We start from the raw sequence: 461,373 nt of genomic DNA on the forward strand, positions 1-461,373 counted from the left end.
CCGTCAAGCTCATATGGTGCCGTTTTTTAAAAAACTTATTCAAATGGCTTTCATCTGAAAAACCAAATTCCGTTACGATTTCATTGACCCGCATATCACTGAATAAAAGCCGATGTTCAATCAATCTCATCTTATAATTCAAGATATATTGCTGGATCGTTTCTCCAGACTGCTTTTTAAAGTAACTCCCGAGATACGTTTCTGAAAAGCCAAATTTCTTAGCGATCGAAGAGACTTTTAGTAATGCTGGGTCATGGATGTTTCCTTGAATATAATCGATGATATCGATGACTCTTTTATCCGTATTGGACGTGATATGCTCCGCTCTCATCTTGGAAATATTCCTTGCAGCGATGACGATCAGTGCATTAACATACGTTAAAGTGAGCTCATCTTGATAAAGATCCGGATGATGGATACCATGGAGCAGGGAATCAACAATCGATTTAACCAAAACAATGTCAGGCTTATTTTGCAAAATACAGCCGGACAAAAAGGAAGCACCATACAGCAGACATTGCATCGAATTAATACTGTTCCACTTGTAGTTTTTCACATAGCGTTCACTAAACTTCACCAGCAAAAGATCTGTATTTTCCTGAATTTCCAAGTAGTGCAGATCATTTGGTGTCAGCAGGATCAGACTGCCTTCACTGTATGAAGCCATATTGTTGTTGATCTTCAGAAATCCTTTTCCCGATAGGACATACACGATTTGGAAAAAGGAGAACTGGCTATCTTGAAGTGGACAGCTGACTGACTGCAGGTATTCTACCTTTACCAATTGATCGATATTCTCTCGTTTCATAGGGTAAAAATACCTATTTATCATTAATATATACTGATTATTTAAGATTTTTCTGTTCAAATTTGCTACATATTAATTTTAAGTATTCATGAAAACATCTATTTACGTCTTAGCACTGGGAGCTTTTGGCATCATAACCACTGAATTTGGAATCGTCGGCATCCTGCCGACTATCAGTCGACAATTTGATGTATCCATCGATACGGCAGGTTGGCTCCTGAGTGCCTTTGCGATCACGGTCGCCGTATCGTCCCCTTTTATCACATCCTTTACGACCAAAATCAACCGAAAACTCCTGCTTTGTCTGGTCATGAGTATCTTTGTTCTATCCAACTTAATTTCGGCATTTTCTACCAATTTCAATATGCTTATGGTTGCCCGGATCTTGCCTGCGATCTTGCATCCCCTATTTTGGAATATCGCCATCGCCATTGCCTTCAAGGAAAAAGGTGCCAAAGGGGTATCTACCGTCATGTTGGGATTAAGTTTGGCAACGGTGCTCGGTATTCCCCTCACCACCTATGCCGTAGACCTGTTCGATAATTGGCAAGCTTCCTTTTTCCTGAGTAGCGCCATTAGTTTGATTGCTTTTATTGGTCTCTTGCTCTTTATACCCTCTCTTCCGGCAGATCCATCCATTTCTACGAAAAACCAGGTAGCGGTGTTAAAAAGTCCACTTTTATGGCTCAATTTAATTTCGACCATCGCTACCTTAGCAGCGATGTTTGCCAGCTATACCTACCTGACCACGTACCTGGAACAGATCACCAAGATGGATGGTGCACAGATCAGTATCATGCTGCTCCTATTCGGTGGTATGGGCACTTTAGGCAATTGGCTGATGGGACTGGCCTTGAACCGCAATGTGCTGTTGACGGCAAGACTATTTTTAATACTCTTAGTGACCGTGCAGATTCTCGCTTATTATTTTGGAGGACATTACATTCCGATGGTGATCATCGTATCGCTATGGGGAATGATCCATACAGGAGGATTTCTAGCATCAAATATCCGCACCACACAATCTGTCCCCCATCACGCTTTAGAATTTGTCAATAGCCTACTGACTTCTTCCTTTAATATTGGCATATCCTTGGGAGCTTTTCTGGGAGGACTCGTCAGTGTTTATTACGGCGTTCACAATGTGTTATGGGTCAGTATCCTGCTCTTGACCATAACGTTTTTGCTGAGTTTTGTGACCTTTCCTAAAGATCTTTCAGAAAACGAGGAGATCGATCACGTAGACAAAGTCGTATCTCCGTCTCTACAACATGAAGTAGATTAAAATAAGGGATAATGTTATTATAAAAATCAGCACTTCTAGGCGGAGTCGCTGATTTTTATTATGGATGCAATACTGACCTGAACAGTAATTAACGGAAAATTAAATTGCTATTCCATCACTTCCAATCCTTGATCTACTCCAATGAATCTGCAGATTTCATTATCATCAGTACTGAAAACCCAAGGAAAGAGAAATCAGGGTAAGAGAAATAATCGACCATAATCACGATAATTTATAAAAACTATCAGATAAAATTTTACTATTTTAGCTGAAACATTTTTACTTCAATCAATGACAGAACCCAATCAGTTACTTTTCTTTTTCAGTGCATTAGGTGCTTTCAATGGTCTACTACTTTCCCTCTATTTTGCGATCCATACGAAGAAAAAAGCTTTTGCCAACTATTTTTTAGCCTTGTTGTTGCTGGTTTTAAGCATCAGAATTATTAAGTCAGTTTTTTTCTATTTTAATCCACAATTGTCCAATATTTTTATTCAAATTGGACTTTCCGCCTGTATTTTGATTGGCCCATTTCTGTTTTTGTATCTCCAATCTTTTTCCGACAACAAAAAGTCCAATTGGGCTATTCAGACCCTACCTTTCGTCATCGGGATCACAATTTTAGGAATGGGCTACCCTTATACCGAACACCGCCAGGTCTGGAGCAATTGGATCGTCCTGGGTATTTACCTGCAATGGCTGGTTTATATGATAGTATCTTTTAAATACCTCAGACCGATTTTAATAAAAATAAAGGCAAAAGAAAAATTAAAGGATCTCGATGTTTGGTTGCTCAGTATTTATGCAGGTGTTGCCATCATTTGGTTTGCTTACAAATTTGGAACCTACGCCTCTTATATCGTGGGCTCCCTGTCGTTCTCTTTTGTCTTCTACTTAATTCTATTACTGGTCATCTTTAGAAATAGCCGGGAAACAACTTTTTTTCAGGAAAAGGAAAAATACAAAAACAAAGACATTGATCCAGAAACATTGGATTTAATCCGCCAAAAACTTGCGCTGATGGTGGAGCAGGAATTGTTCCTTGACCCCAATTTTACCCTGGAGATCGCCGCAAAAGAATTGAAAGTAACCAAGCATTTATTGTCCCAATATATCAATGAAAAGTTGGGAAAATCGTTTTCCAGTCTCATCAAAGAACATCGCATTGAAAAAGCAAAACAATTATTAGAAACGCAAAGCAACTATACGATCGAAAGTTTAGGTTATGACAGTGGCTTTACTTCAAAGTCAACCTTCTTTACCGCATTTAAAAATATCACAGGTTTTACACCGGCAGAATATCAAAAATTGAATTCCAAATAAGTTCTATTTTATAGAATCAAACTTCCCATTTATAAACCAAAACCCCTATCAAAAGCCTTTATCAGATATTTGTACTCATTAATTTAACACATCTAAATCATTAAAAAAATGAGAAAAGTACTTTTATTTATCGGGCTAAATTTGTTGCTTCTGCATGTAAATGCCCAAACTGATGAGGGCACAAACGACTGGCATCTGGTTCAGAAAACCCTCCATCTCTACATAGATGGAATTGGCACGAGCGATTCCGTTAAAGTATCACAATCCTTTCATGATTCTTGGCAACTAAAATATCTTGAGGATGACAAAATAAATATCATCAAGAAACCAAAATATATGGAACGATTCGATATAGCTCCGCACGCAAAATCCCCAAAATGGTCCGGGCGTATTGTTTTTATTGATATTACCCATACTGTTGCCGTCGCAAAAGTAGAGATCAGCACGGCAAAATTGCTGTTTACCGATTATTTTAATTTGATGAAGACGAACGAAGGTTGGTTTATTGTCGATAAAATTTCGACCAGAAGTCCGCACAGAACAGTAGAAATCCCGGCAAATCCATCCACATAAACATCTTTATCGATGAATAAACTATTCTTAGTGCTCCTTGCTTTTATAGCTTGGAGCACAAGCATTTATGCGCAAAACAAAATCTTGTTTGTTACTTCCAATCAGGATTTTTATGGAAGCACCACAATCAGTGCGTCCAACCATTTCGGGGAAATTATTGAACCTTATGAAGTCTTTATACAAGCTGGTTACCAAGTTGATTTCATCAGTCCCAAAGGTGGTGCAATCCCGATTGGTTACCTCAATACTTCCGATAGTCTGCAAAAGAAATATCTCTATGACGCCTGGTTTATGGATAAATTAGAGCATACCTGGAAACCAACCGAAATAATAGCCGAAAATTATGTCGCCATTTTTTACAGTGGCGGTGGCGCTGCCATGTTTGGAGTTGCGGAAGATACGACTATTCAAAAAATAGCCAGAAATATTTACCATAAAAATGGTGTAATTTCCACCATCTGTCACGGAACAGCTGGTATTGCCTATTTAAAAGACGAAAATGGAAAATCTTTATATGCAGGAAAAAGAATCACCGGTTACCCAGACAAATTTGAAAACACCGAGATGGATTACTACAAATCATTTCCGTTTTCCATGGACCAGGCCATTCAAAAAAATGAAGGCAATTTTATTTACTCTGAAAAAGCTGGCGATGGTTTTCATCTAGTCGACGGTAGATTTGTAACAGGTCAAGATCCAAGTTCCGCGACCCAAGTGGCAGGTGAAGTGGTGAAAATGTTAAAGCATCATTTTAAAAATCCCAATGGAAGTGTTAAAACCGATTCAGAGCAAGTGACTGAAACACTGCTTCACTACATAGAAGGGACGGCAAATGGACAACCAGAAAGACTTCGAAAAGCCTTTCATACCAGTTTCAATTTGTATACCGTAGCAACAGATTCCTTGTGGATACGCTCAGGTGAACAGTATATCTCGAATGTACAGGTAGGTGAAAAAACAAACAGAATCGGGAAAATCATCTCCATTGACATAGCGAAAGATGCCGCCATTGCAAAGGCGGAGATTCTAATTCCAAATGTGCGTATGTTCACCGATTATTTTTTACTCCTCAAGTATGGCGGTGCGTGGAAAATAGTGCATAAAAGTTATTCGTGGAGAGATTTGATCCCTATGGAAGGCAAATAAGCAATCAAACCTATTCTTTGGAAACATAAATCAATACCTCTCATGTGGTTACTGTAATAAGTGCCAATATTTGGATTTGCGTCTGGGCAGCTGATCGAAAACAAAAGCTGCAGATATGGATCATGTTCAATTGAAAAATCGTTTTTCAATTGAACTTTTCGCTCTGTCTGGCGCAAATCCTTATTGATCATTGTTTTGCTATGACGTTTTTATTTCGTGGTATCTATCTGACCGAACTGCTCCGTAGATAACAGTTTGATGATTCATTTCTTTACGATCAGGCATACCCTATTCCCCATGAGCTAAAGCTTAGATCAAGGCAATGGTTTCCATTTTTCGAAGGTCATTTCAAACTTGATCTCCCCTTTACCGTGTAGGCCAATCTCTTTCCATCCCGCTCTTCTGTAAAATGCTTCTGCCCTTGTACCTGGTGCAGTCCCCAACCAGACCGATTGTTGCGTTTGATTAAAATACCAATCGAGCATGATATCATGCAATTGTTTCCCGATACCACGTTTATCAAAGTCTGGATGTACAAATAAAGCCCATACATTATGGTCTACCAGATCAACAATAGAAAAACCAACAATCTGGTGTTCCATTTCACAGATCCAGCCCTTTCCTCTTTGGCTTATAAAATCTGCACAGTCCTGATCGGTGACCAGATCCGGATTGGACAGGGTGTTTTCCTTCACCGCATTTCTTACGATTTGAATTTGTGGGATATCGCCCACTCTAGCTTCTCTTAACATCATGGTAGTAACTCGGTAATATGGGGAATGGATAATTTTTGAATAACTGGCTATCACAAATTTACGAACAAAATTAAATAGCAACGAATTAAAATTATAGTTCGCTTAGATTAAAACTCCAGATCGACGCCTAATATTGAAACTAATATGCTACATTTAAAATAAAGAACACGTAGTCGCAGATGGAAAAAGATCTCAACATACAATTCTATGATGAATTAGCAGACGATTATCATTTAATTTTTGATAACTGGAACGAGGCCATGAGCAAACAGGCGTCAACGCTCCAACAGATCATCAAGACGTATGCCGCAGCAGACGCGTCAACTATCCTGGACTGCGCCTGCGGTATTGGCACACAAGCAATAGGACTTGCTGCTCTTGGCTATCAAGTATGGGGCACAGATCTGAGCCCAAAAGCCATTGATCGAGCAAAATTAGAATCAGATCAAAGAGGACTGCCCATACCTTATGCTGTAGCAGATTTTAGATCATTGGAGCAACAGGTAACAGGTGTATTTGATGTTGTCATAGCTTGCGACAATGCCCTGCCCCATTTATTAGATGAACACGATATGCTGTTAGCGGCTAAAAGCATATTAACAAAAATGAAATCAGGCAGTCTTTTTATAGGCAGTATACGAGATTACTATAAAATACTCGAAAATAAACCAGTAAGCACACCGCCTACCGTAAAAAACGAAGAAGGAAAAAGAACCATTTCATTTCAGGTATGGGACTGGATAAAACAAGATGTTTATATCGTCAACCATTTTACATTAAAAGGCAAAGACGATCAATTTGAAACGAATCTCCGCAAAACCAAGTATCGGGCATATCGGAGAACTGATTTAACGAACATCTTTGACATCGCAGGCTTTGTACAAATAAGCTGGCTAATGCCTCAACAGTCTGGTTATTATCAGCCTATATTCATCGGCAAAAAGCCTTAGTTTGCAAGGATTGACCATCAACAACAGCATAAATACATAGGTTAAATAGCGTTGATGATATTTTTTCAGTCCAGATATTTTTTCCTTAAGCTCCAGAGCTGATCTATTTTTTCATTCAAGATACCGGCATTTTAATAGCAAAGAAGTCTTCGGATAAAACTTTTACGGAAAACCTTTGTCTTTTTTAAAATAACAAACAGTTTTCTTCGTTTATCATGATATGATGTATAAACATCAGATTGTACGTCTGGACGGCTAACAGTTTGGTGTTTTGCATACGGTCTGGCCATCGATAAGATAGAAAAAGAAGCTACTTTTTTTACTTCTTATAGCTGTGTATCGAGAATTAACTTGTAATTTTATATCTATGAAACATCCATTATTTATTTACGCTGTCCTAGCGTTAGCCACTTTAGGATCAAGTTGTACGAGTAATAAAAAATTTGCTGCACTACAAGCAAGTTACACGCAACTACAACAAAGTAATCAAGAACTCAATAGTCGCTTACAGACAACTGAGAGTGATTTAAATGGCTCTAAAATCAGAATTAAGAGTCTGGATGAACAAATTGCTTCTGAAAAAGCAAATGTTGCCGCTTTACAAACGGCCTTGAACAACTGTCTCAATTCCAGCAATCAAGGAAATGTGAATATTTCAAAGCTTGTGGATGAAATCAATTCGTCCAACAAATACATTCAACAGCTTGTCAATAGTAAAAACAAAAGTGATTCACTCAATTTAGTTTTGACCAACAACCTGACCCGTTCTCTAAGCAGAGAAGAAATCAGAGATGTGGATATTCAAGTATTAAAAGGAGTTGTCTATATATCACTTGCTGATAATATGCTCTATAAATCTGGAAGCTATGAGATCTCAGACAAAGCAGGTGAAACATTAGCCAAGATTGCTAAGATTATCACCGATTATAACAGTTACGATGTACTCATAGAAGGTAACACGGATAATGTGCCGATCAGCATGCCTAATATCCGCAATAACTGGGATTTAAGTACGTTAAGAGCTTCTTCAGTGGTGATGGCATTGCAAAACACCTATGGAGTAGATCCAAAACGTTTAACCGCAGCAGGACGTGGCGAATATAATACAGTCGCTCCAAATGATAATGAAGCTGGAAAAGCAAAAAATAGAAGGACTCAAATCATCATTACGCCTAAGTTAGATCAGTTTATGGAGCTTATTGGTAAAGCACCAGAAACAAGTCTGGACTAAATAAGAGATGGCAGACAGTACTTCATAGTTGTTATGGAACTGCACTCTATCCACCCGTTCTGGAATTGATGTACTCCTAGCAGCAGGATTTCAAAAGAAAAAGCTAATCGAAGGATTAGCTTTTTCTTGTTTACAGGCATTTACTGTTTCCTACATCAAATGTCTGTTGATCGAGCAGCGATTTAGAAAAATTCCCGTAAAAAACAGCGCCATCATTTTATAACTTGGCATACGATGCATAACTTGCAACTGACTTTAAATTTTAGCCTCTTAAATGAATGATATAAAAGATAGATTGAGGACGCATATTGAAAAAATAATCAGCCTTACTGATGATGAGTTTTCGTGGATATATGAACATTTCACCTTTCAAGAATTCAAGAAAAATGAGCTGATCTTTGAAGAAGGTCAACCCGTTAAGCATGTCTATTTCGTACTATCAGGATTAGTCGTGCTGAGCTACAGCGATCGGGATGCCAAGCAACATCTTATTTCTTTTGCCATGGAGGACTGGTGGGAAACAGATTTCGTTGCCTTTTATTCCAAGAGCAGATCAACATTCGCGTTAAAATGTATTGAAAACACCAAAATGCTGTGCCTCACCTTAGATCATTTTGAGAAGCTATGTGCTACCATTCAAAAAATGGAACATTTTTTTCTTAAAAAATCTATTGCGGGTCATATAGGTTCGCAACAACGTATTTTATCCTTCCTGACTTCTAGTGCGAAGCAAAGATATGAGCACATGATCACCAACCATCCCGCACTGGTTCAACGTATCCCAAAATCCATGTTGGCATCCTATCTAGGTGTATCCAGAGAAACATTAAGCCGTATTTTATAATGCTTTTGAAAAAGTGATATTTGTCACACCGTCTTCTACATGTACATCATGATCTTTGTACCATACTTTAATAAAACAATAAAATGGAAAAAAAGATCATTAACCCTTGGACTTGGCAAGATGCCCGAAGTTATGTACAGGCTGTTGAAGTGAAGCATGTTGAAAGTACACTGTATGTATCAGGACAGACCGCAATTGACGAAAATGGAATCTCCAGTGCTGAAAATATGCGCACCCAATTGGAAATGACCTTAAAAAATCTTGAAAAAGTAATACAGCAGGCTGACTTCGATCTCTCGAATATCGTTAGGTTGAATATTTATACCACAGATTCTGAAGCATTATTTAAAAATTTTGATGTTTTCCAAGCATGGATCAGTCAGCACAAAATTCAGCAGACCAGTACCGTACTGGAAGTACCAAAACTGTTTGAAACCCTTCAAGTTGAGATGGAAGCTACAGTCGTTAAATAATTTATCACTAAAGATCTACATCGCACACCAGTAGCAGATGACGATGTGTACAAAGCAAAAAAACATTTTATTCCAAATTTTCCAGAAACAGATGGAAAAACCGAATACCGGGCTTAACCAAACTAATACGTCTATGGAATTGTTATATCAAGACGAACTTTAGTATTGAACGATAAATTATGCTCACAACGGATAAAGAAAAAAAAGAATCGGGAGATTTTTATAAGGATGCCATACTGCTGTTGCAAGAATGCGATTGTCAATTTATGTTGGGCGGAGCATTTGCCATGTTCCACTATACAGGCATCTTTCGGGACACCAAAGATTTGGATATCTTCTGCAAGAGCAGTGAATACCCTAAAATACTGAAGCACTTTGCTGAAAAAGGCTATCAGACAGAGTTAACGGATGTGAGGTGGCTTGCAAAAGTATTTCATGGAGATTATTTTATCGATATTATATTCGATACGGTCAACAATATCTGCACCGTGGATGACAGTTGGTATGAACGTGCTCCCAGTGGTCATTTTGCTGACCTACCCGTCCAGTTTATTCCTGTAGAAGAACTCATTTGGTGCAAAATTTATGTACAAAACAGAGAGCGCCACGACAGTGCAGACATCAACCATATTTTGCTTAAATATGGAAAAAGTGTGGATTGGGAATTTTTTTTAAAACGCTTAGATCCCCATTGGCATCTGCTGCTGGCGCAGTTACTTATTTTTCAATTTGTGTATCCTGCCGACTATCGGGAGATCATCCCGCAATGGTTGTTCGACGAATTGATGAAAAGAGCTGCAGAGCAATATGACCTCCCATCTCCTGTAGAAAAAGTATGCAGAGGACCGCTCATCGACCAGACCCAATATGAAGTCGATGTCAAAGAATGGAATTATAAATCATATACCATAACGACTATATAATTGATGGAAGAAAGAAAAAAAACAAAAATTGCCGCCATGGCGGATATCCATATTCGGATTTCAGACAAAGGCAAGTTGCGCGATATCTTTGAAGAATTAAATGAAACCGCCGATGTACTGGCGATATGCGGTGATCTGACCGATACGGGTGATGAAGAAGAAGCTGTTGTACTCGGTGAAGAGTTAAAGGCACTTCGCATCCCGGTGGTTGGTGTATTGGGCAATCATGATTACGAAAAAGGTCGACAAAAGATCATTAAGCAGATATTGACCGATCATCATATGACGATCTTAGATGGCGAATCCATTGTGTTAGCAGATGTTGCTTTTGCAGGAGTAAAAGGATTTGGAGGAGGATTTGATCAATATATGCTGTCTATTTTCGGGGAAGATATGATGAAAGAGTTTGATCATGAAGCTGTCAATGAATCTTTGCAGCTTGACCGTGCACTGACCCGCCTGGAACAGGATTACCCCCATTTACCCAAAGCGGTATTGCTGCATTATGCACCGATCAAAGATACCGTAGTCGGTGAACCCGAGCAATTGTTTCCTTTTCTAGGTTCCTCACATCTGGCAGAACCCTTGACCAGAAGGCAGGTGTCTATTGCCTTTCATGGACATGCACATGGCGGTACGCTCAGCGGTCACACGACAAGTGAGATTCCGGTATACAATGTCGCTCTTCCAGTATTAAAACGAGAGCGAGATGGGCAGTCCTATCTGCTCGTCGAGGTATAATATATTCCTGATCAAAACAGGTACTAGGCCAGCACATATCGTGCTGGCCAATTCATCTGGAGTTTGTGGCTATTTTTAAAATAAATTTTCAGTAAAAATACATCAAAGATTAGAAACAGTTAAAACGGTTGTAAATAAAGGCTTCACAGCCGTTTTATGATTTTTTGGTAATGAGGTAAAAAGCAGTAAAAAGCGAGGTTTGGCAAAAATACGGTTACTAAAACTTTATCCCACAGGATTATTCGAAAAATTCTGATTTAGGATTGCTTAGCCTATTACCCGATGCACAAGGACAAGATTACGACGAAGAACAATTTGCAAAACGGATGAAGAAAAAGAAGAAAGGGAGAAAATTGTAAATCAACTATTCTTCCTTACACATATATTTCATTTTATATTCAGTCGTAGGATGTAATAATCCGAATAAAGCTTGTCAAAATAGAACTCCAATAAATTAGGAAATTTATTCTTAGATAAAAAAACTGGGCAATCCTATTATTCTACATCCTGTTGAAAGTATATCATTGCTTCTTTAGTTGAGTATAAAATTTTCCTGATCTTTTGTAAGTACAATTGGTTCTGTCATTATTTTTTGAATAGCTTTATCATTAGCAGCCCGGAATCCATTAACAAATTTCTCCAATTCAGCTTCGCTCCTGGGCAGAAAAGATGCTGCATTATTCTTTGCATTGGTCTGAAATTTTTCTACAATAGGCTGCATCAATTTGTTATAGTTATCACAGGCGGTTAGGATGTCACCCGGATATTCCGCAATATAGTGTGCTAATGCCTTTGCCCCATAAATAGACAGGGAAGCTCCCATTCCTGATAAAGCAGTCGGACAAAAACCTGCGTCTCCCAACAAAACCAAACGACCATTATGCAGGTTTGGAGCATTTACCATGCCCATTTTGTCCATGAAAAAAAAGCCATCGTCCAGAAGATCTTGCAGTAATTGCTTTACTTCCGGATTATAATCACCAAAAGAATCTTTAAGAATCGATGAAGCATGATCTTTGATAAAGCCAAGGTCTTCGGAGTTACGGATATAACACTGAATGGCTATTTCGTCCTCTGCTATAGGGTAGATATGTAGTGATCTGTTCACATCTATATAGACCTTAAATACACCAACTTGTTTTTCGTGGTTTTGTTTTAATTTTCCTCCTACATAAAGCGTATTGAAATCTTCTAATTGGTAATTGGTAAAATACCGTTCTCTTGTTGAAGAACGCAATCCTTCCGAGACAATTACTAAATCAACATGTATCGAATTTCCGTCTGAGAGTATAACTTTTGTGAAATCTGATTTTTCTTCTAGTTGTGAAATCGTTGTGTCAAAAAGCACATTTACATCATTTTTGACCGAATCATACAGAACGTGATGTAATCCACCTCGGCTTATTAGAACGGAACGTTCAATATTTGTATGCATTTTATCATAATCAATGCTCTGAATGATTTCCTCATTAGTTTCTACAAAATGAACCGTTTCAGAGGGTGATGATTCAGCTTGTAGATTTTCAGTTAGTCCCAATTCGTCCATAATTTTTACACCAAAACTCTTCAGGGAGATAAGAAATCCCGCTTTACTGAATGAAGGTGACCTGTCAATTACAGTAACGTTATGACCTTCTTTTGCCAAAAAATTAGCTGCTGTTAAACCTGCAATCCCTGCCCCGGATATTAAAATGTGTTTTTTCATTTCTTATATTTTTAAATTGATATTGCAAATTTATTTATACTTTTAATGCTAAAATAGCTCAGTAAGAAACAAAAATAGTCTGATAAGATGGATGATCATATAAAAAAACAAGAGATGTACTATTGGGTGGAGCGTTTAGGAGTTTCGCTTACAACATCCCAACCTGAACTGGATATGCTATATGTCAATGAGCTTAAAATCATAGATTTAATGCCCGAAATGTTGGTTATGGTACGCTCCGTGGTGGCTAAGGAAACATTTTCTATTCGGCGACAACCGATAACAGCTTTTGAGAGCGGAATATCCATTTCGTTCCAAAACATGATCAATTCGCCATTAAACAGATCTGCCAAAGACAAACAAGCATTACTACAAACACAGCCCCACGTTCGCATTATCCCGCTGCATGTAGAAAGTGAGGTGAGCTTTCCAAAAGATATAAATATTCAGCAGGTAACCATCATTATAAGTCTTGATTATTTAAAAAGCTTTATCGGAAAAGACCATATAAAATTCGATTATCTTTTTAATAAAGAGAAAACGCTTTGGATTGAGGAATTCATGTCTCCGGAAATAGCAGAAGTGGCCAATGAGATTTCGATTACAAAAATACCGGATACGCTATCAGATACTTACTATAGGCTAAAATCACTTGAACTACTATTTTATTTGTTTAAAAACCTATCAAGAAGAGCAAATGTTACGCATCAGAATCTGTCAAAATATGAACTGGAATCGGTTTACAACGTACGGGATAAAATCGCAGCTTCGATAGACAAACCGTTTCTCCACGAAGAGTTAGTGAAGTTAAGCGGTATGAATGTCATTAAACTCCGGAAACTTTTCACGCAAGTATTTGGTAAAGGCATGTATCCTTATTATCAGCATTTGCGTATGCAAGAAGCGGCAAGGCTTTTACGTGAAGAACATCTCTCTGTTTCTGAAGTCGGTTACCAGCTAGGTTTTAGCAATTTAAGTTATTTCGGCAGATTATTTGAGAGACATTTTGGATCCACACCGAAGAAATGGACGCAGAATAATATGAATAAACATTAGTCACCTGCCATTTCCTTAAATTCCGTAGGTCTCATATTGGTCAGTTGATGAAAATTATTGCTAAATGCCGATATATTCGAATATCCAATTTCATAGGCTATCTCCGTCATATTCAAATTTGTATCTTTAATCAATTCCATCGCTCTGATAATACGAAGCATTTTTAAGTATTGAACGAAAGTGATGTGCAATTTCGTTTGGAATAATCTGGTCAAACTTCTCACACTCATTCCCGATTGCTGAGCAATATTATCTAAACTTAGACTTTCATTTAATCGATTTCTAAAGCTGTCGATTATTGCATTAAGCCTTTGATCGTCCGTTGTAGGAAGTTGAATGGAGAATTTTTTGAGATTTTCCTTTGATAATACTCCTTTAAACGTTAATAAAAATTCAAATTCCCATGAACCTTTAAAATAATCACCTTTCCATTTCTCGCTAAAGGAGAGCATTTCTGCCACAAGCTTACTCACAGGGTAAATACCCAATTCATCATAAAAACTATCCGCTTTTTTGTTTGGAAAGTAAATATTGATAATGTACAAATCCTGTGTATTAAACATCAGGTTGTGCGGATAATTTTTTGGTATCCAGATATAATGATTAGCTGGAATATACAAATCTTTTTCGTCTGTTTGTAAGTAAGCAATTCCACCATATACCAATAATAACTGAGCCTTATCGTGCTGATGAGCAGGTAAACGCTGCTCCGTTTGTTGTCTCATCACGAGGATTGAATCGGGATTTTGATCCACACTACTTATTAATTGACTAAGTATATCCATATGGCCAAATATAGCAAATATTAGGCTAATTATATAAAAATGAAGCTAGGTATGTTGAATAATTTTGCAGTATTAATAGTACCAGAATCATAATGAAACGCAAAATCATAAAACCCGACAAAGATTTTGAACTTGAAACACAAGTCAAAAAATCTAAACATAAATTACCTCGTACAAATGAAGAAATTGATAAAGCCAACATTTACTGGCTGTCTTGTACTTATTCCAGCCCCTTTATGCCAATGGTCGATTTAAGCTTTGCTTTTGAAGAGTTGAAAAAGATGCTAAAGCAATGGTTAGCAAAGAAAGATACCATCATTTATAAATAGAAAGCTCATGAAACGATATAAAACTACCCGGATTTTGAGCATGCTGTTACTGTTATCTACTCAGTGTATTTATGCTCAGTATACAGAAAAAGTCAAACCTTTAAGTTTGGAAGAAATATGGAAAGTTGCAGAAATGAATAATCGACAACTGAAACTATCTGACCTAAATCATCAGCAAAGTAAAATAGAAATATTGGAATCTAAAGACCGTTTGTTACCAGAGCTTTCGTTAAGTGGAGATGTAAAACTCAATTCCAAATTTCTGATTTATGACAATGGATTATTCTCTTCTCCACAGGATGTGCCTGTAAAAGGCTATGGGTACGGAGTAGGCTACAACTTAAACTTTAATCTTTATAATGGTGGTAAAGACAAAAGAAACATCGCCATAAAAAAGGAAGAAGAGACACGAAAACAATATGAAGTTGATCTGCAAAAGCATCGTGTAAAATATAATGTCGCAGTTGCTTATTTTGATTTATACAAATTTTTGCATTTCTATGATTTTCTGAATGCAGAGATTGAAGCAGAAAAAAAGCAATTGAGATTGATAGAAAGTCTGCATAGAAACGGTACCGTACTAAAGAGTGATGTACTGAGAACCTCCGTGAAATTATCTCAACTGGAACTTAATCTTTCCGACGTTACAAAGAAGATTGAAATCGCTAAACAACGGCTTAATGTACTGATGGGGCGCGAAAATGATACTGAATTAGCAATAAAACACGAAGATATAATTAAATTAAACGCTATCACAGACGGTGACTACAATGACTATGTAGACATTGCTTTCAACAAATCACCAGAATACAAAATAGTCACTAGTGACATCAAATGGAGCGAATTGAATGTAAAACAAGTGAAAGCTATGCTATTGCCCAAAGTTTCTTTGTACGCTAACTATAATTACAACTATCCACAGATTTCCTTTTATCCGTATTCAAATGACTTGTGGGGATTTGGTCAGACAGGAATTAAAGTACAGTATTCGATTGATAATTTGTACAAAAGCAAACATACCATTGCCCGTGCCAAAGTTGTCAGCAATCAGGCTAAAGAAAAAGCAGAAATAAAGAAGGATGAAATCTCTCTTCAGGTAAAAGAAGCTTATTTACAGCAACAGCAGGCTTTGGAGAGCGTGGAAATGGCAGAACAAAATATAATTAAAACTACCGAAACTGTCCGTGTTATCAGAAGTAGCTATTTAAATCAGGAATCGCTACTGACCGACCTTTTGGAAGCTGAAAATGCGTTATTGGAAGCGAAATTCAATCTAACAACAGCACAAACAAACGTCAACATAACCCATATTAGACTATTGGCAATCATAGGAATTCTTTAATACAAATATGATGAACAAAAATAAAACAGATAAAATTATTGTAAGCCTCACCAAATGGTTGGGAATTGCATTATTCGTAGGAATTATTATTTGGGGAGCTACCTATTTCTTAAAGAGATATCGCTATGAACAGACTAATGATGCTCAGGTGGATGCTTATCTCTCACCGATAAATGCAAAAGTGGGTGGCTATATCAGCAAAATATATTACAAGGACAATCAGTTGCTTAAAAAAGGTGATACACTTGTGGTCATTGAATTGGACGAGTATGGACTGAAAAAAGATGCTGCATCAGCAGAACTCATGAGTTCACAAGCCAAATTACCCATCTTGACCGCAAACGAAGAAACACAACTTAAAAGTATTGAGGTTATAAAAGCACAATTGGCAGGAGCGAAAGCGAGATTGAGCCAACAGCAAAAAGAATTTGACCGTTATAAAAATTTACTAGCAGATGAATCTACCACACAACAGAAATTCGATAACATCAGTGCTTCTTTATCCATTGCACAGTCAGATTATGATCAGGCTAAAGCTTCTTTACAAGTAGCAGAATCTAAACTGAATGTTTTTAGAGCGCAACATCATGCTGTACAGGCAGAGATAAAAATTAAAGAAACACTTGTTCAAAGACAGGAATTGGACATTCGATATACGGTTATCACTGCACCTTTTGATGGACAAATTGGTAAAAAGACCATTCAGGAAGGTCAACTGATACAAGCTGGGCAAACATTGGCTTTTTTGGTGAACAAAGCCGAGGAAAAATGGGTAATTGCAAACTTTAAAGAAACACAGATTGGCAACTTCAAAATCGGGCAAGCGGTATCCATAGAAGTTGATGCTTTCCCGAATCAAAAATTCAAGGGTATCATCGAATCACACTCGCCAACCACAGGTTCACGTTATTCCCTACTTCCACCAGATAATGCTACAGGTAATTTTGTCAAAACCATCCAACGAATTCCTGTAAGAATTAAACTGACCGATACGCCTGAAAAATTAGTAAAACTCTCTGCCGGAATGAATGCCAACGTTTATGTTTTAAAAGATTAATGATGCAAGCACATAAAATACCAATCTTTAAATCCTGGGTATCTGAATGGGTGGCGAGATCCGTCATATTTGCCATCCTGATGACCTGTCTATTTAGCTTCGCTTTTTACAGCAGTCCGATTGCAACAATGGGCTTTTACGGTGTACAACCTGCCGATGTGCAATATGGCATGGTCGTTATTTATGGCTCTACCGTAGCTTTCTTAGCACTTGATTTTCGGATTGTAAAATATTTTGCACCTAGAAAATATTTACTGGTTGCTCTTGCCGTAAATGCAATATGTTCCGTGATCTGTTTTCATTTCAAAGATTGGACTTGGTTTGTTATTTGCCAGTTTTTTCAAGGAATTACCTGTGCATTGATGTCAGGAATCGTCTTACAACTTATTTTTCCAAGATTACAGTCTGTACGTGCCCGTGTGATTGCTTTTAGTCTACTGTATGGCAGCATACAGATTGCCGTTCCTTTTTATTCTATTTTTACCAGCGTAGTCATTCATTTTTTTGATTTTAACTGGCTATTCTACGGATTTATTGTCATACTCATCATGCTAACAATTACTGTTTTGCTTACGATGAACAGTAAAGCCCGGTTTACCAAGAAGATTCCACTTTATCAGGTGGATTGGATAGGCTATCTGTTTTATGTGTCTTTTATCTTAATCTTAGGATACATACTTGTATACGGGCGACAATTGGGATGGTTGGGTAGTTCATTAATCACTACTCTAAGCGTGGTCAATCTAATTATTCTTTCACTTTTCATCATTAGAGAATTAAAGCTTAAACGACCGTTAATCAACTTACAGATTTTCAAGACTAAGAATTTTGTTGTTGGGTTATTCCTGCTTTTTACATTTTATATTTTTAAAGGAAGCACTGGACTTGCCTACGGCTACCTAGAAGTGATTTTAGGAAATGACCCACTGAGCACCATTCCGATATGGACGGCTGTAATTTTTGGAACTACAGGGAGTATGTTCGTTACGTCCAGATTTGTCTTGATGGGTTATAACCTGATCAGGATGATTATTGTTGGCTTTGGAATGATGGCGATTTATTATGCTTATATGATACTATTTGTTTCTGTGCAGGGCGAAACAATTGATTTCATTCTACCTATGTTTATTTATGGTGTGGCAACAGGAGTCTTATTTGTTCCTATTGTTTCGTTTACAGCTTCATCAGCACCGCCAGCAATTGCTATCAATGCATCGCTTGTGGGCATATTGGCTAGGTTTACAGGGTTTACAGCTAGTCTGGCACTGAATAACGAACTTCAATTATTTGCAAAATCAGGAGTTCGCGAAAAGATTCGGGAAGCAATTACGGAAACCAACCCTCAATTACCCGCTACCTTACTGGATATTCAAAATCAATATATGAATGCCGGTAACGATATCTATACTTCAAAAGCAGTATCCTCAGGCTATTTTAATCAAATGGTAGGTCATCAAATATTGGCTCGTGCTACCAGAGATTATTACGATTGGATGTTAACAGGTGTGATTTTCGTAATTGTTATTTTACTCTTATTACCTCAAATTCAAAAAGTTGTTTTGAGATTAATAAAAGGTAATATACCTTATTAAAGCAGGATGCTGTAATATCTCTTTTGAAAATTGGTTTTAACGGTTATTTGCTTATCGGTAGTGATGCAGACGACTTTAAATAAGTAATCGAGGGAGTTTGCAACGACAAGAAATATTTTAGTACAGGAGTATCCAAAACAGAGCGAGAGTATTTCAGCAATAAGGCAGACGCCTAAACTTTTCCATTTTTTGTTTAATAAAATATAGGCATAATAATTTTTGTTTATTTGTTATGAGCTAACGGAAAGGTGTAGAACAGCAAAGCAATAAGCACCATTACCAAATCGTTACCTGAATTCTTTGATTATCCCTATAAAAGCTTAGTATTCAACCGAAAAAGCTTTTTACTGAAAACTTTAAAATAAAAATCTTCTTGACAGTTTTCTGAATGTCGATCAGTTGGCTATTTTGTATTTCCCTGTTTAGCAACAGCTTATTTCCAAAAAAAGCCATTTACATAATTGAAAACGGCCTTTTCGGGAATAATATGAATATATCATCGTGCGCTGAACTACTACAACCCCAGTGAATCTCTGATCTGCTTATTAGATTCGTTTAGGATAGAATCTATATTCGTAATATTACTTTCTTTGATAAATTTATTATTATTGACCAGATCTTTTTGAATTAGTTCATAATATTCAACAGGAATTCCTTTAGCAACAAACTCTTTTTCACTTAAATTAAACACCATTTTGTTACCTTTTACGGCAAGATTTTCATAAGTAACAATCGCAAGCTTTTTTAATAATGCTTGCTGCTCCGGTGTTTGTAAGCTATCAGGTATCTGCTGCACATAACGGTAACCTGGTTTAAAATAAGGTGCATCCTCCTTAGCTTTCGTTACTTTTTTATTTTCTACTGTTGTATTACTATTCTGGCATGAGAATAATACAAATACCATAATCGTAGCGATAATCAATTTCTTCATTTTAACAAGATAGCAAATATGTATGGTTTAAAACTCCGATAGCTAAAGACTTCTATAGCGCTAAATCATCGGCTTTCATAACCAATAATATAACCAAATCCAATGAGTTGAAGAAATTAGTCTTTCATTCATTAAAATCATCACCGTCAATCAAGATACACTTATCCCTAACTTTTTGCTATTGACCTTACAATTTTGATATTTTGATAAAGCTACCGTTATAGAAATCAATCTTAGTTAAGTAATATTCCACGTTATTTGATGCTAAAACTGCACCTAATGCTCCGAACATCACGGATGCCGCAACCACATTTGTGGCAGAGGCTGTTGCCCTGCTAGGTCCCTGAAAAAAGAAATCATGACCTTCCCTGAAAAGCGGATAAAAATTATTTTCACTCGAGATATAGGCCATTCCATTGACGACAACAGCATAGCAGGAGTTTGCCTTAATGCGTTTCAATTTACCTTTAGCATCCAAGGTATAAAAACCTTTGGCAGCATCCTGATCCTTAAGAGTGGCCTCTCCATCCGGCATCTGATTTTTAAAATGCCTATAATCGGTATATATCCCATCCTTTAATACAGCATTCTGGTAAAGCGGTGTTTTCGCTTTCTCCATATTTTCAAAATCACTAATTTGAGCGATATTATATCGCGTCGTATCGCTCGGCAGTTTATTTAAATTATCTTTCAAAAAATCGGTAACAATCCAGCTGGCATGTCTGAGCAGACCCTTCGTTACATCCATGCCCTTGTTGACATGTGAGGTGTCAATGCTGGCTAATTTTTGATAAGAATTGAGTGGGTTTTTCACAAATAGTTCGGCTCTAAAATCAAAAAATCCCGATTCCGAAAAAGCACCTGTAAGCTCTGCCACCGCAAATTTTTTGATGAGAAGAACGAGCGTTCCATCTCCTGTCCTCCCCTGTACCAAAAGACCAAACTGTTGCTGGATTTGCTTTTCAAGGGGTATTTCTGGTATCACCTGTGCTTTGGCATTGAGCGCGCCGACTTGAATGATCCCTAGATTTTCCTTGAAGTCCCGTCCGTCAATAACATCGATATGTTGGTAAAGACTTGTTTCAACAGTGCCCGTCGGTGGAGCAAGTGAGAAGTCCCGTACTCTTTTTTGTGCATGTACCTGCACGAGTAAAGTGCTAACAAAAGCAATGGCTAGTATTTTTTTCATTTTTAGCTTTTATAATGCTTCAAAAATGATCATTTGAACTATAAAATACAAATGGTTAAGAAGAAAATTTACTAAGCGAAAGCCATGTATTGAACTTGATTGGTGCATCCTACCTAATGCCTCAATCCCACAACACCGCAATACGAATATGACTACAACACGGCCGAAAATAAGGGCGAACGCACAACAGGCGTTTAGCAAAACAGGTGCTGAAGGAAATCTATTGAACTTTTTAACTATATTTGAATATAGGAATTTCTATTACATGACAGTCCTCAAAATCCCTACGGCAACTTTATGATTCGCCAAAAGCTAAATATATATAAAATGTCAAAATCAGTCCTAACCATAACATTAAACCCCTGCATTGATAAAAGCAGTACAGTTAAAGAGGTTATACCCGAAAAGAAACTACGTTGTGAAGCTCCAAAATATGAGCCCGGTGGAGGAGGTATTAATGTATCGAGAGCATTAAAAAGATTAGGGATAGCGGCAGATACCATTTTTACATCGGGAGGCAGGACAGGGAAACTTCTTGAAGAGCTTTTACAAAAAGAGGAACTTGATATTTTTCCTTTTCCGGTTGGAAATGAAACCAGAGAAAACTTTATTGTAGTAGAGGCTTTAAATAACAAGCAATTCAGGTTCGGTTTTCCAGGATTGTCCATATCTGAAGAAGAACAAATCAATATGTTAAGGACGATTGAAAGCATCAATACTTTTCCAGACATTACCATTATAAGCGGTAGCTTACCGGAACAAGTTAAGCCTGAATTTTTAAAGGACATGATTCAGATCTGTAAGCGCAAAAACAGTAAAGTCATTATAGACACCTCGGGTGAAGCATTGGAAATAGCTGTGAACGAGGGTGTATTTCTTGTGAAGCCGAATATTGGAGAGTTAGCAGCTCTTTCAGAAAAAAGCGAACTGACAGAAGCCACCATGGATGAAGCCGCTAATCATTTGATACAAAACGGTAAAGCGGAAATCATAGTTGTTTCTTTAGGTGCTAAAGGTGCTGTACTGTATTCTAAAAAAGGAAAGATACAACAGTCTGCTCCCCCTGTACAAGTCAGGAGTACTGTCGGAGCAGGAGATAGTATGGTCGCAGGTATGGTTTCTGTTTTGGTCAATGAGGGAAATGAGGAAGAGCTATTGCGTATGGGCATTGCTTGTGGTACAGCGACCACGATGGCAGAAGGAACAGGGCTCTTTTTGAAGGAAGACGTAGATCATCTATATCAACATCTTCCTCAACAGCATCAGGGCAATGGTCAATAATCAACCGTTATGATGGAGATGATTTCTTCTATCACTCAACCATGCTAGTAGACCGATGCTATACCATAAAAAAACAGCGCCTTCCTATCGAAGACGCTGTTTTTTATGCTAGCTATATTAAACTCATTTTTACCAATTGTTGATCGTATTCGATTTATCTATGATCTGTTTTAAGAGAGCATTCAGGTGAGTGTTCAATCCATTGGCGGCATCCTCTAAAATCAATTTACCATTTTGGTCATATATTGCGGTGCTATTCTTCTTATCTTCCACCAGATTGAGCATTCTCCAACCACTACGACCCCAATTGCTCCCATTTTTGGAAGTACGTTCATACCATCTTCTCAGTTCAAAAGTAGGGCTGTTCATCCGGATTTTACCATCTTTAAAAAGAAAGGACAAGGTATACGACAGGTCATATTGATAATTTGATTTACCCAGACCCCCACCGCCATGCCTCACAGGAAGCGCTTTTTCTTCATATGCCGTTAGCGTGATGCTTTCACCTTCCAGCACACTGAGGCCTTTTTGAGGATTGCTGTACAGCGAATTAATGGCATTGAGTACGTTTTTGTACACATCCATTTGTTTGACGTTGGGTACTTCTACTACCGCAAAATCATGATTCTCATTGGATACAAAACCCTTGTCCGTGAGCTTAAAATATTGAGCGAAACTCAACTGCGTAAGCAGTACAAGTACGGCCATACTGAATATTTTTTTCATATACATCATCTCTAAAAATTTTCAATTCTACCTTTCGTGCTGGATTAATGATGTCAATCATTAAAAATCCAATTGGGATCAACAAAAATAGAAATATTTGTCATTTGGCAAAAAATTAGTTTCACCTATCCTACCCGATCATGGAAGGATCAGGAGTGAATGTTGTCGTACACCCCTATGGTATGACTGATATGAAAAAACAAAAAGATAGCCGATATGAACATAAATGGCCAACGTCTGAATGGTAAATTAAAATAAAACGAATTTCCGATCAGGCCGATTCCCGCTAACCATAATGCAGGAGTAATGGCAGGGGCAGAAAAACCGACCATGCTGTTGCTCCATGCACTATTGGGCAAGCCAATCAACATGATCCATGATGCAAAATAGAGCAGCACGCCTACGATGTAGATGTAGAGACCAAGCCTTTGGCCTTTGTTGCTTCTAGAGATATGGAGAGGCATCAAAAATGCCAACAGAAAAATCATGATTCTGGAAATCTGTTCCCCATACATGATGGAAGAAGGAATATCTTTTGAAAATACTTCAGGCTGATATGTTTTTGGCAAATGATCCGTCAATAGGATATTCCAGATCAGTATCGGTAAAATCAAAATAAAACAGTTCCCAAGATATTTTTTAATCATATGATTTTCGATTACACGTCAAGATAACAGATAATTTAATAAAATCCGCATTTATCGAATAGGGCTTGCCATTATTTTCTTTCAGCCAATGTTGCTGCATTTGCTCCTCTAACTTGTTCCTTTCGATCACAGCTACCCGATTACGACCATCTTCTGGGCAAAAACTAAGCAGACTTTCTCTTCATATATATGCACTAAGTCACTTAAATATAATGCTAAAAATCCCAAACCTCTGTATGCCGCAAGATTAACCAATCTGATCTATAGTCTAGATTGTATGCCCGATTATGCCAAAGCAAGCGCACATCCTGCTATGAAAGGTCTCGATCCAAAGGAATATATGTATGTCGATGGAATCTCCTTTGGCAGGGCTTGCATCAATTTTCATGGAGTCTGGTATTTACGCCGTAGAAATATCTGAACTGGATCAGATTTCAATGATGATAACCTGGCACCAAGTATAAAACCTAATTACGCATTGGATATGATGGCGCCGGATAATCCCTGTCGACATGCATTTTATTGATCAAAATATCGTTGATCCGTTGACGTATCCGCCTATCATCGACCGAAATTTTTAGAATTTTGTTGCTATAATAGGTATCGCCTTTAAATTCCTGCTCTATTTTATTGGCAAATGTTGGGGTCAGCGACTTATATGAAAATGAAAGTTCAGTTTCGTTTTCTGCTATTTTTTTTATGGCCAGTGTCCAGATAAACCCATATTCAGGAAATAAGAAGCTTTTTTTTATCGGCACAAACTGCGTTTTTTTGCCTTTTAACTTGTAATTATAGAGCATATAAATACTTGGTTTAGAAACATCTTTTGCTGCCGCCGCGACCAACTTATTATATTCTTTTTCGTTATCAACAAGAATTTCAGTACTTAAACCTTTCTCCTGGATTTCAAAGATCGCCGTACTATCTGTATGGGCCAGGGCTTTAATCTCCATATCCTGATCAATATACCAGCCATCCATATCTGGGATAGCCTGTTTTACACGTTCAAAACTTGCTTTTAATTTGGTTGGGAGCAATTTACTGGTCACCGTTTGCGCACGCAGACCATCCACTGCAGCGATAAAAAGAAGCATTATACAAAGATATTTTCTCATCATGATTATATTCATTTAGCAATACTCAAAACTCCCGTAAATTACACGTTTTATCAGTGGCAACCTATGACCAATTCATATTTGAAGGTCATCATTTACGATTCGTAAGGTATTGGTGTCGCATGCGTACGCTTTAACATTGAATTACCCTGCACCCTCGCCTTTTTACAGACCACTGTCCACTAGCTTAGTGTCCTATCAAAATCAGTCAATGAAAGAAAATAAGGCCCGATCCCCGTTATCTGTTCGTGAAGAGTCTCTGCAAGTTTGTATCTAACATATCCCCATTCTGAATTTTTACAATTTCTACTAATTTCTCAGGAAGATTATAACCAATTTGCTTCTGCGCTTGCTCCAGAATTTCAGGAGTAAGTTCAGGATGAACATACGATAAATATTTTGGTACACTCCAAATATATTTCAATTCACTTTCTGTCATCTTGTGTTTCTAATCTTGTTTAACATTATTGAGATAATACTCCCGCTTATCAATAGACCCATCAGCGTGGTACACAATGCACTCCCCATTTTTTCTTCCTTTTTTAAATTCAGCAGTCATCAATAATACTCCATCTGTGTAAATCTCTGTCATGCCCTCCAATTTTCCATCCACGATCTGATTTCTAATGGAAATATCTCCATTATCATCGTAGATAGTTATCTCTTTGCTGTGATCTTTTCTAAATAGCGTTTTACTTCTAGTCAGACCATTGTCCGTAATCAACTGACTGACATGAAAACCATCTTCATAAACTGATGTTACAGCAGAGCCATCATCAGTCAACCAGTAGTAAACTCCAGAATACGGGGTATTGGGATCATCCTCTCTATAGGTGATTCCGTTCGAGATTATAATTTTAAATGGGCTATTTAAATTTTCTTTAGACATCTTTTATTTTTAATAATCCAATACTCCCTACTATTAATTTTAATCGTATCCCATTTTTTCCTTACCAACTTTAAAATTAACATATTTTTAGAAAAAGTTAATCGTCAAATTATATCAATACCTATTATTCGTTTCTTTTGACTATAACTATCCGAAATACTTCCGATGATACTTTTCCTTTTTAAGTTGGTAGTCGTATGGATGCTCTTTGGTAATATGATATCCCTCACAGAATTCACAGTGGTACACATATCGCGGAGTTGCAGTTTTAGCACCGAAACCTTTATTTCGATGCTTCCTCCGCACAGGTTTTTCTAGCCATTTCCGAATCCTCCATTTAAGCCAATGAATAAAGAAGGTCGCTTCAGCAACACCGTTGAATCTTACTTTCCCAGTTGCTCGGCATTTTCGTCTCTCGACCACGTCATTGATCTCGATACTGTAAAACACACTGTCCACAAACTTTTTATAACTACTCATGATGTTTCCTCCTTTCAGTCATTGCTATCTTATTCTTTTTATCTTCTGGGCAGAAACTGAGCATTCCTCTTTCTTCGTATAAAAGCACACCTACATCTTTGATAGCACTGTAAACCTCTTCTTTAGCACTCTGATAATGTACAGATGTTGTGATTAACTTATTCTTCGGAAGACAGTCCCATCGCTTAATTGTAAATCCTTCCCAGCGGCTCATTTCTTCAACAAAAGCACGCAATGGAATATTTTCGTAGGTGCGGACTTTACGGGTCCACATTTTTGCCATTTCAAAATTCATATCCTCCATACGGAAAAGCGTGTCTTTAGGCACACTGGATTTATCCAACCAGTCGGCCATCAGGACCCCAAGATCGCGAGGGCTATGCAGTCTTTTACTTTTCTTAAGACTATACGCGTATAAATTCAACTTTCCATTATTAAGTACGATCTTGGTTGATTCTTTTACCGATTTAATCACAAAGTCACTCGAGGTCGAAGTCACTTTACCTTTCACAGTCCCGACAATAAAGGGTTTATCACTGGTTGAAACATAAGCCTCACCTATCAAATCAATGTAAGCTATGTCCCTTTTCTGTATCGGGTAACGCACCCAGGTCTGTGCATTCATCCTGATACGCGTACCATCTTCAGTCTCCAGTACACATTGTTGTCTCGCCTCCGTGTAGATCTCCAGATTTGGGATTGTTGGCGCTTCATGATTCCCAGCTCTTCTCTCAATTTTCAACACCCCCTCTTTGGTCCTGCTGATCAATAAATCCCCTACCTGCTTGATTCTGCCGACATGATCAGGGTAAACTTTAATCCATGTCGATTTACCCACAAGAAGCATACAGGAGGACTCCTCAGAAGGAATATCTCCATCATTAGCAAAGTGCAGACTGTTGTTTCCAGCTGGAAGGACATACGTAACCTCCTGCCTTAAAGCAAAATAAATTAGCGTAGCGAGTCCAAAAAATAAAAGGGCAGCCACAGCAACAGCCAAATAAATTATTTCTTCCTTTTGTACTTTAACCACTTTTTCTTTTTCGGCTTTTAAGGCTTTCGCTTTTTCGATGATCGCATCAACATCTGGTTGCCAATCCTGCAGAATACCTTTGGGCAATTGTCCGCCCAGTCCCCGCAACACCTCTATAACCATACGTTCATATCCATCTTCGGTATACCGTATCTTCTCACCCTCCAACAACTTCTCTTCCTCCACAGTTAACTGTTCCAATAACTGCTGTTTGATTAACTCTTTTATATTGATATCTGTGTGTTCCATTGTGTATTGTTCTATTGTATGAATAACTCCATTAACTGTTACGACCAGCGCTTTAGTAGCTTCCTGATCTTCCTATTTGCAGAACTAATCAAGTTCCTGACGTGTTGAGGCGTGAGGTTATGGACATTTTCCAATTCCTTATTATCCATTCCTTCCACTTTAGAGGCTATAAAAATCTCTTCTTCCCGTGGTGTAAGCCTTCTGGCATGAAACAGCAGCTCATCGAGTGTCTCTTTATAGACCAGATCCGTATCTGCCTGTTCAGAACTGCGTAGGTCTTCATGATCTTCAATCGGTTCTTTTAGACGTATTCTTTCGGAACGAAGCGTACTAAGTGCCGTATTTCGGGCAATAGCCATTATCCATGCAAAAGGATCTTCCAATTCTCCTATCTTTTTATGATCCGTCCATATTGCGATCAGTGTAAGCTGAAAAACATCTTTAACGAGTTCATCATCATTCTGTATGCAACGGGTTATCTGCTTCAGCAACTGAGGGCCATGTTTATCAATGATAAACCGAAGTCCCCTGTCCGGATCATCCATTAATATTTTAAATGCTTCATTTTCCATGCCTTAGGTTTTATGTCCATTCTTCAACGATCCTTAACTAAAAAAGTGAAATTATAGCACTGACAATCAATTAATTAAAAATTAAATGAAAATGCAGGCAGTACATTTCCCATAGTTGGGATAGTTATATATAGAAGACAATAAATTTATAAACGGGTAAAACAAAGATACAACACCATTATTAAATAAACAAATACAAATAACTGATTAATAATTAGTTGCAATGATTTGGCGACATGGAATTGAACTGTAGTAACTGAAGGAATTAACAGATTAAAAAGACTAAACTAATCGATATGAAAAAGCAAATAATTTATATCAAATCATTAGCTACATCTAGAGCTGGGCATACAATCCTCAAAATTATAAGAATTATCCTGATCGGACTTTGGACATATACTGCAGCGATAAAACTTGGCAATATGCCCTATAATATGGATAGCATGCATAAGCAGTTTTTTCCAGCTCCTATAGCGACTTTCTTAGCCTATTTCGTTCCGGTGCTGGCCATAATTTCCCTTGTTTTTTTAGTATTTAACCTTAAAACTGGACTGCTATTATCAATAGCCTATCTTACTGCTATCATCCTTTTTATTGTAGTGGTATTATCTGAAATCATAGCCAAAGAAACATGTTCATGTGCCGGTATATTTAAAGAAATGAATTATAAAGGTCATCTTGTTTTTAGTCTGATCATGTGGACTTTAGCTGTAATTGCATTATATATTTATCAAAAAAATAAAGCGGGTATGCCGAAAACCGCTACCAGAGTAGGCTCATAACCAATAAACTATCATCATCATGATGAAAACAAAATTTAATTTTTGGAGAGTAATGGCAGCAGCTGCTATTATGTTCTCCGCAGGGGTAGGTTACGCAGACGCAACAGCAATGCAAACTGCAACACACTACAATGCCACCCCTGCTGATGCAGAAGATCAAACGCCAAATTGGCAACCGATCACTCCGGGAGGAGCAGGAAGTCTGAATTGTACTCTTAATGAAGAAAGAGAATGCAAAGCTATCCAAACCTCACCAGGGGTTTTTCAATCAGTTCAAGATGGAGACTATCCAGGTCTTTAGGATGCTTAACTGATTAAATTGAAAATAGCCTTTACCGGATAAACCTGGTAAAGGCTATTTTTATTAACTTTTTTCGATAACCAATCGTTCATGCTCCGCAATTTTTAAGGAAAGCTGAAGACCATAGGGCAAAAGCACGATATTTAAGTCTTCAATTGAATTTGTTTCATAACAAAATTCAATATCAAATCTTTTTAGAAATCCAGTCTGATCCACAATGGGCCATTTTGCGTATCTAAATATAACGGCTTCTAAAGTAGTGCGAAAGCTGCTCATATCACAATTTTTGTTAGAAACACAGTTACCGTTTACTTTAAATTCACTTAATCTGGATTTGGAGTCGACTACATAACTTTCTAGATCATTATTGATTTTTTCTAGTACCAGACAACTGTCCCTTGCTACGATTACTTTTGCAGTAAATTCAGGCACTGCAATTTTCAGATCCTGTTGCATCTTTTCAAAAATATGATCATCTGCTGATACGATTTCATAGCAAAATGTTCTCTTTTCTATGATGGGCATTGCCGCCATTCCCGACACATTAAATCGTCTTACTAAAGTATCATTAGAAAGAATATCGACAGCTCCATCATTAATAAATGTCCTCATCTTGCCGTAGGCCATCTTATACAGTTTTACAATATTGATATTCGTATTGGTGATACGTTTAATATTGCCCAAAGAATCCCATTCTAGAGATGTACCTCCACTATAGCCCAGTTCTGGAATAAATTTAGTGAATATGGAATAATTAACCACTTTTCCCTTCTGTTCCCTTTGCTGGGGATTATTTAGAAATTGAATCAGCGGAGTTTTATCTCTGTCATAATCTGCTTTGATCATATCGATCTTTGTTTGGGTAGTTACCTTTTGTCCTACTAGCGCTTTTTTGACCTGCTCCCTCTCGACAGACTCCGTAATCGCTATAACAGAGCCATTCTTGATCCATACATAGTGAGGTATCGTATTGTGCGGAAAAAGATTTCTCAATAATGTATCACCAAATACTTTAGGCAGGTTAGGAACAGGAGAACCATTTTTTATCCTGCCTTTAAAAAAAGTCTGCACCTCTTTTTCACCTTGGTAAGTCACTAACATCACTTTCAATTGATCTTTAAATTCTTGTTGTATACTATCCATTTTAGGTAAAGCGTATAAGCATGGAGCACACCAAGTAGCCCAAAAATCCAATATCAACAATTGATCTTGGCTCATTTGATGTAAGGATGCCGAACTATAGTTGGCATCTGTTATACCTTTAATCACCACATCGGGAACTTGCTCTCCAACAGCGATATTCACCAACTGCTTTTGCGCCATCAAACCGTGACTAAAAAGCAGTACAAAAAGTGCACATAATAAATTTTTCATAATTTTATTTCTAACGAATATTTTGCTCTATACCAGAAATTTCGATCTCTGTTTGGGGTATTTCAAAAACGTATCGATTACTATTTGCTGGCAATAGAAAAGTTTCATTCAAATAGGTTCTTGTGAGATCTATTTGCGTAGCAGTCTCTAAATTTTGACGTTTCAGATCAGACCAGCGTGTACCTCTACCAACTAATTCTTTATGTCTTTCATTCAAGATCAATGACAGTGCCTCTTGATCATCATGAGGTGTAAACGTTGGTAGTAGTCCATTTTTGTACCTTTTCTTTAGTAAGACTTCTAAAACCTCAATCCCTTCTTTCCACCTATTCGTTCTCATCAGGCTCTCTGCTTTCACCAGATATAACTCATCTATAGCCAGGCCCGTAAAGTGATAGAGAGAATTTCCAGAATACGTACCTATATAAAGTTTATTTCGATCAAAAAGAGCCTTTACCCGCAGATCGTTCTCACGGTAGCTAGATAATAAATCATCAGCCACTTGCACTCCAGCCACTGATACCAATGATAAGCCCGCATTGGTAAAGAATATAATCTCTGGATTTGTATGATAATTAAACATAGAAAAAGGAAATGCAGCAGAAAAATTAAGATCATTATAATCCAGTACATGATGATCAATATCCAATGCCTTATTGACCTCTACCAGTGCCAGATCATGTTGATGCTGATTCTGATAAATCCGCGCGAGTAAAGCATGTGCCGCTTGCTTGGACGGTCTGGTCTTTATATCTGTTTTTAGTGGCAATTCACTTATTGCCCTTGTTAGATCATTTATTATAAAATCGTAGCATTCCGTTAATGTTGCTCTCTGAATCAATTTTGGATATTTGCTATCCGCAATAATGGGTACTCCCAACTGATCTGATCCATTGTTAAATCCTGGAGCAAAGTCCTGCAATAGTTGATAATGCGCCCAGGCCCTATAAAAAAGTGCGCTGCTATACAATCGTTGCCAAAGTGATCGGTCATTGCCATAATTGTTCATGGCGTCTAAAGTCTCCATGGCGACGTTGACGTACATGATTTGCTGATAAGGTAAATCCCAAGGCGAGGTGTTTTTCCCTGTAGGATCAATTATTCTATTCCACAGATACAGATTACGCTGTAATTCTGATACCGATTTAAGTTTGTTTTCCGTGAATGTCAGATCACCATCCGAAATCAACCGGAAGTAATCGGTACGATTCAGCACCTCGGCATTGTCCAATAATGCGTTAACATCTTGAAGTGTCTCTACCACAACTTGCTGTTTCTGTGGCTTGACATCTAAAAACTCCTTGCTGCATGCGGTCCATGTCAGGACAAGGGAGAGACTGATGATATAAGTATTTCTATGACTCTTTCTCATGATAGTTATATTTAAAAAAACGATTAAAGGATGATACTAGCGCCCAGACTGAAAGTTCGAATAGGAAGATATTCAACATGTCCGTAATCTGGATCGTATGAGGTATTAGCCTTCTTCCAGATCAATCCTAGGTTATTAGCGTAAACATAAAGACTGCATCGACTGATCTTCTTCATATTCCAACGATGCAGCGGAAGACTATACGCTATGCGCACATCCTGTAAACGAACATGATCAGCCCTTAAAATTCGAGCTGATGAGTATGTGTATATTTGGGCACGTGGAGTATTAATTACCTCTTGAAAAGACGGAATGTCGGTGAACTTCTCATCGCCAGTTTTTTGCCATCTTCGATCATAATCACCATGTGTCGTGACGCCATTAAGTAAATCATAATAGCTCAACGTCTCCTTTTTAAAATAATAACCACCCCTATAACTCATGTTAAAAGAAAAAGCCAGTTGTTTCCATTCTATGGTATTTCGAAAAGAGGCATAACGTGTTGGCCTCACTGGTCCATGATAAATGAGCGCATCCATGTTCACCGCTTTCATGATCGCCGCATAATCTTTTGACTCTTCTCCGTTAAGATAACCTATAGGATCTCCATTTTCCGGATCCAATCCACCCCAAGGTAAGCTATACAATGCCCATAAAGGACGTCCTACTATCGGATAAGCTGACTGGCCATCAGAAGCTCCCATGACATTTAAAGCCGATAAAGCCGGACCTTGATAACTTGTCACTTTATCTTTGACCGTATTGAACAGCAACTGATTACTCCATTTCACGCTTTTATCAATCGGTACCGTATTCAGTACCAGTTCAAATCCATGTGCATTTGTTTGCGCATAATTTCCTGTTTTTGTTTTGATACCCGCTGTACCAGGAGTTGGAATCGTACCGATCACATCATCACCATCTTTATTGTAATACTCCGCAGAACCTGAAATTCGAGATCGGAATAATGAAAAATCGAGTCCTATATTCGAAGTTGAGATTTTCTCCCAGCGCAGATCAGGATTTCTTGGCGTAGCAATACTAGCAAATGGCAACTGTGTCAATACATTGGCCTGATTATAATAGGCGGTCGTGTAAGCGGTCAGTGTTTTATTGATATTTCCACTTCTACCGTAGGTTGCTCTAAGGTGTAGTCTATCAATAGCTTTCACCTTAAAAAAACGTTCATTGCTGATATTCCAACCTAAGCCGATCGAATATAGAGGGACACGTTTTTGGTTAGCATCCACTCCAAATAGATTGCTCTCATCAAAACGCAGACTTCCGGTAAAGGTATAACGACCATCGTAGGCATAAGAGAAATTGCTAAAAACAGATCGAAAACGATCAATAGTACCCGTCTCGAGATCCATAAAAGGAATCACATTAAACGTATTATAGGCATTGAAGTAACTGGTGTAATAATCCTTATAATTGACCGCTTGGCTAATGCCTATACGCTCATCATATCCATAAGATCTTGTTTTGTTTGCATCAGCATGCTGATCACGGATTTCATAGCCCATGATCCCATTAATCTCATGCAATAATGCCACTTGAAAATTAAAATCAGCTTGCAAACGTACATTATGTGCTTGTGAACGGATGTATTCCAGATCTAAGATGCCCCCTTTTGGAATGGCATAAGCGAGTTGATTGGTCGACAAATTGCGCTGTGTAAATCGGTTGATCATATCACGGGTATAGTAACTCTCCATGCTATTCAACTGCCTATTAGCGGCGTTTCCATTCCAGTACTGATATTGACCATGTACATGTATTCCCTTCCTGATCTGATGACGAATAGCCGCATCCATACGGAGATCGTTGCCTTTACCTGTCCTATCCTGCTGATCACGGTCTAGCAGCGGTTTATAAGACCAATCCAATAGACCATCATTGGCTACAGAGTGGAGATAGCCCAAACGGTAATCTTTGGTTACTTCCAGTGGCTGACCACTTTGGTCGGCAAGTCTAGCATAAGGATATATTTTTGAAGTTGGGATATTACGGTAACCCATATAGTGTATCTCGGTTAGTCCATTGCTTTCATTACGCTGTGCTGTAAAAGCCGCTTGTCCTGTGAGTTCCAGCTTTTTATTCAAGAAAGACCAATGATTACCTATAATACCTGTCAACCGGTTACTGTTGTTGCCGACAACCTCCGTTTGATTACGGTCATATCCCACAGAAGCATGATAACGATTGGTTCCATTACTACCCTGTGTACGAAAAGCATACTGCTGTGTTACAGGCGCCCGATAAAAATATTGTTCATAATCTGACCGTATGTCATATCCTTTCAACTTTTCGATCTCCGCTTCAATAGCTCCTTTTTGTTCAGGATGGTCCCGTTGACGGATAAACAGCTCAACCGCCGGATTCAAAGGTGTTCTGCTTAGCGATATTTCGAAATTATTATAAAAACCCCGATCAAACAGCATCCGCTCGATTTCTATAAAATCAGCACTCGAGATCATAGGTTGATAATGTAGATCGGGCGTATTTCCGATGGTTGTATTGACATTTATTTCCACCTGTTCACCCCCTAAGCTATTACCTTTCTTCATATTGATTACAATAACACCATTCCCTGCCCGAGCACCCCAAATCGAAGCTGCCGCAGCATCTTTCAATACGGTCACACTCTCTATATCATTTGGATTGATGTTATTGATATCTCCTTCATACGGAAAATTATCAACGATAATCAAGGGCGATGCATCAGAAAATATGGTATTTTGCCCTCTTATGCGCATTTGGGCAGCCCCGCCTTTACCATTATTGAAGATCAAGCCCGGAGTGACATCCGCTAGTCTTTCCAATACATTGCTCCCCACCTTTCTATTAAAGAGTTTATTGTCGATCTGAACAAAGCTCCCTGTCGCTCTTTCCTTTGGTATTTTTTGGTATCCTGTAGACACTACTTCGACCTCATCCAGCTGATTTTCAAAAGGAGTTAGTTGCACATGCAATAGTGCGCCTGCGGTATAATCCAGCTCAACGGTTTTGTAACCGACAGAGGTCAATTTCACTCTACCGCTGCGTTGGGAAACAGCAACACTAAATGTACCATCTTTGTTAGTCGAAGTCTTCACCTGATCCGCTTCAACACGCACGGATACAGCCTGTAATGGCTTCTTATCTACAGCAGAACTGACCATACCCTGCAGGGTATAACTTGGTTTGGTCTGCGCCTGGATTGCCCCTTTGCCAAAGGTCATCACGAGCAGTGCGATCATGGAAACGGAAAATTTAGATTTTAACAAAAAATCTTTGTGGCACGTCTTCAAGACATCCTGAATAGCTCCAAGCTTTTTATTTAAGAAGCATTCTAAGCGATTTGAAAGATTATTAATCCAAAACCACTCAGATGCCCGATAAAATAAATTAGATCGCTTAAAAGCGCTTATTTGAGATAAAGCATCCTTCCAGTAAGGATCAAGTATAGATGAAGCATAGATAGTGCGTTGATAGTGCATGGATAGTGTATCAACAGGTACCGTTTTACGCACTATCCATGCTTTACCATTACTTAGCATATGCACTACGCATGCTTGGGACATGCATGAACCACCGTGTTCCCGTGCTGGTCTACGCTCCGCCTGTAGATCCTCAGCCAAGCTACTGGCTTTAGTAGCTCTTTGGTACCTTCGCAGTAGCTTCTCCGTACATTCTCGGTACAGCATTGGTACACTCCCCGTGAATAACCCGTACACTAACGGTACACTCTTGGCCAATTTGAAAACTATTTTTTGCATCAAAATCGATATAAAAGACAAAAAGCCTATTTGGATCTGATTCGTACTTTGTTTTAACCTTGTTCGCACCTTGTTTTGAACTTTCCTGTCCCTGCACCGCAGTTGCAAAGTCCCTGCACCGTCCATTTCCCGGGTCAGGAACGGGAAAAAGACGGTGCAGAAGCGGTGTAATGACGGCTTTTGGTAAAACAGTGTCCGAATCTGCTTAGGATATGGTATAGATCTGGTTGCTGCCAAAAACTGCTCCGAAACATCCATTTGACTATTTACTCCATTTCTTATACCTTTCTTCGACCTTTGTTCTAGCATTGTTCTACCTCCACGCAAGTCCGCTTCGAGGTGGCTTCGAGTTTTCCCCCACTCCCGTCGAAGCCACCTCGTAGCCCACTCGTAGCCCACTCGTAGCGACCTAGAAGATGGGGCGAAGTTGGTCAGGAAAAAATCGGTATTTTTTCTTTTTGATATTTTTTCTTCTAGTCCGCTTCGAGTGTTGTTTGAGTCCGCTTCGACACGTGCTCGACAGTCCTTCGAGTCTTGCTCGGGTGCTGTTCGACTGCGCTTCGACTGCTGTTCGGCAACTTGCCGAACAGCAGTCGAAGAACTGCCGAATGATTTCCGCATCAGTCCCGAACCAGTCCCAAGGTTATCCCGAACGTTTGTCGAACCTTCACCGAAGGCATATTGACTGATAAAACCTACACTAGTTGCTTGTGCAATATTATTATTTTGTGTATTTTTAAGAACAGAAAATTTAGGTAATTCCGTACCCATTCTGCTCAATAGCACACCTTCCCTTTCAGGTTTAAATAGTTTCCGGAGATAATCCCAGAACTTGACTATATATTGTATGTTTATGTTCATTATTTTAATTTTTTTGACATAAAGCTTCCCTGCTCCTTTTACTACCGAGGGAGGCTTGATCATGAAGCCTTTTTCCCTCGGCAGCATCTGGAGTTCACAGGTAGAAACTCTTTTTAATACTTTTCTAATGTTAATTCTTGCTTTTCTCTTATCACTTATTTGGCTTTCATGATCATCATCAGTTGCACCTCCCATATCAGCTCCAAAGAGTCTCCTGCTATGCTCAATACCTTTCGACTATCTTTTACGATGGTCAATCTTTCTAAAGTCACTTCTATTCCAAAGTGCTTGTTGAGATCGTTCAGTATTCGTTGTCGGTACTCTTCCCTTTCTGTCCGTGCAGGTACCGCCAGTTCATAGCAATATGAAGACACACAATCCCCTTTTTCTGTTGGTATAAACTGCTCCTTATGTTCTCCCAACACCAGTATTTGGTTAATCGGAAAGTTAGCAGGCAGTCCCAAAGCAAAGAGATAAATCTCATAGACGGTCATATTGATCAGTGAGATCCGCAGTAAATCGGTATTGTCATTGCGCACCACCATACTGAAAGAATCCGAAGGCTCTAACAAGCGGATCAGGAGCGAGTAATAACGCTGTGCCGGTCTTTCCTTCATGACATACTTCATCGCCGATTGCGCGGAGCTTTCGGAAATTGGTAACGACACATTTTTAAAGAATCGTTCGGGTAAATGTGTTATCATAACAGGTTTTTTAATAACTGCAACATGTTTTTCATACCATATTGAAGACCGTTTCCTCCTTGTGGACGGCGCATAGCATACCTGTTTGCAAATATTTTGCATTGTTTAAAGATTTAAATTGGCTCCCTTAAAACCTTACTTTTTGGACATGGCTCGCGCCGTAAGGAAACCAGTTAAAAAAATATTAAATCAAGAAAATGCAATTTTACGTCGTCGTCAATTGGTTATATAATGGTCTGCATTATTGCATTATTTGGGTTAAAGAACAAGAACCGACTTCCCATTATTGATGTAATTCAATAAAACTTGATGACAATAATTTGCTTTATGACTAGAAAAGTGTAATTTTAGGTTACGAAGTCTAAAATCCGATCCAATTTAGCCTATGCAAGCAATTGTATATCAAAATGAAAGTCGGTAACATAAGCCATCATAGCATGGGAACAAGCTAGTTTTAACCTTCTTAGAACGTCATTTTTAATATTAAGTATGGTCGCTACCCCATGCTTTTTCCAAAATGCGCTTTTTAGATTTGGAACAAAATCCCCTATCCTATTTATACTTATGTTTTACTAAACGCCCTATTCTGGCGCACAGGATATGTTCTTTTTTAAATTGAAATGAGCGAACCTGAGACAATAATCCTGGATCATGCCTTGGGTGGTTCTTTGGGTGGTTACTTTTCGTTTAATCATAATTAATTTTTGGTTATGTCGAACGATGTAAGTCGAGGAGTGGAAAAAAACCTTAAAAAAACAAGGGATGGTTCCAACTCTAGATCCATAGGTGACTAACCTTTTTGCCTATTCTCGAAGGAGTTTGGCTCAATCTCTAGAGTTCACGCGGAACCACCCACATGCTTCTTCTATAAAGAACTACAAATGTAGTAAACTTTTTGAGCATGGGGCGATTGCACGGTTTCTCTCGAGATAAATTAGTCGTTTATGGATCGAGATACATCGTTAATCAAGGCTTATTAGCCGAGAATATCAAATCGCTTAAACAAAGATAAGTAATAAAATATATAAGTCAAAATAAACTCAACAATTTTAATGAGTATAGAAGAAGAGTATTTTAAGGAATATGGTAAGCAAGTCCAAAAGTATCTTGAAACTTTTGGATTAATTGAAGAAGACCTTGCTAAATTGACAGGTACTACCTCCATTAATATAAAAAAGATAATTAATGGTGAGGTTGGTCTGAATATAAAAAAAATGATAAACATCGCAAGTGCATTTGGGATTCCCTATTATCATTTTGCGAATCCACAATCATTAATCCCTTCATTAGAACAACTTCCTAAGGCTACAAGAGTGAAGATAGTTGAACGGGAGAAGAAAGGTATTATTATAAGAGATAATGAAAATAAGTTTTCTATTAGGCTTGATGAGTTAATACTTAAAGGCAATTTAAACAAACCAAACACTTCAAAATTACTGCTTAAACTAATGGGGAGTGAATTCGAAAATAAAATATCAACCGAGGTAACAGCATTATTAAGTAACTCTCCTCGAAATGAAAAAATTAAAACACTAAAGCATAAATATAGAAATCAAAGCATTTATATCAATAAAGACTATTTCAACGAATACTGTACACTATCAAAAGAGAAATTAGCTGAAATAATCCTAGCAGAAGAAATAAAACTGGGGCTTGATAAAAAATGAAAATCTTTTAAATTATGAGTAATCCACTATACGAGTTGAAAATTACAGCTAGATAAAGTTTTATCCTGTTTCTAGGGTTATTGCGGGAGGACTTTATTAATAATCCTGAAGGTTGAGAAAACAAAACATTACCTGACTTTTTAGAAATATTGCCTTCATATATAGAAGATATCTAAGGATATAACAAAAATATCAACGCCGACACACCAGAATGGTCAACATTTGCTGACCGTTTTAAAAGGTGCTAGGGTTTATGAATAACATAATTATCAATTACGCTAAGCAAGAACTATTTCAAAACCGATATCATCGATCTTAATCTTTACCAAAATTTATTGGAGTTATATGCAGAAGTCAAAATACAGATACCCGGTTCCTTCCGCTCTATCCTGGTCTCTCGCGCTAACACAACAATATGTAATAAATGCAAAAAACTAAAATTGCTACAACATAGAAAGCTTCCGAAAACAGTAGGGAAGTGGTTGTTGAATAAGGAAGATGTTTAATTGTTACCGTTGGACAAGTTGAACCCCGTACCACTATTACATTTTTTTATTTTTAACGAACTAGCTTTTTATATCTAGTTGATCACTTTTAACCGCTTTTACTCTAACACTTAATTAAATTCAAATATAATCAACCTTATTAATGACACAAGAAATAAAATATAGGGAAACGGATGTGCGTAATTTTATAGATACCCTGAATACTTACGCTAAAATAAATAAAAGAAAAGTTTCTCAAAGTCTTCAAATAACAAAGACAGACATCTCCCAATGGAGTGATATCATTATTAACAATTGTATTTTTGAAGATGAAGTAATTTTAAAGGAAATAAAAATCAAACATTCGATTCGATTTTTTAACTGCAATTTTTTAAAAAGGTTTAATCTGTCAAATTTAACCTCGGTATCCGATATCACATTCGAGAACTGCACATTTGAAAGACAGATATCACTACAAAACATTGATAGTGAAAACATAAAATTTAAAAGCTGCACCTTCAACGGCAACAAAACACCTCAGCTACAAGAGTTCTCCTGTGAAAATTTTCATTTTTGTGGTAACACAATAAAAAATGACATATACATCAAGCCTCGTAAAATAAGAAAAGTGTTTCTAGAAGGGTCTGAATCGTTGGGATTGATTTCTTTTTCATATCTAAACAGGAGTGACATTATCGATGATTTTATGATTTTCACACATCAAAATCATAAAACTGATTATCTTGTAAGAAATTTATCTACAAAAAAGATCCAAATACACGGCGCAGTAAAAGACTCAAGTCTGATTTTAAATAAAATAAACATTGGAACTGCTGTCTTAGACGATTTCTCAAATTACGGTAATTTCAAAATAACATCTTTAGAAGCATTAGATGAGAACTCCAATATTATACTAAAGAACTCCTATCTGGGAAAAGCTCAAATATCTAGTAGTGATTTTTCTAAATATAGACGAATAATAATAAGTAACACTAATATCATAGAAGTAATCCCAGTAAACGTAAATTGGTGTTACGAAAACATAAATAGCGAAAGCTTAGCCGCAAAAAAAGAAATTTTCAGACAACTAAAACTTATCAATAAAAAGAATGAAGATATTGATACAAAACTTAAGTTTGAAAAACATGAAATGCATATGTTTTTGAAACTTAGCAAGCAAAACAAGACTAGTTTCAGTGATAAATTTATTTTGTATACAAACTTTTTATCAAACAATTTCGGATTATCTTGGCTTAGAGCTCTTTTTATTCTTTTGTCATTTTCAGCTATTTGTTACACATTGATAAAATTTCAATTAGGTCAAGTATATTTTAGCGCAGAATTAATAGCAGATGAAATAGGATATTTTTTAACTTTCGTAAATCCAATTCATTTATTTGACAAAGTGTTTCAAATAGCAAAGGATGAACACACAAACGGCGCTATACTAATAGATAGCATCGCTAAACTAATCAATGCTTATCTCGTTTTTCAACTAATATCTGCATTCAGAAAATACTCAAGAAAGTCCTAATTGGTAAGACAAACAAACTTAACTTCCAACGAAAATGATATCAAGTATGATAGAGAATGTCACTCAAATTATGTCATTTGGATTTACTGGAGCATACTGACCACTCAAAAGTGAATCATATTTAGGAAAGTATATTGAGATTAAAGCTCATGTAAGACTGTCTGATTCGATTTTCGGTTTATTACGTTGGTGCATGTAAAGCCCTCCCTCTTTGGTAAACTTCCCTATTTATTATAAAACAATTATTAGACAATATGAAAATAACAAGAAATGATAAATGCCCATGTGGTAGCGACAAAAAATACAAAAAGTGTTGTATGGACTCTAGTCGTACGTTTAGTACTTCAGATGCTCAACAACAATCTCCCTTCTTCTCTGAATGCAACTCAATTGACCTTCTAAAATCCTTCGCTGGTCTCACCTTGCTTGCCCAAAATCACGGCAAGAACGTCCGTTTCGAAGAGCTTTCCAGCATATGCCTACGAAACTTTAATGATGATAAGCCTAATGTATCTCAAGCAGCATTAACGACCTTCCTAAATGAGAATTACCCCTCACATTATATGGAAGATCCTGTCACGAACCTATTCACAGACTTAATCACATTCTACGGTGGTGACTACATTATTTTCCCAGGCATAACAGAAGGTGGTAGCTATGTGCCTTCCAAGCTGTTAACGGCAATTTACAATTGGCCGGATTCAGGGATTCCAGACTGGTTAAAAAACAATTGCATGCATGCATTTCTACTAATATTAAATCTTTCAGACAGAATTGCTACCCGTTTAAGATATGGCAAATACCAATTTGAAGAAGTTGAAAATAATCTCATATCTATTCCTGATTCAACACTACTTGCAGAAATAAAAGCAGCTGTTACTTTTTCTGAGGAGGAAATAACCCAATTGCTTCAATCTAAGCAGATAGCAAGGGAAGCACTGAACATGTTTGTCCTTGACATCCACGATCCTGAATTAGTTAATGATCATATTGAGGAAAGTCCATTGCTAGCTAAACCAATAATTCACCGCAATGGTGAATACATCATTACCTCCCCGGCAACACTCAGCTATGCTTTAGTCGATTTCATCCATTCAGAAGCAAATACATTGGGCTGCCTCCCTGATGTTAGCAACACTTATCATAATGTAATTTGGAATTACACGCAGCTTCACCTAAAGCAACTCGGCTTTTCAAGAATTGATATTCCTACAATTTCTGAAAATACTGCCTCTAACATAAGAGAAGCGATATATCGCTTTGATGATGACAAACTTGCGTTCGTCCAATATCTAACATCAGGAAAACAATCACATCAAGAAAGAAAGCAACGAATTATCAACGATACACTAGCATTACCTGAATATGATGGATACCAATTTATGGACATCTCCTTGATTTCATCCATGGGGCAAGACCTATTCTTTATGTATAGGTATACAGAAAATTCTCTAAGTATCGCAATGCAAATCTATGATTTTGAAACATTAGTCAAATTGAAGGAACATGAGGCTTTTGACCTTTGGAATTTCGCCAATGCAAGAGATAGTCAAATCCCAGACAGCAACATGTTTGGAGCTTCTTTTCTAGATGTCTTTAAAGTATACAAGGAAAATGATGATTCCTTTTATGTTTCAGATGACAGTTCCGGTATAATCCTTCACGTAGAACCGGGATATGCAGGCAGTTTATATCAGGAAGCAAAACTTCTTTCTGACGAGCATTCGGTAACTCGATTAGTCGAAGGTAGGCTTGCTAACATCCCTGTAACACGAAAGGATAAGTATGCTCCAATTTATTGCTCCGTTGATGAATTGTCAGCAGGCAATCTCAATATGGCTGTCGAAGGGTTTCCTTTACCTGTTTGGGTTTGCCCAAATAAAAATTCATTTGACATACCTCCCGCTTTAAGAGATTTATACTTTGAAATGACTGACGCTATCGCTTTTTGGTTGTGGCAATGTCAGGAATTTATAAATACCGATTTATCTCATCTTGAGCAAACACCTATTGTTTTTAGGTTCGAATTTGAACAAGAAGACCGTTTTAATTCTATAGAACGAAACTTTGAACGTGATCCTGAACTGGCCGGTTATTTCAATATATCTATTGATGGCAATACTATCTCAATATGGATACCACCTGCCATAATACCATATCTATATGGGGCAGATAACCAAGGAGAGCGAGAATTAACAAGACAGATTCTTTTAGGAATAAATCTGCTATTGGAAGCTCAACAAAAGCCGACTATCGAGTCTGCTAGAATTAATCAAATTGTTGATGCAGCAGCACCACTTGGAGTTAAGAAGAAAATCTTTATTCTGGATACGACTGACAACCTATTACTAGATCCTTCAAACCTTACAGGTCATAGATATTTACAGGGCTTCAATGTAAACACTATATTAAATAGTCTTATTCCGGGATTAGGTAACTTATGCCCTCCGTTTGGAGAGATTACTGATAAAGCCTCAAAGACCAAATTGACAAGGGATGTAGTGATGCGAGTGTTGCTACCTATGTTGCAGACAACAATCAGCCAATACCCTAATGAAGCTCTCCTCAAAAGATTAATTAACCTCAATGAAAGCTTAATTCATAAAAGAGAAGAACTAAGAGTCAAAACAGCAACCCGAATCGCATGCTTTGTTACTCAGGAACAACAAACAAGTGATCTACAGGATAGCCTTGCCAAACTCAATCAAACTACCATCGCAGTAAGGTGTTTAATAGAACATATAGCAGCTGAACCTGTCGCAGGAAATAAGATTGTTAGCACAACGGCTATAGATGAGCTTATAGCAATTATGAACGCTATAATTGACTGGGGTTCTATAGGTGATCAGATTGAATTTGATCTTTTTGAAATAGAGATGGGTATATTGCCTTCTGGCCGAATTGGTATATCTAAGCAGCTTTTCAAAGAAATCTTTGATCCTTATTATTATTCGAAATCGCAGGAGAATGTACGCGATGCTATGGACACGTTTCAACAAGTATTTCCACAGCTTAATCCTATAGAAGGCTCAGATGTACCTGAAAGTCTTGATAATGCTTTTACAGAGGAGTTTGAAATCTCCTTCTCAAGGTTGTGTAAGGTAGTAAATGACTTGGGAATTATAGCCTACTCTCAACCTGACGCATGTGCAACCATGCTTAAAAAAGATTTATTCATTGAAATAAATAAACATGATCAAACCTATTCCGAGGAAGAATTTAATACAGCAATAGCATATCTGAGTTTATTTAATAGAGGAAAAATTCATCATGTTCCTGCTGGTTTTGACAACATTGACATTTCACCTTGGCGGTTTAACAGAAGACTTTCCCTGCTTCGAAAACCTTTAATCTTGGTTGACAATCCCGAAGACCCAGACAACCCAATTGTTTACTGGGGACTTAGACAACTGCTTTCAAGTAGAATGTATTGGTATGATCAATGTACCACCAACAGACTCAGAGTGCGTGAAGATGGACCAGTACAAAAAGTCTTAGGTAAATTGGCACAGCGTAATGGTAAAAAATTAGTGGAATCTGTTCTAAATGTATTTGACACAAATGACCTAATAATTGATTCTGAAGTTCCAATTAATCCAAGAACAGCCCTTAAAAATCATACAGACATCGGTGATGTTGACATTCTTGTAATAGACACTTCTACAAAGACTATTTACAGTTTGGAATGTAAAAGCATGGCCCCAAGTCGAAACATCAAAGAAATGATTGGGGAGATTGACAAACTGCTTGGCAGTGGTTCGGATAAAGGTTGGATCGATAAGCATGTGGAGCGAGATAAATGGTTAAAAGCAAATTTGAATAAACTCAGTATAGAGTACAGTTTGGATTTATCCGATTATACAGTAAAGTCATTTTTCGTAACACAGGAAGATATGTTGACACCTTATCTTAAAACAAGGCAATTGGCAATACCCTTTATTTCACTTTATAATTTAAAGGGAAATGGATTAGAAGCTTTCAATTGAAAGCTTTTGGTAGTGTAAAGTGAATTGTGTCACTGATCTCTAATTGATGTTAAACCCGAAGAAGGGCTAAACATCAATTAGTGTCTCGTGGTATTTTTGATAAAGGAATGGAATGTATGATGAGAATATCAAAAACACCGCCAATAACGGAACCTAAGTGACTAAGCAGACGAGCCAAACTCGAAAATAGCGAGACTGTATCGTGAACTGTGTCAGTGGAATAATTTAATAAGAATTTATATATTTAATTATTCAAACGATATGGTCATGAAAGAAAAGACCCCATTCGATTTTTCATTCATAGTTGTTTTTTAATTGTATTCAAGAGTGCTTCGTCGTTTTGAACGCTTCAAAGAGCAAGCTATGCAAGATCTTTACAAAGGGAAGAGTTTATCTCCCAACGACGGTGTACTAGTGCCCTTAATGAAGCATTTACTGGAGTCTATGGTGGACGGAGAACTAGAGAACCATCTTTAAGAGGAGAAGGGCCCCTGATAGCTCTAATCGTCGCAATGGAAAGACTAAAAAGACAGTTCGAGCTCTTAATACTGGTACCTTTGAGCTAGAATCTGGGCGTGATAGATCCGGTACCTTCGAACCTAAGGTAGTCCCCAAGCGTCAACTTATTATTACAGAACAGCTAGAAGGACATGTTCTTGGCATGTATGCCAAAGGCATTTTATTCGTGAGATGTATGCCATGGATATTTCTGCTACTGAATTATCCCGCATCACAGAAAGCGTCATGCCGGCGGTCAATGAGTGGAGAAGTCGTCCCTTGTAAGCTGTCTATCCCTTTGTTTTCTTGGATTGTATGCACTACAAAGTTCGTCAGAATGGCACAGTTGATTCTAGGGCTATTTATAATATACTGGGTATTGGAATGGATGGACGCAAAGACCTGATCGGACTTTATAGCTCAGATAACGAAGGCGCAAAGTTCTGGTTATCCGTACTTACAGATCTAAAAACAGCGTGGTGTCGAAGATATTCTAATAGCCTGTATTGATGGGCTAAAGGGCTTTCCTGAAGCTATCGAAGCTATTTTTCCAAAAACTAAAGTTCAGTTATGCATTGTCCACCAGATCAGATCAAGTATGCGCTACGTTACAGAAAAGGATAAAAAAGCAGTTATTGAAGATCTAAAGCCTGTTTATAAAGCTATTAACGAAGAAATAGGATCTGAAAATCTACTCGTTTTCGAGGAAAAATGGGGTAAGAAGTATCCAATTGCTGCTAAATCCTGGTTGGACAATTGGACTAACCTTTCTACTTTTTTCGAGTATGATGAACAGGTACGTAAGACTATTTATACTACTAATCCTATTGATGGAATGCAACCGTCAGATCCGTAAAATTACAAAACCGAGCACAGCGAGCTCATGAATACCTATAAAAATAAAAACGAATGAATAAATTAAAGGTGCATTCAGTTCTGAGCAGGCTCTTATGAAGTTGATGTTCTTGATAACAAAGGACATCTCTAAAAAGTGGACAATGCCGATGCACAACTGGGGCTTGACGATATTCCAACTTTACATTAAATTTGGTGATAGACTCAAAATTGATAGACGCTTTTAGCATTAGGTTAGTTATCCAATGACACAGTTCGAGTTACACTCCCCAATAAAGTGAGCTCTATTACTTAAAATAAGTTCAAACTGTTTTTCATACATAAACAGAGCCATAACCCAAGTTTCTATACGATTATACAAGAATTTTTTTTGATGTAAAAAAGCGGAGAATAGATAACTTATTCCCCGCTTTAACAAATTTCATTATTCTATCCCATTATTTCCATATAGCAATACGTTAGATATAATATATCTCAACTGAAACTTCAAATCGAAATTCATATCAATCATTTCCGCTCGACCACATAATTTCAAAAGTGTCGATAGATTTTCTACGTGTCCAACACTATCACGACTAAACAAATCTTTCAGTTCTTTAATATCCTTAAATGGACTCCGAGCGCTAAGAATTCTCTCTCCAATTTTTGCTCTTAAATGATCTGGATCAACAGCTTCTGATAAAAAGTAAAAATCACTTTCAAAATTTTCTATATCCGCAAAAAAATCTTCTATCTGAGCATAGCTATCGACAAATGTTTTAGCAGTGACAGTATGTTGATAAGTCTTACTATTCTCAATACCACCAGCATTCCTATTCGGAAAAAGGTGAAGGTTCCCATCACTGTCGACATTACCTAATTTAAACTCTAAAGAACTGTATAATCCAAATGAAGCATTTCCTTGGTCATCATTACGGATTGTGATTGAAGGATAAACATAACCTAATTCAGGAATTTTTTTTTGCACTGAACTTCTTAAAATTATCTCAATTTTTGATTCACTCAATGAAAGTGAACTAACAAAGAAGGTATTACCTTTCTGATTAGATAGCTTTGCGAGCTCTAAAAATGCAACAACAAAAGTTTCACCAATACCAAATTCTCGAAATTTATCTGAGTTTATAGCTTTAACATAATGCTGTTCTTCTACTTTATCATAAATAAGTCTAAACATTTTGTTACTTGGTCGTGCTTTTTCCTTTTCGAATCTTTGCTCCCAAGATTGATTAACAGCTTTTAAAAGATCTTTATCACGAAGTTCTTTTCTCAAATAAGTAATATACTGACTCAGTCTTCTATCATCATAAAACATTCGTAAGGAGTCATACAATGATATAGCAGTTAATTCATCTATCTCCATACCATCCAAAGTACCATTCTTCAAAATAAAATCTACATCATTATGTTGATTTTCTACAAAAGATGTTGTAACATTATCTTCCGAAACTTTAACTCTTTGAGTATCGAAACGATTTGTATAATCTTTAACAATAGCTGTAAATAAATCTATCTTTGGTAGCATTATATCAACTCCATCACCTAAAATATATTTATCTATAACGTACTGTTTTACCTCATCATCTTTTATCAAATTTAGAAGGCAATCAGATGAAACGTATCCTCTTCCTTCTCCTAATTCAGCCAAGCGTATTGGCCTTTGAACAAAATATTCTCTTATTTCCATTACTAATCAATGTATTATATTACCATATTCAGCCAAAAAAACAGACACGGTTGACTAGTTGCAAATACACCATGTAATCACGACTTTCGTTAATAAACGACCATGAAATCAAACAGAAAAAAAGAAATAAAAATATTTTTTGAGTTGCCGCAAACTAATTTTACCTTTGCGGCGTTATTAAAATACAACATAATCATTTCTCATTTAAGCCTAGCTGCTTGAATTGACAACAATGAAAGTTAATAAGACTCAGGTTGGGTAGGATCTTCCTGAGTTTTTCCCTTCATTATCAACTCCATTAAAACACTAACTTTTCATACTATCTAATTACTTTAAGTTTACTTATATTTTCTTTCAATATAATTTCATCAAGAATATCCATTGGTAATTTTAAGTAATCTTGCAACTCATTATTCGAATAAGCAAGATCAACTTGAAATAATTTAGTTGCTTTATCAAATAAAGCAGGGCTATCAATATAAACTTGAATTGGTTCAATTTTACTATATCCAAATCTACTCATCTGAATATTGAAGTACGTGTACTCATTCTGTTTGATACAACCCAAAGTGAAAGCTCTTCTAATTATTGATGCCATAGAAGTTAACCAATATCTTTTATACTCACCTAAGTCATTAAACTTCAATCCTCTTAATGAATTTTTAATTGCATTATCTGGCATTAAAAACTCTGAAGCAAAATTATTTGCTTCCTTTTCCTTATCTCTATATGAAGGTATTGGATAATTATTCTCATTATGCATTAAAAGATGTCCGAGCTCATGCGCAAGAGTAAATCTCTTTCTATCATTAGAAAAAGATTTATTTATTATAATTAAAGGATATCCTTTATCTGTTATAAAAGAGACACCATCAAACTTTTCTGTAGCATCAATTTCATATATAATTACCCCTTTACTTTCAATTAAAGTAAAGATATTTTTAACAGGATCAAATTGGCCTAAATTTAGTTTCTTTCTTGTGTAAGAAGCTATGTATTCAGGAGAATAACCTTCATCCACATTTAATGGGGAGAAAGTAAATTCTGGCCAATCAATATCTTCTGACATTTGATCTATAATATATCCTATTAATTTACATCTTAGCTCAAAAGTCTGTACAGCACCTTTTGTTACGCCAGATCTCTTTCTATAATTTGCATTTTCAACAATATTATTTATTTTCAAATCAAAAAATCCTTTTGGAAAATTTAAAAACTCAATAATATCTCTCTGAATACTATCTGACAAATATCCCAATCCCTTTTCAAATTTTGATAAATTTGATTGAGATAAACCGTTAATATTACTAGCTAAATCCGATTGACTCAATCCTCTGTATTCACGGGCAAATGTTAATTGTCTATTATTCATTTTATTTTTATCAAAAAATTAGTTTACATAAACACCACCAGGACATGTTGGTTAATTATACTATTTTTCTATTTTGAACTTTATTTTTTAATTTAGGTTCTATTAAGCTAACATTATTAAAGTTTATTGAATTTATGTTATTCTCATAATCCTCAAGAGCAATTGAAAAGACCACATTACCTTCATCAATATATAGCAATTGCGGATTAATATATTCTCCAATTTTGTTTTTTTGATAACCAAAATATAATATTCGTGCATCATTATAATTTGACGAAGAGAATAAATCTAATGTCATATTTTGACTCATTATCCCCTGCACATTCGATGTATAGATATTCATTGGCATACCTTTACTATTCAGTTTCTTGAAAAGAATTAAATACCCCTTAATGTTCAGAATCAAGCGCTTATATTTCCCATAAAAAGCTTTATCTCCAAAGTTTTCAAAAAGCATCTCCGCAAAAAAAGACTGCATTATTGAAGCTTCCAAACTTCTTGACCTCGACATTGGAGGAAAATTCATCATCACCTCCTGAGTTTTTTCCAATGCTTGGGAGAATGTTTTATGGAGCTCCCCCAGCTCCTTTTTAAGCTCTAATTTACAAGCTTCCAATACTGCAAGAGATCTTTTCCCTTGCATTCTTCGTGATTGATCACTATTTTTGTCTAAATTTATCATATTAATAAGATTAAACACGCCCTAGGTGGTGAATAATAAAATCCTTGTTCGTAGCAAGGATTTTATTATTAATACCCAAATTTAGTAAAAGTAACCCACTTTGTATATAATTTAACAAATAAATTGTAAAATAAAATATAAAATGCTTTAAAACAAGCCATTAACAATAGATATATTTCATAATTATTCTATACATAGGTACCTTAGGTAACCAATAATCATATATTATACTGGATTAATTTAAAGTAATTGATATCGTTAAGTACTATTTGGGTTCTCTTCAGTAAAAGACTAAAGTAAGTTGCTTTGTGTCGCAACATTATTATAAAAGATATGCCTTAATGATGTTCAAGTTTATACTTTTGTTCAGTTAGTTTTTAATATAAAACTATTGATTAAGTATAATATTCAAAGATATTAGTTGGTGCTACAATCTTTGAAAAAAAATATTAACTAAGAGTGTATTTGATACTTTTTCATTAGTATCAAATACACTTTTAATCCTTCATCAGAAAACCTTTCTTAACATTACACCATTTTTTATTATAAACTACATTACAATAACTTTTTACATCAATTTTGATAGTACTCGATCACTTAATTCTTTAATTTCAATTTCTGTACACCCCTCCTTCTCCATTATCTCGTTCATATACTTAAAGTGATTTAAGACAAAAGTTTCTAATGATTCCAAATCGAATTCTAAATTTTTTACGTTTCCAACTTGCACAATATTGTCTATTTCACAAATACAACTTGCTAAAATACCGTGAGATGAATGTTCTTTAGGAAAATCTGTATTTAAATAATAAAACCAATATGGAAAAGAACGATCAAGAAACTGAAGAAAATTCCTTATTTCCGGAATTTCGTAAACTTCTCTATTATCATTATCGTAACCATGAATTGTCAGTACTAACTTATTAAAATACTTCTTTGGTGTTTCATGCATTTCCGTTAAAGTATTTAAAACATCATTGAAATCTAAAGAATCAATTTCCATCTTAGAAATCACTAAATTTATTAACGCGTATTTATCGTGTTCCATTTTTTAAAAAATTATCAAATTCATAAAAAGTCATTATCTCGTATTCATTTTCAATAAACTCTAATGCACTATGTGAAGCTGTTATAAAGTAGGGATTTAATTTGAAATCAATTGGAACATTACATATGCTTTTGAAGATTTCTATTATGCTACCTCTGTGTTCATCAGTCCATCTTATTTTCCGAATAAATTTCTTATGGTATTTTTTCTGCTTATAATGATCATTCCATACCTGCCCTAATCCTCTAGCGTCGACAATTGGAGCATATGCTTTACATTCAACAATATATAACTCATTTGTCTCGGGTTTGAATGCAAGAATATCAATCTCACCACATTCAATATCTTTTCCGTCAATCTTAGCGACATTTAGACAGTTAAAACCAATATCAGAAAGCATTTTAGTCACCTCTTTTTCAAACACTTTCATTCTATAAAAGGTTTCTATATCTATTATATCTTGCGCCAGCTTAACATTATTCTTCAAGTCATTTCTTTGTCCCAAAACAATCTTTGTTACAAAAATATCTAACCATTCAACATATAACCTTGGACTAATGATAACATGTTTTTTAGAAGAAGTCACAAATTTCCTTTCAGCACTTCTACTGTCATACATTGTTTTAAAACTAGAGTCTAAATCAACTATAACCCCTGCGTTAAATAACATTCTAACCTGTTGATTTTTTCTTAAAAAATCGCGGGTCGCATGATTCTCATTGTCAATATTCAAAAAACTAATCTTTATCAATGATTGAATTTTTTCAATTGATACCCCAGAAACCTTAGAAACTAGCTGAATAAAGTCATCTAAAGGTTGTATAATTATTGATGCCTCAATATCAACAGAAATTTTGTTTGCAATGGAAATAATTATTTTTTTAATCTCCTCCATAGAAATGGAAAAGTGTTTTGATAAAAACGTATCAACCATGCTTGTTAAAACCTCATTATTTGGGGCAAAGTGACTATATTTATCCCAATCGGTTTTTAAAAGTATTGATTTAGTAATATTATCGAATAACTCTCTACCAGCTAAATCAAAGTCAGGAGATTTTACTAATAAATATGGAGAAAATACAATTTTTACTAAGGTCAGTCTATTGTTTAAGAAGTGTAAATAGTTTGAATATTCGGAACACTGCCCCATAGCAACTAATAATGTAAAAATCACATTAATATTTTCTGTTGTTGGTCTTTCTTGATTATGTATTGTATTAGTTTCTAGCTTTTCTAAACAAATATCTATAATGTAGCGCCAACCATAACGACCTATTGGAGAAAATATTTTATTTCCTATAACATTTTCAGCTGGATCATCATAATGTATTACGGTCCAAAGTTCAAGTTGTATATAAGCTTCTCGGATCCAAGCAGCAGGATGAAATTTACTTAGCTCATTTTCTAACTCTAATTTTAGAGAATTATAACAATCATTATAAAATTTCTTAATACTTTCCAAATCAGTCATTTCTCTAAAAACAGCCTTTGGCCAGTTTTCAATTATAATCTTGTTATAGATATCGTACCTTACTTCATATTGTGGTGATATTATTTGCATTTATGTTTATTAAATAAATTTTGTTAATATATTATTTCATTTAGTACGATCGCATTTTTCAGTTCTGCCAGTATTACAGTCCTTAATTATTCAAAACTTTAATGAATTTTATTTTAAATTGTGATAATAGATTAATTGTATTTCCACTGCTGGATCTATGCTTCATAATAGGTCTATCCTCTACCCTATAATTTGTATAGTAATTGCCATGGACAATTACTCCAACCTAAGTAGGTATTACGAATCTTTTCATAATTAAATCGGAATTCCTTTCAAACAATATGGCTGTGTAAAAATCATCTGCAAAATAAAATCAAAGATTAAAAATTTAAAAGCAAAATAGTTATGCATTTCGCAATTGCACGCAATGATAAGTAATCTTATTTTACTTGTTATACGGGAAACCGTAAAATTAACTAAATGTTGTTAAAATATATTTTTCATCAATCAAGTGATATAGTGTTTCATTATTTTTTAATATCTTACATGTGAAAATATAGCCAATAATAACTAAAGTATCCAATTATGAATAAAATAACAGTCACAGATCTTGTTGACTTTGTCCGAAAAACACCTAGGGGAAGGCAAACACTGATAAACAATCTCAAAACACCCAAAGAAAAAACACCCGATGATAGCGGAGGAAATTATTGGATTTCCGCATTAAGTTGTCTTGCCAAAGCTTTTGTCGATAATTCGCAAAATATTATTGGTGGTAAAATAGACGAATTAATTGATAAAATTGAATTTGCTAAAACTAAAAAAGCAAAAGACATGTATCAGGGAAATATAAATATCTTACAGGACTTTGAAGAGTATGATTTTACTGCAATAAAACCTAATACTAAATTAGTTTTCATCAAAAAGAATAAAGCTAAATCTATAATAGATATTAAAAATCTACCGCTTTATGCCATGCCTCATCATGTATTCTCATTTGAAGAAAATGAAATTCAGAAAATTGGTGCTGTATGGTTTGTTGCAAAAAAAGGAGGTTTTAAAATTGACGAGTTAGCAATGGTGACAGACCTTTTGTATCGTTATCTAGATACTAACTATACGAGCAAATATGAAATCGATATGGATTACTGCTTGGCTGTTGACGTGAATTCACTCAACCATATCTCTTATACTCCTATCAGCACTAGTGAAATCAAATCACCGCTGATGCAAACTGTCAATGAAATGAAAGTGTTAATGTAATTTAGAAAATATAATTATGATATTTGATTTTAGATATATAGCATTAAATAAGAAACAAACTTCTATCGAAGATATAAAGGTGTTCATGGAAGATCAGGGTACTAAAAGAATTCATTTTGCAACTTCACATAGTGGAGCACTAAAAGCTGGGAATGAAAAATATCATGGAGTATTAAACGTTCCCTTCAATAATACCATAGGTCCAATTCTTTCGCAAAAATTTGAAGGAGGCATGAATCAGTATATTTTTTCAAATAAAATTAACCCTGGATTTTGGAGAGGATTTAATTCAAAAGAAGATTATGAGAGTTGCAAATCATTTGTAGAGGAGCATAACCAAATTGTTTTTTTGCGTGATACTTTGGATCTATCGCTTGCTTTATCTATGAATATATTAGATAAAGACAACCGGACAGAGATAGGTGAACTAGAGTATCAAGCAAAATTTCAAGAAAATGAAGGTGCAGAAAATTATCTTGTGGCATTAGTTCAGGATTGGTTGAAGAAGCTTCCATTTTATAATTCTGCTGATGCGATCTGCGCAATGCCCTGTAGTAAACCTGAACGAGCAGGTTTACCGAGGCAGATTGTAGATCGTATTGAGGGATATGAGAATATCTCATCAGCATTAAAATGGAAGAAAAAAGATAAAAGTATTAAAGAATTGGGGACGGTAGAAGAAAAGCTAGCTGCTCTTCAGGAATTTGAACTAGAGATTACTTCTGATTTGAAAGGAAAAAACGTAATTTTACTGGATGATCTATATATGTCGGGTATTAGCATGCAATTTGTAGCGATGAAACTAAAAGAAGCAGGCGTAGATCGTGTTTTTGGTATAAGTATTGTTAAATCTAGAAGTAACACAGCACTTTAATAATGATTAAAAATCAAAATATTATCGATACCATATTCAACTTCATGAGCGTGAAGGGAATTGGCCCTGTGCAAACGAATAGATTGTTACTTGCACTGGATGACTATTCTCCTTTGAATTTGCAAAATATAGCATTCAACTTACTGAATGGAAAACAAAAAGAAGAATTTGATATTATTAAAGATCAACCTATTGAAATAAAATCAAAATTTGATGTCGAATTCATTTTGTTACAAGAGGAGAATTACCCAGAAGATTTAAAGAAATTTTTAAGTACCTCTGCTCCTCCCGTTCTTTCAGTAATTGGTAATAAGGAGCTATTGCAACAAAAAAAAGTAGCTTTTAGTGGGTCTAGAAATGTGTCTGAGAAGGGAATTAAAATTACTGAAGACGCAGTAACTGAATTGATAAAGCAGAATATCGCTATTGTATCGGGTTATGCTAAAGGTGTCGATTTTACAGCTCATTATACTGCTCTGAAAAACGGCGGCACCACAATTATTGTACTTCCTGAAGGTATTAATCATTTTAGCATAAAAAAAGAGTTTAAGGATGTATGGGATTGGGATCGTGTATTGATCATCAGTGAGTTTAAACCTATTGAAAAATGGATGGCAAGTAGAGCCATGAATAGAAATAAAACGATTATAGCACTCAGTGATGTAATTATGGTAGTGGAAGCCGGCGAAACTGGTGGAAGTCTAGATGCAGGACATAAAACGCTGGAAATGAATAAAGCGCTATTTGTTCCTCAATACATGAATATTCCAGAATCTGCATTAGGTAATAATACTTTGTTAAATAAGGGTGCTGTTGCATTAAAAATGAACAAAGAAACAATGAAACCTAATCTAAACAAGATTATTGAATTACTTAAAATTGATAATAAGTACAGTCTTTTTTAGTATCTGGATTTCTCTATATTTTTTATATACTTGCGATCTATTTTCCTCATCTGTTAAAATAGCTCTTACGAGAAATGTCATAATTTCTTTTGCTCACTCATTAAAAAAACAACTATTTTTTCCTTACCCTTAGCATCTGACCTCCTGGATAATCTAATTCAAAAGTATAATTTTTGCCCGGTATAGGATCAAGTTTTCCCTTATACTGTTTTTTATCAGTATTATATATTAACAAAACAATGTAAGGTTGTTTTAGCCAGTTCTTACCTATTTTAATGTTGTAAGTTTTAAAATGCTGATTACCCGTTTTCGTGTACTCATAATTACCGAATTCTAATGCTAGATTAGTGCTATCACTTAATGACAAAATATATTCGCTATCCATTTTAAATAAAGACAAATTCCCTGGATGATAAAAAACCGGAATTGATTTTACATCGCCTTTAGAATTAGCAACCATTATTTTAGACTGGGAGATTGTTTTGACAATTGCACCGTCTATAATTTAGCAACCTTTAATGTGAAAGAGCAAAACAATCATTTTCACATTGACTTTGTAAGTTCTGATAATACAACAATTGAGATTGACGCAAAATTGAACCATAAGCTAAACGACAACTCCATATTTGAAACTATAGAAAATGTTTCAGCATTTTTTGAAAACGGATCTGTAGGCTACTCCCCTAACGGAAAAAATTTTGACGGTCTAAAACTTGAAACTTATAAATGGGAAGTGAAACCGCTTGAAGTAGAAAATGTAAAATCAAGTTTTTTCGAAAATAAAGACATCTTTCCAACAGGTTCAATACAATTTGACAACGCTATATTGATGGAAAACATTGAACATGAATGGAAGTCATTGAAAACAATCAACCACTGCTGTTAACATCTATTAAGAGATTAAACACATTCTTGATCTAATGACTTAAATTATTGATCAGTTTTAGTAGTTTTAGGGAACTGATCACCAACGTTATAAATTGATAAAATAAGTGCAAATGTACCTATTGTTAGAACAGCATCATGGCTATCGGTTATAGTCATCATCTTCGTATGGATTATTTTTATGGCTGCTTTTACATTTTTGTTCCAAATTGATGGTATTTATATCGGCTCTATCCTATTTTTTATATTAATGGTGTCATTACAAAGGCTAATACCCACTAGTCTTCTAAAGGGAATGAAAGCGATCAAAAAAAATGATTTCAAGACAGCACTAGAATTCTTCAATAAGAGTGTCGATTTATTTACACAATATGACTGGGTAGATAAGTACCGCGCGATCACACTATTGAGTGCAGCAAAAATGTCTTATCGAGAAATGTCTCTTTGCAATATGGCATTCTGTTATTCGCAAACAAATGAAGCTGAAAAAGCAAAGGATCTTTATGAACAAATCCTGAAAGAATATCCAGATAACGGTATTGCTTATTACAGTTTAAATTCAATAAATACTTTTTCAAACAAAAGTGACTAGCCAGTTCAAAGACAACATGATATTCTTATAAGAATATTAAACGTTGAGCAAAAAAACATGAAACAGCCTCTAAATGAGATTTTCATACTGGAACCGGATCAAAAATTTGATGAGGCATTTTCTCTTTACAAAATACTTCTCAAATCAGAGCCGCTTAATTTCGAATATTGGAAACATTACTTCTTTTTTCTTTGGTCAATGCTTGAGGATGGGATTGGAATTTTTTCCGTCTTAAAAAACGAAGAACTGCATAAAGAGTTAAAAAAAGAATTACAATATGGACTTGATAATTTTGAAAACATAGCCGAATTTAATCTTATTGCAGGGTATACAATTTCCATCTTTCCGTATGAATTTGGAGACTATACGGAACTAGAAGAAGTAGGTGAAAATTTACTAAAAAAGTCTACTGAAATAAATCCTCAAAATTTAATATTCAAAATGATCCTGCTAGGTAGTTATGAGAAACCTACACATAAAGAAAAACTCGAATATGAAGATCTGAAGCCAAAAGTAGCTAAATTGATTTTAGACCTATATTCGGAAAAGAAAGGACTTTTAAATGAATACTTCGTACAGCTATTTGCAAGAAAATAAGACATTTGTGGATTTATGGTTAGGCATCCAATAGATCATATATCCACGGCCCTAGCGCAGGCTGCTATTATATAAACTCCAATGGCAACAAGACTTATGTGGACAAAAAGATAAAACCCAAAGTACACTCGTACCGGCTACGATACATGCCCTTCTGATTCGAACCAACTTGGTTACCTTATAAACTGCTTTATACTTTTTGTCCTGATCCAATTGACTTGAAATAATTACTTCTGCTTTAAAAAGAAGTAATAGTGTTGTAAAAGATCGATTCTCTTGATCCAATTTGTTGCCGCTGTTAAATGCTTTCTACTTTGTCATGAATATCTGCATTGGAGTTATTACCTTTGGGTGTAGACAGTTTGCCCCTGACTTGTATAGTAGGGGAAATTTATCTCTATGGCTTTCTTTTATAAACAATATTCGTAGAATATGAAAAACTCTGTACCCAATAGTGTCGAACTAATTGATAAACATTTAGACCAGTTTTTCGATGAAAATGATGACATTGTCGTCTTTGATGAAATTGAATCAGATGTCATTCATAGAGATGTGTATTTTGTAAAAGCAAATGAAGACAGGCCATATCATATTTTGTTAAGTTGTGGCATGAGCGCTTTGCCCATGAAAATTCCTGAAGACATTGATTCCTCTCCTTATGCTGAGGTCATGATTTTGTTACCTAAAGAATGGAACTTAGAATATGACTCCTTTAAGGATGAACGAAATTATTGGCCAATTCGCTTGATGAAAGAAATAATGATTTTGCCTCATCCTGATGAAACTTGGCTAGGATTTGGCCATACCTTTGCTCATGAGGATGATGAGGAATTTGCGGAGAGAATTGGTTTTAATTCGGTGATGCTTGCAAATTCTATGGAGCTACCTGACGATTTCACTCAGATCGAACTTGATAATGAAGAGTTCGTGACCATTTTTACTTTAATTCCGCTTTACAAAGAGGAGCTCGAATTTAAGAAACAAAATGGCGCCACCGCTTTGTTGGAGCGCTTTGACCAATTTGGGGTTGAGGAAATCGTGAAAGTTGGCAGACCAAATATTTGTGCTTAAATATATTCGGAAGACCATTTGTATAAGATAATTCTGTAAATTATAGGATTTAAAACACTGTCTTTGCACCATAATTTAGTTTTACTAAAACAAACGGTAGCATTAGCCTCTTGTGCGGAGCCTACCATTTGCCTACTGTTTCTATAGAAAACTTTAGGAAAAAAGTAGACATGTCCCGAAACTGTAACAAACAAAGGGGAAATAAAATGTAAAAATGCCATAAAAAAACCGCTTGGAATCCCAAACGGTTCTGTATATTTTAGAACGAAGTTCTACTTCAGTTTTTCGATTTTAAAGTTTGTTAATAACCTCCAAAGATATGCCTAAACTCTTTGAAATAATTTCATCGCTTACACCAGATTTCTTTAACTCTCTTGCTGAAGCGATTTTCTCAGCATAGGCTTTAGCCTCGGCCTTTTTCTGACCTTCTTTCTGGCCTTCTTTTTTTGCGTATGCCAACGTGTTGGTATAATCGCGTTTACGATCTAAGCTGGATATGTAAGACATCTGTTCCTCAGGCGTTAGTTTTGCCAGTTCTCCTAGTTCAAAGATACGGGAGAATATTCTTTTATCCAAATAGTTAGGTAGCTTATCGATTTTATCCAAGTGCTTCATAAGATACATCCATTGATCCAGAATCGTCGGTAAATCGGCTTTAGCTTTATAAAATTAGGTAATACAAGCATCTTGTAACTCAACTTAGGATATAGCACCTCCTGATCGAATTCGTCAATAATCTTACCACTATAAAAGTACTTATCACTATTGGCAACATCCAAACGAAAGCCTAAAACAGCGATAAAATAAATTGGCGGTAACTCATAATTATCTCCTTTCTTTCCTTTTTTAGCTAGACGACTAATGGTCCTAGAGGTGTAACCCACCGCACGATCAAAAAAGAAATCCTGATTCTGCAATTGCATCTCCACTAGAAAAACTTCTCCACCTACACCAACACATCGCAAATCAAAAATAACTTTGCGCTCATTAGGTTCATCGCCATCTTCCTCCACATTGCTATAGGTAAGATCCTCTACAACATGTTCGCCTTCTAAAATACTATTCAGAAAATTAATTAGGTTACCCTTATTCTCCTCTCGACCGAAATAAAATTTCCAACCGAAGTCACTTAAGATATCGATGTACTTCGAAAGGTTACTTATCTTTACACTCATAATGGTATATTATTGGTTATCAAGTAAAAATAAAAAACAAAAACCTTTTAAACCAAATAATTTAGCAAAAATACTAAATTATTTATCAAATCAAATATTTCTCTACTTACTGTTAAAAGAATAGGAAAAAACGTTTGTTGTTGGGTAAAATAGCTGTGAATACTAAAAAGAAAAGCCACATCTCTCGACGTGGCTTTGACTAAACATATGAAATTTACTTAACTTACTTATACGAGTTGATGTATTGAGATACTTTCCAGTTGCCGCCATCATTGACCAATGTCACCAGATCGGTCTTGGTAAACCCTTCAAATTGTTGGGTCACTTTTGCAACTACATAGTCACTGGATTGCTCAACGATTGTGGTACTTGTTTTACAGTTCAACTGCTCGCCTTTTTGTTTTTTCAAGAAGGAAATAACTTCTGAACGGCTGTTGGTCTGATCATTTGATGCATGTACTTTCTGACTGAAGTCAGATGCGAACAACTGCTCTACTCCTGCTGACTGTCCTTCGGTCATAACGCCTACGTAATGGTCAATGGCTAGATCTGCTGTGGATAGGTTGACAGTTGCTTTTTTAGATTTGTCTCCTGCTGGTTTGCCAGCTGCCATAGTGAATGTTGATACTGCAATCAAGGCTGCTGCTGCGAATGTTTTTGCTAAAGTGTTCATAATGTCTTTATATTATATTGTTAGTTTATTGTTCTTAATTGTTGATTCAAAAGTAGGGTGTAAATCGTTCCTACCCTATGGCAATTAGATTAAACCAACTAAAAACTCGGTGAATGGTGGAAATGGGTAGGTGAATCTTTTTAAACTATTTTATTTTTAGTTTAGTAAGTGATGAGATGGATTAGCTGAAATATGAAAAAAATAACTCTTTTTATAAAATTAATATAAATCGCTGTTTAAGACGCTGTAAACGAAACATTCAGCCATTCAAACTCTGTTAACATGCGCTAGAGCGGGGATAACTTTAGTACACCAATTAAGTTTTTTTAAACATCTTTTACTGTAGCATCATAAATATTCATATTATCCATTGTAGTTCTATATTTGCGCCATAGAATTTGTGTCTGCTACCGTCGATGCGTTTATTAAATCAGTCAAGCTGAAAAGCATTGCCAACATGTAGGTAATAAAAAGCCCGATCCGATTAAGATTGGGCTTTTCAAATAAGAGGTATTTCTATTATTTATTTTTTCTGTTTGAAAAACGGTTCCATGGTATAATTGAGAGAAATAAAAGAAATGGGAAAAAAAATAACCTGAAAGAGTCTCTCCGTGAACCATCTGGCTGGTAAAAGTAATCAGATCTATCATTATAAACTAAAGATATCTTTGACCCCTTAGGATACTTCAAACATTCCTCATTAGCCATTCTGACATAGTATACTTTCCCGTGATAATTGATATGGACAGATGAACTCCCCTTATAAGATCTGCAATATTGCTCAATTACAACATGTGATACTGGTACTTGCTTTTCCAATCTACTATTTTGAAGATAGAAGTAAACATTATAAGCTACCCCAACAACTAATATTGCAATCAAAAATGGCCGTATTTTAGAATAATTCATATAGCTTAGTTAGAAACTTTAATAATTTGGGGCACTCCTGCTTCAACGATACCCTTCGGACTAGTAGGACTAGTGAAATAAAGATTCAATTGCTGTAAAGCTTCTGCTCCGCCTCCCTTATAAGCGTCATTCACTGTTTTTACTCCCATATATGCTCTTGTATAACTACTATTCTGTTTAGAAAATTCTTCAAATTTATTTCGATTACGTTTTTGGGTATTTTTATTACGATGGCTATCATTTGCCATTCTGCGTTTATACTTTTCGGCTTTGCGTGCACTAACATTCATCTTTTTAAATATTTTTTTTTCAAGTTTATCAACATATTTCAAGGGGATAAACTTACCAATACCCGCTTCTAACAAACCTCCTGTAAAAGATTTCCACACGTCAAAACTTCCTTTTTCCGCCATATTTGTTATTGCACTCTCTACTGTACTTACCATTACATCTACACCGACATCGATTATCTTTGTTAGAGCTTTCTTCCCGACCTGACTGGATAAAGTATTAGTTAGAGAGCTAATACCTCCCGTAGCCAAACCTGAGGCACCTGATACTGCCAAAGACCAATAACTAATATCAGTTAAGGAAGTCCCAAAATCTTTTCCATTAATAAAATAGTTAATACCAACCTGCTGAATATAATCAGCAGCTATACCAATAACAGCTCCAACAGGTCCTGGAATCTCTCCATTTTCATCTGTATAACTAAGTGTGGGTCATTAAGCACATAAGCATACGGGGTAACTTCTGGATAATAATCCGCTGCTGGATCAACTACATTCCACCTACCTATCTCCGCGTCATAAAACCTAGCCCCGTAATCATACTGGCTAACACTTTCTAGTTACTACCACATTGCAAACCAATAAATTACACTTTTTTCATATCTATTAACAGCCACACCATAACTAATGCCATGCTTCCAAATAGATGGCATTGAAGCATTTTCACCAAGAATTTCATTTTTAAATAGCCTTTCCTTATTATCAGTATGGATTATATAAAATTCATAATTAGGATCAGAGTATATACCATTTTTATAACTTATAAAATTGGGGAGTGTAACTCAAACTGTGTCATTGGATAATTAACCAAAATCTAAAAGCCTCTATCAAGTTTGAGCCTATCCCCAAATTTAATGTAAAGTTGGGATATGGTCAAGCCCCAGTTATGCACTGGCATTGTCCACTTTTTAGAGATGTCCTTTATTATCAGAAACATCAGCTTCATAAGAGCCTGCTCAGAATTGAATGCACCTTTGGTTTATTCATTCGTTTTTATTTTTATAGGTATTCATGAGCTCGCTGTGCTCGGTTTTGTAATTTTACGGATCTGACGGTGCATTCCTTCAATAGGATTAGTAGTATAAATAGTCTTACGTACCTGTTCATCATACTCGAAAAAGTAGAGAGATTGGTCCAGTTTTCCAGCCATGACTTAGCAGCTATTGGATATTTTTTGCCCCAATTCTTTTCTAAGACCAGTAGATTTTCATAGCCCATTTCTTCATTGACAGCTTTATAAACCGGCTTTAGGTCTTCAATAACTGCTTTGTATCCTTTTCTGTAACGTAGCGCATACTTGATCTGATCTGGTGGACAATGCATAACTGAACTTTTGTTTTTGGAAAAATAGCTTCTATAGCTTCAGGAAAGCCCTTCAGTCCATCAATACAGGCTATCAGGATGTCCTCTACACCGCGTTGCTTTAGATCGGTGAGTACGGATAACCAGAATTTTGCTCCTTCGTTTTCCGAACTATATAACCCTATCAGTTCTTGCGACCATCCATTCCTATGCCCAGGATATTATAAATGGCCCGGGACTCAACCGTACCGTTCTGACGGACTTTATAATGCATGCAGTCTAGGAAAACAAAGGAATAGACGGCTTCTAGCGGACGACTTCGCCACTCGTTAACAGCAGGTATGACGCTTTCTGTAATACGGGATATTTCAGTTGCAGAAATCTCCATAGCATACATCTCACGGATAAAATCACTTATTGCACGTGTGCTCATACCTTTGGCATACATGCTCAGCACATGACCTTCCAGCTGTTCTGTTATAATAAGCTGACGTTTGGGAACTACCTTGGGCTCAAATGTACCAGATCTATCCCGTCCAGACTCCAGTTCAAAAGTACCTGTATTAAGACCTCGAACAGTCTTTTTGGTCTTGCCATTCCGACGCTTGGAGTTCCCGGAAGCTTTATCTTCCTGAAGGTGACTTTCCAGCTCGCTATCCATCATCGACTCCAGTAAGTGCTTCATTAAGGGCGCTAGAACGCCATCATTGGGAGATAAACTCTTTCCGTTATAAAGACCTTGCATAGCTTCCCCTTTGAAGCGTTCAAAACGGCGACGCCCTCTTGAGTTCCTTTAAAAACAAACACGAACGAAAAATCAAATGGGGTCTTTTCTTTCATGACCATGTCGTTTGAATAATTAAATATAAAAAACCTTATTGAATTATTCCGTTGACACAGTTCACGTTACAGTCTCTAATTTTATTTTAATGCATGACTACATCTATATGACCACATCTGGTATAATAGTTTTTGTAATAACACCACAGGTACTGGTGCCTGTTGCTGAAATTTGAACATATGGTAATGCTCCATTTGATGCAGTATTTAAAACTCTAATTCTAACTGTATTTGATGTTTGTGATAGAATGGTTGCTCCACCGACTGAAAAAGTAACATTATTTACCGATGGATCAACCGTGTAAGTATAGATCTGGCCTGGATTTACAATAGGTCTACCAGTAAAAGTAAAATCTCCACCGATATTGATTGTAGAGGTTGAAATTACGTTATCTGCATTTATTGATTTCAATGTCACTAATCCTGAATTGTTACCTATTCTTTCAACTTTCCATTTATTATTACCAAGAGAGGTCAATGTAGCAACTCCAATTGCATTTTCAAGTGTAACAGTATTTGGGTGTAGAATTGTATAGATTTCATTAGAACAAGTATTATTTGAGCCTATGATTTTTGAACCATAAAACATATTTAGTCCTTCAATATCACCAGTACTTAGTGAATCTCTTTGAGCAGCCCAAGTTCCTCCACCAACTTTTACCATTACACTTGAACTTGGATACATCATTATAGAATTGAAATCTAAATTACCATATGACGTTGAATAAGGTTGTTTTTGATATTGAAAAGCAGCATTTTGACCTAAACCACTAGTATTAACTGCAACATATGCATCTCTATCTGGTCTAGTATGTTCATGAAAATATCCTAAAGCATGTAAAGTTTCATGTACTATTGTTCCAAGTCCTTGAGTTGGATAAAGTGCAACAATCTTATTTGCACCGGTTTCCATTCCAATGTGTGAACTATATGAGGTACCCTCACTTGAATCATCAATAAATGTAACGTACTCTTGTTGATTTGTTCTCTCAATAAATTTAATATTTGATTTTGCTTCAATCATACTAAACGCTTGTAAAATTTGGGATCTTCTTGATGATTCTATTTTATAGTATAAGATACCATTAGTCCATTTATAAATAAAATCACTATGTGTTCCTTTCCTGATGGAGGAAATTTTTCCACCATTTGATGATTTTATATTTTTAATTACATTTAATTGGCGTTTGCTAATCATTACATCATCGGAAATATAATAATTATCACCTATCTGCTTTACTAAAAATGGTTTCCCATCAACGCTAAAAGTGTGATAAATTGCTGAATCAGATTTATTTATTGGAAGTGAATCTTGCTTAATTGATTTTTCTTCTTTATTACAAGAAGTAAGCCCAAGCAAAAGAAAGCTTGAAATAATTAATAATTTTTTCATGTATTTATTTATTATGGTTAATATTTTATATAAATTTAATATTTTTTTTTGACAAAAGAATTATCTAGTATATTTTAAGTACGGTAATCTTCCCTGAACAATTAATGATGAAGCTAATGCTCTGTAGATCGAAATATATTTCGGATCTAATAAAAGATTTATGTAAGCCTTAATAGGTTATATTGGTGATATTGATCACTCCACTTAACATACTGCCCCAATAGAGTAGTTATTCAGTCCAACTGATGACCTGACAATAGGAATGTCAACCGTTGATCCTGCTTTATGATGAACATATTTATGTAATTGTCGTGGATAAGATCACAGATGTGATCCTGTGCCAGATTATACACTGCTCCTACAAAATTGAATTAAAGATTATGACTACAATATGGTTATGGAGAAGTAATGATTGATTTTTACTCCAATAATGTTCCTCCTGGTATTCAAAATTATTTGATCAACCGATTAACAATCGGATAGATAAATTAATACACCAAAGGATTCGTGCACCAGTAATAGAATGTGCAATCGGATCGGATTATTTTTCAGATCGAGGATATGATAATTCAGGATGATCCCAACACAATATTTAATTACTTTTTTAAGCTGTGTTTTAAAAATTATGACCAACATATTTAATAAAACTTTCCCACCACTAAATAAGACTCTTTAAAAAAATGGTTATTTGAGTGTCGCTCACTTGTAAGTAACATGGGCAAAAAAAACCGCTTGGTCATCCCAAACGGTTCTGTATATTTTAGAATCCTGTTCTACTTCAGTTTTTCGATCTCTTCTATTGAAAGTCCGGTACCCTTAGCGATTTGCTCTACAGGTAAACCCATCTCTTTAAACCTCAAAGCTGTTTCAATGGATTTTTTATGCTCTCCTTCAGCAAGACCTTCTGCAAGACCTTCTGCTTTTCCTTTTGCTTTAGCTTCTTTTTCTGCTTTCTTAGCTTCTCTTATAGCTTCTTTCAATTGCTTTTCTAGTCCTTCCAGCCGTTTCTGTTGCTCTTGTTGATACATCCGCACTGCTTCAGCATCCCACTTACGTTTTAAACTAATATCATACATAGTTCGTTCCTCCTTTGTCAATTTTGCGTAGCTGGCCAACTGAAAGAACCGCTGAAATACGGCCGAATTCATAATTCGTGGCAAGGTCTTTAACGTTGACATATTCTTGAGCATAAAGAATACTTTGTCGAGTTCATCTTCAACCTCTGCTTCGCTTTTAACAAAGTTAATAATTTCTAAATAGATAAAGCCCAAACCCTCGTAAAAAATTTGTCCTGAATCTCTATGACACAGGCAGGTATCATGAAAATATGTACTCCGATCACCCCCTGGCATATGAAAGCCATCCATCAAGACAATGGTGTAAACCTCTGGAATGGCATACGCCCAGGCTTTGCGGTTTCCTTTGGGTGCTGTGTCTGAAATGACCTTGCTGGCATAGTACAGCATGCGTTGCTTCAGGTTGGTCTGTGTACTCGTCTGCATCTCGATGATGATCTCTTCTCCTGTACTAATTTGGACAACCAAATCAAAGATAACTTTACCAATCTCTTCGGTCGCTCCGATACGCTCGGTATCCCGATAAGTAAGATCTGTGATGGTCTTACGACCACGAAAGATGATGTTTAGAAAGTTGATCAGGTTGATCTTGTCTCCGAATAACCGCTTGAATCCTTCATCGGTGGTTGGATCAATAAAGACGGGTTGTGAATGCGCTAACATAATTCTAGGATTTACTTAAATAATTAATTACATAAATCAAATATGATAAAAACTAAAAATATTAGTCGGTTATTAAACGTTTGTTGTCGTTTGTTGTCGGCTAGCACAATTTAGAGCAATCTTTAGAGATACATTAGAAAAGAAAGAAAAGCCACATCTCTCGACCTGGCTTTTACTAAACATATGAAATTTACTAAACTTACTTATAGGAGTTGATGGATTGACTAATCTTTTATTATATTAGTTTCGTAAACAAAATATGAGCGGTAATTTTAGAAAATGCCACAGCCAAACAAGAATGATAAATTTTGAAAACATAAAAACTTATTCAACTGAATTCCCAGAGGCTTGGAGTTTTTTGTGGTCAACAGAAGAGGCAAGTAAAATACCGCAGGAACATAAAGACCAAATCTTCTTTCTGAATAACGAAGCAAGCGAGTTTGTAGAAAACTATATCAACAGCTCGAAAATGATTACAGGCCCATTATGGAAACCATTTAATGAAAAATACTTTGAAACAATTGAAGAATTTGAAGTAACAGAAGACTGTGAACACGAAATAAAAAAATGGCTTTATTCGAAACCTATTCCGTTCAACAAGTTTGTATTTATTTACAGTGATAGAAGTGGACAATCTGTAACACTGACTTGGAAGATGGTAATTAAATATTGGGAAGGAATTTTTTTTGCTGATGACTTAATCATATTTGACGAAACACTAAATTGGGGAATTTTTTATTTTCATGAAGACAGAATTTACTTTGGTTCAGACAAAATCTACGACAAAGAATTTGAGTATGAAAAAACTAGAGAACTTAACGAATTGAAACATAGATTTTTCAATAAAGATAATCTTAACTTTAACAATGAAGATAAGAAGAAATCTATAAGAGATTTTAAACAGAAATACAACACAGATAGAATTGAATAAAACATAACGCTAACATTTTAGCAAAATGGTGGTTTTAGTGCTACATTCAAGTTCAGTTTTTCAATTATGGCGACATGGTTAAAAAAGAATGGGAAGACGATTGTGGTTATGAATATCCATATGACAATATGCCCAACCAAGTGATGAATAGCAATAAAAACAGCACATAACTACTAGTTATTGTGAACTAGTAGTTTGTAGGCACAGAGTATTTAATCTTTAGACTTCCCTTTTTTGCTAGATAAGCCTGAAACCGAACTGCAACTTTTGGATTATACCAATCAACTTTCAGTTCCTTTTTAATATCTCCGCCAGCGATTGAGATTCCATGTACTTTTATTGAGTCATCTGTATGTCCATCAGTTTCTGCAATAAACAGCGTGTCTTTACGCATATCTGATAATTGCCATTCGCCACGGTTCTTAGTATTGCACGAGACAAAGATTGCTGTTAGAATAGCTGTTAAGACTTGTGCAAAAATGAATTTCTTACAATACATATGAGGAAAGATTATTGAAACCAAATTTATAAAATCCTAAATATGATCCATATGGTAGTCGAGTACTGTTGTCCAGCGCGTCTGAGGATACTAAAAAGCAAAGCCTCATCTCACGATGTGGCTTTTACTAAACATATGAATTAAACTTAACTTACTTATACGAATTGATGGATTGGGATACCTTCCAGCTGCCACCGTCATTGACTAAAGTCACGAGATCAATTTTGGTAAATCCGTCAAACTGCATGGTTACTTTGGCTAGCATATAATCACTTGACTGCTCAACGATTGTAGCACTTGTTTTACAGTTCAACTGCTGGCCTTTTTGCTTTTTCAAGAATGAGATTACTTCGGAACGACTATTGATCCTATTTGTTGAAGCATGTACTTTCTGATTAAAATCTGATGTAAACAATTGCTCTACTCCTGCTGACTGTCCTTCGGTCATCACAGCAACATAATGATCAATGGCTAGATCTGCTGTGGATAGGTTGACAGTTGCTTTTTTAGAGTTGTCTACTGTTGGTTTTGCTGCTGCCATAGTGCATGTTGATACTGCGATCAAGGCTGCTGCTGCGAATGTTTTTGCTAAAGTTTTCATAATGTCTTTATATTATATTGTTAGTTTTTTGTTTATACATGTTTGTAATTGTTAATTCAAAAGTAGGGTGTAAATCGTCCCTACACTATGGCAATTAGACGAGACCAATTAAAAACTCGGTGAATGGTGGAAATAGGGAGGTGAAGATAAGTTCTTTAAAGCAGTACGAAATTTGCAGATCAAAGTTGGTATGTGTGTTATGGATTTAATCTTGCGGAGGAACGATTTCAAGATAGAAAACAAGCAGCAACAAAAAAGGTATATGGCGCATAATAACATAGAGAATGCCACTATTTAAGTAAACGGTGGTATTCTCTATATTGAATCTGGGTTATTATGTATAATATTATTGAAATATAATCAATAATCAACTTTTTGAATTTTAATTTATTATATGGTATTTCCTATCTCATCAAAGTCGCAATACAATAAACTGAAAACATCAGCTTTATTAAGGTTTGACAGTTGGACCGTCCACTATAAGTTGACCGTTAGGTAAAATTTTCAGTTCATCTAAGAATACTAAGCGCTGACTGCCTGTTTTAGTCGTGCGGGCATGATATACACACCATACTTTGCCTTCTTTATCTCTCAAAAGACTGTTGTGACCCGTCCCTGAAACAATACCTCCATGGGATATGTTTTTTTGTAATATAGGGTTTGTTGCAGACTTTTCGAATGGGCCAAGTGGATTTGATGCTGTTGCATAGCCAACAGCATAATTCTCTCCTCCGAAATGATTTGCGGAGTACATCATGTAATAGAGATTGTTATGCTTAAAGAGATAGGATCCTTCTGTCCATCTTCTATTCACTTCACCTGAAGTCACAGACCTGCTTTCCCATTCAGATTGTTTATCATCCATGGAGACAGGAGGACGTAACAATAATGTTGGCTCTCCAATTACATGCGAAAAATCTGAAGCTAGCTCTACTCCATATATCCAGCTTTCTTCTATTTCATCATACATCCCCTGTTGCTTTGCCCAAGCTGCAATCTCCGATTGAACTGGATTTTTATAACAGCATCTGGAATAGTAAAGATACAAACGTCCATCTTCAGCAAAGTACACATTACCGTCAATAATGGGATATCCGGGGTCAAATAAGGGACGACCTGTCAAATCAATAAATGGGCCTGTAGGATGGGTTGAGGTTGCGATACCAATACGATAATTTTCTAATTCATCATTCGGATTTTCTTTCCAATGTGCACTGTAAAACATATAGTACTTTCCTCCACGCTTATATACTTCTGGAGCCCAAAAATCTTTCGTCCCCCAGCTTTTATCTTGCTGAGCGGTATACACGGTCCCCCTATGCTCCCATTGTTTTAGATCCTTAGAAGAATAGGCTACAAAACCATGCTCTACTCCACCAGTACCATACATATAATAGGCATCTGTTTCTTGATCATAGAGTACAAATGGGTCACCAAAAGCAACATCGAGTGGATTATTTGATTGGGCTTGTGAGGTGGAGAAAAACAACTGCCAGCAACCCATCAATAAGAATAAACATACATTTTTAGTAATCATATTTCAATTATTTTTTTAATACAGTGCCCACCTCCGCCCAATATACCAGATCGTCCGATCGTAAGATAGGCATCAATCGATTCCCTTTACTATCTCCCTAATCAACCATAATCCAATAGAATAAACTAAAAACTTAAAGCGCTGTTTTAATTTCACATCTGTTCACAATTTGGCTATTCATATCTACCGATAGACTATTCATCTCAGGTTCTGTAATTTATCTTTTTATTTATCAATTTTATTTTTTTTGTTTATAATTGTATTGAAGCCCAATTACAAATCTATATCACGTAAAAATGTAAATTAAACTTTACATCATATTGCCCATTTTATTCAAAATCATTCCAATTTGTATCATGTGTGAGCAAAATGATCAACAGATTCATCGGTATTTGAATTTATGGCCAATTCTTCACAAGATTTGAATTCAAAAAAAATGAAAATTATGACAAGCATTCCTTATCGTTTAATATCGATTATATGTTTATTTTTTATACTATCGTTATATTGTAATGCCAATGATGATAAGTCTATTAAAATTATCGAAAACGAGCTACCTATTGCAGACCCTTACGTATTATTCCATAATGGCAAATACTATGCATATGGCACCCGCATAGATGGTTTTGAAGTTTATATTTCCGAGGATCTCAAGCATTGGAAGCGTAATGAAAATTTAGCACTTTCCCCTCAAGACTCTTGGGGAACACGATGGTTCTGGGCACCAGAGGTATATTACGTAACCGCTAAGAAAAAGTTTTACATGTTCTATTCCGTTGATGAACATATTTGTGTGGCTTCTTCCTCAAGCCCGGAAGGGCCTTTTATTCAAGAAGAAAAAAAACCTATTATTGCCAAAGAAAAAGGAATTGACAGTTCTCTTTTTATCGATGATGACGGAACTCCATATTTATTTTATGTCCGATTTACGGATGGAAATGTCATTTGGATGGCTGAGATGAACAATGATTTACAAAGTATAAAAGCAGAAACGCTCACAAAATGCATGAGCGCAAGTGAACCATGGGAGAAGAAGCAAGCTACAGTCGTCGAAGGGCCGTCGATCTTAAAACGAGGCAATACGTACTATTTAATTTACTCTGCCAATCATTTTGAAAGCCAGGATTACGCCGTAGGCTATGCAACAGCCAGTTCACCCAAAGGTCCTTGGAAGAAATATAGTGGCAACCCCATCCTAAGGAGAGACCATCCCTCAGCATCGGGATTGCTCGGCACAGGTCATGGAGCTCCATTTATAAGTGCTGATGGCGGATATAAATATATATACCATGCTCATGCAAGCTCAACTAGTGTCGCTCCACGGACATCTTATATTAATGATTTAGCAATTTCACCTAATGGCGTAATCAGCATTGTTGGAGAACCTATTAGACCGCTAATTGTTAAATAAAGATGTTAAATCGTATTGATCGGGCAACACAGCTGAGGATACTAAAAAGCAAAGCCACATCTTGCGACATGGCTTTTACTAAACATATGATTAAACAGTAAATTACTTATACGAGTTGATGGATTGGGATACTTTCCAGTTGCCGCCATCATTGACCAAGGTGACTAAGTCGGTCTTGGTAAATCCTTCAAATTGTTGGGTCACTTTTGCAAGCATATAATCACTTGACTGCTCAACGATTGTGGTGCTTGTCTTACAATTTAACTGCTCGCCTTTTTGTTTTTTCAAAAAGGAAATAACTTCTGAACGGCTGTTGGTTTGATCATTTGATGCACGTACTTTTTGACTGAAGTCGGATGTAAACAATTGCTCTACTCCTGCTGACTGTCCTTCGGTCATAACGGCTACGTAATGATCAATGGCTAGATCCGATGTGGATAGGTTGACAGTTGCTTTTTTAGAGTTGTCTCCTGCTGGTTTTGCTGCTGCCATAGTGAAAGTAGATACTGCGATCAAGGCTGCTGCTGCGAATGTTTTTGCTAAAGTTTTCATATTGTCTTTATGTTATATTGTTAATTTTTTATTTTAGTTGTTGATTCAAAAGTAGGGTGTAAATCGTCCCTACCCTATGGCAGTTAGATTAAACCAACTAAAAACTCGGTGAATGGTGGAAATAGGTAGGTGAAGGTCACAAAAAAAACCGCTTGGTCATCCAAGCGGTTCTGTATATTTTGAAAATATGTTCTACTTCAGTTTTTCGATTTCCTCGATGGCAAGACCGGTACCCTTAGCAATATCTGCTACAGGTAAACCCATTTTCTTAAATTCTAATGCAATAGCAAGCTTTTCTGCCTTAAGCTTAGCACGCTCTTCTAAACGCCCTTTCTCAATGCCTTTAGCAATACCTTGCTTCTCTGCTTTATCCAATAAATATTCTTGAGTGCCCATTATATTACTCCTTCCTAATTTGTTTTCAATTTCTGACTCAAATATAGCTAAACTACCCTGATTTTCAAAGCGTACGTAATACGTTAAAAAATTATAGAGACCCTGACGCGTACTCTTATCCATTTTGCGACTCATCATCTCATCATACAGATCATGCTTGATATCCTTCAGTTTTTCGTCACTGATATTTTTATTCTTGATAGCCAGTAATGTAGTTAAAACTACGACTGAAAAGGGATTACTATTTGAACGTAACGCTACCTCATCTTGATGCAACACCTTGTAACTATTAAAACGGTAATGGAGAATGGTGCCCATGAACTCTTTAACATAAATAGATGGATGGTAACTTTGGTTATCGTCGGCAAGAATGGCAATGGCAGAGATTGGAACCTGATACTTATCGGATATTTTATAGTAATATCGAAACATGCGCTCTGCAAGATCTCCCTTGCCTCTACTGGACTGTACCTCAATATGGCACAGCACAAACTGCTCACCACCGTCTTTCAAATAGACTTTGACCAACTTATCTACAAAACGTACTCCCTTGCCGTTGGGCTCTGGAGGAAATAAGGACTCAAACTCTTTGTCTAAATAATCAAAGGGTTTACTCAAATCGAATATATCTGCTGCATCGGCAAAGAAAAACGCTAAAAAATGTGCAAAAGTCTGCTCTATAATAGACTTCCAGAGCAGATCATCAACGCGATTGGAAGATGTACTCATAATAAATTGCTTATAATAAGGTTACTATAGTAAAGATACAAAATAAAGAAGAGAAATGCTAATATTTTTAGTAGATAAAATCTGTGAGAAAATGGGAAATTTAAAGGATAGTGAGCGCGAAGCTTGTTGTGCTTCTAATCATGTTGGAGAGCGATTAAAAAATAAACAATCATCGGTACAAAACGGTATATTTAATTCAATAGAAGAATAAATAATTTACTAACATGAGGAACTCCGTTGTATAAGACTGTTAATGAATTTTAGTACAATGCAACATTTGCTTAAATATATCTTATTTTAGGTTCAAAAATCTGACTTTAGGTTGTAAATTAAAATATAATGATTGATAAATTATACCAGGATTTAAATTTGGTGCAATTCTATGACTATGATAATCCATGGTCAGAGAGTTATGATGTGATAAGTAATTTCGTAAAAATAGATGATAGCGTTTTAGATATAGGCTGCGGCACAGGTACATTAGCAAGCGAGCTTATCCATAGATGTAAAGAAATATACGCTTTGGATATATCTGTAGAGATGTTAACAAGAGCAAAGGAAAAAACATTAAACGTCAATTGGATCCATGCTAGTGCTTCATCATTTTCATTTGATAAGAAGTTTGATTTCATTTTTTTATCGGGTCATAGCTTTCAGACGCTGTTAACTGAAAATGATCGTTTAAAACTCTTGAAAAATATCGAAAATCACTTAAAAGATGATGGAACTTTCGTTTTTGATAGTCGAAATCCATTAGTGCAAGAATGGACTACATGGGGAGAAAAAGAGTCGATTCGATATTTTAAGCATCCTAATTACGGAATCATAAAAGCATGGAATGATTGGGAAGCGAAAGATGAAATTATAACATACCAAACCTTTTATGAGGTTTTGCATACTGATAAAAGGTGGGTGGCTTCTTCTCAGATTTCTTTCCCTATGAAAGAAGAAATTTATTCATTACTTGATCAAGCAGAATTAAGTGTTAAACATTTGTACGGTGACTGGCAATTAAATCCATATACGGACAAAAGTAATGAAATGATTTTTGTAGGAAGTAAAAGAATAATCAGTCTTAAATGATATTAAGGATTTAATGAAATTAACCTGTTTTTATAGTGCACATACCGAAATTAAAAAAAATGGATAAAAACCGTCCTTCACTCATAAAGAGAATAGCAAAAATATTCTTGAAAACAATCATCGGAATTGTAGTGATAATCGCTATCCTACTCCTTGCTACATTCGTAATTCATCGGATCAATTTAAGTCGCGAAGCCGATAAAATTGAAGATTATGGTCAAAAAATAAAAATTTTTGACGGTACCATGAATGTGACAATAGATGGACAGGGTGCAGATACGATCGTATTACTCACGGGATTTGGAACGGCAAGCCCAAGATTGGATTTTGAACCACTGATCAGAGAATTAGACCAGAAATATACCGTAATCACGATTGAACCTTTTGGTTATGGATTGAGCAGTGAAACAAAGCGTGAACGCAGTTTGAATAATATGGCGGAAGAAATCCACGAAGTGGTGAAGCAATTAAATCTTAACCGTTTTATATTAATGGGGCATTCCATTGCCGGGCTTTACAGCTTAGCATACATCAACAAGTATCCAGGTGAAGCAACCGCTTTTGTAGGCATTGATAGCAGTGTGCCAACACAACCGTGGCCGGGGTATAATTCGGCACCTATGGATTTTTTAGCCAAAGCAGGTGTAATGCGTGCATTTTTAAAGTTTTTTGGAGAGGAAAAACCTAAAGACGAATCAGAAGCACACCGTTTTGAACAAAAACACATGATTACGATGAAAGTAACCGGAAATAATACTTTGGACAGAGAAGCAACATCATTGAGTAATAGTTTTAAAGATGCTCAAAAACTAGCTTTCCCGAAGGATTTGCCTGTTTTATTATTTGCGGACAAAAACTCAGCTGTCAAAGGCTGGACAGAACTGCACCAAGAGCAAGCCAACAGCGTGGATAAGGGAAAACTCATCTTACTGCCGGGTTCTCATTATCTACATCATACTCAGTCGAAACGCATTGTAGCAGAGCTTGAGTCGTTTTTAGGAAAACAAAATAATTGAGCAGAATATAACTGCAATTATTGTGGTAAAGAATGTAGGTTATGAATTTTAGTAGAAAACAACTAGAACAACTTGTCGGCATGACTCATGAGGATTTGCTTTTCTTCGCTTCATGACTAAAAGAAAAGTTTATTCTAATAAGCAGATATACTAGAATATCGAAAGCAGAAAACTACCTTTCATACAGAAGGAATGATCTGGAATTGCACAAAAAAAACCGCTTGGTCATCCCAGCGGTTTTATACATTTTATTTTGATGTTCTATGTCAGTTTTTTGATATTTTCAATGTTACTTTTTGTTCAATTTCTGTAAACGTTCTTTTGCTGACGGAATGATATCATCATCTTTTTCTTCATAATTTTCAATGACACTTTCCAACGTACTCTTTGCTTGCAAAGCATTGCCTTTACGCGCATAGCTATCAGCAAGCAATAGGAAACTCTTAGCTTCCCAGTATGCATTTTCTTCATTACTGTTAATCACCTCAAAAGCTGTTTCAATGGCTTTGTCGTATTCCTTGTTATCATACTGCAGTTGCCCAACACGGTATCGCGCTTCTGCGCCAACCGCCTTTTGGCTCTTCAGAGCAGCCAAATTGAGTTCCTTCAGGGCAGACACGATGTTCTTTTGTTGTAGCAATACCCTTCCACTGTATAAATGAGCTCTGGCAATTTCCTCCTGCGATGCGCCATCGTAATCCTTGATCAACTTCACATACTTGGCCATCTGCTCCATATCGCCGAGTTCGAAATAACAGATCATCAGGTTACTTATTGCATAACCATAGTTCTTTTTATACTCTGAATTGAGCTCCAATTTTTTGAGATGCACAATTGCCTCGTTGTATTCTTTTAGATCCAGGTATAGCGCAGCAACTGTCAGCAAGGTATTTTCAGTATACTTGCTTGTCCAGTCATTCAGGATGATATTCAGATCGTGCAGTGCTTCCTTTGGATGCCCAGTGCGGTATGAACTCACACCGCGGATATAACGGGCATATTTTTCTTGTTTGGGTTTCGGAAATTTATCAAAATAAGCATTGATGGCTTCGACCGAAGCTGCGTATTGCTGCTTGGCAAACAGAGATTGGGCTGCTTGAAAAGCCATATTGTCTTGCTCCGCAGGACTCAAATTACTGACATTGGTGCCGATAGCGTAATGAATATAGCTTGTAGCATCCCCTTGGTCTAGATAGATGTTTTCAATAAAACGCATCGCTTGCTGTGCCTCATTGGTTTTGGAATATTTCTCCACAACACTTTTGAAAGTGGCTTTCGCCGCTTCGGATTCATCTTTATTATACTGCACGAGCCCTATGGTCATCAATGCACGGGGTACATAGCTGCTGCGCGGGTACTTTTCGATCATCCGTTGCAATCCATCGATAGCGCGATCATAATCTCCCGTAGTGAAATACGTATAGGGAATCTCAAAGGCGGCGTCATCAGCATAGTTAGAACTCGGAAATTGTTTCAAAACAGACTGCAGAATCTTTAGCTTGGTTTGATGGTCTCCCTGCAATCCAAAGATAACTCCGCGTTGGAACAACGCATAATCCTGATTGGAAGTTTTGCTGTTGATAAGCTGGTCATAATATTGGTTGGCACGGTCGTAATTTCGCATGGATAAATAGGAATCGCCCAAACGTGCGATTACGTCATGACGTATTTTTTCATCTAGCGAACTTCCCTCGACTGCCAAAAAGCGTTCAAAATAATCGGCCGACATATGAAAACTGTTATTTCTGAACGCTGCATAAGCCAACCCATAGTTTGCATAGTTATATACGTCGGTGTTTTTTGCAACAGGCAATCGTAGGAATCTGGAGAAGTTTTCTACTGCCTCTCCGTATTTGCGTACTTCATACATCGCTTCTGCTTTCCAATACGTAGCCAGTGCTGCCATTTTTGCATCGATCGGGAATTTTTCCGATCTCATGAATATCGATATGCTATTTTCAAAAGCACGCTCGTTATAAAACTCGAGTCCGCGATAGTACGTTGCTTTCTGATAGGTAGCATCCGCTTCCCGCCCTCGATCTTTCAAAGATTCCAGCAGACTTACTCCGGTATGGAAATTGCTCGTGCCCAACAAGATTTGAGCGGATAATATTTCCGCACTTTCTTGTGTTTGAGCGCCCGGTTCACGACCTCCATATTCTTGAACAATATACTTCTCGAGAACTTTCTGAGCGGCTTGGGTGGAGTCCATTGCATACAACACCTTGGCGTAGTTAAATAACGCATCTGCTTTCAACTGGAGGTCGAAATCTAGTTTCATCGCTTTGACAAATGCATTTCGTGCTTGTTGCTTATCGCCGGTTTCTAGGGCAATATGACCCAGAGTAATGATCGACCCCTGATAAAAGGCATCAGAAGCATCCAGTGACTTCAAAATAGAGGCCGCTCTTGTATATTCACGTTCTTGGTAAGCCAGATAGCTGATACGGTAATTCTCAATATTGCTACTTAAAGCGTTTGGATGCTGTTTAAGCAATTTAGTGTAATAAGCTTGTTTGAATGTCTTATTTGCAAAATAAGTAGCCGTGGCTATTTGGCGTAGCTCTGTCTCAATGGCTTCCCGATTGATAAGACTCATATCTGGGCTCCTGCGAACCTTTACGGCATCGGCCAGCACAGGTCGGTAGTCGCGTACGACATCAATGGAATCCACCGTTTTAATTTGATATTCGTCCAGTTGTTGCTTTTCGATCTGCTGTTTCTCTACTTGCTGCCCATAGCCCGTAACCATCAAAGTTGAAATCGCTACAGTAAATAGGTATTTCAGGTAGTTGTGGTCAATTCTTTTTATCAATATCATTGTTCTTCCGTATTTCTGGGTATTTTCTAAATGTTCCTTTGCCGATGAAGCTATGTTGTCATCATCCTTTAGCTAGTAGGGTCAAAACTAAAGAATTCTAACAACATTGTGTAAACAGTCATTAAAAGATTGGCCTTTAAGAGGCAATCTATAAGTCATATCAATCTTATTTCTGAGATCTCCTATTCCTCTGCTTGCTATCAGCAATTGAATTGAAACAATTTTAGAGCCAAGAAGAAAAATAGAAATTACAAAATGAATAAAATTTTTGACAACAGCTTGGTTGAGGACCGATCTGTTATTTTTTGTCTTTGCACACTTCCGTTATATTGACAACTTAAAATTATTAAAATTTGTTATGATTATCTCCTATTAATGATGACTAAAGTGTATAAACAATTTATCATCGAAATCATAGATGCACCGGATTATAAAGATGATTCATCAGATAATATATTCAGATATTCTAAAATATACATAGGGAATGAATACACTTACAATATAACATCAACATGCTATCAAAGTTTATCATAAGGGTCAAGTTACCTACAATTGCATAATCAAAGGTTCACAAGGTGTTACCTAATCCAGCTTTCATCTACTATATCGAATTGGAAACTGCTATTTATTGAACAATAGGGATATCGATCAAAAAAATCACCTACTTGTTTAAATGAGAATCATTTTATGTGAAGTCTATATAAATCATGGATAGATTTTTATCTGTTTCCGCCAATTCTATTTTTTTTGGGTTTCGTAACGATCTGAGTATATATGGTCTATTGAAAAATTCCAAAGCCTAAACAAGGCTGAATTAGAAAACTACTGAAAACAAGAGTTGCCGAAAATCAGTACGGCTTTTCCATGAAAACTCTAAAATAAAATACCCGGAAAAACCGGGTATTTTAATGACAGCAATAATAATCGTTCATTCAACCTTTATATTGAAATAAAGGAAATAGTTTTATTTTTAAATTTCGCGGTGACTGCCGTTTCGGTTTTCATGGTACATGATTTAAAGCGACACCTCGTCACGCAACATTTTAATGGCATCATGTGCCTCCAGCTGTTTATCCAACTGCTTTAAAAGTATATTTTTCACCTCAACCGATAATTGATCATTATCCTCTTCCAGAATTTTTTTGTACGTTTCCTTAAACGCATCCTCTCCCTTTTCACAACTTTCTAATAAACTTTTTCTGTCATTACCTGCAATGGTTACTTTTATGTTCATCCACATTCTAAACAGTTTACCACTTAACATGGTTGCATCAGTTGGCTGTGCACCTTCTAAAACTACAAAAGGTTTCAGCTCTTCAATAAAATGCTGCGATTGCAAAACATATTTTGCAAATAATTGCTGTAAACTATCTAAACTTAGCGTATGCGAAAGATCTAAAGCAGTTTTATAACCTTCCACTCGATCATTATTAATTTTTATCAGGTCATTGATAATTTCCGGGTTGTTCAAGTGATTTTCCATAATACATGAGTTACTTTGTAAATATTTCTACTGGAATAACAACCTATCGGAAGAGGAGTTCACTGTCCTGATTGATTTCAAGTATTAACACCACTATTTGGTAATAAATTACATGGACAACGTATGGCTCCTATTTTTAAAAAAATGATATGCCAAATAATTGATCCAAAGATCATCTTGATGAAGATATATTTCGCTTTTTTCGATTAGACAATGTTAGGAATGCTTACTGACAAATTTAAACTACACAACATGATCTTCAAAGAATATCTTATACATTAAACTCTGCCTACTCCCACTTTTTAAATATGGAATTCGATATAAATATCATCCAAATACAACAGGAATCTTCATAGTAATGATGGTTCCACTGGCTCCGGATGATTTAGTGACTTGTACGCTTGCCCTTTTGCCCAGTAACTGCATACGTTCGCGACTGATGATGCCCGAAAGCGACCTATGCGCGGGATCAACAATTACTTTTCCTATTTTACCACTGTCTTCAATTGTTACGGTTAGAAGATCATCTTCCAATTGAAAACGAATATGAATATCCCCCTCTCCGCTCTCCAGATCGAGACCATGAAGAATAGCATTTTCAACATAGGGTTGTATCAACATCGGCGGCAGCAATACCCCATCCGGATCCTGAATTTCCGATTGTACGATCGTATAGCTAAATGCTTCTTCACAACGCATATGTTGCAGACTGATATAATTTTCCAAGGCCTCAATTTCCTCACTTAATGGAACCCAATCTTCACGACTCATTTCCAAACTACTACGCAACAAACGACTGAAACGGTTGAGGTACTTAATGGCTGCTTCCTTTTTATCCAGACGAACGAAACTTTGTACAGCCGCAAGTGTATTAAAGATAAAATGAGGTTCCATTTGTGTGCGCAACAATTTCTGCTGCAATAAAACCTTTTCTTTTTCTGCTCTGAAACGACGCTGACGAAAGCTATAATATAAAAACAGCATCATCATACCCAGTAATATGATACCCAATACCAAAACAGCAAGCCATAAGCGATTTTGCTGCAATTGCAGCTGATTGATTTTAATATTCTCATTTAAAGTACGAATGGAACGATCTTTTGCCTGCAATTGATAAAGTGAATTCATCTCCGCCGCGACTTGTGTATTTTCCATTTCATAAACCTCCTTCTGTATCATCGATACATGTTTCCATGCAGCTATTGCCTGGTCTTTTTTACCTTGCAATTGGTATAGAGCGGCTAAGGCCTCTTGATAAATAATCTCATTACTGGCAAATATGACATCTGGGTGTGTTTCCTCTAGATCGGTCGCTTGTTGAATATAGCCTGCTGCCAACGTCTGACGGTTATGCTCAAGATGAAAGGTTGCTACATTGCAATAGGCAATAAATAGGTTGTTGATAACAACGATCGATTTTTCAGTCTCATAGCGCTGTTCGTCGCTTTGCATTTTTAACAACTGATAATGGAGCAGCGAGTCTTTCTGCCCGATGGTGCTAAAATATTGTATCTTGGAATCGTATAGGTAACTTATATGGTACTTGTCGGGATGCTGGTTATGTAAGGCCTCCAATCTGCGGAGATAAGGCAGAAAACTTGCCGCTGGTTTGTCCCGCATCTTCAATGTCTGAATCAATTGTACCAACACGCGCTGTTTGTGTATATCACCCTCGGGCAACGAATCACATAGTGGTAATGCTGCACGGTTCATTTTCTCGGCGAGGTCATATTGAAAAGTTTTCAAGTTGCTTTGTGCAGCGGAAAGCAACATCGCAGATTTTGCTTGAAAAGATAAATCGATGGTAGAATCTGATAGAACAATCGCTGCTGCTTTATTATAATAGTAGCCAGCTTCTTTTTGCCGTGACTCCATACTGCACACATTACCCAAGCCATTGTAGATAAGTGCCTTCATTTTAAGGTTGCCGTTTGTCGGTTCAATCAATTCGAGTGCTTGACCAATTAAAATACGGGCAGAATCTTTTCTCTGCATACCGTAGAGCCGCGCCAATTGATATTTTACCTCCACATGAAGCAGGGTATCTTTTAGGACAGACGGTTTCATAGCCATCTGCTGCCATACATGAAGCAGCGAGTCGCTGTTAGTAGATGCTAGGGTCACCTTTTTTAAGGTATCGATCTGCGTTGAAATGGATGTTTCTTGCTGAAAAATTGGATTGCTATGCTGATAGCAGGAGAAAAGCCAAAAGCATAGCGCTACACAAAGTATCAATCGTGTTGTTTGTCTCATTTTTTTATTGATAGTAGCGTCAATATCGCACTTTTTCGGCGCATGGAAATGGGAATTTCTTCTTTGTTTTTAAGTACGATATACTCTGAGCGGTTAATTCCTGTCACATACTGCCTATTGACCAGATACGATTGATGTGTCCGTAAAAAATGGGGTGCAGGCAGCAGGTCTTCATAATATTTGAGCGGTTTGGAAATGAGTTCTTCTGTGCCGTCACTGAAATAGAAAAATGTGTATGGCCCATCTCCTTTGCAATAGACAATATCATTTACGGATACAATCCGCATATTGTTGAGGGTACTCAGCACGATGCTTTCAGGAAGCTCGCCTACGGACATGCTATTCTGCGTCACTGACAATTGCTGCATCCATTGTGGATGGCTTTGGCGACGTCGTCGAAAGCGTTCCAGTGCTTCTTTGAGCTCGGTCTGGTCGACAGGTTTCAACAGGTAATCCAATGCTCCGAATTTGATCGCTTTAATGGCAAAATGATTGTATGCGGTAATAAAGATAATATTGGGAGGAATAGGATCGAGCTTTTTCAATAAATCGAAAGCTGTTCCATCACGAAGCTGTATATCCAATAAAACCACATCAGGTTGTGTCTCGACAATCAGATTTTGAGCTGTACGTACACTGTCTGCCCAACCCAGCAGTTCTGCATCTTTTTCCAATCCGATGAGAAAGCTGATCTCTTTACGGACGGCCGGCTCATCTTCGACAATAACAACTTTGATCATAAAGGTCATGTATTTATTTACGCTAAAGATAATATATTACTGGGTTTGTTGCTTTAGTTCGTTTACAATTCGTTTGTAGTTTTTACAAACCGTCTAAAAATCCTCAAGTTGACACTTTTTAAGTTTTGTCCTCGCAATGAGACCAGAATTGCGAGCTCTTATAGTTCAAATTAGGCCAGTTGTCATCATTGTGTGACGGATTGTAAACCGGAAATAGCGAATCATAAAGGATTTGCACATCTAAGCACAATGGGTATTATTTTTAATCATCAATTAACGCCTAGGCTTGTCCTACGCAATGGTTTTACTAAAAAAATGAAAAAATGAAAAAATTATTTATGAGTATGGTAGCGCTGACTGTGATGTCATCAGCTGCCTTTGCAGATTCAGGTGAAAAAGCTGCTGCAGAAAAATCGGTTAATACAACCACTGTACACAAAATGAAGGTCGGGACAAATGTAGTTCATGTAACGGAGGAAGTGAAACAAACCCAGACGGGAAATGCTGTCGGTCAAACCTGTGTGTATACCCTCAGAGTTTATAATTCGTCTGGACAGCTGACCACTACACATAACCACAGTTATGAGCTGGGGGCCGAAAATGGTTACGGATTCTCTTGGGATAATTGCGGAGCTTATTTTAAACATATGAGAACCAGCTATATGCATATTTATCAAGCAGTTGTCTACAACGTAGGTTAATGAATTATGTTTAGCCTTTTTGGGTAACGAAGAAGGGCTTTCCTAGTTGCGACATTTTTTTCGCAAGAATAAGAAGGGCTTTTAGTCTTGTATATGATATCTACTAGAAGGGCGCTGTTTCCTATTGCTGTCGATGACGCATATAGGAAACAGCACTTTCATCACTTTTAAATTTATGAAATACTACTTATTATTTCTCCTATTATACTGTTCAGCCGATTATGTACAGGCGCAAAAATTGCAAGTCGAGTATGAATATATTCCTTCTGCTATGGCGACTTTTCGTGAACAGGTGTATTATGCCGATGCTGTGAAGACTGCAGTACGCGATTCTATAACGGTCGCTTCTGCTGCAGGCGATGCGGAAAATGATGAATTATCTGCTGATTTTTCGATGATGCTGAATACCGGTACAAACTACAGGAGCATCGTGATACAGAAAGATGGGAATAGTGACTTGGTGGAAACGCGTACACTCCAAGGAAAGAATTATTTGGTGACAGATAAATTTCCTGATATCGAATGGAACACCAACTATACGGAAACGGACACCTTGGGTCAGTATATCTGTCATAAGGCGACAGCGAAATATCGAGGTACGACATTGATCGCTTACTACACAAATGAAATTCCGGTACCGGCCGGCCCTTACAAATTTGGAGGACTTCCGGGACTGATCGTGATGTTGTACAATGAAAGTGCTAACCCGAATTACTGGATGCTCAAAAAAGTCTCCTATCCCTACAATGGGGATATCCCGGTAGATGAAAAATATATCCTTTCGTTGCCTAAATTATCATTGGAAGATTATGTCAAGAAAGATGAGGTACTGATAGAAGAACAGATGCGCATCATGGAAAGCAAAATGCCTGTAATGGATGGTGTGACGGTGGAAAGAAATAAAGTACGCGGTACTGTTGAGCAGGTTTATGAATGGGAATCAGTTAAAGGAAAATGATTAATCATGTTGGTCTGTATCGCTATCTATTGATGATCGGCCTATGGTCTGTCGTTTATTGTGTGCAGGCGCAGGTAGCTATTCATGGACAGGTAACGACTGCGGGGGTGCCCCTCGGAGGGGTTCGGGTAGATGCCCGCCTAGCGGGAACTTCGGCCTTGATAGCTTACTCTTTTACAGATGGGAATGGCAGATACCGTTTACTTATAGGTCAAACAGGTAAAATTGCTGTCAGCTTCAAATCATTAAGCTATGAACCGGTGACAAAAGTAATTGGACCGACGCTGACTGACACCTTGATTAACATAGCGCTTATAACTGGCGGTGTGGAGCGACTGCAGGAGATAGTGGTTAACGCAAAGCGTCCTTATAGACGTGGCAGGGATACTATAGAACTGGATGTAAAATCATTTCTGCAGGGCGATGAACGTAACGTGGAGGATCTGCTGAGAAAGATTCCCGGACTGAATATCGGTAGCGATGGCAGTATCAAAATTGGTGAAAAGGAAGTCGAGAAAGTCATGATAGAAGGAGATGATTTTTTTGAAAAGGGCTATCGTTTATTGACACAAAACATGTCGGTACAACCGTTGGATAAAGTGCAGGTATTACAACGTTATTCGAACAATAAACATTTGAAAGGGATTGAAAATTCAGATAAAGTCGCATTGAACCTACAACTTAAAGAAGACAGTAAAAATCAATGGCTGGGTTCGGTATCAGCTTCTGGAACGCCGTTCGAACCGTTATTTTACCAAGCCAATATTCATGTGATGAACTTTGGAAAAAGAAACAAGTTTTATTTGTTGGGAACAGCTAATAATAACGGTGTAGATGCCGTGGGCAGTATCAATCATTTGCTTTACTCGGGACAAACTGGTGAACCTGGCCAAATCGGTGTCGGTCTCACCACTCCCACTCTTATCGACAATACTCCCGACCTACCGGGTTTTGATTATAGAAGGACTAATTTTAATCATGATAAGCTACTGTCTTTCAATACGATCTTGAATCCTTCAAAGCGTCTCAAGATCAAATGGCTAGGTTTTGCAAATCCAACAAAAAAAACGTTCTACCGAAATACAGTGCAAGAATATGATATTGAGGATATTCAATTTAGCTATACTGAAGGATATAAACTTGATAAGAAAATAAATAATTATTATTCCAGATGGGAGATGCAATATGATGTCAACAGTCGCTCTACTTTGATCTACACCGGAAGTCTGGGATCACTGGGTAAATACGATAATGGGGCTCTGCTGCTTAATGGCGAAGGTACCACAGAACTGAGCAAAATGAAGGGCTTTCTGACCAACCAGCTCTTAACACATACTTATAAGCTGTCGGACAACGAAGCTATTGTGAGTTCTGCCCGTTGGATTATGCAAAAATCACCATTGGATTATCATATCGATCAATATTATTACGAGGACCTGTTTCAGATTAAAGGGATCTCGAATGTCGACCAGCATGCCAAAAATGACCTTCAGTATGTCGGGGTCACATCGCATTATGTAAAGAGACAGCAAGGTGGTGACTTTATGGAAGTGGCTATTGCCAATGAATACAAGAATCAGACACTGGTGACTGACTTTATATTGCAGCGGGAAGATGGCAGCCAAATCCGCCCTTCGGGATTTTCAAATGGGATCAATTTTAGGACCAATAATACGCATTTCATGACCAAGTATACTGTAAAAAGAAGGAAGTGGGAATTGACCCCCCAGTTGCGTGCGGGATTTATACAGCGTGATTTACGTCATGATGGCATCGCAACGAGTCAAAATAACTGGTTGATTTCTCCGAGCTTGTCTACAAAATGGTTAATACATCCTAAGGGGAAGCTGGAAGGCGAACTTTCTTTCCAACAAACTAGTACTGAGCTGATGGATGTCGCGCCAAATTATTTTAATACTGGCGTCCGGAATTTTGTAAAAGGCCTCGACGAGATGGCTACATTGAACAACTCTGCTGCGGTAATCACCTATGCCTATGGTAATATGCTGGATAAATTTTTCGCCAATTTCTCCTTTGGTCATCAAACAATGTTTGATTACATCAGTAGCCAACGCATACTAAATCCTAATTTTAATCTAACGGAGAAGATATTGCTGAAAGATAAAAAAACAATGTTTTATAAAGCACAACTCAATTATTATGTCAAGTTGGTAAATGGGAATTTCAGGTTGGATATGGGGGCAGATTTTTCAGCTTATGAAGCCAGTATCGTCGGTGTAGGAAGGCGTAGCATTGCTTCCAGTTCCTACGACTATGGTGTGTCATTTAGAAGTGTGTGGAAATCCAGATTGAACATACATACCGGATCGCAGATACAGATTAGATCTTTCAAGAGTGACAACCAAGATAAACTAAAAAATACCTACAGTTTTCTGCATTTTTTCTTCCATGTTGTCAAGGATATTCAGGCCAATATGAAAAATGAAGCCTATCATTTTGGTGATTTTCTCTCTGAATCGCCCAAAACATATTTCTTTTCGGATCTTTCTCTTTCTTATGATGCCAAGAAAATCAAGACCAAATTTAATATATCGGCCAAAAACCTATTTAACAACCGTCAATTTAGGAATGCCATTGTTACTGATACATATCGGGCTGTAACCGAATACCGCCTTTTGCCGCGCTATTTTGCGCTGGGGATCAACTATAATTTTTGATGAATATTTGGATGGTATAGTTTCTGTGGATTGGCATGTACCAGTACCGCGTCTACATCTAAGCAAAAACATTGTACTCTTTTTTTGTAGTTTGCGTGGAAAGCTCTAGATTACGAAAAAGTAAGCTCTTCATTATTAAAACCAACACTTTATTTAATGAGCTTACATGACGAGAAGAACTTCCCACTAAGTTCAATCGTCTACATTCCTTTGTAATATCCCCGATTATTGGGATGCGCTAGTAGAACTATTCTATGTAATTTTGAATAACAGATCAACGATGCTCCTACTCAAACTTAAGGAGAGGTTAAAAATATTTTCAACGCGATTATGGTCATGCAAAATCCTGCAACTATGACACGAAGTGAAAAAACAGGGCGATTAAAGCATTTATTATAGCCACTTAAAAACAGCAAGGAGTATAAATGGTTTGTGCAAGCATCTATACCAACGGAATGGTTAAAAAAAAGAGAATCAAAAAGAATACTATTTTTAAACAAATAGGAATAAGATATGAACAGATTTAATGGTATCCATACTAAGATAACCCAAAAGGGAGCCGATTTGGCTAAACAAAAAATAGAAGCTGATTACAGTGAAAAATTTGTTTATGCTCTCCCCGATTGGGCGATGTTGACGGGCAATCCAGAGATAATCGGTGTCGTTCAAATTTATGGAAATGAAGGTATTCTGGTGACACAGCAGCGGGTGGATTTTGAAGTTGATTTTGGTGACGAGCACTCGATCATTTGTTACACAAACTATCTGAATAATCAAATGAATGCTCACTTACCCCTATTGGGTTATGTGCTATTTTACAAAAATGTATTAATCGTACAAAAAGATCCAAATTATCCCTTAACATTAAGTGATTTAGAATCGGAAGAAATCATCCGTTACAACAGTAATAATATAAGCACAGATTTTTCTTTTATTATATGTAATAAGGAGCTGGAATTAGTGGCTTCTACTGCAGATTTGCGCGAGTAATCCGGCTGTGGACGAGTCTCTTTCAAAAAAGTTATCGCGCAACACAACGGAGTACTCTAAAAAGTAAAGCCACATCTGTCGACGTGGCCATTACTAAACATATGATTAAACAGTAATTACTTATAAGAGTTGATAGATTGGGATACTTTCCAATTTCCGCCGTCATTGACCAAAGTAATTAAATCGGTCTTGGTAAACCCTTCAAATTGTTGGCTCACTTTTGCAACTACATAGTTACTTGACTGCTCCACGATTGTGGTGTTTGTCCTACAGTTCAACTGCTCGCCTTTTTGCTTTTTCAATAAGGAGATAACTTCTCGGCGGCTATTCGTTTTATCTGTTGCGGCTTGGATTTTTTGACTGAATTCAGATGTAAAAAGCTGCTCTACTCCTGTTGACTGCCCTTCGGTCATAACTGCGACATAATGGTCGATAGCGAGATCTGCTGTCGATAAGTTTACTACTGCTTTTTTAGAATTGTCTCCTACGGGTTTGCCTGCTGCCATGGTGCATGTAGATACTGCGATCAAGGCTGCTACTGCGAATGTTTTTGCTAAAGTATTCATATTGTCTTTATGTTATATTGTTAGTTTTTTTGTTCGTAATTGCATCAGCCCCTCATCCACCAACTCAAACTCGGATGTATGCTGACGTAATTGTTGATTCAAAAGTAGGGTGTTAATCGTGCCTCCTATATGGCAATTAGACTAAACCAACTAAAAACTCGGTGAATGGTAGAAATGGGTAGGTAAAACTAATTTAATGATCATGCACAGCAAGGCTCTACTTCAATATTTAATACGATAGTTGAGTCAATAAATAGAAGTTGAACGTTCTTTTTATAAGCTGTGATTTGATCGTGTATGTTGATGAGAGCTCATAAAGATATCTTTTTAAAACAGCTGAGAATTCTATCATTGTTGTGAAAGTTATTATATTAGAGCTATAAATAGCGACTTCGTAAAAAAGTGTTTTTGTTGGCATCATATTACTGATGGGATTTTTTGATTCTTTACAGAAAAAAATAACCGCGGTGACTAGTGATAACGGGTAACTATTTTACTTGATGGTAGCAAGATCTTGCCAAAGCGTCTTTGTGTGAGTACTAAACTTTAAATCGTAAGCGACGCTGTAACAATTTTAAAACGAAAATTAATTTTAAGATCATGATTATCAATACACTAAAGACATTATTCCACAGAGATTTAAACAAATTGATCTCTGAAGTCAAACAGTACAAAAGCGAATCTGATATTTGGAAAATTAATGGCCAAATAAATAACTCGGCAGGTAATCTTTGTTTGCATTTGGTCGGCAATTTAAATACTTACATTGGAAGAGAATTAGGCAAGACAGGTTATGTAAGAAATCGGGAATTAGAGTTTTCATCTAAAGATATATCAAGGCAAGAATTAATTCAAATGGTTGAAAATACGATAGAAATGATTAACCAGACATTGGATCATTTTGATGAAAATCTTTTAGAAGCCGAATACCCAATTTTGGTACTTGACAATAAGACCTCTACTGAGTTTTTTTTAGTTCACTTAGCCACTCATTTGGCTTATCATCTTGGGCAAGTAAACTATCACAGACGACTAATTGAAAAATGAAAAAGTGCACAACAGGCCACTGCAAAAATATGGCTAAACGACTTCGGTTAGATATGGTCATTCCTACTTCGTCCAACATGTAAAGGATAAAACTATGACTTGTTGCTTCATCATATTATGCATGGCACTCCAACTAAGGTGAATCAAATGCATATTTAAATAAATTATCCGTAATTAAAATTACTTCATTACCTAAAATTCCTCTGAGACATAATTATTTCTATTAAATTTCCTATATTAGAGTAATTTAACCAATTAACCGATGAAGTACCTACTCCTAGTGGCCAGTTTGTGTGTACAAGTTGCTGTGGCGCAAAAGAAACCAACCGTTCATTATATTGTCAAACAAAACAGCAGTTACAACCGAAATGCTGATGAAAAAACCTATTATATAGCAGTAGAAAAGGTGAAGAAATCATCCAAACAAGGGGATCTTATGCAATTGCGCATAGTTGGTTTTGAGAACAAAAATGGCGACTGTTTATTCTCTACTGCTGACTTGGACAAAGGAGAGAATTTCTTGACGTCGACTGCGGCAATTTCCAATATCTATGGTTTGAAAAAACCATTTCAATTTACAGTCAATAAAGGACTGGTCAACATCGATACACTTGAATGGAAAGATGAAATAAAACAACAGCTTGCAGCATGGGAAATACAAGATGATGTTTTTGAAAATTCTTTAAACAATACATTTTCAGAATATAGTAACCTTTTGCAATCGCTCTATTTTGCAGAAATATCATCGTCGGATGAAAATGCATTGAAAACATCAGATATCACAAAAAATGGTATGACATATCATATGGTGAAGCAAGATAAATCGGTGATTGCTATCCATTATTCACAAGTAGACAGCTCTTCGACATTGGAAGGCAGTACGAGCTTTGATCCAAAAACGCACCTTGTAGTCGATGAATCTAGAAAATCTAACTATTCATTTTTAGATGCAAATGGAAAAAAAATAAGCGGCCAATTTGCCAAATCGATACAGCGCGCTAGCAACTATACTGCAGCAGTAATTGAAAATGATTATTATGATATGCTCATAACAGGTAGTTATTGGAGCAACGCAGTAAATACTAAAGATAAAACGGATAGTCTCAAAGTACAACGTTATATAGATTTATACGAAGCAAAATATGCAGACAACCGCGATTACATCAAAAATAAATTGGGCCATTTGCAAAAGTTGCGGAATAAGCAGTATGATGATGCATTATCATCTATAGCTCCAAAGCTGATAGCCGGTACTTATCATCTCAGCAACAGGGTTACATCCGATAATATTTCAGACCATGACTTTAAAGAAATCATACCACTCCTGAATGATGTGCAACTCTTCGATTATCTGCAACATTCGCTAAGTCAATACATCTTATCTCTTGACAGCGCCTCCTTGCAGAAGGCCCAACTTATTGCCAATCAGCTTAGCGAGAAAGAGCGAGTAGCGGCTAGACCCTTGTACCTTTGGACCACAGCAATGCAGATAAAGGATGTAGATAGCCTTAAACAAATCCAAAATGAAATCCTAAACATGGATAACAGTTACTGGAACCAAGGAAATGCCGGTCGATATGCTCTTTTGATACAGAAGCTACTTGCTGAGCATGCAGGATATGATGCACAGACGATGCAGAAAATCATCGATAAAATTAGTGTTCTATATGAAGACGAGTCAAATAAGAAACGGTTCTTACAAAAAGCTCATTTGGCATATGCATATTATCTGGCTTATGGAATGACACCAGTAGACCAAGAAGATCGGGCGCTCCTATTATTGGAAAAAGCGGCCTATTATTCTCCAAAAAGTGCAGCTGAAAAGGAACATGGAAGTTTCTATGATCGCGTATTTTTGAAATCAAAAGAGAACTATAATGACGATTATATGGCTTTATTAAGTAAGAAGGGCAAGAAGGATATTGCTCTTCAAAACTATATACAGGAGTTTCTGAATAATCCAGCGAGTAGTTTTAAAAGCTTGTCCACTTTTTATCGTGAAAATTATAATGAAAGCAATTTCAGTGATTTTTTCAAAAAAGAGATTGTTCCCAAACTTGCAGATGCGCCATCATTTTTGTTAAAAGACATACAGGATAAGGAGTTCTCATCCGCACAATTGAGCGGAAAATGGACCGTTATCGATTTTTGGGGTACCTGGTGTGGTCCTTGTGTCGCTGAAATGCCCAAATTAAACCAGTATTACCTAGCGCTAAAGCAGGATAAAATGAGTAAAATCAACTTTATGAGCATAGCTTGTAGTGATACAAAAGAAAAAGTACAACGATTTTTATCAAACAATAATTACGATATACCGGTATTGATGTCCGACTCTAAAGTAGAACAAAATTATAAAGTGCGTGGATACCCAAGTAAATATATCATAACACCTGAAGGAAAATTAATTCCTACGGAATTTGGATTCAACTGGGAGACTTTGGTCTCTGAATTAAGCAAGTTATATACGGTTCCGGTGTCCTAGACAAAAAATATTGAAACTTGTGATCCATTCTTGCTGTTATGCTATCTATAAGAGTTGAGGCAACAAACAAAAATATAGCATAATTCTGGGCTTGACAGCTGCCATTGGACACGTTGCCTACAGTGACCTTGTTGGCATAGTACAGCATGTGTTGCTGTAGGCTGATCTGTGTTTTGTTATGTACTATATGGATCCTTTAGGGTTAAAAAAAGAGTGCCTATTTTTCCCATTATATTCAACATTCTTTCGACAAAATCAATTTATTTATCAATTTATTGTATCTTTCTAAAAAAAAGAAATGAAGAAAACCAACCTCCTAATTTTAACCTTATTTATTGCAAATTTCAATTATGCTCAAACCACATTAATGGATAGTATAATTCAAAAAAACTACTCTACATTTAAAAAAAACAAGAGCAACACTTTCGAAGGCAAGGGATGGGATACCCTTCAAGATGAAATCATCAAAAACAATTCTGTATTATTGGGCGAGTCACATTTTACCAATGAAGTTCCTTACTTTACAAATGCGATTATCAATAATATCAAGTTCGACAACTATATTTTGGAAATTGATCCCTATACCACCAACACCATAACAAAAAAAATTAAATCCTTATCTCCTGCAGAATTGGATAAATTCCGTGATGAATCAGGTTCAGCTTTATCTTTTTTAAAAGGAGAAACTGAGTTCGATTTATTCAAAAACATCGTTGATCAGAACATCAACATCTATGGAGCTGAGCAAATTAGTCTATTTTCAGACCAATTACTCTTTTCGGAATTGATTAAACAATCCAAAAATACCAAGGCAAAAGAAATTTATAAGCAGATGATCGCTAATTCTGCTGCTTATGATACAAAAAACAACAGCACATTCTATTTGTTCTCTGACGATTTTGTAGCAAAAATGAGCGCATTGAGCACGCTCAATTTATCAGCTAACGAGAAAGAGCAGCTTGCAGCACTCCAATTAAGCAAAGAACTGTATTTAAATCGAATTCATGGGTTAAGAATTCAATACATAAAACACTTGGTGATTGAAAAACTCCCTGAATGGAAAAACAAAAAGAATCTTTTCAAATATGGTGCTAATCACATGCCTAAAGGAGAAAGTTTAATGGAAATTTTCGATCTTGGAAACCTGGTGGCCAATATTGAAGATGCAAACTACAGGAAGTCATTACACATTATGATCACCGGAAAGGAAGAGGGTGAAACATTGGCTGATCTAGAACAATATAAAGCTTTCCTAACCGTGGTAAAAGATGACAATTGGTATGCTTTTGATTTAAGGCCTTTGAAACAAGCAATTTCTAAAAAGAAGCTTAAAGTGGAGGATTTGACACTGGAAAGAATTATAAAAGGTTACGACTATTTGGTTTATATTCCAACTTTAACTAAAGCTCAAAATAGAGGCAAAAAAGATCATTAAGATACGCATTAGAGCCGGCTTCCTATACTCCTGACATCCATACCTGGACATGTATTGAAACGTTGATTCAAACAAATGCCCTTTTGATATATAGCTCATTCAAACTGAATAGGTGAAAAGAATTTTTCGCCTATTCAATTCAGATAGAGTGATGAAAGATGACGTTAATCTCGATTCTTTTAGTATTCGTCACCGCAGTTAGCACCGGAAAATGGTCAGACTGAACGAGAAGTTTGCGTTTATAGTGATAAACTCAATATCACACCCAAATATCTCAATAATATTTGCAAAGTTAATACCCGAATTGCGGCTTCGGAATGGATACAACGATATGTGAAAAAACAATTAGTTACTACTCCAAAAGAATATAGGAAACGGATATGAATGGCTGCACACTATATTCTTTTGAATGTTGTAGTCCTGTGTATAATCCTAACTATTTTAAATTATTTTTACTACACAGAGTCATTTAATTTTGAATAAATAACGGTATCGAGAAATTTTCCATTATAAAACTCACTTTCCTTTAAATGTCCTTCCTTATTGAAATTACATTTCTCTAATACCTTGGCGGAAGCAAAATTTTGTGGGTCTATGATTGCTTCAATGGAGTGCAGTTTCATCTCCGTAAAACCATAGTTAACTACTTTTGCTATTGCTTCTGTGATATAACCTCGTCCTTGAAATTCGGGAAGTAACATATAACCTATCTCTGCTCGGTAATGCTCAGGTTTAATATAATAATAACCTATTGTACCAATCATTTTGGGATTACCTTTTATGGTAATAACCCAATTAATCAGCTCACTACTGTTAATTTTTTCATCAGTTAGTTTAATAAATTCTGATATTTCGTCTAGAGTTGTAGCTACAGGACGAGGAATATATTTCATTATTTCTGTATCAGATCGGAGTGCATATAGTTCATTGACATCTTTTAAATCGGCACGTCTCAGTTTAAGTCTTTCTGTTTCCAAATTAGGAAAAGTTGAGAAATCTATATTTATCATTTTGGTCTTATATTTCTATAAAATTATTATTTTTTTTAATCCAGAGCTACAGAAATAATCTGACTAACCGTAATATAGTACTGGTTTACCGACTTTCTATCCTCATCCGCCTATTAGCAATTAGTTCCAAAACTAAATCGAGTTATTTTTGAATCATAAATAAACATATTTATCATGAAAACTAAAACAATCTTCGACATCAATAGCAAAACAATCTCCAATGGTTTTAAAAAAGCATTTGATTGTTTGCAATCTTCTAAACTTAAAGTTTCCGCTAGTGATGGGAAAGTATACTTGCAGATCTCACTTCTATGGGCTATCGTTATTGGTATCATATTTCCTTTAGCCCTAATTGTATTGGTTGTACTAACAGTATTTTCAAATCTAACTATTGCTATTGAACAAGATATCAAACAAAGTAATAATAACCATAAAATTATTGAGTTGAAATAATTAGGATTCAAAAACATTTGTGGGGTGTTGTTGATTTCATTCAATTTCTTTCTGATATTCACGGTAGTTAAATCCGCATCACTTAATCTTCTATCCAACTTCGGAAAGCTGCTGTCATCGTTTGGCTGGTTTTAAGATATTCTTGATGTCCTTGTAGTTTTACCGCTAATGAATTCTTGTTGTAGCGTTCTATTTTTTCTACATATTTTTTGCAAATAAGTTCGCTTCGGTTAATCCTAAAAAAATCTGAAGGTTCCAGCTGCTCTTCTATTTCTTTTAAAGTCGACTCACTCAATACATGTTTTTTACCTAAGATATCATAAGCAAATAAAACGCCATCGGAGGCTTCAAAAAAGGTGATTTTTTCAGTGTCTAAAAAATAAATTCCCTGATGAAGACGTATGGTAAATCTTTTTTTATATGCCTTTGTTGAAAAGTTTTGCTCCATTAACTTTGCAATTCTTTCTATCATCACATCTTCTGTATTTCGTAACAACAAGAATTTATCCCAAGCTTTTTGAAAGCGTTCTTTCGAAAATGGTTTTAATAAATAGGCGATACCGTTAGTGTCAAATGCATCCATCCAGAACTGATCATAAGCTGTAGTAAAAATAATTGGACAATTGAGATGAATCTCCCGGTAGATGTCAAATGCATTACCATCCAACAGTTCTATATCCGAAAATATCAAATCCACAGTATTATTTTTTAAGAAGGAAATCGCTGTATCTACTGTATCAATTTCTGCTAGTACTTGGTTGGGTGTACTCAGTTCTTCGAGCAATCTTTTTATCTTTTTTCTTGCAGGAATTTCATCTTCAATAATAAGTACTTTTATCATCTTATAGTGTATATATCACGGGTATAAAAATAGAAAAATCGCTTTCGCTTTTTTGGATCTCAATCGGTTTATTGGTCAATAATTTATATTGTTCTTTCAGGTTATTCAAAGCTCTTCCCGATCTTGATTTCATACTTTGTTTCGGAATTAACGTATTGGATACAGTGCATATAGTGGTAATCTCTATGGTGATGATTACGGGATTTTCCTCTGTTCCTATATTATGTTGGACAGCATTTTCAATGAGTAATTGCAGCGTGAGTGGTAAGATGTAGCCAACGCTAGATATTGTCTTTATGTTTAGTTGATAGGCATTTCCATACTTATACTGTATTAATTTGAAATATTGCTCTGCAAAGATTAATTCTTCATGAATGGTGACAATTTTTCTATCTGAGGCATGTAAAACATAGCGATAAATTTCAGCAAACTCATTCAAAAATGATGATGCTTTTTGTTGGTCCTCTTCGATAAACTGATCAAGTATATTTAAATTATTAAACAGAAAATGTGGATTAAGCTGCGCCTTAAGTTGGCTTATTCTACTTTCTAGCAGTGCCTGATGATAAATGGATAATTCCTGTTGATGATTTTTATTTTTACTATAATAATAATATGCTAGAAAAAAACTACCAAAAATTATTCCGTCCATAAAATCTGAAAATGTAGAAATAGCTAATGTCTTGCTATTGAAATTTCGCTGTACAGTATCAAACAATAAGGCAATCACATAACCTAGTGCTTTTATCAATAAAACATAACTCAGTAAAGATGCACTAAAGATTTTAATGACTTCACTTAAGCTAAAGACAGATGATTTCTGCCAGTTTCTGATATAAAACTTGATGATTGAAAATAGTAAACTGGCAGCAACACATGTCATGATCGCAGCTTCGGGTGTAAAAATATAAACATTGATTTCACCTCTTATCCGGATCCTGGTTTGAATGGACTGTGCATAAGCAAATAATAAAACGAATGTTAGAAAATATTTATTTTTCTCTATTTTTCTTAGAAAATCTCTCATGATATATTTGATGTATCAATTTACAAAAATAGTCCTTTAAACCTATAGGACTATTTGCAAAAGGATATGATACTATTCTTTTCTTTTCGGAAACGAATCGATCGTATTTCCTTTCTCATCTAAAAAGTCTAGCTTTGCTACATTATTTTTATCAACATAAAACATTGCTCTAGGCATACCTTTATCATCAAAGAGAAATAGTCCATTATTTTGTTCTCTAGATTTCCCAAGCATTAAGCGGGGGGCACCACCAATTAATCCTTCCCTTTCATATAATTTATATTTTTCTTGCATCAGTTTAGGATCCTTTTTACGGAGAGCTTCCAATTCTTTCATGATCTCCATCGTTTTGGCTTGCGATTCTTTTGCTGGTCGATCATTAAATGACAAAGAACTACTCACAAACCTTTTATCTCCCTTCTGGTAGTCTTGCGTTAATAATTGCATCACTTGGTCACCATCAAATTGATCATAAGTGAGCGATAAACCTGAACTATGCCCATTTTCTGATTTTTTGCCATCGTATATAAAACCTCCACACTCTATTCCATCCTCGTTAAAAAACAACATTCCGGAACGTTTTTTTCGATCTGCATTAGTCGATTTTCCGTTTATTTTTTCTTGACCATTCGGGAATTTATCCACACTTGTGATGATCATTTTGATGGTACCATCTTTCTCTACAATGTTAATACGCTCGACGTCTATTTCATTAAATTTATGATTTCCATACTTTTTAAATGCCAAAGTGGTCAATAAAGTCATACCGATTCCGCACGTTATTGCGAATGTTCTTAAAAAGGCTAGTTCTCTGTTCATCTGTTTTATTTTTTGGTATAGCAAAACTAGGGCAAGATCATGTGACAACCGCATATAGAATAATAGAAGCAGGAATAAAGTAAATGAGTACAGGAAAATTTAAGTTGAATGCCCATATTCCGTCCTTTATTTAAATAAAATGAGATGATCTCTTCCGCCTTTTTTAATTTTAATGAGTGGTATTATTCTGAACTGGATTGGTATGAATTTCTATAAGAGGAATTTCGTAAAATGCCTAAGAAGATAAAGGGGAATAAGAGAAGGAATTAGGGATCATAAAAGGAAAGTTGATAACAAAGATGACGGTGAAGTAAAGCAAATAAACTCACTAACAGTGTCAGAATTACTTCCACTGCTAGTGAATCATTTACTCAGAGCAAGCAAAGACTTATGTTATTATAAATTGTTTCTCAGATATTCTTGAAATTTATCTTGAAACTGCAGACCACTGCCTACTCTATATTTACTTAATTTGTTATGCAATGTGAGTCCCCAAAGAATGAATTCGGTTAGAAAATAGGAATCTTCGGGTTTCGTTTGCGGCTGGTATTGCTGTATTAAAGTACGGATAGGTGCTACTTGGTCCAATACGCACTCATAATCTACATCATGGAGTTCATCGGACAGTTCGATACCCTCCGATTCTGAGAACCAGCGAACAATGTCATCATACGGATAGCGTTGGTTTTCCTTTTCAAACTTCTCAATTTTTGGAAATAAGCTAAGAAATAGACTTTTAACTGCACTTTCAATCAACTGCAGCGCGACAGTAGCAGCTCCCTCTTGCTCTCCTTCATAGACGAGCTCAACTTTACCGGTTATAGCAGGGACAATACCCATAAAATCACTCAATCGTACAGCAGTAGCTCCTGCTCCGTTTTTAAGCATACGCAACTCGGCAGTGCTTAATAAGTTCTGAAATGCGGTAATGCTCATACGTGCGCTGACACCACTTTTCTCGTCAACATATTCGCTATTTCGTGCTTCAAAACTAATCTGCTCAATCAATTCTCGAGCAAGTTCAGGAACGTATATTTGCTCCTTTTGTGCAGCTTCCAAGTTAGCTTCTTGGGCGGTAATGGTCTTCGCTATCTCCACTGTTTCGGGATAATGCGTCAATATCTGTGATCCTATTCGATCTTTTAGAGGCGTCACGATACTTCCCCTATTGGTGTAATCCTCCGGATTTGCGGTGAAGACAAACTGTACATCTAGCGGAAGGCGCAATTTAAATCCGCGGATCTGAATATCTCCTTCTTGCAATATATTGAAAAGTGCTACCTGGATCCTCGCCTGTAGATCGGGCAGTTCATTAATAACAAATATCGAGCGGTTGGCTCGTGGGATCATGCCAAAATGAATCACACGATCGTCTGCATAACTCAATCTCAGATTTGCTGCTTTGATCGGATCTACATCGCCAATCAAATCCGCTACAGTGACATCGGGTGTGGCCAGTTTCTCGGCAAAACGTTCACTTCTATGAAGCCAATCAATTGGTGTGTCATCGCCCTTTTCCTTCAATAGTTCCACTGCATAGCGTGATATTGGGCTAAAGGGATCATCATTGATCTCTGAACCTTGTACCATAGGTACATATTCATCCAACAGGTCAACCATAAGCCTCGCTAGTCGTGTCTTTGCTTGACCGCGGAGACCAAGTAAATTAATATTATGTTTGGATAATATCGCTCTTTCAAGTTCTGGAATAACCGTGTCCTCGTATCCATATACTCCATTAAATACAGATTCGCCTTTGCTTATCTTTGTAATCAGATTTTGTCGCAGTTCTTCTTTTATTGTCTTTGGCCTGTAACCTGAAGCTTTCAGTGCGCCAAATGTCGTATTCTTCGTGTAATCCATATGTTCTTTTAATAAAGCGCAAATGTTGCGCAAAATGTATATCCTATTTTCGTTCAGGTAATTGCTTATCGTATTCTTTTTCTGCGATTTTCTTCGTAATCCTCAAAAATCATTTCTCCGAGATCTCCAAGTCCTGTATAATAAGCCTTCCCTTGATTTGATGCTGTGAATTCGTCAACAAATTGCTGTAGATAGGGATCTGATGTAATCATAAAGGTTGTAATGGGTATGCCCAGCTTTCGTGCTTGTGCTGCCATGCTATAACACTTACTGGTAATAAAAGGATCCAAACCCATTGGATTTTTATAATAACTACCATCCGGCATGTTTAGACAGCTCGGTTTTCCGTCGGTAATCATAAATATCTGCTTGTTTGCATGTCGCTTACGTCTGAGTATCTCCATCGCTAATTTCAATCCCGCAACCGTATTGGTATGAAAAGGTCCCACTTGCAGGTATGGTAGATCTTTTATCGCTATAGGCCAGGCATCGTTACCAAAGACAATAATGTCCAGTGAATCTTTTGGGTACCGTGTCAAGATAAGCTCTGATAAGGCCATTGCCACCTTTTTTGCGGGTGTGATCCGGTCTTCCCCATATAAAATCATACTATGGCTGATATCGATCATCAACACCGTACTCATCTGTGACTTGAACTGCGTATCTTCGACAACAAGATCATTTTCTGATAAGGCAAACTCTCCTATACCATGATTAATCTGGGCATTTTTCAAGCTCTCGGTCAAAGCTATTTTCTCCAGGCTGTCTCCATATTGATAACTTCTAAAATCACCCATATTTTCGTCACTCCGCCCTTGATGATTGGTTTTATGATTGCCTGATTTTCCTTTTCGCATTTTTCCAAAAATCTGGTCCAATGCATGCTGCCGTAATGCTTTTTCCAACTTAGAGGTAATATCTACCCCACCACTGCCATCTTGCTCCAATTTTTCTCTGATATATCCTTTATTCTTTAGATCAGCAATGAAATCGTCTATGGTATATTCTGGAGTGGTCAGTTTAAATTCTTTGTCCAACTGCCGTAACCAATCAATAGCTTCATCAAAATCACCGGAGGTATGAGTAATCAGTTCTTTGAAAATATCAAATAATTTGTCAAAAGGCGTTTGAAACGGCTCGTCATATTGCTTAAAGATAAAACCCCTATTTCGTGTAGTGTTTTTCATGGATTCATTTTATTTGCATGATGAAGCTATGTACATCGTGATATCGCAATAGCTTCGCAGGATGAATTTACGAAATAATAATCCTTATAAAGAATCATCGGGTCCTTAATGATTTAAAGATGATATTTGAAGAAAGACGTATTGCTCACCTGTTTTTATTGCAGAGTTAAAATCTCCTGTACACAGATCTGCTAGACGAATTTGCATTTATGTTTAATACTTCCTTGAGCAATTACGTACCTAAAGAATAAGAAAATAGGACAATTTGAAGCAGGTATTTTTCCAGACGTTCCATCAAATTGGTCGAATAAGTCGCGAAATTGAGCCTCATGTCTATCCTTACTTCGAAACTACTCAAGTAGTACCGAAACTCAGGATTTTGATTTGTTTTATCGATCAGGTCCTCTTCGCTTTAAAAACTACGTATTTCTGCTTTAGCTTAATTTTTATTAAATTGCTATTATTCAGTTTTTTTACAAAATATGCGAACAATGTGGACTTTTACCGTGAAAAATAAAATTAAGGTTGCGATGTTATTTTTCTCCGTCCTTTGTTTAGTGATGTTGACCAATATTCAAGAACAACGCTTGGTCAAAAGAATTAACGAATCGGTGACGTCTTTATATTCGGATCGCTTAGTAGTGGGTGATTATATTCACAAACTTTCTAATCGTATGGACAAATTGCTAATTTTATTATCTACAGCTAATTTCTCACCGAAAGAAGTTCATTCGGAATTGAAAAAAATCGATCAACTGAATACTCTTTATGAAAAAACAGTGCTGACAGATAAAGAAAATATTAATTTTAATAAATTTAAAATCTATATTCAACAAATAACACAAAATTTCAATGCCACCGATCATGCCCAAGCAATTGAAATCAGTAAATATGCCCGCCAGACTTTGGAAACCTTATCTTCTATCCAAGTGGAGGAAGGAAAGGTGAAATTAGATGAAGTATTGAGCATGACGAGTACGAGTAGGTTAATGTCTTACATTGAAATCGTGATCCTGATCGTTATCGCCGTATTAATTCAGATATTGGTATTTTCCGCTAAAGTAGATATGGGTGCCAAAGTTCCAAAAGATCATCGTCTAAATTAAGTATAGTGCTTAAATTTATAGCCTAATAGGGTCATCATTTTGCTGTGTAAATTAATGTCAATTATAGGACGTCTTTGATACATATCTTACTTTTTGAATAAAATTTCATTGATTATTTTAACTATTCTTTCAACTTTTATGTCATCTGTTTTTGCAGAATACACCCATTCAATTAGTTTTTTCTTTCTACTCTCCGGATACAATGAAAATTTTTCATAAACATGAGGATCATCTTTTAAAGAGAGTTCCATTTCTTCAGGCATCTCCGTTGGAAGCTCATCTTCATACAAGATAATATGCACATGATCTCCTTTTGCTTTTTTAATTTTACACCTAATTTCGGATTTTATGGGTAAAAAAAGGATGCCATTTCCCATTGACTGTAGCCTATAGTTCTTAATTTCATAACCATCGATGGTTCCCCTAACTCTTATCCAACCGAAGCGCACATCTTTGCGAGGTACAATTTCAGGTATTCGGGCAAAAGTCCATCCTCCCTTCCCTTCAAAGCCTTCGAGAATATATATTTTATCAATCAACGAGATCTGGCTCATCATCATTCAAGCTATTAGATACCAAAAATCAAGTTCCATACTATCTTGATCTGCTATTGCCAGCAATTCTTGACAAGAAGGGTCATCGAGGTATCCCATGCAGGTCTTTTTTGTAGCGCCAAGCGTTTTACCTAGCGTTATTTCTGAAAAGGTGTTCGCGTTGATCCTTCCAATAAAGTGAGCTTGTGTATTATCAAACATATTTAAATACTGCTCTTCTATATTTTGTGATATCTGGAGTAAGTCATAAACATGATGATCCACTCGTATAGAAAATATACCCCTCTCTACACATGAAAATACAGCTGGAATTTGAAAACTCTCTTTTTGTATTTCATGATATTCAACTTGTACACTTTTGGGTTCAATTAAATTGAAGAAATTTTTAACTTCAGGAAGATACCGATATGATTTTCTAAATCTTTTAGACATTGAATGGATTCGATAAATAAGACATTTGCATACTCGTTATCATAGTTTCTGACTAGGCAATGAAAAACTAGTCCCTGCTGTAGTGACAATGTGGTTTCAAATTTTAATACCGCTAACAAAAGCTCATCATCTGATACATCCTTCTTCTTCCTAAAGCCTGTAAACTCCATTACTTTGGCGGAGTGATTATTTATTCAAATCATTATTGATAATCTTAATTTATACTTAGGCAAAAGTAAGTCGAAGAAAGACAACCCTATGTCAGCAGTGATCACAACTTTTTATAAGTGTTTATTAGGAACATCCAGTCATTGTTAAGTTTAGATCTCTTGGATTTTATTTACAGTCAAGAGCTTTCAGTACTTTTTTATATGAATATTTTCGAATTTAATGATCCGAACCCTTTCCAATTTTTAATCGTTTAGAACACAAGTAAATGGTCGTAAAAATTGATGCACAAATATTATTCCTATGAAAATTATTATGTATGTTTGTTTTAACAATAATAATAACTCAAACCTAAACCAAATATGAACTTCTATTATTCAGCGATTTTTATTGTCAGTAGCTTAGCGATTTCCTTTTCTTCATGTGCTCAATCAAAAAGCCTTTTCAATGGCAAAGATTTAACAGGTTGGCATATCGATGTTCCAGAAATGGACAAAAATACGACTGTAAAAAGTCCTTTTCTTGTCAGAGAAGGAATGTTGGTCAGTATGGGTACACCAAATGGTCATATTATAACTGATCAATCGTACCAAAACTATAGCTTAGAAGTCGAATACCGTTTTGCAGGAAAACCAGGCAACTGTGGTGTACTGGTGCATGCTTCTATCCCACGCGCACTTTATGGAATGTTTCCAAAATCTATTGAGGTACAGATGATGCATGAAAATGCGGGAGACTTTTGGTGTATTGTAGAGGATATTAAAGTTCCAAATATGGTTGGACGTCGTGGTGAGGAAGCTGAATGGGGCATTACAGAGGGTAAAAATCGTCGCATTATAAATCTTACCGATCGCTCGGAAAAACCGCTTGGCGAATGGAATAACATGAGGATCGAATGTTTAGACCGGAAGATCAAAGTATGGGTGAATGGTGACCTTGTAAATGAAGGTTACGACTGTACCGCAAATAGTGGACAGATTGCACTACAAGCTGAAGGTGCTGAAGTAGAGTTCCGTAAGGTTTTACTAACTCCGATAACACATCTTTCCAAATAAAACGATACCATTAGTACTATACTATTTTTGCTTGCGAATATCCAGGTACAGATTTAAACCTCTATTTCATATACACAGAATACCAATATCTTCCATTAGATAATGGTATTCTGTATTTTGCGAACTGTAGCTGTTTTTAATTATCCTCATTGATTCAACTTAACATAAGCTTGTCACTTTTTTCAACAAAGAAACCTTCAAATATTGATATTTTTACTTTTATACTACAAGCTAATTTGCTGTATGAAAATGAAATTGGTACATTGATACTATACGATATAATATCTTTTCCAGCAATACATCTTCGAGAACATGCATATCAGAAAATCATAAAATACAATTACAAAACCTCTGTATACGGATCTCAAACTTCTGATAACTTTTTATCTTCGCTAAATAGGATAACTCAATTCTTTACCGAGATATAGGTCTCCACCTCGGCCTCGGGACCATCATTGTATTTTTCACCATGTACGGTAAAATCTGCTTTATAAGCTCTTTTCAAATTAAACTCCTGATCAGCCCAAATATCCAACCATGTATTGAATACAGCTTCCGGCATCTTTCCTGTAGACACAAACTTAGCAAAATTTCCCCCTTCGATAACCAAACTAACGAATCCTTCTGGAATGGCTGTAAATACACTCACTTCATAGCCAATAATAGTATCGTAATACCCTGTAAAATCTGTTTCATAGTGGGTATAGACCGCATAAATATCGTTACTGATCTTGTGCTCGACCTGATGTATGGTTTCATCTTTCCAAAACTTTTGCCATAATAATTCGATATCATTTGCCGACTGTCCATTTTCATTGGTAGTTCTAATGACCATACCGATAATCTTCTTTTTTTGAATAGTGATGTTCTCCATATTGTACACGATGATTTTTAATATTTAACGAAAATAGTCAGGGCGACTGACAGCAGTATGTCAGCAGAAGGATTACTATTGAATTAAATGTATATACTGATAAAGAGAGCTACAAGTATAGATGATATCTCTTTCAAAAAAAGAGATTGATTTCCAAATGTATAAAATGCTAACGACCGTTCCTGTTGTTCAGTCTGATTAAAAATATTTAAAGTAGATTAGGTCCTGTTTATTTTTTCGACTTATTTTAAGCAACATAATCATCCTATTCTGACTTTCTGGAATATGATTACCTAACCTGATTTCTGTAACTCAACTAAAGATTTTGATTATCTCTCTCTGGTGAATATCTGTTTATCCCAAGTTGATGATTTCAGTATACCATTGGGCTTTGTACGGTATATGAGTTTGTTGTTTTTCACCTCGATTTCACCGTACGGTGCATGATGCTCCCTGTCCTCAGGCATCACCAATCTGCCGTTTTTTACAAATGCTCTATAAACATCACCGCTTTCTCGACTTTGATATTTACGGGTCCAGTCGGTAATCGTAGCATAACTGACATTTTCAAATGTTATCTGTAAGCATCTACTTGTTTTCTTATCGATCCAAATTCCGCCATATTGCTTTTGGATCTGCATCATCGTGAGAGGTGCTTGTTCACAACTACTTGATTTGTAGAAAAACAAAACGATTAAAAAAAGAAATACTTTTTTAAAGCTCGGCATAGTTAAATGTAAGATTTTTCATTTGCAACTTTCGCAAAAGTCAGATTAAATCTGAACAGCCCCATATTCTAGATTTAATGATCACTTTCTATTTCTTCGATCATCTCTCCTGCTGTCTCTTGTCTCAATACCCTGATTACGTATATTTCGTTGACGAAATTGACAAGAGCGACCAGTATCGGTGTTGCAAATAGCAAACCTAATGCTCCTGTAACTGTACCCATTAGCAATTGAAAAAAGAGTACCATAGCTGGTGGTAATGATAGCATCTTTTTCTGGACGAAGGGTGCAAAAACTGCTGATTCTATTATCTGGACACCCACAAAAATTGCGATTATGTACAATGCTGTTACAGGTCCATCAAGCAAACCTACCAAAGCAGCAGGTATAAGTGCGATAGTTGGGCCCAAATTGGGGATGAAAGATAGTATTCCCGCTATCAAGGCCAGAATCAACCAAAGTTCAATTCCTAAAATAAGTAAAGAAAGTGCTGTTAAAACAAAAACAAACAGCATATCCAATAATTGAACTTTCAACCAGATCTTCAACTGCTCTCCAACTTTAGTCAGAACCTCCTCTACTGTAGATTTATTCTTGTCAGGAAATAAGCTGACAATGCCAATCATATACTCCTTGGGGGAAATCATAATGAATATACCCAAAAATAGTAAGGCATAGAGATCTCCCAAAAAACCAAATGTACCACTGAATACCTGTGGTAAATGTTCTATAACTTTGGTCATCTGATCTTCTGCACTATCCATATTATCGATGAGATAAGTACCCCAATTCGTACTAGTCAAATAAGTCTGGAGATTGTCTATCATTTTAGGTACTGTAGCGGCCAGCTCCTTATATTGCGTAACGGCTGTATTGCCGATAAAATATGATATGGTGCTACAGAAGATAACATCCCAAAGTATAGCTAACAGTAAACATATTTTGGAATTTAAACCTGTCCATTGTTGTATCTTAGATGAAATTGCATGGAAAAGTATAGAAATGAGAATTCCTCCAAATAATAAAAGTAATAGTGTAGTAGCTTTTATGAATAATACTGTCAACGTCAAGAATAGTAAAACAACGATACATATTGCTGCTGATTTTTTGTAAATGTCGCTCATAGGCAATTTGGATATAAATTTTTATTTATGTTCTACCCTATATTTAAATGAGTAGTTAATGAAGAACTTCCTCTCTAAAAATAACATTTGATACAGCTATTTGTTTTAAAACAATATATATAAACACTTTTAAAACTATAAAATCATATTAATGTGGGGTGTATCAAACAAAACTGCCGTTAATATTAATTTCCACTGCGGCAAACATAAGTCCTATTGGATGACCATTATTAACATATTTGAATAGATTTCTTTCCAATGCTTATATTGGATTTATATCAATTTAAACATTAGCCAATCCTTACATTCATCTTCATATGATCCATATTTTGAAATAATCAATAGTCTCGATCGGATGATCTCTTTGCGCCTATTAAATTTTCGCTCAAACAGATAGCATTGATATATTTATCCTGAATCACATGGAAAAAAGAAAATTACAGAATTAGAATTAGCGACTATCAGTTATAGTAAAATTATACAAACAGCATATTATGGATTAAAGAATATTCAAGATTGCATTGCGGTAACGCCAAAAGTGTTTTTACGATCAACTCCATCACAAAAGCTTTTACGGGAGTAGCCATCATGCAAATATATATTTTTTAAGGTGTTGCATACTTAGTCTATTCAAATTAAAATCGGCTGTAAATCTTTCTAAAAATTTAATATATATTTATATATCTAAAATCTATATATGTTAGAAAATTTTGAATTTTATCTATTTCTGGTCCTGATGATTACCATGCTTATTATGCTGGCAAAAAAAATTCAGGTCGCTTATCCTGTATTGCTTGTATTAGCAGGACTTTTGATAAGTTTTATTCCAGGAGTACCCCCTATAAAAATTGAACCAGAATTGATATTTATTCTCTTTTTACCTCCTCTGCTATATGAGGCGGCATGGTCGACCTCCTGGAAAGAACTTTGGCGCTGGCGTAGAATTATTTTTAGTTTTGCTTTTGTCGTTGTGTTTTTCACTGCGTTATCGGTTGCGATTTTCGCTAATTATTTTATTCCTGGATTTTCTTTAGCCTTAGGGTTTTTATTGGGTGGAATCGTTTCTCCCCCTGATGCAGTAAGTGCTGGAGCAATCTTAAAATTTGTTAAAGTACCAAAAAGATTGGCCTCCATACTCGAAGGTGAAAGTTTGTTGAATGATGCTTCTTCTTTAATCATTTTCCGGTTTGCAATGATTGCAGCAGCAACAGGACAATTTGTTTGGCAGGAGGCCGCGGGAAGCTTTGTATGGATGTGTATAGGTGGTGTGGGAATAGGGCTGACTATAGCATATATTTTTCTGAAAATGCACAAGATTTTACCCACAGATTCAAACACTGATATTTTACTCACTTTTATTGCACCCTTCTCAATGTATTTAGCAGCAGAACAGCTACACGCCTCTGGAGTGTTAGCTGTCGTAAGTGGTGGCTTGTTTCTTTCCTATAGAAGTCATGACTTTTTGAGCAGTGCATCTCGAATACGTACCGTCACGGTGTGGGAAACTTTTGTTTTTTTACTAAATGGTATTGTTTTTATGCTTATCGGTTTAGATTTGCCTGAAATTGTTTCCGGTTTAGGAGATACGGATATTTATACTGCAATTGGATATGGAATTGCCGTTACTGGCGTTCTAGTTATAGTAAGAGTTCTTGCCGGTTACGCCGCAGTGATTACGACTTTAATTATGAGAAATTTTATCACGGTTGCAGATGCTCAATCACCTGGATGGAAAACACCCATGATCATTGGATGGACAGGCATGAGAGGCGTAGTGTCTTTGGCGGCAGCGCTTTCAATCCCTTTGACTTTAAGTGATGGAACTCCTTTTCCTCAAAGGAATCTGATACTCTTCATCACATTTGTCGTCATTCTTCTCACATTGCTCGTACAGGGGCTTACTCTACCTATTCTATTAAAAAAATTTCCATTGATAGACCGTGATTTTGTGAGAAGCGAAAAAGAAATAGATTACGAAATACAGAACAACCTCGCTCAAGTGGCTGTTGATAAAATTCGTAGCGATTATGCACACAAAATAGAAAGTTTCCCAATATTGAAGGATCAATTAGAGAAATATGAACACCAATTGAGCAGTTCTGAAATCATTATTAATTACACTGAATACCGAAATATTTATATTGACATTTTAGAAACGCAAAGGAACTGGCTGATCAATAAAAATCGTAAAGAACTTTTGCTAGATGAAGAAATCATAAAAAAGCATCTTCGCCTACTTGATCTACAGGAAGAAAGATTGAATTTAAAAAGCTAGAACATGAAAACGAGTATTTTCATATAGAAAAAGAAATCCAGTACTTTAGCAATTACCAACATACAAAATGAAAAAACTAACCACACTGCTACTCCTAATCATGTCTACTGTATCCCTTTATTCACAAGAAAAAGTCGTGCTATCTCATACGATCAAAATATCAGATATGATTGAAATCAGTTTAGCGCTTGAAAATAAGCCCTATGGAAGATTTCACCTCATTAAAATAGATACGCTGACGACTACAAATTATAATGGGCAGATACTTCAAAATAACTTTTTTGAAAACATTTTCAGAAGAGCAAATGTTTTGGCTAGATATAATATCGATGAACATAAAAAATACAGAAACATGGATATTAAAGGTGTTATCAAATACTTTAAGCCTTCAGCAAATGAGAAATCATATTTCAATCTGGGTAAGCTTAAAGATTTAGAAAAAAACATGAATCTTATAGACAACCATTTAACAAAAAACAATTCGACAATTTATTTTGGTATCGTAGATTCGGTATATATACAACAGGTATTTCCCGATTTTAAATATAAGCTCAGTGAGGAGGACGATTATAAAGGTATTGACTTTGAAAGCTATGACCTGATGTATGTTTATAAATCGGATATCAATCAAGATGTTATAATAGCAGTTAATGAAGATCTTGACCATGGTTATAATAATCTGACGTTAACTGATAAAAAAACAAATATGATATACAAACTGATCAAATTAAAAAGAAATATGACTGCTGATGAAAGAGATGACATAAAAATTGAATTGATGATCGAAAATGAAAGTTCAATCGAAAGAATACCTTTTGATTTTAAAAATGTTGTAGTCAAATAACAAAATGATAGCTAGTACCGGATTTAATGGTACCATTCTGAAGTAATTTATAATAGATGCTTGTTAGATCATCTATGGATGTACACATTGGTACAGTATAATCCTCCTATTTTTTCGCAATAATACATAATTGCATCATAGAAATCAGCTATTAAAATCAATTTGCGTAGGTGATTTAATCTTGAGCATATTATATAAGAAAAGCTAATCTTGCGATTAGCTTTTCTTACAATACCTATTGATATTTACGAAGCGGTCACTGCTTAGTACGAGAACTTGCACTACTGATTTATAAACTTGACTATTCTCCTACTAGCCGTATCGCAAAAGTCAAGTCCAGAATAGTCTGGATTCAGCCCTCCTATGAATGGTACTGCCATTATAAAAAGATTTTTAGTTGCATTTCCAAAAGCATCAAGTGCCTGAAAATAATCATTTATACTTAAACCTTTTACTTGCATGTAATAACCGTTGTTACTATCGCTCTTGACATGGAGACTTTTTTCACTTACATATTTTTCTCCTTCATTCGGATCCTTAAAATTAAGATATCCTGTACTGATCAATCCTTGATCTTTTAGTCCTTCAAATGGCAGATCGTTAAATTCTAGGGGCTGTTGCCCAGTACCGTCAACATAGAGTTGATAATGGTGTTCGTGTTTTTTATCTTGGATATCCACATAACGATAGATTGCACCCGTATCAGCATGAGGATCAACATGACTATCTCTGTCAACTTGGATATGTTCAATAACACCAGCTTCATACAGCGCAATAATTTCTTTATACGATTCCTGTGGTAGAGAAGCGATGATTACACTGATAAGTGGCATTAATACTTTACGTAACCGCAGCATGTCTTCTGCCGAAAAATGCTTAGCTGGGTAATTCATTGCATAGCTGAAGGCTGCCAAACGCTCCTTCCAAGAAATAGACTTTCTTCTATTTATTGATTTTTTTGCCTCTAGATATTCAGCTCTAAAAAGGGTAAAACTATCTAGTTCCTTTCGCAAACTGAGCATTTCTTCGACAAATTCCTCAATAGTCATATCTTTGATCTTTTCATAAAATTCGGGATCACTATGCCTAATTGGGTTTTTGAAATTTCTTTCAAAAACGTAGTCGAGAGCCACAAAACCATTATTTTTCTCTTTATAATCATAAATCTCATCTAATGTCATTGACCAAGAAAGAGAGTATGGTTCGGACTCGGAATGGAAACGTAATGCAGGAAGATAACCACCAGTCGAAAAAAGATGTATAGAAAAGTTTTTAGAATCTTCATTCAGAACATAGCTTACTTTATCATCGTCATAGAAATACTGGCCATTTAACCGTGATAAAGTTTTGACAGCATCCACAGCAGTTAGGGAAGCTCCTTTAATAGCAACGGGAAAATTTGTTCTTTGATCAAATTTTGAAGGCGGATAAGGAGAATCATACCATCCTTTTTTCTTTCCTTCAAATGTTAATGGCCAGTAATGCCCTGTACATATAACCACAACTTCAGCATCATATACTTGATCATTTGTGATAGTGATCTTATAATTTTCTTTTTTACGATCATAGAGCAGGTCGGTCACAGCTGTATCAGTCAAAACATGCACCTTTATCTTAAGCTTTAGGGCTAGCTTAATATATTCGTGAAATTGATTTTCGAGATAATTTCCCAAAAGAAGTCTTGGTAAAACTTGATAAGGATTTAATTTGCCGTTTATATAATAATCTGGAAAATCATCAGTTGGATTTCGCGATAAATAATCAGCAACATCGTATATTAATTCTGGAATTTCATTAGCAGAAACATTCGCGAGATGTTCATTGCACGATCCATATTTCCCATAAGGCATACCAACTCCCAATCGCTCATTTTTTTCAAAAATATAGATATTTTCAACTTGAAGATTTTGATTCACAATCTCCTTTAACATAAATAAAGCTGCGGGTCCCCCTCCGATTAGTGCAATCGATCCTAATTTCTCATTTTCCATAAAAATTGCTAGATTATTGATTCAAGACCCTATTCAAAATTCATACCTTTTTTACTATTTCTTTAATTTTTAAAGACAAAATTTTCAGAGAATATGATTATACTACTTGTTGGATCTGTTTTTTGGCATCTTTACTCGATTCACTTTTTAAATTCGATTGTTTTTCAATAAAGCGTTCTTAACTATCATAATTGCTTTCACTTTGTCTAAATATAGTACTATAACACCAAACAAATTTAGTTAATTATGAAAAAGAAGATCATCTAATACTTTTAAGCTTACTTTCTAATCTTTTTGATAAAAAAATTAGATGATTTTTCTTAAGGTCTGTATTAAATTCATTATTAACAAATGAATCATTAATCGTTCCGTCGCTTTTTCTATAATTTCGTTCCATTACCTGCTCTCCCGCTAAAGCCAACTGTTCAAATGTGCTAGGTTTAAAATTTCCGTTTACTTTTGTTCTAGGAATGATCATATTAGGCATAGACTCCAAATAAATATTCCATACTCCCTCCTCTTTAGCAGTATATAAAACTTGAATATAATCTAACTCGGCCAATGGACTTAAATCGCGATTGAGCAATAACAGATAACCTTTGTCACAGCTGCTATTTAAAAAAATTCGATCGTCGATTTGCCAGTCGCTAGTGTGCAGAAACTGAACGCCTTCAATACCGTCGTTAAGCCATGAAGTTATCGTCCGGTTTGCTGTTAATTTTATTTCCGTCTGTACCTGAGTATTATTTCTAGTTGTTTCACCTAAATTTCTGTTATTATGGTCGGATTGACATGCCACACTAAAAAGAAACATAACTATACTATTCAAAATAATATTTCTAATCATATTTACTTTATATAAATACTCATTTGTTAATTCGAGATCTTACTTTGGATATATCACTACTTTCATGCCGAAATTCGAATCCACTGATTTATAAAAATTTATGGACAGAACCCTACATCTTACAAATTTATTTTCAATGGGCAATACGCCTATTACTGACCTGAATTACGAGTAAAATATGATCATAAGCCCATAATTTACTGGGAGATCTCCCTCTATTAAAGATGATGTTCGCGATAGATGATAAAGTATTAAATATTTTTCACCGTTTAACTTCGTGAGTGTCAAATAGACTATTACTGTAGACATCCGCGATCACTAGATGAGACTCCTTAAACATCAGTTATATAATAAGCACAAAATCCCTAAAGTTCACTTATAGGGGTTTTAGAACTTCTGTAAAGAGAAATGCCAATTTTTTCTGAAAGGATATCGACTAATACTGAATCTAAACTAACAAACTCCTGTTTGGTTTGTAATTATAGAAACAGTTTTGTGAAAATCAAAAAACTGTGATAGCGTTAACTACATCATCCCTATGGAATTAAAACAAAACATCAGTAAGACGGAGCGTTTGATCACGATCCTATCATCTTCATATCTACTATATAAAAGCCTATCTGGCAAACAAAAGAATCCAGCTCTGGCTGCATCAAGCGCTTTGCTTTTATTAAGAGGTGCTGCGGGTTATTGCCCAGTATATAATAAATTTGAGATCGATCATACAGATCAACCAACAGATGTAACTGTAGATTCGGTCATCACTGTCAATTACCCTCGTGAAGAAGTTTATGCATTCTGGCGTAAACTTGAAAATCTCCCACGCATAATGAAACATTTGGAACGTGTGAAAGTAATTGATGAAAAACATTCAGAATGGCAGGTTAAAACACCATCTGGAGTAGAGCCTCTGATATGGAAGGCTGCGATCAATGCGGATGTTGCCAATGAGCAAATTTCATGGTCAAGCATGGCTGATTCGTCGGTTCAAAATGCGGGAACTGTTAAATTTAAGGATATGGGAGAATCCGAAACTGAAATATCTTTTAAAATGTCCTATAAAGCTCCTCTGGGAGATATTGGTGCTGGAGTTGCTAAACTTTTAAATCCAGCTATTGAAAAAATGATCCATCAAGATTTTAAGAATTTCAAGGATTATATCGAATCTAATGATCAAAAAACAATTGAATCTGAAACTGCAAAAAAATAACTTCGCTTTAAATAATCGAAGTCAAGTGATTTGCTGACCGAAAAGCGAAAGCATAAAGAAGAAACCATAAAAACACATGACAAAGTGTATTTTGACAACGTCAAGCGCTCGCATTTAATTTTCTTTAAACGCGAGCGCTTGACGATTTTTATGTTTAGAATGATGCACCTCTGAGATCAAATGCTAAAATTAATTGTAGCATTTGATCCCTATCCATGAGGGTCCATTACTATTTAATTAAGATCATTTCAATGTAGTATTGATCCACACATGATACGGGAATTTGATCAATTCTGACGGCGCTATATAATTTAAAATCAAACCTTTCTGATTACTTAAATATGTTTCTATATGTGCATCATCAGGGATAGAAACTGCTTCAAAAATAGCATCTTTATCAGTGGTATTGATATCGGCCTTGAGAACTTTTACTTTATTATCAATCAGCCAAAGTGCCAATTGCTCTCTTCCCATTTGTTTTAAATAACAAACCTCAGCATCGAAATTGTGTAGTTCATCTATAGCGCAATCTGGAAATACTGCTTTTAAGTAAAATTCATAAAGAGATTTATCGCCAGTACGAAGTGCATAGTTCTTGATAATGAGTCGATGTGGGTTGGTATCAAAATTAAAGTTGCCAGGATTTTCTAAAAATCCATAATACTCATTATAAAGGGTAATTCTCTTCTCCATATTGTTTTGCTGTACATCCATAATATCTTTTTTACTATATAAAACAAAGATCTCTCAAAGATGTTCACAAATAATTAACTAAAATGAAATAAGTAGAATCTATTCTAACCTGAATAAAGAAATTAATACGTGCAACTAGATATCCAAATAAAATCGACAGGACAGACGCTCACCTTAAATCTACAGACGCTCACCTTAAATGTAACGTAAAAGAAAGGATACATTCTTGTTGTCCTAGTCATACTTTAATAGAATTGGAAAATAAATGATTAACATTTCCTTTTATATTAATTTTATTACTGTAACTTATTGACTCTCTACAACGTTATTTAAATGACAAAATAAAACTTTATGATAAAAGCATTCCTATTTTTAGTTTTTTTAAGTCTGCTATCGTTCTGCTTTGCTCAAAGATCCGTCAAAAGTAAAGATCAAGAGGTAGATCACTAGTGATGTTTGTGATGACGCAAAATAAAAAGCAAGATGATAAAATAAATACATATACCCATAGACCTATGATACAATTATTAAGATTTTTAGCATTTATATTTTTATCAGCTTCAGTATGTTCGACTACCTATGGACAATTAAAAGATGATTATTCCGCTAAAATTGACAGTTTATTACAGACAACAGCCCCTAGAAGTTTTAATGGCGTTGTACTGATCACTAAAAAAGGAAAAATCGCCTACTCCAGAGCTTTTGGCTATTCGGATTTTGAGCATAAAATTCCTCTGAAAATAACCGATAAGTTTCGAATTCAGTCGAATAGTAAACAAATCACAGCAGTTTTAATTTTAATAGAAGTTGACAAAGGAAATCTTTCGCTAGAAGTTCCCGTTAAAAAATACTTACCTCATATCACACAGTCCTGGGCAGACACCGTTACATTACATCATTTGTTAAATTTTTCGTCAGGGATAACGGATATTGACCAACCGTTAAATTTTAAACCGGGTACTGATTTTTTATATAATGTGATCTCGTACTCTATGCTAGGTCAAGTCATTGAAAAAGTAACTGGCAAAACATACATTGACGCCGCCACAGACTTGTTTGACGAGTTGGATATGAATAATAGCTTTTGTTATGAAGAACATAAAATGCAAAATAGATTGGTCAATGGATACACGAGTGCCGACAGTATATTTAAATTAAGAGAACATCCTGTACAAAGAGAAGGGTGGATTGATTTTATTCCTGCGGGTGGAATTGTTTCAAATTTACAAGATCTTAATAATTGGGATATAAAATTGCATCATGGAAAAATATTGAAACCAGAGACGTATAAGCTAATGACCAGTTATAGTATAACAGCACAACATGAAGCTTTTGGTACAGCGCGTATTGGATATGGTTATGGTGTCTACGTCAATGACAAGACACCTGTAAAATACATCGGACATCCAGGAAAGGGATTGGGTTTTGCATCACTTAAAATTTATTTTCCTGAAAAAGATGTCGATATGATTGTCTTAGAAAATCAATATAGTGATGACAGTAATCTTCATTACTATTTTGAAAATAAAGTGAGAGAAATAGTCATGAATAGCAATTTATTGAATGAATAATACTGCTGTTTGATATCAATCCTTGGATATTTTATATTTTCTGTTTGTTGAGTACTTAGAGTATGTGTTTTTGTGATGCATTCAAACTCTCTTTTGCAATATAGAGCTATTTACATCGTGTTATAAATGGCTTTATTGTAGAGAAGATAAAAATTAAAGTTTTATTAGGTCATCAACAAATCGTAAATTAGATGAGATATATCACCTTAACCAAGATCTCTTCGTATGGGAATACTGAAAAGAAACAATGTTGTCGTAAGTGGAACTGGAGACCATGTCATGATGTTTGCTCATGGCTTCGGATGCGATCAAAATATGTGGCGTCATGTATATCCTTCATTCCAGGAGAACTACAAAACAGTACTTTTTGATCATGTAGGCGCAGGAAACTCTGATCTATCTGCATATTCTTTTGATAAATATGATCGTCTTGAGGGATACGCAGAAGATATTGTAGCAATTGCTAAGGAACTAAAAATTAGCGACGTTGTATTTGTTGGACACTCTGTGAGCGCTATAATGGGGCTTATAGCGGCGAAGATGGCTCCTGAAATTTTTAAGACACTGATTTTGGTAGCCCCCTCTCCTTCTTATATTAATCAAGAAGATTATATAGGAGGCTTTAGCCATTCAGAAATCGATGAGCTATTAGCATCATTAAATAATAACCATTTAGGTTGGTCAATGGCAATGGGCCCTGTCATCATGGGCAATCCTGACAAAAAGGAACTTGGAGCGGAACTCGCGAATAGCTTTTGTAAAACAGATCCCGAAATCGCAAAGCATTTTGCTCGGACTACATTTTTGACAGATAAGCGTGAAATCTTAGCAGATACAAGACATCCTGTGTTAATCTTACAATGTAGCAATGATGTGATTGCTCCAATTGAAGTAGGTCATTATATGCACAGTAAAATACCGCTGAGTACACTTGTCATCATGGATGCAACTGGGCATTGTCCTAATTTGAGTGCTCCAGAAGAAACAATCTCAGCAATTAGCAATTACCTATATGACCAATAAATTTATGCACCCTGACGCCGAAGATTTCGATGATTTCTTCGAATCGTCACTATGTGGTTTTGTCATTACGGATCCAACTGGAAATATTGCAAGGATCAACAAGCGCGCTACTACTTGGTTGAATACAGTACCTAATAAATTAGTGGGGCAGCGTTTTTCTAATATCCTAAGTGTAGGTGGAAGAATTTATTTCGAAACCCATCTTTGGCCATTATTGCGCTTGCAGGGACATTTTGATGAAATAGCACTTGAATTAGCAGATTCAGGAGATGGAAAATTACCTGTATATATAAATGGTTATGAAAGAAGAAATGATAAACAGCAGGTACTCTTCATACGCTTTAATATTTTTAGTGCATCAGATCGCCGACTGTACGAGGAAAATCTTCAGATGGCAAAACAGCTTGCTCAAGCTGAACTGAAAATGGAACAACAAAATGCCTTGATCCGCGAACAGTTTATTGCTGTACTCGGGCACGATCTGCGTAATCCCTTAGGTGGTATTATTAATGCGGCACAATTACTTGCTAGAAAAAAAATAGGACAGCCTGAAGAAAGACTTATTAATATAATTGAGAGTGGCTCCAGAAGGATGCACGAGATGATAGATAATATCATGGATCTTGCTCGTGGTCGTTTAGGAGGTGGATTTTTCATTACTCCGATTATATCTGATCTTGAAAAGTTACTGAATCAAGTTAGCGATGAGTTAAGGGTGACATATCCCGCGAGTATGATAGCATCAGATTTTAATATCAATCAACCCGTATCATGTGATCCTGGAAGATTAGCGCAGTTGGTGTCCAACTTACTTGGAAATGCAATTACACATGGATCTTATGATTCTCCTGTGATTTTACGTGCGACAACGACAAGTGATTATTGGGAGGTTATTGTCACAAATAAAGGAGAGCCAATTCCTGAAGAGGCATTGAAACATCTTTTCCACCCATTTCAACGTCAAAATAATCAAGCTAACCAGAATGGTCTTGGTCTTGGATTGTATATTGCTTCAGAAATAGCAAGGGCTCATAAAGGAACTTTGACTGTCAGATCAGATGCTCAAGAGACCTGTTTTACATTACAGGTTCCGCATTAGGCAGTATTTGATCAGCATCCGTGTTAAGATAAATTGAACATAGATAGTTGATATATTCTATTAAAGAACTCCCTCTGAGATCACTAACCGTAGAAAGTTATTACTTTACCGACTTTATACCTTGACCTACCTAATTCCCATAAGCACTGCAACGAAATAGCGCTACTTTTGATTCATAAATAAATACATAAACAGATTTATCATGAAAACTAAAACAATCTTCGACATCAATAGCAAAACAATTTCAAATGGTTTTCAAAAAGCATTTGATGCTCTTAGAAGCTCCAAATTGAAAGTTTCAGCTAGCACAGGAAAAGTGTACCTCCATATTTCTCTACTATGGGCGATCGTTATTGGTATCATATTTCCTGTATCACTTATCGGACTGTTGGTATTGACAGTATGTCTAAAACTGACTTTATCTATTGAACAAGATGTGCAACAACCAACAGGCAGTAATAGAATTATTGAATTAAAATAAGTAACAATGCAATCAATAGTGCTGTATAGCTTATTGATTGCATTATTTCTCTATACCATGTAGCGACTACTAAAACAGACCCTTAATAAAATTACCAATATCACCATTATCGTTTTCTCATGAATTTTTTGCAGTAGCCGCAGGATCCAAGATCACTTTACCCAAATCACTATTCTCATCAATACCTATTCCTCTCATTAGTGCTCCCCTAGCTTGATTGACGATACTATTATCCCCACCAAAAGGTTTCCCATTAAATATTTCTTTTACATCAATATGAGTGATATATTTCGGTAATATCAAAGAAATTCCTTTTGTAAATTTTGCAATTGCCAGATCAACCAGTGTTTGCGCTATGCCAATCATATCTTCCGTACACTCCGCATCAATTTGATTACTGATTTCCATTACTTGCCTATCGCTCTCATTTTTGTAATCCTCCGCTAATTTGAGTAAATTAACTAAGGGTTTTCCTGGTCCAGGATTATATTGCTCTGGATTTAATCCTTTGTCCACCTGATCTTTAATGTATAGTGCTACATCAGCTAATGTCTTATTCCAATTTTCCTTTGAAATTTGAATTTGCTCTTCTTTGAGCTTATCACAGTTTGCCATATTATTTTCTTTAACAAGGTTATAATTAGTTATTTTAATCCTTATCGCTTAATCTGAAAAGTAAACGTTGGTCTTGCTATCCAACATTCCTTATACTAATAGTACCAAAATCAGCGGCTTCCCCTAATAGTGCGGACAAATGTTTGCTTGAATTCAATAGAAACTAGATAATTTACCTGTGAATAAAACTTGACTAAAAAATTGGCCCTAAGATGTAATTTAGAAAACTAAGAAAATAATGAGGTAAATAACTGAAGGAAAAGATTTTTTTAACCTATTGATGTCTTAAAATTAAAGTCATGACCTCATCTTTCAAATTGCGTGCGATAGGAATTTTGTAACTACCAACTTGTATCTGATTGCCTTCTATGGCAGAAATATTATTCATGTTGACAATGTAGGATCTGTGACAGCTAATAAACGGATGCTTTGGTAAAAGAGAAAACATTTGTTGAAGTGTACAATAGGTGATATCCTGACTGTGTAAGGTATGAACAATGACATAATTTCCCATACTTTGAATAAAAAGGATATCCTGTAGCATCACCTTTTTTAATTTTTTATCTACTTTAATAAAAATATGTTCCTCTTGTGCTTTTTTAGAGATATTCAAGCTATGCGCATGTGCTGTAGTGATGATTTCGTGGGCTCGATGGGCTGCCTTTAAAAACCTGCCAAATGGAACTGGTTTTAAAAGATAATCGACCACTTCTAATTCATATCCACGTAGTGCATATTTTTCATAGGCCGATACAATAATAATCTTTGGAGGACTGCTCAATGTGGCAATAAAATCTAAGCCCGAAAGTTCGGGCATCTCAATATCCAGAAAAATAAGGTCTACGTGCTCAGTACTGAGATATTCACTGAGTTCAATAGCATCTTCACACTCCGCCGTGAGTTTAAGAAAACTAATTTTATCGATATAGGCAGCTATTCCTTTGCGTGCGAATGGCTCATCGTCAACAATGGCACATTTGATATCCATCATTCTTTACAAGTTTATGATTAATTCTGTTGAAAATAACTGTGGCTCCCTTTTAGATCTTAATATGTATTGATCAGGATATAATAAATCAAGCCTCTTTATAAGATTGGTCAATCCCGAACCAGATTTTACAGGCCCTCCAATCGGAATGCCCTGCTTATTCACTGTATGTTCAAGCACCGTATTCGAAACCTTAAAAATTATCTCTTCACCTTGACGTTTTAGACTGATATCAATTTTATACTCACCTCTTACATACTTAAATGCGTTTTCGATGAGGGGCTGAAAAAGTAATGGAAAAATAGCAAGTCCTTCCCATTCGTCGTCAAAATCGGTATACACGGTTAATCTTTCAGTGAGTCTCTGCTGTTGAAAAGCGATATAGGATGTCAAATAGGTGATTTCCTGATCCAGTGACACTTTATCGTCAACATTATAGATTTGATAGCGCAATAATTCTGACAACTGCTCCAAGCTTCTTTTAGCCACGGTATTTGAGTCATCAACCTGAAAATATATGGTATTGAGGGCATTGAAAAGGAAATGTGGATGATATTGACTTCTTAATAATTGCAGATCGGTACCCAGTTTGTCTGCTTTGATTTGTTCAATATGAACCCTGCTATCTGTCAAACTTTTATTAATTACCTCATTTCTTAACAAGGTATAATAAAGTAATAACAAGGGAATATAAATGGCATTGACCAAAATATAATCAATAAAACCATCGCCCATGTAGATCCAGCCTAGGCGCTCACTGATGAAGATAATCGGATTAAGAATAACAATGACCTGAAACAAGCATATGCTATATTCCGTCATAATATTCGTTGGAATATCATGAGCTCTAGAAAATAGTTTTTTGAGTCCATTGCGCCACATGAACGTGATAATATAGCAGATAGCTATCGAGATCATCAGTCCATTGGCGTGTATCCGAATACCACCTGACCAAAATTCATCTTTCTTTGTTAGATCAGTGACAATACGAAGGATATTAAAAGAAACAATACCCCATATGGCTGGCCCTACCTGATGTATTAAATTTACTTTTGGTTGTGAAGTTCTGGCTATCATCATATCAGTAACTAATTCTGTTATTTTCCTCTAAGCGGTTACCTATATTATTATTTTTAGGATCAGTTTTTCCTCCTTTATTCAACCTGTAAGAAAGATTAATCCCGAATGCTCTACTATCATAAGACTCTCGGTATTTTCCGTTCATTACATCTCCATTGAAGGTAATATTAGGCCTATTACTTCTAAAAAGGTCGTTGGCATAAATATACAAAGTAAATTTGTCTTGGAAAAAGGTTTTACGGAGTCCTGTATTGATAGACCATAAATGAGCAATATAAGCTTGACCCTCTGCCGTAGCACCATTGAAAAAACAATTAATTTCTAAATTTACTTTGGAAGGTAAATTAAATTGATTTTGTAATTGAATAGCAGGTGTCAACCGGCGATTGTGAAATACTTTATCCTTCGTGATCCATTCGAAGTTTTTGTACATTAAATTGGCATTTGCCTGTATATTCCAGCTGCGCATAGGTGATATAGTTGTCGCATTAAACCTTAAGCCAAAACCAGAAGCATGATCTAGATTCAGAGGCATTACTACCGTTCGATTATTATGGTCTAGATTGTAGCTTTTACTTATTGGATCTTGTTTTAGCGTATAAGAAAACTGAAGTGAATACGTATTTTTAAAAACCCAAGTCAATTCCATATTATTTACAAATTCTGGCTTTAGATCTGGATTTCCTTTTTCATAGAGATAAGGATCGTTTACTTCAACAAAAGGATTTAAATCTCTAAAGTTTGGACGATTTACTCTTCTATTATAATGTAATGATAGCTTTTGTTGAGTTGACATGCTATAGGTCATCGTCATATTTGGAAAAAAATTTTTATAGGATCTGAGTTGTTCATCATGTGCATCCGTATCGTTAGTAGCCAAACTGTTGAATGCGGCATGTTCATAACGTAATCCCATATCAAGTGTAAACACTTCTGATGTTTGATACTGCAATTGAAAAAACAATGATTTTAATTTCTCCGCATGCCCAAATCCATTACTGAGCTGTTTCTCTGCTTGCCATTGGTTATTTCGATACACATCATACAATGACTTTGTACGCATATTGACACGCGTATATTTACCTCCAAATGTCGACACTAGCTTTGAAATTATATTAAACTGATATTTACTCTGCATCGTGGTGATCTTCACCTGAACATCTGTATGACCAACTAACTCTTGCTTTTCGGATTTAAAGTTATCTACCAGCAATTTGTCAGACCACTGAACCTGCTGGTCTGACTGTCTAAAATCTTGACGATCGAAATAGTTTTCCCATTTTGAGTCTTTATCAATATTGGCAATTAAGAACGCACCTGTACTAAAATTTCTAAAGTTATGGTGCAGTAGATTACTCGTATTTATAACAGAATCAGGTTGTACCTTATGATATAGAAAAACCGAATTAACTTCTTCATCTTTAACTCGTCTGTTGTTATTAAGCAATACATACGCTCCTGTATTCACATGTTTAGTAGGGCTGTAATCCAACGTACTGTTGTAATAATGGTTCATATAATCTTTTTTTCTAATAGCATCCATATCCAACTGTAAATCTTTAATGCTTTCTTTTGTATCATGATCCAAATACCTACTCGAAGTAATATCAACGAGATCCCGTCCCTTAGAATAGGAATATGAATTGGAAAGAGATACTTTTTTAATAGTTGTCTCAGCCATAACATGGTGTTGCATCCTATTGTATTTCCCTTGTTCCACCTGCGATGATATAATCACACGTATTCCATTTGATGCTTTAGTATTTCTTTTCAAATTTATAATGCGTGCATCACCTCCTGCATCTAACGTGGCATCGGGTTGTGTAATCAGCTCGACGATGTCTATGGAAGACGCTGGCATAGCCGACAGATAAGTGATCAGATTTTCTCCAGTTAAGAAGCTTGTTTTTCCATCGATAAGAAATTGTACACCCTCCTGTCCATTTAAACTTATTTTACCATTCGGCATAATCGTTACCCCGGGCATTTTCCGTAATACTTCTAAAGCATTTCCACTGGAATGTAGAGCTGTTTTTGACACTTCATAAGTCAGTTTTCCAGCGGTTAGTTTAATGGGATTGAATCTCCGAAAGATATTCACTTCTCCTATCTCGATAACCTTTTTCTTTATTGATGTGTCTCGCAAGAGATATAACGAGTCCGACCGACGATAGATATCATTATTCTCTGCATTGTTATATTGATCCATATCAAAAGCTCTAATTTGAACTTCTGCTTGTAATGATTTAAGAGAATACAGCATAATAGCCGATACCAAACAACTAAACCTCCAATTCATATTGCTTATATTTTTTACGAATCTATAGTCCCACAGAAAATCTATTAAATAATTTATTCGAACAGTCGTATATACGGGATGAATGGTAACATAAGTGCCATTGCAGAGATATTCACATGATCTCATTTTATGATTTGTTTCAGCACAAAGACGTCCCAAGCAGAGCTTCTTATTATAAGCACCAAACGTTTGTCGATTTGAAGATTTCGTTACTGAGGGTATTTTTAACGTGTACTATATGGGTTAAAAGGGAGAATGCAAATCTTATAATTTGCGCTAGAAAGTAGGTGGATAACATATGGAAATAGCTTTACAGGAGGGAGGTCATCGCAACTTTATATCGACCAAGAAGTCGAAGAGAGGGAACTACTTTTAATATCGAAGGAGGATAAAGAATTAATCAACACTATTACTTTAGCATATCATCAGGAAATTTGATCCACTCATTTCCTGATGATATTTATTTAAGAAATTTTTAAGACTGTTGCATTTTCATCTTGGATCAAATCTGTTGGCATTTCAACCACTAGGCCATGATGATCCTGCTTAAATTGCACAGAACCCTTGTACCCCAATATTGTGACATTTATGATCACTTTGGCATTGGGAGCATTTTTAGCTAAAGATGCAACTGTAACCGTCTGCTTATCGGACCTCCCCATTCTCATGACGTAAATGGTGTCTTTTTTTGTTGTAAATCTAAAATCTTCACTTGTCAAAGGTTTCCCTTTCCCCTCATTAAAACCCTGTGCATGCAATTCGGGAGCATGCTCTAGCGCTGGTCCTTCGCCAAAAATATGCCAAGGTCTAGTTCCTATTATAGCTTCTGAGTTAACCTTCATCCATGATGAAATGCCTTCAACTACAAACTGCGCTTTATCGTCAAGGGATCCATCTCCACGCAACGGAACACTCAATAGCAAGTTACCATTTTTGCTGACCACATCGATCAGCATATGTAAGATAGTTTTTGCAGATTTATAAAGATTATTATCATAAATGCGACGGTCATAATGCCATGCTCCAATACAAGTGCAGGTTTGCCAAGGCAGTGGTTCAATTTTATTACTTTGCCCACGTTCAATATCCCAAACCATACACTTACGTTGTTGCTCGTCTAAGATCTTACCATTGATTACCACTTCAACCTTACCGTTATTTTCCTTGGCACTTTTATTATAATAATGAGCTGCAATATCCAATCCAACGTTGCTGATAGGCCAAAGTGGCAACGCAGTATCATCGAAATAAACAATATCGGGATGATAATTATCGATCAGCTCGAAAGTTCTATCTCTAAAATTTTCGCAATATGCCTTTGAAGGAATACTAACTCCGGAGTCGACATCCCAATGCCATTGTTGATGTATGCTATGATCCTGCTCACTGTCTCTACTGAGCGGATGGTTTTGAGCATACAGTTCCTGCGGATCATATCCCTCCCACCATTTACCTTTACCGTCAGCCTGGGTTAGATGACCATCATAAGGTACTCCTTTATATTGGCCTTTTTTATCAGCGCGTTGTGCCGTTTCATACCATGTCCAGGCATGTGCAGCGTGAACACTGACACCAAATTTAAGTCCTCTTTTCTTTGCAGCTTTGGCCCAGCCTTGAACAATATCTTTTTTAGGTCCAACATGTACACTATTCCACTTATGGTTTGTACTCTTGTACAGGTCTAAGTTATCATGATGATTAGCTAATGCCATAAAATATTGAGCTCCCGTATTTTTATATAAATCCATTAAGGATTCTGGATTCCATTTCTCTGCTTTCCATTCATGGATAACATCTTTAAACCCAAAAACTGATGGATGCCCATATTTTTCGATATGATAATGATACTGATCAGATCCTTCTTGATACATTCCGCGCGCATACCAATCACCTCGTTCCGGATGACATTGAGGGCCCCAGTGTGCCCATATACCAAACTTGGCATCTCGGAACCATTCAGGCACACGATATTTTTCCAACGATGTCCAATCTGCTTTAAATGGCACTTTCCCCCAATTCCCTATTGCAGAAATAGGCGTGCTCAGATATAATGTAGGTATCGCAGTTCCTAAAATCTTAATTACAGTTCTTCTGTCCATAGAAAAAATATTTTAATAAAATATAATCGAAAGGACTTTGCTGAATATGAACAGCATACATCCGGTCTATAATGGTTTATCTTGAATACATTCAAAATTAGTAGTATTATTGATTAGACTTGATAACGTTATCGATAAAGAATAGCACAATATCGACTTTTAATGTTTATTGAAAATAATATATCTTTATATCAAAGTATCCATCTAAACAAAGTATATTATATCTGCTTTTATTATTTAAGCAAGAAGAGGAAAACACAACACTTGAAAAACGAAAGACAACAATTTGATTTTATTCTATTAAATATTGGCTACGCAAAGCATGATGCTGATTGGAATTGGAAAAACGTCAGTAGCCCCTTTACACGCATTCATTGGGTCAGGAGCGGAACAGCTTGGCTGCATACTGGAAATACAAAATATCAACTTAAAGAAGATTGCCTTTATTTGACCCCCTCATACACAACTCATAGTTATGAATGTAGTGGTGAGCTTGAACTATATTATATTCATATTTATGAGAAGTTAGAAAATACATCCAGTCTGTTTGACCAAATGTCTTTTCCTGTTGAGATACAAGGTGATCCTCTCCTATTAAGCCTAATAGAACGTTTAATTGCTATAAATCCTGAACGAGAATTATCCATATATGATCCTGATGCTTACGACAATGCTAATGAATTGATAAGAAATATCGCTGTACAGGCAAACACTTCACACGCTATTGATCTTGAAAGTCATGCTATAATCCAGCTATTGATAGCTCGCTTTTATACCTATGCGACAGAAAAATTGCCGCACGTAGATAAAAGGATGTCAAAGGTGATAGATTATATTCATAACCATATCCATTGTTCTATTCGCATTTCTCAATTGGCTGAAATTTCTTGCTTGACCAAGGATCACTTTATACGTCTTTTCAAGAAGCAATTTAATGGCACACCAATAACGTACATAAACCAAAAAAAAATAGAAAAAGCTCAGCTCATGATGTTGCTCGAAAAATATAGTATTCAAGAAATTTCCTTTCAACTCGGATTTGAAAATGTTTCCTATTTTAATAGGCTTTTCAAAAAATTCACGGGAGAAAATCCTACTAACTATAGAAAGCGATTCAATATTTAATAACATTATACCGCATCATATTTTTTATACGATGGATGATTATGATGTGATCGACCGGCATCAATTAATGATTACGCGATACGGATGATCACAGCATATGTAGTTCTTTTAGAATCTTCAATGTTATCTCTTTTCTACATTTACTAAAATTGACATTGATATCAGTTCGATCTTTAATCAGACGCGTTGCAAAGAAATAATCTTTCTCATGGATGATATTGGTTTCAATAATTTTGATAGATTTACCGCAAAGTACAAGAATATTTATCCTTCTTTAGACAGTCCTGTCCTATAATTTTCAAATCCATCCAAAATGTTGCAATTAGCTATTATCTCACCATACTTGAGATCAATAAAATATATAAGTTTTGATACGATAACTATTGTTTAAGCCATTTACCAATAATTTCTCGCAATGTTTGTTCAATAACTGGCTTCACAACAAAATCATTCATGCCTACTGCCAAACATTTATCTTTTTCACCCTTCACATTTCCTGCCGTTAAAGCAATTATTGGTATCTGTATGCCCGTTTCTTGATTTCTTATTTCCTGAGTTACTTCGTATCCATTCATTTCTGGCATTTGAATGTCCATCAAGATTAAATCTATATGATTTTCTTTAAAAAGTTTTAAACCCATAAAACCATCTATTGCTTCTAAAATTTCAGCATTTGGTAGGATATTTCGAACAAGTGTAGCTGTTAAAAGCATATTAAATTCATTATCTTCAACAATGAGCACTTTAAAATTGTATTTATGAACACTTTCCTTTTTTAACAAAGTTGTTCCTTGACTCTGTGCCATAAGCTGCACTTCTGACAAGGTTTTAAACAAATTTTCAAACAGTATAGGTTTAATCATCCAATGATGTAAATCGAGCTCTTCACAAATCTTGCCTATATCGTCTTTAAAATCATCAAATACTAAAATAATAGGTTGATCTAGGTCAGAATAAATCAATTTCTCTCTTATCTTTTTAATTGTTTCGATCCCACCCATAATGGGTATTTTATCATCGATGATAATAACGTCGTAACGATTTCCTGCCATCAATAGTTGCAACACTTCAAATCCATTGTTCGCATGAAATACATTGATCTGTTTAAGCTTTAACTTCTGAACTAATGTTAATCTACTCGCTTGGTCGCTGTCAACAACCAGAACATTTTTAATTTGATCTAAATTCTTCCAATCTTGTGATTCGCCTTCCAATGATCGAAGTGTAATATCAAAAAAGAATAAGCTGCCGACACCATAAGTACTTTCTAATTGCAGTTTGCTACCCATCATATTCAGTAACTTATTTGATATGGTAAGACCCAAACCTGTTCCGCCATAGCGCTTGGTAGTGGAAGTATCTTCTTGCGAAAATGCGTCAAAGATCTTTTCTTGCTTATCGACTTTTATACCGATTCCAGTGTCCCGAACACCAAAACGAAGGGTTGAAAACTGATCATCATGAAATAAAACTTCTACACTCAATTCGATTGTTCCTTTTTCCGTAAATTTAGTCGCATTGCTCAGAAGATTCATCAGTACTTGTTTAATACGTAAAGAATCAATCCAAACATAATGCGGAACATCTGGAGATACATTTAAATTTAATTCCAGTTTTTTTGACTCCATCTGAAAATTCAGAAAACTAGTCACTTGCTCCAGCAGCTCATAAAGTTCACTTCTTTCAATATCTAATTCCAACTTTCCAGCTTCAATCTTTGAAAAATCTAGAATATCATTGATAATACTTAATAAAAGATTAGCAGACTGATCAACTATTGCTAAGTAGCCTTTTTGAGTGTGATCCAATTCTGTTCTGGTCATCAGATCTGTAAATCCTATAATTCCATTTAAGGGCGTTCGGATTTCATGACTCATATTGGCTAAAAACTCTGATTTCGCTATATTGGCCTGCTCAGCAAGAAGTTTAGCTCGTTCTAATTCTTCCCTTTGATTAATGATTTTGCTAATATCAGTTGCTATACACAGATATCCAATGATAATTCCAGCGATATCCCGGATAGCTGTAACCGCTAAAGAAACATACAATGAAGATCCGTCTTTTCTAATATAGGTCCACTCCCTTTGCTCTGCTCCATAAATTTCGGGTTTTTCGACAAGAGCACGAAACCCCTTCACCTCGAAACCTAATTCTTCTTCAAGTTCCTTTGCACGAGATACAATTTCACCTTCTTTATGAAAAATTACCGGACTCAATTTTCCGATTATTTCTTCACTATGATAGCCTAGTATATTTTCTGCTCCTTTATTAAATAGCGTAATTATACCTTGGGTATCGGTTGAAATAATACCAACAGCTGAAGTCGCTTCCAACACATCTTCGAGCAATTTTTTTGATTTAGCAGATTCTGCTTCAATCCGCTTACGTTTATCAATATCTTGAAAAGTCCCATATATGCGGATACAAGTTCCCTGCTCAAATTCGGCATAGCCAAGCGCTCTCACCCACAATTCGACACCTTTAAATGTAATTATTTCTAATTCCAGATCCCAAGATTCTCCTTTGGAAATTGCTTTTTGAATAGCTTCAAGAATTTTCTCTCGACTCTCATTAGCTTTATAAAATTCCAGAGCTTTATCAATATCTGGTTGATAATTGGTAGGTACCTCGTGTATTTCTTTCGTTATTTCGGACCAAGATAATTCTTTACTCAAAAGACTATATTCCCAACCTCCTATACGAGCGACTCTTCCGGTCCTAGCCAGCATAGCTTGCGTTTGCTTTAAATCCTTCTCTAAATAATGTCGCTCGGTGACATCAACAGCATTACCTATAATATAGGGGTTCTTCTCACCCTTATTTTGCAGAATATTATTGAAAAGCCAAATACGCAATTCTCCCGATTTTGTAGCAGTGCGCATTTCACCCTTTACCGTACCTTTTTGAACAATCTCATGAAGATAGCCTATCAAATTTTGATGTGCTTCTTGTGGAATAATATCAAACAAGGACATGTTTTCAATTTCAGATCTGGAATAACCAAGAATCGCCGCACCTGCATCATTCACAGTGAGCATATTACCTTCCAGATCATGTGTACACATCAGCCCCTGAGAATTATCAAAAAAAGCTTTTAACTTTTGCTCACTTTCCTTATAACTTTCTTTTTCTTTTCTGTTGACAATAAGGGCCATTGCCTCATCACGTAAGAGTGAAAGTGCTTTCTTTTGATCATCATTAAGCATCCTAGGGATTGTATCGATTACACACAATGTACCTAAAGCATAGCCATTGGGATCTATTAAAGGAAATCCGGCATAATAACGGATATGCGGATCAGCCGTGACGAGTTCATTTTCTTTAAAACGTTCATCCTCCGTAGCATCATAAACCTCCAAAAAATTATCTCCAGTAATAACATATCTGCAAAATGCTAAGTTACGTGACGTTTCTTGCACATCGAGCCCAACTCTGGATTTAAACCACTGCCTGTCTTTGTCAATCAATGATATAAGTGAAATCGGTGCTCCACAAACCAAAGAAGCTATCGTTGTAATGCGATCAAAGTCTTCTTCTATCTCTGTATCTAATATTTCATACTCGTGTAATGCACGAAGTCGCTCCGATTCATTATGGGGTAAAGGCGGATTGTTCATTGCTCTATTTTGAGTTAATTACCTTGAATATTCTACTTATTAAAAAATCGAAAAGCACAACTACTCCTATCCCAAACCTATTCTCGATCAAGTCATTAAAAGCTATGTCTAAAAATTTAAAAGCAATTTATGATTCTTTTTTAACATATCTAATAACAAAAAGTTTTAATGTGAAAAATATTTAATTTTTCTAAAAAATAACAAGGTAAAATATTTCTAGTATAGATGGTATAAAATAACTAAGCATTGGAAATTATTATAATATGGGTTATAAAACAATAAGGCCTGGTTATGATCAAGTGTAAATCTATCTTGATTTACCCGCGTCAAACACATATTTCCTGTTCAGAAATTTGAAGATCAACTTAAAAAAGTTCTTATCAGCTGAGTAGCAACCGACAAGAACTTTTATCTACTTGAACTTCTTTTATTGCGCCGATCTTAGAAATGCGTCATAATTATGTTTACTTTCAAAGTAAGCAACTTCATCTTGATTGCCGATCAAGACAATGTATGCAGTAGCCTTATCTACCTTTTTTAAGCTATATGGATCAATTGCCATGCGCACTTTTGCATCATTAGGAATGCGTTCTTTGCACATTTCGCAACAGCCATAATACATCTTCCCTTCAAAAGGGACCTCCAGCTGTTGCTTGCCCATATACTCATCATTGACCATACAGACCAAATTATTAGAGACTTGATCCCCTTTTTTCGGCCTGGAAGTAGCGATCACTTTATGATCAGCAAGCTCTTTTTGAAATGGTTCACCGCCAATTGCACCACTCTCCTTTGGCGCATTATTATTACAAGATATGAATACGATGGTAGCAAAGACCACCATCGTAATTTTATTGAATTGTTTGATCATGTTATTCATTAATTTATTTATTTGGAATGGGTGTACCCTCCTGTATTTCTTCATTACCCAATTTAAGGATCACATCATTTTCAGTTAAGTCACCGACTACCTCTACCCGATCGGACATTACCCGACCTTTACTGATAGGTATTTTCTTGGCCTTGCCCGCTTCAACAGCGATCACATACATCCCCATATTACTATCAACTATAGCAGATTTGGAAACAAAGAATGTCGCTTCGCTATTTTGCAGTGGGATCTGAGTTTCTGCAATCATAAAAGGCTTCAATACATGATTTGTATTTATAAAATCTGCTTCTACTTTTTCTGATCGCAACTTAAGATCTAGACTACCCGATTTACGGCTTATTTGAGCAAAATATTTATGCTGAGGCTGTGATCTGACATAAAATTGAATGGTATCACCAAGCTTGATAAAAGGTGTATTAGCTTCAGGAATAGAAATATTAAGTCTCAATTTTTGATTGTTCTGCACGACCAATAAAGGCGATTTACCCATGGGGCCAACATATGCACCTAGATCGACATTTCGATCTGTAATTATACCGTTGAATGGAGCACGGATCACCAAATAATCGTCTATATTTTTAATTTCACTATAAGCAGATTCTGCTGCTGCCAATTGTGCCTGATCCGACAACTTTCGTGCAGCAATCTGATCCATAGCATCCTGTGCAATAGCACCTTCGGTTTGATTAGCGTTAACCATACGATCATAGGTCGCCAAAGTAGCCAAGTATACCGCTCGTTGTGCCTTAAGTTTGGCTTTAGCTGTAGCGACTTGAGATTGGATTTCTAGAGCTTCTAAAGTCATCAAAACCTGTCCCGCGACAACTCGATCACCAATATCAACTCGTATATTTTTAACATAACTGTTTACTTTGGCAAACAGCTCAGTACTCTGATCTGGCAACAATTCACCCGCTAATTTTAAGATGACCAAAGGATTGGTTTTTTGAACAGCAATAGTTTCAAAAGGGTTCATCATGGCAGCTTCCTTTTCCATGTTCTTTTCCTCTTTAGGTTCTTTCTCGGAATAGGCACAACCTGTAAAAATAAATACGGACGCTAGCAGCGCTATATAAATTAAGTTTTTCATTTTTTCTGTTTTCTAATTATTAAAATGGATACTATTCTCATCTTCAGGATCTAGCGATGGTGACTGAATCTTACTTTTGCCCATTACCCAAGCAAATACCAGTGGGAGGATGATCAGTACCGAAAATGTAGATGCCACCAATCCGCCTATTATAGCTCTACCCAAAGGTGAAACTTGATCACCACCTTCGCCAAAACCGATCGCCATGGGCAACATACCTGCTGTCATTGCTAGCGTAGTCATAATAATGGGTCTAATGCGCAACCCTGTTGCTGTAATCGCAGACTGAAAAGCATTTTTGTTTTCTAATCGCAAGGTTTCTGCATTACTGATCAGTAACACGGCATTGGAAATCGAAACTCCTATCGCCATGATGATACCCATATAAGATTGCATATTGATCGTAGATCCTGTTAATTTCAGCAACAGCAGAGAACCAAATATCACGAATGGCACAGTTGTCAAAATGGTTAATGAAACTTTGAATGATTGAAAATTTGCTGTTAGCATGAGAAAGATAACAACAATAGCGATCAATAATCCACCTGACAGGCTCTTCATTGTATTATCTAAAACTGGAGCCATACCAGCCACTTGAACAGTGACACCTTTGGGCAATTCGCCTAAAGAATCAATCGCAGCCTGTACATCTTTTTGGGCCCGACCTAAATCTGTCTGATGGACATTGGCTGTTACTGTGGTATAGCCCATCGTTCCCAAATTGTAGCTTTCTCCTAATGTTTTGACAGCTGTTATAGTAGCCACATCACCTAAAACTGGTCTATCAGCATTTTTTGACAAGGGAATATTAGCCAACTCATCTTGGCTATTGAGCATATTTTGTGGCATCTGTACCTGTACATCGTAAGCAATTCCCATCATACCCCCAACCCACATATTTTTACTCGTATAGCGAGAAGAGGCTGTACTGGCGACCAATGATCTGGAAATATCCTGAGCATCTAAGCCCAACTGTGCAGCCCTATTTCTGTCAATATTAATTTCTAAAGCCGGATAATTCATAGATTGTGGTATTTTGATATCACGTAAATAATCCAATTCTTTCAGCTTCATCATCAATTTATTGGCAGACATAGCATTCATCTTCTTGATCATGCCCGAGATACGAATCTCAATAGCTGTATTTGCACCTTGACTTAAAATTTTCTCTGTCAGTTCGATCGGTTCAAATGATAATTTAAGTTCTGGCATTGTTTTTTTAAGATGAGCTCTTATTTCATCTTTTAGGACGTCCGAATTTCCTTTAAAATCTTTTAATGCTACCTGAAGTAAAGCTTCATGTGGACCAGCATTGTAAAGATAAATAGGACTTACAGCAAAAGAAGATGGGTGCAACCCTATGTAAGCCGACGAAATTGCTATTTTATCTTTGCCGATCAAGTTATTCAGCTGCTGCAATACCGCCTTTACTTTTTCTTCCGTTTTTTCAATTCTCGTTCCCTCAGGTGCTGTTATCCTAACTTGAAACTGGCTCGAGTTTACATTCGGAAGGACATCTTTGCCTGTAAACTGATACATGATAGCTGCCAAAGCAAGAATAAGCACCAGGCTAAAAGAAACGATCAACCTTTTATATTCCATTAACCTTTTTAGCAGATTGGAGTAGCGATCTTTAAATCGATCAAAAGCTTTCTCTTTACTCTCCCCACCTGTCCCATGATTATTTTTCATAATCCAATTAGCCATGATAGGAACAAAAGTCTGTGACATGAGATATGATATAATCATAGATAAACCAATCGAAAGTGCCAATGGCATAAACAATGAACCAGGTATCCCAGTCATAACCAATGCAGGGGCAAATACAGCAAGAATACAAAGTAATATCAGTAATTTTGGAAAAGCTATCTCCATACATGCATCCCAGATCGCTCTTGCTTTTGTTTTTCCCATGGCAAAGTGCTGATGAATATTTTCGATCGTTACCGTGCTCTCATCAACCAAAATACCAATCGCCAATGCCAACCCAGACAGACTCATGATATTGATAGTCTGTCCAAATAATTTAAGAAATAAAACACCAGAAATAATCGATATTGGAATGGTTAAAATAACAATCAAAGCTGCCCGCTTATCTCTTAAAAATAAAATGACCATTAAACCTGTTAACAAGGCACCCAATACCCCCTCTATGATCAAACTTTTCACCGCATTGATGACGTATACGGATTGATCAAATTCGTAGGAGATGGTGACATCATCTGGTAGATTTTTTTGAATATCAGGAATGACCTTTTTAAGATTTTGTACAACATCATATGTAGATGCTTTCCCCGATTTAGCAACATTGATATAAACCGAACGTTTACCATCTATTAAAGCGTATCCTGCAGTGATGTCGGCACCATCCTTAACTGTTGCCACATCTCTCAAGTATACATTATCGACTTGTCCTTTGAATAGTGGGATATCACCAAACTCCTCAACTGTTTTTAATGTATTGTTGGTCGGCGTCAGATAGTTGATATCATCTATATACACGTTTCCAGATGGAGAGGTAATATTTTGACGACTGATAATTTCCACGATCTGTTCTGGTGAGAGCTGATGAACGCGTAATTTATTAGGATCAATATTAATTTCAATAGTACGTGGACTACCTCCAAATGGTGGTGCTGTGGTTAATCCCGGTATAGCAATTAGAAAAGGACGAGCAGTAAAATTGGCGATGTCCTGTAGCTGATTATTCGTTTTCGTTTCACTTCGAAACACCAATTGCCCCACCGGCTGAGAAGAGGCATCAAATCGAATAATAAAGGGTGGCGGAGCACCATGAGGCAAAAACACTTGTGAACGGTTGGATAATGCAGTCAGCTGTGCGATCGCTTCACCCATTTCAGTTCCTTCGTAAAAATTGACCTTCATTAAGGTCAAACCTTGTGTATTTTTTGTTTCAATACTTTTTATACCATTTGTAAAAAGCATCATATTGACATACATTTTAGTAAAATAGCCCTCCATCTGCTGCGGAGTATACCCATTAAATGAATGCGCTACATAGACAACAGGTAGGTTCATCTCGGGTAGAATATCTACCTGTATTTCTTTTGCAGCTCGTATCCCGAAGAATAAAAGCCCCAATACCATAACCATAATGGAAATTGGTTTGCGAAGTGCAAATCTGATTAAATTCATCTGTAAAAAAATTAGTATTGAGTTGCTTTTAAAAGTATAGAAATGTCACCCTGAGCGGATGCGAGCAATAACATCGCTTGCCAAACATTATTTTGAGCAATCTCATAATCAATCTCTGCTCGATTTAGACTGTACAATGCTTGAGTAAAATCAACTAAAGGAGTTAGTCCATTTTTATACAATGCAGTATGTTGTCGATGTGCTAGCTGAGCAGCTGTAAGTTGTACTTTGGTTTCCGCCAGATTATCCACCGCATTTTGAAATTGCACTTTCGCTAATTCTGTCTGTGCACTCAGTTCCTTCTCCATCAATGAATAATCCTGTTTTAAAGATTGGGTCTGAAATTGTTGTTCTTTAACTTTACTATCATAACGAAAGATATTAGTCAAATTCCAGCTTAATGTACCACCAATCAAAAAATTACTGCGTTGAATTCCCGTTCCTTTAAAGTAGGAAGACGAATAGGCCGTTTGATCTTGGATATAGTTCCAATCAAAACCTGAACCTCTTCCCTGTATCACACCAACAATATTGACAGTTGGCATTTTTTGGCTATGCATATACTTTTCAGACTGTTCACTTTCATCGATCTTGCGCTGATGCCAAGTTAATAAAGGATGATTGGCCGCACGCTTTTGAATTGTATCGCCAGATATATACGGTACAGTTGTATTAAATATACTATCCAACTGATATGTTTGAAATTCTTCATTCAACAGTACGGCAAGGTGTTTTGAATATGATAGCTCTTTATCGTACGATTTTATTTCAAGAGATCTAGCATGGGAAACTTCTGCTTTTGCTAGCGACAGATCCACCTGAGGAATCAAACCACTGGCGGCTCTACTGCTTGTCATTTCGAAGAACACTTGGGCGCGTTCGGTATTTTTACCCTGGACAAATCTGATCCGTTGACTAGCTAAAACATTGAGATAGGCGGCAGCTACTTTGATCTGATGTTCAAAAATAATCTGATCGACATCTGCCGTTGCAACTTTTTCTTTTGAACTGGCAAGAGCGACCTGCTGTGTTTTTTTACCAAAAGTGAATATATTCCAATTGACATTTGCAAAATACAAAGCCCCAAAAGCAGCGTTCCAATTTTGCTCAGCCAATGGCATCGAAGTGGCCGCAGAAGCCAAACCTCCGTAAGCATACAGCGGGCCATTTTGTGCATTGATAGTCCCATAGCTTTGCTGGGCTCCAAAAGTCACATCCGGAAAATATTGCTTGTTTTGAAATCGTGTATTTTGTACTGTTGACTGAACAAAAGATTGTTTTGATTTTATTTTATCATGATAATCTACTGCGCGTTGCAGTGCATCAGATAAATTTAATATTTGAGCAAAACCTGTCGTGTTGACTGCAAATATCAAACATATTGATGCCATGAATTTAAGATTCATAGACAAGAATTTAAAAAGTTAATATAAAGAATGGTTGCCATCTTCCGAATAATCGGCTATGGTCAAAATCGAATTCAATACTTAACCTTACTATATTCTATATAGACAATGGAAGATATATAAAGGATTAGAGCTGAGTGAAATTTTGGAAGACGAATATATCGGAAAATTAGGAACATGAAAGACCGATAATTTATCGAAAACAGTACCCCATATTCTATTGGGAATCGCCTCACCCAACACTTTAATAGAAAAATCAAATCCCCCCTGGTTACTTGAAGCTTTGTCTGTTTTTAATAGTTGAATATCTATTTTGCAACAGTTCTTCTTCTTTTTGCTTAGTCCCCTTTCTTTAGCTATACATAGCGGACAAGGTAGTCTGGAATCAGGCGTTATATTTGTCAAACTTACTTGCTTACTTAAAGTTCCTTTGCACAAATGCACCTGTTTAGCAAAGCCCGAAAACAACACTAAATAAACAATTGAGAGGAATATGGCAAATAGTTTTTTCATATACTGATGTGCAAAGCTAATCCAAATTGGAGATTACATATTTATAATATTATGGCCAAATATTGTAAAACTTTAGATTGGCTTATGTCAAATAAGAAAATTTCAAGTCTTTAGTATACTTGACTACAGATAAGTAATATCAATTCAAAATATTTTATACAATAAACATAAAAAGAATAAAGCTATTTTTATATCATTGCAATTTTCATTAGTTTTGTGGCACAATTAATCGCAAACATATCCATGTAATAAATAATTTCTTTTTGCAAAATATTAAACGTGATCGCATACTCATGCCTCACTATCATTCATGCTTTAAAAAGAAATTATGCTTATTCTAGAAAACATTTCATATATACATCCAAACAAAGATCTTTTATTTCAAAATATTAATCTGAGTTTACACGATCATCAAAAAATTGCTCTAATCGGTAATAACGGAGTTGGGAAATCCACTTTATTAAAGATCATTGCAGGTGAATTACAACCCGCTGACGGACATATAAGCACCGATGGCAGCCTATACTATGTTCCTCAAATATTTGGGCAGTACAATCATTTATCTGTTGCTCAGGTTTTAAAAATAGAATCAAAATTAACAGCTCTCCAAGAAATACTGGCTGGTAACGTGACTGAAGATAATTTTACTGCTCTTGAGGATGATTGGAATATAGAGGACCGCTGTCAGCAGGCTCTGAATTATTGGATGTTGACCGATATAGATCTCGGTCAAAAATTATCATCTTTAAGTGGCGGACAAAAGACAAAGGTTTTTTTGGCGGGTATCAACATTCATCAACCAAAATTGATTCTCTTAGATGAGCCGAGCAATCAATTAGACAGTATAAGTCGTTCTTTATTATATCAATATATACAGACTTCCACATGTTCGATTGTCATTGTGAGCCATGATCGCTCGTTATTAAATCAGCTTGAATTTATGTACGAGATGAATGCAACCGGATTGACCGGCTATATGGGAGATTATGATTTCTATCTTGAAGAAAAAAAAATCATACAAGATGCGCTCCAATCAGATGTAAAGCATCTCGAAAAAGAGCTACGAAAGACCAAGGTTAATGCACGTCGAACATTAGAACGCCAACAGAAACTTGATACTCGAGGAAAAGCAAAGCAACAAAAAGAAGGTGTCTCGAGAATTATGATGAATACCTTGCGGAATAATGCTGAAAAAAGTACTGCTAAATTAAAAGATATCCATAGTGAAAAAAGTACAGGCTTATCAAAAGAATTACAAACTTTAAGAAAGGAAATTCCTGATATTGATAAAATAAAATTTGGATTAACAGATTCAACCTTACATACTGGCAAAATCCTTTATAAAATTAATTCTCTTAACCGTCAAATTCATGATAAATTGCTATGGCAAGAAGATTTAAACTTTCAGATTAGCAGTGCTGAACGTATCGCAATAAAAGGTGAAAATGGTGCTGGAAAAAGTACACTTATACAGATCCTTTTAAACAACACGCCGAAGTTTACAGGTGAGGTATATCGTTTTCCCCATATATCGATATATATCGATCAAGATTATTCCATCATCAATAATGACCTAACGATCTATGATCAAGTGCAACAATTTAATGATACAGGACTACTGGAACATGAAATCAAAATTAGATTAAATCGATTCTTATTTGGAAAAGAATCATGGGATAAGCGATGTCGGGCATTAAGTGGTGGCGAAAAAATGCGACTATGTCTATGTTGTTTAACCATTCGCAACTTAGCTCCAGACATGATTGTTATGGATGAACCTACCAATAACTTGGATATCCAAAATATAGAAATATTAACTGAAGCAATCAAAACGTATCAAGGTACCTTATTGATCGTATCTCATGATGATTATTTTTTAAAGGAAATAAATATCCAAAAAATAATACAACTTTAATCAGCAATATATCAGCTTTTCTATTGTACTTGAAGTACTTAAAATGCTCCAAATGCAATAGGAAAGTTTACGTAAATCACGCTACGCTCTAACGATATATGTTAATCATCATTAAAAATAAGCCATAATTTACAGATCCATCATTTTCTTAATCTAGATCAATGCTAAAAATAAAACAAGTACTTATCTTTAGCATTATAATCAACAGGTTCAGTTACCTTATCTTCATCCATATAGATACAGATGGAATATTTTAATCAGGTATAATCATGAAAATACCAAAACTAAAATACTGGATAACTGTTCCATATAGTAACATTTAAATAGCTTAACATGTCAAACATTGGTATCATTATAGAAGAACGTGCCGCAGATATCGGTAATTTTATGGTTGGTCGATTATTACCATTTCGTCAAAAAAGAATGGTAGGTCCCTTTTCTTTTATAGATCATATGGGGCCTGCAGCATTAAATGAATATGAAAATCTAGATGTCGGTCCTCATCCTCACATTGGATTGTCGACATTAACTTATCTTTTTGAGGGGGCGATCATGCATCGCGATAGTTTAGGTACAGAGATGGAAATAAAACCTGGTGCTGTCAACTGGATGACTGCAGGTAAAGGTGTAACTCATTCAGAGCGCACTCCTGAATACCTTAGACATACCGACAAATTTTTACATGGTTTGCAAATTTGGGTTGCTCTACCAAAAGAGCTCGAAGAATGTGAACCTTCTTTTGAACATACAAATGCTGAAGATCTACCTCATTGGGAAGATGACCAAGGTGTCAACTTTAGGTTGATCGCAGGCGAAGCCTTTGGTAAAAAGTCTCCGGTCTCCGTATACAGTAAGCTTTATTTCATTGAAATTAAATCAAAAAATAAAGCAAAAGTTAGTATTGGAAAAGACCTATATGGTGAATCAGGACTTTATATCTTATCAGGTACAATCACTGATGCAGGAACAACTTTTGAATCAAAACAACTTCTGATAGCAAAAGATGCGCAATTGTGCGAATTTGAAATTGGTGAAGACACCACAATTTACATTTTTGGAGGTGAGCCTTTTCCAGAAGAGCGGTATATCCTTTGGAATTTTGTAAGTTCATCTAAAGAAAGATTAGAGCAAGCCAAGCAAGATTGGATTGACAAAAAATTTCCTCCTGTTGCTAATGAAACTGGCTATATACCGCTTCCAGAATTTTATCTAACAAAAAAAACATCATGAATATCGTAAAAGCATCCATTGGTACAGATAAATATAAAACATCTGTAATTGCAGGAAAGAACAGTATTGTTGTTGATGAACCTCTTGATAAAGGTGGGCTTGATCTAGGTTTTCAACCACAGGAACTCCTGGCTGCTTCATTGGCCTCTTGTACTGCCATTACGTTGAAAATGTATGCTGACCATAAAGAATGGACAGTCAACTCTTTTCAGGTGGACGTAATGATTGAACAATCTGAAGATAAGAGCACAACAAAATTTGTAAGAAAAATAAGTTTTGAAGGTAAACTAGATGAAAAACAACACACTCGTATTGTAGCTATAGCCAATGCTTGTCCAATCCATAAAATACTTCTTTCCCAAATAGCGATCGATACGATACTCGTTTAATACCGCTGTGCTCTGACGTAACTACTCGTACTGCAACAGTAAAAGCATATCATTATAAAGGCTTTATGATTGATCAATCATAAAGCCTTTATAATGACAAAAAATCTGTAACATATGATGGGTCTTAGATACTAATGATATACTATACATTATAAACATATATGAAAAAGTTATCACTCATGGCTATCATAGCCTTTATTGTCGCTACATTTACAGTTCGTGCACAAGAAAATGCCATTCTTTGGAAAATATCAGGAAATGGTTTGGCCAAAGACTCCTACCTATTAGGTACGATGCATCTGATGTGTGAAGAAGACTATCTGTTAAAGGATAAAATCAAAAATCTGATCCCCAAAGTTGATGTGATAACCTTTGAAATTAATATTGGTTCAGAAGAAAATAAACCCATCATCCCTGAAATGATGAAACCTGACAGCAATTTCCTTAAAGGTATGACCAAAGCTGAACTCACTCAAATGGATAGCATCCTCACCTCACAACAACTGTCTATTCAAATGCTCGATATGATGTCACCAGCTGTATTTATATCCCTTTTAAGTTTAAAATCTTTAGAGTGCTCAGATCCTAGAAAAGTGAAAACAATGGAAACAGATATCCAAGCCCTGGCAACAGCTTCAAATAAAAAGATAGATAATCTCGAAACATTAAAATTTCAAATGGATATGTTAAACAATATGTTTAAAGCATCTGATTTATTGGAATATTTAAACAAAATTGATGAGATGCCAGCAATATCAAAAAAAATGGTAACCGCTTATCAAACCGAGAATTTAAAAGAGCTGGAAACAATTATTTATGATAATAGTTATATGTCTAAAGAAGATCTAGCAAACTTCTTGACTAAACGTAATATCAATTGGATGAATAAAATTCCATCGAAAATGTCAGCATCTTCCCATCTATTTGCTGTTGGAGCAGGACATTTAGTTGGAAAAAATGGTCTTTTAAACCTATTAGCGGCTAAAGGCTATAAGCTCACTCCCATTCTTTAATTATGGCAAACAATAAAACTGTTGCAACTTCGGATTCAGTTCAGGATTTCATTGCACAAATACCAGATGAGCAGAAAAGAAAAGATAGTGATAGACTCATCCAAATTATGGAAGAGATCACTGGTGAACCTGCCGTACTATGGGGACCCAGTATTATTGGTTTTGGTTCGTACCACTACAAGTATGCAAGTGGCCATGAAGGAAACGCACCTTTGGCCGGATTTTCACCACGTAAAAGCGCCATTTCTTTATATCTATACATTTGTGAAAATGATATAGATCTTGATCTTAAAAAATTAGGAAAATTCAAAATGAGCAAGGCCTGTATCTATGTTAAAAAGTTGTCCGATATTCATGAAGATTTCCTCATTAAAATTATAAAAGATAGTATTGTTGCTGTAAAGATAAAATATGGATAAAAGAAAAAGGCGAAAGAAAACTCTTTCGCCTTTTGGGTAAATGATGGGGCTCGAACCCACGACCCTCGGTACCACAAACCGATGCTCTAACCAACTGAGCTACATCTACCGTGTTTGTGCTACAAAAGTAGAATTTTATTTGATATACTCCAAATGTTTTTAAGCAAAAAATCCTCATTACAACGTATCGTAATGAGGATTAAGGCATTATTTTTTAATTTTTATTAGATCATCTCAACACTGCGTTTCACAAATGACGTTAAAGCAGCACCTGTTAACAAACCGCGAGATAATAAAGCTAAGTCAAACGCTTGTTTTGCCAATTGCGCACCTTCTTCTTCAGTACTTGATAAAATGCGTTTCACCAGTGGATGGTTACCATTTACGGTTACCTTATAGTTGTCAGGTAAGTTGCCGTAAAAGTTCATACCGCCGTTCGTTTTTGCCATATCTTTCATACGACGCATAAACTCATCGATCGTTACTGATACAGGTAATTCCTCAGCAGATAAAGCATCCACTTCAACTTTCATGTCCGGACGGCTAATAGCTTTTTCAAAGATCGATAATGCCTGTTTAGATTCATCTTCAGAAATTGACAATTCCTGTTTCTCATCTTTTTGAATCAACTTATCGATAACATCTGCATCTACACGCTTCAACTGTGCCTTCTCGCCACCTTTTTGTTCCAAATAGGAAGTAATATGAGTATCCAGTGGACCATCTAATACCAGTACATCATAACCTTTTGTCTTTGCACTTGAAATAAAGCTATCTTGTTGTGCCGCATCGTGGGTATAGAGATAGATGATATTACCGTCTTTATCAACCTGAATATCTTTTACTTTCTCAAAATACTCTTTAATCGTATAGTTTTCTTTATCAGTATTGGTCAATAGACAGAATTCATTTGCCTTTTCAGCAAATTTCTCATCGCTCAACATACCATATTTGATAAAAAGACCGATATCATTCCATTTTTCTTCAAAACCTTTACGATCTGTTTTAAAGATTTCCTGCAACTTATCAGCTACTTTTTTAGTGATATAGTTGTTGATCTTTTTCACGTTACTATCTGCTTGTAAGAAGCTTCTTGAAACGTTTAATGGGATATCCGGTGAGTCAATTACACCATGTAACAACATTAAAAATTCAGGAACAATATCTTTTACTTCGTCGGTAATGAATACTTGACGTGAGTATAATTTAATTTTATTACGTTGAATTTCTAATTCATTTTTAATTTTCGGGAAGTATAAAATTCCGGTTAAATTAAATGGATAATCCACATTTAAATGGATCCAGAATAATGGTTCGTCCATTGAATATGGATACAACTCTTTATAGAAAGCCAAATAGTCGGCATCTGTCAGTTCAGATGGAGCTTTTGTCCAAGCTGGGCTTGTGTTGTTGATGATGTTATCAACTTCAACAGATTTATATTTTGGTTTTCCTTCTTCATCTTCTCCATCTGGCTCAGACGTTGTTTTCGTTCCGAAGCGGATATTTACAGGAAGGAAGCGCGCATATTTGTCCAAGATCTCCTGTAAGCGCGATTGGCTTAGGAATTCTGAAGACTCTTCATTAATGTGTAAAATGATGTCAGTACCACGTGTCGTACGTGTACCTGCAGAAATTTCATACGAAGTACTACCATCACATGTCCAGTGCGCAGCCTCTGCCCCATCTTGGTAAGATAACGTTTCGATTTCAACGTTATCAGCAACCATAAATGCGGAATAGAAACCTAATCCAAATCGACCGATGATTTCATTTGCATCATTTGCTTCTTTGAATTTTTCCATAAATTCAGTTGCACCTGAAAAAGCAACTTGATTGATGTATTTCTTAATCTCTTCAGCAGTCATACCGATACCATTATCCGAAATGGTGATCGTTTTTGCCGCTTCATCAAGTTTTACATCAACTAATAAATCACCTACTTCACCTTGGTATTGACCTAATGAAGCTAAGCGTTTTATTTTTTGAGAAGCATCCACCGCGTTTGAAACTAACTCGCGTAAGAAGATCTCATTATCAGAGTATAAGAATTTTTTAATGACAGGAAAAATGTTTTCCGTGTGGATTGAAATAGATCCTTTTTCTGTGTTCATATATATTTTATATTTAATTGCTAATTGATTTCACAGTTAAACATCAATCTATATTCCAAACAGTCAATTTGAGACAAGATGTCATATTTTAAGTTAAAATGACAATATCAGGGCTGTTCATTGCTTGACTTAATCTTTATTTTTTATTGTAGCCGAGTATCCATTAAATTTAAACGTATCGGAAGTGTGTAGGCTATCAGCTGCTCTCTCCTTCTTATTTAAAGAAATTGGGGTACATGAACTGATTATGCTCAATGCGATTATAATCGAAAAAATAAACTTGATCACAAACTTACTGATGTGTTATGGCATAAAGCGCAAATGTTCCTAACCAATGTGAGCCCATATAGTAGTCATTGCTGATATTAGGCAATGAGTAAGCCAAATGGTTATTTGCCTGTTGATGTAAATGATTTAGTTCCGGTAGTTTAGTAGCGATGCCATTAAGACAAGTTGCACGGCTAAAATTCAATCCATCTAAATGAACAAGCTTGCCATCCGTACGGTCTTTAACAATACCCGGCTCTAACTTAAATTCTTTCACAAATAAATCGGGCATAAAGTCTGTTAACCATTTTTTATATTCGTCATCATTTAAAACTTTTGTCATCAATAATGCCTCTTCTAAACAAGGAGAAAGAAAGTCGCTACCACTTGGCTCAAATGCCAGAGAGCAAGATTTATCGTTTATAAAAAGGCGCTTTGCATGTTGTGTAATTAAATTTTCAAAAGCGTTATCTTGCGTTACCTTTGCATAATCCATTGATAAACTAAATCCAAAAGCGGTATTATCATGCTGTCCCGAACGGATCGGATAAACAAGTTTAGGTAAATACCCTTCATAACGTTTTACAAGCAGATCTGCCAAAGGCTGTAGCGCTGTGGCCCACTGTTTCCCTTCAGGATCATTCCAAGTCAACAACTCTGCCTGCAGCTGCAAGAGCCACGCCCATCCATAGGTGCGTTCGAAGCTTGTATTATTACTGTCCAGGAAGAAAGCAATTTCCTGATCAACATTCGTTTTGGTTATCTTATCATTCAGGATCAGTCTCGCCTGTTTACTTTCACTGAGGTTAGGGAAAGTTTTCAATATTTTAACGATAGACCAATAGCCATGAACGGATGAATGCCAATCAAAACAACCGTAAAAAATGGGATGTAATTGTTTTGGTGATTTCAGATCCTGAGCAGATCCGATGACCTGACCCAGTTTATTTGGATACTCCTGTTCAAGGCAATGTAATGGCAATGCCAATATTCTTTTTGCCTCAGTAGAATCCAGCACGACCTGTTGATTTTTTCCTGTTTCGCTATTTCCTGTTTCTGATTGTTGAGAAGTCGATCCTTGATTTTTGTTGCTATTGTTGCATGACAATAAAACAGTACAAGTAAAAATGGTAACTAATATTTTGAACATTTTCGGTACATGAATTGATTTCTAAAAATAACAAAAAAAAACCAAAATCATTGTTTTGGCTTTTCAAACTGTTTCAAACTATATTTTACATCTTAGCATCCATTAGCTTCTCCGCTTTTATTTTAGGTGCACCCGTTTTCATTTTAATGACAAAGGCTCTATCCGACTGGAAACTTTTCGGCAATAGCACATCATAATAGGTATTTTTATCGAGATCAATACCAAGATCCGAATGACGCACCTCTAACATTTGTCCATTAGCTAATAACGTGGCAGACACAGGAACCTCTGTCGCTGCCTTGGGTACAGATATCCGGACAATATGATTGACGGGCCTGTTGAAAACAGTGAGGTATAAGTTATCTGCTTTTTTAGTGAAGTACCCCAGTTTAGAATTGGTCATTCCTGCATGTTTGGCTCCATAGATCGCTTCACCATTTATTTTCATCCACTCACCAAGCTCTTTTGCTATTTTATCTTCCTCAGGATGCATATTTCCCTGGCCATCTGGCCCGAAATTTAAAACAAAATTACCACTTAGGGATGCTGAATAGGTCAGCATATCGATAATATCATCGGTGGTTTTGGTATAAATACCCGACCAATCTTTCATATATCCCCAACCGTTTGGTGGAATCGTCATCACACAATCCCAATCGCGCCCCTCTAACCAAGTGATATCTCCCGGCAATTTACGCTCCCAGCCTTGTTCATAATCACCCAACATCTGACCATTGGAATCAAAATGACGTTTCCCAAATTCATCATTTCGGAAACGGGAGCCAATGATAAGACCAGGATGTTTTTCCCGAAGTTCTTTTTCAAGATTGTAAGTAAAATCATAAGACTTTATCCAAGACTGATCCCAAGTACCGTCAAACCAAAATCCTTTCATCTGTGGATAATTGGTCATCAACTCCAGTAATTGATTTCTAGTATATTTCAAGAATTTATCAAACTTTTTCTTTTCCTCTGCCGTTATTGGTTCTTTGCCCATATAATCTGGATTGTTCCATTCCAATACAGAGAAATAAAGGTACACATCGATACCTACTGCGGTATAGGCATCTACAACCTCTTTCACAATATCTTTTTTATAGGGTGTCTTACTGATATTATAAGGCGAATATTTGGTTGGCCACATCGCGAAACCATCATGGTGCTTTGTCGTAAAAATCACGTACTTCGCTCCCATGTCTTTTGCTTGCTTTGCCCAACGCTTTGCGTCAAAATCTTTGGGATTAAATTGTTTGTAAAGGTTGTCGTATGTATTCACCCAATCTTTAGGGGCTGATGGTCCTCTCCATGAACGGATCCATTCAGATGCTGCCGCACCTCCACGTGCACTCACTCCTTCCCATTCATTCCCTGGTATTGCATATAGCCCCCAATGTATAAATTGACCTAATCCATAATTGCGGAATGCAACCATTGCCTCATCTGTACGATTGGCAGGTGACAATGGTCCATACTTAATTTCTTTGATTTCTGTTGATTTAATTTTTGGTCCGGTCCATTGTGCCTGTAGAGAATTGGCTCCAGCTAACAATGCCACAGCAAGTATAGATCTGCTTAATAAGTTATTCATATTTAATTGGTTATTCAGGATTATCAATATAAACGCGTTGTGTCTTTTTTATCACCACCGGTTCAGGATGTGCATTTGTAAATGGATCGTAGTAGTACAAATTTGCTTCACGATACAAATTCAAATGTTTTTTCAATGATTCTGAAAATTGCACGTAATTTTTATTTGAACTTTTCGTCCAACCGACCTCCGCCAGAGCGGCCAATCGTGGAAAAGTTAAATAGTCTAATCTATTGGTATTGATAACGGTTTCCGTCCATAAATTTCCCTGAATACCTAAAATCTGATTTTTCTCGGTCGTCAACGAAGCATAATGATCTGGAGAAAAATTATAAACATTTTCTAAAGGATTGTACAGTTTTCCCCATTTTCGCCCATATTTATGCGATTCTTCCTGTACAAAATCAAAATAAAGTGGTAATCTTGGTGTCAGTATTGTTTTATAGCCAGCCTTTAATATGGCTTTCAACTGCTCGGGTTTATCATGTCGCCACCACATGAGTATCGTTTTCTCTTTTGATAAATCGGCATCTACCATCTCATCCCATGCTAGTAAAGTGGCATCCATTGTTTTTAGCGAATCTGCCATGCGACGCATAAAGTAATTTTCTACCGCTTTGTTATCATTTAGATCATGCTTCTGCTTCAAATCCTGCACGTGGGTATCTGAATTCCATGTTTCACTACCAAAGGATACTTCATCTCCGCCTAAATGTATTACCGCCGATGGAAACAGCGCTTTCGTTTCACGCAATACCTGAGTTAAAAAAGAATACGTTATATCTTTAGCCGGATGAAAAGTAAAATCCGGATGTTTTTCATTTCCACCACCACTCAGTTGCGGGTAAGCCCGATTAGCCGCTGTGGCATGGCCCGGCATATCGATTTCTGGGATGACTTCGATGTTCCTTTCTTGTGCATAAGCTACAATCTCTGTAATGTCTGCCTGCGTATAATAGGCCGCGGGAGCATATGGATCAGTCTGGGAGCCAATACCACCGACCAATGTTAATAGAGGATATTTTTGGATTTCTAATCGCCAAGCGGGTTCATCAGTCAAGTGCCAGTGGAACTTATTGAGTTTATAAAATGCCATCCAATCTAAGATGGATTTCACCTTCTCCTTTCCAAAAAAGTGACGTGATTCATCTAACATAAAACCTCGCCACGGATATGCTGGTTTATCTTTGATTTCAAAAGCAGGAATAGTGATTCCAGACGCAGATTTATTTCCAAAGCTAAATGCTTGCAAAAGCGAACTGACGGCATGGGTAGCTCCTGCAGGAGAGCTTGCATAAATAATTAGCGTACTGCCCGCTGTCTTAATTTCATATTCTTCACTTTCAAGATGTTGCTTACGAACAAATTGAATTGCTGAAATCTGTTTTTTATCATGATGGATAAGTCCTGTATAACCAAATTTTGATAAAAGCTGCTTTTGAAGATACTGACCAACCGTATCAAAAGTCTTATCTCCAATCTGTATTTTACCAGATGAAGGAAAGAAATACGACCCTTCCGTCATCTCTATAAAATCTGGCTTCGGAATTAGAGATAACTGTGCTTTCGTAACACTGGAGCTAATCGTAAACAAGACGATAAATGCTGCTGCTTTGCCAAGTTTTTTTGTGATCATAAAATTTTATTAACCCTGTCACGACTACGCCTTGATTGTCTCGAGATGTGGTCAGAAAGAAAAACGTATTAATTCGATTTATAAAATCTAAATATATGCTTCTTGCACATGATCTCAGGGAATATCTAGGATGCAAACGATTGTGCAAATGACGAAAACGTTAGCGTAATGAATTGCTTACAAAGTAGCATATCGCTCTATTAGCTGAGCAACCAGATAGGGAACTGCTTCCGATGCAGCACTTTCTATAGTACTTGCCCGTTTGGGTATCCGCGATGTGTTAATCTGTTTATCAACAACATACAAATCGCATGTAGGTGCTATTACATCAACTAATCCAGCAGCTGGATATACCGCCAAAGAGGTGCCGATAACAATCATAATGTCGGCCTCTCGTGCCATTTCGATGGCTGGTTCCATATTCGGAACTGCCTCACCGAACCATACTATATTAGGTCTTAATTGGGAACCTTTTTCACATAAGTCACCCATTTTGATCTCATAACCGTCGATTGGATAGATTAGCCTTTTATCTTTTGATGAGCAAGCTTGATCTAATCTTCCATGCAAATGAAGCACATGATCAGAACCTGCCCGTTCATGTAATGTATCCACATTTTGCGTCACAATCTGTACATCAAACGACTTACCCAATGCGACCAGAGCTTCATGCGCAGCATTAGGTTTAGCCTGCATAGCGACTTGTCGCCGCATGTTATAAAAATCTTGAACGAGTTTGGGATTACGGTACCAGCCATCAATACTAGCAACGTCATCTACATCATGCCCCTCCCACAATCCATCCGCATCTCTAAATGTCTTAATACCACTTTCTGCTGAGATACCAGCTCCGGTAAATACAATGATTTTCTTCTTCATATCTTCATTATCTACTACCAAGTTAAGACCGAATCTTGGAAATTTGTGGGCAATTGCAATTTAATGGAGTCTTTACTGCTGATGACATTATTATTGGACGTTATAAATGCTCTTTCAAAACTCACAAAAATCTTATTCGGTATATGCAGTTCTAAGGGAGATTTGGCCTTAAAAATGTAACGATTATTTTCCAAACTAAGATTTTTATAGATGCGATAAGCAACTACCTTAGCCTTTATTTTTTCAACTCCAGCGAGTTTCTTTATATCTGTTGTATTTTGAGCTTCGGTATCCTCATAGTACATAAAATGATCCGAATTAGCGAGATCTCTAATATCCATGCGTTGCTCTAGCACTTCCCGAGCAAGTGAATCGGCACGTTGCTTTTGCGTTTCATTTCCGTTTCCGTGATTACAGGAAAGTAGCAGTGACAAGGGTAACAGTGTTAAAATATATTTCATAATCATAAAAAAAGAGGCAATTTTAATTGCCTCTTTACAAATTTATAAATTACTTTCAATAGCTCCTACGTGCTCTCGATACAATTCAATTGGTTTATCCAATAAAACAGCAATTACTGTCATGTTTTTATCCACCCGTTCTTTAGGAACGTCCATATAAACAATACCTGGAGTCGAACTCCAGTACAGTTTATTGAATATATCATGACCGATCATAGAACCTTCGCCTACTATACGTATACGTGCAATGGTATTCTTAAGCCCTTTTAATGCAATAGGACCTGTTGGAGTTCCTTCAACGAAAAGATAAAGTGTCTGCTTATCTTTAGATAGCGCACTTAGTCCAGCGTAATGTCCATCAGGAATTCCAGCTTCAGCATCATGTAAAATTTCAGCATTTTTTGCTACCCACTCTTTCATATCGGCAGATGCAAATTTTAAGTTTTTATCTAGTATATCGCCGTCTGCACTGATTTTGTCTTTAAACAAATTGGATCCCATGGCAGTAGCTTTACTAATTGTTGCAATGGCATGCGCTGCTTGATTTTGGCCAGCAATTTCATAAGCAGTATAACTCACTTCTTTTCTTTCCAAATCAATAGCTGGCTTCTCATTAAAGGTAATGGCTACAACAGTTACAGCTGGATCGAAATTAGCTGTCGGTAGATTTAATTCTAACGTATAATCATCATACTGATAATCTATTTTGTCTGAATTTCCAACAAATTTAATTGAAGTAGGTTTAGTTTTCAGACCTTGTAAAACTAATTTATCTTTGACATTATCCAAGTAGATGTATAATGTTTTTCCATCTTTAGAAAAAGCATTTTTATCATTCCAAAACCGAGATTGAACTCCTGCTCGGGTACCATAAATAGCGTCCTTGTGTTTAGAAGTCCATCTTCCTAATTCTTTCAAGATCTGCACCTGTTCTGTAGGAATTGTCCCATCAGCTTTAGGGCCAATATCCAATAAAAGATTTCCGCCCATTGAAATACAATCTACCAAAGTACGGACGATCATGTTTGGTGTTTTATAATGATGGTCAAAATGCTGATATCCCCACGAATCATTCATGGTATAGCAGAGTTCCCAGTAGCGTGCTTCAGGTTTTACAACCGGAATACCCTGCTCTGGAGTATCATAGTCACCGTGTTGATTCAGTCTGGAATTGATGATGATATTGGGATTATACTTGCGCAATTGCGTCAATGTTTCTTTTGCACGCCACTCCTGATCGTTGTGTTCCCAATCGCCATCAAACCAAATTAAATCTGGCTTATATGCTTTAGACAATTCTGCTAACTGTCCCTGATAGTAATTCACAAACTTATTCCAACGATTGGCATCATCGCCTACGTTATAACGTTTTTTTATTCTCGTATTGACATCATAGTCAGGATGACTCCAATCTGGCAAGGAGTAATATAAACCGGTTTTAAGACCTTTTTTCTGAAGTGCGGTCACAAAGGGAGTCAAAACATCCTTTTTAGCAGCAGCATCTTTAGCTGTGGTAATCGCATTATTCGACTTGCTATCCCAAAGCGAGACCCCATCATGATGACGTGTTGTTATGACCGAATACTTCGCTCCCGATTCCTGAATCAATTTTGCCCATTCTTCCGGTTGATATTGGTTGGCTGTAAAACCAGCCAATTGCTTCATGTAATTTTCATGACTGATATAGTTATTGAAAAAAGCCCAAGATTCAGAAATTCCTCTCACTGAATAAATTCCCCAGTGGATAAAAATGCCTAGTTTTGCATCTTCAAACCATTCCATCTTTTTCTTTTCTTCATTATTTTTAGTTTCTTGTGCAAAAACGTTATAGCTTGAAAGCGCTATAAAAAACACAGCTAGGATTGACTTCTTTCGAATCATGTCTACTAATTGAAATATTAGGTTTTAAAAGGGGAAAAGTAAGAAATATATTCATGCAATTCAAACTTAAAGTCGCTATTTTGGCTTAATAATTTATCTTTGTATGGATGATTGAATTATATACGGATGGCGCTTCAAGCGGTAATCCAGGACCAGGTGGCTATGGCACAATATTAAGAACAATTTATACGGGTGATAACGAAGCGTATAAGGGGAAATTAATTGAAAAAGAATTCTCTGGTGGCTACCGCAAGACCACCAATAATCGAATGGAGCTAATGGCAGTAATTGTTGGTCTAGAAGCTTTAAAAAACTTAAATCAACAGGTTACGGTATATTCCGATTCCAAATATGTCATTGACGCCATCGATAAAAAATGGGTGTATGGCTGGATTCAAAAGGGATTTGCTGGTAAAAAAAATAAAGATCTTTGGATTAGATTGATGCAGGTTTACAAACTACATCAGGTAAAATTGGTGTGGGTAAAGGGTCATGCTGGTCATCCGCTCAATGAACGATGTGACCAATTGGCGGTAAAAGCCTCTAAAGATAAATCTTGTTGGAAAATCGATTCTGTTTTTGAAATGGAAGAAGCAAAAGGATAAACAGAAATTATTATAATCTGTTTGAAATAGCAGAAGAAAGGCTAGCGAAATTGATATCGCTAGCCTTTTTATTGTTAACACGATTACGCAACATCTTCTTTAGCTGCCAGATAACGTTCTGCTTCCAAAGCGGCCATACAACCTGTTCCCGCAGCCGTAATTGCTTGGCGATATACATTATCCTGTACATCTCCGCAGGCAAATACACCTGGAATATTGGTTGCCGTAGTATTGGGTTGAGTGATTAAATAACCCGTTTCATCCATGTCCAAGATACCGTTGAAAAGTTCTGTATTTGGCTTATGCCCAATAGCAACAAAAAAACCTGTTACATCCAGCACTTTTTCAGATTGATCTTTGTTATTTAAAACACGAACACCTGTTACCACTTGACCATCACCTAAGATTTCCTTCGTTTCCGAGTTATAATGCACTTCAATGTTGGGAGTATTCATCACACGGTGAACCATTGCTTTAGAAGCTCTAAATTCATCACGACGTACCAACATATGTACCTTAGAACATAATTTTGCCAAATAAGTAGCTTCTTCGGCGGCTGTATCACCTGCACCTACAATAGCAACTTCTTGGTTTTTAAAGAAAAAACCGTCACATACTGCACAAGCAGATACACCAAAACCGTTATACTTTTGCTCACTATCCAATCCCAACCATTTTGCAGTAGCTCCAGTAGCGATGATCACAGTATCAGCAGTTACTGTTTTGATACCATCAATCTCAACCTGATGCACTGGACCAGAAAAATCAACTTTGGTCGCATATCCAAAACGGACATCTGTACCAAATCGTTCTGCCTGCATCCTTAGATCTTCCATCATGATTGGACCTGTAATTCCTTTAGGGTATCCAGGAAAATTATCAACTTCAGTTGTCTGAGTCAATTGACCCCCTGGTACCATCCCTGTATATATAACCGGTTTCATATCAGCACGGGCTGCATAAATAGCTGCCGTATATCCTGCGGGTCCTGAACCAATTATTAAACACTGTAGGTGTTCTATTTCTTGAGACATAATATTATTTTATAAAATCTTATTTTCTAATTAGCTAACCACTTGACCTAACCAAATTTATTTTTTAGACTTGCTAACATATCATTGGTGATCGCTGTTGGCTGGCTCTTATTTTCTTGTTTTTGAAATTCTTTTTTAGCCTGTTTTTTATCTTCAGCCGCGTGAATAGGTTCTGTTGATTTCGTTGCCTTTTTAGCCGCTCTATGCTTATTCCAGATCGTCTCTAAGCATTTCTTGGTATATAATGGGAAATCACCGTTCTGCATCCAAGCGTAATAACTCGGCTCAACATCAAATACATCCGTGACAGGTCTGCCTTTATGTTTACCGAAATTAATCACTTCGACCCCATCTTCATTGTAAACAATACGTCCTGCAAAATCAACTGGCTTTGTCATATTGGTAAACTCGGACAATGCTTGCACATCATTGACAACGGGTACAGATTGCTTACCATGTTTATCTTCATATACAGCTCCGTCATATTTCTTTAACTGTGCTTTTAAAACTTCATACGTGGCTCTTACGTCTGCTTCAGCATTATGTGCATTTTCCAAACTTTCACTGCAATAGAATTTATATGCAGCTTTCAAAGTACGCTGTTCCATTTGATGGAAAATATTTTGAACGTCAACAAAAACACGATTTTCTAATGAAAAATTAACTCCTGAACGCAAAAACTCCTCCATGAGCATCGGAATATCAAACTTATTTGAGTTATAACCCGCTAGATCTGCGTCGCCAATAAATGCTGCAACTTCTTCGCTTATTTGTTGAAATGTTGGCGCGTCTATAATATCGTCATCATATATACCATGGAACATGGATGATTCAGCAGGAATAGGTATAAGGGGATTGATCCGCTTCGTATACACTTGTTCCTCCCCATTTGGCAACACTTTTAATATTGATATTTCAACAATTCTGTCTGCCGAGATATTGATTCCTGTAGTCTCTAAATCAAAGAATGCTAAAGGTTTCTTGAGTTTCAATTCCATTACGAATTTTATTTATTAAATTGTTCCATACATCATTGTATACAACAAAAATACAAAGTATGAATGATTTTTTATTTATTGAAAGCCTATAATTACAATTTAGAGACTAATTCCATTGTTTTCATCTTTCCAATGACAATTTTGATCATCTTATTATAATCAAAATATCGTTCCGCTATTTCTTTTACTTTCTCAGGAGTCATTGCATTGATTTCTTTCATATAGTGATCGTAATACGATAATTCCATATTTGAAAGTAGTACATTCTTAAATTTATCGGCATGTGAAAAAATACTTTCCAAAGATCCCAACATGGATCCTGATAAATAATTTTTCACCAGTTCTAGCTCTTCTAAGGGTGCATGCTCTGTCCTCAAGATTTCAATTTCTTTTTCTATTTCAATCAGGGTGGCATCGGTGACATCTACGCCGACCTCAGTAGCAATAGTCATAAAGCCACCATACATCAATGTACCAACTGCTGATCCGATACTATAGGTATATCCTTTTTCTTCCCTAATATTACGCATCAATCTTGATCCAAAAAAGCCGCCAAGTAACGTATTGACAAATTGTAAAGCTGGATAGTCCACATGATTACGATTGATGCTCGGCATACCGATACGAATTGCTGATTGCAAAGCATCAGCTTTTTCTTCATAAATCAAATGTCCAGTATCTGCCTTTAACGTCGGAGCCACTAAAGAAGTGGTTTTCATGGAAGTCCAATCTTCACCAAATTGCTGACTTAACTCTTCAAGTAAAGCTTCAGAAACATTACCTGAAACAATTAATCTACAATTAGATGGCGTAAATTGCTGATGATATAAATCAATTAATGCATCTCTAGAAATCAAATCATAATCCACTAATGTAGGCGTTTTTCCGTAGCGATTTTCGGTTCCGAAAACATGATTATAATATGCTCTTCTCGCTAAGAAATCATTTTTCTGAAGAGAAACTTGCAATTTCTGCTTATTATTTCTTAGGTATGTATCCAGCTCTTTTTGCGGTAAAGTAGATACCGTCAGGATTTCCTTAATTAACGGTAATAGAACAGCGCTATGCTTATTTAATGTATATAATGTTAATGAGGTGATATCAAATCCATATTCTGGCATTAAGAAAGCACCATAAAAATCAACTTTATCAGCAATTTCAGCACTATTGTAATTTATTGTTCCTTCTTTTAATAAAGCACTGAGCGCACTGTTTAAAAGTGGATTTTCATGTTCATTAAATACATTATTAAAAATCCATTCAATACGTACCAACTCTTGATCTGGAGAATGAAAAACATAGACAGGTAGTCCATTTTTAAATTTTAATACCTGTGGTTTTTTTAAATGAATATCACCGATTGGATTGGTTGGTGGGGCTATTGCTCTATTCAGCATTTGCGGCCTCCTTTGCTTTATAATACAATATGGTTGCGTTTTCTTTTCTAAAAATTTCTCTTGCTTGCTGCTGAATAGCCTCAGGTTGCACCGCTAAGTATTTAGCTGTTTCATGATTAAGTTCATTAGCATCACCTAATAACTCGTAGTAAGCTAAGTTCATTGCTTTATCTAGGATAGACAGCTCGGCAAAAACATGTGTGGATTCAATTTTATTTTTTACTTTTTCCAGCTCTTCAGCAGGCACTTCAATTGATTTCAAAATATCAAGTTCTTTCCAGATGGCTGCCTCAGCTTCTTCTAGTGTAATCCCATTGGATGGTTTTCCCTCTATTAAGAATAGATTGGGGTCGATACTCCCCATAACATAAGCATTAATTTCACTGAATAACTCTTGTTCTTTGACTAATCGACGATAAAGTCTTGAAGAAGATCCTCTAGAAAGCAAATCCGACACCAAGTCCATTGCGTGGTAATTTTCGTCCATTCGTGCAGGTGCGTGAAATGACATAAATAAAGCGTCTAATGGAACGTCTGCTACGACTGTTTCTCGACGCTCGCTCAGCTGCTTGGGCTCTTGTGGTATATTTCTATGATATTTATTTCCTGCAGGGATATCAGAAAACCATTTTGAAACCAATTTTTTGATTTCCTCAAATTGGACATCGCCCGCAATAACCATTATTGCATTCTGAGGAGTATAATGCTTTTTAAAAAATGCTTTCACATCTTCCATTTTTGCATCTTCAATATGTTTGAGTTCTTTACCAATAGTCGCCCACCTGTACGGATGTACTTGATACGCCAAAGGCCTTAATTTCAACCATACATCACCATACGGCTGGTTGAGGTAACGCTGCTTAAACTCCTCACTAACAACACTTCTTTGTGTCTCTAAGCTTTGTTCCGAAAAGGAAAGGCTCAACATGCGATCTGATTCTAACCACAATGCTGTCTCTAGATTAGAAGAAGGTAATGTAATGTAGTAATTCGTAATATCATTACTGGTGAACGCATTATTTTCTCCACCCACTCGTTGCAGAGGGGTATCGTAATCTGGAATATGAACAGACCCTCCGAACATCAGATGTTCAAATAGATGTGCAAATCCCGTTTGATCTGGAGATTCATCTCGTGCACCAACATCATATAATATATTTACACAGGCCATTGCTGTGTTATTGTCTTCATGAACAAGCACACGAAGACCATTTTCGAGTTCAAATTTCTGATAAGAAACCATTCAGGTTATTTAGATTAATTTATTGTATCCAATTGATATCCTTCCTCAACAAAGAAAGAGTTTTAGCTTCTTCTGAACCTGCTTCTGGTTGAAAATCATATGCCCAGTTAGCTTGTGGCGGCAAACTCATTAAAATCGATTCAATACGACCGTTGGTTTCTAAACCAAATTTAGTTCCAGAATCCCAAACCAAGTTAAATTCAACATATCGACCTCTTCGGAGATATTGCCAGTTTTTATGGTTATCGTTATAATCTTTATGACGATTTCTATTGACTATCTCTGTATAAGTAGGTGCAAATGTGCGTCCTAAATCACAAGAATATAGGAAAATTTCTTCAAATGTCAACCCTGTTTTTTCAGGCGTTAACTTATCATAAAATACACCTCCTATCCCTCTAGTTTCCTGCCTATGGCGAACATAGAAATAGTCATCCGCCCATTTCTTAAAATCTGTATAGAAATCAGAATGATGTAAGTCGCATACATTTTTCATCTGCTGATGAAAAAATTGGGCATCTTCTTCAATAACATAATGTGGTGTTAAGTCAATACCTCCACCAAACCAGCGAATCTCTTCATTTAATTCAAAATAACGAATATTCATATGAATAATCGGTACGAAGGGATTGTTAGGGTGAATTACTATGGATACGCCCGTCGCAAAGAATTCATCTTCCTCTACACCAAATGATTTTTTGATCTGTTCGGGCAATTTACCATGAACTGCAGAAAAGTTGACCCCTCCTTTTTCAATGATATTGCCATTTTGAATAATTCTTGTACGACCGCCGCCGCCACCCTCACGTTCCCAAATTTCTTCTTCAAACTTTGCTGTTCCATCTAACTTTTCAAGTGCTTGACATATCTCATCTTGAATTATTTTGTAGGTTTCAGCTATTTTTAATCTATCGATCATATTGGACTAACTTAATTTTTCGGCCAATTGGCTAATGATTGTTGTGGCAGATTTGTGCTGATATAAGATCTGATAAACGGCTTCACAAATCGGCAGTTCTATTTGATGCTTATGCATATAATGTTGTATACAAGCAGAGGCATAATATCCCTCGGCGACCATATTCATCTCAAGTTGAGCAGACTGAACGCTGTAGCCTTTACCGATCATTGCTCCAAAAGTTCTATTTCTACTGAACTGAGAATAGGCCGTGACCAATAGATCTCCTAAATAAGCTGATTTATTGATATCACGAAGCGGGTTTGGATCGATCGTTTCTACATAAGTCTCCATCTCCCGGATTGCATTTGAAATCAGGACCGCTTGAAAATTATCGCCATACCCTAAAGAATGACAAATTCCACCAGCCAAAGCGTAAATATTTTTCAAAACAGCTCCATATTCAATACCATAAACATCATCGGAAATAATGGTTTTGATGTACCTACATGCTAACAATGAAGCGACCCATTTGGCATTTTCTTCGGATTTAGATCCAAAAGTCAAATATGATAATTTCTCCAAGGAGACTTCTTCTGCATGACAAGGTCCACCGACTACTAAAATATGATCTAATGGCACATCGTATACTTGCTGGAGATAGTCTCCGATAATTAAATTCTCGTCAGGAACAATACCTTTTATAGCAGACACGATAATTTTGCCTTCAAAATCAGATTTTGTGACACCCTCTAGCGCTGCTTTAAGATATGCTGCTGGTGTGTTTAAAATAATAATATTCGATCTCTGAATAATTTCACGTGCATGGGTTGAAATATGATCAGTATCTAACTTTACTTCAACGGCACTTAAATAACTTGGATTTTTTTTATGCTCTTTGATATAGTCAACATCTTCTTGTTTACGGACCCACCAATAAATATCCTTCTCGACAACGTTGTCACCCAGCATTTTAATCATCGCTGTAGCCCAACTCCCACTACCAATAAGCCCTACTCTATTTTTTTGCATTAAATTTTATTATAGACAGTTTCAGCAAATATACTTAATTATACAATAATTAACATTCTCCTCCTCCCTAACTTAGGATATTATCTATTAAATAGAGATTCAAAAGAGTGAATTCAAAGTTATTAAAGTAAATGTAGCCTTTTTTGATCCATACAATCCATGTATTTCTTATAAAAGTTAATCCTTATTTTTGTTTCAACTAGATACACATTTATGGATCAATTAAACTTTTCAACGAATTGGAATAATAAATTAGATTGTACAGCTTTTACAACATTGCGGTTGCCAAACGAAAAATATAAGCTTGGTGAATTATTTCAAATTACGTTAAATGGTGTTGAAAAAGGTATTGGGCGTATAATATCCATTACTTATATCAACATCGATAATATCAATGAGTATATTGCTCGATTAGATACAGGTTATTCTACTGATGAGTGCAAAGTTATCATCCGTAATATATATCCAACTATAGATTTTACTCAGCAGCCACTGGTTTTGCTATTAATTGGTAAAATTTGAAAGAAATATACTCCTCTAAATTCATATTGTTCGAAGAGTTCCCGTTTATAGAGTTAAGTTAAAACTCATAAATTTGTAGTGTACCTCATCATTATATAAATACAACTATAATTTATAAATATTGACCTATTCATGTTCAATTATGAACGTTTTTTTAATACATAGGCAATCACACCTAAAAGAACTGTAGCTATTCCCCCAAACCAATAATAATTTACTTGAGGACTTGAACTAATAGACATACGTCCCCGTAGATCCTTAATTTTATATAATGTTTTCATCCCCAAATAATCATCATAAATATAATCTCTGGGATCTGCCGTCTGTATAATTTGCAAATGCTCCTTTTGTTCGTCAAAATAAAATACCTTATTTTTATCCTTAAAAAAATGATGGTATTTCACTGATACCTGTTCGCTATTTGGCATATCGCCAGAACATGCGTTCAACACTTCCACATATGAACCCAAATAACTAATACTTGCATAATCAGCAATAATGGGATAACTTTTTTTACCATCGAAAAGAGAATTGTTAAAAAGATAAAATGTACCAAGTTGTTTTACAATTTGACTAGTTAATCGCTTTTTGTTGTCTAAATGAGTTTTAAACTGATCAGCAATAAAATAGATGTAATTTTCATCAACCAACGCCTTGGGTAAATAGCTATTGTAACTGTATACCTCAGGAAAAAACTTTGCATCTGCAGAAATATTGGTACTGATAATCTTAAAATTGTTAGCATCTTCAAAATAATAAAAATCACTACCCTGCAATAATTTATCCTGAATTGCTTTTAATTTTGCTGCATCAGTCTTAACAGTATAAGCTTGACTAAAATTATCATCCCAAATGGGATAAATTTTATTTGCATACAATGTATAATTTATATTCCCATAAGCTGGAATTAAAGGTTTAAATCCTGAATAGCTATATTCAACATCGATATCTTTCCCTGTTAATGGGTCTTTGCTTGAAACAGATGCACCATCACGTTTTTTAAGTATATATCGTTCTTTTTGCCACATGGGGATGTCAGCATTGATAAGTTTTAAAGAATTATAATTTTTAACTCCTAATGCCATTAATTGAGGAGTAACATCAGCAAAACTACCCTCTTTTCTAATACAGAACATGTGATTTTCATCTGCTATATAATCCTCGTTCTTAAGTTGATTGCAAGAATAATAAATTAAATTTTCAGGATTTAGATGTGGTATTTCAGACCACGTATATTTCTTATCTGAATTTAAATCAATACTGACCACAAAAACCTTATTCTCATTTTTCACATACATACTATAACTGTAGCATTTTACGTTAACGAGGTTTCGGGGTAACTCGGTTAACTCTACTTTTGTTATATTATTTCCCCATCCGTCCATATAGACCCATTTTCCATCAATGAAATATAATCTACCATTTATATGTTTTTGATTGATATTTGGTCCTAAAACTTTTGAATAGATCACTTCCTTATCATCAGATGGTTCTCGCTTACTCAACATATAAAAACCATTCTTATCAGAAAACATCAAAGTACCTTCATCTTCCCCTATAGATTTATAGCTTTCTTTGTCTATACCTTTTATCGGTATGATTACTTGCCTAGCATAGCTAAACCCATTAGGATCCCTTTCTGTGAACTGGTAATAAACACCATTATTCTTAACGATTATTTGATAGGATTTTGAGGTATGATAATGATAACATTCACTAGCTATTAATGTTTGTATAGTAGCAAATAGGAACAATATCGACATAAAAAATCCTAATAACAGGATAAGAATCGGCGATCTTTTTGAGCAATCATCCATTTTATTGCTAACTGTATTCATCCATAATAATAGAAGCATAAGCTATATTTTTAAATCTTTACGAATACAAATTGAAATTCTTATTAAATTTCACAAATTCTTACTTATATTTAATATTTAACCTAAAGAATTATTACAAGATGTCACATCCGATTAAACAATTGTGGTTATACAATGATTGGGCCAATAAATCAATAATAAATGCTATAAAACCTCAGATTGAAAAAATACCTTCATCTGCTATAAAACTTTTGAGTCATATCGTAAATGCACAGATGATTTGGTTAAGTAGATTAAATGGTGAAAAATCTAATTTAGGTGTATGGGATGAACATACCATCATGGAATGTGAAAAATACCATAACTTATCTTCGGATGGTCTTGAAAAAAAAATTCGAGAATATGATGCGTCTGAAATGCTTAATATCTCCTATTTAACGACAAAAAATGATCAATTTGAAAATCTTTTCGGCGATATTATACTACATATTTTTAATCATGGGACCTATCATAGAGCTCAGATAGCTGCAGCAATGAGAAAGAATGGATTTGATCCAATTAATACAGATTACATATCTTTTGTAAGAAAATAGAACGGATAAATACTTATTTAAAATCAGAATAGCTCATTTCCATATTAAGAAAGACTCCTATGTGAAATAGGCAAAAACTTCATATAATCAGTTGTCAATAACCATCAAAAAAAGCTAATGATATGACATATCTTTAGCTTTTTTTGATGGTTTATTTTAATGGGATGTGTTGAACATCGGGAAAACATAATGCATAACTAAATTTTATGCAGATATATATTAATTTAATTTTGCAATCGCAGTAATCGTTCCGCCGTCAACGCGCAATCCTTGAGTAGCAGAAGCAGTCGTTGCATCAATTTTGTAGACATAACTTATTCCTGTTTTCAAAGTAATGCCAACATAACCAATGCCATCTTTTTTAGTATAGTTTGTTGATGTAACACTATTTATTTCACTACCGCTTGGCAGACCAGACACTTTTTTAAAACTCTTATCATATACGTTGACAACAGCAAAATTATATTTATCAGCAGCATTCATCGCATTCATGGATACCACAAAGTTTCCTTTCCCAACATACAACCAATTACCAATTTTGTATCCTCCTGACAATTCTTCAAAATTGAGATAATAACTGAAGTCATACGCTGTAGTTCCCTTATTAATTCTAACAATTGCAGAAGGTTTTTTGCTCGTAACTTTACCTGCTGTGGTTGCTGCCGCTGAGGAAAACGCATACAAATCACCTTTCTCGTCAACTGCTGTTCCATCCAAGAAATAGGCTCCAATATAGCTTGTACGATTATCTTTGATGACTTTTTCCAGTTCCATTTTTGGGTATGAATAAACTGCAATCCATGAACTATCTGGATAAGCAGTACCAAAAGAATCACCACAGCATCCTTTAATTGACATATAAGGTGCAAATACTTTATCTCCAAACTGTCTAATCCAAGTAAAGTGCGCCAACTCCCCATTGCTAGAGGGTATTTGATTGTTTATAGTTCCCTCTCCAGTAATCAAGAGGCTATTGGTATTGACAATATAGAAATTAGATAATTTATTCGTAATCGATCTAGATATTTTCATCAGTAAGATATCATTGTTAACGGGAGCAAAAGCTTGTACAGTTTCGGATTGAAAATCTGAAACCTTATTAAGCGTTCCATTTTTGATGTCATATGTCGTAACTGCTCCCGGATTTCCCTGTCCATATAACATGGAGAAAAACTTATTATTGGCAGTCATATAATATCGATATGTTCCATCTTGCTCCACTCCATGACCTTTTGTGGTCACCGATCCTTCATCTAAACTTGCAGCTGTCAATAGATAATCGGCCACTCCAGTTGATGCAACTGGTGAAACTGCAACAATATAATTACCAGGATTTGGCGGTCCAACATCATCCTTCTTGCATGAGGTAAATGCAGATAGAACTATGCCTGTAATCAATAATTTTTTAATATTCGTTTTCATTTTCTAATCTTTATATTCGAACGGGAATGATTATTTATTTATAAAATAGCGCAGGTTAACATAAAAAGCTCTTCCTGGTTTTTGTAGACTAAAATTGTCATACACCTTTTCATTGGTCACGTTTTTTGCTTCAAGGCCAATATTATATCGACTATTTGCAACGCTGTATACCACATTGAAATCGTGGGTAAACTGTTTCGGAACGACCAATTTTTGTCCTCCTCTACTTGGCCAATACAAATAGAATTCATGTACATAAACTAAGTTATAACCTACATTCAAAGTATTTCCTTCATTCATAAAGTTCTTAAAAATAACAGAGGCATCTCCATGAGCAAAAAAGTACGGGATATTAGGCATTTGGTCATTATATAGAGGGCTGATATTGGAATAATTGGGTTCGTATTTCTGCTTATTCTGTAAATATTGATAGGTGATAGATCCACCTAAAGTCAACCAGCTTTTATACGAATAACGAGCATCAGCATCTGCTCCCCAAGTTTCTACCCCCTCACGATTATCAGCAACAAGTTTTGATTGATTATTATTTAAACGATTGTAAATAAAATCACTAGCATAACGGTATATTAAATTTGCTCCCACAACAAAACGGTGATCTTTATTGATGGCAAAATTATAATTTGTTCCTAAGTTCAAATTATGACTGCTTTCAGGTTTTAATTTTGCGTTAGCTTCTTGATTTTCCACATCTCCAAACATCTCATAGGGTGTTGGCATACGATTTGTCCGTTCGTACGATGTTTTTATCTGTAAATTAGGTTTGATATAATAAGCTGTAGCCAATCCATAACCAAAGCGATTATGTGTGGTGTCAAGAGCTCCATTTTTATTGTTTTGGATCAAGAGCTTTCCAAAAACAGTTGTCGTCCACACATCTTGAATACCATATGTGTAACCCAAACCTAAAATATTTTTGTTCGTTTTTTGTGGTTGTTCATATGCTGCGTTTGTAGGATTCAGCTCGTCGTGTCCTTTTCTATTGAAAGTCGAGAAAACATTGCTTAAGGCAATAGAATGGTTTTCTCCCATTCGATAATTCAAATTAGTTGTTGCTAGACCTTCGTTATTTTTGTAAATATAAAGCTGTCTCGCGCGCTCGCCATTAGTTCCATTCGGTTTTGAGGTGCCATACCAATCATAACGAACATTTACCGTATCAATATTTTGTTCTTTGCCCAGATTATAATTGGCATTAACGATCAAGTCCAATCCTTTAATAATATTAGTCTTTCTATATTTTAAAGTAGGCATGATAGTTGACCCGCGGCGGTGCCATTGTCCGAATACGGACTTCATTCTCGCTCCTGTTTGAATTTCCTTATAATTTTGACCCAGAATAACACCTAATAATAAGCGATCTGCAAAACTTTTGTCCACAAAACCCACCTGCGCTATGACAGATTCATTGTGGTATTTATCATGAAAGCGTTTTACGACAGCATTTTTATCATATGCACCTGTATAAATGTCAGCAGCCTCAACATTTACTTTATAATTATTGTCTGAATAATTCTGAAAAGCATTCAACTGGAAGGTCAATCCTTTTTTAGAAGTAGCGGCAGCATTAACAACAGTTCGGTGTGTATTAAATGATCCATAACTGTAAGAGGCATCAACAAAATTACGAAACCGGTCTGCAGTCACAATATTAATAGCGCCACCTAAAGCATCAGATCCTAACCACATCGGTACGACCCCTTTATAGACTTCAATACGATCCGCAATATTAATTGGGATATTATTGATCTGAAAAGAAGAACCAAAGTTATCCATCGGGATACCATCAACAAAATATCTAACATGTTCACCAGAGAAACCATTTAAAGATAAATTAAAGTTTGATCCAACTCCTCCAGATTCACGTACACGCACTCCAGCTACTTTATCCAATGCCCCAGAAATATCTAATGTGCTATTATATAGTTTTGTTGCATCGATTGCTGTTACATTATAAGCCTGGCGACTGACTTCCTGAACTTTAGTTAATCCCAGAACCTCAACCTCATCAATTGCTTTGTTTGACTTGACCAAGTTAAAATTATGGTGATTAACAGACTCCAAAACCAAAACGATATCCTCTATCCATGTTTCTGCTTCAATTGAGGTGATCTTTACACGAACATTTTTAGATTTTACACTTTTAATTTCAAATAGTCCTTTGCTATCTGAAATTGTTTTCTGTCCTGCGATAGTAACAGTGGCACCATGTAAAGGTTGGTTGTCTAAATAAATGGTTCCTTTAAATATCGTGGTCTGATGTTGTGCAAAACTTGATATAGCACAACAGACAAGGGCAACTAATGCCCAAATTTTTGTAAATTGCATTTCTTTTAATTTCCGTTAGAAGAAGCATACGTTTATGTATGCACAGTTAGTCTAATTATTTAGATTTTAAATGTGCCACGTTATAAATTGCAGCTTATGCGTGGCGTATTTCTTGCTTAGTCCCCAATAAACATCTTGGCTATCGGTTCATTGATCTGTTTATTTTAATATGTATATCTTTCTATATCATAAATTCCTTTCCAATAAGTTGATTATTTGTTAATTGTCAAAAAGTACTTTGGTTTAGTATGTCTGCCCCTATTCAGTATCCAAATTTCAAAAGTGAATAGCCAATACTATGATTAAAACTGATTCAAGGTTGTTTAAGAATAATCAATTTATTTAGACTAATTATAAACAATACTGCAAATATAAAAATTAATCTATGCCCTCAAAACTAAAATTGAAATTATTGAAAGATTAGTAACATGTCGCTTGACTATATACCAATTAATACTGATCATTCATTTTGCACTTCATAAGTATCAGATTCATGACGTATTTATGATTTACAGAAACAAAATTTATCCCCCTATCTACTTACATGTGAAACAATCTCTTTCCAATTGAAAGGACATCAAATAAAGATTTTTACGATAGGAATTTAAGAGTGGCTCTTTGAGGGGATGCTATTTGTTTCTATGGTTCACTCCGCTTCATGTAAGTTTTGACGATAGAACGTTCTCGCTGTTGTTCTGTTATCCAGGTACTGATTTAAAGAAAACAGGCTGGATCAAAAGTCAATTGTACTAGATTGACACTAAATAAAATTTCGACACTTCGATAGATTCAGCAAAAAAGGATCAAAACTCATCAGAGATTTGATCCTTTTTTCATGATTTATGTCATTAAAAGCTAACCTAGCAAATTTAAATTCTGATTTGAAATGGCGAATTTCATTGATGAGAAAGCCTCTTTACTGATATCAAATGCACAGTCTTATTAACTTACCTTAATATTTTGAGCAGGATTAAAAGATTCGACATCTTTTGGTAGAATTACTGTTAGAATTCCTTCTTCATAGCTTGCCGTCAAATTAACTTGAGAGACCTGCTCATTTAATTGAAAAGATCTGCTGAATGATTGTGGAACAAATTCGCGGTACATATACTGCTCTTCGTTGTCTTCTGTTGCAGAGACTTCGTAAGAAATGGTCAATATTTTATCTTTTATTTCAATTTTAAATTGTTCTTTTTGAGACCAGCAGCATATAATTGTAGGGTAAAAAAAGCTTTATTTTCTTCAATATTGACTAATGGTCTATGTTCACGAGAAAACTCATTTCTTATCTTTCCAAATTGTTGTTCGAATTTATTTTTTAAATTGCCGTATTGCGCAAAACAGTCTGTGTTATTATTATTTTTATTAAACATTGTGCTTAAATATAAAGTTAATTGATTGGGATAATGGCTATATGAGAACGTTTGATTTCATGGGATGCTGGCCGTACCGCTGCACCCAAATCTGCTCTGAAATCAGTCGAAATAGGAAACGAACGTTCACGCAACATCTTTTGAGATTTCTTATTTCGCATCTGACTGGCAATAAAGATCGCCAATGCGCTCAATATTGTCCCTGCCACTAATAATTTAAATAGAAGTCCAATTACAAAGGACAGTAAGCCAACAACGAATGTTACTGCTATGAGCTTAGGTATAATAAATCGAATTTTATTTTTCATATTTTGTTTTTTTATAATTACTTTAAAGGCCTTTTGATAGAAGACGCTTTTACAAAGACAATACTTTAAAACAAATCGTATTTTTTTAAAAAAAGATAATTTTTGAACAGATAGCGATTTATAGCAAGTTTTAAAATATAAAAAAAGAGCAGAGAATTATCTTCTCTGCTCTTTTAAGCCTCATCACCTCTAATGGTTTATTGTTGTTCCGTCTGCTCATCATGGGGCTTGTCCCGACATGCCGCTGAAAATCGACGTTTCCATTCTGCTTTGAATTTGGATCGATCATCATCTGTACAATGTTGCGCATGCTTGTTGAAGCACTGTCCATTACACATTTCATGTCTTCGACCTTTAAATCTAAAACCTCCAAAAAGAATTTTTGACAAAAGCAGAATTCCAAAAGCTTGCCAAAAAGAGATCATCTTTAAGCCAAATATTTCAGGCATCAGTATATTCCATAATAACTGTACTCCCCATACAAATAATAAGGCAAGTATGATGCCGCAGGGTATCATAAAAAAAAGCTTCTTCTTTTTATTGCTGCTATATGTATTGTTCATAAACTATCTTTTAATATTATATTTCATTGTAAAGTACACGAAGTTTTTGTCGAAGATGCTTAACGGCATATCCTTTACGACTGATGATTGTCTTGATACTTTCACCTTCCTGATCTGCAATCTCCTGCAGCGTCATATCCTCAATCTCATGCCATAAAAATGTATTTCTCTGTTTTTCTGGTAACTCGTCCAAAGCTTTCATGAGTTGATCCCAGAAAGCATCTTTGAACATCTTCAGTTCAGCATCATTGGTATGGTCGGACAGTAGCAGTTCCTTGATTTGCAATCTTCCCTCCTCATCTTCATACATCTGATCTTCCAGTGATTCGGTCTTTTTTTTCCTATACAAATCTGTTATTTTGTTTTTAGCAACAGCATACAACCAACCACTCATATTCTCCAACTGATCAATATTAGAAAGCCGACTCGTCTGATACCACACTTCTTGTAAAATATCTTCAGCATCTTCAATTTTTTTCACTTTCCCATTAATGAAACGAAGCAATTGAGAGCCATAGTTTTTGACGACCTCGGATATCGAAGATGTTTTTTTATAAGACATGTTTAAGGTATGAGTAGCATCCATACCAGTATAGACGATCATCAAAAATTATTACTTTAAAAACTTCAAAAAATTTTACTGACTATTTTATTTTACTTATGGTGTCAAACGTACTTTTTTTTAAACGTAATTTTATATTTAAAATTCCTAAAATAATTTTAAAAACACCATATATCCGATCTAAAAATATTTTATTGTTACAAGTGAACTGACCATAATCTTTTAAATTTCATATTTTTCCAAATGATTCTTCACCTTTTGGCTGCTTAATTCATGTGTAATAAGGCGCATCATTTTAAATGTATGATAAATAACCCGTAAAATTTTACTAGTTTGCACAACCTAGAATAGCAACTAAATCTTAATTCAAAGAAACGACCGATCTTATCTAAAGTTATTAAATAAATTAAAAGAACCACATTACCTTCCTTATTAACAAGAAGATATAGTTAAATACGGTCAGTTTTAATTTGCTCTTTGTATTCAGGGCATTATATTTTTGAACTTGATATGACTGCCATTTGATTCAAATTTGATGGCAACTCAGCACCTATATCACGACATAGCAGGATGATACCTAAATTTATTCTTAAATTTGCTATTACGATTAGCGTTTTTTATATCATTCGATTTTTCAAAATAAAAAGATATAACTTAAAACCTATTGCAAAGTATACAACATTTAGTCCATGAAATTTTTAATAAAGAGCTGCTTTCTCCTTTTTATATTGATCAATAATCTTCCCACTCGGATTATAGCTCAGGATATACAATATCTAGCAAATCCTTGGGTCCAGCAATTCACAAAATCAGCCTATCAGGCTGGCAATCAAAACTGGGGATTAAGCGTGGATAAACAAGGTTTAATCTACGCCGCCAATTCAGAAGGACTGTTAGTTTATGATGGCGCGTACTGGAATTTATATCCTCATCCCAATAAAGGTATTGTCCGTGTTGTTCAAGTTCATTCGGATGGAAAGGTCTATACAGGCGGGCAATCAGAATTCGGATATTGGCAGAACAACAAAAATGGAAGGTTGGAGTACCATTCAATCAGTAGCCTATTACAAAAAAAACTAAATGATGAAATTTGGAAAATCATTATCCAAGATAAGCGCATTATCTTTCAATCTTTTTCGACCATATACAGCTATGAAAATAACCAGATAAAAACAATTACTGGAGATGGAGAACCTTTTCTATTTGCTTTTCAAGCCAATAAAAGAATTTTCATAGAAAAATTACCATCTGGCTTACATGAATTAAAAAATCATAAATTAGTTCCTGTTCGAGATAAAGACCGGATAAAAGGACAGAATATCCTGAGCATACTCCCTATCGATCAACATTCTTTCTTGATCGGTACAGCCAAAGCTGGATTATTTGTGATGGATAAAAATGGCACTATTAGTCCTTGGCAAAATGATATCAATGAGGAGCTTAAGAATGCACAAATTAACAATGGCACTAAACTGTTGGACCATTATTATGTATTTGGAACAATCCTAAATGGTATTTATATCCTTGATGAAAAAGGTGTTCTAGTACAGCACATCAATAAAAGCCTTGGTTTACAAAACAATACTGTTTTAAGCCTAACTGTTGACAAGCAATCGAATATCTGGACAGGACTTGATAATGGTATAGACCGAATAGCCATTAATTCTGATTTATATTATTATTCGGATAAATCTGGAAAGCTAGGAACTGTTTATTCTGCAAAAATTTATCAAGGATATCTTTATCTTGGAACCAACCAGGGCCTTTTTTATACTACCTGGAATCAGCAAAAGAAATATCAGCCCATCGACTTTAAAATGATTCAAGGATCGCAAGGTCAGGTTTGGAATTTAGAAATTATTAATAACGTGTTGGTATGTGGACATAATACGGGTACATTCCAGATAAAGGGCAACCAAATGAGCTTATTATCACCTAACACGGGGGGGTGGGTAATTAAAAAACTATCTCCTCACTTCCCAACCGTTTTGCAGGGCAATTACACCGGTATATCATTGTTCCATAGTGCAACAAATGTATTAAATTATATCAAGCAATATCCAAACTTCAAATCTGGAGTTCAATTGTTAGAAACGCAAAGTAAAAATACAATTTGGGCAGCAGGATATAACGAGCTTAATCTGATTAAATTTTCAGAAGATTTCTCTGAAATCAAACAGATAAAACCCTATGCACATCAGAAAGGACTACCAAAATCAAATTATATTGGTGTTTTTAAATTGGGTGAGATCAATGTCTTTACCACGGATAGTGGACTTTATTTATACGATGAACTGGTGGATAAATTTACACCATACCAACAAGTCAATAAAAAACTAGGAACATTTGCCAAATCAAACAAAATAACCGTTGCAGGAAACAATAGCTATTGGTTTATTCATAAAACTCGGATTGCTTTAGTCAATCTATTACCTGGAGGGGAAATCAAGGTCGATTCAATCAAATTAGCATCACTGGAAGGTAACATGATGAAGTTTTATGAAAACATAGCGCCCATTGATGTCAATCAATATCTGATCAGTATTGATAATGGATTCTCATTATTGAATTTGAAACATGACAATTTCAAATCCGCGGCAGTACCGATTCCTCTCATTCGAAACATAAGAAGTCTTTTTAGTACCGATAGCGTTTATTTTAATGATGTTAAAGAAACGGTTAAGATAAAATACAGAAACAACAATATCAGAATATCTTACGCGTTGCCGTACTATACCGAAATACCTGTACAATATCAATATAAATTGGGAAATAGCCAAAATGAATGGTCAGATTGGTCTAATTTGCCTTATAAGGAGTTTTCAAACCTTGTGGTAGGTAAGCACCTATTTATCATCCGTGCAAAACTACCGAATGGCTTCATAACCAAAGAGAATACCGTTGAAATTGAAATCTTGCCACCGTGGTACAGAACCTGGTATGCCTATTTAGGATATCTGATTCTGTTAATCTTTTCTTTTAAATGGATTCAGAACTGGTACAATAAAAAATTGATAAAACATGAAAAACAGTTAAAACAGTCCTATTTGCTCAAACAAGAAGAGCTCCTCAAGCAGGAGGCTATTCGTGCGCAGCAACATTTAATTGAGGTTAAAAATAAACAATTGGAGCATGAATTGTATGTTAAGAAAAAGGAATTGACAAATGCAACAATGAATATTGTGCAAAAAAATGAGCTCTTAAATTCATTAAACCATGAACTGCTGCAATTAAAAGATGAAAATGGCAATAAATTAAAAGCGGATCAGCTTCAGAAAGTATCAAAGATTCTTAAAAATGCTTATGAGGACAATATGGATTGGCATCTATTTGAGCAAAGTTTTAATGAGACGCATGAGAACTTCTTCAAAAAATTAAAACAACAATTTCCGGAATTAATGCCAAATGATCTGAAATTATGCGCATACCTCAGATTAAATATGAGTAGCAAAGAAATTGCCAGTCTACTCAATATCACAACACGTGGTGTAGAAATTAGAAGGTACCGATTACGTAAAAAATTGAATATACAAACAGAACAGAATTTAAGTGACTACTTAATGAATATCAACTAAAAATGTCTCTAAGTCGACCTCTCTCATCTGCGACTTAGAGACATTTTTTTATTGAAACCAATCAAAACACTACATCATTACCTCTCATACGATATAGTGTGTTTTTAACACTATCTATCAAATAAAGTAACAACACACTCACTATAAGTTGCTGACAAACAACTATAATTAATAACAAAAACACAAATACTTTTTATTCAAACGGAGTGATGTAATAATGTATAAGTCCAAAATTATACATTTCGAATACTACATCACATCTTTGCTGTAGTGAAACTTAACATAAATGTTAAATTTCATTAACAAACATTCAGAATAATTGGAATTTATTAATTGAAAGGATAACCAAAAAATTCACCTATGAGGAAGTTATTTACATTATTATTACTCCCTGCATTTTGTCACATCAATGTGTCAGTATATGCACAAAGCGGTAAAGTGATTACTGGAAAAATTACAGCTAAATCATCAAACGCCGTACTTTCAGGAGTTACCATTTCGGTTAAAGGCACAAACGTAGCTACGCAGTCGGACGCAAATGGAGAATTTAAAATTGCAGCAGATCCAAATCAAGTATTGATTTTCCGCTACATCGGTTATGATGGTAAAGAAGTGACCATCGGACAACAAAACAATGTTATTGTTAATCTAGCAGAACAAAATACAGCTTTAGATGAGATCGTAGTCATTGGTTACGGTACCGCTAAGAAAGCAGATTTGACAGGTGCCATTTCACGGGTGACGGCAGGTGATATTGTTAAGCAGCCCGCATTGAATGCTGTACAATCTGTACAGGGTAAAATTGCTGGGGTGAATATTATTGCCAATGAAGCTCCTGGCTCTGCTCCTACAGTGATTATTCGTGGTCTAGGAACAGCTTCGGGCGGTCGTGAGCCGCTATACATTGTCGATGGATTTCCTGTCGATAACATCACAAATATCAATTCGGCAGATATCGTATCCATGGATGTCTTAAAAGATGCCTCTTCAGCTTCTATTTATGGTCTACGAGCAGCTAACGGTGTAATCTTAGTAACGACAAAACAAGGAAAAGCAGGTCGTGCTCAAATCACTTATGATGGATATGTAGGTGCTAAAGGGATACTCAATCGTGTTAAAATGGCTGATGCCAATGAATATGTCACTCATTTTAATGAAAATCAAGCAGTAGTAGCTAAAGATGGAATTCCATTAGCACTCAACCAAAAAAACAATACCGATTGGTTTAAGGAATTATTACAAACTGGTATTGTGACTAATAACGTGGTTAGCGTATCTGGAGGTTCAGATGCAGTAGACTATTTCTTTAGTTATAACAACTTTACAGAAAAAGGAATTACAGACGGTTCTCGATATGTACGAAATACCATTCGTAATAATAACACCTACAAATTTTTTGATAACAAATTAAAATTAAGTCAAACGCTAAATGTATCCTTCTCTAATGATCGTACCAAACCATTAAGTGCATTTGATGCGGCTTACCGTCAGTCACCTTTAGTACCTGTTCAGTACGAAAATGGCCGATACGGAAGACCTATTTATAATAAGACTACAGGTGAAGCGACTTATATTCTTGGTGCAGGACAAGCTGGAGGAAAGTTGAATGATACAGGAAACCCTGTATATGAAAACAAGATGCAAGAGCAGTACAACAAAAACTTGTCCATTCAAGGCGGACTTCAAGCCGAATATCAAATCTTCAGTGATTTAAAATTCACCTCTCGTCTCGGTGTGACAAAGTTCTTTTCTCAAAATAGAGGTTTTAACGATATTAAAGACCGTTACTTAAATGAAGACCCTTTAAGAACATCTGCAGAGTTTGAAGAATTGAAAGCAAAGAACCCTAAATCACTTACTTATGCTAATAACAGTTTAAATCTTGCGAAAACGGAGACATTCCGCTGGGCGTGGGAAAATTTCCTATCCTATCAAAAACGCTTTGGGAAGCATAATTTAGATGCAACCTTGGGGACTTCAAGAGAGAAAGTGGAAATTGGTAACATGTCTGATCTGACTGGATACGATGTGCCAAACAAATCACAATATTGGAATATTGATCTTGCTTCTTTAAATTACGATAAGACAGTCATACAGACTTCTTATACACCTACGGCATTGGTTTCATATTTTGCCCGTGCACAGTATAATTACGATTCTAAATACTATTTGACCGCAACAGTACGTCGTGATGGTTCGAGTAAATTTAAGGCTTCAGGAGAATTCTTTGATATCTTCCCATCATTTGGAGCGGGTTGGACTGTTTCCAATGAGAGCTTTATGCAAGGATCAGGTATTGATTTCTTGAAAGTCAGAGCAAATTGGGGTAAATTAGGAAATCAAAAAATTCCTTTAAACGTTTCCCAAGTTTTATCTTCTCCAGGTTCCGCTAATTACAATTACGTGTTTGGACCAGAACAAGACCTTGTACTTGGAGTAGCCTATGGCAGCCCAGCAAGAAATCTAAGATGGGAGGTAACTGAAGAAACTGGTTTAGGCCTTGATTTCACCTTATTAAGTAACCGCTTAAGTGGTAATGTGGATTATTACAATAAGACCAATACCAATGCTATTTTAGAAGTAAAACCCTTATTGAATTCACCGTTTTCTCAAAAATACTTTGATCACGGTGGAAAAATATCAAATCAAGGGGTGGAGATTGGTTTAAATTGGACTGATCAAATTAACGAAAACCTTTCGTACAGCATCGGTGGTAACTACTCATACAATAAAAATACATTGAAAGAGGTAAAACCGGCTTATGATGGTGCTATAGGAGGAAGTCTTAATAATGGACAAATCACTAAACAGTTGAAAAAAGGTCAACCACTCTACGCATGGTATATGCTGGAATCTGATGGTGTTTGGCAAACAGAAGCTGAAATTGCAGATGGTGTGGCAACAACTGGAGCGAAACCTGGTTATTTAAAATACAAAGATCAAAATGGTGATGGAGTTATTGATGATAACGACAAAGTTTTCCATGGATCATATTTACCATCGTCGACATTTGGATTAAACCTGAGTGTCAACTATAAGAAATGGGATTTCACGGCTCAGGGCTACGGAGTAGCAGGCAATAAAATTTACAACGGATTAAAAGGAACTCGGGTCAATGGTGGAGAAAATATTACCAAAGAGACTTTTGATAACCGTTGGACTGGAGCGGGAACATCCAATACACATCCTGGAGCAGCTCATGATGCCCTAGCTTCAAGTTATTATTTAGAGTCGGGAGCATATTTTAGAATCAATAACTTAACATTAGGTTATACTATTCCAAAATTATACAATTCAACATCAAAAATTAGAATGTATTTAACAGCGCAGAACCCTTTCATGTTTACAAAATATACAGGTTTCTCTCCTGAAATTACAGGAACAAATGCTGGCGCTCCCGGTGAAACTGCTGGAATTGAGCTATCTGCTTATCCAACAACACGCAATTTCATTTTCGGAGTCAATGTTTCATTCTAAACTTTAAAAATTAAAATCATGAAATTTAACAAATTACATATAGCCTTAATTTTAACAGCAGGTTTGAGCATGTCTGCCTGTAAAGATTCATCATTTTTAGATGTGCCTTCTCAAGAAATTGTGGAGGAAGGTGATAAAGATCAGGTTTACACACCTGAATCTTTTGTCAATTCTGTCTACGGGATGTTTACGGACTGGAATTATTCGTTTTCTTATGTGGCCATTACCGATATGCTTTCTGATAATGCCGATAAGGGGTCTTCTCCTACCGATCCAGGAGGTGATAAACAAGAAATTGATAATCTAGCGTACACCAGTTCTTCAGGTTCTTTCGGTGCATTATGGTCTCATTGGTACAAAGCTATTGGCCGTGCAACACAATCAATTGCATTGACGGAATCAACTGAAATTGAAGATGCTGCTTATAAAAACAGACTGATCGGCGAAGCGAAGTTCTTACGTGCTTTAAATTATTTCTATTTAGTTCGTGGTTGGGGCGATGTTCCAATTCAAGATCAAGACTTAATCATTCGCGCGCCTAAGGCAGACGTCTATGCTTATATCATTAAAGATTTAAAAGAAGCTATTGAGGTATTGCCTTTAAAATCTGCGTATGAGTCTAAAGACCTTGGTCGTGCTACAAAAGGTGCAGCACAAGCTTTATTATCAAAAGTATACTTATACAATCAAAACTGGAATGAGGCCTATACGTTAGCAAAAGAGGTCATTAATTCAGGTCAATATGGCTTGGAATCAAAATATGAGGTGCTGTGGCGCGCAAGTTCAGAAAATGGCACAGAGTCGATCTTTGAATTTCAGGCACGTGGAGAAGCTATTGCTCATGGTGTACAACAATATTCAGAAGTTCAAGGTGCCCGTGGTGTAACTGGCTGGGGCTGGGGCTTCAATACACCTTCTCAAAATTTATTAAATGCCTTTAACGCAGAACAAGATAATATCCGCCGCGACGCGACTATTATTTTTCGTGGAGAAACTTTGTGGGATGGCCGTGTAGTCGGAACTGGGGTTGAAAATCCAATGTACAACGAGAAAGCATACTCATCCGCTAATGCAGGTGCTGGGGATGGTGATAAAAATGTGCGCTATTTACGTTTAGGCGAAGTATATTTGATCTTGGCAGAAGCCGCTAATGAAATGGGTAACACCGCAGAAGCGACCACTGCACTGAATACGATTCGTACTCGTGTCAAATTGCCTAATACCACGGCTACTAATCAAACAGACTTACGCAAAGCAATCTGGAAGGAACGCCGTCTAGAATTAGCTTTTGAGCATGATCGTTGGTTTGATTTAGTTCGTACTAAACAAGCTCCTGAAGCGATGAAAGCAGATGGAAAAACATTCCAAGAAAAGCATTATTTGTTCCCAATTCCTTACGAACAATTAACACAAACACCAGACATGGTGAAAAATCCGGGTTACTAATCCAGGTTTACAATCATACAACGAAAACTGGGACTTATTAGCACTAAGTCCCAGTTCTTTAATATCCATCGCTCTACTTACGCTACTATGAAGTTAAAATTTAATCCCAAGCTTATCTTAGGCTTAATCTTAATTGGTACAAGCATTACTGCCTGTAAAACACCTCAAACTTTACAGAAAACTACTATTTCTGATGATTCTTTAATGACCCTAGTACAAAAACAAACGTTTAATTATTTCTGGGAAGGCGCAGAACCGAATTCGGGAATGGCAAGAGAAAGAATACACCTAGATGGACAATATCCACTGAATGATTTTAATGTTGTCACCGTCGGCGGTTCTGGTTTTGGCATCATGGCTACAATTGTTGCTGCGGAACGTGGTTTTATCTCTGCCGATGAAGCAACTAAAAGGTTTGATCGTATTGTAGATTTTCTAGCAAAAGCCGATCGTTATCACGGTGCTTGGTCGCATTGGATAGATGGTCTAACTGGGAAATCGAAGGTTTTTGGAAATCAAGATGATGCAGCTGATATCGTTGAGACAGCATTTATGGCTCAAGCGTTAATCTGTCTTCGCGAATATTATCAAAATGGTAACGACCAGGAGCAGCAAGTTGCTAAGAAAGCAGACGCTTTGTGGAAAGGAATTGATTGGGATTTCTTTAGAAATGGCCAAGATGTGCTGTACTGGCACTGGAGTCCAACACATGGCTGGGGAATGAATCATGCTATCCAAGGTTATGATGAGTGTCTAATCAGTTATGTGCTTGCAGCAAGTTCACCAACCCATCCTATCCCAGCTTCTACTTACCATAAAGGTTGGGCAAGAAGTGGAGCAATAGTATCTACAGGCGAAAAATATGGAATACCGTTAATTTTGAAACATAATGCTCCTGAACATGCGGTAGGTCCTCTATTTTGGTCCCATTATTCATATTTAGGACTAAATCCAAAAGGACTACAGGATCAATATGCTGATTATTGGAAAGTCAATGTCAATCACACTAAAATCAATATTGAGTACGCTAAACAAAATCCTCATCAATTTAAAGGATATGGTGAAAACTCTTGGGGCCTAACGGCGAGTTATTCTGTCAAGGGATATGATGCTCATCATCCAGACAATGATAAAGGGGTCATCTCTCCTACAGCTGCACTTTCATCCATCCCTTACGCACCTGAAGAAAGCTTGAAGGCAATGCACTACTTCTATGAGCAAAAAGGTACAGAGCTTTTTGGTAAGTATGGATTTTACGATGCTTTTTCTGAAACAGAAAACTGGTACCCACAACGCTATCTAGCCATCGATCAAGGACCGATAGTGGTCATGATCGAGAATTACAGAACTGGTTTAATTTGGAACTTGTTTATGCAAGCTCCTGAGATTAAAGCAGGATTAAAAAATTTAGGTTTTAAAAGCCCAAAGCTATAATACACATTATTCACACACAATAACTATTAGAACATGAAACAATGGACTTCCTTATTAGTCGCTGTTGCATTGGTTCCGACACTGGCTTTCACACAGCCAGCGAAAAAACAAGATCCTAAAATGGATAAGTTTATCTCTGAACTGATGAAAAAAATGACAGTAGATGAAAAAATTGGTCAGCTAAACTTAGTTACTGCGGGCGAGGTAACCACAGGTACTACGGCTAGCACTGGAGTTGAAGCAAAAATTGCAGCTGGTCAAATTGGTGGAATCTTTTCTATGACTACACCTAAAAAAATTCGCGCTGCTCAAGAACTTGCTGTCAATAAAACAAGATTAAAAATTCCGATGATATTTGGTCTTGACGTCATCCATGGATACAAAACGACTTTTCCAATTCCACTGGGGCTTTCTGCCACATGGGACATACCTTTAATTGAAAAAACTGCGCGTATAGCAGCACAGGAAGCTACCGCAGACGGAATCAATTGGACATTCTCTCCAATGGTTGACATCTCTAGAGATGCACGCTGGGGACGAATTTCTGAGGGTTCTGGAGAAGACCCCTATTTAGGCTCTCAAATTGCAAGAGCAATGGTCAAAGGATATCAAGGCGATGATCTAACAGCAGTAAATACCATGATGGCTTGTGTAAAGCACTGGGCACTATATGGAGCTGCTGAATCGGGAAAAGATTATAATACGACCGACATGAGTCTTCACCGTATGTATAATGAATACTTCCCTCCTTATAAAGCAGCTGTAGAAGCTGGAGCTGGAACAGTAATGACTTCATTTAATGATATCAATGGAATACCAGCAACAGCTAATAAATGGTTAGTTACTGATGTTCTTCGCAAAGAATGGGGATTTAATGGTATGGTTGTAACAGATTATACTGGAATTTCTGAGTTAATCGACCACGGTTTAGGAGATTTAAAACAAGTATCGGCACTTTCTATAAAAGCAGGTGTAGATATGGATATGGTATCTGAAGGATTTCTGAACACTTTAAAGCAGTCACTCCAAGATGGCAAAGTCTCACAAAGTGATATTGATCGCGCTTGTCGATTGGTGTTGGAAGCGAAATATAAGTTAGGTTTATTTGAAGACCCTTACCGCTATTGCAATGAAGATCGTGCTCAAACTGAGTTATTGACACCTGCAAATCTAAAAGTTGCACGCGATGCCGCTACAAAATCTTTTGTGCTGTTAAAAAATGACAACCAACTTCTGCCTTTACAGAAAAAAGGTACTGTGGCTGTTATAGGACCTTTAGCAAATACGCGAGCAAATATGGTGGGTACATGGTCAGTAAGTTCTGACTTAGTCAATACTCCTTCCCTAGTCGAAGGCATGCAATCTGTTTTAGGCAATCAAGTGAAAATCGTAACGCACTTAGGTTCAAACTTGCTAGAAGATGCCGTATATCAGGAACATGCGACTATGTTTGGCCGTACGATACCGAGAGACAATAGACCTGAATCTGAAATTGTTGCTGAGGCTTTACAGATCGCTGCCCAAGCAGATATTATTGTAGCGGCATTAGGTGAATCATCGGAGATGTCTGGTGAAAGCTCAAGCCGTACAGAAATTGGTATTCCTGCGATACAACAACGTCTTTTGTCGGAATTATTAAAAACAGGTAAGCCCGTCGTACTCGTCTTATTTGCAGGTAGACCAATGACCTTAACTTGGGAAAATGAACACGTTCCAGCGATCTTAAATGCTTGGTTTGGAGGATCTGAAACAGGAGCTGCTGTTGCAGAAGTATTATTTGGTGATGTAAATCCGTCTGGAAAACTAACAGCTACCTTCCCTAGAAATGTTGGACAACTGCCCATTTATTATGCACATAAAAATACCGGTAGACCTTTGGCTGAAGGCGGATCCTTTCAAAAATTTAGATCTAATTATATCGATGTGATCAACAGCCCACTTTTTCCTTTTGGATATGGATTAAGTTACACAACATTCGATTACTCTGATCTAAAATTAGACAAATCTTCTATTAAAGCAGGACAATCTATCCAAGCGTCTGTCACATTGAGTAATACGGGTAAATATGATGGTGAGGAAGTTGTTCAGCTCTATATTAAAGATGTTGTTGGTTCAATTACACGTCCTGTCAAAGAATTAAAAGGTTTTAAAAAAGTATTTTTAAAGGCTGGCGAATCTACAACAGTCAACTTTACAGTTTCTGAGGAAGAACTGAAATTTTATAATAATGACTTAAAATTTGTAGCTGAGCCTGGAGATTTTATCCTATATATCGGTAAAAATTCTCAAGATTTATTAGAAAGTAAATTCCAATTAAAATAATTGATTACTCTTTTAACGTGGGAGCTATCTTAAATGAGATAGCTCCTTTTTTTATGTTATTAAAAAAATATAATGGGTCATCTACTCCATCATGCATCCCTCACAACATGAGTAGTACTCTTACTTAATATTTACTGCAAAATGAATTGTATGTGGCGATCGCAAAAATAGGCTGCTGACTTAAAATAAAAAAGCCGCATCTCACGACGGGGCTTTACTCACTAAACATATGATTGATTGTTGGTATAGTTTAATTGAAATCGATTTTCAAAAAATTAATGAGGGTACAATCATCAGCTTATTGATAGGTATGAACCGACGTAAGGACTTTCCAAGCACCGTCTTCGTTAATTAAAGTAACAAGATCTGTCATGGTAAAATTTTCAAATTTCAAAGTAACTTTCGCAATCATAGAATTTGGGCATTGTTCCAATACCTGGTAAGAAGTGATGCAATTTAATTTTTCTCCTCGCTGCTTTTTTAAAAAGTTAATAATTTCGGAACGACTGTGACTTTTGGATTTTTCAGTTTGTATCCGTTGGCAGAATTCTGGAGCAAATAATTGTTCCAATCCAATAGATTCTCCCTCTGTAATGACTTCTAAATAATGATCTAGGGCCAATTTTGCCATTGAAAGATTGATAGTCCTTTTTTCAGGCCTACCATCAGCCATCGTGCATATGGATATGACGATAAGGGCTGCTGTTGCACATGTTTTTAATAAAGTTTTCATTGGTCTTTATTTTACATGTTCCTTTTTTAGTACTGATCCCTAGTTAAATGCAATTATTTGAGCGCTTTTTTATTCAATCAACTCAAAGAATCCAATACATGACCTCTAATCAAAAACCAAAGGCAGATCGATAGGTCTTTTACAAACAGTTGTGTATCGCTTATCGAATAGGGCGATCCAAAATAAAAAGTGCCGGATATTTACAAGATGATATTTCGCTTAAACGCACACCCCAGCTCAATGATGGTATCCGTTTTTGAAATCCCGGGAATACTATCTATTTTATCATATAATAACTGTCTCATGTGCTCATGGTCTTTCGCTATAATTTTTAAGTAAAGCGTATAATTTCCAGTGATATAGTAACATTCTGTCACTTCCGGTATTTTTTGCAATTCTTCAATAATTCTTTTAGAATCATGATCCTTTTCCAGGGAGATACCAGTAAAAGCTCCCCAATCATACCCCAGTTTTTTTTCATTTAAAACAGGTTTAATCCCTACTAAAATTCCCTGATCAATTAATCGCGTAATTCGTTGATGAATCATGGTATTGGAAACTCCTAATATGGCAGCAATAGCTGAATAAGCCATCCGTCCATCTGCCTCCAAATGTTTCAAAATCTGTCTGTCAAAATCATCTAATTGACTCATAGTTTACTTTTCTATATGCTGGAATGAATAAGTTAAATTACACATTTTAATGCAAACAAAAAGTTTAATTTAACTTTTCATGCATTAATTAGTTTAAATATTGTACATTTATTTGATAATTCCAATACTATGAATGATTTAACAAATGAAACTAAAAGCAATGCCTTCATTGCAAAGGAAAGTAAATATGGAGCACATAATTACCATCCACTTCCTGTTGTCTTGTCGAGAGGAAAAGGTGTATTTGTTTGGGATGTAGAAGATCGTCGCTATTACGACTTTCTTTCTGCCTATTCTGCCGTAAATCAAGGACATTGTCATCCAAGAATTATTAAAGCATTGACGCAACAGGCAGAAAAACTGACCCTTACTTCTAGGGCCTTCTACAGTGATCAACTGGGTAATTTTGAGGAATACATGTGCAAACTATTTGGTTATGACAAAGCATTAATCATGAATTCTGGAGTAGAGGCTGTAGAAACTGCCATGAAGCTCTGTCGAAAATGGGCCTATCTCGTTAAAGGTATTGCTAAAGACCAAGCGAAAATTGTTTTTGCTCAGGGCAATTTCCATGGCAGGACAATTTCCATTATTTCGGCTTCTACCGATGATTCTGCAAAAAAAGATTTTGGACCATTTCTAGAAGGTGTGCTTCAAGTGCCTTATAACGATGTGGATGCATTTGAAAATTTATTAGAAAATGATGCAAATATAGCCGGATTTATTGTTGAACCTATTCAAGGAGAGGCTGGTATCATCGTGCCAGATCACGACTATCTAGCTCGTATAAAAGCAATATGTAAAAAATACAATGTACTATTTATTGTCGATGAAATCCAAACAGGGATTGCACGAACAGGCAATATGTTGGCCTCTTACGATATCGATGGTTACAACGACAGTACTAAGCCCGACCTATTGATTTTAGGAAAAGCATTATCGGGAGGTGTACTTCCTGTCTCTGCTGTTTTGGCAGACGATGCGATTATGTTAACCATTAAACCGGGAGAGCATGGTTCAACATATGGAGGTAATCCTTTGGCATGCGCAGTATCCATGGAAGCACTCCAAGTCGTGCTTGATGAGCATTTGGCCGAGAATGCCGAAAATATGGGTCAGTTATTTAGAAATGGCCTTGAAGAAATGATGACCAGATGTCCCATCATCACAGAAGTCAGAGGCAAAGGATTATTAAATGCGATCGTTATTGATAGTGAAGAGGAAGACGATCTAGCTTGGGAAATTTGTTTAAAATTTAAGGAAAATGGATTATTGGCGAAACCGACCCATGGCAATAAAATTCGCTTAGCCCCTCCTTTGGTTATGACACAAGAACAGATCGAGGAAAGTTTAAAAATAATTGAGAAATCCCTAAAACACTTTTCCTAAATATTCATGAAAAGAGCGATTCAATTAATTAAAAACAGATCTGATATTGGTGCAGGAACTCGAGGTTCTGACCTCGGTATTGATGCCATAGAAATTGCTGCAATTAACAAAGGAAGTCAGTATTTTAATACATACACTTACGTCGATATACAGACACGCAATGGTACCATCTATGATCCACTCATTTATCCATTTGGAAGACGGATCAAACAAGTGTTACAACAGTGCAAGCTATTAGCGATATCTGTGGAAGATTGTTTATTAGAAGAAAAATTTCCACTCGTATTCTCGGGAGACCATTCATCAGCAATTGGAACTATTAGTGGTATAAAATCAGCTTTTCCTGATAAAACCTTAGGGGTTATATGGATTGACGCGCATGCTGATCTACACGCTCCCTATACTACTCCTTCAGGCAATCTACACGGTATGCCTTTAGCGGCTGTACTAGGCATTGATAATCTTGAAAATCAAATCAATGACATTGACGAGGAAACTAAAAAATATTGGAATAAACTAAAATCGATTGGAACTTCAAATGCTAAATTGAGATCAGAACATCTGATCTATTTTGGAGTCCGCGATACAGAACCACCAGAAGAAAATTTAATTGAGAAACTAGCCATCAAAAAATATCCAGTTGAAAAGGTCAGAAATAGGAGTATCAAAGTCTGTGTTGCCGATGCATTACAACAATTAGCAGCATGTGATATCGTCTATGTCTCTTTTGATGTTGATAGTATGGATAGTGAATTAATTTCTAATGGAACTGGAACCCCAGTTCCTAAGGGATTTGATCCAACAGAAATTACCGAAATACTTCAGGAAATCATTGCTTCAGGAAAAGTAATCTGTTTAGAACTTGTGGAGGTGAATCCCCTACTTGATAGTCAAGGCAATCGAATGGCGGAAGTTGCTTTCGAAATTTTAGAACAAGTCACAGAATCAATCGAGGCATTGAGCACACGTTAACAATCTCTTCTTTCATCATTGGACAGATAATACATTTATAACTAAATTGCATCTGTCCAATTATAAAAATTCCTTAATTGGCATCTACTATCTTGTAAACAAAATCTTCTTCCATCCAAAATGATTAACAGGTGTTCGATGCTGAACTGTTTCGGTTCTACCTATCTCCCTCCATATGATGGGATATCATTCAATTTTTGGATAATAAAAAACTCCTAAATGAATATTATACTAGCATTTTTGCGTAAAATTGTATTATATACAAAAGTAAATTGAGATTTTTTTTCCATATTGCCTATCAAGGTCAAGATTACAGCGGTTGGCAAAGACAACCAGATGTCAAGAGTGTACAGGAAGTTTTAGAAACTACGCTTTCTAAAATTTTAAAAGTACAAACCACTATATTTGGATGTGGACGTACGGATGCTCAAGTACATGCCAGTCAATATTTTTTTCATGCCGATATGGAAAAAGAATGTGATTTTGATTTACTTTATCGATTAAACAAAGCTCTTCCTACCAATATCGCTGTTTACGATATTATAAAAATGGACGGCAAACCTCATGCTCGTTTTGACGCTATACATAGAGAATACGATTATTTTATACATACATATAAAGATCCTTTCTTAAGCAATCAAAGTTCTTTATACTTATATCCAAATTTAGATCTGCAAAAAATGAGCGAGGCCGCTAAAGTGTTACTTAAATACAAAGATTTTCGTCCCTTTTGTACTCATCCTGATAAAAATGAGCATACCCTATGTCAAGTATCGTCGACCGGAATATATGTAAATACAAAAGGGGATCGGATTCGTTTTAATATAGCTAGTAATCGCTTTTTAGGAAAAATGATTCGTATTATAACAGGTAAATTGTTGAAAATAGCTGTTGGTGAATTGAGTATTGATGAATTTGAAAATCATTTAATAACATTAGAAGTACCAAAAATATTAAACCCAGCCTATCCAGTCGGATTATACCTTTCTAAAGTTAAATATCCATATTTAGACCTGCCCCCACGAACTGATTTTTTGAGCCCTACACAAAGTTCAGACTGGCTATTGATTTAAATATGCATGCGGCCATTGTCATACTTCTGGTACTTTATCATTGATAACATCGTATTCATTACCCTATTGTATTCATTTCTCATAATGAATGGGATTGAAAAATACGGCTCTAAAACTCTTGTAATAGCTTCATTATATTTTCGATTGGACGACCAATAACAGCTTGACCATTCTTTACTACGATGGGTCGTTCGATAAGAATGGGATGTTGCAACATGACATCGATCCATTCATTATCCGTAAGTATAAGATCTTTGAAGTTTTCTTGAAATATAGTTTCATGATGTCTAATTAACTGAAGTGGCTTCATTTTGAGTATAGCCAATAGATTTTTCATTTCGTCCTTACTGGGCACATCATTTATATATTCTTGTATATTGAATTCGACATGTTTACTCATTAACAAATCCAATGCAGCACAACTTTTACTACACAATTTATTGTGGTATATCTTTATCATGATGACAATTTATTACAATTAAAACAATAAGCCATTTGATCATATTCAGATCGCTTATTGGCCACCTATAGCGGACTTCTATACCTCTATTTGTTTGATAAGCTGAATTTCAGCATTGATCCGAACTTCATCACTGACAACAATATTACCGGCTTCGGTTACAGCATCCCAGGTTAAACCAAAATTCTTACGGCTCAATGAACCACTTAGTGAAAAACCGGCCTTAGTTTGACCATAACTATCCATAACGATTCCTCCAAATGAAACCTCCAACTTAACTGTTTGAGTAATGGAACCAATCGTTAATGCACCAGTTAATACGGCGTGGCTATTAGCTCCCTGATATTTACTTCCCCTGAACCTTAAATGACTATATACATTTGCATTAAAAAAATCAGCGGATTTTAGATGCTCATCTCTTTGTTTATCATTGGTATTAATTGAATTAATTTCGGCAGCAAATTCAATGTTTTTAGCCGTATTAAAATTGTCATTATGAGTTTCCAGCTCAAGTGTAAATTTTTCGAAATAACCCGTTATCGTAGTGATCATTAAATGTTTCACTTTAAAAGACACTTCACTATGACTAGGGTCAATCGACCATTTATTTGATGCGATCATTCATTCGTTTTTAAAATATGATATTCCAGATACTGAGCACTGGTTATCAAACACTACTCACTTAAAATATAAATTGTATTTGCACCTAAATATGAGACCTAGTTCAACTGAATACCAACTCTCAATGCTTGCAAGCCCTTCACACCTTGCAGTTCTTCTAGTTCCAGCTCTTCCATATCATCCAACAAGGTACCGTTCTTTTGTAAATATTGAATATACCCAATATACTCTTTCTCTTCACGTTTTGTAAAATAGACAATGGCAATTTTACCCGGTTGGGTTAGGCGATCATTTGTACCTTTGATCGTTACCTTGTCAATTCTTTTCTTAATAATCTGATACCGAATATTGTATGCTCCTTCAACGTCGAATCGATGCTCATCTGTTCTAAAAGTGATATCAATAAGCGTAGCATTAACAAAAATTAGTTGGGTCGTAAATAATTGTTTTTCCATCTGATCCAACAAACTATGGGTAATCTTTGCGATCGCAGCCATAGATGTTAATTGCCAAAGGCGAATATTTTTGAGGTATATCTCATTAAACTTTTTATCGGGAGCAATTGACTGTCCAATATAAATATCATATTCAACACCATCAGATCTGAACTTTTCAAAATAACAAGGATAAGAATTTTGTAGTTCCTTGTCAAACAATTCAAGATAACCACTGATTCCACTATTTATAATTTGAATCGATCTTTCTAAGACATTACGATTTTTGAATACAATCCCGTGTACGGGATGAATGGCCCTTTCATATTCAGAAATAATTCCATGTGCTTGCTCTGAGTTTTCTTTGAAGTAGGTCAACACTTCAGTCACATGCTGATTGAAAAAGTCATTGAGTTGAATCTGAATAATATCCATTAACTCTTCATTGAGTTCTTGGTGCCATCTACGGCAATTGAAAATCATTTCATCTAGTATAACAATATTATTTAGGCTTTTTAGCTGAATCAAAACATTTTCCAGTAGTTCAAGATGAACGATCATATCCTGAAATGCAGCTCTATTTCTTTCAACGGTTGAATTTCTGATATCTACGGCTCCATATAAAGGATAAACTTGTTCAAATTTGATATCACCAATAACAGGTTTAGGTTTATCTTGTTCAATCCGTTGTAAATATTCCCAAGCCTCTTTATTAAATTTCCACTGCACCGCGGATTGTAAGGATGTAAATTTTTCCTTGATCACCTCATTGATCTGGGTCTGGAATTCGACAATTTCATCTTTCAATAACTGGGCAAGCAGGGTACTTGCTCTAAAGATACGAGCCAGTATTTGGTCTTCTAAAATTGCATCAGTTCTTGTAAAAACCTCAATAATTCCGACGATTTCTTTATTGTGAGCGATTGGAATTAGAGCATAACTTTGAATGCCAAGATCTTTCAACCTATCCCAAAAAAATGAAATTGTTTTATCAGCGATATCCTCTTTCCCATCGAACACTAAAATTTGAGGATTCTGAATAAATTGATCTAACAATTCTTGAATACGTTGCTGACTTGTGTTATTTTCTTTTATTAAATCGAGCAATGCTGATGTCTTCCTTTCTTTGAAATCAAACACCACCTGATCATTTAAATTAAAAAAGGGCAATAACGAAAAATCAATTTCCGAATTTCCTGAAAGTGTTTTTAAAGCAGTAATTACATGTTCATATGAATCTTTTTCATCAATGCCTTTAATAATGATGTTTTTGATATTTTCTAAAGCCTGCTGTTCTGTAATATCTGTGACCGATAAAATTGAAAAACCTTCCATTCGAATCATTTCTAGTGGAATTAATGATTTTATGATTTCAAAATTTAAAGTTTTTGAAAACCCATCGATTACTTTAGATCGATCAAAAAATGGTAGTTCCCCGATGACCTGTACCTCGACAAAAGTATGGTCAATATTGATCCTATAATATTTTTCTAAGCCCGAAGTGTCATCTGTAAATGAATGAATGATCTCAAAGTGCTTGCTTGATTTTATTCCGTATAATCTTTCTAGGATAAATGAATATAACATCTCCATTTTATCATTAAAAGCATCAGAACAATCTACTACATCAAGTTGATTTTCACACTTATACTGCTTCAGTAAAGTGTAAAATTTATTCGTTCCATAACATATCGTTTTTCCTAATGGAAATCCTATAGCCCAGTAGTTATCTTCATAATCGGACAAAAGAGGATTGAGAGTCGCATGGATCAGTTGTAATTCCTGTTCGAATTTAAATATGTTATCATTATTCACAGGTCCATGCGCTGCAAGAGCGTTATCAAAATCATGCAATACATGTGTTAAAAAATCCCTCCTTATTAAAAGTTCATCGTTATATCTTCTTTTCAGATATTTTAGAAATGGTTCAAACGAGAGGTGAGTTTCAATAATAGGGAATTGATCTTCTTCGTCGCTAATAATGTTGAATAATGCTGATTGCATATTTTATAAATTAAAATCAAGATTCCAGTACAAGACTCCAACAAAAAAGAATATGTACTATTCTTAAAGGATTAGCTTAATGGATAATAACCAACAGCAAAAACTGAGTTATCATGTATTTTGGATGCTTGAATTCTTTGTAATATTTAATAGTTACTATTTTTAAATGGAATATTATAGGTAAAATCCTTCTTTATGCCTTTATTCTCATAAGTATAATAAGTTATTTGTGTACTTCTATCGAGCATCATATCGACAGTCACAAAACCTTGCATCGAATTCTTATAGAGCAAATGATTATTTCCTTTTATAGATGAGCTTTTTGAACCTGAACCACTAACAATTTGATACTGACCATCCGCTTTAATGAATTGAAGACCATGGTCATGTCCGGAAATATACAAGTAGTTAGGAAATCCATTAAATACTTCCTTGACACTTTGCTTCAAGTGCTTGTATGCGGCATGATTCATGTCTTCTGGATTTGAAAATGCGGTAGATCGTAATAAAGGATACAGCGACCCTATAACAGGTAGAGGTAAGTAGTAATTTTTATTCAAAATCGTAAGTGGAAAGATATGATCTTTCCATGAATAATAACCAGCATGTACACCGTAGGAATAAAAAGGATGATGCGAAGTTACTAATATGGTTTTATTTTTATTTTTATCGCGTATTTTACGCAATCTCTCCAATATTTCTGCCTCAGAATTACAGTCACACCCCATACTTCCATCATTCTTTTTATAAGGAAATAACCACCACTCACTGTCATATGCAATCATAACCATATGCTCTGAAATTGGTATTTCTACCGGATCAGGGCAACCATTTGATGGAATTAAACGTAAAAGAGAATCCTTTTGTGATGCTAAAAATTGTCCTTGAGCTCTAATCTTTGCAAGCCCATCTTTTCCAGATCGATCCCAATCATGATTGCCCGGAATAAAATATACTGGCGCACCTGCTTTTCGCATAGGTTCATACTGAGAACGTAGAATGGCTGCAGTCTCTAGCTCCTCTTTACTACCCGAAAGTCCCATTCCTTTTGGATAAATATTGTCACCGAGGTACATTACTGTGCTCCTTCCTTTAATAATTAGCGCTGCAGCATGAGGTATTATGGTTTCTTGTTTAAAATTCATTTCACCTGCATCACCGATAAAGATGACCCTATTTACGACACTGTCTTGTCCAAAAGCTTGGATCGTGAGACATGATAAAAAAAGAACAAACCAATTTTTCAACATGTGATCAATTTAATTTAAATTTCAATAATGTTGCTTTTCCATTTTTATCTCCAGCCTCATTGCCAATAAATAGATTGCCCGCATGATCAAAAGCAATTGCTTCTGGTTGATTGAAGATAGCTGGATTTAAAGGATAGGCACCAATTACCTCCCATTTATCATCAGTCACGACCAGCATTTTATTAATAGAAGAAAGGATATACCATTGATTCGTTTTTTTATTTCTGGTCATCGCAGAAGGACGAAACTTCTTCCCATTTAAACTACTAAAATGATCAATTTGCTGCTCATTAATTTGAAATTCGCTTTTTAGTGAAATATCACCATCTTTAGAAATCGCCAAAATATAACCTGTAAGACTTTTTGATTTATTATCAACCGCGCATTTCTTACATAAAACATAGAGTAAACTATCCATTGGCGATGCTGCTAAAGACTCATATTCTGCTTTGGGAATAATGTGTTTCCCGACCTTGACACTTTCTGCGTTTTGCTGAAGCAGATCGGTATAGGGGAATGTATAAATAGATCCATTGCTTTCAAGTACCATAATAAAACCATTGCTGATCGCGATATCTTCATAATCTCCTTTCTTCGCAAATTTAATTTCCTGGTGTTTTTTCTCCCCTGGCGCAAAAAATATACGATTCCATTTTCATCTTCATTTGCAAAGATATGGTTAGAACTTTCCTCTGGAAACGCTATTCCAGATAATTCATGAAGCGCATCTGGAACAAACAGCTTCTCTCCATTATTTAAATCAAAACCCTTTGGACTTGGGTAAACAATATGATGCTGAGCACATGCTGAAAAGAAAAACAAGCACACGAAAGGCAGTAAGATCAACAGGTATTTTCTAATATTCATTTTCAGTAATTCAAAATGTCTTCATTAGTATGTAAAAGTCATAAAAGTTATGATATGTTCATGACTCAATCCTACAATTTTTAAATTTTTATCATTTCTACGAGTTTATAACTGTTTTTGAAATGTAAGCTTTTCAATTTATTTGTTGACATACCTGCAACCTATAAAATCTAAGCATTGAGAATAACGACAACAAGAAATGCAAATACAGATACAATTAAACCGTACATAAATATATTATAAGCTAGTCGCAGTAATTTAAATTTACGACCTAGTACTACTCCTTGTGAGTAGACATCTTTTATCAAGGTATTATACAGGTATTCGCGTTCTTCCATAATCAGTTTCATCCCACTGCTATAGCTTTCTAAATTCATTTTATAGAAATTACCAAAAAACAGTAAGTTAACTTTTTTATTCTTCAGGTCTTCATCTGTATATTTGCCATTTGGAACAGATGGCCGTGTTGCCAAAATAGCGATCACCATAGTCGCCAAACTGGTAAATAACAATATTGCTGTGGGAAATATCAAATGGGCATTACTATCTAACTTACGCAGTAGTAAGGCAATGACAACCGATAGTATAATGGAGTTTACAGTGATTAAGATATTCGATTTATTATCTGCCATATCACTTAAACGCTGATTATTGGTAGAAGTTATTCGGAACATCGTCTCAATACCGCGTTCGGGTCTATTACCTTTCTGTTCTGCTTGATGCTCCTTTTTATGGTTTTTTTTATTTTCTTTTTTTTCCAACTCGGTTGTATCAGATTCTTTTTTTGTTTTAAAGTTGCCATATTTTGCTTTTTCTTGTGATCCAGAAATTTACGACCATAGTCCGTATGATAATGATGGCTTTCCATTAACTGGAGAGTACCTTTTCTCCAGTCCTCTTTATTGACCTGATAACCGCAGGCTTTTACCTCTTGTCGCATTAGTTTGTTGCGAGCATCAAATCGATCACTGCCTAAATGAAACAAGTCGGCATCACAGACAATTTCTTCTAATAAATTTTGAGGAGATTGAGGTAATTTTGTTGCTAATATACATCCGCGAATGGCACTGATCATAGGAATGTCTACATTTTTTTCCCTGAAAAACTTTTCAGCTATATCTGCACTTCTCTCTTCATGACTTTCTTTACCATTCACGCAATAACCAAGGTCGTGAAAATAGGCAGATAGTGTAACAATTGCGGTATCATGTTCATCTAAATTATAATAAGATGCCATTGTTCGCGCCGCTTCCACCACTTCTTCTGTATGGTCACTATTATGGAAGCTTAATTTTGAAAGATCATGATCACCCATATACTTTCCTACATATGCTGCAGTTTCCTTTATCAATTGAGAATAATCCATGAGATATGAGTTACTTTTATAAGTGATCAATTTGTTTTTCATTCATGCTTTTATAGTTTAAAGATAAGGATAAATAATACAATAATTCTTACGTCTTTAACCGCTCGAAGGTATCGATTATTGATAAAAAAACCTTTAAAAACAGATAGCTCGACTCCTATTACATCCACCCACTTCATATAACATGTAAAACACGTATATAAATTGGTTACTGTCATAACTGATGACTCAACTTAATGTCAGTGCCATTGATTACGACTGCTCAAATTCAACTTAGTAGAACCAATATAATACCCACTAAAGCTGGAACTGCTTGCTTATAAAAGATGCTTTTTCCTGCTGTCGCACTACCGTATACTCCGGCAATGAAAACACAACCTAGAAAAAACAGCGCTACTTGACTCTGCCAAATGACATCACTTATATATAGAGACCAAATAAGTCCCGCCGATAAAAATCCATTGTAGAGCCCCTGATTGGCCGCTAATGTCTTTGTTTCTTTAAATAGGTGCGCGGGTAAAGATTTAAATGTTTCCTTACCTTTAGTTTCCCAGGCGAACATTTCTAACCATAATATATATATATGTTCTAATGCTACTAAAGCAATTATTATTTTTGCAGTAATTCCAATTAGTCCTTCCATAAGTTAAATTGCTAAGTTTAAGATGTCATGATATACCACTGATATATGACAAGTTTTATATTTATCATGATAAATATAAAAAAAATCAAGGATATTTATATTTAAAACTCTCAAACTAGATCTGTTTCTTTTTTTTATTGGTTAGGATTTTGCGATGGACGGCTGCGTATTAAATCAAGACCGGAAAGACAAAAAGACTTCTTTTGCATCATAGACACAAGATCTAATTTTACGTGTTCGTTAACTTTATATGCATTAACATATAACGAATATAGTCTGTCCATAAAAAATTTAAATATATTTGTCGGAAATGATCAAAGGACTATCCTATTAATAAGGAAAAATGATTTAAGACTATATTACGCAAACGATGGAAATAAGAAACAGCACAGCTAACGATATAACGGATATATTCAACATATACGAACAGGCCTCTGCTTATAAGTTAAAGGTAGGCAATAAAGGCTGGAAAGGATTTGAAGTAGCTCAGGTACAGAAAGAGATCGATGAAGATAGACATTTTGTTATCTTAGAAGAAAATGTTTTAGCTTGTACATTCGTTCTGACATTTAAAGATGACATCATATGGAAAGAATCTGCGAATGACTCATCAATCTATATTCATCGAATAGCGACCAATCCACTTTTTAGAGGAAATTCATATGTAAAAAAGATTGTCTCATGGGCTAAAGAATATGCACGGAATAGTGATAAAAAATATATTAGACTCGATACGCATAGTGGTAATGATAAAATAAATAACTATTACATGAGTTGCGGTTTTACTTATAAAGGAATCAGTCAAATAAATTGGACACCAGCTCTACCCGAGCACTATAAAGAGGGATCATTCAGTCTTTTTGAAATTATTTTATAATAATACTATCCTCTCCACTCTCCTTCTCTTCTACATATTCATTATTTTAGGGCACTACCACCAGTGTATTTTCTTAAATTATGAAATTGAATAGATACCTCATTTAAATATTATTCACTCAACATGATCTGTACTCACACATTTCATTGGGTTAAAATCGAAATCATATGACAAGGTTTCCCTTCGTCATGTCCATTTATAATCATATCATAATTTCTGAATCGCATAAGCAGTGGATGTATTTCTAATAGAAAAACAAACATTTTAGGTCTTTTGATTGTTTAATTAATGAAATTCAATATTTAAATAAAAGATTCTATTATGAAAAACTCGAAGTTAAAAGACGAATTTGAACAAGTTAACGAAAGTAGCGGTACTTCACCCCATCGTTATGGTAAGGACGCTTTTAAGAAGGATAAAAAGACAAAAAAAAACAACAATATATTCTGGATTGGTGGTGCACTAGTGGCATTGTTAGTTTGGAAATATTGTCAAAATGATCCTGCTAAAAAGAATGTATTGGGATTTATAGGATGTAAAAAAAATCTATGAATCAATGATGTTGTCCATACATAATTCACTTTTTCAATAAGCGTTTTAAAATTCTTAAGTACGTCAAAAAGCATAATAGAGCAGCTGGCTATTTAGCTGTTAAAATTCAAAACGCACAATTTTTAAATTATCAAATTTTAATATAATTATATACATATGAGTCAAGAAAATATAAATCAAAGGGAGGAAGCGATAAAAAAAATTAAAGAACTTGCAGAAGGTATTAATTTTTGCTTTTTCTGTACTGATCTTAATCACCCCCCTTTCGAGTCCACTCCCATGAGTGTACAGGAAGTAGATGATCAAGGTAATATCTGGTTTCTTGCATCTAAAGATAGCGATAAGTACAGAAACATTAAATTGAACAAACAGGTTCAGCTGTATTTTTCAGATCCGTCATCTATGAAATATCTGTCTCTTTTTGGAAACGCTGAGATAGTGGATGATCAAAGTAGAATAGATAAATACTGGAATAAATTTGTTGAAGGATGGTTTGAAAAAGGTCGCACAGATCCCAATATTATTTTATTCAAAATTAAGCCTGAACATGCTCATTATTGGGATACGAAACATCACAAGTTGATATCATATGCCATTACCTTAATTAAGTCTGTAGGTGGAGATTTGGAAGATCAAGGCAGAGAAGGTCAAATTCATATTTAATTAGAGAAAAATTTATTAAAATCACATATTATGAAAAAAGTAACATTTTTATCAATGATGTTGTCAGGGGCATTGCTTTACTCATGTAATAACAATACTCCACAAGAGAAGGCAGAGAATGCTATGGAAAAAACAGAAGAAAAAGCACAAGATGCGGCATCTGATGCTGAAAAAGCTTCTGATAAAGCTGCTCATATTGATTTAGAAAAAACTATTTATTCGAATATGGCAGCTGCAAATGCAGCTGTTGCTAAGATAGCTATGCCTGCTTTGTCAAATAGTAAAGCGAAAGAACTTTGTTCTGATCTAGGCAAATCGATCGTAGACCGTATTAATGCTAAAACTAATGATAATATCATTGAGGCAGAGAAAGATATATTAGAAGATAGAACTGATGTTGAAAAAGCATTTTTGGAAAAGAAAATTTCAGCTCAGGACAAGGATCATATTCTGAAATATGCTGATGATTGTTTAGCAGCAGCGAGAGGAACATTATAATCAAAAATCATTATTGCGCTTTACCTAAAAAGGCTAGTATCCCAATGATACTAGCCTTTTTAGGTAAAACATTTTATCATTAAATCGTCACACGTCCTCCAGTGGCAGGAATGGTAGCTCCAGAAATATAGGATGCAGCGGATGAGGCTAAGAATACATAAATTGGTGCAATTTCAGCTGGTTGGCCTGGTCTACCAATAGGTGTATTCGCTCCAAACTTTTCATGATCTGGAATCGTACTTGGAATTAAAGGTGTCCATACCGGACCTGGCGCCACAGCATTTACACGAATATCTGAACCATCTTCGAAAAATTGTTGCGCTAAACTGGCAGTATAATTTTGAATAGCAGCTTTTGTTGCAGCGTAAGGGAGTAATTTAGGATTAGGATCATAAGCATTAACAGATGTCGTATTTATAATACTACCCCCTTTTGGCAAATGAGGTTTAGCATACTTGGTAAGATAGAACATAGCACTAACGTTCGTCTCAAAAGTTTTATTCCACTCTGCTGCAGAGATATCAGTAACGGAATTGTAAGTCATTTGATAAGCAGCATTATTAATTAAAATATCTAAACGACCAAATGTTTCTACTGTTTGCTGAATTGCTGATTGGCAGAAAGATTCATTGCGTATATCACCTCGGATTAACAAAGCCTTTTGACCCGCTTTTTCAATCCAACCAGCAGTATCTGTAGCATCTTCATTTTCAATTTCGTCAAGATAAATGATGGCAATATCCGCTCCTTCCCGAGCCATAGCTATAGCCGTAGCTTTTCCTATCCCAGAATCACCTCCTGTGATCAAACAAACTTGACCAGCTAAGAGATTATTTCCAATATATGTTTTTTCTCCGTGATCGGGCACAGGATCCATTTTTGCAGAGATGCCTGGTACTATTTGATCTTGCTTTTTAAATGGTGGCTGTGGATAGGAAGGATTTTGTTGATTTGTTACTTTCATAATAATTCGAATTAAAAAAATACCTTAATTTGTAACTCTTATTTGGGGTGTAAGAGCATATCAAATAATAAAACAAGCATTCCGCAACAGATATTGTGTTTATTTAACCTGTTCATCAGTCGGCGCTAACGACTTGAATCTTTAAAACATAACTGATCTGTTGTGGAATGCATAAAAGCAAAAACTACTTTTGCCACATGTAAAGAAATACGACGATCATCACAATAACTGCAATCCAGATCGCCCATGGTATAGTTTTAGCAGCAGGTTTATCGCCATTTTCTTCATGTGCTTCCTGTGGGACCTCATTCTCTGAATAATTGGTCTTATTATCTAAATTATTTTCCATGACTTAGCTTTTTTAGTTACTTAATCGAATCTCTCTGAGTCGAATCTACCTTTATGGTATCACCTTGCATACTCATTTCTTGTTGCTCACTTAAATTATAACGTGTTTCATCACCAGCCGATGGTGCTATTTTACTATTATTTCCTTCACTATCAGTTTTGGATGTATTATTTTTACAAGCACCCAATATACCTAAAGATAAAAATGCTGTTAATGTTATCAATTTGAACTTTTTCATATTCTTTTTAATTTGATTTACATATAACTAACTTTCATTTTGAAGCTATTGTTTGTTATCTATCGATATATACGCATTAATCATAAGCTATTGCGTATTAATACGCCCAAGTAACCTCGAGATTATGGTGAAAAAAATTATTGCATTAAGCCTGTTTTGATCGCATATTTTATAAGTGCTGCTGTATTTTTAACACCGGTTTTTTCTAGTAAGTTTTGTCGGTGCCCCTCTACTGTGCGTTTGCTTAAGAACAATTTATCAGCGATCTGCAAGTTTGTAAAACCTTCTCCGATGAGTTCCAATACTTCCATTTCACGCTCCGATAAACCAATTTTAAGCATAATCTGTTCTATATTGAGAAATGCTGTAGGCGATTTTTGAAGCGTATCTAACATAATCATGCTAATCTCTTCACATATAAATTTCCCCCCCTTTGCTACATGTCTTATTGCATATAGCATTTCTTCATATCCCACATTTTTAACCAAATATCCATTAGCACCATTTTGGAAAGCCTGTAATACATGTTGCACGTTATTTAACATGGAAAGGACAATTATTTTAATTGTTGGATAGTCACTTTTTACATGAGTAATCAATTCTAACCCATCCATATCAGACATGTTGATATCTGTAATAAGCACATCTGGTATATTTCCAGATTTTAAAATCTCTAAAATCATATTGCCATTTGTGCCTTGATCAATAACTTCGAGATCAGATTGTGATTCAAGCAATAATTTAACTCCATTAAGGACGACCAAATGATCTTCAGCCAAAACAATTTTAATCATGATTAATTTAATTTTACATTAACAACGATCTTATTTCTATCCGAACTTGTATTGATGTCGAGTGTCCCTTCAAATAAATTTACGCGATCTTGCAATTTTCTGATATTTTCTTTATTATAATTTTTAAGCTCTTTAGTATAATTTTCACTTACTCCTTCCATTTCCAATAATAGATTATCCTTATTTACCACTAATTTAATTACTAATATACACTCATAATCAGTTATGAACGAAGCTCGCAACATAAACTGTACCAATTGAAATAACTTGAGCTGAAAATTAAAATCCAAATTGTTGACGGCCTTGTCAACATAAACTTCATTTTTGGTACTACTATATTGAAGAAATAGATCTTCTATGGCTCTTTGGAAGCCAAAATCTCTTAACACTACAGGCAAAAGGTCATTCGCCATTTGTTGAACCTTTCCGATCGTACCATTAATAATATCTTTGACTTGATCAATGGGTAGTGAATGTCCCTGTTCTATTGAATAACGCTGTAAAGTTAACTGTATTGCATATAAATCTTGAGCTATATATTCATGAAGTAGTTTTCCCAATAGTAAATTTTGATCTTCATATTCTTTAATAATCGATTTATATAATTTTTCTCGTGACTGCATACCCAAGATTTATAAAAAAATGTTATGTATCTAACACCTTATAATTCGTGTTATCGATTACAAATATCGATCCTATCACGGTATAAATAATACGTGATTTCAACCGTATTAATACGTGGTCATATTGCGTCATCTTGGTTACTTATTTAGTATTTATATGTCAATCTGGTGTTGATACATGATCTGAAGAAATATATAAATCTGAAAATCTGCAAATTAAAAAACACAAAAGTTCCAGTGATTTTATTTTTTGTCATTTATCTATTGATCATAGAAATACTTAAATTTAGTTGAAGTTTTAAAGCCATCATATCATTCTGATAGTTATGATTTATTTTCGTTAATTTAGGGCATTATAGGAGTATATATTTTATATGAGAGTCGATTTAAATATTTCAGGTCAAAATACGATTAATATCCAGCAATTCGGCAGCATCATCATATTAGATCTTAATTTGCACATTATTGGCATTAGTGAAAATGCTCTAGAAGAACTAAAGATCGATCATATCGATCATGTACTTGATTGTTCTCTAGAATCTTTAGGCCCTACTATTTTTGGTAAGCATACAAATAAAATTCATCGACTAATCGAGAATATTAAGGACCACGTTATTCCACGTCAGATTATTCCAATAAAATTAGCTAACAAAAGAGTCTATTTAAAGTTAAGCTTACATGATGATCAAATTTTTATTGAATGGGAGGAACAGTTCAAAAAATATACTTCAGCAAAGAAAATTAACGAATTCAGTTTCTTACTTGATACCATACAACCCAATAATTGGGACCTAGTCTGTCATGCTATCAATCGTATATTACATTTTGACCACGTATTTGTTGTTCAAATAGAAGAAACTGGATATAGCCACGTCGTAGCTGAAGATACGTTAGATGGTCAACAATACTACAAAGACATGGAGTTTTCAAAAAGCTTTATGCCCAAAGAAGTTTTCCCATTCTATAGTATGTGCTCCTATCGCTATAGCCCAAATTTAAAAAACAACAATCAAAAATTTTATACTAATAAACAAGATTTCATATTATTAGAAAGCCAACTAGTCCCTGTTCCAGAGCTTCATCAAATTTTTTTATCAGAAAAAGGTGTCGTAAGTGCTTTATTTTTTTCAATTCATATTGATGGCAACTTTTGGGGTCTATTGGTCGCCCATCACGGTAAAGAAAAAAATATCGACCTCCAGCAACGTAAACTATGTACGTTCGCAATTCAGAACGCGACGAGTAAATATGAGAGTTACCTCAAGCAAAATCTACTTGAAAGAAACGAGATTTTAAGAACAGCTGAAGTTGATTTAAAAATTGACCTTTTAAAAAGTAAGAGTGTAAATTGTGCATTGATGAAACATATGGAAATCATCATGGATATGGTTGATGCTGATGGTTTTGCACTATTTAATCAAGGGGATGTTTGTTTTAATGGAATTTGCCCTACTAAAGCCCAACTTTACGAGATAGTAGCATTTATACAGGCACATACTGAAAAATCACTGTTTAAAGATAATAATTTCAGAGAAACACATGCTAAAAAATTCAAAGGTCGACTGCCATTTGCAGGCTTGATGTATCTTAAAGTTGGTCTTTTAAATGATCAGATATTGATCTGGTTTCGTAAAGAGAGCGCAAGTAAAGTACTAAATTTGCAGTTAAATCCATTAGCCAGTGAACAAAATACCCCAAGAATAGTCATTACGGAAAGTAGTAATAAAGATATTGCAAAATCGTGGAATGATATCGAGATCAATTTTGTTTTGACATTAAATCAGATTTTAAAAGAATCTATTGTCAGTAAGCTTAAAGAGAAACAACAATGGAATGAACAGGTGGTAGCTTCTAATAATGAATTGGAGATGCTAACCTTTACACTTTCTCATGACCTAAAGAATCCTCTTTCTATATTAAAAATCGGTCTTCAATTTTTGCAAAATAGTAAAGATGTGCTGAATGCAGTAGCGCTTCAAAAATGGTATAGCAATCTGATAGCAAGTACAGAGAGTATCGAAGAGATCATTAATAATGTGGTATCATTGAGTCAACAGAAAGGGAATAGCTTATCTAAAGAACCTATTCCAATGGCCTACAACCTGCAACAGATTTTTAATGACAGCTCCTTACTTTACGAAAATAAGTCTTGTGAAGTTGAATATGGAAAATTATTGCCGATATGGGCTGAAAAAAGCGCACTGTATCAAATATTTAGCAATTTAATCAGTAATGCGATCAAATATTCAACACATGTCACCACCGCTACCTTATATATTAATAGTTATTTCGAAGGAGGTCAAGTTTGTTATCTGATCCAAGACAATGGGATTGGTATTCCAAAAGAAAATCTTACTCAAATTTTCGAAATTTTTAAAAGGGGAAGCAATGTTAAAGATATTGAGGGTACCGGAGTAGGTCTTTCATTAGTTAAACGGATCATGGAACGACTTGGAGGAAGCATCAAAATAGAATCGGAAATCAATAAAGGCACTTCCGTTTATCTTTATTTCCCAATAGTGGAAGACTTCCCTCCCAGCATGCTGGCGGATTAAACAATAGTGAACAACTCACTATTGTTCTTTATTCAGTTCATGATCTTCGATAAAATTGTATAATTCATAAATGACATGATTGACAGCAGTGATGTAAATCTGAGCCGGATTGCAATCAATGCAATGCACCTTTTTTTGTAAATATATGCCATTAAAACATATTGCTATAAAAATATCTCCGACTTCGGCGTGATGATCATGTACAGCATCAGAGTCTGGGTAAGCCATTCCTGTTATCGCAATATATACATCTGCATCAACAAGTTTCTTGAGCCCTTCCAACATTTCATATGTGACTTGTGTTGATTCTGTCGTAAAATGTTCAATGCTATGTTCATTTACATGTAGTAATGATTTTTTAACAGAGGTAGCGTAACTTGTGATCCCGCCTAAAAAATAATCGCCTGAGTCAACTTGCATACTTAATATGCTTCCTAAAAAACCACCGGTCATACTTTCTCCAACAAATACTTTAATATTATTGTCCTTAAAAAATTTACCGACAATATCTAACGTGGAGGTCTCTACATAATCCATCATAAATACATTTATTAAATTTGTAATTACTATCGATATATAAACACCTCTCCATCAGTAAATGTTCACCTACTCATAATAATTTAAAAAGTAAATGAACTCCTATACATTCATTTTAATGTATAGAGGTGGTTATAGCAAAGGGTATAAATACCCAATTTGTAAAATCAAAGAAAACAACTGTAATAATTAATTTCACAAACAACATCTCTTAAATCATCAGGAGTTGCATTCAAAAATTACTAATCCCCTGTTGCACAATATATAAATCAATATAACACCATATAGCAGGTATTAATACGGTCACTTGATAAAACCATATTTTCTCATCTTATATCAGCTTTTTTGGCTAGGAATTCGCTTGTAATATGTTGCAATTTACATCTATATCTTACAGCTACTCAAATTGCACATATTGTAAATAGACTATATCAAGTAATATATTTATGAAAACAGCTATTCCATCAGAGACGCAAAACAGACATTCAACAACTCAAAGCTTTACATTTACAATCGTTAAATTAAGGTCAATTTGCTTACAACATCGATCAAAGATATGCAGCAGTCCTGGTTTTATAAATAATATGAAAAATATTTAACCATAAAAAATCAAGACAATATCAGTTAGAAGAACCTATCATTTTTATTTTAATAGGCTTTTATAATAAAAAATTAAAATCATGTATAAGAAAAGAACGATCATCGTTTCAAATAGATTACCTATACGCATCGAACGCAAGGACAATGAGCTCATATTTATCCCCAGTGAGGGAGGATTAGCCACAGGTCTAGGCTCAGTTTACAAAAGTGACGAAAACATATGGATTGGTTGGCCTGGTATTATTCCTTTAAATACTGAGGAAGAAGAAATTATTTCCAAAGGATTAGCAGAACACAACCTGATTCCTGTTTTCTTAACAGAGGAAGAATTAAAAGGATATTACGAAGGATTTTCTAATGAAGTCTTATGGCCAGTATTCCACTACAGACCTTCATATGCGGTGTACAGGACTCCCGATTGGGAAATGTATCAGAAGGTAAATGAAAAATTTTCTGATGTAGTTGATCAGCAAAACGTCCAAGAGAAAGATGAGGTATGGATCCATGATTATCAATTGATGCTCTTGCCGGAGTTAGTCAGAAAATCCTATCCAAGCATCGCAATTGGATACTTTCAACATATCCCCTTTCCTAACGATGAGGTTTTTAGAAGTATTCCTTGGCGCAACGAATTGTTAAATGGATTGTTAGGGGCTGATTTGATCGGATTCCACACGTTCAACGACACACAACATTTTCTCAATTCATGTGCACATATCTTAGGACTTAGTGTACAAAATAATTGTTTACATACCGGTGGTCGTAGTATTTTTACAGAAGTATATCCGATGGGTATAGATTTTGAAAAATTCTCCCAACTGGCTAATAGTGAACCTATACAGACACGTGCACAAGCGATAAAAGATTATTACAAAGACCAAAAAATAATCCTAAGTATAGATCGATTAGATTATAGTAAAGGGATTATTGAACGTTTGCTGGCTTTTGAAAACTTACTGGTCACCAACCCAGAACTGAAAGGTGAAGTTGTACTTTATATGATTGTCGTACCATCAAGAGATCACGTGGCACAATACAAACAATTGTTGGATGAAATCGACCGGACCGTTGGTCACATCAACGCTGTGTTTGGAAGTAACGAATGGACACCAATTGCTTATTTCTACAATTCTTTTCCATTAGAAGAATTGTCATCCTTGTATGTAGCTGCTGATATTTGTTTAATCACCTCATTGCGTGACGGCATGAATTTAGTGTGTAAAGAATATATAGCCAGCAAGGAAAATACAAATGGGGTCTTGATATTGAGTGAACTAGCAGGTGCAGCCAAAGAATTGACCCAAGCTATCCAGATCAATCCGAATGCCACCGACCAAGTGACAACGGCTATATACAATTCTTTGCATATGCCCGAAGCCGAGCAACGTATGCGGTTGAATGACAGCATCGAAATCGTTAAAAAATTCAATGTTCGCCATTGGGTGCGATTATTCTTTAACAGGCTTCGCGAAATCAAAATTTTTCAACAGAATGAAATGGCAAGGAGGATTAATACGCAAACCAAGGAAGCGATTCTTGATCAATATAATCGTGCCACAAGGAGATTGTTTTTCCTTGACTATGATGGCACTTTGATCGGTTTTCAAAATGATGCTGCTGCTGCTATACCAACCGAATCGTTATACGAAACACTTAATATGCTGCAGGAAAATGACGAGAGCCAAGTAGTCATTATCAGCGGTAGACCACATGAAACACTTGACAATTGGTTTGCTAATGAACAATATTATTTAGTTGCCGAACATGGCGCATGGAGTAATTATCCTACACATAAATGGCAAAGTGGAGCCATATTATCCACACGCTGGAAAATTCCGGTCAAGCATATCATGACCAAATTTGCTAATATAACAGCTGGTTGTGTGATTGAAGAAAAATCCTATTCTTTAGCGTGGCATTATCGTAAGGCACAGCCCGGCTTGGGTCATTTAAGGGCCTTGGAACTCGTGGAAAGCTTACGTTACCTTGTGCAACAACATGGTCTACAATTATTAATGGGCGATAAAGTAATTGAAGTAAAAAACAGTGAACTAAACAAAGGTAAAGCAGCTATGGATATTGTAAACAGCTATAATCCTGACTTTATCTTTGCTATCGGTGACGACGCTACTGACGAAGATATGTTTTTAGAGCTTCCAGCCGATGCGATCACCATCAAAGTAGGAAATAAAAAGTCAGCAGCACAGTTTTATGTCGACACGCAACAGGAAGCAGTTAAACTGATCGAATATTTTGCCTACAACAGAAAGAAACTAAAAGAGACTAACGCCACATCATCTGAAATCAAAATAAAAACTTATGACAAAAACAGCGAAGCATAAATACAATAGCGGGATCATTGGCAACTGTTCGTATATAGCTCACGTCAATAATACGGGAAATATAACTTGGTTATGCTGGCCGACATTTGAAGATTCATTTGTATTTGGCAGTTTGTTAGATCAAAAGGATGGTGGTGAATTTTCCATTCTGCCTACATCAGAAATCACCAATAAAGATCAGCAATACATTGAAAATACGAATATCTTATGCACCACTTTGACAACCGCCGAAGGAAGTTATAGGATAACAGATTTTGCACCGCGCTTTGAACAATATGAGCGATATTATAAACCTCTTATGCTGGTTCGTAAGGTCGAACCACTGGAAGGGAGGCCTAAAATTCGTGTGCGGTGCACACCTAAATATGCATATGGAAAAGAAGGGTTTAGTAAAAATAGAGGTAGTAATCATATTCAATTCGAGCAAGAAGATATCAAAATCCGCTTAGCAACAAATATGCCTGTCAGTCATTTTTTTGATGATATACCGCACGTACTCAGTAGTACGATTTATCTGGTTATGACCTTTGGAAGCCCATTTGAAGCACCTATAGAGCGTACTGCCGAAGACTTTTTAAGCAGAACAAAAGCCTATTGGCAACGGTGGGTTAAAAATGCCTCTATTCCCTCCTTCTGTCAAAAAGAGGTGATCCGATCTGCGCTGGTTTTGAAGCTCCATCAATATGAAGATACTGGAGCATTGATTGCTGCAAGTACTACTAGCCTACCCGAACATCCGGGTAGTGGTCGTAATTGGGATTATCGCTATTGTTGGCTCAGGGATAGTTATTATGTATTGACAGCATTGAGCCATATAGGACAATTTGAAGAAATGGAAAAATATGCTTCCTACATTGCCAATATCACCCAGACAGATCTCGGACGTCTGCAACCTTTATATGGGATCATGGGGCAGCATCTCTTGACAGAAAGTACCCTTGACCATCTGGAAGGATATTTGGGTAATAAACCGGTACGCTTAGGAAATCAGGCTTACGAGCATGTTCAAAATGATGTCTATGGTCAAGCTTTACTCGCGCTGCTTCCCATGTTTACCGATCACCGATTTAGCCATCAGAATACGGGACTGGCCAAGTCATGGACTAATTATATCTTAAATAAGATCGAAAGTACCATCGACGAGTTTGATGCCGGCATATGGGAATTTAGAAATTTTGAAAATAGACATTGTTATTCCAATTTATTTCAGTGGGCTGGTGCAACAGCAGCGTTAAAAATTGCAGAGCAATACGGTTTTCAAGATATAAAAATAAAAGCGCAGCAATTACGGGAACGTGCTAGTGTACATATTGAAAGTTGTTACGATGAAGAACGTAAGGTATATACTACTGCAACTAAAAACTCAAATTTAGATGCTTCTACTTTACAATTAATCATGATGAACTATCTTGATCCATCAAGTGAAAAAGCAAAACATCATTTGGAAGCACTAGAAAAAGAACTGAAGGGTGAAAATGGATTATTTTATCGCTACTTGCATAAGGATGATTTTGGAAAACCCAAGTCAACATTTCTGGTGTGTGCCTTTTGGTATGTAGAGGCATTAGCTTGTGTAGGTCGTCTGGATGAAGCACAAAAAGTATTCAAGCAATTGATCAAGTATGGTAATCATCTCAACCTATTTAGTGAGGATGTCGATGAACAGGATGGTAGTCAATGGGGTAATTTTCCGCAAGCATACAGTCATGTGGGACTAGTCAATGCTGCCAATCGAATCGCAGTCAAGTTAGATCACCCTGCATTTTTATAAAACTATACCCTACGCTGATCAAGACGCGTAGGGTATTGCTATACATGGATCATCTATATGGCATTGACTGCAGTTAGCTATACTTAAAAATAGATATAAACATTAGTATCATATGAATTGTTATTTAAATAAAAAATATGAAAAATATCATTCCAACACAAAAAGAAGGAAATCAATTGGACTGTTTTGAATCGATTGAGTTTTCAAATACTCACATTGCTAATCAAGCATTTATAAAAGCAGCATACAATTTATTATCCATCAATGATTGGCATAAGATTGCTGAAGTGCCAGCAGCTGTTTTTCAATTGGTCGATTCTGATGGATCGTCATTAGAGAGACCTTTACAATTACATGATTATATTCGAATTGATATTCCGGGACCGGGTTTACCTCGCACAAAAGGCTATGATTGGGTAAATGTCGTCAATTTAGAATCAAAAAACATGAATGAGTATAAAATACTATCCATCAGTCTAAAACCTTGCCCTGATCCAACTCAACCAGATAATAAAGACACTGCTCATTTCTTTGAAGGTATAGCAACTTCCACTTTAATTCTTGAGCAACGAAACAATAGTCTATTATTCCAATATGCTGGCCGAAACGAAATACCCAATACAGACAACCATCAGGTAATTGATAATGTCAGAAATTTTATTGTGGGTCTAGGAGCGGTTTTAGGAGCATCTTATCCGCAATGGAAAGCATTAATAAAAGGTTTTGCTAATCAGGTGAGAAATTTAGATCAATAGGTTGAAAATACTTATTGATCTTCATGTTTTGTGTACGTTGTGGATGTATATTTATCTTTGAGACCTTGCATTTGCCTAAATTTTATGAAATATATGTGGTACAAGATCCCATTCATAGACGGCGGAGCTATAACCTACCCTTTATTTTGTCATTTCTTTTCGATGATTTTATCAATTATAAATTCAGTAAACTAGCAAACGATATTTAAAGATATTTATTGACATCAAGTATCTATTCACTTCATTCAATAAAATCCTTAACAAGATCATTATAACCGATTATTGAAATATTATGAAGCACCTATTTAAATAATTGAGTAAAGAAAGATCGAGATGTTTCAATACCCACAAAAAGAACACTATCTTCAACTCTGGTCGGATATATTTTTATAAAATTACCTTGATCAGAGCAGCCTTTGCCGGTATTCAGATTAAACCGATGTCGATGATAGGAGCATACAAGGTCCTCTCCTTCGCACCATCCTGTTACAAATGAGGCTCCCGCATGTGGGCATTTTCTTGAAAAAGCTCTCCATCCAGAACCGTCATGTACAATACAGATGCGATGATTGCCTGCCTTGACCTCATAAATTTGATTGATTTGATAAGAAGTCGTCTTATCTATCTGATACCACTGCAACATAATTAAAGATACATAGAAAGTTTCGACTTATTTTTTATCTTTGCGTAAATTCAAAAAACTAGCATATTTTATGGCTTTACAATGCGGTATCGTTGGATTACCTAACGTAGGTAAATCAACACTATTTAACTGTTTGTCTAACGCTAAAGCACAAGCGGCAAACTTTCCTTTTTGTACTATTGAACCAAATGTTGGGGTGATCACTGTTCCTGATACCCGTCTTAATAAATTAGCTGAATTAGTTAATCCTCAAAAAATTGTTCCAAACACAATTGAGATTGTTGATATCGCTGGTTTAGTTAAGGGCGCTTCTAAAGGTGAGGGTCTTGGTAATCAATTTTTAGGCAATATCCGTACAACAAATGCAATTATCCACGTTTTACGTTGCTTCGATGATGGCAATGTCATACACGTAGATGGATCTGTAGATCCGATCCGTGATAAAGAGATCATCGACACAGAGTTACAATTGAAAGATTTGGACACGGTGGTAAAACGTATCCAAAAAGTGGAAAAAATGGCTAAAACAGGTGGTGACAAAGATGCTAAACGCACTTATGAAATCTTATCTGTTGTAAAAGATCATTTAGAAGCTGGTAAATCTGCTCGTACTGCACCAATCGAAAAGGATGATTTTGATTTTATTCAAGAATTAGCCTTATTAACAGCTAAACCTGTATTGTACGTTTGTAATGTCGATGAAGCTTCTGTTAATACTGGAAATGCTTATGTTGACCGTGTAAAAGAGGAAGTGAAAGATGAAAATGCACAAGTATTGATTATTTCAGCTCAAATTGAATCGGAAATCGCACAATTAGAAAGCTTTGAAGAGCGTCAAATGTTTTTAGATGACTTAGGATTGAAAGAATCTGGAGTGTCGAAATTAATTGTAGCTGCTTATTCACTTCTAGACTTGGCCACGTATTTTACTGCAGGTGTACAAGAAGTTCGCGCATGGACGATTGAAAAGGGATTTACAGCACCTCAAGCAGCAGGTGTAATCCACACTGACTTTGAAAAAGGATTTATCCGTGCAGAGGTTATTAAATATAATGATTTCATTGAATTAGGTTCTGAAGCAGCTTGTAAAGAAGCTGGTAAATTATCTGTCGAAGGGAAAACATATATTGTTGAAGATGGTGACATTATGCATTTCAGATTCAACGTCTAAGAAAGGAATAATTCAAAATAAAAGGGCTGAACAGATGTATGTTCAGCCCTTTTATTTTTAGTCATATACTAATACGCCAGACACATTCCAACTGCTGAAACTTGTCCCCTCGCTTTCCCCTTGAGGTATTTGTACTCTTACGGTATGTTTACCCGCCTTTAAATCACCTATATCAATGAATATAGGGTAAGTTACTGTTCCTGGACACCAATTTGAACGGCTTAAATCTGATGAAGACAGTCCATTCGAAAAATTTCCCGAAGCAGGATTGCTTAAACGGTAAGAACCGCAGTCATTGCGCCATGGTGTATAACTGAAAAGTGCAGTCCCATTCAAAAATAAGCTGTTTGTTTTTGGAACAAATTCATCACCATTGCCCCAGCCACCATGACCAGTTGTCACATAGCGTAATTGAACATTTGAGGCATCTTCTTTCAATTCAAAAGTCACCTCTAATCCCTTTTCTTTGTCGAACATCGTTCCGTACTCTTGACCGCCCATTTCCATTACATTGGTTGTATTAAAAATCGGAAGTAGTTTTTTTAACCCTTGTTTATTATCAAACCCAGGATGTACGGTTAACTCTAAGCTCACTTCGTGTCCATTTTTGTCATAGTTGCCAATGAAAGTTCCAACGTAAACTTCTTGATCGCTAATCGCACTTGCGAGTTCAGTAATATCCTGTCTATACACTACAGAATCTTGCCAAGTTTTGCCTTTCAACTTCAAATAATTAAATTGACTTACCCCAAATGGAGTAAAAAAGCGCATGAGTTCTAAGATGGGTGTATAATTTGCAGTTCGGACTACACCTTGGTATTTTTTACCATTACCATTATCATATAAAGGAAGCGTATTCATCCCCTGCTGCATTCCGTCCAAAAAAGAAAGTTGCTGATCTTGAGGAATGATAAAAACAGAGCCTGTGCGATCGTAAGCATCTCCTTTTGATTTTTCGATCAATTGGATAAATACGTTCTGTCCAGCTGCAATCTTTGGAATTTTTACTTTTTTAACAATGACAGTACCTTGCGCAAATCTTAAGATACTATCAGATTTACTATCATCAGAAAAACTTATTTTTTCATTTTTAAAAATAGGTATCTGTATAAATCTACTTTTCCATAGCAAATCCTTATAGGTCAGATCGTCCACATAGGTTAGATTAGCCGGTAACGATAAAGCCTGTGGCCAAGTTTTTAGATGCTCAATTTTACTTGCTGTAACCGTAGAATTACCATTGCGAACCACTTCAAGAACAAAACCTAAGTTTTGACCTAAGTCCGAAGGACCACCTTTTATTTTTAATTCTGTTGTATACCAAATATCAATACTATTTGAATTTACAGTCGTTCTTGCTCGATAACAGGTATAACCTAATATTTTTTTACTTTCTGTGGTGATTTCCAGCTTTTGCTTATTGATCGCAGATGAATCAATAGTCGCAATCTGTTGTTGAGCTGTAATTTGCGTTAATTTATAATAGGCATTGGAAGGTCGCTTGACAACAAAAACTTCATAAGGAGTTTTTGCTTCTCCATTTACAATTTTCCGACTTGTGATCACCGTTTGTTCGGCATTTGCATAAACTAAAGTTGGATCTTGACTTTCTAAGATCTTATTATTACTTGATCTTTGATATTCAACTAAAATTCCTTTCTGAGCCATTAGTGATTGCGACAAAAAAAGCGATAGCAATAGATATAATATTCGCATAGTATGGGATAAATGATTAAGACTCAAAAATAGAAAAATGATTCATAATATGGATAAAAATAAGAAAAGCCTGAGAGAATCGAGCGATTTCCCAGGCTTTAAAGTACCTCTTGAAAGAGGTAATCAACCTAAACCTAAGTCAAAGGTAAAATTTATTTATTATTCTTACAAAACAATTCTTCCATCAAAATTTAAAAACATTTAAAATAGCAGCGCTCAACACCTATTATTTATTTTAAAACAATAAATAATTATACTTAAATGAAGTGCAATTTTCAACATTTTAACCATGTAAACCTACAATAATACCCTAATATGTAAAGTGTATGCTCAACACTAAAGCAGATGATTAATAGAATATGCCGATAAGGTAAATAAAATTAAAAATTTATAATAATGATATTTTTTAAACTTTGAACAATAAATTATATATTAATACAATAAAAAAAGGTTTTCAAACGGGGAGAATGAAAACCTTTATAACCAATTATAAACCTAAATTATGATACATCAAAGATAGTGTATAAATAACACTATTGCAACTATTTAAATGTTCTTTTTTTATGAATATAAATTTTGTAGTTGAAAATCTACAATTTAGAATGATTCTAATCATTTTTATATCCTTATTTTATCTATATCTTTGTATAAAATAGAAAAACGCATGTTTACAGGAATAATTGAAACCTTAGGAAAGGTGAAAAATATAGTAAAGGAAGATACCAATATCCATTTATTTATTGAGAGTTCTCTTTCAAATGAATTGAAGATAGACCAGAGTGTATCCCACAATGGAATCTGTTTGACTGTGGTAGGCATTGAAAATAATATCCACCAAGTTACTGCTATCGATGAAACACTTCAGAAAACAAATTTAAATGATTTAAAAATTGATGATGAGATGAATATCGAACGATGTACCCAGGCTAATGGTCGTTTTGACGGGCATATTGTCCAGGGGCACGTTGATCAAGTGGCCACGTGTATAGGAAAACAAGATTTGGATGGAAGCTTTTTATTCACATTTCAATATGACTCGAGCCTACAAAACATAACAGTTGAAAAAGGTTCTATAACTGTAAATGGAATAAGCTTAACAGTGGTTAATTCAAAAATTGATCAGTTTTCTGTAGCTATTATTCCTTATACTATTGAACATACTAATTTAAAGCATGTGGAAGTAGGTACTCAAGTAAATTTGGAATTTGATATTATTGGCAAATATGTTTCAAAAATTATGGCTTTGAGAAATTAATCTCAAAGCCATTAATATTATTCTAGGTAATGTCCCTGCCTCATCAGTAGTGCTCTATATTTATTAAACACACTGGACTTGGACACAAAGCCAAGATAATTTCCGTCCTTATCAATGACTGGTAAAATCCAGACATCATCTTTTTTCATCTTAAGCATGACCGATTCCATATCTTCTTCATGTATTTTAACAAGATCGGTTGGTATTTCAGCTAATTTATGAAAAGGTTGATCGATACCTTCCTCCTCACCTAGTAAAATAGAAAATAAGCGTTCACTATATAGGATTCCCAATAGTTTTCCTTTCTCAGTGACAATAGGAAAAATATTGCGTTTGCTATGGATGATATCCGATTGTCTCATCTTAGGCGTTTCATCAGGTCGCAAAATTACAAAATTGGTCTCCAGTACATATCGGACTTTCATCATACTCAATACGGATCGATCTTTATCTTCATACGAGAGCAGATCACCGGAGTCTGCTAATACCTTGGTATAGATAGAATATTTCTGAATAGATCTGTTTATTAAATAAGAAATGGAAGTAACCAGCATGAGTGGAACCATTAAACCATAACCGCCTGTAATTTCCGCAATAAGGAAAACTCCTGTTAATGGTGCATGCATAATCCCGCTTAATGCTCCTGCCATACCCACTACTACAAAATTAGGAACATTTAATTCGGTCACTCCCGTGAGGTTGACACCATATGCAAACGCAAAGCCCAGTAAACCTCCCATGACCAGACTTGGTCCAAAAACTCCACCATTACCACCCCCGTTTAGTGTAAATAAGGCTGCAAAAGATTTTGCAAATAACGTTAATACCGAGTAGGCTAATATAACAAGACCGATATCCTGATAATCTGAAAACAGACTGTTTTTCACAATTGCATTAAATTGACCATTCAAAATTTGTTGAATAGCAATATAACCTTCCCCATAAAGAGCTGGAAAGATAAAGATCATTAGACCCAATGATATTCCACTGACCCAAACCTTATTATATGGATTTTGAATATGAGCAAACCAATTCTTTACGACAGTACTTATTTTAGCAAAATAAACAGAATATCCACCAACTAAAAGGGCCAACAATAAGTAGAAAAATAAGGCTGAGACCTCCCACTCTGTACTAAAGGTATGAAATAAAGGTTCACTATATAAAGATTGTGAAATAACGGATGCCATAGCCGCAGAGATCAATAAAGGAATAAGCACCGGAATAGAAAATTCAGGTAATAAAATCTCGATCGCAAATACCATCCCTGCCAGCGGACTATCGAAAGCACCGGCTATACCCGCTGCTGCACCACATGCCAGCAGCATCGTTACCTCTTTGTACTGTAACCCAAAAAAACGCCCTGTGTTTGATCCGATTGCTGACCCACTCATTGCAATTGGAGCTTCTAAACCACAAGATCCTCCAAAGCCTACAGTCATGGCAGAGGTAACAATCTGTGAATAAATATTATGTGCAGGGATATTACTCGACTTTCTAGAAATGGCGTATATGATAGGAGTTATACCATGCTCTAAATTCTTTGATTTTAAAACCTTACGCACATATAATACACTCAATAATATACCGAGTAAGGGGAAAAATAAATAAAATGAATATTTATAGTGCCAATCAACATCATCTTGCAAGGTTGATGCGATGAAATGTGTTAAAGCCTTTAAAACGGAGGCCGCAATCCCTCCAAATATTCCGACTACAAAAGCAAGGATAATGATGAAATTACGATTTGAAATCTTATGCATACGCCAATTATTGAGCGCATTTAATTTCATGTTTAGCCGACTTCTTAATGTATGATTAATCATTTTATTGAAAACTTAGAACTTCCTTTTTTTTCTTTGTTTTGAACTTATCTGGTATGGCATCCATGATTTCATTTGATAATGCATCTATGGCATGTTTTTTCACAAAATTCTGTGTCGTTACAAGACTAATTTCTCGCACCGGTTCAGGAGCCTTAAAATAGCGAATACGATTAAGCTGGTCTTCATTGTAATCCACAATCGACAATTCAGGTAAAATCGTAATACCAGCGTTGATATCGACCATTTTTTTTAATGTCTCAACACTACCGGTATTATACTCAAAGCGACCCGAAGTATCATAATTATGTTTATGATGGCAAATATTTAACACTTGGCCCCTCATACAATGTCCTTCATTCAACAACCACAACTTATCTTCTCCGATATCATCTGCACTCAACATCTTTTTGCCAAATAATGGACTTTGTTCGGAAATATAAGCAACGAAATTTTCATAAAATAGTGGTTTCTCGACAATCCCGGCTTCATGCAGGGGCGTTGATAAGATACCACAGTCTAAAAGACCTACTTTTAACTCATGAATAATTCGCTCAGTTGTATATTCCCAGATCTGCAATTGTATTTTAGGATATTTATCCATAAAACTTGTCAATACAGTAGGTAGCAGATAAGGCGCTATGGTAGGAATGACTCCTATGCGTAATTCTCCATCTAATTCTCCATTTTCATTTTGTACAATCTCCAATACCTTTTTGCTTTCAATAAGGATAGTACGTGCTTGTGCGATAATCTTATCTCCTATTTCTGTCGGAACGACAGGTTGACGACTACGATCAAAAATCTTAACTCCTATCGACTCCTCCAGTTTTTGGATTTGCATACTTAATGTGGGCTGTGTCACAAAACACTTTTCGGCAGCGGCTACAAAGTTTCTATATGTATCAACGGCGACTATATACTCTAATTGGATGAGCGTCATCTTAGCAATTTTATTTGTACAAAAGTAACAAACATATTTCATACCAAATGATCGAATGAAGAGCGAAAGATATATACTTATTATTTTTTATCTTTGGAGTTGGATCGGAAACGAAACATTCCTATTAATATTATATAAACAAACATGAAGTTATTGAACACCAAATCATGGAGCCTGCTCCTTCTTTTAGCAACAACTGCCTTTACCATCCAAGCGAAATCACCTGACGAAGGTATGTTTCCACTTAGCGAATTAAGCAGAGCAGGCTTAAAGAGTGCTGGCCTAAAAATTAGTGAAAAAGATATTTATAATCCTGGAAAAGTGGGTCTAGTAGATGCTTTGGTACAAGTGAGTGGATGTACGGGTTCATTTATATCTGGTAGCGGACTGATTATCACCAACCATCACTGTGCGTTCTCTGCTGTACAATTAGCTAGTACACCTATTAATAATTACCTTAAAGATGGCTTCGTTGCACAATCGCATGAACAAGAGATTGAGGCTAGAGGTCTAACCATACGTATAACAGACTCTTATGAGGATGTATCTGACAAAATATTGTCTGCTGTTGCACAGATTACCGATCCTTCTGAACGAATCAATGTAATAAAGAAAAAGCAACAGGAATTAGTTGCTGAAGCGCAAAAGCAAGATCCAACGATAAAAGCAGAAGTTTCCGAAATGTTTATTGGTAAAACATATGTTCTATTTCGTTACAAAACTATTGAAGACGTTCGTCTCGTTTATATTCCTCGCCAAAATATCGGTGAGTTCGGTGGTGAAACAGACAATTGGGTATGGCCTCGTCACACAGGTGATTATTCTTTCTTACGCGCATATGTGGGTAAAGATGGGGCTTCTGCCAAATTTTCAAAAGATAATGTACCCTATCAACCAAAGAAATTTTTAAAAGTAAATCCAAAAGGTGTTAATGAAAATGACTTTGTATTTATTTTGGGTTATCCAGGACGTACATTTAGACATCGCCCTGCACAATACATCCAATATCAGCAAAACTTTTTGTTGCCTTATGTATCTAATTTGTACGAATTTCAAAATGATCGTATGTATGAGGCGGGCAAAACAGATAACAATGCTGCCCTGTACCTGGCAACACGTATCAAAAGAAATGCTAATGTGCTTAAAAATTACAAAGGAAAACTAAAAGGTCTCCGCAATATTGCTTTGATTGATACTAAAAGAAAAGAGGATCAGGCTTTAAGCGCATTTATCAACAGCAAAGCAAATTTGAAAACTAAATATGGTACATTGATGAGTGATATCGATGGATTGTATAACTTGATCAACCAAGACGCTTACAAAGAAATGTGGATGAATAATATCTACACGAGTACCAGTCTAATGCGTGTTGCAAAAGAAATAAATATCTTCAAAGCAGCTATGTTAGAACAAAAAACAACACAACAACAACAGGCATTTTTTGAATTGAATAGCGCTAAATTAAAAACAAATTTAGAGGCTATCTATGAAAGCTATAGTCAATATGCGGATCTACGAATATTCGCTAAGATGCTTGAAGATGCACATGCATTCCAAGGCAATAATCAAATTGAAAGCATTCAAAAGTTAAAATTCCAAGATCCACAACTCGTTGGAGCATATACAGGAAAATTAATTACAGAATCAAAACTAAATAATAGTGCAGAAGTATTCAATCATATTTTAGCAAATTCGAAGAGTCTATTGGCCTATTCTGATGAACTGCTAAAATTCCAATCTGCATTAGATTTTGATATCCAAAACTTTGCTGTAGAGCAAAAAAGAAGAGATGGTGTCCTCAATAAATTGATGGGTGACTATGTTGCTGTTAAGGAATTGTACCAATCCAAAAACTTCATTCCAGATGCCAACTCGACCTTAAGATTGACATTCGGTAATATAAAAGGGTACTCACCAGTAGATGCTACTTATATGAAACCCTTCACGACACTAGCGGGTATCATACAAAAGGGTAATCTTGGTGAAGCAGACTTTGACTATCCTTCAGAAATCAAAACGGCATGGGAAAATAAAAATTTTGGACCATATGTTAAAAAAGAATTAAATGATGTGCCTGTGAATATGCTTTACAATATGGATACGACCGGTGGCAACTCGGGATCGCCTATTATGAATGCGTATGGTGAATTGATCGGTGTCAACTTCGATCGCTCATATGATGCGACTATCAACGATTTTGCATGGAATGATAGCTATAGCCGTTCAATTGGTGTCGATATTCGTTATGTATTGTGGGTAGCAGACAAAATTGATAATGCACAATTTATCCTTAAAGAAATGGGTATCTAAAATTATTAAAAATTAAGACATTCATATTTGGCCCCATAAAGTTTAATTACTGTATGGGGCCAATTTTATTACTTAAAGTCTGAGGGACCAATCTTGCACCTCAATCTTCAATTAGTAGGATATACTTTATAATTATTCAATCGACACTATCCCACCTTCTTTCTTAAGATGGTCTTCCAAATAACTTGAGACGCTAGCCCGTCCACATCGTTCATGAGCGATCAAAGCTTCACGATTTGCTTTCCAAAAAGGTAATCTTAACTCGCAATTTAATTGATAAGAAATAGCAGATATTATTAAAATTTCAATTAGATTTAATTTATCTTCATCAAAAATTAATGACATGAACTACTTTTTTTTTGTTTCTTTTTGGATTTGTCAGATTATATCTACGGTTATTTTCAAGTACGGAGGCATTCATCCTAAATACCATTGGGCTGCTTTGATTGCAGGAAATTTAATTCTAATAATTGCAAGTTGGTTTCTAATTCAATTATTTAAAACTTTTCCCCAGCCTATCGTAATTGCCTTATGTTCGGGAGGAACATTTCTTACGGTACAACTTGCGATGGCCCTCATCTTCAAACAACCGTTGACTTGGTTGCAAATTTTAGGTTCAGCCATTATTGTCTTTGGGATGGTATTGGTTACTTTCGGTGGAAAAGATCAACCTGTTTAAAATATACTTAAATGGATTTTTAGACACTCGTTTAAAAATCCATTTATGCATTTACAAAAATATCCTGATTAGAAGCGGAGACCAATACTTAGATAAGGACGAAACCCCTCTTTTGAAAATCCTCCAACAGCTTGAATGACCAAAAGATCAGCAGGTATGATATATAATCCACCGCCATATCCCGTGTGCCATCGGCTAGAAGATTCTTCAGACATCCAAACCCGCCCTATATCATGAAAACCAATGATTCCAACTGTTCCTGGAACTAAATAAGAGTCAAAACTCCAAACTTTAAGTCTCAATTCAAAATTGTTGTAGAGCATCGTCTTTCCTGTAAAACGCTTAGAATTAAATCCCCGTAAGCTGTTTTCACCACCTAACTGCGCATATTGAAAAATTAAAGGATCACCGAACAAAGTTTCAAATCCTGTCCGATTCGCTAATGTGATCCAATCTGCAGTATTTGTTTTGTAAAAACTAAATGTCGATTTTACTCTCATAAATTGATGATTACCGGCAGTTAACTGACTTTTTGCTTCAATCAAATTGTGCCAAAAAACACCTTTTTTAGCATTATCTTTTTGATCACGGCTATCGTATTGCAAAGCCGCTAAAATTCCTGTAAAGAAAAATTTTCCATAAACTGGAATGCTGGGGTTTTCCAAAGCATACTTTTCAAAAAAATGACTTTTGTTATCTTCTTCATTGCTGATGATCAAATCAGAGGAAGATCCAGCTTTCCAATTCCAATGATTACCAAAATCCCTTTTTAATAAAAAGTTGGCATAAATTCGATCGTATCGATTTCGATAATATTGAATTCCCCTACTTTTACGTTCCTCAAATTCTGTATTATTTCCCAACCCAAAAAAGTTTTCCTGGTTATTCGGCCCATCGGATTCCAACTGTATTAAAAAATCATTTTTGTTCCATAACGATTTAAAATCAGCACTATATTTGAAATTAAATGATTTTCGACCTGTGGTATAATGTGCCCAAAAATCTTGCTTAAATGCATAGGGATCTTTTCTAAACCCTTGTTTCTCGATGAGATAGCCAGCTCCTAACATGAGTCCCTTATCTACGCTGTACTGTAAAGATGCGAGTATACCTGTTCTATCGTATTTAAAACTATTCCGATCATAATGATGTATAAGGCTATCGTTAGAGAGTTTTAATTGCAACGCATTGTTTGTTTCAAATGTATTTTGGTCGGTTTTATCATCATAAACATACACGCGATTACTACGGGCGAAAGTAGGCTCTACGTAATAACTATCTGCTCCTTTCCCACCAATCAATCTGAGTTTTATTTTTGATTTACTCTTTCCCTTTAGATGATATACATCTGTCCCTGCGAGACCGTAAATTCTTAACTCTTTAGTTTCATTTGGATAAAACGTTCTTTTAACCAATTTTCTACCTACAGATCCATCTTTTTTCTTGTTCCTAATTTCCAATTCAATAGAACCATTCTTATGAAAGGTGAAATAAAAGAATTCATTTTTCGCTGAGGCGGCTATATCGACATTTTTTGCTAAGTCCCTATAATAAGTTAGGGCCGTCTCCATCAAGTTGTCTCTCCTTGCACGGATATGTCCTTTTAGTTCCGCAGCACTCAATTTTACTATGGTATCTGGCATTTGAGCCATAGCAACATCAATTAAGGAATCGGTCATGATCTTTTGAACATACTGAACTTCAGATTTCCACTCTTTTTCATCTAAATGATTCAGGAAATAACGATCAAAGTGCCTTTCATTGAAATTCCACTGTCCGACATTGCGAATATGATCTCCGAAAGGTTGTAAATGTGCTTTCAGCCACTGCATAGACAGCAAGACGGGGAATACACCGGAAGTTTTATAATAAACCTTATCTCGATCTCGTGGCACGGGACTATAAACTTTCTTATCTTCCACTTTTTGAGCATCCCATCGCCAATTGTCCTCATGTCGATCCCAATCGCCTAATAGAAAATCTAATAACCTTGCTCGCAACGTCAATCCTTGATCGACTTGGATATCATTGTCCTCTTCTAACTTACGTTGTGCTTTGAGCGTATTGTCCGTTTTAGCATTTTCATCTTCTAAGGGTACGCGAGGTTCAAACATGTAGGCTCTATTTCTAAAAATTTGGCGGTATTCTCCTAGGCCAGGGTCATCCCCCACATAGACCAATGAAGGGCTTGCATGTGGAATTTGCAATGCACGATTAAACGTTGGCACCGTCAGTGCTCCGAAAGGATGAGCGATAGAAATTTGGTCTTGTACAATATCTTTTGCAATAGTATGTCTTAAATTTTCAGGTAGACTTCTTTCAGGATATTTATTTATAGAGCGCAGCACCCATTCTCGCCCCGTGCTGTCTCGTAGCCGTAACGATTGTGTCTGCATCCCTCCTCCAAGTTTAACAATGCTGAGACCCCCAAATTCATCTTGAAGATTCATCACTCGCATCTTTACTGGAGTATTGTATAATTTGCGATAGGAATCTCCGAGCCAAAATCGATGAATTTTGCTCACTTTGTCATAGCTTGGATCTATCACAGCATAAACGGAATCAACACCCGATGAGGCTTTTGTTTGGGCATTTAATAAGGATATACAATTGATAAAAAAGCATACATTGACGATGCAATACCTATATTTATAGAGCTGGGATGTGTAACGGTTCATGCGATATGAATTAATGCAAGGTCAATTTTAAATCTAAAATACATAAAATTTTCAATTGCACTTATGGTAGGCATGCATCTCATCAGAAATTGATATCTAACAAGAGACATAAGCAAGGCAAGTTAATGGCTTATACAAGATGTGCGTGCCATATCAAACGTGCCATATCAAATAAAAATTAATCACCGAATAATTCTTAAATTATAAAGGGTTTGACATGGCCAAACCCTTTATAATTAATCTTTCTTAACGAATTTTTTGAATTTCTTCTTTCTTGTATTTTTCTTTTTATGTTCCGAAAAACGATTTGGATCAAAAACTGGACCTTCAGAAAAACCTGCTGGCAGTGGCAGTTTTTCAATACTTGATCCGATCAACTCTTCGATCTTGGCAAAGCGCTGTTGATCTTTCTGATTAACAAAAGTAATTGCTGTTCCTGTGGTCGCTGCTCGAGCAGTACGACCCACACGATGAATATAATCTTCTGGATCCGGCGGTACATCATAGTTGATAACCAAACTGATCCCTACGATATCAATACCTCTGGAAATAACATCAGTACCGATCAATACATTGATCTTTTTTGCTTTAAAGCGATTCATGATATCTTCACGTTGCACCTGCTCCAAATCAGAGTGAAATGCCTCAACTGCGATCCCATTCTTATGCAGATCAATAGACAATCGCTTTACAAATTCTTTTTTAGAGGCAAAAATAATGGTGCTTGTATAGATAGGGTTGGTAAGAATGTGTTGTATCAACGCTGTTTTTTGATCATCATATACCATATAAACCTGTTGACTAATACCTTCAGAAGGTTTTGATAAAGCAATATTGATCTCCGTTGGATTGTGTAATATTTGCTTAGCTAGTGTTCTAATCTTACCTGGCATCGTGGCAGAGAACAATAAATTTTGTCTTTTTTCAGGAAGAAAACTAATAATTTTCATAATATCTTCATGAAATCCCATATCTAACATACGGTCAGCTTCGTCAAGAATAAAATGCTTCACTTTATTAAAATGAAGTTTTCCTGAAGCCAAATGTGCAATTAAGCGACCAGGCGTTGCCACGATAATATTCGCTCCTTCTTTTATTGCTGTACGTTGCTGTTCGTAATCCATTCCATTTCCCCCGCCGTATACAGCTATGGAAGTGGCTCCAGTAAAATAGCCTAAACCCATGATTTGCTGATCAATCTGTAAAGCCAGCTCTCGAGTTGGAACTAAAATTAACGTATTTATATAGTCGGATTGTTCCTCGGCGATCTGATGTAGAACGGGTAGTAAATAAGATGCTGTTTTACCCGTACCTGTTTGCGCGCAAGCAATCAAATCTTTATGCTCCAGCACAACAGGTATTGCCTGTTCCTGGATAGGTGTTGCATCTTCATATCCCATGCTATCTAAGCCCTCTTCCAACGAAGATGCTAAACCAAATTCTGTAAATTTCAATATTTTTTATCTTTTACTTTAAAAATCAGCATAATGTAAGCTTTTTTTTCATATTTACCGTATATTAAATAATAACTACATGATTTTCAGTAAATTATATATAAAGCTATCGGATTTGGGAGAGATTAATAATTCTATTTTATTACACGTCTAAAATAAAAATAATAAGGATCATAGAGTAAAAAAGAAAGACCTAATATATCACGATTAGATCTTTGCTTTTTATATATCGAAATTGCTTATTATCAACTTAATCTTTCTTTATAAAGTATCGATGCTCAATCACTTCGACACGCTCGGCATCGTCCTCAATGGCTTTCTTGACAGCACATTTGCCAGTCACACCTCGGTAGACAAGTGCTCCTCCTAGAGACAACCCAGAAAGTGCCGTTAAAGGGTGCTTTATTAAAAACCTCACACCTGCACCTAATATAAATCCACCAGCTACAACTGAAAGTATACGCTCTGAGGTTTCAATTTTACCGTTTTCACAGTTTTCGTCTACCTTACTTTTAACTTTGCTAATTACTTTATCTACTAACGTACCCATATGTATAAATTTTATAAGTTGTTCTAATTTTTATAACAATCTGCGTACAGTTTTGTTTTTGTTTACTAATATTTATTCCGTTCTTTGCGACACAATGTTTCAACGATGGAAATCATAGGTTATACTTTATCCATTTTCATCGGTATCACGCTCGGATTAATCGGTGCAGGTGGTTCCATTTTAACTGTACCGGTCTTAGTCTACTTATTCCATATACATCCTACATTAGCAACATCGTATTCCCTATTTATTGTTGGTTTCACGAGCTTAATAGGTAGTTTCCTTAAAATAAAAGAAAATGGTGTGGATTATAGTGCAGCGACTTATTTTGGAATTCCTTCCGTCTTTGTCATCCTCATCGTTCGTAAAGTTTTACTGGTCCATATTCCAGAAGTTATTTTGCAAATCCATCATTTTCAATTGACAAAATCAACGATCACTATGATTGCTTTTGCGGTATTGATGTTGGGCGCTTCCTGGAGTATGATCAAAAATAAACAGATTCAGGTCAGTACCAATCATCCTATAAAACAACCAATAACAAAAATGATCTTTTGGGGAATTGGAATTGGTTTAGTGACGGGCTTCTTAGGAGCTGGCGGAGGATTTTTAATCATTCCTGCTTTAGTTATTTTATTGCGCATGCCGATCCGAATTGCAATTGGCACTTCGCTATCTATCATAACCTTAAATTCACTCATCGGATTTTTAGGAGATATAGATCATGTACAAATGGATTGGTTTTTCTTAGTAAAGCTACTTTCTATAACGATCCTAGGTGTAGCAATAGGTAGTTATCTGCAAAAAAAAATCGCGACGGACAAGTTAAAACCAATTTTTGGTTGGTTTATATTTTTTGTGGGTACGTATATTTTAATTAAGGAACTCTTTTAGTTATCTTGCTATTATTAGCACGTAAATTGTATTGTTAACTTAAAAATGGAGTAACTTATTAAAGATCTTATGCTCGTAAAAAAATATTCTGGGGAGTTAGTCCCATTTAATAGCGACAGTTTACGTCACTCGTTGACACGTTCGGGAGCTAATCATGATCAGGTAGAAAAAGTGTACGCTCAAATAAAAGAAAAATTATTTGATGGTATCAGTACGAAGGCCTTATACCAATTAGCTTTTGAGGCTTTGAAATCTCAAAGAAACTCGCTTGCAGCTCGATATAGTCTAAAAAAGGCACTTCGCGAACTTGGCCCAGAGGGATTCTATTTCGAGAAATGGATAGGTCGATTATTTCAAGAGTATGGATTTGAAAGTACAACAGGACAAACAGTGCAGGGGCATGCTGTGTCACATGAGATTGATGTAGTGGCTGCTAAAGGCAATGAAATGCTTGCTATTGAATGTAAGTTCAGAAATGATATTGACGCTAAAATCTCGGTAACAACCCCGATGTATTTTTTGTCTCGATTTAACGACATCAGTGATATTGATTATCATTTTTTTGGGCAATACAAAAAGTTTACACAAGGCTGGCTTGTCACCAATGCTTATTTAACCTCTGATTCTAAAGATTTTGGAAAATACTACGGCGTAAACTTTCTTTCATGGGATTATCCCGAAGACAATAGTATAAAAAGACGTGTAGATAGAGCCGTATTTTATCCGGTGACCTGCTTGACCACACTAACTGATGAACAGGAAAAAACACTATTGCAACATCAGATCATATTGGTGAAAGATATCTTAAAAGATAAAAATGCTCTCCAATCTCTCCAACTAAGTCCAGAAAAATTAAGATTGGTGCTACAAGAGGCTAAAGAATTGATCGATTATAAAGTGGATGAAGAGTCCTGATGAGTATGATATTTTATTAGACCAAATACGATCAATGAATCTTCCACTACGAGAGATTACTTTTTATAACATTTTAATTTAGTATTGTTTTTTCACTTTATTTACTGCGGTAACAAGCGAAAAAACAGTACTAAAATATACTTAATAATGAAAAACAAATCCGTAATTTATTGATCAATTATAAAAAGAAATCTACAGAGATGAACTTGGGATAATAACCAATTTTATAATTAAAGACCATTTTCTGTCTACGCATTACACACGGTCAGGAGAGATCTATTGGATAATAAATATCTCCAAAAACCTTTAAGTCATCCAATGCTACAGGATTTTCAAAAATCCCGTAAACGGAAGAACCTGAACCTGACATGGAAGCATATATAGCACCAAAAGAATATAGTGCATCTTTTAATTCCTTTATTTTTGGAAACTGTTCAAATATGCTCAACTCAAAATCATTGTTCAAATAGTATTTCCATTCTTGTATAGGGAGTTTGATGATCGATCTTAAATCAAACTCTGGTTGCTTAGCTTCTACTCCACGATAGGCTTCTGCTGTTGATATGTGAATATTAGGATTAATAACAACGATATAATAAGCGCTTAAATTTAATTCAATCGGAGAGAAATCGGTCCCTATTCCTGTAGCATATACAGGTTTATTATCTATAAAAAATGGACAGTCTGCGCCTAACTGTTTCGCGTACGTCTGCAATTGTTTAACAGACAGCTCAAGCTGAAAACTGTCATTTAACATTTTCAAAACATAAGCAGCATCAGCTGAACCTCCTCCCATTCCAGCACCTATAGGAATTTTTTTTATTAAATGAATTGCGATTGATGGAATATCAAAATCTTGTTTAATTAATTGATAAGCACGCTCACAAAGGTTCATTCCTTCTCCAGGAATAACAATGCCTTCTGAATAAAAAACAGTTGGACCGGATTCCAAAGGAATGATTTCGACCACATCATATAATTTAACAGGATAGAATATGGTTTCCAAATCATGATAACCATCCGGTCGTTTTCCTACGATATGTAGGCCCAGATTTATTTTAGCATTTGCAAATGATAGCATAATGTGTGTTTAATATGAGATCGGTTAAACTTTAAATTCTATTTTAATATTCAAAAGTACCTGCTTTCCAAATTGGAATAGTAAATTGTTCGATAAGGTGAGCTAATTGATAGTTTTCATAATTATCCACTGTTAACCAAATAGCTTCCTCAATCTCGGCCTGTGGAAAGACATCTAGGGCTGCTTTTAATTCAATTTTAAAGATTTCTCCCCTCACTATGGTATCAACTTCATTGACAGCTTCGGTCTCATGAAACCCTAGGTATTCCAGCTCAGATAAGGAGATATTTAGATCTAACTCTTCTTTTAATTCTCGAACAAGTGCTTGAGAAGAAAGCTCACCTTTTTCTATCTTGCCACCTGGCATCATGTAATATGCAGAATTTTTTTTCCTAACAACCAAAAGCCTGTTATTCGGATCCACTACCATAGCTCCTGCTAAATAAATCTTGTTCATATCTTTTTTTATTGAAATCAAACTACTTTCCTATAATTAAGAATATAAAGTAAAAAGCGATTATCTCCATAATCGCTTTTTACCAATTTTTGTTTTACTGCTAAGTATCTAACTCTTTTAATAAAACTAAATATTGATCAATAGCTTTCCTCTTATCATCAGTAAGATGATAGTTTAAGCTTGAAGTTAAATAATGATGATAATCAAAATCTTCATATTTGGGTAGGCCCGGAATTACAGCTTCAGGCTCCGAGACGCCTACTTTTAGAGCCTCGTTAAATAACCTTATAAAATCTACTGTTAATGTTTTTGTACTCACCCAGACTGCAAATGCAAATGGAAGACCTGTAAATTCTTTCCACATAAGTCCTAAATCGTAAACAAAAGGTACCGTCTTCTTCTTACCAAACGTACGGTCACCGATCAGTACATACGCGTCAGCCCCTTCGATATCTGTCACGATCCTCACGTCGCGCTTCCAATGATTTTTAAGCAGTACTCGTGCTAACCCATTAGAAGTACGTGATTGCTTATCCAAATATAATGTCTGGATTTCTTCAATCGGTTTGTGAGCAAAAATAAAAACCGAATCAACAGCCCCCTCTGTACCAATACAATAATCGGTAATGATATGCGCATGCGGAAGACTTAATAAAGCCGCCACAGGAATTATACCTAAATCAGCTTTGTCATCAATCACTTTTTGGGCACATACACTCGGATTATCCAAGCTCAATTCGATCTGATCTAAAACTGCGGATTGTCTAATCCCATTTAAAAACGGCAATGTATTCGTATACGAAACTGCCGATACTCTCACTTTATCCATTTGTCAATACCTCTAGATGTTTCGTATTATAATAGTCAATAATTTCAAATTGATCATGATCATACGTTAATTTATATAAGGCAGTGTTTGTATGAGGAAATTCATCCATTTTTGAGGCATCTACTCCTGTCAATAGGCAAAGAATAATACGTAATGCGCGACCATGCATACAGACCAATACGGTTTCTTCATGCTCTTGTTTAACCATATGTGCGATGGCCTCACGTTGACGTAACATCAATGCATTAGGAGATTCCCCCTCATCTACACTGACATCCAATTCACCATTTTTCCATGCTGAGACCAGCTCATTGAATCCACTCATGATAGATTCGTCTTGCTCTTTACCTTCGTAGATTCCCCAACTAATTTCATCTAAACCCTCGAGTTCTTGCCAAGAAATACCATCTCTGATAAAAGATTCTACTGTCTGATGTGTTCTCAATAAGGTTGAGGTATAAATTTTATCAAACGGGATATCTTTATAAGCATCATAAAAAGCCTGAGCTTGTGCCAGTCCCGTTTCATTAAGTGGAGAATTCACGCCACGCCCCTGAACAATACCTTTCAAATTCAGATCGGTCTGTCCATGGCGAATAAAATAAAAAGTCTTTTTCAAAATATATCTTAATTATTTACAACAGGTAGTGCATAATAATTTTTTTTCTTGCTATCGTCTTCAAAAACTACATCCTTGTAATCGGTGACAACCTGATATAAGGTATCACGCTCTATTGGATGACGTCCTACCTTGCGAATCAACTCAACCAACTGCTGCGTTGACATACCCGGGTTCTGCTCCTCAGCTCCTGCCATACTGTAGATCTTCGTCGTATCATCCAATGTTCCGTCAATATCATCAACACCAAATGCCAATGACATTTGAGCTGTATCCCTTGAAATCATTGCCCAATAGGCTTTAATATGATCAAAATTATCCAAATAAATACGAGCTATGGCATAATTTCTCAAGTCTTCAATAACAGAAACCTCGGGAATATGTGACATTTGATTTTCTTTATTTCGAAATTTCAATGGAATAAAAGTTTGAAAACCTCCAGTCTTATCTTGCAGTTGACGCAATCTTTCCATGTGATCCACACGATGCCAAAACTCTTCAATATGACCGTATAGCATGGTTGCGTTGGTATGCATCCCTAATTTATGTGCTTGCTCGTGAATATCTAGCCATTGTTCTGCAGTACATTTATCATGTGCAATCTGCTCTCTGATCTCTGGATGGAAGATTTCTGCTCCACCACCAGGCATCGAATCCAGACCACAAGACTGCAAATATTTCATACCTTCATAATGGCTCAGTTTTGCCTTCTTGAATATATAGTAATATTCTACTGGCGTTAAACCTTTAATGTGCAATTCTGGACGATGTGCCTTACATCTTTTAAAAAATTCGGCATAGAAATCAAGATTTTGTTTGGGCACGACACCTCCAGTAATATGAACTTCCGTAACGGCTTCATCATCATATTTCTTTACGATGTCCATCATACCATCTACCTCCATTTCCCATCCTTCTGCACGCTCTTTGATCATACGGGAATATGAACAGAACTTACAATCGTAAACACACACATTCGTAGGCTCAATATGAAAGTTACGATTGAAAAATGTGATATCCCCATGTCTTTTCTCCCGAATATAATTCGCTAAAACACCCAAATAACCCAATTCGGCATTTTTATAAAGGTATACACCCTCATCAAATGTGATGCGTTCTTCTTGCAACACTTTATTTGCTATATTTCTTAACTCACTATCCAAAAGCGGATTAGAAAGTAAGAAATTTAATTTTTCTTTAGCATCCATTATCATGTCTCCTAGTCTATAACAAATGTACCAAAAACAAGGCTAAATTCGTAGAATCTAGCCTTGTTTTTGGTACAGCAATATCAATGAAATAACCATTAATCTGTGAACTGTTGCATATCGATCAATTTTCTATACAAACCCTCTTTCTGAATCAATTCTGTATGACTTCCAAATTCTACAATTTGGCCACCATCTATCACCACAATTTTATCTGCATTCTGAATGGTGCTTAATCGATGTGCAATGACTACCGTAGTACGATTATCCATAAGCTTATATAAGGAATCTTGAACTAGTTTTTCGGATTCCGTATCTAATGCCGAAGTTGCCTCGTCCAATAACATAATGGGTGGGTTTTTCAATACAGCTCGCGCGATGCAAATTCGTTGTCGCTGGCCACCAGAAAGTTTAGCGCCACGATCACCAATATTCGTTTGATAACCGGATTCTGTTTTCAAGATAAATTCATGAGCATTAGCTATTTTGGCAGCATTCTCAACCTCTTGCTGGGTCGCAGATGTATTGGAAAAGGTAATATTATTAAAGATGGTGTCATTAAATAAGATAGACTCTTGATTCACTACACCTATCATTGTGCGTAGAGATTCTTGATCTAGATCCCTTAAATCTATACCGTCAAACAAAATTTGACCTGCTGTAACATCCATAAAACGCGGAATTAAATCCACCAAAGTAGATTTACCCCCTCCAGAAGGACCGACCAGCGCTATTGTTTTTCCCTTTTCAATAATTAGATTGATATGTTTTAAAATGTTTTTCTCACCATAAGCGAAATCTACATGCTGAAACTCAATCGCTTTTTTAAAATCAGTAACTTTCTTCGCATTAGGCTTATCAGTAACTTCACTTTTGGTATCAATCAATTCCAGTACACGCTCACCAGCCGCAATACCATTATGAATATTACTAAATGCATCTGTCAATGCTTTTGCAGGACGCATTACTTGTGAGAAGATAGCGATATAGGCAATAAACTCAGATGCTCCAAACTCATCACTCCCTGATAAAACCAGATTACCACCATATAATAAAATGATAGCGACCATAATCACACCTAACAATTCAGATACCGGTGAACCCATTTGTTGGCGCCTTGCCATTGCACGCATGATACCCGCATAACGATCATTCTCATCATTAAATCTTTTTTTAACGAAATTTGTTCCGTTGAAGGCTTTAATGATACGAACACCAGATAATGCCTCATCTAAGAAAGAAATCATATTCGCATAAGATGTTTGACCAGCAATCGCTTGTGCCTTTAAAGTTTTAACAATTTTAGATATAAAAAAAGCAGATACTGGAATGACGAGCATAGCGAATAAAGTCAGTTTTGCAGAAATAACAAATAACATAACCAGATATGCAATGAGTTGAAGTGGCTCTTTAAAAGCAACCTGCAATGTGCCTGTAACAGAATACTGTACAACCTGAACATCAGAAGATACTTTGGAAATAATATCGCCTTTACGCTGTCCATTAAAATAGCCTAAATGTAGATCCATGACATTATCAAATACCGTCTTCCGTAAATTCAATAAAGTGTGAATACGCAAATTTTCCATAATTCGTTGGGCTAAATAACGAAACAAATTGCTTATAAAAACGGAAATTACGATCACGATACAGACATACTTCAATGCACCATAAGCACCGAACTGTTGGTTAGCCAGACTTGCATAATAATTGAAGTAACCGAGAATATCAAAATATCCATCGGGCTTTGCTAATACTACATGAGAAGAAACTTGATCTGTATTGAAAAGAGTTTGCAACAAAGGAGCTAATAACGCCAAATTCAATGTGCTGAATACAACCGTAATTAGGGTGCAGATAATATACGGAATTGCGTATTTCTCAATGGGTTTGGCAAAAGATAATAACCTAAAGTAAGTTTTCATTTATAATATTAAGGTAGCAAAAATACTAAAATTACGCGCAATATATAAGGAATACTTTCAAGGAATGAAATCTTGCACTTCGATGATATTATAAATTTCATCCAATAAACACCAAATTTAAACCACAATATACCTAGCGGTTTTGCATTATGATTTATGAATATAACTCAGAAAACATCTTATTGATCATAATTGACTCGGACTCGTTGATTGATTATTAACCGTTCAAGCATAACTCTAGTTTATGCTAATCAATCTATTGAGGGGATTACTAATCTTTTAATAAATTCACAAAAAAACACGATTTAACAACAATAAACCCAATTTTTATTGTCATTAGCTTTTCAATAAGTAGAGCTTGTATTCGCAGATTATTCGAGTTTGCTTCATCATAAATAGGTATGATATGCTTATTATATTCATCTTAAATCCGTGTTAAGTCCATGGTGAGTCCGTGTTCAGTCCGTGTTTATAGTATTTTCACCATGATACTACCCTGTTCGCAACCTGCTTGCATGTATAAGATATATTAGGGTCGCTCCACATATGTATCGAGACGTATTACAATAGATTACGGATAAAAAAAGCCTTTTATACTTGATATCAACGTACACCATATCTATTGATAATCATGCTCCATGTTTTGATGAATTCAAAACCGCAATCTTGATCAAGATGAATGCAATAACACCATGCACTACATCAACAAAAATATATACAACAGAAATATCAATAATTTAAAAAGCAACATTATTTAAAATGTACAATGGGTTATACTATTATTTTAATAGAAAAAACCTAATTTAGTCCTTGTAAATAGTAAAATACCAGAACATAATGCAAATAGAAGTTGCCAAAAGGTTGCAACAAACCGAAGAATATTATTTCTCAAAAAAATTAAGAGAAATTGATGAGCTCAATAAAGCAGGTGCTCGTGTGATTAATTTAGGTATCGGAAGCCCAGACTTACCACCTCATCCTGAAGTAATTCAGACCTTGACGACAGAAGCGGCTAAAGCCAATGTACATGGCTATCAAAACTATAAAGGCTCGCCTATATTGAGACAAGCTATTGCAGATTGGTATCAACGCTATTATCAGGCAACATTCAATCCAAATACAGAAATTTTACCTTTAATAGGTTCTAAAGAAGGTATTGTTCATATTTGCATGACTTACTTGCAAGAAGGTGATGAGGTTTTAATACCAAACCCGGGATATCCTGCTTATGCCGCTGCAGTGCGACTAAGTGGAGCCACAGCTATTACCTATGATTTATCTGAGGAAACAGATTGGTTACCTGATCTTAAAAAGCTTTCTGAAAACGATTTATCGAAAGTAAAACTGATGTGGATCAACTATCCACATATGCCTACGGGCTCTAGTGCGAATGAAGGATTTTATCTTGAATTGATTGCTTTTGCAAAGGCAAACCATATTTTAATCTGCCACGATAACCCTTATAGTTTTATCTTGACAGACAGCCCTAAGAGTATTATGTCTATTGAAGGAGCAAAAGATGTTGCCTTAGAACTTAATTCATTAAGTAAGTCATCGAACATGGCTGGATGGCGAATCGGTATGTTAGTGGGTGCAGAAGAACGTATCAATGAAGTGCTGCGATTTAAAAGCAACATGGATTCTGGCATGTTCTTGCCAGCACAGCTTGCTGCGGCCAAAGCATTACAATTAGATCAATCGTGGTATCAAGAATTAAATGGAATCTACAATGAAAGAAGAGCATTAGTTTTTGAAATCATGAACATGCTAGGCTGTATCTACAAAAAAAATCAAGTTGGTTTATTTGTGTGGGCAAAAGTTCCTGACAGTTACGAATCGGGCTACGCTCTTAGTGATGAGGTATTAAATCAATCACGTGTCTTCATTACTCCAGGAGGTATATTTGGAACTGCTGGAAACTCCTATATCAGAATTAGTTTATGTGCTTCAGTTGAAGTGTTGCAAGAGGCTATTGAGCGAATTAAAGAAGTTAAAGAAACGAATTAAGATTAAAATAACATGATAAATATAGCCATTATTGGCGTCGGTTTAATTGGTGGCTCAGTCGCCATGAAACTAAAAGAAAAGCATTTTTGTGATCAGGTATTTGGTGTCGACAAAAGTGATGCTAACTTAACAAAAGCATTGCAAATTGGCTTTATCGATCAGAAAGCAACGTTGGAAGAGGCACTAGAAAAATGCAAGGTCATTATTCTCACGGCTCCTGTGGATGCGATTATCTCGTTGGCACCAAAATTATTAGATCTAGTAACAGACCAAGTCATTATTGACATGGGATCTACTAAGCTTAATATTTTACAATTGATCTCAGAACATCCCAATCGTGGTCGGTATGTGGCGGCTCACCCTATGGCAGGGACTGAATATTCTGGCCCAGAAGCAGCTTTACCAAACTTGTTCAAAGATAAAATGATGGTCTACGTGGAGGCTTTTAAATCTGATGAAGACGCTTTTGAACTCGCAGATTCCATTACTGAACAACTGGAAATGCGCACGTCATTTATGACTGCGGAAGAACATGATACCCATACCGCTTATGTTTCACATATCTCCCACCTGACTTCTTTTGCGCTAGCCTTAACGGTATTAGAAAAAGAAAAATCACAGGGCAGGATATTTGAATTAGCGGGTTCTGGATTTGAATCCACAGTACGTTTGGCTAAAAGCTCTCCCGATATGTGGACACCTATTTTTAAACAAAATAGAGTAAACGTATTAGAAGTATTGGAAGAAAATATTAAACAGTTGCAAGCTCTGAAAGATGCTATTCAAGAGGAAAACTATACACAATTACATAAGTTGATTAAAAAATCAAATAAAATAAAGCGCATTATAAAATAAAGCTCCTGTTATTAGTTTAGGGTCGTTCACTTAAGTTAAAAAATGCTAGAAGCCAATACTTCTAGCATTTTTTAGTTCGCAGCCATCATCATCGGCAATTGTGCGATCACATACAATCAACCATTTCTCTAAACTAAGAGAATCATCAACTTGTTCTTTTGATTCAACCTTTATTTCTACTAGGATCAATGTGTAAATGCTCTTCTTGATGAACAGCATATCCGATATCACTCTTGTCCTTACTAGGACAGATAGATAATAATGGGAATTATAGCGGATTGGCGGCTACTTTACGAATAGATGTCGCATTGTAACCGATTTGTGCAAAGCGTTTTTTTCACCTTTTAAGAATGCGAAGACGCACATCTCCCTTATCCTTTGTTTTCTTTTGATTCCATAATTAACCTAAATTACTTAACACTCTTCATATTTAATAATTACACCTTTTTCTCAAGAAAAAGAAACTACATTTCTTACTCATGTATTAAATAAATAATTCAAAATATTTTGGTTTCTAAATTCCAAGACATATATTTGCAACGTAGATCGAATCGAAATACACCTAATCAAAACCTTTCAATCAGGTCTTGATTTATAAAGAAGTGGCGAGAGACTGGCTCAATGACCCACTGGCAACCTTCAAAATACGTTTGAAAAGGTGCCAATTCCTGTCCATATCAATATTGTTATGGAGGATATAAATGAAACGACAATGATATTTACATTACAAAAAAACAACAGGGTAAGTTCAATTACCAACGTAACATTTACAACTCTTGCATCAACTTCAATGCGAATGTTTGAGCACATGTCTATGTTTTATTGTTAGATCTATCCATTTTTTACTTAATGGATAGCAAGTGCATCTACATGTGCAGATCCTCACTCTATAATATTCACGAAAATATTCAACTAATTAATTATAAAAAACCATGTCTACAAATAAAAATTTAAAATTCGAAACTCTACAAGTTCATGCAGGACAAGTTGCAGACCCAACTACTGGCGCACGTGCAGTACCTATATATCAAACCAGCTCATACGTATTTGAAAATGCGGAACATGGCGCTAACTTATTTGCATTAAAACAGTTTGGAAACATCTATACCCGTCTGATGAATCCGACAACAGATGTTTTTGAAAAACGCATTGCTGCATTAGAAGGTGGTGTTGCTGCAGTGGCGGTTGCCTCTGGTCAAGCTGCGCAGTTCATCGCATTAAATAATATTTTAGAGGCTGGTGATAATTTTGTGTCGAGTAGCCATATTTATGGAGGTACATACAATCAATTCAAAGTTGCATTTAAAAGAATTGGAATTGAGGTCCGCTTCACGAAAGAGACAACAGCTGAGGAGTTTGAGTCATTGATCAATGAAAATACGAAAGCATTATACTTAGAAACAATTGGAAATCCAAGTTATGATATTCCTGATTTTGATAAAATAGCTGCAGTTGCTAAAAAACACGATTTACCTTTAATCGTAGATAACACTTTTGGAGCTGGGGGCTATCTATTCAAACCGCTAGAGCATGGTGCTTCTGTTGTTGTCGAATCTGCGACAAAATGGATTGGCGGACATGGAACAAGTATTGGCGGTGTCATCGTTGATGGTGGTACATATAACTGGGGCAATGGTAAATTTAAACAATTTTCTGAACCTTCTGAAGGATATCATGGATTGGTCTTCGCAGATGTATTTGGCCCAGATGGTCCATTTGGCAACATCCAATTTGCAATCCGTGCACGTGTGGAAGGCCTTCGTGATTTCGGACCGGCTATATCACCTTTCAACTCATTCCAGCTTATACAAGGTCTAGAAACGCTTTCGCTACGTGTTCAGCGTCATGTAGACAACACCCTAGAAATCGCTAGATGGTTAGAAGCGCATCCGCAAGTTGAGCAAGTGAACTATCCGGGCTTGAAAAGCTCACCAAGTTATTCAAATGCACAGAAATACCTAAAAAATGGATATGGAGCGGTTCTTTCTTTTCAGATAAAAGGCGATGTCACTAAAGCCGATGCTTTTATAGATAGCCTAGAGTTAATTAGCCATCTAGCAAATGTTGGTGATACAAAATCATTGATCATCCACCCAGCCGCTACAACACACCAGCAACTCAGTGCAGAGGCACAAAAAGCAGCAGGAGTATTTGTTGGGTTATTACGGTTATCGGTAGGAATTGAGCATGTCGATGATATTAAAGATGATTTACAACAAGCTTTCGATAAAATAAAATAATTTCAGATAGCACCATTATATAAAAGCGTAAAAAAACAACTATGAGTAAGAAATTAACGATTGGAATGTTTGGATTTGGAGTTGTAGGACAAGGATTGTACGACATTATCAAGACTAAAAACTTAAATTTAGAAATTAAAAAATTTGTCATCAAGAATGCTGACAAGAAAAGATCACTTGCCCCAGAGTTGTTTACAACGGATGCAGAAGCTGTATTAGGCGATCCAGATATCAATACAGTCGTAGAATTAATCGATGATGCAGAAGCAGCATATGCTTTAACAGTTCGTGCGCTTAAATCTGGAAAAAATGTTGTTTCAGCAAACAAAAAAATGATTGCTACGCATTTGGAGGAATTAGCGGCTATCCAACAAGAATATGGCACTAGCTTACTTTATGAAGGAGCTGTATGTGGAAGTATACCCATTATTCGTAATCTGGAAGAATACTATGACAATGAATTATTACATGCTGTAACAGGTATCTTCAATGGTTCATCGAACTTTATTCTGTCAAAAGTATTCAACGAGAATCAACCTTACGCTGATGCATTGAAGGAAGCACAAGATCTCGGGTTTGCAGAAACCGACCCCACTTTAGATGTTGGTGGATTTGATCCAAAATTTAAATTGACCATTGTCGCTTCACATGCCTATGGTATCTATGTCAATCCAGATGATGTGTTCAATATTGGTATTGATAAATTAGGTGCACAAGATATACGTTTTGCCAAAGAAAAAAACTTTAAAATTAAACTTATCCCTACTGCACGTGAAATCAATAACAGTAAGGTAGTCCTTTATGTCATTCCTAAATTTATCAGTGCAGATAATATTTTGTTTAATGTAGAGAATGAAAATAATGGTGTACTTGTGAAAGCAGCTTTTGCCGACGAGCAATTTTTCTACGGAAAAGGCGCAGGCGGTCACCCTACTGGATCTGCTGTCTTATCTGATATCACAGCTTTGCGTTATGATTATAGATATGAGTATAAGAAACATTTAAACATCGATGCACTATCTTATAGCAATGATCATGAAATTAAAGTGTATTTAAGATATGAGGAAGACAACCTGATCGAAAAACTAGGTTTTACTGAAATCATCGAAAGATACTATGCTCCTGACTTTAAATATATCATCGGGACGATCAATCTTAAGCAAATCACAGCACATAAAGATGAAATCAATCAAATAGGTAATTTCATCGCTGAGATCGGTTAATTAACACAACGATCAATCGGATTTCAAGCATTATGCTGTTTGTAGATCCAACAAGAGAACGCTTTATTCATCATATCAGGATAAAGCGTTCTTTTTTATCAAAAAATATTCAACCCAAATCTGTTTAGCGACATTTACTTACATACCAAATACAGACTCAGTCCTGATATTTAATTTTTAGAGATCAAACTCACATCAATTAGCTCCAAATAAAACCAAGTATCGATCTTTTGATCAAAAATTCCTCAAGAATTAAGTGAAAAAACACCCTACAATAAGATTTATTATAAAACACGATTCGATTCCAACGCATCAAGCGCATAAATAACAAATATCCTTTAACAGAATACACAAAATTATACAGCATCTTAAGTGCTTTAAAAAAAACATGGTCAATATATGTTTTCAACACTTTATTTTATAAAATAATATAGCACAATCCACAATTACAAATAACTGGCAGAAAATTTGCTTGATATATTAAATATCACTATATTGTGGAGTTACTAAATAAATAATAAATTATGGCTAAGTGGTTAACAATTCTACTGATAATGGTAGGCAACTTGGTTTTTGCAGATACCAATGCAGTCAATACACAACAACATTCTAATTCAAGTTATATAATTCTTGCAGTAGTTGCCTTACTGGCAATTATCTATATTCTATATAGAAGGCAAAAAAGAAAATTTAACGATTAATGGAAATAAGGGGAGACTATAACTCCCCTTATTTTCTGATTCAAGATTAAATGATAGACTTATTGTTTGCTCGATAACCTAACTTTAATCCATTAATCCTTCATCGCGAAAACTGAAGTACCCATTGTCTGTGAAGATCACATGATCATTGACTCGAATGTCCATTAGCGTGGATGCATCTATAATTTTTTTTGTTAATATTTTATCCGCTTGACTAGCTTGACAAGTTCCCGAGGGATGATTATGAATTAATATCATGGAATTAGCAGTGCAATTAAGTGCATAACGTAAGATAATACGGATATCAACTGGTGTAAAATCATTCCCTCCTCTACCAATCAGCTGTTTATCCAATACTTTGCAGGCTGTATTGAGATACAGTACCCAAAACTCTTCGTGAGGAAGATCTTGTAATTGATATTTAAAATAATCATACACCCGTTTACTGCTATTCAGCAATGGTTTTTTTATCTGATCAGCTTCTTTACGTCTACGCCCCAATTCTAGGGCCGCTATTATTGTAATAGCTTTTGCTTGTCCGATCCCTTTAAATTCACATAAATCTACGACATCCATTTTAGAAAGGTTATCCAGATTATGTTGCGATCGTGATAAGATTCTTTTGCAGAGCTCTACTGCGGTCTCCTCTCGAGAACCTGAACCAATTAAAATAGCGAGTAGTTCAGCATCTGACAATACACGGCGTCCTTGTTCTAATAATTTTTCCCTTGGACGATCTGCTTCCGCCCAATCTCGAATGACTAGTTTACTCATATTAATAAATTAGGAATATAAATGGTCAATATAATTTCCTAATTTACTCAAAAATATAAAAACATAAAATTATTAGGATCAATTATTTATACAAATAAAATTCAGTGAAATCCGACTTGAGTGTGCATTCTTTTTATCAAGTCATTTTGAAATCTTATATTTGTATTTGAACATATTTATTTTAAAAAAATGAGTAAAGCGATTATTAAAACAGAAAAAGGCGACATGACTGTACAATTCTATACAGCAGATGCTCCAAATACAGTTGCAAATTTCATCAAATTAGCTAAAGAAGGGTATTATGATGGCCTGACTTTTCACCGTGTCCTTCCTGATTTCGTAATCCAAGGTGGATGTCCTAATTCACGCGAAGGTGCTTCTGGGATGCCTGGAACAGGTGGTCCTGGTTACAAAATCGATTGTGAATTGACTGGAGAAAATCAGTATCATGATAGAGGTGTTTTATCAATGGCTCATGCAGGTCGTAATACAGGTGGTTCACAATTTTTCATCTGTCATAGCCGTAACAATACAGCTCATTTGGATAGAAATCATACCTGTTTTGGTAAAGTTGTTGAAAATGTTGACATCGTTGACGATATCCGTCAAGGTGACCGTATTTTAAGTATTGAAGTTATTGAAGACTAGTTTTCAGTAAGAAAAAGTATATTATGAATTTAAGAGCATTAGTTTCTGTAACAGGAAAACCAGGGTTGTTCAAATTAGTTGGACAGAATAAAGGTGGATTTATTTTAGAGACTTTAGATAGCGCTAAGATTAAATCTGTAGTAAGTTTATCTTCTACAAAAATGGCGACTTTAGAAGACATCACAATTTACGGAGAAGATGAAGAAATCCGTTTATTAAATGTTTTTGAAACAATCAAAGAAAAAGGATTGTCGGTAGATCCAAAAGCAGACGGTGAGACATTACGCAATACTTTCCGCGAAATTGCACCAGGTCATGATGAATCTCGTGTATACTCATCAGATATCAAAAAGATCTTTACATGGTACAATATTATTAAAGATTTGCCTTTATTTGAAGAAGAAGCACCCGCACCTTTAGTGTAAACTATTTAAAATAAAAAAGAGCGGTCTTCGCATTAAATGCGAAGACCGCTCTTTTTTATTAAACTCAAATTTTATTTTCCAGCTTGAGCAATTCCTTTGCAAATATTAGATATCAATGAAGGTCCTTCGTAAATGAAGCCGGTATAAATCTGCACAAGGCTTGCTCCTGCATCCATTTTCTCAATTGCATCGGCAGCAGAATGTATACCTCCTACTCCAATTATTGGAAATGACCGGTTTGACTTATTAGACAAATAACGAATCACTTCTGTAGAGCGCTTGGTTAATGGTGCTCCACTGACTCCTCCCATCTCTTTTACTAAATTTTCATCACTACGCAATCCTGCTCTAGAGATCGTCGTATTAGTCGCAATTACACCTGCAATACCCGTCTCTTGAACGATTTCTACAATATCATCCAATTGACTATCGGTCAAATCCGGAGCAATCTTTAAAAGAATTGGTTTCTTATTTTCCCTCTTTTCATTGAGATTTTGAAGTGTATTTAAAATATGTTTTAACGGCTCTTTTTCTTGCAAATCCCGTAATCCTGGCGTATTGGGAGAACTTACGTTGACAACGAAGTAATCAACATAATCAAACAGCGCATTGAAACAATAGATATAATCATCTACCGCTTGTTCATTAGGTGTTAGCTTATTTTTACCAATATTTCCACCGATCAGTAATCCTTTTCGATCTTCTACAGATAGATGTTTCAACCGGTTGGCCGCAACATCAGCACCTTGATTATTAAAGCCCATTCGATTGATCAATGCTTTATCTGGGATTAAACGGAACATACGAGGTTGATCATTTCCAGGTTGTGGTCTAGGGGTAACCGTGCCGATCTCGATAAAACCAAAACCGAAGTTAGCCATGTCCGTGATATACTCCGCATTCTTGTCAAATCCAGCAGCCAATCCAACAGGATTTTTAAACTTTAGACCAAATACTTCACGTGCTAAATTTGGATTTTCATAAGTGTAGAGATTACTTAATAATTTTTTTGCACCCCAAATTTTTGAGAACATTTTTAATCCCCCTGTCACCGTATGATGAGCAGATTCGGGATCCATAGAAAAGAAAATAGGTTTTACCAGCTTGTACATATACACAAAGGTAGACAAAGAAGAAGAAATTTCATTACTTTTGCAATCGAAATGATATCAATAAATAACTTAACATTCGAAATAGGCTCTCGCGCATTGTATGATGAGGCCAACTGGCATATTAAACCTGGAGATAAAGTAGGTCTAATTGGTGCAAATGGTACTGGTAAATCAACATTATTGCGATTGATAGTAGGACAATACACACCTACCTCAGGTAGTATATCGATGGCTAAGGACTTAAAGATTGGATACTTAAACCAAGATTTATTATCTTATCATTCTGATAAAAGTATTTTACATGTTGCGATGGAGGCTTTTGAACGTCAAAATCAGTTACATTCAGAAATAGAAAATCTACTCCAAAAATTAGAAACAGATTATTCTGACGATATTCTAAATAAACTAAGTGATAAGCAAATGGAATTTGAAGCTTTAGACGGCTACAGTATCGAATTTCGTGCGCATGAGATCTTAGCGGGACTAGGTTTTTCAGAAGATGAGCAAAAACGTCCTTTAGCAACATTCTCTGGTGGATGGCGCATGCGTGTCATGCTGGCCAGAATCTTATTGCAAACTCCAGACATCTTATTACTGGATGAGCCAACTAACCACATGGATTTACCTTCCATCAAATGGTTAGAAAACTACCTGCAGGGATTTGAAGGTGCTATCGTGATTGTTTCTCACGATAGGTACTTCTTAGACCGTATTATTAAAAAAACCGTAGAATCACGTAAAGGGAAGTTAACACTTTATGCTGGTAATTACAGTTTCTATTTAGAAGAAAAAGCATTAAGAAGTGAGATTCAGGCTGGTCAATTCAAGAACCAACAGGCCAAAATCAAACAAGAAGAACGTCTTATCGAACGTTTCCGCGCGAAAGCTTCGAAAGCGAAGATGGCACAATCTCGTATTAAAGCTTTGGATAGAATGGAGAAAGTAGAAGATGTGGATGATGATAATCCAACAGTAAACTTCAGCTTCAAATTTTCAAAACCATCCGGAAGACATGTCGTTACTCTAGAAAATGTGTCTAAAGCATATCCTAATCTAGAAATTTTAAGAAATACGGCGGGAATCATTGAAAAGGGTGATAAGATTGCTCTGATTGGTGCTAATGGTAAAGGTAAATCTACTTTATTACGTATTGTGGCAGGTGCAGATCCAGATTATGAAGGAAAATCTGAACATGGTCATAATGTATCTCAAACGTTTTTTGCGCAGCATCAGTTAGAGGCTCTACACTTAGAAAATAGCATTATCGCGGAGATGCAAGCATTTGCTCCAAAACATACGGACACCGAACTGCGCTCCATTTTAGGTTGTTTCTTATTTTCTGGTGATGATGCATTCAAAAAGATTAAGGTCCTTTCCGGGGGTGAAAAATCTCGCGTCGCCCTAGCAAAAGCATTAACTGCTGATGCCAACTTCTTAGCCCTCGATGAGCCTACCAATCACTTGGATATGCAATCGGTCAATATTCTGATCCAAGCACTGCAGCAATTTGAAGGTACTTTGATCGTTGTATCGCACGATAGGTATTTTCTAGATCACGTTGCCAACAAAATATGGTATATCGAAGATAAACAGATCAAAGAATATCCAGGAACTTACCAAGAATTTGAGGATTGGAATTCGAAACGGATAATCAAACCTGAAGAAAAAAAAGTAGAGAAGAAAGTAGTTGTAGAGGAACCTAAAAAAGTCAAAGTTGCTCCTACTGATGATAAATTCAAATTGATCAGTAAAAAGAACAAAGAGCTCGCTGTATTAGAGTTAAAGGTGGTTGAAAAAGAACTTATTGTCAAAAATTTAGAAATAGATTTAGCAAAAGAAGAAATTTATTCAAATACGACTAAACTACAAGAATACACGCGTAACTATAACTCTTCTAAAGCAGAATTAACGCAATTGCAAAAGAATTGGGAAGAACTCGCGGAAGAAATCATGGAATTAGAAGACTAATAATCGAAAATTAAGATATCAGGTATACAATAGACAAGCTTTATTGTATACCTTTTTTTATCTTAGTATTGTGAATATCAACTGGATTGAAAGTATCATCTTCCCGAAGGTTTTTTTGAATGAAGGGAAAGCTAGCGCATTCCTCCGAGGAAAAACAATTTTAATAACCGGAGCAAGCGATGGTATTGGAAAAGCATGTGCATTACTCTTTTCAAAATTTAATGTCCATTTAATCCTTGTCGGTCGCTCTAAAAAGCGATTGGATGAGGTTGCAGAAATTATTATAAACCACAATTCAACTGCTTCGATCTTTGTTGCCGACCTGTATCAAGAAGAACAGGTAGATCAACTTATTGAGCATATCCGCACGCAACAAACACCGATCGACATCTTTATTTCCAATGCTGGTAAATCGATCCAACGCTCACTGCAACATTCATTATTCCGTTATCACGATTTTACCCGAACAAATGCGCTTAATTATTTAGCACCTGTAAAAATAACATTGGCCATTACCCCTATTTTATCAAAACAATGTGGGCAGATTGTAAATGTTTCAGCTTTAAATGTATTGCTATTGCCAATAGCAAAATGGGCAGCTTATCAGGCATCAAAAACAGCTTTCGATCAATATTGTCGATCGAATCAATCGGAATGGAGAAAAATGAATATTCGGTTGAAGACCATATATTTACCACTGGTAAAAACAAAAATGATTACCCCTAATGTGACGTATCAAAATATGCCTGCAATGGAGAGAAATGAAGCAGCGTTACGTATTTTGAAACTTTTGATGGGTGCATCTAGTTATTCTAGACCGTGGTGGGCTATTTTTCCCATTACAATTGGCTTTTTTATTCGGAAATTTTGGGATAGATTCTAATCAGGTTATCATGGTATTAAAAAAGCAATTCAGTTTTTCAAAACAGCTAATAAAATCAATATGGCACACTTTCCAATCTGGCATTAATCTTTTTACACTATTAAAATCTGTAAGAAATTCAGAACACAGTTATTTGAATGATGGTAATTGCAAGATTAACTATGCGCAATTGTATCATGACTCATTTTCTGTTATAGAAAAATTAAGAACATTTCATTCGAATCAAATTGATGATCAAGTTGTGCTTTTAGCTGATAATAGCTTTGATTTTATAAAATACTTATTTGCACTCTCGGCCCTGTCAAAAGAAATTGTTATCATCAGCCCTCACCTCTCTGAAAATCAATTAGAAACTATTTTACAAAATTATAGATCGACATTGATTATTACAGATCATATACAGCGATTAAAAAATATCAATAGGCAATCGAACTGTTATTCTTTTGATGAAATAAATTCATATAGTCCAGATCTGGCAACAAAAAGATTTAAACGTAATAATGGAAAAATAACTATTTTAAGTACAGGAACTTCCAATATGCCAACTCCTGTAGAACGCAAGCTTAATATTACTAAAATATGGAATCCATTTATTGAACTGATTTCCAGATTAGAATTACTTCGTTATTCATCCTGTCAGATCACTGTTCCCTTTTATCATGGCTATGGTCTCGCAAGTTTAGTATTAGGGCTATTTCTGAAACAAGATATCCACTTCACTGGAAAGTTTAGTTCAAAAGCCGTCGCTCAATCCATCATCAACAATCGTATCGACTGTTTAGTTATCTTGCCTGCTATGATGACTAAAATTATCGCCGCAGATTATCAAGCTTTGGGTATTTGTAAATGCCTGATTTCAGGTGGGGATAAGCTTGAACCGACGTGGGTATCTTTTATTCTAAATCAATACCCGACCACCAAAATCTTCAACCTTTATGGCACGACAGAGTTAGGTATATGCAGTATTGCCACCCAACAAGATTTAATAATGAACAACAGCACTATCGGTCGATTCCTTAAAGGTATCAAATACCGTTTACATGAAAATCAGGAACTTCAAATAAGGTGTTCCTGGATACAGGATCGATCTAAACGGGAATATCTCAGCACGGGTGACCTTATTCGAATCGATAAAAATGGTTTATTATATTATCTAGGCCGCATGAACGATTCGAGTAATATCGGAGGACATGTTGTACATGGTGATGAACTTGCTAAAAAGATTACTGCATATCCATCCATAATTGAGGCAAGAGTGATCATTTACAAGAATGAGATTTTAATCCATGAATTAAGATTAAAGCTTACATTAAAAACTGATGCTGTATTTGATCAAGATGATTTTAAAAATTGGCTAGAAAAAACTTTTCCAAAATATTTACAACCTAAATCTATTGATTATAGCTTTAAATAAGCTTAAATATAGGGCAACCTTCACATGGTTGGTAAATAAAAAAGACTTCATCTGCAACCTAAAAATCAGCGCATTGTTTAATTATAATAAAATTCCTTCACCGGATTAAAATGGATCAACCTTTCATTGAATTTATTGATATCTTCCATTTTTCCAGATAAATCGTAAATGATAGCCAACTCGCCACCCAGCTTTTCAATTGTTTTGCGATTATATTTGACTTTAAATGTATCGGCTTCATTTTCAAAGTTTGCAACATGCTCAAAGTTGCAGTCTACAAATCGAACATGGACGGTACGTATTAAGTAATATCGTGATAACATCAGTTCAATTTCTTGAAATAAGGATAAAATAATTACCATAAAAAAGGTGAAGAACAAAGCGAGTTTTGTTTCACCGATTCCAGCGATCATACCAAGGCCGGCAGTCGACCATATAACCGCAGATGTCGTCAAACCTTTGACCGATAGCTTTCCTTTAAATATAACGCCAGCACCAATAAAACCAATACCTGTAACAATATTAGCGGCAATACGATCGTCACTTCCACTGCCCCCCATCATTTTTGAAACTACAGTAAAAACGGCTGATCCAAAACAGATCAATACGATCGTTCTAAATCCAGCCGCCTTATTTCTATATTCCCTTTCAAAACCAATAATGGCTCCACAAAATATGGATACCAGTACATTCCAAATATATTGATTATCAAAAAAATTCAGCAAAGAGTCCATAGCAATCGAAGAATATTATAAATAGGCATATGTTATACCATCACCTCCACGATCCTGATGTTCATCTTCAAATCTGGAAATATGACTATACTTTCTCAAATAGTCACGAATAAATTTACGCAAAATACCATCCCCCTTACCATGAATAATTTTTAAAGAAGGATAACCAATCATTACTGCTCTATCCAATACTTTCTCAAGCTCATATAAGGCATCCTCGGTCCGCATACCACGAACGTCAATCTCCGGATTAAAATCAGCTACAGCATGTGCCGATAATGTCTTAGAACCAGCCCTTGCTGCTTTTTTCAAGTCTTTACCCGCTAATTTAATGACATTCTTACGTTTTTGCACTGTTCGCAATTCTCCCATCGCCAAAATCAGATTGTTTTTAGCAATTTCTAATACTACAGCTTCGTTTTCAGAATCAATAATCTTGACCCAATCGCCAACAGCAATTTCCTCTGTAAGATCTGCAACAGTAACAGGCTTTTTATCCACCTTTTTATCTTTAGGAAGAATCGTCGCAAAAGAACTGTCTAGCTTTGCTCTGATTTCTTTTGTTTTCTCCTTATCAGCTTGTGCAGATTTTATTTCGGATACCGTGTTTTCAATTAATTTATTTGAATTTTTTAACAGCAACTGTGCCTCTTCCTTAGCTTTTTTTAGAATCGTCCTTTTGTTCTCCTCCAAATAATTTTGAAGTTCTTCATATTCTGATTTTATTCGAATCAATTCCTTTTCTCTTTTTGTGATCGCGGATTTAGTATCAAATATTTCTTTCTTCTCCCGCTCTAGATCAACCAACAACGTATCCACCTTTTTTTGATGAGTACCGACCTTTTGTTTTGCCAAATGAATAATCTCTTTATTCAGTCCAATTTTTTGAGCGATTTCAAAAGCGTATGAACTACCTGGCTTTCCGATTTGTAAAATATACAAAGGTTTCATGGCTACATTATCAAATAGCATGGATGCATTTTCTAAACCAGTTGTTTGATTTGCAAATACTTTCAAATTGGAATAGTGAGTCGTTACCACACCACGAATATTCTTTTTATTCAATACCTCCAGCACAGCCTCTGCGATAGGACCTCCAAAGAGTGGGTCAGTTCCTGTACCAAATTCATCAATCAAAACCAAGGTGCGCGCGGTGGCGAACTCTGTAAAATACTTCATTTTTGACAAATGGGCACTGTAGGTACTTAAATCACTTTCGATAGACTGGTCATCCCCAATATCAGCAAATATTTGTTTGAATATACCCACCTTAGAATTGGCATCTGCTGGTATCAATAAACCAGATTGAAGCATCAGCTGCATCAATCCTACCGTTTTCATACAAACGGACTTACCTCCTGCGTTGGGGCCAGATACAACTATAACACGTTGTACTTCGTCAATCTTTATATTCAGCGGAACAATTGTACCACGGTCATGCTGAGCATTCAATGTTAACAATGGATGACGTGCATTGACCAGATTAATTTCTGCTTCTTTTGATAACTCAGGCATTTCAGCTTCAATATCTAATGCAAACAAAGCCTTAGATCGGACAAAATCGACCTTAGTGAGCAATCCATCGTATGCCAACATCAAAGGTATATGTGGTCGTAGTTTAGTTGTTAATTCAACAAGAATACGGATTACTTCACGTCTGCGTTCGAACTCCAAGTCTCTCACCTTATTATTAAGGTGAAACACCTCTTCTGGCTCAATATAAGCAGTTTGTCCAGTAGCTGATTCATCATGAATCAAGCCTTTAACTTTACGCTTATTCTCCGCTAGAATGGGAATGCATAAGCGACCATCACGTATAGTCAGATTGCCATCAGCCGTCCAGCCACTATTTTGTGCACTCTTAAAAATGATATCAATTCGCTTGCGCGCCTCTTGCTCAGCCTTTAAGATACTTTGAGAAAGATCTAATAACAGACGGGAAGCATTATGCTTCATTTTCCCACGATCATCAATAATCATTTCAATATCACGGATAATCTGCTTTTCAATGGGCAAGTGCTCAAATAATAATTCCAAATTAGGATATTGCCCTTGGCGATCATTAAAATAACGGATAATGGCATATACAGTTTTAAGTGAAAGCAGCACACGATGGAACTCCTCTTCCATTAAAAAAGCGCCTTCTACTTTGGCTTTTTCAACCAAAGCGCGAATGGGATATAAGTGATCTACCGGCAATGCATCATCGCTGGTCAGTAGATATTTAAATTCGTTAGTTTGACGTAAAAATTTATCAATTTGGTCAAATCGAGTTTGTGGTTGTATTTTATCAACCAAATCACGCCCCGACTCACTGATACATTTTTGTTTTATCAATTCCTTTATCTCGGCAAAACCGAGTTTATCACTTGCGTTATTAGGATAAATCATGTTTTAATTAAAATTTATTTAACCGGTTTATGAGGCAAAATTTCCAGCTTTTGACTGGATTTTGCATCCAATAGTACAGGAGGTTTCTCCGGTTTTTTCACCTCCTTAATATCAGTACGCACAGGTACATTTTCCGAAACCTTTACAGATTCCATTTCAGGTCTTTGATCATTACGAATAGACTTAGCTTCTACTTTCGGTACAGCTGTCGAATCAATCGACGATTTTACTGGAGGTGGAATATGTTTAAGTAGAAATGTACCCAAATTCAGGTTCCCCTTTAATCCTGTCTGATCATAAAAATCTTGAGATGCCTTTTTGTAATCCCACTTTGTACTATCCGGTTTGTAGTTCAAAATCAATTTCTTTTGCCGTTCATATAAAGCAATAAAGTCATTTACACGCGCTAAGCTATCCTGAAAGAGTGCCGTCCGAATAGAATCCTTTCTGCGTACAGAATCCATCCTAGACTGATCTGCCTTGATATATCCTTCATTCATCTTTTTTAAGTTGTTCCCAACCTCTTCATATATCTTATTCATCGACTCGGCATCACTCGCATAAAAAGATAAATTTTTCTTAAAAGTAGTCGAGTCTAGATCGAACTTCTTAAAAGTATTGTCATAAAGTGGAAAAATAACTTTCCTTGCACTATCAGCATCTAATGTTGATAAATAAGAGTCTGTTATATAAATCTCAGTCAAGACCTTCACAAAATCCTTTTTCGGGATAATATCTTTCTCATTCGTACTTTTACAAGAAACAAATAAAAAAATCAGAGCAAGTACATTCAGTATTAATCGTTGCATTTCGTAATTTTGTACAAATTTATAAAAAGGGCTGACATTTGGCACCCTTTGAATTCTTAAATATACAATTATCATGAGTATTGCAAGCAACCTAGAAGCGATTAATTTAGAAGTTAAAGCGCTCGGCGTTCAACTAGTCGCTGTATCAAAAACAAAACCGAATGAAGATATCATGCAAGCCTATGAAGCTGGGCAGCGAGTTTTTGGTGAAAATCTAGTACAAGAACTGGTTGAAAAATACGAATCCTTGCCAAAAGATATCGAATGGCACCTGATTGGTCATCTTCAGACCAATAAAGTTAAATATATCGCTCCTTTCGTCACGCTTATCCATGCTGTGGATTCGCTCAAACTTTTAAAAGAAATCGACAAGCAAGCTGCTAAAAACAAACGTGTTATTGATTGTTTACTTCAAGTACATATTGCTGAGGAAGATACAAAGTTTGGTTTTGATCATGCCGAATTGATTGAAATGTTGCGTGATGAAGAATTTTTAGCTTTAAAACATGTTAACATCCGAGGTTTAATGGGTATAGCGACAAATACGGAAAATGAAAAGGAAATAAAAGAAGAGTTTTATGAATTAAAGTCACTTTATGATGGGATTAAAGCAAGCTTTTACCGTAAAAATGAAAGTTTTGATACATTGTCCATGGGAATGTCATCGGATTATAAATTAGCGATAGAGAAAGGATCAACCATGATCAGAGTAGGTAGCACCATTTTTGGTAAACGTGTAATCAAACATTTCAAAAATAATGACTAAAGCTATTATTAGGCCTGCTGTTGAAGCAGATGGTGTGAGGATGCTCGAATTAATTCGTGAACTTGCAATAGTGGAAAAAGCACCCGATGAGGTAACTGTCTCTATGGAAGAGTTTCTAGATGCGGGATTTGGAAAAAATCCTATCTGGGGAGCTTTTGTTGCAGAAGTTGATGAGAAAATTGTAGGAATTTCCTTATATTACATTCGTTATTCCACTTGGAAAGGAAGAAGGCTCTATCTTGAGGATTTGATTGTGACAGAAAGTATGCGTGGCTCTGGAATTGGCAAACAACTTTTCGAAGAAACTCTTAATTTAGGTAAATCACAAGGATATCACGGTATGGTATGGCAGGTACTAGACTGGAACGAACCTGCAATTCAATTCTACAAGAAATATAAAGCGGACTTCGATTCATCATGGATTAATGTATCGATCACATATTAAAAGATAAAAGAACGGTTAAGTTACATGAAACCAGCACACTATTTATACCTCTATATTACATTTGCTTTATTGGGCAGCACTTCCTGTACAAGTGAGCAAGGAGAAACAGCACAAAAAATTAGTGGTGATACGCTCCATTATGATATGAAGGAAGTGCATAGGTATAGTAGCTTTTTTGTAAAAGAAGGTAAAAAGATCGATACCACATTTTTTAAAGCAAGATATCCAGCTTTTAAAGATACAATGATCAATAGCTTATTGAGCCATTCCATTAATCTAGAAGGTGACTCTGAAATAAATAGTGCAGCGAAGAGATTTGTGGATGCTTACGATGAGTATGTAGAAGAAAATAACGGTCAGTCTTCTGCCACTTGGTTTAGAGATCTTCACGCCAAAGTTTATCAAAATACGCCTAGGTTTATCAGTATAGAAACTAATCAAACCGAATATACGGGTGGAGCCCATGGCGATCATTTTACCTTGTTCAATCATTTTGATATCAAAACAGATCAAAAAATAACGCTTGTTGATATTGTCGATGAGAAAAATCAGAAAGAATTGACTAAAATTGCAGAAAAATATTTTCGCAAATTGGAAAAATTATCGAAGACAGAATCTCTAAATGACAAGTACTTTTTTGAATCAGGCAATTTCACACTTGCGAATAATTTTGCTTTAACAAAAGAAAGCCTGCTGTTCTATTACAATGTATATGAAATAAAACCTTACTCTGGGGGAAACACAACCCTAGAAGTTCCATATAAAGATATTAAGCACTTGATTTCAAACAAGGGCTTGGCATATATCAATAGTATTAATTAGCAATCAACCTCAACGTAAATCATATCGATGCAAGTTTTTAAATTTGGTGGCGCATCAGTCAAAGATGCTGAAAGTGTAAAAAATTCAGCATATATCATTTCTAAGTATAAAGTAGAGGCTTTATTAGTCGTTGTTTCGGCAATGGGTAAAACAACCAATCTATTAGAAGATGTAACTAAAGCATATTACCACAACACCGGTGAAGCTTTTGAAATGTTAGAAAAGGCTAAAGTATTTCACTTTAACATTTTGTCAGATCTATTCGAAGACCACAATCATCCTATCATTGATGAAATCGCGAATTGTTTTGTTGAAATTGAATGGATATTGGAAGAAGAACCGCAAGATTCTTTTGATTATCTATTTGACCAAATCGTATCTACAGGGGAAATCGTATCTTCTAAAATACTAGCTGCTTATTTAAATCATATCGGCGTAAATTCAAAATGGCTGGATGCTCGGAATTATATCATGACCGACAATTCCTACACCGAAGCACAAGTCAACTGGGAGAAAACAGAGGCTATCATTCAAGCAGAGATTCCACATATCCTACAAGAATATTTAGGTATCACACAGGGTTTCATTGGTTCTACTTCAGAAAATTTCACAACGACATTAGGGCGTGAAGGATCAGATTATTCTGCGGCTATATTTGCAGCTTGTCTCGATGCGCAGCATGTTACCATTTGGAAAGATGTACCTGGTGTTTTAAATGCAGATCCCAAATGGTTTGAGAAAACGGAGCTTATACCCGAATTATCGTACACCGATGCCATTGAATTGACTTATTATGGAGCGACTGTCATTCATCCAAAAACAATTAAACCGCTACAGAACAAAAATATTCAATTGAATGTCCGTTCTTTTTTAAATCCAGAAGTACCCGGCACGAAGATCAAAAGTACAAATGTATCCTTACCGGTACCTTCTTTTATCTTTAAAGTGAATCAAATATTGATCTCTATATCACCACGTGACTTTTCTTTTATAGTAGAAGATAATTTACGTGATATTTTTAATTTATTTCATCAATTTCGAATCAAACTTAATATGATGCACAATAGTGCTATTAATTTTTCAGTAGCTGTTGATGATACTGGACAAAACATTATTGATGTCTTAGAGGAATTGAAAAAGAAATTTAAGGTAAATATTGAAACAGGTTTAGAATTAATCACAATACGCTATTACAATCAAGAAACGATCAATCGTGTCTTGGTCAATAAAGAAGTGATAAGCGAATTGAAAGATACCTATACATGTCAGCTGCTTGTTAAAAAAATATAAATGAATATACATATCCTTCAAAAGGAGGTTCAAGATTTTATCCATCAACACGAACATGAATCTTCTGCTTCATTGGCATTAAAAAAATCTCCTTTTGAAGGTATAACATCCTCTGAACTTGCTTCACAGATAGATGGAAAACAGCGCTGTCGAAAAAAAATACCTCTTTGGGCACAAACTGACAATATCTATTATCCCGATAAGCTAAACTTAGAACAGTGCTCTTCGGAGAAGACTGCTCGATTTAAAGCATCGCTAATAGAACCTAATACGACATTAATCGATATCACAAGTGGCTTTGGGGTCGATGACTACTACTTTGCTCAAGCAGCACAAAAAGTCATCTCCTGTGAAATTAATCCCGAACTTGCAGCCATATCGAAGTACAATGCGAAGCAATTACAGGCAGATAATATAGATGTCATTGCTTCAGATGGGGTGAAATATATATTTGAAAATAAGGACCTTAAGATAGACTACATCTATATCGACCCGTCAAGAAGAGTCGCGCAACAAAAGGTTTTTATGCTAAGTGACTGCGAACCCAATATCGTAGTATTGCAACAAGAGTTATTGCAGCGAGCAGATCATATCATCACTAAGGTAGCCCCTCTTTTGGATATTACTGCTGCACGATCAGAATTGCATCATGTCAAAGATATCTACGTGGTCAGCCTTCAAAATGACTGTAAAGAATTGCTATTTGTACAAAAAAAAGATTTCGTAGGTGAGCCTAATATCACTGCTGTTCGAATTTTTGGAGAGAAAACTCAACGATTTTGTTTTACTCAACAAGAAGAAGCTGATGCAGCAGTTAGCTTTTCGCAGCCCCTGCGTTACCTTTACGAACCTGATGTATGCCTCACGAAAGCTGGCGCTTTTAAGAGTATTACAAAAGCCTTTAATCTCAAAAAAATACACCAACATACACATCTCTACACGTCTGATATTTATGATGAGGATTTTTTAGGAAAAATCTATGAAATTTCTGAAGTCATTCCGTTTTCCATCTTCAAAAAATCTAAAGAGAAATTAAAAACTAACGCTGTTGCTAAAAATTTTCCTTTAAAAACCGAAGTGCTGAAGAAAAAATTTAAGATCAGTGACGGCGGTGAGTTACATAGTTTTTTTATAACTGACGCTGCAGATGAGCTAATTGTCATCCACGCGACACGAAAATAGTAAAGCGACATTATCATTACATAGTTCTCTAAAATAAACTATAATTTTATTTTATGAGAAATATTGCTTTATCAGCTTTAGATCTTGCGCCAATCAAAAAAGGTTGCACAACATCAGAAGCATACAACAGAACCATAAAAATAGCGCAACATATTGAGCAGTTAGGATATAAAAGAATCTGGGTAGCAGAACACCATAATATGGAGTATATAGCTAGCTCTGCTACATCCTTAGTGATTCAACATATTGCTGCCAATACAAAAAGTATTCGGGTCGGTTCAGGAGGTATTATGCTCCCAAACCACTCTCCTTTAGTAATTGCAGAACAATTTGGAACATTAGAAACTTTATATCCGAATCGTATTGACCTGGGATTAGGTCGTGCACCTGGTACAGATCAGGAAACGGCTATGGCGCTCCGCCGCAATAATTTCAATACGGCATATCAATTTCCCCAAGACGTAGCTGCACTACAACAGTATTTCAGTGACGATAATGCAGATTCAAAAGTCCGTGCTTTTCCGGCTGAGGGCTTAAATGTGCCTTTATATATTTTAGGATCAAGTACTGATAGTGCTTATCTAGCCGCTAGTCTAGGTTTACCTTATGCTTTTGCTGCCCATTTTGCACCTGCTCAACTAGCAAAAGCAAGTGAGATTTATCATCAAAATTTCAAACCGTCGGCAAGTCTTTCAGCACCATATTTCATTGTCTGTGTCAATGTGATAGCGGCTAAAACAACAGCAGAAGCAGAATTACAATCAACAAGTGTAAAAAATTTATTTGCAGGTATCCTGACTAATACTAGAGCCCCCCTATCTCCTCCCACATTTGAAGTGATCTATAAAGGGATTCCTAGTATCGAGCAGGCGGCTGACAATATGTTGTCCTGTAGCTTCATAGGAGACAAAGAGACCATCAGACGTGAATTGGAACCGTTTATCGAAAAGCTGCAAATAGATGAACTTATGGCCATCTCTTATATATATGATGATCAAAAATGTTTAGATTCCTTTAGCATACTAAAAGAAGCTTTAGAGGATTAATCAAAACACATACATCGGGCACTATAATTGATATAGCTATTCAAATTATAATGTCCGATGAAATATTTAAGCCTTACAACACTATTATTAGCTCTGACAATTCAGTCTTGTCAAAATAACACTCAAGTTAACAAGACTATACCTACCGACAGCGTCACGACAACAACAGGCGATATAACCACACCTACTACTACGAAGCCTAATAACCTGAAGAACTCAACACCTGTGGGATCCATTGTTATGATTGACACATACCGAATCTATGAAGAGGCTGAAGATCCTAGTAAAATACTAAATAAAAATTGGTTTGATCTCTATGAAGAGAATGGTCAATATTATTTGGCAAAAGTAGACTATAAGATTGAAGATGGTTATAGCGAATGTGCTGGCGTACCTACAAAATCAGTAATATCGAAAAGAAATTCTATGCTATTCTTAAACTTTCCTTTTTTAAAAGCAGGAAAAATAGAAAATCTCAAAATCACACAGGCTGAAATTTGGCCAAAAGAAACCGTTATCTACAATTTTAATAATCAAAAATATCAACTGAAAGGATATGGAGATATTCTAGGTACACAAGTTCGATCTAATGATCAAGGTCGCGAAGAGGTATTTCATGAAGTCAAAAATTATAAATTGACTTACTCTTACAATGGGTCATCTGAAGCCAATATGATACAAGAAGAGCAATTTAATGACACATTTATCAAAACACTATTTGTAGGCGATATTGATCGTGATGGCAAACTTGATTTTATCATCTCCAAACCCACTAATTATGAAGAAAATAGTATCATGCTGATTCTATCATCACAAATAAAAGAGAATAATATCCAAAAAAATAGTTTTCAGCAAAGCGTTCAATTTGATTGTTAAACATGAATATAAAGAAAGTCATTCAAGATTTCAATCCGATACAAAAAAGCCTAATCTCGCTTTTGGTAGCTATTATCACGACAACTATTAGCTATCAGTATGATATCGGTTTGCTTATGCTCACCCTGCTCTTTTGGATTACATTTTGTCTTACTTACATTGCTTTATCGTGGTATATTTTCTACCGAATGCCTGTCGCTCTTATCGTTAAAAAAGCAGCTTCTGAGGATGGCAGCAGATTATTTGTTTCTATTTTTATTCTACTAGCCAGCTTCACTTGTCTGTTCGCAGTACTGCTCATCATCATCGCAGACCCAGGAACTAATATGTCTAAAGGTTTAAGTATTAGTATCTGTGTCTTGAGCATTATCAGCTCTTGGTTCTTAGTACATACGACTTATGTCTTTCATTATGCCCATCTGTATTATGCTGAGGGATCTGAAGGAAAAGGTCTAGATTTTCCAGGAAACGAAAAACCGGATTATGTAGATTTTGCATATTTTTCTTTTGTTTTAGGTTGTACTTTCCAGGTGTCTGATATTGAAGTTTCTTCACGAAAGATCAGAAGAGTGGTTTTATTTCATGGTCTGCTTTCTTTTGCATTAAATACTTTTGTAGTCGCTTTGACCATTAATATTATTTCTGGATTAATCCATTAATAAGGAAGAAAGGGCAATAGTCGCTCATAAGACTAATAATAATATTGATTAATTTTAGACATATAAAGTGCTTGGCAAGACCAACAATACTTACTTATGACAACAAATATTTTGGTCCATTTTATAGCAAAAAACATGCTAACAGGCTAACTCCTAAAATTGGATCTGTTGATTCAGAAAAAATAACAACAGCTATGTCAGATTTTTGAGATTAAATAAAAGTCGTACAGAAAATTTGACAATTTCGATCACTCATAATATCACAACTTCGATTCCCTTAAGTGGGAAGTCGTCATATAAAAAAGAACGCACACATCGAGCGATGTTGTGCGTTCATAATTGAAAGGGAATTGAAAGGATTCTTTATAGTTTTTCTGCATGTTGTGAAATATCCATACCGATCAACTCCTCTTCTTCCGATGTGCGAAGAGGTGAAATCAGATCTGTTATTTTCAACAATAAGAAAGCAACAATCAAAATAAAAGCGGAAGAGGCAAACAGACCAATCATATGTGCCTGAAATAAACCAACCTCACCGTAAAATAAACCATTATGCTCAACAGCACTATTGATCTGTTTGTGAGCAAATACACCCGTTAAAATCATTCCAACGATTCCTCCTACCCCATGACAAGGAAAAACATCTAATGTATCGTCCACTTTAGAACGTGTACGCCAATCCACCACAAGGCGACTAACGATAGCTGCAATAGCACCTATAACTAAAGAATGTGGAACTGTTACAAATCCTGCAGCTGGGGTAATAGCAACCAGCCCAACAACAAGCCCAATGCAAGTTCCCATGGCTGAAGGTTTTGTCCCCCGTACAGCATCAAAGAAAATCCAAGTGAGTGCTGCAGCAGCCGAAGCTGTCATTGTTGTCGATAATGCCGTCGAGGCAAGACTAGAAGCTGAAAATGCTGAACCTGCATTGAAACCAAACCAACCAAACCAGAGCATACCTGTACCCAACAGCACATAAGTAATACGGGCCGGCGTATGATGTCCAGGTTCACGACCTTGTTTTAAATAAATAGCCGATGCAAGTGCTGTTAGTCCTGCTGACATATGCACGACAGTACCACCTGCAAAATCCAAAACGCCCAATTTAAACAGCAATCCGTCTGGATGCCATGTGGCATGAGCAAGAGGTGCATAAATGAAAACAAAAAATAAGCAGATAAATAAAATATAGGAAGTGAAGCGAATTCGCTCTGCAAAAGCACCCGTAATCAAAGCTGGAGTAATAATAGCAAATTTCAATTGAAACATAGCAAATAAGGCAAACGGAATCGTTGGCGCTCCAACCCAAGGCTTCCCATCCAGAACATCATGAAACATAAAATACGTCATGGGATTACCAATAACACCTCCAACACTATCTCCAAATACTAAACTAAATCCAAATACCACCCAAATCACGCTAACAACAGCCATACAGATAAAACTTTGCAACATGGTGGATATTACATTCTTTTTCCTGACCATTCCACCATAAAAATATGCTAAACCAGGTGTCATAATAAGAACTAGAGCTGTTGAAGTCAGCATCCATGCGACATCAGCCCCATTATACTCATAATTGGTCTTATTTTTAGGTAAAGAGGGAAAAAATAGTGACAACACCACTATAGCTAACATAAAATAAAAAGGAATAGCTGTTTTTTTAATCATTTTTGTTTTTTTTCTTAATCAACACCCAAATTAAGAGAAAAAAAATAGTAAAACCTATATTTTTTTTAAAAAAATATATAAAAAATAGATATTAATTGAAATTAAAAACACTAAATGAATAAAAACTTATAAATATCAAAATATAAGGAACAAAAAAAAGGATGAATTTAAAAAATTCACCCTTTTAACAAGATTTATACAATAAAACTAAAATTGCTTCTCTAATTTCTCACTTAATACTGATTTTGGAACAGCTCCGATTTGTTTATCAACAATTTCACCGTTCTTAAAGAACAATAAAGCTGGAATGTTACGAATTCCAAAACGAACTGAGATTTCTGGATTCTCATCTACATTCACTTTTCCGATTACTGCTTTATCACCGTAATCATTAGCCAATTCTTCCACAATTGGACCTACCATACGACATGGACCACACCATTCTGCCCAAAAGTCAACTAAAACTGGTTTGTCCGATTTCAAAACAACTTCTTCAAAGTTGCTATCTGTAATTTCTAAAGCCATATTTCTTATTTTTTTAACCGAAGTTATTTGTTAATTATTATTTACTCTTTTATAAGAACAAATATAATAAAGATGTACGTAATATAAGTGTAATATTAAATTGACTTCTTTTAATTCAATCGGTAATTGACACCCTCAAAGCCCTCTATTGCTTCTAAAAACTCATTTGTCAAATTGATTCGCTTCAATTTCGCAGGCATTTCGATTGAAATTTCATCTTGGGGATCCCAAATTTTGAAACGCAGTTGACAATTCGGAACTACACCTTCGATCTCATTCGAGTCCAATACTTGCTTCATCTCTTCTAAGAACATATCGTTCAATGCAGGTAGCGCGATATTAATGGTAAATATTTTAGCCATTTTCTCCCTTAAATCCGATAACAATTGAATGCCTTTAATTTCAAAGCCCCAATTACCAACCTGCTTAAATCTTTCCTGCACTAATCCTCGAAGCTGAACAAAATATCCTTCTTCCAGATAACCCTTAAACTTGACATAATCCTCACCAAAAACCATGATTTCATAAGAATCGGAATAATCCTCGATAATAAATGAACCAAAAGGTTTACCAGACTTTGCAATCCTATGATTAGCCATCGCAATGATTCCACCGATAACGACTTCCTTATTTTTTATTCGATTAAAATCCAGCAATACTTCCTCTTCTACCTCAGAAGCCTTCACCTTATTGATCAGTTGGAGATCACTGACTTTATTTTGGCAGAAATGCTTGATCTCAAACTTATAATTATCTAAAGGATGACTGGTCAAATAAATTCCAATCACTTCTTTTTCATATTTCAATTTCTCGATCAATCCCCAAGGTGGACAAGATGCTAAAACAGGCTCAGGTAGTTCCGCTGCACCATCGCCTCCGAAAAGACTTACTTGTGCCGAATTTTCATTCTCTTTGAATCGTTGAGCAAACTTAATGGCTTTTTCCAATCCCGTTGAATTATCTTCAGCATGAAAATATTGGGCACGATGCATATTTTGAAAACTATCAAAACCACCTGCATAAGCCAAACTTTCAAATGCTTTCTTATTTGCTGCGCGCAGATCGATTCGTTTGGCCAAGTCAAATACCGATTTATAAGGACCTGATGCTCGCGTTTGTACAATGGTATCCACCGCACCTGCACCAACACCTTTTACAGCGCCCATTCCAAATCGAATAGCACCACGATCATTCACAGTAAACTTATAATGAGATTCATTTACATCAGGAGCCAACACTTCCAGCCCCATACGTTTACATTCCTCCATAAAAAATGTGACCTGCTTGATGTCATTCATATTATTGGAGAGTACTGCAGCCATGTATTCCGCCGGAAAATGCGCTTTTAAGTAAGCTGTTTGATAAGCAATCCAAGCATAGCAGGTTGAGTGAGATTTATTAAACGCATAACTTGCGAAGGCCTCCCAATCCGTCCATATTTTTTCCAACACTTTGGCATTGTGTCCTTTTTCTGCAGCTTGAGCAACAAACTTAGGTTTCATCTTATCCAATACCGCCTTCTGCTTCTTACCCATTGCTTTACGCAAAACATCGGCATCACCTTTGGAAAATCCAGCCAATTTCTGCGATAGAAGCATAACCTGCTCTTGATATACCGTAATTCCGTAAGTCTCTTTTAGATACTCTTCACAAGCATCTAAATCATATAAGATAGGTTCTGTTCCGTGCTTACGCTTAATAAAACTAGGAATATACTCCATCGGCCCTGGCCTGTAGAGTGCATTCATAGCAATTAAATCGGCAAACACAGTAGGTTTCAGATCCTTCATATGCTTCTGCATACCAGGAGATTCATATTGGAACACCCCTACGGTCTCTCCCCTTTGGAACAACTCGTAAGTCAACTGATCATCAATCGGAAATTCGTCAGGATTCAGTTCTAAGCCATTGCTCAACTTGACGTTTGCCACCGTATCTTTAATCAGGGTAAGTGTCTTTAACCCTAAGAAATCCATTTTCAATAGGCCAGCGGACTCAACAACCGAGTTATCAAATTGTGTTACATATAAATCGGAGTCTTTTGCTAAGGAGACCGGAACAAAATTGGTAATATCATCGGGAGTAATGATCACCCCACAGGCATGGATACCTGTATTTCGCATAGAACCTTCCAGTACACGAGCCTGTTTAATGGTTTCTGCCTCTAAGCCAGCTCCTTCAGACATGGCGATTAGACGGTTTACGGCTTCCAATTCATCTGCTCGCAAAGTCTCTTTCAAGGCTTTCTCATCCATATTGAAAATTTTCGACAACTTCAAATTTGGAATCAATTTTGCAATTTCATTGGCTTCCTGTAAAGGCAAGTCTAATACTCTGGCTGTATCTTTAATAGACGATTTGGCTGCCATCGTTCCATAGGTAATAATCTGCGCAACCTGAGAAGAACCGTATTTATCAATCACATACTGCATCACACGACCTCGGCCCTCATCATCAAAGTCAATATCGATATCGGGCATGGATACACGATCGGGATTTAAGAAACGCTCAAATAGTAAATCGTATTGAATGGGATCTAGATTAGTAATTCCCAAACAATAGGCTACTGCAGACCCAGCAGCCGAACCGCGCCCAGGCCCTACTGAAACCCCCATCTTACGTGCCTCAGCTATAAAATCTTGCACAATCAAAAAATAACCAGGATAACCTGTTTTCTCGATGGTTGTCAACTCAAAGTCTAGGCGTTCTATGATATCGTCGGTCAATCCTTCCTTATAACGTCGTTTAGCCCCCTCAAAAGTCAGATATCTGAGGTATTTATTTTCACCCCGCTTACCATGATCCTCCTGATCTTCGGCGACCTGAAACTCTTCAGGGATAACAAATGCAGGTAAAAGAACATCTCGATACAAAGTAAAGATCTCAATCTTATCTACGATTTCTTGAATATTAATGATGGCATCTGGCACATCCTTAAATATTTTCTTCATTTCTTCCGCAGATTTGAAGTAATACTGTTGATTAGGAAGCCCAAAGCGAAAACCACGACCACGACCTTTCGGTGTGCTTAACTTCTCACCATCTTTGACACATAGTAGAATATCATGAGCATGTGCATCAGGTTGATTGATATAATATGTATTATTGGTGGCTATTAGTTTCACATCATGTTTACGAGCCAGACTCACCAACGTTGTATTCACACGATCTTCGTCCTCCTGACCATGGCGCATCACTTCAATATAAAAATCTGCACCAAATTGTTCTTTCCACCACAGCAGCGCTTCTTCAGCTTGATTTTCACCAATATTTAAGACTTTATTCGGTACTTCACCCTGCAAATTACCTGATAGTACAATCAAATCTTCTTTATATTGCTCCACAACCTTTCGATCAATACGGGGAACATAATAGAATCCTTCTGTATAAGCTACAGAGGCCATTTTTGCAAGATTATGATAACCCTTTTTATTTTTTGCCAAAAAGACAATTTGATAACCATTATCTTTTCTTTTTTTGTCCAGACGATCATCACATACAAAAAATTCACACCCAACTATAGGCTTGATGATTTTCTCTGTAGGACTTTCTCCTGCGGCCTCCAACTCCTCATTCTTGGCCTTAGCTGCCTTATTATGATCTCCAACTTTCGCAACAAAATGAAATGCACCCATCATATTACCATGATCCGTTAGAGCAACAGCAGGCATACGATATTTAGCAGCAGTTTCCACCAAACTGCTGATGGAGATCGTTGATTGTAGAACCGAAAACTGAGAATGGTTATGTAAATGTGCAAAATCAGCATTTTCAAAATCATTCAGTACCTCATGATCAATAACCACATCTTGACCGTCACTTGGTTTGTTACGTTGACGTATAGCATCAGAAGCAGCTTTTAGATTCACATGCTTCAGACCCACAGTTGGGATAGGATGAGGATTTTGTTGTTTATAATCTACAAAATAACCTGTATCCGTTTGCAGCTGCTCAGGAGTAAAAACTTCTCTCCTAACCAACTCCAAGAAACATCGTGTCGTTGCCTCCACATCGGCAGTTGCATTATGTGCCTCTGCAAAAGGTACACCGAAGAGATAAGAGTGAAGTTCGGTTAGATTAGGTAATTTGAAACGTCCACCACGTCCACCAGGAAGCTGCAACAAACTTGCTGTAACTTCGGTACAGGTATCTAGGATTGGCATTTCACCCATAGGTGACTGCACATCATAACGGTAAAATTCACAACCCATGATATTTAAATCAAAACCAATGTTTTGACCGACGACAAATTTGGCTTTTGCCAAAGCAGCATTAAATTTTACCAGCACCTCTTGAATCGGAACGCCTTGCTCAGTAGCTAATTCGGTAGAAATACCATGAATCTTCTCCGAATCATAAGGAATATTATAACCATCAGGTCTAATCAAATAATCGTCATGCTCCAGCAAGTTACCCATATCATCATGTAACTGCCATGCTATTTGAATACAGCGCGGCCAATTGTCAGTATCAGTAATTGGTGCATCCCAACGTTTGGGTAATCCTGTTGTTTCCGTATCAAATATAATGTACATACCTTCTTCCTTTATCCTTTTCTAAATAGCTAACTATCAACAACTAAACTTTTTAAAAACATCAACATTGACGCTTTTAAAAAGTCCACTAATTTACAAAATTATTCCTCACTTAAACTGAAAAAATCGTCATTTTCATAAAAAATTCTTACCCCTTATACCATACTTTAAAGCATATTTAAAATGCAAAAATGCCCCTCCAATCAGGCTAAAATTAATTTTTATTACATTCCAATATTTTGAATGCTTTCCCTAATTCCTCAACTGCCTGTCTCAGCTCAATTTCTGTTAATGAAGCGAAACCAAATCGAAAAGCATTTTGCTCCACATCAATTCTAACAATTTGCAGAGAACAATTCAACAACAGATCTTCAATCATGAAGTCAGGATTTAAGCGTAACCAAATCGCCATACCACCAGCCGGTAAGCGATATGTTATATATGGGCTCAATCGCTCCCGAAGCAATTGATCCAAATAATCTCGTCTTAGTTGGTAGCACTTTCTTGCTTTCTTCAAGTGCCGCTTCAACTCACCATCACTGATCAACTCTGCCAAAGCATGTTGCATATAACCATCTCCACCCACATCAATCATTCTTCTATAGGCTACACAATGATCGATAAATCGCTGTGGCGCCACCATAAAACCAATTCGGATAGAAGGATCCAATATTTTAGAGAAAGATCCAATATAAATTACATTTCCTCGATGATGACCACTTGCCAATGGTAGATAAGGAGAAGAGGTATAATGATAATCATAGTCGTAATCATCTTCAATAATAATAAAAGCATATTTTTCAGCAAGAGCCAATAATTTTAAACGCCGTTCTACAGACAATGTTACAGTAGTCGGATAGTGATGATGTGGGATCACATAAATAGCATCAATATTTTTCACCTTACACAGCGCTTCAATCGCGTCCGTATCAATCCCATCAGCATCAACATGAACAGGAATAACCTCAGCACCTGTCGCTTTAAACACCTGACTAGCTAAAGGGTAATTTGGCTGACCTACAATAATATTTGAATGCGCATTTAACAGCAATTGAGCCACCAAATAGATGCTCATCTGCGCACCATGAGTTATGAGAAGATGCTCCGCGGACATAGCAAGCCCTCTAGACTCCATTAAATAATTTGCCAGCTGTTCGCGGAGTTTCAACACCCCTTGTGCGGTACCTATATTAGCTATCTTAGAAATGGTTTTGCGATTAGTAAAAGTGCGATAGGTTTTCAATAAATCATCAATCGGAGATAAACGAATATCGGGATAACCGTCATCAATCATCAATAGCTTCAAATGATCTATTGATCTAGATAACGGGTCCGTTGCTACAATATTATAACGCACAGGCAGATCTTCCCCATAGGTAACACGTTTTACAGATTGACTCCACTTCTGTGCCTTAAGTACTGGAATACATTCTGAAACGGCAACGTATTTTCTGGGCACAACAGTAATCCAATCCTGAGACTGCAATTCATCATAAGCCGCAATCACTGTTTTGCGATGAAGAGCTAATGTTTTTGCCAACTCACGGCTACTGGGTAAATGCGATCCAGGCTTTAGCACACTATCACATATTGCATTGATAATGGCAAGAGCTATCTGCCGATATATGGGAATAGTACTTGACCTGTCAATGATAATGATGTTTTCAAACGGAAGCATACTGGACTACTGATTAACTTAAAACTGGAGCATAAAGATAGTCCTATTTAAGGATAATTTTGTCACATCAATCAAAAAAATAAAACAAATGGAATTTTTAATCAAACAAGCAACATTAGCAGATCTAAATGAATCAGCTACCTTATTTAACCTTTATCGCATCTTTTACCGTCAGGAGTCTGATTTGGAAAAAGGAAAGGATTTTCTCCGAGAAAGATTTATCAACAATGAATCCACTATCTTCTTAGTTTTGGTAGATAATCAAGCGGTAGGTTTTGTTCAACTTTACAAATTATTTCATTACACTAAACTAGCGAAACAATGGTTACTAAGTGATTTGTACGTGCACCCCGATTACCGTGGCCAAGGTTTTTCCATTGCATTGATAGATCGAAGCAAACTTTGGTGCGAGGAAACAAATGCGTGCGGATTGATGCTGGAAACTGAAAAAACAAATGACATAGGCAACAGCTTGTATCATCGATGTGGATTTGAATATGATGGGCTACATAATTACTATCATTGGTGGAGATCGTAAACTAGAGATGGCGAACGTAAAACGTTCGTCATTCTTAAAAATCAATCATCAGTTTTATACAAAATTTGTAAATTGCTACCATGAATATTTCTGATCTGATCATTACCAAAGGAGAAAAAACTGACTTAGCGGATATTTTTCTCAACAAAGAAAATAAAGATGCCATACAGCAATTGATAAAAGAGCACAACCACAGTTTAGAACTACTTCAGTATGGACTTCCTGTAAATAATAAGATATTATTACATGGTAGCTCAGGTTGCGGCAAAACAACTACTGCTAAAGCAATAGCGCAGACATTGAATAAGCCTATTTTGATACTTAATCTCAGCACCATCGTATGTGCTCGAATTGGTGAGACATCACAAAATATCAAACAAATATTTGATAAAGCTGCTCGAGAAAAAGCGGTGCTGTTTTTAGATGAATTTGATCAAATTGCCAAAGCACGAGGAAATGATGACAAAGATGTTGGTGAAATGAGACGTCTGGTCAATACTTTGATCCAGCTGATCGACTATCTTCCACAGACCGTATTATTGATTGCCGCCACTAACCACGCCGAAATTATTGATAAAGCATTATTACGCAGATTCCAAGTGCAGATAAGCTATGATTTACCGACACAAGTCGAATTAAATCAGTACTACGATAAGCTGAGCGAAAACTTACCCCAAGAAATTAAACAATTTAAACGAAAATACGAAATTTCGTATGCAGAGGCCAAAGATTATGCTTTTACGCAAGCTAAAGCGCTCCTCATAGCAAAATTAGAACGGCAATAAAAACAATAAAATATGCGCGATATTATCCTAGACAATCTTGAAGTTATCCAAAAAAAGATCAAGGCTTGCTGTATTCAAAATCACCGTGATCCTAAAGAAGTCAAATTGCTGCTAGCAACTAAAACAGTACCCCCGGATCGCATACAGATAGCATTATCTGCCGGCTATACATGTATTGCTGAAAACAAGGTTCAAGAATTAAGGGAAAAATACGATCACTTAAGAAACATTCCTCATCATAGCCATTTTATAGGGCATTTACAAACCAATAAAATCAAATACATCCTACAGCACGATGTGAGTTGTATCCAATCGATCGATCGTTTGGATTTAGCACAAAAATTAAATGAAAAATTAAAAGCCAACAATCAGTTCATGGATATTTTGATTCAGGTCAACACCTCAAAGGAAAAAAGCAAATTTGGTGTAGCTCCAGATGAAACTATTGCTCTCATACGACAAATAGCCAACCTTGAAAATGTCCGAATCAAAGGACTTATGACGATTGGTTTATTTAGTACAAACAAAGAAAAAGTCCGCGAATGTTTCAGACTGCTTAAAAATTTACAATTGGCGATTATCAAAGCTGATATACCGCATGTCAGCATGCAAGAGTTGTCTATGGGGATGAGTGGAGATTACGAGATTGCAATCGCAGAGGGCGCAACGATCGTACGTATTGGGACAGCCATATTTGGAGCACGAATATATCCAGATTCTTATTATTGGAATGAAACTCATGCATAGATAAGTACATGGTCACTCCAACATGAAACTTATCATGATATATTTAATTTTTAAAAAAAATAATAAAGGCTTCCATTTTTATTTGAAAGCCTTTATTATTTTTACTATACAATTAAGATTGTAGTTTACTTATTTTGCATCCAAAATAATCACCTCTACACGTCTATTTTTTTGTCGTCCTTCGGGAGTCTTATTATCCGCAACTGGTTTAGTTTGTCCAATTCCCTTTGCTGCAATTCTCGATTCTGCAATACCAGCATCGGTCAAGAATTTCTTAACAGAGTTAGCTCGTTTTTCGGACAGCCATTGATTATACTCCACGGTACCTGTTGCGTCAGTATGACCATCAACACGGATTTTACTTTTATTTTCTTTTAAAAGTGTTGCCACTTTACTCAATTCGGATTTTGCCTTATCCGTCAAATAAGAAGAGTTCGTCGGGAAAAGCAAATCAGATGAAATAGTAAATTTGATACCTTCATCTGTACGAGTTGCATCTTCAAAATCACGCTTTACATTTTTCAAACCATCGTCAGTACCATCGATACTGACAACAGCACCGGGGTTAACAATAACAGCTTGTGGTTTACATGAGAATATAGAAACCGAACAAATTAGAGCAACAGCAATACTATTTATTTTTTTTATCATCGATTGTTTGGATTTTTTTATGAACGCAAAAATTAAAAGTAAAGATATAAAAAAAAGTGAACTCCCGAAAAACAGAAGGCTAAGAAATGAAATCTTAGCCCTCAATAATACGTGCTGCCACATGGGAGCAATCCTTACTTCTTTATGTATATTTTCTTCAGCGTGGCGTTTATCTCTGGTATTTGATTATACAACTTCCAGATTAAACCAGACTTTGCATTTTCCATTGAAATAGCAACTGTAGCTTGATTTTTCGCTTTAAAATCATCAGAAACATCATTATTTTTTAAATCAATCCACGATCTAAAACCATATTGCGTAAACAAAACCTGAGCATACTGATCATAAAATTTACGCAATGATTTTTGCCCAATTTCCTGTTCAAAGGCAACTGCTGAAATTCCAATCGCTGGATTAATCAGATAATGTCCATGTGGGTCTGCTGGATTTTGGACACCCCAGATATCTGTATAGGTAGATCCTAGATTCAGTTCATTATCCCTCCTTTTATAAGCTAAAATATAATTACTCGCCAACTGACCATAATCCACATGACCATCGTATTTGCCACGAGGATCAAGCGTTAGAAATGGTCTATAAAAATCGATCATACTGCTATTTAGATCTCCTAACGCTATCTTCTGTCCGTAGAAAGTATGATCTTGAAAAATTAAAGAATCTTCAACCGAAACAGTTCCATTCATCATCAATTGCGGAGTAGTAAAATCGGTACGCAATTCAATCTTAGCATCCTGATCAATCTTTGAAACAGGATAGACTATAGAATTGCTATCAACAGCAGCTACTTTCCTTGCATAACCTGCTGTATAACTGGCATCAGATAAAGGAAAAGTAGGTGAAGACATGGCTAATAAATAAGTACTTAGACCGTCATTCAGCCCATTTAAATTTTTAGATTGAGCGGTACTATCGATTGCCGACCATTGATCTACTAATGCATGAGGATTGGATGTTGAAGTAAACTTAGTCCAGTTCACACGCTTCCATAATCCATTCACAGCATCACGCAAACTCTTTTCCTCTGGACTATCTTTAGAGAAATATTCTCGAGCCACGAGCAGTGCTTCTATCAGGGTAGATGTTGCCTTGACATCATACATTTGTACGTTATTTAAGTATACAGGAACCCCTTCCCTGCCATCATAAAAAGATGAAAATACACCTTCATGATTTTGTGCCTTATTTAAGAATTTCATCATTCTAGTCAATCGCATCAGAACAGCTTGTCGAGAAATAACGTTATTTTCAACTCCTACCAGCAATGATAATATTGCATATCCTGATTCTTCAATAGAAACTATCGCCTTTTTATTTGCCTTATTGGGTAAAAAAAGACCACTATTGATATCATAGTTTTCGATAAAATAGTTAACATTTGCTAATTTAATCAAATTGGACAGTTCCAGATCTGTAGCAGGTTTTGTTAAAATTTCTTTAACAGCAGAAAAGGGAGATTCTACATAGTCATAGTCTACCCATGCAATTTTGTAATAATACTTCTTATTAAATTCTTCCACAAGATCATAGCACTTCTGCATAAATACAGGACGAATAGCAATTGGTTTAAAATCAACATTATCCGTAGATCGATATATCTTGATATAACGGATACTAGGTGTCAACGGCAATTGCCACTGCAACTCCACTTGTTTATCGATACTGGTGACTTGTGATAGAATGGCTCCAGAAGACAACTTGACACGTGGTGGGTTTTTAGGTAAAAATTCCACTTGATCGATAAACAGCTGATGAGTCATTTCATCGCTTGTGTTTTGAGAAAACACCACTTCAGAAATCGATTCACCGGCTTTCAAATTTGAAAACTTCGATAAAGGAATCTCTACATTTAACCATGTATCGTGATCAAAGTCATCAATAAAAGGTGCTAAATCCAACACATTAGTCGCACTAGCTCCTTGCAACAATTGAATTTTTGGAAGTGTTTTCTCTTTTGTATGTGCGGTCTGCACATATAATTTTATGGTTAACACATCATTTGCCACCACTTGATAATTTACTTTGTGCCGGTCATTGAGTAAAGCAGCTCTCCATGTTCCTGCTCGAGATGACAAGTAACGTAACGAAAGTGAATTACCGGGAGTAAAAAATAAAGAATCTGTTGTGGGTAAATTTTTCTTTACATTCTGCACCCAGCTATCTCCCGAATATTCCACCAGACTTTTGGCGTAATTACCCGAAAGGAGACTATTTTCAAACACAACTTCAGGATAAGTTTGTGCAGACAAGCTCATTGCAGAAGAAAGAGATAAACCTATAATGAATAGTATTTTTTTTGACATGCGCATAAATTGATAAATATAATCATACAAAAAGTAAGCCATCTCTACTTTATTGAAACACAAAAGTAATAAAGGATTTCCAATGTAAATGTCATACGTAATTTTAATTTCGGAAAAAATGCACTAATTTAGCCATCTGATTTTTTCATAACAACTTTATATGAAAACTACATTTGATTTTGAGAAGCCAATTGCGGACTTGCAATTGCAAATAGAAAAAGTGGAACAAGTAGCCGTAAAGACGAAAGTCGATATGAGCGCTACTGTGTTGGAGCTACAAGAAAAATTAGCGAACGCTGAGAAAGAAATATACGGTAATTTATCTGGATGGGAGAATGTGCAAATGTCACGTCACCCTGAAAGACCGCAAACATTTGATTACATTAATATGATCTGCGATGATTTCATCGAATTGCACGGAGATCGTACTGTAAGAGATGATAAAGCAATCGTAGGTGGATTCGCTTCAATCGGAGGACAATCGGTTATGGTAATCGGTCATCAAAAAGGTAAAAATACAAAAGAGCGTCAATACCGCAACTTTGGTATGGCAAACCCTGAAGGATACCGTAAAGCCCTTCGCTTAATGAAAATGGCAGAAAAATTTAACAAACCTGTCGTTACATTAATCGATACTATGGGTGCTTACCCCGGACTCGAAGCTGAAGAAAGAGGTCAAGGTGAAGCTATTGCACGTAATCTACTGGAAATGTCGGTATTAAAAGTACCTATTATCTGTGTGGTAATCGGTGAAGGTGCGTCTGGCGGAGCATTGGGTATCGGTATCGGTGACCGGGTATACATGCTAGAGCATACTTGGTATTCGGTGATCTCTCCTGAATCTTGCTCTTCTATCTTATGGAGAAGTTGGGATCATAAAGAAAAAGCAGCACAAGCTCTAAAATTGACTTCTAAAGACATGCTTGGTAATGGTCTTATTGATGGTATCATTAAAGAGCCTTTAGGCGGAGCACATCAAAATCCAGAATTGGCAGCAGAGTTTTTAAAAACAAAATTAGTAGAGGATCTAGCGATCTTAACTGCTAAGGACAAGGATATCTTAGTTGATGAGCGCATTGCAAAATTCAGCAATATGGGTGTAGTTGTCGAGTAATATGTACTTTTCATTAACATGAAAAGGGTCGGTTTGGATAAAACCGACCTTTTTTTCTTATCATATCCGCTCCTACTCTTGTATTATAAAAAAATAAGTTTTTAAAATAGAATACGTTACGACATATTTCAAAAAAAACCGACCATATATTTGTCCTGTTTATTAGATTTTTCTACCTTTGCATCACTCCAAACAACGAAGGCAACTTCAAAAAAGAGTAAGATTCCGTAGCTCAGCTGGTAGAGCAATACACTTTTAATGTATGGGTCCTGGGTTCGAATCCCAGCGGGATCACTAAAATGCTTCACAGAAATGTGAAGCATTTTTTATTTCTGTTGGATTCGAATAGAAGTGTCGAGATGGGTTAGAACTTTTTCATTGCGGACATGTGTCCGGGTTATATGTAGCGCAATAAATCCCAGCGGGATAACAAAGGAAAAACTAATCTTGCGATTAGTTTTTCTTGTTTAAAGACATTATGAATTAGATAAGAAGGTTTGGCCAGGTACGATCCACAGGATGTACAATATCATGTATGGAATTGTTGAGAACGCAGCCCCGTTTAGACAACCTCGATTTAAATATATTTTTGGGATTTCATCCACCACGTTTTTCTTCCTATTGCAAAAGGAATTTTCATTTTCATTTTAAACAAAACTGTCCCAAGTATTGCCAAAAATATAGTTAAAAATCTGAAAACATTCGCATAAATTCCACCCAACGCATGAGTATCCACGTCAAAAATCAACCAGTAAAAGTTCATTAAAAAATGTAATAAAATCGCTGTCCATAAATTGAATTTCCATTCTGCATAGATCCATGCAAATAGAACAGAACCAAAAAATGTAAGCAAAAATATTCCGATGAGTTCATTGATGCTCGTACTTTGGTATAAATGTGCCATTCCAAATAGCACGGAAGCTAAAAAAACAGATGGTACAAATCCTAATCGAGTACATTTATACAACATACCAAACAGAAATGCCCTGTAAATGATTTCTTCAAAAAATGCAGCGGAAATTGTATTGATAATAATTGTATCGAATGATAATGCTGTATTAATCTTAAATTTTATTGCATAAGCAACGAGCATTGGTAAAGTGGATATAAAGGCAAATGCAAGTCCCAAACAGACACTTCTAGATAAACCTAATTTCTCCAGTATATTTTTATAGCTTTTGTATAAAATTGCTACGGTTATCAATAAAGGTATTAAAGTTATACTGTATGCAAAAATATGTCCTGTAGCCTTTGATTCGGTAAAGGTTGTTATTCCTTTCTGAAAAAAGGAAAAGAAATTGGCATCAATGTAAAAATAGATTACAAATCCAATAATAAAAACTAAAAAAAATCTTAATTTGTCCATAGTGTTATTTCTTATTTTTCTTGCAAAGAAAGATAAGAAATAGTACGAATTCAAATCAAAGGGGTGACTAACAAAAGTTAGGGACGAACAGCAATGTTCTTTAAAACAGGCAATATCAAATAAATATAGTTTCTAGAAATGCTTAATTCTTTGTCTATATTTTCTATTGATATTTTATATCCGGACGCATTTCCTTTGAACTTCGTTACCTTCTTTAGATTAACAATAAAAGAACGATGCACCTTTTTTATAGTATCGGTCTGAATTTGATCTAATAATTTGGTCAAAGAAATGCGTATAAACTTCGTTTGAATAATACCATTCTCATAAAAGTAAAGGATGCAATAATTATCTGCTGATTCTGCATACACGAAATCTTGCTCTGCTATTTCTAAAGTAGAATTTGCAGAATCTGCAACAATACATAATTTGATCGTACAGTCATCAATCTGAATAAAGTTCTCTTGTTTTATAAAAGGTTTGTTGGCAGTTATCATGTTGCTGATCGCAGGTTTGTTTTTATTATTGAGATAGATATATCTAGCCAAAATATAGATCAAAACAACAGGAAATCCTAATGCTGAAGTATAAACGAACATATACAGAAAGTTCTCAAATGAAAGATATACTTGACTTAAAAACAACGTGTTGTATAGATAAGAAAAGAATGAAATCACCACCAGAATCAAAAAAGTCTTAAACAGTTCTAAACCGATAGTCCATTTTCGTTTTTGTTTGCTGATTAATAAATTAACACTACAAAATGAAAAAGCGGTAATGATTGCATAAGGAAATAGTAATAAATATTTATATGAATGTTCAAACTGGCTGGTTCCAAATGGTTGATAAATGATGATAGAAAAATATAATAAAATCCCGACAATTGACGATGTTACTATAATCTCTCTACTTGTCTCGCTGTTGGGATACTGTGCTCTTAAAATCATTTTACTTTATTATAAAATTGATAAACTAACTCAATCTTTGCCACTAAATAAAAATCTCGAAATATCTTTGTAGTTTAAGTATAGCCCCAAATCTAATATAAAGTTCCCATATGATCAAGATACAGTTATGCAATGATATTGTCTCATACTTTCAATATCTTTCAAAACCAGATGCATCCGTTATATAGCTTTAATACTTAAGCTCAATCAAATATTAGAGAATCCAATGACACCTTATTCAATTGGTAGAAAAGCCATAGGCTGAGTTCTATTGGATTAATTCATTAACTAGAGTTTTAAACGAATTAAAATTATCGTTTTGATCTCTAAAACTATCATAACTTATCATACGCAAAGCGACAAGTTTTGCTTGAGGATCGACTATCAAATAGTTGCCCAGAAACCCATCAGCTCTATAATTGACATTGCCTTTGAATTCACGTTTTCTTATTTTGTGTTTACCCAAAAGTGTTGTATAAATAATTTCATTATACTGGTCACCAAAAACTTTCCGAAGTTGAGATAAAAATGCCTCGTTTGTTGGATGTACACCTTTCATCAATTTCAATTTCTGCACAAAAGAAGAATCAATTCCTGCAGTTTGAATATTATCAATAATTTCATCATCCACAATAGAAATATTTTCATCATAATCGATCCACCAAAGCATACCATAGCCTGGAAATTGTGGGCAAGGTTTGACAACTTCATCGATATATTCAGGTTTAATCATGATCTTATCGTTATACTGCCCTCTGTTAAGAACTAGAATCCCCAATTTGACGAAATCTTTGGGTTTGATTTGACATCCCGACATGACATGTGGATTGCCGGCATGATCCAGAGTCCAGGTAAAATCAGTAATATTCAATGGAGAAAACAATTGTTCACCAATATATACATCCATTCTTTTCCCTGTTATCTTTTGAATCACTCCCGCCATCAGATTTAACGACTTATTATTGTACGACCACACTTCACCTGGCGTATCTGAGAGTTCTGCAGCTAAGGCGAGTTGAACAAAATCTGGACTAGGATAAATTTCTTCACCAGCATTTGGATGGTTTTGAAGACCAGAAGTCATATGAACCAAATGCCTAATGGTTATATCTTTCTTTTTTCCTTGTTTCCACTCGGGGTAAAAGTGCCAAACAGGAGTATCGAGACTGTCGATCAACCCTTCAGTTAAGATGCATGCTACAGCAAGCCCGATAATACTCTTGGTAGCAGACATCGCTTCAATCTTTTTATCGGCATATCCAGTTGCAAAATAGTTTTCAGCAACAAGATTTCCATTTTGATATATAATCACAGCCTCACTATTGTATTCTTTAGCTTGTATTAAAAGTTCGCTCAATTTATGATGATTGATGGATTGAGCCTGTATCCTATAAGTAAAAAAAAGACTAATGGTCAAAAAAAAGATTTTCATTGTATTTTAGTATTTAAAAAGCTATATGAAGAAAAAATAGTCAGATTAATATCCTGCTTATGAAAGCGCTATAATTTCAGGACAAAGTAAAGAAACGATAATCTCTAAAAATTGTAAAAATGTAACCGTTCAAATAAAAAACCAAATATTCTCGCTTTCGGTATCCACATGTTTGAAGAACCCGCTTGGATGAAGATGAGTTAATGCCTTAAAATCTTTAATAAAATGAGATTGGTCATAGAAAAGATTTTCATAAGAAAGAGCAGTTAGGTTTTTGCTATTCTTATAATTTAGAAGTGTATTTCTAAAACGATGGATTTTCCTATATTCAGACGGTGTTTTACCCATATGTCTTAAAAACATGGTGGTAATATGTTTTCTTGAAACCTGGTGTTTATCTGCAACCTGCTCAATTTTCAAATCCGCTTCCATATCGATCAAGATCTGTCCCATCAGATACAAATCCTTCATATCATATTTAGAAAGCCAATAAATTTCCAATAGTTCAAGTTGACGCTCACGGTTTCCTTCATTAAAAATCTTCTCCATTTTAGGCTTAAAATCATCAAATGGATTAAAATCAGTAATTATTGGTTGATTAAAAATTTTTGCCTCATCTATAAAATGATTGGCTCCAAGAGGTTTGAAGTAAGTAGTAAATTCATTTATAACACCCTGATATATCACTTCTATCGGCTCAGAATAACGAGAAACAAAATTGGCCATGATATCCTGCTTATCAGAACTTGAAATTAGAATCTGTCTTTCTGTAAGTTCAATTTCTACATGTTGATTAACAGAAAGAATACAAAAGTTGTTGGGGAATGTCAAATAATTAATTCGACTGGATTTTTTATCTTGAGCAAGAAAATAAAATCCTTCAATATATTTTTTTAGTATTTCATTTTGTGGTTTGTAAAACTCTAACTTCATTTTTGTTAACTTTTTCAAAGTGGGTAGCATATAACATCAACACAAAAGTTAGTACAACGCTCTACCATATTTATTGTCGTTAATTCCAATTAATCACTTTGATTTTTATTTACGATTGTATTTTCAACATCTACATAGAGTCATATCAGATTATATCAATCCTATTGTTACCTGCTTTAGATCATCAGTCCATATCCACCTTAGTTGATTTCACAATAGGCAGGCTGAAATAAAAGGTAGATCCTTTTTCAGGTTCACTTTCAACCCATATCCGACCTTCATGACGTTTGATGATCTCTGCACAAAGGTAAAGTCCAATACCAAAACCAGAAATATATTTAGTACTTTCTACCCGATAGTAGCGCTCAAAAAGTTGGTTAATATCTTCAGATCTAATACCGATCCCTTCATCAGTGACACTGACCCGCACTTCTTCACCATCAGTGACACAAGAAATCTCAATCAGCGTATCTGGTTTAGAATATTTCACCGCATTGCTGATCAAGTTGTTGATAACCTGTCCGATCTTATCCCGATCTGCATTTACGAAAGTAGGCATTACAGGATTGAGCACGATATGATGAGTGTTGACCATGAGGTTTGTTTCCAACACCGTTTCTGCAGCGAGTTCAGCAATATCAAAATGTTGAAGATCGATATGAATCTTACCCGATTCTAGTCTGGATATATTCAAGAAGCCGTTGATCATCGTGGTCATCTTCTTGACCTGTTTTACCGATTGATCCAGTGCGTTGATGATAAAACGTTCATTAGACGACATCAATTTTTGCTGTAACAATTGTATGTAGGCATTTAGTGAAGTCAATGGTGTCTTCAACTCATGGCTTACCATACCAATAAAATCACTCTTGCGGATATCATCCGTTTTCTGCTCGGTAATATCAGCCATTACACCAGTAATATAATTACCATTCTTAGTGTTCTGCACATATTTCCCCACTGAGCGCACCCATCGCAGCTTTCCATCATGAAATCCGGTTACAGCATATTCAACATTAAAATTAGCTCCAGTTGCAAAAGTCTCATTTACAGCATTCTGAACCATCTGACGGTATTCTGGCAAAATTTGAGCAATTACAGCCTCAAACGGAACATTTTCATCAGATCTCAGGCCAAACATCTCATTAAACCGCGGAGATGCGATGATTGTACCTAGCTTTTGATCGAGATACCAAATAGCGAGTTCTCCCGATTCAATGGCTAATCTTAGGCCCTCCTCTGCTTGTTCCACATTGTTAGCTGCCAAATGTTGCTCCGTGATGTCCATCACTATACCTGTAAAAGTAGAAAAAGTACCCGATGGATCAGCCTTTAGATTCCCTATACAACGTAACCAACGTATCTCTTGGTCATGATAACCAATGATAGGATAAGTAACGTCGTAGTTACCATTATGATAGATTGCATGTTCTAGTTTAGCAGAAACATAGTCCCGGTAATCATCTCTTACTTGCGCCAAAGCCTTTTCAAAAGAAAGATCCTCTTCGGGAAAATATCCAAATAATTGCTTCAAACGAGTGTCAGTGATAAACTCGCGGGTTACAGAATGTAAAAACCAAGTACCAAAATTAGCAGCACTCACCGCCAAACGCAAAGCAACTTCGCCTTCCTCTATCTTTTGCTTAGCCTCAAGCAACTGTCTATTGACCTGCTCCAACTCTTCATTGATCGCAGTCAGTTCTTCATTAGAAGCTGCTTGTTCTTCATTAGAGGCTTCAAGTTCTTCATTGATTGCTTGTAACTTTTCCGCACTCTGCGCTAAGGCATCCTCCCAATTTTTGCGTTCAGTAATATCTCTTGTCGTACCAGCTACTGCAACTACTTCCCCAGCTTGATTAAGCACTGGAATTAAAATATAATCATAGATACGCCTTCCCAACGTTGCATGCGGAAAAGAAACCTCTCCTCTTATAGATTGCTTAGTCTTTTTGATCAATTCAATCTCCCGCTCATGCATTTCAGCATGCCATGGTTCATATCCATTTTCAAGCAGGCTTTTCCCAATCGCATTGTCCCAAGTTTTACCCCACATAGATAACAGTGCGCTATTTGCATATGTAAAACGGTAGTCAAGATCGAAAACGTACATCAGATCAGGGGTATTAGAAATAATAGTTTCATAAACCCTTTTCTGCTGTTCAGCATATTCCCTAGCATCGAAAAGTTCCCGTTGTGTCTTAATCAGACCTGTTACCTCAAAAACAATATTAACAACACCATCAATCACATCATTTTCATCCCTCCTCGGTTGAAAACTGAAACTAAAATACCGATCTTTTGTAGGACCACCTTCAAATGTTGAAACAGGAATGAGCACATCATTCATGTCAAAAGGCTCCCCATCGTAATAAGTTTTCAGGAGCATTTCCTGAACAGGACTATTCACCAATTCAGGAAGAGCTTCAAAAATCGGACGTCCCAACAATTCACGGTCAAGTAACATGTTGTCATAAGCAGGGTTGATGAGTTCATAAACAAGTTCTGGACCTTGCAAGATACAGATCCCTACAGGAGCCTGCATAAAATAGCGTTCCAGACGATCTCGTTCTTTTTTAAAAGTCAACGTGGCCACTTCCCGCTCTTGCCTTTCAACAACTTGTCTGGTATTTTCCAACACCCAAACAGCTACCTTACTAACTTGACCAAGCTCATCCTTAATCGGAGCATAAACAAAGGTGACAAAAACTATTTCTTCCTGACCATTGCGAATCAGCATCAGCTCCACCTCATTAGCATAATAGGACTGTCCGCTAAGGATGACACCAGCAAGCGCAGACTCATATTGCGACCGAACTTCTGCAAAAGTATCCCAATAGTAATGGCCAAATATAGCATCGTAAGATTTACCAGATACCTCAAGGAACTTACCGTTGACAACCTCGGCAACAAGCGTATCGGCATTCAGTATACAGATTCCTATAGGTGCATTCAATACGACATTGTAAAGATCCTCTCCGTCAGTTAATAGCATTAGAATTCGAGATTATTTTATATGATCACTAATATAATAAAATATTAGATACATTTTAAATAGCAAATCATGAAATCAGATCAAAAGAATGTATCAAATTAAAACTTATAGGAAATTTAATTTTATAATTAAGATTTCCATAAGAATTATAAAGCAAAAAGTTGGATTCTGTAATGAAACGAAATACTATACAGCATGATGTCATGTGAAAATATTAAAAACCACTGTATTCAGGGATATGCCCATCATACATCATCATCTAAATTTGTACTATACTGAAAGAACAGATTCTTTTAATAATGAAATGAAACCATAAAAATCAAAAAAAATGAAAAAAGCGATTTCAACAATTACAATCTTAGTAATGATATGCACATTCTCAAGCTGTGGCGGAAAAAAAGATGCGATCAGCTACAATAATGAAATGATGACGATTATCAATAGTGAAGAGCAACATGTGAATGAAATGAACGTAGCGATGCAATCTAAAAAATATGATGATGCAGAAAAAGTAGCTCTAAAATGGAAAGATGCAGTTAGTGAAGACATTAAAAAAGTTGAAAAACTAGGTGATTTTAATGGTGATGATCAACTTCAAAAAGCTGTCCTACAAGGACTTCAGGGATATGGTAAAATTGTTTCAGAGGATTACCCGAAACTGATCAGTATCCGTAAAAGCAATTCACCAGATTCAGAAGCAGAACAAACATTACTAGACAACATCAACACGGCTTTTGAAAATATGGCCAATGGTGTGAATGTTGCCTCCGATAAATTTGAGAAAGACTACGCAAGAAAATAAAAAAACAGTAAAGCCACTACAAAAAAAGTACTGGCTTTACTGTTTTTTTTTATTGATTTAGTACGATGAGTGTATGAAAACTCCTGTTTACATGATTCGTCCAACACATACCATCTTACCACCTGAATAGCACCCTCAAATGCTAAAAGCTCGTCCTAACATACTCCAAGACTTCAGGATTAACCCTCCCGTAGGGATAAAAAAGCTTGCCTATTGATCTCAGGTCAGAAAAAGTATCATGTCCCCTTCTGCGTATTTTTGTTTCAAGACTTCACCAATATCTGGCGATTAATCCAAATCTTCCTTATTCACGATCATAGATTTCCAGAGCTTGCACCAAACATGTATTCACACCTTTTAGCCCACATACCGTCAACGTAAGTAAAATAGTTTCTTTTATTTCATCTCGAGTAGCACCTAGCTGTTTGGCCATAGGAACATGAAACATGACAGCAGTCTGATCACCCTGTGCTACTTTGATACCTAAGTAAATTAGTTGCTTCGTTTTGGGATCAAGAGCTTTAGTATCCATCAGTGATGTGACCAACCCAGTGAATCCCTTAAATACTTCAGGTGCTTCTCTCTCAAAAGCTTCGTAAGGATTATGTTTTTCCATGCTATTACAGTTATTATATTTTCGAACTATGGATATTTAATTATGAGATTTTAATTAAGAAATAAAAGCCATATCAACTCATAATTTATGACATCTCATTAATAACGGAAATTTAGCGAAAATTTATTATTCGTCACAATAAATAAGGAATACAATTAGCACTTGTTAAACTTAATTTCTAAAATTCAGATCGAACATCTTATGTTGCTATTTATGAAATCCTTATCAATAAAGAACTCCAATAAGGAAACATGATCGACACCATTGGTACATTCATATCAAAATAAGGTCCTGTTGATCTCATAATCAAAATTGATGTGCTAACAAAAAATATTTTTGTCAAAATCAACACTCCAATAGAAAATGACAAAAACAGAAGCTTATTCAATGTTCGTAGCACTGCTGCTCATCATCTGCTTATTCGCCAATAGCATGCTACATGCCCAAAGTAAGAAGGTACATCAAACCATATCCGGATTTGTGTTTGACCCAGCCTCAGGTCGAGCACTACAAGATGCATCAATAGAAATTATGGGATCATATCCGATATCAACAAAGACAAATATAGATGGAAGGTTTATATTAGAAAACATACCTATGGGAAGATATGAATTAAAGATCTCGTTCACGGGCTACGAAAGTCTGATTATCAAGGAAGTTCTTGTTGCATCAGTTAATCAGATATATATAGAAGTTCCGATGTATGAAAATACAATTACGCTGCAGGAAGTTGAGTCAAAACCCAAAATCCACCAGACAAAATCATTGAATCCATTTACAATTGTTGGAGGACAAACGTTCAGTCCAGAGCAAGCTAGCCGTTTTGCTGGGGGTATGGACGACCCTGCTAGGTTGGTCAGTACCTATGCCGGAGTAACCACTGCTAGTATGTCAAGCAATGGCCTTTCCATTCGCGGCAACGCTCCTAACCTATTGCAATGGCGGCTAGAAGGTATTGAGATCCCAAATCCTAATCATTTTTCGGATATCAATGTACTAGGCGGAGGTCTTTTATCTGCGCTGAGCAACAATGTCATTGGAAATTCAGACTTCTTGATCGGATCATTTCCTTCCGAATATACCAATGCCCTATCAGGAGTATTTGACATCAAAATGCGTAAAGGAAATAGACAACAGCACCACCATAGCTTTCAGCTTGGTCTTTTGGGTATCGATCTCGCTTCCGAAGGCCCCATCAGTAAATCCAGCAATGCTACTTACATCATCAATTATCGCTACTCGACCACTGGACTATTAGAAAAAATAAGAAAAGACAAAAATATAGGCGGAAAACTTGGTTATCAAGATTTAAACTTCAATTTAAATTTTCCAACCAAAAAATCAGGCTTATTCTCCATTTGGGGCTTTGGTTTGGTGGATGAAGTTGCTCCGATTTTAGATCAAACGAGCAGCAGAAAATACTTAGATGATGGCATACTGTCTGCTGCTGACCAACAATCCGGAGCAGCAGGTATATCGCACCATTATTTCTTTAAAAATAACAAAACTTCTCTAAAAAGCACATTTGCCACTACCTATTCAGGCAATCATATTCTTGAAGAATTTTATGACATTGAAAGCCATAAAAGTCCTACGACTGATTTAACGTACAATACAACAAACCTGATCATCAGCTCCACCTTACAACACAGATTTCATCCCAATCACATCAACAAAACTGGAGTGACATTTACCAATATACATTATGATATGCATGTAGATCACACCCCTTATTATGGACAGCAATTAATCAATTTTGCTCATTCAAATAGTCGGACAAATATGGTTTCAGCCTATTCCAATTCAAAACTAACTATCAGCGAACACTTTACCATTATCGGCGGATTTAATGTGCAGCATCTTATGCTCAATAAAAATACGGCTGTAGAACCAAGAGTCGGCGTAAATTGGAATGTACTGCCCCGTCGTTCCATTTCAGCGGCATATGGCTTACATAGCCGGATAGAAAGACCTGATGTCTATTTTTTTAAAAATAATGAAGATGAATTGAGTAATCGCGATTTAGCATTTCTAAAAAGCCACCAGTTCACCGTGGGTTATAACCAAGAAATCACGCCTGATATGCATTTAAAGATAGAGCCCTATTTTCAATTACTCTATGACGTGCCGATTACTGATACAGGGAATTATTCCATCCTAAACAGCACTGATTTTTATACCACACAAACACTTATAAACAGAGGAAAAGGTAAAAACTTCGGCGTTGATCTTACACTTTCTAAATCCTTTAAAAAAGGATATTATTACCTACTGACGACCTCGTTGTTTACTTCAAAATATAAAGCTGCAGATGGACAATGGTACAACACCCGCTATAACCGTAATTATGTATTCAATTTTTTAGCAGGCAAAGAATGGATTTTTGGAAGCGATATCCTAGGGGTCAATTTTAAAGCGAGCACATTGGGAGGACAACGATATACGCCAGTAGATGAAGCTGCAACTTTACTACATCCGGATAAAGAAGTTCAGTATGACGCAAATCGCATGTTTGAAAAACAGTTTCACTCCATGTTCATAGGTGATTTCACACTCAGCTATAAAATAAATCGAGGTCGCTTTTCACATACCTTTGCCCTAAAGAGCGTAAATGCGACAAAGCAAAAAGAATATATACAACATAAATTTAATATCATCACGCAAACCATAGAACCCTATTTTGCAGCCAATTCACTATTTAACGTGAGTTATAGGATAGACCTCTAGTAGCAAAGTCATGGAGTAAAAATTGTTAAACATTAGATTTTAATGTATCTTAAACCACACCTTGTAAAACAATGAATGATATTAAGGAAAAACACCTATTAAGCACTTTTGTGTTCGATAAAAAGTATCAGGTTTGGCGACACGTGCTCTTTATTGCGTTTGCTGCCGTGATCACATTTAATCAAGTTCTCATTGCCTATCAGGATTGCCAAGTGGTGCTAGGTAATGATATCTATCTGATTGGCGGATCCTCATTAATGACTTACCTGATCGTCATGTATTTTAATTATTTCTATCTTACGGCCAAATTCCTACTTAGAGATCGCATATGGTCCTATTTGATCATTACCATGATCTGTATGCTATCCTTGCCTGTACTATCGCTATGGATAGAGTACGGGGTTCGCAATTGGGCAAACCTAAACCATAGGATAGCAGATTATTCTAGTCCCTTAATATTGGTGGATATCCTTTCCACTTCTGTCATAACACTGATCTGTTTTTGTGGGATTTCCTTAATTTTGCTGTACCGGACATGGTCTTTGACAAACCAGCACGTGAGCGTGCTAGAAATAGAACATCTTACATCCGAACTGAAAAAACTGAAGGGTCAGATCACACCAGAATTTCTCTCTCGAGCATTACATCATGCTTCATTATGGACAATAAAAGATCCGCAAAAAACAAATGATATCCTGCTCAAATTAAGCGAATTATTACGCTATCAACTTTATGACGCCCAACAGGAAAAAACTTTATTAAACTCGGAACTCCTTTATGTTACTAAATTCATATCCCTTGAAAAACGGTGTAGACCCATTTTAGAATCACAGCTTAAGATTGACAAGCAACATCATTATCACCAGATATCCCCAATGTTACTCTTGACATTAGTTCAAACTTTTATCAAAGAAAGTAATAGTCTGGAGATCAGCTCAAATGTAGAAAACAACATGCTCACGTTTGTATGCAAATCGCATTCCATTACAGGAGCGCTCGAGAATCAACTAATTTCGATACGAAAGAGACTTGATCTGGCTTATAGCCACCAGTATATACTGCAGTTAGAAACAGGATCTGTTACACTTAAACTAGCATTGTGCCATTAATGAAAAGTTTTTTAAATACATATTCGCTAACCAGATTACTGATCGATCATAAATATCATCTGGCAAGGACTTTACTATTACAATCCTCCATTTTGGCTATTTCGATCGGCATCTTTTTCGATGCGCCTGATAAGCTAAACCTATCCGCAGATCGCATGATAGGTTGGATCAGTTACTATATATTTTTAAATTGTCTTATATATGTCAATAAAGATGTACTATTTCCAAAATTTTTGGCCAAAAATAGAATGACAGCTTATCTCATTTCTGTGGTTATTTTCACCCTATTTGCATTATGTATCATGGTTATCCTTCAGCAGCTTTTTTATGATATTGCCGTTACTCGACAACAGCCATCGCCCATCGCCATATTTTTCAGTATAACCTCCTCTATGTTTGCTATCATACTCTTTTTAGGTGGAATATCAGCTCTTCAACTGTTCAAACAATGGCTAATCAATAATCATCGCATCCATGAATTACAGTTGGCGACGTCCCGTATTCAACAACACTTTCTAAAAAGTCAGATCAATCCACACTTTCTATTTAATATGATCAATAATGCCAATATTCTAGTAGACGATGATCCGATCACTGCATCCATTATCCTAAAAAAATTGGAAAACATACTTCAGTATCAATTCAGCGATACGAAGTCAGCACAAGTTCCTTTATTGAACGATATTAAATTTTTAGAAGACTATCTGGAATTAGAAAAGTTGCGACGTGATCAATGCGATTTTAACTTGAAAAAAGAAGGAAATTTTGATAGCATAACCATACCACCAATGCTATTCGTGCATTTTGTAGAAAATGCCGTAAAACATAGCTCAGACAGTAAAGGTTCCTATGTCAATATAAAGTTCAAAATAGTAAACCAGCAACTTTACTTTTTTTGCGAAAATTCCAAACCGACTGCCCCTTCAAAAAGGGATATTGGTGGATTGGGATTGGAAAACATCAAACGGCGTTTAGTGTTACTTTACCATAAAAAGCACCAACTGCATATTGCAGATACGGATCAAACATATACCGTTACCTTATACCTGGATTTACAATGAGATACATTATAGTTGACGACGAACCCATTGCGCGCAATGGCATCAAAAAAATGGTTGACCAGATTCCACAATTGGAATTATTAGGAAGTTTTAACAGCGCAGAAACCGCTTCCGAATTCCTAAAGCATACCCCTGTCGATCTGATATTTCTCGATATTCGTATGTCGGGGATCAACGGTCTGGAGTTTGCACGCAATATACCCAAACTAACGCTTATTATCTTTACAACAGCCTATTCTCAATATGCAGTAGACAGTTACGAAGTCGATGCTATAGATTATTTAGTAAAGCCCATAAATCCTCTTAAATTAAGAAAGGCTGTGGATAAAGCCATTAATTATCACACCTTATTATTGGCAGAGGATAAAAAAAACCTGAATCAAATACAAGAAGATTATATCATTGTCAAATCGGACCGCAGATTTTTCAAGATACAGCACCATGATATATTATTTATTGAAGGACTCAAAGATTATGTTATTATTCAGCTGGAAAATGAAAGGATCATTACGCGAATGATTGTCAAGCAAATCCATGAAATATTGCCCCAACAGCTGTTCCTCAGGATCAACAGATCTTTTATCGTCAATAAATCACACATCAACTCCTTTGATAATAATGATGTATTTATCAAAGATTATGAGATCGGTATCGGGAGTGCTTTTAAAAATAGTTTTTTTGAGTGCATGTTGAAGTTAAAACAATAGGCAGCTTGGCGATATCATCTCTCAAGCTGAACAACTTCATTTTTCAAATTATCTTGAGCCTGTTTTTCAAACTTTTGTTGAAAATAGGATGTTTTATAAATACAATGCTTCGATAAAAAATGATTTAAGACTTTTAATCGTCCGACACGATATATTGAATTTGAATAGATCGCATATTCCTTTCGTACATTTTCGAAATACAAGGCATACATTTCCCATACTTGTCCTAAAATAGAAAGATCTGCATCAGTAAAATAATTAGTATCGCTATCTGTTGATTCCAGATGTGATTTCGTTGCTAGAATTTGTTTTCTGCACAGGTCTATGACATGATTAGAAACACCGATTTGTTTCATCCTCACTTCTGCAAGATCAGCACTTATTTCCTCATTATCAGATCGTAATGGATCGTAAATAATGTCGTGATAATAAAGAGTAAACAAAATAGCATCCCAATTCCCTATCTTTTCTTTTACATCGATCAATAATAACAATAGATTATCCAGATGCTGCATTGTATGATAATATCGATTATGAGCAGCATAATTTTCAACGATTTCATTCCATAAATGATCCATTAACGAATCATCGTCGGTATAATTTTTCAAAAGTTCTATAAATGTATTTCTTAACATAAGCATTTATCATCAGCCTCTTTAATATATGTGTTGTATTTAAATATAATAAAACAATTGCAATACGATTAAAAGTAACAAAAGTAGCGGTCATACGTTGTACTGATATGAAGATTGCAATGCTTTCGCCTATCGCATGGCGAACACCTCCTGTCCACTATGGTCCCTGGGAACAAGTTACGTCCTTATTGACAGAAGAACTAATCAAATCAGGTATAGAAGTCACCTTATTTGCAACCGGTAATTCCATTACCCAAGCACAGTTACAAGCTGTATGCCCTGCCGGATATGAAGAAGATCGAGATATCAATGCCAAAGTTTGGGAATCACTCCATATCTCAGAATGTTTCGAAAATGCTAATGAATTTGATATTATACACAATCAATTTGATTTTCTGCCCCTCACATATTCCAAACTGATACAAACTCCCGTTGTTAGTACAATACATGGTTTTTCATCCAGTAGCATTCTACCTGTCTATAAAAAATACAATAAGGATAGCCATTATATATCTATAAGCAATGCGGATCGTTCTGAGCAATTGGATTATTTAGCAACCATTTACCATGGTATCGATCTGGATCAGTTTACTTTCAATGAACAACCACAAGATTACCTATTGTATTATGGTCGAATTCACCATGATAAAGGTGCTAAAGAAGCCATAGCAATAGCACAAGCACTTGGCAAACGTTTAATTATGGCAGGCATCATTCAGGATGAACATTACTTCAACCAGCATGTGCAACCTCATTTACAACCTGGTAAGATCGAATATATAGGTTCTGTTGGTTCAGACAAACGCAATGAATTGTTGTCCAATGCAAGTGTATTGTTACATCCTATTAATTTTAGCGAACCATTTGGTTTATCGGTAGTTGAGTCTATGGCCTGCGGCACTCCAGTTGTCGCATTCAACAAAGGTAGTATGCCCGAACTTATTGATAATGGGCGGGATGGTTTTCTAGCCGAAAATATAGAAGAAGCTATAGAAATGGTGAAAGATATTCATTCGATCAACAGATTAGCTTGTCGGCAAAAAGTGGAAAATCATTTCTCGAAGGAAAGAATGTGCCAAAACTACGTCGAAGCCTATAAAAAGATTCTAGGTAAATAGTAATGGGACAATCATAATTTTAAAAATGCTTCACTACCTGTAAGGCATGGTTTATGTTATTTTGTTGATCCCATTTCAATATTTATATTGTTTTCTTTATTATTCTTGATACAAATAGAAAATATAGCCATATAATAGAATCATTTAATTATATTCGGTTTATTATAATATCTAAATGATTAAATGCGCATTGTTAGAAGAAAAAAAACAATAATGGAAATAAAGTACATACAAAAAACATATACAGCAATACTTAGTAAACTTATAAAACATAAACCTCAAATTAAGTAAATCCTAAAAAATGAAATTAAACTATTTCGCCTATTTATTCATGTTCATACTACTAGTCACTGCTTGCAGTAAAAGTAATGACGAGAACATTATACCAGAAGAGCCACAGCCCAAAGAATCAATTTATTTATTTTTAAAAGAGGAGATTATTGATTTTAAGGTATATAAAGGATCTGTCAATGGTGGTATAGAAGTTTCCAAAATGGAAAAACCAGAATCATTTTGGAACCCTTACAAATTAATAGATTTAAAGTATGATACCTTAATTGTTAGAAATGATAGTATTTTTGAAAGACCTGAAAAATATGAAAAAAATAATTTCAGATTTCGGGTAAGCAACGATACGATATACCAATGGAATCGATATGCTGAGTTTTGGGCACTGTATGGATTAAAGAAGGATGATATCATTGAGCATTATATATCGTTCTATAGTTTTCAAAAAGCTACGCCTCCTTATTTATTTGCAGAAAATGGACATAACGATGGCTTAGTCGATTCATCACGATATTTCAGCAATAATGAGTATGTGTTTAAAAGCCCTAAAAACATGCTATCTGTCAATGATTTGGCAACATGGTACAATACCAAACATATATTCAAAAAACTGACCAAAGATCCAAAATAAAGACAACTTCAAATCTTCGGCACCAGCTTTCAAATGATTAAATTCACCAATATATGTGATATCAATCACCCAAATTGGCTTTCTTCAATGATGATCTTTGATTACCTTAGTGTGTAACTTAAAGGGATAACAATATGGATAACACAATGAAAGCTGCTCGTTGGTATGCAGCAAAAGATATCAGAGTAGAGCCTACAGAAATTCCTTCACCACAGGCTGGTCAAGTTAAAATTTCAGTTCAGTTCGCCGGCATTTGTGGATCTGACTTACATGAATATGTACATGGACCGCAATTGATTCCAGTAGACAAACCGTATCCGCTCAATGGCCATCAAGGAACCACAACATTGGGTCATGAATTTTCAGGCATCGTTGATGCTGTAGGCGAAGGTGTACAGCATATACAGGTGGGTGATCGAGTGGTGGTAGAACCTATTTTCAAGAATTTTGATAGTCCTTTTATTGTTAATGGTAAATATAACCTATCCGAGCCATTAGGATTTATCGGACTCTCTAGCAATGGCGGTTTCGCATCCTATGTCGTGGTAGAAGATTACATGGTACACAAGATACCAGACAGCATGTCTTTTGAAAAAGGGGCGTTGGTAGAACCTGCCGCAGTAGCAGTATATGCTGTACTTCAAAGTGGTCTTAAAATTGGCCAGACCGTACTTGTTTCAGGAGCGGGTCCTATTGGTCTGTTGTGCGTACAGGCGGCAATTGCTGCAGGTGCCACCACTGTAATTGTTACCGATATCGCTGATAAACGCCTTGAAAAAGCAAAAACGATCGGTGCAACACATATCATCAATGCAAAAGAAGATGAAATTCCTCAAAAAATCAAGAACCTCACAGGTCTTGGGGTCGATATTTTTCTAGATTGTGCTGGTGTACAAGCCTCTTATACCACGGGAATTCAGAGTTTAAAAAATGGTGGAACTGCTGTTTTAGTTGCTCTTTTTGGAAAACCAGTTACTACTGATGCCCTAGATCAGGTACTGCGAGAGATTACCGTTAAAGGAATCATCGCTTATCGGAATATTTTTCCGCATGTCATTTCCTTGATCGATAGCGGCCGAATGCCCGTAGAAAAATTGGTCACACGTAAAATTGTATTAGACAATATTGTATCAGAAGGGTTTGAAGCATTAGTTAATGATCCAACTGAAGTCAAAATCTTAATTGATATACAGAGCAGTTAACAGGATCAAAATCAGATAGGCAGGAAGAGACATCTGTAAAAAAAATAAACAAAACTTATCAATCCTTAAACAAAGCTCAATGACCAGTTGAGCTTTGTTTATTGAGCATATACCTCAACAACTGACACTGTTTTCCACCTGATGATATCCATCCCCTATCCAGTCCCAACGGAATCGACAGGTTCATCCTAATTTCGATCAACAAGATGCTAGTCAATACCTAAATAGTAAAAAAATGGGTGATTATGGAATTACCCTTTCTAAGCGTAACTGTTCAAATAATTTGATAAATGAATCTTCCGTATTTTGGTAAGCACCAAAGCCCAACTTTCTACTGTTTGCCATATCGACCATGACTTCTATAGGTCTCCCCAAATCAAGATCTGTATGCCAAGGTGAAGTCAGCTCAAATAGTTCATGATCATGTAAGCCATATTTTTTGACTATATCTTGCCAAGTCTGACTTTCATTTGCCAGTTGATCTGCAAGTGGTGTGACTGTCCCATTGAATCCTTCAGATTCCACACCAAAATATTGTGCAATACGTCCCCACATCCAGCTCCATCTAAATACATCTCCATTCACAATATTAAATGCCATATTTTTCGCATCCTTATTGCTAGCAGCCCAGATTAACTGCTGAGCCAATATCTTGCTGTCTGTCACATCCGATAGACCACGCCACTGTGCTTCAGAACCTGGCCACAACATCTTCTTTCCTGTTTCTTTACAAATACTGGCATATACGGCAAGCGTTACACCCAGATTCATGAGATTACCAATAGCGTGACCTATTACTGTATGTGGTCGATGAATACTCCAAGTAAAACCATCCCGATCGGCAGCTCGATAGATCTCATCTTCTTGTGCATAATAAAAATTAGGATACTCCAACCTTGGCTGTTCTTCGCGGATAGGTGTATTAGGGAAAACACCTGCGCCGACATAAGCCTCAAAGGGGCCTAAATAATGCTTCAACCCAGTTACTAAAGCAACATGCTCAACTGTATTTTTTTTAGACAATACATCCAAAAGATTGCGAACCATCCGGCTGTTCACCTCTATATTTGCAGTCTCCGAATCTTGACGCATCCAAGTAGTAAAAAATATATGCGTAGGATAAACTGTTTCCAATGCCCTCATCAGATCTTCCGGATCCAGAAGGTCAGCTTTTACCGGAAATACGTCGGATTTCTCTATCTTTGGATGACGCGCCAATCCGTACGTCTTCCATCCCTGAGCAACAAGTTCCTGAGCCAAATTACTACCTGTGATGCCCGTAGCACCTACAACCAATGCAATTCTATCCATCATTATTATTTATGTTTTCAACAAAGTTATCCGTGTTCGAAAACAAAGTAGTTGATCCTAGTCAAGAAATTTCATTGATCCAGATCAACACATTAATCAGTTGAAGCTAATTTTTTTCGGATTCTACTCAGTGTTTCGGGAGCCAAACCGAGGTACGAAGCAACCAAATGCTGGGGTACACGTTGCATGATTTCAGGATTAGATTGGATCAATCTTTGAAACTTCTCTTCCGCTGAATAGCTATTTGAGCTGATCAAGCGTTCATCTTTTGTAACCAAACTATTTTGATATAACAGTCGAAAATATCTGTCCATAATCGGAACGTCAAGAGTCAACTGTTCATATGCAGCCCGCGATAACAGAAAGAGTTCAGTATCCTCCACCGCATCGATATACAGTGTAGCAGGTTGTTGATTAATATAACTATTAAAGTCAGAAATCCACCAACCCTCCCAACCAAATAAGCTAATGTGTTCATTTCCTTTTTCATCAAGACGATAAGACTTGATAAGCCCTTTATTGACAAAAGAAAGATGCATACAGATGTCCCCCTCTTCAAGTATAAATTGTTTCTTTCTAATTTTTTTAAAAGTAAAAAATGCAGCAATTGCTGATTTCTCCGCATCTGATAATGCTACTTTGTGCTCAATATGGGAAAATAGTACGTCGAACATGTAATCCTTTTTATATCCTATCAAACTTAAATAATTTTGTTTTGTTGAACAATGGTGTTATATCGACACCATCTATTACTTTTCTCATATATGATTCTAAGCTACATTTGGCATTAATTAAGCCTATTTAATCCATAATACCCTTTACTACTTCAAGCTAAATTAAAAATTACCATTAGTCTAGCTTCATAAAACTTTTCTCTATTTGCTGTGAAAGTGTATAAAATTTTAATGTGAGGCTATCTGGACTGTCTTTAAGCACATCAAGCCGAATGACGCTTTCATAGCCAACTTTAACATGATCACTTTTTAGAAAATCAGCATCCGTGAATAATATTACTTGTTCTACAATACCCTTATTTTCTATAATTTGTAGACGCGGACGAGACATCACACTCTGTATCAGCTGTACCCTATACTTTCCATATTCGGGAGTATAATACGATCGTCTTTCCATGCCTGTACTTGAAAACAAAATGCCGTAAAATGGCAACATCATTGGAACAATACTCATCAACACGCCTAAGATTAAAACAAACAAATAAATCTTAGTCAAAATGCTTTTCCAGAAAACGATCAAAAATGCAAAAGTTGACAAAAACCATGTCCAGAAGACCAGTCTATCTGTCCAATACCCTGCTAAGCTGATCTGCCAAAGCAGAATAGCTGTTATATCGACTAGCAACAGCATTGTCATGATCATATAAGCCGAGAAAAAGATCTTTTTCCTATTTTTAATTCGCAAACTTAAAATTTCGTTGTTGTCTATTCCCATCGATCTTATCTTTAGTGCTGTCAAAAAGAGTTTTTTATCAAATTCTTTTTGACGATTTAATGTACATTATTTTATCCAAATCCTGTACATTAAATCACGATCAATTTCCTTACCGCTTTATTTCTCCTAGTGATGGGAAATAGGGCAATATTTCCTCTCCCAATTCATTTATAACATCAGCAATAGGTCTTGAGCTAAAATGAATACCTAAAGCAGCATGATTAACTCCGACTTCCTGCCATTCATACAGTAGATCCAACAATCCCCTTCTTCCCGTTTTCAGTACAAAACCTCCACGTAAAGGAGTTCGCGGAAAATTAGGATCTTCCGCTAGATCAATCCACTCATTTGTCATATGGGGTTTAAAGGTTTGATGAGGAATTAATTCTCGCCAAGCTTTAATTTTATCACCCAAGGGCTTTACATGCATCTTTGATGTTGTCGCACCAGGATAGGTGATCCAGCCGTCACCATGTTCAGCGATCCAGGACAAAGACTGCTGACTAGCGCCAGTTATTAAACTGGGAATATATGTTTGAGCAGGTTTTGGTAAGAGATCCAATGTGTCGATGTGTGTAAGAGCAGACTTTATTTTGGGAAAATCCTCCGTATGCAGACGGCGAAAATCTTCCAATACCTGCCTAAAACGTTCACCACGTTGCTCAAATTCAATTCCAAAAGCTGGAAATTCAATAGATCGATCTCCTGAACCCACTCCCAACAACAGTCTATTATTGGACAACTGATCTAAAGAAGCAGCTGTCTTGGCTAGAGAAATAGGATGCCAAAAAGGTAAAACAATACTACCGGTGGCTAAAGCGACCTGGTTTGTTTGTCCTGCAAGAAAAGAAAGATAAGTAAAAGCATCATACACCTGACCAGCATCACCAAAACTAGGATCAAACATGGGGATATCCCGAACCCAAATAGAAGCAAAATTTAAACGGTCAATTTGTTTCATGTATGCCGTGTGCTGAGCGAAAATACTTAGCTTCCCATGATAAACTTCTAAAGGTAGAAATAAACCTACTGTAAGTTTATTCGGTGCAAATACGCGATTAAATGCGTTGTGATTTTCAAAATTTCTGGACATCATTTTTTAAGAATAATTTTAAGTGTTAATGATTCGATATATCTAGATTTCTAGATATAGAAAATAAAAAAATAAAGGTATCCATATACCTTTGTGAGTAATCGATAGTTAAACGAATAGACCTCCATAAAACAAATCATTTCGATATATCTAGATTTCTAGATGTTAATAATTCAAAAATTAAGGTACTTAAATACCTTATTTCACAGATGGGTAGAATCTAAAATTAGCATCTAATTTCTGACGCTCATCTTCTGAGTTAATCAATAGCTAAAAATTACCAACCTTTCTTGGTAAGCTCTTGACACATTCCTTTACAAAGTATCTTTAATATAGGAAGCAAGTTCTTGAATTCTTTTTTCATTTCGTTTATAATAAGTCCACTGGCCTTCTCGAACAGATTTTAACAAACCACAATTCACCATAGAAGTGAGATAAGAAGAAATTGTTGACTGCGACAAACCAGCTTTTTTCTGAATGACACTCATACAGACTCCATAATCTGTCACTTCAGGCTCGATATCCTCAGCATTAAAATGATTCTTTGGATTCTTCAACCAATGCAAGATCTGTAAGCGATGTTCATTTGCCAAAATTTTAAAAATATCAACCATATCTATATATCTAATAATCTCGATACAAACATATTTAAAATCGACTTGATCTCTGTTAAATTCATGTCATCTTACCAAATCATATACTAAGAAAAATATCTCATCCCTCAACAATTATTACAAAAAATCAATGTCTTTGCAAATACGCCAAGTACTAATACTGAATAAGAACATGTAAAGGGCATCTATTTTTGATTTTTTTTAAATGCTTAAATGTACATAATTAATGAAAAAGTTTTTCAGATGATGCATCTGAATTGCTTCAAATAACATGCACTAACAAACGAGTGCATAAATCATTTGCAGATAAATGCATGACAAAAATCAAGAATACAAAACCAAAAATCCATCTTTTACCCGATGTTTAAATCGTGTATGAATCTGATTACAATCTACATTCAGAGCTCGCAGAGCTCCAATATTCTTTGAAATCCTGATCTATTAGCGTATGTTTGCCTATCTTATATCGGGATTAAATCTTCGATATAGACAACCCTAAATCTGATAACACCCAAACTTATACATCATGCACAATTGGTTAAAAAATAACATAACGGTGATCTTCCTTGCCTTTATTAGTTTTCAAGCACAGGCAAATCCAAGTCCAAAAGTTTACGACTTGGCGAAGTATGGCATTCATCCCAATACTGGGAAAAACAGCAGTCCGACAATCAATCAAGCGATCCAAAAAGTTGTGGCAGAAGCGGGAAAAAATACCCCCATTATCATCAAGTTTCAGAAAGGGCGTTATGACTTCCATGCCCAAGGTGCTTTACAGAAAGTATATTACATCTCCAACCATGACCAAGAAAATCCAAAAACAGTCGGTATAGCCTTAGAACAATATCAAAATATCACCATAGATGGTCAAGGTTCTGATTTTATCTTTCACGGCCGGATGTTACCGATTTCCTTGGTTGAAAATAATAACCTGACACTCAAAAATATCCACATCGATTTCGAGCGACCGCAGATCTGTCAAGTCAAGATTTTGGAAAATGATGTTACATCAGGGATCATCACCTATCAAACAGCACCTTGGGTCACCTATACCATCCATGATAGTACATTTTATAACACAGGCGAAGGTTGGGAAATGCGCCCCACAGCAGGCATCGCTTTTGAAGAAAAAACAAAGCACATCGTTTACAACAGCAGCGATATCGCAGTAGGTACAACACATGTTTCCGAAATATCAAAAGGTATCATTAGAGCCTATAAGTGGAAAAATCCGAAACTGATACCTGGTACTATTGTCGCTATGCGAAGCTGGCATAGACCTAACCCTGGTATTTTTGTCCATAAAGGAAAAGACATTCATTTAGAAAACATAAGCATACACTATGCCGAAGGAATGGGGCTACTGGCACAACTAACGGACAATATTTATTTGAACAAATTTCAAGTCGCATTAAGAAGCAAAAACGATCCGCGCTATTTTACAGCACAGGCAGATGCCACACATTTCTCTGGCTGTAAAGGTGTCATTGTTTCCAATAATGGTCTATATGAAAACATGATGGACGACGCCATCAATATACATGGCACTTATTTAAAAGTCATTCAAAAATTGGATAATAAAACTATTCTTGCCAGATACATGCACGAACAATCCTATGGTTTTGATTGGGGATATACAGGCGACTCCGTACAGTTTATACAGTCCAAAACCATGGAACTTTGGGACCATAAAAATCATATTCAGTCTATTGAAGTTCTCCGCAAAAAAGATAGTGATCCGATACAGGATTTTAAGATTGTATTCACCAACCCCTTGGATGAATACATTGATCCTACTCAGCTGGATATCGGTATCGAGAATCTAACCTGGACTCCAAAAGTAACATTCAAAAACAATACGGTACGCAATAACAGAGCACGCGGAGCATTATTCAGCACTCCTCAAACAACAGTTGTAGAAAACAACCTTTTTGATCATACGTCCGGAACAGCTATATTATTATGCGGTGATAGCAACGGTTGGTACGAAACCGGAACATGCCGAGATATCACCATTCGAAACAACACGTTTATCAATGCACTCACCAATATGTTCCAATTTACCAATGCCGTTATTTCCATCTATCCGGAGATCCCTGATTTAAAAAACCAGAAAAAATATTTTCATAGCGGCATCAAGATTGAAAAAAACGACTTTTATACCTTTGATAAACCGGTCCTATATGCAAAATCAGTAGATGGCATTACCTTCAATAACAATAAAATCAAAACCAACACCCAATATCCAGCATTCCACTGGAATAAAAAAGAGATTCTATTTGAACGTGTCATCAATGCCCAGATCAACAATAACACGATCAATGGCAAACCACTGATGTACCCATATCATTAAAAATACATATTTTTAAACATAAAAACGGCCTATCTCTTAAACCGAGATAGGCCGTTTCAGTTTGATATCCGCTTTGCTATTCTACATCTGATCCAGTATAGCTAAAATTCTGTTTAGTTTTTCCACTTTCTTTCATCAGCGATATTTATCAATTATAATTGAGTAAATGAGAAACAGATCCTAATGGGCATACTTTGCTTTATTCTTGTTGTATCCAAGCAAAATGACCATCATGGAGATAAATGATACCACCGCCACAAGCTTCGGCCTGATGGATGAAAATACCATCATTCGGAAGTTTTATTTTATCATTTTCATTTACCTGTTCTTCTGTAATAATTTCACCTTCATCATTGACATTATTATAATAGATCTCTCCTTTTGGAGCTATTTCAAAAATACCAACCCATTCAATATCATCAAAACCCTGTCCCAATATATCCTGTCCCATTCCCAAATAGACAATTTTTTTATTTCCAAAAGCTATTTTTAGACCATATTTATGATTCATGGTATGTTGAACGATATGCACTGTATCCATACGGGCATCCCCATCCATATCACATAGGACAACATGAGGATCATGTTTTGTAGAGACCACGATCGTATCCTTGAGCACAGATTTTTGATCAGGATACATGGTATTTTTAGATTTCCCTTTTACTGCTAAACTATCCAACATCTCCGTTTTAGCTTCTGAGATAGCGTTTGCTTTACTTGCTTTACCATCTTGGCAACTCCAAACGGCCAATGTATAGCCTGCAAACAACAAAAGTAAACACATTCTACTTCTTACCATACCTTAATGCATCTATCTTGTTATAATGAAATATATTTTTTTAGCTTCCACAAGCGATATAATAAGTCGGAACTCCTTCTACTATTGTGGGGTGATCGTCTATGCCCTCAAAAAACACGTGGTCGCCAAGCTCTTTATTAACCTGTTGGTTATGTGTTTTCATCAAAAACTCTAAAGCAGTGAAGTTTTTGCCATTATCAGCTTTAAATTTAGCTATGATTTCAACCTGATATCCATCATCCTCAGGCTCCTCATCAAATATATCTTCATGGTCAGAAATCAACTGGTCATTCTCCAATAAATCTGATGATTTCGTGATCCAAGCTTCATATTGAATCTGTACCTCTGGTGCATCCAGCACAATCTCATTCGGATTCCAGCGCTCAGCTGTATTATAAATATCCTTTTGGTACTCTGCGACTTTCTGATTAAATGCTTCCGCATCTGAATAACTTTCAGACGAAAAAGACCAAGCAATTTTATTTAAAGTGGATTTATTATCCATATTTCCTCCTATTTTTTCAATTAAATCAACATAAATACAAAACGTTTTTTCAATAATATGATCTTGATTATCCCAATATTGCACATCCAATATTTCAGATATTTCATGTTGTTCCTCAGCCGTTAAATGATTCGGGATATCCCATAATTTTTGAATTTCTTTATGATCCTCTAGGCGTTGGATAATTTGATATTGTTTTTGTATAATCGCCAAAGATTCCTCCGCTTTCAAGCGTTTCAATGCCCTTACAGCATGACTATAACAGACCATCCCCCAATTACAGAAAAATTGAAGAAATCCTCCATTGTACATATCCATTTCGAGCTTCCAGAGAGCTGCCAACTCTTGTTCTTGCTCTGAAAGCGCATTCCAGTCATCTTCATGATGACTCAGTTTTTCAACAAACTGAACCGTAAAATCAAACCATTTTCTATCCAAGGCCTCCGCATCTTCTGCCGGTAATACTTCCCTTTGTTTCTGCAGATCTTGGATACACCATTGCTCAAAATTCATGGCCGTAGTATCCCCCAGACTTGCACTTTTTTGAAAATATGACAATGCATTTGTCAGATCCTGACTGTAGTAGTAAGCATAGCCAACTCTAAAATTCCACAAAGGATCTTCTAAGCCAGCATCACTTTCAGACAACAAAATTTCGAGCGCTCTTGCGTAATCTGAAATATTATTATAAGCACGACCCAACAAGTTCTTCAACGTATAAGTTAATTCTGATTCCGGCATTTCTTCAAGGACGCTTATTATCTGATCGTGTTTACTTTTATCATGCCACTGATTGAGCTGTGTCATTAATTTATCATCCATACTTAAGTTTTAATAATTTCAATAAATACCAGCAAAATTTAATCCTTTTTTAATATTAACGGAAACTCTTCTCTATTATTTTGAGCAGTTACCTGCTCTATTTTTCCCTGTTGATTGATTTTACACGTTACGATCACTGTTATTTTTTGTTTACTTAACGTTAATTTTTCAAAAGCACTATAGATATCTTCCTCATCAAAGACCACATACTCCCGCTTCATTTTACCATCTGCACCTGTATATTTTAGAAACAAAGAGGAAGGTACCGGATGCGCAGGAAATTTTTTTTGAGACAATATAGGATCAATTAGTGTAAACTTTTCGCCGTTAAAAAATTCAACTTCTAATTCTGGATTATCCAGAACAGTGTCCTTGACAAATTGAAGAGTCCACCCGTAAGGTTGTCGATATTTTTTACGCCATTTATCATATGGGATCAGATCATCCGTAGTATGAACTTGCTCGACCCAATCTTTGCCCTTTCTTAGTCTGGTCAATTCTTCCCGAACCTCTTGACGCCTGGCAGGCTCTATCGCTATAGTATCTAATTTTTGCGCCTGATAAAAACTCACTTCGGTTGCATTACCCCAATTGCTTCCCACCCAAAGTGCCGCATCGCCACCAGGTGCTAGTCCAACAATGATTTCATCATAGGTGCGGTGGAATACACCGTTGTGGTTTTTTGCTTCAAATCCTTTTTTAAACAATTGGGTTATTTTTTCTTTATCTAAGGATACCTGAAGCTTATAATAACAATCCTCAACAACCGAATACCAAGTTAGATTTAAACTATCTGGCATCACGATACTACCCCGATCTTGACTGATAAAAGTAGTCATTCCTAAACCCCACCTCGAATCATAAAATTTGTCATCGATATCCGGAAAAGCATTATTTCTGCTCCAAGACGCAATAAAAAAACGTCCCTCCAGCACGCGTACCGGGTAGCCCTCGGGATTAGAGATCGCGGGTTCCCAATAATATTTTTGCGAATTACGCCACTCCCTTTCCACACTCATTTCTGAGCGAGAAACAGTCGTTGTCTTCAAGATCAATACGATATTGAAGATCACAGCAATCAAACAGTATATACCGATTATCCAATTTTGTCTTAATGTCAGTTCCGTACCTTTTTTACCTCGACCAAAAATGAGCAGCAGCGCAATAAAATGGAATATAAACTGTGATAAGAGTATCAAAATACCCAAAAGATTTGCAAAACTAGCCCAGAGACCTTGCGTTTCAAATGCAACACCATCGCCTAAACACAGATAAAACAAAAATCCAAAACCAGTGATGGCGCCGGCAATTAGAAAAATTTTACGGAGGTGTGTTCTATTCATATGCCAGTGTTTATCATGATGAGCGGTTTGTGGAAAGATGAAGTGCTATTAAATAAATGTCGTACAGGCTAGAAGCAAGATAACCAAATATACGCAACTCATCCTGATTTTAAAACATTAAAAAACGGTACCCCAATCTGTTCAGACTGGAAGTATACCGTTTATGTTCAACCTACATACCAATCGTTAGAGTTATAGCTCATGGCAGGCATGTGCCGCGCGGTTTATTTATGCAACCACACCACTTTTTGTTCACTTAGATGTTGTTGTCCCAAGATATCCCTATACAATTCAGGCTTTCTCGCTCTGATATACCGATATCCGCCCGCTTTCATCAACTTATCAGCAGTCAATTCTGCCACACAAATTTCATTGCCCAAAGAACGACATTCAGCCATCACATCACCATAGGGATCAATAATCATCGCACATCCATTCTTCAACTGGTCATCATCCATGCCGATAGGGTTTGCAAATACAGCATATATAGCATTATCATAAGCACGTGCAGGCAGCCATTTCATCAACCAGCTACGACCTTTCAATCCGTCAAACTCATATCGAAGCAACGCGCTATTTTCTTGCTTATTTTTCCACAATTCTGCATCTACAAATCCAGCACCAGGACGTGTTGAAGGGGTACACATCGTCACATGAGGCATAAATATCACCTGTGCCCCGAGCAAAGTGGTCGCCCTCACATTTTCAATGATATTATTATCATAGCAGATCAAGATTCCACACTTCCAACCCTTTATCTCAAAAATAGTATAAGCTGTTCCCGCAGAAAGATGTGGATTGATAAACGGATGTAGTTTCCGATGTTTAGCGATAAGCCCCGTTTCATCCACACAGATATACGCTTTAAAAAGAGCTCCTAAAGCGTCTTTTTCAAATAGTCCAGCCAAGATTGTTATCTGATATTCCTTAGCGATTGCTATTAATGCTTTGACAGACGGACCATCAGGGATCAGTTCCGCCAAATCCAGCATCTCCTCCCGGGACAAGTTCCGAGCAAAGGTATAACCGGTGATCGAACATTCATGAAAGGCAACTACGTCTGCTCCTTGCCGCGCTGCCTCTGCTGCCAATTGCCTGATCAGATCAAGATTATAGGTTTTATCGCCGCTACGATTTTCAAACTGTACACTGGCAATTTTTAAGTTTTCCATTGATATCTAAATTTATAAACCACTAATGATTCAAAATTAGCTGGACGCCCTAAAAATAAATTGTAAAAAACCGACAATTTCATTTTATAATACCTGCATCAAGTTGATCGCAAGCAGATGATTATTGTTACGATACTGTGTGGGTGTTACACCTACATGTCGCTTGAAGAAATTATTCAAATGCGCCTGATCATAATAACCACTCGCATATACAATCTGAGAAAGTGTAACCTCAGATCTAGATTTTTGCAATGATTTAAGGAAATACTGAAACTTGATCACATCTATAAATTTTTTAGGAGCAATTCCGACCTGCTCTTTAAATTTCCGTTCCAACTGCCGTTCTGTAACGGGAAGCTCATTGATGATATCCGCCACAGCAATGATCCCATTTGCTTGATAGATCAACCTTAAAGCACCATTTATCAGTCCATCTTCATGTTGAAACCGGTTTACTCTCGAAACTAACATCTGCTCGATCGCTGTTATCGCTTCAGCACGATTCGCACTGCTTAAAACCCGATTTTCGATATCGTCGCCTTCCTGACCAAAGACGGAGCGCAAAGGTACAACTGTATTGTTTAATTCAGAGGCAGATATATGTAGCAAAGCACGTAGGGCATGAGGTTGAAGTACCACGATCAGCATATCCAATTTACCGACCGATCGAATGTCATTAAAATGCGTCATCTGTCCATAAAGAAAACTATGAGGCTGCACACTGCTCGAATGGCGATCAGATTCTTGTAAAAACGGATCTTTAAAATGAAACACCAAACCAGGATTACCATCAGAAAATAAACGATAATTGGCAAACACCTCCTGTTCATGCCTAATGATCAAGTAGTGTTTTACAATATTAGAAAGCATCAATGTTGGATAAAGCTGCATAATCTCAAGGTGCTAATTTAATAAAGATAAGAAAGATAATACGAAAGCACTCTGCTCACCTCCTTTAGTCAGCAACAATAAACGTTTTGGGGTCAAATCCTTCCAGATAATCTATTTTCCACAGCCCATGATCCAGTACAGCTTTAGCTTTGTATCCAAAGTCACCACCCCACGACCAGCTGAAGATGGCATCTCCATTGCTCATATGAACATTTTTTAAGGTAATATTTTCCCAATATTTATCTGGATTATCTTGACAATTGCACCACGGATTTGCGCCATTGCCAAATGGCGGAAGCTCACCTACATACCATATTTTGGATTTGTCCTTTAACTTCTCATCGATGGTTCGGGCTATTTGATCGTAATTTTCAACAAAATGATCCGTAAAAAAATTAGTTTCCCTCAGTTCAGCAAGTCGTTGCTCATGTCGTGCGAGATCAAGTCCCACATATACACTATCCATTTCTTGCTGCAGCAGTGGCTCGAAATCTACATGACTGCTTTGTACTTCATTCCATTTGTATAGTTCTACTACCCTATTTTTCAAGTCTTCAAGCAAGGCCCTTGTATTAACGAACGGCATTTCCGCAACCGCTTTAGATTTCGCTGTAGTGACATTTCCACTTTGATTACAAGCTGAAAATAGACCTAGTGTCAGTAAGAAGAATGTTGATTTCAAATATTTCATGATGAATATTGCTTTAGTTTAAGTTCCAACCCACTTCAAGTCCTTTGGAAGCATACTAGAACTGATCTACGGATGAATATCAAATTAAGAGCATGTAAAATTAGCATAATACGCTAACAATTCCGGATATTTAAATCCAGGATCTAGACAAATCAAGAAACAAAACCAACGAAAAGAAAAATAAAATTTTTAAATCATGTCCTTTATAATAGCTTCAGCAGCCTTTCTGCCACTTTTCATAGCAGCATTTATTGAACCGTTTAAAAGGTAATCGCCACAAACAAAACAGTTATCCCTTAATCTAAACATGTGATCATCTAGATCATCAAATACTTTTTCATCATTAGGCAGAGCATAAGGAATATGATAAGTCTTCACATGCTTCCAATGAACAGCATCAGGATACCATGATGTGAGTTCATCGATCACTTTTTTCTGTAGATCTGCCTCAATGATATGAGTATAATCCCCTAACAATGAAAGAGAAATTAAGGCACTGCCATTGTTAGCATATCTTGAAGAAATATTATTCATAACAGCAATATTATTGACCCATTTTCTTTTCGATGTATTTAATGCAATCATGGGATTATTAAATGGCTTTTTAGAGGCTGAAAAATACATATTGGTCACAGCTTGATATCCCTTTAAAATCTGTTGATGAGCAGGAGTTACATTTAATTCGTCTGCCGCTATAAGAACAAAGTTAGCGTTATAAATAGAGCCTGTATGTGTCTTAACAAATTTTTGACCATATTCGATCACCTTCTGATTACAAATAACATCTCCTGGAGAAAAGTCTTTAGCCAATTGCAACGGAATCATTTCCATACCCTTTGCAGGAATCGCAGCATCCCCCTCAGCAAACATTTTAAAAACAAACTCAAACATCCGACTTGATGTTTTCAATTCATCTTCTAAAAATATTCCAGATAAAAATGGCTTAAAGAAAAGCGTCATCATTTGCTCACTAAACCCCCTCTTATTTAGATAATCGACAGTAGTTAATTCCTCCTCTAAAAATATATCATTGATACTTTTACGACCAAGATAGGCTCTTAGCTTGAGCAAGCGCAACTTATCACCAATTGTTCCTACAGCAGAAAATATGGTGCTGATCAAAGACGATGGTTTTCTAATGGGATCACCTACAGTACTGATGCCTTTTTTTGTTAAAATCATTGCTCCAGGATCAAAGGCGCAAAGCTCGAGTGCTTCATAATCCAATAAATGTTGCGCTTCCGGATAAGCCGTCAGTAAAACCTGAAAACCGCGATCGAGTAAAAACCCATCGACCTCGTCGGTTTTTACCCTTCCGCCTATCCTGTCCGAAGCCTCAATTATCTTAAACGATTTACCAGCTTTTTTTAAAATTTTAGCAGCAGTCAGACCGGCTATCCCGGCGCCAACAATAAGTACATCTACATCGTTACTTTCCATGATTCTTATTTTTAATTTCTTAAGATTCAGTACCTGGTTTTGCATAAGATAAAGACCCCACAAACTGCGGAATAAAATAACGATCTAATCCAGATACAGCCATAGACCCGGCTTTAATATGATCCACCGTCCCCCCCCTCTTCAATAATCAAATCATCAATCAGTAGCTGCACGATCTCGCCAATGACGATTGTCGTTCCATTGATCGCGACATCTATAATTTCTCTTAACTCCAAACCTATTCTCACAGTAGATTCTTGGACAAATGGAGCTTTAAAATCTTCTTTATAACATTCATGAAAGCCGCATGTATCAAATTCAGATATTCCCGAAGCATAACTGGCGCTGGTCTGATGCGCTTGTTTATACCAATCTGGCAATACATTGTTCAACGTGTACTGCCCAGTAGCCTGTATATTGTTAAGCGTATCGTTGTGTTCGCGCTGTGGTCTCATCACCAGTCCCAGCAAGGGCGGAAGAGCGCCTAAGTGAAATGCAGAACTAATAATGCTTAGATTAGTTGTACCCGCCCGATTGCATGTACCTAATAGATTCAGTGGTTTTACACCGATCAAACTATTAATCAGATTGATTCGATAGAATTTATCCATTTCATCGATTTCACTTCTATTTATTGCTTTCATCTATTAAATTATCTTATTTCAAATATAACCTAAACCAATATCATCAAGCATTGATTACATAAAAATACAGCCTTAAATTAAGGACTCAATACATATACCAAAGCTCTAAAAGATAAAAATACAATTTAAGTATTATTATATACCAAAATACAGATTTATATTTTACAAAACTGTAAATACATGACTATAATTACTAAAAAAGACACTAATTAAAAAATTAAAGAACAATAGTAAACTATATTATTTGCAGTATCAAGTTGATTTTATGAAAAGTTTAGTATTCAGAAAATGATTATTTTTGATCATAACGAATAGGATGTTTATTCTCCCAATTTTGATCACATCATTACATTCATAAATTCTGATTACTAAAAACTAGCATGTTTCACTATAAATAACTATTTTTAAACCAAATACAACTAAAAGTAAACTAACTCTAAGTATATGATCAACCAGTTTGCAGCAGTTCTGATTTTGGGATTCAGTATCAGCCTCGCTCATGCACAGATAACCAGTATTTCGGTCAATAAAGCAAATTTCGAGCAGTCTGGTTTTCCCTATAAAGGAAAAAGAGTACTTCAGGTGGAGCACATCACCACGCCTCAAGAAGATAATTATATTGTGTTCTCCAAAGAAGAGCGTCATGCCGATCCCGATCACCTATATATCCAACAGTTTCAAAAAATAGCTGATAAATGGACCGTTGTTGCCGAAGATGATGTATCCGAAAAAGGGATTGTCACCTCCGTATGGGATGCACGAAAATCTTTTTTCGATGCTGATAAAGATGGTAGGCTTGACGCTATTTTTGTATATTCCAGACATCCAAAGGAGGATATGCAAAAACAGCTGAGCTGTATCGCCGTAATCCTCTACAAAAAACAGTTTTACAGACTTCAGGCAGACCATGATGATGGCTATCAAAACACGACCTATTCGGACAATTATGGTCAACTACCCGAGGTTATCAAAATACAAATTACCAATTTCTGGCAAAAATTGGATAAAGATTAAAAGAATATCGCTTCGTCCTCACCTGACGAAGCGATACAAGGATCATTCGAAAACAGCAAATTAAAGCATAGCTAAAACCATCTTTTCCTCGTCGTCTCCGATTTTACTGATGGTATAGCGTTTGATATCCACCTGTTTCATCTCATCCAACGCTTGGATCACATCTACAGCACGAGCTTCCTTACTCGGTTTAATCAAGACGATCATATCCTTACCGTCAGCCTTTGGAGGGATTTCTGCTTTTAGACGATCCAAGACTTTTCTTATCCCTGTCTTACTTAGATCAGTAAACTCCGGTTTTGATATGGGATGATTAAAATCGCCATGATACCACATCAATCCCTTATCGGTCAATAACAGGGAAACTACACGCCTTTCGTCTAGCAATAAAGGGTTTTCTCCATGATTGTCCGGCATCGCCACATCTAATCGATACGGTTTACTTAAGGTGGTGGTCAACATAAAAAAAGTGATCAATAAAAAAGCAAGATCCACCATCGCAGTAAGATCGACCTTCGGAGCCAATTTTTTACTTCTTATTTTCTTTATCCCTGCTTGCGGTTGTTTTTGATTTAGCTCTGCCATGACATTCTAGATTAAAAGGATATAAATAGGTTTATACTCTTTTATAGGATGTACCCATGACACTTATTCCATATTAAATTTCAATAAAAATATAAAGTTTTATCACAACAGCTTTATTTAAAATCGAGGAGCATGCCTTAAGGTAATTTCACCTTCAACATACGGTCAGGCAATACTGATCTATTTTTTCCATCGCTCCGATTGTCATCCTTCGGCAGTCTGGCACATGAAAAATACAAATACGCCATCTTCGACCGACAGCAATTAGATCTGGCCAAAATAACCTCAAATCTTATACAAAGGTTTTTTGTTCCCCGATGCACTTAAATACTTGATCGAATAAACCGATCAAGTTGTGAAATAATTCTTTTTCTTTCGCGATATCCCTTTAAAAATTATTAACAAATTCATTGATGGTTTCGATTTCCTCTTGGGTTAAATGGATATCGATCGCTTTAGCATTTTGAACCGCCTGCAGTGCATTTCTTGCCCCTGCCAATGCAATGGTAATCCCTGCCCTTTCGATAGTCCACCGTAATACCAATTGGGCTAAAGTTGCATGATGCTGATCTGCAATTGGTTTTATTTTCGCCAGTAAATCATTTGTTTTAGTAATAAAATCAGGCTGGAAATGTGGTAATTTTGCGCGGTGATCACCAGGTTGAAATTGATAATCAGCAGTGATTTTACCTGTCAATAAACCTCTCTCCAATGGACTATACGCTAGGATTGATTTGTTATTAACCACACAATACGAAACTGTTTCCTGCTCGATATCCCGATTGACCATACTGAATGGGACTTGGTTAGAAACTAATTTTAATGTTTTTTCAGCTTCCTCCATTTCCGCCGCACTATAGTTACAAACCCCAGCATAACGTACCTTACCTTGTTCTATCAAACGGGTAACTGCTTCAAAAGTTTCGTCCATCCCTGTCGTGGGGTCGGGCCAGTGAATTTGGTAGAGATCAATGTAATCTGTACCCAAACGTCGCAAGCTCTGTTCACATTCGTAAATAATACTATCTCTACCCGCAAATTTATAGATATCAATATCCTCACCCGAATTGTTTTTACTGTGCATCGCTAAATTTCCTTTTGCCAAATCCCAGCGCATACCAAATTTAGTTAAAATCTGAACCCGGTCGCGACCAATTTCTCTGATCGCCTCACCAACGATTTCTTCACTAGTGCCTTGTCCATAGACGGGCGCTGTATCAATAGCAGTTACACCAACGTCATAAGAAGCTCTAATGGCTTCGATAGCTTCGGTTCTATCCGTACTTCCCCACATCCAGCCGCCAGCCGCCCAAGCGCCAAAAGTAATCGCTGAAATCTCTAATTCACTATCACCTAATTTTCTATATTCCATTTTTATTTTATTTTTAATATATCAAAACATAAATTCACATCTAAGATCCCTATCAATCGAAATTTTTGAATTTCTTACGGTCCTATACCTATAAAACAGTTAACATGGTCGGTTGTTTCGTTCTATTTTCAAACCAGCCTTTACGGTAAAATAAAAACCTGACATACCCATACCATTGTACGGCTACTTACTGTGACATTTTGTTTTTATTTTACCCAGCTAGTCGGGCGATTCAGATGTACAGCATTGGATATAGCAAGTTGACCTTCAACATTTTTTCAGGTATGCGATCGATATACTTGATGTATTACATCATAAAATTCATATGGTTCAATTTCTATCCTGGATCAATTAACCTACTTTTCTGACAAAAAATCCAACAAGTGGTTTTAAAATTGCCTTATACCTTATTCTACATTAAATTACTACTAAATCAATTTGCGAAAATAAATTGAAACCAATAGGAGGCACCTTTGTTTAACTATTGTCACACCTCACATTGTAATTACGAAATTGATGTAGGTCAATAATTATAACAAAAGGATATGCTAATTTTGTAGCATAAATAAGAAGAAGAAAAATAAAAAAAATTATAAACAAATTTAAATATTAAAATTATGGCAAATTGGAGTTTAGACAAAGCACACAGTGAAATTGAGTTTAAAGTAAAACACATGATGATTACTAACGTAAAAGGTCAATTTCAAGATTTCGATGTTACGGTAGACAGTGAATCCAACCATTTAGAAAATGCCAAAATTGACCTGACCATCAAAACAGCGTCTATCAATACTAAAAACGAGCAACGCGATGAACACTTAAGAAGCTCAGATTTTTTTGACGCATCAGCTCATCCAGAGATTACCTTTCATGCGACAAGTAGCACAAAAGATGGGGATGATATCAAATTAACAGGAGATCTAACCATCAAAGGAGTGACCAAATCAATTACTGTAGATGTTGAATTTGGCGGATTAGCCAAGGATCCTTGGGGTAATGAAAAAATCGGTTACACCGCAACCGGTAAAATCAACCGTCAGGATTTCGGATTAACGTGGAATGCAGCATTAGAAACAGGTGGATTGATGGTGAGTGACGAAGTCAAATTTCAAGCAGATTTACAATTCATCGTTACGAAATAAAACAACATAGCATTTTATTAAAAAAGTCATGCTCCAATCAGAAGCATGACTTTTTTACGTTGAATATGATTTGTGAATACACTTGATTAAGCCGGTACTTTACGTACTTTCTCTCGGTCCCATACACGATGGCCCTTCATCGCAGTAATAAAATCTGCAGTCAGATTATGACCAGATTCCAAAATCAGACCGGAATCTTTTTCTTGCTTCGCGATATATGATTCAGCGATCAATTTTTCTGCTCCTTTTGCAAAAGCCAAAGCCTTACAATGTCTAAATCCTTCATTGATAAAGTGAATATAATCAGGCTCATCTTCCAAAGCCGCAACCGAATCTCCATCTGGTGTATAAAATGCATCATAGCAAACGGAAGCCTCGGTCAGATAGGTATGTTGGATTTCTGCTTCACCACCTTCTTTAAATTTTACTGTCCCAGTATGTGTGGATATTAACACAGCCTCTGCTCCTTCAGCTTCCAGTGCCTTTTTCATCACATCGACCGATGCTTTGCTGACACCATCTGCAACTAGAAAAGCAACTTTCCGCGTTTCGATTGTTCCTTCACCTGGAGCAGTAGCCATACTCAATGCTGCCGATTTTTCAACTTCTGGTTTAGGCGCCTGTATCGGATAATCAGGATGATTTTGACGCGCAAACTGCAAGGTTAATTCATCCAGTTGTGCTGGTGGAGTCAATCCAAGATTGGCACCTACCCTTTTAGCAAGCTCCTGATCGATTTGATTCAAGATCGCCAGTTCACGTTTACGGATATCAACAGAATTCACCTTAGAGAGCTCAAAACTATAACCACTGATGATATGTTCCTTTTCAGGTGTTGACTGCGAATTAAAGAACAAACGAGCTTGAGTAAAGTGATCAGCAAAAGATGAAGACCTGCGCCTTACCTTATGACCATCAACTTTCTCCTCGTGACTTTTAAATCCTGTCTCGCCTTTCAACATGGCATGGTAAGGACATCCTCCCCCTAAGCTATTAGGGAAATAGCTCACATTTCCTTTTAAGATATCCTGTCTTCCAAAACCATCTTTTTGATTGTTGTGTTTACCATTGACAGGTCTATTAATCGGAAGCTCATGAAAATTAGGCCCACCCAAACGGTAATTTTGTGTATCTGCATAAGAGAATATACGTCCTTGTAGCAGAGGATCATTGGTCAGATCTATACCCGGTACCAAACGCCCCGGATCAAACGCTACCTGCTCCGTTTCAGCAAAGAAATTTTCGGGATTACGATTAAGAGTCATTGTACCGATGATCGTCACCGGGATCACTTCCTCAGGAATGATCTTTGTCGCGTCCAATAAGTCAAATGAATATTTCTGTTCATCCTCTTCGGGCACCAGCTGTACCCCTAAATCCCATTGCGGGAAATTACCTTTTTCAATATTCTCCCAAAGATCACGTCTTAAGAAATCTGCATCAAAGCCTGATATTTTTTGTGCTTCATTCCATGCGACCGAGTGCACCCCCAATTTAGGTTTCCAATGAAACTTCACAAAAGTACCTTTACCGGCTGCATTGACAAATTTGAAAGTATGTACACCAAAGCCTTCCATCATTCTAAATGAACGCGGAATGGCACGATCTGACATTGCCCACATCAGCATATGTGCAGATTCTGGCATTAAAGAAATAAAATCCCAAAAGGTATCATGGGCAGATGCAGCCTGTGGCATCTCATTGTTAGGTTCAGGTTTAACAGCATGGATCAAATCCGGAAAATTCATCGAATCTTGGATAAAAAAGACTGGAATATTGTTTCCAACCAAATCATAATTACCTTCCTCGGTATAAAATTTCACCGAAAAACCCCGCACATCGCGGGCCAGATCGGTAGAACCTTTAAATCCCGCAACAGTTGAAAAGCGAATAAATAAGGGTGTGACTGTTCCTTTTTTCAAAAAAGCAGCACTGGTATATTTGGACATATCAACCTTCGCTTCAAAAACACCGTGAGCACCAGATCCCCTCGCATGTACTACACGCTCTGGAATGCGCTCACGATCAAAATGAGCCAGCTTATCTTGAAAAATAAAATCTTCTATAAGTGCAGGGCCGCGTTCTCCCGCTTTGAGCATATTGTTGTTATCATTGATCGGAACACCATCATTCGTTGTCAATACCCGGTTAGCATTGTCAATAGTATGGTCTTGGATCTGTTGCACTTTTTTGTTTTCTTGTTGCTTAGCCATGTTTATAGTAGTTATTGATGAAGATTAGCACATGCCAGAGGTAATATACAACCGACACTAAACTATAAACAACTTAAACGTAAAATTGTTTCTCCTTTCGCGCGATCAACTGCATGCAAAAAATGAATCAGACAAATTGATCTCATGCTCCTCGTTCATTTTAAGATCCGAGGTTTTCCATTCAACATGATCGACTTGAAGCGTTACTCATTTTCAGCACCTTATTCAATCAGCATGCCCTTTATTGATCATAAACTGACGCATATATGTCAATTTCTCTGTCAACGATCTAACCATAAAATTGTCAATGATCTGCTAACACGACCTTTAAAATCGTCTTTATCTTAGTATTAGTTCAAATCGGCAACAGTATTGAAGATTAGCCATGTCCATATGAGAAGCCTATAATCATCAAGATGTAAATGCTTTGAACGATTTAATCAAGTGGTCTGCATTTCCACCTGTTTAATTTAACCATGCTCAGATTCCCTAGCTCAACAAGAGCTAGGGGATTTATTTGATAGCTACTGTTTACATTTTAGCTTACAAACCCAACCCCGTATAGAGTAAAATAATAAGTGTCATTTAACTTCAGTTATTTAAGAGCCAACCTTTAATTCTTAGATTAATTAAGATCAAAATAGCAAAGTAAACTTGCCTCATTTCTTTTTGTCAATCTGATTTTATACTCTTAACTTATCATATTCTAAAATGTAAAATATATTAATATGCAAGATCTGGGAAATCTCGGACTTTAATATTTAAACAAATATGCTGATCATGTTGTTTATGACCATATAAATGCACAAAATATAGAAAACAAACTAAAACTATAAATCATGAAAAAATTAACACTATTTGTATTCTTATTGTTAACGACTTCCATTGTCTTTGGACAGGAATTTACTGAAAACACAAAAATTGTGACTACATCGGGTATTGGTTTAGGGTCCGTAATCGCAGTAGTTACTTCTTGGGAACGTAACAAATCCATTCTTTGGGCTATTCTACACGGAATTTTAAGCTGGTTTTATGTTATTTACTTTGCTTTTACCCGATAAGGAATTATAGCTACACAAACACTTTAAATCCTTACAAATTATCAAGCTATCCATTATTAATGTCGGTACAACGGAAATGGCATTTCTTGTTGTACCTATACTTTTTTATATATCACATGATCACCAATGATCATGTATATCGTGACAGCGGATGACTTCGGTCACTTGGATTATTACTATTTAATATTTATCGGCTGTATGTTCTGGAGTTATTGTAACAGATCCAAAAGTTGGAATGCTGAATATGCTACAAACTCTGAAAAACAATCTTGACCACTATGATGATGTAGAAAGTAAAACCAAGCTCCTCTTAACAAATGTAAAGGGATAACAACTATTTTCGATCTTTAATATTTTCAGCAAGTGGTTTTACAAGAGTATAATCTTGGTTAAAATAAGCTCTATACTTTTTGATATAGGCAGAAGGTGTCATGCTATATAAATCTTTAAATTTTTCTCTAAAATATTTCACATCCTGAATGCCCACCTCCACTCCAATTTGGTTTATATTCAAATCAGATCCAGAAAGTAATTCAGCCGCTTTTCGTAATCTGATCGCTCGGACAAATGCAGAAGTCGAAAGCCCTGATAACGCTCTAATTTTCTTATATAGGTTAGAATAGCTCATATGACATAAACTCGCTAATACCTGTGCATTAAAGTTATGATCTTGTAGATTCTCCTCAATAATAGTCATACACTTTTCCAAAAAATCTTTTTCCTCAACTGAAATTCCACCGTGATTTTCATCAGTCCACCCCTCTTCATCTCTCTGTGTAATGCGCTTAAAAAAGTAATCGTGCAAAGCATTCCTATTTTCCATCAGTGCATGCACCCTTTTTATCAAGATTTCAGCATCAAAAGGTTTAGCCATAAAATCATCCGCCCCTGCTTCAATAGCCTGAATTTGATTTTCAGTAGTACTCAATGCACTGATCAAAATGATGGGCAACTGAGTGTACTTGGTATTATTTTTTAGATCTCGACAAAATTGATATCCAGTACCATCCATAAACACTTCGGCAATCACCATATTTGGATTTGTTTTTTCTATTAGTCGCATCGCGTCCTGGCAGTCCTTACCTTCAAAAACGTGAAAGTCCTCTTTAAAGATCTGTCGCATATATTGCCGAAAGACTTTGTTATCATCGACCACTAGAATTGTTTTTTTATTTGTAATTTCCAGCGGACTCAGATGTTGTGGTACCATGTAATTTGCCGCCATTTTTACATCTTCATCGAGTTGATGCTTCAGCAGCTGATTTTCCCACATCATATCATGCAGACGAAGGTACCATCGATCTTTGTTCAAGCTCAACATCATACATGTTTCACCGTCATCGCCTATTTTGTACGACAGTCCACCCAGATGTTCTTTTACAAAATCGCGCGTTAGAATTAAACCTACCCCCAGATCGCTGTCCATTGATCCTTCAAGAAGATTAATCAGCGTTGCCTGCTCACTCGCATCAGCTTTTTTTGTCAAGGATGTGAAGCCCCAAATCAACACCTCAAAATCAGCATCATGTTCTTTCAATGTAACCGAAACAGTAGCCTCCATCTTCAACCTCTGGAAAACAAAAGATAGCAAGTTAAAAATGACCAATGCGATTTTTTGTCTATCTCCATAAATCCACAGTTCCGCTAGCGGAATATCCAAATCAAAGTTAACAAGTTCATGGCCGGACCACTGCTGGTAAGCAAAACTTTCCTCCTGCAGCAGCAAACAAAAATCAAACCTTTCCAATTTTAGCGGTTTGCTAAAACTATTTCCTTTTTTAATTTCACTTAGTTGATCCGCGAGAACAAGAAGTTTGCTCGCATTCTGATAGGCTACTAAAAGATCCTCTGATACATCTTCTCGATATTTTTGGATATATGCCATTAACGGATTGACGACAAAAGTCAATGGTGTCTTGATCTCTTGTACAATATCTGCAAACGTAGCGATCTTCTTTCGACCGATTTCCCGCTCCTTCTCCACCTCAAGCTTTGCAAACTTAGCCTCGTACAACAGTTTTGTCCTATTTTTTTTTATAGTAACATATGTATACACCATTATCATCAAGAGAGCAATATAGAGCATAATCGACCACCAGGTCTGGTACCACGGCGGCAAAATTGTCACATCCAAAAGATGCGTCACTTTCCAATTATTATCCTTTGCTGATGCACGCACCAAGAGTTTATAATTTCCTGGAGCTAAGTGATTATAGTCCATGACAGGAAGTTCAGCCAAATTAATCCAATTAGGATCGTGTCCTATCAATTGAACCGCATATCGCACATTTTCTAAGGAGAAAAATGGAAAAGCTGAAAACTCAAGGTGAAGATTCGTATTGTCATATGGGAGCTCTAGCTTGTGAAAAGAGTTCACATCAGGGCTTACTGTATTTTTAGCGATTAAATCCCGGATTGGTTTACCATTAACTTGTATTGCTGTCAGTTGCGGTTCAAAAGAAAGTGGAGTGACAGCTATGTTTTCAGGCCTCAATACATTAAATCCTTTATTACCACCAAATATCATCTGACTATTACGGAGCTTAAGTGCTGCATGATAGCTAAATTGATTGCTTTGAAGTCCATCCTCCTCCTTAAAATTGACACTACGTTTGGATTTTGTATCAAATTTAATTAATCCATTAAATGTACTTAACCAAAGCTGACCGTTGTCATCCAGCAGTATATTTAATATATTATTATTTGATAAGCCTTGATGCTCCCCATAACTGATAAACTTACCGCTATGTACATTGATGGATAAAATTCCTCTTCCTTCCGTACCGATCCATAGGTTTTTGCTATCTTCTGTACCGTAGATCGCTCGAATGCGATATCCCAAATCGTAGGTAATCATCCGCTGGTCGTGCAGTCTATAATGAATCAGCTGCGCATCATTACCAAACCAAAGATCTCCTCTTAAATCTTCCCAAAATGTCAATATATTGCCAAACTTATTGGATATAAAGACAAATTCCGACGTTGCCTCATTCCATTTATATAAACCAGCATGACCAAAAGTGGTAGCCCAGATACGTCCTTTACGATCTTCAAATATATTCCATACATTATCTGCCCAAATTTTGTTTACCGGATCATAACAGCGATAATGCTTGATCTGCTTGCCATTATTCTCAATCCGATAGATACCATTATTCCAAGTAGAAACCCATAACCGGTATTTTTTATCGCGCCATATTTTAGTGATGCTCTTATCTTTCAGGTCACCTTCAGCCACGGGCAGTAAGGTCTTTGTGGTTCGATCCCAGCTAAAGAGCCCGTAGCCGTCTGTTCCGACCCAGATTCTCTGTTCACTTTCTTCAAAAAAAGTAGAAACAAAAAAATTAGATTTTAAACTAGGATTCAGTTGCTTTGGTACAATAACATTAAAAGACCGTTTTTTCGCGTCTAATATTGTCACTCCACCGCGCAGTGTTGCGCACCACATGCGGCCTTCACGATCCTCCATCACTTGCTTAACAGCATTACTGGACAATCCCGAGCCATCCTTGGCTTCATAGGTTTTACTAAAACCATCTATTTGCTTTAATTTAAGATAGATACCGTCGCCATCGGTAGATGCCCAAATGGTTTCATTTTTAGCTAAAAAGAGATGAAGCACAGGTTTTGAAAAACGAACAAAATGCTGCTTATCCTTAACTGGATGCCATTTATATATACCTGTATTTAAGGCTAAATAAATCGCCCCATCGGGGGTTGACAGCAATCCATTACATTCCTGAAATCGCACATCCTGTACAAGCAATGCGTCGGATTCCTGATCCCATTGACATAGACCTACACCAGCAATGAATACCCACAATGTACCTTGACGATCCAAGTCCATACCCTTTACTTGATAATTCCATTGTCTCTTTCCCCCTAATACTAAAGGAACCTGTTTATAAAGGAGATCAGTTTGGCTGTTAATTAGCAATCCTTTATTATCGGAACCAATAAAAATATTTTTTCCCTGAGCCTTAAAAATTGCAGATCCTGTCAGAGAAATATGCTTTTTGGTGGTCGGATGCAAATAAGAAAGCTTACTAAACGTGTTCCATGTTGGATCAAAGACCACCACAGTATCTAGTGTTGCGATCAAAAGTCGTCCGTCGTGCATCTCAGTGAGTGCTTCTATACGATTTCCAGGAAGCGAATTGAGATCCATGACATTCTTTCTAAAAACCGTAAATCGGTATGCATCATAACGATTCAGACCATCAAACGTACCCATCCACACCATCCCGCTTTTAGATTGGATGATACAATTTACATCATTATTGGAAAGGCCTTGTTCAATTCCAAGAGAATAGCGCTGTAAAACAGAACTTTCTGTAACACCTTGCCCCATTAAAGCATAGGGAAAAATACAGCATAGCAGCAAACAATATATATTTCTTATCCCAAACATCCCGACTAGTTTCTGGATATAAAAATACGATTTATGTCTGACTTATTTGTATAATATTAAAGATTTACCCCCCTAAGATTACTGCTTTACCCCTATTTTTTTGTATTCCCCCCCCCTATCTTAGCATCCAGCAAACCATAGCTCTTTTAAACCATATGATGACTTTATGAAAACAGCACTTTTCATTTTGATCTGCTTGATCTGCAACTTACCTTGTCGAACAGCAGCAGAAAACAGTAAAATAAATCTATTCCATGAGCATTTAGCTCCGTCTCTTTCTTTTGGTTCTATTGATACGGCAAAATGGAACTTAATTTTCTCGGACGAATTTAATAGTTCAGATCGTTTTGATACGACAAAATGGTCCTTCGCTCCCAGGTGGAGCCCCGCTTGGGCGAAATATTTGACTGCCAGCCCCAAATATGTAAGACAAGAATCTGGAAATTTACTTTTACGCATGGACAACCAGGTGATCGAAAATGACGATGTACCCTACCATTCTGGAGGAATTCAGACGGCCAAAAAATTTAATTTCCGATATGGTAAGGTAGAAGTTCGGGCCAAATTTAATCAAGGCAAAGGATCTTGGCCAGCTATATGGATGATGCCCGAACATCCTGTTTCTTACGGCGATTGGCCAAATAGTGGTGAAATCGATATCATGGAGCATGTCAATAAGGAAGATAAAGTACACCAAACTATTCACAATGGAGCAGTCACTGGTACCGATGGCGGAAGCACAGCTACAGAAAACAGCACTTACAATACAGAGGATTTCAACATCTATGCAATCATCTGGGACGCCACCAAAATTGAATTTTATGTCAATCATGTACTGCGCTACACGTACTATAAACCCATACCATCAACTGCTGTGCAATGGCCTTTTGATAAACCTTTTTATCTGATCTTAAATCAGTCTGGAGGAGCAGGATGGCCAGGAGCTATAGATGATGTCGATCTACCTTTTCAAATGGAAGTAGATTACGTACGTGTGTATCAAAAGCAAAAAACAAATTAAATTATATATCCACCCATCTAAAAACAACCTCAAATAACCATGCATTATCGGTTTAAATTTCCAACATCAAAGGCACTGATCGCACTCAGTGTCATCGGCATGAGTTCGCCTCTTGTCTCGTTTGCACAGCAGCAACAATTTCAGGGACAGATCACTTCACAGGGTCAGCCCCTATCCAATGTTGTCATCAAAGTGAAAGGAACGACAGTCGCCACCCAAACGGATTCCCAAGGAAAATTCAGTATTACAGCCGCTGTTGGCAGTCAACTACAGATCAGTTACGTAGGCTTTCAGTCGCAGGAGGTTACACTAAAGACAAATGCTCCAATTCAACTAGAGCTGCAATCCGAAGATCAGCAACTGGAAGAAGTTACCGTAGTGGGTTATGGTCAACAGCGCACTAAAGATCTCACCGGATCTTTTTCCACTTTAAAGGCTGATGCATACAAAAGTCAACCCGTACTCACGGCTGCTTCTGCACTTCAAGGTCGAGTATCAGGTGTGGCGGTTACTCAGAGCTCAGGCGCTCCAGGCGGAAAAGCTAAAATTCGTATTCGGGGAAATAATTCTATAGCTGGCAGCAATGAGCCCCTATATATTGTAGACGGCATAGCCCTAAGTACTTTCAGCTTAGAAGATCTTAATGTGAACGATATCGAATCGATGGATGTGCTGAAAGATGCATCGGCCACAGCTGTATATGGATCTCGAGGCGCCAATGGAGTTGTTATCATCACTACCAAAAAAGGAAAAGCAGGTTCCACCACGGTGAGCTATGACGGATTCATCAACTTCAATACGTTACCTAAGCGCTATGAACTGATGGACGCCAGTACCTACGCAACCATGGCAAATACGATTGCAGGAAGTACTGTCATTGCCGATCCTGCGAGTTACCAAAACAAAACCACCGATTGGCAGCGTTTGTTGCTAAAAAATTCTAACACGCACAATCAACAGCTTTCATTAAGCGGTGGCGGAGAAAAAGCCAAGTTCTTTATCTCTGCATTTTATCAAAATCAAGATGGAACTTTACGCAACACTGATCAAAAAAAATATGGATTGCGTTCCAATACCGATATCAAGATCAATGAAAAACTATCGGTAGGCATCAACCTATTTGCACAACGGGTCGAAGCGCATAATAATGCGATTATGACCTCAAAAGCCAATCCCGTTATGGCATCTATTGCTTGGGCTCCCACCGAAACACCCTACGAAGCTGATGGGAAAAACTACAACAGAAATGGAATTTCGCCGATCTGGGTCAATCCATTGATGACCGCATTGGAATCCGATGACAATATCTTCAGTAATATTGCAACTTTCAATGGAAACATCAAATACAAAATTTTCGATGGATTGACATTTACCTCCAATGCAGGTCTAGACGCCAATTTAAGTAAATCAGCTTCTCTAGCAAATGACTGGGTGTCGCCCAACAATATGAAATCTGGTCAAGGATATAGTGAAAGCTATGCCTTTCAAAACAGCAATGTACTGACCTACATGAAGACCATAGCAGAAAAGCATAATCTGACCTTAACAGCAGTTGAAGAAAGCACGATTAGTACCAGTAATAATTTTAGCGCCAATGGCTCAGGATTGACCAGTACATCTAATGGGTACTACAATTTAGGATTAAATGCGGCCCAAAGCATATCTTCTGGTTATTCGCAATGGTCTATATTATCTTTTTTGGGAAGAGCAATGTACAGCTACGACAACAGATATCTCGCAACGGTATCGTATCGACGAGACGGGTCTTCCAAATTTCAGCAACGTCAAAAATGGAGCAATTTTCCTTCCTTCAGTCTTGGTTGGAATGTACATGAAGAAAGCTTCTTAAAAAGTGTGGAAGCAATTTCAAAACTCAAAATTCGTGGAGGTTGGGGTATGACCGGCAACCAGGCCATAGGTCCTTATCAGACCATGGGACTACTCAGTCCTGTTAATTATTCTTATGGATCGACGACATCTTATCAGGGCTATATGATTGGCAATCCTGCATTAGAAGATTTAAGATGGGAAACAACCAAACAGACTGATATTGGCTTTGACCTCGGGTTATTTAACAACCGACTGACGGTTACAGCCGATTATTACAACAAAAATACCGTAGATCTCCTATTGCCTACACAGATCGACAAATATTTAGGCGGTGGCACGATGCTTAAAAATGTGGGCTCTATCAATAATCGAGGTTTCGAATTTGCCATTGATGCTGCTCTGGTACAAAATGATTATTTTCAATGGAACAGTAATCTCAACGTAAGTTTTAATAAAAACAAAGTCATCAGCCTTAATGAAGGTCAAGACATGATACCACAACCCCGTATCGGAGGCGGTTTGATCAATGCCAATATCCAGGTGGTCAAAGTAGGTGAAGCATTAGGCGCATTCTATTTGATTCCGTGGGAAGGCGTTTATCAGGCTGACGATGCAAAAATGAATCGCAAAGCCGGAGACTATAAATACACCGATGTAAGCGGTAATAATCAGATCGGATATGAAGATATGACAATCGTGGGTAATGCCACTCCAAAAGTTCAGATGGGTTTTACCAATAACTTTACCTATAAAAATTTCGATCTCAATATTTTTATCCAAGGCGCCTATGGCCATCAAATGTTCAATGCTACTTACGCGGCCGCGGCCATTGTTACTTCCGATGTTGCTTATCCGACACTACAAGCTGCAACCAATTACTGGACACCCGAAAACCCGTCTAATGAATGGGCATCAGCTACCAGCAAGAGCAAACAATATGTGGAGTCAACACAATTTTTACAAGATGCCGGATTCACCAGATTAAAAAACATCAGTCTGAGTTACAAACTTCCAAAATCGGTATTAAAAGTAGCAACAGCAAGTCTAGGTTTTGGTGTTCAAAATTTATTTACGGTGACCAAATATAAAGGTTTCGATCCAGAAGCAAGTTCTACAGCTCCTAACAGCGATGTAACCTCTGGGATTGATCTCGGCGCATATCCTTCACCTCGCACCTATACGGTTCGCTTAAACCTGACTTTTTAATTGACAAACATGAAAAAACAACTTTTTACTATATTATTTGCATCGAGCCTGCTCTTTGGCGGATGTAAAGATTACTTAACAGAAGATCCCAAAGGAAGTGTCTTACCTGCCACATTTTATAAAACTTCGGATGATCTTAATGCAGCCATGTTGGGGATTGCTTTATCTTACAATTTGGCTTGGAATCAAACCGGTGGTATGGCGATTACATTTGGATCCGATGACATTACCACACATGCCGGTGGTAACAAAAAAGGTTTCTCCGATTTTGACACCTTTCAACCCAACTCTTCCAACGATCGGATGACCTTATGGTGGGACAATTTTTATAAAACCATTAAATCGTCCAATGCATTGATTGAAAATTATGAAAAGGCAACTGAGGCATCGGCTGCAGATAAAGACCAGGCGGGCGGTGTTGGCTATTTCTATCGTGCACTCAATTATTTCTTTTTGACGCGTACCTGGGGAGCTGTTCCTATGCCACTGCAGTTTTCACTCGATCAAAAAGGCAATAGCACACCCGAAGAAATCTATGCACAAATTGTTGAAGATCTAAAAAAAGCTGAAACCATGCTTCCCGATGCTTGGACTGGACCAAGACGTCAAAACGGGGTAGATATCCTACCCACAGCAGGGTCAGCAAAATCTCTGCTAGCCAATGTCTACTTAACCATGGCAGGATGGCCACTTAAAAAAACTGAAAACTATGCCTTAGCGGCAAGTAAAGCCAAAGAGGTCATCGACAACAGCCAAAAATGGGGTTATACACTTCTCCCTTCCTTTGATCAACTTTGGGACAAAGATTATCAGTTCAATAAAGAAGCTGTCTTTGGATGCTACTTTAACAAAAACATGCCGAGCATTTGGACATATGGTGACAACTGGGGCAACGGCAGCCAGTTAGGTCCCCCAAACTTTGCTCCAGGAGAAGAAGGTGGATGGGATGAAGCTTTTGGAGAAATCAATTTTTATAACAATTTTCCTGAAGGACCTCGTAAAGCAGCTACTTATCAGAAAGATTATTTTATCAAGAATAATCCGAAGAATGTGGTCGACTATACCAAACTAACGCATAAACATCCTTACTTTATGAAATATAGGGATGATGAGTCGTATGATCCCGCAACACATAAAATGAATGATTGGTGGGGCAATGCAACGGTCTATGTCATTCGTTATCCAGAAGTCCTATTGACTTATGCCGAAGCACAGACCATGTCCACCGGAACTGCAGATGCAACAGCATACGAGGCAGTTAATAAAGTGCGCAGACGCGCAGGGCTCAAAGACCTCGAAGCGGGTTTGGCGAAAGATAAATTCCAAGCAGCAGTCATTGCCGAAAGAGGTTGGGAATTTGCAGGATTCGAACCAGTAGCAAGATGGTTTGATCTGATTCGTACCGAAACTGTTGCCAAAGCCAATGCAAATCGCGGAACTGGCGAATTGACCTTAGTGGGAAAACCAGACGATAGCAGCCATAGTTTCTACTGGGCTCCTATCCCGATCATTAAATAATTTATGACCCGAATAGGACTGCCTGTTATCAAGGCAGTCTTATTTTTCGCGCATCAAAACCACACTTCCATATCCAAAAAATAACTATGAAAAAAACAATATTATCCTTAGCCATAGGATTTTTAAGTTTACAGCTTACATGGGCACAAGAACAGATCACGATTATTCCCAAGCCACAGGAGGTTGCTTTAAAAACAGGAAAATTTCGTTTCAATGCCCAAACAAGTATTTCCTTTCGTCATGCAGTGCCAGCAGATGTCGCTCTATTTGTAACACAATTACGAACCATTACACAATATCCCTTCCCTACTGGGAATAAAAAGGAAAATGTGATTATCTTTTCCATCGATAAAAAAGCAGCTATCCAACATCCCGAGGGATATACCATCGTGGCGACGGATGAAAAGATTGAAGTCACCGCGACAACAGGAAAAGGATTATTTTATGCCACACAATCTTTACGTCAGCTTTTGCCGACAGCGATCGAAGCTCCCGGAAATAGTGTACAGACTGACTGGTCTATTCCTGCGGTCGAGATTTCTGATTTTCCACGATACGACTGGAGAGGCTATATGCAAGACGTGAGCCGTACTTTTTATGACGTCGATGTCATTAAAAAATACCTGGATGTCATGGCGTTGTACAAACTCAACACTTTTCACTGGCATTTATCAGATGATCAAGGATGGCGTATCGAAATCAAAAAATATCCCGAATTGACTTCACCAAGAGCCACAGTATTTCATCATACAGAAAATCAACCTGCAGCAAGAAGTGGCTTTTATACGCAGCAACAGATTAAAGAAGTCGTAGCTTATGCCAAGGCACGAAACATCAGTATCGTACCTGAGATCGACGTACCTGGTCACTCATGGCCAGCCATCTTAGTCTATCCAGAGCTGGGGGTCAATTCGTATACCTATCCCAACCATATCTTTCCGTTTGTATCCTCTTGGCATTATTGGGGTGTGCAGTTCACGCCCAATACACTCGATCCAACAAGTGAAAAAGTGTACCAGTTTCTAGACCAGGTATTTACTGAAATTGCCGATCTTTTCCCAGGGGAATATATTCACTTTGGAGGTGATGAAGTGCGTCACGAGCTTTGGGACAAAGAAGAGCATGTCAAGCAATTTATGACTAGAAATCAAATCGCAAATGTACATGAATTACAGAGCTATTTCGTCAAGCGCGTATCTGACATTATCACCAAAAAAGGTAAAAAGCCCTTAGGCTGGAATGATATATTAAGTGATGCCAAAAACTTACCGAAGTCTACTGCCATCATGAGCTGGATAGGTGCTTCGGCCATAAAAGAAGCCACAAGCCAAGGCTTTAAAGCCGTAGCAACACCATCATCACATCTCTACTTTGATATTACACAAGCCGACCGCAATGATGGTACCATGAGTGATCTGGGCTACCCGCAGATTAATTCTTTACAGAAAGTGTATGAATATGACCCCTCAGCAGATCTTACGCCGGAAGAGGAAAAATTGGTCTTAGGCGTACAGGCCAATCAATGGACGGCTTTGACCCAAGAACTCAAAGAAATGAACGTGCACAATTTCCCAAGACTATTAGCTCTGTCCGAAATCGCATGGTCATCTCCCAAAAACAAAGACTTTAAAACCTTTTCGCAACGTCTCGACCACCAGTATCCCCGTTTAGATTCCCTGCGTATCGACTACTACAGACCAGGTGGGTATATTATTGCACAATGGGATAGTACCGCTATCAAGAGTCAGTACGACACGCTAAGCTACGATGTGACGAAAAAAGTATATGCCAACGGTGCAGTACAAGCAGGTTTCTTCTATCTGAGTGGAAAAAACTATTTAGAAATAGAACAAGTACAATTATTAGAAAATGGAAAAGTAATTGCGACAGACGATCACCATGCATTAGCGGACAAATTTAGAGGAACCAGTAAAATCAAACCCTTCTTTTACAATTTCAATGTTGACGCTTACCAGCCCTCCGCAACCTATACAATCAAAGCAATCGTTAGAGGAGTCGGCGGGATCGATTCAAAAGGTCATGTTACCTTCAATCTTACTCCTTTCAAAAACTTTGAAAAAACGGAAACACTGTAAAAAGTATATAGCCAAGTAATGATTGCTTTCATCCTAAAAAAGGACTAATTATCATTTAGTCCTTTTTTAGGATAGGCATTCCGCTTTTCATCAGACAGCGTATCCCCTAAGCATATCATTTTTAAAGATGATTTTATGTACAAATTACATAACAGCTAGAGGCTCTATTCCATCTGAAGAGAACATCCACCCTATTAAAAAATAAGCTTCTCATAGGAGACTACATTAAAAAGTACATCATAATTGAACCTCGATATTGCGAGGTTCAATTAATTTGTTATGTATTACAAAAAAATACAACTAAATTCGTTTCTTACCAATATTCCTAATATTAAACCGATGCAATTGGATGTCGAGCAATGGGTGATCAAGCCAAAAGAAGCAGGAGCAAAATTTACCAGCATAACCGCAACCCATGAAACCGGATGTGCACTCTATCTAGGATGGACAAAAAGCAAACAAGCTCTCGTTGGCGACTTTATGATTGCTTGTCGAAAGCATAATAGTAGACCCGGTGTAAACTTAGGTATAAGATGGATTACATATCTTGGCATTCAAGATTTTAAAGCCATAGGTACAAAAATAATTAATTTCAATGCTTATGACACTATTTAAAAATAAATCAACACTCTTCATGCTCCTGATGGCGTGTACACAACTGGGATGGGCCCAACAGCAAGATCAGCCTAATATTGTGGTATTTTTTGTCGATGATCTCGGATGGCAAGACACATCCGAACCCTTCTATAAAGAGAAGACTTCGATCAATAAACGATTTCATACTCCACACATTGAAGCTCTGGCCCGAGATGCAGTCAAATTTACGGACGCTTATGCTACCCCGGTCTGTACCCCATCACGTGTTAGTTTTTTGACGGGCCTCAATGCCGCACATCATAAAGTGACCAACTGGACAAATCCCAAGGCAAATACACCGACGGACAATTCCGATGAGCTATTGACACCTCCAGATTGGAATATCAATGGACTCAGCCCAATTACCAACGTACCAAAAACCATTCATGCAACCCCTTTTCCCAGCATATTAAAAGATCATGGCTATCATACCATCCATATCGGAAAAGCGCACTGGGGATCTGCTGGCACACCAGGAGCAAGTCCGCTCAATCTCGGTTTTATGGTCAATGTCGCGGGGCATGCTGCAGGGCATCCTCAGAACTATTATGGTGAAAAAAATTATGGAAATATATCCGGTAAAGCAAGCTATCAAGCAGTACCAGACCTAATGGAATATCATGGCACAGCGACATTTCTAACCGAAGCATTGACTCAAGAGGCACTAAAAGCGATCAAGGAACCGATCAAACGCAAAGAACCATTTTTCCTTCATTTCTCCAATTATGCCGTCCATGTCCCTATACAGCCAGATCCACGCTTTGTCCAAAAATATTTAGAAATGGGCTTAGACTCGACAGAAGCGGCCTACTCCTCGCTGGTCGAAGGCTATGATAAAAGTATGGGCGATATTGTACAGTTCCTAAAAGACCAGGGAGTTTATGACCAGACCATCATTGTCTTTATCAGTGACAATGGCGGATTGAGTTTACAGCCGATGCGCACAGGATCTAACCATACGCAAAACCTTCCCTTAAAAGCCGGCAAAGGTTCACTGTATGAAGGTGGTATACGTGTACCCCTACTGATAAAAAATATCGGACAACATCAGCCAAAGGTCAATCATACTCCAGTAATCATTGAAGACCTTTTTCCAACGATTTTAGACCTCGCAAAAATAAAGCAGTACGACCTCATTCAACAAAAATTGGATGGACAGAGTTTAGTGGGATTACTAAGTGATCGTCATGAAAATGAACATTGGGAAAATAGATCCCTTATTTGGAATATCCCTAATAAGTGGACCGTCCCCGATGGACCTGGCATCAATTTCTTTTCTGCTATCCGTCAGGGAGATTACAAACTGCTTTACGATATGAAGAACGGTAAACTGGAACTGTATAATCTGCGCGATGACATAGGCGAGAAAAATAATCTAGCATCAAAGATGAAACGCAAAACAAAAGATCTTAGCACATTGCTATCGGAACAATTAAAAATTTGGAACGCACAATTGCCGACTTATAAAAGCAATAATGCTCCGGTACTGTATCCTGATCAGATCAAGCTTTAAATTTTAAATCCCCTTCAATACGAGCAATCCCACCATGGAGTTTATCTAAACAGACCTGGTGGGATTATTACAAAAACCAGGTGCGGAATCCAACCATTGAACTGATCGGCCATTTGATTAAGACGCTTAGTGACAAAACAGGAGACAATAGATTAGGTATAGAAATTACAAAAAATAAAAAACATCGTTACCTTTGTTTGGTCCGATTAGAATGACAGGCTCATTTCGACGTCAGATCAGATCAAAAAAAGAACAAATGGACTCGTTTTTTAAATTTAATAAGACCAACAGACAGTGGCACCTCCCTATAGTTGCAGGACTAAGTGTAGGTATCCCCATGATTCTGGGTTGGTACATGGACAATATAGAAGCTGGAAAGCTCGGATCGTTAGCCGGATTATCAATATTATACATCCAATCCGACAAACTCATCGAACGTATGATCCTCCTGATGACCTGCTGTTTTGGTCTCATGTTATCTTTTACCGTTGGATTGCTTTTTTCCTTTAGCCCCATTCTTGCCCCCATCGCATTGGGCCTTTTTTCTTTTGGCGTACATTACTCCCTGCACAAGCTCCAGTTGACCCGACCACCCGGCAATTTCTTTTTTATCATGCTGGCCTCTACTGCGATCTGTTCCCCTTTTCAGCCCGAACATATAGCCGAAAAAATCGGTTATGTCGCTATGGGCACCATCTTAACCTGCGGTATCGGTTTAATATACAGCCTACTGACCCTAAAAAAGAGCAATCAACCCGAAAGCATGATCCACCGTAAATCGAGCTATACCAACATCGTCGAATCCATTATCTTTGGACTCATCATGACCCTATCTCTAGCAGTAGCTTTATCGTTGGATATTGAAAAACCTTATTGGATCCCTATTTCCTGTTTAGCCGTTATGCAGGGCAGCAGTTCAAAACACGTTTGGCTAAGAGCGACACAGCGTATCACTGGAACATTAATAGGACTTGGCATCACCTGGTTGATTGCATCTGGCAATCCAACACCGCTGATCATGGTGATCAGCATTACCCTTCTACAAGTCGTCGTGGAGTTTTTAGTCGTACGCAACTACGCAATAGCCGTTGTCTTCATCACCATTCTCACTATTTTCCTATCCGAGTCCGGCAAGCAATTGACACAAGATACCAACCAGATCTTCTTTGCTCGTATGATCGATATTTTTATCGGCAGCATGATCGGAATGATCGGTGGATGGATTTTATTTAATGCAAAATTACATGATCATACCACCCAACAATTAAGAAAAGCTAAGATATTAATGAAAAAGAATAGCCGAAGTAACTGACAAAAAAGCTAGTTCAATTTAAAAACAGTAGCGATCATCCATTACTACCATAAAATAAAGGGTCTAATGAAATTTAGACCCTTTATACCGTGATCAATCGCCAAACACTTGGGCTAATTCGGTATGTAAGTGTTCACCTTTAAGATTAATGGCAATAATATTTCCTTGCGGATCCACCAGATAATTCTGTGGCACAGCCCGTACCCCATACAATACTGCGGCTTCATTAGACCATCCTTTTAGATCAGCCACATGGATCCAGGGCATCCCGTCATCTTCTATAGCTTTTAGCCAAGCTCCCTTCCCCTTCGTATCATCCAGTGAAACAGCCAGTACCTCCAGGCCTTTACTATTATATTTATGATAGGCTTTCACCAAATTCGGATTTTCAGCTCGACATGGACTGCACCAGCTCGCCCAAAAATCGATCAACACATATTTCCCTTTAAAATCAGAAACTTTAACCATTTTACCTTTGGTATCCGGTTGTGAAAAATCGGGAGCTTTACTTCCTATTTTTATGCTTCGCTCCGCTAAAAAGCGTGCTTCCAATTGGCGCGCGGTCGTGAGCTGGCGTACTTCTTTCGATAGTTTTAAAAAAATAGGTTCGATTTCACTAAGCTTTCGTTTATTGGATGCATCTATCAGCGCATCAATGGAAAATATAGAATTGGGATTATTTTCTGCATAAATTAATTCTTTTACGCGACGAGCCTCAAACCTGGCCTCAAATTTTTCATGAATCGCTTGATATTGTTCATTCGCATCAGGAGCATCTTGTTTAACTGCTGCAAATGCTTTATTGCCTGCATCAATGATATCCATGAAACCTCCACCTATTTCTTTTAGATATGCGGTATATGCATCATGCATGGGTGACCCTTTAATGGTTGCTGTACGCAAGGAGTCTTTAATCGTGAAATTATAGTTCTCATTGCCCAGATAAAAGTATAAACGATCGCCTACATTTTGTGACATCAGTTTGCCTTTACCTTCTTGATCCAGCACCATTCTGGAATAGGTAGGTTCATCAACAGTACCTGTTAAACGGAATGTTCCATTTACAATCTGGACAGAGTCTGACACCGGAAATCCATTTTTAGTATAGTCCAGGTAGATCATCTTACCGTTAAACATTTTAGGAGCTGTACCTTTCATCTGAAAAGCAGCTTCTTGAGCAAACAACATCGTTGGCGCTGCGGCCAATATAATTGTAGCAATTTTTAAAATTTTCATATGTATAATTAAGCTATCGTGTATTTATTATTTTCTCCAGGTCAGGTCTACCACTTCACCAGGTATTCCATCAATTTTATGGAGGAGCTCGCCATCTTTTCCCACCTGAATATCCAGATAATAAAGTGAGCCCCCAGCACCTGCGATTAGTGTATTTTCATCATCATCCAACTTCAATAAACTCACAGATGATGGTAGGTTAACTTTCAATTCCTGTACTTGTTGGTTAAGTGGATTGTAGCGGAATACCTTATTTTGATAACCGATATAGATATACCCAATACGGCTTGCCACCATTTTAGTATCAGCATTGATCCACTCCTGATGAAAAAAGAGCTTTTTATGATTTGCTGTGACCAAAAATGGCCCGCTAAAATTAGCCTTAAACTTCAGCTCATAAACTTTTCCTGCATGATCCTTTACAAAAGCATAAGTGTCCGTATTATTGACCTGAACCATCTGCAAAAGATCCATCCCCACATCTGCTGGATCAAATATTTCGGTATTCACACTCGTATATTGTGTTCCAAAATACATGGGTGAACCATACATATTGATCCGTATAAATTGCTTTTTATTCTTTTCAAAACCGATAATGGTAAAATTATTGTCCACCGCTGTTATGACAAATTGAGGTGACAACTCATAGTCGCCGTCGGCAAAAGTTCCAAACATACCATACGTTGCAGACTGGTCCCATGTAGTGGTCGCTCCAGCATAAAATTTACCATTGATAACACCTAATAATGCTCCTTGCGGATAAGTCTTTAAATTATCGACATCGATACTAGGAGGTGCTAGAAAAAAATTATCATACAGCGTACCTGGTTTTAAAATCTCTCGTTTTAGATTATTTACGTCCAATCGAACTCCTCCATTTTTTGAAATAATCCAATAACCTAAAGGCGTATTTCCTGTAAACTGATTCTTGACATAGTGGATATGCAACGGATTAGCGGGAAGCACTTCGTTATTAATGATCTCATAAATATTAGCTTGGACGGTATGATCAGGCTTTATAAAAGAGAGCTTGCTCAGTCCATGATCAACAGACAACACCAACGATCCTCTCGAGAATGCGGTCGTTCCCTGGATATAAAAGTTATAGAAATATTTCATTCCATTTACTTTGTTCGTAACCGTAAGTCTTGCTCGATATCGCTTTGCTTCCAAACCAAAAGCGATACGTAGATCTTTACCCTCGTAATGATTAGTCTCAGGTTTAGTTGCTTCTGGGACATCAATTCGCCAGTTGCACTGTATCGAAGCAGGATCAATTCCAGATATTGTTGGAGTTATGATCAAACTGTCGCCTACCGAAGCCTCATACAAGTTGTCTAGCCCCGTAATTTGAGGTTCTTCAGGCATTTCTATGGCGTAGTTTCCTTTATCTTTATAGCAGCTGCATAAAGTTGCTATGATCATGTAAACAAAAACAGATACGAAGATCTCCTTTTTCATAAAAAATTTTTTACCCATATTATCTCACCTCCTTTCCTGTTTCATCAATAAAGAAATATTTTCCAGAACCTGTATTTTTCCTTAGCAATATCGTGCGATTTGGATTATCCACATGATAAAAGAGATAAGTCTGTCCGCCATCATTTGACTCCAATTTATAGTCCTTTTCCGGATGATCCTTAATCCATTTAAATGGGTCATTTAACATCATCAGCAATAGATTTGCGAAATAAAGATTTTTTGGTGCATCTAGCCCCTGCATGGATAATGTCCGCTGCTCCGTAACAAGCAAAAATAACTGATGTTTTACCCTCGAATAATTGTCCAACCACATGGACCACCATTGGGGCTGTTCCAATTGTGCAGAGAGGATGATCCGGGCACGAATCAGGTCCTTATTTTCAATTCCAAAATCAGGACTTTCTTGGAGTTTGATGATTAAAGACACAGCACGTGTTTCCAGGTCCTTGACGTTATGAATGATAACAGGTAAAAAAGTTTGTCCCGCTCCTTCCATAAATGGATAGTCCGGCTTCAATTTATCATAATGAATCTCCGCTTGAGCTGTTGAGGAATCCTTTTCAATATACGCCTGGAAGCTTCGTGATTTCTGGTCTCGATACCCCATCAATTTGACTGGTAGAAAAACCGTATCTACCGCCTTGGTCATATCGTAGGCAAAGGTATACACGATACTATCCCGATCTGCAGCAGTCAGATCAAAATATATATTTGCCTGACGTTCATAACGCATTAAAGATTCTTTTTTACAAGAAAAGAACAGACACATGCCCAAAGACATGATTACATAAGTAGCATATTTCATGTGGATATACATTTATCGTTGTCCATAAATTATTTCATCGTCAGGAAGCGGCCATGCAAACACCTGCTGGCTGACAGGTATTATAGCACCTTGTTGACCAATTATCGGTTGATTTAGCCGTTTATATACAAAAAAGGTCTGCCCTTCCGCATACATTTCCTTACGATATTCCTTGATCAGCACCTGCCGAAAAGCGGTCTGATTCATCATTTCCAGCTTTTGTCCTATGCCACGGTTCAGCCTGACCTCATCTAAATAGGTGAGCGCTTGAGCAGGGTCTGTATCAAATGTGCATTCAGCAGCGATATAATACATTTCACTTAATCTAATGGCTGGAGCAACCAAGTAATGCAAGTTGGCAGAAAAGCTCTCACTGAACACATTTCTTCTATATTTAAGCAAAGAAGATATAAAACCGGTACCCATGCCTGTGCTTCCAAACCATTGGGTGTACCGCATATCACTACCTCCCGCCCCACCTACATCATAGATGATCTTAGCTTCCTCTTGATCCAAGTACATACCCGAGTTCCCATCAGTAAACCATTCATTATTAAAGGTGTTGCTCATCGCAGGAATATACCAAGCAAAAAGTAACTCTTTGTAGAGGATACGATCCTTTTTATCCGCATCCACGGCCAAGAAATCTGTCCGATTTGTCCAAGGGAATTTTTTGGCTGCTATAATTTCCTTGGCATATGCTAATGCCTTTATTTGGTCACCTTTGTACAAATTAACGCGAGCCAGCAACCCACATACAGCAAAATAATTCAGTCTATGCCTCCTATTTTGTAAGAAAAGGTTTGGATCTTGGAGTTCCGAATTTTGTAGGGTATCTGTATTTGTCGGATAGCCAATGACATATGATTTTTGACGTATAGGGTCTATTTTCAGCAATTCTTTCGCTTGTTCCAAATCTCGAATGACCGAGTCCAGAGCTTGAGATACAGAAGACAATTTTGTTGATTTGTTGGAGTAAGTTGTGACGTAAGGTATAGCATCCGCTTGGTCACGGACAATTGGTGCAGTAGCAAATAATCTAAGCGCATCAAAATGCAGATAAGCTCTCAAGGCCAATGCCTCTCCTTTGATCAATGGATAGTTATGACCGATAAACAGATTTTGCTTTTTATCGATTTCGCCTAGGATCAAATTTGCATTAGCAATTCCATTATATAGGCCTTTCCACACATTATCCTTGCGAGCGATAAAATTCGCATCGTTGTATCTGAAGTTTTTAGTTTGGAGATATCGTAACGGATCATTGCTCGCAATACTGTAGTTCTGAACCAATACCTCAGCGGTACCAATGGTCAGCTCTTTACCATAGAGATCACTTTTCGCAGATCTGGTGTACACACCTATAAGCGCTTCTTTAAATCCATCCTCTGTAGAGAACAGGATGTTTTTATCCACATCACTTTCGGGTTGTATATCGAGCCATTTCGAACAAGAGAGGAACCCGAGATTGGAAATCAATATTAATATGATATAAATCTTTTTCATTCTTCAATTAGTATAAGTCATTAGAAATTTATAAACCCGCCTGAAGGGTAAAAGAGATACTCCGCGCGAAAGGATAATTGATCCCACGTTCTTGCTTGACCGATGACCAGCGAAAGATATCATTTGCCACCAATCCCATTCGTAAGCTTGACAATGCCAATTTTTGAGTGAAAACTTTTCCAGCATCATATGAAATATTAAGTGATTGAAGTGCTAGTAAACGATCTGGCATTATAAATCGCGAGGAGACACGCGTCTGTCCGAGGTCTTGAATACTCTTATAGAAAGATACATCACCCGGGTTTTTCCATTTCTCTTCCAAGACGCGGCTATCCACATTATATCTTGGGTCTGCATTTTCCACCCGATCTACCAAAGTTTGATTATAGGTCTTTCCTCCCAATCGCGTTTGAAAATATGCCACCATCATCAATTGCTTGTAACGCAGTGTTCCGCCAAAAAATCCTTCCATTTTAGGAGTTGCCACCGCCACGACATCGATATCCTTCGCATCCCAATCATAAGACAATGTTCCATCTTTTTTAAGGAATACTTCCTTTCCATTTTCAGGATCAATGCCTAACGATGGCACAGCATAAATGGCATCTAACGATTGTCCTTCCTTGTACCGCAACAGAGGAACAGCCATCAGATCACTCCCTTGCTGTGCCTCATCGACCCGTTCGTTATAACTTTTAAGTGCATTGGAAATCCGGATGATCTTATTTTCGTTACGGACTAGATTAGCTAGCAAACTTAGTGTCCAATTTGAGTTGCGGATGGGTATCCAATTTGCATTCAGCTCAAATCCTTTGTTTTCCATATCTCCTAGATTTTCTTTATAAGAAATAAATCCGGTAGACGGAGCCAAATTGATGTCGGCCAAAATATCACGTGTTATCTTATGATAATATCTTGGCGACAATGTCAATCGATCGTTCCACAAGCCTAGATCGATGCCTATATCTGTACTTTGGGTCTTCTGCCAGGTCAAATTCTCATTACCATAATTCCTAACTGTACTTCCTAGACCCGACGAATACCAGTTACTTTTATCATAATTATAAGTTGTCCTTGACATGTACGGATCAAACTGTACAGAACCTGTCAATCCGATCGTTGCCCGCACACGTAACTGGCTAATAGACTCATTATCGAACCACGATTCTTGGTGTATATTCCAACCAATACCTGTTGACCAAAATGGAGCCGAGCGCTTATTAGCGCCAAATTTAGATGAACCATCGATCCGCAATGTGGCATCAAAAAGAAATCTATTGTCAAATGAATAATTTGAACTTAAGAATGCACCAAATAATCTGGAAGCGCTTAAACTACTTGCCGGACTTGCATTCTCGGCATACCCCTTGGCAAAACCGACACTTGTAAAACGATCATTAGGAAAACCGATCGCTGTAAAAGAACGCTCATCATAACTTTCCGTTCTGATATTTGTTCCCGCGACAAGATTGAAATTATGCTTTTCGATTGTCCGCATCCAATTTGCCCGTACATTGGCATCCCAGTATAGTTCATTATTCGTATAACTGGTATAACTCCCTTTCAAATCTGTTTGACTTGTCGGGTAATAAAAAAAGTCATTGGCCAAAGGCGAACGGAAGTTGTCATTATTGTTTAGTCTCTTCAGTAAGCTTACTTGTCCACGTAATCGCAAACCATTGCCTAGATCTAAGTCTGCAGATAGGTTATCTAATAGTTCGGTATAGCCTAATTTATTGAAGCTACTTAAAGTAGCATTATAAAGTGGGTTCAATACATGCTCCCTTTGGCTTGATCCAGAGTTGGCGACCCTGGTCCAAACATCAATTTCCTGAAGAATATTACCATTATCGTCTTTCATCCGATAATATGGATTCATCAGCACATAGTCTGAGAAATTACCATATGGCGATTCCGTACCATTTACAATGGTCACTGATAATTCATTTTGAAAGCGAACTTTATTACGAAGATTGTAGCTGAAATTCAGACCTCCTGAATATTGGTTTCTACCAGACCCTTTCATGACTCCAGGTCGCGTCTGGTATCGCAGGTCCATTCCATATCTGAATGTTTCTGCACCTCCCTGGATGTACAGACCATGCTTTTGCCCAACAGCAGTTCGCACAGGCTGAGAGAGCCAGTACGTGTCTACTCCGCCCAACACATTGGCCAATTTGCTGTAATATAATTCGTCAAGTACATCTTGAGACTGTCGCTGTACATCGCTGTCATAGAGCCCGGCCAATTTTTCGTAAGCTAATTTATCTGGCGCATTCAAAACTTTATATCCAGTCAGATCAGGAACATTGACATTGCTTTCGTGTGTATAAGTCATCTGCAGCTTCCCATCTTTAGGCGATTTTGTCGTGATGACCATGACCCCATTGGCAGCCCGTGATCCATAAATAGCTGTTGCAGCGGCATCTTTTAAAATGGTGACACTCTCAATACGCGTCATATCCAAGTCCAAAACTTTTTGAACACTAACTTCAAAGCCATCCATAATAAAGGCAGGCATATTGATCGAGGTGGTAATATGATCACGTCTCAGTACTTCATTATTGCCAGTAGGCAAAGAAGAAGATCCTCTGACATTGATATTGGGAAGTGCATTGGGATTAGAACCCGCGAGATTATTATCGAGCAATTTGAATGATGGATCAAATACTTGCATCGCTTGGAGCACATTTTGTGGATTCACCTGGCGCAGCTCTTCTCCGCTTTTGGTAACAGCTGTACCCGTATAAGAATCTTTCTTGATGACTTGGTAGCCCGTTACAACGACCTGATCAAGCGCATTAGCCTCTTCCTCCATTCGGATGGAATAATCAAATTTATCATCCAATAATTTAAGGACGTAAGTTCGATATCCCACCATAGTCATGGTCAGTGTACCTTTTGCTGTAGCCAAGAAAAATCGTCCATCTTGATCTGAAATCGCGATCGGTCTGCCGTCCTGAAGCACGGTGACCCCGTTTAAGGGATTTTGATCTTTGCCCACTACGCTAACTTTGATCTCTCGCTGTGAAGGTTTTTTAACCGTCGGAGCAGTTTTTTGATTGGTATTAGGCGATCGTTGTTCCAAAAATATTGTTTTTGAATCAATCGTATAGCTCATATCCTGATCCTTTAAAATCTGATCAAGAAAAAACTTAAGGGTCACCTTTTCGACTTTCACGGTTATCGGCTTTGCCTTATCAAGTAATTTTTTAGCGCCCATGTACTCATAATTAGTCTGTTTCTTGATCGCCTGCAATACTTCTGTAAGTGCCACATCGCGACCCGAATAGGTAATGGTTTGCGCATTCAGCTTTTGACATATGAAAAATAGAAGCACAACAAAAAACAGTGACAATGGCTTTGTCACATTTACAGAGTAAGAATTTCTTTTCATTAATAATGTTTAGGTTAGTTTGTCGGACGAGGTCCAATAAAGTTCATATAGGTTTTCGTGTTAAGTCGTTTCTAATAGTCCTCCTTTCTTTTTAATATCCGTTCTTTTCAATGATTAATTTTCCATTTGCTGTAAAATGGTAATGTAAATTCTGGTCCTTTAAGATCTTTAATATGGTACTCAGTTTACTAGTGCGGTACGTTCCACCGAAAAACTCAACATCAGGTATCTCGCCCCTGTACTCGACATCCACATTATACCACCGAGACAAATCGTCCATGACTTCAAAGAGAGACTTTCCGTCAAAATTAAATCGGCCATCTACCCAAGCGAGTTCCTGGTTCACATCAACAGCACGACTGATTAGCTTACCTTTATTGACAAGAGACTGGTAACCTGGCAATAGGATGAGATGCTTTCCACTTGTTAATTCCTTCACCTGTACTTTACCTTCCTGCAGCGTGGTTTTCATTTCACTCTTGTTACCATAGGTGTTCACATTAAAATGTGTACCAAGGACAGACACCTGCTGATTTGCAGTTTCAACGATAAAGGGCTGATTTTTGCGCTTGGCAACCTCAAAATAGGCTTCACCATCTACACGTACTTCACGTTTATCCGCTGCAAATACCGTAGGATAACGAAGTGTCGTTGAGGCATTTAATTTGACACGCGTACCATCAGGCAATATCACATCATAAACACCTCCTCTAGGGGTTTCAATGGTTGCAAATTGAGCAGATTGTGTCTCCGCCACAGCGCTCCCATCATCATAATGAACTCCTTTTTTGTCCATATGGACCTGGCTTTCATGTTCATTGAGCTGAAATTGTCGTCCATCCGAAAAAGTAACAGTAGCGCGGTTTTGAGCAGGCAGCCTATCCATTTGAGATAGCTGGATTGCCGAAGGAATAGAGCTGTTGGTCTGGTTATAGTACCACACCCCTCCCAAAGCGATGATCATACAAGCAGCGGCAACAAACGGAAGCATCCGTTTAAAAGAAAATAGTTGTTGAGGTACAGGTGTTGTAAATAATTTTGCTCTTATCTTCTCAAAATCTCTGTTTTTTTCAAATTCCTGTAAACTTTCAAAAGACTTTTTTTGCATGACTTGATCAAAGCAACGTTTGTAAACCGCTTGATTCTCTTGAGACTCACTCAACCATTTTTTTAAAAGCAAACGGTCTTCAGCACGCTGTTCACCCTTCATTTCTTGAACAATGAGGCTGCTAATACGAATCAATAATTCTTCTTCTTTTAGGTTCATGATATCTTGTTTCAATTGTAGATACCGCACCGAATTAAAAAAGTACTAAAGAAGATTCAAAAAAAATTAAATTTTTGAAGAAAAGAATACGATGGACACCAGGTAATGAAAAGAATCGCGGCTTAACCATTTTCTTAATAAACTGAGGGCACGCAGTTTTTGATTTTTAACAGTTTGTATACTGATATGTAACAATTCGGCCACTTCCTGATTGCTATATCCCTCCAAATAAGTCAGCTCCACGATTTCACGTGCTTTAGGAGGGAGTTTTTTAAGAGCATCATATAGCTCTGCCATTGTTTCAGTGTAGACGATCTCTTGGAGTTGATTGGATTGATCGTGATCCTGTAGACGGACATAAGCATCCACACGATTTATTCTTCTTTGCCGCGAAGTTTGGTAATTGATACCCAGACGACGAGCAGTTTGATATAAAGCTGCTTTCAGGTGATGTAAACTTTCAAAATTGCGCTTACTTTGCCACAATCGGATAAAACTTTCCTCCGCTATATCTTCTGATTCTTTGGTCTCATCGACAAAACTTGATGCAAACAAACAGATTCGAGCAAAATAGCGATGATATAGATACGCACATGCTTCTTCTTTTCCTGTGGAGAAGTCTTCAAGCAATTCTTTTTCGCCCGTATATTCCATTCATCAATCTATTTTCAGGTCAGGTAGCTATTTTAAAACTCAAATATATAGATAAAATTTTAGTAAAATAGATGGATAAAACAATCAGAGATGACAATCTTCAGTTTTAAATCTCCATCTATTAGTCAGTGGGCAATTGATCAATACATAGCAGACACCCATCCAAAGAAAAAGAATCAACAGGTATATCGTCTCTACAGAATTAATCCACTATGCTTTTGGCGATGGTCTCACTATCTCATAACAAGTAGAGATTGTGATTATAAATCGTGGAAAGAAATTGAATCTAACCGAATTCCTTACCATCCTGAAAATAGATATCAAGATTTTTAAAATTTAACCATAAAGCTTGAGTTAAATAATATAAAGTTTCTAAAAATAGTAATATTAAATTTTATACCTCAGTCCAAGCATAAAAACACGAGGCATAATGTAAGTGATTTGCTCTGTAGCAACATACTCAGTCAATTGCAAGACACGATATCGATCATTGCCTAAAATATTGAATCCTTGCGTATAAAAGGAAAAAGGTGATTTTCCTTTTTTATATTCCAATTCTAAATTCGCTAAAATTGAAATTGGATTGGATTGATTTTTATCGAAAATAGCTTTCTCAAAACTCCAATCGGTTCTGATATTGAATGATTTTGCAACCATATACTTCGCCGAAAGATCTAACTTATCTGTTGTAAACATTCTTCTATTGGCAATATGATATTGCCAGCTAATGGTGTGCGACCATGAAGCTTTAATATCAGGATATCTTGGCTTTCTCCAACCTAATGATGCGGAAGTTGAAAATGTATTTTGGCGAATATCAAAAGTCTCATTGCTGATAATCTGGGCTAATTTCATATTTAAAAAGCTGCTGGAAACCTCTGGTTCAAATCTTCCTATCCTGATACTGTAACCAATCATATGCATCATTTGAAAATCCGGTCTATCTAGCAATGTGACTCCTTTTACTTGATCAACTGTAGAAAAGGGCAGTATGTTTGCTTTGATTTTGTTTTTCAATTGAACAGTACTGCTGAAATATAACATCCGCAATCTAGCAATATCGAAATTCCTGTAATACAAACGAATCCGATGCTGCATCTGTCCAGATAAGCTATCATTACCACGAAAAATCACATTATAATCATTGATCCAATAAGATGGATTCATCTCATTATATTTGGGATAAAGATAATCCTGTTTATATTTTAAGCTTACGGTATTGGAAGGTCCAATTTCATAATTAACATCAATTTCCGGTTGAAAACTCAATCTATTATTCTCATATTTTGAATCAGATTTTTTATTATCAAAGGTTAAGAAATGTTCTTTGAAACTGATTAAAGTATTCAACTTTCGCCAAGTGAAGCGATGGTATAATCCCAAAAAAGTGTTTCCAGTTCTATAATGCTGATCGTGATTAAAAATATTCGGATTAATCGAGTCTACCACACCCATGGTTGTTCCTTCCTGTCGCAAGATTTGATTTTGACTATTCAGCTCAAAATGTAACTGGTGCCGATGATCTAAAACAAGATAATGTTTCAATGATACATTGAACAGATTTTCTACTCTTTTTATAGGTCTAAATATCCCTGGTCTATTTTCATCTAAAAAATTTAGAGTGTTTTCAAAAAAAGCTTTGTCAGAAGATAGTTTAAATTGAGCTTTATGATTACTGAATTGATGTTGCAGAGCAAATGTGCTATATCTTCTTACAGAATGTTTCCAGTTACTTTCCAAAAATTGTTTAACAGAATAAGCCCTAGCAGATTCATTTTTTTGACTATTGCTAAAACGTATATGATCGACCTCCATAGTTGATACCTGCATCAAACGCGGATTTGTAAGATCAAAATCAACAGTGTAATCAACATTAAAATAAGGATTTCGTTTATACTTTAACGCTATGTTAGCCAGTGCTACCCCATTTTTCTGATTATTTCGATTTTGTCTTTTTTCAAAAAAACTGCTATCCGGAAAAGTATAGTTATTATGGATATCCTGCAAAGATTGTACTCTATTTTCTGAATAAAGTGCATAAAGTGTCACTTTCAATCTTTTATCAAGTAATTTGGTTGTTCCATTAATGGTTGCTAATTTATTGATATTGCTTTGTACGCGCTGGTTACTCTTAGCATAGTCATAAAGAACTTGATTGGATGATGTATTATTAAAATACTGCAATTCCGAACTTTGAACACGGGTAATATCTTCTTTTGTTAAGCTGCCTAACCCTATCGAATTGACATCTGCTATAAATGACCCCGTTTTATTAGGCGAATAATAAAAAAGGGCTGCATGTTCTTTATAGGATTCATGATTACCAGCAGCCGTTTCTAAATCTCCGAAAACAAAATTTTTCTTATTTGCTTTCAGTTTTATATTCATAGCAAGCTGATCGTTGACCTGAACTGCTTTCATCATCTCATTTTCGGAAAACCGACTGATCATTTCGACGTTATCAACTGCATCGGCTGGAATATTTTCTACAGCAATCTTACTTCCGCCTCCAAAAAACCTTTCATTCTCAAGCAGGGTGATATTGACAATCTTACCTTGAAATTTCACCCTTCCATCCTCAATGGAAAAACCAGGCATTTTTTCTAGTAGATCCTGTAATTTTCGCTCCGATCCATCACGAAAATAATCAGCCATAAAACGAATGGTATCTTTTCCTATTTGTACCGCCTGATACTTATAGTCTATCTTAACTTCCGATAGTCTCGTGGAAGATTTGATCAGATTTACCTTAATCTCTTGAAGAGTTCGTTCTATTTTGATGGTGTCCGTTACTTTTGTATATCCTATTCTCGAAAATACGACCTCAATTGTACCTTTTTGTTTGAAGTTTAAAGCAAAAGCTCCATCCTGATCGGTCTTTGAAAACTGGACTGGCTGAGCATCTGTACCAAGTGATCTTGCGACTATACTGGCATGGCTGAGATGCACATTATTTTCATCGCTCACGACACCCTTCAGCACATACTTCGTTTGGGCAAGTGTTAGGAATGGAATAAACAGAAACAAAATGATGAGGGTCCGGGACATAAAAAAATCTTTATAAAAGGCCCCTTTCTTTTGCAATTTGTTTTACTCGATCATGTAATTCTTGTTTTGTTACGATCTCTTTTGCCGGTAAAGTCGGAACCTGCATCTGCTCATCCCAGTTAATTTTAGTTAACCCAAAAACAGTGCCTGCGTATTGGTACTCAAAAATTAAACCGGGAAGGCCACCGCTGTTGATCGGCCCAAATGAAACTGGAATCTCGGGACAAAACCAGGCGATCACCGGCCTTTGTCTAGCTTTATTTCCTTTACCTAAAACAATATGCCCTATTGCTTGGTAGCAAGTATAATTACCTATTAGTTTGGATTCTTTTTGAATCTTCCAATTGAAATCGTGCGGTGACTTTTGAATAACACTTTTCTTGGCAAGTCCTTTGCTGAGATCTCTTTCGAAAATATAACTGTTGGCACCATCTTGCCAAGTAGAATCCTTGTAACCGATCATAATTTCAGCAATTCTTAAGTTCTTGCTATCAATTTTTTCTAATGCCATATTCTTCACTAACGCAAATAGAGATTGCTTCTCGTCAAATTGCATCTGAAACTCCATTCCAGCTACAATTTCCGGTATAAAAGGATGTGCTTGCAGGATCATCAGTTCGTCAGAATCATTATTGGTACTATCAGTACTCTTGGAGACCGCATATGTTGCGCTACCTTTCAACTCTTGTGCTACAGCACATGTAAAATTGAATATTAGGAAAATAATAAATATACTTCGTATCATCATATAAAAACTAAAAATATGGCTAAGCTGCAATGCAGCTTAGCCATGTCCTTTTCTAAATTAAACAATTAATCTTTAATTTATAAAATTAAAGATAGAAAGATTCGTTAGACGTAATTAATTGTAATAGGAATGAGAGCCATCTTGACATCTCTGTTGCTCGATATCTCTGTAGTAGTCAATCACTTCAGGACTATATCCATCGACTTCCATGTCTTGGTATACAAGTTCTGCAGCAATAATGCAGCCTATGACATCAATACCTGCTACAATTCCGACCATGGTGGTCATTTCAGAAGCTAGCAATCTGAAGGGGAGCAATTTCTTTTGTTCCAGCAAAACTCACGTAAGTAACACCTAATAAAGCGACCAATAAAGAGATTTTCTTCAAAATTATAAATTATTAGTAGATCACAAATATAGGATTTAATATTCTTTAAAAGAAATTATAAATCGCTTAAAGATGTAATAAATTTACAAAAGCTTTATTATTACATTAAAAAACACAACATAAACATTAGATAAAATTTTTTAATATCAGATGGATATAAAATCGCTAACAAAAGAGAGTTACAAATTTCAGTAAGCTTAAGTCATTAATTTACAAGTCTAAAAAATGGTCTTCCCAAATACTCCTATTATTCAGTCTACAAAAACAATCCATTAAAGATGATAAAACATCTTTAATTTTATCACAATTTCATTCTGGGTAGACCGATCTCATGTTCCTGTGGATACGGCTGGCGATGCGTCATGCTGACATCTTCTTTCATCCGCTCCTGTGTTTCGAATTTTTTCTCTTCATCATGTGTATAGCGGGGATCAGGAATAAAAGGCATTTTCGCCATTTTTGCAATCGTAATCGTTGGAAAATGAAAGTCCACTTCTACCGTACCTAACAGCAAATAGCATCCTCCTCCCTGAAACGGATACCTTTCCAGACAATCTGGAAAATGGGCCGTATCAAAATAATCGCCATTTTCATCGACCCAAGTTCCGAAATACATAATACCCCTTTTTGTAGGCACATGCTTGCGTGAAATCAGATAGGCGAGCATCTTGACCTGTTTTTTATGATACTGCAGAAGCTCTTTGGCCATGACCGATCCCCGATATTTGGTCTGCAGCAGATCAAAGGGGCTGCAGGAAACCGGAAAACTTAAGATCTCAATTTCGTCAAAAGCATCTTCAAAAAGGTTCCGTTTTAATTCCGGAAACTTAAATTCCTTGACGGGCTCTTCAAACAAAGTTGCCGCCCTACGCCCAGGTTTAAAATCACCAAGCAGCACCCTTGATTTTAAGAGCAATTCATTCTTGGCTACGCCCGTAAAACGAAACGCACCAATAAAGATCAGGATCTGTAAGGTCTCTATTCCAATCGGGATCCGTTTGATAAAGTCTTCCAAAGATTTATAGGCACCATTTCTTCTTCTTTCCTCAGGAATCAGTTTCCCGAGTTTGGATTCCACTTTCTCCAGATGCATAAATCCCAGATACACCTCATCGCCATAGATCGTCGTCTGTTGCTCACTTCTGTTGACACAGGGATTCAAGATCTGAGCGCCAGACATACGCGCCTCATGGATATACACTTCGGTTCTATAAAATCCGCCCATATTATTGATGACCGAGACCATAAATTCCAAGGGATAGTGGACTTTCAGATACAAGCTCTGATAGCTTTCGACTGCATAAGAGGCGGAGTGTGCTTTACAGAAAGAGTATCCCGCAAAGGATTCGATCTGTCGGTAGATTTCTGTACTCAGTTCTTCGGCATGCCCCTGCTCCCTGCAAGACGCAAAGAAATCATCCTTTACTTTTTGGAGTGCGGCACGGGATCGCCCTTTTCCGCTCATCGCTCTGCGCAAGATATCACCATCCGCAGCGGATACGCCTCCATAGTGGAGCGCGATACGGATCACGTCCTCCTGATACACCATGATCCCGTAGGTTTCGCCCAGTTGCTCTTCAAATATGGGATGAAAATATTCAAACTTGTCCGGGTTATTATGCCGAAAAATATATTCGCGCATCATCCCAGACTGGGCTACACCTGGCCGGATAATGGAAGAGGCAGCGACCAGTACCTTATAATTATCACATTTCAATCGACGAAGCAAACCGCGCATGGCCGGACTTTCGATATAAAAACAACCAATTGTTCTACCCTGACTTAAAAACTCGTTACACCGCGCTTCATCTTTGGAAATCGTGGTATCCTTGATATTGACTTTGATCCCCCGCTTTTCTTCCAATAGTTTGACCGTATCATTGATCGTTCCAAGCCCCCGCTGGGACAGAATATCAAATTTCTCAAACCCGATCTCTTCCGCCACATACATATCCCACTGCACAATCGCAAAACCCTTGGGAGGCATTTCAAGTGCGGTAAAATTGGTGAGCGGTTCTTCCGAGATGATGATGCCGCAACTGTGCATGGACCGTTGATTGGGAAACTTTTCCAATAACTTTCCATACTCCTGTACTTTCTGAATAACCTGATCTTTAAAAACCTGCTCCGGATTCTTGGTCAGTGCATCCAGCTCCTCTTTGGGCAGACCAAATACCTTTCCCACCTCTCGGATGATGGAACGGTATTTAAATTCGACATTGGTACCACAAAAGGCAACATGGTTTTTACCATAACGGTCAAAGATATATTCCAATATGATATCCCGCTCCTGCCAGCTCCAGTCCAGATCAAAATCGGGGGGACTTTTACGATTTAAATTGAGAAAACGTTCAAAGTAAAGATCCAGTTCCAAAGGGCAGATATCCGTGATCCCTAAGCAGTAAGCCACGATACTATTAGCACCACTTCCCCGCCCCACATGCATAAACCCCATGCTGTTGCTATACCGGATGATGTCCCAGGTGATCAGGAAATACCCGCTAAAATGTAGTTCATCGATTACCTTCAGTTCTTTTTCAACCCGCTGTTTGGCCAGCTCATGATTCTTGCCATAGCGCCGTTCCAGTCCTGCGCACGCCAATCTGGTCAACAGCATGATATCTCGTTCTTTTGAACCCGTATAGTGTATTTTATTTCTTGGAGTGGCGAATTCAAAATCGAAGCTGCAGGTCAACAGGATCTGTTTCGTATTGTCCATGATCTGCGGATAATGACGGTAAGCATCTACGATGGATTGCCGTGCCCTGAAATATGCCGATTTGCTGCAGATTTCACTTTCCGGCAATTTAGAGAGCAACATATTGTTGTCGATGGCGCGCAGGATCCGGTGCAAATTAAATTCCTTCTTGGTCGTGAAAGTCACCGGGTTCAACATGACCATCTTGGAGATCAGCACCTGATATTCCTGACGAAACAAACTATTGAGTTCATGCTCCCGAATCCCAATATATTCATGCGCATGAAGCTTTTTAGGGATATTACTCAAGGGATAGATCACAAAACAATTTGTAAAATCAGGTTGGGCAGGCAGATCTATACCATCGCAATGATAGGCCGTCAGCATACGGTTGACCTCGCCAAGACCGCTAAACGATTTTGCGATAGCGATATACAGCAGCTCGCTTCCTTTTCGGACTTCCACTCCGGCTATAGGTTTGATCTGCTTTTCTTCACATTTTTTTTTAAATTCGTAGATGCCTGTGACCGTATTGATATCCGTCAAGACAAGTTCTTTTATCCCCAAAGCTTCTGCTTGAGACACCAGATCGTCTATGGAAAGCGTTCCATACCGAAGACTATGGAAGGAATGGCAGTTCAGATACATATTTGTAGCATTAAGTGGCAAAATTAAATCCTACGGCACGGCCGATCGCGTCATTTCCATAGCGCATTTTAATGGCATCCATCGCCTGATATAGATTGATCAGCTGCGCATTGTCTTCAAACAGATTCATTTGATAACTCCCGTGCACCAGATCTGTAAACCGCAGTCCGATCAGTCGAAGACGCATCCGCCTGGTATAAATTTTATCAAAAAGTTCGAGTGCTACCCGTGCCAGGGTATGATCCGCTGCCGTGTAGGTCACGCGGCATTGCTTGGTTTCTGTATCAAAATTAGAATACCTGATCTTGATCACCACGGTAGAAGTCAGCCATTTTTCCTGACGGAGCTGGTACGCCAGTTGCTCGGCCATACCGGAGATCAGGCTTTTGACCGCCCGAATATCCATGGTATCGCTGTTAAAGGTTCTTTCTTTCGATATGGATTTTCTTTCCGAATAAGGCAGTACCGGAGTTTCATCGATCCCATTGGCTTTTCTCCAAAGATCAGTACCTTTTTCCGATCATCTGCTGCAGCACCTCTATAGGCATTTCTGAGAGCGTACCTATAGTGCGTATCCCAACCCGGGATAAAAGCTGAAAAGTAGCGTTTCCTACCATGGGCATTTTTTTGATGGACAAAGGGTTAAGAAAAGAATGAACACCTACTGATGATATTTCTCGATGGCCATGCGGTTTGGATTCGCCTGTACCGATTTTACTCACCGTTTTATTGACCGATAGCGCATAACTGATGGGCAGGCCTGTTTCCTTTTCGATTTTAGCCCCCAGCTCATTGGTCCATTTATAAGCACCAAAAAACTTATCCATACCTGTGAGATCCAGATAGAATTCATCGATAGACGCTTTTTCCATCACCGGTGCACTTTCTTCGATCACTTCTGTCACCATATGGGACATCCTAGAATACAATTCCATATCCCCTTTTACAACTCTGGCCTGCGGACAGAGCCGAAGGGCCATCTTGATAGGCATCGCAGCCCTCACGCCAAAAGTTCTGGCTTCATAACTACAGGAAGATACCACTCCCCGATCTCCTCCACCAATAATCAACGGGATATCCTTAAACTGCGAATTGACCAGCCGTTCACAAGAAACAAAAAAAGTATCCAAATCCATATGTACTATTGCCCTTTCCATTTTCACTAATTTATTTAGTAAAAGTGCTAAGTTTTTTAACAATTATTCCTACATTTGATGTGATTAATCCTCACAAAATGAAAACACTTTCGATCATGTCCGACAATATCAGATACCTCCGGATGCAGGTACCTGACCTCACGCAAAGTAAAATTTCTGATCATCTGGGTGTTACGAGAGACGCTTACGCAAAATACGAGATGGGAAAAACGACCCCACCACTCGATGTGCTATTGGGGATCTCCCGTTTCTTTGATGTAAGCACCGATCTTTTACTGACGACTGATCTGCGAAAATGTAAAACTCAGGAAGCTGTACCGCCACAGGAAAACTTAAATACTTAAATCGGTCTTAATTTTTGTAACTTGTATCCCATAACGCAACACGAACGAGGTGAATTAAAAAAATAAGCCTATTAACAACAATACGAACATGGCGGAATACCAAACCATCCATATAGAAGAGTGGAACAGAAAGGAACATTTTAATGCTTACCGTAATGCGATCAAGTGCGGATTCAGTTTGACCGTTAAATTAGATATTACGCAGGTCATTCCTTTTGTCAAGGAACGGGGATTTAAATTTTATCCCGTCATGATCTATTTGCTCTCACAAGCCGTCAACCAACACCCTGCCTTCAAAATGTCCATGAAAGAGGGCGAGTTGATCCTTTGGGATCGTGTCGACCCGGTTTATACCGTCCTTCATCAGGACACCGAAACTTTTTCTGCCCTGTCTGTCCCCTACAGCGATAGCTTCATAGATTTTATAGACAGCTATAACAAGGTCCTTCAAAAAAATGAAAACAACAGGAGCTTTTTCCCTGAGCAGGCACCCCAAAACCATTTTAATATTTCAGCACTTCCGTGGATTCATTTCGAAAGTTTCAACCTCAACATTGCTGATTTTACAGACTATTTTGCACCTAGTTTTACCTTCGGAAAATACCAAACAGAAGGAAGTAAAATCCTGATGCCCTTGGCCATACAAGTACACCATGCTGTTTGCGATGGAATCCATGTTGCCAAATTGATAGACACCCTACAGCAAGCCTGTACAACCATTCAAACGCTTAAATAAAGCTAAAAAGAGGAGAAAATTAATTTTAATTTAGAGCGAAAAACACATGAATATTAGAAAAGCAACATCGGCAGATCTTCCACAGATAAAAGCACTTTATTCGCTGTTGTTTGAGCAGCTGGCAAACTATGAACCTGATTATCTTCAGCCAGCTCTTCAGGATGAAACCTTTCTGCGCAAGGTAGTTGCAGCCGAAGATAATCTTGTTGCATTTATTTACGTTATAGACGGGCAAGAGGAAAGCCCCCCTTACCATTGTTTTATCCCGTTGACATGTATGTATTTAATGGACATTGTGGTTGATGAAAGCAGTCGTGGAAAAGGAATCGGAAAAGCGTTGATTGAACGCGTCAAGCAATGGTCTAAAGAGCAAGGAGCTGATTATCTAGAACTTAGTGTGCTGGCAAAAAATACCTTAGCAGAGGCATTGTATCTGCGGGAAGGTTTTGAAACCTTTACTAAATCGATGCGAATGAAAATTGAATAGCTGATGATTGATAGCGATAAAAATACAGTCAATATGGTGTTATAAATTGAAGACTAAATTAAAATTTTGAACTGACTACTTACTATTCAATTTCAAATACATGTATATATTATTTTCGAATACCCAGTTTATTAAAATTTGAAGATCCAATTTTTATCTATAAAATAGCTTGTATAGTTCTCCTGAAATATAAAGCATTTAATTTGGATATTTTTTCTGATAAAAAACGAGCTTACCTGACTGAGTCACCCCCTGTATGGTGATCCAACATCCCTTGGCACGACTGTTATTATAAAATGTAACAATTTGTTCTTTTTGTTTTATTTCAAAATCGGGATTCCAGTATAAGGTAGGCCGGTAGTCATAGTCGGAAACTAAACGTTCTAAAGTTCGATCATAAATTTTATTATGGAATGTTTTACTTCGTAAATAACCACCTACTGTCTGTTGATCAATACGTTTACCAAAATCTCTATCGACCTCAGCGGGTGTTAACTGGTATACTAAAGTAGCCTTACCCTCAAAATCACGATATTGCAAGTAATCATAATATTTAACATAAACAATTTGACTCATATCTGATTCTAGTAATAGATTAACTTCATTAGATTCTGATATAAGTCTTTCATTAAGAAAAATTGATCCATAGGTAGGTCTTCTAATTTTCATTTTTAGATATTGTTCCAAAGACATACTACGCTTGATAATTTGCTCTTCAGAATGCGGATCAAAAACAAACTCAGGCTTACCCCTAAAAGCACGACTCGTGTACCTTTCCTCCAATTCATCCAATCGTTTTTGTTGTTTAGAACGGTATACCGGAACTTCACGGATATGCCGCATGCCTTTATTGTCGATATAATAATCGGCTCCGTAGTAATAACCCGTGTTGTTGATATTAGTATTGTTTAATCTTTGTTCTTCCAATGAAGGAACAGATATTTTATCCAATGGAGGAACATCCGAAAAATGGTAGGAAATCTTGTATTCATCAAACTTCAGATCACGGTAGATCTGTGAAAATCGAGTCTCTAAGGAATCATAAAACGTCAATTCTGGGATAGAAAACCAACCGCTTGAATCAGGAACGACTTCAGTGTACACCATCTGCTTATCACCCTGTTTCTTATAACCAAAAGAAGCACCACGCTGACCGACTTTACTTTTCTTATCATGGGACATCAGCTTTTGGTAGCGTGCATAAAATCTTGTCCATTCATTTTTACGCATCAGGATCTTCCCTTTTAAGTAAAGAAGACTATCTTTGACCACAGGTAGTCGATCTAGCTCTCCAAAATTTATGGGCTTCAAATGATTTTGTAAGATATCTTGAAGTTTATCCTGGTGAGCAAGGTATTGCTTTAAATCGTTGTTCTTATTTTGCAAATAAGGCTTGAGATAAATATCTCCAACGATATTATCGATCGTATCGACCGGCATCTGGATATCGGTGATAGCAATAGAAAGATAAGCTGCCGTTTCTCCTGAAAGAGCTATCGAAAAGCTATTTCTCCCTTTTTCTTCCATTGAATTTTGGTTAAAGACGACCTCTGGTGTAAGAAATACTTCTGATGGTGGGCCTAGCATATGGGCAGAACGCCCTAACAATTTGCCCGTATTGTGCCGAAGGAACACCTGCAAGATACCCTGCTCCAGATCTGATTTCTTAAGGTATATATTCTTCTGCCCCGATGCTGAGAAGTCTACTGGACTATTAAAAAGCTGACGGTAATTGATCCGGGCTTCTAATTCATAATTTGCCGCCATATTGCTTTGAACTGTAATCCGAATGGAATCACTGCCCATATCTTGCATCATTACTTTACTGGATACGTAATTGATATCCATGACACTACCAGTTTCATCTCTACCATCTGCTCGCCTCCAAAAAACTTGATAGGCAGTATTGGGTTCGGGATTAATTTTTATACGCGTATAGCCCGTGCTATCGGTATGAAAGGGCATACTTAATGATCCTGCCGAGTCTGTTATCCTTCCTGATGTGGAAATACCCTTCCCTCCCTTAAGATAGGATTTGATCAACAACTCATTCTCAACGCCAGCGATAAAGCTACCACCTACAGGATAAGTCTCCAATTGAATCTCGTTATCTTGAAACAAAGCACTTGCTGAAGACGGGGCTGTTGTGCTTTCTGGAATCAGAGGAATTGTTTTAATATAATATAGTTCAGGACGTACAGCCATTGCCTTGGTGTAAGCATTCAGGAAGAGGTTATTTGCTATACCTTGTCGGGGAACAACGAGATAGCCAGCGGCCATACCATTTTTGAGCAACAGAATCGATCGTTGTCGGATAACACCGTCACCATTCCCCATATTCAGATAGAGATTATGGCTTTCTGCATCCAATAGACCTTCATTCATAACATAGGCTTTGAACCAAACCGTATCGCCAGGAAAGTAGGCACCACGATCCGTATGTACAAAGATCTGAGGAAGAGTCTGCGATTTTAACAAAAATGGTAGTAGTAGCAAGAGCAACAAATAGTTTTTCATAATTTGGTTATAAATCTAATTGAACCTATTGCACGTTGAAATTGATTATATTATTTCTAAATTCTTTTACCATACTTTGTTTAACTTTTGTTTATTTCGAATTATTATTTCTCCCCTATACTGTTCGTCTCTATTAGAAAACTGATCATTATTTTCATGCAAACGGTATTGGTACAAGATAACATCAATAAACTTAACGTGCTCATAACCACAAATCTCCATCATGGGAAACATAAGAGCCATATCATAAGGCATTTTTAGATAATTACCATCATTATCTTTAAATGTATCTTTATTAACATCTTGTTTCAATAACTCAATAAAGACTTTAAATTTAAAGGTCCGTAATTGTGAGACCCACCAGGTTAATTGTCGTGCCACTTTAAACTCTTCTTCATTATAACTTTTCCCAAAACGCTTTCTGCTATTTAGATACCCCATCGAACCATATGTCATCAGAACTGATTTTAAACAATGAGCATTATTTAAAATCTGAAATACATATTTATGCGCAAGACAATCGTCAGGATCAATAATACAAATGATGTCATTCTCTTCCATGTCATTTTCTTCCAGAATGGAGACAATGTTTTCTAATGCATATTTCCGATGTTCATTTACTTTAATATTGTATCTCGAATTATTGGGGATCATATTAATAGTACCATCATCGGAACAGTCATCAATGAAATAGACAGTATAATTACTATACTGTTGATTTTCTAAACTTGTCAGAAAATCATCTATATAATTTGCTACATTTCTAAAGGGAGCAATAACTCGAATATGAGACTCTGATAATGGTGAACTAAAAATGGTATCGGGATGAATCGAGATTGGATAAAGAAATAGAAGGTTGAACAACCTTTCCATAGATGGTTCAATCATATCATCAACAGTTAATGCTGATAGTAGAAATTTATATATAGGCTTTGTGATTATAAATGATTTAATAACCTTTATGTGAGACAACATTGCAATTCGGGCATCAATGAGAATTTCTTCATTACAGTCTGTATCTACATAATACATATAAATATGCTGTTCTAGTAACTCAAACAGTGTCTCTTCCAAATTTGGAATATCAGCGATCCTTTTAATTGTTTCAGTAGCAATACAATAAATCACATCTTCGTCATTTTCTAAAGCCCACTCAATCGCATTTTTCAAGTTATCTAAAATACTACCATCGCTGAATTGCTTAACGACTATAGATGCTTCATCAACCTCTGTTTGAACAATATTCGCACTCAATATAATTGCAGGTATCATAATTTAAAACTTCAACGATTTCGTAAGATTTAACCAGATTCTTTTTATGATGGACTGATTTTCGGTAATGATATCCGCATCTGCCAGAATACCCGGTTTCAGCTTAATGACCGAGTCTTTTTCATTTCTGTTCAAAATCACCTTCGAAAAGAAAACACTGTCTCTGATCGGTATGTCGGATATGTAATCGATCCTTCCTCTTAGGTAACCATACTCCTGGTAGGGATAGCTCTGTACTTTGATCAGCACCTCCTGTCCCACTTTAACTTTGGATGACTTGCTCTGTGGAATCAGTATCTCGCCATAATAATCATCCTTATTGGCATTGACATAAAACAGCTCTTCACCCATTTTGATCAGTTGATTTTCCTGTAAAAAATCACCATAGATCAACGTACCCTTTGCAGGGCTGCTGATCACATACTGTTTTTTCCAGTTTTCGGCATCACTGATGAAGGTGTTCAGCGATTGGTAGAATTTCTTTTCTTCTTCAAACATCTGATTGTTGATCTCGGACATCTCCTTGTCTTTGGAAAGCCGACTGCTCTGGTTACCGATGATCGTATTTTCAGTCTGTGGGATAGACTGTCGCTTGGCGAGCAAAAGTGCTTCTTTCTGTTGCAGCTCGAGCTGGCTGATCACTTTCTTTTCGGCCAAGATCTGGTATTTGGCATATTCCTCTTCGGCAAGTGCCAGTTCTCTTTTCTGTAGATCAAAGCTCTGCTGGATTCTCTGGTTCTGTTCATTGATATATCTGACTTCACTCTGGATAAAGTTCTTACGTTTCTGATAGATGCCTTCTTTGTTGATCGCAACATAATTCAGATAAGCCAAATAAAAGTTCTGGTAGCTGTTCTGAACTTCCCCCAGCTCCAGTTCTGTTGGGGTTACGATATCTGTTAGATCTGCCAGTTCGATGGTACTGCTCCGCACCTGCTTCATCTTATCCAGCAAATGGAGTACCTGATGGTGGTCTGCCACACTTTCCAGATAAGCAATATCTGTATTTTTATCTACAGACGTACCGTCTTTGACCAGGATCTTCACCAGATTTCCGGTTACTTTGCTGGTCAGCACCTTGGGCGCGCTACTGGTATTGAATTTCATGGATACCGGCACGACTTCGGGATAACGGATGAAAAACGTCAATCCAAAGAGCATAAAGATCGTCAGTACAATAAAGGTGATCCCTCTTTTGAGCAGCCAGGACGGTGGTTTAGAAATAATCTCCTGCAGGTCTTCAGAATGGATATCTTCATCCATGAATGTGTTCTTTGCCATAATAGTTAATTTCCCAGTTCCAGTTGATTTTTAACGAGTTCATAGTAACTTCCGCGCAGTGCGGTCAGTTCCTGATGCGTTCCCTGCTCTACAACAGCTCCTTTTTCCAGTACAACAATGTTATCTGCATTTTTGACGGTACTTAAACGGTGCGCAACCACAATGACGGTTCGTTTGTTGAAAAACCGATCCAGCTTCTCCACGATTTCCTTTTCATTATTGGCATCCAGGGAGTTCGTCGCCTCATCCAAAAAGAGATAGGCCGGATTTTTATATACGGCTCGGGCGATCATCAGGCGTTGCCGCTGCCCCTGGCTGATACCCTTTCCTGCAGTCCCAATCTTTGTTGCTAGACCAAAAGGTTCATCGGCGATAAATTGTTCCATGTTGGCCACGCTGATGGCATTTCTTAACAGGTCTTTGTCCAAGTTCTCATCGTTGACTGCAATATTGCGTTCAATGGTATCCGCATATACATAATTTTCCTGAAGTACCGATCCGCAGCTGTCCCGCCAGAGTCCAAAGTCGATCTGGTCCAATTTTTTCCCCCCGATCAAGATTTCGCCTCCTTCGGGATTATAATAGCGCAGCAAAAGCTTGATAATGGTTGTTTTCCCACTTCCGCTGGTGCCGACTATAGCAGTTGTTTTTCCTTCGGGGAAGGTCAGGTTCAGTTTGGTGAAGATCGGATCATTTCCAGCTCCAAAATAACGGAAGGTCAGGTTTTTGATCTCAATGGTTTTGTCTTGCGGCAGCTGTGTGAAATAGTCTTTCTGGATATTTTCCTCTTCCTCGGTTTCATAGATTTCATTCAGTCGTTCCAGACTGATTTTGGCATCTTGATAGGACTGCATAAAGTCCAATAAGGATTCTACGGGATTGCTCACCATACCGACAATATACTGGATGGCCATCATCCCTCCCAAAGTGATATCTCCGTCGATCACGGCCTTGGCACTGATGTAGGTGATCAGAATCCCTTTTGCCTGGTTGATCGCCATCGAACCGATGGACTGGTACTGGGAAAGAGCGAGACTTTCGACCTTAAATTTAAAGAGTTTGGCCTGTAAGGCCTCCCAGCCCCATCTTTTTTGCTTCTGTGCATTATTGAGCTTGATATCTTTGATGCTCTGGATCATTTCGACCATATAGGTCTGATTTTCGGAAGCGATCTTGAACCTTTTCTCGTCGAGCTGGCGGCGATATTTCATAAATGCGAGTATCCAAAGCGTATAGAGTAGTGTTGCAGCAAAAAATACCAAAAAGATGGTTTTGTTATAAATGAGGAGAAGGGAACCAAAGATTACCATATTGAACAGTGAAAATAGGGTATTGAGCGTGCTTCCTGTGAGAAAGGATTCGATCCGCTGTTGGTCGGACATCCGTTGCATGATATCACCATGGGTCTTGAGATCAAAGAAGTTCATCGGAAGTTTCATGATCTTGATCAACAGATCGGTCAATATGGAAATATTGACCCGGGTGCTGATGTGGAGCATAATCCAGGAACGGATAAAGGATACCGCGGTACTTCCGACAAAAAGCATCAGTTGAGCGATCAGGATCAGGTTGATAAAACTGATATTTTTAGTATTGATACCGATATCAACAACGGACTGGGTCAAAAAGGGTGCGATCAGGGACAGAATGGTCCCTAGTACCATACCTAAGATCAGTTGGACAAACAGCTTTTTATATTTATAGAAATAGGTGAAGATCTTGCTCCACTCTAATTTCAGTTCGGGTTCTTCTTCATCGATCTGATAAAAATCTGGTCCGGGGCTCAATACGAGTGAAAGTCCCGCATGTAGTTCTTTGGTTGAGAACCAGTTCTTGGAAAATTCTTTCTCATCATAACTGAGCAGTCCAGAGGCTGGATCTGATATAAAGTATTTACCCTGACGAATTTTATAGAGAACAACAAAATGATTCTGGTTCCAGTGTAGTATACAGGGTAACTCCACAATTTTTAGCTGTTCGAGCGACAGGCGCACACCATAAGTACGAAACCCTAATTTTTCTGCAGCTTCACTAATTCCCAAAAGGTTAACACCGCTCTTAGTCGTCTGGCATAATTTCCGGATTTTATGGATAGAAACCAGCTTACCATAATATTTAAATATGATACGCAGACAGGTGGCACCACAGTCCATCTCGTCCATCTGTTTATAATGAGGAAACTTTTTTAGCACTATTATTTTTTTATATGCAACATTTATGTTATAGCTAACACATTACACTGTCAACTTAATTTCACCCATTAGTTTAATCTCCATAAACATTAGTATTGGTTACAAAATCAAACAAAGTTTTTGAATCCATATCATATTTCATAAAGTGTTTCAAATTAACATCTTTAAGGTCCGTTTCTCCAATATGCAAATAGAGTTCACTCCATAAACTTGTCTCATTAGATCCATTTGATTGGAGAATCTTCTGAAATTTCCCCCACCAATACCTATTATCATATTGTTTTACACAAAGAAATAACTTTGCAATAAAAACATTCTCAATAAATACATGTTCAAGTATGAAGCGATCTAAAATATTTTCTATTGAACTGTAAAAAGGCTTTTCCAACAACGATTCATCAGTGACATAAATCGCCAGATAGCTGTATTTTAACAGTATATCAATAATCAGTGGTAACTCTTTTTGATCAAATGATTTAGGATCTAAAAGGACTTCGTTCAACCGGGCTATTAAAAGTTTCAAGCATTCAAAATGAGTAAATCGATTATAAATATGATCCTTTGAATCATTCCCTATCCTTTGTTGATAATAGGTTATTAAGTTTAAATGCTTTTCAACATGAATTGATTCTTGGAGAACTTCCTTCAGGGTTAATTTATAAATAAGATCGTCTAAATCGGCTAAAATTTCATCAGGATCTCCTACTAAATAATTGTTTTCTATTAAAAAAGAGATATACCAGGCAATTCCTAATAATCCTGTCTCAAACGAATAATCGTCATTGACCATGGCCTGTTCAACCCATCTTTCAAGGATTGTCTCATCCACAATATTTTCATCCACAATATGAAATGACAAAAGATCAAAAATACTTTTATTATTTAAATACATGTTAAAATAAGTTAAACGATTCTGACATTATCTTTTTTGCTCGAACTCCTGTTATAGTTTCAATACAATTTATGTCTTTTAGATTATGATGATCAAATAGCTTAATATCTCTGATGGTTGAATTTTCAATATTCATTTTTCCTTTATTAAATTTGAGTAGGTCAAAATCTAACACCTTTGAAAAAGTTTCTACAAATAGTTTATCAACTTTATAAGAATCACTAAACTCAAATATTCTTAAACCATTATCTTCTATATTTTCATCTAAAATCAGATTAATTACATCAATCGCGATCAAGCAATCTGCGGGTATCACCAAAATTTTACTATATTTTGTATGCTGTTTTTCGAAGGATATTTTTTCCCAATGGTTATCAAAAAGCCCAGAACCTATTTTAAAATTAACAATAAGGCTAATATGCTTCTTGATAAATTTTGAATACAATTCTGATACATTTTTATTTTCAATATTATTTGAATGAAGAAGAATCAACACATCTGAATGAATCTTACGCTGATGATCTAATTCCTTTCTTCTACTCCTTACCAATTCTGCAATTCTAAAACTACAGCTACTTTCCGGTATATTATTGATGGTATCATCATACCAAGGAGGATAATTTAAATAATTAGTTTTCTTAAAATGCAATTTTTCATCTTTTATATTTCCTGAATAATGTTGAATAGCCTTTTTATCCCATTCTTCTATAGAACTAAAAGGCCATGAAAAATCCATTTCTTGACTTATCTCAACATCCTTCTCAAAATACCAAAGGTTCCATAATACTGCCCACATATCTGAGCACCATGCCTGTATTCCTCTTTTTTTAGAACGGAATTCTTTTTGAAATTCATAATGTTCTTGCCATAATTTTTCATTATAATTTTTCATCAAAAGATATAATTCTTCCGAATCCTTTTCGACCTTTTGCCAAAATTTTGCATCTATATTATTGAGAACATATTGTGCACCTCCTGTATTTTTATCTCTTTTCAAAAGAACCTCTTTAGAAATTCCCACTACTGAAAGCATTTTAGCTATCAATTCCTCAGAGGCTACACTTTCTAAATATCCAAAATCTAAATAGTCACTCGTATCTGAAACATAACACATTTCATTCTCAACAATTTTTGGAATTCTAGAAAACAAAATATCAGAATCATGATAAAATATGGTTTCCTTAGAAAGCCATTCATATGCCTCAAAATGTTGCTTTAGAATGTGCGGACGAATAGATGACGTATAATTAGGTTTAACTCTAGTATCTGCGTAAATGAAAAATCTCACAAATCTTTCATTCTCCTGGATAAATTTCTTGAAACTTGGATTAAGACCCTTCTTAACATCATAACCTATTAATACATGAATATTATTCTTATTTATTCCTAGACTTTCAAAATTTCGAAATTGCAACTCTAACTGCCATTCAAAATATTTTGAATCTGGTTGTGCAGATATATATATCATAAATACTAAATTTTAAATTTCATCGATATCAAAAACTGTCTCGCTCTTAGTTCGAAATAACTTTGTATAAGTTCATAATCCGAAGAAAACTGTTGCAGATAATTTTTATTATTCAAAATATTGGATGCCGTAAACTCTAAATCCGTACGCCAATGTGACAGCCTGAAACGATAAGTCGCATCCATAAAATATTGACTCTTTTGTGCCTTCACATTATTTGCATACAAAGAATTGGACAAACTGATCAAATGCCGGTCATGGGGAGCAAATACCAGATTAAAAAAATGATTGTTGTACAACAGTTCATTGCGCAACCCATCGGCCAATCTATTGTGAGTACGACCCATAGAAACTCTGTAATCTCCAGATACCAGCGATGAAGACGAATTGATCAATTCGAAAGTAAACGATTGACTGCTCACATGTTGTTTAACCAACTGCTCATTAAGCAAATAATCTGAAGTACTCCAACTGAAGTTACCGTTTAATTTTGCTACAGTTTTAATACTAACAAATAATTTGGAAAGTCCGCCACTGATCCCCTGCGATAAACGCTGTCCATGCCGATTAGTAATACTGGTGGTGCTGCGTCCTAAACTGTCCAATACCGTACTGAACATATAATCACGCCAGCTCTTTCTAAAATTATACGCTAGATTAGCAAAAATAGCCTTAGAGGTATTTTTATACTGATAATTTACTCCTGTACTCAAGTCTTCATCCTTGAGCAAGCGTGCATTATACTTTTGCATACTGCGATACTGGTTAATGATATAACCACTATAGAAATTGTCAAGCCCACCAAAGTTTCTTCCACTGAGAAGATTTGTACCAATACTATTTTTACTATTAAGCAGATAAGTCACTGAGGCCGATGGATTCCAGCTGCTCCGAAATTCATTTTTCAAACGCTGCTCGCCTTGATGTCTGACATTATAGTAATATTGACTGAATGGCAGATTGAAACTGTAGATAAACTTTCGAACTTCTTTTCTCATCTCAAGTGCCATACGCAACTGCAATTGCGCATTGTTCATATCATTGAAATAGCCGGTATCCAAAACGCGAACATCATTTTGCTCCTTGACCTGGATGTGACTGTTGAGCTTACTGTTGTTGTAATTCAGGTTGACACTAGGCGAAATGGTCCATCTTTTGATCTTGCGTGACAGACTTACTCCGTTTTCAAAATTGAAGCTCTTAAATAGAACGATCTGCCCCATATGATCATATGGCTTACCGGCATTGATCAACGATTCGAATTGACCTGGGCTGACTGAAAGACGTTGAGGTGTACTGTGCCATTCTACAGTGGAAGTGATATTGACCAATTGTTTGCCTATGAAACGACCCAAGGAAAAAGCATTGAGGAAGGCCTCGTCCGAAAATCTTTTATCCTGATAAATAGTTGTATTTTTATTTAAAAGGATATTCCCTACGCTGTTGTTCCAATGTTTACGATAATTGGTACTATTACGGAGATAAATGTTGGATTCATTCTTCTCGACCAATACCCCAATATTCAGCTCGTCGACACCATAACTATTGTCTACCATTTCTTGATTTTGAATCACTTCATCGCTTGTAAAATACTGTGTCATGGTCGTGCCCTGAAGCTTTCGATCATCATGGAAATACGAAAGATTACCCTTAACTTCAAGCCCGTTCTTCAACTTTTGAATCATATTGCTACTCATTAAAAAGATCTGATTATCCAGCCATTTTTTCTGATCAAAGTCAGGAGTAGCGACCTCTCGGATAGAGAGATAAGTTGGCCCATCGGAAAAGCTAGATCGGGCAGTAAAATAACCAGTACCTGAATAGAATGGTTTTAACTGCTGTGACACATCATCGCCAATATTGTTGGTCTGCAATGAATTGAGTATTTGAAAGGTCTTAGCAAATGTCATCGGAGTTAAATTGGCATCCCAAAGTGCTGGAGTTGCACCCAGACCAATTTTACCCGTACCTGTCGTGGTAAATTTCTTAAGCTGCAAATTAAGTGTGGCTCGATTGGAAAAAACCAATTTATCCAACATTTTGACCGGTTGATGATTTTCAAGGATCTGAACTTTCAAAACTGCATCTGCAGGAAGGTTTTGATTGATAAGCCCATATCGCCCCCCTATCATATCCAAACCATTAACGCGATACTGTTGGATTGGCTCGCCTTGATACAAGATCTGACCTCCACGCATCTCGATACCTGGAAGCTTTTTGATGATATCAGCGATAACACGATCTTGCTTTCCAGTAAACGAAGCAACATTATAATTGATCGTATCTTTTCGATTATAAACCGGTACATCAGCCAACTTTACCTCTTGGATCTTCCTGACCTCTGCCTTTAATATATAAGCATAGTGCGCGGTCACATTGACAACATGTACACTACGCTTGGCATAGCTGAGATGATTAAAATCCAACTGTACCGAATCTACATCGGTTACTTTAACAGTAAGTTTGAAGATTCCTTCGACATCGCTTTTTGAAAAACCCAATAAAGCTGGTGAACCGATCTTTTTATAAGAGACAGTGACATTAGCGATTGGCTTTTGATCTTCAGTCAGTAATTTACCTGTAATAACGGTTTGCGCAAAGGAATGAACACTGATCAATATAAACATGACTGTAAAAAAGAGCTGATCTCTCATATGGTTTTTTTTGCAATACTTCAATATCTCTCAATATGGTTATTATCCGTTTTCATTTCTGTCTTGGATTTTACTTGATTTGCCTGGGATAGTTTAAGCCCACCTCATAGAACATATTCGACCATGATCATTCAGATTTTCGCCTTCTCTTATCAAAATCAACTGAAATTTTAATATTATTATGGTACGGAGGAGAGGTATAAAAATATCTTTTTTCTTGAAAAACATTGTTCTGGATAAATTTTCTCAAACTCGTTACTAGAGATAAACTACATACGTAAAAATTTGTGATGCAAAATCAGGGCTATATTAAGGATGTAGTTCTATCCAATTGTTATCTGAATCAACGCTCGCCTGAAAATTTCTTTTCCTTTCTTTAATTTCATCATCACTAATTGACTTATTATTTGAAAGAAATTCTATCATTCGATTTTGAACATAAGATTTCTTGGCATTGCTTTGTTCATTAAGAAACGCTTCTCTACTTACTTTTTGAATACCAGTTCTTAAGTACCTATTTAAGTTTACTTCTTTTATTAAATCTGTATTAATTTTTAAACATTCCAATTTCCATGTTTTGGTATTATCTATTGCTGAAATTACTAATCCAGGCAATCCTGAAAATTTATATGGTCCATCATTAATAGGGATTTCATTTGTGAACCAGACCTCCCAATTTCTACCAGCATATTTACCTTCTGCCTTTTGGCAATGCATACCTGCGATAGTTTTTGTAGAATCTATTAGCTTCCATTCAATACTATTTGATGGTTCTGCATAACAAAATACATTAATCCCGTTTCCTGCATTCAAATTCTGGAATGTAAATATTGTATTATGCTGTTTCAATATTTGAAATGGAAGTACAGTTAAGGTCTCCCCAAAAAATGACATAGAATATCCCTCAAAATCTCCGTTTTTTTCTAAAGAATAGAGTGCAGAATCTCTCTTGCCAAAATTTACAGAGCGAAATAACGATGTACTATCATTGAATAATAATTCAGCTACTTCATTATAAGATCTAGATGAGGTACTATCAAGTTTAAAAGAGATATTATAAAGCACTTTTCCTTTAAAAGAATGATCTAATTTTTGAGAAAAAAGTGAAAAGGGAAGAAAAAACAAAATGATTATTATATATCTGAACATGATGAATAATTTATAGTCACTGAATAATTCTATTCAGTGACTAATTCTAAAATTTAATTAACCCCAAGCTTTACATTCTGTTTCAGAATAACCTGCCGCTATACAACAATCGTACTTAGATTTACATGTAGTTGTACCAGCAACAGTACATTTCGGTTTATCTGAAGGACAAGTTACTTCTGGCCCTGTTGTGCCTCCAGAAGTACCGGCAGTAAATCCACCCAATACATCTTTTAGTTGTTCACGAGTCAACTGCTCTACTTCTTGAATGTTTAAATTTTTTAATGAAATTTTTTTCATAATTTTATTATTTATAAAATATGATGTCCACTTACTCTGGAACATCTTAAGAGGGTCTTTTTCAGGGAACCTTCTGTTTGCCCGAGATCATTTGCAACTGGCTCGGGCATTCTTATTCTAGAAAAAGCTTTTTAGATCCTTTATACTATATTGATCAGGGAGCTCTCGGCCGTTTATAAATAAAGTAGGGGTACCTCGAATCTTCATATCATTACACCAATTGTACATTGAAGTTATTTTATCCTTCTGTTGTTTTAATTCACCATTCATCGGATATTTTGATGCAAATATTGCATAGTCTTTAGTTGAAGCTAAATACCAATCATCCAATGCCTGATGTACCCTTTTAGCACCATATTTTTCTTGGATAGCTAATAAATGTTGTACAGGTGCAGTTTTTATATCCTCATCATCCCCAGAGGCTGTGAAAATTATTCGAATACGAACATTTTTATTATTTTTGATGATATCGTCTAACTCTGGATGTGCTTTGGCACAAGGTCCACAATATGGATTGCACACTTTAATAATCTCTGTACTAGCATTTTCATTTCCAATCAATATTCCTAAATTATCATTAGTAAGTGCGACTACATTACTTTTATTTAATAACGAATTAAAAACTGATGGGCTATAACGTAATTTCATCCATTTATTTCTATATTCCTTACTATCATTTGCTCTCTTAATTACTGGAATTGCAAAATAAACAAGTAGCATAGAAGCGAGTCCCAGGAATAAAACCACAAGTAGATGATGAAAATTTATAGATGCAAAATCAATAGAATAATTGTAAAAATAAATGATTGAAATTACAAAGTTAATAGCGATTAACCCTTGAACAAGAAGACATAAAGGGCACCAATGTTTAATTATACGCCATTGATAGTATACAGAAAACATAAAATATAGGCTCATCCCAATAGATAAGAATGACCATACTATAAGATTACTAGTCTGTCCGATAAAAAGAACTTGACTTAAAAAAAAACTGGTAAAGAAAGAAGAGCCCCAAATGGACCAAGAAATACCAAACAAGGTTGACTGATTTGAAGAGAGTACTGAGTCGCAACTTGATTTTTTACCCCACGCACCACATACTTCTTTCACAAAAGGATCGTGCGAATTGATTTCATGCCTAATCAATAAAGATGAAACCAATATACCAGTAACGCTAGTTACCATAAATATGACACCAACCAAAGTTGATAAAAAATATCCCTGCATCAATAAAATAGAGATTGAAAACACAAAAATTGCTATTAACAAATAGTATGGAAGATGCTTTACAATACGATCAGTTCTTTCTATTTGCTTATTTTTCGAATAATTAACCTCGTCTCTAGCCATTTCTCCATCGAGCAATAAGATGATGTCTTTATCTATTTTTTCAAAATCTGACGTACCAATGTTAACTAACTTTTGAGATAATGGATCCAAATACATTACATTAGAGTCCCCTGCCGATGTAACAACTGTAAAACTCGGACTTGACCATCCTTCTTTCTGAATGGCGCAGATAAAGGGAGTTTCAAACTCTGCATAAGAATGATTTCCTTTACGGACTGCCATACTAACTACATTATATTCAGCCAGAATATCTTTTAATGAGAGTAATGATAGGTAATCTACATGGGCTTCTAAAAGATTTTGAAGATTTAATTTGGTATATCTCACATTAAAAAGACCAAGTACAAATCCACTGGTATAGTAAAGATCACTCTGTTTTGCAGTATACAGAAAATTAAAAAGTCCCATAAATAAAATATTTGGTTGATTAGAAAACTATTATGTGTGACATAAAAGAGAGATCTAAAATCTAAGTTTATACTCTAAGGTAATTAATGATTAACATATATTAAAAAAATAAAGTACATCAATCGATTGCGCTATTTTAAATAAAAAAATAACCTGTCCAGCTATATTTAAAAGAACTTTCAGATTCAGGAATAAAAAATCAAAAAAATATCTATATACACTTAAAATTTAAATAATAAGACTTAAAAGTGCCCTCACCTATTACAAATTATGAAGAGAATATCTAAAGAATACTCACATCTTTTAAAGAAATAACATCATTCATTGTACTCAAACACATAACAAATTTCACTTGCAATTTATCACAACGATGCTTTTGCAACATTTTTTTAAAAACGCATATAATCATATGAGAAGATTTTTATAGAGATGACGATTTTCAAAAGATACAATGAAAATCAAATCTTAATCTGATAATTAATTAAATGTCTATTGCGTTTCACACCAAGAGCATGAGAATTAAGTTTTAGATGCAATCATAATTAAATGCCAACCCTACAGAAATTTGGTATCAACTTTAACTCTTCAATCGATCGATCCTTTCCTTTTTATATGACTCCCTGCAGTAAAATTATGGAATCAGGCAAATTAGAAATACTTTTTTTTGAAAATAATACGAAATTTGTTTGGCAAGATCTTCATATCGACTGTGAAGCCTTGCTGCCATACCATTCGCAATTACCTCGCTTGGCTCACCTGTAATATAACATAATGTAAACAATAGAGTCTTTGTAGATCGTTTCTCCGATCTTCCCGTGAGTAGGGAAATTGAATTTTGATATCCGATCAATTGATTTAATATGTTTAAAGAATCACTTTTAAAAGCCACATTGTAATACGATTAAGTGTCTGGATTATCGGAATCCAAATAACTTCAGAAAGATTTAGTATAAAAGAAACAGCAATATACTTGATGTCACGCTGAAGTTTAAATATATGATTGTTAGCAGTATCGAGTATCTTAAAATTGAGAAAAATCAATGAAGTGCTCACTCCTGGTATATAACTAATATCCATTTTTATTGTTGCCGATTTATAGTCCTGATATTTTGTATACGAGCAAAACCAAAGGATAACACTCCCTAAAATAAAAAAAAATTGGAATTTATAATTTATCATGGTTTAACTAAATTTTATACTATTTTTTAGAATTTCTTACCTATATACCATTCAAATTACTTTACGAAATTCAATTATTTTTTCAATGCACGCTCGATCCACATAGTAGCAGTAGCTGCCAAATCATTCGGATATGTACTCTTCTGAGTGAGATGACCTCGCTTATCAAAAACCAAATAACTGGGAATATATTCAAAACCAAATTGTTCCAATGCTGTCGCAAACTGGTTTTTATACACGTAAAAATGTTCTCCACCTAATATTTTGCTATATTCCTGAAATCCATTACGATTGGACGATTCATCCGTTAAATACACGAATACAACATCTTCCCGAGCTGCATACTTTTTCTTTACTTGATCCATTTCAGAAAAAGCTTGTATGCAGGGACCACACCAAGTAGCTCAAAAATCAATGATGATCACTTTATCTTTATATTTGTCGACAATTGATGCAACGATCGTTTCATTTTTTTTATCAAATGGAAGAAAAAACACCTGTCCATCACCCACTCGATCACTACATTTTTTCAGTTCATTTTGATGGTAGATATAATTTCTTAACTCCTTATTTTTAAAAAAGCTATCTATCTGATACAGCTCTTGAGGAGGTAATATATACCCTTCGTTTATATATTGGATATAAGCACTCGCCATCATCATATCATAAAATAGGTTATCTTCTTGTTCAAAAGTTTTTCCAAATAAATCAATTAAACGTGTTTTAAAGCCCGCTGGTCCTACAGAAGTAATACTTGGGATCTGTAATAGCGAATCTTGCTGAATGGCAATCAAAAGATCAAAGTAACCCGAAGGCAGTAATGTAAGCGTATCTGTATAGTTTAACGTGATGATACCGTCATAATAAGTTAACGTTCGCTCCGGTATTGCAGTCGCAATTTGTGGATCCAAGTTCAGATTTTTATAGTATGCTAGTACACTGCTGGCATAATCTTTAAATAGTAAATTAGGAACTTTAAAGGTATTAATCATGTGCGTATAATAAGACTTAAGCAATCCGTCCGGAATATCTTGGGTTAATGAATACGTCATCTCAGCGACAGATTTCAGTTGTTTCCATTTAAAATCATCTGCAGATTTAAGAACTTCTTTTCTTGCGTCCTTAGAAGTTGGATAAGAAAACAGATTCATAATCAACTCTTCCTGTAGAGCCGAATTATCAAAAATTTCCTTATAATGCCCCTCAAACTGCACATCATAATCAGCAGAATCGATCATCGATACCGTAATCACATTCGTCTCATTTGGCAATAGCATAGTTGCTATATAGCGGCCATTTAATCTAAAATAAACCGAAGTAGGGCCATACGTGTATTCAGATAAATATAATGTCGAATCATTGAGTTTTGTAAATGCGACCGGTTTATCTCTCAATAAAGAATTGCTCATCATCGGCATGCCGACCTCCATGTTATCGAAAAGAAGTGAAGGTTTTCCCTTTACTGTAAGTGATAAATAACCACTAGATAAAAAGTGAGACTGTGCGTAGACGTTTAATTGCAATGAACAATAAAACAAAGTAAGATATGCAATAATTTTGATCATGAAAAATTTGTTGTTTATCTATTTTGATCACTAGAAATAGTAGCCGAAAAAGAGATTATAGGTAATAAAATATATAAGCTCCAAAAATTGATAATTCATGAGGAACACATTGGTATATACCCATATAAAATTCACCTGTACGATCCATCATTGATAGGATTGGCTTATAATTATCTTAAATATAGGAAAATTGTATCTAATAAAAATTATTCTCTTCATTAATATAACTTCAATAAAAACAACATCTTATTAAAAGAAGCAGGTGCTAATTAATAGAAAATAGATTCATACTTCTTTCAATGGCATATTTATTCCTATTTATCCACTCTTTTCTTAGTGGATTATAGACGATTAAAATGGATATTTTAAGCAAATGCTTTTTTATGAAAAGGATGTATATAAAAGAAACTGATGGCAATTTGCGAATTATCGAAAATCCTTCAATCTCGTATAAAAAATAGCTTTATAGCTTTCACTGATCGGGATTTTCTCTTCATCGATAAACAGACAGTTGCCGTCTATAAATTTGACGTATTTGAAAGATACAATATAGGAACGATGCACCCTACAGAAAAGACGAGCAGGAATCAGATTAATGATTTCCTTCAGATTCATATAAGTAATGATATGCTGATCTTTGGTATAGACGGATATGTAATTATTCAAACCCTTTATATACATGATGTCTGAAAATTTCACTTGATAATACTTGTTTTTAGCATCACCTTTTAGCAACAAATATTCATTTTCGACCAGCGAAGTCATCGATGCAATTTGTAGCAACCGAAATTTATCAACAGCTTTTTGAAAACGCTCATAGGAAAATGGCTTCAGCAGATAGTCGACCACATCCAGATCAAAGCCCTGCAGTGCATAGTCCGGATAAGCAGTAGTTAAAATAACCCTGCATTTATTAGTGTAAAAATATTTTTTTTTCATGAACCTTTTTAAGTGACAGTTGTTTTATGAAATGAAAACTATAGCAGCTCTGCTTTTAAATAAGCAGAAAAATAAATCGACGTAGTACAGTAGAAAATCCAAATGCACCCAAAACTTTTGGATGACGAAACAAAAAAGAGGAAACGATAAGAAACATAAAAAAAGTTACTGTACATCAACACGTCAAGATAAAGGGTCTAATGAGAATTAGGCCCTTTTGACTTTAAAGAACCCATCTAAACTTATAGTGTCTACTTGCGATTGAAATACTGAGAATAAACAATTTGGATAATAAGCATAAAATTAAGTCTAGTACACTTTTCCAGAAACTAAAGAATTGTAATTAATAAGTAGCATTTATATTTTGAAAACTATATCTTTAAAAACTATAGAAATTATTACATAATAAAGCGCCATTTACTAAACCAACTTTTTTGATACCTCAATGAAAAAATACCTATACCTGATATTTTTAATTATATTCCTATTCATCGCTTATAAATTTATAGCACAGAACATGCCACCAAAAAGGTTCGAATATGAAATACCTTTAATCCAATCCAGCACCTCTTCAAAAATACTGATACCTGTGACCATGAAAGATTCAACCTATCTCTTTCTTTGGGATACTTGCTCCGAGACTTCTATGATATTAAAAAATCAGGCAAAACTTAGAAATATTCCCATCGAGATGTTAGCAAAAAAGGGAACTGTTATTTCTAAAGAAATAACAAAACAATGGGTAATCACTAATGTAAAGATAAATCACTCCGTAATTACCGCTTAAATTTAAGACCTGTCAGCAACTTAAATAGGAACGTTATGATATTGAAAGCGCGTTTTATTTAAGCGTCGTATGACCAGGAAAAAGATCGCACCTCGCTATAGAGGAACGATCTTATGGAAATCAATTAATGTGTTTTTACGTTTGCCTCTGATTCAGGTTTTGATATACAATTCGCCCACCGTCCCAGGTTTCGAGGACCGGTATATTCCGTAATTTCTTATACGGATCGGTTACAGAAAATGGATCTTGCACTAAGAGTACAAAATCAGCAAATTTACCCGCGTACAACGAAGCGGTACCAAAACCTACTTAATAAAAACCTAATCATTTATAGGCCTTGCGGTAATAAATCACCTTGCCTGATGAAGTTAGTCCCTCAACAGTTACGTAAACTCCTTTATTTTTGCTGTTGTTGTAAAAAGTGAATGCTTTGTTTTTTGTTCCCTCTTCAAAGTCAAAATATGGATCCCAATATAAAGTGACACGATTATCTGAATTAGAACTTAAACGTTCCTTTGCCGTAGTGTAAACTTTATTGGTAAATTCTGTTATAGGCATATAACCCATAATTTTTTCGTAATACTCAGATTTGCCGATATCGCGATCGACTTCAGCAGGAGAATATTCAAAAACAAGAAGTACATTTGTCCCAGTAAACTCAGCTGAACTATAGGTCTTATAAAACTTTAAATAAGGATAGTTGGAAACATCTTCATCTAAAAAAGAGATATTTGAACCTTTTTGTTCCTCTACCACCCTTGCTACTCCTACATTTTGCAACGGATTTTCCGCTACTGTTTTGTTCATAGCTTTAGGATCGATTACCATCTTACCATTTAATAGATATTTTATTGTAGAACTATTTTGCAAGTTTCGATCTACATAGTCACGCAGAGACTGACTTCGTTTGATAACAACACTATCCATAAGAGGCAGCAGGATGACATCGGGTTCATGTACAGTATGTGGCTCTACAGTCTGAAAACGTCTTTGCAAACGGTCTATTTCTCTCTGTTTTCTAGTACTGGTCACTTCCGCTGTTTGAAGAATACGGTTACCGCGGGCATCCCGCAAATAATCATCACGTTCTACATCTTGATTACCGGAAAGAAGTTTTGATCTTTCACTTAATAAACTTTGTGGATAATAGATCGGTTTTAAAAACTGCTTTTTATCATAAAACTGATATTTCACTTTAAATGGGGTAAACTTCAAGATTCGATAGACTTGAACAAATTTGGTGTCCAGCGAATCGAATACAATCAAATTGGGCACCGTAAATTGGCCATTTTTATCAAATATTACTTCTGTATACTGCATGCGATCGGAACGTTCATCCTGGTAGCCGAAAGAAGCTCCGCGAGCCGGTATATTTCCTTTCTTACCCTTCTTTATTTCATTCTGATATTCTTCATAAAACTTAGTGAACGATTTCTTTTCTAAATTAATTTGCCCCTTGATGGTCAAGATAGGATCTATAATCATGGAATCAGCAGTAGGACAATAAGTATAATTCCATTTGTGAGCCTGAATAAATAAATCTTTTTGTTTTGCGCCTTCCCAATAAGTTTGGGGATTACGGAGTTCGTCCTGGCTTAATGGTTGAAAATAGAGATCCGTTAATATACTTTGAGTCGTGTCAACTGGAATTGCAATATCTGTAACAGATACAGACAGTTTTGCAATTCCCTCACCATCGGGAAGTTGAACATTAATCTTTCCTTCAGATTTATCTGTGAATTCCCCCATAAAAGTAACTTGAGGTGTTAAAAAAACTCTTTCCTGTTCGAGCAACATGCTGCGTCTTGATAAAACCTTTTGCTGGGTATCGAATAGCGATGCTTGTAGGATACCCATTTCAATATCTCTTTTTTGTAGGGGAATATTAATCTTTTTTCCACTCTTTAAAGTCAACTCCTGATCGAATAATTTGCGCTTTCCTATACCAACACTGACAAACACATTTTCAGATTCTTTAGTTGTTTGCAACTGCACGAGAACGATTGAATCCTGATCCACCAAGTTAATTTTGCTCCCAAATACCGCCTTAGGCAATATGTTTTTTTGCTTATTACCATCAGTAGCTGTCCATTCTATAGTGTAATCACGGTCAGCCTCTGCTGTTAACTCAACAGCAGCCAATCCAACAGAATCGGTCTGAAATTGTTCCAACACTTTACCTCTGTCATCCACTAATTTTCCGTCAGCCTTGCCAGGGTATCCGTCACCATCTAAAACTTGAAGGATGATTTTATTTTCCACTCCACTCAACAATACTCCTCCTTCAGGAATGATATTCAACACGTATCCCTGATTAAATATTGGTTTTCCTTGAGGCTCCATTCCTCCATCTGCTTTAGCGATCTGTAATATATGCAGTCGCTTAAAATAGGGTTTGCTATCTGCACATGAATCTAAGACCGTATTGGCATTGATATAAATCTCGGTTGCCGCATAGTTAGAAGGAATTCGGAAATGGCTTGCTGTAACTCCATTATTGATAAATGCAACTGCTTGTAACAATTCCTTTCCTTGTGTGTCGATTAACTTCATATACATATTATGAAGATTGTTAGCAAATAGTCCTTCGCTCAAAAAATAACCTTTAAACCATACTGTATCGCCTGGAAAATAATAGTCTCGATCAGTATGCAGGTACATATTGCTTGATTGCGATATACCAACTTTAGGAATTGCAATAAGCAATAATGACGTAAGTAAAAAGGATTGATAATCAAATCTTTTTCTCAAGCCGATTTTTCTAAAAAAACGAAAAGCGTTTGTTGAAAAAACATTTACCTTTTTTAATTTTAATGCTGATGGAATACCCATATATCAATAATATTTAATAAAAATTATACATTTCACCCTGACGAGCGCAATACTTGAAAAAAGAAAATCCATTATGGACTTTTTAGGTTTATTTACAAGCTACTTAAATCATGGGTGACACAATTCACAATAACTCACACAATTACAAATGAAGTTAAATAAATAATGTATCAAAAAAATAATTATTTTAAATCAATCGATTGCGCAATTTTATCGCACAATTAAATGAAAACAGAGACTAATGAGGTTAAGGGAAAATATAAGAAAAATACAATATCACTCCCCAATGCGGAAATGACCAAATGATCGTCCGATCATACAAGAACTAATCTTTCATTCTGATCGCGGAGTACAATACGCATGCGATGAATTCAAATGTCTATTGGATAGAAACCCGATGATAATTAGAAGTATGAGCAGAAAAGGAAATTGCTGGAATAATAGTGTTGCAGAAAGCTTTTTTAAAACGTTGAAAACCGAGTGTGTATACCAATATAGATTTACTGATAAAGAGCAGGCCGCACTTATAGTTTTTGAATATATAGAGAGACTTGGTATAACTGCAAAAGATTACATTCTGCGCTGGGATACATGTCCCCAGAAGAATTTGGAAGAAAATTAATGAAACGAAAGATTGCAGCTTAACTAAATGTTCACTTTATTGTTGCAACTCCAATAACGTCTGACCATAGGATTGCCCCAATAGCATCAAGGAAACCGTTATTAAAATTGATAGCTTTTTCATTATTTTATTTTTCTAATTATGAAGATCAACCTTCACAGGCTATTGTTCCTCCAGTTCAAAATAGATGTTCTTTATAGTACCTGTAACATTGAATCTATCAATATCCTCGGTTATTCTTCCTATCCTGACTAAGTCTCGGGATCCTGAATAACTGCCATAAAAAATAGCAATATTACCCCACGGAGCATATACATTTATATCTCCAATCTTAGGATCGCTGACAGCTTTTCGTTCTTTTGTAGATAATTTTTTCGGTGGGTAGAATATCTTTTCTTTACCAGCGAAGTCCTCCATATCAACAGTTAAAGGGAGTTGGGCAATGAAATCTCTTGTAGTAGGATTTTCATACAAAATTGCCGTTAGCACCTTATCTCCCATAGTTATTTTCAATTTCATAACTTTTTTGTTTGCTATAGTATCCCTTTGTATTTCATTTTTAACCCTATTTTCCGATGGCATACAGGCACTGCTCTGTAAGCTGGTAAAAAGGAATAGCAACATATAAATCATCCTTTCCATCACTATTCAATGTGCTTAAGCATTTTCGCTGGGATCCCCCCGAAAACGCAATTGTCGGGTACATCTTTTGAAACAACTGCACCTGCCGCGACAACAGCATTTTCGCCAATGGTCACGCCTGCCAGTATAGTCGCATTTGCTCCAATCCATGCATTTCTTTTAATGTGAATGTGGCCAGGAACCAGCGATTGTCTATCTTTAGCATCTATCGGATGACCTTCCGACAGCAAACTGACTTTGGGTGCGATCTGCACATTGTCTTCTATCGTGATACCGCCCAGATCCAAGAAAACGCAGTCAAAATTGATAAAAACATTTTTACCGATCTTGGTATTTTTCCCATAGTTGATATACAAGGGTGTAAAAACCGCCGTATTTTCATCAATTTCTGTTGCGGTAATCTGCGATAACAAATTACGTACTTCGGCAGGATCATCGGCACTGTTCATTTGGAGAAGCAACTTTTTTGTAGCAAAGGAAGCTTCCCTCAATTTATATGCTTCGGGATCACCTGCTGGTACAGTTTCACCATTTCGCAAGCGTTCAAAAATATCAACTGTTTGCATTATCTCTCCTTTATTTACAATACAAAATTAAAGCAAAAACCTCACAACAGCATTGTTGTGAGGCTCAATTATCTTTTCTCTAAAGCTCAATTTTAAGCTTCTGTAGGCGGTACGCCATATTGCTTTTTAAATGCCGTAGAAAAATGTGAGGGATTTTTAAAGCCCACTTCCACATAAACTTCCTGTACTTTTTTGCCCTCTTCTTTCAGTTTGACGTAGGCCACTTCCAGCCGTTTTTTGATCAACCATTTTTGAGGGCTAAGGTTACTGACTTTTTGAAAATCCCTTTTAAATGTTGCCAAACTGCGTCCCGTATAGGCTGCAATCTGCTCCATCGTGAGGTCATCCATATAATGATCGTTCAGAAACTCCAGGATATCGATCTTCCAAGGGTCAGTAAAATCAAATAATATAGGATAAAAAATATCCGAATTATTCAACAGCGCATAAATACCTTCCAGCAATTTCAGATGGGTAACACCATCAGTCGGTTTTATATTTTCATCGAAATAAGGTGTGAGCGATTGAAACAGACTCGTTATAGCAGGACTCGGTTCAATCTTGAAAACATTTTTATCAGAAATCACGACTCTTTTAGGCAGGTATGCCTTATCAAACTTATTGTAAAACTCGCGCAATATGCTCCGGTTAAATGTCAAAGAAATTCCTTTATATAATTCATTTCCTTTGCTATTTTTGTACATTGTCAATCGGTGGTTCCGCCTTACAAATGCACATTCGCCAGCTTTTATTATACTTCTTTTATTTCCGTCCACTATAATCTGCTCGCCCGAATACAGGTACACCAACACATGCTCAGGTGCTGCATGAATACATTTTTCACTAAAATCTGTAAAACAAGAAAGGAAAATACCCGAATAGCTTATTGTCTTTAATGTATCAGTCTGTTTCATGGTTGACAGTTTATATTAAATGTTCATTAAATAAAGACAAAGTTACACATTCTAAATCATGGGAATATTTCTGTACGGCTCAAAGTTGCTACAGCAGGAGACTTGCAAGTAGAGCAATTGACAGGCAAAGAATTAGTTTTTGTTCTGAAAAAACTTTACAGATGGTGTAATCACAAGAATTGAAGCGGAGCCTTATTGTATGTACTCCATTTTTACTCCAGCTAGGATTGGACTTTTCTAATTTAATGTTCTCAAAAATGTACTATCATCCAGTAGAAAAGAGAGTAATATTTGTACCAAAACACGATGCTTACAAATAGGAGAATTTACATCTTTTCTGGAATTTAATGAATGAAACACAAAACAATAACATTTATAATAAAGGGGGTTAGTTTGGAGCTAACCCCTTTTATTGCGAAGCATTGATGGAGAGCCCGATCTTTTAATAATGCGAAAGACAATTAGTCGCTTTTACGTCGCCGTACTCTCCCCAGGAGCCTACTGGTCAGATAGCTCACGGCCGTACCGACCACGGCCATAAGTGCCGTTTGCAAGAGGTCACTAAAAGAAAAGCTCGCGTAGATGGAACACAGCGTGCCACCGAGCGTACCGATCCGGATATCATTCCCTTTCATCGGAAACCTCCTTTTCTTTCTGCTGCACAATAGACTCATCCGGCGGAGACTCCTCCTCTCCTTTTTTGTCCGGATCATCCAGTACCGTCTCCACTATACCAAGACCCAGTGCGATATATTTGATGATATGCAATGCCTTTCCTGGCAATTTAACAGGTGCTAGCAGGATCACCTGCAAGACCTGACCGATTTTATTGATTATTTTTTTCATTTTGTTTAATGTTAGAGGGTTATGAGGTTAGAAGGTTAACAAATTATGCGGTTAGAAGGTGAGTCAGTTAGAAGGTTAGAAAATGTTACTCTGTCACTAGTTACTCTGTTACTCTGTCACTAGTTACTTTGTTACTCTGTCACTAGTTACTCTGTCACCTGTTAATCCATCACTATACCAATCCCCAAAAGCTGCAGGCTTATCCAATAGGCCTTGTATTACGACTGCGTAATTACACTGATGAAGAGGCGTTAAAAATGAATTTATGTTTGAGTGAAACGAGTTCAAATTCATTTAGCCAATTCAAGGTGAAATAGCATAAAGGAATACAGCCTTGAGTTTTTTGTTTACTTTTTGTGTCAAGACAAAAAGTAAAAGCCTGTCGCGGCTAGAGCGACAACTCCGTTACTTAATATGTAAAAACACTTCCTGATCCATATCCCAAAGTGAATAAACCAGAGACTTCAATTTTGCGAGAGCCTTTTTACTTTCCGCACCGCAACCTTCAGCTGTTAATTTTGTCACAGGAGCGATACAGCCCAAAAGTTCTTTCTGCGCATCATTGGCAGCATGGATCAAGATTGCTTCCCTTCCCAAGACCGCAGGAATACCGATCTGTTCCCCATGTCGGGTATATGTTCTTTTTTCCAGTTTATAAGTACCTACTGGAATACAACTGAGCCGACGCAGATTATTGCGCCAGGGCAGTTCAATCGTATGGCATACCAGCTCACCATCATAGGTCAGGGCGCCATTTGTACCTTGTGCTCCATAAGTCCGTTGGAGATGCAAGATTTGTTTAGTTGACATGTTCTATACTTCATCGTTATCATTAAATAGACAATTTGTTCTGATCAGAAGGAATATATCGGGAGGCAGCGGTTAGTAAAAACCCACCTGCCTCCCGAAAATATCCTTCACGACATCATCACCTTAGATTAAGGCATGATCACCTGACTAATGGTCAGCGCATTATACTGTCCATTGGCCAGCGGATAGTAGGCATTGTTGACCATCTGAAAATAGCCCGTACCTACCAGGACCAATACACTTTTTTCAGGATCAGCTTCAAGCGAAGCCATGAGGTCCACATCCATCGGCTGCATTTCTCCCAGTTTGATGTAAGCAGATCTTCGGATCACAGGACGCTGATCCAATTCATCTCCCGAAAACTCCTGCAGCACCAGCGTATACTGCACATGCGTAGCACCACTCAATTTGGCGATGTGCAGGTTGGGAATCAGCTGCGGGCATGAAAAAAAGCCATCACCGCTAAAACGGTCGTACGTGACTGTAAAGGGTTTTAAAGTGATGGCGCGCAAACTGGATCGTTGATTGCACTCCATGCCATCCAGTAGGACCAGATTTTCAGGGACGATCACCCTTTCCCCGCGAACATTCACCGAATCCATCTGAATAACTTTGAGCAAGCGGCTTGCTAAACGTTGGCTGAATTTATTATCCGAATTTTCAAACAGCACATCGCGCAGCAGTTCACGCAGCTTTTTACCCTCCTGCTGTGACCGGCCAAACTCACTCCCATTCTCACGGGTACGGGCAAATGCCGGATCGTTCGCAATTCGGGCACCCGAAACACCGGTTTTCATCCGCGCTTGGTAACCCACACTTTTTGATTTGTAAAAGGAAAGATCCCCGATCGTTCCATTTAACTTGATTAAACTTTCTACTCTTGCCATGACTTTATTGTTTTGACACTACGAAGATGGCCATCCATCCAAGAGCAGTAGGTCCAAAAGTGGAGATAAGCGGAAATATGGGGAATAATGATACCATTTTACTTCATCTCAGGCGATAAAAATCTAAATCATCAGGAATAAAACTGAATTCTATAGGAAAAACTTATTTTAGTACATGAATAACCAATAACAGCATTTTTCTGGAGAGGAATTAAACCTGATTTGCAAAATTAAAGCGCCATACCACATCGGTCAAGTAGATGTTAGGCATCGATAAAGCATGGCATATGCATATATAAAGCATAGATAGTGCATAGATAGAGTATTAAAACAGGGTGTTTGATACACTTACCACGCACTTACTATACACTTATGCTATTTCAATACCGCACATAGGCAAACAAGCTTTACCCATACGGTATCAATGCTTGATACTTGCCTAGCAGACGGTTTGATAGGGAATGTCTGTCTATGGTACCACACCATCCATATTCATTCACCACGATGATCTGGTCAACAGATTGTCCCTCAAGAGTAAACTTAAAATGAAAAATAAATATCGTCTATGTATCTATCCCAAAGAGGCGGCAGCGATCTTGGGACGCACCGAAAAGCACACCTATAAAATCTTTCAGGCTATCCGTGACTGCTACGGACTGAAATCCAATCAGTATGTCAGCATCAGCATATTTGCCGATTATACCGGATTGCCCGAAGAAGAAATCAGAAAGCTCCTGCTTTAACTGATTCCATTAGAAACAGCTGGAGAGGACTGTTTCTATCGGCTGAGATCAAACTTATATAGCATATTATTTCCTTATCGCTATCCACCTATCCCAATCATCATTTGAAAAAATAGGGCAACATAAAAGAAAAAGTGACTGACAATACATCTTTTCAACCCAAAAAGCTCAATTAAATGATCACCTAAGATCTAATAAAAATACGAAATAAATAAAACAAGCACGTATAAACGATTATTTTTAAATTTTAAGTTTATTTATAAGTATATTTAGGATTAATTCAATTTTAACCAAAACATATACTAATGAATAAACCAAATGATGAGCAGAAGTTTTATACATTTTTAAGTACGCATAATCCTATAGGACCACAATTATGGGAAGATATTCGAGCAATAATAGAGGTCAAAACAATCAAAAAGAAACGGTATTTAACTGCTGAACAATTTGATATGCATTTCATACTGGATGGTATGATCATCAAGCGTATTGAAAATGCCCGCGAACCATACGAAGAAGTCGTGGATTTTGTCAGTACCAACCAGTTGATCTACCATATTGAAAAGATGGATCATAGCAGTTTTGAGGCCGATATCGACTCGACCGTCATCTTGATCAGGAACAGTAAACTGTCAAAACTCTTGGAAAAACACCCTATATTTCTCCATCATCTGGAACATTTCTTTGGAGAGGTATTGTTAAGACGCAGTTACCGAGGCAAGCTTATTAACCTCACCGCCAGAGAACGGATCTTGAAATTCAAAGAGGATTATCCCGAAGCGTACAAATATTGCAGTGTCAATGACAAGAGTTCCTTTTTAGGAATGACTGCGGCATATTATAGCAGTATTAACATTTAAAAGATACTCAGCTATTAGCGCTATTCAGATTGATCAGCCACGAATTTCATCAATCTGAATAGCAAAATAGACTCACGTTAAGGATTATCAATTCATCACTTGCAAGAAATTTAAAGATTTATTTCATCAAATTTAATGAAGCAAATCTCAAAATTTCATGTTGCATATCTCGAATCTTAAAGATTCAAACCACCCCCTCTGGCTCTAACTTTACTTTAGTTGATCGGTACAATAATTACGGATGTCTCCTCTCCCATTGGTGGTTAGCAGATTGATCAAAATAAAAGATGCAATGGGTGGACGCCAACGAGAGCGATACCCATATGAAACAAGCAGAACCAAGTTCACCCATAGCATCTAAAATTATAAACTAGATTTTTAAACATGAAACGACAACAGCAAAATAGTACAGGACAATCTGGAAGGCGGCCAAAAGGGCGGCGCTTTGCTAGCTCTAGGATGAGCTACAAGTCTACAGCTACGAGCTGCAGGACTGCTGTACAGATCGCGGTAGAACGCAGGTCTTTATTAGGAAGCTGTTGTTGCGCAGGTCCGGTGCGTGATGCGAAAGGACGTAGATATACGACATTCCCCAGATTATGGTACGGGGAAAAAGTTTTTGGTCGAATAAGGAGTCCTAAAGCCAAAAAAAGCAGCCTCCATTTGGAAGCTGCAGGGGGCCAATACGCTGATAACGTATTGTGATCAATTTATAAACCTAATTAAATATAGTAAAAAAGGAGGTCATTATGGCTTGGTATTCACTTACAGGTCCTAACCCGACAAATCCAAATGACTATACATTTCAATCAAGCCAGCCGTCTTGTCCAGGTGCAGAAGAAATCTGTGCTATTCAAGCAAATGCTAGTGGAGCGAACAAACCTATCATTACTCAAGCGTTGCTTGAGGAAATGGTTGACGCTTTACACAACGGTGCTGCTACTGCAAATGTTAAGTTAAAGGATCGGGCTTAAGAGTCTTACATCGGCATTTGCCAAATTTTAGAAAGGGTATGGCAAGAAAGCCATACCCTTTTTGATTATTCAGATTCGATAACAAAAACCCCGACATCTCCAACGCCTTCCACAAGCTCGAGACCATGAAAATTGAGTTGCTGATTCAATTCTTCCAAATTTGAAAATGTTCCAATAGTAATCTTTTGCTTACTTTTTACCTGATCGATAATTGGCAAGTACACACCAGAAAGACCGATATAACTCGTGAGCACGCCAGTTCCTTCAAACTCTTGCTCATTCTTTATGTGTTGAGAATCTATTTTATGCGCGGCACTCTTGCGTAGTAGTAAGCATTTCATTTTTTTTGTACTCCAATAGGATCGAATTCCTAGCAGTGAGTGAATATCATGGAGTACGATTTTTGCCTGTACAGAATCTGGTCTTTTTACCACATCCAGACGTTCATAAGATATAGCATGCTTTACTGACCACGCTTCACCTTTATGACCCAAATCGTCATATATACTTGAGTCGGGCACATTCCAGACTACCCGATTAGGAGTAGCCAAAAATGGAGGTTTCTGTATAAATCCCCAGATATTCAGTAAAGCACGCAAGATCGATCTATTGCTAATCGTTGTTTTAAATAGGCCTGATGCGCTATCTAGATCAAATTTTAAGGGTTTGCTAGGCACACCATCCTGATAACCCGAAATTCGTACTCCAGTAGTCCTTTGGCCTGCATCATTTTTGTCCATTAAATCAACAGTTCCAAAATCATTTTTAATTGGCAGGCTGATACTCGCGTTCTTATGAAGCTGTAGAATATTCGCGGCTGTGACCAGTCGATTGAAGGTTATAGCCTGTACTTTTCCCTGATACAGCATGACCACATGTGGTGCAGCCTGATAAGGGAACATTTTGCGCAGCACCGTATCACTATATATGATCGGAAGGTTAACCTTATTTTCTTTTAAGAACTTATTGCTGTCAAAAAACTTCTGTAAAGTGGCTTTATCCTGCCACGTCACGTGAATGACCTGAAGTTTATCGCTATACTCCTGTTGTAATTTCTGCAGATGCGGCATCGCTTGTATACATGTCGCGCAGTAAGTATCAAAAAAATCGAGTACGATCACTTTATTCCGCAAACTTACCCAGTCGACCGTCTGTAGATCACCTCTCATTACATCAACTTTTTCCGGACCTTGAAATTCTGCTCCGATCTTCAAAGCCTGAGTTAGATCGTATCGGCGGTTCTCCTGTGCAGATAAGCTGCTGATGCTAAAAAATAGCAGTAAGCATACAGCTGCTTGGGAAAACATATTATATATTTTTTCTTTTTGACTCATATCTTTATCTTTTATTTTGTGGAATTCCACTGAGGTTAATGACTATTTCAGACAATCTGTAGGCGTATTTTGGACTATTAGGTTCAAGCTGATAGTCCTTCTCCCCTAATTTTCGAACCAATTTTTTCTGAAAGCGGGGGTCTAGATTCAGACGTTTCAGATCTGCCCATCGCCTGCCTCTAAATACTAATTCTTTTCTGCGCTCCTCTACTATCATGGCAAGCAAACGCTCTGGATCGGTCTCCTTCCAGTCTGAAAACGCGCCGGTTTTCCATCTTGTTTTCAGAAACTGGTTCATGGTAGATAAAGCTTCGCTGACCTTCCCTATTCTCACGGCAGACTCCGCCTTATTGAGAAACACTTCACTGGTACTTAAACCCACAAACAAGTTACCAGTAGCATTATCAAAATTTCCTTTAAAATGAAATGCGCCCTCCAGTGTATTCGATGCTTCGAAAAATAACGTTTTACGCCAATCATCCGCAGCATATGTACGGTACAGCACGGTATCAACGAAACAATAATCAGCATTCATAATGCCTGCGTATTTACTCACAGCAGGAAACAATACTTCCTTATTAAAACGAGCAATAGGCAAGCTCTTAGATGGGTCAAGCGTATTGAAATCTAATAGATCGGAATAATGCAGCATACACGAATCGGCATACGCATAGGCCTGCGCATAATCACCCATAGATAAGTATGCCCGACTAAGCCCTGCATAAGCAGATGCTTTAAAAGGTCTGCCAACAAACTCATTCTGCTGTGGCAGAGACGCCGCAGCAATCTTATAGTCTTTGATGACCTGATCGTAACTATCTTTTAGAGAAGCTCTGGTTGAAGGTTCATCGATTGCAGGATCTAATCGGAGCGGAATACCATATTCATCTGCCGCTGTACTTGCGTGATAAGCCACACCATAAATCTCGATCAGAAATTGAAAAGCAAACGCTCTAAAAAAATGGGCTTCTCCAGAGATCCTCTGAAAGCGATTGTCGTTATTGTTTGCAGTGCTATTAGAAAGTATTTCTAGGACCTGATTAGCATTGTACACCGTTTTATAAGGATTTCGCCACTGGCTCACATCTTCGTAGGGAGCGTCAGCCCATATGTAGGTATTCCTTTGATCTATATCCGGAGACGCTTCCCAAAGTTCTTTGGTCAGGAAATAGTCGTCACTACCAAGTTCACCATATAACGGGTAATTATCGTTCATCGTCGTATAATCATTCAGCAGTAAATCTGCATCGTCCAAACTTTTTGGAACAACCAATTTGATATCGGGTTTTTCATCAAGAAATTTTTCACAAGAGGTCAATCCCAACAACGACAAGAGGGCTATTAACATGAATTGTTTATTTATCATGGTTATTATAGATTAAAATTGAGGCCTAAAGAATACATTTTTGGATCTGGAATATGGATACCATATTCCGAATCTATCTTACGCTTACTTGCCTGCCAGAGCGTACCTATATTTTCAAAGTAAGTATAGAGTCTACAATTTTTAAATCCATAGCGTGCCAAAACAGGCAGCTGCAGACTTAACTGTATATCCCTTAATTTGATCTGGCTTCCGTTTTCCACCAATGCAGATGAATTTCGATATACGGTACTTGCACTTCGATCGTTAGGATACGTAAATGCAGGCACATCTGTATGTAGCTCATCACCCGGTTTTTGCCAGCGATCTCCATAATCAGCATACCCCAGTCCATTGGAGAGGAAAAAATCATTGTTAAAACTATTTCTCAGAAAAACATGTCCTAGTCGATAGCCTATATTAAACGATAGTTCAACAGTTTTATATCGTACACTATTGCGAAAACTACCAAAGTATAAAGGCACTACCGAACCCTGATTTTCAAGTTCGCTCACTTGCTGCGCGATGACCGCATAATAGTCTTTGGAAACCTGCCCATTGAGGTAAGCTCGAGGACTACCGTCCTCAGGATCCAGCCCTGCCCATTTATAAGTGAGCAAACTATACAGGTCCATTCCTTCAAAAGGTGTCGTAATACTGCTCCCTGCTCCTGCCATATACAGCGAGCTGTAATCCGAAGGATCTGTGTAAGCTTTTGCCACTTTTGTTCTATTGTAAGAGAATACAATATGATTGTCCCACTGCCAGTCGCTGGTCTGCCACGGTATACTGTGCAGGGAGATATCCCATCCTTTACCTTTCAGATTTGCATAGTTGACGCTGAGTGTAGAAAAACCGGTTGTTGGATCCAACGGCGCATTAGAAATCAGATCTTTGCTGTTTTTCAGGTAATACTCTACGCTTCCACTTAACCGATTACCTTTCAGTGTAAAATCCATACCAAAATTTAAATTAGCTACTCGCTCCCATCGCAATTTTGGATTTGGTGGAGTTGTCATCATGGCATAATTTTGACCCGTGGTGTAATGTGGTTCACTCATAATGGTGATGACAGGATAGGCTGCAATGGAATTGTTTACATTGCCATTGTATCCATAGGTGGCGCGAAATTTTAGAAACTGAAACGGTAGATTTTCAAAAACAGCTTCATTTGTTGGAATATAAGCTCCACCTACAGACCAAAATGGCTGGCCGCGGTCATTAGACTTAACACCAAACAGATTGGAAGCATCTTTCCTATAGCTACCGCTCAATATATATCTGTCCAGATAAGTATAGGAGCCGTTTGCATAGTATGAAACATAACGGTTGACCGTAGATTCGATCCTATTGCGGTCGATCAATGTATTGACCCCCTGCTTACCGTTTAACACCGGAACAGACCTTCCGTATTGCACCGATTGAAAACTTCCTGTTTCTCGGTCATATCCATAATATTGAGAGATAGAAAGATTCTTTCGAAGCTGCCGTACATCATAGCCCACTAGCATACTCAGTTCATGTCGGTCTTTCCACCGTTTGCTATATTCGGCATTTAGTCTGCCCTGATGCACATTACTGCCATAATGATTGATCAACATATAGTCTCCTAAGGGCAGATTCCACGTTACTTTTGTAGGATTCCAATTGGCATAGTAGTTCAGTTCATTTCTCATTTTATAAGATTCCATACCCCGCCAGTCTTCAATCGGATTATTGGTCCGCTGATAAGAGTACATGGCATTTAAGTTCAGTCCAAACCCAAATTGGTACCGTGCAGATAGATGAGTAAGAATTTCCTGCAATTTTTGCGTCTGCTGCGATGCATCCAGCTCTTCAATGGGATTAAACATCCAGTCCAGTAAACGACCATTAGCTACAGTATCGATGAAATCTTTATTTTTGCCGCTAAAATTGATCCGTTTAGGATGTCCATTTTCATCGACCAGTTTGAGGTAGGGATAATTGGCCAAACCAGCTCCCATAGTCTGATAAGAAACTCCATCAAAATTTTCTTTCCTTTTTGATTCTGTAAACGTAATCCCAAGATCCAGTAGCAGGTTTTTTGCAGGCTTAAACTGCGATGCAGATTTCAGCACCATCCTTTCGTACGATGATGTCACTAGACTATTTAGATTGCGGTCATATCCTGCGGAAAACACACTGTTTATTTTTTCACCACCACTTTGCAACTGGATATTATACTGCTGATTGATAGCTTTGCGGTAGATATATTTCATAAAATCATCGCGCATATCGATATTCCGAAGCTTATCCAGCTGATCATTTAAGGCTTCTTCTGTTATTAGACCATCACGTTGCTCTTTCATCATCCATAAAATAGGTTCAGGATTGGAGTTATATTTTCTGAAATTGCTATTATACTTTCCCGCATTAAACAACGATCGTTGAAGATCGATGTAGTCTGAGGTATTCATCTGAGGATAATAATATAGATCAGGTTTTTCTTTAACACTCAAGTTCGTATTAAATGACAACTGTGTTTTATCATTAAATTTTCCTCTCTTCGTCGTGATCACGATTACCCCATTGCCCGACTGTGCTCCCCAGATACTAGCCGAAGCAGCATCTTTCAGAACAGTGATATTTTCAATATCATTGGGATTGATATTATTAAAATTACCCATTCCAAACTCAGCCAGTTTTCCTTCAAATGGAATACCATCAACAACTATTAATGGCCAAATATCTTTGCTCAATGTACTGACACCTCTCACATTGATATTGAGCAGGTCACCTCTATTATCAGCAAATAATTTTGAGCTCGATATACTCGGCACTACATCTTCCAGCCTACTCACAAAATCTGTCGACACTTTTCTGTTGAAAAGCTTATTGTCGACAAACTCGAAGCTTCCGGTAGCGCGTTCTTTCGGAATCTTCTGGTATCCCGTTGATACGACTTCTACTTCTTCAAGTTTATTATCCTCAGGTATCAATTTTACCGTTATCGATACTCCTGCGGTATAATGGAGTTCTTGGGTTTTATAGCCTACGTAAGTAAACTTTATCTGTCCTTTCAGGCTCGCGACAGACAGGCTGAATGTCCCGTCTTTCTTGGTGGAGGTCCTACCCTTTTCGGCTTCGACTCGGACCGATACACCATCCAATGGTTTGTTATCTACAGCAGATACGACTGTACCTTTTAGTATATACTTTGCTTGTGCTTCGACCTTTGTCGAAGCATGCAGATCTTGCACCGTACTGACCATCGCCAATGGCAGTACAACAACGAGTAACAGCAATTTGCTGATCAGCAGGAAGCCTTCCCCTTCAGGCTTAAAGATATTCCTGAGGTAATCCCAGAGTTTTTGTTGATATAATATATGTGAGTTCATTTGTTTAGCTTTTTTAGGCATAAAGATACCTGATCCCCTTTTCGTACCGAGGGAGACTCGATCCCAAAAGTCTATTGTACCCTCGGCAGAATCGGGTTCACAGGTAGAAAATTTATTTTAATTACTTGTTTTCTTTGTTTTTTTTAGACCATCCGCCTCGCTCTCATGATCATCGTCGGTTGCTCGTCCCAGATGAGTTCTACCGACTCGCCATTTTTGGTTTTGATCGATCTGCTATCTTTGACGATCGAGAGCTGCTCAACTTTGACATCCAATTGAAAGTGATCATTCAGATCATTGCAGATCCGTTGCTGATACTGTTCTACAGCGGTATCGGCAGGCACGGTGAGTTCATAGTGGTAGATCAATTTTTCACCATAGTCACAGGATCGGCAAGGAATATATTTGGCTCGGTCGTGTCCAAACACGATAATCTGTTCTTTAGGAAAATTGGATGGCAGCCCCAAAGCAAATAGGTAGCTTTCATAGACAGCCATGCAGACCATCGTGATCCGAAGTACATCTTTGCGCGTATCGCTCACAATGGTGATATAGGGATCGATCTTTTCTGCTGACGGAACCAATAGCGAATAGTACAATTCTTTAGGTCTTTGCGCTACGATGGATAGAGGCACATGAGGTACACGACCTCTGGACCTACCTGCCGCAGGCTTTTTAGATTTTTGTTTTGGTACTGGTGTTATCATACTTGGTTTTTTAATCATCAGACCAGTATTATTACTCAAGTACGAAGACATTTCTTCCTCTCGGGATAGCGCATAGCTGTCCCCTTTGCAAGTTTTTTGCATTATTTTAAAGGTTTAAATTGGCTGCCTTAAACCCTACCCGACTGGACATAACATGGGCCTTAAGGAAACCAGATTAAAAAATTAATTAAGAAAAATGCAATTATATAGTCTTCGTCAATTGGTTATATAATGGTCTTCATCATTGCATCATGTAGTTAAAGAACAAAAACCGACTTTTAAAATATTAGTGTGTCACGATAAAATCGCAACGAACAATATTTGCTTTACTAAAAAAAAGATGGTACTTTTAAAGTGTCAAGTAAAAAAGTAGGCGTCCGATCCTCTTTTTGTTGGAGCATATAATGGTGTACCAATAAAATAAAAGTCGGAAACATAATCCATCATAGTATGGGAATAAGCTAGTTTTAACCTAATTAGGACGTCATTTATAATATTAAGTATGGTTGCGACCCAATGCTTGTACTAAAACGCGCCTCTTTAGATTTGGAACAAAATCCCCTATCCTATTTTGTAATTATGTTTTATGTAACGCCTCACTCTGGCGCAAAGAATGTGTTCTTTTTTAAATTGGAATTGACGAACCGTTGACGCTGATCCTGGATCTGGTCTGTGGTGGCCCTTTTGGTGGTTACTTTTCGTTTTATCATAATTGTTTTTGGTTATGAAAAACGATGTGCACTCTGGAAGCTTGAGAAAAGTCGAATTGGTTGAAAAACCAATAAGATGAACCATCCTGCTCCTTGCCCAGGAAACCGCTAAGAAACCTGTCATCAAGTCTACACGAGACCTGAATCTTGAACGCAAGAAGACTAACAGACGGCTCACCCTACTGGTAATATATCGTAAAGATAGCATTTCCAGTAGAAAATGGCGAACCGCAGTCCTCTCGTGTTCATTTAGCGGTTTTCAGACGAGAGTAACATCGTTGTTGGCATAACTAAAGTTATGCCCTACGTGTCGCTTTTTTAATAACTAAAACAAATATAGCTAATAATATTTAATTGTCCGCTATAGCGGACAATATTTTTTTCATTTTTTATAATAAAATAATGGCGAGAGGTAAAGACGAACATCAGGAACATCTAGAAAATGACCTATTGAGTTTTATTTATGTGGAATTTATTGCGCCAATTAAAATTAACGGCATTAAACCGACTATACGGCAGTATGAAGAAATTACCTCAATTGGTAGAACGACAATTGAAAAATTGATAAAGAGTCAAGGATACGATGTACCAATTTCAACCATTTCCAAAATTTGCCAATACGCAAATATATCTCTGCTAGAGTTTTTTTCAAAGTTTGAAGAATACAAAAAAAGGAAGGAAGGAAAATTGAAAAATAATTAGATAAATACTAAATCAGAATGATTATGGCTGAAAAAGAGGAATCTATTAATGAACTAAATAAAAATATGTGCAAGTTCATCCAACAGAATTACTTTGACCCATTTAAAATTGACGGAGTAGAAACTAGTCAAAACAAATATGCAGAAGAATGTGACTTATCATCCTCTACTATTTCAAAAATTGGGAATCCAAAAGGTTATAATATTTAAATATCAACACTTCACAAATTAACAAGATTCCAAAAAATTGATTTAGATAAATTCTTTACAGAATTTATAATTCAATTTCCTCAGCATAGAGCGAAATTATAAATAAAAATTTTTAAACACATCACTTGCAGTAATAAACTAAAATATAACACGCGAGCATACAACTCTAAAATATAGAATTTCCAATATTTTAAGCAATCATTTCAATCCATGAATAACGAAGAGAAATTTATAGCTAAAAGTAAGATGTTTCGACTCCATTTTCAGCTTAGTGAAGATGAAATAGATCTGCTATTGCTAGGTAAAAACGTGGTATATAAGGGAGTTGAATCAAATGATCGTGAATTGATATTACAATTGATAGAAGCATATCCCTTGATCTACGGGTTAGATCATGACAAATTTCAAAAAGATGAAACGACATATCCATTATGGGATGATCTGCCAGAAGCAACAAAAAAGTTAATTGAAGACAGACCCTATACTGCTGCGGATAATGTTGGAGAAGCTGGTCTGACAAATATCGCCAGTTATGTAATTCTAGCTATTAAACATTTAGGGACAGGAACAATATTTTCAGAATCAGAACTCACCAGATGTCTCCCCTCTCCATTAAATCAAGGGATCACAATTTACCAAGTTAGTGGAATGCTGAAAGGTGCATTTAAGAAATTAAGGAAATCAAGAAAATTTAAGAATGAGAAGGGTGAAGAAGTTAATGATGCCCTTTACCTTATTCACAAACCAATGGACGAACGCTTAGTAGGAAAGGCTAGAAGGAAGTTAGAAGTAGATTGATGTATAAAATGAAATCAAGATCTATAATAGAGTAAAGGTAGAGTTAAAAGTTAATTAAATGATGAATAGAATAAATTCGAATACACTGGGTATATCCATATCGATAATAATTGCAGCAAGCTTTTTTATCCTTAATAAAGCAAACGCACAAAGCAGAGATACGATTTATTATAATGCCAAATGGGAAAAGACGGATCGTGAAAACAAGCATTTCTACCGTGTCATATATCGTGAGGTAAAGAAGAAACCAATACACGTGCAGGATTACTATCCAAATGGAATCATGCAGATGGATGGCTGGTACAGCACGCTAGAACCCGAAACGAGAGATGGAGAATTTACTTGGTGGGATGAAAAAGGTAAAAAAAATCGCTGGATGGTATTTGAAGAAAATGAGCCTACCAAAATAACTGAGTGGGATAGCGATGGTAAGATAACCCGTCAGCAGGAAAAGGTAAATACGGTTTCTTATAAAAATGGAGAACGTGTATCCGAGCCTAGGGCGCTAGAAAAAGCGCCGGTTTTCAACCGAGGTAAATCAACCTTCTCGGAATATGTAAGTGAATACCTCATCTATCCTGATGAAGCCCAGGGCAGCAGAGGAAAAGTAATAGTAAGATTTGTGGTAGACAAAACCGGTAGAGTGAAAGATGCTAAAGTGGTCCAAAGCGTGAATGCCATCCTGGACGATGCAGCTCTTAACTTTATAAAATCCTTGCCCCGATGGACACCAGGTGTGCAAGAAGGAAAAAACATAGATATCACCATGGAGTTGCCCATGAATTTTAATCCCTAAAGAAGTTTAGTACATAGCGCTCAAAACTGTAATACAATTACAAGCAATAATTGTAATGAAAAATATTTTATTAACTATCATCCCCTTAGCTCTGTTATTAATGGTAAAGCCATTGTCAACCCATGCCAAGGAAATCTCGTGTGATGAGTTGCAAAAAATACAAATCAGCGACTCGAATCGGGAGACTATTCTAAAGAAATACCAACGTGCTATTTACAAGTGTGCAGGAATCACCTATGCCGACAGTATTGAATTTATTCCAATAGCGCTAAGCACTATCGCTAAACATGGTCCTACCAAGAATGTGCAATCAAAAGCTATCGGCCATATGTCACTCAAATAATCATGTATGCTAAATTTTATAAAACTATTTAAAGTGAAAAAATTAACACTGCTTTTATTCCTGCTGTCAATTACAACTATTGTCTTTGGACAGGACTTTACAGAAAATACAAAGATTGTTACTACATCAGGAATTGGACTAGGATCGGTTATCGCTGTTGTAGCCTCATGGGATCGCAATAAATCAATCCTATGGGCCATTTTACATGGTATCTTAAGCTGGTTCTATGTGATTTATTTTGCTTTAAGTAGATAATTAAGAATTATAATATGAAAATAAATTTTGATGAAATCTGGGAGAAAGCAATAAAGCAGTTGGAAGGAACAACTATACTTACTCTAGACTATAAAAAACCTAATAAAATATTAAAAGTTACAGAGACCACGTTAACTAGAGATACAGGAAATAACTCTGATTCTCCGCCAATTCCGAAGGATGCCTTTAAAAGTATCTACAAGCAAATTATGGAAAAAGGAACTATTTCTAGACTGGAAATAAACAATCGATATCCAAAACGATTCTCTTCTATACTTTGTGCTGTTTTAGCAAAGTGTCCAAATATAGGAGTTGAATTAAATCCCATAAGATTGTTTAAAAAATAAAAATTAGATAAGGCTTAAACATTATTAAACATATTACTTTTTATGAAGCATTCACAGATTACATCTAAAACTTCCTCCCGTTCTAGTAACCAAAGGATATCAATTAATAAATATGAAACACCAATTTTCCTTACTGGACTTTCCAAAATTGAAGTGTCTAATAGATTTTCCTAAAGTGAATAATTAATAACATTTACTTTTTTATTACTTCTTTCTGCAAGTTATTGACCAAAGTTACCCGACCATACTGAATAATATATAATTAGAAACCCACGTAAATTTTAAAAAACATGACATTAAAAGAGATATCAAATGAATTTAAAGATATAAGCTTTGACGAATTAAAAAGAAAGTACACTTCAAATTTTAATGCGGTTTTTGAAAAACAAAAATTATGGTTATGTCCTGTTGAAGAAAAAGTACATTATTTCGGAATTGAAGGTTTAGAAAATATCATAAATGACGTCATTGTAAAATTAAAAGATAAAGGATATAAATTCACAAAAGATGACCTTATACCACTGGGAGATTTCACTAAAAATATAAATACTATAACTAAAATTGGAAATTTTTTAAATAATTTCAGACAAGGCAAGAAATTGAAAGATGGAAGTACTCTAGATTTACCTACTCTATTTAATCAGATCAAATCAAGTGATAATCTAGCATCACTTCTAAAAGTTCACGGGTCTAAACTTCATGATCATATTGATAATCTGTATTCAGTAGTTAAGCACTGCCAGAACCCAGATGAATATTTAATTAACTATAAATTTTGGAAAAATATAGCATATAATATTTTAGATATTGAGCAAAATTATGATAGTCTTTGCGCGTTTTATCGCAAGTTTCCAAAAGAGCAAAGACATATTAATTTCGGTACTTACATCGGTACAATTGCAAGTGAAATTGTTACTAAATTCAATGATAACCATTTAGATTTTGATTCAAACAGTAAAGAATACAATCGTCTGCAAAAGTTACTTCATATACCTGAATATCAAAATTTGATAAAAAATCACAATACCTTTAGGGATACATTATTATCCGAATTTGAAATTTGGTTAGGCAATTCATACTTAACTAGAGATGAAGAAGCATTGACGGAAAAATCTATTTTGAATTATGTAGGTGGAATTAAAACGGTCGATAATGATATCAAAAAAATCGGTATATCATCAAATGGACTACTCACAAAAACGAACATCTCGAATATAAAAAATCTACTTGCTGAATATAGAAAATCCAAAGAATTTCAGGATAAAAATAAAACGGGAAAAAGTATGTACAGTAATTCCATAACTTTATTTGAAGAATTTATGGAAAAAAGAGAAAAAATCCCTACTAATAACATAACCTTAAACACAATTCTTTATGGTCCTCCAGGAACCGGAAAAACGTACCATACTATAAATAAAGCCTTAGAAGCTCTTGGAGAACCAATCTTAGATTTACAAAGAAGGGACATAAAAAAGAAATATGATGAATTTGTAAAAGAAGGAAGAATTGTGTTCACCACATTTCACCAAAGTTTATCATATGAAGACTTTATAGAGGGCATTAAACCTAAAGCCCCTATTAGCGAAAATTCACCTATACAGTATGAGGTTAAAGATGGGATCTTTAAATTGATAGCGAATAAAGCAAGTCAGACAAATCATAAATTAATTCAATTTGAGAATGAAAAAGTTGAGTTGACCAGAAACGTATTTCGGGAATTGTATAAAAGTTTAAGTGATTCATTACCCAAAGTTGCAGAAGAATCCAGCAATGTAATTCTAGAAACGAAGGAAAAAAATCAGTTTGGCCTATATCAAAATAGCGTAGGTTCGATTAGCATCAAACCTGTAAAAGGAAAAACGACAATGAGCGTAGCTCTTAATCAACTTGAAGCAGTTTTATTTGATAACAAAGCACCTACCTACTCTTCTTATGAGCAGCCTGTAATTAATAAAATATTAGAAAGTCATCACGTCTCTTCTGAAGAATTAAATAATACTAACCAAAATTATGTCATTATAATTGATGAAATAAATAGAGGAAATGTATCTCAGATATTTGGTGAATTAATAACACTTATCGAAACAGATAAGCGAATCAAAGTTGGTCATAATACCAGTAAAAATGTAGAGGCACTGGAAGTAACACTACCATATAGTCAAAATAAATTCTCTGTACCAGACAATCTGTTTATTATTGGTACTATGAACACTTCTGATCGTAGTGTGGAAGCATTAGACTCTGCACTTCGCAGAAGATTTAGCTTTGAAGAAATGAGACCGAAATCTGATGAAATAGCTAATATAAGAACATCAAAAGGTCTTCAGGAAAAAATAGGAGATGTAGACTTAGGTATTCTATTAAGCACTATAAATAATAGAATTGAACAATTATTAGATCGAGATCATGCAATTGGTCATAGTTATTTTTTAGACTGTGAAAATCTCAAGGATTTAAAAGAAACATTCTACCGAAATATTATTCCCCTTCTGCAAGAGTATTTCTTTGGCGATTATGCAAAAATAGGATTGGTTTTAGGTAACGGTTTTGTTCGTGTAAAAAAAGGAGCAGACGTAATTTTTGCATCTTTCCAGTATGAAAATTTAGAAAGCTATACTGAAAGAAAAATTTACGAAATACTGGATTATAGGGATATGGTAGCCCTCAAGATTACTTATAAAGGTCAAGAGAAAAACATAACGTTTGAACAGGCTATATCTCTATTACTCAATCAGGAACTAGATCTAAAATAAAAAAGATGTATACAGTCTTCGAACATGAAGCCCTTTATTTAAATCGTGGTGACCAGAAATTAGACCCTGAGCAACTAAGATTGCTTCAGAATACGTATAAAGAGAAGAATTTCCCGTATTACAAACTCATACATAATGGAGTCAGATTCTGTGAATACGTCGGTATAATAAAGGTAGGTAATTTAACAATAGAGGTATTACCTAAAGCTGATCGTATTAATGACGCTAAACATTGGAGAGGTATTCTTATTGATATGATGAAATCAATCGGTCTAATCAATCCAGATGCACCATCGTATGCCAATCTAAATATTAAGAGCTCTTCAGTTCTAGAAATGTATTTCGAGCTGTTTATAAGTGAAATAGAAAAGCTTAAGAACAAAGGCCTGATAAAAAAATACCGTAAGAAGGAAGTAAATAGCAATACCCTCAAAGGGAAAATATTAATAGGAAAACAGATTACAAAAAACTGTGTGCACCAAGAGCGATTCTATGTAAACCAAACAGTTTATGACAACCAACATGTACTACATCAGATCCTATATAAAGCATTATCTACAATAATTAAAGTAGGAACAGCTACACATCTTACTTCCAGATACAATAATGCCTTATTAGACTTTCCTGAGCAATCTGATATAAGAATCATTGAATCACTATTTGAAAGAATCATATACGATCGAAAATCTCAAGACTATAAAACTGCGATTGATATTGCTAAAATGATCTTACTGAACTATCACCCAGACTTAAATAATGGCCCGTCAAATGTTTTGGCTCTTATGTTTAACATGAATACGCTTTGGGAAAAATTCGTTCTTAAAAGTCTTCAAAAATTTGCTATAGACTATACAATTTCTGGACAGGTATCAAAGGACTTTTGGAAACCAGAAATAGGATATGCAAAAACTATTAGGCCTGACATTGTTCTCACTCAAAATGGAGAAGTCAAAGCAGTATTTGATACAAAATGGAAAAACATCCGTGATTCGAATCCTTCTGATGATGATCTTCGTCAGCTTTATGCATACAGCAGATATCATTCAAACTGTCCTTCATATTTAATATATCCAAATGATATAACAACTGTTAACCATGGACGCTATCAGCAGGCTTTTTTGAATGAAAGTGAAACTCCTGGTGGAATCATTAAACTGAAGGTATTCAGTGGTAAAAAAGTTGGAATGGAGATATTATGTAAGGAAATATTAGAAAATACAGAATAGGGGAAACCGTAAAATACAAAAACAAAATTAAGACACTTTTGTGAAGTTTTATAAAAAAGTCCAAAAATAAACATAATTAATAATTATTCGATCAATAGGTTATTCTATAATAAATTAAGATGAGTAAATTACAGATAGATTTATATATATGCTACAATTAAAAGAAATCTCCAAAAAGGAATTTTTAAATTTCTATACACCTATTTTGAAAAGTTATAGCGAAACATTTAAACAAAAGATAAAAACAGATGAAGCCTTAGCTTATTTGATATTTAAGAATGACAATGAAACTACGATTAAACATATATTAACTTTAATATTTAATGCAAAAGATAAGTACGTGAAATCATTCCTACTTAGAATGCTTGGTGTCAGAGAATTAATACACTGTAGAGACAACAATCATTCCCTAGATATAATAGAGGTTTGGAAATATATATCTAACTCTATAAAGGAAATTCCTAATACGTATACAATATCATCTATAGGTTCTCAAGGATTTCTATCTATTCCACTATATAAGTCAGACGAAACGCTAGAGAAATTCGATTTTTTAAGATTGCATATATGGGATGATTCACTAAACGTGTATTTAGATCTAAAGAAATGTGATGATTTCTCTATTCACTCTCATACTTTCCACGCCAAGAGCTGGATAATAACAGGAAGTGTAATTAATGACCTATATGAGTACAAAGTGGATTCGAAAAATTCTAACCATTCATTCTTTAAGGTATTGTATAACAACTCTTTAAATGAAACAAATCAACACACATCTAAAGCTATAAATGAAAACAAAAATATTAAATTATCATTAGTTAAACATGAAGTGCATTATAGCAAAGGATTTTATGAAATTAAAGCAAGCAAACTCCACAAATCTGGCCATCTAAACTCACCGGATTGCTCTGCTACATTCTTTTCATTTACTGGTAAAGATGGCTTAGGCAAATCGTTTGTAATAGGTCCAAAAGACATTCAAGAATCTGAAGTCAACAGAAAAACTATCATTGACCCAACCAATTTAATTGCTAAAATTGACCAACAATTAATAAATGAAAAGTAAAAAAGAACTGATGATACTAGACTGGACCAGAAAAATACATCAACTAGAATATGCACACTGTTTTGAATCGCTTATGTATACACGAATAAACACGTATTTAAGTATTTTTACCTTAGTTATAACAACACTTGTTGCTTCATCCTATCAATTTCCAAAAATTTCAGTAGAAGAGTATAATAAGTTATTCTTCATCTTTAAACAAGAATATTTTGTTTCAATATTTTCAACAATTGCTGCGTTATCTACTGCCATATTAACTTTTCTCAGACCAAGTGAGAAATCAGAAGAACATAGAAAAATTGGTTTAGAGTATGAAAAATTAAGACATGAACTTGAAAAACTGTTTTCTTACAATTTAACAGAAAGTTCGATAGAATTTAATGTTAATCAGATCAAAGAAAAGTGGGATTCATTGAGCACAAAACACGTTACACAATGTAATTACAATAAATCTAGAAAATTTGTAAAAAAATTTGGATACCCTACACCAATGAGTTTTATTATATAATTATGGCGATAAGATATTTAATAACATTTCCAGACAGGCTATTTAATAGAACTAATATAAATATTTATGTATTGCATAAATATTTATATTAGTTCAAAAGAATTTTTTAATTGAATTTGACAGGTTTAAATTTACTATTTACTGTAGCTTTTCTTGATTTATTAATCAGAACCATCCGTAATTTTACTGATGAGAATTTTGAGCCAGGAGACTTCGTTCAAAAAATAAATGAGAATTTGATATAATAATAAATATTCTAATCTTACTCGCCTGGGTTGCAGTTTATAGGATGCTGTACTCAAAGCTTTGACTATTTCATTCTACCTTAACATTCCAAAGTTACTGACTCATTTTCTTTTACCATCTTGAACAAGAAAGGTTTTAACGTAATTATTGTATAATTAACATAATTTTAAAATAATGTTAATTTGTAGCCATATTAATATTGAATTTCTAATTGACCTGTATTAATGGTTGTGTTTTGTAAGCTATCGCAGATATATTCATTTATACAATTAGCAATAAACTCACCTAACTTTACTGGTACAGCATTTCCGATTATTTGCTCTAAATTAGTTTTTGTACCCACAAGTTTAAAATTCTCTGGAAATGTTTGAATTAAACTTCGTTCTTTAGTTGTTAGCGCTCGTAGATCTGAATTTATCTCGACAGGATCTCCTTCGTGTTTTTTATAACCTTTAGGAATAGGTCTATTTACTCCACGAATTGTTGGACTTGGTTCATGTATACTAAATACTCCTCTACGAGCATAACTTCTTGGATGCCTGTAATAATAATCTAATCCTAAAGAATTACCAAAATAATCATATAGAGTCATAGATTTCGATGATTGATTTTTCGATAAATAAGCATTAAGAAAATTATCAGATGAATTCAAATGACCTATTAAAAAAAAACGTTTTCTAGCTTGAGGCACACCGCATAAACTAGCATCTAAAATTTGATATGATATTCCGTAACCTGATTTTTTAAATATCGCAATAGCCTCTTTTAATATTCTACTTTTAGTTATTCGTCCAACATTTTCCATTACAAACCACTCAGGTTTAGTATCCGAAATAATCTCTGCAAAAGAAAGGGTTAAATCTGCACGCCCTAATGATTCATCTCTTTTACCAGCACTTGAAAAATCTTGACAGGGTGGTCCACCTATGATCATAGTTGGGCTTAGTTTTTTTATAAACTCTCTTACTTCTTCTGTACCTAAGTCAGTATCATATATTGGATGATCAAAGTTTTCTTGATAGACTCTAATTGCTGGCTCCCATTTATCAAATGCAGCTAATATCTTAAATCCTGCATTTTGAAACCCCAAAGACATCCCTCCACATCCTGAAAATAAATCTACTATATTCATGTTAATTAAATAATTCTGGTGAGTTAAAAATTATTGCATCAAATCGTCTTTCAGGACTTAATAAATTTTGCCCTCCACCTAATATAATATTCTTTATATCTTCTCTCGTAATACGAGGAGTAATTAATTCTGGACAAGACATATATCTGTGAGTAATTCTACCACTAACAGCAAATGCTTTATCATTTTTTGTATTAAAAGATAACTCATCAATAATTTTTGAGTGATTAATTTGACCATTCTTAGCGAAATCAAATAACATCTTAAACAGCCAAATAATCGTTCTGACTTGTCTCGTTATTTTTGTAGCTCCAGATGAAAGCTCTCCTCTAGCAACATCTACAAAAAGTTGACAAAATGCAAAATTCGACCATACAAATACATCTAAACAATTATCTGTAAGTTTAGGTGATTTTCCATTAGTCTTCCAAATAGGTTGCATTACAAGGGGTTTCTGTTTATCTAATATAGATAACACTATTGAATCTAAAGTTAAGATCATGCTTGGAATATAACTCCATATTTGAACTCCATTTGTCCAATCAAGTATATTATCAAATTTTTTATCAAACAAAAAACTCAGTTCTACATGATTATTTTTAAAATTTTCTACAATACTACATGCTAAATATACGATTGTATCAGGTCTAATGACAATTTCACAACCATAATATTCTTCACTAAGAAGACATGTTGAATTATCTGGAAGAGCCGTTAATTTAATTTCTATTGGAGTTAAACTCTGTCCACTATCCCTCATTTGAGAAACTAAATCAACCCTTGGTAAACTTCCTATTACTAACTGTTGATATGGAGTAAATTGGGTCTCAAATGAATAAAATAAATTATCTGACATAGGATTAATACCTAATAATTTTTCAGTTGATATTTTACCATGTTGAACTTTTAAATCTGCGTCCAAAAACATATATATATTACTTAACCCCTTACTTGCCAAAAAATTAGACAAACTTGCCGGAAAAGACGAATTAAATTGGTTTTTTCCCCAAGTTTCAGTTTGTCCAAAATCTCTATTTGAATATTTTATTCCAAATAGACCGGGTTTTTCTTTATCCATAGAATTCAATTAAAAGAATCATTTACAAAATTACATAAAAAGAGTTGTAATCTAGCTTAAGAGAGCGGCAATAATTCTTATGCTACAAAAATATTGAGTTTTTTCTTTACAAATATGAATGTTTAAAGTACCAAAATTGGACTTCAAACACTAACCTTAGATAAAGTAAACAAATATGTCAAAATCAAATATACAATAAATATAGTCTTACATTTTTCATTATTAAAAAGCTTTTTGGACATGCTAACTAAGTCGACAATATAAGTTAAGAACAATAAATATCTAAATTTTAAAATAATAATCTAACTCCATAAAAACACGATCGTACATTTAAAAAACATGCTTTGCAGTTAAGCAAAGACAGAAAAAATATTTCAGAGCTTGCAAGTAATCTAGGTATCAATCACACAATTTATATAAATGGTAATTTGACGTAGATTCATTAGCAAGAACGTATAAGTGTTTTAGATAAATAACTTAAATATTCAGAACTGAGATATTAAAAAGGGCCATTGGTTTCTTTTATTCATAATTGCCTATTTTTAACTGTATACATGATTGCTTTGCAGTACAAAGAGATATCAATAATATGTAAATTCATCAACAAATATATCCGATTGAAAATATGTGTAAGATTATTAGAATTCGTTCTAAAATCTACAATTCATGGAAAGTTGGCTATAAACATACTAATAGTTCTAGAGTTGATAATATTACTGAGAAACAAAACCCATTTACTTAAGAAAAAGTAACCATATGGAAGTCCCAGAGTAGTTTCTGAGTTAAAAGGAAGTGGGATAAATTACAGTTGTTAAGTAGATGAAAAATATGGGTTTTATAATAAACTCTATAAGAAGTTTAAAATAACAACAGGTTCAAAACATTCACATAAAATAATGGCCAATGTATTAAATCGCGAATTCACAACTTCGGAATCCTCAAAAGTTTGGATATCTGACATGACGGTATATTCACATGAAGAAGGATTTCTATATTAACAACTATTCTTCATTTATACGACCGCAAATGTATTGGATGAAGTATAAGTGATGGTATTACAACAGAATAGATTTTCTTGGCAATTTAAAAAATGACTATTAAGCACCTAAAATTATCTCTTGACCTGATTATTCATTCAGATGACATTGAAATTTCAAAATTTAATCATCCTGGTTATGTGTTTATATTATTTTAGCTGTCTTTTTTCGTGAAATACCCATTTTTTATTTAGAAAATCTGCTAAGTATATCGCATAATTTAATCAAAAAAGTATTTTTTAATTTTCGTTACTTGTTAAATTGTTTTCTAACCGATTTCACCCTGAACTAACAACTTCTTAAACATTCCAATCACTTTCAAATCCAATAACTCCTCATCTCGCAACACAATAGGCTGATAAGATGTATCGGTAGATTTCGGCAAAAGCATAATCTCTTGGTGCTCCCATCCCTCTTCACTGATGGTTTTCTTGCTACTATATTCTTTAATGGTGTAGCTTGCTCCGAACTCGCTATCAATAAAATCATTGGACTCAACTAAACAGATCAATCCATTGCGAGAACCGCCTTGATATTTCTCGAAAAGACATATTGCGCCATTAGGGATAATTTTGTTCATAGACTCCCCCACTACTTTACATGCAAAATATTTAGCTGGATCTACTGTGATTTCATTTACCTGAATATAACGAGTATGTTCTGCCTGTTGGAGCTCAGAGAAACTCCCTGCTGCGACCTCAAGATCATAGTATGGAACTGTATTTTCAGTTGGGGTATCGGTGATGCGATATGCTGTTTCACTTTTATCTGATATTGACTGTCTTTTTATATACTGCGCTAGATACTTTCTTAGATTGTCATTACAGACGTACACATAACTTCCCTGAATACCTCGAAACAAGATGGTACGATAAATATTGAGGATATAATTTTTAAGAACTAATGGATCATGAATAGAGTTCTTACCATTTTTATCTTTATATCGATCTTTATATACAACAAAAGCATTCGTATCAAAATCATAATCCAATTCTGGGCCGATAATAAGACCGGTATAGTTGAGATCATAGCCTTGTGTGGTATGTATACAGCCGACTTCATGAATAGCATTCGCCGAATTAACCCAATCAACATCAGTACTGTTCCAACGGAGCGCAGTATCACCAATAACGATGTCGTGAAGCGACTTATCTTTCTTGGAGATCCAATCCCAGGCAAAACCTGCTACCATACGACACAAGTCTTCAGAATCATCCTTACGCTTAATCTCCTTAACCATCGCATCCAGATCATCGAATAACTGAAAATCATAATGTACGCTTTCAAAAGGTTTTGGCGAAAGTGCAATGTTATCTGAGAAGAGCTGATGTACGAACTCCATATAATGTGCACCTCCCTTTACTCGAAACTGAGAGCGTAACCGTTCAATCCGTGTACTTTCTAATTCCTGCAAATCGAGAAAACGCTGCTTATCTGCATCCGACGGTTTGACAGACTGGAACTCGTCATAAAAAATAATGGATTTATCGGATTGCAACTGCACCCAATCTAACTCCGTACAGGTTAATTCATCTAAACCCAGGTGCTGTGATACTTTACGAAATGTACCATAATAAGCAGCAAGATTTTTCCATTGGCGTAAGCGATGGCCTTCATCTACGATCAAGAGATCATATTTCTGTTTAGCCACTTCAGCTGGTCCAATGACCATCTTTGGTGATAATCCTTTAATGTTTTTGAAGACCTTGCTGATAGTTTTACGAAATGACTGCATTGGAATAACGAGAGCCATTTCCAAGTCACCATATTTTTGACGGACAGCTTCCACCAAATTAAATAGCTCCTCATCTGACTCGTCAAAATCTGCTTTATTGAAATCCTGTAAATCGGTCTTCAATAATTTAAAAAGAAATATAGCCAGGATAGACTTGCCTGTTCCTGCTCCACCGTGAATCAAGCTAACCTTTGCACGATCATCAAGCAAACATCTAAGAATCATCTTTAATCCATTTGTCTGTTCTCGCGATAAGCTTTTGTAGGGAGAATACTTAAAAAGATCTGAATTATCTATATGCTCAAGTGAATGACGAGCTATACCCATTTGCCTTAATTCTGACCAGATATCACGAAAAAGTTCCCAGTAAACTTCTTTCTGTTGATAGAATTTATGGTTGGAGATCCCAAGATTACCATTTTGTAAATCGAATTGCCCATCGGCAGCGATGTAGCGAATCAAATTGGATTCGATATCTAAGGTCGCAGATTTATTGAACAATTCACTCCGAATAAGCGATACAGACTGTAACTGTTGTTTCCTCGCAGATTTAAGATGTGCTTTGAAGCGAGTAACCATATCAGTGGTTTCACCTACATAAGCTTCCTTTTTATCTTGAAGAAAATAGACAATAGGCCATGAAAGATAATCACGCTGCTTTTGCAATAAAGTAAGTTCCAATTGCGAATCAAATGGATATGGAATAATCTGGAAAGGTTTGATCATTATAATTCGTTATACTTCTTGGCCGTTCCTTTTGCTTTCTCTACCGGGTATTTTTCATTATTAAGTTTCATCTTTTCCTCAACAATCTCTTTTATATCCAAACCATGCTTATCGGCAAGCAATAAAGCATACATCAAAACATCTGCTAGTTCCTTTTTGAGTTTATCAGGATCAGCATCTTCATTGCCTTTCCACAAGAAAAGCTCCAGAAGTTCGGATGCTTCAATACTCAATGCTAAAGCTAGATCTTTGGAATTGTGAAATTGCTCCCAATCTCGGGCATCTCTAAACTGACGGATCTGCTCTAATAATTGTTGAATGTCGGACATGATAAAATCTTTTAACTACTGTTGGGTACTACCCAAATATCTGAAATATTGTTTGAAATACAATTAGGGAAAGGGATTAATCTGCGAAACTTAACAATCTTGTTCTACGTGGCGAATATGCTATTTATCACTATTAGCCTTTTTTAAACACTTCACTCCTATGCCATGCCAGATTTTCTGGTGCTGGATAGTATTGCTCAGATTTTGGCAATATAAGTTTGCTTCCTTCCAATTTTTGAAGACTATACGGATGCTCCCCAAGCTCGCGTATATGATTTGAAACCAAAATACGATAGTCTTGATCTACGGAAACCAAGCCACGATCAAAAGCCCTATGCAAATTGGGACATAATGCAAGTCCATTGGTGACCTTGTCATGGTGCGAAATAGAAAAAGGTACGATATGACAAGCATCGATAAAATTGTGATTGTACGTAGACCGCAGCTGCATACCTGTCATCGCACAGGTATCCTGATACAACTGGGGGATATATCTTTTGAAAAGGTGTGATCGTATAAACACATCTTCTTCTGTATGAATCACCATATGTTTATACTTGACTTCGGGATCATTGAGTACCAAAGCCTGCAGATCGTGATAATACCCATCTCCGATTTGTTTATGCTCGTAATAATATTGAAGTTGGTTAGGGAAATAATTCGCCAAAATAGAATTTCGGATTAATTTCCTATTTTCAAGCGATTGCAATAATGCGTATAATTGAGGTGAAAGACTTCCGTAAGCAACGATGGATGCTAATGTACTAACACTTTTGATATGAGCTTGCATAGGAGCTCCATGGTGAGTATGGATAAACCAAAAAGACTGTCCATCGACCTGATCGCTCTGCAGATAATAAAATGGCTGAGTAAAATCGGGCTGATGTGCTGTAGTAACCAACAGCCGCCAATTCTCCTGAAAAAGACCTGCGAGATCTGCATTGACAAGAAAATGATTGTCATTATCCAGGCCTTTTTCTATTAACTCAATCAGAGTTAATAGAAAAACTGGTTTATGAGGTGCTTTACCATATTTGGTAATCCCTTGTTTTAATCTTGCCAATGCTTTTAGATATAGGCTCAGATTGCTCATGTAGGTCAAAGATAGGAAATGCAAAGTAAAATATTGAGAGAGTTTCATTACCTATAAACACGATGCTAAAAGTAACCTGTGCTATAATTGAACATAACAATAAAGTGTTGATTTGTCAACATTCTGCGACGATGAAGCACCTCTTTAAATGGGTGCATATTGTCATATCGGTGATACGACAATATGACTTTCGGTAATACCTAGTTGTGATTAAATGGCTTCATTCGGATCTCCAAACAAAAATCCAACGATAACCAGAAGCTAAAATAGCCCTCCTGCTATAAACAAGATTAATTGTTTACTGGAAAAGATGACTGGTACTCACTGTTGAAGCTGCTATCTTGGAGTTTTGCAAAATTGGAAGCTTTAACAATGGGTATAAACACAAAAATCCATAAAATGGAAATAAAGCTATACGGATCTGGAAATCTGGTCACAATATTGCAAAAAGCCACTATAATTAGAATTACTGTCGGATTATAATTTTTGCTATATCCGAAAGATCTGGCATAATCTAGTACTCTGCTAGCAAGTGAATAAAGATAAGTGAAAATATTGCACGTACAGGCGGATAAATATCCAGATACTCTTTATCTCGAAAAAAATGCCACTCTTTATACATTTTTATAAAGAGTAAATATGTGCAATATTTAGGATGATGGAGTGAGAAATATTAAATTTGAGGAATAATAATACGAAAAGTATCCTAATTTAAATTAGCTAAGAAAAACAATACCGCCAATGAGTTTAATATTATTTTATATCATATTTGCTGCGATCCTGATACTATTCATCGCCGGAACAGCTTATATCGGATATTGGACTCTTAAAAAGATTGGATATAAAAAAGCTGGTACAATCATCGCTGTCATAGTGACAACGTCTCTTTTAATGCTTACTTTATCATTCGTGTTCGAAGATGAATTATTCACAAAATCTGATGCTGAAAAATTTTTACTACAACAGAATATAAAATTGGAAGATGATTATAAAATATTAAATAATAAAACTAGCGGTTGGAACGATCTTGTAACCACATTTGAATTAGATATATCAGAAAGTGATAAAACTGCTATTATTAATACAATCAAATCTGCAGATGATTATAAATTGGAAATAACTGATGAAATAGATCTACCACAATTGGCACGTGAAAGATATAGAGGTGATACGCTGAGAGCAAATTATGAAAGCCTCGACTACTTTATTTCATCCATATATTATCCTAATGGGCCAGGTATCAAACCTACTTATAGAACGATCAAGATAGATAAATATAAGCATATACTTTTTTTTGAAGAAGTCCTGGATTAAAAATGAAAAGGCAATATATCCTCCTAAAAAGATCTTGGTAGATCTGATACGACTGATCTCTATCGATCTCGATTGTCTACGCAGTCCGTAGACAATTGAGATATTAATGCTGCCATGTAATTTGCGAGTTTGACCCCGGCAGTATGGATATTATTTTAATGACTGAGAGGCTGCTAAATACTCCAGATGCTGTTTATGTCTAAAATCTACTTAGCATATTCATAAATTAGGCAACAAAGCTAATAAGATACGCTTCATAGCTTAAACGCTATAAACATTTTTATCCTTTGATATTTTCAAATAATAATTATAGTCTTTGGGGGCAAAACCTCCTTCAATTGCATTCTTACCCAACCCTTGTTTTGGTTTAGTAAAAATATCGGCTGGAGGTAAACTACTTTCTTCTAATCGCAAATCCATATATCCACCAAATACTGATACTCCGCTAAAAATGCGCATACAACTGACCATCGGTCCTTTATAATAATGACCATTAGATAAATCTAAAACCCCTCGAATTAAAATACCCCCATAACCAAAATCATTGTCTAGAGCGATATCGAATTCGGAATAATGAAAAAACAATTGCCCTGGTTGCAACTTACCCGTATGATTTCGAACGTAAGTGCTCTTATCTTGATGATCTTTACTGTCATTCCAATAATACTCGATTTCGGTAAAGCGATAGCTCTTTTCGTTTACAATTAACAAAAAATGGTTGAGCAGCAGCTCCGCAATTTTTGGGAATGTATTTTCATGAAAATAATTTTTCTTTAAAAGTTCCTGTAGGTTGTACATTGGTAGTCCTTTTTATTATTAAATCATGAATACGGTCTTATGATTAAAAACTATTTTTTGCTTTGGTTTCAAACTGATTATCGACCACTTTAAAACAAATTGAATGCAAATCACATAATCTTTCAAATTCTTTTAGACAATGTAAAGCATTTTGCTCTTCAAAAAAATGTTCAAGATCAAATGACTTAAAAACCATAACCTGATTTTCACCGAAAGGCTTTCCATGTAAATCTTTAGTAATAAAATCACTTTGAGGCGTATGACCGCTCTTCGGCATTTGCCAACAGGAGATATCCCAAATGTTTTTACTTGCCACGAATATTAACCTTGTTTTAGATTCGTCTACAGATTTAAAACTTTCAATTTTTATACGATCTACGTTAGTTGTTGCATCGAGATGGTTTTGAAAATAACCATCGTCTGATAGTAAAAAAACCGAAAAACCATAGTAATCATCATCCTTACTAATTTGCTGCGGGGAAATTGTTGTTAATTGATTATTGTAAAATCCAAAATGAAACTCATAATAATACATATTCAACCAATCCCATGCCCAGAGATCTAAGCTACCTTTTCCATTTTTAGGTGCTGGGTTTGAAAATTTAGAATGGCCTCCTGAATAAGTCAAAGCAAATCGTTTCTCTATGTAAGACATGAGATTCAACATCCTTGTCTGATATTCAAATAAAAAGCGGTAAGACTCTCTTACTTGCTTAAGGATATTACTATTATTAGACATATTTAAAGGTATTTTTAAAATTTACTGTAGGTATAGTTTTCATTTTTAAATCCTTCAGCCATTTTAAGTTATAAAATTGAAAAAGTTCAAATCCATTTATTAAATCTTTTAACAAACGGTTATGACATGATAAATTCGAATAAGGAATATTCTCCAACAGCTGGGCCTCTACCATTATACTATTTAGTAATGAGGTCCAATCGGTTTTCAAAATCGGGACATTTGTAGATTTTATTTCCTCCCCTTCATCATCAACTTTTATTTTGGAATTATGTGTAAAATCTTCAGCATCCTCTTTATTGTATAAACCTCCCACTTGAATATAAAAAAGCTGTTTTCCTGCACTTCCATAATTAAAGTAGTAGCCGTAAATCTGTTCCGCTAACTGATCATGCTTTTGCTGTTTTTGATTATAACGCTTTGCTTCTACTATGATATCGAAATTTTCATACTGAATAAAAATATCGGGTTCTACATACCTTTTATTAGTATTGTTATCACTTCCAATAACATTCCACTTTTCCCAAAATAATAATTCACTCAATTCTCCGCAGTAAGAAGGTAATTTATCATGATATAAGGCTCTCTTTAATATACGCCAAAACATTTCTGCAGGCAGATACTTTAAATGATCAAACACCATAGCGGTCAAACTATCTTCTGAAATGGATAAACGACCTTTTGATCGTTCAAAATATGATATCATTTATAACTTCTTTAATTAAATTTATTTAATTAGATTTTCAGGCTTTAATTGATGCAATTAAGTAATCATCTTGAGAGAATTACCTCCCTGCATCGACTTACCACATCTATATCTCTGCAATAGGCGCAATAATAAATAATAATATCACAATGACTTTACGGGAAACCAGAAAAATATATTTCTATTGTTCTTAAAATACACAGGATATATCCAGAGGAGATATTAAAGTGAAGATTTACTTTAGTTTTGAATAATGTGGTCTTTAATAAAGTGACCATTACCAAATACAATTCTGGTAGGATATTCGCCAACTATACGCGCTGCGAACCAGTGTTCCAATTCATGCAGTACGATGATGAAAAGAGTCTATAGCCAGAAAACAAAATAATTCAATTGAAGGAAAACTATAAATCTAAAAGTTGAATATGCAATTTTGTGTAAACCATTCACTCTCTACGTGACGAAAGCTCGGAGCGATAAGCAGTCTGCGATGTTTGTTTTACGGGTAACCTTAAACCTTATGAGCAATAAAATTATTAAACGTAAAAGACTAAAACATAAATCCAAAATTTTATCCAAAACATTTATTTTAAATCTTTGTTAATTGATTATTCTTAATAAGCCAGTAATAAGATTTAACCATCTAAATCGTGAAAACAATGCTATATAATTTTAGAAATATTTTATTTTTTATAAGATATACTAAGCTTCGAAGCGAAGTACTTAAATCTATTCGACAAACAAGCCATAATAAAAATCCTCCATAAATAATACTAAATTTTCCTTCGTGGCATCTGAAATTAAACCAGATTACCATTAAGAATCTAACTTAATTTAGTGCATATAGATATCTAACTAACCAAAGTAAACCAATATGAAAGCAATACAACTTATTATAGTATTTTTATTGTTTGTTCAATTTAGCTTAGCGCAAACTAAAATAACAGGAACCATAACCGATGGTTCGGGAAAACCAGTACAGGGTGTTTCTATTAAAAATAGGAGTCAAAAAGGTGTTAATACGATCTCTTTTGCAGATGGGACATTTACAATACCTGCAAATTTAAAAGACACTATCGAAGTTTCTTTGATCGGCTTTAGTCCTTCAATATTTATTGTCAACTCATTAGATAATCCAAATAAAATTAAATTAGCAGAAAACTTACTAGAGGACGTAATTGTTGTGGCAAGCAGCTCTAGATCCAGCTGGGTAGGTGCAACTTTATTTTATAATCTTGATGGATCTAATTTAGATAATGTTGTTGGAGCAGGTAAAGTTAAATTAAATACTGTTAAAAATTTAAATGGACCATTTCGTTTAAATGTTATAGGCAATATATCGAAATTTAGTAGTGCTACAAATACAGAAAAAATATCTAGTGATATATTAGAAATCAGTCAATCAACTCAAGGACTCTCTGCTGGACTTGAACCTATATATTTGATTGTAAATAATCCTCAAGACAAAATATATTTCAATGCATATGGAAACTTATTATATAAACTCAATAATTTTCAAAAAGTAAATAACTCTGATAAGGATATTGCTTTAAGTCAAGGAAGATTTACATTAGGATTAGAATTTGATGGCATAGAATTTTCAGATGGTGGCGGACTGTTGCACTTTGGTATTGAAGGAAGTCTTACATCTTTTAGTAAGGATAAATATAATCAAATTTTTAACCAACAAAAATCTTCACTCTATACGTTAGAGATGACATTTATAATGCCTCTCTTTGGAAAACTTGGTTTGATGCTTAATCATACAATAACACAAGGAATCAAACCTGTGTCTGGAGTTGGAATGGTTATAAAAAACTAACATGCAATAATACATAGCCGAAGAAATATTATACCATTAATGCAGTTTACATCTAAAAAAAATTATAATTTGGAAAGACTAAATTCGTGATTATCTTTGCATTAAAAGTACACTCCACGCTACACATAGGAACAGCGTACCAGAGCGTGTCTTTCGTTTTATAGACCATTTTTAGACCACATTTTATATTTGCAATGGAAACTTTCACGATAAATGATCAAGTTCAGGAATTAAATGATCGCGGGTTTTAGGTCTCAATAAATGATGAATGAGATTTTAGATTTTTGGCCAATTATACTGCTAATAGCTACAATAGGATTAGTTATATATCTGCGTCCAGTGATTAAAGGCTATCTAGGTGAATCGACGATTCGGTTTATTCTATTGTTCTTAAACAAGAAAGAATATAAGGTACTCAATAATGTTCGAGTCTTTCATAATGGTATAATGGCTCAGATAGACCATGTTGTCGTATCAAGATTTGGTGTATTTGTGATCGAAACTAAAAACTATTATGGTTGGATATTTGGGAGTGAAAATGCTTACCAATGGGAACAAGTTATATTTAATAATACTTACGAATTTTATAATCCGATACGTCAAAACCTGGGGCATATTAAAGCTTTACAGGCTAACCTGAACCAATATCCGGCTCTTGATTATTTTCCGATTGTAGTTTTTACCCGCGGATCTAAACTAAAGGTAAATAGCTCCTTTCCTGTTATAAAATATTATTATTTACTCAAAACGATTAAAAGCGTGACAGAGATAAATATAAGTGAGGAGATTAGGGATGATATCTATAACTTAGTACTTAAAATAAATGGCAACAAACCGCTTATAACACCAAAAAAGGCAACAGATGAAGATTATATTAATAATAATAAAAACATCTGCCCTTATTGTGGTAACACACTAATTTCAAAAAGTGGTAAGTATGGCAAATTTCTTGGTTGCGCAGATTATCCTAGATGTACTTATACTAAGAAGATTGGACAGAATCAGTTGTAAATTAATATTTCAGTTATGTTAATATAAAAGTATTGATATAACTAAGTTATCTTAAAATGAATCTATCATTTCAATGAGATCTTCATTTTTTTTAGCAATAATTTATTTTGGCAAAGAACAGAAACACGAAATGAAAAAAACTAAACTTTGGAATTGGAAAATTATTTTGTGTTTCATAGTTCTAGGCGCTATAATTTACCATAGTTGCTCTAGAGATGAAAATGAATATGATCAAGTATCTTACACTGACATAAAAGATTGGGAAAAGGGTAAACGAAAAGATTGGTCAAATAAAGATAGCTCAGTGATCGTTTATAGCCTTTTTAAGAACCTATCATTTTTAGACGACTATGTCATGTATTCTTGTATCGAAGTCAGAAATAAACGAGATACGTTGTTTTATATCAGACAAAAACAATATGACATGGGCGAAGTTGTATCTGGAGACAGCTTAGTTGTTGCACATCAAGATAATCATGCTATTGGTGGTTGGTGGGAAATAACACCCAGGTACCAGCACCGATTAGATGTTGATAGTATAAAATGGAGTGAAACATTAAAGGACAGAAAAGATATTGCAGCGCAACTAGTAAATGCCAGTCAGTTGAAACATGCAGTCTATAAACTGGAAAAATCTGGCCTAGTAAAAGTCTTTAACAATGATAATCCTTTAGACCGTAAGAATAAGAAATCTTACGATAACGAGGGCATATATTATGTGAGTCCACTGAGCTTCGCTCCTGTTAGTGTGTACAATCTAGATGCTATCAGCAAGCTCTTGTTAACGGATAATCCACCAAAGACTTTAAAAGCGATTCCGATTCTGGATTAGCAATAGATATTTTTTAAGAAGATGATTACATATTAAAAGAAAGTGCTGGAGATCCATGTAAAATTAGAAATTAATACAGTTCTAGCTGATTCAAATCTCCAAATATTAATCCTGTGATCACTATATACCAACAAACAATACCTAAAATTATAAGTATAATCTGCTTTGTTGAAAAAGATGATTGGTACTCACTTTTGAACCGGCTATCTTGAACTTTTCCATAATTGGATGCCTGAAAAGGTGGTATCATCAAGAATATCCATACCATAGAAAATAGACTGGATAAAAACGATATGAGCGATGTGATGGTAAAAAATATATACATTAATAAAAGGAAGACCGCATTATACTGTTTGCTATACCCAAACGATCTGGCATAATCCAATATCCTTTTAAATAGTGAATAAATGAAGATAATTGACAAGATAGCACGCAGGGCAGGTTGAATTTTGAGGCTATCTTTTTCTTTAAAAAATCGCCATTCCTTATACATCCACCAAAGCGCATACAACCCAAATGTTACAAAATTAAGTATAGTAAATTGTGATATAGTAATCAACTTTTGATCCTCAATCCGATATTCCCATGACTGGTATTCGTGTTCTAAATTTTCATTCATATTGTCTATAAGTCTGGTTAATTATTTTGAATGACAAATATGGTTAATATTTAGGATATGAAGTGAAAATCATTAAGATTACTACCCTACTATCGATGCAATTATTAACAATTCATGTATTTTTTATATTCAAACCGTGTTCTATAGCGCAAAATGTAGGAAACATGTAAAACTTAAATCTATGTAACCCTTAAAAAATGCACAACATAAAATAACTACTGAAAAAAAATACCCATCTATTCAATATAAATCGAGTATTTAAAGATAAAGAAACATCAATTTAAATAAATTCTCTATAACAAGAATTTTTCATTATCTTTAAACAACTAATTATAATACATAATTAAAAGACAAGGCCGATATTATAGCTAACAGCGACACCAATTCTTGATATGGGTAAAATAATATCAGTATTATCTATAATTATCCTTATGACCTTTTTGTTAACAACACTATATTAATTCACCATGTCTATTTAAAACTTAAATTTCAAAAAATGAAAAATTATTTCTTTTTATTACCTGTTATGATTGCTCTGATGTCTGGATGTGCAAAAAATATAAGCGATCCTCTCGTGGAAAAAGACCCTGTAAATATGGATAGTATCTATCAGGAACCTACAGATCCGTTCCTAGGAACTCCGGATAAGATGTCTGTGGTCATGGTTTCTGCTAGTAAAGTCATCTATAATAAATGGCAAAACTTCTTCGTTCACCCTGAAGATTCTTATATCATGATTTGGCCCAGTGAAAACAGAAAGTTAGTCATAAAAGATGTTGATAAAGCAATAAAAGGCATAGTAACAGACGAAATTACAAAAACAGAAGTTGAAACAAATTTTGTACATAAAGGAACTGGTATTACTTTTCAAGATTTAATTCCTGGAAAATACACGGTAGCAGTAATACTGAATGAAGATGTGGAGAACGGCAAGAAGGCATACAGTACAAAAGAGATCACGGTAAAACAATATGGAAAGATCTATATGAAGAAAATATTCTCTTATAATATTAAGGATAGTGAATTTGAAGAGTGGACAACTAAATTGATCGAAAAATGAAAATTAAATTCGTAATAACAGCGATGCTGTTCATCTTATTTAGTACCCTTCGAGCACAAGATGTAATACTGGGGGAAAAAAATCCATGTCCTGAAGAAACGTATGAATACATTTTCAATGGTATATCTTGCGATGGAAATTTAACCTGGTCTGTTAATCATGGTACTGTAATACAAACGACATCAAACCGTATTAAAATAAGTTGGCATAAAGATTTTGTCGGTAATGGAAGTTGGCACGTTCGAGCCCACTTCTCTAGGCAAAAATTTGATGGTTCGTGTGATGTCTCTAGCTACCATGAACTACCAATAAAAGTAAATGCAGTATCAGCATTTAATATCATCGGAGATAGAGAGATTCCAGGTGGATTTAGAGGAACTAAAACCTATACCGCACAAATCAAGAATACACTATTTCCTGCTTCTTCATACTTATGGACAGTATATTCCGGAGGTACAACTACAAACTATACCACAACAATACCGAGTTTCAATTTGAATATTACAGATGATGGACCGAAATGGATTTCTGTTCAAGGTAAAAATTCAACATGTTCATCTTGGGGCCAAAGTATAAAAGCAGATATATTTACAACTACCACATTTACAGGACCGGATAATTTATGTTCCGAAGCAACTTACACCTTAATCAATCCGGGGACGGTCACTCTTGAGAATGCTTCCGGGATAGCTACACTTACAGCTTTAGGGAATAACCAATGGATGGTGACAAGGACTGGACAAGCTAATGGAACTATTAAATTAACATCAACCCTAAACGGTATAAAATCTACTAAAGACATAAAAATAGGAGCGATAATAAATGGAGAAATATCCGGAATTTCGACGATTTTCCCTGGTAAGTATCACGATTATACTTTAATTTTAAACGATAATATTGCAAATTATCAAAATATTACTTTTGGAATTCCGGATGGCATGACTATGCAAATCTTAGCAAATAATAAGGTTAGATTAACCGCTGAAAGAAATTATGTCTTCGCCCCAGGTGAGACTGAGCATACAGTAACGCTTAATGTCACAGCCACTATTCTAGGATGTGGGATAGCAAGTATTGAATTTCCAATTACGGTAATTAATCCAAATCCAACTCCTATTAATTAAAGGCACAACTTCAAAATGTTGATAATAATAATGTTTTTAAAATTCTTTTAATAAAAATCTACTGTTTCTCTATCAATGTATCTATTTGCTGGGAAATAGTAGATTAAGTTCTTTTAAAATTCTACCGATCTTGATGAACAATGGTACTTTTCCGATAACATCTTCTTTAAAAGAAGGTACACTGCATATTCAACCAAATTATGATGGACGGATGTAGGCTTTTTAGATTTTTGTTTTGGTACTGGTGTGATCATCGTTCGCGTTTTAATAAGGTCGACCGGATTTTCACTCAGATACGAAGACATTTCTTGCCTTAAGGTCAGCGCATAGCTGTCCCAGTTGCAAGTTTTTGCATTTTAAAATAGTTTAAATTGGCAGCCTTAAAACCGTACTATTTGGACATAGGTTGGGCATTAAGGCAAACCAGGTTAAAAAAATAAAGAATGAAAATGACCTTTTACGTCTTCGTCAAGTAGTTATAATATGGTCATAAGTAATACACTCTTTGGGTTAAAGAACAAAAACCGACTTTTAAAATATTACTGTATCACGATAAAATAGCAGCGAACAATATTTGTTTTACTGAAAAAAAGATGGTACTTTTAAAGTTTCAAGTAAATAAAGTAGGCGTCCGGTCCTCTTTTTCTTGGAGCATTTAATGATGTACGAATAGAATAAAAGTCGGAAACATAATCCATCATAGTATGGGAATAAGCTAGTTTTAACCTGATTAGGACGTCATTTTTTAGGTCATTTGAGCATTCAATGATGATTTGTTGAAAAAGGCTAATAAAAATATTGGGGAAAATAAAGTAAAGAAAAATATACAGCTGAGATGATAGAAGATGCTTAGATTACAGTATATTTTTCAAAGACCGCACAAAAAGTGGCACTTACCACCAATTATGAACACGGGTAGATTATGAGTAAGAGTAGAACAATACAAGTTAAAGAATCAAAAATATCAGTTATCATTCAAAATGAAACAGATTATATCAACTTGACTGATATGACATCCTCCTTCCGAGAAGGTAGTGGACTGATAGGGAAATGGATTAGCAATAAAAACACATTAGAATATCTTGGTGTGTGGGAAAAGATAAATAACTCGAATTTTAATTACCCCGAATTCGGGGTAATTGCCCAAGAAGCTGGAACAAATAGATTCATTATGTCTGTAGGGCAATGGACAGAAAGAACACAAGCTACAGGAATGCTTGTAAAGGCTGGACGGTATGGTGGAACATTTGCACATAAAGATATCGCATTTCATTTTGCTATGTGGTTAAGTCCGGAATTTCAAATATACTTAGTCAATGAATTTCAACGTCTCAAAGACGAAGAAAACAATCGATTAAAATTAGATTGGAACTTGCAAAGAACATTGGCAAAAGTAAATTACCATATCCATACTGATGCTATTAAAGAAAATCTAATACCCAAAGAAATCACAAAACAACAGGCCGGCCTTGTATACGCCACTGAAGCGGACTTACTTAACACCGCTCTTTTTGGCACCACAGCTAAGGAATGGCGAGAAAGCAACCCAACTATAAAAGGAAATATGCGTGATGATGCAACAATAGAGCAACTAGTTGTGCTGAGCAATCTCGAAAGCATCAATGCTTTACTGATCCAACAGGGATCGTCACAAAGTGATCGACTTATTGAATTGAATAAGGTGGCAATCATGCAGATGAAATCATTAATGGAAAGTGAGGCGGTTAAGAAATTGAAGAAGAATTGAATAAGCAATTCTAAACAACCCTATTAAAACCAAATCATTTATGAAAAAATTAACATTACTCGTATTCCTTCTTTCAATGACTACAGCTGTTTTTGGACAAGAAACCGCAAACACAACTGTTAAAACAATAACCCACTAAATGAAACATCAATTTACATTACCTGCCTTCCCTGATTCTAACTTTCAAATTGAAGTGTCTTTTTGGACAGGGAAGCAAAGATTATATAAAGACGAAGTAGTCGTGGAGCGGTCCACTGAAAAGGGAAAACCTTTTTTAATACCAGATCACAATGGAGATATCGTGAAAGCATATCCAAAAGCTACATTTCCAGATATCATACCTGTACTGGAAATCAATGATCTTAAACATCATATTGTAGAAAAACTAAAGTGGTATCAAGCAGTATTAGCTGTCATGCCCTTTTCCATAGTATTTATTGGTGGCGGCGCACTAGGTGGTGGCATTGGAGCTGTTGCCTTTATGCTCAATCTACAATTACTGAGAAATGAAGATAACGGCAACCTTAAATATTTAAAAGCAATCGGGGTTATTATCGCTGCATTTGCAATTTATTTTTTGATTAGCGCAGTGATTTGGGGATGGATTAATTAGAAAATTGAAAGAATTTGGAATAAAATAAAATATTAGACTGATATGGAAAACCTTATTAAATCACTGGAAAAAAGTTTTTTAGAACTTGATAGGGAAAGCATTAAGAGGAAGCTAACAGTAAGAGAGAAAAAACAAAAGGAACATCTAACTTATGAAATCTATTGGGCTAAATTAAAGAAATTTAAAGCAGAGTTCGAGGGACTAATCTTAACTGATATTAACGAACTAGCGAATAGCTTGAAAACCCCTATTCTGGAAAAATCCATCGTACTAAAAACCGAAACGCATATAAAAAATAGTCGAAGATTTTTTGACCCTGATCTTCCTTTTTATGTGATTATAGCGATTAGTGATAAATCGATCAACTTAAATAAGCGCTGGGTTAGATGCCCTTTTCTTTTACTAAAGGGTAATCATGAAATCAATTCAATTGAGCTGTATGATTTAAATCAAGACTTAGCATATGTGCCTAATTTTATTAAAATAAATGTATGGGGGCCTCCAATAAAGCAGTTTAAAATAGATGAGTATAAGTTTAATTTATTAAAACCACATATTGAAGCATGGCTAGATAGGAATGTAGACAGAATTCATAACAGCACGTCTCAAAAAGATTATAATAAAATTACTTAATCCAAAAGCTTACCATATTTAAAGAATAACAATAATCAATTATATAACCACAAAAATCAATGAATCTATCCTTTATTAACATAGGAACAACGGAAATGGCACTTCTTGTTATCCCCCCTCTTCTAGTAGTCATTTATACCATCTACCATATTATAACCAATGATAATTTGTCTGGCAGTAAAAGAATTGTATGGCTAGTGGCAGTACTACTCTTGAATATTTTTGGATGTCTTTTCTATTTGTTACTAGGTAAAGATAAGGTTAAAGCTATATGAAATATCAATTTACATTACCTAATTTTTAAACGACAAATCAAGAAGATAGCAACTCAAATGCGTTTAATAATTCTGTGCCCATTAAAGGATTTCGCTCCTACATTCACAACTATAAATAAAATGAAAAAGTTATTATCCTTCATAATTATGACAACTGTGATATTTAGTTGTTTTGCTCAAAAACCAAAAAAAACTATAAAATATAGAAGAGCTGATACAGGTCGCTATACGACGAAATAATATAATTCAAAAAATCCTAAAACTACTATTAAGGAAACAAGGAAAAAGAAATAATACTAACAATTATAATCTAAAGTTATGATAGAAAACTTAATCCCAATCATCTTTACGTTGGTTCTAATTATTACTATTTACATAATTTATATAAAATCTCGAAGTTTACAGGACAAAAAAGAAACTGCTAGAAAAGAGTTAGAGCATAAACAGAGGCAGGAAATAGAGAATAAAGTAATCGATAGTATGGTGGCTATCATGAAAGATCGGATACTTTTTACACAAAAAATTATGGCCTCAGAAGGCAACAATAGTCTAAAAATCAGCGGCGAAGTTAAGGATATTATTGCCGATGAAGTTATGAATTTTCTTAACAGTTTAGAACCTGATATTACTGAATCATTGAGAAGTCTATATGCTGACAAAGCTCGAATGAAACAAATGTTGATAAAAAGAGGTAAGGAGGAATAATTGTATTAATAAAATTAAAGAAGAACTAGGTATGATCATTACCACTAAACGTGCGCTGAATCCTGTAGAGCATCAATAACCTGATTTCTCCATATGCCTCTATCCTTTTATTTGCAAATGTGAATCTGGCGAAGAGGTGCCTACAGAACATAGGCAGGCGATATGGGTAGACACATCTGAATTATTAAACTACACTGGACGGAAGCTGATTTGCCGATAGTTCGTGAATATTTGAGCGTATGACTGTTCGAATATACGAATCACTGATAACACAATCCTTATCAAATAAATTAAAGGAATTGCCTGCAAAGGAATTCTATATCAATAAAACATCACTTGTGTTCCTAACTATTTTCATAATCTTTTCATTTATAGTTTAATAATTATGGCTAAAAAAAGAAATAGGCCATAAACATATATCGCTTAAAACCGAAACATCTAAAAGTAAATTATGTTTAATCAAATTTGATTTTTTATTACATTATTAATCACATAGATTTAAATTGAAGTATTTTATTTCATTGCATCTCATATTTTAACCCCTTTTATGAATTATTCTTAATATGTTTATAAAGTAAATTTCATATTTTGAACCTTAGTTAAGGAATTACGTTAGTAGAATCAACGACATGGAGTTGCTAACTTAGTCAGCAGATGAAGCTAACAACTCCATATTGATCATTACCCTAGGTAATAAGTCAAAAAAATAACAATCCTCGGTCCTTCCCTAACTTGGTGGTTGATGATCATCGTAACGGTATTCAAGACGATCTAACGACCTTATATTCCCCTCTTTATCCTTACTGTAAAAGATCGCCATTTTTCTCCTGAAAAGCAAGAGTGTCCCGTTCTCCTCTGCACCAGACCAAACGCAGGAATAATGTTTTATAGCCTGTAATATCTTTGCATGAGCAGGCTTTTGTGGACTCAACGATTCAAGATCAGTAATGCCTCCTTTCCAAAGAACAATAAATTGCACGAGGATCGAATCTTGTGTGGTTTTTACAGGAGGTTTAATGGCTTGTAAACCCATATTATTTGCTAATTTTTTGATGTAATCTTCTTCTCCTGCAAATGGTTTGGATTCCGATTTTGCACGGTGGTGGATATCATAAATAGCACTATTGAATTTTTCCTCATAACAAGGCGCTTCGGGATCGAAATCCATAGGGTAATCGAAGATCATATCAGCCTTTAGCGTTGATCTAAATGATTTTTCAGGAAAATAATCATATGGATACCCTTCATCGACAAGATGTATGAAATAACGTTCACCTCCAGCAAAAGGGATACGATCGACTTTCACTTCTTGCAACCCCTTGAGGTCGAAATAATATAAAGGGAAATGATCCTGGATAATAAGTCCCGGGTTTTGAATATTACAAAAGTCATTACGCCAATGAATGACGACATCTTTAATCGGTAGACCGGTATACTTCTTAACAATCTCGGGTATTGTCATGCGGTTGGCAAAAAAATCTTCCTCCGTATCTATATGTATAGAACCTTTATAGACAATACCGTCAATTAGGGTGTCTTGTTCTGATCTCTTGATATTGGTATATTGTTCTGTTAATGATGACCGTACGATATATGGGCTCACCTGTATATTATTGATAAAATATGCAGGGTCGTTGGCATATTCATCAGGCGGTGAAGGTGGATACCATGGTGTATGAAAATATACGACACCTTCATACATAGTCTTTATGGATGAAGTATAATTGAATACGCGTCCTAACCTCGCCTCTGGATAATTGAGCAGCTCCTGCTTTTCAATGATACCACCGTTTAAGATAAAAACATAATTTTCAAATGTTCCATATTGCTTTGGATATAATAGCGTGCTGTTCGGAGCGTAAGTCCTGAACTGCTGGGACCGTGCGACGTGCATGTTTACCAGCATGATAACGAAAAGTAAAAGGAATTTTATAGAGGCTGTGGTCATAGATTTTTCTAAATTAAATAATGTTTTAGCGATATTTAAGACTATCTAGCGACCGGATATCTCCTTTTTGATCCTTACTATAAAAGAGAACCATTTTTCGGCGACATAGGACTGGCCTCCCCCCCTGGACGGCAGGAGTCCATCCACAGGCATTTTTTTTGAAAGCGGTAAGTATAACTTCATGACCAGGTTTATCTAAATCTGGACTTTCTAACGCGGTAATCATACCATCTTTGAGTACGATAAACTGGACCGTGATAGAATCTGTTTTCGTAGTGGAACTGGGTTTAGCCAAAGGGATTCCCGTTGTGGATGATAATTTCTTGAGATAAAAATTTAAACCTTTGTACGTTGAAGCATCTACTTCTGGCCTGATAAAAATTTGTTCGTCTTTCTGATGAAAATCTGATAGATAACACGGATAAACTGTATTTAGAGCCAAAGGATCTTCAAAAATTAAAGTGCCTTTAGGCAAACTCTGTCTATAGCTGTCGTCGAGAATGTGAATAACATACCGCTCTCTTTCAGCAAAGCGAACACGGTCTACCTCTATTTTATTAACGGATAAATCGCGAATTTTGAATGAATACAGCGGAAAATGATTTCCAATGATCGTACCGATATCATCCTCATTGCGATACTCGTCTTGGGTATTTCGCCAATGGATGATAACCTCTTCTGGCGATAAATCGGTATACTTCTCGATAAAATCGGGCAAAGAAATACGGTCTGCAAAAAAATCCTCATCGGAATCCACATGTACAGAACCGCGGTACAGAACACCATTTATCGTAGTATCGTTGGTCGACTTCACAAGGCTGATATAAGCTTTAATTTTGGTCAAACGGATCTGATAAGGACTGACCTGCCTTCCATTGATGAAATATGCCGGCTGATCAGCATATCGAACTGGAGGGGCGAACCGTTGTTCACTATGGAAATATACTGCTCCAGGATAGCGTTGCCCTTCTAGCGTAAGGGGGTATGGAAAAATGTTATTCAGTTGTGCTTCCGGATTATTGACTAATGCTTCCTTTCCAATAACCTTTCCATTAAGCACAAAGGCATAATGTTCAAATGTCGCATATTTTTTAGGCAACAACTCGGCACGATCAGAAGTATTGGAGTATATGGACTGAGAAAAAACCACTAACCCAGATAAAACTAAAATAAAAAGTAGGATATATTTGTTCATTGAATACATTTTATGACCTGTTCGTTGTTTGCTACACTGCATATTCATCCCAATTAGGATTAAATAGTATCTTTTTGGTTAGTTGCTTCACGTTATATCATTAATCTCCTCCTAAAATAATACTAAAAAAGTTATTGATCATGATTAAATAAATAAAAGCCATTCTTGGCAGAATGGCTTTTCATGATCTTGATAAAAGGTGATATATCTTATAGGCAGTTAAAAATGAAAAGACTACCAATTTAGCTCATAATTTGTGCTTCTGCCACCCGAATCTGCTTTAATTAGAATACCTTTATGAACTAAATCTGTAATATCTCGTAATGCGGTATCAGCCGATACCTTGGTCATCTTTGCCCATTTTGATGAAGTCAGATTTCCTTCAAAATTATCCATTAATTTATTCAACATCATACGTTGCCTTTCATTACTGATATGAACACTGTTTTGCATCCAAAAGTGATGTTTTCCCACGACTTTATCTATTATCGTATTCGAAGCAATAATAGCTTCTTTAAGGCATTTTAAAAACCAAACTAACCAATTGGTAATATCAGAATCTCCTTTTTGCGTTTTCTCTAGAATCGTATAATATTCCTTACGTTCTTGTTTAATTTGCGCAGACATACTATAAAAGCGTTGATTGACACCATCCGCTTTCGATAGTTGCATATCTGTCAATGCACGAGCGATACGTCCGTTTCCATCATCAAATGGATGTACAGTCACAAACCATAAATGTACAATAGCAGCTTTTAAGACTGGATCTATACTAGAATCCATATTAAACCAGCCTATGAATCTCTTCATTTCCTCTTCGAGACGTTCAGCTTTAGGTCCTTCAAAGTGTACAACTTCTTTTCCCATTCCTCCCGAAACCACTTGCATATCTCCACTTCTCCATTGTGCTACATCGATCTTGTACAAGCCACTTCTACCGATTGGAAATAATGCGCCATGCCAACCAAATAATCTTTCTATGCTTATGGTCTTATCTGTAGTCTGTGTAGCATCTATCATCATTTCTACCACACCATCAATATGTCGGTCAGATTGTATAAAACCTGAATTATCTAACCCTAATCGAGTAGCTATTGAAGAGCGCACTTGTTCTGGATTAAGTATTTCCCCCTCTATTTCTGATGATTTCACTACATCTTGTATAAGTGTTTCTAAGTTTGCTTCGTCTTGTAATTCAAATCCTAGCAACTCTACTTTTCCTATAAGTTTTCCTTGCAGATGTCTAACTTCGCTTAATAAATTAAGTATCTTATGGTCTTCCCATTGGAAATCTGTCCAATTATGTCGTTCGTGTATATAGACTGCCATCGCTTCTAAGATTTATGCGGTAAATATAAGCATTATTCACCGCAATAGAAGCGGAGAATATACTATTTAATATCCGCACAAAATAAGCAGCACAATAGTAGTGTCCATAATATCAACTTATTGAGTCAAACCCCAATGTTATATTGTAGCTTGTTTAGAATCTAAGCTGTGCTTCATCAAAATTTGAAATATCAGTTGGTTATATTCGGTTAATGATGATCAAAACTAAGACTGGGCGGAATCTGACCTGCTGCTGGTATGTGAGAATATCTGAGCTGATGACTTTTGAAATATGCAATAACAACCGTTTTGTAAAGAGAGCAACTCATTTCGGACAAGTAAGCATATTACTGTTCAAACAATAGACTATTTTTGATTTTATAAAAAAAACAACATCATTGACGATGTGGGTTAAAGCGCTATAATTTCATTTTGAAATAACCTTATATTTATATATATTTAATATCAGTTTCGTTACTTTAACCAAAATAACCTAGGGGTCATATTATAATGGATGTGAAAGGATTTTCATGTAGTCTAGATGAATTTAATCGCTTTAAATTAGGGGATGAACGTGCCTTCTATAAGATATTTGAATATTATAAGCCAATCTTGTTCCAACGCATAAGTCGACTATGTCCTTCTCAGGTGGATGCCGAAGAAATCCTGCAGGAGATCTTTATCCAGTTATTTTTAAAACGCCAGGATATCCCTGACGTTGAAGCAATTTATCCGTTCTTATATATTGTTGCAAAAAGAATGGCTATTTCTGCATTTAGAAAGGAAGCCGTTCGACAACGCTTTGAATTAACGCAGTATTCCCAATGGGACGAAACACATGACCACTTAGGAAAACAGATTGAAGACAAGGATCTGATCGTGTTTTTAAATGCAGTTGTTGATCAATTGCCTAAACAACAGCAAGTCATTTTTCGAATGAATAAGATCGATGAACTGAGTTATTCGGAAATATCAGATCAAATCGGAATCTCAAAAAATACGGTAAGGAATCACCTCGTGGCTGCCTATCATTTTGTCCGTTTAAGGTTAGAGAATATCTTATTTCTTATATTTTTCATAAAAAATATCTTTTAACTAGTCCATCTTAGTTTGTGGCGCGATTAATCTAATAGCGCACAATAAATGGAAGATGTCTAAAGTAGAAGCATATAAAAAACTTATCCGCCAGTTCTATGCAGGTTCCCTTCAGGGAACTGCGAAAGAAAATTTTATTAAATATATTGAAGATCCAGAGTTTTTGGAGGCTTGGGAAGAGTTGATGGAACAAGATACGGATGAAAATACTTCGCTTAAAGAGCCTGACGCAGCACAATTATTTGCCAGAATAAAATCCGACGACCGTGTTAAAAATAGTTTAACCGACATACCTGATCGCTCAGTATCAAAAATAAAAATCTTCAAAAGTATAGCGACTGCTGCAATAGTGTTATTACTGGGCACAGCGGCTTTTCTAATTTGGAACCAGAATGAAAAGGAAATCGACCAAATAGCTCATCTCCAAAATGTAGATACGGAATTAAAGGTTTTACCTGGAACGAATAAAGCACAAATTATTTTAGAAAATGGATCACGTATTGACCTGGAAAAAATTAAAGGTGATACGGTGATCTCTAATGGTGATTTTGATATTGTGAAAACAGCGGATGGCTCGATATCTTATCGACCAAAATACCCGGGTAAAGAATCATCAAAATTGGTCCATAATACCATCGTGACACCTGGAGGTGGAGAGTATAGATTGATCTTGCCGGATGGGACAAAGGTCTGGTTAAATGCCATGACGACGCTTCGATATCCAGTTCAATTTAATAAGGATATTCGAGAGATTGAGATGACTGGCGAAGCCTATTTTGAAGTTGCGAAAGTAGTGAAGGCTGGTAAACGTGTGCCATTTATCATCCACACAGGATCTCAAAAATTGGAGGTATTAGGAACGGTCTTCAATCTGCAGCATTATGGACAAAAAATTGTCACCACACTGCTAGAAGGTAAAGTGAAATTAAACTTTGCGGGGAGTGATCATGATGGACAATATTTATCGCCCGATGAACAAGCAACATTTGATATGGCTAGTAATCGGGTCAAGAAAATACAAGTAGATCCTTTCTATTTTTCGGCATGGAAAGACGGAAAATTTGCTTTTGAAAAGACCGCTATTGAGGAGGTCATGGAAACAATAAGCCGATGGTATGATGTGGAAGTTATCTTTAAGAATGAATTGAAAGATTTCCAGTTTTCAGGAACAATATCTAAATATGAAGATATTAATAAACTGCTTCAAACAATTGAACTGGTGGGAGGCATACATTTCCAATTAAAAGGAAGGAGAATTTATGTAATGAAATAATATCTACCATGTGAAAAATTTCAGGAGCGTTGCGACCGCCCCTGAAGTTATGTCTTTAGAAAAGACAGTAGGCCGAACAAATCTTAACTTATAAAAACACTGATCAACCGTATGCAAAAGTACAAAAAAATTCGGTGTGGAATGCCTATGAATTTTAGGCAAACCTACACCTTTAACCCATTGACTATGAAATTGTCAATCGCACTACCTTTATTATTTGCCACAGCTTTACAAGTAAGCGCCCTCACCTATGGTCAGGGTATAAATTTGAAGAAACAAAATGTTAAACTGGAGACCGTGATCAAGGATCTGCAAAAGCAAAGTGGTTTCAATATTTTGTATAAGGAATCGCTGGTATCCAATACAAAAAGAATAAATATCAATTATCGTAACGCTCCATTTGAAACTGTTCTGAAGGATATTCTTGCTCCATATCAGATCACTTATAAGATGGTTGATAATAACGTAGTGCTGAGCAAGGGACTGCCAAAAACTGCCCCTGCGATCGAAACCCACACTCCTGTAGCACTCGTACAGCAACGGAAAATTAAAGGAAAAATTTTAGATGCTGCTGGTCTGCCGCTAAGCAATGTAACAGTCACGGAAAAGGGTACGTCAAATAAAACCGGTAGTACTGAAAATGGTCAGTTTGAGATCCAACTGTCCGGTAACAATGTAACGTTGCAATTTTCAATAGTTGGTTTCCAGCCACAGGAACTTGCTGTAGCGGGTCAGTCGGATGTGATTGTCTATATGAAACCAGCCATTACGGCCATGGACGAAGTGGTGGTGGTGGGCTATGGTGAGCAAAAACGTGTCAATCTGACTGGAGCGGTTAGTCAGATATCGGGTAAAGAATTTGAGGACAGACCTGTCACCCAATTAACACAGGCTCTGCAGGGAACAATTCCCAATTTAAATATTGTATTTGGATCTGGAAAACCTGGAAATAGCGGTACTGTAAATATACGTGGTAATACCTCTATCAATGGCGGCGGGCCATTGATCTTGATCGATGGTATACTGGGCACATTGGACCGGGTCAATCCAAATGATGTGGAGTCTGTGACGGTCTTAAAAGATGCTTCTGCAGCTGCTGTATATGGTGCGCGTGGAGCTTTTGGAGTGGTATTGGTAACCACTAAAAAAGGCAGTAAAAACGGCAAATCGACTATTGATTATAGTAATAACATCGGATTTACGAAACATGCCACTAATACGGATTTTATAACGAGTGGATATTGGAACGCAAAACTCAATGATGATGCGATGTACAATGCATTGGGTTATCGGACTACCCGTTATACCGATGAAGACTATGAAGAGCTATTGTCCAGGGTCAATGATCAGGTTGAAAATCCCGACCGTCCGTGGGTAGTGGTCAAAAAAGATGCAAGTGGTCGAGATATCTATCGCTACTATGGTAATTTTGATTGGTTCAATTACTTGTATGACGATAGTAGACCCAAGAGTGAGCATAACCTGTCGTTCTCTGGATCTACAGGAAATACCCGATATGCGCTGTCCGGATCGAAGGCCAAAGAACAGGGTATCTTTAATATTGATCCTGATCGGTTTGGGCGATACAATTTACGGGCTAACATCGCTAGTGATGTTAGAGAATGGTTGACGGTGAGCAATAGTACGCACTTTTTCAAATCATCTTATGACTGGGCAGGATTGGAAAATAATTTTAGTACGGTGGCTAATAACGTGAGCAACAGTCCAACCTATCATTATCATGCTATGTATGTGCCTCGCAATCCTGATGGAACATTAACGGGATATTCAGGGATCAACAGTTATCCTATTGGCTATGGCCTGCATAATGCCCTCGAAAGTGGCAATATGAGGGGGTATACGCGTGGTACTGAGTTTACCAATATGACAGAAGCGGTTGTTAAAATGGGTAAAGGTTTGAGCGTAACGGGTAACTATTCCTACCGGGAGTATCGATCTGATTATTCTTACAGACAGACCAAACAACTGTACTCCAAATATCCAGGCGTGATGGAACTGTCTTCGCTTTCGCAGTTAAATCAAGACAAGCTGAGAGAAAGTATGAGTAAATATGTCTGGCATTTTATCAATGTATTTGCCACTTATAAAAAAGATTTTGCTGATCATCATTTTACAGCTATGGCGGGCTTCAATCAAGAAGATCGTATGTACAAAAGAATCGGCGGAATCGGACAAGATTTGCTTTCTGAAAGTTTAAATGATCTAGACTTGGTCATCGGTGAAAAACAATTTGAAGCTGGTGCAGATGAATGGGCGCTAAGAGGTGGGTTTTATAGATTAAATTACGATTATTTAGGAAAATATCTATTTGAGGTGAGTGGACGATATGATGGTACTTCTCGTTTTCCAAAACATAGTCGTTTTGGATTTTTCCCTTCCTTTTCTGCAGGTTGGCGCATCAGTGAGGAAAAGTTTTTCCAACCGTTGAAAAATACGGTCAATAATTTGAAATTGCGTTATTCTTACGGATCGTTAGGAAACCAAGAGGTCAGTACGTATGCGTATATCTCATCAATGGGTACTGGACAGATTTCCTATCTTGTCAATGGACAGAAATTGAATGTGGCCAATAATCCTGCGCCTGTTGCCCCTACTTTGACCTGGGAAGAGATCACAACGAGTAATATTGGTCTAGACTTCAGCATGTTCAACAATCGGTTGGATTTTCAATCAGATCTATACGTACGGCAGACCAAAGGTATGCTGAGCAGAGGAAAAACGCAACCTGCAGTTTTTGGGGCTGCAGAACCTCAAGAAAATGCGGCCGATCTGAAGACAAAAGGATTTGAAGTTTCTTTGCTTTGGAAAGATCAATTTGCTGTAGCAGGTAAAGCATTTCATTACTCTGTTCGCGCGATGCTGTCCGATTACCAAGCTGAGATCACAAAATTTGCCAATGATGCGGGTCTGTTAAATAACTACTATACAGGACAAAAATTGGGTGAAATCTGGGGGTACAAATACGATGGCCTTTTCAAAACGACCGAAGAGGCTCAGGCCTACGCTAAGCTTGTCAATCAAGATCAAATCAACAGAAGGCGTGTGCAAGCTCCTACTGCTGATCTTCGAATGTTGCAAGCTGGCGATATCAAAATTTTGGACTTGAATGGCGATGGAATTATTAATGCTGGCGATAATACCTTAAACAACCCTGGAGACCGGACCGTCATCGGTAATGATCAGCCTCGCTATTCCTACGGGCTTAATTTATCGGCCAACTGGAACGGTATTGATGCTTCGGTATTCCTACAGGGAGTGGGGCGCCAAAATTGGTACCCTAATCTGGAAGCGCAGGCATTTTGGTCTGTGTATGCAAGACCGTATGATTCCTTTATCCCGGCTAATTTTCAAGATAAAATATGGTCTCCTGAAAATCCGGATGCTTATTTTCCTTTCTTGAGAGGTTATACTGCCCAGAATTCGGAATTATCTGTGGCTAATGACATGTATATCCAAGATATAGCCTATTTGAAACTAAGAAACCTGACCATCGGATACACGCTTCCACTGTCATTGACAGAGCGCGTACACATCAATAAATTGCGCGTATTTTTTAGTGGAGAAAACCTCCATACTTGGACCAAATTAAAGACCGATTATATCGATCCGGAACAAGTGATGACAGACAATACAGGAAGAAGTTATCCTGTAGGACGAGTATTTTCTTTTGGAGTACAAGTTTCATTGTAAATCGTATAAATCAGTTAAATCATGAAAACGAATAACACGTATATAAAATTTGCGGCATTTGCAGCAGTTCTTCTCTTCAATTCCTGTAACGATCAATATCTGGAGCGATACCCTTTATCTGAATTAGCTCCAGAGAACTATTTTCGTACAGCATCAGAATTACAAACCTATACCAATGCTTTTTATAGTGATCTACCGGATGCATTAGCGATTCACTATAACAATCCCAATCAAGGTGATGATGAGGCCCGGAATACATTAGCTGCCGAATTTCAAGGTACGCGAACGACTCCATCTAGTGGCGGAGGATGGAGTTGGACGGTGCTGCGCAAGATTAACTTTTATTTAGCAAATTCACATAAATGTGCCGATGAAGGAGCGCGCTTGCAGTATGATGGAGTAGCTCGATTTTTTAGAGCATACTTCTATTTTGACAAGATTCAGCGATTTGGTGATGTGCCTTTGTACGAAACAGTAAACGAATTGGATGACCCTGCCATGTTTAAAGCAAGAGATTCACGAAAAATTGTTTTTGCGAAAGTTATAGAAGATCTTGACTATGCTATCGCAAACTGTCGTGACACGAAAAGTGCGCAGCTGATAACCAAATGGACAGCCTTGGCCTACAAATCAAGGATGTGTCTATTCGAAGGTACCTTTCGTAAATACCATGGCTTAGGAGATTGGGAAGCCATCTTGGAAGAGGGAGTAAAAGCCGCTGATGAGCTGATGAAATCGAATACCTATAGTATCTATAAAAGTGACATAAAAACAGCCTATCACGAACTTTTTATTGCAGAGGATGCCATTGCTTCGGAGATGATCTTGTCCAGACAATATAGTGCTGCAGTACCGTATGTGCATTCGGCCAATTTTTATATCCTGTCTGCATCTTATGGCCGGCCGGGAATGGTGAAGCAATTGGTCAATAGTTATTTGATGAAAGATGGCACCCGCTTTACCGATAAGCCTAATTTTGAAAAGATTGGTTTCTATGAAGAGACGCAGAATAGGGATCCGCGTCTATCTCAGACTATACGTACTCCAGGTTATAAAAGGATCGGTGCTACGACGACATCAGTACCTGATTTTGCAACATCAGTTACAGGATATCAATATATAAAATATATACTTGCTCCCGCATTTGATGCAGGTCAGTCGACCAATGATATGCCGATCATAAGATATGCAGAGGTATTATTGAATTATGCAGAAGCGAAAGCTGAATTAGGAAATTTGACGCAGGCTGATATCGATCGCAGCATCAAACTACTGCGCGACCGTGTGGCAATGCCGAATCTGTTATTAAGTGCTGCAAACTCCGCTCCTGACCCCTATTTATTGGCAAGTTATCCTCATGTAACCAAAAGTGGACAGACTGGTGCCATATTAGAGATTCGTCGGGAGCGTCGTATCGAATTGGTTAAAGAAGGTTTGCGCTATCAGGACCTTCTACGTTGGAAAGAGGGGGCAAAGCTCGCTCAGCCATTCTATGGAATGTATTTTTCAGGAGCTGGAGAATATGATCTGGACCAGGATGGTAAGTTGGACTTGGTTATTTATCAAGGAACAGCGCCAACAAAAAAACCGGGCGTCCAATATCAAAAACTGGGAGAACTGGTATTAGAAAATGGCAGCAATGGTGGCCGCATTGTCAATTTACCAGACATTGACAAGAAATGGATAGAATCAAAAGATTATTATTATCCGATCCCGACTCAAGAACTTCAATTGAATGATAAACTGGAACAAAACGAGGGTTGGGACAAATCAGGTACCTAGTAAAGGCTTGATCGAAATCGTATGAGTAAGGTCGATGGACCTTGCTCCTATCTTTTATATCAATAGAATAGAACTTTTTAATTTTACTTATAATATGATGAAAAAAAATAGATTATTTCCTATAGTACTGATCCTTTGTATCGTGATGACTGCTCAGGTTACAATGGCCCAAGAGCATTTGAAAATCGTATCCTATAATGTACTATATGGACTCAAAAAAGATTCGATCAATATCGATCGATTTGTCAATTTTACGAAAGATTGGAACCCAGACGTCATTGCATTGGAAGAAATGAATGGATATACGCAAAAGACATTGGAACATTTGGGGCAACACATAAAACATGATTATGTGTTGCAATCTAAAGAAGAAGGCTTTCCGGTTGCCATAACATCGAAATATCCACTGGTAAATTTTCGTAAAGTCACAGAAAATATGTGGCATAGCTACCTATATGCGAAAATAAAGGGAGTGCATTTTTTTGTTATTCATTTTTCACCTTTTAACTATCAAAAAAGATTAAAAGAAGTGGCGGATGTGCTGGCTCAAGCAAAGGAAATCCCTGCCCATGAGCCGATCTTGATCATGGGCGATTTCAATTCGCTAGATGCATCTGATCGAGAGCAATACGGTAGTAAAGTTTTGGCAGGTATGTTGGAAAATGAAAAAAAGCATGAGCATATTCGTAATCTCAATAATGGCCAGATTGATTACAGCGTGTTAGGTAAATTAAAACAAGCTGGATTTCAAGATACATACCGCTTATTGCATCAAAATTTTGAAAGTACCGTACCAACATTTAAAGATGGGAATGGTCAAGTGAAACAAAGTGCAACAGGTGTACCGAAACGGATCGATTTTATCTGGGCTAATGCCCGCGCTGCTAAGATGGTGATCAAAAGTGGTGTTATAAAGAATGAATTTACCCATTATATATCTGATCATTATCCCACTTATGTGGAATTGGATCTGATGAAATAATAAAAAGCAAGTTTTCAAGAAAGAGTTCCGTAGTTCAACAATTTCGGGACTCTTTCTTTTGAGCATCTCTTAGCGCCAACAAACTCCGTGTCATCGGTCTCTTCCCTCCTATGCCATTCTAGATTTTCTGCTGTTGGGGGTGTTGTTTAATTTTCTGTAAACCCTTTGTTTGGTGTGTTTAATTTTAAAAATTATTAAACCAGATGAAAATACAACTAATTATTATTATCTTTATTGGAAACAATTATAAAAAAATATGAAAAAAATAATTTTACCATTTTTTTTTCTCTTTATTGCTCTACTGTCTTGCAATAAGGAGAATGTCGAAAAAGTAGACGAAAAAAACGATACTTCGAGAATAACTTTACTAAATTCAAAAAGTTATGACAGAAACTTTTTATTTATTGAAATGAGCAAAGCAACGGCCATTCCGGTTGATCAATTACGGTTTGAAGAAAACTTGAAATATTTTTACATAGTAGATTATGATAATCTCAAGCTAGATCCAATAAAATATTTAGGCCTATAATCGTACTTCATGAAAATTATAAAAAATTTTTTAATCGCATTTTTTGTTCTTTTGATGTGCAATAATGCATTTTCCCAAAATAATATTGTTAATGATGCTGATTTCAGTCCTCCAAACTCAGCACTTCAAAATGGCAAAATAATTGTACAAACTCATACCAATCAAGAATCTATAACTTTAGCTCTAAATCTAGTACGTTGGGCGGGAAGTGAAAGTAAACAATTAGAAGCTGAAGGATATTTTATTTTAGATATAAATTCAAGTGAGATTATATTATCAGATGCTGTAACTTTTTCAAATTCAGATTTTTCGCCCTCATATGCGATAATTAGTCAGCCAAAATTTATTCCTATAACTTTTAAAGCTAATTTAGTAAAAATAGGAGCTGTAAAGTTTAAGTTTCGTGAAAAAACAAATGGTGCCTGGACAGCCTACAGGTACTCCTCTAAAAACTTCACTACAGCATACTATATACCTCCTGTAGTTACTCCTGTCACAGAGATAAGTGGCCCCGATAATTTATGTACTGAAGCGACTTATACAATAACGAATCCCGGAGCAGTCACCCTTGAAAATGCGGTTGGTATCGCTACACTGACAGCTTTAAGTAATAACCAGTGGAAGGTGACAAGGACTGGACAAGCTAATGGTACTATTAAATTAACATCAACCCTAAACGGTATAAAATCTACTAAAGACATAAAAATAGGAGCGATAATAAATGGAGAAATATCCGGAATTTCGACGATTTTCCCTGGTAAGTATCACGATTATACTTTAATTTTAAACGATAATATTGCAAATTATCAAAATATTACTTTTGGAATTCCGGATGGCATGACTATGCAAATCTTAGCAAATAATAAGGTTAGATTAACCGCTGCAAGAAATTATGCCTTCGCCCCAGGTGAGACTGAGCATACAGTAACGCTTAATGTCACAGCCACTATTCCAGGATGTGGGATAGCAAGTATTGAATTTCCAATTACGGTAATTAATCCAAATCCAACTCCTATTAATTAAAGGCACAACTTCAAAATGTTGATAATAATGTTTTCAAATTCTCTTAATAAAAAATCTACTGTTTCTCTATCAATGTATTTATTTGGTGTAAAACAGTAGATTAAGTTGCTCCGGCAAAGGCTAGTTTATGAAGTACATTATATTTCAGCGCATTTTCAAATACAGGAGAGATATCTACTCCACCAGTTAATTTGATGAATTTAGTAATAGCTGCATGGCTTAAAGACTGAAGACCGCTCGCTACCCCTGCTTTATCAACGATATCTTTTAATGCAGTACCATTTATGTTTTTCATATCAAATTTTCCCAATTCTTTTCCGTGATTCGCGATCAGGCCTGTATCCAATAACAACACAATGGCGTATATTTTCACATCTCGCGTGATCTCCTTTTTTAATTGCTTTATCTGACTCATTTGTTTTGGTTTTCCAGCCATCAGTGGTCCAAATTATTTGATCACTAAGTAACAAAAACGACTCGCAAAGGTGTCAGCCTGCTCCAGCGCATTGAACTAATAATGAATTTAGGGTATCAACATGAGCCAATACGGCAGTTGAATATGGGCATTAAATGCAATATACCTCCTTAAAACTAATTCGATTTTGTGTGGGCAGTATCCTCTACTATATCCAAGTAGTATTTTCAGAATCAGAAATCACCAGATGTCTCCCCTCTCCATTAAATCAAGGGATCACAATTTACCAAGTTAGTGGAATGCTGAAAGGTGCATTTAAGAAATTAAGAAGATCAAGAAAATTTAAGAATGAGAAGGGTGATCATGTTCATGATGCTCTATACCTGATTCACAAACCGATGGACGAACGCTTAATAGGAAAAGTTAAGATTACAGTAGATTTTTCAAAGATAGCACAAAAAGTAGCACTTATGACCAACTATGAACACGAGTAGATTATGAGTAAGAGTAGATGAACCCGGTCTAGGGGTTATATAAGGTCACCACAAAAATCCTCTATATAACTTAATGGAAAAAACTAAGAAAACGCTTAATAACCCCATATTCTTCTGTGCAAATTGCCATATAAGGTTTCATCGAGGGTAGAATGAAAATCAATAATACGGGAAACCGTAAAAAGTAAATTTTACTATGCTTAGTTTTACTAAGATTATGAATTGTAATGAAAAATAACCGAGCGCAAATTAAATTGTAAAATATCCTTTAGTTTGAATTAATGAAAACCTAATATAGCACGAGAAAGAAGAAGTAACCACAAAATTTAATTTATAACCAAATACCATAAAATTTATGAAACACCTATTTAGAATATTGATCTTATTCATCTTTGTTCTATCTTCTTGTCAAAAAAAATCCAGTCAAGTAGATGATATATCATCAAGTGGAGAAACGATCCAGACTGGACAAATAACTTTAAGTCAGGCGTATGATCTATTACAATCAGAACTTGGAATTAAACTATTGTCACCTAACCAACAAACTAATTCGGAGAGCGTCAACACATTATCGACAAGTTGCCCAGCTTATCCGAGCATTAACTCGTTAAAATCTTACTTTACATTTAGAGCCTCGTCATCAGAGAATACACCAGTACGAGGAAGCTCAATTGCGATCAGGTACAATTTTAAAAAAGGTATGACTTACAATATCAGTTTTTCCACCTCTAATATAGCAAGAGGTACTAAAGGAAAACCACATTTTAGTCAATACAATAACCCAAGTCTACAAGCTGCTCTGGCAAATTCAAGTAATTTTATTACAGATTGTAATGGTTCAATTAATCTAAGCACTTTGGGATTACCATATCACAATATAGGAACGATCACGCCACAAATACACCCATATACTTCTGCTGATTTTACAGCGACATACACATCAAAGAGTATGACATTTGTTGCAGATAACTGTTATGAATATTTTTGGCTAAATGCTGTTGCGCCAACCGGAGATTATAGCAATGAGTTTGACATCGCAGGTTTTACTATCAAAGAGGTTGGCTCCGGCTTGATTATAGATGGGGCTTCAAACTTTACTAATGGTAACCAAGAAATATTCACAGTAAAGTTAGGTGGTTATACTGTGTCGGACTCATTTCAATGGGAAACTACTGGAAAATTAGAAATAGTAGGATCCAATGTTGGCTCTTCAGTAACTGTCAAACCAACTGGAAGCTTTTACCACGGATCGATCATAGCTAAAGAATTGGGTTGTGGTGTAATTGCACAAAAAGATTTTGGCATCCCACCGTCACAATATTCCAATTACATAACATTAGTCCAAAATGGAGTCTTAAATCCAGCTTATACAGCACAAATGCCTTCCTTTAGTTTAGTCGTATCTCCTCCATTACAAGGTAATGTTAAGATCACAGGAACACTATGGAATTTAGATAGTAATTGGGCTACAATGTGGCGCATTAAGGACCAGATACTAAATATAACACAAGTTAATTCCAGCTTTACTTCAGGCAAAGTTACTGCAGAATTTTTAATAGATAATATTAAATATACTAAAACTTTGAATGTCAAACTAGATCAGTTACCATAACAGATTTTTAATGAATATGAAGATTTTGCTGCATTCAATATTTTAAAAATATTGAATGCAGTGAAATTTATGAGTATTAGCTGATCAACCATAGTATACAAAGTTTTACTTAATTCCAATATATACCTGTCTGCACTTACGATAAATACAATCCTGCGTTGGGTGTGAGACATTTGATCAATAAATTATGATATATTAGTGATTAATTAAAAACCTTGTTTATAATTATACTGATTCTTTCAGTTCATTAAAACTCTTTTATTTTTTCTAATGTGGTTATTAGAAAAAATTAACTATATTACAGCAAACAATTATTACCTAGCAAATACAATTTATTTATACACAGTGCGCAGTTTTCTATTTCTTTAACTTCTTATTTAGTTCAGAAACGAATACGCTATTTGACATATCTGTTTACGGGAAACCACAAAGCCTACCATCTAATTTTAAGTAATTTTGGTGAGGTTATACTGTTGTAAGGAATACAAATCTCTACAGAGGGAACAGATAAAAGATATTAGTTGTTTATGGTAAGCATCAATTGTATGGCTGACTAAAGAACTAATAACTAACATGAATAATAAAGAATAACTTTTAGATAACCACCAATTATGGAAACAGATTTAAAAATGAAACTTGAGCAGCTTCACCAACGTGTAGATGCTTTAAAGGAACAAATTGGAACAGAAGAGGCAACAAAAAATGCATTCGTCATGCCCTTCATCCAGATACTTGGTTACGACATTTTTAATCCCACTGAGGTTATTCCTGAGTTCATATGTGATATTGGAACAAAAAAAGGAGAAAAAGTTGATTACGTAATTAAAAGAGATGGGGAACCGATTTTAATTATTGAATGTAAACATTGGAGGGGAAATGCTGATGCACATAATTCACAATTACATCGGTATTATCATGTTTCAAAAGCGCGTTTTGGTGTATTAACAAATGGTCACATTTATAACTTTTATGCTGATTTAGAGAAGCCTAATATAATGGATGAAAAACCATTTTTTACATTAGACCTCTCTAATCTTAAAGATTCAAATATTAAGATTTTAGAAAAGTTTACAAAAAATGGCTATCATTTGGAAGGAATACTCGATTCAGCTGAAGCTTTAAAATATATCAAAGCAATTCGTAAAGAATTTGAGAAAGAACTAATTGAACCGAGCGATGAATTGGTTAAAATGCTTGTCAGTAAGTTTTTTGAAAAACCATTAACTGCTACACGCATGATCGCTTTTAAAGAATATACTAAAAAAGCATTAGCAACTTCTATAAATGAATCAATTAACTCAAGATTGAAAAATGCGCTACATATTAATGATGCCATTTCTCAAAAACCTGCAGTATCTGTTGAACCTATCGATGAAAATATTGGCTCCGAAGCAGGTCCAAAAGTTATCACGACAAACGAAGAATTAGAAGGATCGCAAATTGTTAAAGCGATTTTAAGGGAACATATCCCCTCTTCTAGAATCGCTTTTAGAGATACACAGTCTTACTTCGGAATTCTTCTTGATGACAATAATAGAAAGCCATTAGCTAGACTACATTTCAATTCATCAAACAAGTATCTCGAAGTATTCAATCAAGGTAAAGACAAAGGCGAAAAGAAATTATTAAATGATATTGATGATATCTTTAATTATAAAACTGAATTGGTTGATGCATTAAAGAATTATGAGTAGATAAAGCTAATAGGTATAAATCAGTCTGTACTTATTCTTACGAAAATAATGACAGACTGATTTAATATTTGTTATAGCGATTATTTATGCTGCCAACATCTTCCTCCACCTGAGACTTTTCTTGTACAAGCTCCACCTTTTTGAGTTGGCGCTCCGCAATAACCAGAAGCAGTCGTTGCTCCTCCACCGCCACGAGAAGAGACAGTATAACTTGTCGCAGCTTCGGTCAGTCCTGAATTAGATGAAACACGAGAACCATTTTTAGTTATATAGACATGCATATTACTTGCGTTATTCACTAAAGTTTGTGCCGTTACATCGAGCTCGTAGACGACAGCATTGGGAAAGTCAATCTTCCAGCGCTTGCTTTGTCCCTTAACAGATACCACTCTCTCATTTGCATCCAGGTAAGTGATATGACATTGCTCGCATTCCACCTCATACCCGTAAACATCTTCTGTTGAATTCTCTTTGCTACAAGCAAATAAAAGCGGTAATAAAATACATAGTAAAAATTTCTTCATATTAATATTTATAAATAGTTTATCATGTCAATCCCCTGTGAACGGACATATTGAAACAAAGCTAATCAGGATTTGTACGCCATGTTTAAGGTATACCATAAGTACTCCTCTACAAAAAGCCAGTCTCTACATGTAGATATTTCGAATCTAGACCAATTGTTTAATAGATTGCTGATATGCTCTAAAAGCTTGACCAAAAGCTGCAGTTGCTTCGTAATTACTAAATTGATATTCCTCATGAACTCCTGTTGTGGTTCTTAATTTTATCTCTCCGTATCGCACAACTGGAATTTGATAGTTACCTTTAAACCGCTTATCTCGAGTGCCATTTTTATTAACCTTAGCCCAGGTCTGATCAATTATTTTTGTATCTGCTGGTACACCCTGAGTTTCTGTAAATCTTACATAACTCTGCTGTAGATTTATTTCATCCAACCCTATGACTGCAAAATCTTTATTTTTGCAGTACATCACAATAAAATTAGGATAGATATAGAGATCGGCACCGTTTGCATTTTGTAAGAATAGTGCTTGTACATCAGATTTCAATTCGGGTATTGACTTTATCCCAAAATGAACAGTATTGCGCTTTACAACTGTACTAGCCGAAGAACGGGTAATGCGACGGTCCTCATAGTGAGCACTTGTCACGTCCCATATCTTACGACTTTTTGTTAGTTCGATAAATGTAGTGACAAGTTCTTCATATTTATGTTTCGAGTCGGAATCAAAATAGACTTCTAGGTTGACAAAAGATGCTTCTATCTGTTCTTTTGTTTGTTTCAATGCTTCTACTTGAGCTTTTAAATCATTGGTTATTTGCTCTGGAATAGATTTATTGATCAATCCATAAATCAGCAAATAACTCATGGCTTTTTTGATTTTGCTAACCGTTAGGGCTATTCTAATTTTGGAAATATCTTTCTCCAATGATAAGCGCTGCTCCCGTGCTAGTAATATGGCCTCTTTTATTCCCTGCATATCTTGACTGGTGATTTCATGAATAGCTGCACTAAAGATATTATCGTACCTAGAATCTGAAGGTTCCAAATGTTGTGGAGAAATCGGTGATTCAAATGATGGTGAACTTCCATTAACAAGTTTCTGTCTATTGTATAAACCCAATCCTGGTATACCGGTGTTGAGATAGGTTCCAGATCTTCCTACCGTAATACCAGCTCCTTTTACACCTATTGAGGTTGAAATACCATTCTTACTAAAATTAAGATGGACACCAGGTATAATTTTTACACGTCTTCTAAAATCCCATGCCATAATACTGTTTCTTTAAATAGTTTTAATTGAACACAAAACTATGTACTCAAGTCGTTAATCCATTACGGCTAACCGTAATCCTTCCTTCGAATTCATGTATAAATTCGGCTATAAATCAATTACTATAATGAAATGTGACTCGTATCGTTATTTTCATTTCTCAAAAGCAAAATGCATATTGACAAATGATCATATATACACATTTTCATCACTTGGAGAAATCAAACATCACGGATTTTAATTATTGCTTGATTTAAACAAAAAAGAGATTAGTGTTAGTAATCTCTTTTTTGTTTATTGAGCATTTGCGCAATTAACTTTCTTCCCCACTACGCTTATTCTCCGGAAATATTAATGATGCTATAACGGAAAGTACCAAAACTCCTCCAACGACTCCTAATGAAACAGGAGAACTTATGTGAAACCATGGAGAGATAAGCATTTTAACACCTATAAAGGTCAAAATAACAGCCAATCCATATGGAAGTTTACTAAACATATGAATGAAATTTGATAACAAAAAATATAACGCCCGCAAGCCAAGAATTGCAAATATATTAGATGTATACAGGATGAACGGATCTTTTGAAATAGCAAAAATAGCAGGGATAGAATCAACAGCAAATAACACATCTGTGAATTCAATTACAGCTACCACAACTAGTAGAGGCGTAGCCATTTTTACATTATTTTGAACTGTAAAAAACTGATCACCATCATAATTATCGGAAACTTTCCAAAATTGCTTAATTAGTTTTGCCCCAGCAGTATTACTATAATCTTCACTTTCATCATCATCTCCTCCACCCCAAGATTTTATTCCTACTACTACTAGGAATAATCCAAATAGCGTCATTACAATATTGATTTCAGGTATTGATATATTATTGATATCAATGATATATTTAGTATTGACACCCAAAAGCAGTAAAATTCCGAATAGTAAAGCTATGATTAAAAAAAGTTTCTCCTCTTTAAGGTATTTTAATGCTAAAACAATAGATAATAGCCCTATAAAACTCCAAATGATATAATGTATTGAACTATTGTTTTGAATAAATTGACTTAAATAAGTTAAGTTAATAATTTCAACACCGGCAAAAATAAATATAGCTCTAAATATCAATGCACCGATTATCCCCCAGAAAAGTACTTTGTGATGTAGATGTTTAGGTACTTTGAAAAATCCAAATACTAGAATAAATACAAATAAATTATCTACAGATAATGCTTTCTCAACCCAATACGCTGCTTGAAATTGCGTAAATTTCTCTAAAGCCAAATCGTGTCCTCCAGCATCTTGATTAAAGACCCAATAAACAACGCCCGAAAAAGCCATTGCTAAAGAAATCCAAACAACACTCCAAATTGCAGCTTCTTTTGATGATACTTCGTGTGCTTTTTTATTAAAAACACCTAGGTCTAGTAATAACATAATAAGTATTACTATACCAAACCCCCAGACTAATCCAGGATGTAAATCTAAAATTCCTTGTTCCATTTTTATAAATTATTAAGGTTGATATATATTGAATGTGGTAGAAAAACAAACTATTTGTTTGTTAATGTGATATATAATAGTCGACCTCCTTCTTCATTAGAAAGAAGAATTTTTTTTCCATCTGTAAGTTCTACCATAGAATTAATAGGTATGTCTTTCTTATCTGTCAAATCTTTCATCCCATTTAAAGTTTGATTGACTAACACCCATTTATTTTGATAAAAAGTAAAATATCCAACAGGCTTTTTATCTTCTGCTGTTAGGTTCTCATTACGAATAACGTGTCGTGATACATGCCATTTGAAAAGATATTGATTATGATATGCCATTAATCGATGTCCTTCTGGCTTCCACACATCATCTTTAAATTTATAATAAAGATCAATGACCGGTAATGTTCCTTTGTGCGCAGTACCACAAAAAGGACATTTCGGATTGGCAGTATTGTCAAATACATACCACTTCTCATCACATGAAGGATTTTGACAAGGCTGAATCAGATCCACGGTTTTTAATAAAGCTGTTTCCCATTCATTAGCAATTGGACGAAGTATCGGATTATGTAGACCATCAATAAATGCTCGTTTAAATAAATCTGTCAAATATGGCCCTACTATTGTAAACGGAATCTTTTTAGGATCTCCCCAATTTATATCCCACTTCTTTAGATGATCGACTTTGACCTGATTGGTATGATCAGTCGGATGCTCAACAAATATGGCTTTCTCGCCCATAGCAAAAAGTTCATCCTTCTCCGAATCCAAATCCCATATTTTACCACCCCTTAATGGATGTCTTCTAAATAAGTACATATAAATTAAAACAGCTAATGCATGCAAATCTGTTTTTTGATTGGGTAAAATCCGATTACTATCACTTATCTTAAGATGCTTAGTAGTGAGGACTTCTGGTGCAATAAAATCTGCCGTACCGATCACTTCAGGGGGAAATAACCCAGGTACCACCAAACCATCGATATCGATAATAACAGCCGACTTAGAAACCGGATCTACAAGGACATTGTTATATGATAAATCAGAATGTGCCAAGCCCATTTGATGGAGTTTTTTTACACCCCGGCAAATATTTATTGCAATTTGGAAGTAACTCAACCAATCACCTAATTCGTTCTTATCCAAAGAAAGCGGATAATTTTTATTACGAAATGAAGGCGAAGTAAACCATTTACCGACCTTTTCCCCTCCTTTAATGGTTTCATTAGAGCAATAGCCCTTCTTAAAAAAGAATTTTGAATCATAAATAGGCACAATTACTCCTGTTTTTCCGTTCTTCTCTACGGCATCGTATGGCCACCTAAATATATCATTAAGATAATAATCTGATGCATTACCTTTTTTTATGTTTTCAAGATATAGAGTGACTATTTTTTTTATTCGATCCTTTTGATTAAAGTCTAAAGGATCTCGAAAAAAAGCGACTACATATTTTCTATTAGGAGCAAAATAAACATCTTTTACTCCTCCTTGTTTTGGATTTCCATCGTCTATATATTCATAATATTGTGACGAATTAATGATGGACTGAACCTTTATAGTACTCATGATCTAATAAATAATAGCTAAGGTTCTATCATCATGATTTCCTTTACTCCAGAAATCCATCCAATCCAATAACTGATCTTCAATATTCTCATCCTCAATAAAGTTCACTTTGATATTATCTTCATTTTCTCCTTCTAAATCACGAATAAATGATTGCCAAGTATCCAAATCTTCCAATTTATTTTCAGTAACAAATTTTGGATCATAAATACCATCAGTCATTAATATCATTTTTGAAAAATCAGTGAACTTATTGATATCAAACCTTAGTGCCATGTTAGAATTACTAAAAATTTCGGGCATCGTAATAAACCTGGTTCCACCACCAAACTCGCCAATATCCAATATATTTAATAGCTTGACTTCATCAAAATCTTCATTGATAATATTTATAGGGCAATCTCCAACACCAAAAGTTAGACTAACATAACCGAAATCAAATTTCTTAACTAAAGCAAATATTAAAGTTGTATTTAAATCTTTCAAATTAATACTTTCAGCTTTAGCAAAATCAACTAACATCGTATGAAGATTTCTAACATTCTTGTACAAAATATTAATGACATTAGATTTGACCTTTAAAATTTGATTCTCGACCTGTTCTTGACCTATCATGGGCTGTACATCTTCCAAATTCTCTACAGTACCAGCTATAGCATTTAGTTGCTCTGTGTCGGTTGGATTAAAATAATCAATTATATTATTCGATAGTTCTACTAATAATTCTTGATTATTAAAACTATCTACAATAAATTGTGAAGCGATTTTAGATCCTTCTCGAGCGTACTTTGCTGAACCAGCACCATCAGCGACTGCAACAATTTCCCATCCATCGACTAATTTTTTAACAGCAAAATCATCATCTCTAAAAGTCCCATCATGAGCGTGAGAACGTCCTCTTTTTGATGCCACAACAATCTTTTTATCTAAAAAAGTATCAAAAAAAGTATCCGTATCTGGTTTGGCAAATTTCATATTTCTATCGCTAGGTACATCCCTCCAAAGATCCTTGGGGTCAGCGTTTACGATAAAAGGAACAATTTTGATATCCTCACTTTGATTCGTATCCTGTTTACTATAAAATACAATTTGTAAATCTACACTGTGAGCTAAAGTAGGGACTCCGTAAATCTTGAGCTGCTCTACATCGAATGATAATCCAATAGTACTTAGATTTCGAACTTCCTTTATTCCAATATTTTTAAACTCTTGCAAATCAAAAATATATTCATATTTTTTTTTGACATGAGCATTCGTTATTGTAATATGCCTTTCCTTAAATTCTTCCTTTTCTCTATACATAGAAAATATTTTAAATATTTCTTGTTTTGTATCTGCAATCAACTTGGACAAGTCACAGACTTGAGCATTATCGATTAATTTTGAGATTGTATGCTCTACAATTTTATTTTCCTCAACATCAAACTCTTTTATTATTTGTTTTAATAGCGCTTCCATAATTTAGCCTAATGTTCTATTAATATCAAAACCACTTTCAGAACTGCCATAAAATCCAGAGTTTCCGCACCAGGGGCAAGTATTCTCTACTCCATCATCTATACAATGAATTCCCCCACAAACACAGGTAGCTAAGGCATATCGATTACCACAATAAGGGCACGGCGGATTTCCCCTAAGCTCATCTGTAGATATCTTCAAAAGATAATCCTGATGATTTGAGAATTCTTTATAGGTTATTTCATCTATTTTATAAGCTCCATCTACTTTATAAAATTTTGATTGTAGATCCATTAAACCAAAATCTTCAAACTGTCTTCTAAATTTTATTAAATAAAGCTTATCATTATGAGAGCATTTACCATTCAGAACAACATAATTATCATCTGGAATTTCAAATTGTTTTGCGGTATCTATTTTCTCTATAATATGACCATTTGCCTTACTTAAATTAATCCCCTCTTGTGATGTATTATTAATGTTTTCACTAGTCGCTTTTATCGAAGCTGTTATCCATCTAAAAAACTCCTTATAAGCATTTGCATTTGTATTGTTGAATAGCAATACTTGATCTGAAAGCTTACTCAATAAATTCAAATTTGTATTATCACCAATAGAAATAATAATTAGATTAGATTTTGTTCTGTAATTTGAATTCCAAAGTTCTATTGCAGATGTAGATTCATCGGTAGGAATACCATCTGTAAATAAAAATACAATGGGTTTCCAATCTCCCTTTCTCTCATAAGTAGTTTTGACTAGATCTGTATCAAAGGCCTTCATTAATTCTTTTAAACCATTCGCTATAGACGTTCCTCCCCCTATAGGAATCTTTGGAGGATAAAATGTAATAACATCTTGTAAAGGTGTTATGACTTTACTTTTACCTGCAAAACCAATTATTGAAATCCAAACAGTCTCTAAAGCATAAGGATCTGTTTTAAGTTCTTTAATAATCGTGGCTATACCATCTTGAACTTGTTCAATAGGTTCTCCTACCATGGATTCGGAAACGTCAATAAGGAAATAAACTGGCAATCTTCTCATCATGTACTGAATTACAAAACAATATTTAATTCACTGGGCGGAGGAGGCAAGGTTATCGCTTCTCCTGTCCCCTGGGATTTATTACCTGCTTCTATGGAAGAACTGACCCATTTAAAGAAAGTTGTCAAAGTGTTGGAATCTGTTGTATCCAACTTCACAACATCATGAGTTAATTCAGTTAAAAAACTCACTTCAGCTTTAGGTCCTGCTGCACAGCCGACTATTATCCCGAAATCAAGCGATTTGATCTTTGGTAAAAAAGACCTGTACTTTTGCAAGTCAGATGGCTTACCATCTGTAAAAATAAAAAGCAAAGGCTTCCAATCGCCCTTACGATCAGAAGAACCTTTAATCAGCTCACTACTAACAAGGTTATACACGCATTCCAGTGCTTCCCCAGTATGTGTTGGCCCACTCTCTGGACACTTTATCTCAATAGGATTGAAACTTGCTAGATCAACTAAAGGAATTATATTTTTCACATCACGATCAAATGTAATCACGCTGATATAAAGTGAATCCATCGCCTGAGGATCTGTTCTAAGCATACTAATAAGTCCATTAAACCCATTATTCAATGCTTGAATTGGTTCTCCATACATAGACCCAGAGGTATCTAATAGGAAATAAGCTAATAGTCTTCTTCCCATAACTATGCTACAATTACTAATTCTGAGGGAGGTGGAGGAAGTTGATCTAGACCCGTCACTTCCTTGCCGGACTCTTCCACTTTAGTAGAAGAAACAGATATTGAAGCTGTTACCCATTGAAAGAATTTAGAAATACTTTCAGAATCAGCATTATCCAGACGGACTACTGACGCTGTGATTTTTCTTAAAATAGCATCATCAGCAGCGTGGCCTGCTGCACAGCCTACAATTAACCCCTTGTTTACGTTTTTCAATTTTTTATACCCCTCTTCCCAATCATCTGTAGGAATACCATCAGTTATTATAAACGTCAAAGGCTTCCAATCTCCTTTTTGGTCTAAAGTCGTTTTTGCAACTTCAGTATCTAATTTATCTGCTAACAGGGATAAAGCCGCACCTAGTGAGGTGACCCCAGAAGCTTTTATATCAACCATCTGAAACGATGCTAAATCTGTTAAAGGGATTATTTGTTTCGCTTCTGTATCAAATGTGATGATACTTACATGAGCTGTTTCTATAGCTTGTGGGTTTTGACGCAGGGAATGCATCATCATTTGCACGCCGTTTTTCAATGCTTCAATTGGCTCTCCAGCCATTGATCCCGAAGTATCAAGAATCAGGTATACGGGTAATCTTCTCATAATTATTTACTATTAAAAAGTGGTCTAGAATTGGGAGGCAATTTTTTTCCATTTTTGTTTTTGATGTTGCCCCCCTATCTATTTGCAATACTTTGTTTCGCCCCAGTTATATCCAAAGCGCGCTTCCAAGAAAATGAAAACCCATAGTTATAAATAACTTTGTTGAACACTTCTAATTGTTTCCTCTAATTTCTTATCCTTAGTAGGCTCTCCAATTGCATTAAATTTCCATTCATTATTTCTTTTATAAAAAATACCCATGATCATAGATGTATGTCCTGAAAAATTACTCCCTTTTGCAATATTATAAGTAGCAAAAACTTCATTAACTCGTGTAGGTGTTCCTTCATATATGCGAATTGAAGCAAAAGGAATTGTTCCAAAATCATGTCCTCTAAAACTGTTTAATATAAAAGCAACAGAACTAATATTCGTATGTAGTTTTGTGAAGTCTAAAGTAATAATCTCATTATCCAAACCATCATCTCCATCCATATCACCTGTCAAATCATCACCACTATGCTTAATTGAACTATCTTTGGATATTAAATTTCCAAAATAGACGACATCAACTATATTTTTTCCATCATCAAATAATGCACAACTAGCATCTAAATCAACTGCTTCTTTTGAAACATTACCTAACCATCCTTTTTTTTCGATTGCACCCCAATTTACACCAACACAAATATTTTGAAGTTTTACTCCGTTATCTTTCTGAAGATTAATCCGTTGTCCCTTTTGTAAGTTAATTGCCATAATATGTTATTGATATCTATCTAAATAATCTTGTAAACCGCCTTTCATACCTGCCCCAACAGCTTCAAATTTCCATTCCCCATTCCTTTTATAGATTCTTCCAAATTCGACAGCTGTTTCTACAGAGAAGTCTTCATCTAATTCGTACTTTAATAATTCTTCACCTGTAGCTGAATCAACTATTCGGATAAAAGAATTACGTACTTGTCCAAAATTTTGGTTTTTAGTATGTGCATCATGGATCGTAATAACAATGCAAATTTCATTTGCATTAGCCTCGATTTTACCTAAATCCACAAGCAATTGTTCGTCATCACCTTCACCATCCCCTGTTAGATTATCTCCAGTATGTACAACAGCTTCATTTGGTGATTTTAAATTGTTATAAAAGATAAAATGATTGTCAGATAATATTTTTTTATCCTCTCCCAAAATAAAAACAGAAGCGTCTAAATCGTACGAACTTCCTGTGGAAGAATCGTTCGTGTCCCAGCCTAAGCCAATTGTGAACTTTAGAGATCTAATACTCTCTCTTTGTCCCTTTTGTAAGTTGATTGCCATAATTGTTCTAATTTTATAATATTGTTTTTTAATAAATCGATTAAGTGATAATTATTACTCACGGCCAAACTCATTAACTCATTTGTCTTTTCTGAGCTAATATTATTTACCAGCGTGTTAAAATCCATATCATTTAATTGCAAAAGATATTTTACTAAACGTGTGTTAAATTGGAAGGAATCGCCGTTTATAATATTTGTAATATCTTGCAATGATTGAATTGCGAAATAATTATAATGATTTTCTATATTGGGATGAATATCCTTGTTGATAAGCTCTGCATAATAAACGAAAAGGAACTCTCCCTTAACATGGTAATGATCTAATATTTTATTGATGGTAAATTCGTGACTTCCAGTAATTTTTATATCATCTAAGAAAATACAAAACTTACCATCTATATAGTGTCTGTCTATATAATAAGTATCATTAGCGATTAAACCTATCCTTTGATTAAAATCCATATTTCCATAATCATCTAAATAAGTTTGATTACGATGTATTTTACTTTCTTTACAGGCTCCACGACCATTTTTGAATAAGAATTGATTCAAGTTTTCTTTAAAAAAATAACATAAGAAATTTGAAGCTGTAGGAATAGAATAATAAGGGCTTGACAACACAATGATTTCATTTTGAGCTAATATTAAATCAAAATGTTCTTCAATAAATCCACTAAATAGTTCATTAGCAAATCGTTTAGCACAAGAAATATTTCCAAATTTGAAAAGGCTATAATCCTTTTCTGAAAAAGGACAATTTGATTGATCTATGATCTTATGTAGACTGTACGACATATAATTTTATTTTTATATTAAAATGGCCTGAAACCCATAATTTTTAGCGCCTAAATAATCAGCAAATTTATTATCTCCGATATGAACAACTTCACTTTTAGTTATACGTAAATGATCATTCACCTTGTTAAATACCATGTCAAATACGCTATGATTGGGTTTAGAAATACCAATTTCATCCGAATAAAGTTGAAACATAAAGTAATCTGATAATTCATAATCCATCAAAATCTTCCTTAAAGATTCTCCTGTAATAAAAGCTGTATTACTAAGTAGACTAATAGTTTTATTTTGATTACTTATTTTTTTAAATAGATCTTTTATATGACCATCAATAAGAATAGGTTTATATTTAAAAAACAGAGTATCTACTTCCTTCTGAAACTCTTGAAGTTGCTTATCTGATTGATTAAAACTGATTTTAAATTGATCAAGAATCAAATAATAAATGTGATTTGCATCAAAATGAATTCCTGTTGACTCACTTATTCTATTCGCTAACAAATCATAATATCTTACAGTCTCACCAATTTTTTCGATAGAAGAATCGATAGAAAAAAAATCTCTCAATAACCTATTTCTATTAATTTTAAATTGTGGATTAGATTTAATTAGTGTTAACCACAGATCAAAGGAAAAATGTTTATAAGCATCTATTTGAATATTCATAATCTCTAATTAAACTCCGTTAAAAAACTCATAACTAACCAATACCTATAAACACCATGAGCATGAGTATGATGAAATGTCTCCAGTTTGTCAACTGCGATTGATCGTATCTTAAAATCAATACCCACACTTCTTCCTTGAACTGAAGACCAGCCAGATAGGCTTAACCTATTTGATAATTTCTCCATGATAATATTTTGATAGAAAAAAAGCTAAATCTTCATTATAACCTATTCCTGATGCTTCAAATTTCCATTGACCATTACGTCTATATATTCTACCAAATTCGACAGCAGTCTCAATTGAAAAATCTTCTTCTAGTTCGTACTTAGCGACCTCTGTTCCAGTCCTATCGTCAACGATGCGGATATAAGAATTTCTTACTTGTCCATAATTTTGCTTTCGAGCTAATGCTTCATGAATCGTGACCACAATTAGAATTTCGGAGATAGCACAATCAACTTGAGATAAATCGAGCTGAATACTTTCATCATCTCCTTCTAAACTATTGCCTCCTGTAGGATCGTCACCAGTGTGATGCAACGCTCCATCCGGAGAATCTGTATTACCGTAAAAGATGAAAAAAGATTCTGATGGAATATGGCGACTTTCATTAATCATAAATGCTGAAGCATCCAGATCGAAATCATACCCAGTACCATCATTTGGATCCCAGCCTAATCCAATAGTCATTTTATCTAACCCTATATCAATCCTTTGTCCTTTTTGTAAATTAATGGCCATTACTGCTTGATTTATTTTAGAAGATCAATTATTAACAGAACAAAACTACATGAACATCTCATGGAGTGTATACGGCATCCCGTAATGAAAAAAAAATATTTTAAACAACCTAACTTGCATGAATAAGATATCCTTACTGTAAAACTAAAAGTCGTTAATCCATTACGGCTAACCGTAATCCTTCACGCATATTCCTGTTTAAATTTGATTTTAAATCAATGATTATTTTGGAAAATGAACTATTGCTCAAACTAGAGTAGCTGCACCTATGTGTAGGAAATCTAAAGGAACAAATTAGTACCGAATAGGTTACTAAAAATGCCATCGTCATGCCCTTTATTCAGTTCTTAGGTTATGATGTCTTGAACCAGACAGAAGTAATGCTTGAATTCATCTGTGATACAGATACTAAAAAGGGGAAAAGGTGGATTATGTTATAAAGAAAGATAATGAACCTATATTGATAATTGAATCTAAGGATTGGATGGAAAATGCTGACGCACATAACTCACAATTGAATCGTTATTTTCATGTGTCAAAAGCAAGCTTTGGCGTATTGACAATTGGTCATACGTACAACTTTTATGCATACTTAGAGAAGTCCAGTATTATAGATGAGAAACCAGAACTATGAGTAAAGAAAAATGGTCTTAATAGTATGTCCAACTATCAATTTAGATTCGCGTAGCCTAATTTGATAGTTGAACATAAAAAATTATATATAAACTTCTATTATTTCTAATAGAAGTTTAGTCAAATATTGGATTATCGTACAATTTCCAAATTCCTAAATGATTTGATTTTGCATAATTTTGATCTCGAACAAATTGAGATTCAAAACGTACATTGGGAGGTATAGTCATTAAAACCGCATAGCCATTCTTAATTAATTCTTCATTGATAAAGACATGATCAAGATAAGCATATGCCAATGTTCTACCGAAACGATCAAGGGAGTCAACATCAAATTCCAGCCTAATTTCCTTATTGAGGATCAAACTGTCAAGATGACTCTTTGAGACTTTACCAAAGGGATGTTTCTTTTTCTTAAAGGCGCTTCTTTCTTCTGGAGCATCTATACCAATCAGTCTAATTTTAACATTTTTACCAGCCTTATTTTTACCCCAAAAGGTATCACCATCTATCACTTTATAGACCTTTACATAACTTTCACGCGGCAGACTGCTCGTCGACATAAAGCCCTCAGATTTGAATGTTTGCTCTGAGTGAACGCAGCCCATAAGAAATACAATAAGAAAGAACAGTGCAATTATAACAAGCTTTACAGCGACATTAGTCCATTTATTCATAATAAGAAGAAGCTTAATGAACTACAATGTTTTGAGAAATTGCTCAAACTCTTTGTAAAACTGCTGTTTTGTATTGACCGCTGGGATAATCTTTACATTGGAAGCTCCGCTATCTTTCAACCACTTTTCCCAGATAACCTTGATAATCTGAAAATCCGTTGGTTGTACTTTTGAAACGCCATATTTATCGAGAGAACGATCTACCATTTCGGCAATAAATATGTTAGCATCCTTAAGATTAAAGTTGGTCTTATTGATCGCGTAAGATGAGTCTTGTGCTATAAACTCCTGCAACTCTGACTTGCCACTGGCGTTAAATGCTCTACGTATTTTTCCGATCATTTCTGGTCCCAATTTGTATCCTTTACCTTGGTTAGCGCTTTCGATATAGCCGTCCGTTAAAAGCAATACAACATTGGTATTCTTTTTATTGATAATAGCACTATCAGTCTCATTTAAGAACTGAGGTGATACATCTACCAATGAGGTTTTAAGGGTTTCATTAAAATAATTCCAAACATCGGCCCCTGTTTGATTTTGTAGTGAATAATCGTAAACGCGATTGACTTCATATGCAAATTCTTGTTTATCGGAATTCAACTCTTTACGGATATAATTAGATCTATCCAACTGCTTGGTTCCAAACTGGCTAAAATCGATCGTCATCTTTTTGGGATCAAACGACGAGCTGTTTAAAATCCCTTTGTTTATAAAATCAATTTTGTAAATATCGGACTGTCCTGATCTCCGATCATTTAATTTCAATAGATCATCAGCATGATCAATAACCTCTCGTATCAGTAAGGTATCATGGATAGGTTTGGGATATTTCATCGTATTGATCCGATTGGACAAATCTGGTGAGATAATGATATTATAATCCTTAATCATCACCTCTTTTTTTGCAGGTTTATCACAACTACTGCAAGCCACTAAAAATGGTAACACAACCAATGGCATTATATGCTTTATATTCATCTGCGTAATTATTAGTTGTTGAAAGCTGGAATATCTTGTAACAGTTCTTGTTTAACATCGGACTGTAATCCTAAATTGGAAAGCCATGCCTCACACTCTCTAACTGCCTCACGGGTTTTTGTTTCTGCTTTTAAGATGGCGTATACTTCATATAGATATTTGCTCCAACCTTCCATATAAATATTGACCCGATTTTCCATTTCAGCCTTAGAGATTGGTAACTTATCATTGTCAATCTGACTTTTGTATATTTGTCCAATATTGCTGATCCGCTCTTTAAATGTGAGCAGCTGCTGTTGCAACCTACCCACGCGCTCGTTTTGTTGGATGGGTAATTGCTGGATGTGACCGATCTTCTCTTCTTTAGTCACCTGTAAACTGACTAGCTCAGCTTGAATTGCATCATTCTCCAATTGAATTTTATTAATCTGTTCTTGGTATTCTTCCATATCGGCTTGATGACTTTGTGCCATATGTTTGCTTTTTTGTTGCTGAAAAGAAAGATTGCGTTCGTTGATTTGATTCATAAATTTTTCAAAAAAGAAACTGAAAAGAAAAACACCCAATGCCCCAAGGACAAATACCAACCAGAAATTACTATCTTGGAGAATACCCGAGAGTTTTAGCTTTTCATCAATCTGATTGGTCTGAAATTCAATATCATTGATATTTTTAGAGACTTTATAGGCAATAAAAACATCAACAACAATAATTAAAATCATCCCTATGTTATCGATAAATAAACTTTGAACCTTTCTAATGAAGCTTGGCTTTTGATCGTCTTGCTTTCTTTTTTGAACAAATAAATCATTAAAAACTTTATACATACCTAAGGATAAAGGAATGGAAACAAATAAAATGAGAAATAAGATACCTCCAAAACCCTTAGTCCATATTTTAGAAATAGCTTTAGGATTAAATACTTCTGGCGATTCAGTACTCGCTGATCCTAAAAGGGTCAATTCTTTTATTTCCTCTTTTGAGAAAATAAAAATATAAGCTACTGAAGAATAAAAGACATATATATATAATGCGAGTAGCAAGGTAATACCCCCCAAAATAAACATGATAGGCTTGTTCATAGCGGGTTTCACAAATTCGATCTCTAGCTCCTTAATCTTTTGCTTCAAGGATGAAATCTTACTTTCTATAAAAGGAATCTTTGTCGTATTGTTTGAGGCTATCTGCAAACGTTTTTCATCGATTTTGCTCGTCAATGTATTGATATCCGAATCTATATTCTGCTTGTCAACTGCAGCATTATTTTTTATCTTTTCAATCTCATGCTCCGTCTTAAATTCCATATTCGTTGAACTTAGCTTTTGCTGTTCATCTATTCTTACTTTCAAACGTTCTTTCTTCTCGGCGATGACGTCAATTTCATTAATAAAATTAGAATACAGACTATCCATGGCTTGATGAAGGATTTGATGGTCGCCACTGTTCTCATAGGCACGATTGTATCCACTAAGTTTTACTAGGTCCTTATCAAAGGCTCCAACTTCTGATGCAATAATATTGTCTAATACATCTTTATACTCCTTGAGTGATTGTTGCTGAAAATTAAGTTCTTGAACAGGTTGGGAATAAATTATAGTTTGCGGTTCTGTTTTCAATGGTATAGGGTTTTCTCTTTTTTCTGATTGTACAATATCTTCTAACAGTTCACCATTATTGATCCTGATGGCGCGGGAACGAATTTGATGAAATGTTTCCATATGTTCTGTTACGGTTTTTGAATAATTTGTAATGATAACGCTTACATGATTATTCTTCGAATTGTTGCTCCAATTATAAGAACCTGTAATAACCACATTTTGATCAATAACACAGAATTTTTGATTCATCATTCCCCAGCCTACATTCTTGACCTTGGTCACCTCTGCGCCAAGTTTCTCTAATAATGAAAAATCTAATTTTTCATTATCTGGCTGGTCAGATATGATGATAAGAACTTTCACTTGCCGATCAAGACAGCCTTGGACTGCAGCAAATAGTTCATTGTCGGTAAACCAAGCCATTGCAATCAATACCTCGGTTTTAGCTTTTGAAAGCTCTTGCTTAACACGTTCATTGATACCCCTGCTATCCGACAGTGTATCTTGGATCAAATGATCTGAATTCATAAGTGTTTTTAGTTAATATGGTTAAAATAACTTTTCTGATGGTTTATTAACATCGATCCAAAATTATCAATAACCGAGTCTAATATGATACGGTTTCCCGTAACTAAAACAAGTATAATAACGATGTACTAATTTAAAATAATGGATAAAAAGAATTAAGAAAAAGCAATAAGAAATGCTCTATTACAGATCGATTGCGAAAGAATAATTTATTTGAGCAGAAATAAAAAAGGCTATCTTACGATAGCCTAATATGAGGTTTATAATTACTAAATTGAGTTACGTGATGTTCAATGACGTGATTTTTTTCACAAAAAAAACACAGCACATAAAATATGATTTTTTAAATAATACCGATCTCTTTGCAATGGGCGACTAATTGCTCGTTTTTAGTAAAATTAAGTACATCTTTCATGATATTGAGCCGCTTTTCAATACTGCTCAAACTAGATGGAATAACTTCTCGCTGCTGCAAATAAAGTGGCATATCTTTTTGAGATATCCCTTCGTATAATAACCGAATGATGTGTAGGTCAAATGAAGTAAATTCGTGCGAATTACGCTCTTGAATAACTTTTTTAACATCTGGAGATTGATAGGACTTGTTATTATTAACAGCCACAAGTGCTTCTTGAAGATATTGTCCATCACGTCGTGATTTACGAACCATGCCATCAATTTGATTTAACTTAAACATCTCACTAATCTTGCTATTTCGGTCTTTCGCGGTGAATAATATGACCTTAATATCAGGTTGTACATGCTTAATGGCTTTGATCAGTGATAAGCCATCTTTTATTTGTTGGGGACTTTCATCATCTTCAAATTCGATATCTGTAATAATCAAATCGTAAGGATCCTTATCGCGAAGTGCATTATTTATCCAATTCAATGCATGATCGCAATAATGAACGTACTTGACAACTTCTACACCTAGCGCTTTAAGAGCTTTCTGTACTGAAATATTGGTCATCTCATGATCTTCGGCAATGAGTACTTTTTTAAACATATATGATCGTTTTTTATAATATGGGTATATTGATTTTCACACTAAGCCCCTTCCCCTCTTCCCTGACAAAGATAATTTCACCACCAATACCTTCGATACGGGAAACCATATTAGATAAACCTTTTCCATATGTTTTTGAATGTGCAAGACCAATTCCATTATCTTGATAAAAAATCTCTGACTGATTACCATGCTTTTCAAAACGAATAACAACTTGATCTGCTTGACTATGTTTTTTCATATTGACCATTAATTCCTGCAGCACATGAGTTACCTCTTCCTTAGCCCGTTTGCTCAGTCGAGCCCACAAATCTTCCTCATTTCCGGCAATAAGAACACGACGGTGATCACTCGCAAATGATTTGAGGAGATCTGCCAGTTTTTCACTAAAAGGGACCTCAGTCAAAGTCTGCTCTTCAACATCATGTGAGATATCCCGCGATTTTTGGTACATATCATCTAGTTTATCTAATACACCTTCACGATCAATATCTTCTTTATACTCTATTTCAGTCATGACACGATAAATTCCATTGGCCACAACATCGTGGATCTTCTTGGAAAGATGAAGTTGGTTTTCTTTTATCTTATTCTGTGCTTCAAGTTCAAGTCGCTGTTTGCGTTTCTTGTACCAGAATACTCCAAGGACAATTGAAAATAGGAGAAAACCTATCCCAATACGCTGAATAATTAAATACGATTCCTTTTTTTCATTCTCTTTTTCTAATTTAAGATTCTGCGCTTTACTCTTTTCTGATTCATAACGAATTAAAGCAAATTGATTCTTGGCTGCCGTTCTTGCATTTTGTATACTATCGTTTAAAGCCAAATACGTTTTTAAATAGCGTTGAGAATATTCCGAACTTGATTGAACTAGTCCCCTCAATGCTTTGAGTCGATCATCGGCACTATTTATTTTTTTAGCAACCTCATATTGTTTATTTAGATAGAAAATGGACGAATCAACGTTTACAGCTGCATAATATGTAGAAAGAGTAGCATAACTTGAATTTTGTCCCCATAGATCATTTTCTTTTAAGCGTATACCTAAAGCGGTGTGATAGATAGAAATTGGATTGTAAGCATGGTTAGCGGTCCATCTGGTTTTCGCCAAATTATTCAAAAACTTAGCATAATCTGAACTTTCTTTTGGGGTTTTAGCAAGAATTTCTTCAAACAATTTGATGGATTCATCATAACGATGCACATTTCTTAAGCAAACCGCTAAATTATTTTTATATACAAGTGTATTATTGGGATCAGTTGAATATCGAATAGCTAAATCATAATATGGAATAGCTTGATTATATTGTTGCAAGTCATCAGTGGCATTAGCAATGTTATTATAGCTATGACATAACAATGCCTGATGATCTTTATTTTTTGAATCTATATATTTGATTGCTTCAAAGGATGTTTCTTGCGCTCCAAAATAGTCGCCTGAATGATATTGGATCACCCCCATATAAATTAAGCAACGTCCGGCCCTTACACTATCTTTGTCCAGAAGGAATTTTTCTTTTGCCTCGTTAAAATAATAAAATGTACTATCACCTCCGCCATTTTCCCATAAAAAAAATGCTTTTTCGTAATATTCATTAGTATCCAATACTGGTTCTGCTTCATTTTGTTTAACATTTGTACAAGAAACAGTAAAAACAACTATTAGAAGAGAGATGATTAAAATTTTACACACGGCTAAAGTTTTAACCGAATGTATTAAATTTTGCTCAACAATACAATTTTGAACAAGAAAAAAGGAGTAGGTTTCCCTACTCCTTAAAAATCCTATCTTTTTGGAGGTACTGTACTTCCTTTATCTCCCCCATCTCCATCATTTGGATCATTTGGGTCATTTGGGTCTCCATCATCTGTCGATTGCATAGTTGTTGGATTTCCTGGTGTTGGCTGTGAACTTGATGGTTGACCAATTCCGAATAAAAAATATAATATTAAACTCCACATAATTCAAAAAATTAGAATGTAAAAACCTGGTAGTTCCATATGCTCCGTGCATAGGATTACTACATGTGTTTTCAGAAGGCCTTCTGAATTTTTTGGGAAGTAAGAGTGTCACTCACGGGAGGCAGAAGCTGCTTCCCAAACCGGCTAACGACTACCGTGAGTTCTTCTCATTGTGAAATCTATTTAGTATCTTAGTCTCATAAACTAATCAAGCTATCATCTGACTTCGAAAACAAAGGTATAGCGGTTAAAAAGCTATACACCAATCGTTTCCGACATTACTGCTATTACTGATATATTACTGGGATTACCGATGTATTTCCGATATTTCCGGTACATGAGGGAAGAATTTAAAGATGTTTTGATTATGGTTTTCCGTAATTACCGATTGGATAATTGATTTATTTTTGCAAGGATGTCTACGTTCGATAAATTTAAAAAAGCTGTAAGAGAGGCTTACTTAGAAAAAAAATCTCTTGAAGTATTACCTGATGAATTAAATACGCCATCACCTGCAAACTTGCGGGAATATAGTTTGATACGCCTTCATGATCAATTGTCTCAGGATGATATTAAAGTCTTTAAAAACTATTTTTCTCGTCCAAATAAAGATGAGAATATAGAAACGGCTATTAAGTATGCAAACCTAGGTAAACTTAGATCTTTACAGAATTTCATTATTGGTGAAACACTAGCACCAAGCGAGAAAATCGTCAAGATGGTCGCTATTTTAATAGATTTTCCAAAAAGACCTTATAAAAGTGCTGATTGGATAGAAACTAACATATCCGGCGACTCAGATGAATCGAACTTGTATGAAGAAGATGAAACTGGTATTCTTGAAGAATCAAAAGATTGTGAAGAAACGGTTACTTTCCATGAAGGTCAAATAAAGCATGAAGAAGAATTAATTAATCCAGATAATCAGGTAAAAGATCAAAAAAATGTCGAAGCGAAAACAGTACATGTTGCTGATGCGACATCTACTTTGATAGATACCCAAACTATCGATAAAGATTCACCAATCATAAAAGATCAGGGAAAACATAGTAATGGTGATAATGGAAAAGTTGAAGAGATAGCGCTATCAGGAGACAATTTGTTTAGGATTAAAGGTCTTTATGAAACATCGGCAGAGGATAAAAAGCTCACATATACCACTAAAGGATCTACGGAAGTTAATACTACAGCAGTTTCTGCACTAAGTCCTATAAAGGGTAAAACTTTTTTCAGAAACAAAACGTATTATCCCTATGGAGGTTTAATAATGGTTATTATTGCAATCGTTATTTATTTATTTATAAATAACGACTGTATGTGCTGGAATGAATTCAAGTATATTAAGGTAGATTGTAGGGATAAAACACAACCTAATCAGATCGTAGGTTTAAATGAGGATAAGCTTCATAATTTTGAGAAAATTAGGAAGCCAGATACCTTGACTAAAGCAGATGTAGGTAAAGTATGGTATTCAAAAATTGATAATGAGGTTGAGTTTTTCACGAGTTCAGGAAAACACCCTGTACATATTAATAGATCTCTTAAAGCTGCTACAGAACATATCATCACTACTTGGGCAGGTCGTAAAAGTTTAAACTTGGATAATAAATCCATTGAAGCTTTACCTTAAAATCTGTATTAATAACAAAACATGATAAAAATTTTAATATTCGCACTATCACTAATTGCAGTGACTCTATTTGGTCAAAGCCAGTATGCTACAACATCTAATGGTCAAAAAGTGATTTTAAAATCGGATGGGACATGGGAGTATGTAAAATCAAACTCATCGTCTATAAATAAATTATCTTCTGAAACAGGTAACTCCAATTTGAAAGAAAAATCTTCAAAGAACCGGAAGAATTCTTCAGCCAGATCATATATCAGAGGTCCACGTGGTGGATGTTACTACATTAATGGTAACGGAGGGAAAACATATGTGGATAGAAGTATGTGTGATTAAGAATTGGAAAAGCTGTATTTGATAAATAGGTTAAAAACACGCATCATTGTACATAGGTAAAAGAGTAATCTCTAGATGCTCCCACGTTTGTATCATTATTTTTTTGAAGTTTATCATGGATGCTCGCTCCTACAATCAGTCTAAAAAATATTCAGATATTAGATCATATTCCATACCTTCCTAATGATCTCTCATAAACTCGCTATTTGGTCTATCTTATTTTAAAAATGACTCAAGATCGTTGTCTGGAATAAATCCATCTGGAGCTAACTGTCTGCTACTATCAAAAATAAAATGTCATGAGATCTGAAAAGGCAAGCGGTTTTACTATTGCTGTGTGCACAAGTCTTAGAAAACATACTGTGCCCATATCCTGGATTATTTATAATTCCGTAAGTAAATAATACCCATTTTTAAATATTAATAATGGGTATTATTTACGCGATAAAGCGGATAAAATTATTTAATCGAATACTACGGATTAAATACAGACATAATATTATGAAGAATACCTTTGTCGTTAAATTCTAGTATACAACTTGTATATTCATTTTCGATAGATTTTCTATTCACATAATATTTGTAATGAGTTTTTGATGGCCCATCCATATTAATCGCAACAAGCTTATTCCCCAACAAAGATTTTACTTGTTTATAATTTTTCCCAATTAATGTAGTTTCAATACCACTAAGTCTTACTAAGGGTGATGATGAAGTGATAACCCAAAGTTGTAGACGACCTTCACTTTCTTGAAAGTCTAACTCCAAAGGTACTCCTTCATATATTACTTTTGCAACATTGTCCTTCAACCTGAATTTAATCACATCTTGAGCTTCTTCAACCGCCATTCCAAGTTTCAATTTTTTGTATCCTCTATCAGACATTTGACATAGAGCAGGTAGAGCTGCCAATAAAGCAATACAGATCAATAGGTATTTTTTCATATCCATTTGATAATTTATTTTAATTAATAACAATTTATTTTTATGCAAATATAGATTGACAAACTCATGATATCTAGTTTTACTAGAGTAGTATTGGGGCTAGTTTATATTTCAGGACGGGAATTTTATTTGTAACATATTGTTTTTCTATAAGTTATATATTTAATATTATAAACAGCTGAAAATAGTATCGCAACATATCAAACTGTAACTAAAGATTATTTTGAAGATGATGTCGTCATATTTGATATAGGCTACCTATAGGTGATATTTAAACTACACGAAATACTACCCCTTGATATTTATAATATGTAGATGACTATGGCTTACCTTTATCATCATAAAAATAGGTTATAATAAGATTTTAAAAACAGCTATGAATTAAGTGATTTTACTCTATTGTAATATATTTTTAAACATAAAACTCATTATAATTATCTTTTAGTAAATTTAGTAACATTACATTATTATGAAAAAATTATTTTCAATTCTTTTTGCGATCATTGTATCATACATTAGTGCTTTTTCACAAACCTCGATTAAATTGCCTTATTTTAAAGAGTATAATGAGACAATTAAAAAATGGCCAGCTGAGTGGTTAAGTTCAAAAAAGGAATTTGATTTTATCCCTATCTTAAGTATCAAAAAAGTAGATAATGAAATATTTACAATAAATATCGACTTTGGAGGCTCTTCGTCCGGTATTTTTAAGAATAATGTCGTATACGACCCAGCAGAAACAAAGAAAATACAAAAGAATAATGCTAATGGAAATTTGATGGCTTATCGGTATACCGGGTCAGATGACTATTTATGGACCGAAAATATAACTTTGAACGAAATATGGACTAATCCTACAAAATGGACGTCTTCTTCCAATGCCAAAATCTATACGTTTGAAAAATCTATCGGTAATAAATCCGTTTATTCAGCAAATCTTGCTGTTCAGTCAGCAAAGAAATTTCCAGTAAAATTTATATCAACAAATAAGCAGATTAAAGGAACTTGGGAAGGTTTTACAAATTGGACTTCTGTCCCTACAAACTCATATTTTGAATTAAAAGTTATTACAGAATTAAAAGTTTATAATTTCAAATACTTTGAAAATGGTACTTTAAAAATGAATTATGATATTACTTATAATGAAGCGAAAACGAAGGAGTTAAGAAAAGAAAACAATACCATTTCGTGCTATAAAGTTAACGGTTCGCAAGAAGCTTGGATCTATCTATTAAATACAACTATGGGTAATTTATTTGTAAATCCGGAGAAATGGTCTAATGAAAACAATGCTGTTGTCAGCATTGTAGATTTACAGAAAAATGGAAAATTAATAAAAATTAAATAATGATTTAGTGTCGTTTTTTATCAAAAAGCCCATCTTAATTTTACAATTAAGATGGGCTTTTTGATGTGTTGGTTTCCCAACTAAACGTTTAATAAAGTGTCGGTTTACTTTAAATAAATTTTGATCAAGCTTTGTAATGTATCTAAGCTTAGTGTTTAGTAAAGTTATCGATTATATTTTGTAATTGTTCCAGCTTTTGTTTTGGACCAAAATATCCAAATTGAACCGTCGCTAAAGTAACTTTTTCTCTCTATAAGGGATTTAAAAGAAGTATTTAAAATATAAAAGTAATCTCCATTTGAAACTTGATAGCAATTTAATGTTTTGTCATTCCAAGCTATCCGCTCTGACTTTGTTTTTTGAGGATCATAGATTGCACTTAATCTGACTTTTGATTTGTTATCATCCAAAAACAAATCGTAAGTACTCGATTCCGAATTCAGTGTAATGACAAATGTTGCAGGATAATTATTCGCGAAGTATTTGAATGTTGATGGATAGTTTTTCTCTTTAATGTTTTTCGTTTGATAGGTATTGAATTTTAATGATACCGATTGTGCAAATGAATACAGAGAGCAAGTCAGGAATGTTAGTGTCAGAATGATTATAAATTTCATATTGATAAAGAGTTATTTAATATTTAAAAATAAATTAAAAGCGATGATAAAACAATTAATGGAATAAGAACTACCCAATCAACAATACATTAATTCACACGTATAATAATGAATATCAATATTTTAAACTTATTTAATTTGAGTGGATAGTATTATAAAACTACCCATTCAAATTAAATACACAAAACAAATTAATCTACATATTTATACTTCTCTTAGATAGAATAACGATGATCATGGACCTTCATGAGGGAAAATCGACTATCAATAGTCGGTGAAATTTGAACCCTAACACTTATTAATCAGAAAACATGTTTACCTGAAAGAAAATTGACTTTAGTCATCATGAGAAGGCAATGCATACCAGAAGACTTCACGAGATGTCTGTCGCAGTAAACGAAGAATTTTGACATATTGCTATAAATAGGCTGTAGCACAAAGAATAATTATGAGCTGTATCATAGAGCTAAATAACCAAAATAATAATCCGACGAGATATCCTGTACCCGTAACTTTTCCAAATACATATACTGCGGACCAGCTCTGAAAACATCTAAGGATTACCAAAAT

Annotated in this window: 387 protein-coding genes, 2 tRNA genes, 3 pseudogenes and 1 riboswitch (1 of these 393 running past the window's edge); of the genes and pseudogenes, 167 read left to right on the forward strand and 225 right to left on the reverse strand. The window is 36.0% G+C overall.

All coding sequences use genetic code 11. The features are described 5' to 3' along the window. Positions 1-808, reverse strand: partial view of an AraC family transcriptional regulator gene (locus MUB18_RS15440; RefSeq protein WP_248753724.1) — the 5' portion only. 38 nt of this gene lie to the left of the window's left edge; the window shows 808 of its 846 coding nt (coding positions 1-808); it begins with the start codon at positions 806-808; its stop codon lies off the left edge, out of view. A gap of 88 nt (positions 809-896) precedes the next feature. On the opposite strand from MUB18_RS15440, the gene MUB18_RS15445 reads away from it, so the two are divergent. From MUB18_RS15445 to MUB18_RS15460, 4 genes are all read left to right on the forward strand, one after another. After that, positions 897-2,093, forward strand: coding sequence for an MFS transporter (locus MUB18_RS15445; protein WP_248753725.1), 1,197 nt, complete (start codon positions 897-899; stop codon positions 2,091-2,093). A 291-nt stretch (positions 2,094-2,384) separates the two neighbouring features. Continuing rightward, on the forward strand, positions 2,385-3,416 hold the full coding sequence (locus MUB18_RS15450; RefSeq protein WP_248753726.1) for a helix-turn-helix domain-containing protein: 1,032 nt from the start codon (positions 2,385-2,387) through the stop codon (positions 3,414-3,416). A 108-nt stretch (positions 3,417-3,524) separates the two neighbouring features. Continuing rightward, positions 3,525-3,989 (forward strand): nuclear transport factor 2 family protein, encoded by a 465-nt coding sequence (locus MUB18_RS15455; RefSeq protein WP_248753727.1) that lies wholly within the window; start codon positions 3,525-3,527, stop codon positions 3,987-3,989. Between the two features lie 12 nt (positions 3,990-4,001). Beyond that, a complete protein-coding gene (locus MUB18_RS15460) occupies positions 4,002-5,135 on the forward strand; it encodes a nuclear transport factor 2 family protein (protein WP_248753728.1) in 1,134 nt (377 codons plus the stop codon). A gap of 314 nt (positions 5,136-5,449) precedes the next feature. Here the strand turns inward: MUB18_RS15460 and MUB18_RS15465 are convergent, their stop codons facing one another. Then, the gene (locus MUB18_RS15465) at positions 5,450-5,890 is read right to left on the reverse strand and encodes a GNAT family N-acetyltransferase (protein WP_248753729.1); all 441 of its coding nucleotides are present in this window, start codon (positions 5,888-5,890) and stop codon (positions 5,450-5,452) included. Positions 5,891-6,069: 179 nt separating this feature from the next. On the opposite strand from MUB18_RS15465, the gene MUB18_RS15470 reads away from it, so the two are divergent. From MUB18_RS15470 to MUB18_RS15495, 6 genes are all read left to right on the forward strand, one after another. Beyond that, complete coding sequence (locus MUB18_RS15470; RefSeq protein ID WP_248753730.1) at positions 6,070-6,840, forward strand: class I SAM-dependent methyltransferase; 771 nt, start codon at positions 6,070-6,072, stop codon at positions 6,838-6,840. 367 nt (positions 6,841-7,207) lie between these two features. Beyond that, a complete protein-coding gene (locus tag MUB18_RS15475; protein WP_248753731.1) occupies positions 7,208-8,071 on the forward strand; it encodes an OmpA family protein in 864 nt (287 codons plus the stop codon). 274 nt (positions 8,072-8,345) lie between these two features. Continuing rightward, positions 8,346-8,915, forward strand: coding sequence for a Crp/Fnr family transcriptional regulator (locus MUB18_RS15480; protein WP_248753732.1), 570 nt, complete (start codon positions 8,346-8,348; stop codon positions 8,913-8,915). An 83-nt stretch (positions 8,916-8,998) separates the two neighbouring features. Beyond that, entirely contained in the window at positions 8,999-9,388 is a 390-nt protein-coding gene (locus MUB18_RS15485; RefSeq protein WP_248753733.1) for a RidA family protein, read from the forward strand. Positions 9,389-9,567: 179 nt separating this feature from the next. After that, positions 9,568-10,311 (forward strand): nucleotidyltransferase, encoded by a 744-nt coding sequence (locus tag MUB18_RS15490; RefSeq protein WP_248753734.1) that lies wholly within the window; start codon positions 9,568-9,570, stop codon positions 10,309-10,311. Positions 10,312-10,314: 3 nt separating this feature from the next. Beyond that, the gene (locus MUB18_RS15495; RefSeq protein ID WP_248753735.1) at positions 10,315-11,052 is read left to right on the forward strand and encodes a metallophosphoesterase; all 738 of its coding nucleotides are present in this window, start codon (positions 10,315-10,317) and stop codon (positions 11,050-11,052) included. Positions 11,053-11,584: 532 nt separating this feature from the next. Here the strand turns inward: MUB18_RS15495 and MUB18_RS15500 are convergent. Continuing rightward, positions 11,585-12,757 (reverse strand): FAD-dependent monooxygenase, encoded by a 1,173-nt coding sequence (locus MUB18_RS15500; RefSeq protein WP_248753736.1) that lies wholly within the window; start codon positions 12,755-12,757, stop codon positions 11,585-11,587. An 87-nt stretch (positions 12,758-12,844) separates the two neighbouring features. On the opposite strand from MUB18_RS15500, the gene MUB18_RS15505 reads away from it, so the two are divergent. Then, positions 12,845-13,813 carry a helix-turn-helix transcriptional regulator gene (locus MUB18_RS15505; protein WP_248753737.1) on the forward strand — a complete coding sequence of 323 codons (969 nt, stop codon included), beginning with the start codon at positions 12,845-12,847 and terminating at the stop codon, positions 13,811-13,813. On the opposite strand, the gene MUB18_RS15510 is transcribed toward MUB18_RS15505, so the two are convergent. Then, a complete protein-coding gene (locus MUB18_RS15510) occupies positions 13,810-14,598 on the reverse strand; it encodes an AraC family transcriptional regulator (RefSeq protein ID WP_248753738.1) in 789 nt (262 codons plus the stop codon). The two genes, MUB18_RS15505 and MUB18_RS15510, sit on opposite strands and share 4 nt — an antisense overlap. Before the next feature lie 92 nt (positions 14,599-14,690). Here MUB18_RS15510 and MUB18_RS15515 point away from each other — a divergent pair, with 92 nt between their 5' ends. From MUB18_RS15515 to MUB18_RS15530, 4 genes are read left to right on the forward strand one after another with little or no spacing between them, the layout of a single operon-like run. After that, the gene (locus tag MUB18_RS15515; RefSeq protein WP_248753739.1) at positions 14,691-14,927 is read left to right on the forward strand and encodes a hypothetical protein; all 237 of its coding nucleotides are present in this window, start codon (positions 14,691-14,693) and stop codon (positions 14,925-14,927) included. Positions 14,928-14,934: 7 nt separating this feature from the next. Beyond that, positions 14,935-16,269 (forward strand): TolC family protein, encoded by a 1,335-nt coding sequence (locus MUB18_RS15520; RefSeq protein WP_248753740.1) that lies wholly within the window; start codon positions 14,935-14,937, stop codon positions 16,267-16,269. 7 nt (positions 16,270-16,276) lie between these two features. Continuing rightward, positions 16,277-17,326 carry an HlyD family secretion protein gene (locus MUB18_RS15525; RefSeq protein ID WP_248753741.1) on the forward strand — a complete coding sequence of 350 codons (1,050 nt, stop codon included), beginning with the start codon at positions 16,277-16,279 and terminating at the stop codon, positions 17,324-17,326. Next, entirely contained in the window at positions 17,326-18,918 is a 1,593-nt protein-coding gene (locus MUB18_RS15530; protein WP_248753742.1) for an MFS transporter, read from the forward strand. Before MUB18_RS15525 ends, MUB18_RS15530 begins: the two co-directional genes overlap by 1 nt. Positions 18,919-19,432: 514 nt before the next feature. Here MUB18_RS15530 and MUB18_RS15535 read toward each other — a convergent pair. Then, entirely contained in the window at positions 19,433-19,849 is a 417-nt protein-coding gene (locus tag MUB18_RS15535) for a hypothetical protein (protein WP_248753743.1), read from the reverse strand. A 187-nt stretch (positions 19,850-20,036) separates the two neighbouring features. Continuing rightward, entirely contained in the window at positions 20,037-21,038 is a 1,002-nt protein-coding gene (locus tag MUB18_RS15540; RefSeq protein WP_248753744.1) for a hypothetical protein, read from the reverse strand. Positions 21,039-21,365: 327 nt separating this feature from the next. Here MUB18_RS15540 and MUB18_RS15545 point away from each other — a divergent pair, with 327 nt between their 5' ends. Beyond that, positions 21,366-22,319 (forward strand): 1-phosphofructokinase family hexose kinase, encoded by a 954-nt coding sequence (locus MUB18_RS15545; protein WP_248753745.1) that lies wholly within the window; start codon positions 21,366-21,368, stop codon positions 22,317-22,319. Between the two features lie 129 nt (positions 22,320-22,448). Here the strand turns inward: MUB18_RS15545 and MUB18_RS15550 are convergent, their stop codons facing one another. The 8 genes from MUB18_RS15550 to MUB18_RS15585 form a co-directional block, all read right to left on the reverse strand. Further along, positions 22,449-23,045, reverse strand: coding sequence for a hypothetical protein (locus MUB18_RS15550; RefSeq protein ID WP_248753746.1), 597 nt, complete (start codon positions 23,043-23,045; stop codon positions 22,449-22,451). Between the two features lie 149 nt (positions 23,046-23,194). Continuing rightward, a complete protein-coding gene (locus MUB18_RS15555; RefSeq protein ID WP_248753747.1) occupies positions 23,195-23,692 on the reverse strand; it encodes a hypothetical protein in 498 nt (165 codons plus the stop codon). Between the two features lie 467 nt (positions 23,693-24,159). Continuing rightward, a complete protein-coding gene (locus MUB18_RS15560) occupies positions 24,160-24,810 on the reverse strand; it encodes a transcriptional regulator (RefSeq protein ID WP_248753748.1) in 651 nt (216 codons plus the stop codon). A gap of 235 nt (positions 24,811-25,045) precedes the next feature. Beyond that, entirely contained in the window at positions 25,046-25,246 is a 201-nt protein-coding gene (locus MUB18_RS15565; protein ID WP_248753749.1) for an SMI1/KNR4 family protein, read from the reverse strand. A 9-nt stretch (positions 25,247-25,255) separates the two neighbouring features. Next, positions 25,256-25,696 carry a toxin-antitoxin system YwqK family antitoxin gene (locus MUB18_RS15570; RefSeq protein WP_248753750.1) on the reverse strand — a complete coding sequence of 147 codons (441 nt, stop codon included), beginning with the start codon at positions 25,694-25,696 and terminating at the stop codon, positions 25,256-25,258. 147 nt (positions 25,697-25,843) lie between these two features. Then, positions 25,844-26,176 (reverse strand): hypothetical protein, encoded by a 333-nt coding sequence (locus tag MUB18_RS15575; RefSeq protein WP_045756105.1) that lies wholly within the window; start codon positions 26,174-26,176, stop codon positions 25,844-25,846. Further along, positions 26,169-27,458: a FecR domain-containing protein gene (locus MUB18_RS15580; protein WP_248753751.1), complete on the reverse strand. Its 1,290-nt coding sequence runs from the start codon at positions 27,456-27,458 to the stop codon at positions 26,169-26,171. Before MUB18_RS15580 ends, MUB18_RS15575 begins: the two co-directional genes overlap by 8 nt. A 38-nt stretch (positions 27,459-27,496) precedes the next feature. Continuing rightward, positions 27,497-28,030, reverse strand: a complete 534-nt coding sequence (locus tag MUB18_RS15585; protein ID WP_248753752.1) for an RNA polymerase sigma factor — start codon at positions 28,028-28,030, stop codon at positions 27,497-27,499. A 296-nt stretch (positions 28,031-28,326) separates the two neighbouring features. Between MUB18_RS15585 and MUB18_RS15590 the strand changes: the two genes are divergently transcribed. Together MUB18_RS15590 and MUB18_RS15595 are read left to right on the forward strand one after the other, a co-directional pair. Next, positions 28,327-28,812: a MauE/DoxX family redox-associated membrane protein gene (locus MUB18_RS15590; protein ID WP_248753753.1), complete on the forward strand. Its 486-nt coding sequence runs from the start codon at positions 28,327-28,329 to the stop codon at positions 28,810-28,812. Positions 28,813-28,831: 19 nt separating this feature from the next. Then, positions 28,832-29,113 (forward strand): hypothetical protein, encoded by a 282-nt coding sequence (locus tag MUB18_RS15595; RefSeq protein WP_248753754.1) that lies wholly within the window; start codon positions 28,832-28,834, stop codon positions 29,111-29,113. Between the two features lie 63 nt (positions 29,114-29,176). Here the strand turns inward: MUB18_RS15595 and MUB18_RS15600 are convergent, their stop codons facing one another. The 4 genes from MUB18_RS15600 to MUB18_RS15615 all read right to left on the reverse strand — a co-directional run bounded on the left by MUB18_RS15600 (position 29,177) and on the right by MUB18_RS15615 (position 37,185). Continuing rightward, entirely contained in the window at positions 29,177-30,487 is a 1,311-nt protein-coding gene (locus MUB18_RS15600) for a TlpA family protein disulfide reductase (RefSeq protein WP_248753755.1), read from the reverse strand. A gap of 10 nt (positions 30,488-30,497) precedes the next feature. After that, the gene (locus tag MUB18_RS15605; RefSeq protein ID WP_248753756.1) at positions 30,498-31,859 is read right to left on the reverse strand and encodes a RagB/SusD family nutrient uptake outer membrane protein; all 1,362 of its coding nucleotides are present in this window, start codon (positions 31,857-31,859) and stop codon (positions 30,498-30,500) included. Positions 31,860-31,882: 23 nt separating this feature from the next. After that, entirely contained in the window at positions 31,883-36,481 is a 4,599-nt protein-coding gene (locus tag MUB18_RS15610) for a SusC/RagA family TonB-linked outer membrane protein (protein ID WP_248753757.1), read from the reverse strand. A 155-nt stretch (positions 36,482-36,636) separates the two neighbouring features. Beyond that, positions 36,637-37,185, reverse strand: coding sequence for a hypothetical protein (locus MUB18_RS15615; protein WP_248753758.1), 549 nt, complete (start codon positions 37,183-37,185; stop codon positions 36,637-36,639). 1,052 nt (positions 37,186-38,237) lie between these two features. Between MUB18_RS15615 and MUB18_RS15620 the strand changes: the two genes are divergently transcribed. The 4 genes and pseudogenes from MUB18_RS15620 to MUB18_RS15635 all read left to right on the forward strand — a co-directional run bounded on the left by MUB18_RS15620 (position 38,238) and on the right by MUB18_RS15635 (position 46,437). Continuing rightward, a complete protein-coding gene (locus tag MUB18_RS15620; protein WP_248753759.1) occupies positions 38,238-38,852 on the forward strand; it encodes a helix-turn-helix domain-containing protein in 615 nt (204 codons plus the stop codon). Between the two features lie 648 nt (positions 38,853-39,500). Then, positions 39,501-40,871 (forward strand): hypothetical protein, encoded by a 1,371-nt coding sequence (locus MUB18_RS15625; RefSeq protein ID WP_248753760.1) that lies wholly within the window; start codon positions 39,501-39,503, stop codon positions 40,869-40,871. Between the two features lie 254 nt (positions 40,872-41,125). After that, entirely contained in the window at positions 41,126-44,857 is a 3,732-nt protein-coding gene (locus MUB18_RS15630) for an SEC-C domain-containing protein (RefSeq protein WP_248753761.1), read from the forward strand. Positions 44,858-45,220: 363 nt separating this feature from the next. Then, a pseudogene (locus tag MUB18_RS15635) lies at positions 45,221-46,437 on the forward strand (IS256 family transposase). A 197-nt stretch (positions 46,438-46,634) separates the two neighbouring features. On the opposite strand, the gene MUB18_RS15640 reads toward MUB18_RS15635, so the two are convergent. The 5 genes from MUB18_RS15640 to MUB18_RS15660 form a co-directional block, all read right to left on the reverse strand. After that, on the reverse strand, positions 46,635-47,894 hold the full coding sequence (locus tag MUB18_RS15640) for a hypothetical protein (protein ID WP_248753762.1): 1,260 nt from the start codon (positions 47,892-47,894) through the stop codon (positions 46,635-46,637). Between the two features lie 319 nt (positions 47,895-48,213). After that, positions 48,214-49,266, reverse strand: a complete 1,053-nt coding sequence (locus tag MUB18_RS15645; protein WP_248753763.1) for a helix-turn-helix domain-containing protein — start codon at positions 49,264-49,266, stop codon at positions 48,214-48,216. Between the two features lie 55 nt (positions 49,267-49,321). After that, the gene (locus MUB18_RS15650; RefSeq protein WP_248753764.1) at positions 49,322-49,948 is read right to left on the reverse strand and encodes a hypothetical protein; all 627 of its coding nucleotides are present in this window, start codon (positions 49,946-49,948) and stop codon (positions 49,322-49,324) included. Between the two features lie 568 nt (positions 49,949-50,516). After that, the gene (locus MUB18_RS15655; RefSeq protein WP_248753765.1) at positions 50,517-50,996 is read right to left on the reverse strand and encodes a chlororespiratory reduction 6 domain-containing protein; all 480 of its coding nucleotides are present in this window, start codon (positions 50,994-50,996) and stop codon (positions 50,517-50,519) included. Beyond that, positions 50,983-52,557, reverse strand: a complete 1,575-nt coding sequence (locus MUB18_RS15660; protein WP_248753766.1) for a hypothetical protein — start codon at positions 52,555-52,557, stop codon at positions 50,983-50,985. The genes MUB18_RS15655 and MUB18_RS15660 overlap by 14 nt, the downstream gene beginning before the upstream one ends. Before the next feature lie 525 nt (positions 52,558-53,082). Between MUB18_RS15660 and MUB18_RS15665 the strand changes: the two genes are divergently transcribed. Genes MUB18_RS15665 through MUB18_RS15675 form a run of 3 tightly spaced genes read left to right on the forward strand, consistent with a single transcriptional unit; the run spans position 53,083 to position 55,539 of the window. Beyond that, positions 53,083-53,760, forward strand: a complete 678-nt coding sequence (locus MUB18_RS15665) for a hypothetical protein (RefSeq protein WP_248753767.1) — start codon at positions 53,083-53,085, stop codon at positions 53,758-53,760. A 16-nt stretch (positions 53,761-53,776) separates the two neighbouring features. Next, positions 53,777-54,634: a phosphoribosyltransferase gene (locus tag MUB18_RS15670; protein WP_248753768.1), complete on the forward strand. Its 858-nt coding sequence runs from the start codon at positions 53,777-53,779 to the stop codon at positions 54,632-54,634. A 2-nt stretch (positions 54,635-54,636) separates the two neighbouring features. Continuing rightward, positions 54,637-55,539 (forward strand): DNA-processing protein DprA, encoded by a 903-nt coding sequence (locus MUB18_RS15675; RefSeq protein WP_248753769.1) that lies wholly within the window; start codon positions 54,637-54,639, stop codon positions 55,537-55,539. Positions 55,540-55,651: 112 nt separating this feature from the next. On the opposite strand, the gene MUB18_RS15680 is transcribed toward MUB18_RS15675, so the two are convergent. After that, positions 55,652-55,999, reverse strand: a complete 348-nt coding sequence (locus MUB18_RS15680; RefSeq protein ID WP_248753770.1) for a hypothetical protein — start codon at positions 55,997-55,999, stop codon at positions 55,652-55,654. Positions 56,000-56,059: 60 nt separating this feature from the next. On the opposite strand from MUB18_RS15680, the gene MUB18_RS15685 reads away from it, so the two are divergent. From MUB18_RS15685 to MUB18_RS15700, 4 genes are all read left to right on the forward strand, one after another. Then, positions 56,060-56,425, forward strand: a complete 366-nt coding sequence (locus MUB18_RS15685) for a hypothetical protein (protein ID WP_248753771.1) — start codon at positions 56,060-56,062, stop codon at positions 56,423-56,425. A 294-nt stretch (positions 56,426-56,719) separates the two neighbouring features. Then, positions 56,720-57,016, forward strand: a complete 297-nt coding sequence (locus MUB18_RS15690) for a tetratricopeptide repeat protein (RefSeq protein WP_248753772.1) — start codon at positions 56,720-56,722, stop codon at positions 57,014-57,016. A 57-nt stretch (positions 57,017-57,073) separates the two neighbouring features. Continuing rightward, positions 57,074-57,613, forward strand: coding sequence for a hypothetical protein (locus tag MUB18_RS15695; RefSeq protein WP_248753773.1), 540 nt, complete (start codon positions 57,074-57,076; stop codon positions 57,611-57,613). Positions 57,614-58,045: 432 nt separating this feature from the next. Then, entirely contained in the window at positions 58,046-58,684 is a 639-nt protein-coding gene (locus MUB18_RS15700; RefSeq protein WP_248753774.1) for a suppressor of fused domain protein, read from the forward strand. A 291-nt stretch (positions 58,685-58,975) separates the two neighbouring features. Here MUB18_RS15700 and MUB18_RS22040 read toward each other — a convergent pair. The 7 genes and pseudogenes from MUB18_RS22040 to MUB18_RS15735 all read right to left on the reverse strand — a co-directional run bounded on the left by MUB18_RS22040 (position 58,976) and on the right by MUB18_RS15735 (position 67,005). Beyond that, positions 58,976-59,859 (reverse strand): annotated as a pseudogene (locus tag MUB18_RS22040) (Rpn family recombination-promoting nuclease/putative transposase). A gap of 223 nt (positions 59,860-60,082) precedes the next feature. Further along, a complete protein-coding gene (locus tag MUB18_RS15710) occupies positions 60,083-60,532 on the reverse strand; it encodes a nuclear transport factor 2 family protein (RefSeq protein WP_248753775.1) in 450 nt (149 codons plus the stop codon). Positions 60,533-61,446: 914 nt separating this feature from the next. Continuing rightward, positions 61,447-62,007, reverse strand: a complete 561-nt coding sequence (locus tag MUB18_RS15715; RefSeq protein WP_248753776.1) for a hypothetical protein — start codon at positions 62,005-62,007, stop codon at positions 61,447-61,449. An 89-nt stretch (positions 62,008-62,096) separates the two neighbouring features. Further along, positions 62,097-62,240 (reverse strand): hypothetical protein, encoded by a 144-nt coding sequence (locus tag MUB18_RS15720; RefSeq protein ID WP_248755938.1) that lies wholly within the window; start codon positions 62,238-62,240, stop codon positions 62,097-62,099. Positions 62,241-62,545: 305 nt separating this feature from the next. Further along, a pseudogene (locus tag MUB18_RS15725) lies at positions 62,546-63,778 on the reverse strand (IS256 family transposase). A 198-nt stretch (positions 63,779-63,976) separates the two neighbouring features. Then, entirely contained in the window at positions 63,977-65,266 is a 1,290-nt protein-coding gene (locus MUB18_RS15730) for a M12 family metallopeptidase (protein WP_248753777.1), read from the reverse strand. A 773-nt stretch (positions 65,267-66,039) separates the two neighbouring features. Continuing rightward, entirely contained in the window at positions 66,040-67,005 is a 966-nt protein-coding gene (locus MUB18_RS15735; protein WP_248753778.1) for an Rpn family recombination-promoting nuclease/putative transposase, read from the reverse strand. Between the two features lie 259 nt (positions 67,006-67,264). On the opposite strand from MUB18_RS15735, the gene MUB18_RS15740 reads away from it, so the two are divergent. Then, positions 67,265-67,936: a hypothetical protein gene (locus tag MUB18_RS15740; RefSeq protein WP_248753779.1), complete on the forward strand. Its 672-nt coding sequence runs from the start codon at positions 67,265-67,267 to the stop codon at positions 67,934-67,936. Positions 67,937-68,123: 187 nt separating this feature from the next. Here MUB18_RS15740 and MUB18_RS15745 read toward each other — a convergent pair whose 3' ends face one another. From MUB18_RS15745 to MUB18_RS15755, 3 genes are all read right to left on the reverse strand, one after another. Then, positions 68,124-68,435 (reverse strand): hypothetical protein, encoded by a 312-nt coding sequence (locus tag MUB18_RS15745; RefSeq protein ID WP_248753780.1) that lies wholly within the window; start codon positions 68,433-68,435, stop codon positions 68,124-68,126. A gap of 151 nt (positions 68,436-68,586) precedes the next feature. After that, the gene (locus MUB18_RS15750; protein WP_248753781.1) at positions 68,587-69,036 is read right to left on the reverse strand and encodes a nuclear transport factor 2 family protein; all 450 of its coding nucleotides are present in this window, start codon (positions 69,034-69,036) and stop codon (positions 68,587-68,589) included. Positions 69,037-69,487: 451 nt separating this feature from the next. Beyond that, positions 69,488-70,573: a glycoside hydrolase family 43 protein gene (locus MUB18_RS15755; RefSeq protein ID WP_045752327.1), complete on the reverse strand. Its 1,086-nt coding sequence runs from the start codon at positions 70,571-70,573 to the stop codon at positions 69,488-69,490. 436 nt (positions 70,574-71,009) lie between these two features. Between MUB18_RS15755 and MUB18_RS15760 the strand changes: the two genes are divergently transcribed. Further along, positions 71,010-71,984 carry a glycoside hydrolase family 43 protein gene (locus MUB18_RS15760; RefSeq protein WP_248753782.1) on the forward strand — a complete coding sequence of 325 codons (975 nt, stop codon included), beginning with the start codon at positions 71,010-71,012 and terminating at the stop codon, positions 71,982-71,984. Between the two features lie 102 nt (positions 71,985-72,086). Here MUB18_RS15760 and MUB18_RS15765 read toward each other — a convergent pair whose 3' ends face one another. Further along, positions 72,087-72,536 carry a nuclear transport factor 2 family protein gene (locus MUB18_RS15765; RefSeq protein WP_248753783.1) on the reverse strand — a complete coding sequence of 150 codons (450 nt, stop codon included), beginning with the start codon at positions 72,534-72,536 and terminating at the stop codon, positions 72,087-72,089. A 192-nt stretch (positions 72,537-72,728) separates the two neighbouring features. After that, positions 72,729-73,661, reverse strand: a complete 933-nt coding sequence (locus tag MUB18_RS15770; protein ID WP_248753784.1) for a hypothetical protein — start codon at positions 73,659-73,661, stop codon at positions 72,729-72,731. Between the two features lie 339 nt (positions 73,662-74,000). Between MUB18_RS15770 and MUB18_RS15775 the strand changes: the two genes are divergently transcribed. Next, on the forward strand, positions 74,001-74,744 hold the full coding sequence (locus tag MUB18_RS15775) for a class I SAM-dependent methyltransferase (RefSeq protein ID WP_248753785.1): 744 nt from the start codon (positions 74,001-74,003) through the stop codon (positions 74,742-74,744). A 59-nt stretch (positions 74,745-74,803) separates the two neighbouring features. Continuing rightward, a complete protein-coding gene (locus MUB18_RS15780; protein WP_248753786.1) occupies positions 74,804-75,760 on the forward strand; it encodes an alpha/beta fold hydrolase in 957 nt (318 codons plus the stop codon). A 289-nt stretch (positions 75,761-76,049) separates the two neighbouring features. Here MUB18_RS15780 and MUB18_RS15785 read toward each other — a convergent pair whose 3' ends face one another. The 4 genes from MUB18_RS15785 to MUB18_RS15800 form a co-directional block, all read right to left on the reverse strand. Beyond that, positions 76,050-78,581, reverse strand: a complete 2,532-nt coding sequence (locus MUB18_RS15785) for a tetratricopeptide repeat protein (RefSeq protein WP_248753787.1) — start codon at positions 78,579-78,581, stop codon at positions 76,050-76,052. 1,015 nt (positions 78,582-79,596) lie between these two features. Beyond that, entirely contained in the window at positions 79,597-80,064 is a 468-nt protein-coding gene (locus MUB18_RS15790) for a ferritin-like domain-containing protein (protein ID WP_045756500.1), read from the reverse strand. Positions 80,065-80,391: 327 nt separating this feature from the next. Then, complete coding sequence (locus MUB18_RS15795) at positions 80,392-82,317, reverse strand: sensor histidine kinase (protein ID WP_248753788.1); 1,926 nt, start codon at positions 82,315-82,317, stop codon at positions 80,392-80,394. Further along, complete coding sequence (locus MUB18_RS15800; protein WP_248753789.1) at positions 82,314-83,057, reverse strand: LytR/AlgR family response regulator transcription factor; 744 nt, start codon at positions 83,055-83,057, stop codon at positions 82,314-82,316. The genes MUB18_RS15795 and MUB18_RS15800 overlap by 4 nt, the downstream gene beginning before the upstream one ends. Before the next feature lie 338 nt (positions 83,058-83,395). On the opposite strand from MUB18_RS15800, the gene MUB18_RS15805 reads away from it, so the two are divergent. The 4 genes from MUB18_RS15805 (at position 83,396) to MUB18_RS15820 (ending at position 88,384) form a co-directional block, all read left to right on the forward strand. Beyond that, complete coding sequence (locus MUB18_RS15805; RefSeq protein ID WP_248753790.1) at positions 83,396-83,758, forward strand: hypothetical protein; 363 nt, start codon at positions 83,396-83,398, stop codon at positions 83,756-83,758. A 175-nt stretch (positions 83,759-83,933) separates the two neighbouring features. Further along, positions 83,934-84,716 carry a GLPGLI family protein gene (locus MUB18_RS15810; protein WP_248753791.1) on the forward strand — a complete coding sequence of 261 codons (783 nt, stop codon included), beginning with the start codon at positions 83,934-83,936 and terminating at the stop codon, positions 84,714-84,716. Then, positions 84,713-87,394 carry a TonB-dependent receptor gene (locus tag MUB18_RS15815; protein WP_248753792.1) on the forward strand — a complete coding sequence of 894 codons (2,682 nt, stop codon included), beginning with the start codon at positions 84,713-84,715 and terminating at the stop codon, positions 87,392-87,394. Before MUB18_RS15810 ends, MUB18_RS15815 begins: the two co-directional genes overlap by 4 nt. A 513-nt stretch (positions 87,395-87,907) precedes the next feature. After that, the gene (locus MUB18_RS15820; RefSeq protein WP_248753793.1) at positions 87,908-88,384 is read left to right on the forward strand and encodes a hypothetical protein; all 477 of its coding nucleotides are present in this window, start codon (positions 87,908-87,910) and stop codon (positions 88,382-88,384) included. Positions 88,385-88,500: 116 nt separating this feature from the next. Here the strand turns inward: MUB18_RS15820 and MUB18_RS15825 are convergent, their stop codons facing one another. Beyond that, complete coding sequence (locus tag MUB18_RS15825; protein ID WP_248753794.1) at positions 88,501-88,950, reverse strand: nuclear transport factor 2 family protein; 450 nt, start codon at positions 88,948-88,950, stop codon at positions 88,501-88,503. 600 nt (positions 88,951-89,550) lie between these two features. Here MUB18_RS15825 and MUB18_RS15830 point away from each other — a divergent pair. From MUB18_RS15830 to MUB18_RS15840, 3 genes are all read left to right on the forward strand, one after another. Beyond that, entirely contained in the window at positions 89,551-89,997 is a 447-nt protein-coding gene (locus MUB18_RS15830) for a DUF1572 family protein (protein ID WP_248753795.1), read from the forward strand. A gap of 262 nt (positions 89,998-90,259) precedes the next feature. Next, positions 90,260-92,479, forward strand: a complete 2,220-nt coding sequence (locus MUB18_RS15835; RefSeq protein WP_248753796.1) for a TlpA family protein disulfide reductase — start codon at positions 90,260-90,262, stop codon at positions 92,477-92,479. Positions 92,480-92,777: 298 nt separating this feature from the next. Continuing rightward, positions 92,778-93,914 (forward strand): hypothetical protein, encoded by a 1,137-nt coding sequence (locus tag MUB18_RS15840; RefSeq protein ID WP_248753797.1) that lies wholly within the window; start codon positions 92,778-92,780, stop codon positions 93,912-93,914. Between the two features lie 455 nt (positions 93,915-94,369). Here MUB18_RS15840 and MUB18_RS15845 read toward each other — a convergent pair whose 3' ends face one another. Beyond that, on the reverse strand, positions 94,370-94,891 hold the full coding sequence (locus MUB18_RS15845) for a GNAT family N-acetyltransferase (RefSeq protein WP_248753798.1): 522 nt from the start codon (positions 94,889-94,891) through the stop codon (positions 94,370-94,372). Positions 94,892-95,098: 207 nt separating this feature from the next. Between MUB18_RS15845 and MUB18_RS15850 the strand changes: the two genes are divergently transcribed. Next, positions 95,099-95,377: a hypothetical protein gene (locus MUB18_RS15850; RefSeq protein WP_248753799.1), complete on the forward strand. Its 279-nt coding sequence runs from the start codon at positions 95,099-95,101 to the stop codon at positions 95,375-95,377. An 82-nt stretch (positions 95,378-95,459) separates the two neighbouring features. On the opposite strand, the gene MUB18_RS15855 is transcribed toward MUB18_RS15850, so the two are convergent. The 5 genes from MUB18_RS15855 to MUB18_RS15875 all read right to left on the reverse strand — a co-directional run bounded on the left by MUB18_RS15855 (position 95,460) and on the right by MUB18_RS15875 (position 101,114). After that, positions 95,460-96,218 carry a LytR/AlgR family response regulator transcription factor gene (locus MUB18_RS15855; protein ID WP_248753800.1) on the reverse strand — a complete coding sequence of 253 codons (759 nt, stop codon included), beginning with the start codon at positions 96,216-96,218 and terminating at the stop codon, positions 95,460-95,462. A gap of 1 nt (position 96,219) precedes the next feature. After that, positions 96,220-97,245: a sensor histidine kinase gene (locus tag MUB18_RS15860; RefSeq protein ID WP_248753801.1), complete on the reverse strand. Its 1,026-nt coding sequence runs from the start codon at positions 97,243-97,245 to the stop codon at positions 96,220-96,222. 72 nt (positions 97,246-97,317) lie between these two features. Beyond that, the gene (locus MUB18_RS15865; protein WP_248753802.1) at positions 97,318-98,064 is read right to left on the reverse strand and encodes a hypothetical protein; all 747 of its coding nucleotides are present in this window, start codon (positions 98,062-98,064) and stop codon (positions 97,318-97,320) included. Positions 98,065-98,460: 396 nt separating this feature from the next. Continuing rightward, a complete protein-coding gene (locus MUB18_RS15870) occupies positions 98,461-99,927 on the reverse strand; it encodes a sigma 54-interacting transcriptional regulator (RefSeq protein ID WP_248753803.1) in 1,467 nt (488 codons plus the stop codon). A 65-nt stretch (positions 99,928-99,992) separates the two neighbouring features. After that, a complete protein-coding gene (locus tag MUB18_RS15875) occupies positions 99,993-101,114 on the reverse strand; it encodes a vWA domain-containing protein (RefSeq protein ID WP_045754795.1) in 1,122 nt (373 codons plus the stop codon). Positions 101,115-101,596: 482 nt separating this feature from the next. On the opposite strand from MUB18_RS15875, the gene MUB18_RS15880 reads away from it, so the two are divergent. Further along, positions 101,597-102,220 (forward strand): MCP four helix bundle domain-containing protein, encoded by a 624-nt coding sequence (locus tag MUB18_RS15880; protein WP_248753804.1) that lies wholly within the window; start codon positions 101,597-101,599, stop codon positions 102,218-102,220. 86 nt (positions 102,221-102,306) lie between these two features. Here MUB18_RS15880 and MUB18_RS15885 read toward each other — a convergent pair whose 3' ends face one another. Both MUB18_RS15885 and MUB18_RS15890 read right to left on the reverse strand, forming a co-directional pair. Beyond that, positions 102,307-102,759, reverse strand: a complete 453-nt coding sequence (locus MUB18_RS15885) for a DUF1905 domain-containing protein (RefSeq protein ID WP_248753805.1) — start codon at positions 102,757-102,759, stop codon at positions 102,307-102,309. Between the two features lie 21 nt (positions 102,760-102,780). Beyond that, a complete protein-coding gene (locus tag MUB18_RS15890) occupies positions 102,781-103,206 on the reverse strand; it encodes a hypothetical protein (RefSeq protein ID WP_248753806.1) in 426 nt (141 codons plus the stop codon). A gap of 530 nt (positions 103,207-103,736) precedes the next feature. Between MUB18_RS15890 and MUB18_RS15895 the strand changes: the two genes are divergently transcribed. Then, positions 103,737-104,429 (forward strand): DUF1080 domain-containing protein, encoded by a 693-nt coding sequence (locus tag MUB18_RS15895; RefSeq protein ID WP_248753807.1) that lies wholly within the window; start codon positions 103,737-103,739, stop codon positions 104,427-104,429. A gap of 406 nt (positions 104,430-104,835) precedes the next feature. Here the strand turns inward: MUB18_RS15895 and MUB18_RS15900 are convergent, their stop codons facing one another. The 3 genes from MUB18_RS15900 to MUB18_RS15910 form a co-directional block, all read right to left on the reverse strand. Continuing rightward, a complete protein-coding gene (locus MUB18_RS15900; RefSeq protein ID WP_248753808.1) occupies positions 104,836-105,303 on the reverse strand; it encodes a GyrI-like domain-containing protein in 468 nt (155 codons plus the stop codon). A 329-nt stretch (positions 105,304-105,632) separates the two neighbouring features. Further along, entirely contained in the window at positions 105,633-105,947 is a 315-nt protein-coding gene (locus tag MUB18_RS15905) for a hypothetical protein (RefSeq protein ID WP_248753809.1), read from the reverse strand. A 158-nt stretch (positions 105,948-106,105) separates the two neighbouring features. Then, positions 106,106-107,155 carry an AI-2E family transporter gene (locus tag MUB18_RS15910; protein ID WP_248753810.1) on the reverse strand — a complete coding sequence of 350 codons (1,050 nt, stop codon included), beginning with the start codon at positions 107,153-107,155 and terminating at the stop codon, positions 106,106-106,108. 697 nt (positions 107,156-107,852) lie between these two features. On the opposite strand from MUB18_RS15910, the gene MUB18_RS15915 reads away from it, so the two are divergent. After that, a complete protein-coding gene (locus tag MUB18_RS15915; protein ID WP_094771962.1) occupies positions 107,853-109,430 on the forward strand; it encodes a Na+/H+ antiporter in 1,578 nt (525 codons plus the stop codon). A gap of 67 nt (positions 109,431-109,497) precedes the next feature. Further along, positions 109,498-110,274 (forward strand): hypothetical protein, encoded by a 777-nt coding sequence (locus MUB18_RS15920; protein WP_248753811.1) that lies wholly within the window; start codon positions 109,498-109,500, stop codon positions 110,272-110,274. 281 nt (positions 110,275-110,555) lie between these two features. Here the strand turns inward: MUB18_RS15920 and MUB18_RS15925 are convergent, their stop codons facing one another. Together MUB18_RS15925 and MUB18_RS15930 are read right to left on the reverse strand one after the other, a co-directional pair. Continuing rightward, a complete protein-coding gene (locus tag MUB18_RS15925) occupies positions 110,556-112,265 on the reverse strand; it encodes an FAD/NAD(P)-binding protein (RefSeq protein ID WP_045754802.1) in 1,710 nt (569 codons plus the stop codon). Positions 112,266-112,524: 259 nt separating this feature from the next. After that, a complete protein-coding gene (locus MUB18_RS15930) occupies positions 112,525-113,079 on the reverse strand; it encodes a hypothetical protein (protein WP_248753812.1) in 555 nt (184 codons plus the stop codon). A 571-nt stretch (positions 113,080-113,650) separates the two neighbouring features. Here MUB18_RS15930 and MUB18_RS15935 point away from each other — a divergent pair. Then, positions 113,651-114,322 carry an SRPBCC family protein gene (locus MUB18_RS15935; RefSeq protein WP_248753813.1) on the forward strand — a complete coding sequence of 224 codons (672 nt, stop codon included), beginning with the start codon at positions 113,651-113,653 and terminating at the stop codon, positions 114,320-114,322. A 243-nt stretch (positions 114,323-114,565) separates the two neighbouring features. Here the strand turns inward: MUB18_RS15935 and MUB18_RS15940 are convergent, their stop codons facing one another. Then, on the reverse strand, positions 114,566-115,036 hold the full coding sequence (locus MUB18_RS15940) for a hypothetical protein (RefSeq protein WP_248753814.1): 471 nt from the start codon (positions 115,034-115,036) through the stop codon (positions 114,566-114,568). A gap of 494 nt (positions 115,037-115,530) precedes the next feature. Here MUB18_RS15940 and MUB18_RS15945 point away from each other — a divergent pair, with 494 nt between their 5' ends. The 4 genes from MUB18_RS15945 to MUB18_RS15960 all read left to right on the forward strand — a co-directional run bounded on the left by MUB18_RS15945 (position 115,531) and on the right by MUB18_RS15960 (position 119,189). Then, positions 115,531-116,586 carry a serine hydrolase domain-containing protein gene (locus MUB18_RS15945; protein ID WP_248753815.1) on the forward strand — a complete coding sequence of 352 codons (1,056 nt, stop codon included), beginning with the start codon at positions 115,531-115,533 and terminating at the stop codon, positions 116,584-116,586. Positions 116,587-116,811: 225 nt separating this feature from the next. Then, positions 116,812-117,609, forward strand: coding sequence for an alpha/beta fold hydrolase (locus MUB18_RS15950; protein WP_045754806.1), 798 nt, complete (start codon positions 116,812-116,814; stop codon positions 117,607-117,609). Further along, positions 117,599-118,708 (forward strand): PAS domain-containing sensor histidine kinase, encoded by a 1,110-nt coding sequence (locus tag MUB18_RS15955; protein WP_045754807.1) that lies wholly within the window; start codon positions 117,599-117,601, stop codon positions 118,706-118,708. Before MUB18_RS15950 ends, MUB18_RS15955 begins: the two co-directional genes overlap by 11 nt. 202 nt (positions 118,709-118,910) lie before the next feature. Continuing rightward, a complete protein-coding gene (locus MUB18_RS15960; protein ID WP_045754808.1) occupies positions 118,911-119,189 on the forward strand; it encodes a hypothetical protein in 279 nt (92 codons plus the stop codon). Positions 119,190-119,306: 117 nt separating this feature from the next. On the opposite strand, the gene MUB18_RS15965 is transcribed toward MUB18_RS15960, so the two are convergent. The 5 genes from MUB18_RS15965 to MUB18_RS15985 all read right to left on the reverse strand — a co-directional run bounded on the left by MUB18_RS15965 (position 119,307) and on the right by MUB18_RS15985 (position 126,270). Further along, the gene (locus tag MUB18_RS15965) at positions 119,307-119,804 is read right to left on the reverse strand and encodes a hypothetical protein (RefSeq protein WP_248753816.1); all 498 of its coding nucleotides are present in this window, start codon (positions 119,802-119,804) and stop codon (positions 119,307-119,309) included. A 274-nt stretch (positions 119,805-120,078) separates the two neighbouring features. Beyond that, the gene (locus MUB18_RS15970; protein WP_248753817.1) at positions 120,079-120,795 is read right to left on the reverse strand and encodes a LytR/AlgR family response regulator transcription factor; all 717 of its coding nucleotides are present in this window, start codon (positions 120,793-120,795) and stop codon (positions 120,079-120,081) included. Positions 120,796-120,798: 3 nt separating this feature from the next. Then, positions 120,799-121,872 (reverse strand): sensor histidine kinase, encoded by a 1,074-nt coding sequence (locus tag MUB18_RS15975; RefSeq protein ID WP_248753818.1) that lies wholly within the window; start codon positions 121,870-121,872, stop codon positions 120,799-120,801. A 1-nt stretch (position 121,873) separates the two neighbouring features. Then, entirely contained in the window at positions 121,874-124,171 is a 2,298-nt protein-coding gene (locus MUB18_RS15980; RefSeq protein ID WP_248753819.1) for an outer membrane beta-barrel family protein, read from the reverse strand. Between the two features lie 464 nt (positions 124,172-124,635). Next, the gene (locus tag MUB18_RS15985; RefSeq protein WP_248753820.1) at positions 124,636-126,270 is read right to left on the reverse strand and encodes an alpha-L-fucosidase; all 1,635 of its coding nucleotides are present in this window, start codon (positions 126,268-126,270) and stop codon (positions 124,636-124,638) included. A 264-nt stretch (positions 126,271-126,534) separates the two neighbouring features. Between MUB18_RS15985 and MUB18_RS15990 the strand changes: the two genes are divergently transcribed. Continuing rightward, on the forward strand, positions 126,535-127,395 hold the full coding sequence (locus MUB18_RS15990) for a helix-turn-helix domain-containing protein (protein ID WP_248753821.1): 861 nt from the start codon (positions 126,535-126,537) through the stop codon (positions 127,393-127,395). A 380-nt stretch (positions 127,396-127,775) separates the two neighbouring features. Here the strand turns inward: MUB18_RS15990 and MUB18_RS15995 are convergent, their stop codons facing one another. The 6 genes from MUB18_RS15995 to MUB18_RS22045 form a co-directional block, all read right to left on the reverse strand. Then, positions 127,776-131,012, reverse strand: a complete 3,237-nt coding sequence (locus MUB18_RS15995) for a PAS domain S-box protein (protein WP_248753822.1) — start codon at positions 131,010-131,012, stop codon at positions 127,776-127,778. Positions 131,013-131,439: 427 nt separating this feature from the next. Further along, positions 131,440-131,883 carry a hypothetical protein gene (locus MUB18_RS16000; protein WP_248753823.1) on the reverse strand — a complete coding sequence of 148 codons (444 nt, stop codon included), beginning with the start codon at positions 131,881-131,883 and terminating at the stop codon, positions 131,440-131,442. A 13-nt stretch (positions 131,884-131,896) separates the two neighbouring features. After that, on the reverse strand, positions 131,897-132,994 hold the full coding sequence (locus MUB18_RS16005) for an efflux RND transporter periplasmic adaptor subunit (protein WP_248753824.1): 1,098 nt from the start codon (positions 132,992-132,994) through the stop codon (positions 131,897-131,899). Between the two features lie 12 nt (positions 132,995-133,006). Then, positions 133,007-136,150, reverse strand: coding sequence for an efflux RND transporter permease subunit (locus MUB18_RS16010; protein WP_248753825.1), 3,144 nt, complete (start codon positions 136,148-136,150; stop codon positions 133,007-133,009). Between the two features lie 11 nt (positions 136,151-136,161). Next, positions 136,162-137,556, reverse strand: coding sequence for a TolC family protein (locus MUB18_RS16015; protein WP_248753826.1), 1,395 nt, complete (start codon positions 137,554-137,556; stop codon positions 136,162-136,164). A gap of 90 nt (positions 137,557-137,646) precedes the next feature. Further along, positions 137,647-138,069 carry an HYC_CC_PP family protein gene (locus MUB18_RS22045; RefSeq protein WP_411028104.1) on the reverse strand — a complete coding sequence of 141 codons (423 nt, stop codon included), beginning with the start codon at positions 138,067-138,069 and terminating at the stop codon, positions 137,647-137,649. 328 nt (positions 138,070-138,397) lie between these two features. Here MUB18_RS22045 and MUB18_RS16020 point away from each other — a divergent pair, with 328 nt between their 5' ends. From MUB18_RS16020 to MUB18_RS16040, 5 genes are all read left to right on the forward strand, one after another. Continuing rightward, positions 138,398-139,984, forward strand: coding sequence for an ABC-F family ATP-binding cassette domain-containing protein (locus MUB18_RS16020; protein WP_248753827.1), 1,587 nt, complete (start codon positions 138,398-138,400; stop codon positions 139,982-139,984). Positions 139,985-140,317: 333 nt separating this feature from the next. Then, positions 140,318-141,214 (forward strand): pirin family protein, encoded by an 897-nt coding sequence (locus MUB18_RS16025; protein WP_045752199.1) that lies wholly within the window; start codon positions 140,318-140,320, stop codon positions 141,212-141,214. After that, positions 141,211-141,603, forward strand: coding sequence for an OsmC family protein (locus tag MUB18_RS16030; RefSeq protein WP_248753828.1), 393 nt, complete (start codon positions 141,211-141,213; stop codon positions 141,601-141,603). Before MUB18_RS16025 ends, MUB18_RS16030 begins: the two co-directional genes overlap by 4 nt. 161 nt (positions 141,604-141,764) lie before the next feature. Further along, the gene (locus MUB18_RS16035) at positions 141,765-142,616 is read left to right on the forward strand and encodes a TraB/GumN family protein (protein ID WP_248753829.1); all 852 of its coding nucleotides are present in this window, start codon (positions 141,765-141,767) and stop codon (positions 142,614-142,616) included. Between the two features lie 2 nt (positions 142,617-142,618). Then, entirely contained in the window at positions 142,619-143,035 is a 417-nt protein-coding gene (locus tag MUB18_RS16040) for a DUF1801 domain-containing protein (protein WP_248753830.1), read from the forward strand. A gap of 35 nt (positions 143,036-143,070) precedes the next feature. On the opposite strand, the gene MUB18_RS16045 is transcribed toward MUB18_RS16040, so the two are convergent. The 8 genes from MUB18_RS16045 to MUB18_RS16080 all read right to left on the reverse strand — a co-directional run bounded on the left by MUB18_RS16045 (position 143,071) and on the right by MUB18_RS16080 (position 153,011). Further along, positions 143,071-143,144: transfer RNA gene (locus MUB18_RS16045), tRNA-His, on the reverse strand. Between the two features lie 115 nt (positions 143,145-143,259). Next, the gene (gene htpG, locus MUB18_RS16050) at positions 143,260-145,149 is read right to left on the reverse strand and encodes a molecular chaperone HtpG (RefSeq protein WP_248753831.1); all 1,890 of its coding nucleotides are present in this window, start codon (positions 145,147-145,149) and stop codon (positions 143,260-143,262) included. Between the two features lie 292 nt (positions 145,150-145,441). Beyond that, entirely contained in the window at positions 145,442-146,566 is a 1,125-nt protein-coding gene (locus MUB18_RS16055; protein WP_248753832.1) for a DUF2891 domain-containing protein, read from the reverse strand. Between the two features lie 85 nt (positions 146,567-146,651). Then, positions 146,652-148,154 carry an alpha-L-fucosidase gene (locus MUB18_RS16060; RefSeq protein WP_248753833.1) on the reverse strand — a complete coding sequence of 501 codons (1,503 nt, stop codon included), beginning with the start codon at positions 148,152-148,154 and terminating at the stop codon, positions 146,652-146,654. Between the two features lie 10 nt (positions 148,155-148,164). After that, on the reverse strand, positions 148,165-149,790 hold the full coding sequence (locus MUB18_RS16065; protein WP_248753834.1) for a beta-N-acetylhexosaminidase: 1,626 nt from the start codon (positions 149,788-149,790) through the stop codon (positions 148,165-148,167). A 177-nt stretch (positions 149,791-149,967) separates the two neighbouring features. Continuing rightward, complete coding sequence (locus tag MUB18_RS16070) at positions 149,968-150,669, reverse strand: SIR2 family NAD-dependent protein deacylase (protein ID WP_094771946.1); 702 nt, start codon at positions 150,667-150,669, stop codon at positions 149,968-149,970. A gap of 14 nt (positions 150,670-150,683) precedes the next feature. Next, on the reverse strand, positions 150,684-151,130 hold the full coding sequence (locus MUB18_RS16075) for a hypothetical protein (protein WP_248753835.1): 447 nt from the start codon (positions 151,128-151,130) through the stop codon (positions 150,684-150,686). Between the two features lie 42 nt (positions 151,131-151,172). After that, complete coding sequence (locus MUB18_RS16080; protein ID WP_248753836.1) at positions 151,173-153,011, reverse strand: alpha-L-fucosidase; 1,839 nt, start codon at positions 153,009-153,011, stop codon at positions 151,173-151,175. A 107-nt stretch (positions 153,012-153,118) separates the two neighbouring features. Between MUB18_RS16080 and rnhA the strand changes: the two genes are divergently transcribed. Beyond that, on the forward strand, positions 153,119-153,616 hold the full coding sequence (gene rnhA, locus MUB18_RS16085; RefSeq protein WP_108159772.1) for a ribonuclease HI: 498 nt from the start codon (positions 153,119-153,121) through the stop codon (positions 153,614-153,616). 83 nt (positions 153,617-153,699) lie between these two features. On the opposite strand, the gene trxB is transcribed toward rnhA, so the two are convergent. From trxB to MUB18_RS16115, 6 genes are all read right to left on the reverse strand, one after another. Continuing rightward, positions 153,700-154,650: a thioredoxin-disulfide reductase gene (gene trxB, locus MUB18_RS16090; protein WP_021190301.1), complete on the reverse strand. Its 951-nt coding sequence runs from the start codon at positions 154,648-154,650 to the stop codon at positions 153,700-153,702. A 47-nt stretch (positions 154,651-154,697) separates the two neighbouring features. Further along, positions 154,698-155,648 (reverse strand): 3'-5' exonuclease, encoded by a 951-nt coding sequence (locus MUB18_RS16095; protein ID WP_248753837.1) that lies wholly within the window; start codon positions 155,646-155,648, stop codon positions 154,698-154,700. A gap of 92 nt (positions 155,649-155,740) precedes the next feature. After that, positions 155,741-157,045, reverse strand: a complete 1,305-nt coding sequence (locus MUB18_RS16100; protein WP_045756305.1) for a M16 family metallopeptidase — start codon at positions 157,043-157,045, stop codon at positions 155,741-155,743. Beyond that, positions 157,035-158,288 carry a M16 family metallopeptidase gene (locus MUB18_RS16105; RefSeq protein WP_248753838.1) on the reverse strand — a complete coding sequence of 418 codons (1,254 nt, stop codon included), beginning with the start codon at positions 158,286-158,288 and terminating at the stop codon, positions 157,035-157,037. The genes MUB18_RS16100 and MUB18_RS16105 overlap by 11 nt, the downstream gene beginning before the upstream one ends. 19 nt (positions 158,289-158,307) lie before the next feature. Further along, positions 158,308-159,207: an oxygen-dependent coproporphyrinogen oxidase gene (hemF, locus tag MUB18_RS16110; RefSeq protein ID WP_248753839.1), complete on the reverse strand. Its 900-nt coding sequence runs from the start codon at positions 159,205-159,207 to the stop codon at positions 158,308-158,310. A gap of 6 nt (positions 159,208-159,213) precedes the next feature. Beyond that, the gene (locus MUB18_RS16115; protein WP_248753840.1) at positions 159,214-160,218 is read right to left on the reverse strand and encodes an NAD(P)H-dependent glycerol-3-phosphate dehydrogenase; all 1,005 of its coding nucleotides are present in this window, start codon (positions 160,216-160,218) and stop codon (positions 159,214-159,216) included. 213 nt (positions 160,219-160,431) lie between these two features. Here MUB18_RS16115 and MUB18_RS16120 point away from each other — a divergent pair, with 213 nt between their 5' ends. After that, positions 160,432-160,740, forward strand: a complete 309-nt coding sequence (locus MUB18_RS16120; RefSeq protein WP_108159777.1) for a hypothetical protein — start codon at positions 160,432-160,434, stop codon at positions 160,738-160,740. A gap of 140 nt (positions 160,741-160,880) precedes the next feature. On the opposite strand, the gene MUB18_RS16125 is transcribed toward MUB18_RS16120, so the two are convergent. Continuing rightward, complete coding sequence (locus tag MUB18_RS16125) at positions 160,881-162,596, reverse strand: hypothetical protein (protein ID WP_248753841.1); 1,716 nt, start codon at positions 162,594-162,596, stop codon at positions 160,881-160,883. 101 nt (positions 162,597-162,697) lie between these two features. Between MUB18_RS16125 and MUB18_RS16130 the strand changes: the two genes are divergently transcribed. After that, positions 162,698-163,150, forward strand: a complete 453-nt coding sequence (locus tag MUB18_RS16130; RefSeq protein WP_248753842.1) for a DinB family protein — start codon at positions 162,698-162,700, stop codon at positions 163,148-163,150. A 219-nt stretch (positions 163,151-163,369) separates the two neighbouring features. On the opposite strand, the gene MUB18_RS16135 is transcribed toward MUB18_RS16130, so the two are convergent. The 7 genes from MUB18_RS16135 to MUB18_RS16165 form a co-directional block, all read right to left on the reverse strand. After that, positions 163,370-164,572: a DUF4374 domain-containing protein gene (locus tag MUB18_RS16135; protein WP_248753843.1), complete on the reverse strand. Its 1,203-nt coding sequence runs from the start codon at positions 164,570-164,572 to the stop codon at positions 163,370-163,372. Between the two features lie 30 nt (positions 164,573-164,602). Beyond that, complete coding sequence (locus tag MUB18_RS16140) at positions 164,603-166,918, reverse strand: TonB-dependent receptor domain-containing protein (protein WP_248753844.1); 2,316 nt, start codon at positions 166,916-166,918, stop codon at positions 164,603-164,605. A 942-nt stretch (positions 166,919-167,860) separates the two neighbouring features. After that, the gene (locus tag MUB18_RS16145) at positions 167,861-168,076 is read right to left on the reverse strand and encodes an Hsp20/alpha crystallin family protein (RefSeq protein WP_248753845.1); all 216 of its coding nucleotides are present in this window, start codon (positions 168,074-168,076) and stop codon (positions 167,861-167,863) included. Positions 168,077-168,087: 11 nt separating this feature from the next. Then, entirely contained in the window at positions 168,088-168,291 is a 204-nt protein-coding gene (locus MUB18_RS16150) for a hypothetical protein (protein ID WP_248753846.1), read from the reverse strand. A gap of 17 nt (positions 168,292-168,308) precedes the next feature. Further along, positions 168,309-168,599: a hypothetical protein gene (locus MUB18_RS16155; protein ID WP_045754186.1), complete on the reverse strand. Its 291-nt coding sequence runs from the start codon at positions 168,597-168,599 to the stop codon at positions 168,309-168,311. 197 nt (positions 168,600-168,796) lie between these two features. Then, positions 168,797-169,162 carry a hypothetical protein gene (locus MUB18_RS16160; protein ID WP_248753847.1) on the reverse strand — a complete coding sequence of 122 codons (366 nt, stop codon included), beginning with the start codon at positions 169,160-169,162 and terminating at the stop codon, positions 168,797-168,799. Between the two features lie 16 nt (positions 169,163-169,178). Beyond that, complete coding sequence (locus MUB18_RS16165) at positions 169,179-169,766, reverse strand: RNA polymerase sigma factor (protein ID WP_228115924.1); 588 nt, start codon at positions 169,764-169,766, stop codon at positions 169,179-169,181. 647 nt (positions 169,767-170,413) lie between these two features. Between MUB18_RS16165 and MUB18_RS16170 the strand changes: the two genes are divergently transcribed. The 5 genes from MUB18_RS16170 to bglX all read left to right on the forward strand — a co-directional run bounded on the left by MUB18_RS16170 (position 170,414) and on the right by bglX (position 181,978). Further along, positions 170,414-173,299: a transcriptional regulator gene (locus MUB18_RS16170; protein ID WP_248753848.1), complete on the forward strand. Its 2,886-nt coding sequence runs from the start codon at positions 170,414-170,416 to the stop codon at positions 173,297-173,299. 360 nt (positions 173,300-173,659) lie between these two features. Next, positions 173,660-176,776: a SusC/RagA family TonB-linked outer membrane protein gene (locus MUB18_RS16175; protein ID WP_108159784.1), complete on the forward strand. Its 3,117-nt coding sequence runs from the start codon at positions 173,660-173,662 to the stop codon at positions 176,774-176,776. 18 nt (positions 176,777-176,794) lie between these two features. After that, complete coding sequence (locus MUB18_RS16180) at positions 176,795-178,222, forward strand: RagB/SusD family nutrient uptake outer membrane protein (protein WP_248753849.1); 1,428 nt, start codon at positions 176,795-176,797, stop codon at positions 178,220-178,222. Between the two features lie 87 nt (positions 178,223-178,309). Next, positions 178,310-179,656, forward strand: coding sequence for a glucoamylase family protein (locus MUB18_RS16185; RefSeq protein WP_248753850.1), 1,347 nt, complete (start codon positions 178,310-178,312; stop codon positions 179,654-179,656). 33 nt (positions 179,657-179,689) lie between these two features. Continuing rightward, complete coding sequence (bglX, locus tag MUB18_RS16190) at positions 179,690-181,978, forward strand: beta-glucosidase BglX (RefSeq protein ID WP_248753851.1); 2,289 nt, start codon at positions 179,690-179,692, stop codon at positions 181,976-181,978. Positions 181,979-182,276: 298 nt separating this feature from the next. Here the strand turns inward: bglX and MUB18_RS16195 are convergent, their stop codons facing one another. Together MUB18_RS16195 and MUB18_RS16200 are read right to left on the reverse strand one after the other, a co-directional pair. Then, positions 182,277-182,711, reverse strand: coding sequence for a nuclear transport factor 2 family protein (locus MUB18_RS16195; protein ID WP_084405340.1), 435 nt, complete (start codon positions 182,709-182,711; stop codon positions 182,277-182,279). A 200-nt stretch (positions 182,712-182,911) separates the two neighbouring features. Continuing rightward, positions 182,912-183,364: an Lrp/AsnC family transcriptional regulator gene (locus MUB18_RS16200; RefSeq protein WP_108159788.1), complete on the reverse strand. Its 453-nt coding sequence runs from the start codon at positions 183,362-183,364 to the stop codon at positions 182,912-182,914. A gap of 129 nt (positions 183,365-183,493) precedes the next feature. On the opposite strand from MUB18_RS16200, the gene rocD reads away from it, so the two are divergent. The 3 genes from rocD to truA all read left to right on the forward strand — a co-directional run bounded on the left by rocD (position 183,494) and on the right by truA (position 186,798). Continuing rightward, positions 183,494-184,753 (forward strand): ornithine--oxo-acid transaminase, encoded by a 1,260-nt coding sequence (gene rocD / locus MUB18_RS16205; RefSeq protein WP_248753852.1) that lies wholly within the window; start codon positions 183,494-183,496, stop codon positions 184,751-184,753. Positions 184,754-184,759: 6 nt separating this feature from the next. Beyond that, entirely contained in the window at positions 184,760-185,725 is a 966-nt protein-coding gene (locus MUB18_RS16210; RefSeq protein WP_248753853.1) for an arginase, read from the forward strand. A 272-nt stretch (positions 185,726-185,997) separates the two neighbouring features. After that, positions 185,998-186,798 (forward strand): tRNA pseudouridine(38-40) synthase TruA, encoded by an 801-nt coding sequence (gene truA, locus MUB18_RS16215; RefSeq protein WP_248753854.1) that lies wholly within the window; start codon positions 185,998-186,000, stop codon positions 186,796-186,798. A gap of 109 nt (positions 186,799-186,907) precedes the next feature. Here truA and arsC read toward each other — a convergent pair whose 3' ends face one another. The 8 genes from arsC to MUB18_RS16255 all read right to left on the reverse strand — a co-directional run bounded on the left by arsC (position 186,908) and on the right by MUB18_RS16255 (position 194,443). Next, positions 186,908-187,258: an arsenate reductase (glutaredoxin) gene (gene arsC, locus MUB18_RS16220; protein ID WP_045754176.1), complete on the reverse strand. Its 351-nt coding sequence runs from the start codon at positions 187,256-187,258 to the stop codon at positions 186,908-186,910. Between the two features lie 78 nt (positions 187,259-187,336). After that, a complete protein-coding gene (locus MUB18_RS16225) occupies positions 187,337-187,879 on the reverse strand; it encodes a YceI family protein (protein ID WP_094772890.1) in 543 nt (180 codons plus the stop codon). 98 nt (positions 187,880-187,977) lie between these two features. Next, the gene (locus tag MUB18_RS16230) at positions 187,978-190,317 is read right to left on the reverse strand and encodes a hypothetical protein (protein WP_248753855.1); all 2,340 of its coding nucleotides are present in this window, start codon (positions 190,315-190,317) and stop codon (positions 187,978-187,980) included. Between the two features lie 146 nt (positions 190,318-190,463). Continuing rightward, the gene (locus MUB18_RS16235; protein WP_248753856.1) at positions 190,464-191,567 is read right to left on the reverse strand and encodes a metallophosphoesterase family protein; all 1,104 of its coding nucleotides are present in this window, start codon (positions 191,565-191,567) and stop codon (positions 190,464-190,466) included. A 4-nt stretch (positions 191,568-191,571) separates the two neighbouring features. Beyond that, positions 191,572-192,117: a hypothetical protein gene (locus MUB18_RS16240; RefSeq protein ID WP_248753857.1), complete on the reverse strand. Its 546-nt coding sequence runs from the start codon at positions 192,115-192,117 to the stop codon at positions 191,572-191,574. Between the two features lie 487 nt (positions 192,118-192,604). Continuing rightward, complete coding sequence (locus MUB18_RS16245) at positions 192,605-193,195, reverse strand: Pycsar system effector family protein (RefSeq protein ID WP_248753858.1); 591 nt, start codon at positions 193,193-193,195, stop codon at positions 192,605-192,607. After that, positions 193,096-193,842 (reverse strand): HD domain-containing protein, encoded by a 747-nt coding sequence (locus MUB18_RS16250; RefSeq protein WP_248753859.1) that lies wholly within the window; start codon positions 193,840-193,842, stop codon positions 193,096-193,098. The genes MUB18_RS16245 and MUB18_RS16250 overlap by 100 nt, the downstream gene beginning before the upstream one ends. Positions 193,843-194,068: 226 nt before the next feature. After that, entirely contained in the window at positions 194,069-194,443 is a 375-nt protein-coding gene (locus MUB18_RS16255) for a DUF1304 domain-containing protein (protein WP_211322275.1), read from the reverse strand. Positions 194,444-194,813: 370 nt separating this feature from the next. Between MUB18_RS16255 and MUB18_RS16260 the strand changes: the two genes are divergently transcribed. The 4 genes from MUB18_RS16260 to MUB18_RS16275 all read left to right on the forward strand — a co-directional run bounded on the left by MUB18_RS16260 (position 194,814) and on the right by MUB18_RS16275 (position 197,033). Continuing rightward, positions 194,814-195,320 (forward strand): GNAT family N-acetyltransferase, encoded by a 507-nt coding sequence (locus tag MUB18_RS16260; RefSeq protein WP_248753860.1) that lies wholly within the window; start codon positions 194,814-194,816, stop codon positions 195,318-195,320. 321 nt (positions 195,321-195,641) lie between these two features. Beyond that, positions 195,642-195,872, forward strand: a complete 231-nt coding sequence (locus tag MUB18_RS16265) for a hypothetical protein (RefSeq protein ID WP_248753861.1) — start codon at positions 195,642-195,644, stop codon at positions 195,870-195,872. A gap of 156 nt (positions 195,873-196,028) precedes the next feature. Continuing rightward, positions 196,029-196,535 carry a pyridoxamine 5'-phosphate oxidase family protein gene (locus MUB18_RS16270; protein WP_153198350.1) on the forward strand — a complete coding sequence of 169 codons (507 nt, stop codon included), beginning with the start codon at positions 196,029-196,031 and terminating at the stop codon, positions 196,533-196,535. Between the two features lie 30 nt (positions 196,536-196,565). Continuing rightward, positions 196,566-197,033: a hypothetical protein gene (locus tag MUB18_RS16275; RefSeq protein ID WP_108159798.1), complete on the forward strand. Its 468-nt coding sequence runs from the start codon at positions 196,566-196,568 to the stop codon at positions 197,031-197,033. 79 nt (positions 197,034-197,112) lie between these two features. Here the strand turns inward: MUB18_RS16275 and MUB18_RS16280 are convergent, their stop codons facing one another. The 5 genes from MUB18_RS16280 to MUB18_RS16300 form a co-directional block, all read right to left on the reverse strand. Continuing rightward, positions 197,113-197,997, reverse strand: coding sequence for an SDR family oxidoreductase (locus tag MUB18_RS16280; protein ID WP_248753862.1), 885 nt, complete (start codon positions 197,995-197,997; stop codon positions 197,113-197,115). A gap of 184 nt (positions 197,998-198,181) precedes the next feature. Continuing rightward, a complete protein-coding gene (locus MUB18_RS16285; protein WP_248753863.1) occupies positions 198,182-198,346 on the reverse strand; it encodes a hypothetical protein in 165 nt (54 codons plus the stop codon). A gap of 16 nt (positions 198,347-198,362) precedes the next feature. Then, a complete protein-coding gene (locus tag MUB18_RS16290; protein ID WP_248753864.1) occupies positions 198,363-198,584 on the reverse strand; it encodes a hypothetical protein in 222 nt (73 codons plus the stop codon). A 137-nt stretch (positions 198,585-198,721) separates the two neighbouring features. Then, a complete protein-coding gene (locus MUB18_RS16295) occupies positions 198,722-199,378 on the reverse strand; it encodes a response regulator transcription factor (protein ID WP_045753542.1) in 657 nt (218 codons plus the stop codon). Positions 199,379-199,380: 2 nt separating this feature from the next. After that, positions 199,381-200,001 (reverse strand): hypothetical protein, encoded by a 621-nt coding sequence (locus MUB18_RS16300; protein ID WP_248753865.1) that lies wholly within the window; start codon positions 199,999-200,001, stop codon positions 199,381-199,383. Positions 200,002-200,375: 374 nt separating this feature from the next. On the opposite strand from MUB18_RS16300, the gene MUB18_RS16305 reads away from it, so the two are divergent. Continuing rightward, the gene (locus tag MUB18_RS16305; RefSeq protein ID WP_248753866.1) at positions 200,376-202,556 is read left to right on the forward strand and encodes an ATP-binding protein; all 2,181 of its coding nucleotides are present in this window, start codon (positions 200,376-200,378) and stop codon (positions 202,554-202,556) included. A gap of 18 nt (positions 202,557-202,574) precedes the next feature. Here the strand turns inward: MUB18_RS16305 and MUB18_RS16310 are convergent, their stop codons facing one another. Continuing rightward, positions 202,575-203,096: a CinA family protein gene (locus MUB18_RS16310; protein ID WP_052627555.1), complete on the reverse strand. Its 522-nt coding sequence runs from the start codon at positions 203,094-203,096 to the stop codon at positions 202,575-202,577. Positions 203,097-203,773: 677 nt separating this feature from the next. On the opposite strand from MUB18_RS16310, the gene MUB18_RS16315 reads away from it, so the two are divergent. The 3 genes from MUB18_RS16315 (at position 203,774) to MUB18_RS16325 (ending at position 208,561) form a co-directional block, all read left to right on the forward strand. Continuing rightward, positions 203,774-206,035, forward strand: coding sequence for a bifunctional alpha,alpha-trehalose-phosphate synthase (UDP-forming)/trehalose-phosphatase (locus MUB18_RS16315; protein WP_045753539.1), 2,262 nt, complete (start codon positions 203,774-203,776; stop codon positions 206,033-206,035). Then, the gene (locus MUB18_RS16320; protein ID WP_045753538.1) at positions 206,013-207,806 is read left to right on the forward strand and encodes a glycoside hydrolase family 15 protein; all 1,794 of its coding nucleotides are present in this window, start codon (positions 206,013-206,015) and stop codon (positions 207,804-207,806) included. The genes MUB18_RS16315 and MUB18_RS16320 overlap by 23 nt, the downstream gene beginning before the upstream one ends. Positions 207,807-207,943: 137 nt before the next feature. Then, positions 207,944-208,561: a hypothetical protein gene (locus MUB18_RS16325; protein ID WP_248753867.1), complete on the forward strand. Its 618-nt coding sequence runs from the start codon at positions 207,944-207,946 to the stop codon at positions 208,559-208,561. 301 nt (positions 208,562-208,862) lie between these two features. On the opposite strand, the gene MUB18_RS16330 is transcribed toward MUB18_RS16325, so the two are convergent. Further along, a complete protein-coding gene (locus tag MUB18_RS16330; protein ID WP_248753868.1) occupies positions 208,863-209,204 on the reverse strand; it encodes a Rieske (2Fe-2S) protein in 342 nt (113 codons plus the stop codon). Positions 209,205-209,274: 70 nt separating this feature from the next. On the opposite strand from MUB18_RS16330, the gene ychF reads away from it, so the two are divergent. After that, positions 209,275-210,375 carry a redox-regulated ATPase YchF gene (ychF, locus tag MUB18_RS16335; RefSeq protein WP_045753537.1) on the forward strand — a complete coding sequence of 367 codons (1,101 nt, stop codon included), beginning with the start codon at positions 209,275-209,277 and terminating at the stop codon, positions 210,373-210,375. Positions 210,376-210,432: 57 nt separating this feature from the next. On the opposite strand, the gene MUB18_RS16340 is transcribed toward ychF, so the two are convergent. Then, on the reverse strand, positions 210,433-212,043 hold the full coding sequence (locus MUB18_RS16340; protein WP_248753869.1) for a GLPGLI family protein: 1,611 nt from the start codon (positions 212,041-212,043) through the stop codon (positions 210,433-210,435). 712 nt (positions 212,044-212,755) lie between these two features. On the opposite strand from MUB18_RS16340, the gene MUB18_RS16345 reads away from it, so the two are divergent. Further along, on the forward strand, positions 212,756-213,346 hold the full coding sequence (locus tag MUB18_RS16345) for a riboflavin synthase (protein ID WP_045752221.1): 591 nt from the start codon (positions 212,756-212,758) through the stop codon (positions 213,344-213,346). A gap of 17 nt (positions 213,347-213,363) precedes the next feature. Here the strand turns inward: MUB18_RS16345 and MUB18_RS16350 are convergent, their stop codons facing one another. Together MUB18_RS16350 and MUB18_RS16355 are read right to left on the reverse strand one after the other, a co-directional pair. Then, positions 213,364-215,139 (reverse strand): chloride channel protein, encoded by a 1,776-nt coding sequence (locus tag MUB18_RS16350; protein WP_094772956.1) that lies wholly within the window; start codon positions 215,137-215,139, stop codon positions 213,364-213,366. A 34-nt stretch (positions 215,140-215,173) separates the two neighbouring features. Then, a complete protein-coding gene (locus MUB18_RS16355) occupies positions 215,174-216,112 on the reverse strand; it encodes a hydrogen peroxide-inducible genes activator (RefSeq protein WP_045752219.1) in 939 nt (312 codons plus the stop codon). 144 nt (positions 216,113-216,256) lie between these two features. On the opposite strand from MUB18_RS16355, the gene MUB18_RS16360 reads away from it, so the two are divergent. Continuing rightward, positions 216,257-218,422 (forward strand): S46 family peptidase, encoded by a 2,166-nt coding sequence (locus tag MUB18_RS16360; RefSeq protein WP_248753870.1) that lies wholly within the window; start codon positions 216,257-216,259, stop codon positions 218,420-218,422. 132 nt (positions 218,423-218,554) lie between these two features. On the opposite strand, the gene MUB18_RS16365 is transcribed toward MUB18_RS16360, so the two are convergent. Continuing rightward, positions 218,555-218,767 carry a hypothetical protein gene (locus MUB18_RS16365; RefSeq protein ID WP_248753871.1) on the reverse strand — a complete coding sequence of 71 codons (213 nt, stop codon included), beginning with the start codon at positions 218,765-218,767 and terminating at the stop codon, positions 218,555-218,557. Here MUB18_RS16365 and MUB18_RS16370 point away from each other — a divergent pair. Then, a complete protein-coding gene (locus MUB18_RS16370; RefSeq protein ID WP_094772900.1) occupies positions 218,766-219,101 on the forward strand; it encodes a hypothetical protein in 336 nt (111 codons plus the stop codon). The genes MUB18_RS16365 and MUB18_RS16370 overlap by 2 nt on opposite strands. Positions 219,102-219,169: 68 nt before the next feature. On the opposite strand, the gene MUB18_RS16375 is transcribed toward MUB18_RS16370, so the two are convergent. From MUB18_RS16375 to MUB18_RS16385, 3 genes are all read right to left on the reverse strand, one after another. Further along, positions 219,170-221,779: a hypothetical protein gene (locus tag MUB18_RS16375; protein WP_248753872.1), complete on the reverse strand. Its 2,610-nt coding sequence runs from the start codon at positions 221,777-221,779 to the stop codon at positions 219,170-219,172. 236 nt (positions 221,780-222,015) lie between these two features. Beyond that, positions 222,016-223,233: a DEAD/DEAH box helicase gene (locus tag MUB18_RS16380; protein WP_045756063.1), complete on the reverse strand. Its 1,218-nt coding sequence runs from the start codon at positions 223,231-223,233 to the stop codon at positions 222,016-222,018. 250 nt (positions 223,234-223,483) lie between these two features. Then, a complete protein-coding gene (locus MUB18_RS16385; protein WP_108159815.1) occupies positions 223,484-223,783 on the reverse strand; it encodes a DUF2892 domain-containing protein in 300 nt (99 codons plus the stop codon). Between the two features lie 105 nt (positions 223,784-223,888). Between MUB18_RS16385 and MUB18_RS16390 the strand changes: the two genes are divergently transcribed. Both MUB18_RS16390 and MUB18_RS16395 read left to right on the forward strand, forming a co-directional pair. Beyond that, complete coding sequence (locus MUB18_RS16390) at positions 223,889-224,677, forward strand: sulfite exporter TauE/SafE family protein (protein ID WP_108159816.1); 789 nt, start codon at positions 223,889-223,891, stop codon at positions 224,675-224,677. A gap of 69 nt (positions 224,678-224,746) precedes the next feature. Continuing rightward, positions 224,747-225,592: an ATP cone domain-containing protein gene (locus MUB18_RS16395; protein WP_045755731.1), complete on the forward strand. Its 846-nt coding sequence runs from the start codon at positions 224,747-224,749 to the stop codon at positions 225,590-225,592. A 265-nt stretch (positions 225,593-225,857) separates the two neighbouring features. Here the strand turns inward: MUB18_RS16395 and ispE are convergent, their stop codons facing one another. The 6 genes from ispE to MUB18_RS16425 form a co-directional block, all read right to left on the reverse strand. After that, entirely contained in the window at positions 225,858-226,673 is an 816-nt protein-coding gene (ispE, locus tag MUB18_RS16400; protein WP_248753873.1) for a 4-(cytidine 5'-diphospho)-2-C-methyl-D-erythritol kinase, read from the reverse strand. A 43-nt stretch (positions 226,674-226,716) separates the two neighbouring features. Further along, entirely contained in the window at positions 226,717-227,130 is a 414-nt protein-coding gene (locus MUB18_RS16405) for an NUDIX hydrolase (RefSeq protein ID WP_248753874.1), read from the reverse strand. A 100-nt stretch (positions 227,131-227,230) separates the two neighbouring features. Further along, positions 227,231-227,959: a menaquinone biosynthetic enzyme MqnA/MqnD family protein gene (locus MUB18_RS16410; protein WP_248753875.1), complete on the reverse strand. Its 729-nt coding sequence runs from the start codon at positions 227,957-227,959 to the stop codon at positions 227,231-227,233. Then, positions 227,952-228,578 (reverse strand): histidine phosphatase family protein, encoded by a 627-nt coding sequence (locus tag MUB18_RS16415; protein ID WP_248753876.1) that lies wholly within the window; start codon positions 228,576-228,578, stop codon positions 227,952-227,954. Before MUB18_RS16415 ends, MUB18_RS16410 begins: the two co-directional genes overlap by 8 nt. Before the next feature lie 8 nt (positions 228,579-228,586). Then, positions 228,587-229,786, reverse strand: a complete 1,200-nt coding sequence (gene mqnE / locus MUB18_RS16420; RefSeq protein WP_108159821.1) for an aminofutalosine synthase MqnE — start codon at positions 229,784-229,786, stop codon at positions 228,587-228,589. Positions 229,787-229,884: 98 nt separating this feature from the next. Further along, positions 229,885-231,711: an ABC transporter ATP-binding protein gene (locus tag MUB18_RS16425; RefSeq protein ID WP_094772907.1), complete on the reverse strand. Its 1,827-nt coding sequence runs from the start codon at positions 231,709-231,711 to the stop codon at positions 229,885-229,887. Between the two features lie 837 nt (positions 231,712-232,548). Between MUB18_RS16425 and MUB18_RS16430 the strand changes: the two genes are divergently transcribed. From MUB18_RS16430 to MUB18_RS16445, 4 genes are all read left to right on the forward strand, one after another. Beyond that, a complete protein-coding gene (locus tag MUB18_RS16430) occupies positions 232,549-233,718 on the forward strand; it encodes a pyridoxal phosphate-dependent aminotransferase (RefSeq protein ID WP_248753877.1) in 1,170 nt (389 codons plus the stop codon). A 12-nt stretch (positions 233,719-233,730) separates the two neighbouring features. Beyond that, positions 233,731-234,573: a prephenate dehydrogenase gene (locus MUB18_RS16435; protein ID WP_248753878.1), complete on the forward strand. Its 843-nt coding sequence runs from the start codon at positions 233,731-233,733 to the stop codon at positions 234,571-234,573. Between the two features lie 589 nt (positions 234,574-235,162). After that, positions 235,163-235,277: riboswitch (SAM riboswitch) on the forward strand. A gap of 228 nt (positions 235,278-235,505) precedes the next feature. Beyond that, complete coding sequence (locus MUB18_RS16440) at positions 235,506-236,813, forward strand: O-acetylhomoserine aminocarboxypropyltransferase/cysteine synthase family protein (RefSeq protein ID WP_094772908.1); 1,308 nt, start codon at positions 235,506-235,508, stop codon at positions 236,811-236,813. Positions 236,814-236,854: 41 nt separating this feature from the next. Then, positions 236,855-238,036 (forward strand): homoserine dehydrogenase, encoded by a 1,182-nt coding sequence (locus MUB18_RS16445; RefSeq protein ID WP_248753879.1) that lies wholly within the window; start codon positions 236,855-236,857, stop codon positions 238,034-238,036. A gap of 785 nt (positions 238,037-238,821) precedes the next feature. Here MUB18_RS16445 and radC read toward each other — a convergent pair. Beyond that, positions 238,822-239,511 (reverse strand): RadC family protein, encoded by a 690-nt coding sequence (gene radC, locus MUB18_RS16450; protein WP_045756203.1) that lies wholly within the window; start codon positions 239,509-239,511, stop codon positions 238,822-238,824. A gap of 189 nt (positions 239,512-239,700) precedes the next feature. Between radC and MUB18_RS16455 the strand changes: the two genes are divergently transcribed. Both MUB18_RS16455 and MUB18_RS16460 read left to right on the forward strand, forming a co-directional pair. After that, complete coding sequence (locus MUB18_RS16455) at positions 239,701-240,159, forward strand: peptidylprolyl isomerase (protein ID WP_045756204.1); 459 nt, start codon at positions 239,701-239,703, stop codon at positions 240,157-240,159. A 23-nt stretch (positions 240,160-240,182) separates the two neighbouring features. Beyond that, positions 240,183-240,584, forward strand: coding sequence for a DUF5606 domain-containing protein (locus MUB18_RS16460; RefSeq protein WP_045756205.1), 402 nt, complete (start codon positions 240,183-240,185; stop codon positions 240,582-240,584). A gap of 71 nt (positions 240,585-240,655) precedes the next feature. On the opposite strand, the gene MUB18_RS16465 is transcribed toward MUB18_RS16460, so the two are convergent. After that, positions 240,656-241,696: a quinone-dependent dihydroorotate dehydrogenase gene (locus MUB18_RS16465; RefSeq protein WP_248753880.1), complete on the reverse strand. Its 1,041-nt coding sequence runs from the start codon at positions 241,694-241,696 to the stop codon at positions 240,656-240,658. 51 nt (positions 241,697-241,747) lie between these two features. Between MUB18_RS16465 and MUB18_RS16470 the strand changes: the two genes are divergently transcribed. The 3 genes from MUB18_RS16470 to MUB18_RS16480 all read left to right on the forward strand — a co-directional run bounded on the left by MUB18_RS16470 (position 241,748) and on the right by MUB18_RS16480 (position 245,961). Next, positions 241,748-243,664 carry an ABC-F family ATP-binding cassette domain-containing protein gene (locus MUB18_RS16470; RefSeq protein ID WP_248753881.1) on the forward strand — a complete coding sequence of 639 codons (1,917 nt, stop codon included), beginning with the start codon at positions 241,748-241,750 and terminating at the stop codon, positions 243,662-243,664. Positions 243,665-243,734: 70 nt separating this feature from the next. Next, on the forward strand, positions 243,735-244,547 hold the full coding sequence (locus MUB18_RS16475; protein ID WP_248753882.1) for an SDR family NAD(P)-dependent oxidoreductase: 813 nt from the start codon (positions 243,735-243,737) through the stop codon (positions 244,545-244,547). A 10-nt stretch (positions 244,548-244,557) separates the two neighbouring features. After that, positions 244,558-245,961, forward strand: a complete 1,404-nt coding sequence (locus MUB18_RS16480; RefSeq protein ID WP_248753883.1) for an AMP-binding protein — start codon at positions 244,558-244,560, stop codon at positions 245,959-245,961. Between the two features lie 77 nt (positions 245,962-246,038). Here the strand turns inward: MUB18_RS16480 and MUB18_RS16485 are convergent, their stop codons facing one another. From MUB18_RS16485 to MUB18_RS16495, 3 genes are read right to left on the reverse strand one after another with little or no spacing between them, the layout of a single operon-like run. Continuing rightward, positions 246,039-246,695, reverse strand: coding sequence for an MgtC/SapB family protein (locus MUB18_RS16485; RefSeq protein WP_108159830.1), 657 nt, complete (start codon positions 246,693-246,695; stop codon positions 246,039-246,041). Between the two features lie 15 nt (positions 246,696-246,710). Next, positions 246,711-249,086 carry an endonuclease MutS2 gene (locus MUB18_RS16490; protein ID WP_108159831.1) on the reverse strand — a complete coding sequence of 792 codons (2,376 nt, stop codon included), beginning with the start codon at positions 249,084-249,086 and terminating at the stop codon, positions 246,711-246,713. Between the two features lie 14 nt (positions 249,087-249,100). Further along, positions 249,101-249,895: a DUF4296 domain-containing protein gene (locus MUB18_RS16495; protein WP_248753884.1), complete on the reverse strand. Its 795-nt coding sequence runs from the start codon at positions 249,893-249,895 to the stop codon at positions 249,101-249,103. A gap of 73 nt (positions 249,896-249,968) precedes the next feature. Here MUB18_RS16495 and MUB18_RS16500 point away from each other — a divergent pair, with 73 nt between their 5' ends. From MUB18_RS16500 to MUB18_RS16535, 8 genes are read left to right on the forward strand one after another with little or no spacing between them, the layout of a single operon-like run. After that, positions 249,969-250,661 (forward strand): YggS family pyridoxal phosphate-dependent enzyme, encoded by a 693-nt coding sequence (locus MUB18_RS16500; RefSeq protein WP_045756528.1) that lies wholly within the window; start codon positions 249,969-249,971, stop codon positions 250,659-250,661. Continuing rightward, positions 250,654-251,106 (forward strand): GNAT family N-acetyltransferase, encoded by a 453-nt coding sequence (locus MUB18_RS16505; RefSeq protein ID WP_108159833.1) that lies wholly within the window; start codon positions 250,654-250,656, stop codon positions 251,104-251,106. The genes MUB18_RS16500 and MUB18_RS16505 overlap by 8 nt, the downstream gene beginning before the upstream one ends. 24 nt (positions 251,107-251,130) lie before the next feature. After that, on the forward strand, positions 251,131-251,928 hold the full coding sequence (locus MUB18_RS16510) for a DUF3298 and DUF4163 domain-containing protein (RefSeq protein WP_108159834.1): 798 nt from the start codon (positions 251,131-251,133) through the stop codon (positions 251,926-251,928). A 27-nt stretch (positions 251,929-251,955) separates the two neighbouring features. Beyond that, positions 251,956-253,218: an aspartate kinase gene (locus MUB18_RS16515; protein ID WP_248753885.1), complete on the forward strand. Its 1,263-nt coding sequence runs from the start codon at positions 251,956-251,958 to the stop codon at positions 253,216-253,218. Continuing rightward, positions 253,219-254,400: a class I SAM-dependent methyltransferase gene (locus tag MUB18_RS16520; protein WP_248753886.1), complete on the forward strand. Its 1,182-nt coding sequence runs from the start codon at positions 253,219-253,221 to the stop codon at positions 254,398-254,400. 53 nt (positions 254,401-254,453) lie between these two features. After that, positions 254,454-255,446, forward strand: coding sequence for an LLM class flavin-dependent oxidoreductase (locus MUB18_RS16525; RefSeq protein ID WP_248753887.1), 993 nt, complete (start codon positions 254,454-254,456; stop codon positions 255,444-255,446). A gap of 57 nt (positions 255,447-255,503) precedes the next feature. Further along, the gene (locus MUB18_RS16530; protein ID WP_146171091.1) at positions 255,504-256,322 is read left to right on the forward strand and encodes a hypothetical protein; all 819 of its coding nucleotides are present in this window, start codon (positions 255,504-255,506) and stop codon (positions 256,320-256,322) included. Positions 256,323-256,324: 2 nt separating this feature from the next. Further along, entirely contained in the window at positions 256,325-256,981 is a 657-nt protein-coding gene (locus MUB18_RS16535; RefSeq protein ID WP_108159839.1) for a DUF1345 domain-containing protein, read from the forward strand. A gap of 363 nt (positions 256,982-257,344) precedes the next feature. Here the strand turns inward: MUB18_RS16535 and MUB18_RS16540 are convergent, their stop codons facing one another. The 4 genes from MUB18_RS16540 to MUB18_RS16555 all read right to left on the reverse strand — a co-directional run bounded on the left by MUB18_RS16540 (position 257,345) and on the right by MUB18_RS16555 (position 265,393). Then, entirely contained in the window at positions 257,345-258,655 is a 1,311-nt protein-coding gene (locus MUB18_RS16540) for an ammonium transporter (protein ID WP_108159840.1), read from the reverse strand. A 207-nt stretch (positions 258,656-258,862) separates the two neighbouring features. Beyond that, a complete protein-coding gene (trxA, locus tag MUB18_RS16545) occupies positions 258,863-259,180 on the reverse strand; it encodes a thioredoxin (RefSeq protein ID WP_094772917.1) in 318 nt (105 codons plus the stop codon). A gap of 110 nt (positions 259,181-259,290) precedes the next feature. After that, the gene (gene dnaE / locus MUB18_RS16550) at positions 259,291-263,715 is read right to left on the reverse strand and encodes a DNA polymerase III subunit alpha (protein ID WP_248753888.1); all 4,425 of its coding nucleotides are present in this window, start codon (positions 263,713-263,715) and stop codon (positions 259,291-259,293) included. A gap of 214 nt (positions 263,716-263,929) precedes the next feature. Further along, positions 263,930-265,393, reverse strand: coding sequence for a PLP-dependent aminotransferase family protein (locus tag MUB18_RS16555; protein ID WP_248753889.1), 1,464 nt, complete (start codon positions 265,391-265,393; stop codon positions 263,930-263,932). Between the two features lie 88 nt (positions 265,394-265,481). Between MUB18_RS16555 and MUB18_RS16560 the strand changes: the two genes are divergently transcribed. The 3 genes from MUB18_RS16560 to MUB18_RS16570 all read left to right on the forward strand — a co-directional run bounded on the left by MUB18_RS16560 (position 265,482) and on the right by MUB18_RS16570 (position 267,463). Next, positions 265,482-265,931, forward strand: coding sequence for a GNAT family N-acetyltransferase (locus tag MUB18_RS16560; protein WP_248753890.1), 450 nt, complete (start codon positions 265,482-265,484; stop codon positions 265,929-265,931). 80 nt (positions 265,932-266,011) lie between these two features. Further along, on the forward strand, positions 266,012-266,716 hold the full coding sequence (locus MUB18_RS16565; protein ID WP_248753891.1) for an AAA family ATPase: 705 nt from the start codon (positions 266,012-266,014) through the stop codon (positions 266,714-266,716). Positions 266,717-266,728: 12 nt separating this feature from the next. Next, entirely contained in the window at positions 266,729-267,463 is a 735-nt protein-coding gene (locus MUB18_RS16570) for a YggS family pyridoxal phosphate-dependent enzyme (protein ID WP_248753892.1), read from the forward strand. Positions 267,464-267,592: 129 nt separating this feature from the next. Here MUB18_RS16570 and MUB18_RS16575 read toward each other — a convergent pair whose 3' ends face one another. Both MUB18_RS16575 and MUB18_RS16580 read right to left on the reverse strand, forming a co-directional pair. Further along, entirely contained in the window at positions 267,593-268,114 is a 522-nt protein-coding gene (locus MUB18_RS16575; protein WP_244914447.1) for an OmpA family protein, read from the reverse strand. Positions 268,115-268,248: 134 nt separating this feature from the next. Continuing rightward, positions 268,249-270,435, reverse strand: a complete 2,187-nt coding sequence (locus MUB18_RS16580) for a glucoamylase family protein (RefSeq protein ID WP_248753893.1) — start codon at positions 270,433-270,435, stop codon at positions 268,249-268,251. A 160-nt stretch (positions 270,436-270,595) separates the two neighbouring features. Here MUB18_RS16580 and MUB18_RS16585 point away from each other — a divergent pair, with 160 nt between their 5' ends. After that, entirely contained in the window at positions 270,596-271,549 is a 954-nt protein-coding gene (locus tag MUB18_RS16585) for an acetyl-CoA carboxylase carboxyltransferase subunit alpha (RefSeq protein ID WP_248753894.1), read from the forward strand. A gap of 221 nt (positions 271,550-271,770) precedes the next feature. After that, positions 271,771-271,843 (forward strand) — tRNA-Lys (locus MUB18_RS16590). 283 nt (positions 271,844-272,126) lie between these two features. Here MUB18_RS16590 and MUB18_RS16595 read toward each other — a convergent pair. The 5 genes from MUB18_RS16595 to MUB18_RS16615 all read right to left on the reverse strand — a co-directional run bounded on the left by MUB18_RS16595 (position 272,127) and on the right by MUB18_RS16615 (position 279,219). Beyond that, positions 272,127-272,915, reverse strand: coding sequence for a CPBP family intramembrane glutamic endopeptidase (locus MUB18_RS16595; RefSeq protein WP_248753895.1), 789 nt, complete (start codon positions 272,913-272,915; stop codon positions 272,127-272,129). Between the two features lie 77 nt (positions 272,916-272,992). Next, entirely contained in the window at positions 272,993-273,862 is an 870-nt protein-coding gene (locus tag MUB18_RS16600; protein WP_248753896.1) for a LytTR family DNA-binding domain-containing protein, read from the reverse strand. Between the two features lie 268 nt (positions 273,863-274,130). Next, positions 274,131-275,294, reverse strand: a complete 1,164-nt coding sequence (locus tag MUB18_RS16605) for a serine hydrolase domain-containing protein (protein WP_248753897.1) — start codon at positions 275,292-275,294, stop codon at positions 274,131-274,133. Positions 275,295-275,423: 129 nt separating this feature from the next. Further along, entirely contained in the window at positions 275,424-276,227 is an 804-nt protein-coding gene (locus MUB18_RS16610; protein WP_248753898.1) for a helix-turn-helix domain-containing protein, read from the reverse strand. A 184-nt stretch (positions 276,228-276,411) separates the two neighbouring features. After that, the gene (locus MUB18_RS16615) at positions 276,412-279,219 is read right to left on the reverse strand and encodes a PAS domain S-box protein (RefSeq protein WP_248753899.1); all 2,808 of its coding nucleotides are present in this window, start codon (positions 279,217-279,219) and stop codon (positions 276,412-276,414) included. 328 nt (positions 279,220-279,547) lie between these two features. Between MUB18_RS16615 and MUB18_RS16620 the strand changes: the two genes are divergently transcribed. Then, positions 279,548-280,021 carry a hypothetical protein gene (locus tag MUB18_RS16620; RefSeq protein ID WP_108159851.1) on the forward strand — a complete coding sequence of 158 codons (474 nt, stop codon included), beginning with the start codon at positions 279,548-279,550 and terminating at the stop codon, positions 280,019-280,021. Positions 280,022-280,325: 304 nt separating this feature from the next. Here the strand turns inward: MUB18_RS16620 and MUB18_RS16625 are convergent, their stop codons facing one another. Beyond that, positions 280,326-280,637 carry a carboxymuconolactone decarboxylase family protein gene (locus MUB18_RS16625; protein ID WP_108159852.1) on the reverse strand — a complete coding sequence of 104 codons (312 nt, stop codon included), beginning with the start codon at positions 280,635-280,637 and terminating at the stop codon, positions 280,326-280,328. Positions 280,638-281,000: 363 nt separating this feature from the next. Here MUB18_RS16625 and MUB18_RS16630 point away from each other — a divergent pair, with 363 nt between their 5' ends. From MUB18_RS16630 to MUB18_RS16645, 4 genes are all read left to right on the forward strand, one after another. Then, positions 281,001-283,364: a TonB-dependent receptor gene (locus MUB18_RS16630; RefSeq protein ID WP_248753900.1), complete on the forward strand. Its 2,364-nt coding sequence runs from the start codon at positions 281,001-281,003 to the stop codon at positions 283,362-283,364. A gap of 71 nt (positions 283,365-283,435) precedes the next feature. Further along, positions 283,436-284,473: a histidine kinase gene (locus MUB18_RS16635; protein WP_248753901.1), complete on the forward strand. Its 1,038-nt coding sequence runs from the start codon at positions 283,436-283,438 to the stop codon at positions 284,471-284,473. After that, a complete protein-coding gene (locus MUB18_RS16640) occupies positions 284,473-285,534 on the forward strand; it encodes a sensor histidine kinase (protein WP_248753902.1) in 1,062 nt (353 codons plus the stop codon). Before MUB18_RS16635 ends, MUB18_RS16640 begins: the two co-directional genes overlap by 1 nt. Continuing rightward, positions 285,531-286,241 (forward strand): LytR/AlgR family response regulator transcription factor, encoded by a 711-nt coding sequence (locus tag MUB18_RS16645; RefSeq protein WP_248753903.1) that lies wholly within the window; start codon positions 285,531-285,533, stop codon positions 286,239-286,241. Before MUB18_RS16640 ends, MUB18_RS16645 begins: the two co-directional genes overlap by 4 nt. Before the next feature lie 14 nt (positions 286,242-286,255). On the opposite strand, the gene MUB18_RS16650 is transcribed toward MUB18_RS16645, so the two are convergent. Then, positions 286,256-286,876, reverse strand: a complete 621-nt coding sequence (locus MUB18_RS16650) for a hypothetical protein (RefSeq protein ID WP_248753904.1) — start codon at positions 286,874-286,876, stop codon at positions 286,256-286,258. 107 nt (positions 286,877-286,983) lie between these two features. Here MUB18_RS16650 and MUB18_RS16655 point away from each other — a divergent pair, with 107 nt between their 5' ends. The 3 genes from MUB18_RS16655 to MUB18_RS16665 all read left to right on the forward strand — a co-directional run bounded on the left by MUB18_RS16655 (position 286,984) and on the right by MUB18_RS16665 (position 290,115). Continuing rightward, the gene (locus MUB18_RS16655; protein ID WP_248753905.1) at positions 286,984-287,994 is read left to right on the forward strand and encodes a glycosyltransferase family 4 protein; all 1,011 of its coding nucleotides are present in this window, start codon (positions 286,984-286,986) and stop codon (positions 287,992-287,994) included. Between the two features lie 301 nt (positions 287,995-288,295). Beyond that, on the forward strand, positions 288,296-288,913 hold the full coding sequence (locus MUB18_RS16660; RefSeq protein ID WP_248753906.1) for a hypothetical protein: 618 nt from the start codon (positions 288,296-288,298) through the stop codon (positions 288,911-288,913). 134 nt (positions 288,914-289,047) lie between these two features. Beyond that, the gene (locus MUB18_RS16665; RefSeq protein ID WP_153194450.1) at positions 289,048-290,115 is read left to right on the forward strand and encodes a 2,3-butanediol dehydrogenase; all 1,068 of its coding nucleotides are present in this window, start codon (positions 289,048-289,050) and stop codon (positions 290,113-290,115) included. A 243-nt stretch (positions 290,116-290,358) separates the two neighbouring features. Here MUB18_RS16665 and MUB18_RS16670 read toward each other — a convergent pair whose 3' ends face one another. The 5 genes from MUB18_RS16670 to MUB18_RS16690 form a co-directional block, all read right to left on the reverse strand. Beyond that, entirely contained in the window at positions 290,359-291,429 is a 1,071-nt protein-coding gene (locus tag MUB18_RS16670) for an SDR family oxidoreductase (protein WP_248753907.1), read from the reverse strand. A gap of 89 nt (positions 291,430-291,518) precedes the next feature. Then, positions 291,519-292,100 carry a Crp/Fnr family transcriptional regulator gene (locus MUB18_RS16675; protein ID WP_248753908.1) on the reverse strand — a complete coding sequence of 194 codons (582 nt, stop codon included), beginning with the start codon at positions 292,098-292,100 and terminating at the stop codon, positions 291,519-291,521. A gap of 175 nt (positions 292,101-292,275) precedes the next feature. After that, positions 292,276-292,875 carry a hypothetical protein gene (locus MUB18_RS16680; RefSeq protein WP_248753909.1) on the reverse strand — a complete coding sequence of 200 codons (600 nt, stop codon included), beginning with the start codon at positions 292,873-292,875 and terminating at the stop codon, positions 292,276-292,278. A 109-nt stretch (positions 292,876-292,984) separates the two neighbouring features. After that, complete coding sequence (locus MUB18_RS16685) at positions 292,985-293,971, reverse strand: LLM class oxidoreductase (RefSeq protein WP_248753910.1); 987 nt, start codon at positions 293,969-293,971, stop codon at positions 292,985-292,987. 311 nt (positions 293,972-294,282) lie between these two features. Then, a complete protein-coding gene (locus MUB18_RS16690; protein WP_248753911.1) occupies positions 294,283-294,582 on the reverse strand; it encodes an ArsR/SmtB family transcription factor in 300 nt (99 codons plus the stop codon). 526 nt (positions 294,583-295,108) lie between these two features. Between MUB18_RS16690 and MUB18_RS16695 the strand changes: the two genes are divergently transcribed. Next, a complete protein-coding gene (locus MUB18_RS16695; protein WP_248753912.1) occupies positions 295,109-296,935 on the forward strand; it encodes a right-handed parallel beta-helix repeat-containing protein in 1,827 nt (608 codons plus the stop codon). Positions 296,936-297,134: 199 nt separating this feature from the next. Here MUB18_RS16695 and MUB18_RS16700 read toward each other — a convergent pair whose 3' ends face one another. From MUB18_RS16700 to MUB18_RS16735, 8 genes are all read right to left on the reverse strand, one after another. Continuing rightward, on the reverse strand, positions 297,135-297,734 hold the full coding sequence (locus MUB18_RS16700) for a hypothetical protein (RefSeq protein ID WP_211322278.1): 600 nt from the start codon (positions 297,732-297,734) through the stop codon (positions 297,135-297,137). A gap of 40 nt (positions 297,735-297,774) precedes the next feature. Continuing rightward, a complete protein-coding gene (locus MUB18_RS16705; protein ID WP_248753913.1) occupies positions 297,775-299,061 on the reverse strand; it encodes a DUF4375 domain-containing protein in 1,287 nt (428 codons plus the stop codon). Between the two features lie 38 nt (positions 299,062-299,099). Further along, entirely contained in the window at positions 299,100-300,404 is a 1,305-nt protein-coding gene (locus MUB18_RS16710) for a DUF2931 family protein (protein ID WP_248753914.1), read from the reverse strand. A 224-nt stretch (positions 300,405-300,628) separates the two neighbouring features. Then, entirely contained in the window at positions 300,629-301,576 is a 948-nt protein-coding gene (locus MUB18_RS16715) for a nitrilase family protein (RefSeq protein ID WP_248753915.1), read from the reverse strand. Between the two features lie 84 nt (positions 301,577-301,660). Then, entirely contained in the window at positions 301,661-302,467 is an 807-nt protein-coding gene (locus MUB18_RS16720; protein WP_248753916.1) for a helix-turn-helix domain-containing protein, read from the reverse strand. A gap of 64 nt (positions 302,468-302,531) precedes the next feature. Beyond that, the gene (locus tag MUB18_RS16725; RefSeq protein WP_248753917.1) at positions 302,532-303,158 is read right to left on the reverse strand and encodes a hypothetical protein; all 627 of its coding nucleotides are present in this window, start codon (positions 303,156-303,158) and stop codon (positions 302,532-302,534) included. 189 nt (positions 303,159-303,347) lie between these two features. Then, positions 303,348-304,598, reverse strand: a complete 1,251-nt coding sequence (locus MUB18_RS16730) for an NAD(P)/FAD-dependent oxidoreductase (protein ID WP_248753918.1) — start codon at positions 304,596-304,598, stop codon at positions 303,348-303,350. A gap of 113 nt (positions 304,599-304,711) precedes the next feature. Next, entirely contained in the window at positions 304,712-305,242 is a 531-nt protein-coding gene (locus MUB18_RS16735; RefSeq protein ID WP_248753919.1) for a flavin reductase family protein, read from the reverse strand. Between the two features lie 444 nt (positions 305,243-305,686). Here MUB18_RS16735 and MUB18_RS16740 point away from each other — a divergent pair, with 444 nt between their 5' ends. Continuing rightward, positions 305,687-306,256 (forward strand): hypothetical protein, encoded by a 570-nt coding sequence (locus tag MUB18_RS16740; protein ID WP_248753920.1) that lies wholly within the window; start codon positions 305,687-305,689, stop codon positions 306,254-306,256. 60 nt (positions 306,257-306,316) lie between these two features. Here the strand turns inward: MUB18_RS16740 and MUB18_RS16745 are convergent, their stop codons facing one another. Then, the gene (locus MUB18_RS16745) at positions 306,317-306,841 is read right to left on the reverse strand and encodes an ExbD/TolR family protein (RefSeq protein WP_248753921.1); all 525 of its coding nucleotides are present in this window, start codon (positions 306,839-306,841) and stop codon (positions 306,317-306,319) included. Between the two features lie 388 nt (positions 306,842-307,229). Further along, positions 307,230-308,213 carry an aldo/keto reductase gene (locus MUB18_RS16750; RefSeq protein ID WP_094772928.1) on the reverse strand — a complete coding sequence of 328 codons (984 nt, stop codon included), beginning with the start codon at positions 308,211-308,213 and terminating at the stop codon, positions 307,230-307,232. A 617-nt stretch (positions 308,214-308,830) separates the two neighbouring features. Between MUB18_RS16750 and MUB18_RS16755 the strand changes: the two genes are divergently transcribed. Continuing rightward, positions 308,831-309,355, forward strand: a complete 525-nt coding sequence (locus MUB18_RS16755; RefSeq protein ID WP_045756366.1) for a YceI family protein — start codon at positions 308,831-308,833, stop codon at positions 309,353-309,355. Positions 309,356-309,441: 86 nt separating this feature from the next. Here the strand turns inward: MUB18_RS16755 and MUB18_RS16760 are convergent, their stop codons facing one another. Beyond that, a complete protein-coding gene (locus MUB18_RS16760) occupies positions 309,442-311,568 on the reverse strand; it encodes a catalase (protein WP_248753922.1) in 2,127 nt (708 codons plus the stop codon). 839 nt (positions 311,569-312,407) lie between these two features. Between MUB18_RS16760 and MUB18_RS16765 the strand changes: the two genes are divergently transcribed. Continuing rightward, positions 312,408-312,629 carry a hypothetical protein gene (locus MUB18_RS16765; RefSeq protein ID WP_248753923.1) on the forward strand — a complete coding sequence of 74 codons (222 nt, stop codon included), beginning with the start codon at positions 312,408-312,410 and terminating at the stop codon, positions 312,627-312,629. Positions 312,630-312,963: 334 nt separating this feature from the next. Here the strand turns inward: MUB18_RS16765 and MUB18_RS16770 are convergent, their stop codons facing one another. Further along, positions 312,964-317,040 (reverse strand): two-component regulator propeller domain-containing protein, encoded by a 4,077-nt coding sequence (locus MUB18_RS16770; RefSeq protein WP_248753924.1) that lies wholly within the window; start codon positions 317,038-317,040, stop codon positions 312,964-312,966. A gap of 166 nt (positions 317,041-317,206) precedes the next feature. Between MUB18_RS16770 and MUB18_RS16775 the strand changes: the two genes are divergently transcribed. The 7 genes from MUB18_RS16775 to MUB18_RS16805 all read left to right on the forward strand — a co-directional run bounded on the left by MUB18_RS16775 (position 317,207) and on the right by MUB18_RS16805 (position 328,172). Beyond that, positions 317,207-318,061, forward strand: a complete 855-nt coding sequence (locus tag MUB18_RS16775) for a glycoside hydrolase family 16 protein (RefSeq protein ID WP_248753925.1) — start codon at positions 317,207-317,209, stop codon at positions 318,059-318,061. A 39-nt stretch (positions 318,062-318,100) separates the two neighbouring features. Continuing rightward, positions 318,101-321,097 (forward strand): SusC/RagA family TonB-linked outer membrane protein, encoded by a 2,997-nt coding sequence (locus MUB18_RS16780; RefSeq protein ID WP_248753926.1) that lies wholly within the window; start codon positions 318,101-318,103, stop codon positions 321,095-321,097. Positions 321,098-321,106: 9 nt separating this feature from the next. Then, positions 321,107-322,615, forward strand: coding sequence for a RagB/SusD family nutrient uptake outer membrane protein (locus MUB18_RS16785; RefSeq protein ID WP_248753927.1), 1,509 nt, complete (start codon positions 321,107-321,109; stop codon positions 322,613-322,615). Positions 322,616-322,701: 86 nt separating this feature from the next. After that, positions 322,702-324,711, forward strand: a complete 2,010-nt coding sequence (locus tag MUB18_RS16790) for a beta-N-acetylhexosaminidase (protein ID WP_248753928.1) — start codon at positions 322,702-322,704, stop codon at positions 324,709-324,711. Positions 324,712-324,990: 279 nt separating this feature from the next. Further along, positions 324,991-325,326, forward strand: a complete 336-nt coding sequence (locus MUB18_RS16795; protein WP_248753929.1) for a hypothetical protein — start codon at positions 324,991-324,993, stop codon at positions 325,324-325,326. Further along, on the forward strand, positions 325,313-326,860 hold the full coding sequence (locus MUB18_RS16800; RefSeq protein ID WP_248753930.1) for a sulfatase: 1,548 nt from the start codon (positions 325,313-325,315) through the stop codon (positions 326,858-326,860). The genes MUB18_RS16795 and MUB18_RS16800 overlap by 14 nt, the downstream gene beginning before the upstream one ends. 256 nt (positions 326,861-327,116) lie before the next feature. Next, the gene (locus MUB18_RS16805; protein WP_248753931.1) at positions 327,117-328,172 is read left to right on the forward strand and encodes an FUSC family protein; all 1,056 of its coding nucleotides are present in this window, start codon (positions 327,117-327,119) and stop codon (positions 328,170-328,172) included. A 93-nt stretch (positions 328,173-328,265) separates the two neighbouring features. Here MUB18_RS16805 and MUB18_RS16810 read toward each other — a convergent pair whose 3' ends face one another. The 7 genes from MUB18_RS16810 to MUB18_RS16840 form a co-directional block, all read right to left on the reverse strand. Beyond that, complete coding sequence (locus tag MUB18_RS16810; RefSeq protein WP_248753932.1) at positions 328,266-329,408, reverse strand: AhpC/TSA family protein; 1,143 nt, start codon at positions 329,406-329,408, stop codon at positions 328,266-328,268. A gap of 27 nt (positions 329,409-329,435) precedes the next feature. Then, positions 329,436-330,869 (reverse strand): PKD-like family lipoprotein, encoded by a 1,434-nt coding sequence (locus MUB18_RS16815; protein ID WP_248753933.1) that lies wholly within the window; start codon positions 330,867-330,869, stop codon positions 329,436-329,438. A 19-nt stretch (positions 330,870-330,888) separates the two neighbouring features. Further along, on the reverse strand, positions 330,889-331,695 hold the full coding sequence (locus MUB18_RS16820) for a DUF4843 domain-containing protein (protein WP_248753934.1): 807 nt from the start codon (positions 331,693-331,695) through the stop codon (positions 330,889-330,891). Positions 331,696-331,707: 12 nt separating this feature from the next. Beyond that, positions 331,708-333,201, reverse strand: coding sequence for a RagB/SusD family nutrient uptake outer membrane protein (locus MUB18_RS16825; protein WP_248753935.1), 1,494 nt, complete (start codon positions 333,199-333,201; stop codon positions 331,708-331,710). 28 nt (positions 333,202-333,229) lie between these two features. Beyond that, on the reverse strand, positions 333,230-336,598 hold the full coding sequence (locus MUB18_RS16830; RefSeq protein WP_248753936.1) for a SusC/RagA family TonB-linked outer membrane protein: 3,369 nt from the start codon (positions 336,596-336,598) through the stop codon (positions 333,230-333,232). A 91-nt stretch (positions 336,599-336,689) separates the two neighbouring features. After that, positions 336,690-337,865, reverse strand: a complete 1,176-nt coding sequence (locus MUB18_RS16835) for a FecR family protein (RefSeq protein ID WP_248753937.1) — start codon at positions 337,863-337,865, stop codon at positions 336,690-336,692. A 66-nt stretch (positions 337,866-337,931) separates the two neighbouring features. Next, a complete protein-coding gene (locus tag MUB18_RS16840) occupies positions 337,932-338,519 on the reverse strand; it encodes an RNA polymerase sigma factor (RefSeq protein WP_094772941.1) in 588 nt (195 codons plus the stop codon). Between the two features lie 90 nt (positions 338,520-338,609). Between MUB18_RS16840 and MUB18_RS16845 the strand changes: the two genes are divergently transcribed. Then, positions 338,610-338,852, forward strand: coding sequence for a hypothetical protein (locus MUB18_RS16845; protein WP_248753938.1), 243 nt, complete (start codon positions 338,610-338,612; stop codon positions 338,850-338,852). Between the two features lie 54 nt (positions 338,853-338,906). Here the strand turns inward: MUB18_RS16845 and MUB18_RS16850 are convergent, their stop codons facing one another. From MUB18_RS16850 to MUB18_RS16875, 6 genes are all read right to left on the reverse strand, one after another. After that, positions 338,907-341,567, reverse strand: a complete 2,661-nt coding sequence (locus MUB18_RS16850; RefSeq protein WP_248753939.1) for a carboxypeptidase-like regulatory domain-containing protein — start codon at positions 341,565-341,567, stop codon at positions 338,907-338,909. A 10-nt stretch (positions 341,568-341,577) separates the two neighbouring features. After that, positions 341,578-342,312 carry a GLPGLI family protein gene (locus MUB18_RS16855; protein WP_248753940.1) on the reverse strand — a complete coding sequence of 245 codons (735 nt, stop codon included), beginning with the start codon at positions 342,310-342,312 and terminating at the stop codon, positions 341,578-341,580. 117 nt (positions 342,313-342,429) lie between these two features. Then, positions 342,430-342,594: a hypothetical protein gene (locus MUB18_RS16860; RefSeq protein ID WP_248753941.1), complete on the reverse strand. Its 165-nt coding sequence runs from the start codon at positions 342,592-342,594 to the stop codon at positions 342,430-342,432. A 410-nt stretch (positions 342,595-343,004) separates the two neighbouring features. Next, complete coding sequence (locus MUB18_RS16865; protein ID WP_248753942.1) at positions 343,005-346,049, reverse strand: DNA polymerase III subunit alpha; 3,045 nt, start codon at positions 346,047-346,049, stop codon at positions 343,005-343,007. 10 nt (positions 346,050-346,059) lie between these two features. After that, positions 346,060-346,455: a hypothetical protein gene (locus MUB18_RS16870; RefSeq protein WP_248753943.1), complete on the reverse strand. Its 396-nt coding sequence runs from the start codon at positions 346,453-346,455 to the stop codon at positions 346,060-346,062. Positions 346,456-346,552: 97 nt separating this feature from the next. After that, on the reverse strand, positions 346,553-347,206 hold the full coding sequence (locus MUB18_RS16875) for a DNA polymerase IV (protein ID WP_248753944.1): 654 nt from the start codon (positions 347,204-347,206) through the stop codon (positions 346,553-346,555). A 77-nt stretch (positions 347,207-347,283) separates the two neighbouring features. Here MUB18_RS16875 and MUB18_RS16880 point away from each other — a divergent pair, with 77 nt between their 5' ends. The 3 genes from MUB18_RS16880 (at position 347,284) to MUB18_RS16890 (ending at position 348,773) form a co-directional block, all read left to right on the forward strand. Then, complete coding sequence (locus tag MUB18_RS16880; RefSeq protein WP_248753945.1) at positions 347,284-347,550, forward strand: helix-turn-helix domain-containing protein; 267 nt, start codon at positions 347,284-347,286, stop codon at positions 347,548-347,550. 88 nt (positions 347,551-347,638) lie between these two features. Then, positions 347,639-348,286 carry a type A chloramphenicol O-acetyltransferase gene (gene catA, locus MUB18_RS16885; protein ID WP_248753946.1) on the forward strand — a complete coding sequence of 216 codons (648 nt, stop codon included), beginning with the start codon at positions 347,639-347,641 and terminating at the stop codon, positions 348,284-348,286. 46 nt (positions 348,287-348,332) lie between these two features. Continuing rightward, positions 348,333-348,773 (forward strand): GNAT family N-acetyltransferase, encoded by a 441-nt coding sequence (locus MUB18_RS16890; protein WP_248753947.1) that lies wholly within the window; start codon positions 348,333-348,335, stop codon positions 348,771-348,773. Between the two features lie 198 nt (positions 348,774-348,971). Here the strand turns inward: MUB18_RS16890 and MUB18_RS16895 are convergent, their stop codons facing one another. The 14 genes from MUB18_RS16895 to MUB18_RS16960 all read right to left on the reverse strand — a co-directional run bounded on the left by MUB18_RS16895 (position 348,972) and on the right by MUB18_RS16960 (position 371,477). After that, positions 348,972-351,290 (reverse strand): hypothetical protein, encoded by a 2,319-nt coding sequence (locus MUB18_RS16895; RefSeq protein WP_094772946.1) that lies wholly within the window; start codon positions 351,288-351,290, stop codon positions 348,972-348,974. Positions 351,291-351,356: 66 nt separating this feature from the next. Then, entirely contained in the window at positions 351,357-352,562 is a 1,206-nt protein-coding gene (locus MUB18_RS16900; protein WP_248753948.1) for a glycosyltransferase family A protein, read from the reverse strand. A gap of 3 nt (positions 352,563-352,565) precedes the next feature. Beyond that, complete coding sequence (locus MUB18_RS16905) at positions 352,566-353,843, reverse strand: HlyD family secretion protein (RefSeq protein WP_248753949.1); 1,278 nt, start codon at positions 353,841-353,843, stop codon at positions 352,566-352,568. Positions 353,844-353,848: 5 nt separating this feature from the next. Further along, positions 353,849-356,035 carry a peptidase domain-containing ABC transporter gene (locus MUB18_RS16910; protein ID WP_248753950.1) on the reverse strand — a complete coding sequence of 729 codons (2,187 nt, stop codon included), beginning with the start codon at positions 356,033-356,035 and terminating at the stop codon, positions 353,849-353,851. 73 nt (positions 356,036-356,108) lie between these two features. Then, positions 356,109-356,927: a hypothetical protein gene (locus MUB18_RS16915; RefSeq protein WP_045753242.1), complete on the reverse strand. Its 819-nt coding sequence runs from the start codon at positions 356,925-356,927 to the stop codon at positions 356,109-356,111. Between the two features lies 1 nt (position 356,928). Continuing rightward, positions 356,929-358,395, reverse strand: a complete 1,467-nt coding sequence (locus tag MUB18_RS16920) for a hypothetical protein (protein ID WP_248753951.1) — start codon at positions 358,393-358,395, stop codon at positions 356,929-356,931. Between the two features lie 5 nt (positions 358,396-358,400). Beyond that, entirely contained in the window at positions 358,401-361,049 is a 2,649-nt protein-coding gene (locus MUB18_RS16925; protein ID WP_248753952.1) for a hypothetical protein, read from the reverse strand. 309 nt (positions 361,050-361,358) lie between these two features. Next, positions 361,359-362,198: a GLPGLI family protein gene (locus MUB18_RS16930; RefSeq protein WP_248753953.1), complete on the reverse strand. Its 840-nt coding sequence runs from the start codon at positions 362,196-362,198 to the stop codon at positions 361,359-361,361. A gap of 57 nt (positions 362,199-362,255) precedes the next feature. Next, entirely contained in the window at positions 362,256-362,498 is a 243-nt protein-coding gene (locus tag MUB18_RS16935) for a hypothetical protein (RefSeq protein ID WP_045753246.1), read from the reverse strand. 117 nt (positions 362,499-362,615) lie between these two features. Then, positions 362,616-364,256 (reverse strand): vitamin K epoxide reductase family protein, encoded by a 1,641-nt coding sequence (locus MUB18_RS16940; RefSeq protein WP_248753954.1) that lies wholly within the window; start codon positions 364,254-364,256, stop codon positions 362,616-362,618. Between the two features lie 1,253 nt (positions 364,257-365,509). Then, on the reverse strand, positions 365,510-365,800 hold the full coding sequence (locus MUB18_RS16945; RefSeq protein WP_108159894.1) for a hypothetical protein: 291 nt from the start codon (positions 365,798-365,800) through the stop codon (positions 365,510-365,512). 39 nt (positions 365,801-365,839) lie between these two features. Beyond that, a complete protein-coding gene (locus tag MUB18_RS16950; RefSeq protein WP_248753955.1) occupies positions 365,840-367,000 on the reverse strand; it encodes a hypothetical protein in 1,161 nt (386 codons plus the stop codon). 426 nt (positions 367,001-367,426) lie between these two features. Then, a complete protein-coding gene (locus MUB18_RS16955; protein WP_248753956.1) occupies positions 367,427-367,939 on the reverse strand; it encodes a LytR/AlgR family response regulator transcription factor in 513 nt (170 codons plus the stop codon). 1,111 nt (positions 367,940-369,050) lie between these two features. Continuing rightward, positions 369,051-371,477: a hypothetical protein gene (locus tag MUB18_RS16960; RefSeq protein WP_248753957.1), complete on the reverse strand. Its 2,427-nt coding sequence runs from the start codon at positions 371,475-371,477 to the stop codon at positions 369,051-369,053. A gap of 493 nt (positions 371,478-371,970) precedes the next feature. On the opposite strand from MUB18_RS16960, the gene MUB18_RS16965 reads away from it, so the two are divergent. Continuing rightward, entirely contained in the window at positions 371,971-372,180 is a 210-nt protein-coding gene (locus tag MUB18_RS16965; protein ID WP_248753958.1) for an IS3 family transposase, read from the forward strand. 162 nt (positions 372,181-372,342) lie between these two features. Here MUB18_RS16965 and MUB18_RS16970 read toward each other — a convergent pair whose 3' ends face one another. The 6 genes from MUB18_RS16970 to MUB18_RS16995 form a co-directional block, all read right to left on the reverse strand. After that, positions 372,343-372,762 (reverse strand): cyclophilin-like fold protein, encoded by a 420-nt coding sequence (locus MUB18_RS16970; protein ID WP_248753959.1) that lies wholly within the window; start codon positions 372,760-372,762, stop codon positions 372,343-372,345. A gap of 62 nt (positions 372,763-372,824) precedes the next feature. After that, entirely contained in the window at positions 372,825-373,388 is a 564-nt protein-coding gene (locus MUB18_RS16975; RefSeq protein ID WP_248753960.1) for a DapH/DapD/GlmU-related protein, read from the reverse strand. A 92-nt stretch (positions 373,389-373,480) separates the two neighbouring features. Beyond that, positions 373,481-374,302, reverse strand: a complete 822-nt coding sequence (locus MUB18_RS16980) for a helix-turn-helix domain-containing protein (protein ID WP_248753961.1) — start codon at positions 374,300-374,302, stop codon at positions 373,481-373,483. Between the two features lie 621 nt (positions 374,303-374,923). After that, positions 374,924-375,148 carry a hypothetical protein gene (locus MUB18_RS16985; RefSeq protein WP_248753962.1) on the reverse strand — a complete coding sequence of 75 codons (225 nt, stop codon included), beginning with the start codon at positions 375,146-375,148 and terminating at the stop codon, positions 374,924-374,926. Between the two features lie 405 nt (positions 375,149-375,553). After that, a complete protein-coding gene (locus MUB18_RS16990; protein WP_248753963.1) occupies positions 375,554-375,958 on the reverse strand; it encodes a DUF5675 family protein in 405 nt (134 codons plus the stop codon). A gap of 128 nt (positions 375,959-376,086) precedes the next feature. Beyond that, entirely contained in the window at positions 376,087-376,845 is a 759-nt protein-coding gene (locus tag MUB18_RS16995) for a hypothetical protein (RefSeq protein WP_248753964.1), read from the reverse strand. A 545-nt stretch (positions 376,846-377,390) separates the two neighbouring features. Here MUB18_RS16995 and MUB18_RS17000 point away from each other — a divergent pair. From MUB18_RS17000 to MUB18_RS17015, 4 genes are all read left to right on the forward strand, one after another. Further along, positions 377,391-377,588 (forward strand): hypothetical protein, encoded by a 198-nt coding sequence (locus MUB18_RS17000; RefSeq protein ID WP_108157712.1) that lies wholly within the window; start codon positions 377,391-377,393, stop codon positions 377,586-377,588. A gap of 305 nt (positions 377,589-377,893) precedes the next feature. Continuing rightward, a complete protein-coding gene (locus MUB18_RS17005; RefSeq protein WP_248753965.1) occupies positions 377,894-378,448 on the forward strand; it encodes a hypothetical protein in 555 nt (184 codons plus the stop codon). Between the two features lie 384 nt (positions 378,449-378,832). After that, complete coding sequence (locus MUB18_RS17010) at positions 378,833-379,153, forward strand: hypothetical protein (RefSeq protein ID WP_248753966.1); 321 nt, start codon at positions 378,833-378,835, stop codon at positions 379,151-379,153. 44 nt (positions 379,154-379,197) lie between these two features. After that, on the forward strand, positions 379,198-379,422 hold the full coding sequence (locus tag MUB18_RS17015) for a hypothetical protein (protein ID WP_248753967.1): 225 nt from the start codon (positions 379,198-379,200) through the stop codon (positions 379,420-379,422). Between the two features lie 65 nt (positions 379,423-379,487). Here the strand turns inward: MUB18_RS17015 and MUB18_RS17020 are convergent, their stop codons facing one another. The 4 genes from MUB18_RS17020 to MUB18_RS17035 all read right to left on the reverse strand — a co-directional run bounded on the left by MUB18_RS17020 (position 379,488) and on the right by MUB18_RS17035 (position 386,287). After that, the gene (locus tag MUB18_RS17020) at positions 379,488-380,756 is read right to left on the reverse strand and encodes a TlpA family protein disulfide reductase (RefSeq protein WP_248753968.1); all 1,269 of its coding nucleotides are present in this window, start codon (positions 380,754-380,756) and stop codon (positions 379,488-379,490) included. A gap of 4 nt (positions 380,757-380,760) precedes the next feature. Beyond that, entirely contained in the window at positions 380,761-382,122 is a 1,362-nt protein-coding gene (locus MUB18_RS17025) for a RagB/SusD family nutrient uptake outer membrane protein (RefSeq protein WP_248753969.1), read from the reverse strand. Positions 382,123-382,127: 5 nt separating this feature from the next. Then, on the reverse strand, positions 382,128-385,478 hold the full coding sequence (locus MUB18_RS17030; RefSeq protein ID WP_248753970.1) for a SusC/RagA family TonB-linked outer membrane protein: 3,351 nt from the start codon (positions 385,476-385,478) through the stop codon (positions 382,128-382,130). Positions 385,479-385,621: 143 nt separating this feature from the next. Continuing rightward, positions 385,622-386,287: a hypothetical protein gene (locus tag MUB18_RS17035; protein ID WP_248753971.1), complete on the reverse strand. Its 666-nt coding sequence runs from the start codon at positions 386,285-386,287 to the stop codon at positions 385,622-385,624. A 1,010-nt stretch (positions 386,288-387,297) separates the two neighbouring features. On the opposite strand from MUB18_RS17035, the gene MUB18_RS17040 reads away from it, so the two are divergent. The 11 genes from MUB18_RS17040 to MUB18_RS17090 all read left to right on the forward strand — a co-directional run bounded on the left by MUB18_RS17040 (position 387,298) and on the right by MUB18_RS17090 (position 395,898). Further along, on the forward strand, positions 387,298-387,597 hold the full coding sequence (locus MUB18_RS17040; RefSeq protein WP_248753972.1) for a hypothetical protein: 300 nt from the start codon (positions 387,298-387,300) through the stop codon (positions 387,595-387,597). A gap of 23 nt (positions 387,598-387,620) precedes the next feature. Further along, positions 387,621-387,806 (forward strand): hypothetical protein, encoded by a 186-nt coding sequence (locus MUB18_RS17045; protein WP_248753973.1) that lies wholly within the window; start codon positions 387,621-387,623, stop codon positions 387,804-387,806. 210 nt (positions 387,807-388,016) lie between these two features. Continuing rightward, entirely contained in the window at positions 388,017-388,604 is a 588-nt protein-coding gene (locus tag MUB18_RS17050; RefSeq protein WP_248753974.1) for a hypothetical protein, read from the forward strand. Between the two features lie 58 nt (positions 388,605-388,662). Continuing rightward, on the forward strand, positions 388,663-389,400 hold the full coding sequence (locus MUB18_RS17055; RefSeq protein ID WP_248753975.1) for an energy transducer TonB: 738 nt from the start codon (positions 388,663-388,665) through the stop codon (positions 389,398-389,400). Between the two features lie 100 nt (positions 389,401-389,500). Then, positions 389,501-389,743: a hypothetical protein gene (locus MUB18_RS17060; RefSeq protein ID WP_248753976.1), complete on the forward strand. Its 243-nt coding sequence runs from the start codon at positions 389,501-389,503 to the stop codon at positions 389,741-389,743. Between the two features lie 33 nt (positions 389,744-389,776). Then, complete coding sequence (locus MUB18_RS17065) at positions 389,777-389,998, forward strand: hypothetical protein (protein ID WP_248753977.1); 222 nt, start codon at positions 389,777-389,779, stop codon at positions 389,996-389,998. A 14-nt stretch (positions 389,999-390,012) separates the two neighbouring features. Beyond that, complete coding sequence (locus MUB18_RS17070; RefSeq protein WP_248753978.1) at positions 390,013-390,345, forward strand: hypothetical protein; 333 nt, start codon at positions 390,013-390,015, stop codon at positions 390,343-390,345. A 290-nt stretch (positions 390,346-390,635) separates the two neighbouring features. Beyond that, complete coding sequence (locus MUB18_RS17075) at positions 390,636-393,098, forward strand: McrB family protein (RefSeq protein WP_248753979.1); 2,463 nt, start codon at positions 390,636-390,638, stop codon at positions 393,096-393,098. 5 nt (positions 393,099-393,103) lie between these two features. Continuing rightward, positions 393,104-394,324 (forward strand): McrC family protein, encoded by a 1,221-nt coding sequence (locus MUB18_RS17080; protein ID WP_248753980.1) that lies wholly within the window; start codon positions 393,104-393,106, stop codon positions 394,322-394,324. 148 nt (positions 394,325-394,472) lie between these two features. Further along, positions 394,473-395,390: a hypothetical protein gene (locus MUB18_RS17085; protein WP_248753981.1), complete on the forward strand. Its 918-nt coding sequence runs from the start codon at positions 394,473-394,475 to the stop codon at positions 395,388-395,390. Next, positions 395,380-395,898 (forward strand): SLATT domain-containing protein, encoded by a 519-nt coding sequence (locus MUB18_RS17090; protein WP_248753982.1) that lies wholly within the window; start codon positions 395,380-395,382, stop codon positions 395,896-395,898. Before MUB18_RS17085 ends, MUB18_RS17090 begins: the two co-directional genes overlap by 11 nt. 439 nt (positions 395,899-396,337) lie before the next feature. On the opposite strand, the gene MUB18_RS17095 is transcribed toward MUB18_RS17090, so the two are convergent. From MUB18_RS17095 to MUB18_RS17115, 5 genes are all read right to left on the reverse strand, one after another. After that, positions 396,338-397,276 (reverse strand): DNA cytosine methyltransferase, encoded by a 939-nt coding sequence (locus MUB18_RS17095; protein WP_248753983.1) that lies wholly within the window; start codon positions 397,274-397,276, stop codon positions 396,338-396,340. A gap of 1 nt (position 397,277) precedes the next feature. Then, on the reverse strand, positions 397,278-398,354 hold the full coding sequence (locus tag MUB18_RS17100; protein WP_248753984.1) for a HindVP family restriction endonuclease: 1,077 nt from the start codon (positions 398,352-398,354) through the stop codon (positions 397,278-397,280). A gap of 1,305 nt (positions 398,355-399,659) precedes the next feature. After that, positions 399,660-401,852, reverse strand: coding sequence for a DNA/RNA helicase domain-containing protein (locus MUB18_RS17105; RefSeq protein ID WP_248753985.1), 2,193 nt, complete (start codon positions 401,850-401,852; stop codon positions 399,660-399,662). After that, a complete protein-coding gene (locus tag MUB18_RS17110; RefSeq protein WP_248753986.1) occupies positions 401,852-402,181 on the reverse strand; it encodes a nucleotide pyrophosphohydrolase in 330 nt (109 codons plus the stop codon). The genes MUB18_RS17105 and MUB18_RS17110 overlap by 1 nt, the downstream gene beginning before the upstream one ends. 133 nt (positions 402,182-402,314) lie before the next feature. Then, the gene (locus MUB18_RS17115; protein ID WP_248753987.1) at positions 402,315-403,322 is read right to left on the reverse strand and encodes an HNH endonuclease; all 1,008 of its coding nucleotides are present in this window, start codon (positions 403,320-403,322) and stop codon (positions 402,315-402,317) included. Positions 403,323-404,015: 693 nt separating this feature from the next. Here MUB18_RS17115 and MUB18_RS17120 point away from each other — a divergent pair. Further along, positions 404,016-404,588 carry a hypothetical protein gene (locus MUB18_RS17120; protein ID WP_248753988.1) on the forward strand — a complete coding sequence of 191 codons (573 nt, stop codon included), beginning with the start codon at positions 404,016-404,018 and terminating at the stop codon, positions 404,586-404,588. A gap of 261 nt (positions 404,589-404,849) precedes the next feature. Here MUB18_RS17120 and MUB18_RS17125 read toward each other — a convergent pair whose 3' ends face one another. Genes MUB18_RS17125 through MUB18_RS17135 form a run of 3 tightly spaced genes read right to left on the reverse strand, consistent with a single transcriptional unit; the run spans position 404,850 to position 406,831 of the window. Beyond that, entirely contained in the window at positions 404,850-405,386 is a 537-nt protein-coding gene (locus tag MUB18_RS17125; protein ID WP_248753989.1) for a hypothetical protein, read from the reverse strand. Positions 405,387-405,429: 43 nt separating this feature from the next. After that, positions 405,430-406,125, reverse strand: a complete 696-nt coding sequence (locus MUB18_RS17130; protein WP_248753990.1) for a hypothetical protein — start codon at positions 406,123-406,125, stop codon at positions 405,430-405,432. Beyond that, complete coding sequence (locus MUB18_RS17135; RefSeq protein WP_248753991.1) at positions 406,118-406,831, reverse strand: hypothetical protein; 714 nt, start codon at positions 406,829-406,831, stop codon at positions 406,118-406,120. Before MUB18_RS17135 ends, MUB18_RS17130 begins: the two co-directional genes overlap by 8 nt. A gap of 874 nt (positions 406,832-407,705) precedes the next feature. Between MUB18_RS17135 and MUB18_RS17140 the strand changes: the two genes are divergently transcribed. The 3 genes from MUB18_RS17140 to MUB18_RS17150 all read left to right on the forward strand — a co-directional run bounded on the left by MUB18_RS17140 (position 407,706) and on the right by MUB18_RS17150 (position 410,496). Further along, positions 407,706-408,653 (forward strand): carboxypeptidase-like regulatory domain-containing protein, encoded by a 948-nt coding sequence (locus MUB18_RS17140; RefSeq protein WP_248753992.1) that lies wholly within the window; start codon positions 407,706-407,708, stop codon positions 408,651-408,653. Between the two features lie 261 nt (positions 408,654-408,914). Continuing rightward, positions 408,915-409,664, forward strand: a complete 750-nt coding sequence (locus MUB18_RS17145; RefSeq protein WP_248753993.1) for a nuclease-related domain-containing protein — start codon at positions 408,915-408,917, stop codon at positions 409,662-409,664. 130 nt (positions 409,665-409,794) lie between these two features. After that, positions 409,795-410,496, forward strand: a complete 702-nt coding sequence (locus tag MUB18_RS17150; RefSeq protein WP_248753994.1) for a hypothetical protein — start codon at positions 409,795-409,797, stop codon at positions 410,494-410,496. Between the two features lie 70 nt (positions 410,497-410,566). Here MUB18_RS17150 and MUB18_RS17155 read toward each other — a convergent pair whose 3' ends face one another. Continuing rightward, positions 410,567-411,115 carry a hypothetical protein gene (locus MUB18_RS17155; RefSeq protein ID WP_248753995.1) on the reverse strand — a complete coding sequence of 183 codons (549 nt, stop codon included), beginning with the start codon at positions 411,113-411,115 and terminating at the stop codon, positions 410,567-410,569. Between the two features lie 496 nt (positions 411,116-411,611). Here MUB18_RS17155 and MUB18_RS17160 point away from each other — a divergent pair, with 496 nt between their 5' ends. The 7 genes from MUB18_RS17160 (at position 411,612) to MUB18_RS17185 (ending at position 417,272) form a co-directional block, all read left to right on the forward strand. Beyond that, positions 411,612-412,175: a hypothetical protein gene (locus MUB18_RS17160; RefSeq protein ID WP_248753996.1), complete on the forward strand. Its 564-nt coding sequence runs from the start codon at positions 411,612-411,614 to the stop codon at positions 412,173-412,175. Next, complete coding sequence (locus MUB18_RS17165) at positions 412,172-413,299, forward strand: hypothetical protein (RefSeq protein ID WP_248753997.1); 1,128 nt, start codon at positions 412,172-412,174, stop codon at positions 413,297-413,299. Before MUB18_RS17160 ends, MUB18_RS17165 begins: the two co-directional genes overlap by 4 nt. 922 nt (positions 413,300-414,221) lie before the next feature. After that, entirely contained in the window at positions 414,222-415,046 is an 825-nt protein-coding gene (locus MUB18_RS17170) for a KilA-N domain-containing protein (protein WP_248753998.1), read from the forward strand. A gap of 139 nt (positions 415,047-415,185) precedes the next feature. After that, positions 415,186-415,659, forward strand: coding sequence for a hypothetical protein (locus MUB18_RS17175; protein ID WP_248753999.1), 474 nt, complete (start codon positions 415,186-415,188; stop codon positions 415,657-415,659). A 42-nt stretch (positions 415,660-415,701) separates the two neighbouring features. Then, entirely contained in the window at positions 415,702-416,292 is a 591-nt protein-coding gene (locus MUB18_RS17180; RefSeq protein ID WP_248754000.1) for a hypothetical protein, read from the forward strand. Positions 416,293-416,387: 95 nt separating this feature from the next. Further along, on the forward strand, positions 416,388-416,567 hold the full coding sequence (locus MUB18_RS22050) for a PLDc N-terminal domain-containing protein (protein ID WP_411028105.1): 180 nt from the start codon (positions 416,388-416,390) through the stop codon (positions 416,565-416,567). 318 nt (positions 416,568-416,885) lie between these two features. Then, positions 416,886-417,272 carry a hypothetical protein gene (locus MUB18_RS17185; RefSeq protein ID WP_248754001.1) on the forward strand — a complete coding sequence of 129 codons (387 nt, stop codon included), beginning with the start codon at positions 416,886-416,888 and terminating at the stop codon, positions 417,270-417,272. A 727-nt stretch (positions 417,273-417,999) separates the two neighbouring features. On the opposite strand, the gene MUB18_RS17190 is transcribed toward MUB18_RS17185, so the two are convergent. The 3 genes from MUB18_RS17190 to MUB18_RS17200 all read right to left on the reverse strand — a co-directional run bounded on the left by MUB18_RS17190 (position 418,000) and on the right by MUB18_RS17200 (position 421,744). Beyond that, complete coding sequence (locus MUB18_RS17190; protein ID WP_248754002.1) at positions 418,000-419,178, reverse strand: hypothetical protein; 1,179 nt, start codon at positions 419,176-419,178, stop codon at positions 418,000-418,002. A gap of 67 nt (positions 419,179-419,245) precedes the next feature. Then, positions 419,246-420,415, reverse strand: coding sequence for a hypothetical protein (locus MUB18_RS17195; protein WP_248754003.1), 1,170 nt, complete (start codon positions 420,413-420,415; stop codon positions 419,246-419,248). A 234-nt stretch (positions 420,416-420,649) separates the two neighbouring features. Beyond that, a complete protein-coding gene (locus tag MUB18_RS17200) occupies positions 420,650-421,744 on the reverse strand; it encodes a Fic family protein (RefSeq protein ID WP_248754004.1) in 1,095 nt (364 codons plus the stop codon). Between the two features lie 510 nt (positions 421,745-422,254). Between MUB18_RS17200 and MUB18_RS17205 the strand changes: the two genes are divergently transcribed. The 7 genes from MUB18_RS17205 (at position 422,255) to MUB18_RS17235 (ending at position 432,139) form a co-directional block, all read left to right on the forward strand. Next, positions 422,255-422,839: an RNA polymerase sigma factor gene (locus tag MUB18_RS17205; RefSeq protein WP_094772586.1), complete on the forward strand. Its 585-nt coding sequence runs from the start codon at positions 422,255-422,257 to the stop codon at positions 422,837-422,839. A gap of 55 nt (positions 422,840-422,894) precedes the next feature. After that, positions 422,895-424,112 carry a FecR family protein gene (locus MUB18_RS17210; RefSeq protein ID WP_248754005.1) on the forward strand — a complete coding sequence of 406 codons (1,218 nt, stop codon included), beginning with the start codon at positions 422,895-422,897 and terminating at the stop codon, positions 424,110-424,112. 186 nt (positions 424,113-424,298) lie between these two features. Next, complete coding sequence (locus MUB18_RS17215) at positions 424,299-427,823, forward strand: TonB-dependent receptor (RefSeq protein ID WP_248754006.1); 3,525 nt, start codon at positions 424,299-424,301, stop codon at positions 427,821-427,823. A gap of 21 nt (positions 427,824-427,844) precedes the next feature. Next, complete coding sequence (locus MUB18_RS17220) at positions 427,845-429,605, forward strand: RagB/SusD family nutrient uptake outer membrane protein (RefSeq protein WP_248754007.1); 1,761 nt, start codon at positions 427,845-427,847, stop codon at positions 429,603-429,605. A gap of 94 nt (positions 429,606-429,699) precedes the next feature. Beyond that, positions 429,700-430,587: an endonuclease/exonuclease/phosphatase family protein gene (locus MUB18_RS17225; protein ID WP_248754008.1), complete on the forward strand. Its 888-nt coding sequence runs from the start codon at positions 429,700-429,702 to the stop codon at positions 430,585-430,587. 256 nt (positions 430,588-430,843) lie between these two features. Next, positions 430,844-431,116: a hypothetical protein gene (locus MUB18_RS17230; RefSeq protein WP_248754009.1), complete on the forward strand. Its 273-nt coding sequence runs from the start codon at positions 430,844-430,846 to the stop codon at positions 431,114-431,116. Between the two features lie 9 nt (positions 431,117-431,125). Continuing rightward, positions 431,126-432,139, forward strand: a complete 1,014-nt coding sequence (locus MUB18_RS17235; protein WP_248754010.1) for a hypothetical protein — start codon at positions 431,126-431,128, stop codon at positions 432,137-432,139. Positions 432,140-432,239: 100 nt separating this feature from the next. On the opposite strand, the gene MUB18_RS17240 is transcribed toward MUB18_RS17235, so the two are convergent. Further along, on the reverse strand, positions 432,240-432,554 hold the full coding sequence (locus tag MUB18_RS17240) for a hypothetical protein (RefSeq protein WP_248754011.1): 315 nt from the start codon (positions 432,552-432,554) through the stop codon (positions 432,240-432,242). A 155-nt stretch (positions 432,555-432,709) separates the two neighbouring features. Between MUB18_RS17240 and MUB18_RS17245 the strand changes: the two genes are divergently transcribed. The 3 genes from MUB18_RS17245 to MUB18_RS17255 all read left to right on the forward strand — a co-directional run bounded on the left by MUB18_RS17245 (position 432,710) and on the right by MUB18_RS17255 (position 436,354). Further along, positions 432,710-433,048, forward strand: coding sequence for a hypothetical protein (locus tag MUB18_RS17245; protein ID WP_248754012.1), 339 nt, complete (start codon positions 432,710-432,712; stop codon positions 433,046-433,048). 355 nt (positions 433,049-433,403) lie between these two features. After that, the gene (locus tag MUB18_RS17250; RefSeq protein ID WP_248754013.1) at positions 433,404-434,660 is read left to right on the forward strand and encodes a hypothetical protein; all 1,257 of its coding nucleotides are present in this window, start codon (positions 433,404-433,406) and stop codon (positions 434,658-434,660) included. A gap of 611 nt (positions 434,661-435,271) precedes the next feature. Continuing rightward, positions 435,272-436,354 carry a type I restriction endonuclease gene (locus tag MUB18_RS17255; RefSeq protein WP_248754014.1) on the forward strand — a complete coding sequence of 361 codons (1,083 nt, stop codon included), beginning with the start codon at positions 435,272-435,274 and terminating at the stop codon, positions 436,352-436,354. Positions 436,355-436,434: 80 nt separating this feature from the next. Here the strand turns inward: MUB18_RS17255 and MUB18_RS17260 are convergent, their stop codons facing one another. From MUB18_RS17260 to MUB18_RS17325, 14 genes are all read right to left on the reverse strand, one after another. Continuing rightward, on the reverse strand, positions 436,435-436,791 hold the full coding sequence (locus tag MUB18_RS17260; protein WP_248754015.1) for a hypothetical protein: 357 nt from the start codon (positions 436,789-436,791) through the stop codon (positions 436,435-436,437). Between the two features lie 234 nt (positions 436,792-437,025). After that, on the reverse strand, positions 437,026-438,153 hold the full coding sequence (locus tag MUB18_RS17265) for a DUF4236 domain-containing protein (RefSeq protein ID WP_248754016.1): 1,128 nt from the start codon (positions 438,151-438,153) through the stop codon (positions 437,026-437,028). Positions 438,154-438,466: 313 nt separating this feature from the next. Further along, positions 438,467-439,654 carry a TerC family protein gene (locus MUB18_RS17270; protein WP_248754017.1) on the reverse strand — a complete coding sequence of 396 codons (1,188 nt, stop codon included), beginning with the start codon at positions 439,652-439,654 and terminating at the stop codon, positions 438,467-438,469. Positions 439,655-439,704: 50 nt separating this feature from the next. Then, positions 439,705-441,216 carry a helix-hairpin-helix domain-containing protein gene (locus tag MUB18_RS17275; RefSeq protein ID WP_248754018.1) on the reverse strand — a complete coding sequence of 504 codons (1,512 nt, stop codon included), beginning with the start codon at positions 441,214-441,216 and terminating at the stop codon, positions 439,705-439,707. A gap of 3 nt (positions 441,217-441,219) precedes the next feature. Beyond that, positions 441,220-442,674, reverse strand: coding sequence for a PP2C family serine/threonine-protein phosphatase (locus MUB18_RS17280; protein ID WP_248754019.1), 1,455 nt, complete (start codon positions 442,672-442,674; stop codon positions 441,220-441,222). 3 nt (positions 442,675-442,677) lie between these two features. After that, complete coding sequence (locus tag MUB18_RS17285; RefSeq protein WP_248754020.1) at positions 442,678-443,724, reverse strand: TerY-C metal binding domain-containing protein; 1,047 nt, start codon at positions 443,722-443,724, stop codon at positions 442,678-442,680. A gap of 8 nt (positions 443,725-443,732) precedes the next feature. Next, complete coding sequence (locus MUB18_RS17290) at positions 443,733-444,371, reverse strand: vWA domain-containing protein (RefSeq protein WP_248754021.1); 639 nt, start codon at positions 444,369-444,371, stop codon at positions 443,733-443,735. A 2-nt stretch (positions 444,372-444,373) separates the two neighbouring features. Next, the gene (locus MUB18_RS17295; protein WP_248754022.1) at positions 444,374-445,012 is read right to left on the reverse strand and encodes a vWA domain-containing protein; all 639 of its coding nucleotides are present in this window, start codon (positions 445,010-445,012) and stop codon (positions 444,374-444,376) included. A gap of 147 nt (positions 445,013-445,159) precedes the next feature. Further along, positions 445,160-445,771, reverse strand: a complete 612-nt coding sequence (locus MUB18_RS17300) for a TerD family protein (protein ID WP_153198468.1) — start codon at positions 445,769-445,771, stop codon at positions 445,160-445,162. A 6-nt stretch (positions 445,772-445,777) separates the two neighbouring features. Beyond that, positions 445,778-446,332 (reverse strand): TerD family protein, encoded by a 555-nt coding sequence (locus MUB18_RS17305; protein ID WP_248754023.1) that lies wholly within the window; start codon positions 446,330-446,332, stop codon positions 445,778-445,780. Then, positions 446,284-447,129 carry a phosphoribosyltransferase family protein gene (locus MUB18_RS17310; protein ID WP_248754024.1) on the reverse strand — a complete coding sequence of 282 codons (846 nt, stop codon included), beginning with the start codon at positions 447,127-447,129 and terminating at the stop codon, positions 446,284-446,286. The genes MUB18_RS17305 and MUB18_RS17310 overlap by 49 nt, the downstream gene beginning before the upstream one ends. Before the next feature lie 12 nt (positions 447,130-447,141). Next, positions 447,142-447,798, reverse strand: a complete 657-nt coding sequence (locus MUB18_RS17315; RefSeq protein WP_248754025.1) for an HAD family hydrolase — start codon at positions 447,796-447,798, stop codon at positions 447,142-447,144. Between the two features lie 5 nt (positions 447,799-447,803). After that, positions 447,804-447,986 carry a hypothetical protein gene (locus MUB18_RS17320; protein WP_248754026.1) on the reverse strand — a complete coding sequence of 61 codons (183 nt, stop codon included), beginning with the start codon at positions 447,984-447,986 and terminating at the stop codon, positions 447,804-447,806. Beyond that, positions 447,967-448,542 (reverse strand): TerD family protein, encoded by a 576-nt coding sequence (locus MUB18_RS17325; RefSeq protein ID WP_248754027.1) that lies wholly within the window; start codon positions 448,540-448,542, stop codon positions 447,967-447,969. Before MUB18_RS17325 ends, MUB18_RS17320 begins: the two co-directional genes overlap by 20 nt. Positions 448,543-448,966: 424 nt before the next feature. On the opposite strand from MUB18_RS17325, the gene MUB18_RS17330 reads away from it, so the two are divergent. Then, complete coding sequence (locus tag MUB18_RS17330) at positions 448,967-449,176, forward strand: type I restriction enzyme HsdR N-terminal domain-containing protein (protein ID WP_248754028.1); 210 nt, start codon at positions 448,967-448,969, stop codon at positions 449,174-449,176. Between the two features lie 115 nt (positions 449,177-449,291). Here the strand turns inward: MUB18_RS17330 and MUB18_RS17335 are convergent, their stop codons facing one another. The 6 genes from MUB18_RS17335 to MUB18_RS17360 all read right to left on the reverse strand — a co-directional run bounded on the left by MUB18_RS17335 (position 449,292) and on the right by MUB18_RS17360 (position 455,930). Continuing rightward, the gene (locus MUB18_RS17335; protein WP_248754029.1) at positions 449,292-449,852 is read right to left on the reverse strand and encodes a thermonuclease family protein; all 561 of its coding nucleotides are present in this window, start codon (positions 449,850-449,852) and stop codon (positions 449,292-449,294) included. A gap of 21 nt (positions 449,853-449,873) precedes the next feature. Next, the gene (locus tag MUB18_RS17340) at positions 449,874-450,830 is read right to left on the reverse strand and encodes a hypothetical protein (RefSeq protein ID WP_248754030.1); all 957 of its coding nucleotides are present in this window, start codon (positions 450,828-450,830) and stop codon (positions 449,874-449,876) included. Positions 450,831-450,841: 11 nt separating this feature from the next. Beyond that, a complete protein-coding gene (locus tag MUB18_RS17345; protein ID WP_248754031.1) occupies positions 450,842-452,956 on the reverse strand; it encodes a phospholipase D-like domain-containing protein in 2,115 nt (704 codons plus the stop codon). A 343-nt stretch (positions 452,957-453,299) separates the two neighbouring features. After that, positions 453,300-453,965, reverse strand: coding sequence for a response regulator (locus MUB18_RS17350; protein ID WP_045754977.1), 666 nt, complete (start codon positions 453,963-453,965; stop codon positions 453,300-453,302). A 13-nt stretch (positions 453,966-453,978) separates the two neighbouring features. Continuing rightward, positions 453,979-455,661: a tetratricopeptide repeat-containing sensor histidine kinase gene (locus tag MUB18_RS17355; RefSeq protein ID WP_248754032.1), complete on the reverse strand. Its 1,683-nt coding sequence runs from the start codon at positions 455,659-455,661 to the stop codon at positions 453,979-453,981. Positions 455,662-455,753: 92 nt separating this feature from the next. Continuing rightward, positions 455,754-455,930: a hypothetical protein gene (locus MUB18_RS17360; protein ID WP_248754033.1), complete on the reverse strand. Its 177-nt coding sequence runs from the start codon at positions 455,928-455,930 to the stop codon at positions 455,754-455,756. Positions 455,931-456,345: 415 nt separating this feature from the next. Here MUB18_RS17360 and MUB18_RS17365 point away from each other — a divergent pair, with 415 nt between their 5' ends. Together MUB18_RS17365 and MUB18_RS17370 are read left to right on the forward strand one after the other, a co-directional pair. Further along, positions 456,346-457,560, forward strand: coding sequence for a hypothetical protein (locus tag MUB18_RS17365; protein WP_248754034.1), 1,215 nt, complete (start codon positions 456,346-456,348; stop codon positions 457,558-457,560). Between the two features lie 21 nt (positions 457,561-457,581). Further along, positions 457,582-457,893, forward strand: coding sequence for a hypothetical protein (locus MUB18_RS17370; protein ID WP_248754035.1), 312 nt, complete (start codon positions 457,582-457,584; stop codon positions 457,891-457,893). A 474-nt stretch (positions 457,894-458,367) separates the two neighbouring features. On the opposite strand, the gene MUB18_RS17375 is transcribed toward MUB18_RS17370, so the two are convergent. Then, positions 458,368-458,844 carry a hypothetical protein gene (locus MUB18_RS17375; protein ID WP_248754036.1) on the reverse strand — a complete coding sequence of 159 codons (477 nt, stop codon included), beginning with the start codon at positions 458,842-458,844 and terminating at the stop codon, positions 458,368-458,370. A 463-nt stretch (positions 458,845-459,307) separates the two neighbouring features. Between MUB18_RS17375 and MUB18_RS17380 the strand changes: the two genes are divergently transcribed. Further along, entirely contained in the window at positions 459,308-460,186 is an 879-nt protein-coding gene (locus MUB18_RS17380) for a hypothetical protein (RefSeq protein ID WP_248754037.1), read from the forward strand. Between the two features lie 164 nt (positions 460,187-460,350). Here the strand turns inward: MUB18_RS17380 and MUB18_RS17385 are convergent, their stop codons facing one another. Beyond that, positions 460,351-460,803, reverse strand: coding sequence for a hypothetical protein (locus MUB18_RS17385; RefSeq protein WP_248754038.1), 453 nt, complete (start codon positions 460,801-460,803; stop codon positions 460,351-460,353). Between the last annotated feature and the right edge of the window lie 570 nt (positions 460,804-461,373).

It is taken from the genome of Sphingobacterium sp. PCS056 (assembly GCF_023273895.1).
Lineage (GTDB): Bacteria > Bacteroidota > Bacteroidia > Sphingobacteriales > Sphingobacteriaceae > Sphingobacterium.

Coding starts and splice junctions, on each gene's coding strand:
- MUB18_RS16985 (WP_248753962.1), bottom strand. CDS start 375,148: ATGAAAAAAATAATCAATAAAATCGGTCAGGTCTTGCAGGTGATCCTG.
- MUB18_RS15925 (WP_045754802.1), bottom strand. CDS start 112,265: ATGGAAAATGAGAAATTAGGATCGATTGCACTAATCGGAGGGGGACCC.
- MUB18_RS16100 (WP_045756305.1), bottom strand. CDS start 157,045: ATGCTGAATAGAGCAATAGCCCCACCAACCAATCCAATCGGTGATATT.
- MUB18_RS16495 (WP_248753884.1), bottom strand. CDS start 249,895: ATGCAACGATTAATACTGAATGTACTTGCTCTGATTTTTTTATTTGTT.
- MUB18_RS16570 (WP_248753892.1), top strand. CDS start 266,729: ATGCGCGATATTATCCTAGACAATCTTGAAGTTATCCAAAAAAAGATC.
- MUB18_RS16345 (WP_045752221.1), top strand. CDS start 212,756: ATGTTTACAGGAATAATTGAAACCTTAGGAAAGGTGAAAAATATAGTA.
- MUB18_RS16870 (WP_248753943.1), bottom strand. CDS start 346,455: ATGGATATTCGGGCGGTCAAAAGCCTGATCTCCGGTATGGCCGAGCAA.
- MUB18_RS16425 (WP_094772907.1), bottom strand. CDS start 231,711: ATGAAAACTTACTTTAGGTTATTATCTTTTGCCAAACCCATTGAGAAA.
- MUB18_RS16095 (WP_248753837.1), bottom strand. CDS start 155,648: ATGGAATTGAAACTCAAGAAACCTTTAGCATTCTTTGATTTAGAGACT.
- MUB18_RS17145 (WP_248753993.1), top strand. CDS start 408,915: ATGATGAATGAGATTTTAGATTTTTGGCCAATTATACTGCTAATAGCT.
- MUB18_RS17290 (WP_248754021.1), bottom strand. CDS start 444,371: ATGGGAAGAAGACTATTAGCTTATTTCCTATTAGATACCTCTGGGTCT.
- MUB18_RS15745 (WP_248753780.1), bottom strand. CDS start 68,435: ATGTATTGTAAGAAATTCATTTTTGCACAAGTCTTAACAGCTATTCTA.
- MUB18_RS17270 (WP_248754017.1), bottom strand. CDS start 439,654: ATGGAACAAGGAATTTTAGATTTACATCCTGGATTAGTCTGGGGGTTT.
- MUB18_RS15695 (WP_248753773.1), top strand. CDS start 57,074: ATGAAACAGCCTCTAAATGAGATTTTCATACTGGAACCGGATCAAAAA.
- MUB18_RS17200 (WP_248754004.1), bottom strand. CDS start 421,744: ATGGCAGTCTATATACACGAACGACATAATTGGACAGATTTCCAATGG.
- MUB18_RS15640 (WP_248753762.1), bottom strand. CDS start 47,894: ATGGAAATAAGAGAATATTTTGTTCAAAGGCCAATACGCTTGGCTGAA.
- dnaE (WP_248753888.1), bottom strand. CDS start 263,715: ATGTACATTATATTTGATACGGAAACAACAGGATTACCCAAACGTTGG.
- MUB18_RS16000 (WP_248753823.1), bottom strand. CDS start 131,883: ATGATCAAACAATTCAATAAAATTACGATGGTGGTCTTTGCTACCATC.
- radC (WP_045756203.1), bottom strand. CDS start 239,511: ATGAGTAAACTAGTCATTCGAGATTGGGCGGAAGCAGATCGTCCAAGG.
- MUB18_RS15955 (WP_045754807.1), top strand. CDS start 117,599: ATGACCAATAAATTTATGCACCCTGACGCCGAAGATTTCGATGATTTC.
- MUB18_RS16370 (WP_094772900.1), top strand. CDS start 218,766: ATGAACTACTTTTTTTTTGTTTCTTTTTGGATTTGTCAGATTATATCT.
- MUB18_RS16760 (WP_248753922.1), bottom strand. CDS start 311,568: ATGGCTAAGCAACAAGAAAACAAAAAAGTGCAACAGATCCAAGACCAT.
- MUB18_RS15995 (WP_248753822.1), bottom strand. CDS start 131,012: ATGAACAATCCGCCTTTACCCCATAATGAATCGGAGCGACTTCGTGCA.
- MUB18_RS15650 (WP_248753764.1), bottom strand. CDS start 49,948: ATGATAAATTTAGACAAAAATAGTGATCAATCACGAAGAATGCAAGGG.
- MUB18_RS16285 (WP_248753863.1), bottom strand. CDS start 198,346: ATGGAAAATAATTTAGATAATAAGACCAATTATTCAGAGAATGAGGTC.
- MUB18_RS16230 (WP_248753855.1), bottom strand. CDS start 190,317: ATGCAATCAGCATTATTCAACATTATTAGCGACGAAGAAGATCAATTC.
- MUB18_RS15815 (WP_248753792.1), top strand. CDS start 84,713: ATGATTAATCATGTTGGTCTGTATCGCTATCTATTGATGATCGGCCTA.
- MUB18_RS16690 (WP_248753911.1), bottom strand. CDS start 294,582: ATGGTTGATATTTTTAAAATTTTGGCAAATGAACATCGCTTACAGATC.
- MUB18_RS15505 (WP_248753737.1), top strand. CDS start 12,845: ATGGATGATCATATAAAAAAACAAGAGATGTACTATTGGGTGGAGCGT.
- htpG (WP_248753831.1), bottom strand. CDS start 145,149: ATGAACACAGAAAAAGGATCTATTTCAATCCACACGGAAAACATTTTT.
- MUB18_RS17285 (WP_248754020.1), bottom strand. CDS start 443,724: ATGATGAGAAGATTGCCAGTTTATTTCCTTATTGACGTTTCCGAATCC.
- MUB18_RS17240 (WP_248754011.1), bottom strand. CDS start 432,554: ATGAGTCAGATAAAGCAATTAAAAAAGGAGATCACGCGAGATGTGAAA.
- MUB18_RS16815 (WP_248753933.1), bottom strand. CDS start 330,869: ATGAAAAAGGAGATCTTCGTATCTGTTTTTGTTTACATGATCATAGCA.
- MUB18_RS16120 (WP_108159777.1), top strand. CDS start 160,432: ATGGATCAATTAAACTTTTCAACGAATTGGAATAATAAATTAGATTGT.
- MUB18_RS16945 (WP_108159894.1), bottom strand. CDS start 365,800: ATGGATCAAGTAAAGAAAAAGTATGCAGCTCGGGAAGATGTTGTATTC.
- MUB18_RS17040 (WP_248753972.1), top strand. CDS start 387,298: ATGGCGAGAGGTAAAGACGAACATCAGGAACATCTAGAAAATGACCTA.
- MUB18_RS16300 (WP_248753865.1), bottom strand. CDS start 200,001: ATGCAGTCACGAGAAAAATTATATAAATCGATTATTAAAGAATATGAA.
- MUB18_RS16480 (WP_248753883.1), top strand. CDS start 244,558: ATGGTATTAAAAAAGCAATTCAGTTTTTCAAAACAGCTAATAAAATCA.
- MUB18_RS17340 (WP_248754030.1), bottom strand. CDS start 450,830: ATGAATATAAAGCATATAATGCCATTGGTTGTGTTACCATTTTTAGTG.
- MUB18_RS17245 (WP_248754012.1), top strand. CDS start 432,710: ATGCAATATACCTCCTTAAAACTAATTCGATTTTGTGTGGGCAGTATC.
- MUB18_RS17280 (WP_248754019.1), bottom strand. CDS start 442,674: ATGGAAGCGCTATTAAAACAAATAATAAAAGAGTTTGATGTTGAGGAA.
- ispE (WP_248753873.1), bottom strand. CDS start 226,673: ATGCTATCATTTGCAAATGCTAAAATAAATCTGGGCCTACATATCGTA.
- MUB18_RS16640 (WP_248753902.1), top strand. CDS start 284,473: ATGAAAAGTTTTTTAAATACATATTCGCTAACCAGATTACTGATCGAT.
- MUB18_RS17070 (WP_248753978.1), top strand. CDS start 390,013: ATGAAAATAAATTTTGATGAAATCTGGGAGAAAGCAATAAAGCAGTTG.
- MUB18_RS16715 (WP_248753915.1), bottom strand. CDS start 301,576: ATGGAAAACTTAAAAATTGCCAGTGTACAGTTTGAAAATCGTAGCGGC.
- MUB18_RS17015 (WP_248753967.1), top strand. CDS start 379,198: ATGGCTTGGTATTCACTTACAGGTCCTAACCCGACAAATCCAAATGAC.
- MUB18_RS16175 (WP_108159784.1), top strand. CDS start 173,660: ATGAGGAAGTTATTTACATTATTATTACTCCCTGCATTTTGTCACATC.
- MUB18_RS16185 (WP_248753850.1), top strand. CDS start 178,310: ATGAAGTTAAAATTTAATCCCAAGCTTATCTTAGGCTTAATCTTAATT.
- MUB18_RS16675 (WP_248753908.1), bottom strand. CDS start 292,100: ATGTTCGACGTACTATTTTCCCATATTGAGCACAAAGTAGCATTATCA.
- MUB18_RS16340 (WP_248753869.1), bottom strand. CDS start 212,043: ATGGCTCAGAAAGGAATTTTAGTTGAATATCAAAGATCAAGTAATAAT.
- MUB18_RS16920 (WP_248753951.1), bottom strand. CDS start 358,395: ATGATATATATATCTGCACAACCAGATTCAAAATATTTTGAATGGCAG.
- MUB18_RS15655 (WP_248753765.1), bottom strand. CDS start 50,996: ATGGAACACGATAAATACGCGTTAATAAATTTAGTGATTTCTAAGATG.
- MUB18_RS15810 (WP_248753791.1), top strand. CDS start 83,934: ATGAAATACTACTTATTATTTCTCCTATTATACTGTTCAGCCGATTAT.
- MUB18_RS15710 (WP_248753775.1), bottom strand. CDS start 60,532: ATGAACACTTTAGCAAAAACATTCGCAGCAGCAGCCTTGATTGCAGTA.
- MUB18_RS17000 (WP_108157712.1), top strand. CDS start 377,391: ATGAAAAATAAATATCGTCTATGTATCTATCCCAAAGAGGCGGCAGCG.
- MUB18_RS15660 (WP_248753766.1), bottom strand. CDS start 52,557: ATGCAAATAATATCACCACAATATGAAGTAAGGTACGATATCTATAAC.
- MUB18_RS16005 (WP_248753824.1), bottom strand. CDS start 132,994: ATGAAAAACTTAATTTATATAGCGCTGCTAGCGTCCGTATTTATTTTT.
- MUB18_RS15570 (WP_248753750.1), bottom strand. CDS start 25,696: ATGTCTAAAGAAAATTTAAATAGCCCATTTAAAATTATAATCTCGAAC.
- MUB18_RS16445 (WP_248753879.1), top strand. CDS start 236,855: ATGAGTAAGAAATTAACGATTGGAATGTTTGGATTTGGAGTTGTAGGA.
- MUB18_RS16900 (WP_248753948.1), bottom strand. CDS start 352,562: ATGATACCTGCAATTATATTGAGTGCGAATATTGTTCAAACAGAGGTT.
- MUB18_RS17315 (WP_248754025.1), bottom strand. CDS start 447,798: ATGAATATTCAAATAGATGCTTATAAACATTTTTCCTTTGATCTGTGG.
- MUB18_RS17125 (WP_248753989.1), bottom strand. CDS start 405,386: ATGTACAACCTACAGGAACTTTTAAAGAAAAATTATTTTCATGAAAAT.
- MUB18_RS16990 (WP_248753963.1), bottom strand. CDS start 375,958: ATGTCAACTAAACAAATCTTGCATCTCCAACGGACTTATGGAGCACAA.
- MUB18_RS16165 (WP_228115924.1), bottom strand. CDS start 169,766: ATGATCGTCTATACTGGTATGGATGCTACTCATACCTTAAACATGTCT.
- MUB18_RS17160 (WP_248753996.1), top strand. CDS start 411,612: ATGAAAAATTATTTCTTTTTATTACCTGTTATGATTGCTCTGATGTCT.
- MUB18_RS16105 (WP_248753838.1), bottom strand. CDS start 158,288: ATGGTTTCTTATCAGAAATTTGAACTCGAAAATGGTCTTCGTGTGCTT.
- MUB18_RS15945 (WP_248753815.1), top strand. CDS start 115,531: ATGATACAATTATTAAGATTTTTAGCATTTATATTTTTATCAGCTTCA.
- MUB18_RS16770 (WP_248753924.1), bottom strand. CDS start 317,040: ATGTTTGGGATAAGAAATATATATTGTTTGCTGCTATGCTGTATTTTT.
- MUB18_RS16860 (WP_248753941.1), bottom strand. CDS start 342,594: ATGGTCGGAATTGTAGCAGGTATTGATGTCATAGGCTGCATTATTGCT.
- MUB18_RS16855 (WP_248753940.1), bottom strand. CDS start 342,312: ATGATACGAAGTATATTTATTATTTTCCTAATATTCAATTTTACATGT.
- MUB18_RS16825 (WP_248753935.1), bottom strand. CDS start 333,201: ATGAAAAAGATTTATATCATATTAATATTGATTTCCAATCTCGGGTTC.
- MUB18_RS16970 (WP_248753959.1), bottom strand. CDS start 372,762: ATGCCATCGGAAAATAGGGTTAAAAATGAAATACAAAGGGATACTATA.
- MUB18_RS16685 (WP_248753910.1), bottom strand. CDS start 293,971: ATGATGTCCAGAAATTTTGAAAATCACAACGCATTTAATCGCGTATTT.
- MUB18_RS16560 (WP_248753890.1), top strand. CDS start 265,482: ATGGAATTTTTAATCAAACAAGCAACATTAGCAGATCTAAATGAATCA.
- MUB18_RS15795 (WP_248753788.1), bottom strand. CDS start 82,317: ATGAGACAAACAACACGATTGATACTTTGTGTAGCGCTATGCTTTTGG.
- MUB18_RS16655 (WP_248753905.1), top strand. CDS start 286,984: ATGAAGATTGCAATGCTTTCGCCTATCGCATGGCGAACACCTCCTGTC.
- MUB18_RS17250 (WP_248754013.1), top strand. CDS start 433,404: ATGAAACACCTATTTAGAATATTGATCTTATTCATCTTTGTTCTATCT.
- MUB18_RS16835 (WP_248753937.1), bottom strand. CDS start 337,865: ATGAACCTAAAAGAAGAAGAATTATTGATTCGTATTAGCAGCCTCATT.
- MUB18_RS17310 (WP_248754024.1), bottom strand. CDS start 447,129: ATGTCGTACAGTCTACATAAGATCATAGATCAATCAAATTGTCCTTTT.
- MUB18_RS16455 (WP_045756204.1), top strand. CDS start 239,701: ATGAGTAAAGCGATTATTAAAACAGAAAAAGGCGACATGACTGTACAA.
- MUB18_RS16530 (WP_146171091.1), top strand. CDS start 255,504: ATGAAATATTTAAGCCTTACAACACTATTATTAGCTCTGACAATTCAG.
- MUB18_RS16805 (WP_248753931.1), top strand. CDS start 327,117: ATGGACTCGTTTTTTAAATTTAATAAGACCAACAGACAGTGGCACCTC.
- MUB18_RS16265 (WP_248753861.1), top strand. CDS start 195,642: ATGAAAAACTCGAAGTTAAAAGACGAATTTGAACAAGTTAACGAAAGT.
- MUB18_RS15450 (WP_248753726.1), top strand. CDS start 2,385: ATGACAGAACCCAATCAGTTACTTTTCTTTTTCAGTGCATTAGGTGCT.
- MUB18_RS17075 (WP_248753979.1), top strand. CDS start 390,636: ATGACATTAAAAGAGATATCAAATGAATTTAAAGATATAAGCTTTGAC.
- MUB18_RS16250 (WP_248753859.1), bottom strand. CDS start 193,842: ATGAAAAACAAATTGATCACTTATAAAAGTAACTCATATCTCATGGAT.
- MUB18_RS16080 (WP_248753836.1), bottom strand. CDS start 153,011: ATGATTCGAAAGAAGTCAATCCTAGCTGTGTTTTTTATAGCGCTTTCA.
- MUB18_RS16295 (WP_045753542.1), bottom strand. CDS start 199,378: ATGATTAAAATTGTTTTGGCTGAAGATCATTTGGTCGTCCTTAATGGA.
- MUB18_RS16680 (WP_248753909.1), bottom strand. CDS start 292,875: ATGGGAATAGACAACAACGAAATTTTAAGTTTGCGAATTAAAAATAGG.
- MUB18_RS16980 (WP_248753961.1), bottom strand. CDS start 374,302: ATGAAACAGACTGATACATTAAAGACAATAAGCTATTCGGGTATTTTC.
- MUB18_RS16645 (WP_248753903.1), top strand. CDS start 285,531: ATGAGATACATTATAGTTGACGACGAACCCATTGCGCGCAATGGCATC.
- MUB18_RS16540 (WP_108159840.1), bottom strand. CDS start 258,655: ATGATTAAAAAAACAGCTATTCCTTTTTATTTTATGTTAGCTATAGTG.
- MUB18_RS17190 (WP_248754002.1), bottom strand. CDS start 419,178: ATGCTGGTAAACATGCACGTCGCACGGTCCCAGCAGTTCAGGACTTAC.
- MUB18_RS16170 (WP_248753848.1), top strand. CDS start 170,414: ATGAAATTTTTAATAAAGAGCTGCTTTCTCCTTTTTATATTGATCAAT.
- MUB18_RS16580 (WP_248753893.1), bottom strand. CDS start 270,435: ATGTCAAAAAAAATACTATTCATTATAGGTTTATCTCTTTCTTCTGCA.
- MUB18_RS15870 (WP_248753803.1), bottom strand. CDS start 99,927: ATGGATTACACGAAGAATACGACATTTGGCGCACTGAAAGCTTCAGGT.
- MUB18_RS15855 (WP_248753800.1), bottom strand. CDS start 96,218: ATGATAAAAGTACTTATTATTGAAGATGAAATTCCTGCAAGAAAAAAG.
- MUB18_RS17140 (WP_248753992.1), top strand. CDS start 407,706: ATGAAAGCAATACAACTTATTATAGTATTTTTATTGTTTGTTCAATTT.
- MUB18_RS16660 (WP_248753906.1), top strand. CDS start 288,296: ATGAAATTAAACTATTTCGCCTATTTATTCATGTTCATACTACTAGTC.
- MUB18_RS17235 (WP_248754010.1), top strand. CDS start 431,126: ATGAAAATTATAAAAAATTTTTTAATCGCATTTTTTGTTCTTTTGATG.
- MUB18_RS16575 (WP_244914447.1), bottom strand. CDS start 268,114: ATGATAAAAAAAATAAATAGTATTGCTGTTGCTCTAATTTGTTCGGTT.
- MUB18_RS16875 (WP_248753944.1), bottom strand. CDS start 347,206: ATGGAAAGGGCAATAGTACATATGGATTTGGATACTTTTTTTGTTTCT.
- MUB18_RS16595 (WP_248753895.1), bottom strand. CDS start 272,915: ATGGACAAATTAAGATTTTTTTTAGTTTTTATTATTGGATTTGTAATC.
- MUB18_RS16075 (WP_248753835.1), bottom strand. CDS start 151,130: ATGAAATATATTTTAACACTGTTACCCTTGTCACTGCTACTTTCCTGT.
- MUB18_RS15665 (WP_248753767.1), top strand. CDS start 53,083: ATGAATAAAATAACAGTCACAGATCTTGTTGACTTTGTCCGAAAAACA.
- MUB18_RS16705 (WP_248753913.1), bottom strand. CDS start 299,061: ATGGATGATAAATTAATGACACAGCTCAATCAGTGGCATGATAAAAGT.
- MUB18_RS16375 (WP_248753872.1), bottom strand. CDS start 221,779: ATGAACCGTTACACATCCCAGCTCTATAAATATAGGTATTGCATCGTC.
- MUB18_RS15515 (WP_248753739.1), top strand. CDS start 14,691: ATGAAACGCAAAATCATAAAACCCGACAAAGATTTTGAACTTGAAACA.
- MUB18_RS15920 (WP_248753811.1), top strand. CDS start 109,498: ATGAAAAAACTAACCACACTGCTACTCCTAATCATGTCTACTGTATCC.
- MUB18_RS16030 (WP_248753828.1), top strand. CDS start 141,211: ATGAATATCGTAAAAGCATCCATTGGTACAGATAAATATAAAACATCT.
- MUB18_RS16325 (WP_248753867.1), top strand. CDS start 207,944: ATGAAAAATATCATTCCAACACAAAAAGAAGGAAATCAATTGGACTGT.
- MUB18_RS16390 (WP_108159816.1), top strand. CDS start 223,889: ATGGAAATCATAGGTTATACTTTATCCATTTTCATCGGTATCACGCTC.
- MUB18_RS17275 (WP_248754018.1), bottom strand. CDS start 441,216: ATGAGTACTATAAAGGTTCAGTCCATCATTAATTCGTCACAATATTAT.
- MUB18_RS17025 (WP_248753969.1), bottom strand. CDS start 382,122: ATGATAAATAAACAATTCATGTTAATAGCCCTCTTGTCGTTGTTGGGA.
- MUB18_RS17135 (WP_248753991.1), bottom strand. CDS start 406,831: ATGATATCATATTTTGAACGATCAAAAGGTCGTTTATCCATTTCAGAA.
- MUB18_RS15580 (WP_248753751.1), bottom strand. CDS start 27,458: ATGGAACACACAGATATCAATATAAAAGAGTTAATCAAACAGCAGTTA.
- MUB18_RS17210 (WP_248754005.1), top strand. CDS start 422,895: ATGTCTAAAGTAGAAGCATATAAAAAACTTATCCGCCAGTTCTATGCA.
- MUB18_RS16155 (WP_045754186.1), bottom strand. CDS start 168,599: ATGAAAAATAAAATTCGATTTATTATACCTAAGCTCATAGCAGTAACA.
- MUB18_RS16135 (WP_248753843.1), bottom strand. CDS start 164,572: ATGAAAACGAATATTAAAAAATTATTGATTACAGGCATAGTTCTATCT.
- MUB18_RS16840 (WP_094772941.1), bottom strand. CDS start 338,519: ATGGAATATACGGGCGAAAAAGAATTGCTTGAAGACTTCTCCACAGGA.
- MUB18_RS16035 (WP_248753829.1), top strand. CDS start 141,765: ATGAAAAAGTTATCACTCATGGCTATCATAGCCTTTATTGTCGCTACA.
- MUB18_RS16955 (WP_248753956.1), bottom strand. CDS start 367,939: ATGAAAAAAAAATATTTTTACACTAATAAATGCAGGGTTATTTTAACT.
- MUB18_RS16360 (WP_248753870.1), top strand. CDS start 216,257: ATGAAGTTATTGAACACCAAATCATGGAGCCTGCTCCTTCTTTTAGCA.
- MUB18_RS17215 (WP_248754006.1), top strand. CDS start 424,299: ATGAAATTGTCAATCGCACTACCTTTATTATTTGCCACAGCTTTACAA.
- MUB18_RS15840 (WP_248753797.1), top strand. CDS start 92,778: ATGAAGAAAACCAACCTCCTAATTTTAACCTTATTTATTGCAAATTTC.
- MUB18_RS15455 (WP_248753727.1), top strand. CDS start 3,525: ATGAGAAAAGTACTTTTATTTATCGGGCTAAATTTGTTGCTTCTGCAT.
- MUB18_RS15985 (WP_248753820.1), bottom strand. CDS start 126,270: ATGGACAGAAGAACTGTAATTAAGATTTTAGGAACTGCGATACCTACA.
- MUB18_RS17350 (WP_045754977.1), bottom strand. CDS start 453,965: ATGTTTAAAAAAGTACTCATTGCCGAAGATCATGAGATGACCAATATT.
- MUB18_RS16510 (WP_108159834.1), top strand. CDS start 251,131: ATGAAACCAGCACACTATTTATACCTCTATATTACATTTGCTTTATTG.
- mqnE (WP_108159821.1), bottom strand. CDS start 229,786: ATGGATGCTAAAGAAAAATTAAATTTCTTACTTTCTAATCCGCTTTTG.
- MUB18_RS17220 (WP_248754007.1), top strand. CDS start 427,845: ATGAAAACGAATAACACGTATATAAAATTTGCGGCATTTGCAGCAGTT.
- MUB18_RS17180 (WP_248754000.1), top strand. CDS start 415,702: ATGGAAAACCTTATTAAATCACTGGAAAAAAGTTTTTTAGAACTTGAT.
- MUB18_RS15930 (WP_248753812.1), bottom strand. CDS start 113,079: ATGTTTCTTTTTAGTGTGGCATGTCAATCCGACCATAATAACAGAAAT.
- arsC (WP_045754176.1), bottom strand. CDS start 187,258: ATGATAAAGATATACCACAATAAATTGTGTAGTAAAAGTTGTGCTGCA.
- MUB18_RS15530 (WP_248753742.1), top strand. CDS start 17,326: ATGATGCAAGCACATAAAATACCAATCTTTAAATCCTGGGTATCTGAA.
- MUB18_RS15875 (WP_045754795.1), bottom strand. CDS start 101,114: ATGAAAAACACTACACGAAATAGGGGTTTTATCTTTAAGCAATATGAC.
- MUB18_RS16535 (WP_108159839.1), top strand. CDS start 256,325: ATGAATATAAAGAAAGTCATTCAAGATTTCAATCCGATACAAAAAAGC.
- MUB18_RS16930 (WP_248753953.1), bottom strand. CDS start 362,198: ATGTTCAGATATATAATAATCATTTTGTTTTTTCTTCCCTTTTCACTT.
- MUB18_RS17150 (WP_248753994.1), top strand. CDS start 409,795: ATGAAAAAAACTAAACTTTGGAATTGGAAAATTATTTTGTGTTTCATA.
- MUB18_RS15880 (WP_248753804.1), top strand. CDS start 101,597: ATGCGAACAATGTGGACTTTTACCGTGAAAAATAAAATTAAGGTTGCG.
- MUB18_RS16270 (WP_153198350.1), top strand. CDS start 196,029: ATGAGTCAAGAAAATATAAATCAAAGGGAGGAAGCGATAAAAAAAATT.
- MUB18_RS17345 (WP_248754031.1), bottom strand. CDS start 452,956: ATGAATTCAGATCATTTGATCCAAGATACACTGTCGGATAGCAGGGGT.
- MUB18_RS16025 (WP_045752199.1), top strand. CDS start 140,318: ATGTCAAACATTGGTATCATTATAGAAGAACGTGCCGCAGATATCGGT.
- MUB18_RS15605 (WP_248753756.1), bottom strand. CDS start 31,859: ATGAGAAAGAGTCATAGAAATACTTATATCATCAGTCTCTCCCTTGTC.
- MUB18_RS16010 (WP_248753825.1), bottom strand. CDS start 136,150: ATGAATTTAATCAGATTTGCACTTCGCAAACCAATTTCCATTATGGTT.
- MUB18_RS16895 (WP_094772946.1), bottom strand. CDS start 351,290: ATGAAAAACTATTTGTTGCTCTTGCTACTACTACCATTTTTGTTAAAA.
- MUB18_RS16195 (WP_084405340.1), bottom strand. CDS start 182,711: ATGAAAACTTTATTAAAAACATGTGCAACAGCAGCCCTTATCGTCATA.
- MUB18_RS15535 (WP_248753743.1), bottom strand. CDS start 19,849: ATGAAGAAATTGATTATCGCTACGATTATGGTATTTGTATTATTCTCA.
- MUB18_RS15615 (WP_248753758.1), bottom strand. CDS start 37,185: ATGATAACACATTTACCCGAACGATTCTTTAAAAATGTGTCGTTACCA.
- MUB18_RS16280 (WP_248753862.1), bottom strand. CDS start 197,997: ATGAAAGTAACAAATCAACAAAATCCTTCCTATCCACAGCCACCATTT.
- MUB18_RS16065 (WP_248753834.1), bottom strand. CDS start 149,790: ATGATCACAAAAAAACTTGGCAAAGCAGCAGCATTTATCGTCTTGTTT.
- MUB18_RS15700 (WP_248753774.1), top strand. CDS start 58,046: ATGAAAAACTCTGTACCCAATAGTGTCGAACTAATTGATAAACATTTA.
- MUB18_RS16915 (WP_045753242.1), bottom strand. CDS start 356,927: ATGTATTTAAATAATAAAAGTATTTTTGATCTTTTGTCATTTCATATT.
- hemF (WP_248753839.1), bottom strand. CDS start 159,207: ATGATCGATAGATTAAAAATAGCTGAAACCTACAAAATAATTCAAGAT.
- MUB18_RS15825 (WP_248753794.1), bottom strand. CDS start 88,950: ATGAATACTTTAGCAAAAACATTCGCAGTAGCAGCCTTGATCGCAGTA.
- MUB18_RS15850 (WP_248753799.1), top strand. CDS start 95,099: ATGAAAACTAAAACAATCTTCGACATCAATAGCAAAACAATCTCCAAT.
- MUB18_RS17300 (WP_153198468.1), bottom strand. CDS start 445,771: ATGGCAATTAACTTACAAAAGGGACAACGGATTAATCTTCAGAAAGAT.
- MUB18_RS17185 (WP_248754001.1), top strand. CDS start 416,886: ATGATAGAAAACTTAATCCCAATCATCTTTACGTTGGTTCTAATTATT.
- MUB18_RS17205 (WP_094772586.1), top strand. CDS start 422,255: ATGGATGTGAAAGGATTTTCATGTAGTCTAGATGAATTTAATCGCTTT.
- catA (WP_248753946.1), top strand. CDS start 347,639: ATGGCGGAATACCAAACCATCCATATAGAAGAGTGGAACAGAAAGGAA.
- MUB18_RS16500 (WP_045756528.1), top strand. CDS start 249,969: ATGAGTATTGCAAGCAACCTAGAAGCGATTAATTTAGAAGTTAAAGCG.
- MUB18_RS15975 (WP_248753818.1), bottom strand. CDS start 121,872: ATGATGATAGCCAGAACTTCACAACCAAAAGTAAATTTAATACATCAG.
- MUB18_RS16615 (WP_248753899.1), bottom strand. CDS start 279,219: ATGCTATTAACTGACGGAGAGGATCTTTACAATGTCGTATTGAATGCA.
- MUB18_RS15970 (WP_248753817.1), bottom strand. CDS start 120,795: ATGATGGATATCAAATGTGCCATTGTTGACGATGAGCCATTCGCACGC.
- MUB18_RS16585 (WP_248753894.1), top strand. CDS start 270,596: ATGAAAACTACATTTGATTTTGAGAAGCCAATTGCGGACTTGCAATTG.
- MUB18_RS16625 (WP_108159852.1), bottom strand. CDS start 280,637: ATGGAAAAACATAATCCTTACGAAGCTTTTGAGAGAGAAGCACCTGAA.
- MUB18_RS15915 (WP_094771962.1), top strand. CDS start 107,853: ATGTTAGAAAATTTTGAATTTTATCTATTTCTGGTCCTGATGATTACC.
- MUB18_RS16620 (WP_108159851.1), top strand. CDS start 279,548: ATGAAAAAAGCGATTTCAACAATTACAATCTTAGTAATGATATGCACA.
- MUB18_RS15755 (WP_045752327.1), bottom strand. CDS start 70,573: ATGATTACTAAAAATGTATGTTTATTCTTATTGATGGGTTGCTGGCAG.
- MUB18_RS16650 (WP_248753904.1), bottom strand. CDS start 286,876: ATGTTAAGAAATACATTTATAGAACTTTTGAAAAATTATACCGACGAT.
- MUB18_RS17030 (WP_248753970.1), bottom strand. CDS start 385,478: ATGAACTCACATATATTATATCAACAAAAACTCTGGGATTACCTCAGG.
- MUB18_RS17085 (WP_248753981.1), top strand. CDS start 394,473: ATGCTACAATTAAAAGAAATCTCCAAAAAGGAATTTTTAAATTTCTAT.
- MUB18_RS16505 (WP_108159833.1), top strand. CDS start 250,654: ATGACTAAAGCTATTATTAGGCCTGCTGTTGAAGCAGATGGTGTGAGG.
- MUB18_RS17045 (WP_248753973.1), top strand. CDS start 387,621: ATGGCTGAAAAAGAGGAATCTATTAATGAACTAAATAAAAATATGTGC.
- MUB18_RS15775 (WP_248753785.1), top strand. CDS start 74,001: ATGATTGATAAATTATACCAGGATTTAAATTTGGTGCAATTCTATGAC.
- MUB18_RS17385 (WP_248754038.1), bottom strand. CDS start 460,803: ATGAAATTTATAATCATTCTGACACTAACATTCCTGACTTGCTCTCTG.
- rocD (WP_248753852.1), top strand. CDS start 183,494: ATGAATGATTTAACAAATGAAACTAAAAGCAATGCCTTCATTGCAAAG.
- MUB18_RS16635 (WP_248753901.1), top strand. CDS start 283,436: ATGAATGATATTAAGGAAAAACACCTATTAAGCACTTTTGTGTTCGAT.
- MUB18_RS16255 (WP_211322275.1), bottom strand. CDS start 194,443: ATGGAAGGACTAATTGGAATTACTGCAAAAATAATAATTGCTTTAGTA.
- MUB18_RS16225 (WP_094772890.1), bottom strand. CDS start 187,879: ATGATCGCATCAAATAAATGGTCGATTGACCCTAGTCATAGTGAAGTG.
- MUB18_RS16710 (WP_248753914.1), bottom strand. CDS start 300,404: ATGAATAGAACACACCTCCGTAAAATTTTTCTAATTGCCGGCGCCATC.
- MUB18_RS15790 (WP_045756500.1), bottom strand. CDS start 80,064: ATGGAAAATCACTTGAACAACCCGGAAATTATCAATGACCTGATAAAA.
- MUB18_RS15770 (WP_248753784.1), bottom strand. CDS start 73,661: ATGAGTACATCTTCCAATCGCGTTGATGATCTGCTCTGGAAGTCTATT.
- MUB18_RS16925 (WP_248753952.1), bottom strand. CDS start 361,049: ATGAGAGATCAGCTCTTTTTTACAGTCATGTTTATATTGATCAGTGTT.
- MUB18_RS16665 (WP_153194450.1), top strand. CDS start 289,048: ATGGATAACACAATGAAAGCTGCTCGTTGGTATGCAGCAAAAGATATC.
- MUB18_RS16880 (WP_248753945.1), top strand. CDS start 347,284: ATGAAAACACTTTCGATCATGTCCGACAATATCAGATACCTCCGGATG.
- MUB18_RS16735 (WP_248753919.1), bottom strand. CDS start 305,242: ATGAAAGCAATAAATAGAAGTGAAATCGATGAAATGGATAAATTCTAT.
- MUB18_RS17010 (WP_248753966.1), top strand. CDS start 378,833: ATGAAACGACAACAGCAAAATAGTACAGGACAATCTGGAAGGCGGCCA.
- MUB18_RS16780 (WP_248753926.1), top strand. CDS start 318,101: ATGCATTATCGGTTTAAATTTCCAACATCAAAGGCACTGATCGCACTC.
- MUB18_RS15780 (WP_248753786.1), top strand. CDS start 74,804: ATGGATAAAAACCGTCCTTCACTCATAAAGAGAATAGCAAAAATATTC.
- MUB18_RS15625 (WP_248753760.1), top strand. CDS start 39,501: ATGACACAAGAAATAAAATATAGGGAAACGGATGTGCGTAATTTTATA.
- MUB18_RS15860 (WP_248753801.1), bottom strand. CDS start 97,245: ATGAGAGATTTTCTAAGAAAAATAGAGAAAAATAAATATTTTCTAACA.
- MUB18_RS22050 (WP_411028105.1), top strand. CDS start 416,388: ATGGCACTTCTTGTTATCCCCCCTCTTCTAGTAGTCATTTATACCATC.
- MUB18_RS17080 (WP_248753980.1), top strand. CDS start 393,104: ATGTATACAGTCTTCGAACATGAAGCCCTTTATTTAAATCGTGGTGAC.
- MUB18_RS16800 (WP_248753930.1), top strand. CDS start 325,313: ATGACACTATTTAAAAATAAATCAACACTCTTCATGCTCCTGATGGCG.
- MUB18_RS15465 (WP_248753729.1), bottom strand. CDS start 5,890: ATGATGTTAAGAGAAGCTAGAGTGGGCGATATCCCACAAATTCAAATC.
- bglX (WP_248753851.1), top strand. CDS start 179,690: ATGAAACAATGGACTTCCTTATTAGTCGCTGTTGCATTGGTTCCGACA.
- MUB18_RS16150 (WP_248753846.1), bottom strand. CDS start 168,291: ATGTTTAATAAAAATAATAATAACACAGACTGTTTTGCGCAATACGGC.
- MUB18_RS17115 (WP_248753987.1), bottom strand. CDS start 403,322: ATGAAACTCTCTCAATATTTTACTTTGCATTTCCTATCTTTGACCTAC.
- MUB18_RS15540 (WP_248753744.1), bottom strand. CDS start 21,038: ATGAAAAAAATACTAGCCATTGCTTTTGTTAGCACTTTACTCGTGCAG.
- MUB18_RS16555 (WP_248753889.1), bottom strand. CDS start 265,393: ATGCTTCCGTTTGAAAACATCATTATCATTGACAGGTCAAGTACTATT.
- MUB18_RS16670 (WP_248753907.1), bottom strand. CDS start 291,429: ATGATGGATAGAATTGCATTGGTTGTAGGTGCTACGGGCATCACAGGT.
- MUB18_RS15545 (WP_248753745.1), top strand. CDS start 21,366: ATGTCAAAATCAGTCCTAACCATAACATTAAACCCCTGCATTGATAAA.
- trxB (WP_021190301.1), bottom strand. CDS start 154,650: ATGTCTCAAGAAATAGAACACCTACAGTGTTTAATAATTGGTTCAGGA.
- MUB18_RS16410 (WP_248753875.1), bottom strand. CDS start 227,959: ATGGATAAAGTGAGAGTATCGGCAGTTTCGTATACGAATACATTGCCG.
- MUB18_RS16260 (WP_248753860.1), top strand. CDS start 194,814: ATGGAAATAAGAAACAGCACAGCTAACGATATAACGGATATATTCAAC.
- MUB18_RS15900 (WP_248753808.1), bottom strand. CDS start 105,303: ATGGAGAACATCACTATTCAAAAAAAGAAGATTATCGGTATGGTCATT.
- MUB18_RS17130 (WP_248753990.1), bottom strand. CDS start 406,125: ATGTCTAATAATAGTAATATCCTTAAGCAAGTAAGAGAGTCTTACCGC.
- MUB18_RS17305 (WP_248754023.1), bottom strand. CDS start 446,332: ATGGCAATCAACTTACAAAAGGGACAAAGAGAGAGTATTAGATCTCTA.
- MUB18_RS16330 (WP_248753868.1), bottom strand. CDS start 209,204: ATGTTGCAGTGGTATCAGATAGATAAGACGACTTCTTATCAAATCAAT.
- MUB18_RS16040 (WP_248753830.1), top strand. CDS start 142,619: ATGGCAAACAATAAAACTGTTGCAACTTCGGATTCAGTTCAGGATTTC.
- MUB18_RS16430 (WP_248753877.1), top strand. CDS start 232,549: ATGCAAATAGAAGTTGCCAAAAGGTTGCAACAAACCGAAGAATATTAT.
- MUB18_RS22045 (WP_411028104.1), bottom strand. CDS start 138,069: ATGAAAAAACTATTTGCCATATTCCTCTCAATTGTTTATTTAGTGTTG.
- MUB18_RS15905 (WP_248753809.1), bottom strand. CDS start 105,947: ATGATGCAGATCCAAAAGCAATATGGCGGAATTTGGATCGATAAGAAA.
- MUB18_RS16845 (WP_248753938.1), top strand. CDS start 338,610: ATGACAATCTTCAGTTTTAAATCTCCATCTATTAGTCAGTGGGCAATT.
- MUB18_RS16890 (WP_248753947.1), top strand. CDS start 348,333: ATGAATATTAGAAAAGCAACATCGGCAGATCTTCCACAGATAAAAGCA.
- MUB18_RS15500 (WP_248753736.1), bottom strand. CDS start 12,757: ATGAAAAAACACATTTTAATATCCGGGGCAGGGATTGCAGGTTTAACA.
- MUB18_RS16755 (WP_045756366.1), top strand. CDS start 308,831: ATGGCAAATTGGAGTTTAGACAAAGCACACAGTGAAATTGAGTTTAAA.
- MUB18_RS15670 (WP_248753768.1), top strand. CDS start 53,777: ATGATATTTGATTTTAGATATATAGCATTAAATAAGAAACAAACTTCT.
- ychF (WP_045753537.1), top strand. CDS start 209,275: ATGGCTTTACAATGCGGTATCGTTGGATTACCTAACGTAGGTAAATCA.
- MUB18_RS16730 (WP_248753918.1), bottom strand. CDS start 304,598: ATGGAAAGTAACGATGTAGATGTACTTATTGTTGGCGCCGGGATAGCC.
- MUB18_RS16465 (WP_248753880.1), bottom strand. CDS start 241,696: ATGTACAAGCTGGTAAAACCTATTTTCTTTTCTATGGATCCCGAATCT.
- MUB18_RS17320 (WP_248754026.1), bottom strand. CDS start 447,986: ATGGAGAAATTATCAAATAGGTTAAGCCTATCTGGCTGGTCTTCAGTT.
- MUB18_RS15520 (WP_248753740.1), top strand. CDS start 14,935: ATGAAACGATATAAAACTACCCGGATTTTGAGCATGCTGTTACTGTTA.
- MUB18_RS15510 (WP_248753738.1), bottom strand. CDS start 14,598: ATGGATATACTTAGTCAATTAATAAGTAGTGTGGATCAAAATCCCGAT.
- MUB18_RS16485 (WP_108159830.1), bottom strand. CDS start 246,695: ATGGACTCTTTGCTGAATTTTTTTGATAATCAATATATTTGGAATGTA.
- MUB18_RS15890 (WP_248753806.1), bottom strand. CDS start 103,206: ATGTCTAAAAGATTTAGAAAATCATATCGGTATCTTCCTGAAGTTAAA.
- MUB18_RS16365 (WP_248753871.1), bottom strand. CDS start 218,767: ATGTCATTAATTTTTGATGAAGATAAATTAAATCTAATTGAAATTTTA.
- MUB18_RS16950 (WP_248753955.1), bottom strand. CDS start 367,000: ATGATCAAAATTATTGCATATCTTACTTTGTTTTATTGTTCATTGCAA.
- MUB18_RS17055 (WP_248753975.1), top strand. CDS start 388,663: ATGATGAATAGAATAAATTCGAATACACTGGGTATATCCATATCGATA.
- MUB18_RS15765 (WP_248753783.1), bottom strand. CDS start 72,536: ATGAAAACTTTAGCAAAAACATTCGCAGCAGCAGCCTTGATCGCAGTA.
- MUB18_RS16200 (WP_108159788.1), bottom strand. CDS start 183,364: ATGAGTCAATTAGATGATTTTGACAGACAGATTTTGAAACATTTGGAG.
- MUB18_RS16830 (WP_248753936.1), bottom strand. CDS start 336,598: ATGAAAAGAAATTCTTACTCTGTAAATGTGACAAAGCCATTGTCACTG.
- MUB18_RS15730 (WP_248753777.1), bottom strand. CDS start 65,266: ATGAAAAAATTATTAATTATTTCAAGCTTTCTTTTGCTTGGGCTTACT.
- MUB18_RS16975 (WP_248753960.1), bottom strand. CDS start 373,388: ATGCAAACAGTTGATATTTTTGAACGCTTGCGAAATGGTGAAACTGTA.
- MUB18_RS17175 (WP_248753999.1), top strand. CDS start 415,186: ATGAAACATCAATTTACATTACCTGCCTTCCCTGATTCTAACTTTCAA.
- MUB18_RS16565 (WP_248753891.1), top strand. CDS start 266,012: ATGAATATTTCTGATCTGATCATTACCAAAGGAGAAAAAACTGACTTA.
- MUB18_RS15565 (WP_248753749.1), bottom strand. CDS start 25,246: ATGACAGAAAGTGAATTGAAATATATTTGGAGTGTACCAAAATATTTA.
- MUB18_RS15610 (WP_248753757.1), bottom strand. CDS start 36,481: ATGAACATAAACATACAATATATAGTCAAGTTCTGGGATTATCTCCGG.
- MUB18_RS15820 (WP_248753793.1), top strand. CDS start 87,908: ATGAACAGATTTAATGGTATCCATACTAAGATAACCCAAAAGGGAGCC.
- MUB18_RS17375 (WP_248754036.1), bottom strand. CDS start 458,844: ATGGATATGAAAAAATACCTATTGATCTGTATTGCTTTATTGGCAGCT.
- MUB18_RS16290 (WP_248753864.1), bottom strand. CDS start 198,584: ATGAAAAAGTTCAAATTGATAACATTAACAGCATTTTTATCTTTAGGT.
- MUB18_RS15645 (WP_248753763.1), bottom strand. CDS start 49,266: ATGAATAATAGACAATTAACATTTGCCCGTGAATACAGAGGATTGAGT.
- MUB18_RS16695 (WP_248753912.1), top strand. CDS start 295,109: ATGCACAATTGGTTAAAAAATAACATAACGGTGATCTTCCTTGCCTTT.
- MUB18_RS16725 (WP_248753917.1), bottom strand. CDS start 303,158: ATGAAATATTTGAAATCAACATTCTTCTTACTGACACTAGGTCTATTT.
- MUB18_RS16055 (WP_248753832.1), bottom strand. CDS start 146,566: ATGTTCAAAATATTAGTTACCATTTTTACTTGTACTGTTTTATTGTCA.
- MUB18_RS15480 (WP_248753732.1), top strand. CDS start 8,346: ATGAATGATATAAAAGATAGATTGAGGACGCATATTGAAAAAATAATC.
- MUB18_RS17090 (WP_248753982.1), top strand. CDS start 395,380: ATGAAAAGTAAAAAAGAACTGATGATACTAGACTGGACCAGAAAAATA.
- MUB18_RS17370 (WP_248754035.1), top strand. CDS start 457,582: ATGATAAAAATTTTAATATTCGCACTATCACTAATTGCAGTGACTCTA.
- MUB18_RS15595 (WP_248753754.1), top strand. CDS start 28,832: ATGATGAAAACAAAATTTAATTTTTGGAGAGTAATGGCAGCAGCTGCT.
- MUB18_RS15470 (WP_248753730.1), top strand. CDS start 6,070: ATGGAAAAAGATCTCAACATACAATTCTATGATGAATTAGCAGACGAT.
- MUB18_RS15475 (WP_248753731.1), top strand. CDS start 7,208: ATGAAACATCCATTATTTATTTACGCTGTCCTAGCGTTAGCCACTTTA.
- MUB18_RS15830 (WP_248753795.1), top strand. CDS start 89,551: ATGATTATCAATACACTAAAGACATTATTCCACAGAGATTTAAACAAA.
- MUB18_RS16350 (WP_094772956.1), bottom strand. CDS start 215,139: ATGAAATTAAATGCGCTCAATAATTGGCGTATGCATAAGATTTCAAAT.
- MUB18_RS16210 (WP_248753853.1), top strand. CDS start 184,760: ATGAAAAGAGCGATTCAATTAATTAAAAACAGATCTGATATTGGTGCA.
- MUB18_RS17095 (WP_248753983.1), bottom strand. CDS start 397,276: ATGAATATAGTAGATTTATTTTCAGGATGTGGAGGGATGTCTTTGGGG.
- MUB18_RS15630 (WP_248753761.1), top strand. CDS start 41,126: ATGAAAATAACAAGAAATGATAAATGCCCATGTGGTAGCGACAAAAAA.
- MUB18_RS16935 (WP_045753246.1), bottom strand. CDS start 362,498: ATGAAAAAAATTTCATTAAAAAATTTAAACATTCAAGAAGTAGAGCAG.
- MUB18_RS16320 (WP_045753538.1), top strand. CDS start 206,013: ATGACAAAAACAGCGAAGCATAAATACAATAGCGGGATCATTGGCAAC.
- rnhA (WP_108159772.1), top strand. CDS start 153,119: ATGATTGAATTATATACGGATGGCGCTTCAAGCGGTAATCCAGGACCA.
- MUB18_RS17170 (WP_248753998.1), top strand. CDS start 414,222: ATGAGTAAGAGTAGAACAATACAAGTTAAAGAATCAAAAATATCAGTT.
- MUB18_RS17110 (WP_248753986.1), bottom strand. CDS start 402,181: ATGTCCGACATTCAACAATTATTAGAGCAGATCCGTCAGTTTAGAGAT.
- MUB18_RS16355 (WP_045752219.1), bottom strand. CDS start 216,112: ATGACGCTCATCCAATTAGAGTATATAGTCGCCGTTGATACATATAGA.
- MUB18_RS16130 (WP_248753842.1), top strand. CDS start 162,698: ATGTCACATCCGATTAAACAATTGTGGTTATACAATGATTGGGCCAAT.
- MUB18_RS15675 (WP_248753769.1), top strand. CDS start 54,637: ATGATTAAAAATCAAAATATTATCGATACCATATTCAACTTCATGAGC.
- MUB18_RS16775 (WP_248753925.1), top strand. CDS start 317,207: ATGAAAACAGCACTTTTCATTTTGATCTGCTTGATCTGCAACTTACCT.
- MUB18_RS16515 (WP_248753885.1), top strand. CDS start 251,956: ATGCAAGTTTTTAAATTTGGTGGCGCATCAGTCAAAGATGCTGAAAGT.
- MUB18_RS17360 (WP_248754033.1), bottom strand. CDS start 455,930: ATGTGGAGTTTAATATTATATTTTTTATTCGGAATTGGTCAACCATCA.
- MUB18_RS17380 (WP_248754037.1), top strand. CDS start 459,308: ATGAAAAAATTATTTTCAATTCTTTTTGCGATCATTGTATCATACATT.
- MUB18_RS15950 (WP_045754806.1), top strand. CDS start 116,812: ATGGGAATACTGAAAAGAAACAATGTTGTCGTAAGTGGAACTGGAGAC.
- MUB18_RS15960 (WP_045754808.1), top strand. CDS start 118,911: ATGAAAACTAAAACAATCTTCGACATCAATAGCAAAACAATTTCAAAT.
- trxA (WP_094772917.1), bottom strand. CDS start 259,180: ATGGCTTTAGAAATTACAGATAGCAACTTTGAAGAAGTTGTTTTGAAA.
- MUB18_RS17155 (WP_248753995.1), bottom strand. CDS start 411,115: ATGAATGAAAATTTAGAACACGAATACCAGTCATGGGAATATCGGATT.
- MUB18_RS17105 (WP_248753985.1), bottom strand. CDS start 401,852: ATGATCAAACCTTTCCAGATTATTCCATATCCATTTGATTCGCAATTG.
- MUB18_RS16435 (WP_248753878.1), top strand. CDS start 233,731: ATGATAAATATAGCCATTATTGGCGTCGGTTTAATTGGTGGCTCAGTC.
- MUB18_RS16275 (WP_108159798.1), top strand. CDS start 196,566: ATGAAAAAAGTAACATTTTTATCAATGATGTTGTCAGGGGCATTGCTT.
- MUB18_RS17365 (WP_248754034.1), top strand. CDS start 456,346: ATGTCTACGTTCGATAAATTTAAAAAAGCTGTAAGAGAGGCTTACTTA.
- MUB18_RS17020 (WP_248753968.1), bottom strand. CDS start 380,756: ATGAGTCAAAAAGAAAAAATATATAATATGTTTTCCCAAGCAGCTGTA.
- MUB18_RS16305 (WP_248753866.1), top strand. CDS start 200,376: ATGAGAGTCGATTTAAATATTTCAGGTCAAAATACGATTAATATCCAG.
- MUB18_RS15835 (WP_248753796.1), top strand. CDS start 90,260: ATGAAGTACCTACTCCTAGTGGCCAGTTTGTGTGTACAAGTTGCTGTG.
- MUB18_RS17325 (WP_248754027.1), bottom strand. CDS start 448,542: ATGGCCATTAATTTACAAAAAGGACAAAGGATTGATATAGGGTTAGAT.
- MUB18_RS15735 (WP_248753778.1), bottom strand. CDS start 67,005: ATGTTAGCGCATTCACAACCCGTCTTTATTGATCCAACCACCGATGAA.
- MUB18_RS16600 (WP_248753896.1), bottom strand. CDS start 273,862: ATGATTTTAAGAGCACAGTATCCCAACAGCGAGACAAGTAGAGAGATT.
- MUB18_RS15980 (WP_248753819.1), bottom strand. CDS start 124,171: ATGAATTGGAGGTTTAGTTGTTTGGTATCGGCTATTATGCTGTATTCT.
- MUB18_RS17295 (WP_248754022.1), bottom strand. CDS start 445,012: ATGAGAAGATTACCCGTATACCTGATTCTTGATACTTCGGGATCAATG.
- MUB18_RS15800 (WP_248753789.1), bottom strand. CDS start 83,057: ATGATCAAAGTTGTTATTGTCGAAGATGAGCCGGCCGTCCGTAAAGAG.
- MUB18_RS17335 (WP_248754029.1), bottom strand. CDS start 449,852: ATGAATAAATGGACTAATGTCGCTGTAAAGCTTGTTATAATTGCACTG.
- MUB18_RS16810 (WP_248753932.1), bottom strand. CDS start 329,408: ATGAAAATTTTAAAAATTGCTACAATTATATTGGCCGCAGCGCCAACG.
- MUB18_RS16795 (WP_248753929.1), top strand. CDS start 324,991: ATGTATTACAAAAAAATACAACTAAATTCGTTTCTTACCAATATTCCT.
- MUB18_RS15865 (WP_248753802.1), bottom strand. CDS start 98,064: ATGAACAGAGAACTAGCCTTTTTAAGAACATTCGCAATAACGTGCGGA.
- MUB18_RS16235 (WP_248753856.1), bottom strand. CDS start 191,567: ATGTTGAAAAATTGGTTTGTTCTTTTTTTATCATGTCTCACGATCCAA.
- MUB18_RS15525 (WP_248753741.1), top strand. CDS start 16,277: ATGATGAACAAAAATAAAACAGATAAAATTATTGTAAGCCTCACCAAA.
- MUB18_RS15590 (WP_248753753.1), top strand. CDS start 28,327: ATGAAAAAGCAAATAATTTATATCAAATCATTAGCTACATCTAGAGCT.
- MUB18_RS16765 (WP_248753923.1), top strand. CDS start 312,408: ATGAAAAAATTAACACTATTTGTATTCTTATTGTTAACGACTTCCATT.
- MUB18_RS16395 (WP_045755731.1), top strand. CDS start 224,747: ATGCTCGTAAAAAAATATTCTGGGGAGTTAGTCCCATTTAATAGCGAC.
- MUB18_RS15690 (WP_248753772.1), top strand. CDS start 56,720: ATGAAAGCGATCAAAAAAAATGATTTCAAGACAGCACTAGAATTCTTC.
- MUB18_RS16385 (WP_108159815.1), bottom strand. CDS start 223,783: ATGGGTACGTTAGTAGATAAAGTAATTAGCAAAGTTAAAAGTAAGGTA.
- MUB18_RS17165 (WP_248753997.1), top strand. CDS start 412,172: ATGAAAATTAAATTCGTAATAACAGCGATGCTGTTCATCTTATTTAGT.
- MUB18_RS15895 (WP_248753807.1), top strand. CDS start 103,737: ATGAACTTCTATTATTCAGCGATTTTTATTGTCAGTAGCTTAGCGATT.
- MUB18_RS16865 (WP_248753942.1), bottom strand. CDS start 346,049: ATGTATCTGAACTGCCATTCCTTCCATAGTCTTCGGTATGGAACGCTT.
- MUB18_RS17195 (WP_248754003.1), bottom strand. CDS start 420,415: ATGAACAAATATATCCTACTTTTTATTTTAGTTTTATCTGGGTTAGTG.
- MUB18_RS16995 (WP_248753964.1), bottom strand. CDS start 376,845: ATGGCAAGAGTAGAAAGTTTAATCAAGTTAAATGGAACGATCGGGGAT.
- MUB18_RS17100 (WP_248753984.1), bottom strand. CDS start 398,354: ATGGATAAAGAAAAACCCGGTCTATTTGGAATAAAATATTCAAATAGA.
- MUB18_RS16905 (WP_248753949.1), bottom strand. CDS start 353,843: ATGGCAAAGAACACATTCATGGATGAAGATATCCATTCTGAAGACCTG.
- MUB18_RS15750 (WP_248753781.1), bottom strand. CDS start 69,036: ATGAAAACTTTAGCAAAAACATTCGCAGCAGCAGCCTTGATCGCAGTA.
- MUB18_RS15555 (WP_248753747.1), bottom strand. CDS start 23,692: ATGATTAAAAAATATCTTGGGAACTGTTTTATTTTGATTTTACCGATA.
- MUB18_RS16490 (WP_108159831.1), bottom strand. CDS start 249,086: ATGATTTATCCTAATAACGCAAGTGATAAACTCGGTTTTGCCGAGATA.
- MUB18_RS15760 (WP_248753782.1), top strand. CDS start 71,010: ATGAAAATTATGACAAGCATTCCTTATCGTTTAATATCGATTATATGT.
- MUB18_RS16310 (WP_052627555.1), bottom strand. CDS start 203,096: ATGATGGATTATGTAGAGACCTCCACGTTAGATATTGTCGGTAAATTT.
- MUB18_RS16460 (WP_045756205.1), top strand. CDS start 240,183: ATGAATTTAAGAGCATTAGTTTCTGTAACAGGAAAACCAGGGTTGTTC.
- MUB18_RS16785 (WP_248753927.1), top strand. CDS start 321,107: ATGAAAAAACAACTTTTTACTATATTATTTGCATCGAGCCTGCTCTTT.
- MUB18_RS16405 (WP_248753874.1), bottom strand. CDS start 227,130: ATGAACAAGATTTATTTAGCAGGAGCTATGGTAGTGGATCCGAATAAC.
- MUB18_RS15740 (WP_248753779.1), top strand. CDS start 67,265: ATGAGCGGTAATTTTAGAAAATGCCACAGCCAAACAAGAATGATAAAT.
- MUB18_RS16740 (WP_248753920.1), top strand. CDS start 305,687: ATGATCAACCAGTTTGCAGCAGTTCTGATTTTGGGATTCAGTATCAGC.
- MUB18_RS17005 (WP_248753965.1), top strand. CDS start 377,894: ATGAATAAACCAAATGATGAGCAGAAGTTTTATACATTTTTAAGTACG.
- MUB18_RS15600 (WP_248753755.1), bottom strand. CDS start 30,487: ATGAAAAATTTATTATGTGCACTTTTTGTACTGCTTTTTAGTCACGGT.
- MUB18_RS16720 (WP_248753916.1), bottom strand. CDS start 302,467: ATGCAGCTTTATCCAACATTGATGCTTTCTAATATTGTAAAACACTAC.
- MUB18_RS16750 (WP_094772928.1), bottom strand. CDS start 308,213: ATGGAATATAGAAAATTAGGTGATAGTGAATTAGAGATTTCAGCGATT.
- MUB18_RS16440 (WP_094772908.1), top strand. CDS start 235,506: ATGTCTACAAATAAAAATTTAAAATTCGAAACTCTACAAGTTCATGCA.
- MUB18_RS16965 (WP_248753958.1), top strand. CDS start 371,971: ATGAGCAGAAAAGGAAATTGCTGGAATAATAGTGTTGCAGAAAGCTTT.
- MUB18_RS16525 (WP_248753887.1), top strand. CDS start 254,454: ATGAGAAATATTGCTTTATCAGCTTTAGATCTTGCGCCAATCAAAAAA.
- MUB18_RS17035 (WP_248753971.1), bottom strand. CDS start 386,287: ATGCAAAAAACTTGCAAAGGGGACAGCTATGCGCTATCCCGAGAGGAA.
- MUB18_RS15910 (WP_248753810.1), bottom strand. CDS start 107,155: ATGAGCGACATTTACAAAAAATCAGCAGCAATATGTATCGTTGTTTTA.
- MUB18_RS16850 (WP_248753939.1), bottom strand. CDS start 341,567: ATGTCCCGGACCCTCATCATTTTGTTTCTGTTTATTCCATTCCTAACA.
- MUB18_RS16630 (WP_248753900.1), top strand. CDS start 281,001: ATGACAAAAACAGAAGCTTATTCAATGTTCGTAGCACTGCTGCTCATC.
- MUB18_RS15965 (WP_248753816.1), bottom strand. CDS start 119,804: ATGGCAAACTGTGATAAGCTCAAAGAAGAGCAAATTCAAATTTCAAAG.
- MUB18_RS15575 (WP_045756105.1), bottom strand. CDS start 26,176: ATGAGTAGTTATAAAAAGTTTGTGGACAGTGTGTTTTACAGTATCGAG.
- MUB18_RS16070 (WP_094771946.1), bottom strand. CDS start 150,669: ATGAAGAAGAAAATCATTGTATTTACCGGAGCTGGTATCTCAGCAGAA.
- MUB18_RS15935 (WP_248753813.1), top strand. CDS start 113,651: ATGGAATTAAAACAAAACATCAGTAAGACGGAGCGTTTGATCACGATC.
- MUB18_RS15495 (WP_248753735.1), top strand. CDS start 10,315: ATGGAAGAAAGAAAAAAAACAAAAATTGCCGCCATGGCGGATATCCAT.
- MUB18_RS15490 (WP_248753734.1), top strand. CDS start 9,568: ATGCTCACAACGGATAAAGAAAAAAAAGAATCGGGAGATTTTTATAAG.
- MUB18_RS16820 (WP_248753934.1), bottom strand. CDS start 331,695: ATGAAATATGCTACTTATGTAATCATGTCTTTGGGCATGTGTCTGTTC.
- MUB18_RS15940 (WP_248753814.1), bottom strand. CDS start 115,036: ATGGATGTACAGCAAAACAATATGGAGAAGAGAATTACCCTTTATAAT.
- MUB18_RS17265 (WP_248754016.1), bottom strand. CDS start 438,153: ATGGCATGGGATTTTAGAAGACGTGTAAAAATTATACCTGGTGTCCAT.
- MUB18_RS16140 (WP_248753844.1), bottom strand. CDS start 166,918: ATGCAATTTACAAAAATTTGGGCATTAGTTGCCCTTGTCTGTTGTGCT.
- MUB18_RS16115 (WP_248753840.1), bottom strand. CDS start 160,218: ATGCAAAAAAATAGAGTAGGGCTTATTGGTAGTGGGAGTTGGGCTACA.
- MUB18_RS17060 (WP_248753976.1), top strand. CDS start 389,501: ATGGTAAAGCCATTGTCAACCCATGCCAAGGAAATCTCGTGTGATGAG.
- MUB18_RS16315 (WP_045753539.1), top strand. CDS start 203,774: ATGTATAAGAAAAGAACGATCATCGTTTCAAATAGATTACCTATACGC.
- MUB18_RS17230 (WP_248754009.1), top strand. CDS start 430,844: ATGAAAAAAATAATTTTACCATTTTTTTTTCTCTTTATTGCTCTACTG.
- MUB18_RS16470 (WP_248753881.1), top strand. CDS start 241,748: ATGATATCAATAAATAACTTAACATTCGAAATAGGCTCTCGCGCATTG.
- MUB18_RS16020 (WP_248753827.1), top strand. CDS start 138,398: ATGCTTATTCTAGAAAACATTTCATATATACATCCAAACAAAGATCTT.
- MUB18_RS17050 (WP_248753974.1), top strand. CDS start 388,017: ATGAATAACGAAGAGAAATTTATAGCTAAAAGTAAGATGTTTCGACTC.
- MUB18_RS16015 (WP_248753826.1), bottom strand. CDS start 137,556: ATGAATCTTAAATTCATGGCATCAATATGTTTGATATTTGCAGTCAAC.
- MUB18_RS16605 (WP_248753897.1), bottom strand. CDS start 275,294: ATGAAAATCTTTTTTTTGACCATTAGTCTTTTTTTTACTTATAGGATA.
- MUB18_RS16180 (WP_248753849.1), top strand. CDS start 176,795: ATGAAATTTAACAAATTACATATAGCCTTAATTTTAACAGCAGGTTTG.
- MUB18_RS16060 (WP_248753833.1), bottom strand. CDS start 148,154: ATGAATAACTTATTAAGCAGATCTATACTTGCTGTGGCATTGTTAGCT.
- MUB18_RS15560 (WP_248753748.1), bottom strand. CDS start 24,810: ATGATGAGAAAATATCTTTGTATAATGCTTCTTTTTATCGCTGCAGTG.
- MUB18_RS15550 (WP_248753746.1), bottom strand. CDS start 23,045: ATGAAAAAAATATTCAGTATGGCCGTACTTGTACTGCTTACGCAGTTG.
- MUB18_RS16520 (WP_248753886.1), top strand. CDS start 253,219: ATGAATATACATATCCTTCAAAAGGAGGTTCAAGATTTTATCCATCAA.
- MUB18_RS15585 (WP_248753752.1), bottom strand. CDS start 28,030: ATGGAAAATGAAGCATTTAAAATATTAATGGATGATCCGGACAGGGGA.
- MUB18_RS16790 (WP_248753928.1), top strand. CDS start 322,702: ATGAAAAAAACAATATTATCCTTAGCCATAGGATTTTTAAGTTTACAG.
- MUB18_RS16125 (WP_248753841.1), bottom strand. CDS start 162,596: ATGCTTCTATTATTATGGATGAATACAGTTAGCAATAAAATGGATGAT.
- MUB18_RS15485 (WP_248753733.1), top strand. CDS start 8,999: ATGGAAAAAAAGATCATTAACCCTTGGACTTGGCAAGATGCCCGAAGT.
- MUB18_RS15445 (WP_248753725.1), top strand. CDS start 897: ATGAAAACATCTATTTACGTCTTAGCACTGGGAGCTTTTGGCATCATA.
- MUB18_RS16700 (WP_211322278.1), bottom strand. CDS start 297,734: ATGGTAAGAAGTAGAATGTGTTTACTTTTGTTGTTTGCAGGCTATACA.
- MUB18_RS16160 (WP_248753847.1), bottom strand. CDS start 169,162: ATGAACAATACATATAGCAGCAATAAAAAGAAGAAGCTTTTTTTTATG.
- MUB18_RS17255 (WP_248754014.1), top strand. CDS start 435,272: ATGGAAACAGATTTAAAAATGAAACTTGAGCAGCTTCACCAACGTGTA.
- MUB18_RS17225 (WP_248754008.1), top strand. CDS start 429,700: ATGATGAAAAAAAATAGATTATTTCCTATAGTACTGATCCTTTGTATC.
- MUB18_RS16940 (WP_248753954.1), bottom strand. CDS start 364,256: ATGGGACTTTTTAATTTTCTGTATACTGCAAAACAGAGTGATCTTTAC.
- MUB18_RS16745 (WP_248753921.1), bottom strand. CDS start 306,841: ATGGCAGAGCTAAATCAAAAACAACCGCAAGCAGGGATAAAGAAAATA.
- MUB18_RS15680 (WP_248753770.1), bottom strand. CDS start 55,999: ATGGTTGCTAATTCTAAAGGCGATGTAAAATCAATTCCGGTTTTTTAT.
- MUB18_RS15620 (WP_248753759.1), top strand. CDS start 38,238: ATGAGTATAGAAGAAGAGTATTTTAAGGAATATGGTAAGCAAGTCCAA.
- MUB18_RS15460 (WP_248753728.1), top strand. CDS start 4,002: ATGAATAAACTATTCTTAGTGCTCCTTGCTTTTATAGCTTGGAGCACA.
- MUB18_RS15785 (WP_248753787.1), bottom strand. CDS start 78,581: ATGATATTGATAAAAAGAATTGACCACAACTACCTGAAATACCTATTT.
- MUB18_RS16610 (WP_248753898.1), bottom strand. CDS start 276,227: ATGAAGTTAGAGTTTTACAAACCACAAAATGAAATACTAAAAAAATAT.
- MUB18_RS17120 (WP_248753988.1), top strand. CDS start 404,016: ATGAGTTTAATATTATTTTATATCATATTTGCTGCGATCCTGATACTA.
- MUB18_RS15805 (WP_248753790.1), top strand. CDS start 83,396: ATGAGTATGGTAGCGCTGACTGTGATGTCATCAGCTGCCTTTGCAGAT.
- MUB18_RS16240 (WP_248753857.1), bottom strand. CDS start 192,117: ATGGTACTTGAAAGCAATGGATCTATTTATACATTCCCCTATACCGAT.